The sequence below is a fragment of the Chitinophaga sp. SVR4-12A genome (genome assembly GCF_056754765.1).
The window spans coordinates 57,672-519,044 of record NZ_JBPGWP010000001.1; the positions used below are offsets into that span (position 1 = coordinate 57,672).

Here is a 461,373-nt window from a genome sequence, read left to right on the forward strand (position 1 = left end):
TAATGACCGCTTGCTGGATAATATTTTTGTAGGTGGGAAATGGGAATTCATCCGGGGCGGATCAGTATTTCTGGGATACCATTGGGGTAAGGTAAGTACCCTGGAAATGGACCCTGGATTTGAGTTCGAAAAAACGGAAGTATCTCAGGCTGCCTTTGACCTGAAAACGAACAATACCTGGATGGGCGCATTCTGTTTTGGGCTTAACCTGGATGTACGGATCATTACGAACTTGTTTCAGACCAACACCACCGCACCGTAACCGTAAATCCGTTATATTTGTTCATACAACACGCCTGACTATACCAGCAAATCTGTAACCATTTATTTAACCTCAAACTGATCCTTTTATGAAATTGAGCCCCCATGTCATGTTCTTACCCCTTTTGTCGGGTATGCTTTTGTCTGCCTGTAATGCTAACAAAACAAATCATCATCTCGAGGAGGAGGTAAAGGCTTTGAGAGCATCACATGCTGCCTGCAAGGCGCGTGAAGATAAACTTAGGATCCTGGAGAATCTGTTCAATTCAAAAGATTCACTGGCGGAAGCGGAAGATGGAAGGGAAGTAGAAGCTAAGAATGCGAAATTGTGCACTGACACCTTTCCAATAGAGATGGAGAAACATGGATTTAAACCACATGCGGGTGGTCCCGTAGGCCGTCCTCCAAAAGCGCGGCAAGTAACGATATCAGAAGATTTTCATGGGAGACTGCTGTTAAATTGGATGGAGAATGTTGTTAAAACATATGATTCTAAAGGGCTCGGTGAAAATGTTCGGATCAAAGTTGTTTTCGGCCTCTATACGCGACAATTTCTGGATGGTGAACGTGTCGGTACTGTTTTAGGCAGAAAAAAAATTGACCGCGTCGGCGTATTCCTGGTGCCCTATGACAGAAGAGCGGATACGCCATTTGTTAAGAGTGCCGGGAAGGTATATGATCTTGGAGGATTGGATCCGTGATAGGAATGCGCTCAGGGATTTTGAGCGGTAATATTCCAACCATTTTTTCTACGTCCCTTATCTTTGCCCAGGAATTACGCTCGAATGCCGCAAGAACAAACACCGCTCCGCAAAATCATCCACATCGACATGGACGCCTTTTACGCGTCCATCGAGCAGCGCGACCATCCTGATCTGCGCGGCAAGCCCATCGTGGTAGGTGGTTCTCCGGAAGGCCGGGGCGGGGTGGTAGCCACGGCCAGTTACGAAGCCCGGAAATTCGGTGTCCGCTCCGCTATGCCGTCTAAAAAAGCGCAGCAGCTTTGTCCGCAGGCTATTTTCGTACGTCCGCGCTTTGATGTCTACAAAGAGGTATCCAGGCATATCCGCGAGGTCTTCCATCGCTACACGGATCTGATTGAGCCCTTATCCCTGGATGAAGCCTACCTGGATGTTACGACCGATAAACAAAACATCGGCTCTGCCATTGAGATCGCTAAACTGATCAAGCAGGCAATTAAGGAAGAGCTGAATCTTACTGCTTCTGCCGGTGTCTCCATTAATAAGTTTGTAGCCAAGATCGCCTCTGATATGCAGAAGCCGGACGGGCTTACTTTCATCGGCCCTTCTGCTATCGAGGCATTTATGGAACAGCTGCCGGTGGAAAAATTTCATGGGGTAGGCAAGGTAACCGCAGATAAGATGAAACGAATGGGCCTGTTCACCGGCGCTGATCTGAAGAAGCTCTCGGAATCAGACCTGGTACAGCATTTTGGTAAGACCGGCCGTTTCTATTATAAGATCGTACGGGGGGTGGATAATAGGGAAGTAGAGCCGCACCGGGAAACGAAATCACTCAGCGCAGAAGACACTTTTCCCTATGATCTTACCAGCCTGGAGGAGATGAATGTGGAGATAGACAAAATCTCCCTGGTAGTGCATGAACGTTTGAAGAAATACGGGCTTAAGGGCCGTACTATCACCATAAAAATAAAATACAGCGATTTCAGGCAGATTACCCGCAACCAATCTTTGCCGCAGCCGGTGAATGACGTGGAAACCATCAGCAGCATTGCCAAACAGCTGCTGGCTGCTACGGAGCCGGAAGATAAGAGGATCCGCCTGCTGGGAGTAGGACTTTCCAATTTCGGAGAGATACAACCGGATAGCGGAAAGGATAGGGGCGCCTGGCAACTGGAGCTGTTTTAAGCAAACGACCATACCTGATGACTGTCAGCGAAGCAAAAAAAATCATACAAGAATGGGTGCAGCAGGAAGCCATTCATCTTCCCGGCTTCTGTGGCGCTTTTTACCATGGTTCCATCAACTGGCTGGAAGAGGATGATCTACTGCCAGCGACTTCCGATGTAGACCTGATCGTTGTTTTGAAAGATCCGCAGGGATATTCATCCGGGAAGTTCATGTATAAAGCGCTTTTGCTGGAAGTGTCTTATTTAAGCGTCGACGAATTCCAAACGGCGGAGCAGGTCCTAAGCAAATTCTACCTGGCAGGCAGTTTCAGGAAGCATGGGATCATTGCAGAAAAGGGTACACATCTGTCAACACTGCAACAACAGGTGGGCGCACAGTATGCCAATATTGAATGGCTACGTAAACGTTGTGATCATGCCCGGGGACTGGCGTTGAACTCCCTGGAGCCGCCGGCGGCAGGCACTCCCTTGCACGACCAGGTGACGAGCTGGCTCTTCGCAAGAGGGCTCATGGTACATATACTGCTGGTGGCCGGCCTGAAAAATCCTACTGTTCGTAAAAGATACCTGGAAGCGAAATTATTGCTGGAGGCATATCATCTGCCGGAATTTTATGAACATCTGCTGGAATCCACCCATTTTGCTGCGCTGAGCAGGAAAGCGGTGGAAGGGCATTTGAATGCCTTAACAGCAGCTTTTGATTGCGCGGCCAGCCTGATCCGCACGCCTTACCGTTTTGCAGCGGATATCAGCAGTACCGGCCGTGCTGTAGCGATTGGAGGGAGTTATGAACTGATCAAAGCGGGTTATCACCGGGAAGCAATGTTCTGGATCGTGGCCACTTATTGTCGCTGTCAGCACGTGCTATCAAAAGATGCACCGGCAAAGGTGCGAAAACAGCATGATGCAGGATTTATGGAATTGCTCGAAGCGTTAAAGATCACTTCCCTCCATGAAAGGAATCAAAGCAACGGGGTAGCGCGTGGATTTATCGGGGAAGTGGAACAAACAGCAGCCATCATTATAGCACACAACCAGGAAATTCAGTCATAGATCTCATTGATCTCTTTCGCATATTTCTCCATAATGGCAGCCCTGCGCAGGCTCAACTTAGGCGTTAGCTCTCCGCCTTCAATACTCCAGCTGTGCGGCAGTAATTCAAATTTCTTCACCTGCTCTACCTGGTTGAATTCCCGGTTATAGTTATCCACGATCGTCTTATACAAGTGCCGTACCTCCGGGTCCTGTACCAGGGCTTCCTGTGAAGTGGTGTTAATACCTTGTTTCTTTGCCCATTCTTTGAGCGCAGGAAATACCGGTACGATGAGGGCGCTGGTGAATTTGCGATTGGCGCCCAGCACCATCACCTGTTCTATGTAGGGGCTTTCTTTAAACCGGTGCTCTATGGGGAGCGGGGCTACGTACTTTCCTCCGCTGGTTTTGAACATCTCCTTTTTACGGTCGGTGATCTTGAGGAAACGGCCTTCCACGAAAGCGCCGATGTCCCCGGTATGGTACCACCCGTCGATGATGACATCCGCGGTAAGATCGGGACGGCGGTAGTATCCCATCATCACATTTTCGCCCTGGCAAAGGATCTCTCCATCATCTGCGATCTTCACGGCAACGTTGGGGATCAGCGGTCCAACGGTGCCGAACATACGATCTTTCTCTTCGAAACGGTTTACGCTGATCACGGGCGATGTTTCGGTGAGCCCATAGCCTTCCATGATCACGATCCGCGCAGCGGTAAAGATCCGGATCAGGCGTACCTGGCAGGCGGCTCCGCCGGTAACGATGCACTTGACATTGCCGCCTAAGGCTGCACGCCATTTGCTGAACACCAGGGCATCGGCGAGCGACAACTGCAGGCGGTAAGTTAAAGGCAGCTTTTGATTGATCTCAAAACGGGCGGCGAGATCGTGTGCCCAAAAGAAGAGCGTTTTTTTGATGCCGCGGAGCTCAGCGCCTTTATCCATGATCCGGTCGTATACTTTCTCGAGGAGTCGCGGAACGGTGGTGAACAGGTGCGGACGCACTTCCCTGAGGTTGTCGCCGATGCTTTCCAGGCTCTCTGTATAATAAATGGGAATGCATTTGAACAGGTAGAGATAGGTGACCATCCGTTCAAAAATATGATTGAGCGGCAGGAAGCTGAGGGCTCTTAAAGGATTTCCGGGAGGGAAGCAGGGCAGGGAGTTCTGCACATTGCTGAAGATGTTGCGGTGTGAGAGCATCACGCCTTTCGGTGTGCCGGTGGTACCTGAAGTATAAATAATAGTGGCCAGCTGATCTGCCTGTATGGTCTCCGCAATGGCGGCGGCGCGGGCAATGCTCTCTTCATCTGCCAGGGCCAGGATGCTGCTCCAGTGAGGAGCGCCGGCTACCAACTCAAAGGTATAGATCTCCTCCAAGTAGAACAGCTGATCACGCAGGGCGGATACCTTTTCAAACAGGATATCGTCTTGCGTAAATACCAGTTTTACTTTCGCGTCCTGCAGGATGAAACTGAGCTCATGCACATGGATGGTAGGATAGATGGGCACCAGTACAGCGCCAATGCGTTGAACGGCGAGATCGAGCATCACCCATTCGGGCTGGTTCCTGCAGAGAATGGCGATCTTATCACGGCCTTCGGGCGACCAGTCATTAGCACTGATACCGGCTTTGAGGAGTCCCGCGCTTAGTTTATCGACAATATCCTTTACTTCCTGCGTGGTGTAGGTTCTCCAGCTGCCTTGTTCTTTGGCGGCGAGTATATCCGGTAGCGGGTTGTTTTCGAGCTGATAGGGTATACAGTCGAAGAGTCTTTTGGGATCAAGCATAGCCGTGGAATATGGGTTAACAGCAAGTTATTCAATTTTTCTGATAGTTGGCCGGACTGCTGCCAGTCCAGCGTTTGAATGCCCGGGTGAAAGCGCTCAGCTCATTATATCCCAGGATGTAAGAGATCTCTTTTACGGGGTACTTGCCTGATGCGAGGTAATGCAGGGCCAGTGATTTACGAACGGATTCTGCCAGTTGCTGGTAGCTGAGGCCTTCCTCCTGCAGGCGTCGTTGCAGGGTACGCGGACTGACATTAAAATTGGCGGCCAGTTGTTCCAGTGAAGGAATGCCGAGATAGGCATTGGCCAGCAGGTAGCTGTTGAGCCTTGTACGCAGGTTAGGAATGGCGTTCAGGTTTTGGTCCATGGCGCCTGTTTTTTGTAGCAGCAGGCTTTGCAGCTCGTAATTGGCGGTAAGGATGGGCGCATCCCAGTACACTTTGTCGAATTCGATGAGATATTCTGCAGATGGCTGGATGGCATCGCAACGCAGTACCCGCTGGTATTCTGCGGCATGGGATGCATCAAAAGGCATTTTGATGTGCAGCGGCTGGATCTTTTGCAGCACGAGTCCGTCCAGTTCGTGCAGTGTATAAGCCATGAAGAGGTCCATCATCTGTCGGAAGGCGAAAGTGTGCTCCTGGCGATCGTCTTTATAGGGAATGAATTGTACGGTGAAACGGTGTTGCGCTGTGTTGAGCTGCATGCCGAAGAGATCAGTGATCAGGTGAATCATAGAAGCGGCGTAGTTCAGCGCTTCTCCCACCGTGCTGCTGTGCTGGATGATCAGTCCGACGGCGCCGAGGGCGGCGGCCTGCATAGACTCCCCGAGGTGAAGGCCGAAGAAAGGGTCCTGGCTCAGGTGGCAGGCATTGCCCCAGAGATCGTTCAACTGTTTAGGCGTAATGCTGAAAGGAGCATTGCTTTGCAGGCTGCTAAGCGAGAGCCCCGCCAGAGAGCAGAGATGGGCAGGCGATACTTCCCGTTGCGCCGCGTATGAGAGTAATTGCAATACCAGTCCTTTCTGCAGGTCCATATGCCGATAATTTTCCGCCAAGATAAGGGGAATTCCCAAGCGGTGAGGAGCCCTGGCGCGAAATGATCAATGATTGGCGCGAAAGGAATAATATATGGGGAGGCTGTATTATATTGTAGACGCAAATAGTAATAAAAGTGAGTGACCCAATTGTTTTCATCAACGATGCCTTTCTGCCCGCATCAAAGGCTACCCTGCAGGTAAGCGACCTGGCCATTCAGCGCGGATATGGCATTTTCGATTTCTTTAAGGTCCTTGATTATCAGCCGGTGTTCATTGATGAGCACCTGGACCGCTTCTATCGTTCTGCAGAGCAGATGCGCCTGGATCCGGGCAGAGACCGGGAGCAGCTGAGGGATGTGATCCGGGAGCTGGCGGAGCAGAACAATATCGCCGATGCGGGTATCAAGATCACGCTGACGGGAGGTTATTCGCCGGATGGCTACAGCATTACGCAGCCTAATCTCATCATCACCCAGCAGCCCCTGAAAATGCCCGATAAAGCGGAGTTCCGGAAAGGATTGCGTTTGATCAGCTATGCGCATCAGCGGCAGATGCCGCAGGTAAAATCGCTGGATTATCTGATGGCCATCTGGCTGCAGCCACTGATCAAAGAAAAAGGGGCGGATGATGTGCTGTACCAGCTGAACGGCCTGGTGTCTGAATGTCCGCGGTCTAATTTCTTTATTGTAACGGCGGATGATACAGTGGTAACATCTACACAGCCACTGAAAGGTATTATACGGATGAAGACCCTGGAAATAGCCCGGAAACAGTTTAAGGTGGAAGAACGGGAACTGAAGCTGGAAGAAGTGTACCAGGCGAAGGAAGCATTTATTACCAGCACCACGAAACATATCCTGCCTGTTGTGCAGCTGGATGGAAGAACGATCGGTGATGGAGAGCCGGGAAATATCACAACGATCCTGAACATGGAACTGGACGATTACATCTATACGGATGAACAATAAACCCTATTTGGAACAATCGTTCTAAAATACTATCTTTGCATTATCATGGCACGAAACAAAGCGTTTGATCCGGAGGAAAGGTTGGGAAAAGCCCGTGACCTGTTTTGGGAGAAGGGCTACCATGCTACATCTATGCAGGACCTGGTAGAGGCGATGCAGCTGAACAGGGCCAGCATATATGATACCTATGGCGATAAGCATGCGCTGTACCTGCAATGCCTGGCCAATTATGCAACGGATAAGCGGGAGGATTATAAACGATCAGCAGCAGGAGTGGAGTCGCCTATACAAGCGGTGGAATGTATTATCCGCAGGGCATTGGAGCGAACGATTGCAGAAGGGAAGGCCTGTATGGTGGTGAAGTCTTCCTTTGAGCTGGCCGAGGGAGATAAAGACGTGCGGGAGCTGTTGAAGAAGGATGGCGCCCGGTTGACGAAAGTGCTGGAAGAGCTGCTCAGGAAGGCACAGGCTGCAGGGGAGATCACAAAAGAGAGAGACCCGGTGATGCTGGCGAATTATATAGTGGCGACGTTTAGCGGGTTGTGGCAAACGAATATCATCTCCGGTAATAAGAAGATGGTGCAGCAAATGACGGATTTTTTGATCGAGGTGGTGAGACAGTGATCACCTTTTTTTAGGAGTAATATTGGAATGAGCGTTCTGGAACAGCTACTAGCCGCTAGCTCTTAGCATTTAGCAACCCGGTATTGTAGTGTTATTAACATACTAAAGCTAATAGCTAGCAGCTAAAAGCTAGCAGCTCTCAACATTAATATATACAAACATTCAAATTAATCTATGAAACGTCTGACAAACAAAGTAGCCCTGGTAACGGGCGGCAGCCGCGGAATTGGCGCTGCCATTGTAAAACGTCTTGCCGCAGAAGGCGCGAATGTGGCATTCACTTATGTAAGCTCTGCTGAAAAAGCGCAGGCCATATTAAAAGACGTAGAGGCCACGGGTGTAAAAGGCCTGGCCATTGCTGCAGACAATGAAAGCGCTGATGCGGTGATTGCTGCTGTAGATAAAACTGCCGCCACATTTGGCCGTATAGACATACTCGTTAACAGCGCCGGCATCTGGGATGCCAAACCTTTTGAAGAGCATGTACTGGCAGATTTTGACAGGCTGGTGGCCGTAAACGTAAGAGCGGTATATGTGGCCAGCCAGGCGGTGCTGCGTTACATGCCCGAAGGCGGCAGGATAGTGACCATCGGCAGCAACCTCGCTGAAAGAGTATATGCTCCCGGTATGACGCTTTATTCCATGACCAAGTCTGCCCTGGTTGGCTTTACCAAAGGCCTGGCGCGCGACCTTGGCCAGAAAAAGATCACCGTTAACCTGGTACAGCCCGGCGCTACCAATACCGATATGAACCCGGCGGATGGCGCACATTCCGACTTCCAGCGTAACTACATGGCTATCCCTGAATATGGCGACCCTGCAGGTATTGCCGCCATGGTAGCCCTGCTGGCCAGCGAAGAAGGCCGTTCTGTTACCGGCACGGAAATAACTATTGACGGAGGCACAAACGCTTAAGCCATCATGATCAAATATATCGCCGCCTTTGGCGTTTTCGGCATTATCACCACGGAGTTCGGGGTGATTGGCATCCTGCCGGAACTGGCCCGCTACTATCATATCAGCATCGACAAAGCAGGCATCCTGCTGAGTGCTTTTGCATTGATCATCGCCCTGTGCGGGCCATGGGTAACATTACTCTCCGCCGGCTTTGACCGTAAGAAAGTAATGCTGCTGACGCTGGCCGTTTTCGTAGTGTCGAATACGTTATCTGCCCTGGCTGGCGTGTTTGAAGTGCAGCTACTGGCGCGGATACTGCCCGCCTTTCTGCACCCGGTATATTTTGCCACCTCCATCGGCGTAGCGATGAGCACTGCTAAAAAAGGCGGTGAGCATAAAGCGGCAGCGGTGATCTTTGGCGGGGTAAGCCTGGCCACGGTGGTAGGCGTGCCCTTTGCGACGTATATGGCCAGCGTGTTCAACTGGCAGGCGTCGTTTATCGTAGCAGGCATTGTGAATGTATTGGCTCTGCTCAGCATCTGGTGTTTTGTACCAGCTATGCCGGTGACAGCAAAAGCGAGCTACGGGCAACAGCTACGTATACTCATGCGGCCTTCTTTTTTGATCACCGCGATATCTGTTACCATGCTGCTGGCGGCGATGTTTGCCATGTATGGCTACTTTGCCGGCTATATGGAAAAAGTATACGGCCTTAACGGCGCCCAGGTAAGCACCATGCTGATGCTGTTCGGCTTTGCCGGTGTGGCGGGTAACTGGGTGGCAGGCCGCCTGCTGAGCAAAAGCGTGGTAATGACCCTGCAGGGATGCCTGTTAGCCTTAGCGCTTATTTATGCGCTGCTGCATATCGTAACGGGCTTTTCATCGCTGGCAGTGATGCTGATCGCCGTATGGGGCTTTGTGCATACGGCCTGTTTTGTGGTGGGCCAGAGCTGGATCATGTCGGCCGCACAAGGCGCAGAAGATTTTGCCAACAGCCTGGGTGTTTCCTTTGGTAACCTGGGCTTAACATTGGGCGCGGTGATCAGCGGATGGGTAATCGCTCACCTGGGCATTCAGCATACGCCCTGGGCCAGTATGGGCCTGGTGATCATTGCATGGATCCTGGTGCTGATACGTACCAGGACAAAAATGGTTTACCGTTTGTCGTAAAATCATCAATTGATACGGGCCGTTCATCAAAAAAAGACAGCCATAGCGGAATATTGTGTTATATTTCTAAGGTTTGATCACGTTATAAACCGGAATTATCTAACCACAATTAGCAACCCGCTTATGGCTGTCTTTAATTTAACCATTAACAATGAGGACTTCAAAGTAGATGTGGATCCTCAGATGCCGCTGTTATGGGTGATCCGCGACTTTGCCGGCTTAACCGGCACCAAGTACGGATGCGGTATTGCGCAATGCGGCGCATGTACCGTACACCTGGATGGCACGCCGGTTCGTTCCTGCTCTATACCGGTGTCATCGGTGAACGGACAAAAAGTAGTGACCATCGAAGGGCTCTCTGAAAAAGGAGACCATCCGCTGCAGCTGGCCTGGGAAGAAATGGACGTACCGCAATGCGGTTACTGCCAGGCAGGCCAGATCATGACGGCGGCCGCGTTATTGAAAGACAAACCGCAACCCAGCGACCAGGATATTGACAACCTGATGTCTGGCAACATCTGCCGTTGCGGCACCTATAACCGTATCAAAAAAGCCATTCACCTGGCTGCGAAAGGAGGTCAATCATGAGCACATCCACCATGAACAGACGCAACTTTCTCAAGATCGGTATCACCGCAGGCGGCGGTCTCGTATTGGGCCTGGAATGGCTAAGTTCGTGTAACCCTGCAGGTAATGGCGCGGCAGAAGGCGCAATGCAAACCCTGAACGCATTCATCAAAATAGGCACCGACGGTTTGGTGACCATCATGGCGCCTAACCCCGAAATAGGACAGGGCGTGAAAACTTCCCTGCCCATGATCGTAGCGGAAGAGCTGGACGTAGACTGGAAAAGTGTGATCGTTGAACAGGCGCCCCTGGATACCGACAAATTCAAACGTCAGGTAGCCGGAGGCAGCGGCTCTGTACGCGAAAGCTGGGAACCTTTCCGCACCGCCGGCGCTACCGGTCGCCAGATGTTGGTGAACGCCGCCGCTGCGCAATGGAAAGTGAATCCCGCTACCTGTACCACCGAAGGGGGGATGGTGCTGCATAAAGAAAGCGGTAAAAAGATCGGCTATGGTGAACTGGTAGAAAAAGCAGCGACCATGCCGGTGCCCACCGACGTGAAATTTAAAGCGCCCAATGCCTATAAGATCATCGGTACCCGTACTACCAATGTTGACCTGAAGGCCATCGTGACGGGAAAACAAAAATTCGGCATCGATACCAAACGTGAAGGCATGTTGTATGCTACGGTGGTTCGTCCGCCGGCGTTCGGACAAACCCTGAAAAGCTTTGACGATAGTGAAGCGCGTAAAATGCCGGGTGTAAGCAATGTAGTGTCTTTCGATAACAAGATCGCGGTACTGGGCAGGAGCACCTGGGAAGTAATGCATGCCGCCCGGGCCATCAAAGCAGAATGGCAGGATAACGGCAGCCTGGAAAGCACCGCAGATTATAAAGCTAATTTCAATAAAGCCCTGGAGGGACTCCCCGAGGAACCAAAAAGAAAAGACGGCAATATCAAAAAAGCCTTTGCATCAGCCGCCAGAACATTCGAAGCTACTTTCGAATGTCCCTTCATTCCGCATAATACCATGGAGCCGATGAACTTCTTTGCGGATGTAAAGGCAGACGGGGTAGAACTGCATGGTCCTATCCAGTTGCCGGATAAAGCCCGTAACACCATCGCTGAAAAGTTCAAGATCCCCAAAGAGCAGATCAAAGTAAGCATGACCCGCATGGGCGGCGGCTTTGGAAGAAGGCTGATGACAGATTTCGTGGAAGAAGCCGTTGCCATTTCGCAATTGGCGAAAGCACCGGTGAATGTGTTCTGGAGAAGGGAAGACGACATGAGCGGCGGTTATTATCGTCCCATGGCTTTGTACAAATACAAGGCAGCGGTAGACGCCAATAATAAACTGATCGCCTGGCATCATCATTCTGTAGGAATTTCCGGCAGCACTGCCAGGGAGAATAATTTCCCGGCCGGTGCGGTAGAGAACCTGCAGGTAGATGTGCATGATTATAAATCCCCGGTTACTACTGGTCCGTGGAGAGCGCCGATACACAATTACATCGCTTTTGCAGAAGAATCTTTTATAGACGATATCGCACACCAGCTAGGTAAAGATCCGGTAGCTTTCCGCCTGGAATTGCTGGAGCAGGCCAAGGCGAAGCCAGTGGGTAAATGTGATTATGATCCTGACCGTTATGCTGCGGTGATCAAAAAAGCAGCAGACATGGCAGGGTGGGGGAAACCTAAACCGGAAGGGGTTTACCAGGGCATTGGCGCGCATTTCTCCTTCAAGACCTATGTAGCGCAGGTGGCGGAGATCACTAACGTAAACGGACAATTGAAGATCAGCAAGATCTATTGCGCCGTGGATTGCGGTACCGTGATCAATATGAGCGGCGCGGAAAACCAGGTAGAAGGCGCGATGATAGACGGCCTGGGACATGCGATGTATGGAGAGCTTACGCTCACCAAAGGTAAACCTGATCAATCTAATTATGACCGCTACCGCCTGATACGTATGCAGGAGGCTCCGCCGGTAGAGATCCAGTTTATTCGTAATAATGAAGCACCTACAGGTTTGGGAGAACCGGGCCTGCCGCCGGTAGCAGCGGCGGTGGCAAATGCCATTTTTGCCGCTACGGGGAGGAGATTGAGATCCCAGCCGTTTATGAATACGGGAGGCGTGTTTACGATGGAGAAGAAGGTGGAGGGGTGAGGGAGTTGACAGTCGTAAGTCGTAAGTCGTAAGTTGACAGTGGTCAGTTGTCAGTGGTCAGTTGTCAGTGGTCAGTTGACAGTTGTCAGTTGACAGTTGTCAGTGGTCAGGCTCAAGGCAAAAGTATCGCGTAAATCCGACAACTGACGACTTACGACTTACGACTTACGACTGACGACTTACGACTGTCAACTGACAACTGCCAACTGACAACTAATTATTCTTACATTTGTCGTTGTGTACGCTGATAGATAACGATAGCATTTTATGAAAGAGATACGAGACATTGTAGCCGCATTTGACAAGGCCCAACAGCAAGGACAACAAACCGCTTTAGCTACCGTGGTGCTGGTGGAAGGATCTTCCTACCGCCGCCCCGGTGCACGTATGCTTATCACGGAAGATGGCACCCTCACCGGCGCTATCAGTGGCGGCTGCCTGGAAGGCGATGCTTTACGTAAAGCGCAGCAGGTGATGTTCCGCAGGCAATCCATGCTGGTTACCTACGATACTACAGACGACGATGACGCCAAGCTGGGTGTAGGCCTGGGCTGTAATGGCATCATCCATATACTGATAGAGCCGATCATTACAGACAACCCGAACCACCCGGTACAGCTGCTGAAAGACTGCCTGGTACAAAGGCAGAATGCCGTGCTGGTAACCCTCTTCTCCCTGGGAGATAGAAAAGGGGTACAGCCGGGTACCTCACTTTTGTTAACAGCAAACGGCGCCCGGAAACACGAAGGTTTCGAGGGGGCGTCCTGGTATGAAACCATGCTGGCAGATGCGGAGGAAGCGCTGCAAACCACCGCACCTTCCACCCGCCAGTATGAGCAGTATACCGCCTTTGTAGAAGTATTAAAACCACCGCCCTCCTTGCTGATCTTCGGAGCCGGTAACGACGCCATCCCCCTTACCGCCATGGCAGCCGTGCTGGGATGGGATAGCACCGTGGTGGACGGCCGTAGCAACTATGCCACTTTACAGCGCTTTCCCCTGGCTAGCCGGATCATTGTTTCCAAAGCGGACCAGGCGCTGAAAAATGTGACGATAGATGCCCGTACCGCCGCCATCCTCATGACACATAACTACGTGTACGACCTGGCAATGCTGCAGCAATTGCTGCCTTTACAGCTGCCTTATATCGGTTCATTAGGGCCGAAGAAAAAGCTGGACCGGATGCTGGAAGAGCTGCGCAGCAATGGCGTGGAAGTGACGCAGGAGCAGCTGGAAAAAGTATATGGGCCAACCGGCCTTGATATAGGCGCGGAAGGGGCGGAAGAGATCGCACTCTCTATTTTTTCAGAGATACAGGCCGTGTTTGCCGGTGCAGCCGGTACGCCCTTACGGGATAAACAGGCGCCTATTCATGCAAAAGGTTTGAAGTCTGAGGTCTGAGGTTCATTAGAAGTTGGAGATTTATAGCCGATTTTCTAACTACACGCCTGAGACCCTTAACCTTTAACGAACTTCAGACCTCAAACATCAAACATCAAACTATTTTAATGACAGGCTTGATCATTCTTGCTGCCGGCGCTTCTACCCGCATGGGTTGTCCCAAGCAGCAGCTGGACTATAAAGGCAAAACTTTGCTGCAGCATGCGATCGATATGGCGCTGGCTTCCAATTGCTCCCCCGTGATCGTGGTACTGGGCGCACACTCCATGGTGATCTCACCGGAGATCCCCAGCGACCGGGTATCCATCGTGCAGAACCCTCACTGGGAGGAAGGCATGGCTTCTTCCATCCGCGCCGGCATCAGCGCCCTGCAGCAAAAAGCCCCCCAGGCGACGGAAGTCATTTTTATGGTCTGCGATCAGCCTTATGTAAATACTGAACATCTTAACAACCTGGTACGCCAGAAGCTCGATACCGGTAAAGGGATCATCGCCAGCTATTATGATAATACGATGGGCGTGCCGGTCCTTTTTGATCAGTCTTTCTTTCCCGCATTGTTATCCCTGCACGGAGAGGAGGGCGCTAAAAAAGTGGTTTACCGCTATGAGCAGGAAGTGGCGGCAGTGCCTTTTCCCCTGGGTAGTGTAGATATAGACACCCTCGCTGACTATCATTCCCTCTGACAATTTATCCAGCTTTCTGTACAATATTCCATTGTTAGCACTATGGCATAGTGCTAACTTAGTTTGAGGTTTGAAGTTTGAGGTTTGAGGTTCGTTGCAAGTTGAAGGTTCAGAACAGGTATACCAGGGAGGCACACTTGTTCTGAACTTCTAAACCTCTAACGAACCTCAAACCTCAAACTTCAAACCTCAAACCTCAAACTTCAAACCTCAAACCTTAGTTTTCAGACTTGTTATCGCTTTTTCCACGTTACGATACCCTTTATTCCGCGAACACCCAAAATCTACATGTATGTTTACATCCACGAACCGCATCGGGATCCGCTTCCCGTATGCTGCAGTTTTTCTTTGTCTTTTATGGTTCCCTTTACGGCTGAGCGCCTCCGGTGCAGACCCGGCCCCCCTGACGATCACGGGCAAGGTCACCGCTGCCGAAACCAACAGTCCACTGCCGGGCGTAACCGTGGCCCTGAAAGGCACCAACAACGGTACGGTTACCGACAGGGATGGGAACTACAAACTGACGGTGAATAATGGCGAAGGCACCCTGGTGTTCTCCTTCATCGGGTATACCAAGAGGGAAGAAGCCATTAATGGCCGCACCAACATCAACATTGTCCTTTCGCAAGACCTTGCCGCCATTGAAGAAGTGGTCGTAGTAGGTTATGGCACCCGGAAAAAGAGCGATGTGACCGGCTCGCTTTCTTCCGTCAGCGCGCAGCAGCTGAAACAGGTGCCGGTGCAGAGCATCTCCCAGGCCCTGCAGGGAAGGGCCGCCGGGGTGGATGTGGCCGCCAGCAGTTTCCGACCGGGGGATAACCCGCAGATCCGTATCCGTGGTAACCGCTCCCTGAAAGCTACGAACTATCCGCTGGTAGTGCTGGATGGGATTCCGCTGCCGGATAGCTCCAGCATCAACGATTTCAATCCTTCCGATATCGCTTCCATCGAAATATTGAAAGACGCCTCGGCCACCGCCATCTATGGTTCCCGTGGCGCCAATGGCGTGATCCTGGTGACGCTGAAAAAAGGCAAGGCTGGCTTAGCCAGCGTTACTTACGACGGCTATGTAGGTTTTTCAAAACCCCTCACCACCATGGATATGATGAACGGGGGAGAATTTGCCGAGCTGCGCCGCGAAGCCTATCGTAACAATAGTAAACCCGATGATTATACTACGCCTTTTCCAAATCCTGTGCAGGATTATGATCTCTTCAAATCAGATCCTTATATGTGGGAGTCGGTAGCGCAGGGTTATGAATGGGTGAATAAAGGGGCCCTGATACCGCGATACCGTGCCGCTACGGCAGAAGAAAAGCAGCGCTATGCCGCCTATGGCATGGGCAGTTTTGATTCGCTGCCGGTATATGATCCTAATAAAGTACGTACTACCGACTGGGCTGACCTGGCCTTGCGTACCGGTCTTAAACAGGACCACCAGGTGAGCGTATCCGGCGGTTCAGAGAAGATCAGGGTGATTGCCTCCCTGGGTTATTATAACGAAAGCGGCATCCAGAAAACACAGTCGTTTGAGCGTTATAATGTTCGCCTGGGCATTGACTATAATATCAGCCGGATCATCCGGGTAGGCGGCTCTACCATGGCCAGCCTGTCTAACCAGGAATATGGCGCGCCGCTGTATTTCAATGCCATCGGTCAATTGCCCATCGCCGTGCCTTATGACGATGCAGGCGCACGCATATATCAGCCGGGGGGTGATCCGCTCATCTTTAATCCCTTGTTCAATATCGAAAACGTGATCGATGAACGCCGCGTTACGCATGTGATGGGCAGCTATTACGGAGAAGTTCAGCTGGTGGAAGGATTGCGTTTTCGTGTCAATTTCGGGCCGGATTTCCGGCACTACCGCCGCGGGCAGTTCTATGGTTCCCTGAGCACGAACCGCAACAGGGGCACCTCCCAGGCCATCTACGATCAGAACCAGCGTTTCTCCTATGTGTTGGAAAACCTGCTGTATTATGACAAGACCATTAACCGTTCGCACAGCATCGGCCTCACCTTGCTGCAAAGCTTGCAGAACGAACGCTATGAAGCCTCCGGCATGACGGTATCCAACCTGCCTTACGACAAGCAGCTGTTCTATAACCTGGGCTCTACCAATAACAGCGGTCCGGATGCCTTTAGCAGCGACTACTCCCGCCGCAGGCTGATGTCTTACATGGGCCGCGTGAACTATACGCTGATGAACCGCTACCTGCTGACCGTTTCCGGGCGTTTTGACGGCTCTTCTGTACTGGCGCCAGGCAAGAAGTGGGAGTTCTTTCCCTCCTTCGCACTGGCCTGGAAAATGCAGGAAGAGCCTTTCCTGAAAGGCCTGGCCGGATTAGATGAACTGAAGCTGCGGGTAGGCTACGGTAAAACCGGCAACTCCGCCATTAACCCATATACTGTACAGGGCAGGCTGGTAAAGACCCGCTACGTGTGGGGCGACAATCCCGCCTGGGGATACCTGCCCAATCTTATTCCAAATCCTGACCTGAAATGGGAGGCTACCCATCAGCTGAATGCAGGGATCGATTTCTCGCTGATCAAAGGCCGTATATCCGGTACCGTGGATGTGTACCAGGCCAACACCCGCGACCTGATCATGGACCGCCAGGTGCCTACTGTTTCAGGCTTCGGCTTCATACAGGAGAACATCGGCTCTACCCGCAACAAAGGGGTGGAGATCAGCCTGTCTACCGTGAATATTGAAACCGCAGGCGGCTTCCGCTGGAATACCGATCTGGTATTTGCCAAGAACAAGGAAGAGATCACCGAGCTGTATGGCGCACAGAATGATGACGTGGCCAATCGCTGGTTTATTGGTCACCCGGTAACGGTGTATTACGACTGGAAGCCCATTGGCGTTTGGCAGAGCAATGAGGCGGATGCTGCCGCCGCATATAACCGCAAGCCCGGGCAGGGAAAGATCCAGGACATCAACAATGATAAGGTGATCGATGCGCGCGACCGGGTGATCATCGGCAATAATGTGCCCGACTGGTCTGGCAGCATCGTGAATACCTTTGCCTATAAAGGTGTGGAGCTTTCCTTTTTCTTCTATGCCCGTATCGGGCAGATGGTGGCCAGCGGTTATTACCGCCCTTCGCTGGCAGGCCGTTACACAGAAATGAAACTGGATTACTGGACGCCGATCAATCCTTCCAACCAGTATCCCCGGCCGCGGCAGGACCAGGAGCGGATCGACTACCCGGAATCTTATCTCTACCAGAAAGCATCTTTCGTGAAGCTGAGAAACGTGTCGCTGTCGTATAACCTGCCAAAGCAGTTCACTTCGAAACTGCATGTACAGAAGCTGCGGGTATATGCTACTGCCTACAATCCCTGGCTGATCACCGACTTCAAAGGCCTGGACCCGGAGTTCACCGCCAACTATCAAACGAATATCAATGATCAGTTGATCGACAATAACCTGAGCGACAAAAGCTTTGTATTTGGCATTAACGTAGGCTTCTGATCACAAACCCATAAACACCAAGATCATGCAAAAGACATGCTATATATTCCTCGCCATCCTTTGCTTATGCTCCTGCAGCAAGTACCTGGATGAAGAAATGGTGACACAGGTCTCCTATGATTACTATGATACGGAAGCCGGGATAGAAGACCTGGTAGACGGCGCCTACAGCGAAATGCGCTACCTGTTCAACGGAGAGCAGAGCTTTACGTTGTTCAACTATGGCGTGGATGAATACACACAGGCGGCAGATGGTCAGAATAAATATTTTGATGACTATACAACGCAGCTCAATCCATCTTCCGCAGCGTATATCCATGACCTTTGGACAGCCTATTACCGTGCTATCAACGCCTGTAATATGGGAATCCAGCGCATTCCCGGTATAGAAGGGCCACAATTCTATTTCAACGAGGCCAATAAGAACCAGCGGATCGCAGAACTGCGTTTCCTGCGGGCCTTCTATTATTTTGTGCTGGTACAGCAGTTTGGCGCTGTGCCGCTCACACTTACCGGGGATATCACGGTACGCCTTGAATTTGAGCGTGCGCCGGTGGCAGAAGTCTATAAAAGCATTATCAGTGATCTGCGTTTTGCGGAGTCTACACTGCCCGCCACCCAATCGCAATACGGCCGTATTACGAAGGGCGCGGCCCGTCATTACCTGGCCAAGGTGTATTTAACCCGCGGCAGCGCCGTGACCGAACAACGCGGGCAGCAGGTAACGGATATGGACAGCGCAGCTTACTGGGCCAACCTGGTGATCACGGATGGCCCTTACCAGCTGCTGAATGATTTCTCTGATCTCTGGAATATCAATAACCAGGAGAATAAAGAAGTGATACTGGCGGCGCAGTTCAACAACAACGCTTTTATGCTGAACGGTTCCGGCAACCGTACCCACCTGTACTACCAGATGGTGTACGACGGTAAACCGGGTATGCAGCGTGATATTCCCTATGGCAGGCCCTGGCGCCGTTTGATGCCGACAGATTATACCCTGGATATTTTTGACAGGAAGAATGATTCCCGTTTCTATAAGAGCTTCCGTACGGTGTACCTGTCCAATAATGCCAGCACCATTCCCAAGTGGACCACAGACAATGCACCTTCTGCTGCACTGGTTGGCCAGCCGAAGTTCAAGCTGGGAGATACGGCTGTTTTCCTCACCCTGCACAAGCATGTAACGGATGCGGAGATCTCGAAGAAATCTTATCTCTGGATACCGCGCAATAAATTCAACAAGCAGGATTTTCTCACCTTAACGAAACACCTGGACCCTACGCGGCTGGATATTTCTACAGAGACTGGTGGCCGCGACGGTGTATATGCCAGGCTGGGAGAAACTTACCTGATCGCTGCAGAAGCGTATGGGCGTAAGGGTAATTATGCAAAAGCGCTGGAGTACATCAATGCCTTGCGCAAGCGAGCCGCCTATAAACCGGGCGAAGTCAAACCGGTGCACTACTGGTTAACGGAAGGAGGTACAAAGGGAGATGTGAGCAGTACAGAAAGCCTGATCCTGGTAACGGAAGCGGCCTTTGATGCCAATAATCAGCATGAGCTGTATCCGCCATCTGCCAATTCAAAAGAAAAGCGTTTCATCCATTTCATGCTCAACGAAAGGACCCGTGAGCTGTTGGGCGAGTTTCACCGCTGGATGGATCTGGCGCGTACAGAAAGCCTTGTCGAGCGTACTAAATTGTATAATCCATCTGCAGGCGCTATCCAGCCTTATCATAAACTGCGGCCTATTCCGCAGCAGCATATAGATAGGCTGTTCAGGAACGGCGTGCCTTTGACAGAAGCGGAGCGGGCGGCAGAGCAGAACCCGGGGTATTAAAATAGTTGACAGTTATCAGTTGACAGTTGACAGTGATTGAAGGAAAGACTATTTACTGACAACTGTCAACTGATAACTGTCAACTTAATTTGAACAAGTTCCGCGTTCAGGGTATAATTATTGTTTAGACAGTTTCTTCGTACTTACCTGGCCGTTATGGATCACTTTCAGCAGGTAGGTGCCAACAGGAAGATTCGCTACTTCCAGCGTCCTGTTATGGCTGCCTGCCTGTAAGCGCTCGCTGATCTGGCGGCTCACCAGTTTACCAGACATATCATAGATACCCAATGTGGTAAAGCTGGCTTCTTTCAGCTTAAAGTTTACGCTCAGGTTGCCCTGGAAGGGGTTGGGATAGGCGTTGATCTGCAGCGGCTGTGCAGCTGTTTTAGCGCTCAGTACGGATGTGCTGTTAGCGGCAATGGGCACGGCGGTTCTAATCCTTACTTCTGTATAGCTGTTCCAAAGGTTCACGGAATTGCCGTGGCCAATGATGCGCACATACTTACCTGTTCTGGGAGTGAAGTTAAAGGTTTGCAGCGCCGTGCTGGTACCATTGCTTTGCAGGTTGGTAGCGGCGTTGGTCCAGGCGCTGCCGTCGGCGCTTACCTGTACGTCAAAACGGGCGGTCCGGGTATTACCCTGGTAGAAGGCGATGTCTACACCGGTAACGCTGACGGAGCTATTGAGGCAGAACTGGATCCATTGGCCGTCGCCATTGGCAGACCAGCGGGTGTTCAGGTCGTTGTCCAGCACATTGGCGGGTACATTGCCGTCATCTGAGCTGGCGCTTACGGGGTTGCAGGCAGGTGTGCCACCCGGGAAATCATCGGCCGGGGTGAGCATCCTTTCACGGATCCAGGCGCCTGCAGGTTTCAGGCGGGCAGTGGTCCACGGACCGTTAGAGCAGGTACCGGTGGTCCACACGGCGCCGGTGCGGAAATCGTCAGAATAATTCCAGTTGGTCCAGCCGATCTTCTTTGTACGCAGCAGGTCGATGTATTTCTGGGAGAAGGTGAAATCGTTTGGACCATTGCCGGTATACTCCTGTGTGCCAAATTCAGTAACGAACACGGGCAGGCGGTCGGAAGCCCAGTTCAGCTGGTCGTAGTATTCCTGCTGATGGGATTTGGCGTAAAAGTGGAAAGTGTACATGATGTTAGGGAAGTTGACCGGGTTGTTCAGGATGTCCTGCGCAGTACGGCCATCAGATACGCCGAAGGAAGACCAGCCATGGGTGCCGATGAAGATGGGCGCATTGCCGTCAATGGCGCGGATCACGGGTATGATCTGGTCTGCATAGGATTTGATCTGGTTCCAGCTCACGCCGTTAGGCTCGTTGCAGATATCGTAGATCACGTTCACTTTGTCTTTGTGCGCGTTGGCCACCGCTGTGAAGAAGGTGCGTGCGCGGCTCAGGTTATAGTTCGGATCTCCGGGATCCAGCTGGTGCCAGTCGATCAGCGCGTACATGCCGCGTTCTGTGGCTTCTTCTACCAGGCGGTTCACCTGTGCGGTAAAACCGGCAGGATCGGTTTCATAACCGTCTTCCTGTACGTACAGCGAGATACGAAGGATGTCTGCACCCCAGTCGTAGGCCAGGGCATCCAGGGAAGCTTCTGTTAAGCAGCTTCCCCAGCCATACCATTGGATGCCGTGGGTGCTCATGCCACGCAGCTGGATAGGGTTGCCGTATTGGTTACAGAGTTTCAGGCCAATCACCTGGAGCTGTCCGTTCCTGGCTACGGGCGTTTGCGCAAATGCTGCGCTGGTAAAGAGGGAAAGACTCAGCAGATAGATGAGTTTGTGGATTTTTCGCATATAAATTGGGTTTTGATGAGTATTGATGACGTTTAGTGTTTAATCAATTTTTCGGTGATCGTTTTTCCATTGTGTGATAGTTTCAGTAAATACATGCCCGGCTGCAGCTTGCCTACCGGGAAGCTCCTGTTGTAAGCGCCGGCGGATGAGCGTGCGCTCAGCAGCATGCTGACGGGCCTTCCTGTCAGATCATACAGCCACAGGGTAGTATAACCGGATTCCTTCAGCGTATAGGATACCTGCAGCTGATCTCCGAAAGGATTGGGAGATGCTTTCAGTGTGAGTGGCTGCGCGGTTTTTACGATGGCGGCGGTACCGGTGATGATCTTCACTTCTGTATAGCTGTTCCAGGTATTGATGGAGTTACCGTGACCTACAATGCGTACATACTTGCCTGTTCTGGCGGTAAATGAAAAGCGTTCCATGTTCAGTGAAGTGCCGCTGCTTTGCAGGTTGGTGGCTACGTTGGTCCAGCTGTTGGCATCGTTGCTGACCTGGATGTCAAAGCGGCTGGTGCGGGTATTGCCCTGGTAGAAGGCAATGTCGACCGCGCTGATGGTGGCGGCGCTGCCCAGGCAGAACTGGATCCATTGGCCGTCGCCATTAGCAGACCAGCGGGTGTTCAGGTTGTTGTCCAATACGTTTGCAGGTATGTTGCCATCGTGTGTACTGGCGATCACGGGATCGCAGGGCGTACTGATGGTGTCGGCGATGATAGCCAGCTCCGGACGGTTAGCAGCGGCCTCGCTGGAGTTCCAGAAGACGCGCTGATCTGTTTGTGCCAGGTTTTTAATGGCGAGGGAGATGCGTTTTCTGCCGGCTGCCAGTTCGCTCTTCACGTAGTTGGTCACATCCCAGCTGTAGTACACATTGCCGCCGCTGGCTACTGTTACCTGTGCCAATGCGCTGGCGCCTGCGGCCGGTTTATTGTTCCAGGTAAGCGTGTTCTCTGTCCAACTGGTATTGGCCACCGGGAATACGGCTACCGGCGTGCCGGGGATCTCGGTGGTCTCTATGCCGCCCCAGGCGCGTAATACCACGGAGGATAAGCCGCTGTAGGGTGTCAGATCAAATGTGAGGTACGCTTCGCGGTTATTATTCAGCTGCCCGCTGAGCGCCAGTTTGGTGATCAGGAAAGCAGAATCGGTAGTGCCGTGTGTGATAGCGGCATTGGTACCATCTCTCACATAGGCGTCCTGTATGGGGGCAATGGCCACTGCAGCAGGCGCTACGCGATAGTGTGCAGTAAAGACGGTATCACGGTCAGTAATGGTGATGTTCTGTGTTGCTGCTCCGCCGTGCGCCCAATGATCAAATACATAGGTCACGCCATTCAGTGTTTGCGGTGAAACGGCGCTGATAGGCCGTACCATGCCCGAAACAGAAGGAGTGGAGTAGGGGGTGGTGAAGGGAATATCGTTTAAGCGTACCTGTAAGCCTGCGGGCACTGTTTGCAGGCTGAGGTTGGATACCACCGGGAACAGCTCTACGTAGCTGGTATCAGATGCTCCGCGGGAATCTGTTACGGCCAGGTAGAGACGGTACCAGATATCTGTTTCCGTATGGCCTTCTGCGCCAACAGCGAAAGTGCCGCTGGTAACACCGTCTGTGATAGCGGGGCCGGGATGCACGTGATTGGCATGGTGCAGATCTACCCACCATTCGTATGCGTTAGCGGGTAAGGCGCCATCTTCCGCATCGGCGCCGGTGCCGGAGAAGCTGATCGTGCTCCCGGCGCGGAAGGAAGCGCCATTGGCCGGACTGGTGATCGTAGCTACGGGCAATGCATTGGGCGCCGTTACGGTAAGGGTAGCATTGCTGCTGGTAACGGAGCCTGCGCTGTTGCTGACTACCACGCTGTATTGTCCGGCATGAGAAGCTTGTACATTAGGAATGCTGTAGCTGGCTGCAGTAGCGCCCTGGATATTAGTGCCGCCTTTTCTCCACTGATAAGCGGGTGTAGGGTTGCCGGTAGCGGTCACGCTGAAGGTAGCGGTCTGACCCTGCGGTACGCTGATGTTTTGCGGCTGTGTGGTGATGGCAGGCGCCTGTGTGCCGGTGTAAATGATGCGGTACAGGGAGTTGTTGTTCCTGTTCAGGAAATACAGGTTACCATCGATCCCTTGTTTGATGTACACGGAGCCGCTTCCCAGCCCGGTAGCGAATGCGGTACGGGTAGGTGAGCTGGGGTTGATGTAATTGATCCATCCCCCGCAATAATCCAGGAAAAAGTATTTACCGTTATACACTGCGGGATAGTTGCTGATAGCGCCATTGAAGAAGGTGCCGCCGTTGATGGCGCATCCTTGCCCGTCGGGCGGACTGCCTGCGCGGTTAATGCTGTAAGTATACAGCGGGTTGGTATAGCCGCTGCAGCCGCTGGTACAGTTGCCTTCAGCGTTAGGCCATCCGAAGTTGCGGCCGCCGCTGGTGGCGTCGTTGATCTCTTCCCAGGTGTTTTCGCCCACTTCATTGATGAAGAAGCGGCCGCTGACCGGGTCTACGGCATTAGTGAAGGGGTTGCGTAAACCATAGGCCCATACGCGGCTGCGTTGTGCGCCTCCGGTAAAAGGATTGCCTGCGGGCACGCTGCCGTCCGTATTAATGCGTAAGATCTTGCCCAGGTAATGATCCAGGTTCTGTGAATTGGCGCCTACCTTGTTGTCGCCGGTGGATACAAACAGTTTACCGTCTGATCCGAAGGAGAGGCCACCGCCGTTGTGGTAGATATCGCCCAGTGTGGGCAGATCCAGGATGGCCAGCTCACTGGTGGCCAGGTCGCCGCTCATGGTGAAACGGCTTACCCGGTTGTGCGGGCCGCTGCTATGTGTGTAGTACACATAGATGTAATTGTTGGTGGGAAAGCCGGGGTCAACGGCAATGCCGATCAATCCTCTTTCGCCGCTGGAGCTGACAGGCAGTGAAATGGCAGGTGTGGAGAGCAGGCTGCCGTTCTTTACTACGCGCAGCTGGCCGTTCTGCTGGCCAACCAGTATGCGGCCATCTGGAAGGAAAGCCATACAGGCAGGGCCGTTGAAGCCGGAGGTGACCAGCACCCGCTGAAAATTGGCGGGCAGTGTTTGGGCCCGTGCCTGTGTGAAGGGTAACAGCAAGTACAGGCATAGCAATAGTAATGCCTGCCCTGCATGGAAGGTAAAGGTTTTCATGAGGGAAGATTTATAAGTGAACAGATTGTTGGGTCAGCGGTATGTAATACCGTGCTTACGTATAAACATGAGCGTTATATACGCGCGCAGTGACGTGGGCTGCAAGGTTTTTCATTATAAATGCTGTGTTTTACGGTACGATTTAAAATCCAAGTATGGCGTTAATACTACACAAAAGCGGTGTTGTACGGGATATACTGTAGGTAAAGGCTCTCAATTGATGGTTTCGGTTTTAGCTGCTGTATCAGTCATTCATTCGGGCGCTACAGGTGTTTACCAGGGCAGTACAATACGAAAATATGCAATCGTTTGCAAATTGCCAAGACTTAGGGTGTAATTTTCTTGATTGTGCTTAAAAGGTTGCTTCGTCGCCCGTCCCCCTTAGCTCCGCTGCTCCTCGCAATGACGGTCATTCATGCATGCTTCCAACCTGCTACTCGCAATGACGGCGATGAAGACCAACGAAGGGAGGCTGGCTTATTTTTTTAATAAGGTTTATTGTCCTTCCTGGCCCTTAACATTTCCGAGAAGCCTTGTTTCTTGCCCAGTGCTACTACTGCTTCGGCTATACGTTTGTCTTTTGTAGGCTGTGTTTTGGCGCTGTTGATCCAGGTCATAAAGTAGTTACGGTGACTCTTTGCAAGCGCATTGAAAAAATTCAACGCCTCAGGATCATCTACCAGGCATTCCATTAATTCAGGGCAGGTGACAGGAGCGGGGTTATCATCCGCCATCAGCTGCACCTGCAGTAGTGCGCCGCGGCGTTTGCCGATGGCTTTGCGCAGCTCCGCATTCAGCGTCATGATGAAATTGCCGCCGCCCATTGGCAGCAGGGAGATGCCTTTTACGGGATGGCGGTCCAGTTTGCCCTTTACACGGAAAGACTGTTTGGTGCCTGGTTTAAGCTGTTGCGCAATATCTACCGGGATCTCGATGTAGGTCCAGCCTGTTTTCTCGCCTTGTTCGGCAAACTGTAATATGGTGGTGGTAAACTTTACCATGCGATAAAGTTAATAGGTATTTTGTTTTGTTTCCAACCAGGAAGTCAGTACGGTATAAAATACCGCCAGTATAATGGCGCCTTTGAACATGCCGGTAAAGCCCCAGGCCGCCAGTCCACCTATTACGCCAAAAAACAACACCAGGAAGGGCAATTTACCGCCGCTCCTGGCAATGAGAACGGGCTTTAATATAGCATCTGCTATCAGCACTGCGCCGCCGTAAATGCCCAGGAATATGGCCGTGCCGGTGTATCCCTGTACGGCAGCCCAGATCACCAGCGGCACCCAGACGATCAAAGGGCCTACCTGGATCAGCACAAAAAAGAATACCAGCGCAGCCAGCAATACTTTAAAATGCAGGCCGGCAATAGCAAAACCTATCCAGGAGATCGCCGTAGCGATGAATGCCGTGCCCATTACCCCGATGGACACACCCTGTATGGCATGTCCGGTTGCGATCATCAGGCTTAAGCCCTCTCTTCTTCCCAGGAGGTGTTGCAGGATAGATCGCAGCGGTTGCAGTACTTTATCGCCTCCTACCAGCATAATAGCAGAAATGATAATGCCGAGGATCACCTGCAGGGCGGCGCTCAGTATGCCTGCGCCACCGGCAAGGACATGATGCATCACGATCCGCATCTGGTGCTGGTAGTCGGCTAACGTCTCGCGGGGATTTTCCTGCAGTTGTTTCCAGAAGTCAGCGATAGGTTGGCCTATATAAGGTATGGCAGCAATATTATCAGGTAGGTTGGGCAGTCCATGCGTGCGCACATCGTCTACTATCTGCAGCAGGTTCCTTACATGCCTGCCCAGGGCGCCTACTACGTAAATGAAGGGCAGCGCAACTATCAGGATGGTTACAATGGAATAGACAACGGCGGCCAGTTTCCGCCTTTGTCGAAGCAAACGCACCAACAGTTCATAAGGCCGCTGCATAGATACATAAAATATCAGGGCAAAGGTGAACACGCCAAAGAATACTTTCAGCACATCATACAGGGCGGCCAGGAGGGCAAGCAACAATAATAACACAAGGATGGTTTCTATGATGCTGCGGGACGAACGTAGTTGGGATCTTTGCATACAGTAATGATTTAGATCATTCTCCTTGCTAAATATAGCGAAATAGGGGCGATGGCCCAAAATGTCGCCCAATTGTCCTTTCCAAAGCGGCCTGCCCTGCCTATCTTTGTTGTACAACAAGCAAATTATGGCGCAACACAGGCAAATAGCATTCTTCGTTCCACCGGGCGTTCATATGCTCGATCTGTCGGGCCCCATTCAGACCTTCTTCGAAGCGGCCCGCCTGAGCGGATATTACAGCCTGCGCTATTGTGCCTTTAAACCGGAGATAGACGATTCTTCCGGCCTGCATTTTGCCCGGCTGGACCATTACCAGGACATGCAGCTACAGGCCGGTGATTATATCTTCATCCCCGGCTATAATAAGCAGCTGCTGGCGGACACCAGCTTTCAGCCGGAATGGGATGCGTTCTATGCCTGGCTGCGCAAGCAGCATGACAATGGCGTCAACATCTGCTCGGTGTGTATCGGCTCTTTTGTGCTGGGCCGCGCTGGTTTGCTGGAGGGCCGCCAGTGCACTACGCACTGGAGTATGCTGAAGCTGTTCAAAAAAGAATTCAGGCATGCGCAGGTGCTCGATGATCAGCTGTTTGTAAAAGATGGTATTATTTATACCAGTGCAGGTATCAGCGCAGGAATAGACCTGGCCTTGTTCATACTGGAAGAGAACCACGATGCCCTGTTTGTGCATAAGGTGGCGCGTGAGCTGGTAGTATATTTCCGGAGAAGCGGGCAGCATACGCAGGAAAGCGTTTATCTCAATTACCGGAATCATTTGCACCAGGGTATTCACCGTCTGCAGGACTGGCTGATAGAAAACCTTTCTGCTAAAAGTACTATTGAGCAGATGGCCGAGGTGGTGAATATGAGCAGCCGCAACCTGACGCGTACCTTTCGCCAGCAGACAGGTATCAGCATTCACGAATACGTTACCTTACTACGGGTGGAACGGGCCCGCACCCTGCAGCATACGCCCGGTATCACTATGGACGCTATTGCCGCCCAATGTGGCTTTGAGAACGTGCGGCAGCTGCAACGCATCCGCAAAGCACATGCATTCTGAACATTAAATCATAAATCACATGGAAAATGTATTACAGGGCCGTCCGGCGCTGATCCTTGTCGACATTCAAAAAGGCTTCGACAATATAGACTATTACGGGGGAGAGCGCAACAATCCCCAGGCAGAGCAAAATGCCCAACGCCTGCTGGAGCATTGGCGCAAACAGGGCCTGCCGCTCTTTCACATCCAGTACAGCGCCCTCAATGCCCAATCGCCCTTACGGCCTGATGGTCCCGGTTTTTCTTTCAGGGATGAAGTAGCGCCACTGCCTGGTGAGCCGGTGCTGGTGCGGCATGTGAACAGCTCCTTCATCGGTACGAACCTGCAGGAGCAACTGGATGAAAAAGGGATTGATACGGTGGTGGTGATCGGCTTCAGCACAGAGCATTGCGTGTCTACCACTACGCGCATGGCCGGTAACCTGGGTTATCATACGTATATCATATCTGATGCAACGGCTGCTTTCGCCAAGCACGGTGTGAATGGTCAGCGTTTCGATGCGGAAACCGTGCACCAGTTGTCGCTGGCCACTTTACAGGATGAATTTGCAACGGTGCTGACCACTGATGAGGCGCTTCGTTTAATTAATAATGAACAATGAATAATGAATAATGTTGCCGTACAAGTATCCGGCGAGCATACCTGTTCTAAGATTATTCATTCCTAATTCTTAATTATTAATTAGAACCGTGATTCACGAGGTACCTTACCTGCCTGATCCACCTCACTTGCTGGCTGAAATGATCCATATCGCATACTAATGCCTGGCGGCTTAATGTAGCCAGTTCCTCCACACTGTTCACATCGCGGGTAGTTTCCTTCAATTGCTCCATGGCGATCCAGCCCATGGCATGTAAGGCATGAATGGTAATGCTGTAGTAATCCTTGGCGTGCTGCACAAAAGGCAGTTGCATGAGCCGTTGGTTAAACAGCGCCACTTCGTTCATGAAATGCTGTTGTAGATGGTCAAAATTGCGGTATAGGTTGGGAATGGTATAGATGCCGCTGTGCACGTCCTTATACACGTCAAAAGCGTCGTTGGTGAGCTGCAGCAGCCCGGCCATCGGGTAGGTCATTTCCAGCACGGCATCGTTAGGGTAGTGGTCAAGTATGGAATAGAATAAGAGGATGGAATAGTAGCTTTTTTTATAAGTGATCTCATACAGTTCTTCCTGGCTGACGTCAGGCGACATTTGTTTTAGCGACTCCTTCTGCCACAGGAACACCTGGTACAGGTGTTCCGTTACCTTTTTACTGTCGGGCGATAGTTCCAGCAGCTGCAGGTATATTTTCTTCAGTACATACTCTTCGAAACCGGCGGGTGTATGTTGATGCGGTTCCAGTGTAAATGCCGCGATCTGTTCATGGCTCAGGATCTTATCATCAAAGAGGTCGTCATATAGCGGGCCGAAGATGCTGAGTAGTAGTATACGGTGCTGTTCGGCATCGTTCAGTTGCTTTCCGCTTAATTTATACAGGCTATTACAGATCACGTGGAGGGAGAGCTCCCAGTATTTGGTGAACCTTTTTATGGTGCCGGCACTGAATTGTCCGCCGCCGCCGGCGGCCAGGGAATCCAGTAAGGGTGGCAAATGCTGCTTAATATATAATCTTTGTTTTTTCAGTTGCCAGCGCAGGATGCCCAGGCAACGGATGGTCTTGAGGAGACCCACTTTGTTTTTTCTCGGCATTGTTTGTAGGTGCAATCACAGGGAAAGATAGAAAAAAAGTTTGAAGTTTGAGGTTAGCGGTTTGAAGTTCAGAAAAAGTATGCCTGGCTGGCATAATTGTTCCGGACTTCTAACATTTAACGAACTTCAAACTTCAAACCTCAAACTATTTTAACGCTTCTATCGCCGATGCTGTCTTATATAAAGGCTTACCCAGCAAACGGCTGCTATCTTCCGTGATCAGGAAATCTTCTTCTATGCGGATGCCGCCGAAATCTTTATAGGCCTGTACCTCGTCGTAGTTGATAAATTCGCTGTGTTTTTTAGTGGCGGTCCATGCGTCGATCAGTTCAGGGATGAAGTATAGTCCGGGTTCTACGGTCAATACAAACCCTGGTTCCAGTGCACGGCCGAGGCGCAGGGATTTCAGTCCGAATTCTGTGCTCTTTTTCAGGTCTTCCGTATAGCCTACATATTGTTCTCCCAGGTCTTCCATATCGTGCACGTCCAGTCCCATCATGTGGCCCAGGCCACATTGGAAGAACAGCGTATGTGCGCCCTGTGCAACGGCTTCTTTTACGTCTCCGCGCATCAGGCCGAGGTCGCGCAGGCCTTCGGCCAGCTTTTCACAGGCCAGCAGGTGCACGTCTCTGAACAGGATGCCGGGGCGAAGCGCGTCGATAGCTGCCTGTTGTGCGGCTGCTACGATATCATATACCGCGCGCTGGCGGGCTGTAAAGGCGCCGTTAACGGGAAAGGTGCGGGTAAGATCGCCGGCGTAGTGCATGGGCGTTTCCGCGCCGCAATCGCATAGTACCATTTGTCCGTCCTGTAATACGGTTTGCTGGTAGTGATTATGCAGGATCTGTCCGTTTACCGTGAGGATAATAGGAAAGGCAAGATTGCCACCTGCGCTGAGGGCAAGACCGTGTATGCGGCCGGCGACCTGTGTTTCTGTCATTCCTTCATGTGCGTTGCGGATGGCTTCCAGCTGCATGTCTACAGTAATGCCGATGGCTTTCTCTATCTCCACGATCTCCTCAGGCGATTTGATGGCGCGTTGCGCGATCACGGCCTTGATCAGCGGAAGAGATGCCTGCGCTTTGAGGGAAGCATAAGGTATGCTCAGCCACTCAACGAGCTTTTGTGCATTATCTGCGCGGTAAGGTGGCAGGAAATGTATGGTTTGCCCGGAGCCCTGGGCTGCTTTTAGCACGGTGGCCAGGGCAGCATAGGGACGTACATCGCTGACGCCTGCTTTAGTACCCTGGTCAAGGATCGTTGTTTTAGGGCCGGTCCAGATAATCTGGTCCATGGTCAGCTCATCGCCGAACAGGATCTCCCGGTCATTGTCGATATCTATTACAGCAGCCAGGGAAGGCTGATCAATACCAATGAAATAAAGAAATGAACTGTCCTGCCTGAAATGGTACAGGTTATCGGTATAGTTCATGCTGCTCTCTTCATTGCCCAGCAATAAAATAAGGCCCTGCTTTACAGTGGCCTTTAGTTGGCGCCTTCTGGCTGAGTAAATTTCCTGCTTAAACATAATCGTATAATCGTGTGAAACTAATAAAAATCCGGGAGATCATACGTGGCATCTTCGGGGTAGTTGTTATACATTTGTTAATGATAATTGGGCGACAATGAGTTATATTTGTCCCTTATGGAACTTGCACAACCTAACCCGGAAGCGCTGAAGCAGCTGGTGACTATGAAGATGCCCTTTGGTAAATATAAAGATACGCTGCTCTGTGATCTGCCGGTGTCGTACCTGGAATGGTTTCAGCGCAAAGGCTTTCCGGAGGGTAAACTGGGTATGCTGCTGGAAACGATGTATGTGATCCGGATAAACGGTTTGATGCAGCTGCTGGAGCCCCTGAAAAAAAGATAACCAGTAATAATCATACCTGCATGAACAGGAAACATTTTATCTTCCATGTTATTTTATTTCTCTCCGCTTGTAAAGCCGGTAATATGCAAACAATTGGCACTATCGAAAAGACAGACCAGGGCCTGGAGGCGATCATGAATGCTGACGCCCGGGTAGAGATCATTGCAGATGGGTTCGACTGGTCAGAAGGGCCGCTTTGGATACCTGAGCGGCAGATGCTGCTTTTTTCAGACATTCCGAAGAACACGGTGTATAAATGGACCCAGGATAAGGGACTGGAAACCTATCTTAAACCTTCCGGCTACACGGGCGCTACACCGCGCGGTGGGGAGCTGGGCTCCAATGCTTTGCTGCTTAATAAGGAAGGCAAGCTGGTGCTCTGCCAGCATGGCGACCGCCGCCTGGCCGTGATGGATACCGCATTGGATCATCCTGCGTCTGTATTCAGATCTATTGCTGATAATTACCAGGGTAAGAAGTTCAACAGTCCGAATGACGTTGTCATGCGCAGCAACGGTGATTACTTCTTTACTGATCCTCCTTATGGCATGGAGCAACGGGAGAACGATCCTGCCAGGGAACTGTCTTTTCATGGCGTGTTCAAGGTAAGCAGCAATGGAGCAGTGACCTTGCTGACAGATACCATTACCCGGCCCAATGGCATTGTGTTCACACCGGATGAAAAGACATTGATCGTGGCTAATTCAGATCCGCAGAAAGCAGTGTGGTATATGTTCGATATCGGGCCGAATGATGTGCTCACAAATCCACGCATACTGCGTGATGTAACGGAGGAAGCCAAAACGCAGACAGGCCTGCCGGATGGTATGAAGATAGACCGGCAGGGAAATATCTTTGCTACCGGTCCCGGCGGTGTATGGATCTTTAATAAGTTCGGACAGCTGCTGGGTAAGATAAAAGGGCCGGTAGCGATGTCTAATTGTGCACTGGCGGAGGATGATAAGGTGCTGTATATTACGGCGGACAGGTATGTGCTGAGGGTGAAGATGAGATAAGAAGAGGGGAGGAAGTTCCCCGCAGGGCAGGGAACTTCAGGAATTGGCTGCTTGGGTTAACAGATCAACGTCCCATTATTACCAGGCTGAAGTCATAGTCATAATAGGCATAGTCTGCTTCGTAGCATTTTACTTTTACCTTTAATGTCCTGTCATAGGCGAGGCGGAACAATATTTTTTCCCATCTGTATTCACTGTTAGCCTGTTTAAATATATTGCCACTGCTGGGATATTCTATTTTGATATCGCTGTCCTGAACCCCTGCTTCTGTTGGGACCAGTAATACAACATAATCCACTCCGCTGGAAAAGTAACCGTCAAGTTCCTTTTCCTCGCCTTCACGCATGGTGAAATCATAGTCGTCATATACGCTATACCCTAGATCTTCATAATAGCTTACCAGGTTTTCCTTGGTGGTAATGCTTTGGGCAAAGCTAAGAACAGGCAACAGGACGCCTATCAGTACTAATAACTTTTTCATAAGGGGTAAATTTTAAATGGTTGATAATTTGTTTCTGGAAAAAGGTTATTTTTATGTAACCTGATGTAAAGATAGAGACACCCCAAAAGCTGGAACATGAGCAAAAGACCCTTTTAAAAGGAGTGATTTAACCGCTGGACAATGAGCCTGGCGCTAGTAGGAATGCATACCCGGGACAATGCCATTAGAGAGGATTCCTTAGATTTTATGCTTTAGTAAGAAACACCGGCAAAAAAGGTGTTTTAACGGTTGAAATTGCCATTTTAGAGAATGAACTGCACTAGGTTTTTCCCATAAGAGATGCGGAAGATTTTTCGTAACCCCTAAAAATTAATTTTATGGAAGAAAAAGAAAACTCTCTTGAACCTCAAGGTCAGCCCTTGGGAATACTTTTTGATCGCATGTTGAGTGAAAAGGAGGCAATAGCTAATGTAGAGGCCTTTAGGGATGGCCAACCGCCCGTAACTGCCTTAATTGCTTGGTATAATCCTGCAAAAATTAGGGACTATTTAGACAAAAAGATGCCAGCGGTAATAAAAAACCTTTCTAAGAGTGGCGACGGTAAGCCTCCAGATGGATTTGATTGGATGCTCGGGTTTTATTTCATGAAAATGAAGGATCCGGAACATGGAGAAGCCTTAAGGCGTAGTTTTTGTGTACTTCCAATACTGGTAGAAAAGAAAACGCAGACAGATCCCACTATTCCATTAGTAGCGATAGATTACTTTAAAGATGAAAAAAATCTCTATCGGCATCCGGATCCCCAAAAACCAAATGAGTTTGAGGCTGCTGCAAAAGGCAACGCTTATGACGCTGGGCACCTCTATCCATAATTATCTTACCCGATGATCGCCACGCTTTTCAATATCTCTTATCTTGCCGAGCTATCCGCGTTTATAGCGGCCCTGCTCTTGCTTAATAAGAGAACAAAGGCCTGGCGATCGTTTACACCCTTTCTATTTATTATTCTTCTTACTGAAACGGTGGGCTGGTACTGGGGCCCTGTCTTAATGCAACCCAACGACTGGATTTATAACATGTTCTATGTCATAAACACTCCCTTCTTTCTATACATCTTCTCTAAAGCCGAACCACTTCGGAGTAAAGTAATGCTTCTCAATTGGGCTATCGCTGCCTTTATATTACTTGCAGCACTGAATATATGTTTTTTTGAGGGATTCCGGGTTTTCAACAGCTATACAAAAGTGCTTGGAGATATTCTCTTGGCAGGACTGTCCTGTTATTTCTTTTATTCGGAATTATTGGAAGAAGAATACCGGGACCTTTTCTATTATGAATATTTTTGGCTCGCCAATGGCGTACTTTTTTATTCGCTAGGGGCGATCGTTCTTTACCTTTTCCTATCTTCTGTAAGGGAATTTAATGACCAGACCCATATCAGGATATATAGTTACATAGTTGGAGTCTTAAACGTCTTGCTGTACAGTAGTCTAATAATTGCTTTTATATGCAGGAACAGAACTACCAGATAGTTACCGCTGTGGTAATTACCATCATCGTCTTTCTGCTTGCCGGCTTCTTCATTTTCATCCTGGTGGCCTACATCAACCACCGTAAGAAAAAATTCATTGAAGAAAAACTGCGTATGCAAAACGACTTTCAGCAAACCATTCTTCTTACCCAGCTCGAAATCCAGGAACAAACGTTTCGTAACATCAGCCAAGAGATCCACGATAATATCGGTCAGTCCCTAAGTTTCGTAAAGCTCAACATCAACACCATCGATATAGCGGAACCTGCACAAGCCAATGAAAAACTATTAGCATCCAGGAACATTCTCACAAAAGTGATACAGGAGCTGCGCGACCTGTCCAAATCGCTCAATACCGATTTTATCAATGATGTCGGTTTGGCAGCCGCCCTGGATCAACAATTATTATTATTAAAGAAAACCGGCGCTTTTGTAACAAACCTCTCCGTTAGCGGAACGGTTGTCAAATTCCCGCCGCAAAAGGAACTGGTGCTATTCCGCATTGTGCAAGAGCTACTTAATAATATTGTAAAACACGCGGAGGCTTCCCGTGTTCACATTACTATGCAATTTGAACCGGACAAGCTGCTCATGACCGTGCAGGATAACGGAAAAGGCTTTGACCTGCCCCGCATCTATCAGTCCGAAGTAAAAGAAAAAGGCCTGGGAATACGGAATATGCATAATAGGATGGAGCTGATCGGAGGCCGTATCGTCTTGAACAGTGAGCGGGATAAAGGAACAGTAGCCAACATTGAATTACCTCTGTAATATGACATATATGCAACCGTGTAAAATTGCATTAGTGGATGACCATGTACTGATCAGGAACGGCCTGGCCAGCCTTATCAATTCATTTGACGGCTACACTGTTATCTTCCAGGCCGATAATGGGGAGGAGCTGATCAAACAGCTCAATCGCGCCTCCCTGCCGGACATCATTCTGCTCGATATTAACATGCCTTACAAAGACGGTTTTGAAACGGCCCTTTGGCTCAAAGCGCATCACCCGGACATAAGGATACTGGCCTTAAGCATGTACGACAACGAAACGGCCATTATCCGGATGATCAAGAACGGCGCAGGAGGATATGTGCTGAAGGATGCAGAACCGTCCGAACTGAAGGCGGCCCTGCATTCCCTGCAGGAAAAAGGCTTCTATTATTCAGAGCTGGTCACCGGCCACCTGATGCATACTATCAGCAAAATGGGCGATGATGCCGGCACTAGTAAGGCGTTGCAGCTGAGTGAACGGGAGATCGAGTTCCTGAAATATGCCTGCACGGAACTAAGCTATAAAGAAATTGCCGAGAAAATGTTCCTCAGCCCGCGTACCATAGACGGCTACCGGGATGCCTTGTTCGAAAAGCTGGACATCAAGTCAAGAGTCGGGCTGGTGATCTACGCCATCAGGAACAGGATCGTTAATATAGACGGTAACATCTGAACAGAGCCTGAAATGTCCACTTCAGCCCCAACTTCGTCCATCCCACTCCTTCTTGCTTTACGCCGGCCTGGCTCCATCCTACCTTTACATCATCAATCCGAAAACACTAAAAAATGCAAACCATGAACATGAAGAAAATTATCCTCGCAGCAGCATTCGCCATAGCAGCATCATTCAGCGTACAGGCACAACAGAAAGGCGTTCACCGCACCGACCTTCAGCAGCATGACCTTAGCGTTGCCGGCCGTGAAGCATTACAGGTACGCGTTGATATCGACCCCGGCGTGACAGCCGTTAAGCATACACATCCCGGTGAAGAGATCATCTATGTGCTCGAAGGTACCCTGGAGTACCAGCTGGAAGGCAAGCCTCCTGTAACGCTCAAGGCAGGCGATGTGCTGTTTGTTCCGGCAGGAATACCTCACACCGCCAGGAATGTTGGCAATGGCGTAGGTAGCGAGCTCGCTACCTATATTGTTGAAAAGGGGAAGCCGCTGGTAACGGTTGTCAAATAAGCGCCTTCACTGGCTGCTCAGGTCTTTGCGCAAGGTCACGATTTCCCCCGAGGTACGTTCTACGGCATCGCGTATAACCTTGATCGCATCGTTATATTCATTTTCTGAGTACATAGCAATAAATCGCTCCTTGAAAGGCTTCCTGAAATCGGGAGCCTTTTCCTTTAAGCCTTCTTTATGCCGGTAAGCCACCTGGAACTGCGGCTGACCGGAGAAATTGCTCCGGCTTACGGATACCATTTCGCCATCCTGTTCCCATACTTTCTTTGCCTTCTTCAGCAGTTCGGCGTAGGCTTCATCCCAGCCCGGCTTGAAGTATACATGGGTGATGGATACTTTATCAGCAAATTCGCCTGGTTTGGCAGAGCTTAAGTCGGGTTGCTGCACCATATAGTAACTACCCAGGTAGTTGTCTACCAGCGGCAGCACCGTTTGTGTAAAATCAGCTTCATGCTCTTCGCCCATATTCAGCCCATCCCATTCTGCCCAGGTCTTTGGCCCCATTACCATTGAATAGCTGCCCGAGTTGGGGCCTGTTTCTGTGAAGTAGATCAGGGCCTTATACTGCCCGGTATGATATTTCTGTACATGCGCAGTCAGCGCTTTTTCAAAATCCATTACCTTGTCTGCTTTGGGAAGAAAGCGATCTATTTCGATAACGCTCTCCTGGCCATGGCCCAGTAAAGGAAACAAGAACAGTGCAATAAACAACTTTTTCATATCAACAGGTTTAATGTGTAGGTAATAAAACATCACGCCTGTGTTGGATAACACATAACGGTAAAAGCCTTTACTGCATTACTGTTTTGAGATGACCTGTTTAAACGGGGAGGATAGCATTCAATTAATGCCGTTTTGGGGTAACCAAATATACGAAAAAAATGTGGCTCGTTAATTCCTGATTTATCTACCCACCCCGCCTTTTCTAAAATATATGTATGTTATTCATTTTCAGTTTGTATGATGATGTTTTTTCTACCCACCTATCTACCCACTATCTACCCACTTCTTTGTAAATAATCTTCCAGCAGCCAGCCCTGTCGCTGCCTTCTCTTTCCAGTATACCAAGCTCCTTCAACCGGGCAATATGATTGTCAACACCCGTTTTACTTAACTTGATACTCTCACTTAGCTCTCTTTTAGAAATGTTGTTATTCCGCTGTATCTCTCTAAGAATGCTACATTGCATGCTATTAATAAAGGAGACCCAGTAGGTTTCCATAAATTGCTCAAAATTTACCGGCCGGAAAAACTTCGCTGTGAATATACCTTCAAGGCTAAACACTGGTGCAGGTAAACCGGCCTTCTGCATCTCGTCTCTTATGCGGGTGATCCCCGATCCAACTTTTTCCACAAAATCCATTCGTTGAAGAAGTCCGAAAATCAAAGGGTTCCTTGAAAAACTTTTCTTACCGAAATCTTCTCTCGCAATACTATTTACCAGTCCGCCTGGGTTCGAAATCTCTACCCGGTCATCAAAGATCTCAACATGTGTGACGGCTCCCTTTTCATAGTAATCTCTATGGCAAAGTGCGTTGATTAATCCTTCTCTGAAAGCCTCTTCCGGAATTTCAAGCACCTCACGGCGTGGGCCGCTTCCTTCGATAATATAGTTAAGGTTCAGTTTTTGTTGCAGATAGGCTAATGCGTTGGTATATTGCTGAATAAGATTGCCGGTGAGGACCTTATCATCAAGGATATAGGTCTTATTTGTTCCCTTGAACACAAGACAACGCGTAATGGCCTGTTCGTAAAATTTTTGAGGGTCTTTTGCAAAAAGTAAAGCCGCTCCGTTTTTAAGTTGTCCTTTTCCGGCGGACAATTGTAAGTTGTCCAGGAGAACCTGTTGTGGTAGCGTATGTTGTATACCAGAGGCATCCAAAAAGTACCTGAACGCCTCGTTATCGAAATCTTCAGGATACCTGAATTTCTTACAAGGCGCTTCATCAAAAAAGATCCTGTCAGAATGCTGAAAGAAATCCCGCATTCGCTGCACAGAAGTGATTTTTTCAGAATTGGGACCGTTGCGGATAATAATACTTCCGGACACCGTATAAGGCTTTTCTTTACCGGATTTGCACTCGATGCATAGTACTGTTTTGGCTTCAATGGTCATCTCGCTTATGCTGACCTCAATGCGTGGCTCAATACAGTTAAATACCTGCTGCAGTCTTGACCTTTCGGTATTACTCATTGAAATGCCGGCAATCTTCCCCTTATCGTCCACGCCAATCAATAAGGTGCCTCCCGCTGCGTTTGTAAAGGCACAGATTTCTTCAGCCAGATCACTAGCCCTGGACGGGATAGATTTTTTAAATTCCAGGTTATATCCTTCCCCCTGCGCTATTAGCGATTTCAATTCCTTTGACGTCATAATGCTAACTAACAATGTGATGGAAAAATGATGAATCGGGCAATATTCATCATTTCAAAGGCTATTTCAGGTTAATCCACTGTTAATCCACCCTTTTATACAATTTTTTCCCTCATCCTCATTCTTTTTTCTATTTTAACAGATCACAAACTACCATGCAATGAAACGTCATCTTTTATTTCCATTTCTACTCCTGTTATTATTCCACTTTGCCGCCAGTGCACAGCAAACCACTTTACAGGTAGCCCTGGCTGGTATGAACCACGACCACGTACATACGATCCTGTCCCGCTGGAAGAAAGGCGACGTTAAGATCCTCGGTATCGCAGAACCGGATCAGCAGCTGATCCAGCGCCTGCAAAAGCGCTACCAGCTGCCGGACAATATCTTCTACAAAGATGTGCCCACGATGCTCAGCCACATAAAGCCCGACGCTGTACTGGCCTTTAATGCTATTGCTGATCACCTGGCCGTGGTAGAAGCCTGCGCGCCTAAAGGCATTCCTGTAATGGTAGAAAAGCCGCTGGCCACCACCGTGAAAGACGCCAACCGCATTGCAGCACTGGCAGCCCGGTACCACATCCCTGTGCTGACCAACTATGAAACCACCTGGTACAACAGTAACCAGCAGGTATTCGACCTGGTAGGGCAGCAGGAGATAGGTGCCATCCGCAAAATGATCGTTCACGACGGTCATGAAGGCCCGAAAGAAATAGGCTGCAGCCCCGACTTTCTGAAATGGCTGACAGACCCGGTGAAGAACGGCGCCGGCGCACTGATGGACTTCGGCTGCTACGGCGCTAACCTCATGACCTGGCTCATGAATAGTAAAGCGCCTGTTGCGGTGATGGCCGTTACCCACCAGATTAAACCTGAGGTATATCCCAAAGTAGACGACGACGCCACCATACTGCTGGAATATCCTGATGCCACCGGTATCATCGAAGCTTCCTGGAACTGGCCCTACAGCATCAAAGACCTGGAAGTATTCGGCAAAACAGGTTACCTGCATGCCCTGAACCCAGACAACCTGCAGGGCAGGAAGAAAGACAGCAGCTACCCGGTAACGATCAAACCGGCGCAGTACCGCGACAACCTTACTTACCTCGAAGCGGTGCTGAAAGGTGGTTATAAGCCCGGCAATGACCTTTCCTCACTGGAGAACAATCTCATTGTGGTAAGGATCCTGGAAGCCGCCCGCAGGTCTGCCAAAGAAGGAAAACGCATCCTCTTGTGATTCTGCGTTTTTTTTATTTATTTAACCTTATGATGAATACCCTCCACAAATGCCTCGCCCTTTGTGGCTGCGGCCTGTTACTGTCAGCATCGACCTACGCGCAATCCTGGGAAAAGATACATGCCAAAGCCATACTGGTAGACACGCACAATGACGTGCTGTCTTCCGCTACCATGAAAGGCATGGACATCTCGCAGCACCTGGATGGTAAAACGCATTCAGACCTGCCCCGCTTCCGGCAGGGAGGCGTGGATGTGCAGATCTTTTCCATCTTCTGCGATGAGCGTTTCGGTAAGGATACCGCCTTTGCATTCGCTAACATCGAGATAGATTCCCTCTACGCCATCGCTGCCCGCAACCCGGATAAGATGGCCGTGGTACGTACGCCTGCTGAGCTGAAAAAGGCCCTGCGGCAAAAGAAGATGGCCGCCATGATCGGCGTGGAAGGAGGGCACATGATAGAAGATAAACTGTCATACCTGGATAGCCTGTACCACCGCGGTGCGCGTTATCTCACCCTGACCTGGAATAATTCCACTTCCTGGGCCAGCTCCGCGAAAGATGAGAGCCAGGACAGTGTACGAGCCCCGCAGAAAGGGCTGAATGCTTTTGGCAGGCAGGTGGTACAGCGCATGAACCAGCTGGGCATGATGGTAGACCTTTCGCATGTGGGAGAGCAGACCTTCTGGGATGCTATCCATACCAGCACCAAGCCGGTGATCGTATCCCATAGCTGCGTGTATGCCCTCTGCCCCGTGTTCCGTAACCTGAAAGATGAGCAGATTAAAGCTGTTGGAAAGAACGGTGGCGTGATACACGTCAATTTCTATTCGGGTTTCCTGGACAGCACGTATCGCAAACAGCAACAACGGTTTACTGAAAACCATCGTGAGGAAGTGGATGCGCTCAAAAAAGCCGGTAAAAGATTCTACGAGATCCAGGATACACTTTATAGCAAGTACCCGGAAGAAGTACAGCAAATGAGGGCGCCAATGAGCCTGCTCATCGATCATATCGACTATATCGTGCGTCTTATCGGTATTAACCACGTTGGACTGGGATCTGATTTTGACGGCATCGAATCACCACCCCGCGAGCTCAATGGCGTAGCAGATTATCCACTGCTTACCAAAGCGCTGCTCGAACGAGGGTATTCAAAGAAAGATGTGCGTAAGATATTGGGCGGGAATTTCATCCGCGTATTTAAGGCTAACAGCAAAAAATAAACACCTATGTTCAGATGGTTCACCGGCATCGTCCTGCTGCTTGTCAGCGTTAGCGGCTATGCACAGCAGCAATGTGATATCATGATTCGCAACGGCCGTATTATTGACGGCACAGGTAATTCCTGGTTCTATGGCGATGTGGCAGTGAAAGACGGCCGTATCCTGGCCGTAGGTAAACAACTGGAAGGATACACGGCAAGCCGGTCCATTGATGCAAAAGGACTGATCGTAGCGCCAGGCTTTATCGATGTACATGGGCACGTGGAAAGCGGCATCTTTGACCGCCCTACTGCCGATAATTATATCTATGACGGGGTGACCACCATTGTTACCGGTAACTGCGGCGGTTCTTACGATGATCTGGGCATTTTCTTCCGCCGGGTAGACAGCCTGCAGTCAGGCATTAATATCGCTTCCCTCTATGGCCATAACACCGCACGGCGGATAGTCATGGGGACTGCTAACCGGAAAGCCAGTCCGCAAGAGCAGCAGCAAATGGAGGGCCTGGTGGAAAAGGCGATGAAAGACGGCGCCGTTGGCCTCTCCACCGGTTTGATCTACATTCCCGGCACTTTTGCCAATACGGAAGAAGTAGTAGGCCTCGCTAAGAAAGCTGCGCTATACAACGGCGTATATGCCTCGCATATCCGTAACGAGGAAAGCAAAGCCGTAGAGGCGGTAAATGAAGCTATCCAGATCGGGAAAGAAGCCCATATACCGGTGGAGATCTCGCATTTTAAGATCAGCGGAAAGGCCAACTGGGGTAAATCTGACGTGATACTCGGATTGGTGAAAGCAGCCCGTAAAGAAGGCTGGGATGTGACTATAGATCAGTACCCTTACACTGCGAGCAGCACCAACTTAGGCGTTCGCCTGCCGGATTGGGCCCTCGCCGGCGGACAGGATTCCATCAACGCCCGCCTGCATGATCCGGCCACCCGCGCACAGATAAAGAAGGAAATGCTGGAACAGCTGCATAGCTATAAATACAAGGATTACAGCTATTGCGTGGTGGCCAATTACGCTGCAGACAGCAGCTTTAATGGCAAAAGCATTACGGAGATCAATCGTAAACTGGGCCGCAGAGGCAAAGCAAAATTCGAAGCAGAGACCATCATGGACATGATCGAAAAAGGCGGCGCCCAGATGGTATATCATGGGATGAACGAAGACGATGTGCGCTATATCATGAGGTATCCCTTCTGTATGGTAGGAGCAGATGCAGGGGTGCCAACACCCGGGAAAGGCATGCCCCATCCCCGCGCCTATGGCACCAATGCCCGTATCCTGGGTAAATATGTACGTGATGAACAGCTGATCCCCCTTGAAGAAGCGATCCGTCGTATGACTTCCCTGGCTGCCCAGAAATTCCAGCTGAAAGACCGTGGCCTTATCCGCGAAGGCATGGCCGCAGACATCGTGATCTTTGATGAAAAGACCGTGAATGACAACGCCACGTTTAATGTGCCGCACCAGTACTCAAAGGGTTTTGAATATGTGTTGGTGAACGGGCAACTGGAACTGGAGAACGGAAAGCATACAGGGGTCAGGAGTGGCAAACCCCTGTATGGACCAGCAAAAAAATAGCGCTTAATATAAATAGTTCAATGCCACCTTATCATTCGCATTGAAAGTTCTATCCCCGCCATTAGAACATGCCAGCATCCAGGATGCCTGGTCTGGCCCTGTAGGCGTGCCCGGTATATGCACGGCGCCTATACTGCCAGCACCTTCATTGCCTGCACCGGCAGCGCCGCAGCTGAAGGAACGGTCCATATAGTCGGTATGACGGAAGCCGATGCAATGCCCGATTTCATGCTGGATCACGGAAGCCACATAGAGCACATCAGGATTGCTGCCATAGGCATCAGGATGGGTGTTCATAGAAACCTTCCGGTAAGGGTCTCCGCTTTTGGTGGGAAAGCCGGAAGAGCCAAGGGTGATAAAACCACCACTGGGCGCCTGGTAGAAGCCTTCTATGGTAATGTCTGCTTTGCGGCCCGAACTGAGGCGCTGGAACTTAATGGAAAGGTTCAGGGCATTGTAACGTGCAATGGCTTCATCTGTTCCCTTTACAAAAGCATCGGGCAGGTTGCTCACCAATACGGTGATGGTGCGCGGAAGGCTTTTAACAAGATTGTTGGTGCGGTACTGTTCCGTTTCCGCAATACGCAGGTTAGGCGTGGTGGAACTGCTCATCAGATCCTGTTCTTCCAGCAGGATATCGCCTTCTACCAGGTAGCCGCCTTCTACTTTACGTACGCCGGCCGTACTGAAACCTCTTGCACTGATCTGGCTCAGCACAGTTTGGGAAACGCCGTTCTGGTCTGTTTGCTGACTAGTGGATGTTTGCTCTTTCTGACAGGAAACGAACAATGCGCCGGCGCTCAGGCAGGCTGCCAGCAGGTAAGTGACTTGTTTGCTCATGTGTTGTCGATTTTGGTATTTATGGTTATTAATTATCACAACGTTAACAAAGGATATATCCCTTCCATCACCGGATACCAGCGGAAATGCAGGTTAAATGAAAATGTGAATGATTGAATGCTCTCTTGTATTGCTCGTTTTGGCTTTTGGCTTAGATTTGGTTTGCTATTAGTGCTTCGGTTGACTCTCTTTCCAATATTACAACATTTAGCTTATTTAAAAAAATCAATCTCCGGCGCCCGTATTTAACTTTCCTATAACTAAGCAGCCCTTAAATTGCAGCTTTTCTGTACTGAACCAATAGCACCAACATGAGAATTTTAGCATTACTGGCCTTACTTTCCTGTTCCTTTATTTTCTGCTCCGCCCAGGAAAAAGAACATCCCGACAGCCTGCTGGCTAAACGGCAATTCTTCGCCCTGCAGAATTTCCTGATCAGGAACGCCGCAGGTCTGAAAGAACAGGATCGTTTATACTATCAATGCTTTACCTGCAATTTCTTTAACCGCCCCGATGAAAGCAACCGGCATATTGACCGGCTGCTGGAAAAGTACCGGGCTTTCCTTGCCCGCAAACAGTTCGTCACCCTGATGAAACTGAAGATCGATAACCTGGTAAAAAGTTATCGTTATAAAGAGGCTTATGCCGTTTCAACCAGCTTGTTGTCCGGTTACAAAGGGGCGCTTTCCCCGGAAGAACAGGAAGACATCTGGAACGAGGCCATCCTATGGGAAAGCCTGCAGGCTGCTGCCCCCCAGCAATTAAGCGTTACTGAAAATACGAGGATCGCGTATAAACGGGATATGGCAGGACTGATCAACATTCCTGTCAGCATTACGGATACTACGGAGCATTTTGTGTTCGATACAGGCGCGAATATCTCCGTGATCACGGAAAGCAATGCAAAACGTAACGGCCTGGTACCTGGCGAAAAATACTTTGAGGTGATAGCTGCTACCGGCATCAGGGTTAAAGCCCGTACTGCCGTGGTGAAAAAGATGAAAATAGGGGATCATATCCTGGTAAAGCACGCCGTCTTCATGATCTTTCCTGATAGCGCGCTTACTTTCGGGCCTTATAAGATCCAGGGTATCATTGGTTTCCCGGTGATAGAGCAGATGGGCGAGATCAGGATCAGCGCCACACATCTGGAAGTGCCCCATGAACCGGTGCAGGCTGCTTTTGCGAACTTTGGACTGGATAAACTGATGCCGGTGGTGAACACACAGTATCGGGCGGACAGTCTGCCCTTTACCTTCGATACCGGCGCTGCAGCCACTGATCTTAACCTGCCTTTCTACACGAAATACCAGCAGGAAATAAACGCTACCAATAGCCTGCATGAAAAGCAATTTGGCAGCGCAGGCGGCAACGTTAAGATCAGCAGCTACAAATTACCGGAAGTAGTGTTGCAGATAGCCGGCAAGACATTCCACTTGAAGGATGCGCCGGTTAAAACAGCCACTGTGACGGAGAATGATGAATACTATTATGGCAATATCGGACAGGACCTGATGCGCCAGTTCCGCGAAATGGTGATCAATTTCAGGTATATGTATGTTGATTTTAAAGATTAGCAGCCGGGTTAATATCCAGGTTCTCCAGGTATTTATAACCTGAGCCCGTATTCAGCAGCAGGATATTTTCATCCGGGTGCACCTGGCCTTCCTGCAGCAGTTGTGGCAGGGCGGCGATCAGCGCGGCGCCTTCGGGCGCTGCCAGGATCCCTTCTTTACGCGCCAGCATGATCATATTGGCTTTAATGTCTTCTTCGCTGATGGCGATGCAGTGCCCGTTGGACTGATGTAATACATCCATCATCAGGGGTTCTGCAAAGGGCCGCGGCACTGCGAGGCCGTTAGCGATGGAAGGCTGGCCGTTATACTTTTTGGAATTGGGTTGCCATCCGTTCCAGGTGCTTACTACCGGCTGACAATTAGCTGCCTGTACCGCGATCATCCGGGGTAGTTTACCGGAGATCCATCCCAGCGCCTGCATTTCCTGGAATGCTTTCCAGAGGCCTATCAGTCCGGTACCACCGCCGGTAGGATAGAGGATCACATCCGGCAGGTTCCATTCCAGCTGTTCAGCTATTTCGTAGCCCATGGTCTTTTTCCCTTCCAGGCGATAGGGCTCTTTAAAAGTGGATATATCGAAACAATCACGTTCCTGTTTGATGCGTGCGGCTTCGGCTGCACAGTCGTTGATCAGGCCATCTACCAGCACCAGTTCGGCGCCATACATCCAGCACTCTTCCTTGAAGATCTTCGGGGTATGCCGGGGCATCACCACGATGGCCTTCATGCCGGCAGCCGCGCAATAGGCGCTCATCGCCCCGCCTGCATTGCCGGCGGTGGGCACTATACATCGTTCAACGCCAAACTCTTTTGCTTTGGAAATAGCGGCGCTGAGGCCCCTGGCTTTAAATGATCCGGTAGGGTTCTGGGATTCATCTTTCCAGTATAAACGGTCAAATCCCAGCAGTCCCGGAATCCTGCGAAGGGTTTGCAGCGGCGTCATACCTTCGCCCAGTGTTACGATGTTCTCTACGTCAAAAACAGGGAGCATTTCCAGGTAACGCCACATATTTTCTGAATGAGCAGGCAGCACTTCGCGGGAGAGCGGTACGATATCTGCCGTATCGTATTGTGCTACCAGGGGAGCGTTGCAGCACACAGAGGTTTGATACAACTGGAACGGGTCATAGTGTTGGCCGCAGTTGCTGCATTGCAGGGCGTGCAGCATAGAAAGTGTTTGAATTGTTCTCATAAACAAAGTTTGCAGTGGGCACATTGCCTGATGCAAACTTACTCCGCCGGAGCATTCGCAGGTTATACTAAATAAGCATATACTATTACCTGGGGTTATACTGCTTACGGGCCAGTTTAATGAAGATATTGTTAATCTGGTCATTGTTGGTTCCCTGCCTTTGCATGAAAAAGAAAGAACGGTGGATCTTTAATCCCGGAATATCAATGCGTACCAGTTCGCCGCTCTGGATCAGGCGTTCCACGGATCGCTGGGGAAGGAAACCCAGGCAGGTATCGCTCATCAGGAAGTTCTTTAAGGCTTCTGTTCCGCCCAGGATGATGCGGTTATTGATGTCCTGTATAGAGATGCCAAATGGCGCCAATGCCTCCGCCACTGCGGCCAGGGTGCCGCTGCCTCTTTCCCGCAGCGCCACCGGTATGGTTCTCAGCTCTTCTACCATTACCCGTTTCTTTTTAGCCAGGGGGCTGCTGTGATGACATACGGGGATCACCTCGTCTTTCATAAAGAATTTATACTGCACGGTGGTATGCTTATTCCTGCTTTCAGTAATGCCCAGGTCAATTTCCTGCTCCAGTAGTGCGCGAAGGATATTCTCCGAATTGCTGTTCAGGAGGCGCAACTGGATATGCGGGTATTGCTGGTGGAAACTGGATAAGATCCCCGGTATCACATACAAAGATATGGTGGTGCTGGCCCCTACTACCAGCGAGCCTTTTGCCTGCTGTTTACCTGAGAGGCTGCTGAGGTTAACCTGCATATTACGCTGCAGCTCTTTGGCCTGCTTTACATGATCGAACAGGATCTTTCCTGCTGCCGTTAGCTGGATGGTGCTGCCTTTCCGCTCAAAAAAGCTGAGATTGAACTGGTTCTCCAGCAGGCGAATGTGTTTGCTGATAGATGGCTGGGTCATATACAATACCTCTGCGGCTTTTGAGAAGCTGAGCAGGCGCGCGGTTTCGTAGAAGGCTTCATAGCTGATGGCAAGCATGGACTGTCGTTTGCGTGAAATTACAATAAAAAAGTCGTCAGTCGTCAGTTGTCAGTTGTCAGTGATTAGCGCGGAAAGATGGCATATATTAAATGATTACAACTGATGACTGACAACTGACAACTGACAACTGACAACTTTTACTTCCACTTCGCCAACAGCTCCTCGCTTTCCGCTTTTCCCCATCTGGGTTGTACATTATCCGCCGGGCGTTGTGCTGCGAGATTTTTCATGGCTTCTGCCAGCAGTGTTTTTGCCTGTGCTTTATCGCCGCCCCACATTTTGGGGGTGTAGTACTTTACCCAGGCCTGCAGGTAGAGCGCACGCGGGTTGCCAGGGTCCAGCTGGAGGGCTTTGTCCAGGTACTGCTGGGAGCTGGGGCCATATTGGCGGCCATAGGTCATCGGGTTGATGAACACTTTGGTGCGGTATACCATGCTTAGTACCGTGTACAATTCTGCCTGGTCTTTTTTATTGCTGCTGCTTTTCAGCAGTTCCTGCGCTTGTTTGGCGTAGGTTTCTCCATCGTTGCTGAATGGTTCGATGCGATCGCCATCGTCTTGCAGCAGGAAGCCGATCCTGGCATTACAGAGGGCTGCGTAATAGTAGGGCAGCCAGTTGTTTTTCTGCGCATTGGCAGCCTGAATGAATTTGGCGGCCAGGCTTTGATAGTCTTTCACTGTTTTGGCAGATTCAAGCCCGGATACTGCGCTGCTAAGTTGAGCGTCTTGTGCACGGGCAGAGAATAACAAGCAAGCGAAAGCAGTAATAAGGAGCATTAACTTTTTCATGATGCTGATTTTTAAGTTTAAAATTTGTTATTTGGAATTTTTACAAGTTGTTATCGATAAAGTCCTCAGTACGGTCTATACCGAAGCTCATAAAGATGCCGATGTAATAAGAGCGGGTGGCCGGCGGCACTATGGGCACTTTGTTAAAGCCATTGTAGCTGTACTGGTAACCAAATACCTGCCGCGAGCCCAGTATATTATTCACACCAAAGCCGATACCGCTGTAATCTTTTCTTTTCCATTTTGGGAAGATGGAGAACATATAGGCGCCGCTCAGGTTAAGATTATGATAGGCCTTTGTAGTGCCCTGGTCATAGATCTGCGCATGATTGCCATCGATGGCCCTGATATCGTAATAAGGCCTGCCGGTGGCAAAATTGTAAGCGAGATTAATGTTCAGGTTAAGATCCTGGAAATAGCGTTTTACAACTACGGCCGCGGTATGCGGGGTGGCAAAGCCAGGCTGCAGGGCGTAGGGGTAGTTCAGGTAATCCCTTTGCGTATGCAGGTACGTGTAGGTGATCCAGTAGTCCAGTCCGCGTATGCTGCGCTTATCCCGCCAGAACAGCTCTATGCCCTTAGCATCGCCCTTGCCATTGTTGTTTAGTTGCGGTGATGTCTTTACCAGCTGGTAATATTGCTTGTAATAGGCTTCCAGTCTGAAAAGGCGGTTGCCTGCCTTGCGCGTGTAGTTCACGATATAATGATCTGCGCGGGAAGAGCGCAGGTCTCTTTGCTGGAAGAGGTAACTATTTTCTGGTTTTTGGTAGAAGATACCGTAAGCAACATTCACCTGTCCGCCGTCATTAAAGCGATAGGCCAGGCTGGCCCTGGGGGCTACTGTGCTTTGTTGCAGCAGCGAAGAATGTTCTAGGCGTACACCTGCTCTGGCCATCATATTTGGTGTCAGGTAGATATCGCTTTCTGCAAATGCGGCGCTGAACTGATCTGTTAGCGGGTAGATGCTGTCATTGCTGTGGAAGCGGTCATCTGTATAGAAATGCTCTACGCCTATGTGCAGCGCCTGGTTACGGGAGAACAGCCGGGTCAGTACTACGCGGCCCTGCGCGAAGTCTGACCCGGTGTTATAGCGCATGTTCTTCCTGTAAAACGGCGGTGACGGAGGAGAGACGGTTTCATGCGCACTGTTCTCCAGTGCGGTATATATCTTCTCCTGGTTATAGCTATATGCTGCAGCGGCGGCTATCTTCCAGCGCGGCCCCAGCATTGCCCGGTAACTGATATTGGTATAGATATTCCTGCTGTGCAGCTGAAAGGAATTTTGCAGGGGAAGGCTGTCCACATCCGGGTTGCGCAGTCCTACGTTGCTGAGCGTACCAGCAGCATAGAACTTCAGCATACCAGTTTTGCTGGTCTTGATGCGGAAATTGGCTTGTGCACGGCCATATTCAGGCCCTATGAAATAATCCGGCTTTTGCGGCACGATGTTGTTGTAAGGGGAGAGGTTGGTGTAATCAACATTGACGCCGTAGCTGCTTTTCTTTTTTTACCCAGCTGCTGGATGCCTATACCGATATTTTGCGGGAAGAGATTACCACTGGCGGATGATACATCCGGCAGGTCAGACGCTTTCCAGTATGAGGGCGCTGCTCATGGCTTGTCCGTATTGGGCGGAGTAGCCGCCTGTGCTGAAGAGGATCCCTTTGAACAGGAAGGGGTTCAGGCGGGCAGGTTGTATGATGCCGGGAACGCTGGGGTAGTTGGGATTCCTGAGCAGGGTACCGTCTACGAATTGTTTGGTTTCTTCGCCGCTCCCTCCGCGTACGTAGAGGCCTTCCCGTTCCCCTATCATCTGCGCGCCGGGCAGTGAGCGAAAGGAGTTGGAAAGATCAGCGCCGGTGCCTGCTACAGTAACGGCGTCGATAGGCGTGAGGGAAGCGCCTTTGGCTTTATCGCTGGCTTCAAAGCTGCCTGCAGAGATCACTACTTCTCCGAGGGTTGTATGTGCTGAAGCCAGTATAACGTTAACGATTATACCAGTGTCAGAGATAGTGATCGCCCGTTCTGTTGTTTTATAACCGATAGCTGAAATGGAAAGCGTTTGTCTTCCTTTCAGAGAGGTGGGGAAGGCAAAGCGCCCGGTACTGTCTGTAGCGCTGCCCGCGCTGCTGCCTTTGAGGCTAACACTGGCTCCGGGGATTGCTAGCTGTTGTTTGTTGGTAACAAGTCCTGAGAGTTGTACCTGGCTATATACTGGTCCAAACAGGCAACATCCGCAAAGCAAGAGCAGGAGTGTGTGAAGTGTGTGAGCCGCCATAGTTTCTGTTTTTATTGAACACAAAACTATCGGGCATTTCAGCGTGGATTTTGGAGAGTATATTTAAGGAGGAAGTGTAGAGACGAAAGGGGGAAATTGAGAGATGAACCCTTGGCGTCAGGTTTTCACCCGCCATCATTGCGAATAAGGGCGAGGAGCAACGAAGCAGGGCCTTCAGCCGCCGTCATTGCGAGGCCCGGATGGCCCTGTGAAGAGCCGGGCCCCCAAACGCCAGCCCTCGCGGCTCCCCGCAATGACAGCGAGGAAGGTGCTTATGTTCCTGCTTCTTTACCTGTTAATCACCTTATCCAGATTGGCCTTATAAAACTCACTCAAGGGTAATTCCAGCTCACCTATACACACTAAATCTCTTTTAATTGCCGTGATCTTATTCGTTGCAATAATGAATGATTTATGCGTGCGTACAAACCTTGGCGAAGCCAGCTTTTCTTCAATCGCCTTCATGCTCATCCTGGTGATCACTGGTTTCTTAGATGAAGCGATGTGGATCTTCACATAATCCTTCAAGCCTTCCACGTAAAGAATATCATCGATCACGACTTTCACAAGCGTATATTCCACGTTCACAAAGAAATGATCCGGGGCGGGCCCTGTATTGGGGACATTTGTTGCCTGTTGCTGCCATTGGAATCTTTCCTGGGCTTTATTACAGGCTTTGAGGAACCGTTCAAAAGAGACCGGTTTCAGCAGGTAATCTACTACGTTCAGGTTGTAACCTTCCAGGGCATATTGTTCATAAGCGGTGATGAGGATGGTCATCGGCGGCTTTGGCAGTGTTTGCAGGAGCTGCAGTCCGTTCAGGCCGGGCATCTGTATATCGAGGAAGAGCAGGTCAATTGGAGTGGTCTGCAGCACCGCGGTGGCTTCCAGCGCATTACGGCAGGCTTTTACCAGGTGGAGGAAGGGTACTTGCCGGATATTGTCTTCCAGCAGGTCCAGCACCAGTTTTTCATCGTCTATGGCCAGGCATTGCATCATCGTAGCTGTAAAGTTAATACGGTAGAGAATATATCCGCTTCCGTCTGTACGGAAAGGATGTGTTGATCCGGGTACAGCAGTTTTAAGCGTGTACCTACATTGGCCAGGCCGATGCCTGAATTGGCGTCTTTGCTGTCAGACCCGTTCACGCTGAATTTATTCCTGACGGTAAAGGTAAGGCGGTTCTCCGCCACTACCAGGCGGATGGAGATCCAGGGATCTGTAATCCATCCGATACCGTGTTTAAAGGCGTTTTCCACAAAAGGGATGAGCAGCATGGGCTCTATGGTAAGCTGCTCTTCATCGGGGGCAATATCGATCTGCGTCTCAATACGGGTATCATCGCCAAAACGCAGTTTCTGCAATTCTATATAGCTCTTGAGATAGGCGATCTCTTTTTCCAGCGGCACCTTCTTTACTTCAGAATCATACAGCATATATCGCATCAGGTCAGACAGCATGATGAGGGAGGGTTCCATCAGGTCTGATTTCTTACGCGCCAGTGATACCAGGTTGGTAAGCACGTTGAACAGGAAGTGCGGACTGATCTGCGAACGCAGGAACTTCAGTTCCATGGCCAGCTGTTCTGCCTGTCGTTCCTTCTGCTCTTTTTCATACCGGATCTTATCTACCACCAGCCGGTAAATCGTACTGGCTATCAGGAAAACGATCACGGGGAAAAAGATCATCATCTGGGCGGTACCCCTGATGTTCACCTGTGGATAAAATGCCGCCAGTATGCCGATCTTGATATAGTTAACAGCCCCCACTACAAAGACGATACTGAGCAGGTACAGCCACCAGTACTTTTTATTGAGCCAGCGGGGGAAGAGTACGTAGGCGTTCAGGTAGAACGCGCCGATGTGCAGGATGCTGCTGATCAGCCAGAAGCTGCCCGGTAATGCGCCGGGCGGAAGTGGCTGATTACCGGTCAGTAAATGCGGTAAGGCCATCAGTGCTCCCCAGATCAGTATGTGCAAGGCTACAATCCCGTAGGTTGTATTTGTGGTCGTTCGCGTCATCTTCATGCAGCTATAAGTTACCAAATTTATTCATAGGAGGTGCCTCCATGGGAAAGTAGTAGATAAGGCAGGTGTTTTTGTAGACAAGCGGGGTGTTTTTGAATACTATTTTTCTGCTACCGGCAGTTACTGACCAGGAGCCGGCCATTCACACTGGCCCCAAACTTGTGGCCCTTTTTTCAAATAAACTTTGCTACATGTCTGATACCAAAACAATTGACATTCATGTAAAAGGCCGGCACTATACCCTTCACATGGAACAGGAAGCGTATAATGGCCGGCCCGCTTATTACATAACGGATCAGAACCTGTCCGGTATCTGTGGCTGTGAAATGCCCGACAATCTCATTCTGTTTGAAACAGAAGCGGGTATGGAGTGTTCACCGCGTGTTATCACCCTGGAAGGCCGGGAAGTGACCAATCAGATCTGGAATGCGATCAAAAGGCCTGATAAAGCTGAACCGCAACCTAATGGGCCAGGTTTGGGATGAAAGCCGTCAGTGGTCAGTTGACAGTTGCCGGTAAAAGCATTGTGAATGTTCAGCACTGAGAACTGACAACTGGAAACTGTCAACTTAGAATTTGCCGCTTACGACCTTCTGCACTGCCACAACATCCTGATCCCCCAACCCGTTGGCTACTCCCTGCTGCAAAAGCTCCTGCGTTTTTTGCCCTACTGCCATCGGGACGCCGGCCGTTTGTGCCTGCTGTAATACCAGGTTGGCATCTTTTAATGCCATGGCCAGGCTGAAGCCAGGTGGCACATAGGCTTCTTTCAGCAGGGCGCTGCTATAAATATGATAATAAGGTGCGTTGAATAAGGTTTGCGTCAGCATCTGTAACCATTGTTCCGCCTGGATACCGCTTTGCCTGGCCAGGTGAATACCTTCTGCCATGGCAGCCACCCCGGAAAGGATCAGGTAGTTGCTGCACAGTTTGGCCACGTTGGCAGCACCCGGTTCCGGGCCAAATTCCCACACATTAACAGCTCCCGCATCCTGTAGCAATGGTTTTACCGAAGCTATCACGGCCTCGTCTCCGGATACCAGCAGGTTGAGTTTCCTGGCCCTGGCCACTTCCGGTCTGCCCATTACCGGCGAGGTGATATAATGGTTCTGAAATTGCCGGTGGGTTGCTGCCAGGGCTGTACTGGTAGCCGGCAGGATGGTGCTCATGGAAATGTGAATACCGCCCGGCCGCAGGTTGGCGGCAATGCCGTCAGGTCCTTCGGTAATGTGTCGCAATGCGGCATCATCTGCTACCAGTGAGAACACCACATCGCAAAGGGCGGCCAGTTCTTTCACCGATGTACAGATCACCGCTCCCTTGTCTGCCAGCGGCTGTGCTTTCGCTGCCGTTCTGTTATATACATATAAGGGTTGATGTTGCATTAATAAATTTTCCGCTATGGGCGCTCCTAAATTTCCTAATCCTATGAATCCTGTTTTCATCGTAAAAATATTTTAGGGCGGGAAGTTACGGCATATGAGAAAATATATACTCATTTCGTTGCCATCAGTTGTATGAAGCGGATAGGTACAGCAAGAAGTACAGGTCATAGATATACAGGGACACGCATCCACTCAGACGTGCCTGTCAGGCCCATATAACAGTGCGGCTATCCCACACTATAAACACTATAAATGATTCAGTTTATCCAGTATCTCCTGCCAGATCAGGCGTGCTATCTGCTCGCTTTCCACTGTCTTCAGCCTTTCATCAAACTTTACATGTCCATTGGCCCTGAACTCGAGATTGTCAGGGATGATATCATCCAGTTCCTCTTCATCCGCTCCCGGTTCTACCCGGTACGTGATCTCTTCTTCCTGGTGATCGATGGATATGAAAAGCTGGTAGGGCTTGTCATTCAGTACGATGGTGATGATATGCTTTTCCATAACACTAACGTCACAATAGCCGTGCCATTGATATGACCAAATTTTGTACTTCATTAAGGCTGTCCGGAACCGTACACCCCTGTACCGAAAATGGACAATATCTATACATTTTGAATATGGTTATCAACAGCTTATGATCTGGCACTTATTTAGGTATCTCATAAGCCCAATCACTCGTTCCATGTTCAAAAGCTACTGCATCATTGCCTTCAGAAATGTTCAGCGCAATCTTAATTATGTATTGCTGAATGTTTTCGGTCTGACTATCAGCATCGCCTCCTGTCTCGTTATCTTCCTGATTGTAAGAAACGAGCTCGGCTACGATAACTTTCACCGTAAAGCAGCGCGGACTTACCGGGTTACACTTAATGCGCTCGACTTTAATCCCAGTGTATCCATGGGCGTTGTACCTGCCCTGCGTACCGATTTTCCTGAACTGGAAAATATATCGCAGGTATGGTATCAGCAGCTCGGGCAACTCAAAATAGGTCAGCAGCGCTATAACGAGCATGGCTATATGTATGCGGATGAGGAGTTCACCAGCATCTTTGACTATCAATGGTTGCAGGGCAACCCGCGCACGGCGCTGTCAGAACCCAACGCCATCGTGCTTACGCAAAGCATGGCAAGGAAATACTTCGGCAATAAAGACGCCATGGGGGAGCTCATTAACCTGGATAACCAGTATGATCTGCGGGTAACAGGCGTGGTGAAAGACCCGCCCGGTAATACCAGCCTGCCCTTTCGTTTCCTGGTCTCTTTTGCTACGGTGAAAAAGGATTTAGGCGCCGGCGCCCGTGAATTTTATGCTATCATGGGAGGCAACGCCTATATCGTATTGCCTGAAAACTACCCGCTGGCCCGTTTGCAGGGAAGAATGAAAGCTTTCATCGCCAAGAACTGGGGCGCCGATCTTGCCAGGGAAGCCAGGCTGCCCATACAGCCACTCCGCGATATTCATTTTGATCAACGCTACCTCAATACGGCCGACATGCCTACCACTTCCCGCGGTACTTACTACGGGCTGGCAGTTGTAGCCTTATTTATTATCATCACTGCCTGTATCAATTTCATTAATCTGGCCACTGCGCAGGCGGCAAAGCGCGCCAGGGAAGTAGGCGTACGTAAAGCATTGGGCGCGGGCCGCTCACAACTGATCCGCCAGTTCATGGGCGAGACTTCCCTGTTGGTGCTCCTTTCTGTGTTGCTGGCGATGCTGGCGGCTTATTTTCTGCTACCGCAGGCAGCTGGCTGGCTGAGTATAAAAATAGATCGCTACCAATTGTTTCAGCCAGGGGTGCTGGGGCTGCTCGCAGCGGTAACGGTGCTGGTGATCCTGCTGGCAGGGCTTTACCCCGCCTTCGTACAGTCGGCTTTTCAGCCTGTTTTATCGCTGAAAGGTTCCACCGGTGCAGTGTACCGCGGCTTTACCCTGCGCAAAGGCCTGGTGCTGCTGCAGTTTGTTATTTCACAGGTGTTGATCATTGGTACGATGATCGTTGCACGGCAGATGGACTTTTTCCGGAACCAGGACCTGGGCTTTAACAAAGAAGCCGTGATCGCCTTTGATCTGGCCGACAGGGCCAAACGCGAAGTGGTGCGTGAGCAATTACTGAGTAACCCCGGTGTGGCGGATGTGTGCTTTTCAACAGGAGCGCCGGTGTATAACCGCATTTTCTGTCCTTTATCAGCTCCGGAGCTGGGTATTACCAAAGACGATGTAACCGAGATCAAAATAGTGGATGAGCATTATATAGACATGTTTGGCATAAGAATGCTGGCGGGGAGAAGATCGCTAAAAAAAGCGCGGGGGATACCACCCATAACGTAGTGGTGAATGAAGCCCTGCTACACAAGCTGGGTATAGCAGGGCCACAGGCAGCGCTGGGCAAGCATATCCTCGCAAATGGCACCTATTGTACGGTGATTGGCGTGGCGCAGGATTTTCAGAGCGAGTCCAAACATAAAAAGATCCGGCCCTGTATACTCTGGTATGATGACAAAATGTTCTTTTCTGCCAGTGTGAAAATAAAGCCGCAGCACATGCGCGAAACCGTCAGCCGTATAGAAAAAAACTGGTACAGCCTCTTCCCCGATAACCTGTTCTACTATGAATTCCTCGATGATCATATCGCAGGTTTTTACCGCCAGGAGGAAAAGGTGTACACGGCCTTTAAGCTCTTTTCTTCGCTCGCTATTCTTATCGGCTGCCTCGGTTTGTATGGATTGGTAACCTTTGCTGCCGTACAGCGAACCAAAGAAGTAGGCATCCGCAAAGTGTTGGGGGCTTCCATGCCTGATATTGTCGCCTTGTTTGCAAAGGAATTCTTCCTGCTGATCGCTATCGCGTTCATAGTGGCAACGCCGTTGGCCTGGTATGTGATGCACAGCTGGCTCACAAATTTTGCCTACCAGGTAAGTATGGGCCCGGGCATTTTCCTGCTGGCGCTGATCATCTCTTTTGCGATAGCTACCCTTACTATTGCCTATCAATCTGTAAAGGCGGCGCTTGCCAATCCTCTACGAAGTTTGAGAACGGAGTAGGTTCCATTAACCCTGGGCGCTCACTTCTACTAATAAGCCGCCGGGGGCGTAGCAATAAAAAGTAGTGGAAGCAAAACCGCCGCGGTTCATTTCTTCCACTTCACTGGCGGTGATCCCGGCGCTGGTGAGGGAGGCATGTTTTTCCCGCACTTCAGCAGGCGTATCGAGGTAAAAGCCGATATGGAAGTTTTTGGGATAACGCACCATAGACTCGGGACTTTCGCTCTCTTTGTCGTACATAAAGTTGAGAATAAAGCCCCCTTTCCCTTCCAGGACGGCGAATTTGTCGCCGCCGGGGGCGGGCAATACTTCAAAATCGAAATGCTGAACAAAAAAGTCTCTTGTAGCCGGTACATTAGGCACCGGCAGGTTAGCATGATTTAACTGCATAAAATAAGTGTTATTAAATTAAGGTTTGAGTGCTTTTAGCACGAGCTGAAAAGCCTGTTTCAGTTTCTGCTCGTTCAGTGAGAAGGGTTTTCCCGCCATACTGCTTTGCTGCAGGTGAAATTTCACCAGTATATAGAACGGTCCGTAGGCTACCGACCAGAAGATCTCCGTAGGTAAATCCATGATCTCTTTCCGTTGCACCGCATTCTTTACAAATTGCTGCAAGGCTGCCCGGAAAGACGTTTCCTTGATGTCTGCATGTTTGATCAGGGGAGAGTTCCTGAATTGCTCTGAAAAATGAAAATGCAGGGGATATTTCTGTATGTAGCGGTAACGGTTCTTCCATTGCAGCCATAAGCCCTCTGCAAAGCTCATCTCAGGGTCAAAGTTCTTCAGCACCTCTTTTGAAAAGATCTCATCCACGGACAGGTACAACTGGTTCAGCATATCCTCCCTGCTTTTGAAATAGATGTAGATAGTAGAGGCAGAAAGGTTCGCCGCTTTGGCCAGTTTCTGCATGCTTAGCCCGTCAAAGCCTTCCTGTACGATCATTTCAATGGCCTTCTCCCTGATCAGCGCCTCTTTGTTTTCGTCTTTTGGTCTCATAACGGGGACAAAGATAAACGAATGTTCGTTCTTTTAAAAATATTTTTAGGGAAGGATGATATTAACTTTCCTTAAAATGCTGTTTCTTTACGGGAGGCAGTGAACATAAAACCAATGCTTAAGTTTCAGGTTTGAAGTCTGAGGTTTGAAGTTCGTTAGATGTTTGAGGTTCAGAACAACCATGCCTGCTTAAGGTACTTTTCAGAAACCGCTAACCTTCAACGAACCTCAGACCTCAAACTTTAGACTTCAAACGTTAAATTTTTCCTGATGAGTTATAAAAGATACCTTAGTTTATTGCTCATACTATGCATGAGCATCGGCGCCTTTGCGCAACAGTCTTATCTATTCAAGAACGTAAATGAACCGGTGGAAGCGCGGGTAAAGAACCTGCTGCAGACATTGACATTAGAAGAGAAGATCGCCATGCTGGGCTACAGAAGCCCCGCGGTAGACCGCCTGCAGATCCCATCTTATAACTGGTGGAACGAGGCGCTGCACGGTATTGCCCGGGCAGGCGAAGCTACTATCTACCCGCAGGCCATTGGCATGTCGGCCACTTTCAACACGGCGCTGGTCCACGAAGTAGCCAATTCCATCGCCACAGAAGCCAGGGCCAAGTACAACCTGTCTGTCGCCATGAACCGCCGCCTGTGGTACATGGGGCTCAACTTCTGGACGCCGAATATCAATCTTTTCCGTGATCCCCGCTGGGGCCGTGGACAGGAAACTTACGGCGAAGATCCCTTCCTGACCGCCACTATGGGCACTGCCTTTATCAAAGGCCTGCAGGGCGATGATCCTGCTCACCTGAAAACAGCTGCCTGCGCCAAGCACTTTGCGGTGCACAGCGGGCCTGAAGCAGACCGCCATACTTTCAACGCTGTAGTGGATGAAAAAGACCTCCGCGAAACCTACCTCTATGCATTTAAGCACCTGGCAGATGCAGGTGTGGAATCCATGATGTGCGCTTATAACCGCCTGAACGGAGAGCCCTGCTGCACGGGCAAAACCCTTCTGCAAACCATCCTGCGCGATGAGTGGAAATTTAAAGGCCAGATGGTGACAGACTGCGGCGCACTGGATGATATCTACCAGCGCCACAAAGCCATTCCCACTAAAACAGAAACAGCGGCAGCAGCCGTGAAAGCAGGCGTTAACCTGGAATGCGGCAGCATTCTCCAGGATGATGTGAAGAAAGCCATAGATCAGGGATTGCTGACGGTGAAAGATGTTGACAGCGTATTAAGCTATAGTCTCCGCACCCAGATGAAACTGGGCCTTTTTGACGAAGGCGGACTGGCCCCTTATAACCGTTACGGGGCAGACAGCGTGCATAACGCTTATCATATAGAGCTGGCGCGCAAAGCCGCCCAGCAAAGCATGGTACTGCTGAAGAACGACGGTGTACTGCCTTTGCCGAAAGACAAATACAGTTCCATGATCGTACTGGGCTCCAATGCTGCCGCGGCAGATCCCCTGGTGGCGAATTACCATGGCATCAACGGTAAGCTGGTGACCTTTGCAGAGGGCATCGCTGAAGCAGCCGGACCTGCCACCGCCGTGCAGTATGATATGGGTTGCGATTATAAAGACACCGTACATTTTGGCGGTATATGGGCTGCGGAGAACAGCGACCTGACCATCGCTGTAATAGGCCTGAGCCCTGTGCTGGAAGGAGAGGAGGGCGATGCTTTCCTGTCTGCATCCGGCGGTGATAAATCCACCCTTAGCCTGCCTGCTTCCCAGCTGGCATTCATGAAGAAACTGCGTGCTGCGCATAAGAAGCCCATCATCGCTGTTGTTACTGCCGGTAGCGCAGTAGATATCGCGGCCATAGCACCTTATGCAGACGCCATCATCCTGGCCTGGTACCCGGGTGAACAAGGCGGCCGCGCCCTGGCAGACATTATATTTGGCAATGTATCGCCCTCGGGCCGTCTGCCGGTTACCTTCTACCGCTCGCTCAGCGATCTGCCCGACTATAAAGACTACAGCGTGAAAGGCCGTACCTACCGTTATTTCAAAGGCGCAGTGGCATATCCTTTTGGGTTCGGTTTAAGTTATACTTCTTTTGGGTATGCCTGGAACCAGGCGCCGCAAAAGACCTATGCGCTGAAAGATACCATCCGTGTAAGCGTAAACGTGAAGAATACCGGCGCCTTTGATGGCGACGAAGTGGTGCAGGCCTATATCCAGTATCCTGATATGGAAAGGATGCCGCTGAAAGAGCTGAAAGCTTTTGCCAGGGTAAGCGTAAATAAAGGTGGAGAAGAAACGGTGACGCTTAGCATCCCGGTAAGCGATCTGCAGAAATGGGACCTGGGCGCGCGTAACTGGAAACTGTACAAAGGCCAGTATACGTTGAATATTGGCCGCAGCTCAGATGATTTCGTGTTGAAGCAGGGTTTTACGGTGAAGTAAGCTGTTAGCAATCAGCAGTTAGCTGTTAGCCCGCACGATGCAAAATGGCTAACAGCTAACTGCCAAAAGCTAATAGCTAGTACACAATTATCTCGTCCGTAAACAGAAATCCCCGCTGTGTATTGGGCGCATACACTCTTACATATCTTGCCTTTTCCTGCTTCAGATCAAATTTGAATTCTTTGAAGGTGAGCCTTGCCTGGCTTACCGGCACATCATTCTCTACTTTCTGCACCGGCCGGAAAGTTTGCCCGTCGTCAGACACCGATACTTCCACTGATCCCGGCATATAAACGCCCGGGCCTGTGAGCTGCATAAATGAAATAGAAAGGCTTTGCAACGTGGTAACCTGCTCCATATCCAGGGTAACATCCAGGTCGTTGGTAAAGCCCTGCCATTGGCCATCACCATAGGTAAGGCTGCCCCTGTAGCCATTTACCAGCGTGCTGTCCTGCTGGGCTACATAGCTTTTGCTGTAAGGCTTATTATACTGTACTTTCTTACCGATGGCTTTATGAAAATCTACCGCGAGGCTTGCTATCTTTCCTGGCAGAATGGTATCCCGGAAGATGGCCGCATTTACTACAGCGGAGTGGTTCAAGAGGATGCTGTCTTTGAACAGGGAAGAGCCGGCATTGGGCGCTGTGCCGTCCAGCGTATACCGGATCTGCGGTTGATATTGTTCGCTGCTGAAAGTAATGGTAGCTGTGCCCTGTGCATAGTTAAACACCGGCTTGATGGTAAGGTCATAAGAAGGCCGGTAGTAGTTAACGTGTAAGCGCTGTAATAACAGGTAATGCGCCTGCAGCCTTTGCTGGAAATCGGCCCAGCGCTTGTCTTTCGCGGCTGTCCACGTTACTTCTGAAAGACCTAAGAGCCGCGGGTAGACCATATATTCCAGGTGACTGAAAGTAGGGATATATTCTGTCCAGATGGCTGCCTGTGCGCCCAGGATATGTTTGGCTGCATTGCTGTCCAGCTCCTGTGGTACAGGATCATAGCTGTATACTTTTTCCAGGGGCAGATAACCGCCGATGGCTTCAGGCTGCGTAACGGGGTCGCCCTGGTAGGCATCAAAGTAGCAGAAGCGGCCCGGCGTCATCACTACATCATGGCCCTCTTTGGCGGCGGTGATACCGCCTGCTTCTCCCCGCCAGGACATAACGGTGGCGTCCGGGGCCAGTCCGCCTTCCAGGATCTCGTCCCAGCCCAGCAGCCTGCGATGGTGATGCTGCAGGAATTTTTCCATTCTGCGGACAGCATAGCTTTGCAGGGCATGTTCGTCTGCCAGGTGCTCGTCTTTTATTCGCCGCTGGCATTTGGGACATTGCTTCCAGGCTTTCTTATCTGCTTCGTCGCCACCTATATGAATATACGTAGAAGGAAAGATGCTCATTACTTCTGTCAGCACGCCTTCCAGGAAAGTGAAGGTGCTGTCGTTGCCCAGGCAATACTCTGAGTTTTTATAAGGTAAGCCTGTGCATCCCAGCTGCGGGTACACGGCCAGCACTTCTTCAGAGTGGCCGGGCATCTCAATTTCCGGTATTACGGTAATGCCGCGCACTTTGGCATAGGCCACAACGGCCCGTGCTTCGTCTTGTGTATAATAACCGCCGTAGGCGTTGGGATCACCTTCTGTGCTGTATCTGCGGCCATGGTCCCGCCAGTCTTTCCAGTTTTGTTGCGTTCTCCAGGCGGCTTGCCTGGTAAGCTCCGGGTACTTTTTTATTTCCAGCCGCCAGCCGGCGCCGTCGGTAAGGTGCCAGTGGAAAGTATTCATTTTATAAAGGGCCATCAGGTCCAGGAAACGTTTGATCTCGGCGGTGTCGCGGAAATGACGGGACACATCCAGGTGAATGCCCCGGTAGGAGAAGCGTGGCTGATCATTGATCAGTGCACAGGGCAGCGTGCCTTTTTCCGGTTGCAGCAGCAGTAGTTGTAAGAGGGAATACATGCCGTTCAGGGCGCCGGTGTCGCTGTTAGCAGTAATGGTTACTTTATTCGGTGTAATCTCCAGGCGGTAAGCAACAGGAGAGGGGAAGGCGTTGCGCGCGGCTTTTACAAAGCTGATAGCGTTTGCCGGTGTTGCGTTGCCTTTTAGCGTCTGTAGTGGCTGCGATAAGCCGGCTTGCTGGATGAACAGCTTAGCGGCCGGCTGGAAAGCAGGGCTGGCGAATATTCCGGTGCCGGGCTTTAATTGAAAAAAGCCTTCTTTTGCAGTTACCTGCAATGGCTTGGGAATGATATTGATGCTGTTCTTTTCTGAAGACTGCGCGAAGGATACGGTGGCGCACCCTGCCAGCAGCAGCCATGCCATTAGACAACGTTTGATCATGTACTCCTGTATTTTTTGCAAGTTGCAAGATAGAGTGCGGTGAGATAAATATCCAGGGAAAAATTCGTTTGAAAAAGAAAATCTCCTTTTATTTGTGTGGTAGTGCCTGAGAGTAGTGATTGTTGACCAGATGATGAGGTCATTGTCAACGAATATTGAAAGATGAAAACCCCTTGGCATAGACCGGATTTGTTTAAAAGTTGTCTTCGAAAATGGATGACATAGTGCTTCGTTATTTTTAATATTATGAAAGTTAAGAAATGGACGATCTGGTTATTCCTTCCGCTTTTATGCGCTATAATCTATTTTTACTATCTGAACACGTATCTCGAATTTGAGCCCATTCTCTTTCAACCGGGAAAGGATGTTTATGAAAAGGTTGAAGTTAATGCCGAATTCTATAAGCAGCTTGAAACTGTCTTATCTTACAATAATGAACCGTATAAGATAGATCGTTCAGGTAGGGTATTGATAAAGCGAAAACTCAAATGGGATAAAGATCTCGTTTTTAACTACACATCGAAAGCGCTTGATGCCGATTGGCTTCAGTCACATCAATCAACTGCAGGCACTCCCACTGTGCTCACTGATCCTATACAGCCAATGCCATTTGATATTGAGCAGGAAGATTATTTCGCTGCACTTCCTATCAATTTTAACGGCGGAAAATCAACCGGTTATGCTGTTGTTGACCTATACATTCATGAAAATGCGGCGATCGATAGTTTTAAAATTGTGAAACTTGCCATATACCGCAATGGTGGCGCCATAGTTAGCTATCCCCCGAATCAACCATCTGATAGTGTGGAGAGACAATTTTTCCCCATTTTATCCGGTTACTTGCGGGATCATGTTAAAATAAACATGAACCCTGCCGTCAAGCCGGATAACATAACCAAGATGTCAATGCGGATAAGATTTAAATAACGGAATCCGTATTTTGTTATTAAATTTATTACATGAAACCTACACTCCTGACCTCATTCCTGATAACCGTTTTCGCGGTGATAAGCCTTTCCGGGCCTGCGCGCGCCAAGGCCCCGAGTGATGCTTCCATGGAGATGTTAAGACAGTTTTATACGGAATATATCGCTGAGTTCCTGAAGGAATCACCCAGCGAAAAGAAACTCCATTCAATCAGGAAGCAATATTGCACAGCAGGGCTTTTAAGCAAGATAAAAGGCGCAGAGCTGGACTATGATCCATTTCTGAACGCCCGGGATGCCGATGAAGACTGGTTGAAAACACTTTCTGTCAGCAAAGATCCGCTGAGAAAAAAAGATGGATATATTATTTCTCTGCTAGATAAGGATACTCAAACAAAGACGACTATCAGGCTGCTGGTGGTGAAAGAAAAAGAACGTTATAAGATAGACGCCATTACCTACTAAGCCGGCTGGTAACAGGCTGTAGCAAACAATAAACCCCGGCCCCTTACCGTTATCCCCTCAGAGTCATTACTATATCCATATCTCATTAAATCAAATCTATATGCGTCTACCCCGGGAGACAGTGACCATATTCGCTTCCGCATTGTTACTATACAGCTGCGCACGCGTCCATCGCGTTTTTGAACGGAAAGAGCACGTCTACCAGGCTCCCCGCATGGGCGCTGAGTACCGCTTTGATGAAGGCCTCCGCCGCGAAAAACATCCCCAGAACCTTTTCAGCAAAAAAGAATTAAAAGACATGGAAAAGACGGGCACCATGACCAGGCAGGAACGCAATGCTCCCAGTACCCGGATAAGCCCCATGCAGGCAGACAGCATCCTCACCGGCAAAACGAGGGACACTACCCGTACAGACTCTACCCACACACTACCCGCAGATAGTATACAACCCCAACGCCCCGACACTTCGGCCCCGCAACCTGCCGATACCACTCATCCATAACGACTAACTTTCCCCTTGCATAATAAAACTATTCGCCGTATAATTGTCTACACTGTCGGTAGACTATGATCGTCTGCGCCAACCAAAATTTAATCACCTGCATATCATCAGAACAACAACATGAGAATACCTATCACGCTTGCCATGGCTGCCGCCCTTGCGATGGAGCTTCCGCAACCTGCAGCTGCCCAGGATAAGGCCAACGGCGCCAAAGGAATCAATACACAACTCGAAGCCAGCTTTGACCAACAGCTCAGCAGCACACACATCGGCGAAAACATAAAGGAATTTTCTTCGAAACCTCACAACATAGGCGCCACAGAAGGTAAAGCCGTAGCCGAGAAGATCCTGAACCAATTTAAAAGCTATGGATGGGATGCCCGCATAGTCACTTACCAGGTACTTTTCCCTACACCTAAAACAAGAGTGCTGGAGCTCACCGCTCCCACAAAATATACCGCCTTGCTGAAAGAACCGGCCCTGAAGGAAGATGCTACCTCCGGACAGGCAGGCCAGCTGCCTACCTATAATGCCTGGAGCGGCGACGGCAACGTAACTGCACCCCTGGTATATGTGAACTTTGGCCTTCCTGCTGATTATGAACAGCTGGAGCGTTTAGGGATAGACGTTAAAGGCAAGATCGTTATCGCCCGTTACGGCCGCTCCTGGAGAGGCATCAAACCTAAAGTAGCTGCAGAACATGGCGCCATCGGCTGTATCATCTATTCTGATCCTAAAGAGGATGGTTACTACGAAGGCGATGTATACCCCAAAGGCGCCTTTAAAAATGAATTCGGCGTGCAACGTGGCTCCGTTATGGACATGGTGATCTATCCCGGTGATCCGCTCACACCTGGCGTAGGCGCTACAGAGAATGCCAAAAGGCTGGAACGTGCTGCTGCACCTACCATCCTGAAGATCCCTGTATTGCCCATCAGCTATCACGATGCGCAGCCTTTGCTGGCTGCCCTCGAAGGCCCTGTAGTGCCGGAAGACTGGCGGGGCGCGCTGCCCATCACCTATCATACCGGTCCGGGCAAAGCTACCGTGCATTTACAAGTGGAATGCAATTGGAACATCGTACCCGCCTACGATGTGATCGCCACCATCAAAGGCTCCCAGTATCCCGATCAATGGGTGATCCGCGGCAACCACCACGATGCCTGGGTGAACGGCGCAGGAGATCCCGTTAGTGGATTGGCCTCGCTGCTGGAAGAGGCGAAAGCTATCGGCGCACTCGTGAAGAACGGCTACCAACCTAAACGTACGCTCGTATACTGCGCCTGGGACGGCGAAGAGCCCGGTCTTCTGGGCTCTACTGAATGGGTGGAAGATCATGCTGCTGAGCTGCAGCAGAAAGCAGTAGCCTACATCAATACAGACGGCAATGGCCGTGGCTTTCTCGGCGCCGGTGGTTCGCATGCACTGACAAAGCTAATGGATGTGATCGCAAAAGATGTGACCGACCCGCAAACACAGGTGAGCATATACGAAAGAATGAAAGCCGCACAGGTGGTGAACGCCGCCCCTGCAAAAAGAAAAGAGCAGCTGGAGAAAAAATCCCTCACGCTGGGCGCCCTGGGCTCCGGATCAGACTACTCACCTTTCTTCCAGCACCTGGGCATTCCCTCCCTGAACCTGGGCTTTGGCGGAGAAGATGACGGCGGTGAATATCACTCTATCTATGATTCTTATGATGATTATTCCCGCTTTAAAGATCCCGGCTTTCACTATGGGGTGGCCCTGTCTAAAGTAGCCGGTCGCGCTGCTCTTCGCCTGGCAGACGCCGATGTGCTGCCTTTCGACTTTAGCGACCTGCATAAAACTATCAGCGGTTATGTAAAAGACCTCACGGATCAAACAGACCAGCTCCGCGAAAGCACCCTGCTGGAAAACCGCCTGATCAAAGAACGCACTTACCAGCTGGCCAGCGATCCCACCAAACCGTTTACCGCACCGGCAGCAAAAGCGGAGGTACCTTACCTGGATTTCTCTGCCCTGCAAAACGCCCTTGTAGCGCTGGACAGATCCAGCGCAAAACTGGCGGACTCCCTGGCTAAAACCACCATTAGCGCCGCCGCCCGGCAAAGCCTTAATGAAGCGCTGTATAAAGCGGAACAAAGCCTGCTCACGGAAGCCGGACTGCCCCGCCGTTCCTGGTTTAAACACACTATCTATGCTCCCGGCTTTTACACCGGCTACGGCGTAAAAACCCTTCCCGGCATACGCGAAGCGATCGAACAACGTAACTGGAAAGAAGCCCAGGAACAGATCCAGGTTGCAGCTGCAGCAGTGAACAGGTTGAGTAGTAAATTGAATGAAATTGTAAATCTGGTAAAATAATAGTTGTCAGTGGTCAGTTGTAAGTCGTCAGTGATTAAAGCGAGTATATTTTCGTATCAATCACTGACGACTTACGACTTACGACTTACGACTGACAACTGACAACTTACGACTGACAACTGACAACTTATTCATACCTCAACGCTTCTATCGGGTCCAGCCTGCTGGCCTTCACCGCCGGGTAATAGCCAAAGAATACCCCCGTAACAGTACATACCAGGAAGGAGAGGACAATAGAACTTTCGGATACCAGGGTAGGCCATGAAAGAAAGATGGTGATCAGTTTAGACGCCGTTAGCCCCAGCAGGATACCAATGATCCCGCCGGTGATACTGATGAGGATCGCTTCTATCAGGAACTGCAGCAGGATATCAATACCCCTGGCGCCGATAGACATACGCAGGCCTATTTCCTTAGTGCGCTCCGTTACCGATACATACATGATGTTCATGATGCCAATGCCGCCCACTACCAGTGAGATGCCTGCAATGGCGGCCAGCAGTACCGTCAGCAGCTGGCTGGTAGAGCTGAAGGTATTGATCAGTTCTGCCTGTGTACGTACAGTAAAATCATCATCGTCCCCGGTTTTCAGTTTGTGAGCGCTGCGCAGGATGTCTGTCAGCTCTGCAGTGGCCTGTGTAGTGCTGCTCTCATCTATCGCCGACGCATATATGTTCTGGATGTATGGAATGGCGAGGATTCTTTTTTGTACGGTAGTATAGGGGGCAATGATAATATCGTCCTGGTCTTGTCCGAATGCATTTTCGCCTTTCTCGCTCAGTACCCCGATCACTTTGAAGGGGATCTTGTTGAAGCGGATGGTTTTCCCTACGGGGCTTTCACCGGCACTGAACAGGTTCTCCACGACTGTTTGTCCCACAAGACATACTTTGCTGGCCGCCTTCACATCGTTCTCAGTAAAGGCGATGCCGTCTTTCAGTGGCCAGTCCCGTATATCCAGGTAATCAGGGCTGACACCCTGTATGGTAGTGGGCCAGTTCAATGCCCCGCTGATGGCCTGCCCTCTGCCCGATACCTGCGGTGAAACGGCGCTGATGTACTGCGCCTGCTGTGCTATGGCATTCACATCTTCCAGTTTCAGCGTTTGCAGGCTGGTGGCATCCAGCCTCGCACCTCCGCCTACTGTTACATTACTGTTAGGCCGTACGGTGATCATGTTGGAGCCCATGCTGGATAGCTGGTCCTGGATGCTTTGCTTGGAGCCCTGGCCGATAGCTACCATGGCGATCACTGCGCCTACCCCGATGATAATGCCCAGCATGGTGAGGAATGCCCGCAGCTTGTTACGTTGCAAGGCCCGGAGGGCGATTCTTATAAGATTCAGAAAGCTCATAACAAATAGTTCAAGTTTGAGGTTTGAGGTTTGAGGTTTGAGGTTCGTTGAAAGTTACAGGTTCATTACAATAGTCCGGCTACTAATCAAGACATCTAACATCTAACGAACTTCAAACCTCAAACTTCAAACCTCAAACTTCAAACTTCAAACCTTAAACATTTAATAATCATCCGTTACCGGCAATTCCGCCAATGCCTGTCTGGCTGATCTGATGTTTTCATTCTTTTGGTCTTTAATTACCTTGCCATCCCGCAGCATGACGGTCCGGCTGCTGAAAGCAGCGATATCCGGTTCGTGCGTCACAAATACGATGGTTTTACCCGCCTGGTGCAATTCCTGCAACAACGCCATGATCTCGTACGAAGTGCGGGTATCCAGGTTACCGGTGGCCTCATCTGCCAGGATCATTACTGGCTCGTTCACCAGTGCGCGGGCAATGGCTACACGTTGCTGCTGTCCGCCGGAGAGCTGGTTGGGCATGTGGTCCAGCCGTTCTGCCAGCTTCACGGCTTCCAGGGCTCTGATGGCCTTCTCCTTTCTGTCATGCGCCGTCAGCGCGGAGTTGTAGAACAGGGGCAGTTCTACGTTCTCCAGCGCACTGGTGCGCGCCAGCAGGTTATACGACTGGAACACAAAGCCTATCTTCCGGTTACGCAGCCTTGCCAGCTCATCCCGCGAGAGCCCGCCCACATTCACGCCATCCAGCAGATAATTACCTGCGGTAGGCTTATCCAGGCAACCCAATATATTCAGCAAGGTTGTTTTGCCGCTGCCGCTGCTGCCCATGATGGTCACAAATTCTCCTGCCGTTACCTCAAAGGATACGCCTTTCAATGCCCGCACCGTTTCTGTTCCCATCCGGAATTCTCTTTTCAGTTCCTGTATCTCTAATATTTTGTTATTCATCGGTTCATCATTTTTTTTTTGCACTATCATCCTCCTCTTCTTCCGCCTCCGCCTCTCGGTCTGGATGGCATAAACGGACTTTTCGCAGCCTGGCCGCTCTTCTCGCTCCGGCTTAAGCGCCGGGCATCATTGATCACATTATCCGATGTATCCAGTCCGTGAAGCACCTGCACATTCGTCTCATCATTCAGCCCGGTCAATATCCGCCGCTGCAGCAGCGTGTCACCCCGCTGGATCCATACAGAGGCGCGGTGTGCTGCCTCATCCGGGGCGGTTAGTTTTTTGCTGGTATCCGGTTTTGTTTGCAGGGTATCCGGCCGTTTGCTGCGGTAAAAAGCGGGAGAGGCGCCGGCATGGCTGGTATCCCTTCCCCTGTGGCCCAGGATCACATAATCTTTCAGCAGGGCGGAATCAGGCTTGAACTTCAGGGCCTTGGCACTGACCAGGAGGGCGTTCTTCGCTTCTTTCGTATAGATGGTTACGTTAGCGGTCATCCCGGGTTTGAGCCGCATATCGTTATTGGGAGCGTCTATGATGGTTACGTAGGTCACCACATTGGCGGAGGTGGTGGGCTGCAGGCGGATCTCCTGTACGGTACCGTTAAATACATCGTCGGGAAATGCATCCACGGTAAAGGTTACACGTTGTCCTTTTTGTACGTTGCCGATGTCGGCTTCATCCACACTGGCCTGTACCTGCATCTTGGTCAGGTCTTTTGCGATAATGAACAGGGTAGGGGTGTTGAAGCTGGCGGCCACAGTTTGGCCGATGTTCACATTCCTGCTCATGACTACGCCGTCAATAGGAGAGTAGATATTGCTGTAGGCCAGGTTCTGATTGGCCGATTGCAGCTGTGCTTTGATAGCGGCCACATTGGCTTTGGCGCTGTTGAGGGTGTATTGCGCCGTTTCAAAATCTGCCCGGGCAATGGCGCCTACCTGGAACAGTTGCGATTGCCGGTTGAAATTGCTTTGCTGGTATACCAGCTGGTCTTCTGCTGAGCGCAGGTTGGCCTGGTACTGGTTTACCTGGGCCTGTAACAGTGATTTGTCCAGTTCAGCCACCAGCTGTCCTTTCTTTACCTGGGTATTGAAATCTGCATAGATATATCTGATGGTGCCCGATACCTGCGTGCCAACAGACACCGTATCCACCGGCTGTATGGTGCCTGTGGCGGTGATCGCGTTGGCAATGAAACCATAGGTGGGTTTCTCTGTGCTGATCACCACCGGCGCTTCGCGGTTCCTGAATTTCCAAAACCAAAGTGCTGCCAGCAAAAGGATGACGATACCTGCTATTAGCCATTTATATTTTTTCATAGTTTCATTCGTTTGTTACTGGTTCTCCTGTATAGAATTCATATATCTTCCTGTTGAGGATAGTGCTGTATTTGGCCTGTATAAAGGATTGCAGCGCCTGTATGTACAGGTTCTTCTGCACCTGCAGGTCTACGATGTTCACCGCCCCCAGCTTCAGCTGTGCTACTGCAATGCGGTATGCTTCTTCGCTGGCGCTCAGCTGTTGCGCTGCTGCCTTGTACTGCTCCTGTGTGTTCTGCAGGTTGAGATAAGCCTGCTCTACTGTTTGCGACAGCACCATTTTGGTATCCTGCAGGGAGAGTTTGGCCTGGTCTATCTGGATCTTCGCTTTGGCTTCGTTGGTTTTGTTCACCCGGTTGCTGAAGATGGGAACGGCCAGGGTTAATCCGGCCCTTTGGTAGAAGTTGTTATCCAGCTGCTGCCAGTAGCTGTACGACTGGTTATCAGAGAAGCCGGAGGCCAGGCTGGTGCCCAGGCTCAGGGTAGGTTTAAAGCCCGCTTTGGCTTTGGCCAGCCCGATTTCCGCGACTTGTACAGACAGTTCCCCGGTCTTTACCTCGGGTCTGCTTTGCAGGGCCAGTTCCTGTGCGGTGGCCAGGCTGGGCACCGGCCTTTCTACGGCCATGGTATCCGGCTGCACGATCCCGAATGAATAAGTGGTAGGCAGCTGTAGCAGCTGTTTAAGTATGAGCAGGTTTTGGCGGTAGGCATTTTCTGCCGTCACCAGTGAGTATTGGTCTGCAGCCTGTTGTGCTTCCAGCTGCGCCAGGTCTTTACGTGCGATGCTGCCCGCATCGAAGCGCTGCTGTCCCTGTTGCCGTTGCGCCTGCGAGGTTTGCAGCAGGTCTTTGGCATATACGATGTTTTCCCCGGCCAGCAGGATGTTTAGGTAAGCCTGGGTAATTTGCAGGGTGATATCATTTTCCGATTGCAGCAGATTCAGGTTGGCTGCCTGTAAGAGCAGGTCTTTCTCTTTAATGTCGTTCCTGATATAGCCGCCCTGGTAAAGGGTCCAGCTGGAGCTGAGAGCGTAATTGCTGGCAACGGAAGATTGCGTCTGGAAGCCGCCTATCACCGGATCCGCGTTCCTGGCATGCGTGTAATACTGCGAAGCCGTACCTGCAACGCTGGGCAGTCGCGCAGCTTTGGATTGCAGCAGGTCTTCACGGCTGGATTCCTGGCTTAAACGCAGGTTGCTCAACTGAATGTTATGCTGCCTGGCGTAATCGATGCATTGCTCCAGGGTCCATTTCTCCGGCAAGTTGTTGGTGGTGGTATCCTGTGCGGTTAAACGGCCGGTAATGACCGTGATGGATATGATCGTGAATAGAAAGACGCGCTTCATAGTAAATCCTGTTCGTGAGTAAAGAGCATTCACGTTTCGCGCCGCACTGTGTTTTATTAAGACTATTTAACAGTCCTTAACACTCCTTAACAGGCGCCGGGCGCCCGCTTTGTGAACGCGAAATACTGACTGAAAGATGGCGGTCGGGGTTTAATACGTTAACACTGATTAACAGAGAAGGTTCAGGGGATAGCGGTATGAGATATTGCTCTTAGCTTGCACGTCTGCTGAGGTGAAACCGGGCAAAAACAGCTATCGATCCCCCCGGGTGTTCCCGTTTTAGTTATTCCACCCCCATGTCAGCCTCACAGTTGTCCCATTCCTTTTATAGAGATGGGACAACCATGAGACAGATATGGGACAACAATGGAACATATGGTAACAGGAAAGCAACATGATACCAACCCAGATCTAACATACCGGCGCAAAAGGGCTACATCAGTTGCAACTGGCGCGAAATTTGGTTACTAACTATGTATAAGGCTAATTTTTTATAACGGTAAGCAAGAAATTCCGAATCATTTATTTACATTTACACAAAATTTATAATAACCTTTCCTGTAAAACTAAATGCTACATGATGAAGAAGACCTTTTCTATCATTGCCGGTATGTTGCTGATCCTGTGTCTGACCAGCAATTTATCTCATGCACAGCTTAATCCCCTTAAACGGTTCAGTATTGGTCCCTTTATTGAAGCAGGCATCCCTACCGGTGACCTGAGCGATACGCATAATACAGGCTTTGGCGCAGGTTTAGGCGCTGATATCAAGCTGATAGGCGGCCTGGCCGTTACCGGCTCTGTAAGCTATATGCGTTTCGGGGGCAAAGAGATAGATGTGGCAGGTGTAGGCACGGCGAAAGTTGACGCCCTGCAGGCTATCCCTGTACGTGTGGGTTTGAAATATAAGTTCCCCATTCCCCTGTTATATGTGAAAGTAGAAAGCGGTGCAGCCAATTACCTGGGCGACGCTGCAGATGGTTCTGCGATCATCTTCTCTCCCGGTGTTGGTATCCGTGTATTGGGCTTTGATCTGCAGGCTAAATACGAAGGCTGGTACAAAAGCGAACAGAACGTTGGCTTCTGGGGTTTGAAGGCAGGATGGAATTTCTAAGCTAGCTGTTAGCTTTTAGCTGTTGGCTATTAGCTGTTAGCTATTAGCAATAGAAATAGAAATAGAAAAGTCCATAGTTTACCGCGGAGATCATGTGATCCCACTCGTAAACCATGGACTTTTTATTGATATGCTACCAGCTAAAAGCTAATAGCTAACAGCTAATAGCTAATAGCCAACAGCTAACAGCTAAATGCTTCTCTTCGACTTCACCCCACATCCCACTGCTTTAGTAAACGGCGGCTCCGGCTGTTTTCCTGCCATCAATGCATTTACCGCATTCTGCACATAATTGATCCTGCTGGCGTTGTCATTATCAGGATCATTATCTATAGCGCCGATATAAGCTACTACAGCGCCTTTATTATTCTTCTGCAATACAAACACATGCGGGGTGCGTAAAGCGCCGAAACGGCGGGTAACCACTTGTCCCGGGTCTTCCAGGTAAGGGAAGGTAAGGCTGCTTTTCTTATAATGTTGCTGCATATCTTCAAAAGCTTCTCCCTGCTGTGCCTCCGGGTCGTTGGGGTTGATCATGATCACAGGATAACCTTTGGCGGCAAACTGCTGCTGCAGCGCTACCATCCTGTTCTCATACCCGCGGGATACCGGGCAGGTATTACAGCCGAATATAACAATATACCCTTTGGCATTGGGAAAGCTGGCCAGTGAAACTTTTTTGTTGTCAACATTCTTCAGATTAAAATCGGTTACCACATCGCCTACCTGGTAACCTGTTACCTGTGCCCGGGCAATAAGCCCCAGCATGAGCAATGAAAGGAGGAGTAAGCTTCGCATAACGGTACTATTTTAATGATCTGTAAATTGTTACCAATTGATCATAGGTGAAGGCTTTTTCCTGTAAACGGCGTAATTGTTTTCCTTTGTTCACAAAGAGCGTGGCCGGCAAGCTGCCCGACCAGTCGGGGCTGATACGATCTATATATTCCTGCTGATCCTTTTCGTTTAACAGCAGCACTTCATTTTTCAGCTGTTCTTTGCGGACAAAGGGGATCACATTTGCGCGCAGCTTGGACCGGGCATCCAGGCTTACCAGTAATATCTTCACAGCTTCGTCCTTATAGGCCTGGCCAAATTTCTCGAAATGCGGCAGCTCGTCAACACAGGGACCGCACCAGGTGGCCCAGAAATTAACGATGTAGGTGGTATCGCTGCCCGCTGCAAAACGATGTTCCAGCTGATCTACTGTGGCCAATGTTACTTCCTGCGCCACGGCATGCAGGAGCAAGGTGTTCAATAAAGCGGTATATAAGGCCGGTTTTAAAAACATATACCATGCGTATATAAAAGTTACAAAGAAGCAGGCAAACCGGCTATTTTAATTTATGAATGGCTGCATGCCTAACGTTGCGTAGGCGTTATGCATGAAGCGTTAAGCCCTGCGCATACTCTTTGTAATACTGCAGCGGCGTTTTGCCCGTCAGCTCCTTAAACTTGCGGTTAAAGTTCGCTACATTGTTAAACCCGCTGGAATAACATACCTGCGCCATGCTCATCCCGTTTTCCAGTATCAGCTTGCAGGCATGGCCTATACGTAGTTCTGCCAGGAATTCAAAATAGGTTTTGGAGGTCCTGGTTTTGAAATAACGGCAAAAGGAATGCGGACTGATATGCACGGCTTTCGCTACTTCCTCTATGCTAATGGGATTGGTGAAATGGTTAAAGGTATAATGGTAAATTTCATTGATCTTGTCGGTACGTTGCAGGTTATATTCCTGCACAAATCCCAGGCTGCTCAGCGGGCTTTTTTCCGGGCTGGCGGCGATGGCCGTCAGCAGCTTGATCAGGATGGTGATGCGTTGCGGGCCGCTGGCCTGCAGCATTTCTTCCATCTGCAGGGAAAGCTGCTCACGGGCGGCCCCGCTGATACGGATGCCCCTGCGCGCCTGTTTCAGCAGCAGCCGTACCGGTTCCATCTCAGGAAGCTGCAGGAAAGCATCGCCCCAGAAATTTTCATGGAAATGAATGGCCACGGCTTCAATATGCAGATCGCTGTCTGCCTTGAAATAGTCCGCATCGTTGCGCCACATATGTGGCAGGTTGGGGCCGAGCAGCACCAGGTCGCCATCCGCGAAGCGCTCCATATGATCGCCTACCAGGCGGGTGCCCCGGCCTTTGCGGATCAGTGTTAGTTCAGCTTCAGGATGATAATGCCAGTGATTGTAGAGATAAGGAAGAATGTCCTCCCGCACGCTGAATGATTGTCCCCCGTGTACGGATACCTTTCTGAGTATCGGTTTCATCTCGTAGAATTTATCAAATAATAGCCGTTCTGGTTTCCGTTAAACGCTCTTATTGCCAATATAGTACAATTTTTGGCTTGTTATTGATAACGCTTTGGCAAAAAAAACATTCATATTGCAGTTGTTAAGATTCCACGTTCTCATATATCTCCTCTTATGAAGCAACGCATTATTGCTGTACTGTGGCGGTGGATGGCTGTACTGTTCTCCTTGCAGGTGCACGGTCAGCCTTCCACCCAATTAATTCCGGCGCAGAAGCCCCTGGGCCCCCAATGGTACAATAGCCTCTACCATGATACGGTGCAAACCACTTACCGCGGCGCAGCTCTGACCACTATCGGGATGCCGGTAGGCGGCATCGCTGCCGGACAACTCTACATCCGCGGCGATGGTTCCCTGGCTGGCTGGTGGATCGCCAATAACGCTTATAATACCGGTCCCGGCCATGAGAACATGAATACTTTCAACACGCCCCTGGGACAATGGAAAGTGGTATACCAAACATTTACCCCGCCGTCGTTCATCAGCCAGGGCTTTCAGATAAAGGTCAGCAGCGGCGGTAAAACCTACACCCGGCTGCTGAACAAAGAAGGCTGTAACAATATTTCCTTTAGCGGAGAATACCCGGTAGCTACTGTTCATTACGATGATACCCGCGAAAAGTTGCCTGTTGCTGTACGTTTGCAGGCTTTTTCTCCCTTTATTCCACTCAACGCCCGTGAATCTGCCACACCCGGTACCTATCTTGTTTTCACCCTTCGGAATACCGGCAAACAAAAAGCGGTGATCGCGTTGAATGGCTGGCTGCAAAACCCCGTATGCCTGGAGCTGAAAGACCAGGTAGCTGCCTTTAGCCGCAACCGTGTTCATTATGCCAAAGGCCTCCGTTCACTGGTCATGGATGCGGTAGCCAGGGCAGACAGCAGCGGTTTAAGCAGGCATCCTTACTTCGGCAATATGGCTTTGAGCGCGCTGAGTGATCAGGCCAGCGTTATTACCGATCAAAGTGCCCATACAACGGAAGAAAGCCGTGCACCTCTGGGTAAACCATTGACCGGCGAAGTGAGCGTACCGCTGGAACTGCTGCCCGGCCAGGAAAAAGAAGTGGTCTTCCTGCTTAGCTGGTATTTTCCTAACCGGCCGCTGGATTATGGCGATGGCGGTAACTGGAACAAGCCTATTGCGCCCAATGAGCCGGCCATCGGTAATAACTATGCCAACTGGTTCAGCGATGCCCTGGATGTTGCCGGCTGGCTGAAAGAGAATCGTGCCCGTTTGTCGGCAGCTACCCATCGTTTCGTGGAAGCCTATTATCGTTCCTCCCTTCCTTACTGGCTGAAGCACCGCCTTATGATGCCTGTTTCCACCCTGGCCACTGAAACCTGCCAGTGGTGGGCCAATGGTAAGTTCTACGCCTGGGAAGGTGTAGGCTCCTGTACGGGCACCTGTACCCATGTGTGGAATTATGAACAGGCCATGGCTTACCTCTTCCCGGAGCTGGACCGTAACCTGCGGGAACAGACGGATTTTGCCAATTCTTTCCGTGCAGACGGCGCCATTATGACCCGCAATGGAACGGATGACGTTAAAATAGACGGCCATGCCGGTGGGATCCTGAAATCGTATCGCGAGCACCTGCTCAGCGGGAATGATCTTTTCCTCTCGCGCAACTGGAAAAATATCCGCAAAGCCATCAGCTACCTTTTCAGTGAAGACAGGAAAGATGGGGCGGTAGATGGTTTGCTCACTGCGCAGCAGGCTAACACCTATGATATTTCTTTTTATGGCGCCAATACTTATGTAGGTGGATTATACCTGGCGGCACTGAAAGCAGGCAGGGAAATGGCCCTGCTGATGCATGACCGTGTAATGGCCGATAGCTGTGAGCTGCTCTTTCGCTCCGGCGCTGCGCTGAGCGTAAAGCGGCTGTGGAACGGCCGTTATTTTGTCCAGGAAGTAGATCTGCAGCAACATCCCAAATTCCAGTATGCCGATGGCTGCCTGAGTGATCAGCTGTTCGGGCAAACCTGGGCGCATCAGCTGGAGCTGGGGTATCTATATCCGGCAGATAAAGTGAAGCAGGCGCTGCGATCTATCTGGGAATATAATTTTACGACAGACGCCGGCGCCTATAACAAGGTTTATCCGCCAGAACGTTATTACGCCCGCGGCGCAGAACCTGGATTGCTGATTTGTACCTGGCCCCTGAGCAAACATATGGGCGAGAACGGTGTACGCTACCGCGATGAGATCTGGACGGGTATTGAATACCAGGTAGCGGCCAATATGATCGCGGAAGGCATGCTGGATGAGGGGCTTTCCCTGGTGAAAGCGGTGCACCAGCGGTACACGCCTGAAAAGCACAATCCCTGGAATGAAGTAGAATGTGGTGATCATTACGCCCGTGCACTGGCCTCCTGGGGCGTGTTGCTGGCGCTGGAAGATTATCATTATGATGGTCCGCAGGGGAAATTGGCATTTGCGCCGAAGCTGCAGCCGGAACAGTTTAAGGGATTTTTCACCGCGGCAGATGGCTGGGGGAATTTGCTGCAGCAAAGGAGCCCCAGGCGGCAGGTGAATGAAATTGTGTTAGGCTATGGCAGGCTGCAGCTGCGGGAGTTAAGGCTGACGCTGCCAGACAACGTACAGCCGTCAAAGGTAGTAGTGATGTTGAATGGGGAGAAGCTACCGGTGAATTGGAAGAAGGAAGGATCTGTGGTGACACTCAGCGGTTTGAATGCTCATTTATATGCGGATGATAAGCTGAAAGCAGAGATAGCGTACTAGGGTCTTCCTCCCCGACGGGGATGGGTGACGGAGAGTTGATGCTTTTTAACAATTAATTACTATCTTAAGACAACGTATGAAAAACACCTTATTTACACTTACCCTATTTTCCATGCTCTCCGCCTGTAACACCGGCAATAAGCCTCCCGCGACCGCCGGAAAAGACACCGCCTCCTTTGACCAGGACCTCAATTTCCTGCACCACCACCTTGGCAATATGATCCTGCTGAAAAGCCCGGAAGACAGTAGTATGGTGATTGTGGCCGGTGATTACCAGGCCCGCGTAATGACCAGCTCCGCCCGCGGTCTGAACGGTAAAAGCTATGGATGGATCAACTATGCCCTGATAGATTCCGGTACTTACAACCCGCATATCAATGCTTTTGGGGGAGAAGAACGTTTCTGGCTGGGCCCCGAAGGCGGACAATACGCCTTGTTCTTTCCACCCGGTAAACCCTTTGAATTCCAATACTGGCAAACGCCGGGACTGATAGATACCGCTTATTTCGAAGAAGCATCCCGTAATGACCAGGAAGTGGTCTACACCAAACAAGGTACTTTACAGAACTACGCCGGTACTACGTTCAATGTAGGCATCCGCCGCAGGATCAGCTTATTGAGAAGAGCCGAGATCGTATCGCAGCTGGGCGTAGAACTGCCTGCAGGTCTTGCCAGTGTAGCGTACCAAACAGAGAACACGGTGACCAATACCGGCAGCAATGCCTGGCAAAAGGAGGGCGGCCTTTTATCCATCTGGCTGCTGGGCATGTTCACGCCCTCCGACAAAACAGTGATCGTGGTACCCTTCAAGCCATTGCCTGCAGCGCGCGACTATATTACGGATGATTATTTTGGCAAGATTCCGCCGGAGTACCTGCAGGTACGCGACAGCCTGCTGCTCATGAAGGCCGATGGCCGCCGCCGCGGGAAGATAGGCCTGGCGCCTGAAATAGCTTTGCCCATCTCAGGCAGCATAGATACTGAAAGCGGGGCGATCACGCTCATCCTTTTTTCGATCGATCCTTCGGGCGCTTATGTAAATTCGAAGTGGGAACAACAGCAGGAACCCTATAAAGGAGACGTAGCGAACTGCTATAACGATGGTCCACTGGAAGATGGTAAGCAGATGGGGCCCTTCTATGAGCTGGAGTCTTCTTCTGCTGCCCGGGCCTTATCGCCCGGCGATTCCATGGTATACCGCCAGACCACCGTGCATCTGGAAGGCGACCGTGCCGCCCTGGATACCCTGGCCCAACGTTTATGGCATATATCAATCGCAGACATTGCAGGCGCTTTCAATAAAAAATAACAGCACTATGGAACATATTCGTTTGTACAAAACCACTACCGGCATTTTTGCGTACTACCAGGACCGTTACTACCAGATGGAACAGGATTGGGATACATTGGTGAACAGTCCCGAACTGTTTAACAGCCTCCGTGCAAAAATTGCATCGCTTGCGCCTGCAGACAATGCAGCTGAAGCTATCCGTACAGGCCTGCTGCCGCCCATCGGCACGCAGGAGATCTGGGCGGCCGGCGTTACCTATTTCCGCAGCAAGGTAGCCCGGATGGAAGAATCGGAAGTAGCGGGCGGCGCTACTTTTTACGATATGGTGTATGAGGCGGACCGGCCGGAATTATTCTTTAAAGCCATCGCCCAACGCACCTCCGGCCACGGACAGGCCGTATATATCCGTAAAGATTCTACCTGGAATGTGCCGGAACCTGAACTGACCCTGTTCATGAACAGCATGGGCGCCATCCAGGGCTATACCGTGGGCAACGATATGAGCTCCCGCAGTATAGAAGGAGAGAACCCGCTGTACCTGCCCCAGGCCAAGGTATACGAAAAAAGCGCCGCTATCGGCCCCTGTCTGCTGGTGCCCGAAGCGCCCCTGCCGCCCACTACCTCCATTACTATGCAGATCCTCCGTGATGGCGAGGCGAAGTACAATGATGCGGTGCCCATCAGCCAGATGAAACGCGATCATGCAGAGCTGGCAGGCTATCTTTTCCGTGAATGCGATTTCCCCCATGGCTGTTACCTGATGACCGGCACCTGCCTGGTGCCCGACAGCAGTTTTACTTTGCAGGAAAATGATGTGGTGGAAATCACCATTGAGCCCATTGGTAAACTAATCAACACCATAGCGATTAAAAAATAAAAGCCTTGCACAATTAAAAGAAGTTATTACATTTATACCAGGAAACGGCTTAACCCTGTTTGGTTAAGCCGTTTTTATTTGAGGGCCTTAATCTTAACGTATCGGTAATAGAGCATTTCACATAGTTAAAATACTATTATATTATTTTTGAGTCTTCAGTTAATTTTATAAAGCAGCATTAAGGAATGGGGAACAATGTAAATTTTACACGTTATTACTAATTATAGAAGTCGGATACCAATCAGATCGAAGAATGCAGCAGATCAACCAGTAGATGAATTTGTGAAATGTGCGCCAAGCTGCAATTTTTTTTGGCCGGATCGCTAAATCGTTTTATTACCATTTATTCATCAGCTATGCAAAACAGCTACTCATGGAAGCTTTGCTTCTTACTTGCCATGCTTTGTCTGTCAACAGGCACCCTGCTGGCCCAACGCGCCATCACTGGTAAGGTTACCAGTACCGCAGACAGCACAGGTCTGCCCGGCGTGACCATCACCTACCAGGGAGCGCCAGGCGGCGGCGTTACAGATGCTGCAGGCCGTTTCTCCTTACAGGTGCCTGCCGGTGTCAGGGCCTTAAGCTTTTCTTATGTAGGCTACCGCCAGCAGACCTTCACCATCGGAGACCAATCGAACATCAACATCACGCTTGAAGTGGCCAGCAAAGGCCTGAATGAAGTACTGGTGGTGGGTTATGGTACCCAGACCCGCCGCGATGTTACCGGTACGATCTCCTCCATCAAGGGCGCCGATATCAAAAACCTGCCCGTGAGCGATGCCGCCCAGGCCCTCCAGGGACGCGCCAGCGGTGTAGATATCGTACGTTCCGACGCTTCTCCCGGTACTACGCCCAGCATCCGTATTCGCGGTACGGGCACCATCAATAACGCAGAACCGCTGATCGTAATAGATGGTGTGCCCGCGCAAGGCATCAACGATGTGAACCCGAACGATATCGCCTCTATGGAAGTGCTGAAGGACGCGTCTTCTTCCGCCATCTATGGTACCCGCGCTGCCAACGGTGTGATCATCATTACCACCAAAAAAGGCAACTACGGTGAGAAATTACGCGCTTCTGCAAACGTATACCACGGCTTTACCAATGCCATCCGCACTATTCCCCTGCTCACAGCGCCCGAACTGGTGACCCTGAAGCAGGAACGTTATACCAACGACGGCGTGGCCGTTGATCCCATCTGGCAGGACCCGTACTATGCCACGCAGCGTACCGACTGGCAGGATGCCGTGTTCCGCTCCGGTAAGATCACCAATGCAGACGTGAACGTACGTGGTGGTAACCAAAGCTCTACCTATATGTTCAGCGCCGGTTACTATGATGAAAAAGGTATCGTGGAGAACAGCTATTTCAAAAGATACACCATACGCATCAACTCTGAGCATAAAATAGGCAAACGCCTGAAAGTAGGAGAGAACCTCCAGCTCACTTACAAAGAGAACTGGGGCTTTGATACCTATTCTTCGCAAACAGGCCTGCTTTTCAGCACCCTGCGTTTTAACCCCGCCATTCCCGTGCGCAACGACGATGGCAGCTATGGCTCTTCCAAAGCCAGCAACGAACTGGGGGATATCAACAACCCGGTATACACGCTGGAAACAAGCGACGGCTGGAATAAGAACTATCGCCTGCTGGGTAATGTATATGCTGAACTGGAGATCCTGGACGGTCTTACCCTGCGCGGTAACTACGGTTATGACGGTACCATCTACAACCAGTATAGCTTTGTGCCCAAGGTGCTGGATCAGACCCGTACCCGTGATCACGCAGAGCTCTGGAACCGCAGCGAAAGCAATAATTCTGAGCTGGGTGAGGTGTTCCTTACCTATAATAAACTGCTGGCACGCGATCACCGTGTAACCGTAACAGGTGGTTATTCCGTACAAACGCAGAAAGGTTATTTCTTCAGGGCAGAAGGCTGGGGCCTGAACGACGAAGCGCCTGAGCAACGTGTGCTGGACAACGTGAATGAATACCATGCTATCAACGGCAACTTCAACCCGCAGAGCGCACTGGCCTCCGGCTTCGTAAGGGGCTTTTATGGATATAAAGACAGGTACCTGCTCACCGCTACTTTCCGTGCGGATGGTTCCTCCCGCTTCCCGAAAGATAAGCGCTGGGGTTATTTCCCGGCCTTCTCACTGGGTTGGCGTTTGTCTGATGAGAGCTGGTTTAAAGATAAGGTTTCTCCCAAAGCTGTCAGCAGCGTGAAGCTCACCGGTGGCTGGGGCCAGCTGGGTAACCAGAACGTGGCCGACTTCCAGTACCTGGCGCCGATCAGCCGCGACAGGCGTTATTCTTTCGGCGGTAACCCGCTTACCGGTATCTGGGCTTCCCGCCTGGCTAACCCGGATATCACCTGGGAAAAGGCTGAAATGACCAACATCAGCCTGGAAGCAGGTTTCCTGGATAATAAACTGAACGCCGTTATTACCTGGTTCAATAAGAACACCCGCGACATGCTGGTGCCCGCGCCCGCGCTGGATGTGCATGGTACCTCCGGTATACCTGACCGTAACATCGGTGAGATGAACAACAAAGGCTGGGAAATTGAGCTGAACTACCAGGGTGGTAATAAGGATTTCAGCTATAACATAAGCGCCAACGCTTCCTTTATTAAGAACAGGGTGACCAGGCTGTATGAAGAAGGTAGCTACATCGGCTCTACCCTTTACGGCCGGCAGGGCGCGGAGATCTCCCGTACCTATGAAGGCCAGCCTATCGCTGCGTTCTATGGCTGGAAAACAGGCGGGATCTATCAGAACCAGGCACAGATCGACAATGATCCCAATATTGCCAACGACACCCGTAAATCGCAGATCAAGCCCGGAGATGTCATCTTTTTAGATGTTGCAGGTCCCGACGGCAAACGCGATGGTAAAATAGACGAGAATGACCGTACATACCTTGGCAGTCCCAACCCGGATGTAACCTACGGTATACAGGCAGGCGCCAGCTACAAAGGTTTTGACCTGAGCCTTTCTTTTGCAGGCGTAGCCGGCGTTAAGCTGTACAATGCAGACAGGATGCAGGGTACTGACCCGGCATATCCTTATAACATGTATGCGGAAATGATGGGCCGCTGGCACGGAGAAGGTACCAGCAATTCCATTCCCCGCATGACACTGAACAGCGCCAACCAGAACAACCGCGTATCTGACCGTTTTGTAGAAAGCGGCGCCTATTTCTCACTGAGGAATGTTTCACTGGGCTATACCATCCCCGCTGCTTTGTGGGGCCGTACAGGCATTTCTGATATGCGTGTATACGTAGCTGCACAGAACCTGTTCATCCTGACCGACTATACCGGCCTTACACCAATATTGGGTTATAATAACGGTACAAATGACGGTAACCGTCAGCGTGGTGTAGACGTAGCTGCCTACCCGCAGGCCAGGACCATCACTTTTGGTGCAACGCTTAATTTTTAATCTGCTAAACCATGATGAAGACTATGAAACGCAAGAGATATATACCTGCAATACTGGGCGGCGCACTGCTACTGTTTTCGGCCGGCTGTCACGTGCTGGATGTAGAGCCGAAGGGTAGCTATACCACCGGTAACTACTGGCGTAACCAGAGCGATGCACTGGACGGTATTACGGGCATCTACGAGGTGCTGCTGCAGGAAGATTATACCGGGTTCAACGAGTTTGTGTTTGATAACTGTTCTGACGACCAGGTAAGAGGTGGCGACCACGATTACGACCAGGTAATAGAGGAGTTCACCTACGATGCATCCACCTACTCCGTTAGGGTGGGCTGGAGATGGAAATATGAAGAGATCAGCCGCGCCAACAACGCGTTGATCTATATTCCCAAGATCACGGATATTGACCCTGCTGTCAAGAACCGCTGCCTGGGTGAAGCGCATTTCCTGAGAGCTTACGCCTACTGGCGCCTGATGCTGATCTATGGTGAAGTGCCCATTATCCGGGAAGAGAATGTACTGGCAGGCGATTACAATCAGCCCAAAGCCGGTCTCGATACCGTGCGTCAGTATATTGAGCAGGACCTGCTGGCCGCTGCCGACCTGCTGCCGGAAACCTATGCTTCAGGCGACAAAGGCCGTGTAAGCAAAGGAACTGCATGGGGCCTGCTCTGCAAGCTGTATATGTACTGGGAAAAACTGGACAAGGCCATTGAGTACGGTACCAAAGTAACTACCAATGCCAATTACGCGCTGGCCACTAACTATGTAGACAATTTCAACGCGGCCACCGGCAACAACTCTGAAATGCTTTTTGCAGTGCAGTCGGAGAACGGCTGGGGCTATACGGACTTCGTTACCTACCACGTACCCCGCGCCTGGGGCGGCTGGAGCTTTTTCTTCCCGGTGAAGAACCTGGTGGATGAGTATGAAACAGGCGATGCGCGTAAAGATGTGTCTATCATGAAACAGGGCGACCAGGTAGACATCGGCACCGAAGTGGTGACTTATGATCCGAGCCTGTCCAGCACCGGTTTCCACTACCGTAAGTTCTGCCGCTGGCTGAGCACCGGTGGTCTTGACTACTCTATGAAAACGCCGCTGCTGCGCTCTGCAGATGTGTACCTGCTGGTAGCAGAAGCCAAGATCCGCACAAGCGGTCCGGGCGCTGGCGATGCAGAGATCAATGCCGTACGTAAACGCGCAGGTTTGCCTAATTTAACAGGCGCTAACTTTGCCGCGCTGATGCACGAGCGCCGCGTGGAGCTGGCCGGCGAGAATGAGCGCCACCAGGACCTGATGCGCTGGGACAAAGTGAAGCTGGTAGATATTGTATCTTATTACAGCAAACCAAAATTATCTTATAACGGTACACAGGTAGCTGTAGGCGGAGCGCCGCGCACCTTTATACGTCCGAAGCATTATTATTTCCCTATACCGCAAACGGAGATAGATAAAAGCAAAGGAGTACTGGTTCAGAATCCAAATTACTAAAGAGCGGTGTTGATAAAAGGTGCCCTGTCCTTCCAAATGTTTGGGAGGCAGGGCTTTTTTATGCCGCTATACTTTAAGTGTCATTTGTACAACAATATGAATAGTCGTATATTGAATGCTGAACGCTTAAGGCCTAAAGCTGAACGCACGCATTCAGCGTTTTGCGTTCAGCATTAATACTAATTCCACAACTGATATGCGTATACAACTCTTCCTGCTGGCCGCTCTTGTTTCAACCGGCTTTATTGCATCCGCCCAGGCGCCGCAACGCCTCTCCGTACAGGTAAATAAACCGGGCGCACAGGTGTCGCCCGCTATGTGGGGCATCTTTTTCGAGGATATCAATTTTGCTGCAGACGGAGGCCTGTATGCGGAGCTGGTGAAGAACCGCTCCTTTGAGTTCAACGATCCGCTCATGGGTTGGGAGGAGATAAAAAAGGATAGTGGAAAAGGCGCCATACTGATCGTGAACCGTAAAGCGGAAAATGAAAATAATCCCCGTTACGCCCGCATCACGGTAGATGCCGCTATTGGCGCCTATGGTCTCAGCAATGAAGGCTTCAGGGGCATTGGTATAGAAAAGGGAAAGGCCTATAACTTTTCCATGTGGGCCAATGCGCCGCAGGGAACCGGTTTGCAGGGGCAGCTCCTGCTGCTGGACGAAAAAGGCCAGCAGATAGGCACAGCTTCCCTCAGCGGTTTTGGCGAGGGCTGGCGGCAGTATAAAGCATCGATCACAGCTGGCGCTACTGCGCCCAAGGCCCGCCTGCAGCTGCTGTTCTCGGGTAAGGGTACGATAGAAGTGGATATGGTATCCCTTTTCCCGGCCGCTACCTGGAAACAACGGCCTAATGGTCTGAGGGCAGACCTGGTACAGATGCTGGCCGACCTGAAACCCGGTTTTGTGCGCTTTCCCGGCGGCTGTATCGTAGAGGGCCGCGACCTGGCCAACCGTTACCAGTGGAAAAAGACCGTAGGCAAGCCGGAAGAGCGCAAGCTGATCATCAACCGGTGGAACACCGAATTTGCGCACAGGTCTGCCCCGGATTACTTCCAGAGCTTTGGCCTGGGCTTCTTTGAATATTTCCAGCTGGCAGAAGATATAGGCGCTGCACCGCTGCCCATCCTGAATTGCGGAATGGCCTGCCAGTTCAACACCCGCGAAGTGGTGGCCATGAATGAACTGGATCCTTACCTCCAGGATGCGCTGGACCTGATAGAGTTTGCCAATGGCGACGCCGGCACCAAATGGGGCGGACTGAGAGCAGCTATGGGACACCCGGCGCCCTTTAACCTGACGATGATAGGAGTAGGCAATGAACAATGGGACGAACAATACATAGAACGCTACCGGGTATTTGAAGCCACCCTGAAAGCAAAGCACCCGGAGATCAAACTGGTGTCCAGCGCAGGTCCCTTCTCCAAAGGGCCGCTGTTCGATTATCTCTGGAAAGAGCTGAAAACCAGCCAGGCCGATTTTATAGACGAGCATTACTACATGCCTCCCGAATGGTTCCTGAGCAATGCCTCCCGTTACGACCATTACGACAGGAGCCAGGGGCCTAAAATATTTGCCGGCGAATATGCTGCCCATACCAAGGAAGGTAAGGAGGCAGAAAGCCGTAATACCTGGGGCAGCGCACTGGCAGAGGCAGCTTTTATGACCGGCCTTGAACGCAATGCCGATATTGTAAGAATGGCTTCCTATGCGCCGCTTTTTGCCCATGTGGAAGCCTGGCAATGGCGTCCTGACCTCATCTGGTTTGATAACCTGCGCACCGTAGGTACGCCCAACTACTACGTACAGAAATTATTTGCCAACAATAAAGGCACACAGGTAGTGCCTGTGTTGTACAAGGGCGATATACCGGCCGGTAAAGACAGCCTGTACGCCAGCGCCGTAATAGACGAGCCTTCTAAAAAGCTGTTGCTGAAGATCGTTAACACTTCGGCCGCCCCTGTACAGCTCGAAATAGCCCTGGAAGGAGCAAGCGCAGCAAAAGGCCCCTTCGTCCAGCAGATCCTTTCCGCTGGTGACAAGGGAGATTTTAACACCCTGGAATCACCTCAAAAGATAGTGCCCGTTGAAAAGCAGCTGACTGCCGCGGGTAAAAAGCTAAATATTACTGCAGGCCCGGCATCATTGAATGTAGTGGCTATTCCGTATAGGTAAAGTCGTTAGTCGTAAGTTATTAGTTGTCAGTTGACAGTTGTCAGTTAATCAGTGAGTATACCGTTCGCATCGGTCACTGATAACTGGCAACTGTCAACTGACAACTTTTTTGTATTTTGGTGTTATGGAACCATTCAACCTGGACTTTGACCTGCATGGGCGGAACTACATCGTACCCGTTGCCCTGCATCATGAACAGGGGGGAACTTTCTACCGTGCCGCTGTTGATGATGACCACGCCATTGATTACTACCGGCAGCAAAACGGAGCGCTGAAACCGGAGGTTGCCAATGTGGTGGATCCCTCACTGATCAATGCCATCGCTACAAGAATACTTGAACATCTGCACCGTCCAAAATAACTGCAGATGCCTATCATATATCGCGTCACTTTTACGTTAACTATCCGGCTATAGGAAACCAGGTTTTAACATTTTATTTTTGTCCGAATTAGTAAACTATCAATCATTTACATCTGATTAACAATTAACCGGTGTAAATTGCAGAACTTGCGCAGGGGCTTGTATCCATATGAAGTAGAGAGTTTCATATGCATCAACTGGTAACCCGCCCTTTTCGCCCTTTTAACCAATACATATGTGGTGAAACAATGATGGAGAATAACGAATTGAAAAACTATCTCTTCTTGCTGGAGCTTGTTCGGGAAGAGGACATCGATACACTGGAATACTTATACCGCGGTGTACAGGAGCGTTATGAACAAGAGACAGAAAATACACCGGGAGACTTTGAAAAATATCTGCGGTATTACCCGGTAAGACTAAAGAACGCACAGCAGCTGGCCGCTTTGTGGCTGGCGCGTTACCCGCAATCCTATGCTGCACATCTCATCCTGGCCGCATGTATGCTGTTTGATGCCCATGCAAAGAGGGGATCCCTGCCGGTTTCAGCAGCATCCGTATATAGCCTTAAAAGCCTGAAAGAGGGAATGGACGGTGCAGCTGCATTGCTGGATGCCTCCATGGCGCTTTCAGCCAGGCCTTTTCATGCATGGCTCTACCTGGGATTCATGTACGCCGTAGACACCCGCTATGGCGATTCAACAGCGCTTTTCCTGGAAGACCTGGGTGTGGCCCATCGTATGCCGCTCTGGTACAAGAAAGCAGTGCAGTACGAGCCGGAGTCTGTGACGCTGCGTATAGGCATGATGGATGCCCTCCGGCAGGCGCAACCCACTACCTGGACCGACAGTATGCAGGCCTATGCCTACCTGCTGTACAGCGGTCTTCCTGCCGATGCCCGCAATGAGATACGGGCCGCTTACCGCGGGCACTATGCCAGGTACTGCCTTTATCACAGGCAGTCGCCGGCGGATGCCCTGCAGCATTTTGAGAGCATGTACCGTCTTTGCCCGCGCCTGGGCGCGCCCGCGCTCGGAGCTTATTACATGCATATCAATGAGCCGGAAAAAGCAAGGGACTACTTCCGCGAAGCCCTGAACTGGCAGCCGGAGAATGCCGCCCTGCTCTACGATTATGCCGGCGCCCTGGCCGCCGCAGATCCCCTGGACCCTAAGATACTGGTTTGCTACCGCAGGGCCGCCAGGTATGGCTATCCTGAAGCCTGGCTGCGCCTGGGCGATATCTACCGTAAAGGGCTGTACGGACAGGATAAACATCCCGGCAAAGCACTCAACTATTATCATATCGCCCTGCGCGAAGGAAACCTGGAAGCAGGAGAACAGCTGATCCACCTCTATTGGCAGGGGGATCCTGCATTTCCTTCCCTGAAGAACCGTGATAAAGCCATGCGCATCATGAAAGAAATAGCGCAGGAAGGCAGCGGATGGGCATGCGCCCGCCTGGCCGAGCTGGAGCTGGAGGCGCGTACACGCGACCATGACTATAGCATGGCCACGCATTATATTAACCTGGGTATACACTATGGCAGTATGCATTGCTACTACCTGGTGGGGAAACGGATCTACGAAGGCCGCCTGCTATGGAGAAGCGTCCATATCGTGCCCGGGCATTTTTTTAAACCTAACCGCGACGACAGGAAGATGGCGCTGGACTATCTCCTGAAAAGCGCTTCCCTGGGCTATGTGAAAGCCATGGCCTGCCTGGCCCGTTATTTTGATAAAGGCTACGAGGAAGACAGGGATCCCGAAGCGGCTGCCGACTGGTACTGCAGAACTGCCGACCTGGATCTCCAGGATGAGGAAGGCTGCTGCTACGCCGCTTTTAAGGCCGTTTTCTACGGCGAATATAAAAGCCGCAACCTGAAAGCCGCCGCCCGATACCTGCACCAGGGCGCGGCCATTAATGGTTCCGAATGCCAGTACCGGCTTGCCTATGAATTGCTGAAAGGCACTTTTGCCTATGATAAGACCGGACAATTACTCCCTCACCTGGGCGGCGCTACGCAGTATAATATTCGTATAGCCCTGGACCTATACGAAAAGGCGGCTACAGCCGGTCACGTGGAAGCTATGTACTACCTGGCGGAATTCTATGAAAAGAATGCCGTGAGCAAAGCCGATCACCTCAAAGCATTCCTCTATTTCCTGCTGGCCGCCGAGGCTGGCAAAACCGTTGCGCAAAAAGAAGTAGGCTGCTATTATCTCAATGGCCTGGCCGTAGAAAAAAATGAAACCTATGCACGGTTCTGGCTCAGTATGGCCGCTGACAGCGGAGAGCCGGCGGCCAGGGCCCTCCTTGAAAAAGTAGCTGGTAGTGCTGAAAAATAATCAGGTAAGATGATGTAAATACTAAGGTCAGTATTGACTGTTATGATACTATTTTGATCCGGGAACCACCCCTCCGGATACGTTTAAGCTCCAATAGACTGCAATATAATTACAGCAACTTCGCCGTAATAGCCATCTGTAGCGCCATTAGCCCCCTTTATTGGTCAATTTTAGCTATATTTTCCCAAACAAAATTTCTTCCTATGGCACTCATTCAACGCTCAGTGAGCACTCCGGAACTCTATTGCCCTTTCCCAACCAACTTGAACCCTCAGGTAACCCTGGCAGACGAACATACTGCAGAATGGGTGAAGAAATTTGACCTTGTCCGGTCAGATGAGGTATTTCAGCATTACCGGGAACAGAAATTCACGTGGATGGTTGCACGAATGTTCCCCTCAGCCGACTTTGAGGCGCTGTGTATAGCAGCAGACCTCAACACGCTTTTATTTGTGCTGGACGACCAGTACGATGAAGCCGATGCCGACACCGAAGACGTGCGGAAAAAAGAGAACTTTGAAATGTTCCTGGAACAGGTACGCAGCATCCTGCAGGATCATGAAAGGAAAACCCTGTCGCAACATGGCCCGGCCCTGGCGGCTATCAGCGATTTCTGGGAACGGATCTGCAGCCGCAGTACGCCCGCCTGGCAGCTCAGGTTTGCAGAGAGTATGAAAAGGGCCTTTGTGGCCAACCTCTGGAGAATAGAGCTGGTAAAGCAAAACCGCCTGCCCGCGGTAGCAGAGTACATGCAGTTCAGGCAGCAGTTTGGCGGCGCCAACTTTTTTGCCGACCTGGTGGAGGTGATGGAAAATATCAGCCTGCCCGATGAAGTGATCTGGCACAACACTATCCAGACCATGATCACCCTTTGCTCAGACACGATCTGTTACGCGAACGACCTGTTCTCCTACAAAAAGGAGCTGTTGCAGGGCGACGAAATGAACCTCGTGATGTTATTGAAACGACACGAAGGCCTGAGCCTGGAAGACGCTGTTTTCAAGGCTACAGCTATTCACGATGACAAGGTGAAACAATTTGTTCAGCTGGCCGGGCAACTACCTTCCTTCTCAAAGGAAACCGATGCTGAACTGCGGCGTTTTGTGAACGCCCTGGCGGTGATGATGCGCGGTAACATCGACTGGAGCCGCATGGACACGGCCCGTTATCAGAAAGCCTGAGCCGGCGGCTGGATAGCCTTGTTACCGGTATTGATAGCAATGGGGGAAGAAAGGTATTTGCGCATGATTTCGCTCAGCGTCTTGAAATCGACAGGTTTGAGCAGGTATTCATTAGCGCCGGCCATGAGCAGTTCTTCATCTTCTCCCATATAGCTATCCCCGGAGATCACGATGATGGGCAGGTGTTGCAGGCGGGGATGCTGCCGGATGTATTCAATGGTAGCTTTGCCGCTCATTTCAGGCATGTGAGAATCAAGGATCACCAGGTCCAGCGCTTCTTTCTGCGCGATCACTACGCCTGCGGCGCCGTTATCTGCCAGGAAGGTGGTACAGCCGGTGCGTTCCAGGAATTTGGCCAGGTACACCTGGCTCATCTGGTTATCTTCACAGATCAGTACCCGTTTGCCGCTAAAGTCGGCTGCTGCCGGTTTCTGTTGGGCAGCGGCTGCTTCTTCCTGCCCGGTGGTCAGCGGTATATGTATGGTGAAGGTAGAACCTTCCTTTTGTGAGCTTTGTACGGAGATCTGTCCGCCCAGCAGCTCAGTAAAATGCCGGGTAATGAAAAGTCCGAGACCGGTTCCTTCGATCAGGTTGCTCTTTTCGGTTTCAAAAGGATCAAAAAGGGTTTTAAGCTTTTCGTCTTTGATACCCTTGCCCTGGTCTTTCACGGCGATATACAGGAGATCATCCTTTGCATAGGCCCGCAGGGTAACCCGGCTTTTGGGAACGGTGAATTTGATGGCGTTTACCAGCAGGTTGCCTACCACTTTGGTAAGCTTGGCTTTATCGCTCAGGATGATTTGCGGCAGTTTGTCATGGAATTCCGTTACAATGCTCACCTGTTTACGGTTAGCCGTGTACTGGTGTACTTTGGAGAGATTGGTCAGGAACTGTTTAATATTGAAAGATTCGTTGTCTATATCGTTGATCTTGCCGGCTTCTATTCTTGACATATCCAGCACGTTGGTCACCTCCTGCATAGCGGTATGGCTGGCGGTGTAAAGGTCTTCTGCCAGCGGCCGCAGCGATGGGTTTTCCTCCACATCATCGTTGAGCAGCAGAGTCTGGCTGATTTCGTGTATAGCGTTCAGGGGACCTTTCAGCTCATGATTGGTGACGCGGATGAAAAAGTTCTTGGAGATATTGGCGGCTTCCAGCGCTGCTGCCTGGCGTTTGAGGTCATTCAGCAGGTCTTCGTTCTTTTTCTTGTAGAGCCATATCACCAGGATGTCGAGTATAATAAGCCCCGGGCGGGCGCCAAAGCGCAGCAGATCCTGTTCGGTGTTGTTGCGCAGCAGGGCGGAAATAAAAGGGTGTGCGTCATTAAGCTGGCATACCAGGACGGTAAGCAGGGTAATAACGATCCCTGCAATACGGTGTTTATCTTTATTAAAGAACAGGAGGGAGGCGCCAAACAAAAAGATGGACGCCAGCCACACTTCTATGATCGCTGCCAGTATACCGCTGTAATAGATGAGAGAGGCGTTGATGGTAAGAATAACGCCGTAGGCGGCGGCAACATGTTGTTTCCTTTTGTTTAGCCGGATCATGCACAGGAAGGAAAGGGCCTCCAGTGCAGCGGCGATCAGTACCTGCAGCTCGCCGGTGAGGAAATAAAATATTACTCCGAATATGCAAACCAGGTTAAGGGCAACAAGGCTGAACGAGTTAACGGCGATGATGGATTTTTCTGAAGCCTGGTCTTCGTTTTCCGCTCCGGTCCGTAAGATCTTGTTAATTGAAGTCATCATAAGGGGTAGTGTTAGTAATTACTGTGTAACCAGTCAAGGGTGTTCATAAATATGGTTATTATATATATGGTTATTGAGTGCTGATTTATTTGATTGCTAAGCAGTTAGCATACTTCCCGCTCCCAGAAACAGTGCACTTTAGCCCCGTCAAAATAAGCATTTTTTAACAATCTGCAAAATGATCATGGTCAGGGTTCTCCCGCGCCGGTGGCAGGTATGATGCTTGCGGAAGGATGTGAAAGGCGATTTATTATTGTTTAACCTGTAAAACAGATCAGTATGTCACATCAGCAGTATCAGCAGTGTATTGAAGCCTGCCAGGCATGTGCTACGGAATGTTACCATTGTGCGATGGCGTGCCTGCAGGAAGAGCAGGTAGAGACGCTCCGGACCTGCATCCAGCTTGATCTCGAATGTGCGGCCATCTGCAGCGCTTCCGCGCAGGTAATGAGCATGGGCGGACGCTCCAGTGAGCAGCTTTGCCGTATTTGCGCGGATATTTGCCATGCATGTGCGGAAGAGTGCGAAAAGCACGCTGCTATGGGTATGGAGCACTGTAGAAAATGTGCCGAAATGTGTAGGAAATGTGCGGCTGCCTGTGAAGAAATGGCCGCTGTAGGTCACTAAAGGCATCAGACCGGAGGTACATGCAAGAACCTTCTACGAGAGGCGGGAATTCTCCCGCCTTCTCTTTACTGATTCTCGTCAGTAACACGAAAGTTATGCTGTTGCAACAAGGTGCTGAATGAAAAGCGATATATCTTTGTGTACCATAAGAAAGGAATACACCTAAACCCTCAGAGAGTCATGAATCATTAGTAGCAACCAGATTTAGCAGACATATCCTAACTAGACAAAAGCAGATTTAATTTCGAGTACAACTTTTGTTCGGGCTACACCTACACTGGTTTTTCTCTTCGATCAGTACATCGTGAGAGGCCCTATTTCCAGCAATAGCAGCAGGTTTGCGGCTATGCATGCCATATATCTATGAGACCGGATCACATTATAAAGCAGTTACTGACTGCCATCTTAGTGTTTTGTTCATGTACGGTATTCGGCCAGATGCCAACCAGCCCCTGCGGCCCAAGCGGAGGCAAGCGGGCCGACGTATTGGGCGTGGACGCGAAATACAGCTCTCCTGGGAGCAGCGCGCCGGTATTCAATATTCCTGCTGGCACAAAATCCATATCAATATACATATCATCCGAGACAGGGATCACTTCCGGGGGAAACGATTATGCGCAGGGGGATGAGGATTTCATTACTATCAATGCCATCATCGATATTGCCTCCGGAACCTCGTCCGGTTACGTAAACTACGCCAAGAATACCAATACCGACGGTTCAGGCACGAACGTATATGGATGGCAGCATGTAGCCCTGGGCGCCTTTATTCCCACTGCCAGCAAGGTGGGTGATGCTACGCCCGACCTGAACAATGTAAATTTTTCCATCTCCGGCTCATCACTGACCATTACGCAAAGTCAGACCGGTATACATTCCTCGTATTATGTACAATACCTGTCGCCTTACAGTAACTCATTGAACCTCCTGGATCCGCAGGTGAAAGCCTTGTTGCATGGAACAGGCGCTTCCAACACGGATCTTGTAGTGCCCATTCCCAGCGGCGCCGATGTGATCTTCCTTTCAGGAAAAGGCACCAACTCCAGTTATGCGGATCTGAATACTTCTGATGGTACAGAGGAAGGTTATTCCAACCTGCGGTTCACTATTGATCTCAACAGTGGTTTAATGAACGGCTTTGTAACGCTTGCCAACGGTGGCTCCGCTAACAGGCGCTCTACCTATGCGGTCCGTAATCTCAGTGCTGCTTATAACGGCCAGCTGTTAAGCTCGGGTGCAGTCAACGGCGACTACAGCGGTAAGTCTGCCAACCAGGGAGCTGTTGGCATTTACAATCCCCGTATATACGTGTCCGGATCTAACCTCGTCATTAAGCGAGACGCCAGTTACGCGCGGGACTTTGACGATGCTTATGTAATGGAATTTTACAAGCGTACCGGCCAGGGGATGAGCGCGGAATTCGTTAGTTCGGATATCAAAACAATTCCCAAAGGGCAGAGCTCCTTTACAGGTGTTACGCGCACCTTTATCATACCGCCGGGCACTAACGCCCTTTATTTCAATGAAACCGGCAATGCGGTGAACGTAACCCGTGAAAGCAATGAAAACTCCCTCGAAGCATATGCCTATATCGATCTGACCACAGAAACTGCCACCGGGTATTTTTACCAGCAGGTGGGTTTGTCTGAAGAGACGCGGAGGGATGACAACTATGCATTTAAAGGGGTGCCGCTGAATAACAGCAGTACCCGCTCCCACGCCAATACGGTAGGTTTTAAAGGACCGTATAATTATGACATTTCCTTTTCCCTTTCAGCAGATAAAAGCCAGCTGACGGTCACCAATAAAACAGGTCTGGCCAATCCTGATTACCAGATCCTGTTGTCTGCAGATTACTATGGCGCTAAGCCGGATATTGCTTTCAATCCCTCCGGCATTAGTTTCAGCAAGGTGTCGTCCCAGGTGGTAAAGGCAACCCTCGCGGTCTGCAATCCCGGGTCAGGCAACAGTAATGGCGGGATGCCTGTTGCTTTCTATCACGGTGATCCTACAGTGGACCCGGCTGCTAAGCTGCTCTATGTAAGCACTTTCCCGGAAGACATTCAGGCAGGGGAGTGTAAGAATTTCAGTTTTGATGTGGACCTGACGGGCTTCAGTAATTTGAATATTGACCTGAGCATCGTTATTAATGATGATGGTAGTTTTGTACCGGGTGGTGTTGGTCATACCGTTGGTACGCCGTTCACTTTAACGGCGTTGGCGACCCAGCATAGCACTTACCAGGAATGTTATTACGGGAACAACCTTATCACTAAATCGATCGCTGTAAACAATGCCCCTGTTGGCACGGGAGATACTAAAACCACGCCGGAGAATACGCCTGTGAGTGGTGCTGTAACGGGTACAGATGCGGACGGGGATGTACTTACATTCACTAAGGCCAGTGATCCGGCGCATGGCGCCGTGGTGGTGAACGCCAACGGGACTTATACGTACACGCCACACGCGAATTATAATGGTTCGGATAATTTTACGGTAACGATCGCCGATGGTAAAGGCGAGCAGGTTACCGTGACAGCGAATATCCAGGTAACGCCGGTAAATGATCCGCCAACAGGTATGGGGGATGCCAGGACAACTCCGGAGGAGACACCGGTGAGTGGGTTTGTAACGGGTGCGGATGGGGATGGAGATGCGCTTTCATTTGCCAAGGCGTCTGATCCGGCTCATGGAAGTGTTGTAGTAAATAGTAATGGGAGTTATACTTATACTCCTAATGCGAAATATAATGGCGGGGATAATTTTACGATTAGTATTTCGGATGGTAACGGAGGTTTAACTACAGTAACAGTAGATATTATCGTAACACCTGTAAATGAGGCGCCTGTTGGTGCGGGTGATTCTAAAACCACTCCTGAGAATATCCCGGTAAGTGGGACTGTAACGGGTATGGACGGAGATGGTGATCAGTTGACTTTTGTCAAGGCTACTGATCCTGCCCATGGTAGTGTTATCGTAAATGCTAATGGTAATTATACTTATACTCCGAATGATAAGTATAACGGCTCGGATAACTTTACCATCTTTATCTCGGATGGCAACGGCGGTTCAACCACAGTAGCCGTAGATATTATCGTAACACCTGTAAATGAGGTGCCTTTAGGTACTGGTGACTCTAAAATAACTCCTGAAAATACTCCTGTAAGTGGCACTGTAACGGGTACAGATGGGGATGGAGATCAGCTGACTTTTGCCAAAGCAACTGATCCTGCCCATGGTAGCGTTATTGTGAGTAGCGATGGGAATTATTCCTATACGCCCAGCAATAAGTATAACGGGTCGGATAACTTTACCATCTCTATCTCCGATGGTAATGGAGGTTCAACTACTGTAACAGTAGATATTATCGTGACACCTGTAAATGAGGTGCCTGTTGGTACAGGAGATTCCAAGACAACTCCCGAGAACACCCCAGTAAGCGGCACTGTAACAGGCACAGATGGAGATGGTGATCAACTGACTTTTGCAAAGGCAACTGATCCCGCCCATGGTAGCGTTATTGTGAGTAGCGATGGAAGTTATACCTATACGCCCAGCAATAAGTATAACGGCTCGGATGATTTTACAATTAGTATTTCAGATGGTAACGGAGGTACTACTACAGTAACAGTAGATATTATCGTAACTCCTGTAAATGAGGCGCCTGTTGGTACTGGTGACTCTAAAACCACTCCTGAGAATACCCCGGTAAGTGGGACCGTAACGGGCACAGATGGGGATGGTGACCAGCTGACGTTTGCCAAGGCCACTGATCCTGCCCATGGTAGCGTTATTGTGAGTAGCGATGGAAGTTATACCTATACGCCCAGCAATAAGTATAACGGCTCGGATAATTTTACAATTAATATTTCGGATGGCAACGGCGGTTCTACTACAGTAACAATAGATATTATCGTAACACCTGTAAATGAGGCGCCTGTTGGTACAGGTGACTCTAAAACCACTCCTGAAAATACCCCTATAAGTGGCACTGTAACCGGTACAGATGGGGATGGTGACCAGCTGACGTTTGCCAAGGCTACTGATCCGGTTCATGGTAGTATTGTGGTAGATGGTAATGGTAATTACACTTATACTCCGAATGATAAGTATAACGGCTCGGATAAATTTACAATTAATATTTCGGATGGCAACGGCGGTTCTACTACAGTAACAGTAGATATTATCGTAACACCTGTAAATGAGGCGCCTGTTGGTACAGGTGACTCTAAAACCACTCCTGAAAATACCCCTATAAGTGGCACTGTAACCGGTACAGATGGGGATGGTGACCAGCTGACGTTTGCCAAGGCTACTGATCCGGTTCATGGTAGCATTGTGGTAGATGGTAATGGTAATTACACTTATACTCCGAATGATAAATATAACGGCTCGGATAATTTTACAATTAGTATCTCCGATGGTAACGGCGGTTCTACTACGGTAACAGTAGATATTATCGTAACACCGGTAAATGAGGCGCCTGTTGGTACAGGAGATTCCAAAACGACTCCCGAGAATACTCCTGTAAGTGGCACTGTAACGGGTACAGATGGGGATGGTGATCAGTTGACGTTTGCCAAAGCCACTGACCCGGTTCATGGTACTGTTGTCGTAGATGGTAATGGTAATTACACTTATACCCCGAATGATAAATATAACGGCTCGGATAATTTCACAGTTAGTCTTTCGGATGGCAACGGCGGTTCAACCACTGTAGCCGTAGATATTATTGTGACGCCTGTAAATGAGGCGCCTGTTGGTACAGGAGATTCCAAAACGACTCCCGAGAATACTCCTGTAAGTGGAACTGTAACAGGTATAGATGGCGACAGCGATCAGTTGACGTTTGCTAAGGCTACTGAGCCTGCCCACGGTAGTGTTATTGTGAGTAGCGATGGGAATTATTCCTATACGCCCAGCAATAAGTATAACGGCTCGGATAACTTTACCATCTCTATCTCCGATGGTAATGGAGGTTCTACCACAGTAACAGTAGATATTACCGTAACACCCGTAAATGAGGCGCCTGTTGGTGCCGGGGACTCCAAAACGACTCCCGAAAATACTCCTGTAAATGGAACTGTAACTGGTACAGATGGAGATGGTGATCAGCTGACTTTTGCGAAAGCCACTGATCCTGCCCATGGTAGCCTTATTGTGAGTAGCGATGGAAATTATACCTATACGCCTAATAATAAGTATAACGGCTCGGATAACTTTACCGTCTCTATCTCAGATGGTAACGGAGGTTCTACTACAGTAACAGTAGATATTATCGTAACACCTGTAAATGAGGCGCCTGTTGGTGCGGGTGATTCTAAAACCACTCCTGAGAATATCCCAGTAAGCGGCTCTGTAACAGGCACAGACGGGGATGGTGACCAGCTGACGTTTGCCAAAGCGACTGATCCTGAACACGGTAGTGTTATTGTGAATAGCGATGGAAGTTATACCTATACGCCCAGCAATAAGTATAACGGCTCGGATAATTTTACAATTAGTGTTTCGGATGGCAACGGCGGTTCTACTACAGTAACAGTAGATATTATCGTAACACCTGTAAATGAGGCCCCTGTTGGTGCCGGTGACTCCAAAACGACTCCCGAAAATACTCCTGTAAATGGAACTGTAACTGGTACAGATGGAGATGGTGATCAGCTGACTTTTGCGAAAGCTACTGATCCTGCCCATGGTAGCGTTATTGTGAGTAGCGATGGAAGTTATACCTATACGCCCAGCAATAAGTATAACGGCTCGGATAATTTTTCAATTAATATTTCAGATGGTAACGGAGGTTCTACTACAGTAACAGTAGATATTATCGTAACACCTGTAAATGAGGCGCCTGTTGGTACAGGAGATTCCAAGACAACTCCTGAGAATACCCCGGTAAGTGGAACAGTAACGGGCACAGATGGGGATGGCGACCAGCTGACGTTTGCCAAAGCGACCGATCCTGCCCATGGTAATGTTATTGTGAGTAGCGATGGAAGCTATACCTACACGCCCAGCAATAAGTATAACGGCTTGGAGAACTTTACCATCTCTATCTCCGATGGTAACGGCGGTTCTACTACAGTAACAGTAGATATTATCGTAACACCTGTAAATGAGGCACCTGTTGGTACTGGTGACTCTAAAAGCACTCCTGAGAATACCCCGGTAAGTGGGACCGTAACGGGCACAGATGGGGATGGTGATCAGCTGACTTTTGCAAAAGCCACTGATCCGGTTCATGGTAGTGTTGTGGTAGATGGTAATGGTAATTACACTTATACCCCGAATGATAAATATAACGGTTCGGATAATTTCACAGTTAGTCTTTCGGATGGCAACGGCGGTTCAACCACTGTAGCCGTAGATATTATTGTGACGCCTGTAAATGAGGCGCCTGTTGGTACAGGAGATTCCAAAACGACTCCCGAGAATACTCCAGTAAGTGGAACTGTAACAGGTATAGATGGCGACGGCGATCAGTTGACGTTTGCTAAGGCTACTGAGCCTGCCCACGGTAGTGTTATTGTGAGTAGCGATGGAAGTTATACCTATACGCCCAGCAATAAATATAACGGTTCGGATAATTTCACAGTTAGTCTTTCGGATGGCAACGGAGGTTCAACCACAGTAACCGTAGATATTATTGTGACACCTGTAAATGAGGCGCCTGTTGGTACAGGAGATTCCAAAACGACTCCCGAGAATACTCCAGTAAGTGGAACCGTAACGGGCACAGATGGCGATGGTGACCAGCTGACGTTTGCCAAAGCGACTGATCCTGCCCACGGTAGTGTTGTTGTGAATAGAGATGGAAATTATACCTATACGCCCAGCAATAAGTATAACGGCTCGGATAATTTTACCATCTCTATCTCAGATGGTAACAGCGGTTCTACTACAGTAACAGTAGATATTATCGTAACACCTGTAAATGAGGTGCCTGTTGGTACCGGTGACTCTAAAACCACTCCTGAGAATACCCCGATAAGTGGAACAGTAACCGGTACAGATGGGGATGGCGACCAGCTGACGTTTGCTAAGGCTACTGATCCTGCCCATGGTAGTGTTACTGTGAGTAGCGATGGAAGTTATACCTATACGCCCAGCAATAAGTATAATGGTGCGGATAACTTTACGATTAGTCTTTCCGATGGTAGCGGCGGTTCAACTACAGTAACAGTAGATATTATCGTAACACCTGTAAATGAGGTGCCTGTTGGTACTGGTGATTCCAAAACCACTCCTGAAAATACTCCCGTAAGTGGAACGGTAACTGGCACAGATGGAGATGGCCATCAGTTGACTTTTGCCAAGGCTACTGATCCGGTTCATGGTAGTGTTGTGGTAGATGGTAATGGTAATTACACTTATACTCCGAATAATGAATATAACGGCTCGGATAATTTTATAGTTAGTATTTCGGATGGTAACGGAGGTACTATTACTGTAACAGTGGATATTATCGTAACACCTGTAAATGAGGTGCCTTTAGGTATTGGTGACTCTAAAACAACTCCTGAGAATACCCCGGTAAGTGGGACTGTAACTGGTACAGATGGCGACGGCGATCAGCTGACGTTTGCCAAATCCACTGATCCGGCTCATGGTAGTGTTACTGTGAGTAGCGATGGAAATTACACCTATACGCCCAGCAACAAATATAACGGATCGGATAATTTTGCAATTAATATTTCTGATGGTAACGGAGGTTTTACTACTGTAACCGTTGATATTATCGTAACTCCTGTCAATGAACCGCCTACCGCTAATGACGATTTCAAAACAATGCCTGAGAATACTTCCGTAAGTGGTACAATAGCAGGTGTTGATGCGGATGGTGATGCACTAACTTTTACGAAGATTACGAACCCAGCCCACGGCACCGCTCTTGTTGCTGCTGATGGTACATATACTTACACACCAGAGGCCAATTACAATGGCCCTGATTATTTTACTGTTGATATTAGCGATGGTAACGGTGGTAGTGTGCTGGTAAAAGTAGTTTTGACGGTAACGCCTGTAAATGCCGCACCTACTGGTATCGGTGATTCTAAAAGCACCCCTGAAAACACTCCGGTAAATGGAAATGTAACGGGCACAGATGGAGATGGCGATAAGCTTACATTCACCAAAGCCACTGATCCTGCTCATGGTACTGTTATCGTGAATTCTGATGGCAACTATACCTACACGCCCAATAATAAATATAATGGCTTAGACAACTTTACGATCACCATCTCCGACAACAATGGCGGTACTGATACTGTCACTGTAAATATCATAGTAACACCTGTCAACGCCCCGCCCACCGGTACCGGCGATACCAGAACCACCAACGAAAACACCCCTGTCAGCGGCACTGTCAGTGGCATTGACCCCGATGGCGACCCGCTCAGCTTCAGCCAGGCCAGCAACCCTGCACATGGTACTATCACCCTGAACAGCGACGGCTCCTATATCTACACGCCTAACGACAATTACAGCGGTCCGGATAACTTTACCATCACCCTCAGCGATGGCAAAGGCGGAATCACCACTGTCACCGTAACGATCACGGTGATTCCCCTTAACCTTAGCGCCGGTATTGCCCTGGTGAAAACCGGTATCCTGCGTTCAGATGATGTAAGCATTACCTACGCGTTCACTATCACCAATACCGGCCAGGCTACTTTATACAACGTAAACCTGAGCGACTCGATGCTGGGGCTCAGCAAAACGCTGCCTGCCGAGCTCAAACCGGGAGCATCCGCTAATATAACCGCGATATATAAACTCACACAAGCAGACCGCGACAAAGGCATTGTTCTTAACACCGCCACCGCCAAGGGCCAGACCATCAAGCATATCGAAGTATCGGATGTTTCCGGTACTGCCATGGATAACGATTATCCTACAAAAAATCTCGTGCCCAGGTCACCGGAAGCATTTGACGACGAGGCAGCTACCAAGGCAAACACCCCGGTAACCGTCGCTGTGCTTATTAATGATGATCCGGCGCATTCTTCCTTCAATACTGCCAGCGTCACTATTATGCGGCAGCCATTGCATGGAAAGGTGGACATTAACAACGATGGTACCGTCAACTATATACCTGATAACAGCTTCGGCGGAGACGACAACTTTGCCTACCAGGTGCAGGACAAAGACGGCTATCCCACCAACATCGCCACCGTAGTGCTGCACGTACAGCCCGGCGATCTTAAAATACCCACCTTGTTCACACCTAATGGCGACGGCAAGAACGATGTATTCGAAATACGCGGACTGCAGCAATACGCCGAGAATGAATTAGTGATCATCAACCGCTGGGGCAACGAAGTATATCGCCAGAAGAATTATCAGAATAACTGGAAAGGAGACGGGCTCAACGAAGGGACTTACTATTACTTATTACGTATCAGGAAAACCAATGGCTCCAACTGGGAGACCTTGAAAGGTTACACTACCCTGATCCGCGCATTTAAACAATAATCTATAATATCAGACATGAAAAGAGGGATCGTTTTAATGGGGATACTGCTGCTATCGGGTAAACTGCTGTTTGCCCAACAGGATGCACAGTACAGTCAGTACATGTTCAATGGTATTTACATCAACCCTGCCTATGCAGGATACAAAGAAGTATTGAACCTGCACGCCTATTACCGCGCACAGTGGACCGGCATAGAAGGTGCGCCCCGCAGCTTCTCCGTAGCGGTAGACGACATCGCTGCCGATGGCAATGTGGGATGGGGTATCCAGCTGGCCAGCGATAAACTGGGCGCGCAGAGCACCCAATCTGTTTACGCCAGCTATGCCTACCGGATACGTATGAACGAGGAAGGTACTGCCCGCCTGTCTTTCGGCCTCAGTGGAGGATTAGTGCAGCTGGGCATTAACGGCGCGCTGCTGGAAACCCTGGACCCTGAGCTGGATATGCCGGGCGGTAACCAAAGCACCATCGTACCGGATGCCCGGGCAGGTGTTTACTATGCAGACGAACATTATTATGTTGGTTTCTCAGTGGACAACCTTATCGCCCCCCATATCAATAAATCACGCTACATCTACATTCCGCGGCCCAGACCACATTACTATCTTACCGCAGGTATGCTGTTGCCGGTGGCTGAAAATATCCAGCTGAAACCTTCCTTCCTGCTGAAGGATGACCGTGGTGGTCCTACCAGCCTGGATTTGACGGCCTTCCTGCTTTTTACGGAAAAGATCTGGATTGGAGGATCGTATCGTACCGGCGTACGGCTGTACCAGAAAGAAAACCTGCAAAAATCACTGAAGAACCGCAATGCGGCCGTTGCTGCCATGCAGATCTTCCCCGTGGAGAATGTGCGTATCGGATACGCCTATGACTTTTCTGCAGGCCAGTTTGAAACCTATGGTCATGGATCACATGAGCTGTCTGTAGGTATTTCATTTCCGTCTTCCAAACGGAACTACCAGGTATCCTGTCCGAAATTTTTCTAAGCACTTATCGTACGATGGTCACTACACCTCTTCTTACTTTCACAACGCCCCTGTAATCCCGGTAGCTCGCCATCCATACGTAAGTTCCCGCGGCTTGCTGCTTTCCTTTGAAAGCGCCGTCCCACCCTGTATCAGGATCCCTGCTGCTAAATATCAGGTTGCCCCAGGCATTGAACACCTCCAGCTGGTATTGGCTGATATTGCCGTATAGCGCAGGACGAAATATATCATTACGCCCGTCGCCGTTGGGAGAGAAGCCGCTGGGCATGGTCAGTTCGCAGTTCTCATCCAGGAGGATAATATCAAAATGTTGTGTGGCGATACATCCGTTCACATCTTTTACCATCGCGTCGTATGCACCGTTATCAAGGCTCGGCATGTTCATGGATGCAATGCTGTTTCCATTGAGCTCATATTTGTAAGGAGGGATCCCGCCGTTTGCCGTTAAGGCAGCGCTTCCTTTGTGAATGCCGTCGCACTGCATATCCGTTTTAGTGACCAGGTTTAAATACAAGGGCGGCGATACGATGATCTTTATAGGGTCCAGCTTGTCAATACAACCGTTTTGGTCTGTCACCATGATTGCATAATTGCCTGCCTGGAGTTTTGAAAAGTTGCCATCAGTGCTGCTGATGCTGTCTGCCGCAGTATACAGGTAGGGAAAGGTACCACCGCTGGCTTTTACCTGTATCTGTCCGCCTGAATAGGCACAACCGTTGGCAGCATGCTCCAGGGCCAGCTGCAGGAGCGCCGGCTCTGTTACCGTCACATCCGCCTGTTTGCTGCAGCCTTTAGTGTCCTGCACCATGAGCGTAAAATTGCCGGCGCGCAGGCTGTCAAACAGCGACTCAGACTGCCAGTGCACCTTGTCCATACTATAACGGTATGGCGCTGTGCCGCCCAGCGCTGCAATTGTGATGCTGCCGTCTGCGCCGTCCTTACAGCTCACCTGTTTGGTGCCTGCTGTGAATGCTATTGGCAGCGGCGATTTTATCTGCACATTAACACTGTCCATACATCCTTTGGCATCCCTTACCAGTAAAAGGTGCCAGCCTGCAGAGAGACCTGAGAAGAGTGGCCTGTCCTGCCATTGATGGCTGTCATCCACGCTGTATTGATAAGGCGCTGTACCGCCTGAAGTGGAAGCACGGAAACTGCCGTCTGCGCGGCCATAGCAGCTGGCACTGTCGCTTTGTACCGTAGTGGCCAGCGGAGAGGGTTCCTGGATATCTGCAGACAGGCTGGTGCTGCATCCGTTAGCATCTCTTACCAGCAGTATGTACTTCCCGCCGGGAAGGCCTTCAAAGCTTGCGCTGCTTTGCCAGTTATCTCCGTTATTGATGCTGTATTTGTAAGGGGCCAGGCCTCCACCGGCTGTCAGGGTAATAATACCATTGGAAGCGCCATGGCAGCTGACATCAGTGCTCTTTGCGCTGGCCGTAAGCAATGGGGGCTCGTCTAAGCTTGCCGTGATCTTTCCGCGATTCCCGGCTTTATCTTCCACCAGGATAGTATACATACCTGCCGCCAGGCGGAAAATATTCTGTGCCTGCCAGCTGGCGCCATTATCAATGCTGTACCTGTATGGAGGCGTGCCTCCCTCTACTTTTACATCGATGGAGCCATTGGCGGCTCCGTGGCAGGAAGCGCCCCAGCTGTCTGCAAACAACTGCAAAGGCTTGGCAATCGCCAGTGTAGTGGTAAGGATACGGCCGCAACCGTTACGGTCTCTCACTGTAATGAATTGCGTCCCCGCACGGATATGCCGGAAAGTAGCGCTGTCCTGCCAGGTTTTTCCGGCGTCAAGACTGAATGTATAAGCGGGAACGCCGCCGTTGACAGCTATGGTCAGGCTGCAATCAGTAACGCTGTCAAAGGTGGCAGACGAACTTGCAACAGACATGGCAGTGGGTTCATCGAGCTTCACAGGTTTGCGGATTATGCATCCATTGCTATCCTTTACTACCATGTGATATACGCCTGCTGAAATACCCTGGAAATCCGGTTTTTGCTGCCAGGTGAGTCCCTGGTTGTTACTGTATCTGTAGGGGCTGACACCGCCCTGCGCCTGGACAACAATGCGGCCGTTACAGGCGCCGTAGCAGGAAACATTGTTTTGCCGGGTGCTGATGTCAAGGGCCAGCGGCGCGGTGATCGCAACCTTGATGCCGGCTATACAACCGCTTCGGTCTCTTACCTGGACGAGGTGATCTCCCTGCGCCAGCTGTGTGAAAATAGGCGACTGCTGCCAGGTTTTGCCATTATCTTCGCTGTACTGGTAAGGAGGTGTTCCCCCGGATGCTTCGGCGGTGATACGTCCGTCTTTTCCGAGGTTGCAGGTAACATTATCGTGTTTAGCGCTGATGGTCAGCAGGGGAGGTGCTGTGATGCTGGTATTTACCTGTATCAGGCATTCGCGCTGGTCTCTTATATACACGGTATGGTTCCCGCTTGGTAATTCGTTGAACCGTGCATCATACTGCCAGTTGGGGCCATTGTCCAGGAAGTACTGGTAGGGCGGTGTTCCGCCGGAAGCCTGTATGCTGATGCTGCCATTCTTCAAGTCATGGCAGCTGACAGGAAATGGCTTCACTGCTGCCTTCACGGCTGATGGTGCGCTTAATGTGATGGTTGCATTGGCCTTGACGCCCGTATTATCTTTTACGATGATGGTGTAAACCCCAGGGCCCAGCCGTTCAAAATACCGCTCGCTTTGCCAGGTTTTGCCATCGTCTTTGCTGAATTGGTAAGGAGCCGTACCACCGCCTGCCTGGGCAGCAATGCTGCCGTCTGTTCCACCAAAGCAGGAGACCGGTGTTTGTGAAAGCGTAAGGGTAAGTGCGGAATCTTCAACAGCTGCGGCATCAGAAGACAGGGACATTATATAAGATGCTTTAACGGGCATGGCAAGCAATAAAAGCATCAATACGGATAATATCCCTGAAAATATTCTGCTGAATACCACAGGAGTTGACATAGGATAGTTACACATGAGGGCTTTTCAAAGGCTTTTCAAAAATAGATAAAGTAGATACGATGCAAATCACCCATTCGTATCAAATCGGGTACACCGTGCCCTGCATTTTATAGGCAGACAGTTTTCCTTCGATCATCTGCTCCAGCTCTCCGGTAGTACATTGTAATCCGCTGGTGCTGATACAGATAGGTGATCCGTAATTCTTAAAGTTCATTCGCATTCCTTTCTTCGCTATAATATTTTTCTGTTGCAGAATGTATGCTTCCGCGTTCCTGACGATCAGCAGGATCAGTTTGTGATTTACAACTGTTGTGGTGGTGATCAGCTGAACATCGCTCCAGGGAATATATCCCACCGCTACCGGACTGGAGTGATCGGTGATGCCGTTATCATCTATCATAACAGCAGGTTGGTTTTGCAGTAATTTCTTCAGTGAGATGGCCATTCCCAGCAATCCCAGCAGCACGGCGCCCAAAGCAGATCCGTTCTTGATGATGGGATGGTTGAGCAATCCCGTTCCTTCCCTGGTGGGCGTGAGCAACATCCAGCATCCCAATACTGCAAATACAGCGGAAATAGTAAGGAGTTTGGAAAGTTTTTTCTTGCTGAAAGCAATAGCTATACAACCGGTACCGGCATTATTCACAGGGCTCATAGGATAGGTTTATGCACACTAAAATACGCGAACGTCTTTTCCTATGCAAATTATTTTAGCTCCTTATTTTACATATTACTAATATTGCAGGGTATTAAACCCCGGCTATACCATGAACCTGCACATATTCAGGAAATTATACGAGGAAGGCCTGATCTCCGGCAGCGCTTTTGAAAAAGTAAAAGCAGTGGAGCAGAACCGGCATTTTTCCGTGCATTGGGAGTTGAAAGCATTACTGTACCTGGGAGTATTGATGCTCAGCGGCGGCCTTGGCATCCTGATCTACAAAAATATCGACACCATTGGTCATCAGTCCGTTCTGGCATTCATGGCGGTCCTCAGCGGCGGATGTTTCTACTACTGTTACAGGAAGAAAGCGCCTTTTTCTTTCAATCAGGTAGCATCACCCGACGCATTTTTTGACTACCTGCTGCTGCTGGCCTGTCTCACCTTCGTTAGCTTCATCGCTTATATCCAATACCAGTATGCCATCTTCGGCGATCATCTTAAACTGGCCACCTTCGTGCCCATGGTCGTACTCTTTTTCTGCGCCTACTACTTTGATCATCTCGGTGTATTAAGCCTCGCCATCACCAACCTGGCCGCCTGGATGGGCATCGTTGTTACACCTACGCAGATCTTAAAACAAAATGATTTCAACAGCGGCACCATTATCTATACAGCTCTTTTTTTAGGCGCTTTCCTGGTTGCTGCTGGAGAGATCAGCCGGTGGAAGAACATAAAACAGCATTTCAGGTTTACCTACGTTAATTTCGGCGCTCACATACTGTTCATTGCCACGCTCGCCGCTATGTTCCATTTCGAAGATGGGTATCTCTTGTGGTTCCTGCTGCTGTTGGGCGTTGCAGGGTATTTTTACCGGCGCTCTATTTTTGAACGGTCCTTTTATTTCCTGTTGATCCTTACCATTTATACTTATATCGGTATCGTTTATGTAGCAACCAGGCTCTTATACCTGGCATTCACACCCTCCGATCTGATACCGCTTTACATGACTTTGCTGTTCTATATTGGCTCCGCCATTGGCATGATCCGTTTTCTGATCCACCACAACAAAAAGTTTAAAACACATGATCGCATATAACAGGGAATGGCTGGATAACGCAGCTGTACAAGAAGAAGCTGAAAACGCTTACAGGGAAGCATGCATTTCCGCAGCAGAAAAAGCGCACATTGATGCTGCTTATCCTTCCGGTTTTTACACGCCCAATCCCTTTATCCGCATAGGCTTGTTCCTGCTCACTACCATGATCGTACTGTTCTCGGTGGTCTTGTGTTACTTCCTTTTTTTGTCATCAATGAAAGATGCCTGGCGCATCCTCATCTTTTTTTTGGGCTTAGCCGCATACGGTGCGCTGGAATTATTTATCCGGGAAAAGCACCATTACAGGTCCGGTGTAGACGATGGTTTGCTGTGGATGAGCGTCATCCTGCTGTTGTCCGGCTTTAATATTGATTTCGACATGCCCTACTGGCTGCGTTGTGCGATGGTCTTCCTGCTCGCCGCCTATGCCACTCTTCGCTTCGCCGACATGATCATGTCTGTCTGCGCTATCCTCGCCCTGCTCGGCACACTGTTTTACTTATACCTGGAAACCGGCAGCACGGCGCGCGCCACCGCTCCCTTCGTCATCATGATCGCCTCCCTGCTCATCTACCAACTGGCACGGCGCTGGTCCAACATGGAAAAATGGCGTCACTATGCCAACTGTTTCACCACCGCCCAAATCAGCTCCCTCATTACCCTCTACCTTGCCGGTAACTATTTCATAGTCCGTGAAGTCTCCAACGAAATGTTTGACCTGCACCTGCGTCCGGGCCAATCCATTCCCGCCGGCTGGCTCTTCTGGACTACCACCATGCTCATTCCCATCATCTACATACTCCTGGGCATCCGCAAGAAACACCTGCTGCTGCTCCGGATCGGCGTTGTGCTCAGCGCCGCCTCTATTTACACCATCCGTTATTACTACAGCGTCCTATCCATCGAAGCTGCCATGACGCTCTCCGGTCTCTTGCTCATCGCCCTTGCCTACGCGCTGATCCGCTTTCTCCATACTCCTAAGTATGGCTTTACCTATCACCCCGTCAACCGCGCGCAGCTCTTTGAACGCCTCCAGGCTGAATCCCTCATCATCACCGAAACCTTTGCCACTCCGCAAACACCCCGCAGCTCCGACTTCAAATTCGGCGGCGGCACCGGTGGCGGCGGCGGAGCCGATGGGGGATGGTAAAGTTAGCCGTTGGCAATTAGCAGCTGGCAGTTAGCAGTTGCAGTCATTAGTCGTTAGCCGATAGTTATTAGTTCCTGCCGTTTGAACCAAGGTCCGCCACCCGATCTATATTAGTCAGTACAGCCCCTTAATATCCGTCCTGCTCTCACCGTTTTTAGCAGGTTTCAAACGGGCCTTGACTGGCGCGATCGGCTCGTTACCGCGCCACCGCCTCCCTGATCCCTCCATGGCCCCCAAACGGCCGATCCTTATTCTACCAGCCAGTTGCCGCGCGCTTTGAAATCCTGCTAAAAACAAAAAGCAAAAACAACCAATCTACGCCAACCCACCACGTAACAATAAGATAACATTAAACCCATTCCTTTGCACTCATTATGAACACCACGCGCTTATTACTACTAATTATCCTCATGCTCCCGCTGCCTGCTTTCGCCCAGCAGGAACTCCCGCTAAAACTCCGCGAATTTGAACAATCCAACGATTTCCAGGTCTCCCCCGATACTGCATTTATAAAACTCAAAGATGCTTACAACAAAGCTATTGAGAAGAAAGACCCCATCGCCGCCGCCCTCACCCTGCAGCAAATGGGCCGCGTATGCTACCACCTCGGCCACTACCCGCAATCGCTCGACTTCCACCTCCAGGCCAACGAAATATTCCGCAGCAGCGAAAGAAAAGAGCTCCTTGCCAACAACCTGAACGACATGGGCATACTGTATTATTATAACCGCCAGCGCGACCTCGCCCGCCGCCAATACCAGGAAGCCCTCTCTATTTACAGCGAATTGAAAGACCAGGCGGGCATGGCCATTACCTACGGTAAGATCGGCCACATCTGTGAAAAGATGCAGCAATACGACAGCGCGTTCTATTTCCAGCGCCAGGCGCTGGCGCAATACGCACAGATTGATAATAAACAAGGCATGGCCAAGATCTATGAAAATATGGGCAGCATTTATGAAGACCTGGCCCGTTACGACTCCGCCGCTTATTACTTCCGCCAGGCCTTGCAGCTGGATGAACAAACCGCCGACAACATCTCCCGCATAGAAGTATTGAACAACCTGGGAGACGTGCTCCGCAAAACCGGCCATTACCGTGAAGCCCTGCAGCAAACCCGCCAGGCCCTGGCACTGGCCCTGCAGCATAATGAGCAGTACCAGCTCAGCAGCGCCTATAAAGACATGGCCAAGATCTACAACCTGCTGCGCAACAATGACAGTGCCTATTATTACCTGGAAGTCAGCCGGCAGCACCTCTTAGGCATCTATTCCCGGGAAAGCAGCAAACAGGTGGCCCTGCTGCAAACCATGTACGATATAGAAAAGAAGAACCACGAAATAGAACGCCTTACCAACGCGCGGAAAATGACCGGCATCATCACGGTAGCGACTATCATCGTCATCGCCCTGCTGATTGTGCTGGGCACCCTGATCATCAGCCGCCAGCGCCTCAGGATCAGGAACACCCGGATGCTGGCGCAGCAGGATCGCCATGTCTATGAAACACAGAAGGAAAGGATGGAGGCCGAGCTCGAAAACCGTAAGATGGAGCTCACCACCCACACCCTGCATATTATTCAAAAGAACCAGCTGCTGGAAGAATTGCGTAACCGCCTGGAAGAGATCCTGAAAGATGACCGCCGCGATCAGAAAAAGCAGTTAAAACAATTACAGGCGCAGATCAATCACAGTTTTAACCACGATCAGTATTGGGAAGAATTCCGCGCCATGTTTGAGCAGGTGCACCAGGCCTTCTTTAATAACCTGGCAAAATATTCCGATACGCTCACGCCGAATGACCTCCGCCTGGTAGCCCTCCTGAAAATGAATCTGCCCTCTAACGATATTGCTACTTTGCTCAGCGTTTCGCAGGACAGCCTACGTGTAATGCGCTACCGCCTCCGTAAAAAGCTGAATATGGAACAGGGAGAAAGCCTTACCGCTTTCATCCAATCCTTGTAGTTAACGTTCGCGTAATGTTACGGTAACAATTCCTTAATGGACTTTTTGTTACGGAACTTGTTATTGAAATTCAGTGTTTTATAAGTGTTTTGTTCACGTTGTTGCCTCCTTGTATACGCCCTTTGTAACGCTGTTGCCTTTTTGTTACCCCCTAAAGCTTGCCGGGACATCAATGCCTTTGCACCTTTGCCCCGTCAAAAAAAGTATCTCACCACTATGCGGAAAATATCGATCGTCCTTTTGTGTTTAATATGCTCGCTCCCGGTACTGGCAAGTACCATTAAAGGCCGGGTAACAGACCAATCCGGGAAGGAGCCGGTGATCGGCGCCACGGTAGTGCTGCTGGGTCAGGACCTGCACGATATTACCGGTTTGGATGGTTCCTTTGTTATAAAGGACGTTCCCGCAGGTACCTACCGCCTGAGCATCAGTTATGCCGGCTATGCCACCGTTATAAAAGAGATCACGGTGGATGACCATACACCTTTGACGATTGATATCGCCCTCGAGGCAACAAATAAACGTACGCTACGCGAAGTAGTAATAGCCGGACATACCAATAAAGCAGGAGAGGGGACGGCCCGCCTCATGGAGCGTAATGCCAGCCAGGTAATGAACGTGGTATCCGGACAAGCCATCCAGCTTTCTCCGGATCTTACCGTTGCCAACGTGATCCAGCGCGTGTCTGGCGTTTCAGTAGAACGTAACAGCAATGGAGACGGCCAGTACGCTATCCTCCGCGGTATGGATAAACGTTATAACTATACGCTGGTGAACGGCGTAAAGATTCCCAGCCCGGATGATAAATACCGCTACGTGCCGCTGGACATTTTCCCTTCAGAACTGCTGGACCGCCTGGAAGTGTATAAAGCGCTGACCCCCTCTATGGAAGGAGACGCTGTGGGCGGCGCCGTGAACATGGTGATGAAAGATGCGCCGGATCATCTTTCACTCAGCGCCAACCTGGCCGCCGGTTACAATGAACTGTTCATGGATCGTGATTTCATGAGCTTCAACAAAAGCGCCGTAGCCACTCAATCGCCTTATGAGCTGCATGGCAATACTTACAACGCTTCCGCAGCAGACTTTAATACCGCTACATCAGATTATAAATTACGCCGGCCCATTCCCAACGTGGTAGGCGGTTTTTCACTGGGCAACAGCTATCTGCATCATAAACTGGGCGTGGTGCTCGCAGGCAGCCTGCAGCAGACTTTCCGCGGCAGCAACAGCCTGTTCTTTGATACGGAGAAGGTAGACACTTTTAGCGGGGTCACTGTCACCAGCATGAGCAAAAGAAAGTATTCAGAAGAGCAGATCCGTTATGGCCTGCATGGTAAAGTGGACTATCAGCTGAACAGCGCTAACCGCCTGCAATGGTACAACGCTTTCATACACCTCGCAAATGCACAGCTGCGCGACGCCGTAAGCACACAGCTGACCATCGGCGGTTACGATCCTGAAAATGGCAACGCTACACTCGGTTACAGCACCCGTGCCCGCATCACGCGTCAGCAGATCTATAACAGTACGCTGCAGGGCGATCATCGCCTGCTGAACAAGCTGCTGCTGCAATGGTCTGCCGTATATTCAACAGCGAGCAACCGGCAGCCGGATAACACAACCATCCCGCTGAATGGCGTGCAGGATCACTTTGTACAACGGCGTACCACGGTAGGCAATGCTACCCGCAGCTGGGAATATAACACAGACCGCGACCTGGCAGGATACCTGCACCTTATCCTGGATCAGCCCCTGGCTGGTATTCCGGTTGAGTGGAAACTGGGCGGACTGTACCGCGATAAGCAACGTACCAATTTCTTTAACAGCTACCAGTTTGCGCCTGCCAATTTGCGTGGGGAATATGGCGTTGATTTCGACGACTATACGGAGATCGGGTGGACCGTGCAGAATCCCCGTGGCAGTGTAGGTTCTGCGCTTAATTATACAGCTTCGGAAAAAACAGGCGCCGGTTACCTGCAATTCAAAGCTATGGCGCCCCGCCTGGAACTGACCGGTGGCGCCAGGGTAGAGAACACCGACCAGGGTTACGAGATGAAAGTGCCTATCGGCGAAGACCGTCCCAGCGGTCACCAGGTGTATACAGATGTACTGCCTTCATTGCACATAAAATATATGCCTGGTAATAATACCAATGTTCGTGCTTCCTATTTCCGTTCGCTGAACCGCCCGGGCTTCTCTGAGCTGGTGCCTGCGCCCGTAGTAAGGGAGGAATACCGTGAGCGCGGTGATCCGGACCTGAAGCGCGCCATTGCCGATAACGTGGACCTCCGCTACGAATGGTTCCCCCGTGCTACAGAACAATTGCTGGCAGGTGTCTTTTACAAGCATATCAAAGACCCGATCGAATTTACCCTGCAGCGCGATGCAAAACGTCCACAGGATATTTACTATATGCCCGGCAATTTTGGTAATGCCACCAACTACGGCCTGGAGCTGGATTTCATTAAATATATCAAAGAGTTTGGTCTAAAGGCCAATTATACCTATACCCATTCAGGCATTACAACGAAAAAGGCTAAACGTATCCGTGATGCCAACGGTGATTATGCGATCACCATGGTGGATCAAACGCGCCCGCTCTATGGGCAGTCTGCTCATGTTGCCAATCTTACGCTGTTGTACCGGAATGCCCGTCATGGCTGGGATGCCCAGCTGGCGGGCACCTACACCGGCAACCGTATTAATACGGTGGCTGAGTTTGTGGACGATGATCTCTGGCAGAAAGGATTTGTACAAATGGATTTCTCGATGGAGAAAACATGGGGCCGCGTATCCCTCTTTGCGAAAGCCAATAACCTGCTCAATACGCCAATGGAGGTATACATCCGTAAACCGCGCAACAATACGGATTTCATACCTGATCAGACGCAGAGTGGAAAGGTATTGGTACGCCGCGACTACTACCAGCGCGCCTACCTGTTAGGCGCCCGCTATAAATTTTAAAACTATCGGACAATGCATTACTCTTTAAAATTACAAACGATGAACAAGCTTTTTATCGGTACGGTATTCGCTGCCACAGTACTTTCTGCCTGCAGCAAAAACGACAATACCAATCCCAACCCTGCACCGGGAGGAGATACCACCGCCGTTTCAGGCCAGGTGTCAGGTACCTGGACAAAAGGAAATACGTACAATGTTACCGGTTCCGTGGAGATCCCCGAAGGTAAAACACTCAGGATCGAAGAAGGCGTAACTGTATTATTCTCTGACACCATCGCTAAACCCGAAGTGATCGTAAAAGGTAACCTGTACAGCATGGGTACAGCGGCCAACCCGGTGAAGTTCACCGTGCCTGAGGCTATGAAAACAACCGCGAATCTTTTTGGCGGTCTGTGGGGCGGTATCATTGCCGGTCCTAACAGCACTGAACTGGTGCTGGTATATACCACGTTGGAATATGGCGGCGCTGTGACCACAGAAGAATCAGCCTCTGTAAAAGCAGGCCTGTACAAAGCCACCGCCGGAGAGCACGTGCCTGCAGTATACTACGGCAATATAAATGGTAAAGTAGTGATCATGAACAGCAGCGTGCATAATTTCTATGAAGATGGTTTCTACATGGAAGGCGGCCAGCTGGTGATCGCTAACAACACGATCTATACTACCGGTATCGCCAATGGTGATGTGGTGAACATTAAATCAGGCTGTGTGGCAGACGTGGCATTCAATACTATCTACAGCCCCAACACCAATGGTATGAAGCTCTCTAACTCCGGCGACCGTACGCCGCAGGCTTTCGTAGTGGGTTATAACAACACCATCGTGAACGCAGGCTGGAGAAGGCCTACCACCAAAGGGGGCTCTATCTGGGTGGAAAAAGGTGTGCGTGTAACCCTGTATAACAACCTGCTCGCAAATGACCGTTATGGTATCAAAAGGGATAAAGGTAATCCCGAAGACAGCGCCAACGGCCGCTCACAGTTTGGCAACACACTATACTACGGCTATTATCAAACCGGTGTAAACCAATTCCAGCCTACCAACGAGATCATTGCCGGTGCAAATGATATCAGGGGCGCCAAAGCAGGTGACAATGATCCGAAGTTTGTGAACTACCCGGTAAGCACAGACAGTACGAACGCCACTTTCAACACCGGCTGGGATTTCCATGTACAAAGCGGTTCTCCGGCTTTAGGCAAAGGCAAAACTTCTTTTACCCGCAACTTCTCCGCCGGCCTGGTGGTCAACGGTGTTACCTATACGTCGCCTGCTCCGGCTGACTACATAGGGGCCTACGGTACCAAATAATGCTTCCTAAATTATCTTCAGTGAAATATATTCTTCTCGCAGGCTGTTGTTCCTGGCTCATCGCATGCCAGGGACAGCAGATGCATAACATAGCAATAGCAGGCGCAGGCACTGCAGCCCCCGGGGCATTAAAACCCGTCGTGGTCACCGGGCAGGTGCAGTACGATTCAGATGACCCGGCTATCTGGATCAACAAGGCCGATACGGCGCAAAGCCTGATCGTAGGCACTGATAAGGATTCCGATGGTGCACTGTACCTTTTTGACCTGCAGGGAAAGATTGTAAAGAAGGTAGGCGGATTAAAGCGCCCAAATAATGTCGATATCGCCTATGGTCTGCCGCTCAATGGCCAGGCACAGGATATCGCCGTTACCACTGAACGTGAAACCAACAGCCTGCGTATTTTCCGCCTGCCGGATATGCAGCCGCTGGATGGGGGCGGCATCCCGGTGTTTCAAGGAGAGCAGGAACGTTTACCCATGGGCGTTGCCCTGTATACCCGTCCCGCTGACAAAGCCATCTTCGCCATTGTAAGCCGTAAAACCGGCCCTGCAAATGGTTATCTCTTTCAATATCGTTTGCAGGATAATGGAAAAGGCGGGATAAATGCAACGCTGGTGCGTAAGTTCGGTCAGTACAGCGGTAAGAAGGAAATTGAAAGTATAGCGGTAGACAATGAGCTGGGCTTTGTTTATTATTCTGATGAACAGGCAGGCGTTCGTAAATATTATGCAGATCCGGAAAGGGAAGATGCGCAGCTGGCGCTTTTTGGCCAGCGGGACTTTATGCTGGACAACGAAGGCATCAGCATCTATAAAACCGGCGACAGCACCGGGTATATCCTGGTATCTGACCAGGAGGCCAACGCTTTCAACGTATACCGCCGCGAAGGCGATGCCGGTGCAAGTAACCAGCATACGTTGCTAAAGAAGATCCCGGTATCAGCTATCAATAGCGACGGCTCCGAAGTAACCAATATCCCTTTAGGCGCTAAATTTCCGAAAGGTTTGTTCGTTGCCATGAGCACTGATCACACTTTTCATTATTACGACTGGCGGGAGCTGGAAGAGCAGATTAAGTGAAAGTCGTCAGTCGTTAGTCGTTAGTGGTTAGTTGACAGTTGTCAGTAGTCAGTTGACAGTTGTCAGGGGTTAGTGGTTGTCAGTCGGGAGATAAGCTTCCATCACTGACAACTGTCAACTGACCACTGACAACTTTTTATAGTATTTTACCCGTCTTCTCATAGGCTTCTCCTTGCAATATCGTTGCTTCGAAGCTTTTTGTTAAAATAGTATCAACCTTGCAGCTGGTTCGCTATAATAAAGTTGATCAGGTCGTCTTGTGGTAGTTCTGCGCGCTGGCAGGCATCCTGGATATCTTCCCGGGATACATTCGCGGCAAAAGACTTTTCCTTCAGCCTTTTCTTAACACCTTTCAGGTCCATCCCGTCATAACCGCCCGGGCGCATGAGGGAGTAGGCGTGTATCAGCCCCGAAAGCTCGTCAAAGGCATAGAGCATCTTATCCATCTTACTCACCGGGTCCACGCCAAAATAGCGGGGACCGTGTGAGGCAATGGCCCTGATCACTTCCGGGCAAACATTACGTTGTTCCAGTTCCTTTACGATCTTGTGGCAATGCTGTTCAGGCCAGAGGTCCCAGTCGGCATCATGCAGTAATCCGGCCAGTTCCCATCGCCACTGCGCTGCGGCGTTCAGCCCTTCTTTTTCAGCCGCCCAGCGGCCCATGAGCCGTGCCACCTGCCGCATGTGCAGCTGCAGCTTTTCATTCTTCACCCATTCCTGTAACAGGGCTTCCGCCTCCTCCCGGCTGATTGCATTGCCTGCATTGGCCGCACTGCCGAATGCAGTCCTTCCTAAGGGTATTATTTCCATGATGTATGTTTTAGGATACTAATGTTGCTTCAACCATTTTTCGAGCAGCGGGGGCCAGGCTTCCGCTGCAGCATTACCGGTCCGCAGGCCGTATCCATGCCCGCCGAGGGCATAAAAATGTAATTCTACCGGCACTTTGGCGTCCCTTAAGGCGCCGGCCATTACCAATGCGCTGTTGCCATAGGGATCATCCGCTGTTCCAAACAGGAACATGGGCGGTGTTTCGGCATTTACCTTCAGTTCTGGTGTGAGGCTGCGGTTCGGGCCCTGATCCAGGTAAGCGGGATAGATCAGTGCGGCAAAAGCAGGTTTGCAGGACAGCTTATCGGCATCGTCTACCGGGGGATAGGTGTTTTGATCGTACAAGGTGCTGACCCTGGCGCTGAGGCTGCCGCCTGCAGAAAAGCCCATTACGCCCGTCCGTTCTGCCCGCAGCTGCCACTGTGCTGCCTGCCGGCGTACCAGCCGGATAGCCCTTTGCACATCCTGCAGCGCGCCCGCTTCTTTTTTAGGAACACGGTATTGCAGTACAAAAGCCGTGTATCCCAGGCTGCAAAGCCATTGCGCCACCTCTTCCCCTTCCAGGTTAATGGCGAGTATATTATATCCGCCCCCGGGGCATACCACAATACCGGTATGCAGGTTAGTAACGCCTGCTTTGGGCGTGTATACGCTGAGGATAGGATCCGTTACATCGCTCAGGCGGCTTACACCCCGGCTGGTATCAGGGGTTTGTATTGCCGCATGTTTGGGCGCCGTTTCCCCCGGCACTGTGCCGGGCCACAAATGAATGGTAGAGGATGCTGTGGGTGCTTGTGCGAATGCTGACAGGTTCATTATGATGCAAAATAACCATAAAGGGTGTTTCATAAAGTGGAATTTTTTCCATGCCTAAAATACAAATAAAGGTCTATTCTGCTCCCGGTACTCTTTTTGTTCTGTTATACTTTGTAAACTTTATTACAGTACCAAACAAACAACGGTTATGAAATTATCAATGGCAAGTTTCGTAAACACAGCAGGCAGGCTGTGCCTGGTAGCCCTTCTGGCCTGGACCTTCCAGGCTTGTGGTGGTAACACGGGCGCAAAACATGATGACGCCGTAGACAGCGCAAAGGATGTTAATGACACCACCGCAGCAGTGGATGAAGAGTCAGCAGACTTTGCCGTAAAAGCAGCTAACGGCGGCATGATGGAAGTTCAGCTGGGAGACGCGGCGCAGCAACTGGCAGCCGGATCCCGTGTAAAGGAGTTCGGTAGCATGATGGTACGCGATCACTCCAAGGCCAATGATGAACTGAAGACCCTGGCGGCTACCAAGAATATTACGCTCCCCGACAGTGTAGGAGAGGACCATAGAAAGCATATAGATGATCTGAGGAAAAAGAAAGGCGTTGACTTTGATAAGGCCTACATGGATATGATGGTAGACGATCACAAGGACGACATAGACATGTTCGAGAAAGCCGCCAATAATCTGAAAGATGCTGATCTGAAGGCCTTTGCCGCCCGCACGCTGCCCACATTAAGGGCACACCTGGATTCCGCCCAGCAAATAAAGGAAACAATGAAAAAGCAGATGAATAATAGTAACCGGCCGGAAGATCGAGGGAAGTAAATTAGTCATTAGTCGTTAGTCATTAGTCGTTAGTTGTCAGTTGTCAGTCGTCAGTGACTGCGTTATACAGTTTAATCACTAACGACTAACGACTGACGACTGACGACTGTCAACTGACAACTGTCAACTTTTATTGTTTCACCAACTCTATCTCACAACTCACTCTCACATCATCGCTTACCACTAATCCGCCTGCTTCGGTGAGCGCGCTCCAGTTAAGCCCGAACTCCTTACGATTAATCTTGCCGCTTACGGTAAAGCCTGCACGGGTATTACCCCAGGGATCTTTTACTACGCCGCCGAACTCCACGCCGAATGTCACAGATTTAGTGGTGTTGCGGATAGTAAGATCGCCGATTACGTTGTAGGAACCGTCGTTATCTACAGACTCGTATTTCCTGGGCACGAACTGGATCTTGGGAAAACTGTGATCATCAAAAAAATCAGGCGAGCGCAGGTGACGGTCCCGTTCATCATTACCGGTATAAACGGAAGCGGTATCTGCCGTAAAAGCGCCTTTGGCAGTGGTAAAATCTTCTCCTTCGGTTTCCACCTGCAGGTCAAACTTGCTGAAGTGGCCGGATACATTGGTGATCATAAGATGTTTCACCTTAAAGCCGATGGTGCTGTGCGCAGGGTCGATAATCCATTTGTTGGTTGCCATACTTTTTATTTTTGATGAAATTACGAATATTCAAATTCCAAATCCCAGATTCCAAACGATCTCAGCGAATCTATCCGCGTTTTGGAATTTGGAATTTGGGATTTGGAATTTCATCTGTAATTTCATTTCCAGATGTATGCCATTGTAGATATTGAAACTACCGGCGGGCATGCCAGTGCCAACGCCATTACCGAAGTCGCCATATTTGTATATGACGGTGAATCGGTAGTGGAGGAGTACCACACACTGGTGAACCCCCGCAGGCCTATTCCATATTATATCCAGTCACTCACCGGCATTACCGACGATATGGTGGCCGAAGCACCCGGTTTTGAATCAGTAGCTGCCGAAATATACAGGTTGCTGCACGACAAGATCTTCGTAGCGCATAATGTCAATTTCGATTATTCTTTCCTGCAGTTCCACCTGGCGGCGTTTGGATATGAGCTGAGATGTAAAAAGCTGTGCACCGTAAGGCTGGGGCGTAAGATCGTGCCCGGACTACCATCCTATAGCCTGGGTAACCTCTGCCGGTCCCTGGAAATACCTGTGTTGCAACGTCACCGGGCCATCGGTGATGCTGCCGCTACTGTACGGTTGTTTGCACTGCTGCTGCAGCGGGATACCAGGGATGCTATCGCCACCGCCCTGAAGGTGGGTTCAAAGGAACAGTTCCTGCCGCCTAACCTGCCGCCGGAACAGGTAATCCAGCTGCCAGGTTCTCCCGGCGTATATTATTTCCATGACCAGAAAGGTAAAGTGGTGTACGTAGGCAAGGCCCGCAACCTGCGTAAGCGGGTGAACAGCCATTTTACAGGCAATAACGCCGGGCCTAAAAGGCAGGAGTTCCTGCGGAATATCTACAGCATTTCTTTTGAGGTCACGGCCACTGAGCTGATGGCGAATATATTGGAGTCTGTGGAGATCAAGCGGCTATGGCCGGTATATAATTATGCGCAGAAACATGTGGAGTTCAGCTACGGTTTTTATTGTTTTGAAGACCAGGAAGGGTATATGCGCCTGGCAATAGAGAAGAAAAGGAAGTATACCACGCCGGTGCATGTATTTAAACTGCTGGTAGAAGGGCACCAGCTGCTACGTAACCTGATCAGGCGCTTTGACCTGTGCCCGCGCCTGTGTTTTTTACAGAGAGGTAACGGCGCATGTTCCCCGTTGCAGGATCATACCTGCCATGGCGCATGCGAAAAGAAAGAAGCTCCTGACCTGTATAATCAACGGGTGCAGGAGGCGATAGCCTGGCTACAGGAACAACAACCCTCTTTTGTGATCCTCGATCATGGGAGGGATGCCGAAGAGCAAAGCTGTATCCTCATGGAAAAAGGGCGGTTCTACGGCATGGGATATGTACCCCGGGATATTGCCGTTACAGGCAGCCATCAACTGAAAGAGTGGCTCACGCCTTATCCCGAAAATGAATACATTCTAAACCTGCTCCGGCAATATGCTGCCGGTAAAACCACCCGTTTAATGCCTTTGGATAGCTGACAAGTCTGATCAATGGTAAAAGGTTAAAGGCAATGCGGTTTGACCGTATCTACATTCTTTCCATGCCCCGCTTTCACAAATAGGTTGCCTCGCTATAATAAATATGATTGTCCCTTACTTAGTGAAAAACCGCAATGCCTTCCTTACCTGTTTGTTTTGTTAACCGCTGAACGGTAACTGACTGATTACTGTTGCTGTAAAAGGAACTTTACAGGCAATTCGTAATACACGTTTACTACGCGGCCATCGTATTCAACCGGGGAGAATTTCAGCTGAGAGGCTGCTTCGAGAGCGGCTTCTTCCAGTCCGTAACCCAGTTTGGTCAGGGCCTGCAGTTCGCTGATCTTGCCTTTGTTGTCTACGATAAAGGATACGTACACGGTACCGTTGATGCCGTTCTCTTTCGCTTTGAAGGGATACTTCAGGTTAGCGTACAGGGAAGCGGTAGCATCCGCCAGCTGCTCTCTCTGCGCAGAAGTGTAGGTCACTACGCTGAAAACAGTGTCAGGCTTGCCATTCCGTGAACGGATGTAGTAAGCGTCGGCAACGATGTTGTCCTGGATGGTGTAGCCGTGTTGTACCTGCCTTGAATCGAAGTAGGTATAAGACCACCGTCCGGGTTTCAACAGGTTTTCGCCGCCTTCACCGTTCAGTTGCAGGAACGTGTTGGTGCCGTTTTCTCCCTTGTTGATAATAAAACGGATCGCACCGTTCTTGTAGTAAACGGTATCATTTGACGCCTTCAATTGTAGGGAGCAGCAAAGCGTCATAATAAATAAAACGGCTGCTCCTGAAAATTGCTTCTTCATAGGTCGTTTGTTTTATTGATAAAGGATTTGTTATTCATAACCAATCAATTAAAGTGCGTCCTCTCTGATACCGTTCTGTTGCTACTCCGGGAAAGCGCTTTTATCAATCCCCGGTATGATCCTCAACGCGTTCTTATAATATATCTTCTTTAATATTCCGTCCGGCAGCTCCATTCCATACATCCTCCAAAAAGCGTGGTACTTCTTGTGGTACGGAAAATATTCGTCTCCTGTTTCCAGCACCCGGAAATACGTGGCATATTCCGAGGGCACCCATGAATCTTTCCCGAACAGGATCCGGTCCTGGTACTTTTCAAAGAATTGCCGGGCCATTTTTGGTTGTCTGCCGAGTTCCGCTATAACGGCCCCGAATTCTACATACATGTTCGGTATCTCCTCCATCAACGAGCTCAATTTGGCCAGGTCATTTGCGTACCAGCCAAAATGTGCATTAATATAGGTGGTGCGCGGATGCTTTTTAAACATCCTGTGCTGTTCCTCAATGATCTGTTCCCAGGGCGCCGGGTTGTCTGCACCACGCTGCCTGCCCGGATGTGTAGCCAGTTCCAGCCAGCGCTCATTGTGCTCATCCATCGCGTCCCAGAAAGGAGCGGGGTCTGCTGCGTGGATCAGTACCGGTATCTTCAGTTCGCCGCACTTTTCCCAGATGGCATCCAGCCGGGGATCGTCTATGGCTACCCTTTTGCCCGTATTGTCTTTTACGCTCAGTCCCAGATTCTTAAAGATCTTCAATCCGCCGGCGCCGTTGCTCACATCCTGCTGTAGCTGCTGTACGGCTTTTTCCGTCCAGCCATTGCTTCCGATGCCGTTGAAGTCAATATTCGCAAACACGATGAACCGCTTGGGCGCATGTGCTTTGATGTTATCGGTCATCTTCCTCAGCGAGCTGCCATTGCCGCCGCTCAGGTTCACCATCACCTGCATGTGCAGGGCATCCATGTCTTTGGTCAGCGCCGACAGGTTTTGCGAGCCCATGTCCCACTGATGGTTGTGAACATCGATAAATGGATATTTCGCTCTGCTCAGCGGATGCTCCGGCACCTTTAAGGTGGAAACCGGCTCATATTTCTCGAAGTCCATGTGGGCGTTGTTGCCCGCCTGTCCTTGAGCGCAGCCTGCAGCGATCATACCCGCCCATACCAGTAATGTATGCCTTCGCATCATTCGGTTGAATACAAATTCACGTCTCAAATTACGAATTTTTAAGAAATAAGAATAATTTATATACTTTTTTTTCACTTTTTATTTATTTGTTCAATATGATTATTACCATTTATGGAGGTAAGTTGTTTGTAATCATATATTTTTGTATGTAATGTATCATGCGTAAATTTTTTTTTACTTCAAGTGAAAAAATAATCCCCATTCCATAATAATATAGTTGCGTGCAGTATTTTTGCGGATCAAATTCAGGTATTAGTCATTAGTCATCAGCCCTTAGTGAATAATACGAGGAATCTCGCATGAGTCAGCTACTGACTAATGACTGACGACTAACGACTTACAACTTTTTTAGTTAATTTATAATTTTTCTAACTGATGTTGACATCCGATTTCAAATTTCCGGGACAGACCGCCTTTTACAAGGGGAAAGTACGCGACGTGTATACCATTGATGATAAGTTGATGGTGATGCTGGTAAGCGACCGTATCTCTGCATTTGATGTGGTATTGCCGAGGCCCATTCCCTACAAAGGGCAGGTACTGAACCAGGTAGCCGCCATTATGCTGGAAGCTACGAAGGACATTGTGCCTAACTGGGTAAAGACAGTACCCCTGCCGAATGTGACCATCGGCTTAAAATGCGAAACCTTTCCAGTGGAAATGGTCGTGCGCGGTAACCTGACCGGCCATGCCTGGAGGACCTACAAAAGCGGTAAACGAGAACTGTGCGGCGTACCCCTGCCGGAAGGCATGAAGGAGAACGACTTTTTCCCTTCTCCCATCATTACGCCCACTACCAAAGCACATGAAGGACACGATGAGGATATCAGCCGTGAAGAGATCATCAAACAGGGCCTGGTAAGCGAAGCTGATTACACCAAGCTGGAAAAATACACGCTGGCGCTGTTTGAGCGTGGTAAGGAGCTGGCTGCAAAACGCGGACTGATCCTGGTGGATACCAAATACGAGTTTGGCAAGATCGGCGATACCATCTACGTGATCGACGAAGTGCATACGCCCGACTCTTCCCGCTATTTCTACGCAGAAGGTTACGAAGAGAACCAGCAGGCCGGTAAACAACAACGCCAGCTGAGCAAGGAGTTCGTACGGGAATGGCTGATGGAGAATGGCTTCCAGGGTAAAGACGGCCAGCAAGTACCCGAGATGACCGACGAGTTCGTGAACAGCGTAAGCGATCGCTATATCGAACTGTTCGAGAACATCACCGGGCAGAAATTTGTGAAGCAGGATGTAGCGCCGGAAGACCTGGAGAAGAAAATAGTTGAGACATTAAAAAGCCTTGCATAAAGAGCTATTAGCGGTTAGCGCTTAGCTGCTGGCCCTGGCATTAAGCTAAGGGCTAAAAGCTAAAAGCTAACCGCTATTTTCATACCTTTGCCCCGTAATTAAACCTGTAATCCATTGAGGCATCTCGCTGCACTTAACATATACTTCGTAAAATACAAATGGCTTTTTTCACTAGGATTGTTATTCACTTCCATTTCCATTGTATTCAGCGTTTTCCAACCCGTGATGGTAAGGCAGATCTTTGATCTCCTGGCCCAGAACCTCGACAGCTACCGCATCATCGGAGATACCAGCATCAAAGGCATCTTCCGCGCAGATTTCTCCCGGGTGCTGGCCTTTTACGGCATTACCATCCTGCTTTCCGCCCTGCTCAGCGGCTTTTTCATGTTCCTGCAACGGCAAACGCTCATTGTTATGAGCCGCCACATTGAATACGACCTCAAGAACGATATTTACCAGCACTACCAGGTACTGGACCTTAACTTCTTTAAAATGCACCGTACCGGCGACCTGATGAGCCGGATCACGGAAGACGTATCACGCGTAAGGATGTACGTAGGCCCGGCCATTATGTATGCCGCCCGTACCATTATCATGATGATCATCATCATTTACCTGATGGTGAAAGTGAACCTCACGCTTACATTATATACATTATCGCCGCTGCCGCTGCTGGCCCTCACCATTTATTATGTGAACCACATCATCCACCGCAAAAGCGAGCGGATCCAGGCGCAGCTTTCTAACCTGACCTCCATCGCCCAGGAATCCTATTCCGGTATCCGGGTGATCAAATCATATGTACAGGAACAGTCTACCACCACGCATTTTGAACATGCCAGCGAAGAATACAAGCGCAGCTCGGTGAGCCTGGCAAAAACAGACGCCCTGTACCAGCCCGCAATGTCGCTTATGATCGGGCTCAGTGTGATCCTCACCATCTTCGTCGGCGGCTGGCAGGTGATCCGCGGAAACATCACCGTGGGCAACCTGGCCGAATTCGTGATCTATGTGAACATGCTCATCTTCCCCTTCTTTTCCATCGGGTGGGTGGCTTCCATGATCCAGCGTGCAGCCGCCTCACAGCAACGCCTGAATGAATTCCTCCAGATCAAACCGGAGATTAAAGACAGTCTGGATGCCCGGGCAATCACCCTGCAGGGCGACATCCGTTTTGAGCATGTATCTTTTACGTACCCGCATACAGGTATCCAGGCCATTAAAGATTTTGATCTGAGCATCAAGCCCGGACAAAAAGTAGCCGTGATCGGCCGTACCGGTTCCGGAAAATCCACCCTGGCGCAGCTACTGTTGCGCATGTACGATCCGCAGGAGGGAAGAATCCTGCTGGATGGGCATAATATCCGGGAGCTGAAGCTGGAAAGCCTCCGCAGCCAGATCAGCTATGTGCCACAGGATGTGTTCCTGTTCTCCGATAATATTACCAATAATATACGTTTCGGAGCGCCCACCGCCACCGTCGAAACGGTACAAAAGGCTGCACGTCAGGCTTCTGTAGAAAAAGACATCCTCGGTTTCCGGGAAGGATTCGACACGGTGATAGGAGAGCGGGGCGTAACCCTGAGCGGTGGCCAGAAACAGCGTATCTCCATTGCCAGGGCCCTGATCATGGACCCGAACATCCTCGTGTTCGACGATTGCCTGTCTGCCGTAGACGCCCGTACTGAAAAAGAGATCATCGGTAACCTCTATGCCTATCTGAAGGATAAGACCGCTATTATTATTACCCACCGCATATTTGCATTGTTCGAATTTGATAAGATCATAGTTTTGGATGATGGTAAGATCGTGGAGACTGGTACGCATGAAGAATTAATGTCATTAAACGGTTATTACGCAGAGCTCTATGCGCGTCAGCAATCAGGCGAAGAAGAATCTGTAAGTGAATAGTATTCACTTTTTTATATATACCGGCAACCCCTTATCGCCCAGAGTTTTCCATCTGTTGACAAAATCATTTAAAATTATTTTGATATTTGTAAAACAATAGTATATTTGTTGCTTATTGAATAACAGGATTGATTCGTTAACACTTAAATCTATCAACTGTGGCGTACGAAAACAACAATCAACAGGAAAGAAACAACGACAGCATCTTTTCTAAACGATTGAAAGCGGGTAAAAGAAGAACGTACTTCTTTGATGTAAAGACCACTCGGGGAAACGATTACTTTCTGACGATCACAGAAAGTAAGAAGCGTTTCAATGACAACGGGTACGACAGGCATAAGGTGTTCCTGTACAAGGAAGACTTTAACAAATTCCTGAACGCATTAACAGAAACCATCAACTACGTAAAGACCGAGTTGATGCCCGATTTCGACTTTGATGCTTACAACCACGATTATGTGAGAGAAGACGGGGAGGATGACAACGAAGTAGTAGTAGTAGAAAGCGCTGCCGCTGAAAGCACACCGGTAGTAGAAGCTGCTGTTACAACGCCCGCTGCAGCCGCCGCATCTCACAGCGATGATGTAGACAAATGGTAAGATTTTTACGTTTTTTTCACAGATAGGACCTCCGGATTTTTCCGGAGGTTTTTTGTTTTAGCTGCTAGCTATTAGCCCTTAGCCACTAGCTAGCAGCTAAGAGCTAACGGCTAATAGCCTTCCATGCGTTAATAAGGCCATTGGTGCTGCTATCATGTCCCGTCACCTTATCCCCGTTCTGCAGCTCCGGCAGTATCTTATTCGCGAGCTGTTTACCTAGCTCCACACCCCACTGGTCAAATGTGTAAATGTTCCAGATCACTCCCTGTACAAAGATCTTGTGTTCGTATAGGGCTGTGAGTGAGCCCAGTGAACGCGGCGTGATCTCTTTTACCAGGAAGGAATTAGTAGGACGGTTGCCGGTAAATACTTTATACGGCGTTAATTTAGCCACTTCATCAGCAGTAAGCCCCGACTTCTCCAGCTCTGCGCGTACCTCTTCCGCTGTTTTACCGTTCATCAGCGCCTCCGTTTGTGCAAAGAAGTTAGAGAGCAGTTTTACATGGTGATCACCAATCGCGTTGTGGCTGATAGCAGGCGCAATAAAATCACAGGGGATCAGTTTGGTGCCCTGGTGGATCAACTGGTAAAAAGCATGCTGTCCGTTAGTGCCAGGCTCACCCCATACAATTGGGCCAGTCTGGTAAGTCACCGGCTGTCCGTTACGATCTACATACTTGCCATTGCTTTCCATATTTCCCTGCTGGAAATAAGCAGCAAAGCGGTGCATATATTGATCGTAAGGCAGGATGGCCTCGGTATGAGCGTCAAAGAAATTGCCGTACCACAGGCCTACCAGCGCCATGATAACCGGTATATTTTTTTCCAGTGGTGTTTCCCGGAAGTGTTTGTCAACTGCATGCGCACCTGCCAGCAGCTGTTTAAAATTATCAAAGCCAATGGTAAGCGCAATGCTCAGACCGATGGCGGACCAGAGCGAATAACGGCCGCCTACCCAATCCCAGAACTCAAACATGTTCTTAGGGTTGATGCCAAAAGCAGTAACAGCTTTCTCGTTGGTAGAAAGCGCTGCAAAGTGCAGGGCGATATGCGCCTCATCTTTTGCATGCTCCAGGAACCACTGTCTGGCAGTCAGCGCATTGGTCATGGTTTCCTGGGTGGTAAAGGTTTTGGAAGCGATGAGGAACAGCGTTTCATCCGGCGTTACTTTTTTCAGTGTTTCAGCAATGTGCGTACCATCCACATTGGAAACAAAATAAGGCTGCATGCCTTTTACCCAGTAGGGGCGGAGGGCTTCGGTTACCATCACAGGGCCAAGGTCAGAACCGCCGATACCGATATTCACGATATAACGTATAGGCTTGCCGGTATATCCTTTCAGCTCGCCGCTATGGATCTGTTTGCAGTATTGTTCCATCTTGTTCAACACGGCATTCACATCTTCCATGACGTTCTTGCCGTCCAGCAGCACGGGTTCATTGCTTACATTGCGCAGGGCGGTATGCAGCACGGCCCTGTTCTCGGTAGCATTGATCTTCTCAGCGCTGAACATGGCCTCTCTGCCTGCTTCCACCTGGCATTCACGGGCCAGCTCCAGCAACAACCCGAGGGTCTCCTTCGTTACCAGGTTCTTCGAATAATCGAACAGTATATCTTCAAAACGCAGGGAGAATTGCTCGAAACGTTGCGCGTCTTCAGCAAAGAGCTTGCGCATATGAACCTGCTTCATGCCTGCGGCGTGCTGCTGCAGTTGCTGCCAGGCTTTTGTGGTGGTAGGATTCGTCGATGGGAACATATAGCTAGTGTATTTATGCTGACCAAAAATAAACGTTACAATCCAGATTTGCCAGTTAAGATTAAGCTAATATGGAAAGCATACATATAAAACCGTAAATTATACATCTTAGCGCCGCTCCCGGTAAAGCTTCCAGGAGATAGCCACGGCGATGAGCCCGATAGCAATAATGGAGGCCTGGATCACGACATGCTCGGAGACGATATCCACATGTTTCCGTTTGAGTATAATGCCATAAAGGGCCCAGGCATTCACCAGCCCGTAGGTGATACTGTGATGCTGCAGGATCATATACGCCGAGATCCCGGCGCAAAGAGCGATCATCAATACCGACCATACTACCTGTGAAATGCCCTGGCCATGCCAGCCCCAGTAAACCATCAGGGCGGTGATATTGGCAACAGTGGCAATGCTGATCCAGCCCAGGTACAGGCTGAAAGGGAAGTGCACAAACAATTTCTCGCGCAGCGGCGCTGCTGTATCGCCGATAGAAAAGTTGTGCCGGATGGCGATCAGGCTGGCCAGCAACAGCAGCATCAGCAACACGGATACGGGCAGGATCTCATAGTGCCAGGCAAAGAGCCAGCAGGCATTGGCAATGCAGCTTATCATCCACCAGTACCGCATGCGGGTCATCAACCGGCTCAGTTCCTGTGGACGTTTTCCCCAGAATGCCAGCCACAATTGGTAAATGGTGAAGGCCAGGAGGCCCAGGTAGATCAATGTCCAGATAGTGCTGAAAGTAAAGCCCGCAGGCACCAGCAGGTTAGGATATTTCTCGGCTACCGTTCCGGTCTGCTGCCCGTTGATGGGCAACCATACCGCCATGATGTTTACTGCAATTACTACCACAAACCCGATGACGTGGAAGACGGATTGATTCTTGTAATGGAGCGTCTCATCGGTAATCATAGCAATAGTTAGGTTTGGACAGTACTGTTAAAAATCTGCAAATATTGTGCTAGAGAAGTCGTAAGTGATTAGTCGTTAGTCACTAGTGAATGCCGTGGTGATAAGGCAGGCTCTAATCACTGACGACTAACGACTAACAACTAACGACTTTTTTCCTTACATTTGCGCCCTATGACAGCAGAGCAACTTAAAGCTATGAGGGACCGTCTCCACGTCCTGGGAGGTTTTCTTTAACGTCCCTGACCGCATAGCCAAAATAGAAAATGATAAACAGCTTACCCTTGCGCCCGGCTTCTGGGACGATAATGCCCGGGCAACTTCCATTCTGAAAGAGATCAAGGTCAACAAATTCTGGGTAGACCTCTATGAGCAGGTACAAACAGCCATTGAGGACAGCGCAGTGCTGAACGATTTCCAGAAAGAAGGTGAGGCCACTGAAGATGAAGTGCGGGATGCGTACGAAAATGCGCTGAACGCCCTGGATGAGCTGGAATTTAAATCCACCCTGAACCAGCCGGAAGACGAAATGCCGGCGGTATTGACCATCAACTCCGGCGCCGGTGGAACCGAAAGCCAGGATTGGGCGGAAATGCTGCTACGCATGTATCGCATGTACGGCGAAAAGCAGGGCTGGAAAGTATTGGAAATTGATGTGCAGTACGGCGATGGTGCAGGTATCAAATCTGCCACGCTGGAGTTTGACGGCGAATTTGCCTACGGCCTCCTGAAGGCTGAAAGCGGTGTGCACCGCCTGGTGCGGATCTCGCCTTTCGACGCCAACGCGCGGCGCCATACCTCCTTCGCCTCCGTATTTGTTTACCCGCTGGTGGACGACACCATCGAAATTGCCGTAAACCCGGCCGACCTGGAATGGGAATTCTACCGTTCAGGCGGTAAGGGCGGACAGAACGTAAACAAGGTGGAAACTGCCGTACGTTTGAAGCATATCCCTTCCGGCATCATCATCGAATGCCAGCAGGCCCGCACACAGGGTGAGAACCGCGAAAAGGCCCTCACCATGCTGAAGTCCCGCCTGTACGAAGAAGAGATACGCAAACGCGAAGAACTGAAAAATGCAGCCAACGCCAACAAACGCAAGATCGAATGGGGCTCGCAGATCCGCTCTTATGTATTCCATCCCTACAAGATGATCAAAGACCACCGCACAGATTTTGAGGTGGGCAATGTGCAGCCTGTAATGGATGGAGAACTGGGTGGGTTTATTAAGGCCTATTTGATGATGGCGAAGGAAGAAGCTTAAGACTAGTTTGAGGTTTGATGTTTGAGATTTGAAGTTCGTTAAAAGTTAGAAGTTAATGCCTGGCTGCCGTTATCTGGCATACCTGTCCTGTACCTCTAACATCCCACAAACTTCAAACCTCAAACATCAAACCTCAAACCTTTATTTTTACAACAAAATCGTAAACCAAAACTTATTTGAGGATGCACAACGCTTATTTTCAATTTGCAGCACCCCAGAACGAGCCGGTATACAGCTACGCGCCAGGCTCTCCCGAGAGGGCAGCGTTAAAAAAGCAGCTGGCTGCCTTCAAAGCCGTATCTGCAGATATTCCCATGTACATTGGCGGTAAAGAGGTGCGTTCCGGTAAAACGGTAGACATCCACCCCCCGCACGAAATAAAGCACAAGCTGGGCCATTTCCATATGGGAGACGCCAGCCATGTAAAAACGGCCATCGACGCTGCACTAGCTGCACAGGCACAATGGGCCGCCACCCCCTGGGAACAACGCGCCGCCATTTTCCTGCGCGCAGCAGAGCTCATCGCCACCAAGTACCGCTATCACATGAACGCGGCTACCATGCTCGGACAGAGCAAGAACGCCTACCAGGCAGAGATAGACAGCGCCTGTGAGCTGATCGACTTCCTGCGCTTCAACGTGCATTACCTGAGCGACATCTATAAACAGCAGCCTTACAGCCCCGCAGGCATTCATAACAGAACAGAATACCGTCCCCTGGAAGGTTTTGTACTGGCAGTAACGCCTTTTAACTTTACCGCCATCGGTGGTAACCTGCCCACAGCGCCTGCTATGTGCGGTAACGTGGTGGTATGGAAACCTGCCAACACCCAGGTATTTGCCGCCAGCATGTTCATGCAGATCCTGATAGAAGCAGGCCTGCCTGCCGGCGTTATCAATCTCGTATATGCAGAAGGTCCGGTATTGGGCGATGTATGTTTTGCACACCGCGATTTTGCCGGTATCCATTTCACCGGTTCTACAGGTGTGTTCCAGCAGATGTGGAAGACCATCGGTACTAATATCAGTAAATACAGGTCTTACCCCCGTATCGTGGGAGAAACCGGCGGTAAGGACTTCGTTGTGGCGCATGCTTCTGCCCAGGTAGATGTGGTAGTTACAGCACTGGCCCGGGGCGCTTTCGAATACCAGGGACAAAAATGTTCCGCTGCTTCCCGCGCTTACCTGCCTTCCAACATCGCAGATGAGGTGCTGTCTAAACTGACAGCTACACTGGGTACCATGAAAATGGGCACCGTGGAAGATTTTGGCAACTTTATCAACGCCGTGATCGACGAGCGTTCTTTTGATAAGATCGCTGCTTATATAGACCAGGCTAAAAAAGACCACAGCTCTAAGATCATCGCCGGCGGCGGTTACAGCAAAGCGGATGGCTACTTCATCGAGCCTACCGTGATCGTTACCACTGATGCGAAATACAGAACCATGTGCGAAGAGATCTTCGGCCCCGTGCTCACCATCTTTGTGTACGACGCAGAGAAATTTGAAGAAACACTGGAGCTGGTAGACAGCACTTCCGATTATGCGCTCACCGGCTCTATCCTGTCGCAGGACCGCTACGCCATTGAGCTGGCTACACGGAAACTGGTGAATAGTGCAGGTAACTTCTACATCAATGATAAACCGACCGGTGCGGTAGTGGGACAGCAGCCTTTTGGCGGCGCCAGGGCCTCCGGCACCAACGATAAGGCCGGCTCTATGCTGAACCTGTACCGCTGGTTAAATGCAAGGACCATCAAGGAAACTATGGTACCGCCGGTAGATTATAAGTACCCCTTTTTGAGCGCTGACGCTGGTGCTTGAAAACGGTCTTGGTAACAAAATAGCCCAGGGAAGCGCCGATCCAAACGTCGCTTGACCAGTGGCGGTTATGATATAGCCTTGACAGGCCCGTAAGTCCGGCAAGGCTATATGCAACCCACGGCACCCAGGGATAGTCTTCCCCGTAAATTTCTGAAAGGGCAGTGGCCACCGTCGTAACAGTTAACATATGCCCGGATGGAAAGGAAGTATGCTTGCGATCCCCGGTAAAAGGCGGATCATAGTTGGCTACGTTATCGGTGAAGGAAGGCCTTTCCCTCCGTATGATCACTTTGGCGGTGGTGTAGAGCAGCGTAGAGATCAGCAGCGATTTGGTGGTCATCAGTGAAGCATGTTCCAGGTTCCGGTTCTTCGTAACAACTCCCACCGCGTACATCCCCAGTATCAGGTAAGGAGAGTAAGCATTGCCAAAAGGCTCTATCTCGTGTGCAACACTGTTCAGGAATTTGGTCTGGTTTAACTGGAAGGCCCTTTTGATCTCATAGTCTGCCAGCATTAAGCCGCCGGCAACCCCGAACACCACCCCTAATCGTGTAAAATCTTTTTTATGCCAGTGTGCCGGCCGGCTCACCGTATAACCCAGATCTTCAAAAATACTTTTCAGGTAAGTGCCATTAATGCGGTACCTGATAATGCTGTCTTTAGAAGCATGTGTAGTGTCTGTAGAACTCAGTTGCAGGCTGTCATTGTTCACGCGGCTGCTGTCTGTTTGAGCGGCGCTGAACATAGGGATCAGCAGTGTCAGGCAGCAGTAGCTGAGATATCGGGATGTTCGCAAATTGAATATTAATTTTCTGTCAACAAATTTTGCGCAAATATAAAAGAAAACTCCATAGTCAATGGTCTGTAGTCCATAGCAACTTGCGTAATTTTGGCGGACCATTGACCATGGGCTAAAACATTAAATTGTATGAAACCTCGTTTAGTTGTGCTTTCAGGCGCAGGTATCAGTGCTGAAAGCGGGTTAAAAACCTTCAGGGACAGTAACGGCCTCTGGGAAGAGCATGATATCTATGAAGTAGCCTCCCCGCAGGGCTGGCAAGAATCCCGGCCTGGTGCTGGACTTTTATAACATGCGCCGCAAGGACGCCAGAACGGCGCAGCCCAACGCTGCCCATATCGGCCTGGCTCAACTGCAGGAGCATTTTGATGTGCGCATCATTACCCAGAATATAGACGACCTCCATGAACGCGCCGGCTCCGAAAAGGTGATCCACCTGCACGGCGAGATATTTAAAATGCGCAGCGTATTGGACGAGACGCTGATCTACCCGGCAGAGGGGGATATTAAACTGGGAGACCTGGCGGCAGACGGCGGACAATTACGCCCGCATATCGTCTGGTTCGGCGAAGCAGTGCCCATGATAGAGGTGGCACTGGCCGAAGTACTGGAAGCGGATATTTTTGTGGTGATAGGTACTTCACTCAATGTGTACCCCGCCGCCGGTTTATTGAATTATGTGGGCGAAGCAGTGCCCAAATATGTGATCGATAAAAACATCCCTGTCATAGGCGATATCCCTGGATTGCACCTGATAGAAAAACCGGCTACAGAAGGAGTGGTGGAGCTGACTAAGCTGCTGGCTGCCCGTATTTAACAGGAACAAGGGGTTTTTCTGCAGTGCTGCCCGGGTACTACCCGTAGAAAAGCCCCTTTTCGCCCTATGAAACCCCGGTGAAAGCCCGGTGAAACACCACCCCCCTATACTAGTCGTAATAATACGATGAGATGTCCTCTCTACATTTCCAAACACCCTTATTCAAAGCTTTCCTCAAATCTTATATCGTGCTCTTCCAGCTCTTTGAGCACGGGGTTATACACTTCCGGCATTACCGGGATATGCAGCCCGGTCAGCGTGATCTTTTCCTGCAGCAGCAGCTTGGCGGTAATGCCCAGGGGCAGGCCCACGGTTTTGGCCATAGCCGTACGCAGGTTATCCTCTCCCTGTACGATCATGTAGCTGTGCATACGGGTGGCGATGTTCCGCCTTTCAAACTCAATTTCATGCATCATCACGATCATGTCCTTGTCGTTAGGCGACATGCCCAGGCGGGACTCCATGGCCTGCTGCAGCACAGTGGCGTTGGTTTGCTCCCCCTGGTTGATCACTTCCCCGTTTAACAGGCCCAGGTATTTCAGCTGCCGGATCACTTTAGACTTACTGCTCACGCCGAGGAACAGGGCCACATTCTCTTCATTGCTCAGCTGCTTGTCTGTTTTCACGTGCTGGGTGGCCCATTTGAAATAGCTCAGGTTGTCGGTCTGGATCTTGCGGCTGTCGTCGGTAAGTCCGAGACGTATAATGGCGCTCCATCCTTCGCAGAAATCCGGGTACCGCAGGGTAGCCCGCATAAAGGTGGGGATGTTATCCAGGTTATAAGCCGACATATAGGCCAGCGAATCCCGGTTGGGATAGTATGCCAGCTTGCCGAGTCCGGGTATGAGGATGGTTTTGGACTGGTCAAACAGCTGCTCGTGGTTCAGCTCTTTTACCTTGCCCTTATCCTTGTAGGTGGCGCCTGATTGGCCCGCCAGTACGATATTACGGGCGTTCCAGGTGATTTTGTACTGCCAGGGGTTATCATTGCTCTCCGGGGAGATCAGCCCCCCGCAGTAGGATTTAAAGGAGTAGATCAGCCCGCCCTTCTTTTCAATGGAGTGGATCACTTTCATGGCAGACATATGGTCAATGCCCGGATCCAGTCCCAGCTCATACATAAACAGCAGCCCGGCTTTCTGGATGTCTTTCTGCAGCTTTTTCACTTCGGGGTCTGTATAAGAGGCGGTAAGGAGGTGTTTACGGTATTGGAGGCAGTCTTTGGCCACCAGTATATGCAGGGAGGGAGGGAGCAGGGAGATGACCAGGTCCGTTTCTTCTACCAGCGCCTGACGGGCCTGGCTGGTCACGGATATCAATAGCTACGGGCGTCACATAATAGGATTTTCCCGTTTTCGATTTTATCAACATTAAGTCGCTGTCCACCACAGTTACATGCCATTTCTGTCGCGGTGCATTAGTCAACAGGTAATCTATCAGGCAGGTAGCTGATTTTCCGGCGCCAAACAACAGGATGTTTTTCATATTTGCTTTACAACTTTAGATTTAACTGGTTAATAGTTAGGGGAAATAACAGCGGTAATCTTAGATATGTTCGGAAAATCTAGGAAATCCGATTTCAAATGTCCCAAAATTATTTGACTCTTTCCCGTTAATCTTTGATTATCATCCCGTTAGGAACAAATACTTTGCCAATATTTTTTTTATTCTATATGGGAATAATTAAATATAATATTAGCTTAATGGTTTGAAGTTGTGCAAAGGTAAATAAAATCAGGTTTGAAGTTTGAGGTCTGACGTTTGTTAGATGTAGAGGTCTTGATCAGTGGTCCGGCTATAATTTATGAACCTTTAACCTTCAACCAACCTCAAACCTCAGACCTCAAACTTCAAACCGCTAACTCTTTTCGTTTTTATTCACATTCCTTCCCCTGTGGCTCCAAATAACGGCTGAAAAAGCGTATATTTGCGCTTCTGTGTTTTTAACAGAAAAAACTGTAAACCAATAACTAATGGCAGAAAATACGGAAAATCAGCAGGACGGCAGGATTATCCAGATCAACATCGAGGAGCAGATGAAAACGGCTTACATAGACTACTCCATGTCTGTGATAGTAGGCCGTGCCTTACCCGATGTAAGGGACGGTTTAAAGCCGGTGCACCGCCGTGTTTTATTCGGAATGAATGAGCTGGGCAACAACAGTAACAAGCCCTACAAGAAATCAGCCCGTGTGGTAGGTGAAGTAATGGGTAAGTTCCATCCCCACGGTGATAAGGCCATCTATGACACCATTGCGCGCCTCGTACAGCAATGGACCATGCGTTACCCCCTGGTAGACGGTCAGGGTAACTTCGGTTCCGTAGATGGTGACGATCCGGCGGCCATGCGTTATACGGAGGTGCGTATGCAGCGTATAGCGGAAGCCATGCTGGAAGACATCGAAAAAGAAACAGTAGATTTCACCCTTAACTTCGACGATACCCTGGAAGAGCCCACGGTATTGCCGACGCGGATCCCTAACCTCCTGGTGAACGGCGCCTCCGGTATCGCAGTAGGTATGGCCACCAATATCATGCCTCACAACCTCAGCGAGGTGGTAGACGGCCTGGTGGCATATATCGACGACCGTGAGATCACTATAGAAGACCTGATCAAACACGTGAAAGCCCCCGATTTTCCGACCGGAGGTATCATTTACGGCTACGAAGGCGTAAAGCAGGGCTTTGAAACAGGCCGCGGCAGAGTAGTGGTGCGCGGTAAGATCAACGTGGAAACCACCAAAGCCGGCCGTGAAAGGCTGGTGATCTATGAGCTGCCCTACCAGATCAACAAAGCAGTATTACACCAGAAAATAGCCCAGCTGGCAGACGATAAGATCATTGAAGGCATCTCCGAGGTTCGCGATGAAAGCGACCGTGAAGGGATGCGCCTGGTGATCGACCTCAAACGGGAAGCCATCGCCAACGTGGTGGTGAACCAGCTGTACAAATACTCCGAACTGCAAACCTCTTACGGTATCAACAACGTGGCCCTCGTAAAAGGCAGGCCCCGTATCCTGAACCTGAAAGAGCTGCTGTCTGAATTTGTAGAGTTCCGCCATGAAGTGGTATTGCGCAGAACCCGCTACGACCTCCGTAAAGCAGAAGAAAAAGCACATATACTGGAAGGCTATCTCATCGCCCTCGATCACCTGGATGAAGTGATCGCGCTGATCCGTGCATCCCGCACGCCGGATGAAGCAAAAGAGGGTTTGATGTCCCAATTCGGCCTGACAGAGATACAGTCCAAAGCTATCCTCGAGCTCCGCCTGCAACGCCTCACCGGCATGGAGCGCGATAAGATCAAGGAAGAATACGACGAGATCATGAAGCTGATCGCTTACCTGAAAGAAGTACTGGCCGACGAAGGCCTGCGCTTTAAGATCATCAAGGACGAGCTCCTGGAAGTGAAGAAGAAGTTCGGCGACGAGCGCAGGACAGAGATCCAGTACCTGGCCAGCGAAATGCGCATCGAAGATATCATCGCAGAAGAAGACGTGGTGATCACCATTTCCCACCTGGGTTATATCAAACGTACCTCCGCTTACGACTACCGCCAGCAGAAACGCGGCGGCCGTGGCGCCATCGGTGGTAAAACCCGCGAAGAGGACTATATTGAGCACCTGTTCGTCGCTTCCACCCACCATACCATGCTGTTCTTTACCGAAAAAGGACGCTGTTTCTGGCTGAAGGTGTATGAGATCCCCGAAGGCGACAAACAAAGCAAGGGCCGCGCGATCCAGAACCTGATCACCCTGCCCACCGACGATAAGATCCGCGCCATCATCGATATCAAAGACCTGGGCGATAAAGATTTCATCAATAGCCATTACATCGTACTCTGCACCAAGAATGGTATCATTAAGAAAACCTTGCTGGAAGAGTTCTCCCGCCCACGCCAGAATGGTGTGAATGCCATTACTATCAACGAAGGCGACCAATTGCTGGAGGCCAAGCTCACAAACGGCAACAGCGAAATGATGATGGCCATCCAGAGCGGCAGGGCCATCCGTTTCCCCGAAAATACCGTGCGCGACACCGGCCGCGGCGCCATTGGCGTAAGGGGTATCGAGGTGGATAATGAGAACGATGAAGTGGTTGGTATGATTTGTGTTAATAAGGATGATGAGTCGCGTACCGTACTCGTCGTGTCTGAAAAGGGCTTTGGAAAGCGAACCAGCATCGAAGAGTACCGTATTACCAACCGTGGGGGAAAAGGAGTAAAAACCATCAACATTACGGAGAAAACAGGTAACTTGATCGCTATACTGGACGTAACCGAGAAAGATGACCTGATGATCACCTGTAAATCCGGTATCACCATCCGCATGGCAGTAGCAGATATCCGCGAAGCCGGCCGGGCTACCCAGGGCGTACGCCTGATCCGCCTGGACGACAACGACGAAATAGCCGCTGTGGCCAGACTGGACGAACAGGAAGAAGAGGAAATTGCCAACGGAATTGAAGCTGAATCTGAGGGAGCCGCCGGCGAAGGGACCGATACCGCCGGGAGCACTGAAGCACCCGCAGAAACTACCAACGAGTAGATAAATTAAAAAACCATACTTATATTGTTATCAGCAACTAAAAATTGAGCTCATGAAAAAACTATTGGTATCTTTTCTTTTTTGCAGTGCCGGATTTGCTGCTGTAGCGCAACGAGGTAAGGTGAACAGTGCCGAAGAAGCACTGAAAAGCCAGGATCTTGCTAAAGCAAAGGCAGATATAGACGAAGCCCTGCAGAATGAGAAAACGAAGGACGATGCCAAAACCTGGTTTGTAAAAGGCAAAGTGCTGGAAGCAATGGCCACTAAGGACAAAAGCGCAGCGCTGGCACAGGAAGCCTTCCAGGCCTACAAAACAGCACTGGACAAAAACGCCAAAATGCCCGAGGCCCTGCTGACCATGAACCAGAGCATGTATAACCTGTATGCCACCATTGGTAACGCCGGATATGCCAACCTGAATGATCAGAAATGGGATTCTGCATACACCAATTTCAAATCGGCATTTGATGTAGCAGAATACTACAACAGCAAAGACCTGGGTGGTAAGCTGCCTACCGATACTTCCATGACCTTCTATCTGGGTTACGCCGCTCAGCAGGCTGGCCAGAAAGAAGCTGCACTGCAGTACCTGCAGAAAGCGGCTGACCTGCAGTTCAAAGGCGAGCCCGCCCTCTACGTGATCCTGGCACAGGCCTACGAAGAAAAGGGAGATAACGCCAATTGGCTGAAAACCATTGAAGAAGGCAAAAAGGTATTCCCGAAAGACAAGCGCTTCAATGACATGGAGATGATCTATTACTCCAAAACGGGTAAAACATCAGAGCTGCTGACCATGCTGGAAAAGAAAGTACAGGAAAATCCGAACGATTTCCAGACACAGCTGGACTACGCTATTCGTGTGGACAATATGGCCAATCCCCGCGACGAACAAGGTAACGATCAGCCTAAACCAGCCAACTATGATGACCTGATGAACAAGGCGGAAGCTGCTTACAAAAAAGCGGTTGAGCTGAACGCCGCTGATCCTACTGCTAATTTCCAGCTCGGCGCCTTATACTTTAACCGCGCCGTAGGTTTCAACAAACAGCTGAACGAACTGCCCAGCAAAGAGCAGAGCTCTCCTAAAGCAAAAGAACTGCAAACCAAAGTAGAAGGCCTGATGAACACAGCCCTGCCTTACTTTGAGAAAGCAGATGCCAGCTTTACCGCTAAGGGCGCCAGCCTGGAAGCAGGAGACAAGCAGACCTACGAAAGCTGCCTCTACGCCCTGCAGAAAATATACGCTATCAAGAACCAGACAGCTAAAGTAGAAGAAGTGAAAAAGAAGCTGGAAGGCTTGAAATAATACTAGAACACTCCAGGGGTTCAAACCCGTGGAGTGCTAACAACTAAAAATCCCTCCCGGATATCCGGGAGGGATTTTGTTTGAATCCGATCCTATCTTGTGCTATTAACCTTTTTTAGCTTCTTCTTTCACTTTCTTTACGTGGTGGTGAGCAGCCTTCTTGGTAGTGTCAGTAGTAGCTTTTGCTTCTTTAGCGGCTTTAGCGGGCTTCGCAGGCTGTTGCGCAAAAGTGATAGCGCTTACACTCATAAATACAGCGGCTACAATTAGGCTTTTCTTGATGTTCATGATGTTTGTCTTTTTGATTAAGTAAATAATAAGATAAACTGCTTTTAGCTTTGCGTAATAAAATTACACCCTGGATCTACGGCCTGGCCTCCGGTTTCGATGAAAAGGGATGAACTGTCGTTGAAAGCCGTTAGTTGAAGGTTTGAGGTTTGAAGTCTGAGGTTTAAGGTTTGAAGTTTGAGGTTCGTTAAAAGTTAGAGGTCTCGATTTAGTGGCCTGACTATTGGCAGTGAACTTGTAACCTTTAACAAACCTCAAACCTCAAACTTCAAACCTCAAACTATTAAGTCTATCGCTTCTTTCAACGCCTGCATCGATATCTGCTTCAGCGTCTCAAACTGCCGTGCCGTACGCACCGGGTCGTAATGATCTGCCTGCAGCTGTTCCATAGGGTCCAGGTAAGTATACAAGGGATCTTCCAGGCCAATAAAGGAAATAGTGGTCTTTATATTATGGGCAGTGCTGCGTATAGCAGCTATATCTTCGGTATGAATAGCGTCTTTCAGCCGGCTTAAATCTTCCGGCAGCTGGGCAACAAATTGCTGCAGCATGGTACGTTCAAAATCTTTATCCCCCTTGGAAAGCTCATGCAGGTATTGCAGGCGGATCAGCTGCTGGGGAGCGGCTTCTTCCCGTGCAGACGTATGTGCCGCCAGCCACTCCGGCAGGCCGGTTTTGCCCGTGAACACCTGTATAATGCGGTACAGTTCTTCTTCCCGTATGGGCTTAGCCACATATTCATTCATGCCGTAGCTCAGGCATTTCTCCCGCTCTCCGGCCATGGCGTGCGCCGTCATGGCCACAATAGGAATATTTGAATGCAGGTCCTGCCGTATCTTCTGCGCGGCCGTATAGCCATCCATTTCAGGCATCTGTATATCCATCAGCACCAGGTCAAAATGCTGCTTCTCCAGGGCCGATAATACCTCGCGGCCATTGTTCACCACCTGGAACCGCAGGTGCCAGTTCTTCAGCAAATGACGCAGCAGGTCCTGGTTCATGCGGTTATCTTCTGCTACCAGCAGGTGGGCATCTTCGTGCGGTGCATAGCCATTGTAGCCATTATAGTTGTCTATGCTGGTCTCCGGTATCATTTCACCGGGCACATAAGGCAGTATTACCTTGAACGTACTGCCTTTACCCGCCTGGCTTTCTACCGTAATAGTGCCGTGCTGCATTTCTACCAGCTGTTTTACAATGGCCAGTCCGAGGCCCGTGCCGCCGTATTTGCGGGTGGTATTGGCCTCTGCCTGGTTAAAGCGGTCAAAGATATACGGCAGCTTATCAGGGGCAATGCCGATGCCGGTGTCCTTTACGGTGAACTGCAATTGCACGGCATTCTCCGTTGCGGGCAGCTGGTTAACGCGAATGCTTACAGTGCCGGTATTGGTGAATTTGATGGCGTTGTTGGTAAGGTTAACCAGCACCTGGGTAAGGCGCAGCACATCGCCGTAGAGAATATCCGGAATATTGTCTTCTATCAGTACAGACAGGCTCAGGTGTTTTTCCGCGGCTTTGGGCAGGAACATGGTCTGCAGGGAATGCAGCGTGCCGCGGAGGCTGAAGGATACAGGTTCCAGGCGCATCATGCCTGACTCGATCTTGGAAATATCCAGTATATCGTTGATGATATCCAGCAGGTTTTCCCCTGCGCTCTGGATGGCCCCTACATATTCTTTTGATTTTTCAGTAAGCGGCTGCCCCTGCAGCAGGCGGGTGAATCCCAGCACGGCATTCATCGGGGTGCGTATCTCATGGCTCATATTGGCCAGGAACTGCTCTTTAATGGCAGAGAGCTTACGTTCTTTCTGCTGTGATTCATCCAGGGCCTCGATCAGCTGTTCCTGCTGGTGGATACGGCTGATGATGTACAGGAATCCCAGCAGGCTGGCCAGGCAGGCGCAGCATACCAGGATGGTGCCCCAGTTCTGGGCTTTTTGTCCGCTGGTGTCTATTACGTGCACCGCATGGTTCACCGCTGTTTGCCGGGTGCTGTCCAGCGCATGGAGGATGATATTGATCGCTTCTGTCAGCCGTTTTCCTTTCTGGTTATTGATCATCCTTTCTGCCGCATGCTTACCCTGTCCGTAAAAGGTGTCCAGCACCTGCACGTTGAAATTGTTCTTTTCATCCACCAGGTAGCTGAGCTGGGTCAGCAGCTTCTCTGTACTGTCGTCCAGCATCATCTTGTTGATGGTGTTCATATCCGAGCGGATGATGGCAATTTCCGCCTCTATGCCCGTGATATGCAGCGTATCCTGTGAGATGACCGTACCCCTTACCTTACTGTCTGTGCGGGCCATGTTGGTCTGCAGCTTCTGCAGCTCGTTCTTGACATTCAGCTCCTGCAGCAGCTGCTCATTGCCCGAGATAAGAATGCGAATATGTTTGGAGGAGTTGAACTGCAGTACGATGAACAGGATCATACCCGTCAGGAAAAGGCCCAGTAAGTAGTATTTGATCCGTTTTGACTGCATGACAAATAAATAACGCCCTTGCTGAAAAGCGATTCTAATTTACAACTTTAGCAGGATGATCAGTATGCCCGGCTGTACCCTGCCACCGCACCAGGAAAAATAAAATCCGGTCCGACACTAACATCGGACCAGATGGTTTCCGTTTAACGTATTAATACATTAAACTTATGGTGCTTACCTCAACGAGCGTTATGCTTTAGGAGCTGCTGTTGATTTGCCTTTTGATTTTGCAGCGTGATGTTTACCGTGGGCCTTATGCGTGCTTTTCTTCTGCGTTGCGCTGGCTTCTTTCTTAGTTTCCTGTTTTACTGATTTGGCGGGTGTGCTGTTGGCAAATGCGCTGGCGCCTACGAATAACATTGCTGCGGCCATCAGTATTCCTAACTTTTTCATTGTTTTAATTTTTTGATTAGTGATCAAATGATTAACAACCCAAAGGTAGGGTGGGCAGGAAGGCGGTTCCGGCATAAATGGCCCAAAAGGCGGTAGCTGTCGTTGGAAAAGGTAAAAGTATAGGTGAAGGGTCAGAGCAGGTTCAACCGGTTGTTCAGCTGCCCCCTGTAGGCGTCTGCAACGGGGATGGCATTGTGCTGCATGGCAATGGTGCCGTCTTCTATGGCTTCTATTTTGTCCAGTGCAACAATATACGAGCGGTGCACGCGCATGAAGCGGCTGGCGGGCAGTTTTTCTTCTACTGCTTTCAGTGTGGTATGTATGGCATGGAACTTTTGTGCCGTGTGCAGTTTTACATAATCGCCCATGGCTTCCAGGAAGAGGATCTCATCCATCCTGATACGTTTCAGTACGCCGTTATCGCGGATAAAAACAAATTCGTTATCGCCTACCTGCAGTTCACGTCCGTTGCTGTCCTGTATTTCCTTTACTTTCTCCACGGCCTGTATAAAACGGGCAGGGCTTACCGGTTTAATGAGGTAGTCGGCTACATTCAGCTCAAAAGCTTCTACTGCATAATCTTTTTTAACCGTGGTGAAGATGATCAGCGGTCGTTTTTTGCCCAGGTTCCTGGTCAGTTCAATACCGCTCATGCCGGGCATTTCAATGTCCAGCAACAGGAGGTCTATTTTTTCTTTCTGCAGGATGTTGTAGGCTTCAATGGCGCTGCTGCATTCGGCTACTACCTGCAGGCCGTTCACATGACTGGTCAGTTGTTTCATGGCCGTCCGGGCCAGCTTGTTGTCGTCTACTATCAGGCAGTTCATGGGCGCTAAGGTAAGAAAAAAGTCCATAGCCGATGGTCCATGGTCCATCGACTATGGACTAGCAACTTAATCCTTCAGCTTCAAAAATGCTTTCACTTCTTTATAGTTATTCCAGTTCACCGTCTGTTTCGTTCGGGCCGCTACACCACCGGGTATCAGGATGTACCGGTATTGCTGGTATTTCATCCCGTCCGTATTATCGGTATAGGTACCTGCATTAATGTTGGAGGTCAGGAATATGGAGCCCAAGGAAAAGTCTACATTGATATTGATGCCGTTATAAACTGAGAAATAGGGCAGGGGTACAATATTAGGGTCATCAGCGTTGTTCAGGTTGATATATACCTTTACATCGCCGGTGTTCAGGATCTCATTGGTAAGCTTGGGTGCATCGATACCGCCAAAAGAGATAAAGGTAGTATCGGTGTTATTGTTGGGGTTTACACTGAAGGTGTCGAGGTAGGCCACATCCAGCCAGTCTGAGTAGATCACGTTGGCAACGCCGGTATCTCCTTTAGGGCCTGCTGGTCCTGCCGGACCTCCCGGACCTGCAGGGCCGGCTGGTCCCGGATCGCCTGCCGGGCCCTGGGCGCCGTCTTTACCGCAGGAGGCGATGAGCAGGGCAGCTGCCACTACTAAGAGGTACAAGTAACCTGCGCCATTTCGGAAGAGCATAGAGCTGTTGAGAAGTCGTTTCATATAGTTTTCAATTTGAATGATGATAGAATGTATTTATAACTAATAATTAATAGTGAATACTGATTAATCCTAAGGCTTGTGATCCGTGTGGGATACTTGTTTCGCGCATTATTAATTCTTAATTGTTCATTATTAATTAACCTGTTTATCGTTCCCAGGTGATCCACGACCGGGCATCTTTAGCGCTCACCATATCATATCGGCTGTTGCCTGTCTGCACCAGGTAAAAACCCCTGGCCTCCGCCATCACGGCATTGGTGTTGTTAAATGCAGTAGTGGCCGGGGCCGGAACATCGCCCAGTGTGCCATAGATCCGGAAAATAATCCGCCCGTCTGCAGTGAACTGCGGTGGCATCCAGGCAGAACCGAAGTCCAGCGAAAGCCCGCCCTGTCCCTGCGATACATAGCCCTGCAGGTCGTAGGTCACCCCGGCTTGTGAGCCGAAAGCCGGCCAGAACAGCAGGAAGGCAAAGCCCGGGATATTGCTTACATGGAAAGCATCGTCCACGCCGTTTACATGGAAGCCCTGCAGTGATACCCAATAGCTGTCCTGCTGGTACATGGTTTGCCACCAGCGCCCGGGCCCGTCCAGGTCCGGCTTTACCGGTTTGGCAGCCCCGCTTACGGTGGAAGGCAGCGCATCGTTCACGCTTACACGCATCACGCCGTTGACGGCATCCCAGCCTTTACTGCTGATCGTGTTAATACTGGCGTTGCCGTTATTAAGCGGCGTTACCAGCACAAGACCTTTGCTGTTATAGTAATAGGCGCTGGTATAGCTGTGTATGGCGCCGCCGCTGTCTGTCCATAAAAAAGTAATCGTGCGGCTGGTTTGGTTAAAATGGATCTCATAGGTAGTGCCGTTCACGGGCAGGCGCTTAAAATATTCCAGGATGCGGCTCATGTACTGGAAAGCCAGTGCATTACGCCATTCCCCGTTTTGCCAGGCGCCTGCATCGGCTTGTGTGGCTTTGTGCAGCGTTAGTTTGGTGTTATTAAAGCGGCCGGTCAGTAGAATGCTGTCGGTAGCAACCGTATCAATGGAGTATTCAAAATCCCCCTTTAATCCTTCCCCGTATTCACCGCCATTCACGGCAGCATCGGGGTCAGACAGTATGTGCAGGTAAGAATAGGTATCGAAAATAAGTGCAGGCTGCTGCAAAGCTTTCAGCCGGTAGCTGCTTTCGCGCGCAGTGCCTGCCGTAGTGGTATCAATATCTGCGTACATGCTTACCCGGTTGCCTTCATTGAACCTGAAATGAAACTGGAAGGTGCTGCCGGTGCCCGTCACTATTTTCGCATTCCAGCCGTATGCAGATCCTTTTAGTGCGGCGTCGGCCTTGCTCAGCGCTTCATTGATCCTTTCGTCGGGCGTTTTGTCAAAGACGGGATCATCATCCTTGCTGCATCCTGAAAAAATAAGCAGGGCGAATAGAAAATATATAAGTGCGTTCCTCATTTCAAAATTCTTTAGTTTGATGTTTGAGGTTTGAAGTTTGAGGTCGGTTAGATGTTGCAGGTTTCAGAAAGTGCAGGCAAGCTTACAGGTTCTTAACGTTAAACTTCAAACTTCAAACCTGATCATTTGATCAGTTGTACAATCGATGCCCTCGTACGGGCCTGCAGGTTATAGAAATCAATATTCCAGGTATCCTTGAAATAATTGACAACAATGGTCTCTTTCTGCCGCAACCTGCTTTGTGCCACTGCCGCGGTAGTACCATTGGGACTGGTGCCCGTGATGCTGTTCACGATCGCGTCAAAACCGCCTTTGCCTTCTGTCAGCATCATGGAGATCATCTCTACAAAGTCCTCGTCAGGGGCCGACATAGCGTATGCTGTTACAAAACCGTCTGCACGTGCTTCTCCATCTGTTACGTTGTTCCAGTTAGAAGTATACATCCCAACAGAGATCCGCTTGAAATCTGGCGTATAGAGCACCGTCTGATGCAGGATATGCCCAAACTCATGTTCGATGGTGTGGAACATCTCCTTTACATTCAGCGAATCCTGGGGCACATAATCACTCATGCTCTTGATCCGGAAATCATTCAGCACGTATAACAGGATCCTGCGCCCGCCTTCTGCGGTGCCCAGCGTAATAGTGCCATCGGGGTTGTAGCTGGCGCTGCCCACCAGCACAAAAAATTTAGGGCTGTAGCGTTTCATGAAAAGGTCTCCGGCCACGGCCACATAGTTATCGATCCATACCTTTTTGATAGCGCTCAAAACGGGAATGATCTTTTCTTCTTTGGGAGGAACAAGCGTGCGGTTAAATTCCAGCTCTCCCTGGTCCCATTTGTATTTGGCGGTAATATTAAACGGTGTGGTAAGGCTGTCGCGGATCCAGACATCGATCGGGCCCGGTTCCCAGGTGTCGCCGCCAAGGCCGGGAATATTATCTACATTTCCCGGCTCGTCTTTGCTGCAGGCGCCCAGCAGGATCAGCAAGCAAAAGAGTATCGATATTTTCAGTGTGTTCATAGTGCGTTGTTATCTTGGGTTCAGTTTTAATCCTGCCTGCTGCGCGCTTTCCGGTAGCTGGAATACTCTTCTCGGATCATCGGCAGCCAGGTCCAGCACATTGCCTTCGGCGGTAATATGTAACACCGGCACCTTATAGCGGATCAGGTCCAGCCAGCGCATTCCTTCCTGCACATATTCCGCTCTTTTGAAGGAGAACAGCGTGGTGAGGATGGCCGTACGCAGATCACTGGTGCCGTAAAAGCTCATGAGCCGGTTGGCGGTAATGGTATGCTGACTGGCATCGTAATTCATGATACGGGTGCTGGCATAAGTGTTCAGATCTGCAATGGCAGCGGCGGAGTTGCCGAGGAAAGCATTGGCCTCTATACGGTTAAAGAGCACTTCTTCTGTGGTCAGCAGCGGCACTACCACATATCCTACGCCTATATCTGAATTGATAGAATTGCGTACGGCATATTCATTCACTTTCGGGATCAGGTAATTATCCGTGCCCACGGTGAAGGTCTGGAACTCAAAAGCCCATCTGCCGCCGGTAACATTATTGCTGAAGATTTGGTTGCGTATGCTGGCCGTTAAGCCGTAGCGCAGCCGGAAATAGTTACGGCCCCACCAGGATGCCGTTTCCACCAGCAGCAGGTTGGCGGGTTCCGTGGTTTTGGCATAGCGTGCAAACAGCTCCAGGTAGGTAATGCTCAGGTACGTGGTATTCCAGGGCCGCAGTACGGATACTACATTGCCGGAGGCGAATACCTGGTTAGCATGCTCCACTACCTTCGCATAGTCCTGTTTAAAGAGATAATAGCGGGCCGCAAAGGCATGTGCGGCAGCCCTGGTAAAGTGATAGCGGGGGATGGTGTAGCGCTTGTCGTCTAGCAGCGGCAGTCCCTCTGTAAGATCTTTTTCTATCATGTCGTATACATAGGCTACCGTCTTTCTTTCATACTGTTTTTCCACCACATTTTCTGGCACAGTCACATAGGGAATGCCGGGATCTGTACCAGCACTGGCAGGGTTGTATACTTTGGAAAAAACATTCACCAGCATAAAATGCGCGTAGGCCCGCGCTACCAGGGCTTCACCACGCTGTGAGCTGTAGGCGGACTTTGGCGTGGCCTTGTTGCATACTTCCAGCGCCTGGTTGGCGGCTGCAATGGCGGCATAGCAGGCCTGCCAATAGTATTCGGGAGAATCCTGGTATTGATCCTTCACATCCTCGAAATAAAAAGGGTCCCGGTTGGTACGTTCCAGTGTGCCCGCGCCTTTATCGCCTACATTATCAGAAATAGACTCAAAGAACGACATATAATTAGCCTGCGGATAGGCTGTGCCCAGGAGTTGCGACACCTGTTCCGGTGTGTTCAGCTCCGCCCGGTTATCAGGTGGCTGGTCAAGGAATTTCTTACAAGCGCTGATCCCCAGCAGGGCGCTAAGTGATAAGTATATCAATCCTTGCTTTATCATCAGATACCTACTTTTAGTGAGAGTGTAAATTGTTTCTGTACCGGCTGTGCTACGCCGCCTGAGTTGTAGAACTCAGGATCCTGTCCTTTCAGTTTCTTGTCGGAGTAGATCAGCCAGGGATTGATGGCAGCGCCGGTCACATTGATATTACTGAGCCGTAGCCGTTGCGTAAGGGCCTGGGGCAATTGCCAGGTCAGTGAAATAGTCTTCAGCCGGATAAAATCGCCCTTGGCCACCCGTTCTGTCGAATAGTTGTAGTTGTTATACGGGCTCGCGCCATTCAACCTGGTCTGTTCAAAAGCGCCCAGTATGGAAGGCACCCTGGTAGTGCGCTCGTCGCCGGGCAGTACCCAGCGATCCAGGAACTCTTTGGGAGTGGCGTCCAGGTCTGAATATTCTGTCTTAAAGGCAGGGTAAAGACGGATTTTGTTGCCTGCCTGGTAGGTCAGGAAGATATTTAGCGAAAAGGCTTTGTAGTTGAAGGTGTTGGACCAGCCACCGGTGAATATGGGATCTACCGGGCCTTCATACACCAGGTAATCGGTGCTCAGGTCCTGCAGGTATACATCTTTACTGGTCTTGCCTGTCTGATCGGTAAACTGCGGCGTGCCTTCCCGCGGGTCCAGTCCCTGGAACCGCAGCGAGAACAGGCTGCGTACGGGATAGCCCTGTTTATTTCCGCCTTCCGCTACTACCAGCGAAAAGATGTCCGGCATGTTGCGCGCATTGGTGATCTTGTTCTTGTTGTACCCGAAGGTGAAATTGGTGCTCCATCCCCAGTTCTTGCGGCGGATGATCCGTCCGCCGATCAGCACATCTGTTCCCCAGGAATCCATATCAGCATAGTTGGCGGCCTTTAACATTTCTCCACCGATGCCGGATGTTTTGATAAGGCTGATCAGGTCAAAGCTGCGGCGGCTGTACACATCCACGCTCATGTTCATACGGTTGTCAAACAGGCTGGCGTCAAAGCCCGCATTGGCGGTGTAAAGCTTTTCCCAGGTGAGATCTATATTTTCCAGGTTCACCAGCTGGATCACGGATTCTACTTCCGTGAGATACGGCCGGCTGGTGTTGATGTTCTTCAGCACGATGGTAGAATTGGTAGCCGGGCCCATACTGGCGGTGAGACCATAGCTGGCGCGTACGGTCAGCAGGTTAAGCCAGTGCACATTTTGCAGGAAGCTCTCCCGGTCTGCATTCCACGATGCGCCCACGCTCCAGGTAGGCAGCCACCTGGCCCTTGTAGAACGGCCCAGGCGATTGGAGCCGTCATAACGGCCGGTAGCCGTCAGGTTGTATTTAGACTTATAGGAATAGGTACCGGATCCGTAGAAGGCCACAAAACGGTCGTAATCCTTGCTCATACCATAGTAAGGGAAATTGGTCTCAATGGTCTCTTTAAGGATGCGGTAATCATACAATGGTACGCCGCCGTTTGCATACTGGTAACCATAGCCGGTGTTGGAAAAGTTCTGACGGTCGGCAGATTTTACCTGCATGCCGCCCAGCAGGTTCAGGGCATGTACTTCATTAAAGGTCTGGCTGAACACGAGGGAATTGCGCACATCATAGCTGAGCAGCTGGTCTTCCGTGCGGTTATAGAAACCGCCGTAGGGCAGCACTACCACCGGCTCTGCTTCAGGATCATCCGGGTCCCGGTACAGGAAGCGGTTGTTCTGCCGCACGGTGGAGTTGCCGGCTGCGCGATAGGCTTCGGCCATGTTGGAGCTCTCTTTGATCTGGTGCTCCCGGGTGGAGCGTACATAACGTAAGGCCCCTACGAATTCATAACGCAGCGCTTTGGTGAGCTGGAAAGAAAGATCGCCCTGCAGGCGGAGGTCCACCACGTTGATATCGATATAATTATTATCCAGCTCATGCAGGATATTGAAAGGCGCAAAATTGCGCAGGAAGAATTCCAGCTGTCCCTTCTCATCATAGGCGGTCAGCGTACGGCTGCTGTTAATAGCGTAGTTAAACGGGTTGATATCAAAATCACGGTCGTATTGCCCGGTCACCGGGTTAGGATTGCGGGATAATGTGCCCGGCGCTTTCTGCTGCCGTACGGAGGCCAGTGTAGAGAAGCCGGCGCTGAGCCGGTCTGAGAACTTATAGTTGTTACGGAAATTCAGCGTATAGCGATGTACGCGGTCGGCCACTGTCCAGCCGTTATCCCCGTAATAGCTGGTAGAAAAATAAGATTGCGACCTGTCTGTACCAAATGAGATAGCGAGTGAATGCTCCTGTACAAAGTTATTTTTGAACAGCAGCCCAAACCAGTCCGTATTGGCCAGGGCATAGCGGCGCAGGAAAGCGGCTTTTGCTTCGGGCGTATTGGGCAAAGGGAAATTACCATTGGCGTCGGCACTCATCTGCTCGTACATCTTTCCGTAAACGCCGTTGTTGGCACGGTCAAGGATATCGGGATTCAGGCCGCCTTTACGCTCCACTTCTGCCAGTACAGACATCTGCTCGCCCGAGTTCATGATATTGTATTCGCGGTAATTGGGCTTTAGCTGGGTGCTGTAATTACCGGTGTAGGTCACCTGCGGTTTACCCGCCTTTCCTTTTTTGGTGGTGATCACTACTACGCCGTTCATGGCCCGGGCGCCGTACAGGGCAGCGGCAGCAGCGTCTTTAAGGATGTCGAAGCTCTCAATATCGTTGGCGTTCAGGCCAGCTACTGCGGAGCCGAGCAGGGTAGTAGGGTCGCCGCTGGACAACTGTTCGTTGGAGATGTTGATGATGTCTTCCAGTACCACACCGTCTACCACCCAGAGGGGCTTATTATCCCCGTTAATTGAGGTGGCGCCGCGCACGCGTACCTTCGGCGCTGCACCAAAGGTGCCAGACACGTTCTGCACCGATACACCGGCGGCCCGCCCTTCCAGCATGCGGCTCACATCGGCCACGCCGTTTAGCTTGATATCATCCGCCTTAAGGGCAACGGCTGCCCCGGCAAACTTCCTTTTCTCTACATTCTGGTAACCCGTAATGATCACTTCTGAGAGCACGCCTTCCAGGGCGCCTAACGCCACGCTTATACGTTGCCCGCGAAATACCTGTACCTGTGAAGCTTTGCCGATAAAAGAGAAGCGGAGACTGTCGCCCCTGCGGGCCTCCAGTGAGAAATCCCCGTTGGCGTTGGTTAAGGTGCCCCGGCGTGTAACCAGGTTCTCTACCGTCACGCCGGGAAGCGTGCTGCCGTCGGCGGCGTCTGTTACTTTACCATTAGCCCTGGTAAGGGGTACTGTGTCCTGGAAAAAGTTCGGGGCCATAGAGCGGGCTGGGGCATAAGAAAGCACTAGTGACGGTATGCTCAACGCCAGGATCATAAGCCGGAACCTTTTCATCAATCCGTAGATGTGACAATAGCAGTCCGATAAAATCATAAACGATCTCGATTTTGGTTCGTATAGTGGTCGACGATAAGCGCCGACAATAAGTCGCTTACATCACATTTGGGGGGAGTGGCTATGCTCTTAAACGGCTAATGAAATACATCCGGAAATGCTGATTATGCTTGCTTCCTGTGCTCAACGTTGTAGGCAATTTATCCCGGTATAGATGCATATTTGAGGCCCCTTCACAGATTAGTTGATTTGCTGGTGTGCTGATAACTCCAACTGCACGTTCGCTTTATTCATTCTCTACTGAAGTTAACAATTATTTGGCAGGTTTCACTATGAATTTTTGTGTGATCGGTCGGGGCTAATGATATGATAAATAATAAATTATTATATATTTGATATTTATTATCTATCTGGAGCTTATGATGCGTTACGTTTACAGGCTAATGATCTGTTTTTTGTGCGGCCCCCTCATTTCGGGCGCCCAAACACCTCAGGTTACCCTGAGCGAAGCCTTCCCCGAACCGGCTGCCGATGGCTGGGATAAGCTGGTATTGTTGCCCAATGGCAACACCTGCTACCTTCATCTTGATAAGAATGATGGGATCAGCGTAGCCCTGTACAATGAGAAAAAGCAGCTGGTAGTATCAGATAAGATCAGTGGTAAACAATGGGATACCCGGGATATGAACGACACGGAAATTGACGGGGTATATGAGATCAATGGGCAGGTGGTCATCTTCCTGCAACAGCTTATTAAATATAAGCCCACGCTCTTTCGTATAGTCATCGACGGCTCTACCGGTCACTGGGTACAGGAAGATAAGCTGGGCGAGCTGCCCACGGTGCTGCACCGCGATGCGGCTGCCCTGGAAAACCTGGCCTCACACGACTGTTACGTGGCTAAAGACGCCGGCAGTGGTTATTACGCCGTGGCCTTCTTTGCCGGTGGCGAACTATCGCGCAAGGAGAATGCTGCCGAAAGGGTACAGGTCATGCACTTTTCACCGAGGCACGAACTGCTGAACCAGGCATATTATAGCCTACCGGATAACGCCTATACTTATTTCAATTTCCTGGATATGACGGTGAACGGCGCTAACAGCGTATACTTGTGCACGGTAGCTTTTAATACCAAACGCGCCGGAGACGCGCCGCAGTCGCTAGTGCTGGTGTCCGCCCTCCCGGCTGGTCAACAGGCGTTTACCCACCAACTGCTAAACTATACCGCCAATTTTGGCGGGGCTTATGCCGATCTGCAATGGTCAAAGGCCGCCAATCGCCTGCAGCTCTTCCTGGCCGCTGCGCCGGAGCCAAGGTCTAAGCCGGATGAGCGCCGCCTCTTCATGAACTACCTGGATCCAGTTACCTGCAGCCTGCAGCTGCAACATCCACTGGCCCCGGAGCTAAGCGCCAACAATGCACAACCACAGCTGATGACAATGGCGGCCGATGGCAGCGCGCTCCTGCAGTTTGAACAGATGCAGCAGTTTACCCAGGGCAAGAACATCTATAATATGATGCATACCAACCTGAACGATATCCGCGTCTGCAACATCAGCACGCAGGGCGATGCAGATACCGGGTATGTGATCCCTAAAATGCAGATAGCCAACGGCGCTTTCGGGCCCTTGTACCTGCAACGCAAGAACAGGGGCACCTGGGTGTTCCGTAACCGCGTGCCGGCGCTGAATACCACACCTTACCTGTCGTTCGATCTGCTGCATACCACCCATGGCGACTATACGTTGTTTAATGATTATATCCAGCATCTTGACAGGGGTGGTACCTTTGAGAATAGAAAGCCCCTGCGCTACCTGGCAGAAGCGAATACCGTATGCTATCACTATGAAAAGGGGAAAGGGGAGCGGCTTTTCCTCTTCGGCACGCCGCAAACCGACAAAGCCTATTATTGTATGCTGGGTGCGTCTGACCGCAGCGCCGACAACCGTTATGCTACCATCCTGATCACGCGTACCGGCGCAGATAAAAAAGCACAGATCGCCTGGATCAGTTTTTAATTGCTGGAGAAAGTTTCTTCGATGGTATGCTGCAGGGCGCTCCTGACCTCCTTGCCGGCTGCATTTACGCTGCTATGAGGATCTTTTAAGGTGAGCACCAGCCGGGGCGCCGCTGTTCGCCTGGGATCCGGGGCCGGTTTTCCTTTAGGGCGTTTGTTCTTTTTGGTTAAAAAAGAATAGTAGGTCAGTATCACTGACACGATCACCAGCTTGCAGATCAGGTAAATTGCGATGGCGTTAACGATCGGGTCTTGGAGGAGGAACATTTTTCCGGATGCTTAGTGGTTAAAATAGGGCGACACAGTGTCATCATTTCATCATCCAACCTAAGTTACATAAATAATATTAATTTCAGTTTGAAATTGTTCAAACCTTTTTATGCACCAGGAACAACATCTGGAAAGCTCTGATTTTATTCGGGATATCGTCATCGGTATGGCCGATGGCCTCACGGTGCCCTTTGCCCTGGCCGCCGGCATCAGCGGCGCTGTAAGCAGCAATAATATTGTTATCACAGCAGGCATCGCTGAGATCATTGCCGGTTCGATCGCCATGGGCTTAGGCGGTTACCTCGCAGGTAAAACCGAGTGGGACCACTATTATGCGGAATTGAAACGCGAGTATTATGAAGTAGATCATATGCCGGAGGAAGAGAAGAAAGAGATCCGCAAAATTTTTGCCGCCTACGGCATCAGCGAAAGAACACAACACCAGATTGCCGATGAGCTGGCCGCCGATAAAGATAAATGGGTGGCATTCATGATGCAGTACGAACTGGGCTTGCAGGCGCCCGACCCCGCAAGGGCCCGTAAAAGCGCCCTGACAATAGGCGTGTCCTACATTGTGGGGGGACTGATCCCCTTGTCGCCCTATTTTTTCACCGGGCGCCCAACAGACGGGTTTAAGATCTCCGCGGTTGTTACGCTGATCTGCCTTTTTGTGTTTGGCTATCTGAAAAGCAAAGCCACCGGGCAGCCCTTACTCGCGGGAGCCGCCAAAGTAACGCTGATCGGCGCCCTGGCAGCAGCGGCAGCCTACCTGATAGCCAGGCTGCTGGCATAACAGGCAATGTTTTTGCTGCATGTTTTTGGTAACAAAAACTTTTGTCATGACTACCAGGAAAACAACGCAGCAGAAACGCAGCATCAAACAGGTGAAACGTAAGAATGCCGCCGCCCCTGTAGATAAAAAGTCGCCAAAGAAAGAGTTCAACGACGACAAAAATAGTGCGCTCGAGGGCTATGATGAAAACGAATATGATGAGAAAGATAAGGCAGATGCAAGGCGCAGGAAAGCCTAGCTTAAAATGCCCTTAAAAAGGCCGGTATCGTTCCCTACTTAGTCCTTTACACAATATCTTAGCGGCATTTAAACCGGCACATTGAAACGGCTGACATTACTTTTACTGTTCCTTACCTGTCACTTTCTGCTGCCTTTGCAGCAGGGGACGACTGGCAACAGCCTGCTATACACCCGCGCCGGGCACTTCCCTTCCCTTACATTATCCACCGCATCGTTTAACGCGCACCTGAGCACTGACGGCTTTCAACAGGTGAAACCCTGGCGGGAGCTGTTCAAACGCCGGCCCATAGGATTGAACGATGGTAATGTGGAAGGGGTGTCTGTTTACTCCTGCCATATACGCCCCTCTTTTATATATATCCATACCTGTTATCGCAGGTATACGCAAACATTCCGCAATGTCGCTATTAACCTCCGCGACTGGCGAGGCCCCCCGGAACAGTTTGAAGTTTAAGGTTTGACGTTTGAAGTTCAGGACAGCGCTACTTGCCCTGAACACCGAACCTTTAACCAATCTCAAACCTCAAACTTCAAACCTCAAACCTTTGAACACTTAAACTTTCAAACATTAAGAATTTCTCATGGCTTTTTGTTGTAAAAAAGCAGTGGGCATTGCTATGTGCATTTCTTTGCTCCTGGCAATACAGCCGCCACTGTTTGCGCAGCACAGGCAGGGCTATACGCTGTCTGAGCTGGCCGATTCCGCAGGGCGCCATTTGCCCGCCATCCTGCAGAAGCAGGCCCTGGTGAACAGCGCACAGGCGAATGTTACCGATGCGCGGCACGCTGCTCTACCTACATTGAAATTATCTGACCAGGTGACGATGGCCTCTGCCAACGGCGCGCCCGGTACCTACCTCCCGCTGGGCGCTATTTCAACGGCAGGCGCTATCCGTTCCGATAATATCTACCAGCCGGCCACCGGCAATATCGCCATGCTCTATGGCGAATATGAGCTCATTAATTTCGGTCTCAGAAAAGCAAGGGTACAGGATGCTTTGACAGGCCAGCAGCTTGCCGCCTCCGATCTGGCCAAAGACCAGTATCTGCTGAAGCTGCGGGTAGGCAAGCTCTATTTTTCCATCCTGAAAGGACTGTACCAGCTGGGCGTGGATGAGCAGAACATCCATCGCTATGCATCCATTAACAACGTGATACTGGCCCTTGCCCGCAGCGGGATCAAGCCCGGAGTAGACTCCTCTCTCGCGCAGGCTGAACTGGCAAAATCCCGTATCAGCTATAATCAGCTCACAGGAGAGATCAGGCAGCTGCAGCAACAACTGTCTTTTCTCACCGGCATTACCGACAGCATCATGATAGATACAACGGTGAAAAGGTACGCCCTTGAGCCCGTGTCTGCAGACAGTACAGCCGCCAACCCGCTGATCGATTACTATCGCAAACAGAAAGAAGTATACCAGTCCGCCAATAACCTCATCAGGAAAAGCTACCTGCCCAAAATACTGCTGGCAGGCGGCTTTTGGGGCCGCGGTACCAGCGTTGATTATACAAATGATGATAATTATAAGGCCCTCTCGTACGGACTCGGCTACCAGCGCTTCAATTACGCCCTGGGCGTATCGGTTGTATATAACCTGTTTGATGGGGTGCACCGCAGGGACAAACTAGCCGTCAATCAATATAAGATCCAGGCCAGCGACTACGGGCTGGAACAACAGCAGCAGGCCTTACACACTGCCTTACAGCAGGCGGAAACAGCCATCAGCACTGCGCTGCAAAACCTGCAGGAATTACCAGCGCAGCTGAACGCCGCAGCCAATGCTTACGACCAGAAACTGGCCCAGTACAAGGCCGGTATCATCAACCTGGTAGACCTCACCAATGCTTCGTTTGTACTCTACCGTACGCAAACGGATTATGTGGAAGCGCTGAACGACTGGCTGCAGGCCAACCTCGACAAGGCCGCCGCTACCGGCAACCTGGATCCCTTTATTCAATCTGTCAAAAACTAAACAATGGTACGAGCAGCTTTAAAGCGGCCCATCACCGTATTGGTGTTGTTCCTGGGCCTTCTCTTATTCTCAGTGGCGGCCGTTCGTAATATTCCCATCGATATTTTTCCGAAGCTCAACCTGCCAACAATCTATGTCATTGAACAATACGGCGGCATGTCGCCCAAACAGATGGAAGGTTTTTTTGCCACCCGCATGCAGGACCAGTTCCTGTATGTGAACGGCATTAAGAATATCGAAAGCAGGAATATACAAGGACTGTCCCTCATCAAACTGACTTTCTATGAAAATACCGACATGGCCGAAGCCTCCGCCCAGGTGGCCCTGCAGGTGAACCGTAGCATGTCGTTCTTTCCGCCGGGCGCTTTGCCTCCGCAGGTGGTGCGTTTCGACGCCTCTTCACTACCTGTAGGCGAGCTGGTATTCAGTAGTAAAACACACTCGCTGAAAGAGATGTTTGACCTGGTGCTCACGCGCATCCGGCCCCTGTTTGCCACCGTTCCCGGTCTGTCGGCTTCACCGCCCTTCGGCTCTAATGCCCGTACGGTGGTGATCAATGTAGACCCGCAGAAACTGCGCATGTACAATCTCTCGCCGGATGAAGTAGTAAACGCGATTGTACACAACAATACCATTACACCTTCCGGCAACCTGCGCGTGGGCAACACCATGTACGTAACGGCCATTAACTCCCTGGAAGATAAGGTAGCCAGCTTCGGCGATATTCCTGTTTCCACTACCGGCGCCACTTCAGTATTTGTACGCGACGTAGCACACGTGGCCGATGCAGCAGACATCACCGTAGACTATGCGCTGGTGAACGGCAAACGCTCCGTATACATCCCCGTGGTGAAAACAGCAGACGCCTCCACCTGGGAAGTGGTGCAGCAGCTGAAAAAGAAGCTGCCCGAAATGAAAGGTCTGCTGCCCGATGATGTAGACATCAGCTATGAGTTTGATCAATCTGTATTCGTAATGAACGCCGCCAAAAGCCTGATGACGGAAGGTATTATGGGCGCTGTGCTCACCGGACTGATGGTCCTGCTTTTCCTGCGCGACTGGCGCAGCAGCCTGGTAGTGGTCGTCACCATTCCCGTGGCGGTGCTCAGCGCCGTATTCTTTCTCTTCCTGGCCGGGCAAACCGTGAACATCATGACGCTCAGCGGCCTGGCCCTGGCCATCGGTATCCTGGTAGACCAGGCCACCGTTACCATAGAGAACATTCACCAGCACCTGGAAATGGGAAAAAACAAACGGCAGGCGATCCTGGATGCCTGTTCTGAAATATCCTTCCCGCTCTTGCTGATATTGCTCTGTATCCTGGCCGTGTTTGCGCCTTCGTTTATTATGAGTGGCGTGCCCAAGGCCATGTTCCTGCCGCTCTCTTTGTCTATCGCCTTTGCGATGATCGTGTCTTTTATCGCTGCGCAAACGCTGGTGCCCGTGATCTCCAACTGGTTATTAAAAGCAGAGATGTACAACCATGCCCATGCAGGTCTGGCGCTGAACAAGGGTGAGATTAACGAAGTGAATGCACATACTAAGGAAGAACAGCATCACCCGGAAAAACGTGATTTCTTTCAGCGCCTCAAGGGAACGCTGGTGAACCTGCTGGAGAAATGGATGCCGAAGCGAAAGCTGATCGTCATCAGCTACCTGCTGCTGGCTTTCGCGGCTGCGGCCATCTGCTTTATGATCATTGGTAAAGATCTCCTGCCTAGATCCAACACCGGGCAGCTGCAACTACGTATACGCGAGCCCGATGGTACCCGCCTGGAAGTGACCGAAAGGGCAGTAAAGGATATTTTGCATGTAGTAGATGCCACCGTGAACGATCATGTTGCCATCAGCTCTGCCTATGTGGGCCTGGTGCCCAGTAATTTCGGCACCAGTAATTTATATATCTTTTCCAGCGGCACGCATGAAGCCGTAATTCAGCTGAACCTTGATGAAGACTATAAAGTGAAGATGGATGAGCTGAAAGAATCGCTGCGCGCCAACATCCGGCGGGTGCATCCGGAAGCCAGGCTGTCATTCGAGCCGATCGAGCTTACCGAAAAGATCATGGCGCAAGGTGCTTCCACTCCTATAGAAGTAAGAGTAGCCGGTAAGAATTATCACGATATCAGTGTTTACGCCCGGCAGCTCACGGAGCAACTGCAGCAGCTCAAATGCCTGCGCGATGTGCAGATCACGCAGCCGCTTCATTTCCCGAATATCAATATCAGCATAGATCGTTTAAAGCTCGCGCAGATGGGCCTCAGCATCGACAATGTTTCTAAAAGCATTACCGATGCTACCTCTTCCAGCCGTTATACCGCCAAGAACCTCTGGCTGGATGAACGTTCTGCCTATACCTATCAGACACAGGTACAGGTGCCGGAATATATGATGAACTCCGTGGAGCAGATGAGCGCCATTCCCCTGGTACGCGGCGCCATGCGGCCGGTGCTTTCAGATGTAGCTGCGATCACGGTAGATACCCTTCCCGGGGAGTTTGACCGTGCTGGGCCGCGCCGTTTTCTCACCATCAGCGCCAACATCCATGAAAAGGATCTGGGCGCTGCTACCGCTGCCGTGCAAAAGGTGATAGACAACATGGGCGCGCAACCCGCCGGACTGATAGTAACGGTAGAAGGCATGTCCTCACTGTTAACGGAAACACTTTCCTCTCTGCAGAACGGGTTGCTGGCCGCAGTGATAGTGATCCTGCTTTTACTGGCGGCCAATTACCAGTCCTTTGGCCTCTCGCTCACCGTGCTGGCCACTGTACCTGCTGTATTGTTAGGCTCCCTGTTAATGCTGCTGGCCACCGGCGCTACACTGAACCTCCAATCTTATATGGGCATTATCATGTCTACCGGCGTATCAGTAGCTAACGCCATCCTCATCGTGACCAATGCCGAAGCCTTGCGGCATACCTATCGCAATCCGTTCAAAGCGGCGATCGTAAGCGCGGGGATCCGCCTCCGGCCCATCCTGATGACCAGCCTCGCCATGATCGCGGGTATGATCCCCATGGCTAGTGGCCTGGGCGAGTCCGGCGATCAGTCTGCACCCCTAGGCCGTGCAGTAATAGGCGGCCTGGCGGCATCCACACTGGCCGCACTGCTGATCGTGCCGCTGGTATATGGTTGGGTACAGCAAAAGCGCTCTTACCAGCCGGTTTCCCTGTTGCCTGAAGATGATCCTGACACTAAATAACCTGAACAAATATGAAGCATTATATCATAACAATTATACTGGCAGGCGGCTTATATGCCTGCTCCTCCGGTACTTCTGCTGAAAAGAAAGCGCCTGTAAAAGCAGTCATGCATTTTAATACCGCCCCGGTAAGTGCCACAGGTGTTTCCACCGCTATCCGCTTGCCGGGGCAGCTGGCAGGCTACCAGGAAGTGAGCATCTTTCCAAAAGTGAACGGCTACGTACAACAGGTGCTGGTAGACATCGGCGCTGCCGTACATAAAGGACAGCTCCTGATGACGCTCGAAGATCCTGAGCTGGAGCAGGCTGCCGTACAGGCGCGCGAAAAAGCAGCCCATGCACAGGCTGGCTATATGATCACGAAAGATAGTTATTACCGCCTCCTGGAAGCTTCCCGTACAGCCGGCGCCGTATCCCCGATGGACCTGGCCGCGGCAAAGTCGAGAATGGCGGCAGACAGCGCCCTCTGTAACGCAGAAAAGGCGAATTGGGAAATGCAAAAGACCATGCTGTCTTACCTGAAAGTAACAGCGCCCTTTGACGGCGTGATCACCGAAAGGAATGTGCATCCCGGCGCGCTGGTGAGCGCAGCCGGCAGGGAACAAAAACCCATGCTGGAGCTGAAACAGCTAGACCGCCTGCGCCTGCAGGTAGATGTACCGGAAAATATCGCCGGCGCACTGGATAGTAAAACAAAGATGGATTTTTATGTAAGCGCTTTCCCCGGTAAACGGATGTCTGCACAGATCGCGAGAAAATCGCAGAACGTGAACATGTCCTACCGCATGGAAAGAGTGGAAATGGACGTATGGAATCATGACGGCTCACTGGCCCCCGGTATGTACGCCGATGTGATCCTGGATGTGAGCGGCAGCCGCAATGCCTTTTCCGTGCCTCGTTCTGCCGTGGTAACTTCTACGGAAAGGAAATACGTCATTGCCGTACGGGATGGTAAAGCAGTGAGGGAAGATGTGATCACCGGCAATGCAAGCGATGACAAGATAGAAGTGTTTGGCGATCTGAAAGAAGGCGAGCCGGTGATCGTAAATGCCAATGATGAAATAAAGGACGGCGAAGAGATCAATTAAGATAACTATCGTATGGCCGGTGAAGATGTTGTTAAAGCATTTTCACCGGTTTCTTTTTAACTTACACCTTAATATACCAGATATCAATCCGGTCAGTCCATTCCCGGGAAATCCTTCAAATTCCTTGTAAACACTTTTCCAAACTCCTTACTGTCCGCTGCCGCCCAGGTAGCCATCGCATACAGCACAGGGCGTAAACGGATACCGGTTGTGCTCAGCTGATATGTTACATGCGGTGGCACCACTGGTTTGGCTTTGCGGATGATCAGCTTATCTGCTTCCAGCTGTTTCAGGTGCTGGATGAGCACTTTCTCCGTAATGGCAGGGATGCCTTTCCGCAGGTCACTGTAACGTTTACTGCCGGACAGCAGCTGGAACAGGATAATGGGCTTCCAGTATCCCCCTATCTTTTCCATCACATACGTAATGGGGCATGCCTGGAAAGCCGCCTGTTTATTGGCCTGGATGGTGGAACTTTCTTTTACCTTGGTCATAATGACCGCAATTTACAGCTTCCAGCCGTACCCCGAAACCAGCTAACCAGATCCGGTAACCTGTTAACGACGCCCGGCAGCCTGCTAACGACGCGTCTTTGTTCGCTGACGATGTAAAACGATCATCTTGCATCGAAGTTCTTCGATCTCATAACTTATACCTGCCGGCTCTCAGTACCCGTGGGGATATTTTCCTCACTTACTTGCCACTAACAGCTTGCAACCGGCCGTTTTCAGCTCAGGATCATAATATGGCATCAGTAAAGCAGTGCTATGCTCCCGTGCAGGAAAGAGGTAGCGTTTCATCACCGGGTACAGCGCATACGCCGCCTGCGTACTGAGGATCCCCAGCCCGGCGCCTCCGGCAATATCGCTGAACCAGTGCCGGTTGTTATACATCCGCAGCGTACCGGTAGCGGCAGCCGCAATATAGCCCGTCACGCTCAGCAGGGGATGGCTGTGCTGGTATTCCATGCGCATGAATTCTGCGGCGGCAAAAGCGGTGGCGGTATGTCCGCTGGGAAATGATTCGTAATTGCTGCCGTCAGGCCGCTGCTCGTGCGTGGTCCTTTTCAGCACCTTTACGGTAGAAGCCATGATCAGTGTAGACATGCCATAGATAATGGTGCGGTCGCGGAAGTTGTGCTCCCCATGCGCACCCGCCAGGTTCAGCAGGTATACTGCAGCAGCTGGCGACCATTGCAGGTAATTGTCAATACAGGTGGAAAAATTGGGATGATCTTCCCGCAGCTCTAATTTAGTGCTGTAATTAAAGTCCTTTAATGTGTGATTCTCCAGCGCTACGAAACCGTAAGTTAACATAGCGCCGGGAACCAGGAGTCCGCAGAGTGTGGGTTGATGAATGTCGGCCCTTTCTGCGGGCTGTTGCATGTAATGTGCAGTTGTAGGTGGCAAAGTATCCAGTCTTTCGGGTAAACGCTGCGCCTGGGCAAGGATACAGCAGCATACTCCGGCTGTTACCAACAGTAGTCGGAAATAAGTCATACAGTTGTAGGTAGTAAATATTAATAGTCTTTCTGGAGACAATCTGAAGTCCCCATCAGATCACTAACAAATAACGACTTTTTATCGTATTTTTCTGATCCATAACACGAAAATCAACAAGATCATATATGCACCTGACAGCAAGAGAAACGGAAAAGCTACTGCTTCACGTGGCCGGTGAACTGGCGGAAAAAAGAAAAGCCCGCGGCTTAAAGCTCAACTACCCGGAAGCCATTGCCCTTATCAGCAGCCGTTTACAGGAAGCTGCACGCGACGGCCGTAGTGTGGCGGAGCTGATGCATTTTGGCGCTACCATTCTCACCCGCGGCGACGTCATGGAAGGCATTCCCGAAATGATACACGAAATTCAGATAGAGGCCACCTTTCCCGACGGCACCAAACTGGTGACTGTTCATCATCCTATCCGTTAAAATTGTACAGTATGATACCCGGAGAATATTTCCTGAAGAACGAGCCGGTGGAAGCCAACAAAGGCCGCCGTACCATTTCCATCAAAGTGGTGAATACCGGCGACCGCCCGGTACAGATCGGCTCTCATTGCCATTTCTTTGAAGTGAACCGGCAAATGGCCTTTGATCGTGCAGCCGCTTTCGGCATGCGCCTCAATGTGCCCTCCGGCAATGCCGTACGCTTTGAGCCAGGCGAAGTGAAAGTGGTGGAGCTGGTAGAGCTAGGCGGCGCCAAACGCGTGATCGGCATCAATAACCTGGCCCAGGGCATCACCACAGACGCCGCGGTAAAGCAGGCCGCCCTCGAAAAAGCGCAACAGCAACAATTTAAAAATCAGTTACCGTGAGCCTCAGTATAGACAGACATAAATACGTAAGCATGTACGGCCCCACCACGGGCGATCGTGTACGGCTGGCAGATACAGACCTGGTTATCGAAATAGAGAAAGACTATAACGTGCATGGCGACGAATGCAAATTCGGCGGCGGCAAAAGCGTGCGCGACGGCATGGCGCAATCGGCCACTGCACTGCGCAGTGAAGGCGTGCTGGACTTCCTCATCACCAATGTGATCATCATCGATCACTGGGGCATCGTTAAAGCGGATATCGGTATTAAGGACGGCAGGATCGTAGCCATCGGCCAGGCCGGCAATCCTGATACTATGGACGGCGTTCATCCCGAGATGATTATCGGCGCCGCCACAGAAGTGCACAACGGCAGTAACCTCATTGCCACCGCAGGCGGCATTGATACGCATATTCATTTTATCTGTCCGCAACTGGTAGACCATGCGCTCTTCAGCGGCATCACCACTATGATCGGCGGCGGCACCGGCCCGGCAGACGGCACCAGCGCTACTACCGTAACACCGGGCAAATGGAACATCGAACGCATGCTGCAGGCGGCAGAAGGTTATCCCATGAACCTGGGCTTCTTCGGCAAAGGTAACTGCGCTACTACTGCTCCGCTGGAAGAGCAGATCGAAGCAGGGGCCCTGGGCCTGAAGATCCACGAAGACTGGGGCGCTACGCCCGCCGTAATAGACGCATCCCTGCAGGTTGCCGATAAACTGGATGTGCAGATCGCCATCCATACGGATACGCTTAACGAAGCCGGTTTCCTGGAAGATACGATGAACGCTATCAACGGCCGCGTGATCCATACCTTCCACACAGAAGGCGCCGGTGGCGGCCACGCACCGGATATCATCCGCGCTGCTTCGTTCCCGAATGTGCTGCCTGCATCTACCAATCCTACCCGTCCATATACCGTAAATACCATAGACGAGCACCTGGATATGCTGATGGTATGCCATCACCTGGACAAGCGTGTACCCGAAGACGTAGCCTTCGCCGATTCCCGTATCCGCCCCGAAACCATCGCAGCAGAAGACATCCTGCACGATATGGGCGTGTTCAGTATTATGAGCTCTGACTCACAGGCCATGGGCCGTGTAGGAGAAGTGATCACCCGCACCTGGCAAACGGCTGATAAAATGAAGAAGCAACGCGGTGCGCTCCCGGAAGACAAGGCAACAGCCAACGACAACTTCCGCGTAAAACGTTACGTGGCCAAGTATACCATCAACCCGGCCATTGCCCATGGCATTTCGCAGCACGTAGGCTCGATAGAGCCAGGCGAGATAGCCGACCTGGTATTGTGGAAACCGGCCCTCTTTGGCGCCAAACCGGAGATGATCATCAAAGGTGGTATGATCGTGGCCAGCAAAATGGGCGATCCCAATGCGTCCATTCCTACGCCGCAGCCGGTGATCTACCGGCATATGTTCGGCGCGCATGGCAAAGCGCTTACACATACCAGCGTCACTTTTGTTTCGCAGATCTCGCTGCAGAAGGGTATTGCCCAGGAATACGGCCTGCAGAAAAAGCTGCTGCCGGTGGTTGGTTGCCGCAACATCTCGAAGAAAGACCTGATCCATAACGACCAGACGCCGGATATCACCGTCAACCCCGAAACCTACGAGGTAAAGGTAGACGGCCAGCCGGTTACCTGCGAACCACTGAAAGAGCTGGCGCTGGCCCAACGGTATTTCCTTTTTTAGTTTGAAGTTTGAGGTTTGAAGTTTGAGGTTCAGAACAGTTTTGCTCATTAAGTTTACTAGTTCTTAACTTTTAACTTCTAACTAACTTCAGACCTCAAACTTCAAACCTCAAACTCGTTCTGATGATCATCGAAGACATTCTTGGCAATATCGATACCGGCAATCGCCAAACCGACCTGCTGCAGATGGAATGGTACGAAACCACCCGCCGCATACAACGCCGGCATACCATCGGCGGGCGTGAAATAGCGCTACGCCTCCTTAAGCAAGGCCAACGCCTGCAACAGGATGATGTGGTGTACATGGACGATACCACTGCCATAGTAGTAGATATCCTGCCTTGCGAAGCCATCGTAATAAGGCCTGCCACCATGCTGGAAATGGGCACTGTCTGCTACGAGATCGGGAACAAACATTTACCCATCTTTATCCAGGATAACGAAGTACTGATCCCCTGGGAAGAGCCGCTGTATAAATGGCTGGAAGCGGGCGCTTATCAGCCGGAAAAAGCCATGCGCAAGCTGACCAATATGCTCCGCTCCAATGTGGCGCCGCATCACCATGGCGGCAGCGGTAGTACGCTCTTCCAGAAGATCATGAATCTGACTAACAGCCGTTAGCTATCAGCAGCTAGCGCTTAGCAGCTAATAGCAATAGCTAACAGCCAAAAGCCGACTTACATGCATCTATTATCGCTACTGCATCTTTCCGATCCTACTTTGCCCATAGGCGGCTACACCCATTCCAATGGGCTGGAAACCTATGTGCAGCAAGGACTGGTGCACAATGCCGCCACGGCGGAAGCTTATATACAAAGCATGCTGGCCAATAATCTTCGTTACAACGATGCCGCCTTTGCCAGCCTGGCTTACGACGCTGCGGCGAAGAATGACCTGGCTACGCTGCTGCAGCTGGATGAAGCATGCACGGCGCTCAAGATACCGCGCGAGATCCGCCAGGCCAGCCAGAAGCTGGGCATCCGCCTGCTTAAGATCTTCAACCGTTATTTACCGGCTGAATTGGTGCAGCAATATGAGCAGGCGATGCAGGCCGGCAATGCCAGCGGGCACTACTGCCTGGTATACGGCGTATACGCCTGCCTGTTAGCAACGCCGAAGCTGGATGCACTGGAAGCTTTTTATTATAATGCAGCCGTTGGGATGGTAACCAACAGTGTGAAGCTGGTGCCGCTCGGACAGCTGGACGGGCAGGATATCCTGTTTCGCCTGCAGCCTTTGTTAAGAGATTTGGCTTCGCTTACCATGGAGCCGGATCCTGCATGGCTGGGCTGTTGCAACCCGGGTTTTGATATCCGTTGTATGCAGCATGAAAGATTGTATTCCCGTTTGTATATGTCCTAAGAAATTTATGATGAGAAAATATGTTAAGATAGGTATTGCAGGGCCTGTGGGCTCCGGTAAAACAGCCCTCATAGAACGGCTGTCGCGCAATATGGCCCACCAGTATGACCTGGGAGTGATCACCAATGATATTTATACCAAAGAGGACGCGGAGTTCCTTACGAAGAACAGCCTGTTGCCGGCCGAACGGATCATCGGTGTAGAAACCGGCGGTTGTCCGCATACCGCCATCCGCGAAGACGCCAGCATGAATCTGGAGGCTGTGGATGAAATGGCGGCCCGTTTCCCCGCTATACAGCTCATCTTTATAGAAAGCGGCGGCGATAATCTTTCCGCTACCTTCAGCCCTGACCTGGCAGACGTTACCATCTTCGTGATCGATGTGGCTGAAGGCGATAAGATCCCCCGCAAGGGAGGCCCGGGCATCACCCGTTCAGACCTGCTGGTGATCAACAAAATAGACCTGGCCCCTTATGTAGGCGCCAGCCTGGAAGTGATGGAACGTGATGCAAGGCTGATGCGCAAAGGCCAACCCTTTGTATTTACAGATCTGATGAAAGGAGTCGGCCTCGACGCCGTGATCAGCTGGATCAAAAAATACGCCCTGCTGGAAGACATTGCAGAACCTAAGCTGCACCGATGATCAGCGAACTGAAAATAGGAACAGGGGTACGCAGCGGTATTACTTACCTGAAGGAGAGCTATTATACCAAACCTTTTAAGCTCGCGGATATCGGCGCTTACCGGGCAGATAAAGCGCTCTGCCTGATGCTGATGACCGCCTCGCCCGGCATGCTGAACGGCGACGACTACCGTATATCTGTCAACGTTAGCGCGGGCGCACGTTTGCAATTGCAAACGCAGGCCTACCAGCGCCTCTATAGTATGCAAACAGGCGCCCGTCAGCAGATCGATGTAGCGGTGGGAGAGGAGGCGCTTTTCAGTTATGTGCCACATCCCATAGTGCCACATACAGATGCGGTGTTTGAAGGGTATAACCGTATCAACCTGTCGGACGGCAGTCGCCTGATATGGGGAGAGATCCTTACCTGCGGCAGAAAACTGAATGGAGAAGTGTTCAAATTCCGCCTGTTCCATAACCTTACAGAACTGCGGTATAAAGGAAAACTGATACTGAAAGATAACTTGATGATACAACCGGCACGCTTAAACGTATACGATCCTGGACAAATGGAAGGCTACACGCACCAGGCTACGCTCATCTATGCCGATACCCGGCCTGATGCACCCCCGGTAGCAGACCGCCTGCTGGAGCTGCTGGTCCGGGAAGAGGATATCGCTTTTGGTGTTACGCAAAGTGCCGGGCCGGCTATTGTGCTGCGTATACTGGGGCATGGCGCAGAACAGTTGTTCAATTGCATGCGCAGCATGGAAACAATATTATGGGAATTAGAAGGTGTGAAAGTACAGGTCAGCTAATAGCAAACCTTATTGAAGCAAAAGGGTCTTCCGCCTCCGTCATTGCGAGGCCCGCAGGGGCCTTGTGAGGAGCCGGGCCGAAGCAATCTTTTAACATAATCTCGCTTTTAAATAAAAGAAAACATGACCACAGAGATCGGCGCCTTACTACTCACTGCCATCACCATCGCCTGTATACACACCGCTACAGGCCCGGATCACTACATGCCTTTTATTGCCTTGTCTCAATCCCGTAACTGGTCTGTAACCAAAACCATTCTCTGGACAGTGATCTGCGGCATCGGCCACGTAGGCAGCTCTGTATTACTCGGATTACTGGGCGTTTTCCTGGGATGGGAATTATCGAAGATCAGCTGGCTGGAAGGCATACGTGGCGGCATTGCCGGCTGGGCGCTGCTCTTCTTCGGACTGGCTTACCTGGTTTGGGGCATCCGCCGCGCTTATCTCAACCGGCCGCATAAACATTTTGACCGTTATGATGATGGGTCTGTTTATGTATACGAGCATAAACATGGCGAAGGCCCGGTATACCCGCAGCAGCGCACGAAAGTAACGCCCTGGATCATGTTCATCATTTTTGTGCTCGGTCCCTGCGAACCCTTGATCCCTTTACTAACCTATCCCGCCGCACAAAAATCCACTTTCGGAATTGTGATGCTGATAGTCACCTTTACCGTATTCACCCTGATCACCATGGTGACGATGGTATTGCTGGGATACTACGGTTACTCCTTCCTCAGAACGGACAAGCTGGAAAGGTATATCCATGCTATAGGCGGAGCAACAGTGACGATATGTGGGATAGGAATGGTGTTTATGGGATGGTAAGCCCTTTAATATGTCGGCGCAGGCTACACAGCATTCAACCAGCCTCCCTTAACCCGGAATCTTGCAATTATTCCCAATTATCCTTACTTTCGTCATCCAAAACCAGGAAATGGTGTCTTCCTGCACAAGAACCGCTCCGCCAGCCGGCGGAACTGATGGCGCCTGCAAATATTAAATGGCTTCAGAAGCCATCACTCATTTATTTGTAGGACTATGATCAAAAAGCTCACATCTTCTTTCGAACAATTCTCAATCGCTTACCTCCTTATCCGTTGGACTATTCTCGCTATTCCAGTATCCATCGTTACCGGGTCGCTGGTAGCGCTCTTCCTTTGGCTGCTGGATAAGGCCACGCATACACGCTGGGAGCATGAATGGCTGTTATACCTGCTACCAATAGCAGGTATAGGCATTTATTTCTTATACAAGCAACTGGGCAAGAACGCTGAAGCCGGCAATAATCTCATCATGGAGGAAATCCATCAGCCGGGAGGCGGTATACCCGCCCGTATGGCGCCGCTGGTGTTGTTCACCACCGTTGTCACTCACCTGTTTGGCGGTTCCGCCGGCCGGGAGGGCACTGCAGTACAGATAGGTGGCAGCATGGCCAATATGCTGGGCCGCTGGATGAAGCTAAAGGAAAAGGATCTTCGCGTGCTCTTAATGACCGGTATCGCCGCTGGTTTCGGCGCGGTATTCGGTACTCCGCTGGCGGGGGCCGTCTTTGCGCTGGAAGTGCTGGCCATTGGCGTGATCCGCTATGATGCCCTGCTGCCTTGCCTGATCGCCGCCGTATTTGCCGATATTATTTGCAGTGCCTGGGGCATTCAACATACACACTACGCTATTCATTACATAGACGGTGATGCACTGCCGTTTCTGCCATTCCTTCATATCGACCTCTGGCTGCTGGCCCGCGTGATCCTGGCCGGGGTGGCCTTCGGACTGGCCAGCTACGCTTTTGCCAAGACGATGCACCTCATTAAGCAAACAGCGCAGCGTGCTATAAGGCCCGCCTGGATGGTGCCTGCTATCGGTGGGATGATCATCATTGTCTTTACCTGGGCCTTACACACCACAGATTACCTGGGGCTGGGCGTTACCAGCAAAGACCCTTCCGGCGTCAGTATTGTGAACGCTTTTCATGATGGCGGCGCTGATACCTGGAGCTGGTTCTGGAAGCTGCTATTTACCGCCATCACCCTGGGCATGGGCTTCAAAGGGGGAGAGGTGACACCGCTGTTTTTTATCGGCGCCACCCTGGGCAATACCCTGGCATTACTCCTTGGCGCGCCGGTAGATCTCTTTGCCGGATTGGGATTTATCGCGGTGTTTGCCGGGGCTACCAATACCCCTATCGCCTGCACGCTGATGGGCGCCGAGCTTTTCGGAACAGAACATATCCTCTATTTTGCTGTAGCCTGCTTCACCGCTTATTACTTCAGCGGTCACAGTGGCATTTACAAAGCACAGCGGCTCATGGTAAAGAAAACAATGGATTAATAGTCGTGTTCTATCTGGCTTATTTCAGCCATACTACTTTTTGTTCCGCTGTATGTGCCTGTCCAATAATATCCGTATACAGTTCCGGTCTCCTGGCTTTGCGGTAACGATAACCGCCAGACTGTTCCAGTTTTTCAGGCGTACAGGTGGCAATAGCGATCTCATTGCCAAGCTGCCGGCACTCTGCCAGTATATCTCCAAAAGGGTCCAGGATCATCGCACAACCGTTCTTCAGCTGATCATCATCCATACCGATAGGATTGGAGAACACCACGTAAATGCCGTTATCGTATGCGCGTGCAGGTAGCCATTTCATCAGCCATGCGCGCCCTTTTAAACCGTCAAATTCAATACGCAGGGAGGTAGGATCATTTTCCCGGTTCTCCCACAGCTGAGGATCTACAAAGCCGGCGCCAGGCCTGGTAGAAGGCGTGCACATGGTTACATGCGGCATGAAGATGATGTCTGCGCCTAACAATGCAGTAGCCCTTACATTTTCTATGATGTTATTGTCATAACAAATGAGAATACCGCATTTCCAGCCATGCAGGTCAAATACTACATACTCATTACCTGGGGTAAGATGAGGATTGATGAAGGGATGCAGCTTCCGGAATTTGGCCACCAGGCCATTAGCATCTACACATACATATGCTTTATAGAGGTTGTCTTCCACATCTTTTTCAAACAGACCGGCGAGGATGGTAATATTCGCTTCGGCAGCAATAGCGCTGAGTGCCCGAATGCTGGGCCCTTCGGGGATGAGTTCCGCCACTTCGAGCAGCTGTACCTTGGAAAGGCGGCGGGCAAAGGTGTAACCGCTGATAGAACATTCATGGAAGGCGATCACCTGTGCACCCGCTGCAGACGCATCCAGCGCCATGCGGCGGATGATATCCAGGTTATAGGCTTTGTCGGCACTGCGGTGCTCAAATTGAGCAGTAGCTATTTTCAAGGCTTGCATAAAAATTGGATTGAGATAAAGCAAAGGTAGGCCTTGCTGTCCCGGCAACCTTGTAAAAATCCGACCTTATAAAGGAAGCTGCATAAAATTAATGGCCAGCAGCCGGGCCGATTGATATGCTTTAGGGGTGATGCCTGCCAGCATGCGGAATTCGCGGTTGAAATGCGGCTGGTCGTAATAGCCCGCGTCAAAGGCCAGCTGGGTAAGGGTAGGAGCGCGGCGCTGCTGTAATGCTTTTAATAGCTGGCGGAAGCGGATGGTACGCAGAAACTGCTTGGGGCTTAGTCCTACCTGCTCATTGAATTTGCGCTCCAGCTGTCTTTCAGTGATATGCAGCCCATTGCAGAGTGCTGTTACCTGCATCCATCCCTTGCTTTGATAGATGACTGGAAGCGCCTGCAGGATCATGCTATCCACCGTATCCTGTCGTTGCTGCAGCCTTTGGATCAGGAAGTCATTCACCAGCTGTAGCCGCCTATGATGATCCGGCGCCTCGATAATAGCATCTTCCAGTGCCTGTGCAGCGGGCCCGAAGATCAGCGGCATGCTGATCAGCTGGTCTGTTAGCTGCTCCGCGGGAATGCCGGTGAGCAAATGCAGTGCATAGGGTTGCAGCACTGCCACCAGCATGCCGGTGTGGGCGCCGGACAGCAGGTCATGAAACCGGCTGATTTGCCCGTATACAAAACTGGCAGGCAGCAGCGCCTGATCGTGCTGTGCGAACCGCTCCCTGTAGCAAAATACCATCCCGGCATGCCCGTCGGGCGACAGCCGGTGGTGGCGCAGTATGCCCTGGTCCTGTTCCAGCACCAGGAAATGTTTCACTACATCACGCAGTATTTGCGGAGGCGCTATTTGCATAGTATAAAAGTAATTATCTTTATTTTTATTTCGCTCAAACATTAAATCTTAAACTAATTATATGAAAGCCATTGCCATATCAGCACTTCGCAGCGTGCCCGAAGTAGTGGATCTGCCTATACCGCAACTGCGTCCCGGCACGCTGCTGATTCGTGTATCCGCTGCCGGTATGAATCCTTTCGACTGGAAGATGGTAGACGGAATTCTTGATGGGCATATGCGGCACCAGTTTCCCATGATCCTTGGCGTAGATGGCGCCGGCATCGTAGAAGCCGTTGGCGAAGGCGTTACCCGTTTCAAAGCGGGTGACAAGATCTTCGGGCAGTTTATCCACAGCCCGATAGGAGAAGGCTCCTATGCGCAGTATGCCATTGTACCGGAGAAGGCGGCCATCAGTCATGCACCTTCCTCTATACCGCTGGAAACCGCTGCTGCCGTGCCTACTTCCGGTATGACGGCCCAACAGCTGTTGGAACATGCAGGGCTGCAAAAAGGGCAAACCCTGCTGATCATTGGCGCCACCGGCGGCGTAGGCTCCTTTGCGGTGCAACTGGCCGCTGCAGAAGGCTTGAACGTGATCGCTACTGCGGGCAGCGCTGCCGCTGCAGAGCGTATTCGTGGCCTGGGAGCTACGGCTGTGGTAGATTACAAAAAGGCATCTGTAACAGAACAGGTAAAAGCCGCTCATCCTGATGGCATTGATGCTTTAATAGACCTGATGAGCAATAAGGAAGGCTTTAATGCGCACCTTGCACTGGTAAAAGAAGGCGGCACTGCATTCACCACCGCATTCGTAGCAGATGATGCTGCACTAAAAGCACGCCATCTCAAAGGAGGTAATTTTGAAACAAAAGGTACGCCTGCCTCTTTGGATAAATTGACGGCGTTGATAGATGCAGGTAAATTAAAAGTGCCTGTAGAAACGATTATTTCTTTGGAAGAAGTACCTGCGGCATTGGAGCAAAGCAGGCAGGGGAGAGGCAAAGGAAAGACGGTGATTAAAATTAGTGGATAGTCGTAAGTCGTAAGTCGTTAGTCGTTAGTCAAATGCAGCGATAAAGCATCGCTTCGGTCACTAACGACTAACGACTTACGACTAACGACTTTCATTTACTCGCCTCATCCAACAAGCCCACCGCCTCTTGATCCAGCTCCAGCTTCGCGGCCTTCATCAGCTCCTCCAGCTGCTCCACACTCGTTGCACTCGCTATGGGCGCTGCTATATTCGGTCTTTGCGCCAGCCATGCAATCGCAATACTGGCTACCTGTGTATGATACCTTGCGGCCACTTCATCCAGTGCTGCCAATATTTTCATCCCGCGCTCATTCAGATAAGTCAGCGCTTTTTGTCCTCTCGGGCTTTTGCCCGCGTCTTCCTTTGAGCGGTATTTACCCGTCAAAAAGCCACTCGCCAACGAATAATAGGGAATAACACTCAGCTCTTCGTCGGCACAAATAGCCGCATATGCCTGCTCATATTTTTGACGGTTGTAAAGATTATATTCCGGCTGCAATGTTTCGTAGCGCGGATAACCATACTGTTCACTGTTATGAAGGGATAATGTCAATCGCTCAGGGCTCATGTTGGAAGCGCCGATCACCCTTACTTTCCCTGCCTTTATCAATTCCGCATAAGTAGACAATGTTTCTTCCACCGGTGTGCCCTCATCATCAAAGTGGGTCTGGTAAAGATCAATATAGTCTGTTTGCAGTCTGCGCAGAGAGGCTTCTACAGCTTGTGTAATATACGCTTTCGACACGCCCTTCTGTTGTGGGGCCATTTCGCCTCCCACTTTGGTGGCAATCACTACCTGTTCTCTCTTGCCACCTTGTTTCAGCCATTTACCGATCAGGGTTTCCGATTCTCCTCCCTGGTTGCCCGACACCCATTTTGAATACACATCCGCCGTGTCTATCAGGTTGAAGCCGCCTGCTACAAAGGCGTCCAGCAATTTAAAACAGGTGGCTTCATCTACTGTCCAGCCGAACACATTACCACCAAAAGCTAAAGGCGCTACACTCAGCGCCGATCTTCCCAATTTGCGTCGCTCCATTTTATATATTTTATAAAACTAATAACTGCAACAAAAAAAATACCAGCTTATGTTATTATTGTTTAAATGTGTTTCCAGTGACAAATGCAGTGCTGGCTTCAAATTTGCTGAGCTAACTACAATGCCTATATTAAAAAGAATTGCTATTTTGCGTGCGCTATAAGCTGCTTTAGTAGTTTTTGTCAACGCCGTCCATCATCTGCATGAGACCTGAAACATCCCCGTAGCAGCCGGTTTGAAATGTTTTGAAGCATGAAAATTTAATCGCTAGGAGTGTTGCTGACAGGAGTGCCTGCAGAACTGGAAGGTTTTTAACACAAGAGAACAGATTTTGATAAACGACATATGAAAGCGCTATGAGTAAGACTATTATCGTATCGAACAGGCTCCCTGTGAAGATCGCAGAAAAGGACGGAGAGTTTGTGCTGGCGCCCAGTGAAGGAGGTTTAGCTACCGGCCTGGGCTCCATCTACAGGAACGGCAATAATGTATGGATAGGCTGGCCCGGGCTTGTAGTGCCGGAACAAAAAGACCAGGACAATATCCGCCAGCAATTGGCCGATATGAACCTGATGCCGGTGTACCTGGAACAAGAAGAGATCAATAACTTCTATGAAGGATTCTCTAATGAAACATTATGGCCGGTATTCCATTACATGGCTGTGTACGCCCGCTATGAACAGGTCTATTGGGATGCCTACTATCGCGTGAATGAAAAGTTCCGCGACATCATCCTTTCTGTGGCGAAGCCCGACGATGTGATCTGGATCCATGATTACCAGCTATTATTATTGCCCGGTATGCTCCGCCAGGCGCTGCCAGATGTATCCATTGGATTTTTCCTGCATATACCTTTCCCTTCTTTCGAGCTGTTCCGCCTCTTACCCTGGCGGGCAGAGCTGCTGGAAGGAATGCTGGGAGCCGATCTGCTGGGCTTTCATACGTTTGATGACAGCCGGCATTTCATCAATGCCGTTACCAGGATACTGCCCATCAACGCCTCCGCCAACCAGCTGATGGTGAACGACCGTGCCGTTATTGCGGAAACTTTCCCCATGGGCATCGATTATGACAAATATGCTTCCATGACCAGCCATATGGAAGTACAGCAGCAATTGCAGCAGTTGGAGGAAAATTTCCGCGGGATCAAAATGATCCTTACAATTGACCGCCTGGATTACAGTAAAGGTATCCTGCAACGTCTGCAGGCTTTTGAGCTCTTCCTGCAATTGTACCCCGAGTATACAGAGAAAGTGGTCTTGTACATGATCGTAGTGCCTTCACGCGATAACGTGCCGCAGTATATTGCCCTGCGTGATGAGATCGATAAGCTGGTAGGCGGCATCAATGCCCGCTTCCGCACGATCAACTGGCACCCGGTACATTATTTTTACCGCTCTTTTCCGATAGAAACGCTGTCCGCACTATACAATTTTGCAGACGTTTGTCTCGTATCGCCCATGCGCGACGGCATGAACCTGGTAAGTAAAGAATATGTAGCCAGCCGCACGCAGAACAATGGCGTGCTGATCCTGAGTGAAATGGCCGGTGCCTCTAAAGAATTAATAGATGCACTGATCGTAAATCCTAATAATATCGGCGCCATCACCCGTGCAATAGAGGAGGCGCTCGTCATGCCCCTGCCAGAACAATACCGGCGTATGAAGCAAATGCGGCAGGTGGTCGCCAAATTTAATGTCAGCCACTGGGTGAAACTATTTATGGACCGCCTGCAGGAAGTGAAACAGATCCAGCAATCCATGTTGGCCCGCCGCCTAAGCCTGGACATGCAATTGCACATACAGCAGGCCTACAAAAAAGCCAGCCGCCGCGCCATTTTTCTTGATTATGACGGCACCCTGGTGGGCTTTAACGTGAATATCGACCTGGCCTCGCCAGACCAGGAGCTGTATCAGCTGCTGCGCTCATTAACCGCAGATCCCGCTAACGAAGTCATCATGATCAGCGGGCGCAAGCATGAAACACTCTCCGAATGGCTGGGTCACCTGCGGCTGGACCTTATCGCTGAGCATGGCGCCTGGCAGAAGAGAAAGCAAAGCAAATGGCATAAACTGCCTGGCCTGAACGATCAATGGAAACAGGAGATCTATACCATCCTGGACACCTATACAGATCGTACGCCGGGGTCTTTTATTGAAGAGAAAAGCTATTCCCTGGTATGGCATTACCGCAAGGTAGAGGCTGGCCTTGGAGAACTGCGTGCCAATGAGCTCATGGGTACCCTGCGCTACTATACCTTAGATAAGGGTCTGATGGTATTACCCGGCGATAAAGTAATAGAGGTAAAAAATGTAGAAATCAATAAAGGCAGGGCCGCCCTTAATTGGCTGCATGACACTGAATATGATTTTGTCATGGCCATCGGCGATGATCATACAGATGAAGATATTTTCAAAGCCCTGCCAGAAAATGCGATCACCATTAAAGTGGGTAGCCAGGTATCAGCTGCAAGGTATTACCTGAGGAATTTCCAGGAGGTGAGGCAGTTTTTGATGGCGTTGGTGTAAGATGTTTGAGGTTTGAGGTTTGAGGTTTGAAGTTTGAAGTTTGAGGTTGGTTAAAAGTTAAAGGTTCATTTCAGGAGGCATTACCTAGGGCCGCATACTGATTTGAACCTGGAACTTCCAACGAACCTCAAACTTCAAACTTCAAACCTCAAACCTATAAAAATATCGGCTTATCCAACTTCATCGCTATCCTATACGCCGCATTCATCAACCCCACATGGCTATAAGCCTGCGGAAAATTCCCCCACTGGCTGCCATTCTCCTCATCTACGTCTTCACTGAACAACAGCAAATGATTAGAGTACTGCAGCAGGTTCTCAAACTCCCTGATCGCATCATCCAGCCTGCCCACACAAGCCAGCGCTTCCACGTACCAAAAAGCACATACCAGGAAAGTGGTCTTCGGCTTTCCGAAATCATCCGCATGCAGGTACCTGTAAAATAATCCCTGCGGCGTTTTCAATTCTTTCTCCAGCGCTTCCAGGTGATCACGGGCCCGGTCAGATTCAGGATCGAGGTAATACATCATGATCAGCTGCAGGGTGCTGGCATCCAGGTGCCGGCTGCCCGATGCGTTGGTATATACCCGCCGCTGCGGATCGTAACAGCTTTCAATATGTTTGGCGGCCTTTTCCTTTAAGGCCGACGCTTTTTCCACCAGGGGCTGATGGCCAATAGTGCGCGCCATCTTCTCAGCGGCTGAACAGCCGGCCCACTGGAACAGGTTGGAATAGCAATGTATATTGGCAAAGTTGCGGAACTCCCATATGCCGGCATCCTTTTCGTCGATCGTGCGCTCTATTTTGTTGAGCAGGTACTCTATCCACCAGGCAGAGTCCTTCCGTTCGGAAAATATAAAGCGGTGGTCGGTATACAGGGGCAGCATGGAGATCAGCACCTGTCCGTAAATATCGTTCTGTATATGTTCGTAAGCCTGGTTACCGATGCGTACCGGCTGGTTGCCCATGTAACCGCTCAGGTGTGGCAGGATCTCTTCTACCAGGTTCTTCTGGCCGGTAATACCATAAAGCGGCTGATAACGGTAATCGCCGGAGAAGGAAATATCCGTTACATAATTAAAGTAACGTTCCATCTCTTCGAAATGGCCGATGTGGTTCAGCGCCGTGATCACATAATAAGTATCCCGCAGCCAGCAATAACGGTAATCCCAATTACGGCCGCTGTTGGGAAATTCGGGCAGGCTGGTAGTACTGGCCGCTATGATGGCGCCGGTATCTTCGTACTGGTGGATCTTAAGGGTGAGGGCCGAGCGTATTACATAAGGCTGGTAAAAGTTGGCGATATTGGAATGTTTAATCCAGGTGCGCCAGTAGTTGATGGTCTCACGAAGGAAGTTCTCTGCTGTGCTCACAAGAGAAGCTTCCAGCGGGCTGCCATAAGTCAGCAGCAGGTAGCGTGTATCGTTCAGCACGAAATACTGTTCGTCCAGCAGGTAATTCACCGGTATGTTGGTAGTTAGCCGCAGGCGCCCGTCAGCACCCAGGAACTCTACGTGATTGCTGCCGAATTGCGCATGCAGTTTGTGCGCGCCGTAGTCGCCTACAGGCTGGCATTTCACCTGTATGCGGGGCGATCCTTCCAGCGGTTCTATTTTCCTGACCAGCATCAGTGGCTTGAAATAGCGTTCGTACTGGAAAAAGCGCGGCGCAAAATCCGTCACCTTATACTTTCCGTTGGCGGAAGTGATCTCCGTGCAAAGCACATTTGTGTTCTCCATGTAGTATTGCCGGGACGTGAATTCGCCCTCCGGCAGAATGGAGAAGCAGCCGCCTTTATCTTTATCCAGCAAGCCGCCAAATATAAAGGTGCTGTCCATCCGCGGCCAGCAAAGCCATTCAATATTGGTGTTGCGGTGTACATGCGCCAGGAAGGCACAATTGCCGATTAATCCGGTCTGATAGGTATGTCTTTCCATAGCTAAGTCCTAGGTAACAAAAGCTAAGCCAAACCTCCGGCAGTTATGTCTTTTTTGCGTATTTTTAATACATGCAAATGGTCAACGAACAGCAATTCCTGCCGCGCTTTGCCCGCATGGGCAGGAAACCAGGCGCTGGAGTCATGTATGCCCTGGCAGGAGACCTGGGCGGCACCAAAACCCGGCTGGCCCTTTTTGAGGCAAATGAAGGGCAGATGCAACTGGTGCACGAAAAAACTTACCGCTCACGAGACTATACATCCTTTACAGATGTCCTGCAGGAGTTCATCCAACTGCAGCCAGCCAGAAAGCCGCAACGTATATGTATCGGCGTAGCTGGCCCCGTGATAAAAGGAAAGGTGGATCTTACCAACCTGTCAAGAGAACTGACGGTGGCAGAGGTACAACATGCCACCGGTATAGAAGATACCTCCCTGATCAATGACCTGGAGGCCACCGCTTACGGACTGGCCACCCTGCAGGAAACCAGCCTGCTTACCCTGCATTCCGGCGAGCCGGAAACCGGCGGCAATATGGCGATTATCGCCCCGGGCACCGGGCTGGGGGAGGCGGGGCTCTTCTGGGACGGCGATCTTTATTCACCCTTTGCAACAGAAGGTGGGCACTGCGACTTTGCCCCGCGTAGTGAGCTGGATATGGAACTGCTGGAATTCCTGCAGGAAAAATACCAGATCGTTAGCTGGGAACGCCTGGTGTCTGGTCCCGGCATCTTCGATACTTTCCAGTTCCTGCGCGATGTGCGGCATATGCACGTGCCCGACTGGCTCGAACATGCCCTGCAGGAAAAAGACCCCGCTGCCGTAATCAGCGGCAATGCCATCGAACAAAAAGTGTCCATCTGCATCAAGACCATGGAAATGTTTGTGCGTTACCTCGCCAGGGAAAGCGCTAACCTGGTGTTTAAAATGAAAGCCACCGGCGGACTTTTCATCGGGGGCGGCATTCCTCCCCGCATCATTCCCCTGCTGCAGAATAATAATTTTTACCACCATTACCTGCAGGGCGACCGCCTGATAGAGCTACTGGCAGCTGTTCCCCTGCATGTTATCAACAACGACAAGGCCGCCTTACAGGGCGCCGCCTATTATGCCATACACCGCGAAGCGTAAATAAAAAAGAAAAAGGGAAAAAGTTAAAACCATTGTATGCCTCATAGTGTTACATTTAGTATGTCCTTCATTTTAATTTTTAACTTTTGATTTTTAACTTTCAAAGATCCAGGTGGTTGCGTATATGCGTAATAGCAGGATGCGCTTTGTTGGGATTAGTGATTGTATTATGGCTGGCATTAGCCCTCTATATTCATCTTAACCGGGAAACCTTTCTGCGAGAGATCACAAATCGCCTGAACGAGCGCCTGCACGGCACGCTTACCATACAGAAAATGAACCCCTCGCTGCTGCGCAGCTTTCCCCATGTATCCATGGAGCTGGAAACCGTACAGCTGAAAGATAGCCTCTGGGAGCAGCATCAGCACCCGCTGCTGGACGTAAAACGTATATTCGTTAAAGTGAATACTTTTACATTACTGCGGCGGCACATGGATATCAGGGAGATAACAATGGAAGATGGCGCTATTTATCTCTTCACTAACGCATCCGGGTACACGAATACAAGTGTCTTCGCCCGGCCGGCTCAAAAGACGGCGGGCAGCTCCGGAAAGGATGCAGACATCGCTCGCATTGAGCTGCGCAATATGGAGCTGGTAATAGATAACCAGCAGAAGCAGAAGCTTTTCCGCTTCACCGTACGCAGCCTGAAAGGCAGCGTGGATGCATCTGACAGCGAACTGCAGTTCAACGTGCGCACCAGTTTACTCGTAAGCAGTTTTTCCTTCAACACCCTTCGTGGCAGTTATCTCAAAAACCAGGAATTGGAAACTGCATTAGCATTTAATTTCAACAGAACGCAAAGAAAATTATCAATACCAGCACAACGTATCAGCATCGGTGGCCAGCCGGTGACCATCAGCGCTACCTTCGACTTCGGACAGCAAGCGGCTGCTTTCACTATTGATATCAAAGCGGTGAACATGCCTTATCATCACGCTACATCCCTGCTGCTGCCGCATCTGCAGCACAAGCTGGATAGCATCGACCTGCAAAAGCCGCTGGATGTGCAGGCCATGATAAAGGGGCATATGCGCCCCCATGATACACCCGATGTAAGAGTGAAATGGCATACTACTAACAATACACTGGTTACCAAACTGGGGCAGTGGGACAGTTGCAGCTTTAGTGGAAATTTCACCAATGAGCTGATCCCGGGCTACGGTCATCATGACGTCAATTCTGCCGTGCGCATTTACCAGTTGAATGCTACCTGGGGCGGGCTGCCGCTGAAGGCAGACACCATCCAGGTGCTGAACCTGACACGCCCGGAGTTCATGGGTCGCTTTCATTCTTCTTTTCCCCTGCAGCAGCTGAACGAACTGACCGGCGAAACCTATGAATTTCACAGCGGAACAGCCACCGCCGACTTATTCTACAAAGGCAGCATCCTCGCAGGCGATAGCCTCACACCTTACCTTGACGGCGCCGTCGCCATCAGAAACGGTGGTTTCACGTATTTACCGCGCAGCCTGCAATTCCACGATTGCAATGCCACTATACTGTTCAGCGGACAAGACCTTTTCTTCCATAACGTGATGGCGAAAAGCGTAAAGAGCACCCTGCAGATGGAAGGCAGCATGCGCAACCTTCTGGGCCTGTTTTTTAAGGCGCCGGAAAAGATCCAGCTGGACTGGGATATCCGCAGTCCCATGATAGATCTCGACGAGTTCCGCTTTTTCCTGGCGCCCCGCAAGCCAGGTACGCAGAAAGCAAATAAAGCCGCCAATACTGCAGCCTCACAAAAGGCCCGGCGACTGGCCCGACAGCTAGACATCGTGATGGAGTCCTGCAACGTGAATATGCGCATCACGCTCGACAAGCTGAACTATCGCCGTTTTGACGCCCAACGGGTAGTGGCGGCCGTGAGCCTTACCCAATCGGATATCCTGCTGCAACAGATCTCCCTGGCCCACGCGGGCGGTAGCCTCCGGCTCAATGGCGGCATTCACCCGCAGGGTAATAACAACCGTTTCAAGTTGACAGGGACGATCGATAACGTGCATATTGATCAGCTGTTCTATGCATTTGAGAATTTCGGCATGCAGTCGCTCACTTCCCGTAACCTGAAGGGTATCCTCTCTGCCCGCGCCAACATTACCGGCAACCTGCATGATAACGGCAAACTGGCCCCCGGCTCCATGTTCGGAGAGCTGAGCTTTGACCTGAAACAGGGCGCCCTGGTGCATTTTGGCCCCCTGGAAGACATCGGCACCTTCTTCTTCCGTAAAAGGAACCTGTCCAATATTACCTTTGATAACCTCAAAAACACCCTGCAGCTGAAAGGCGACAAGATCCTGATCCCGCCCATGCAGATCTCTTCCAGCGCTGTTATAATGGACGTTAGCGGGGTATATGGTATGCCAAAGGGCACAGACATCTATATCGACCTGCCTCTGCGTAATCCCGAGAAAATAGCTAAAACAGGGAAAAAAGGCTTCGTATTACACCTGCGCGCCACAGACGATAACAGCGATGGAAAGGTGAAAATAAAGCTCGGTAAGCAGTAACCTGCGCCTGTGCACACACGTTTAACGGTGGAATCTTGCATTTTTTATTAATTTTGCGCCGTTTTAACCGTTAACAGTGAATATTATGCGTAATGTGTTAGTGATAGCGATAGCGATGATGCTGCTGGTGCTGTATGCCTGCAAAAAGGAAGATAATACCACGCCCCACCGTAATTATTATGGAAAATGGTACTACGAATCAGCCGTTTTTAAGGAATATACAGTAACCGCCGGCGACACTTCCTACACCCGGCTGGATACACTGCGCTACAATGGGGCGGAGTATATCGATTTTACCCAGAACGGCACAGCCCTGCGTTTCTATTCAGATGCACACCGCGTAGATACTTTCCGATTCGAAGAAATAACGCCCGTGTTCTTCCGCCTCGATTCACTGCTCTGCGAGGCCACTTCCATTACCGACACTGCGCTGCACTATAATACCCTTGATTTTAATTACGATGAAACACCTAAGGTGAAGATCTCCCAAACTTTCTATACCCTTAAAAAGTAGCAGCCATCCCGCGACCAGGACGGCTGTTACGGTAACTGTTCCGTCTATTTGCTTTTATGTGCCGGCTCGATAACCGGCACCACTCATCCACGTTATAGAAAAAGAAAGTACATTGCTATTGGTCAATAGACATCATAGCTGTTATAGATTTAACAGTATTAACTGGAATATTCGATATGTAGCGTGACTATTTTTTGGGTGTTATTGTTTCTCTCGCCGTGTATATTAATTTAACAACAGGGGTAAAAAAAAAGTTTAAATAATATAGAGATATGAAGATATGCGAAAAACCGGCTGCAGAATGTCCGGTGTTTGGTGGTGTACAAACGTGCAAAACCCCGTTTCCGGGGTCAGCATTCAATTTCGCCTTCAGGCGTTTGTACCAGTAAAATATGCCCTGATCAGGCTTCTCCCCGTAAGGTCATCTCGATCTGCTCTTTTACATCCACGCTAAAACCTTCCAGTTCTATTTGGGGATGCTCATCAAGCTTGATTCTTATCCGCCCATTCTCTTTTGAGAGGGCATCATGCATCGGCTCTAACAATGCATATATCAGGGTTTTGCCGTTTTGGGCAAGGTGGTTAAGGAGTGCGTCCTCCAACTGAAGGAACTCCCGGTTTTTGTAGGAATAACAGATTTGTATCATAACTCAAAGAAACTCAAAAGGATAGTTCAGGAACAGGATATTAATTTCTTAAAAGTATAAAAATAATTCATATAAAAAAAATTCGGCTAAACAGTACACGGTCCGTGGTCAATGGTCCATGGCTTCTTAGCTGTTACCGTTCGTCAAATTTCTTAGAAATGCCTGATATTCTATGGACTATGGACCATCGACCCTGGACTAAATATCCTATATTGCCGTCCTTATTTATCTACTCGAAAATGCAACCATTACGTTTTAGCTTATTACTTTGTATCTGCCTGTGGGCCTTTGCGGCGCAGGCGCAACCGGGAAAATCTACCAAATGGAGCAGCGATGGGCAGTCCATTTACACCGTAGAGAACGGCAACATAGTAGCCACAGCGCTGAAAGACGGGCAACAGCAGGTGAAGATTACCGCCGCCCAGCTGACGCCTGCAGGCGCTAACCAGGCCCTCGGGGTAAAAGACTTTTCCTTTTCTGCAGATGAACAGCATCTGCTGATCTACACCAATTCAAAAAAGGTTTGGCGCTACGAAACCCGGGGTGATTACTGGGTGCTCAACGTGGCCACCCGTCAGCTGAAACAGCTGGGCAAAAGCCTGCCGCCGTCTTCCCTGATGTTCGCCAAGCTCTCGCCCGACGGTAAAAAAGCGGCTTATGTAAGTGATCATAACCTCTACCTGGAAGACCTGGCCTCCGGTAACATCAAAGCCCTCACCAAAGACGGTACCCGCCGCTTTATCAACGGCACTTTCGACTGGGTGTATGAAGAGGAGTTCAGCTGCCGCGATGGCTTCCGCTGGAGTCCCGACGGCCGCTCCATCGCCTACTGGCAGATAGACGCCACCAAGATCAGGGACTTCCTGATGATCAACAATACCGATTCCATCTATTCTTACACCATCCCCGTAGAATATCCCGTGGCGGGGCAATCGCCCTCTTCATGCCGCGTAGGCGTGGTGGATATTGAAAAAGGCAATACCACCTGGCTGACCGTACCCGGCGATCCGCAACAGCACTACATTCCCCGTATGGAATGGGTACCGGGCAAAAACCTGGTGATCCTGCAGCAGCTGAACCGCAAGCAGAACCACAGCAAGATCATGCTCTGTGACCCTGCCAAGGGTTCGGTAAAGACCGTCTTCGAAGAATCCGACGATGCGTTTATAGACGTAAAAGCCCGCTGGGACGATGATGATATTACCGGCTGGGACTGGATCCGCAACGGCGCCGCGTTTATCTGGGTCACCGAGAAAGATGGCTGGCGTCACCTTTACGATATTGACCTGAACAGTGGTAAAGCAGTACTGATCACCCCGGGCAATTACGACGTGATCAACCTCTGCAAAATAGATGAAGCCCACCGGGTGGCTTACGTGCTGGCATCTCCTGAAAAACCCACCCAGCAGTACCTCTACAAGGTTTCGCTGGACGGCAAAGGCAAACCCGAGCGACTTACTCCGGCAGACCAGCCAGGCACGCACAGTTACGAAGTATCTCCCGATGGCCAATACGCCATTCACGAGTTCTCCAATTACTACATTTATCCCACCAGCGAGATCGTTCACCTGCCGGATCATAAGAATCCTGCCGGTGGCAACCTTTCTGCGGAGATTAAGGCAAAATCAGCCGGCGCCAAACGCCTGGAATTCTTTAACATCACTACCGCAGATGGTGTTAATATGGACGGCTGGATGAGAAAGCCTGCCAATTTCGATTCTACCAAGAAATACCCTGTGGTGTTCTACGTATATGGAGAGCCCGGCGGCGCCACCGCAAAAGATGAGTTTGGGGCAGGTCACGCCTGGCTTTATAACGGCGATATAGCAGCTGATGGCTACATTTATATCTCTATGGACAACCGTGGTTCCCCGCTGCCTAAAGGCCGGGAATGGCGTAAATGTGTTTACCGCCGCATAGGCGAAATAAATACCCGCGATCAGGCACAGGGTGCAATGACACTGTTCAAACAGCGCCCTTATATGGATACCTCCCGCGTAGCCGTTTGGGGCTGGAGTGGCGGCGGTTCCATGACGCTGAACCTGCTGTTCCAGTATCCCGAGATCTACAAAACAGGTATCGCCATTGCCGCAGTGGGCAACCAGCTTACTTATGACAATATCTACCAGGAACGCTATATGGGTCTGCCGGAAGAAGGGAATGACGCTTTTGTGAAAGGCTCGCCCATCACCTATGCCAAGAACCTTCGCGGCAACCTGCTGTATGTGCATGGCACAGGCGATGATAACGTGCACTATCAAAATGCTGAAATGCTGCTGAATGAGCTGATCAAGTATAACAAGCTGTTCCAGTTCATGGCTTATCCTAACCGTACGCACAGTATCAGCGAAGGACAGGGAACACATGAACACCTGGTTAATTTATATACACATTATTTGCGGCAGTATTGCCCGCCGGGCGCGAGGTAAGATGAGTTGTCAGTTATCAGTTATCAGTTGTCAGTGATTGGCACGGTTGTAGCCGGTCGGATTACTGACAACTGTCAACTGATAACTAATAACTTATCATCATGAAAGACCCGCTCATAAAAGCCCTCAAAGAGCTCCTTAACGGCGGCCACGCCCACGCCACCTTTGAAGATGCCGTAAAAGATCTTCCTGCAGAGCTGCAAGGCGAAACACCCGCCAACATGCCCTACAGCATCTGGCAGCTGGTAGAGCACATCCGTATCACACAATGGGACATCCTGGAATTTTCCAAAAGTGAAAAACATGAATCGCCTGAGTGGCCCTCCGGCTATTGGCCCAAAGAAAAAGCCCCGGCGAATGCCGCGGCGTGGAAACACAGCCTCGAGCAGATCCACCGGGACCGTAAAGCCTTTATCTCATTACTGGAGCAAGCAGATGCCGACCTGTATACACCCTTTCCCTGGGGCAACGGCCAGAACCTCCTGCGCGAAGCCATGCTCATCGCCGATCACACCAGCTATCATACCGGCGAAATCATTGTATTAAGGCGCATGCTGAACGCGTGGAAGTAATTAGTTGTCAGTTATCAGTTGTCAGTTGCCAGTGATTGCGTTATTATACCCGCATCAACTCCTGACAACTAACAACTGATAACTGATAACTGACAACTGATAACTGACAACTGTCAACTGACGACTATCGACTGACGACTGACAACTGACAACTAAACCCTCTTCCATAAACAATCCGCAAACCATTGGCGCTGATCCCTGAACTCAGTAACCGGCTCAAAGCCTGTCTGCACTGCCAGCTGCGCAATATCGTCATGGCTGTATTTCTGGGAGATCTCCATGTAGATGGGCTCATGCAGGTCAAAACGCACTTCTACATCATCGCCGATATGTACCACCTGATCCTGCAGGCTGACCAGGTAACTTTTACAGGCGCCGCTGCCCGGATCATACACGGGGTAGTGCTCAAATAAAGCAGGATCAAAATCTGCATGCAGCTCGCGGTTAATGCGGCGCAGCAGGTTGAGGTTAAATTCGCGGGTAAAGCCTGCACTGTCGTTATAGGCGCTGAGGATCACCTGCGGGTGTTTCTTCAGATCAAAGCCCACCAGCAGCAGATCGCCGGGATGCATGCTGTGATACAGGTTGCGGCAGAACTTCCGGGCGGCAGCCGGCGTGAAATTGCCGATGTTGGCGCCCATGAACAGCAGTACTTTCGGGCGGCGGCTTTGCGCCGTTACCTGCAGCAACATGTCGAAGTATTCGCCGTTCATCCCCTGTAATTGCAGATCAGGCAGTTTTGCCGGCAGCTCCTTTTCCAGCTGCGAGATCACGTTGGCCGATATATCTATTGGGTAGTAAGTAAAGCTGGCGCCTGTTTTCAGCAGCTGTCGCAGCAGGTGGATGGACTTGGTGGCATCACCGGGGCCCAGTTCCACCAGGTCAAAATGTGCCATCTGGCTGCTCAGGGACGCGGCAATGGCGGCTGCCTGTTCCTGCATGATCTCCATCTCGCAATCCGTCAGGTAATATTCTTTGCATCGCATGATCTCCTGGAAGAGCCGGTCGCCCTCCGCATCATAGAAATATTTGGAGTCCAGATGCTTAGGCGTCGAGCTTAAACCGCGTACAACGTCCTGGTAAAAGGCGCTTGCCTGGGTCCCGGGTGCGGCGCAGGTCCGCAACGTTTGAATTACAGTGGTGGTATACATAATTTCCGTGATTATTGAGTTAAAAGAGTCGTTAGTCGTAAGTCATTAGTCGTCAGTGACTGTCATTTTTAATAATCGCTTTCATCACTTACGACTAATGACTTACGACTAACGACTTTTAGCTAATCTGATCCCCATAAACTGCCAGCGCAGATGCGGATGAAAGAAGTTCCGGTAAGTGATCCGGCTGTGCCCCGGCGGCGTTACTTCCGAACCGCCGCGCAGCACCATCTGGCTTACCATGAATTTGCCATTGTATTCACCGATGGCGCCGGGTGCTTTAATAAAGCCAGGGTAGGGCAGGTAAGCGCTTTCCGTCCATTCCCAGCGTTCGCCCCATTGCAGTTGTGGGGCGGCTGCTTCCCATTCAAATTCCGTTGGCAGGCGCATGCCTTTCCAGGCGGCATAAGCGGCGGCTTCGTAAAAGCTGATATGACATACCGGCTCATCCAGCAACAAGGGCTGCAGGCCGTGCCAGGTGTAGTGCATCCATTGTCCGTCAATATAATGCCAGTACAAGGGAGCCACCACCTGCTGCGTTTTAACCCAGTCCCAGCCCTCGGCATGCCAGTGACGGAAATCGCGGTAACCGCCATCTTCCATAAAGGCCAGGTATTCACGGTTGCTCACCAGCTGTGTGCTGATGGAATAGGACTGCAGGAAAACACGGTGGCGTTGCAGCTCATTATCAAAACAGAAGCCGTCACCCTGGTAACCGATTTCGTATATGCCTTCCGGTATAGACAGCATTTCCGCCTGCACTTGCCGGGGGGCAAGGCCGCCGGCGGGTTTATCTTTACAGTAGGGCGGGAATAAAGGATTGTGCCCCAGGATATATTTGATGTCTGTATACAACAGCTCCTGGTGCTGTTCTTCATGGTTCAGGCCCAGGATCACCAGCTCCTGTATGGCCGGTGTAAGCTGCCGGCCAAGAAAATCCTGCATGGCCCTGTCTACATGCGCACGGTAACGCATGATGTCTTCTACCGCCGGGCGGCTGAGATTACCGCGATTGGTACGTATCACCCTGGCGCCCACAGATTCGTAGTAGCTGTTGAACACAAAATTGTAATCCGGATCAAATTCCGTATATCCTGGTACGTTAGGCTTAAGCAGGAAGGTTTCGAAGAACCAGGTAGTATGCCCCAGGTGCCATTTAGGCGGGCTTACATCCGCTACGGGCTGCACCACATAGTCTTCTGTTTTCAGGGGAGCGCATATCGCTTCGGATCTTTTTCGAACAGTCTCGTAATTGTTCCATAATTGCATATAACATCCTTTTTGTGCTGAACGTCAGCGTGGTTAACGTTCAGTGTTTATATATTCCTTCAGATCAGAAATGCTTCGAATGTTCAATGTTGCGGCCTGTTGCCTGCGCATCATAAGGGCATAGGTGTTATTGAAGCCAATGGGCGCTAACCACTTTATGCCGTATTGTTGCCGGAATGCGCGGCTCACATGATCATATACTTTTTGTTTGTCCTGGATCAGCGAATCTATCGTTGGCTGTTTGGCCTGCAGGATCACCAGCAGGCCGGTACCTGTGTACTCCGGGTAAAGGTCTATCTGGTCATTGACGAGGGCATCAAAACAGATCTTGGTACCGCCCAGCCCCGTTTTGGTAAGTCCGTGCAGGTCCGTATACCCGTCTACCAGCATCTTGTACATATTGGCCAGGATATACCCATCTCCGAAAATTTTGGAGCCGATACGGACCGTACCTTTTGTGCCTCCGCGGGCCGGCTTCCATAGCTGTTGCGCCACCAGGAAGTCTTTCGCCACTCTGGCCGGGTCTTGTTTCAGATGATCTACCCGGTAGTTGAGCTCCGTCATAATGCTATCATTAATGGTGCCAGACAATTTATTCAGCGCGGGCTCCAGCTCGGGATATTTGTCCAGAGTAGACTGCCGTACGATAGGTGCGGCATAGTAAGGCGGAAAGATATGTTTGTCATCATCCAGCACCACCAGGTCAAATGCTTTCACCCGGCCGTCTGTACTACTCCCGCTGATCACATCCAGCTTTTTTTCGTAGGCCGCTTTGTACATGATCATATCATTGATCACCACTGTACGTATATGCAGGCCGTAAACGGAACGCAGCCCCAGGTCACCATCCCGCCGTCCCATAAATTCCGGGGTGAAACCTGCCAGCAGTTTGGAACCATAAGCGGGCGGCAGCAGGTAAAAAGAAGAAAGCAACAGCAGCACAACAGGCAGCACATATACGGCCTTGCGTGCTTTGCGCAATTGTACCCGCTGCAATAATGACAGCAAGCCGTCAAACAAAATGGCCAGCAATGCGGCAGGTATGGCTCCTGCCAGGATCATATTGGTATTATTCAGTGCAATGCCGCCGAAAATAAATTCTCCCAGGCCGCCGGCAGCAATATATGCTGCCAGTGTAGCCACGCCTACATTGATGACTGTAGCCGTGCGGATGCCTGCCAGGATCACCGGCATGGCCAGCGGCAATTGGATCTTATATAAGAGCTGTTTACGGCTCATGCCCATACCCGTAGCTGCATCTGTGACGGAGGGATTCACTTCGTTGATACCGGTGTAGGTATTTCGGATGATAGGTAGCAGCGCATACAGGAATAAGGCCACAATGGCAGGCTTGGCGCCAATGCCCAGTAAAGGGATCATAAAGCCCAGTAGAGCGATGCTCGGGATGGTTTGCAGAATGCCTGCGATGCCCAGTACCAGCCCTGCCAGTTTTTTCCTGCGGGTAATGAGTATGCCCAGGGGCAGGCCGATGAGCACTGCTATCAGCAGGGAAATAAAGGTAAGGCCAATATGTTGCAGCGTTTGTTCCAGCAGTTTGCCGGATTGCTGCTGCAGGAAATCGCTAAAGCTTTGTTGTGGTTCCATGTGCCTGGGCAGTTTGCTTGTATAGAGAGATAGCGGTCATCAGCGATTTGCTGTCCATTGTATAAACTTCTGTTCTAAAGTCTACAGACAGCACGCCTTCTATCCCCATTGTCTGCTGCAGTGCATCCCAGGCAGAGATCCTGCCCGGTAGTACATGCGGCTGGTAATGATCTGTTTCAGCCGTAGGCGGCAGGTAAGGTTTAAGGTCTGCCAGTGTGAGCGACTTCAGTTCCAGCAGCAGGTGCTGGTCTTTAAAGAAGGCTTTCACAAAATCATTGGCAGGCCTGAAGAGCAGCTCCGCCGGTGTGCCGAGCTGTTGCAATATGCCCTGGTCCATCAGCCCGATGCGGTCGCCCAGTTCAAAGGCTTCCGTTACATCATGTGTAACCAGTATCACCGTCTTATTGTTCAGTTCATCCAGTGCTTTGAACTCGTTTCGCACGCTGGCGCGTGTAACCGGGTCCAGCGCGCCGAAGGGCTCGTCCATCAGCAGGATAGGAGGATCTGCTGCCAGCGCTCTTGCCAGTCCCACTCTCTGCTGCTGTCCACCACTTAACTGGCTGGGAAAGGAATGGCGGTATTCTTCCGGGGGCAGGTGGAGCTTCTCCATGAGTATGTTCACACGTTGAGCGATGCGCTCATCGTCCCATTCCAGCAGCTTGGGCACTACCGCAATGTTTTCAGCTACGGTATAATGGGGGAAAAGGCCATTGTCCTGCAGCACATAGCCGATGCCGCGGCGCAGGAGCTCAGGAGACTGATCCCTGGTCAATTTGCCATTTACGTAGATGTTGCCTTTATCTGGTTCGATCAGCCGGTTGATCATGCGCAGGGTAGTGGTTTTACCGCTGCCGCTGGTACCGAGCAGTACCAGGATCTCGCCCGGGCGCACCTCAAAAGATATGTCGGCTACTGCGGCTTTGTTTGGAGAGAAATACTTGTAGACGTGCTCCAGCTTTATCATGATCAGGTCCTGTGTGAGGTTTGAAGTTCGATGTTTGAGGTTTGAAGTTGGTTGGAAGTTTGAAGTTCGGGACAGGTAAGCAGTGCTGAACATCCAACCGCTAACGAACTTCAAACATCAAACATCAAACCTCAAACCTCAAACCTCAAACCTCAAACCAAGTAATTTATGCAATGATCAATAGACTTGGGGAAAAAGTTACCCACATTGTCCGTTATCCACAATCGCTTATTTATCAAGCGACAAGAAAACATTATTTAGTGATTCAGCATACAAGGGATGGGCAAATACCATCTCCTTCATTTGCTGTGCGGTAATGCCGCCCGCCATCGCCATTTGCAATAAGGACATCAGCTCGCCGCCTTCCGGGCCAAGCACTGCGGCGCCCAGTATTTTGCCGCTGCCTTCTTCTACCAGCACTTTCATAAAGCCCTGCGTATTGCCGGTTTCGATTGCCCGGGCTACACTCTCCATGGGCAGGCTGGCCACTTTATACTGCAATCCCTGTTGGGCGGCTTCTTTTTCAGATAATCCTATTCGTCCCAGCTGCGGGTCTGTGAACATGCAGTAAGGCACCTGTCGGTCAGCAGTGCTCATATTGGCTTTTTCCAGCAGGTTCTTATATACGATCAAATGATCGTGATAGGAGATATGGGTAAACGCCGGACCGCCTTTTACATCTCCCAGGGCGTAGATGCCGGGCTCACTGGTTTCGAGTTGGTCGTTCACCAGGATATAGCCGTGCGCATCTGTTTTTACGCCGGTTTGCTCCAGGCGGAGGGCAGCCGTTTGTGGCGTCCGGCCGGTAGCGATCAGCAGGTGGGAGCCTTCTACGGTATATGCCTGTCCTTCAGTATTGATGGTGAGCACAATATTGCGGCTCGTTTGTTCCACTTGCTGCGCCTGTGCGTTTGTAAAGATGTGAATACCTTCTGCCTCCAGCATCTTGCGGATGGCGCTGGTGACGTCTTCATCCTCGCGTGACAAGAGATGCGGTGATCGCTCTATAATGGTAACCTCGCAGCCGAAACGGCGGTACATTTGTCCGAATTCCAGGGCGATATAGCTGCCGCCCAGTACCAGCAGGTGAGAAGGCAGGGTGGTAAGGTCCAGCAGGGTGGTGCTGGTGAACCAGGGGATGCTATCGAGCCCGGAGATATCCGGGATCAGCGGCCAGGTACCGGTATCAATGAAAATATGTTCTGCGCTGAGCATTTCCGTTCCGCCGTCGTTCAGTGCTACCTGCAGCGTTTTGCGGCCGGTAAAGGAGGCTTCTCCATAGAAGAGCTCCTGGTTCTCGCCCTGCAGCCGCTTTTCACTGCCGGAACGGAACCTGGACACAATTTTGTTCTTTCGCTCTACAACAGCTTCCAGGTTGGTGGCATGGCCATCTATCCGGATTCCCCAACGATCGCTGTTGGCTGCCTCATAGGCCACCTTGGCACTGGCAATCATTGCTTTGGTAGGCGTACAGCCATCATTGATGCAGGTGCCCCCCGGCCAGCGTTTTTCTACCATGGCGGTCTTCCATCCGGCCGTAGCTAATTTACGGGCGAGTGGGGTGCCGCCCTGTCCTGAGCCAATAATAATTGCGTCGAAATGTAGCATGGTGGAAAACGGACCAAATATTATACCACCGACGGAGGGATGTTTGAGGTTTGAAGTTTGAAGTTTGAGGTCTTTACAAGTTGAAAGTCCAACACTTGCCTCCTGATACGGCATATTTATCCCGAACCTCGAACTTCCAACCAACCTCAAACTTCAAACTTCAAACCTCAAACTCATTTTATACCTTTGCGTCCTATGTCTAAAAGTACACTTACGGGTATAGCCGCTGCCGTTATAATCATTGTCAGCGCTTTCCTGCCCTGGCTTACGGTGGAGAGCAGGCAGCTGGTATTTACCGGTTTGCAATCAAAAGGTTCCAATTTTGGTGAGCCGGGAAGGCTGAATATTGTCCTGGCAGTAATAGCCGGTTTATTATTCGTTGCGCAGAAACATTGGGCGCAAAGGTTAAATCTGTTCGTATCAGGCTTCCTCATGGCCTGGACCTTCCGTAACATGGTGCTGTTTGCGCGTTGCGAGATGGGAGAGTGCCCGCATAAGGAGATCGGGCTTTACCTGTCATTGATAGGGGCGATAGCAGCGTTTATAAGTGTAGTTGCTACTCCGCGGAAAGCTAAAAGCTAGCGGCTAACTGCCGATGGCTATCCTCACGAGGTATACTGCCAGCCAGATCCCTGCTGTCAGCAATAAATACCTGAATGTTACGATCCACAGCCGTTGTCCGGTTATTTTCGCTTTGATGATCCCGAAAACCGTAGCGCTCAGGAATACCAGCAGGCTGCTAAGGCGGGAGGATGCACTGAAGTTCTCATTAGCGAAATAAGGCCAGCAGGGAATAAGGGCGCCTAACAGGAAGCATACGCCGGCTACCAGGGCACTGCGTAAGGCGCGCATGGGGTGCCAGCTTACCATTTGTACTTTTTCCTGTTCAAGGGTGGCGGCCCAGCGGGTGGCATCCTGCGCTATTTCCTGCTCTATGTGTTCGATGGTTTCCCCGGTAATATCCAGTTTATGCAGTTTTTTTCTTCTTTGGGAGAGAGGGAGGATTCGTCATGCGGATCGCCGCGGTTGGCCTGCCAGGAAGTGATCATAACCAATACCGCCCCTGCCAGCGATACCCAGATGATCAGGTCATAGAACTGCTGTACGCTGACGTTCAGCGCCTGGATCACCAGGGTGGCAAAGAACAGCAGGAATAACCCATCAGGAAACCCGATCAGGAAATCGGTTCTCCAGCCGGTGCTTCTTATGGCCTTTTCGTTTCTTGGCATCCCGCTTTAATTAATAATTAAGAATGAATAATTAACAGTTTGTAATTCATGTTACAGTATGACTGTCTACTAACGCAGTAAGACTACCAATATTATTAATTCTTAATTATTCATTATTAATTATCCGAGGGCAGCCAGGCTCTTTCCGATAATGGAAACGCATTCCCTGATCTGGGCGGCGTTGATCAGCAGTGGCGGCGCAAAGCGGATCTTATCGCCGTGCGTAGGTTTTGCCAGCAGGCCATTTTCTTTCAGGGAGAGGCAAAGTTCCCAGGCGGCTTCGGGGTTGGAATGCGTAATAACAATGGCATTCAGCAAGCCTTTCCCACGTACGGTCTTAATATAAGGGGATTGCAGGCCTTCAAGGCCATCCCGCAACAATTGGCCCATCGCCTGGGCGTTTTCGGCCATCTTTTCTTCTTTCAGTACATTGAGCGCGGTAATAGCTACTTTACAGGCCAGGGGATTACCGCCGTAGGTGGACCCATGCTCGCCGGGTTTGATGGTGAGCATGATCTCATCGTCGGCCAGTACGGCCGATACCGGGAGCGTACCGCCGGAAAGGGCTTTTCCAAGTATCAATATATCAGGGCGTACGTTTTCCAGGTCGCAGCACAGCATAGCGCCGGTACGGGCAAGGCCCGTCTGGATCTCGTCTGCCATGAACAGCACATTGGCGTCTGTACAATATTGACGGGCTTTGGCCAGGTAACCATCGGCAGGTACCATTACGCCCGCTTCGCCCTGTATGGGCTCTACCAGGAAGCCGGCTACGTTCGGGTCTTGCAGGGCCTTTTCGAGGGCCGGCAGGTCGTTATAGGGAATTACTTCATAACCAGGCATATAGGGACCAAACTCCTTACGCGCAGCCGGATCTGTGCTGAAAGAGATCACGTTCAGGGTACGGCCGTGGAAGTTATTGGCGCAGGTAATGATCTTTGCCTTGCCTTCCGGTATGCCCTTTACGGTATATCCCCAGCGACGGCACAGCTTCAGCGCGGTTTCCACCGCTTCCACGCCCGTGTTCATCGGCAGCACCTTGTCGTAACCAAAGAATTGGGTGACAAAGGCCGCGTACTCGCCCAGCAGGTCGCTATGGAAAGCCCTGGAGGTAAGGGTGAGGCGCTGGGCCTGTTCTATCAGCGTAGCAATGATCCGGGGATGGCAATGTCCCTGGTTCACCGCCGAATAACCGGAAAGGAAATCGTAGTAGCGTTTATCGTCCACATCCCATACAAACACGCCTTCGCCCCGGCTCAGCACTACGGGCAGCGGATGGTAGTTATGGGCGCCGTATTGTTCTTCCAGCGCGAGGTAATGTTGTGTTTTTTCAGAGAGCGTAAAAGCGGGTACCATAAAGGCAAAGGTACTTTAAAAGTTTGAGGTCTGAGGTTTATGGGTTTGAGGTTTGAGGTTTGAGGTTTGAGGTTCGTTGAAGGTTACAGGTTGTGAGGCAAGTTGCTGGTCCGTAACTTCAAACATCTAACGAACCTCAAACCTCAAACCTCAAACTTCAAACCTCAAACCTCAAACTTTATACATTTTTAAGCCTGTCCACCAACTGTATATATTCCTCCTTCGCCTTTTCCTTCGTCTTTCCTTTCTGCGCCAGCCAGGCTTCATACTTTGCTTTTCCTACAATATCAAAGAGGTTGGTGGGGGGGCTCGGTATTAACCTCTCCTTCAGAGGCCTGTTTATAAAGAGAATACAGCTGCAGCAGGGTCTCATTGTCCGGTTTTTCCGCTAAAGTCTTGCTGGCCGCGACTGCCGCTTCAAATTGTTGCTCAAGGTCCATAATGGTGATTTAGAACGAAAATATAGTCAAAATTTGAATACCTTTGTGGTTTCAGATTTATGAAGCATATCAGGAATTTTTGCATTATTGCGCATATAGATCACGGCAAAAGCACACTGGCTGACCGGCTGCTGGAAAGTACCAAGACCATCTCTGAAAGGGATATGCAGGCCCAGGTGCTGGACGATATGGACCTCGAAAAGAGAAAAAGGGATCACCATTAAGAGCCACGCCATCCAGATGAACTATACCTACCAGGGAGAACAGTACACCTTCAACCTGATAGATACCCCCGGGCACGTTGACTTTTCCTACGAAGTATCCCGCGCACTGGCGGCCTGCGAAGGCGCCCTGCTGCTGGTAGACGCCACCCAGGGCATACAGGCCCAGACCATCTCCAACCTCTACCTCGCAGTAGATAACGACCTGGAGATCATCCCCGTAATTAACAAGATCGATATGGACGGCGCTATGATCCCCGAAGTAAAGGATCAGATCGTGGAGCTGATTGGCTGCAAGGAGGACGAGATCCTGCTGGCATCCGGTAAAACCGGTATCGGTATTGATGAGATACTGGAGGCCATCGTAAAACGCATCCCGCCTCCCAAAGGAGAGCCGGAAGCGCCCCTGCAGGCCCTGATATTTGATAGCGTATTCAACTCCTTCCGTGGTATCATCGCCTACTTCCGTGTATACAGCGGTAGTATCAAGAAAGGCGATAAGGTGAAATTCGTGAACACCGGCCAGGATTACTTTGCTGACGAAGTAGGTATTCTTCGCCTGGGACTGGAGCCCAGGAACGAGGTGAAGACCGGCGACGTAGGCTATATCATTACCGGTATCAAGAACGCCAAGGAAGTGAAAGTGGGCGATACCATCACCCTCAGCGCCAACCCCGGCGCCGGCATCAAAGGCTTCGAAGAAGTGAAGCCCATGGTATTTGCCGGTATCTTCCCGGTAAATACAGATGATTTCGAAGAGCTGCGCGACTGTATGGACAAGCTCCAGCTGAACGACGCCTCGCTCACATACGAGCTGGAAACCTCCCAGGCCCTCGGCTTCGGTTTCCGTTGCGGCTTCCTCGGCATGCTGCACATGGAGATCATCCAGGAAAGGCTGGAACGTGAGTTCAACCAAACCGTGATCACCACCGTACCCAACGTAGGCTTCATTGCATACACTACCAAAAAGGAAGTGCTGACCGTGAACAACCCCTCCGAAATGCCGGACCCCAGCAGGCTGGAACGCATTGAGGAGCCGTTTATCCGCGCGCAGATCATTACCAAGCCGGAGTACATCGGTAATATCATGACCCTCTGCCTGGGCAAACGCGGTATCCTCCTTAACCAGAGCTACCTGACCACCACCCGTGTAGAGCTCATTTTTGAGCTGCCCTTAACGGAAATAGTATTCGACTTCTACGATAAACTGAAGAGCCAGACCCGTGGCTACGCTTCGTTCGATTATTCGCCCATCGGCCTTCGCGAGAGCGATATCGTGAAAATGGATATCCTCCTGAACGGCGACAAAGTGGATGCCCTCAGCGCATTGATCCACCGCGGCCGTGCACAGGACTTTGGCCGCAAACTTTGCGAAAAGCTGAAAGAGCTGCTGCCCCGCCAGCAGTTTATGATCGCTATACAGGCGGCCATCGGCGCCAAGATCGTTGCCCGCGAAACCATCAGCGCCATGCGTAAAGACGTTACCGCCAAATGTTATGGCGGCGACATCTCCCGTAAGCGTAAACTGCTTGAGAAGCAGAAAGAAGGTAAGAAGCGTATGCGCCAGATTGGCAACGTAGAAGTACCGCAGGAAGCCTTCCTGGCAGTACTGAAATTAGACGATTAAGAACGGAAGCTTATAATAACAGAAGTCGTTAGTCGTAAGTCGTTAGTCATTAGTGTGCGAACATTCTCTTTCATCACTAATGACTAACGACTAAAGACTGACGACTTTTATTTTTAACGCGCATGAACACCGTTATTTCCTGGAGCGGCGGCAAGGACAGTTGCTATGCCATGATGCAGGCAAAAGCCGCCGGTCACCATCCCCTGGCCTTATTAAGTATGATGAATGAGAACGGCAAAATATCCCGTTCCCACGGCCTGCCACATGAGCTGATCCTGCGGCAGTCGGAAGCGCTCGGCTTGCCCATCGGCACTATTCCCACTACCTGGGAGGCGTATGAAGTTCGCTTCATTGCTGCCCTGCAGCAGATGGTAGCCATCTACGGCGTGGAAGCCGCTGTGTTCGGAGATATTGACCTGCAGCCACACCGTGAATGGGAAGAAAAGGTATGCGCCGCCGCTGGTATTGAGGCCCTGCTGCCGCTCTGGCAACAGCCCCGCCGCCAACTGGTAAAAGCCATGCTGGAAAGCGGTATCCGTACCATGATCGTTTCCTGCAATACTCACCTGGGACCTGATTTCTTGGGCAGGATCATGGATGCGCAATTACTGGCAGATCTGGAAGCTAAAGGTGTGGATGTAGCAGGAGAGAACGGGGAGTATCATACGCTGGTACTGGATTGTCCGCTGTTTAAGGCGCCGCTGGAGGTGGGGAGATATACCAAGGTGCAGCATGAAAACTATCATTTTTTGCAGTTTGAGGTTTAAAGTCTGAGGTTTGAGGTTCGTTGGAGGTTAAATGTCCAAAGCAGTATTTTACCTTTTAACGCTGACTTGAATTGAACCTGCAACTTTCAACAAACCTCAAACCTCAGACTTCAAACCTCAAACCATAAAAAAACGAGTCCCGTTCCAACCGGAACGGGACTCGTTTTTTATATAAGAAGTGAATGACTAAGCTAATTGCTGTTGATGCCCGAAAGCATAACGTTTGATCAGCGCATATGCGCCAAACAGCAGGGCGCTGTAAAACACGCTACCCATAATGGTGTTCAGGAGAAAATTACCAAACATATCATTCCGGAAGAACGGAATAGCAGCTGCATAACAAGTGATCAAACCGCCCAGTGTGCGCGGGTACATACCGCTCAGCATCCATACCCCTGCATTGGAGATCAGGAAGAACAGGATGCCGGTACCGATGGAGGCCAGCAGGATGGTCAGCGCATTTACTTTCTTTATTTGGGTGCCGATCAGCGTGATCAGCAGGAAGGCGCCGTATACAAAGAACATCTGGGCTCCGTAGAAACCATCGATGTTAGTGAACATCTCAAAGAAGAGGTCTGTCAGGAACAGGGTAGCCAGGGGTAAGATATAAGCCAGGCGCTTATCTTTGATCACCACGCCGCCAAACAGGGCGCTGGCGCCGATGGCGGTGAAGTTCCACAGCTGCAGCTCATTGGATACCAGGCGGCCCAGGCCAGCCAGTAAGATTAAGGCTGCGATCAATAATATTTCGGGTAAGGATGACTTTTTCATATGTCTAAATTACGCAATTTTCAATAGTTATCAAACAGGAACGCTTGCCTTGTACAGCAGGCCTTCTCCTTCCATTTTATAGGTTTCGCCGGCGGCAACAAAAACAGACTGACCTTGCTGCAGGTCTAAAGTGTCGCTGCCGCTGATCACTGCGCTGCCATGCAGTACCAGCATGATCTCAGCTGCTTTGGCAGTATTTTCGTATACAGTTCCGGGTTTTAGCTTGATCTGGCTCACCACGAAATCGGGCGCAGGGGAGGAGTAGATCCTTTCTGCGGCATTCGCGGCGGGCTCGCCTTTCAGGATCTGTGGGTGAACGGCTTCAAAACGGGTATGCTTGAGCAGCTCCGGCACATCGATATGTTTGGGTGTGAGGCCACCGCGCAGCACGTTATCAGAATTGGCCATCAGCTCTACGTTCTGTCCTTCCAGGTAAGCATGCGGAACGCCGGCGTCCTGGAAAACAGCATCGCCGGGCTGGGTTTGCACAATATTGAAGAAGTAGATGGAGAAGATGCCCCTGTCCAGGCGCTCCAGTCCCTGCGGGTCATTGTCTATGGCACGGCCTGCCCAGAACGCCGGATCGGATTTCTGCAGCTTATTCTGCTTGTATGCCGGAAGGATCCTTTCAGCCAGCGGGCGCAGGAAGGTGTTCACCTGGTCCTGCGGCATTTCCATCACGGTTTTATATAATCCGTAGTAGCCTTCTTCTTCGTATACACTTTTCAGTGAGTTGAACTCCGGCACGGCGTCCAGCACATTTGCAAGCTTATCTTCGGGCAAAAACCCGTGTAAAAGCCAGAACTCGCTGAGGGCCACCATGATCTCGGGCTTATGGTTGGCGTCTTTGTAATTGCGGTGCGGCGCATTGAGGGGAATGCCGGCAGCATTTTCCCTGGCAAAGCCTTTCTCCGCCTCTGCTTTGGTAGGGTGCACCTGGATGGAGAGCATTTCTCTCACGTCCAGCACCTTGAAGAGGTAGGGCAGTTCCTTAAAGCGTTCCCATACGGGGGCGCCGATCACTTCAGCGGGTTGACGGCTGATGAGCTGGTCCAGCGTAAGGGTATCGCCATTAAGATGAATGGCTGAAGGAGCGCTGGGATGTGCGCCCATCCAGTATTCTGCCGAAGGTTCCTTTCCTGCGGGAATACCCAGTAATTGTGGTATGTAATTATAACCGCCCCAGGCGTAGTGCTGTATCTTGCCAACCAGCCGGAATAACTTTTTATCAACTGCAGCCATTTGTGTAGATTTACTGATTATCAGGTTAAAACCGGTCCCAAAATTAGTTGAAAAAATGGCTTCCCATAATGAGCTGGGCAAAAAAGGAGAGCAGATCGCCCGGATGTATGTACAGGAGCAGGCTTACGAAATTATTCACAGCAATTGGAAATGGGGCAAAAAGGAGATCGACATTATCGCCCGCAAGGGAAACGAGCTCATTTTCATTGAAGTAAAGACCCGTATCAACAGTTTATTTGGCTGGCCGGAAGAGGCGGTGCACCATAAAAAAAGAAAGTTCCTGCAGGGGGCCGCAGAAGTTTACCTGGAACGAAGCGGGGATACACCGGCGGCTATACGTTTTGATATTATCGCTATTACCTTTACCCGGGGAGAGCAGTACGAGCTGGAGCATTTTGAGGATGCGTTTTAATGTATGTAACATCGCTATGGACCCCCGCAGGAATGTTATAATGACGTAAAGTATTGGTATAAGATACGTAATGATATAGTAACTCTTTAAAGAGTTGCTATATCGTTACTATATCGTTACTATATCGTTACTTTATCCGGGAAGTTTCCATCAGAAAAACAGCCAGTTTCACAGGGAAGTTAATTAAAAAACCGTTAGCTACCAGCATTCAGCTAACAGCTAACGGCCAAAAGCTAATCGCCCTATTAATTCCACACGCCTGTATAATTCAGTGGCGTGATCGCTTTCAATTCTTTTTTCAATGCTGCACTGATCTTCAATCCATCAATAAACTGCTGCATGGTCTTTTGCGTGATCTGTTCGCCGCCACGGGTCAGCTCTTTCAGGGCCTCATACGGCTGCGGGTAGTTTTCGCGGCGCAATACGGTCTGAATAGCTTCTGCTACTACGGCCCAGTTGTTTTCCAGGTCTTCCTTCAGCTTGGCTTCATTCAGGATCAGTTTGTCCAGTCCTTTTTGTATGGAACGCAGGGCCAGCAGGCTGTGACCAAAGGGCACGCCGATGTTGCGCAGCACGGTAGAATCGGTCAGGTCGCGCTGCAGGCGGGAGATGGGCAGCTTGGCGCTCAGGTGCTCAAACAGGGCATTGCCCACGCCCAGGTTGCCTTCCGCATTCTCAAAGTCGATCGGGTTCACTTTGTGCGGCATGGCGCTGGAGCCTACTTCGTTCTTCTTCACTTTCTGCTTGAAGTAGTCCATGGAGATGTAAGTCCATATATCGCGGCAGAGGTCTGTCAGTATGTTATTGATCCGTTTCAGCGCGTCGAACTGGGCGGACAGGTTATCGTAATGCTCTATCTGGGTGGTATAGCGCATGCGCTGCAGGCCCAGGGAGCTGTTCACGAATTTATCGGCAAACTTTTCCCAGTTCACTTTCGGGAAGGCTACGTGGTGGGCGTTGAAATTGCCGGTAGCACCGCCGAATTTGGCTGCGAAGGGCACATTGCTCAGCAGCTTCACCTGGCCTTCCAGCCTTTCTACGAACACCAGGATCTCTTTGCCGAGAATGGTGGGGGAGGCAGGTTGTCCGTGAGTGCGGGCCAGCATGGGGATCTTCATCCAGCCTTTGGCCAGTTTCTTCAGTTCGAGCACCATGTTGGCGATGGCGGGCATATACACCTGCTCTACGGCTTCTTTCCAGAGGAGCGGGGTAGCGGTATTGTTTATGTCCTGGGAGGTAAGGCCGAAATGCACCCATTCCAGCTTGTCTTCCAGGTCCAGGCGTTTCAGCTCATTTTTCACGAAATATTCCACGGCTTTTACGTCGTGGTTGGTGATCTTTTCGGTTTCCTTGATCAGCTGTGCATTCTCAACGCTGAAATCCTGGTAGATCTTGCGCAGGGCGGGCACTTTAGCTTTAGGCAGGGTGAACACCTTTTGATCTGCCAGCGCTATGAAGTATTCGATCTCCACCAGTACACGGTAACGTATCAACGCGTATTCAGAAAAATAGGCAGACAATTCTTCGAGTTGTCTGCGATAGCGTCCGTCTAAGGGAGAAATGGCAGTTAAAGGCTGTAATGTCATAATGCTTTGAAGTCTGGGAATTCGTTTAAATTTGGCCCCAAAAATACAGAAATTGGAACGGAAAGTAAAAGTAGCGGCAGTAAGTTATTTGAATACCAAGCCTTTGTTATATGGTTTCAGGGGACATGCAGTAATGAAAATGACGGAACTCACCATGGATTACCCGGCAGTCATCGCCCGGCAGCTGATAGAAGGCAGTGTGGATGTAGCGCTGGTACCGGTAGCGGTGATCCCTAAAATGCAGGAATCACATATCATCTCAGACTTTTGCATAGGAGCGGAGGGGCCTGTAGCCTCCGTTTGCCTGTTCAGCGACGTGCCTTTAAAGGACATCAAACGCATCTACCTGGATTACCAAAGCCGCACTTCTGTGGCCCTGCTGAAACTACTGGTGCGCGACTACTGGCGGCTGGATGTTGAGCTGGTAGAAACCAGCGGCGATTACCAGCAGCTGATCCAGGGCACGGATGCCGGACTGGTGATCGGCGACAGGGCGCTGGAGCAACGCAAAGTCTCTCCTTACATCTATGACCTGGCAGAAGCCTGGATGCGCTTTACCAGCCTTCCTTTTGTATTTGCCGCATGGGTGAGCAACAAACCGCTTCCAATCGAATTCATACAGGAGTTCAATAATGCCAATAGCATTGGCATACACAATATACCTGCCGTAGTAGCAGAAAACCCTTACCCGGTGTTTGATCTCACGGCATATTATACCAAACATATCAGCTATCCCCTGACGCCGGCGAAAAGGCAGGGGATGCAGAAGTTTCTTTCTTATTTGGTTTGAAGTTTGAAGTTTGAGGTTGGTTAAAGGTTCCAGGTTATGAGGCAAGTTGCTGGTTAGTAACGTCTAACTTCTAACGAACTTCAAACTTCAAACTTCAAACCTCAAACTTTTTTCTTAACTTCCTGCAAATACTGCATTTATGAATATCGGTATCCTTGGTAGTGGGGCGGTAGGGCTCACTTTGGGCGCCGGATTTGTAGGAATGGGCCACCATGTCATTATTGGAACGCGTAACCCCGCCAAGGAAGCGCTGCAGCAATGGGCAAAACGCCAGGGCCCCCTGGCGAGCATCAGCACATTCAGGGAAGCCGCCGCATCCGGGCATCTTATTGTTATCTGCGTTAGCTGGACCGGCGCCAAAAGTGCGATAGAGCAAGCCGGTATCTGGAATTTCAAAGGCAAAACGGTAGTAGATGTGACCAATCCGCTGGATGGTAAAGGTCCCGATGAGGACGGGCGCCTGTCTTTCGTGAATGGCCTCCATTCTGCCGGAGAACAGATCCAGGCATGGCTGCCGCCGGACGCTTATGTGGTGAAAGCCCTGAGCTGCGTAGGACATGAGATCATGTTCCAGCATGAGGTGGAAGGAGAAAAGCCCACCATGTTCATTTGCGGTAATAATCCACAGGCAAAGAAAGAAGTAAGTGCCATCCTGAACCAGATGGGCTGGGAAGATGTGGCAGATATGGGAAAGATCATCATGAGCCGGAATATAGAGCCGTTATGCATATTATGGAGCGCCATCGGCTTCCGCACCGGCAGCTGGGACCATGCCTTCAAGATCGTAAGGCCAAAGAAGAAAAAGGCATAAAGCAAAGGCGCAAAGCATATAGCCTTGCGCCTTCGCAGCAGGATAATTATCAAACCTTAGATTAAAAATGTCAGGAGATTGGTGGCCGTATCGCCGGTATTTCCCAGGCTATTGGCAGCACTGAGCACAAGGCCGGCAGCAATCGCGCCCGCTGATGCAGCAAGTGACGTTAACAATCCACCGCCTTCAATGGTGGCCAGTTCATTTTCAGTAAGCGGGGTTAGCTGAACATGCTGTAATGTTTCCAAAAAAAGCTTTGTGATCATAAGATTCTTACAATCACAAAGCTCTTATAGTATCATCGTTTGACCTAATCCGGGCGGCTCTAAATTATCCGCAGAAGAGGTAAAAAATAGCTACTGGCTCTTAGCCGCTGGCTTTTAGCAATTGCCCTGAATGTTAAATCACTTTGATCGCTAAAAGCTAATAGCCAGCAACTGACAGCTATTTCTTCAATGCCTCCTTCATCTCTTTCACTGTCTTCATCTCTCTCACTTTCACATAGAAACTCGGGTCCACCTTAAACAGGGTGGGATCCATGTAGCTCAGGTTAGCGGTGGCCCAGCGGTGGCCGGGGTGAATGAACTGGAAATTATTCTCGCCCACCGTAACCTTCACGGGCATATCAAAATCAGGTACGGAAGAAGACCAGCGGAAATACAGCACCTGTCCTACAATGCGGTATTGCAGTTCGGGCAGGGTGGTATCGCGCAGGTACTGATCAAATGTTTTCTGGAAATTGATGCCGCTCTTCTGGCTGATGTAGCGCTCTACCTGCGCGCCGGTAACCGTCTGATGCATAAAGTCGGTATTGAGGCCACGCAGGATCTGCCTGAACTTCTCATCATCATTCACGATCAGGCGGATCATGTGCAGCATGGTGCCGCCTTTGTAGTACATATCGCCGGAGCCTTCAGTGTTCACGTTATATGGACCGATGATCGGCATATCGTTTTTGATGTTCTTGCGGCAACCGATATTGTATTCGCTGCCGGCGGCCTGGCCAAACTCGCACTCTGTAAAGAGCGTCTCGGAGTAGTTGGTAAAGCTCTCATGCACCCACATATCGGCAATGTCTTTGGTGGTGATATTGTTACCAAACCATTCGTGGCCGCTTTCGTGCACAATGATGAAATCCCATTTCAGGCCCTGGCCGGTGCCGGAAAGGTCCTTGCCTTTGTAGCCCATCTGGTACCCGTTGCCATAGGCCACCGCACTCTGGTGCTCCATGCCCAGGTGAGGCGCATCTACCAGCTTATAGCTGTCCTTATAGAAAGGATATTTGCCAAACCAGAACTCAAAGCAGTGCAGCATGGGCTTTACCACCGCGAAATGTTTTTTTGCTTTTTCCACGTTATAATCCAGCACCCAAAAGCTGAGATCCAGCTTACCGGCAACGCCTGCGTAAGTATCCCTGATCTCTTTATAGTTCCCGATATTGAGGGCTACGTCGTAGTTGTTGATAGGACTGCTCACGTACCATGTATAGGTAACGGTGCCGTCTTTGTTGTCTGTACGCAGTTTAAGGCGGCCGTTGGAAACATCTGTCAGATCTTCCGGCACGGTAACGTTAATGGTCATATATTGCGGCTCGTCGCTCTGGTGGTCTTTATTGGGCCACCACACGCTGGCGCCTAATCCCTGGCAGGCAGTTGCGATCCAGGGGCGGCCCTGTTCATCGCGGGTCCAAACCACGCCGCCGTCCCAGGGCGCGTTTTTCGCTCTTTTGGGCTTACCGTGATAGTACACGGTGATCTGGCGGGTAGTGCCTTTTTTATCGGCTTTCGGCAGCTGTATAAACCAGGCGTTGCAGCCGATGGTATCCCGGGTGTAGGTCAGTTTAGACTGGGTAGTGATCTTTAAGCTGTCGATGTCTACGATCACACTGTCGATCATCATTGGGTCCTGCAGGTCTATTTGCATAATGCTGTCGGGTGTCAGCACCTGGTACGTAATGGTATTATAGCCGCTGAAAGTGCTGTCTTTCAGCGACACATTTACGTTGAGGTCATATGCCACCACGTCCCACCAGGCGCGCTGAGGGGTGATACTGCCCCGAAGGGTATCTGCCCGGGAAAACCTGGATGGCTGGGGGCCTTTTAAAGGCGACTGCTTCTGCTGGGCCTGCGCCCCCAATGCCGCCATCAACATCATCATGAATAACATAGGTACGCCACGCATAATTCCGAATAGTATTTTGGGCGGCAAGATATTAATTTGCAGCGTAAAATGTAAAACGGTCATTGTAAAATGATAGATAATAATTATAAGAGGATGGACGTTAGGCAGATCCATGTATCCCTCCCTATTGGTTTCAGTAGCTTCCTTTTATTGCTGTCATTTTTGTTCCTTGGCGCCTGCCATTCCAGGCAGCACCCGGCCAGGCAGGTGTTCCGGGTAAATAGGGACGATGGTATTACTTCCCTCGATCCCGCTTTTGCCAAGAACCAGGCCATCATGTGGGCCGTTCACCAGTTATACGGTACCCTGGTGGAGCCGGACAGCCAGATGGTGATCCGTCCCTGGCTGGCCAGCCGCTGGGAAGAATCGGCAGATCATCTCACTTATACCTTCTACCTGCGGCCGGATGTCTATTTTCATGACAATGAGGCTTTCCCGGGCGGAAAGGGCAGGAAGCTGAGGGCGCAGGATGTGGTATACAGCTTCCGCCGGCTCATGGACCCGGCCACTGCCTCGCCGGGAGCATGGGTATTTAACGGCAAGGTAGATCCGGATAAAGGCTTCCAGGCGTTGAATGATTCCGTTTTCCAGCTTCGCCTGCTGGAGCCCTTCCATCCCATACTGGGCATCCTCAGCATGCAGTACTGCTCTATTGTACCGCAGGAGGCAGTGGAAAAGTACGGGAAGGATTTCCGCCGGCACCCCGTGGGTACGGGGCCTTTCCTGTTCCACGACTGGGACGAGGGCCAGGCCCTGATCCTGCACCGCAACCCGCGTTATTTTGAGAAAGATGAACAAGGGCGGCAACTACCTTACCTGGACGCCGTGAAATTTACCTTCCTGGATAGTAAAGCCACTGAATTCCTGTTATTCAGGCAGGGACAGCTGGATTTTATGAATGATATAGACGCTTCTTTCAAAGATGAAGTGCTCACCAAGACCGGCCAGCTGAAAAAGGAATGGAACGGCAAGATGGTGCTGGCTAAAAGCCCTTTCCTGAATGTGGAATACCTCGGCTTTTTGATGGACAGCAGCAAAACAACTGTGGAACAATCGCCCACCCGCCTGAAAAATATACGGCTGGCCATCAACTACGGGTTTGACCGTACGAAGCTGATGACCTACCTGCGTAACAGCATCGGTACGCCTGCCAACAGCGGCTTTGTGCCCAGGGGCCTGCCTTCTTTTGACGCGGCTAAAGTAAAAGGCTATACGTATGACCCCGCTTTGGCGCGGCAGCTGCTAAAGGATGCGGGTTTCCCCGAAGGCAAGGGCCTGCCCGTTATCAGGGTGCTGACCATCCCGCTATATGCAGACCTGGCCAATTATATTGCCAACCAGCTGCAGGAGATTGGCCTGCGCATCCAGGTGGAGGTGGTGCAGAAAAGCCTGCTGCTGGAACAAACCGCGAAATCAGCGGCTGTTTTTTTCCGGGGTACCTGGATCGCCGACTACCCGGATGCCGAAAGCTACCTGGCCTTCTTTTATGGTAAGAATCCGGCTCCGCCCAATTATACCCGCTACAGCAACCCGGCATATGACCAGCTTTATGAAAAGGCCCTGCGGGAAACCAACGATTCCCTCCGCTATGAACTGTACCGGGAAATGGACCGCATGATTGTGGCAGACGCTCCCGTGGTGCCCGTGTTCTATGACGAGGCCATCCATTTTCTGCAACCTAATGTAAGCGGCATGCGTAACAACGGCCTCAACTTGCTGGAATTACGATGGGTACAGGTCTCAGGTAAATCTTAGTATAACGTCTTCATCCTTATAGAGATAATCTATGCGCCAATCGACTCTTTTAACAAATTATTTTGATTTTTTACCCTACCTTTACCCCTTATTATTCCATTTTTTCAAGCAGGTTAGGAGCCGGTTTTTGACTATTACTGAGAACTAACCAATAATAATTTTTTAATGATAGCGATCTTGATCTTTTTTGGTGTGCATTGGTTCTTCTCATTGTTCTTTCACACTTTCTTCCTCCACAGGTATGCTTCTCACCAGATGTATACTGCCAGCAAGGGCTGGGAACGCGTTTTCTATTTCAGCACCTGGTTTTTCCAGGGCTCTTCCTACCTGGTTCCAAGGGCGTATGGTGTAATGCACCGTATGCATCACGAATATAGCGATACCGAGCATGATCCGCATTCTCCTCACTTCTTTAAAGACGTTTGGACGATGATGGTGCAGACCCGTAAATTGTATAACAGTTTCCTTACCCGCAAAAACGTGCCGGATGCCAAGTTCACTGCAGAACCTTTACCGGAGTGGCATTCATTGGATCGTTTCGGCGACCACATACTGACCCGCGTAGTGTTTGCGCTGGGATACATTGCCTTTTATGTAGCTTTCGCACCCAGCTGGATCTGGTTCCTGCTGCTGCCGATCCACTTCCTGATGGGACCTGTACAGGGAGCAATCGTAAACTGGTGCGGTCACAAATACGGTTACAGCAACTTCAATAACCACGACCACTCCCGCAACACTTCTCCCTGGGGCATCCTGCTGCTGGGTGAGCTGTTCCAGAATAACCACCACATGTACAAGGACAGTCCGAACTTCGCCAAGAAATGGTTTGAATTCGATCCTACCTACCCGGTGATGAAGCTGATGAACTTTGTGGGTATCATCCGGCTGAAGAGCGCGAAAGTGAAGAAAGCGCAATACAAGGCGGCAGCCTGAGTTTGATCAATTCATCTTCTATAATACAGAAAAGCGTCCTGGTATGACCGGGACGCTTTTTTTATAATATAATATTATCCTACAGATAACTCAGCCACCATTGTTCCCGGCGCCTTGCCTTATATGCCGCATAACGTTTACACAAGGGGTATAGGACCAGTACCAACAGGATCCAGATAACGTAGATCCAGGGTAAAGTGAGCCCGTAGCTGTCGATGATCTTAGGCGTATCCAGCACAAAATTGTGGGTCAGCATGGCGCCCAGGGGATGTCCCATGCCTACCGCCACGGCGATGGCGATCAGGTGGATGAGCTGGAAATGGATCACGAAATAGAACAAGGGCACCCGGCCCAGCACCACCAGCGGGTTCTCTGACGAGATAGAAATGGTCTGCAGCCCGGATAATAGCAGCAATACCGGCCCAAGGGTAACCAGCAGGAACAGCAAGGAAGGCGGGTACTTCAGCACATTAAAAAAAGACATCAGGGTTTGTACGGCAGTAGCGCCCGGTTGCCATCTCAGGGGATCACCATAGATATTTATATAGCGGAGCACAATGAACAGGAAGATAGCAGACAAGCCCATTACCCGCAGCAGGCGGGTACGCCTGGCAGGATCAAATTCCGGGCGGAATAGCATGCCCAGTCCGTAACCCGCCATCACCAAACCCACCCAGGGAATCAGGGGGTAAGCGAAGAGGAAAGTGATATTCCCTAACTGGGTAGCGCCCGGGGCGTGTAAAAGACTCCAGATGATCTGGGCGGTAGAACCTGGCGCGAACTGGACCCCATCCAGGGTGTTGTGAAAAAAGATCAGTATCAGTCCGACAACAGGTATGATCCTTTCCGGCAGATATACCAGCAAGGAAAGCAGGATCATCCCGGATCCCATTACTGCCAATACACTAAAGCCGATTAATGTGGGAGTAAAGGAAAATGCGAGGCTCATGATCGTAAAGTCCACAAAAATAAGCCATAAGCCACGGGTAAGCAGGAAGCGCGATAGTTCCTGTTTGCCTTTACGCAGCCCTACCAGGTAAGCTGAAGTGCCGGACAACATTACAAAAGTAGGTGCGCAGAAATGGGTGATCCAGCGGGTCAGGTAAAGGACTGGTGTGGTTTTGGAAGCATCCAGGGGATTGTAAAGAAACGCGTCGTGGTGAAGCAGGTCCCGTACGTGATCAAGGGCCATGATCACCATCACGAGGCCGCGGAGAAGGTCAATGCTCCGGATGCGGTAGGAAGGCGCTGGAATCGAGGCGGTTATGGTCATCGGGTGAGTGTTTGAAGTTTGAAGTTTGAGGTTTGAAGTTTGTTGTATGTTAGAAGTTTGAAAGTTGTAAACCAGCCTACCTGTTCTGAACCTCACAACTTTCCACAAACCTTAAACCTCAAATTTCAAACCTTAAACGTTATGCATTCGTTCTGAACGGCTTATAGATCGCTGTTCCCGCTATGGCTAACATTGCTTTATCTCCATTACTATCGCCATAGGCGTAGATATTTTCATACTGTTCCAGCTGGTACTGTGCCCGTATGCGGCATACTTTTTCTTCTCCGTTACAATTAAGTCCCAATATGTTACCTGTCAGCAGCTGATCTTTTACTTCCAGCTGGGTAGCGATACAGGTGATGCCCATCGCAGCGCACCAGGGGGCTACCCAATCCTGGGCGGAGGCGGTCACTACGGCCACAAGGTGGCCTTTGGACTGGTGGTCCTTGATAGCCGCAATGGCCTGTGGCCGCAGTAAGGCAGGCAGGCGGTGACGGCAGAAGGCCTCGCACAAGGTACGAAATTGTGCGGCCGGTGTACCGCGGAAGAACCAACGCAGTACATACTGCTTGGTGCTATGGCTAGACAGCAGCTTTAAGCGAAACATCACCAGCAGCGGCGAGAGCAGCAGCATGCCTGCGTACATGGCAATAGCGCCTTTCTGGTATCGGATGATCTCGAAAAGAGTATCGCGCCGTGTAATGGTGCCGTCAAAGTCGAAAAAAGCTATTTTCATCGCTAGTAACTATAAATTAAGAACTTACACGGAGTACCTCACAATTTTAATTTTTTGAAGATAAACTCCGGAATGGACTTGATAATGAGCATAATATAACGCCAGAACCATTTTACATATAATACGTTCTTACGGGCCTTCAGGCCTTTAGCCACGGAGGCCGCTACATCGCCTGGCTGGGCGGTCAGCAGCGGCGGCAGTTGCAGCCCTTCGGTCATGCGGGTATATACAAAGCCGGGCTGTACGCTCATCACGTGTACGCCGTACCGGAACATCCGGTTACGGAGGCCGCTCAGGTAAGCGGTGAAACCTGCCTTGGCGCTGCCGTAAAGATAATTACTCTGACGCCCGCGTTCGCCTGCTACGGAGCTGATGCCGATGATAGCGCCTTGCCGGCGGGCGGCGTAATCATTGGCCACTATATTGAGGATAGATACTGCCCCTGTATAGTTGGTATGAATGATCCGGCCGGCTTCCTGCCAGTTGGACTGCGCCAGTTCCTGGTCGCCCAGGTAGCCGAATACACAGATAGTGATATCCGGTTTGGGCTGGAGGCTATCGTAAAAAGCAGCGTGGCTGGCAAAGTCGAGCGCATCGAAGGCATGTATCGTAGCCCTGATACCGTAACGAATCTCCAGGTCCTGTTGTTGCGCCTGTAAAGAGGAAATATTGCGGGCGGCCAGCTGGATATCATACTTTTCCGCGGCAAACTGCCGCGCTATGGCTACGGCCATATCTGACCCTGCACCCAGAATTAAAACAGTAGGCATGTATAGTTGTGCTAAATGTATTATGAACTTTAATGTAAGCTATTAGCTGTTAGCGCCTGGCTTTTAGCTTTAAGTACACGGCTAAGGCTAGCAGCTAACGGCTAGTAGCTAAGAGCCGGTTAATACCAGCCTGTCGGATTGCAAAGACCGGAACTGGCTGTTGCTGTTATAATGTTTAACAATGTCTGCAAAGCGTTGTACATGAGGATAACTTTGCCAGAACACTTCCTGCTTCATACGGGCATCCTTGGAGAGGTAAATGCGGCCGCCGTATTGCAGCACCAGTGCATCCAGCTCGTCCAGGAAGGCGAGGAGCCCTTTCCGCACCGGGAAGTCCAGGGCCAGGGTATAACCTTCCATAGGGAAAGAGATCAGGCTGTCTTGCCGGCCAAACACTTTCAGCACTGCCAGGAAAGAGCCCCACCCCTTATCACTGATACGCTGTAAAATAGCGATCAGGCCTTCCTGCTGGTCCAGCGGCAGCACAAACTGGTATTGCACGAAACCTGCTTTTCCATAGCCCCGGTTCCAGTGCAGGAACGCATCCAAAGGGTAAAAGAAAGGCTCGTAGGAAACGACGTTATTGATCTCCCGTTTAGTATTTTTTGCGTAATAGAGCCAGTTGAAGGCCTTCACCGTCAAGGTGTTGAGCACAAAGGAGGGAAGGTTAAAGGGGACGGTCAGCTTTTTCTTGGCCGGCAGCTGCAGGGGAGCAGCCTGCTGCTGGGCAGACAGTTCTTCCGGCGTGGCGTGCTCGCCCAGTATCAGGATACTCCGGCCAAAGGAATCGCCTTTCTGCAGACAGTCTATCCAGGCCACGGAGTAGGTGTAATGCTTGTTCTCTTCAAAGAGGCGGATCACTTCTTCCAGGTTGCGGGCCTTGATCTGCCGTTGCCGGATATACGAAGTGCTGATCTTTTTGAGGCGGAACTTTACCCGGGTAATGATGCCGGTAAGGCCCATGCCGCCGCAGGTGGCCCAGAAGAGATCTGCTTCCTGGTCTGGTCCGCAGGTAATAGCGCCCAGGGAAGTGATCACGTCCATATCCACAATATGGCTGGAAAAGGCGCCGTCCACATGGTGGTTCTTACCATGCACGTCGGATGCTACGGCTCCGCCCACGGTAATAAATTTGGTGCCGGGGGTAACAGGCAGGAACCAGCCTTTGGGAACGATGATCTCCAGGATCTGGTCCAGCGTAACGCCGGCCTGGCATTCAAAAACGCCGGCTGCGGTATCGAAGCTGAGTACTTTATCGTATTTAAGGGTGGAAATGCTGTAGGCGCCGAGGGAAGCGTCGCCATAACAGCGCCCGTTGCCTCTCGCGATCAGCGAAGGTTGTGTATCCAGTACTTCCTGTAGCTGGTCTTCCCTGGAAAAGGAGCGCTCTTCGCAGGAAACGACCGGATAATTGCCCCAATTTGCTAAGCGTTTTTGCATTAGTCAAAAAAACTTTTGTTTGCCGGTAAATAAATGATCACATAAAAGCTTAGGATCCACAGGGCTATGGTTACCTGGATAAAACGGTCTTTGTACAGGATTTTGGTAGGGGAGCCGGTATTATTCTCCACGTAGGTTATTTGCAAATATCGTAATAATCCGGCAATTACAAAAAGAGTGGTATAATAAAGGCGGTAAGTCTGGAAACGCAGCTGGGTAGTGGGGTCCAGGGTGTACATGAGGTAACACACGATGATCACTGCCGACAAAAGGGCCAGCATCACGTTCATGAAGTCCATATTATACCCGCTGGAGGCCTTGCGCATTTCTGTGCCGGAGACCTGTTTGATGATCACATCGTCGCGGCGTTTGGCTACCGCCATAAAAAGGGCCAGCAGGAACACCATGACGATCAGCCAGGAAGAAACGGCGGTATTGGAAACGATCCCCCCGGCTTTAATGCGCAGCACGAAGCCACTGGAGAGAATGATAATGTCCAGGATGGAAATATTCTTTAAGCCAAGGGAGTATAACAGGTTCAGGACAAAGTAAATACCTACCACGAACAGGAATTTTGGTTTCACATACCAGGCCAGGCCAATGCCGATGACCAGGCAGATGGCAAACAGGACCAGTCCGGTCCCGGGTGATACAGCGCCGGAAGCCATAGGCCGTTTACATTTTACCGGATGCCGGCGGTCTGCTTCTATGTCCTTGTAGTCATTAATAATATAGATACTGCTGGCGGTAAGGCTGAACGCGAAGAACGACAGTACCAGTTCCGTTACCATGGACAAGTGAAATAGCTCTCCTGCGAAAAAGAGGGGTACGAACAGAAATAAGTTTTTAACCCAATGATGGGGCCTGAGTAGTTTAAGATATTGCACGGGGATTGCCTGCTGATTGATTTGGCGGCAAGATACAAAAAAAGCTATTAGCTGTTAGCCTCTGGCTGTTAGCTAATTGCTAAGCGCTAACTGCTAATCGCTTTTTTATTACTTTTGCCCCTCAAATCAAGTCCCCATATGTTATCATCAGGGTCTTCCCTTTACCAAAAGCGTAGCATCTTCACCGTAATTGAGGCAGTGATCATTATTGGCCTGGCCCTGGTACCGCTTTTTGCCACTTTCCCTTACCGGGTGAACATCTTCCTTTCCTGGGAGGGCGCTTACCGCATGTCTACCGGGCAGGTGCCCTATAAGGACTTTGGTCTGCCGCTGGGATATGGCTACTGGATCATCCCTTCGATATTTTTCAGGCTGTTTGGCCCCCAGCTTATTTCACTGGTAAAGGCGCAGGTGTTCATTAATATTATAGCCGGCTTTTCGTTCAGGCATATACTGAAGCGCCTGGAGCTGGACCCGGCTATCAGGACATTGTCTGTGCTGGTGTTCGTACTATCGTACTCGTTCTTTAATTTCTGGCCCTGGTATAATCATACGGTGATCGTGTATGAGCTGGCCGGACTGGCATTCCTGTTCCAGTATCTTACAGGGCCACAAACAAGGATGCGCCTTTTGTGGTTGCTGCCGGCAGCCCTTTTCGTCTTCCTGTCTATCTTCACCAAGCAGGATGGCGGCGGCCTGGCCCTGCTCTTGTGCCTGGCCCTGTTATTATATAATAGCATACACGAAAAGCGCTGGCTGGGCATTCCCGCTTTCCTGGGTTTCCTGGCAGTAGTGGCGGCCATCTTTATCCTGCCGCTGAGCGGCTATGGTTTTGCTTACTGGTTCAATCACGGGCAGCCCCCGCATAATTCCCGTTTGGCCGTCAGCGATTTTGCAGAAGAGATCCTGGGTGGCTCTCAATGGATCAAGTTCTATGTAGTATTGATGGTGTTGAGCCTGGTGCCTGCCCTCCGGAAATTCAACGCTTTCTGGATGAACAAGCGGGCCATGCTCTTTACGCTGCTTACACTGGGCATCTTAACGGAAGCAGCCCTTTTCCAGGTAACCAGCTATACGCCGCCAGATAACAATATCTTCTTTCACAGTTTCGCTTTTGCCTTTTTGTGCGCACAGTTCAGTTCCATACAGCAGATAGACCTGGGTCGTCCCAGGGCATTTATCGGGGCTGGGCTGCTGGTGCTCCTGTGGTGGTCCGGCGTATTCTGGAAATATATCGACCGCGTTGTTGCCCGGGTATTCCCCTCTTCCGAAATGGCGGCTACAAGACCGGGAGCGGAGAACGTAGTATCGCGGCGCAACTTTATGCTGAGCACCGATACCGGGGTGAATGTGCCCACTTCCGAGTGGGTGTTCACCCGCCTGCCGGAATTTAAGAAGATCTACATGCCGTCTTCCACCGTGGAGGGCATTGAGCGCCTGCTGCAGCTGCCTGTTGTAAAAGAAAAGAAGGATAGCATCAAAGTGCTGAACATGACAGAGTTAACGCCCCTGGCGCATGCAATGCCTTTCCGCCTGGAAACCGGCCAGGATTATCCCCTGTGGTACCACCTGGGGGTAGGCATGTTCAACCGGCAGCTGGACGCTTTTACCCAAAAGGTAAGAGGGCATCATTACGACCTTATATTGTATGAATATGCGCCCGGATTGAACAATTTCTTCCCTTTTGCCCTGCGTAAGGAGCTACAGGAGCATTACCGCCTGGCGGATACGTTCCTGGCGCCACGCCGTCCCACGAACGCAACAATCGAAGTATATGTAAAGCCGTAAAAAAAAATTTTAAAAGCACCCAACCTTTTGGAGAAAGTGAGCTGTCTGCATAAGACAGACGAACTTTTTAAACAATCAAATTTAAGTAAGCTGCCACCTGAGGTATCTGAACATACAGCGCTTTACGATAATGGACGCGACAACCTGGACCGGATCCTGGAGGGCTGCCGCAGGAATGACCGTTTGAGCCAGGAAAAGCTGTATAATATGTTCTTTGACAGGCAGCTGTCAATGATCAGGAGATATACCAACGATAGGGATAAGGCGGTCGATATCCTGAACAATGGTTTTTTGAGAGCATTTAAGAAAATAGGGGACTATAGCCATACGGGGAGTTTCGAGGGATGGTTGCGCAAGATCATGATCCATGCCATTGCCGACTATTTCAGGCGCACACAGGCGCAAATGAAGGAGCAAACTGTAGGGGAGATCCCTGAATATTCACACTATACCGATGATAATAATCAGCTGGAATACAAGGAACTGTTGCTGGTGCTGCGACAATTGCCGCCCACTACAAGGGTGGTAATCAACCTTTTTATTATTGAAGGTTATGCGCATAAGGAGATCGCTTCGCTGTTGAATATCAGCACGGGCACTTCGAAATGGCATGTTGCAGAAGGCAAACGGATATTGAAGGAACAACTATTGGCACAGCGGTCTTTGGATAATAATAAGCCCGTATGAACGAATGGATGACAAGCACTCACATATTGAAGATTGGCTGAGAAAGGCTGCCCGGCAAGACACACCGGAAGATACCGGTGCGGAGCTGAAGCGCCAGTCCTGGTCAAAAATGGCAGCCCTGCTGGATGAGGAGGATGCCGCCGGCCCACCGCCGCGCGTTGTCCGCTTCCGGTTTAACTGGGCTGCCATTATTATCCCCTTCATTGCCACCGCGGCGGTGTTTGCAGCTACCCTGTGGGTGGCGCCGCATTTCTCAAAGAAGACAACAACAATAGGAACGCCATCCAACACTAAAGATCATCCGCAGCAAAGAAACAAACAAACACAAACGCAGGAAATACTGAATAATAATAACCTACCTGGTGACAGTACATTCATTAATATAAATGGCAGCAAACCGCAGCCAATGCCTTCACCTGCAGACAGCATTACCGGCTTCGCAGGTAACATTGCAGGAGCACCGGATGGGGGAGGTGTGCCGTCACAAATTGAGCCTGCTTTACCATCGCCGGAAAACAGGCGTGGCAACGCTGCTGACAATAATGCAGCAGCGGCGGCAGCTAATAAGACAAACGGTGATAAGACAAACAATACCAATGCCGCCGGCGGTAATACTTTCCATTCAACGAAAGGAAATGCAAACAATCCGGTAATTGGTCCTACAACTGTCAATGGGAGTGGCAATAATAAAACAACTGCTAATAATACCGCCGATAAGGCGCCGGCGAAGGCCCTGGTTGGCAATGCCAGCAAACCTGTCAGCGCAGGGGGAAAGAAGAAAGATAATATATCAGATCAGAAAAACTTACCTCACAATAAAGTAAATAAAACAACAATACCGGGTATCGCGAATGATAATGAGCGGGTTGCAGCCGGCCATACAGCTGCTGCAGCTACCATATTATATCCGGTTCGTACCAGGAACGTATTTGCGTTACAGTTACCCTCGTTGTCAGATAACAGCCGTGATGCACGGGTACCTGCATCTGCATCCGGTGGCGGCGGATTAAGCCTGGGTACATCTGAAAGCCGCTGGGGCTTGCAGCTGGGTTTACTATCTCCCCTGAGCAGTGCGTTGGGCATTCGCTTAGGCGTATTATATATATACCCGCTGGGCAACAACTGGTTCCTGCAACCGCAGCTCAGCGCCAGCTATCTCACCGGGTATGATAAAGCTTTCACGCATGTGGCCATCAGTAAACAACACAGTGATACTTCCGGCGGCGGTGCACAGGACAACTACGATGTAGACACCACCCGCACCCCCTATATATTTAAACGCGCCTTTGCCGCCTCTGCCGGTATTAATGTAGGTTATCACCGGAATAAGCTGGCCGTAAGCACGGGCCTGGTATACAGTATGGCCGCGGCTTCGGGTAAGAAAGACAGCGCACGTGTAAGCTCCGGCGTTATACGTGACACAACGCTTAACCCCCTGCAGTTCACTGATCCTGCATTTAGTCCCGGCAGGCTGCCGGGTAAGAACCAGCTTAGCTGGAATCTTGATCTTTCCTGGTATGTAACGCCACGCCTGCAGGCTGGCTTCAATTACCGCGTAGTGTTGTGGCGCTCTGCCGGCGGAAAAGGCTTCCAGGCGCCGTTGCAAAGGATCCAGGACAACAGCCTGCTGGAGCTGTATATCCGTATACCCATCGGTAAATAAAATAGCATCTCATTACCCAACCTTTCCTTTTGCTGTGCCTGTCTTAATTGGTATATAAACCATATTTTGTATGCACAAACTTCATGTTTTTGTAATGTTGGTCGGCGCGTTCATTGTTGGGAACACGGCATGCCAGAAAGAGGATTCCATTAAAGCGGAAGAAAAATTGAAAGCCCTGAAAGCTGCTGCATTTAGCGACAGCACCGGGCATGATACACTCAAACCGCCCTGTGATACTTTTCCTCATGACTCTTTCCCGCATGATACTTTTCCGCACGACACTTTTCCCTGGCCACCACATGATACGCTGCCACATGATACGTTTCCCTGGCCTCCGCAAGACACGCTTCCGCATGATACATTTCCATGGCCGGATAGCCTGCGTCGCAGGCATTCATGATCTTAGGCTTCAGGCCTTTGGTAGCTTTCAATTAATATTTTGATTGTTTAGAATGTAGGACAACGGCCTTTGCATTCCTGTTAAGGCCCCGTTATTCACTTTTATCCTTTCTCCATTAAGCATAGGCTTTAGTCAACAGTTGATCTATGAGTTTAAAATTGTCAGTGATCGTTCCTGCATATAATGAGGCAGCATCTATTTACAAGATCTTATTACGCATACACGAAATCAAGCTGCTGCATGACATACAGCGGGAAATAGTTGTAGTAGATGATCATTCTACCGATGATACAGGCGGGCAAATACAGCTGTTCCGGGAGCATTACCCGGCAGCACAACTCACCTATATACGCCACCATCTTAATCAAGGAAAAGGGGCGGCACTGCGCACCGGCATCCATGCCGCCAATGGTGATTTTATTGTGATACAGGATGCAGACCTCGAATACGACCCGGAAGAATTCAACCTGCTGCTGGCGCCTGCGCTTGCTGGAAAAGCAGATGTGGTGTACGGCAGCCGCTTCAGGGGCCATCAGCCTCATCGCATCCTGTTCTTCTGGCACACCATCGGGAACAAGTTCCTGACCTTTATTTCCAATATGTGCACTAACCTGAACCTCACAGATATGGAAACCTGCTATAAACTGTTTCGCAGCAACGTGATCAAAGGCGTGCAGCTGAAAGAGAACCGCTTTGGCTTTGAACCGGAGGTGACGGCCAAGATCAGCCGCATACCCGGCATCCGCATTTATGAGGTGGGGATCTCTTATTACGGCCGTACCTACCGGGAGGGGAAGAAGATCAATTATAAAGACGGCTTCCGGGCTATTTACTGCATCCTGAAATATAACCTGTTAAATTAAACAAGTCGTAAGTCGTTAGTCGTTAGTCGTTAGTCACTTGTTGTTGCAGAACATAGTAGGCGCCAGTCACAATGACTTACGACTAACGACTTACGACTTACGACTAACGACTGTTATGCTTTTTCTATTACTGAAATTTCTCTACATCCTGTTATTATCAATTCCTTATGGCATCAGCGCATTTGCGTGCTGGTACAGGTATGGCTGTCGGCAGCCTGGTGGCGTATATTCCTTTCCTCTGGTAAGCCTGAGTGGCCTGATGATCAGCGGCGTGATCGCCTCCTGGTTATCGCTGGTGATGCCGCTGGCGGCGCTGGCCAATGTGCTGATACTGGCAGGCGCTCTTTTACTCTGGGGACTGCAGCGCCGGACTATTTACACAGTGGCAACTCGCTGGCGGCAGCAAATGCAGCAGCAGCCGCGGATCATAAAAGCAGTTTTCCTGTTGCTGCTGGTGTTTACACTGTACCTTTCATCACGGCAGTCGCTGGCGTACGATGAGGGCCTATATTATGTCCAGTTCATTAAATGGATGCAGCGGTACCCTGTGGTGCCTGGATTGGCTAACCTGCATGAGCGCTTTGGCTTTAACTCCCACTGGCATGTGATCAGCGCCTTGTTCAACTGGTCCTTTATTACAGGGCAGGCGGCTAACCAGCTGAATGGCTTGTTGTACCTGCTGCTGGCCATCTACCTGCTATCTTCCTTAGGCGCCGCGCCCCGTGATATCAGCTGGTGGATGAAAGCAGGGTTGCTGCCCGGTATGCAGCTGCCCATGGTGCTGGTGTACAACATGACGGCGCCTGCGGCAGACATGGCGGTGTTTTATCTATGTGCGCTATTGTTGGTATTGTGGATGGAAGCCATCGCCGGCACTAAGGGCGAACCGGCCGAGGGAGACCGCTTCTTTATCTTCCTGTGTGCCGCATTTTTGGTAACGGTAAAGGTATCAGCCCTGACGGTACTGCTGTTCCCCGCATGGCTATGGGTGCGCGCGGTGCGCAGCGGCGCCTGGCGCCAGGCAGTAATAGTGGTATTACTGTTTGTGACGATACTGTTGCCCTGGTTTGCCAGGAATCTGATCCTCAGCGGTTACCTGGTATATCCTTTTGAGAAGATAGACCTCTTCTCATTTGACTGGAAATGCCCTGCGGAGGGCGTCACAAAAGTGCGGGAGATCATTAAGATCTGGGCCTATTACCTGGTCAGGGATCCGGCTGCATTGACTGCGGGCAGCTTCCAGGAGCGGGTAAGTATCTGGTTCCTGCATAACCTGCGGATATATGACCAGTGTATGCTGCTGGCGATGGTGCTGTTGCCGTTTGCCTTATGGTGGAGGAGGCGGTTATTGCCCCGTGCTTTGTTTTACTGGGTGCTCTTTCTTTATGCGGGCGTTGGTTTCTGGTTCTTTTCAGCGCCAGATCCGCGCTTTGCTTATGGTTTCCTGGTGCCGGCCTGCATATTGCTGGGATACTTGCTGTTGATGAACATCCGTTCTTTGCGATATATACAGCTGATGATCGTGGTGGTGCTGGTGGCGATGCAGGCAGTTACGCTGCTGCTGTACCGTCATCTGCAGCGGCAATTTTTGCAGACAGGAGCGATAGAACCGGTGGCTGGAACAGGGTGGGTAATGCCAGCGCCGTATTTTGAAAAGAAAATGGTTCGTCACACGACGCCGTTCATTTACTATACACCGGAGCATTCAGACCGTTGCTGGGACGGGCCTTTGCCTTGCGTGTGGCAGTTACCGGAAGGAGTGGAGATGAGAGGGAAGACCTTAAAGGAAGGGTTTAGGGTAAGGGAGTAAAGTTTAGTCGCCCGACATCACACTTGTATAGATCTCATCAAAAGACCTTCCTTTATCTTCCGGCCAGCGCTCTGAGAACTTGATCTCTACGTTTTTCAGGAACTGAATACATAGCATAACGCCGTCGCGTCCTGTATCATGGAACAGCATATTTACCAGTTGGGTGAGGCGTTTAAAACTGGCCTGTAATACTTTTTCCCCTTTGGCGGTGATCTTTACGCGTTTGGAGCGGCGGTCTGCAGGGTCGGCCAGTTCTGTGATAAAGCCGTTTTTTCGCAGGCGGTTCAGCACGTCTGTACCGGTAGACATTTCGTAGATAGTGGCATAGATCACCTCTGATTTACGGGGCTCTTTCAGCTGCATAATAGTGTTCAGCAGCGCAAACTCCTCAAACTGGCCGATACCGGTTCCCTCCAGGGCGATGCGTCCATACAACTGGTGCAGGCGTACAATACGGCCCATGATCTTGGACAGCAATGCTTCCGGCTTTTTGGGCTGCAGTCCGCCGGTCAGCTCTTTGGGCAGGACCGGATCTTCTTCCTGCTGCTGGGAAAGATAAAAACGGCAAAAATCTGCGATACTGCTGTCGGGGTTTTTCTCTTCATAAGCGCCCCAGGCATTTACCAACTCTACTGTCTTATTCATATTACTACGGATATAGAGCAAAATAATAAAAAATATTCCAGATTCCTTGTTTATTACAACGATCTTGTAGTATATTTGTCTCAGTTACTTCGGATACGTATTAAATACACACTGTTTTACCTGCATACACTTCTTACACTTGGCTATTGCATTTGCTGCCGTACTGACCAATAAAAGCATCAGCATCATGGACAATCCGTTTATTTACTTCCTCCGGGAGGCAAGGCTGTTCATTCACACGCCGGGCATAATACACCTTGGTATTGTGCAATTACTGGTTCGTTTGCTGCTGAAAAAAGGGCGTTTGTAAGAACTAAAATGCAACATATGGGTACCATTAATCTATTGCCGCTCTCCCTTGTACTGCACGTTACCGGGGTGGCCTTGCTGACTGCCGGTATACTGGGCAGCTACGTCACTTTGAAACAGCTCTGGAAATACTATCCGGAAGATGAACGCCAGGCGACTGCCGTGTTCAAAACATCACAGGCCTATAACGTTTTTTTTGCTATTGGCGGCGCACTGCTCCTGGTCAGTGGCTTCCTGTTATTAAGGGTTTACCAGTTTACCATTACCAAACAATTCTGGTTTGAAGTTAAAATGGGCCTGGTGATCTTTCTTATCCTGAATGCCAGGATCTTCGGAGCGCGGGTGGTGAAAAAGCTGCAAGGCCTCCTGTCTGCTCAAAACGGGGTGGCAGATGTATTGCAGCTTGGCATCCTCAGGCGCAGGCTGGGTGTCTTCTATGCTTTGCAGCTACTGGCGCTGCTGATCATCTTTGTGCTGGCAATCTATAAATTCCAATAGGGGGTTTCAAATTCCAGATTCCAAATTCCAAATCCCAAATTCCAAAATGAAGCATAAACCTTTCGAATAAAGACTAATAATTTTACTTGAAGCACTTTCAAGTTTGGAATTTGGGATTTGGGATTTGGAATTTCCCCCTTTATTGAGCTTTCCACTCGTTGTTAGTACGGTTCATATCCGGGAAAGCCTGTGCGGGATCTATCACCACCTGGCTCAGTGTAGTAACAGAGGGATAACGGAAGGTCCAGGTACCGCCGCGCTGCCAGATCTCTGCGGGCAGGTGCACGGTATCTGTTTTACCGCTGCTTTCTTTTACAGCCACTATTGCGGGCATTACCATCTGGTCCAGGTTCTCTATGGTGATGAGGGCGCCTTTTGCCGGATCGTTGTCCTGGTACTTCACTTCTTTCACCGACTGGTCCAGTTTCCAGGTGTTCAGGAACCAGCCGCGCCAGAACCAGCTCAGGTCTTCACCGCCTACATTTTCCATGCTGCGGAAGAAGTCCCAGGGCGTGGGGTGTTTAAACGCCCAGCGGTGTATATACGCCCTGAATGCCTCATCAAATCTTTCTGGGCCCAGTATATAGTCGCGCAAAAGCATGAGGGCCAGGCCGGGTTTAAGGTAGCCCAGGTTAGCCAGTTGCCGGGCCTGTATTACATCGGGTGTGTTCATGATGCCTTCTGTTCCGGGGCCAAAGAGATTGGTAGCAATTTTGCCGCCGCTTAAAGGCCTGTAATACTCACCTTTATTAAATGCTTTGGTATTGAGCTGGTTAACGAAAGTGTTGAATCCCTCATCCATCCATGCATATTTCCGTTCATTGGAACCTACGATCATAGGGAACCAGTTATGACCAAACTCGTGATCCGTTACGCCCCATAATCCGCTGCCGCTGCTCCTGGCAGAGCAGAACACGATGCCGGGATATTCCATGCCGCTTACAATACCCGCTACATTGGTAGCCACGGGATAGGTGTATGGAAACCATTTTTCTGAATAAAGCTCTATAGCGTTCTTCACATACTCAGTAGAGCGTCCCCAGGCTTTGTCTCCTGCACTTTCTGCCGGGTATACAGATTGTGCAAGTGCTTTTTTGCCGCCAGGCAGGTTGATACGGGCAGCGTCCCAGATGAATGCACGAGAGGCAGCCCAGGCCACATCCCGGGTGTTCTTGCAGCTGAAGCGCCAGGTAAGCTGGCCGTTGCGTGCATCCGTACGCGTAATGATCTCGGTGCTATCGCGGATGGTAACGGTACGATCGCTTGCACGGGCCCGTTCCAGCCGGCTGATCTGATCTGCCGTTAACACCTGTGCAGGATTCAGCAGTTCGCCGGAGCCGGTGATGATCATCCCCGCAGGGGCAGTAACGTTATAGCTGATATTGCCATAATCCAGGTAAAACTCCGCTGCGCCCAGGTAGGGAAGGGTGTTCCAGCCCAGCACATCATCATAGACCGACATGCGGGGGTACCATTGCGCTATTTCATAGATCCAGCCATAACGGGTAGGCAGTCGGCCCAAACGGTCGGTACCGTACTGGGGCACTTCAAATGCATAGTTCAGTTTTAGCTGAATAGTGCCGCCATTGGCTTTTAATGCCTGTGGCAGTTCGAGCTTCAGACGGGTGTCGTTTACCCGGTATTGTGCTTCACGCGTTTTCCCGGCCTGCGTAATGCTTACGCCGCTGATCTCGAATCCCTGGGTCTCGCTGCGGTTGTTAAAGCGTCCGCCGGTCACTACGGAAGTAGCCACCGCGCGGGAGTCTGCCCGGTAGATGTTCTGGTCCAGCTGCAGCCATAAGAATGGCAGCGTGTCCGGGCTGTTATTGGTATAAGTGATCAGGACTGATCCGCTGATGCGGTGCCGGCTGGTATCCAGTGTTACATTGATGGTATAATCTGCCCGGTTCTGCCAGTATTTAGGTCCGGGACCGCCGCCGGCGCTGCGGTACTCATTGCCGTTCTGTGTATAGAAGACCGGGTTGAAGGCAGCATGCTGGTCATAGCCGGCCGGCGTTTGTGCCCTTACAGTTTGCAGGCAGGCGATCAGTGTGCAGCAAATGAATAGTATGAAACGGTTGATTCTCATAAAACTTGAAGGTCTTAACGGTGATGATTATATGAAATATCTCACTGATTAGCAGGCGATACCGGCGAGCAGCGCGTAATTAACTGGAGTTAAGATAGTGATTTAACCAGAAATAAAATAACCCTTCATGCTTCCTGGTGGGCAGGCCCTTCCGCGGGCCGGTTAATGAAGCGGGAATGGAAAACAAAGGTCACGAGCAATCCCAGCAGGCAACCGGCCAGTACTGCTATTACTCTTTCCAGCGCCGTATCCCAGATATGCTTACCGGCTTCATGCAGCGTAACGATAATGGTAGCCGCCAGTGCGGAACGGGTAGAGAGATCCAGCTTCAGCAGGGTGCATACAACAACAGTAATAGCAATTCCTCCGCTTACCATTACTACCGGCGATGGATGTACGAGGAGCATCAGTGAGCCGGCTCCGGCGCCTACCAGGTTTGCCTTGATACGGCTCATAGCCAGCGACACGGCATCAGCACCATCCGGGGAGAGCACCAGCATTACAGAGATCAGGCACCAGATATAATCACGATAGTTAAGTAAATGGGCGATCAGGAAAACCAGCAGGGCGCCGGCTACACATTTAGCTATATACACCAGGGTTCTTTTAACAGGAAAGCTTGTCATGGCTGTAAATTACAAATAATCGTTCAGCGGTTTGGCGGAGCCGGTACCGGCCCGTATATTTATAACACAAAAATTATCCCTGCATGCGTGCCCCACTGCTATTCCTCCTTTGTTGCCTGTGTTGTGCTTCGCAGATCTCATGCGCCCAGGAGCCTGCCACCGAAAAGATCGGCCAGCTGCTCGACAAATATGCCGCTTACGACCAGCTCAACGGCGCCGTACTGGTAGCCCACGAAGGAAAGGTGATCTTTAAAAAAGGCTACGGTTATGCGAATTTTGAATGGGATATACCTAATACGCCGGATACAAAATTCCGCCTGGCATCGGTGACCAAACAGTTCACCGCCATGCTGATCCTGCAGCTGTCTGAAAAAGGAAAGCTGAAACTGGATGGAAAGGTGTCTGACTACCTGCCAGATTATCCCAAAGCCAATGGCAGCCGTATCACTATCTATCATTTGCTGACGCATACTTCCGGTGTACCTAACTATACCGGCTTACCCGACTTCTTTCAGCGGCATGCCCGCAACCCGTATTCGCCCAAAGATTTCATACCTGTTTTTTCGGAGCTGCCGCTGGAGTTTGAGCCGGGCAGCACTTTTAAATACTCCAACTCCGGTTATTTCATACTGGGAGCTATCATAGAGCAGGTAACCGGCATGGCTTATGCTAAAGCCCTGGAGGAGTACATCTTTAAGCCCCTGCATATGGACCAGAGCGGCTACGACTTGTCGGCGCCGATCATCAAAAAACGGGCAGCCGGTTACCGCAAAACAATAGACGGTTATGCAAATGCTCCATACCTGGATATGAGCCTGCCTTTTGCCGCCGGCGCTTTATACTCTACGGTGGAAGACCTGTACCTGTGGGACCAGGCCCTGTATAAAGACCAGCTGCTCAGCGCTGCCAGCAGGGAGATCTACTTCCGGCCTTACCGCAATGGCTATGCCTGCGGATGGGTACGCAGGCCCTTTACCCTGGGCAATACAAAAGATACAGTCAGTGCTATCTGGCATAACGGCAGCATTAACGGGTTCAGCACCATAATCGTACGCATCCCCGAAAGGAAAGACCTGATCGTGCTGCTGAATAACGCCGGTAATGTGGATGTGGAAGAGCTCAGCAGGAACATACTGGGTATCCTCTATAACAAAACATATGATATGCCGGTAAAACGCCGTGCCCCGCTGCTGGCGGATGAGCCGGCGTCCCGCACTGCCACGCCTGATCCTGATACGGCTGCTTATCATAGCTATGCGGGTAAGTACCAGTTAGGGCCCGAGATGTTTATCACCATCACCGTAGAGGACGGGCGTATCTATGAACAGGTTACCGGCCAGACCCGCTTTGAAATATTCCCCGAATCGCCCGGTAAGTTCTTTATGAAAGTAGTGGATGCGCAGATGAGCTTTGTTAAAGGAGAGCAGGGTAGTATAGACCGGCTTATCCTGCATCAGTATGGAAGAGATATCCCGGCGAAACGCATTGATTGACATAAGTTCGCAGTATAATCGGGAAGACAGCAGCGCGGGTGTTTTAGTCCGCTGTATACTCCACCTCCAGTGTACCGTACCTTATCAGCAAAAAAGCCTGGTCTGCTGCTGCTGTAACAGCACGGATCTTCAGCGGTAATACCTGTGCGTTGTATGCATCTGCTGTAAAGGGGTTGTTGCGGCTGTAATCCTGGTCGATGAATTGCCAGACAGGATGGGTGCGGTGCATGTTCACCTTGTTATCATAAGGACCGAATACAGTGGTATAGTTCAGGTCGGGAGATTCACTGAAAGCTGTATAGCGTTTTTCGAGATTGCCTGCTTCATTGTAGGTATATTGTATGGTCATTTCGTTGCCTCCGCTAAAGTGGCGGATCACTTTAACGATCCTGTTCTCCTGGTCATATTCATAGCGGTCTGTCTGCTGAACAGGCAGCCTGTCATAAGGTTTCGCCGCAGCTGGATCGGGGAGAGGGCCATCATCACCTACGCGGCCGAAATAGTACACGGTATCTCCGGCGATCCTGTTGCTGTTATCGTAGTAGTAATGATGCCAGCTTTCAAAGAGGCCGTCCTGGCAGGGGCCTGCATAATCGCTGAGGCGCTGTTGTGCGTCATAACGGAACAGGTAATCGGCACTGTTACCGGCATCTGTCATGCGGGTGATGCTAACAGGGTTACCCTGGCTATTGTACCTGAAAATAAGGGAGTCGCCGCTGCCCGATTCTCCGGGATAAGGCTTGATGGCAGCGATCTGCAGGCCATCATGCCTGTCGTTGCCAGTATCCGTTTTAGCGCCGCTTAACAATAGTAAAACAGCAGGAAAAAGCAGGACAATCTTATGCATAAACAATCACTTTATAAGATGGTGTTGGGGTGATAGCGGGGTACATAAAGATAGGAAAAAAATCGACCCTGAGCATCTTATTTGAATTTCATAAGTTTTTCTTTGAATCTTGCAATAATCAGGTGAAACGCTTCAACTAATTTTATCACATGACTGTTTATTAAAAGGAAGTCTTGGTCAACTCTTTAAGGAAAATCAAATATTATGATAAAGCTCACTATCAACCAAAAGGAGCATACAGTCGATGCCCCTCCCGACATGCCTCTTTTATGGGTACTCCGTGATATCGTAGGCTTAACAGGAACGAAGTTCGGCTGCGGCATGGCGCAGTGCGGGGCCTGTACCGTTCACCTGAATGGAGAGGCGGTACGTTCCTGCGTTACCCAATTGGGAAGAGCAGCTGGCCAGCAGGTGGTGACGATAGAGGGGCTTTCGCCCGATACCAGTCACCCGCTGCAGAAGGCCTGGTTGCAGGAGGATGTGCCGCAATGCGGCTATTGCCAGTCCGGCCAGATCATGTCTGCCGCCGTGCTCCTGCGTGAGAATCCCAACCCGACTGACGAGGATATCGACCGTGCCATGAGCGGAAATATTTGCCGTTGCGGTACTTATCCGCGTATTCGTAAAGCCATTCACCTGGCTGCTCAACTTCAAAAAGAAGGAGGTAAATCATGAACAGTGAACTTACTACCAGCCGCCGCAGCTTCCTTAAAACAGGCGCTTTGCTGGGCGGTGGCTTAATGATATCTTTTTCAGTGCCTGGAGCTAAACGCCTGGCCGCTATGGGCGCTGCAGCAGGTGAAGATGCTGTAGCCTGGTTTGTGCCCAATGCTTACCTGAGCATCGGTGCAGACGATACCATCCGCATCATCCTGGCGCACGCAGAGATGGGACAGGGGGTATGGACCACCCTTTCTATGCTGATAGCCGAAGAACTGGATGCCGACTGGAACAAATTTAAGATCGAGCATGCGCCTCCGGGAGCGCCTTACCTGCATACGGCTTATGGTATGCAGATCACCGGTGGCTCCAGCACTACCTGGTCTGAATTTGACCGTTACCGGCAGGCGGGCGCACTGGCGCGTACCATGCTGGTAGAAGCAGCCGCGAAAAAAATGGGCGTAAGCCCGTCTGATTGCCGTACAGAAAACGGGGTGGTGATCGCGGGCGATAAACGTGTCAGCTATGGTGAGGTAGCCGCACTGGCCGCTACATTGCCACCGCGTACAGAGCCGGTTCCGCTGCGCCCTCCCGGTGAATGGAAGTATATCGGCAAAGGTGTAAGACGCCTGGACGCTCCTGAGAAAGTGAACGGCGGCGCAAAGTTTGGAATGGATGTACATTTTCCGGGTATGCTGACGGCAGTGGTAGCGCATCCGCCCGTATATGGCAGTAAAGTGAAATCATTTGACGACAGCCAGACCCGCAAGGTGCCCGGCGTGCGCAATGTGGTAAAGATACCTACCGGTGTTGCCGTGATAGCAGATAATTTCTGGGCCGCTAAAAAAGGCCGCGCCGCACTGAAAGTGGAATGGGACCAGGAAGGTAATGAAGGAGTAGATAGTCCGACCCAGCTGGAAGCATATAAGAAGCTGGCCGACACAAAGGGCTTGCCCGCTGCACAGAAAGGTAATGTCGGCAATGCCCTTTCCAGCGCCTCAAAGGTGCTGGAAGCAGAATATACATTTCCTTACCTGGCGCACACGCCCATGGAACCGGAAAACGCTACCGTGAAGCTGACGAAAGACCGCTGCGAGATCTGGACCGGTACCCAGATGCCGATGGCCGAACAGGCCGCAGCCGCCAAGATCCTGGGCTTTAAGCCTGACCAGGTAAGCGTGCATACGGTGTTCCTGGGAGGCGCTTTTGGCAGAAGGGCAACGCCTACCTGCGACTTCGTTTCAGAAGCTGTACATATTGCCAAGGCCAGCGGACAGTTCATCAAAATGGTATGGACCCGCGAAGATGATATACATGGCGCTTATTTTCGTCCGGCCTTTGTACATAAAGTACGTGTAGGCTTAGACGGTAATGGCGTGCCGGTAGCCTGGGAACATAATATGGCCGGACAATCTATCATGGCCGGCTCACCTTTTGAAGCCATGATGAAAGATGGTATTGACCCTGCCTCTGTAGAAGGTGTAGCAGACTCCCCCTACCTCAGCGATATACCTGATCATTACGTAGGCCTTCACTCACCCAAGTACCAGCTGCCGGTACTGTGGTACCGCTCTGTGGGGCATACCCATACCGCCACGGTGATGGAATGTATGATAGACGAGCTGGCGCATGCAGCCGGCAAAGATCCGGTAGAATACCGCCGCGCATTGCTGAAGAACCATCCGCGGCACCTGGCGGCCCTCAACCTGGCTGCAGAAAAGGCCGGCTGGGGCACTCCGCTCCCCGAAGGCAGGTTCCGGGGTATCGCCGTGCATGAATCATTCCTCAGCTATGTTGCCCAGGTAGCCGAAGTATCTGTGGATGATCGTGGGCAGATCAAAGTGCATAAAGTGGTTTGTGCCATTGATTGCGGGCTGGCTGTAAATCCTGATGGCGTGCGTGCGCAGATGGAAAGCGGTATCAACTTCGGTGTATCCTCCTGCCTTTATGGAGAGATCACCCTGGCAAAAGGGAAAGTGCAGCAAAGCAATTTCCATGATTATCGCATCGCCAGGATGAACGATACCCCGCTGGATATTGAGGTGCATATTGTGAACAGCACCGAAAAAATGGGTGGGGCGGGAGAGCCTGGCGTACCGCCGGTGGCCCCCGCTATTGCCAATGCCGTTTTTGCGGCTACCGGCAAACGTCTCAGGAATTTACCGTTCTGCAATACTAACCTCAAAGCGTAGTTATTATGGCCAGCATCAAAATATACGGATCAGGAAAGATCGTCTACGGGCTGTTCATCGTAAGCGTTGTTTCAGCAGTGGCCCTATCTTTCAGTACAACCGGCAGCGGTCCGCTGAATGATGGACCGCCAAAGAAAGACAGCGTGGCGTCCAAGAAGGCCTTCCTCGCGGCTTACAGTGTGCTGATGCACCCACGTTGTATGAACTGTCACCCTTCGGGGGATGCGCCCTTACAGGGAGAAGACAGTCACATACATACCATGAACGTACAGCGCGGGCCTGATGGTAAAGGGCTTTATGCTATGAAATGTTCCAACTGTCACCAGCCGGAAAATTCGCCCGGCCTGCACATGCCTCCCGGCAATCCTAACTGGCACCTGCCCCCGGCAGACATGAAGATGGTGTTTGAAGGCAAGTCTCCCAGGGAGCTGGCCGCCCAGCTGCTGGAGCCTTCTCTGAACGGGCATAAAACAAAAGAACAGCTCATTGAGCACGTTACTTTTGACAAGCTGGTGCTGGCAGGCTGGAACCCCGGCGAAGGCCGTGCGCTGCCTCCGCTTTCACACGAAGAGTTTGCCAAACAGTTCAGGACCTGGATAGAAACCGGCGCTTATCTACCTGATAACTAATTAAAATTTGTATTTTCATTCTGTGGAGAATAGTTGACAGTTGTCAGTTGACAGTGATTGAAGCGAAGAGATCCACGCTATTCACTGCCAACTGATAACTGATTACTGACAACTGTCAACTATTCTCCTCGGAACGCTTTATGGAAAAAAAGATCAGGGAAATATTAAAGCAAGGCGACTTTAAAGTCAACGGGAGCCTTTGGATTGAAAACAAGGGTACCCGTTTTTTTGGGCCCGGCCCGGTAGAGTTGCTGGAACGCATCGCCGAGACAGGTTCTATCAAACAGGCGGCCCAGCAAATGGGCATGTCTTACAAAAAAGCCTGGGACCTGGTCAATAATATGAACACGATGGCTGCCCAGCCATTTGTGCTTACCAGCACGGGAGGAGAAAAGGGTGGAGGCTCCATCATCTCCGAAGAAGCAAAGCAAATGATCCAATTCCATCGCCAGCTACGCGAAAGATTCCGCCAGTTCCTGGAACAGGAAACCGCCCGGTTAAAGTAATCCTGTTTTTTTCACTCATAGAATTTCTCTGATTATTTACGCGCTTCGTTGTATCTTTCTAAACATAACGCTTGCCTGGCCTTATCGTTATATTCTCAAATAAACAACGTCTGTTAAAGCACTTCCATGAGATTGAAATTTACCATCGTCATTTGCCTGCTCGCTGCCACCGCACAAGGCAGGCAGTTTCAATCAATCGATACTACCAGGACGGATTCCAGCGTAAGGATCCTGTCTGAAGTAACCATATCTGCTTCCCGTATCAAAGAAAGCCTGCTGCGGTCACCGGTGAGCGTACAAAAAGTAAATGCGGTTTATTTCAGGGCTTCGGCTTCCCCTTCTTTTTTTGATGCTTTGGAAAACGTACAAGGTGTGCAGATGATCACCCCCAGCATGGGCTTTAAAGTATTGAACGCACGCGGCTTTGCCAATACCACCAACGTGCGCTTTGCACAATTGGTGGATGGGATGGATGTGCAGTCGCCGCATATAGGCGGGCCTATTGCCAATGCGCTGGGTCCTTCGGACCTGGACGTGGATAACGTGGAAATCGTGCCGGGTGTGGCCTCCGCACTTTACGGCATGAATACAGTGAATGGTTTGGCTAATATTACTACTAAAGATCCCTGGTCTGCGCCGGGCCTGTCACTACAGCAGAAAACCGCCCTTACCCATGTGAACGATCCTAACAGCGCGGCAAAGCTCTTTTCTGAAACCAGTGTACGCTGGGCGCCGGTTGTTTCCAGCCGCCTGGCTTTCAAGCTGAACGCCACCTTTACAAAAGGCTACGACTGGATAGCAGACAATCATACGGAGCTGAATGGAAAGGCCAATGCCAGTACCGGGCTTACCGGCGATAACAATCCTGCTAAAGATCCGGTGAACGGTTATGGCAATGAATCCTCCAACCGCCGTATCATTAGCCTGCAGGGAAAGAACTATGTGGTGGCCCGTACCGGTTATTATGAAAAGGAGGTGGCAGACTATGGCTTGCAGAACATGAAGGCCGACGCCGGGATCTACTATAAACTTTCGTCCCAGGCATTGCTCAGTTACTTTTTTCATATAGCCGTGCTGGATAACGTATACCAGCGGTCCAACCGTTTCCGCCTGCAGGATTACCTGGTGCAGCAGCATGGGGTGCAATACCAGTCTAAAGCATTGCAGCTGAAAGTGTACCTCAATAATGAGAGCTCCGGCAATTCCTATAACCTGCGCTCCATGGCAGAGAATATAGACCGCAATTATAAAACGGATAATACCTGGTATGCAAACTATACCAGCGCTTTCAATAATGCCTACAATGCCGGTGCAGCGGTGGCCCAGGCGCATCAGCAAGCCCGTACGGCAGCAGACCAGGGGCGCTACGTGCCCGGCACGCCTGCATTCAATAATGTGTTGTCTAAACTGCAGCAAATCAATAACTGGGATACCGGGGCGGCGCTGAAGGTAAAGGCGAGTTTCATCCAGGCAGAAGGACAATTCAATTTATCAGAACAATGGCCGGTGCTGAAGGAAAAAGCAGGACTGGAGGTATTGGTGGGGGCAGATCATCGCAGCTACATTATCGTGCCGGATGGGAATTATTTTATCAACCCCTCTGCCGGTAAAGAATATACGAATATCTACTATGGCAAAACAGGCGGTTTTATCTCCGTTACAAAATCCCTGCTAAATGATCGGCTGAAGGCAGGAGCCATATTGAGAGCCGATAAGAACGACTATTTCCGGCTGGCCTGGAGCCCTCGCTTTACGGCAGTATTTTCCCCCGTTCGCACGCAACACCTGCGGGCGTCTTTCCAGAGTGGATACCGTTATCCCAGCATCTTTGAAGCTTATTCCAACGTGAACAGCGGAGGCGTGAAAAGGGTAGGAGGCTTGCCTTCCATGTCGCAGGGCATTTTTGAGCATGCCTGGCTGCAATCCTCCATCACCGCTTTTCAGGCAGCCGTGTTAAGCGATGTGAATACCAACGGCTTAACGCAGGAGGATGCTATTGGACGTAACAAATCATTACTGAAAAAAAATCCCTACACCTATATCAAACCCGAGCATGTGAATTCTATAGAAGCCGGGTACAAGGGTGTGTTTATAGGAGGAAGGCTATTTGTGGATGCGGACCTTTATTTTAACAACTATCGCAACTTTATTGCACAGGCCAACATGAATGTGCCCGATACGCAGGTACCTGATTCAATCCCCTATGCCTTGAACAGCCGCTCGCGCCAGGGCCAGTACCGCATGTGGACCAACTCCCAGACAAAGGTATACAACTACGGCGCCAGCCTGGGCCTGACGTATAGCACCAACGGTTACCGGGTAAACGCTAATTCAACCTATGCAAAGCTGCGTAAGTCAACCAACCAGGATGGCCTGGAAGACGGGTTCAACACCCCTGAGTGGATGCTGAATGTATCTCTTTCGAAAGAGGAGATCCTTAAAAACCTGGCTGCCGGTGTGACCTGGAGATGGCAGAGCAGTTATTACTGGCAGTCTTTTCTCATTAACGGCCAGGTGCCGGCATACAATACACTTGATGCACAGGTGAATTATAACATCCCGGGGGTGCATTGCAAGGTAAAACTGGGCGCCTCTAACCTACTGAATAAATACTATTATTCCATCCTGGGCGGTCCTGCTATCGGGGGAATGTACTACGTAACCCTGCAGTACGGATTGCTATAGACTTCAGGCTCAATAGCAATCATAGCTTACCTCCAGGTGCCTGTAATTGATACCAATAAAATTCCGATCGTATTTTGAGGGATCGCTTTCGATGACCACAGGTAGTCCGCATGTATTATAGGTAAGTGCCTGGAAAGGATTATTCACGCTGAAATCAAGATCAATGAACTGCCAGACAGGATGCGTGCGGTGCATGTTTACTTTGTCGTCGTACGTAAGCAGGGTGATGCCGCCGTTGTCTATTTTTTCAAGATTGCCCTTTTGGTTGTAGTAGTAGCGGATCACGTAGGTGTTGCCGCTGGGTGGATGCAGCCCGTCCTGGCGAATGATCCTGTTCTGCGAATCATAGGTGTAGGTAGTAATGCGCTCCAGGAAAGCCTGGGACGGCGGATCCGTTAAAGCGCCAAAAGTGTAGGTGGTATCCTGCACGATCCTGTTTTTGCTGTCATAGCCGTAGCGGTGCCTGAACTCGAAATGCACGCCGTCAGAATACATGCCTATAAAATCAGTTAACCGGCGATGCGCATCATAACGCAACAGGTAGTTGGGATGGCCGGTGCTTGGGATGGTCCGCGTAACGCTAACCGGGTCTCCTTTAGTGTTATAGACAAAAACAGCGCTGTCGAGTAAGGAAGATCCAAGATCTCCTTTTAGCTGCTGTATACGGCATCGGGGCCGTTCGTCCGGGTGATGATCGTCTTTTTTACAGGCAAACAACATCAGTGAGGTAATCATCACTAACTGTAGAGGAAATGAGGGAATTAAAGCGGGTTTCATGCTAATCATGATTTAGGGTAAATAAAGGGGCGATTGCTTACGTATGGGAATAGCGGGGTGTACCAGGTAAAGTAGGAGCTATAAAATTAGGGGAAATTGGGACATGGTTCATTATCCGTATCAATATCTATTTATTTCATTAAAAAAGAAGTATTTACCCGAACTGCAATATTTTCTTGAAAAATTAATTTTTCGGTGTAGATTTGTTATGTGACTACTAAAACGCAACCATCTTACAACCTTGTTCATGATGTAGAGGCAGCAGCTGCGCTGCTCAGCCCCATGCGTATGAAGATACTGGCGCATTTGAAAGAGCCTGATTCCGCTTCAGGACTTGCCCGTAAGCTGAACATGAACCGGCAGCAGCTCAACTATCATCTTAAAGAGCTGGAAAAGAATAAATTGCTGGAATTGGTAGAGGAAAAGAAGAAAGGCAATTGTATAGAGCGGATTGTACGCGCTACTGCAAAGGCTTACCTGATCTGTATGGATACTTTTCCGGAAGCAAGCGCCGGCCAGGTAAGGGACCAATTCTCTTCCACCTACCTGGTGGCAGCCGCCGCTCAAACTATCCGGGAAGTAGCCACTTTGCAGCAGGCGGCGGCCAAAGCCAATAAGAAATTATCCACCTTCTCGCTGCAGGCCGAGGCCAGCTTTGCAGATCCAGCCACCCTGAACGCGTTTGCAGAAGAACTTTCTGAAACTATAGCCCGGCTTCTGACCAAATACCACGCCGGAAATGATCCAAATGCCAGAAAATACCGCTTCAACGTGTTCGCTCATCCTACCAGCTCTGCTAAAAGCTAACATTATGGCCGATAAGAAAAACAAACGGAGAATAGAACTGAGCATTGTATTGGATGCAGATGTTAACGCTGTATGGAAAGCGTTGACGACTGCAGAAGAACTGAAGCGCTGGTTCCCGCTGGATGCCATTGTAAAACCAGGAGAGGTACAGCTGTCCTGGGGCGATGATCATACCTGGAAGTTCCATATCCGGGAAGCCATAGAAAATAAGTACTTAAAAATGGTATACGAGCATGGCGCTGATTTCAAGGAGCTGGATCCAGACAAGCGCCATCCGGCACAAATGATCAATAGCGATCCCGTTCAGCTGGTACTGGAATATTTCCTTGAAACGGAAAAAGGCCGCACCCTTTTGCGACTGGTGCATTCCGGCTTTGGTCCGGATACCAACTGGGACGATGAATATAACGCCGTAAACCGCGGCTGGCATTCCGAAATGCAAAGTCTTAAGCATTACGTCAATCACCACCTGGGTGAGGACAGGGCAGTGGCCTGGTCGCGTATTGTGCTGCCTGACCACGCGAATGTTGAAAAGGCCTGGCATAGGTTGATGCATGAAGCGGTCCGGTTTAAAGGCGCCGGCAACGCCTATACGCTTCATTCACCGCAGGGTGTACCGTATGAAGGAACGATCTTGTTCCTCAATCCCCCTTACGATTTTACCGGTACTGTACAGCATCTCAATAACGCCTTGTTCCGCGTCACTATTGAAGTATTCGGACGGTTTCGTGAGGTCAGCGTCTGGCTGGCTGCCTATAGTCTGCCTGCAGCAAGGCAGCAAGCCTTACAACAGGAATGGGATGCACAGCTGGAAGGATTGTTCAATCCCTAAAACATATATTATGCAAAAGAAAGACTGGAGTCAATTTATGTTAAGGATCCCTGTTAATGCGTCCATCCAGGAGATCTATGATCGCTGGACCAGCCCCGGAGGATTAGAAAGCTTCTTCCTGCGCCAGGCGCTGTTCACTACAGCAGAGGGAACTGAAAAGTCGGGCGGGCAAAAGATCGCGCCCGGCGATACTTACCAATGGCGATGGTTTGGTTTCCCTGACAACGTTACGGAAACCGGCACCGTGCTGGCTGCCAATGGCAGAGACTTCCTGCAGTTTACCTTTGGAAAAGCAGGTACTGTAAGTGTTAGCGCCAAGACAATGGAAGGCGCAACTATCATTGAACTAACGCAGGAAAACATTCCTACGGACGAAGACGCAAAATTTAACTACCACATTGGCTGCCAGGGCGGCTGGCTCTTTTACCTGGTGAATCTTAAATCACTCATGGAAGGCGGAATAGATCTGCGGAACCGCGACGAAAAACTCACCGGGGTTATCAACTCATAAGCTTGTTATTGATTCGCTTGCCGCTTACATACGGGTTATCCTTCAGGATGAACCGGTACGGCAGCAATGCATCTGCTCCGGCATAGTCTACACCTATACGGGGGGTGGCAATTATTGCGCCTGCAGGAGGTATAAAACCATCTGCAGCGATGTAAATATCATTACCTGTAAGGTCCCGGCCGGTATAACCGGTGTTGATACCCAGGGCCTTCGATACATTTCCAGGGCCTTTACCAAGGGTATAATCCCAACGCTCCTTACCGCAGCGGTCCAGCATGTGCTCAATTCCGCTCAGCGGCTCTATAGCCCTTACCAGCACGGCATGCGGTACATCTTTTTTGTTGGTCACCACATTGAACAGGTGATGGATGCCGTAGATCAGGTACACATAGGCCGTACCGCCTTTACCGAACATCACTTCTGTGCGGGCGGTGCGCCTTCCGCCGTAGGCATGAGAGGCGCGGTCCACCACACCGGCATAGGCTTCTGTTTCAACGATGCGGCCGGCGGTAGAAATACCATTGAATTGTGTGACCAATACCTTGCCCAGCAATTCCCGGGCAATCGCCAGCACATCAGTACGGTTATAAAAGGAATACTTCAGCTTTTCCATTGCAGCAGCCAATTTAGCAATTCTTATTTATACGGAATTTCCCGTCTTGTATCCACATTTACTGCCTTGATCTATTCTGCCGCATGCCGCCTGCATGAGCGCTGTAGCTTTGTTACAGCATCTGATTTTAAACTTTAAAACTATCTATTATGATCTTCGCGTTCATTTTCTTTCGGATACTGTTCATTGCTTGTATGGTATTTGTTATCGGCTATGTATTCGGGCCATTTGCAAGGAACCGTACTTTAACGGTGATCGCCAGGGTAGCAGCTATACTGGCCGTAGTGCTCTTTCTGTCGGCCAATGCATTTTTCTTCCGCTTTGGCGGCTGGAGGGCAGGGCATCACCCGGGCTGGCACCAGGAATGTGTAAAAGAAGCGCCGCAGCGGTAGCGGCGCTTCAGCCTACGGGGAAACGGCGTATCGCTGATTTTTCTTATTTTCAAGCCTATGCGTATTATCCTCATCATTGTTCTTGTACTGACCTTATCACAAACGATTCATGCCCAGCCCAACAAAAGAGCCCGTGATTGGGGCCTGCGTATAGGCGTAATGTCTCCCGGCCAATGGAACGCCATTACAGATGTTCCGGGCGTGAAAGTGGGGCATACCACCCTGATCAAAGGCGACAATATTCGTACGGGCGTGACCGCAATATTGCCTTATGATGGTAATATCTTCCAGCAGAAAGTACCTGCCGCCATCTTTGCGGGTAACGGCTTTGGCAAGCTGGCCGGCAGCACGCAGGTAACAGAGCTGGGCAACCTGGAAACGCCAGTGGTGCTCACCAATACATTGAATGTGCCGGTGGCTATGAATGCCTTGATCGAATATACCCTGCAGCAGCAAGGCAACGAAAAGGTACAGTCTGTAAACGCAGTGGTGGGAGAAACCAATGATGGCTGGCTGAATGATATCCGTAAACAGCCTGTTAGCAAAGACGATGTTTTGCAGGCTTTACAGCATGCCCAGTCAGGTCCTGTTACCGAAGGTTGTGTGGGCGCGGGCACAGGTACCATTTGTTTCGGTTTCAAGGGCGGTATTGGTACCTCATCCCGCAAACTGCCGCAACAGCTGGGAGGGTATACGGTAGGTGTACTGGTTCAGACCAATTTTGGCGGCGTGCTGCAGATAGACGGTGCGCCTGTAGGCGAGGAGCTGGGAAAGTTTGATTTCAGCGATCAGCTGAAGAACAATGTAGACGGTTCCTGTATGATCGTGGTAGCCACCAATGCGCCGCTGGACAGCCGGAACCTGCAACGCCTGGCTAAAAGGGCCTTTATGGGACTGGCAAAAACGGGCGGTATTGCTTCCAACGGCAGTGGGGATTATGTGATCGCCTTTTCCACTGCGGATTCCGTACGCGTCCCGTATGCGCCCTCCGGACCGGTACAATCCGTTCCGGTACTGCACAATGAATATGTTACGCCCCTGTTCATGGCTGCTATTGAAGCCACAGAAGAAGCTATTATCAATTCCCTCTTTGCCGCCACTACCATGAAAGGGAAAGATGGGCATGTAATAGCGTCCATTCCTATGGATAGGGTAAAAAGCATCCTGCAGCAGTACAACCGGATTAAAGAGTAGTCTATGAGATCTAAAGAATTTTACTTAAATTAGGTTAGTTCCGCTACTTTATTGGATCCGCTAAAATTGAGCAGCCATGCCAACACCCCAAAAGCTCAACCGCAGACAATTTATATCCACCGCCGCCATGGCGGCAGGAGGTTTGGTCATTGCATTTAACGTGCCAGCAGGCCTCCGGAAACGGCTTGCTGTCAATGCTGATACTGTGCTCGCGCCTAATGCCTATCTGCGTATAGGAGCAGACGACACGGTCTCTGTTATACTGTCGCATTGCGAACTTGGACAAGGCATCTTAACCTCCCTCTCCATGCTTATTGCCGAAGAGCTGGATGCTAACTGGGAAAGCATCCGGGCAGAACATGCGCCTGCAGCATTGGCTTATTATCATACCATCTACGCTACCCAGCGCACCGGTGGCTCTACCAGCCTCGTGTCTGAATACGACCGTTACCGCAAGGCCGGCGCTACTGCCCGTTACCTGCTGGTGCAGGCGGCAGCTAATCGCTTTCATGTGGATGCAAAAGACTGCCGTACAGAAAATGGCTACGTGATCATCGGGGATAAAAGGATCCGCTACGGAGAGCTGGTGGAAGATGCTGCTAAACTCACGGCGCCTGCAGAGGTCCCCTTAAAGGAACCCGGCAACTGGAAATTCATAGGCAAAAAAGTAAAACGGCTGGACACCCCTGTAAAGATCAATGGCAAAGCCATTTTCGGGATGGATGTACAGTTTCCCTCCCTGCTCACAGCCCTCGTTGCCAGGCCGCCGATTGCCGGCGCCACGGCAAAGGAATATGATACGGCAGCTGCAATGGCTGTTGCAGGCGTTCGCCAGGTAGTAGTTGTACCAAGCGGTATCGCTGTGCTGGGAGATGATTTCTGGGCAGCAAAAAAAGGCCGCGATGCATTGAAAGTCAAGTGGGAGGCCGGCGAAGGCGCTCGTATCAATAGCGATACCTTGCTTGCCGAGCTGAAACAAAGGGCGGATAAAGGCGGACTGCCGGCTACTAATGCCGGCAATCCCGACGAAGCGCTGCAGCGTGCTACGCATGTAGTGGAAGCTGAATACTTTGCGCCCTTCCTTGCCCACGCGCCCATGGAGCCGCTCAACTGTACAGTGAAATTGAGCGCAGACAAATGCGAGATATGGACCGGTACACAAACCCAAACCGATGACCAGAAAGCCGCCAGTGAGATCACCGGCTTGCCGGTGGATAAAGTGTTGATCAATACCGTATTCCTGGGAGGCTCTTTCGGAAGAAGGAACATTGCCCGCTCTGATTTTGTACGCGAAGGCGTGGAAGTGGCCAAAGCCTCCGGCAAACTGGTAAAGACGGTCTGGACCCGCGAAGATGATATCCAGGGCGGCATGTACCGACCTGCATTCCTTCATCGTTTTAAGATCGGACTGGATGCTGACGGAATCCCCATTGCCTGGAAACAGGTAAGTGTTGGCCAGTCGGTAATGTCCGGCGGCCCCTTCGAAAAAAGTAGCCGTTGTTAACGGCGTAGATGCTTTCTCTATTGAAGGCACACATACAGCGCCTTATGTTAAAAGTATTGCTGATCAGCGTATAGAACTGAACACCCCTGTATGGCCCATTACCATTGATAACTGGCGGGCAGTCGGATTCAGCCATACCATCTTTGCCATGGAAAGCCTTGCAGACGAACTGGCGCATGCCGCTGGAAGAGATCCTGTTACCTACCGTCGTATGTTATTGAAAAACGCGCCCCGTTTATTAAACGTGCTGAACCTGGCGGCAGAAAAAAGCGGGTGGGAAACATCCTTGCCGGCAGGCCACGGGAGAGGGATCGCGGTTTCCGAAGCCATGGGCAGTTTTTCTGCTGTAGTGGCAGAAGTGTCGGTATCAAAAGAAGCTTCGCTTAAAGTAGACCGGGTTATTTGCGCAATAGACTGTGGCCTGGCTGTTAATCCCGATGGTGTGGCGGCACAAATGGAGAGCAATATAGCTTTTGGCTTGTCTGCTGCGCTGTACAGCGAGATCACTTTTAAAGATGGTAAAGTGCAGCAGCGTAATTTCTACGACTACAAAACTTTACGGATCAACGAAATGCCGAAGATCGAGACCTTTATCGTCGCCAGCAACGAGAAGCCCGGCGGCGTGGGAGAGGCTACGGTTGGGCACATGATGCCGGCGCTCACCAATGCGATATTTGCTGCAACGGGTAAGCGTATCCGGCAATTGCCAATAATGAACCAGGATATCAGTTGATAAACTGCAATAATTCCCCCTTATGATAAAGCTGAATGTAAACGGAAAAATGCACCAGCTGGATGTGCCGGCTGACATGCCGTTGCTTTGGGTTATCCGCGACCGGCTCGGACTTACAGGCACGAAATTCGGCTGCGGCGCTGCCCAGTGCGGAGCCTGTACCGTACACCTGGATGGAGAAGCAATCCGTTCCTGTGTGGTCCCGGCGTCCCGTGCGGCGGATAAGCAGGTTGTTACGATCGAAGGACTGGATCCTGCTTTGGCCGGGCCGCTGCAGCAGGCCTGGACTGAATTTGACGTGCCGCAGTGCGGCTATTGCCAGTCCGGGCAGATCATGAGCGCCGCCGTGCTGCTTAAGCATAATACCAAGCCCACAGATAAGGATATTGATAATGCGATGAGTGGCAATATTTGCCGCTGTGGCACTTATCAGCGTATAAGAAGCGCGATCCATCTGGCGGCCGAATTGAAAAGGTCAGGGTCCATAAAATTGACCTTGCCGGCTTGAATAAGCCCTTGATCAAGCTTGAAATGGTGATCGTAAAGAACCGGTACCAGGAAATCACATCAGCTGGCAGTCAGCTATTTATAGGGGAGAAACCTCTTTTATTCTATTTAACATAACGTAAATTATCAGGAGAATAGAGTAGTTGGTCGAGGGGGAGCAGGTATTCCTTTGGGTTTGTTAGTTTTAAATTGGCACAGGGAATTATTACGGCAAATTTACGTAACTTAATAGATACACATCGCTTCATAAATCCTGCTTTTCCATGAAGCAATTTTTTCTTTTTTGGTTGCTTGTTTTATTGATCCCGGCCTTACTCTCTGCCCAAAAAGTAGTCGTCATAAAGATCGACGGCAGCATTAACCCGGTATCCGCCGATCACATTCACAACGGCATAAAAAAAGCGTCCGGCGAAAAAGCTGAATGCCTGGTGATCCTGTTGAACACGCCCGGCGGCTTGTTGAAATCCACCCGGGTCATCGTCAGCGATATATTGGAATCCCCGGTGCCTGTAGTTGTATATGTGGCCCCGGGCGGCGCTCACGCCGGTTCTGCAGGCGTTTTTATCACCATGGCCGCCCATATTGCCGCCATGGCGCCCGGCACCAATATCGGGGCCGCACATCCGGTGGATCTCCAGGGAAAAACGGACTCTGTCATGAGCGAAAAAGCCACCAATGACGCAGCCGCATTTATCCGCTCTATTGCTGAGAAACGCCAGCGTAATTTCCAATGGGCCGAGGATGCGGTTCGTCGCAGCCTGGCGATCACAGAAAAAGAAGCCGTGGAAAAACATGTAGTGGATCTCATTGCAGCCAATACTACAGATCTGCTGCGTAATATCAATGGTAAAAATATTCCCGTTCAGGGCGGCATCGCCGTCCTCCACACGGCCAAAGCGCAGGTAGAAACCGTGGAAATGACGGCCCTGGAAAAGATACTGGACCTGCTGGTTGATCCGAATGTGGCTTATCTCCTGTTGCTGCTCGGCATGTACGGGATCCTGTTTGAACTCTATAACCCGGGAGCCATCCTGCCGGGCATTGTAGGCGTGATCAGCCTGATCCTCGCCTTTTATTCGATGCATACCTTGCCTATAAATTATGCGGGCCTGGCCCTGATCGTCTTTGCGATCATCCTGTTCTTACTGGAGATCAAAATTGTCAGCCACGGTATACTGGCTATTGGCGGAGTGGCCTCGCTCCTGTTAGGCTCACTGATGCTGATCCGGTCAGATGCGGCGCTGGAATCCGTCAGGATCTCCCGTAGTGTGATCATCGCTGCAGTAGCAGTATCATCGCTCTTTTTCCTGTTTGTGCTGGGCCTGGGGGTACGTGCGCTGCGCGCCAGGCCGGTAACCGGCGTGGAAGCCATGGCCGGCGAGATCGGAGAATCCCTGGAGGCACTGGAACCCGGCGGCACCGTGCGCGTACATGGAGAGATCTGGCGGGCAATATCCACCGGCGCCGCCATCGCCCGTGGTGAAAAGATACGCGTGGTGGGCATCCGCGACCTTACCCTGCTGGTGGAACCTTTATAGTTTGAACTTCAAACCTTTAAATATGGAAACAGTTTCTGTTTGGATGGTCGTTATCATCGTTTTTGCCGTTATTATCCTGGCGAATGCCATTCGCATTTTACGTGAATACGAGCGTGCGGTGGTATTCCGGCTGGGCCGTTTGGTGGGCGGCGGCGTAAAAGGGCCCGGTTTAATTCTGCTGATCCCCATTATCGATAAAATGGTGCGGGTAAGCCTACGCACGGTGGTGATGGATGTGCCGCCCCAGGATATCATTACTCAGGATAATGTGTCCATCAAAGTGAATGCTGTGGTATATTTCCGCGTAATACAACCCAACAAGGCCGTAGTGGAAGTGGAAAATTTCCTGATGGCTACCTCCCAGCTGTCGCAAACCACGCTGCGCAGCGTACTTGGACAATCAGAGCTGGATGATCTCCTGTCCCAACGGGAAAAGATCAACCAGAAGCTACAGCAGATCATAGACGCACACACGGAGCCCTGGGGCGTCAAAGTGTCCAATGTAGAGGTGAAACAGATCGACCTGCCCCAGGAAATGCAGCGCGCCATGGCCAAACAGGCCGAAGCTGAACGCGAGCGCCGCTCCAAAGTGATCGCTGCCGAAGGAGAATTTCAGGCCTCGCAGCGCCTGGCCGATGCCGCCAAGATATTGAGCGAACAGCCCAGCGCCCTTACGCTGCGTTACCTGCAAACCCTGCGCGAAATAGCCACAGAGAACAATTCCACTACCATTTTCCCGGTGCCGGTCGACCTGCTGAGGCCCTTCCTGGCCCAACAGCTGAAAGGAACGGAATAAGGTTTAGAACCGCCACCTGATTCCTGCATTGGCGCCTAATCCGCCGATGTTGATATAGGATTTCAGGTCATTGGCCGGCTTGTTATCATCCTTGTAATGGGTTTGAGCGCCTTCACGCCTGATCGCTGTATTTGAGCTCGCGTCCAGGGTCGTTACGTAATCGGTATACCGCTCTGCAGTGGACAGATCATTCAACCCTCGCTGCTGAGTGCTGATCACCGCCCCATTGCTGGTGTTTACCACCCGCGTGGTTTCTTCATAGCGGGTCACTTCCTTCTTTTTGCTTTTAGCCGGCACGTTGCGGTATTCTGTTTCCAGGAATACGTCAAACCGCCGGCCTACGGGCATGGTCAGGCCCAGTGCGCCCTGGAACCCCAGCGTAATGTTTGGATGTACTTCTTCTTCCCGGTGGATCTCGGTTTGGGCTATCACCGTAGCAGAAACCGGCGTATTGGTACTGGCGTCTGTCTTAATGTGCAAACGGCCGTAAAAAGGCACCACCATACCGAAACGTACATACGGGTTCAGTTTTTGAAATCCAGGGCTCATCACTACGCCGGGCGCAAAATCAAAAGCCCTGGCATAGCCGTTGGAAGCGATATTGCCAACTACCTGGTCGCTGCCCTGTATGGTGGTTAGCTGCCGCGTCATCAAATTTTCTTTGCTGTGATAATAATTCACCGTTCCTTCCAGTGCAATGAAGCGGTTAATGTTCCAGCCAAAGCTAAGGCCGCCCCGTGCGCCTTCGCCGTAAGAACCGGTCAGTACCTTGTCAGATACTGTCGTGGTCTGGCCATTGGCAGGATTGTACGTGCTCCGCACATCATGTGGCGGATATGGTCCAACATCCGGGAACTGCCCGGGAAAAACGCTGAAGAAATAGCCACCTCCTGCTTTTAGATAAAACCTGGATGAAGGCGCTTGTGTGTCTGGCTGAGCTGTTGGGCTTTGGGCTAATGAGGATTGCAAACCGGCCAGTAATAACATGACCGCCATAAGCATGGTAATGCGATTCATATAAGCGTTGTTTTGGTTAACGGATACGGTCGTACTGGAAGTTAACGATAAACTGTTGCAAAATCAAAAATTTAATAATATTTTGTCTACCAGAGTAGTAGACTAATTTTCCACTAATATGAAAACTGGTACCAAGCATCTTCGCAGCCCTTTAATGGCTCTGCTGATCACGGTCTCCTGTATATGGCAGGCCACCGGACAATCATCTAACAGTAACAAACCAACGAACATTATTTTTATCATAGCGGACGATCTCGGTTATGGCAACCTTTCTTCCTACAATCCTGGCAGCCGTATACGCACGCCGTTCATCGATAAGCTGGCCAGCCAGGGAACAAGGTTCACCCGCTTCTATGCAGGCAGCCCGGTATGTGCTCCCTCCCGCTGCGCACTGATGACCGGCTACCATATGGGGCATGCTTATATAAGAGGTAATGCCGACCAGCACCTGCGGCCTGAAGACACTACCCTGGCCCAGCGCCTCCAGGCTCAGGGATACGTTACCGGAATGTTTGGTAAATGGGGACTTGGAGAAGAGAATGACAGCGGGGCGCCACAATTCAAGGGCTTCGATTATTTCTTTGGGTATTTAAACCAGCGGCATGCGCATCATTATTTTACCGATCATCTCTTTGAACTGAAAGATAAACAGCTCCGGCAGGTACAAACAGATTCACAGTACAGCCATGACCTGATCATGGATCATGCACTAGCCTTTGTACGGGAGCACAAAGACGAACCTTTCTTTTTATACCTTCCTGTCACTATCCCTCATGCGGAGCTGCTGCTGCCGCAAAAATACATGCAGCCCTTCCTGAACGCCGATGGCAGCAGTAAACTGGGACCTGAAACGCCTTTTGTTCAGAAAGATAAAACAAGCTACCATAGCCAGGCGCAACCGCACGCAGCCTTCGCCGCCATGGTTACCAAGCTCGATGCAGATGTTGGCCGGCTGATGCAATTACTGAAAACGCTTGGGCTCGATGATAATACCTATGTTTTCTTTACCAGCGATAACGGACCCCATAAAGAGGGTGGCGCCGATCCGGAATTCTTCGACAGCAACGGACCTCTCCGTGGCATTAAGCGCGACCTGTACGAAGGAGGAATTCGTGTGCCCATGATCGTAAGAGCGCCGGGTAAAGTACCTGCCGGGCGTACCAGCAATCAGGTATGGGCTTTCTGGGATGTGTTGCCTACTATGTGTGATCTCGCGGGGGCCCCTGCTCCCGCCAACGTCGATGGTTTCTCCTTTGTACCTGCTATCCAGGGCAAAAAACAGCAGCAACAACATGAGCACCTGTTCTGGCAATTTAATGAAGGCCAGCTTAAACAGGCCGTACTGCAAGGCGACTGGAAACTGGTACGCTTTAAAAAGAAAGGAACACCTGAGATACTGGAGTTATATAACATCAGTAAAGACATTGGCGAGCAAAACAATCTCGCGTCCCAATATCCGGAAAGGGTAAAAGCATTAAGACCTTTATTGCAGCAATCCGTATCCCCCGCTGCCAACGCCGCTTTTGACTGGTCTGATCTGCAATAAAAAGAACAAGCTGCAAGAGATAAACGCTGATAACTCATCCGCTTTCATCCCTTGCAGCTTGTAGCTGTTCCCTTGCAGCTGCTTAGAACGCCTCCGCCAGCGACAAATAAAGCCCGGACTGACGTTTTTCTCCCGGCCGCTGTTCACCCCAGCCGTAATCCACACGGATGGTCAGCTTCGCATTTTCATCGTAGAACCAACGGGCGCCCAAACCGTAGTTGGGCTTGAACCCGGTACCCCCGATATCGTTGTTGCGGAATACCGAGCCGGCGCCGCCAAAGGCTGCTAATGCAAACTTAGGCTGCATATGTACAAACCAGATATTGATCGGGATCTTTGGATCAAGGAAATAGCGATATTCTGCCTGGAAGGCCAGGTAATTCTGATCGCGGTAACGGCCGGTATAATACCCCCTCATTAAGAGGTCGTTACCCATTTCCGGCAACAGGTAAAAAGGCAGGGTATTGCCCTGCAGTGAACTGAAATTGGCATTTATGCCGATAGTGCTTTTACGGGATAAGGGGAAGAAATGTTTGCTTTGCGCTTCTATCTTCCAAAGTGCCTGGCTGCTTAAAAATTCAGGAGCATAAGATACATTGAGACGTACCCAGCTGCCACGTGTGGTATAGTTCTGGTTATCCCGGTTATCAAATATACCGGTGGCCCCGATAAAAGTAACATGCCCGCCGTCCTTATTAATCAGCTGCATATGCGGGTAAACGCCTTTGCTGTCGCCGGCGCTGTAATCATCATGCTGGTACAGAAAGGTTAGCCCGGCATAGAAATTACCGGTAATGCGCTTCTCCCCTTCCAGCTGCACTTTGTAGCGTTGGTTGTTGAGTAGCGACTGGTTTACTTTGCGGGTGGTATCGCCTATTCCGTAGAAATACAGCGGAAAATCATGGTAACGCAGGTTGCTCTTAAAGTGCCAGGCATTGCCCCGGGTCCAGAAATCCGTTTTCAGGTCTATCTTCCACTGTCTCTCAGTAGTGATGGCCGGTATCAGGTTGATGGTAGAGTTCCTGGTCTGCGGATCAGGGTGCTGCTTGTCCAGATAAAAGGAATATAAGATGGCTGCCCCTACTTCAAGCCCTTTCTCCTGGGAGTAGGCCATTGCGGGCAGCACAAAAAAGCTCGGCTTATGTATGGTAGTATCGCTGCGTACGGCGGTGGTATCCGTTTGCGCGTGCTGCGCCTTCAGCATGCCGGCGCAGAGCAGCAGTAAGATGGTGGCGTATGTCCTGTTTTGCATTCAATGTGTTTACTTCCTGTCAGCATGGCCCAGGCTTTTACCTGGGTTTACTTTATCACGTACCATTTGCTTGAGTTCCTTGATTTCCGGGAAATGTCCGAATTCCTTACGGTCCAGGAGCTTCTCATCTTCAATATAAATGATAAAGCTGCCAGCCACTTCGCTGGGGCGGAGGGTAACACCGCCCAGGTCATCGGCGAAGGTTGTTAGCAATTCCTGTGCCATCCAGGCAGAGCGAAGCAACCACCCGCATTTTGGACAATACTCTATAGTAATGATCGGCTTCATGATTCAAATGTAGCTAATAATGAATAATTTACTTTTTGCTTTTTCCGAAGGCTTCCAATGCCTGCCGGGATAAAAGTATACTGGTAAACGTTAGTACCGCTCCTGCAAGGAATGGGGCGCCGGGAAAATGTACCGGAGCGCCGGGTTTCGTGAACCAGGCAAAGAGGTTGGTCATCACCGGCGGACCTATAATGGAGGTAACGCTGATCAGGCTTGTAAGTGCACCCTGGAGCTCTCCCTGTTCTGTAGGCGGCACCTGGCTGGAAATAACCCCCTGCAGCGCAGGTCCGCAGATTCCGCCCATGCAGTAGGGCACCAGGAAAATAAACATCAGCCATCCCTGATCCGCAAAGGCAAACAGTACCAACCCGAAAGTGTATAACAGCAGACCGGTGTAGATCGACCATTTCTGCCCCAGCTTCGGAATGGTAACCCTGATCAGCAGTCCCTGTACCAGGGCGACCAGCAATCCTACAAATCCCAGTGAATACCCCACCCAGGTTTCATTCCAGTTAAATTTCAGCATGGTGAAATAGCTCCAGGTGGATTGTACGGAATGTGCGGCGATGTAGATCAGCACCAGCGATGCAATCAAGCCGGTCACCACCGGGTACCGCCGCAGGTGCATCAATGATCCCAGCGGATTAGCCCTTTTCCAGTCAAAAGCGCGGCGGTTCTCCTGCACCAACGACTCCGGCAGTATGAAGTAGCCGTACAATACATTGATAAAGGTAAGGGCAGCTGCTGCCAGGAAAGGCGCTCGTGGCCCCCAGTGGCTGAACAAGCCCCCTATTACAGGCCCGATGATAAAACCCAGCCCGAATGCAGCACCCACCAGTCCGAAGTTTTGCGCTCTTTTCTCAGGCTCGCTCACGTCGGCGATATAGGCAGTGGCGGTGGTCATACTGGCGCCGGTAGCTCCTGCGATCACGCGGCCTACAAACAGCCATGCTATTGTAGGCGCAAAAGCCAGGAACAGGTAATCTATTCCGAAGCCCAGCAGCGCTAAAAGTAATACCGGCCTCCTGCCATAACGGTCGCTCAGCCCTCCTACTATCGGGGAACAGAAAAATTGTGTAACAGCAAAGGCAAACAATAACCAGCCTCCGTATTGGGAAGCCTCACTCAATCCTCCTCCCGTAAGATGCTCAATAAGTTTCGGCATTACCGGGATGATAATACCAAAGCCAATAACATCAATCAGTATGGTAACGAAAATAAAACTCAGCGCGGCACTCCGCTTAACAGTCATGATACGGATAAATTTGGGCGCAAGTTATTTAATTAATAATGAATAAAAGTCCGGCGAGCTACAATTGCTATGATTATTAATCATTAATTGTCAATAATTAATTAACTTAAATGAAACGTTTTGTATGTTCCGCAGCCCCTTTCCCATCATTTATGTAAAAGATGTTACTGCCTGTGCAGAGTTCTACTGCCAGGTGCTGGGTTTTGAACATATCCGTCAGTGGCCGGCAAAACCAGAACCCCCTTCTTATGTGTACCTGAAGCTGGGAGAATCGGGACTGGGGCTCACACGTTATGATATGGCCGAAGAGCACGTGGAAAAGAACATCCTCCTCAATGCCAATAAGCAATTCGAACTGTGCCTGTACACCGATAATGTAGACCTCACCTGCGAGAGGCTGGAGTTGCAGGGCGCGCACATGCTGGTGCCACCGGCTACTAAACCCTGGGGCCAGCGTGTAGCCTATTTTGAAGATCCCGAGGGCAACGTTATCCATATTACCGGCAAAGTACCCGAAATACAGGCCTCTGCTTCCGCAAATGATTAATTGTCAGTCCCTTTTTGATTACTGGCTATTTAACATTAGTTTTGCGCCCCGGAACGTGTAATTATCCCCGTTAAAATACACAGTGAACACTGGATAATCTATGCCACCGTATTAACATGAGCGACAGTCGTTTCCTATACCTACCGGTTACCTGGATCTTATTATCTATGGTAAATCCCGTGTCAATGGCGCAAACTTCACCGGCAGACAGCCTGCTGCATAGCCTCGATGCGCATCCCCGGCATGATTCCGTTCGGGTAAAGCTCCTCAACCAGTTAAGCAGGCTCCATTTTACAAAGGATGCTGAGAAGGCGGCACAATATGCACAGGAAGCACTGCGCCTGGCAGACAGCCTGGATTATACGGAAGGCATGATATGGGCTATCCGTAACCAGGCACTCGTAGAAAATACCCAGGGCAACCTGGATAAACAGATGGACCTCACCATGAGGGCGTTGAAAATGGCCGAAAAGTCTGGTCTTGTACATACAACAGGGATCCTGTACAATGACATCGGCAACATACTGGTAGAACAGAACAACCCTGCTCAGGCGCTGGTATACCTTAAACAATCCCTGCGCATTAAACGCCAGTTTAACGAGCAGGCGGAAATAGCCAAAACATTGAACAACATCGGCTCTTCCTGCATGCGGCTCAAACAGTTCGATTCTGCCCTGCACTACCTGCGTGAATCGGAAAAGCTGAAGCTGGCGCTACACGATGAACGGGGACTGGGTTTTACATACGAGAATATAGGATTGATCTACGAAGAGGAAGGCCAGTACGAGACTGCCCTTACCTACCTGGAACAATCCCTGCAATACTATACCGCTTCAGATAATAAGCCGGGCATCGGCAAAGCGTGGCTGAACCTTGGCCGGGTAAATACCCTGCTCAAACATTATCCTGCGGCAGCCGCACAGCTGAAGGAAGCTGCCCGCATCAATGCAACGCTGAAGAATGCGAAGAATGAGATGATCTATTACCAGTATCTCGCCCAGCTCGACTCTTCCAGGCAGGATTATATTGCTGCCCTGCAGCATTATAATGAATACACTTTGCTGAAAGAGAAATTTTTCGCGGTAGAGAAACAGCGGATCATCACCAACACTAAAGAGAAATATGAATCGGAGAAAAGGCAGGCAGAAAACCTGCTGTTGAAAGAGGAGCAACGCGCTCACCTCGCCACTATCAGGGAACAGCGTATCCTGGTAGCTGTATGTTCCTTCCTGCTGGCTGTTCTTATCCCCGTTGCCGTGTTGCTGTATCGCCTTTACAGGCGCCAGGAAGAGCTGTCCCGCCAGCTCAACAGCCGGAACGCTGAAGTGTCCCAGCAGAACAGGATCATTCTGGAACAGAATGTAGCACTGGGCAGCCTTAACCACGTGAAAGACAAGATCTTTTCCGTGATCTCCCACGATCTTCGTTCGCCGCTCGCTATACTGGAGGGAATGCTGTTCCTGCTGCGCGATAATAAACTGGAACGCGATCAGTTCCAGGAGTTTACAGACGAGCTTTGGCGCGATATGAAAAATACGGCCTACATGATGGATAACCTGCTCAACTGGGCCAGCAGCCAGATGAAAGGTATGCGCGTAAAAGCCGATGATTTCGAGATCACCAGTATATTCAACAGGGAATTTGAGTTATTGCAAACATTGTCGCGCCAGAAAGAAGTACGCCTTAGCCACCAGCTCCTGAAACCGGTATTGGTGTATGCTGATCCCGACATGATCAAAGTGGTGCTGCGCAACCTGATCTGCAATGCCATTAAGTTTACGCCGGCCGGCAAAAGCATTCATATTTCAGGACAGATAAAAGGGGCTTTCCTGGAGATCTGTGTGCAGGATACCGGTATCGGCATTCCTGAAAAGGATCAGCATAAGATCTTCTCCCATATATATTATTCTACTTCCGGCACCCAGAATGAAAGAGGCTGCGGCCTCGGGCTCCCTCTTTCGAAAGATTTCGTAGAGCTCAACCAGGGATGTATCTGGTTTGACAGCCAGCCTGGTATCGGCACCAGCTTCTTTTTCACCGTCCCTTTATCAGAAGAGGATACTAACCTGCAGGGCTATACTATTGTTGTTCAGGAACAGATGAATTAATTATTGATTTCCGCGAAGGTATCTCCCTGGTTGATGTCCCCGGTTGTAAACCCTTTCTTGAACCAGTACATCCGCTGTGCAGACGTTCCATGCGTGAACGCATCCGGTACTACACGTCCCTGTGTAGCCTGCTGCAGCTTATCGTCGCCTACTGCACTGGCCGCATTCAGGGCCTCTTCTATATCCCCGCTTTCAAGAATAGTATCCATTTTGTCTGCATGATGCGCCCACAAGCCGGCCAGGAAATCTGCCTGCAATTCCAGCTTCACCGACATTTTATTATATTCCGTTTCACTCATCCGCTGGCGCATAGCCTGCACCTTGCTGCTGATACCCAGCAGGTTCTGTACATGATGCCCTACTTCATGCGCAATCACATAGGCCTGCGCAAAATCGCCCACTACATTGAAACGCTGCCGCATCTCGTTAAAGAAAGTAAGGTCAAGATATACCTTGTCGTCTGCCGGGCAGTAAAAAGGCCCCATGGCAGATTGCGCAAAACCACAGCCGCTTTCAGTACCATCACTAAACAGTACCATTTTAGGCGGTGTGTATGTTTTGTTAAGTGCCCTGAATTGTTCCGCCCATACATCTTCTGTTGACGCCAGCACGGTAGAGGCCATGCGTGCCGATTCATCACTGCCGGCCGTAACCGTTTCGGATGTTTCAGTGCTGGCGCCGCCGGGTTGTACCTGTTGCAATACCGTCTGCGGGTCCTTATTGAACAATAAAGCCAGCACGATAATGATAATGCCCCCAATGCCGCCGCCTATGCCAATGTTACGCATACCGCCGCTGCCCCTGCGGTCTTCTACATTACCACTTAAACGTTTATTTTGCCAACGCATGTTATAGATTTTTTACAAGTTACAATTTTAGACGATGATAAATATAAAACCGGGATTTATAGCCCTGTGTTGTTGCTCATCGCTTTACCTCTGACAACTGATAACTAACTTTCGTACCTTTAGTTTATGCCTAACCCAGCAATCGCATACACCAGGATTAAAAAGGTGCATAACGCCCGCATCACGGACGAGGAAGATGCGCTGGCAGCCGAGGAACCGTTAGAAATCAGGCTGTTATACGGTCCTGCGCATAACAGGAAACTGCAAAGTATTACCGTTACCATGCGTACACCGGGACAGGATACCGAACTGGCTACCGGCTTTTTGTTCACTGAAGGTATTATCACATCCGCGGCCGACATTTCAGACGTCCACTTCCTGCAGGATGATCAGCATTCGATACAGGTAAGCCTGCATGAACGGGTGCAGCCCGTGCTGCAATCTACACAACGCAATTTTTATTCCAACTCAGGGTGCGGGGTTTGCGGTAAAACGGATCTCGCTTCGATCTACACCACCATTGACAATGCTGCCTATGATACAGGGCCTGCACTCACCTTCCCGGCTACACGTTTAATGGCCCTGCCTGATGTACTCCGTGATCAGCAAGCACTTTTTGATGACACGGGAGGGCTGCACGCTGCCGCTATCTTTAATGAAGCCGGAGAACTGTTACTGCTGCGGGAAGATATTGGTCGGCATAACGCGGTAGATAAACTGGTAGGCGCCGCCCTTTCTGCCGGTATTCCCCTGCATAACTCACTCCTGTTGTTAAGCGGGCGCGCCGGTTTTGAGCTCATTCAGAAAGCCGCCATGGCCAACATTCCTATTGTGGCTGCCGTTGGTGCGCCCTCCAGCCTCGCCGTCAAAATGGCTCAACAATGGAATATCACCCTGGTAGGATTTTTAAGACAACAACGTTGTAATATCTACACTAACGAACACAGAATAATAATATAAGCTTGCTGCTTTTAAATATATTATAATGGATCACCAACCCGCCGCTGAAAATCCCGCCCGCTTCACGGGATTAAAACTGGGTAAAGTCAAGACCACCGCTGCCGGTGTGCCTGCAGTACTCGTCAGCGCTCAACATATTCTACAGGAAGCAGGCGCCTTACGGGGCCTGAAAGCGCTGCTGAAGCTCAACCAGAAGGACGGCTTCGACTGTCCAAGCTGTGCCTGGCCGGATCCTGATGATGACCGCTCTTCTATTGCGGAATATTGTGAGAACGGCGCCAAAGCGGTTGCCGAAGAAGCCACCCAGAAAAAGCTGACGCCGGCTTTCTTTGCAGAACATTCCGTGGCAACCCTGGCCGGATTAAGCGATTATGAGATCGGCCGCAAGGGACGCATTGCCCAGCCCATGTACCTGCCGGAAGGCGCTACTCATTATCAGCCCATTAGCTGGGATGACGCCTTTGCCAAAGTAGGCCAACACCTCAATGCATTGGCTTCATCCGATGAAGCGATATTTTACACCTCCGGACGTACCAGCAATGAAGCTGCATTCCTCTACCAGCTGTTTGTACGGGAGTACGGCACTAATAATCTGCCGGACTGCTCCAACATGTGCCACGAATCCAGCGGCGTAGCCCTCGGTGAATCGCTGGGTATTGGCAAAGGCTCTGTAACACTGGATGATATTCACCAGGCAGAAGTGATCATTATCCTCGGACAAAATCCCGGCACCAACCATCCCCGCATGCTCAGCGCATTGCAACGCGCTAAAAAGAACGGCGCAAAGATCATCGCTGTTAACCCCTTGCCGGAAGCAGGGCTCATGAATTTCCTGAACCCGCAAACAGTGAATGGTTTCCTGAACATCAAAGCCCATATATCAGACCTTTTTCTCCAGGTAAGGCTTAATGGCGACATGGCATTGCTCAAAGCCCTGGCCCTCCTGCTCCTGGAAGCAGAAGCCGCCCAACCCGGTACAGTGTTGGACCATGATTTCATTGCGACGCAAACACTTGATTATGACAGCTATATCGGGCATCTGAAGCAATATACATTGCAGCAGCTGGCAGACGATTGCGGCGTACCGCTGGAGCAGATCAGGGAAGCCGCACAGCTTATCCAACATAAAAAGAAAATAATTGCCTGTTGGGCCATGGGACTTACCCAGCATAAGAACGCAGTAGATACCATCAAAGAATTGGTGAACCTCCTACTGCTGAAAGGCAGTATCGGTAAACCCGGCGCAGGTACTTGTCCTGTACGCGGTCACAGCAACGTACAGGGCGATCGTACCATGGGCATTTACGAACAGCCCTCCCCTGCCCTGCTGAACCGCCTGCAGACCGTATTTGGTTTTGCGCCGCCGCGGGAACATGGCTACGATACCGTGGCGTCCATTCGCGCAATGCTGGACGGGAAGGCCAAAGTGTTTGTAGCAATGGGCGGTAACTTTCTCTCTGCCACGCCTGATACAAGCCTCACTGCGCAGGCTCTGCGCAATTGCGATCTTACCGTACATGTGTCCACAAAGCTGAACCGCAGTCACCTGGTTCATGGCAAAGAAGCCCTGATACTGCCTTGCCTGGGACGCAGCGACCGTGACATGCTGAATGGCCAGCAACAGTTTGTAAGTTGTGAAAATTCTATGGGTGTGATACAAATGTCGAAGGGTACCCTTCAACCGGTGTCAGACCAGCTGTTAAGCGAACCGGTTATCGTTTGCCGGCTGGCAAAAGCTACGCTGGGCGACCGCTCCAGGGTTAACTGGTTATTATATGAACAGCACTACGATTATATCCGTGAAGATATTGAAAGGGTCATACCCGGCTTCAGGTCCTACAATCAGAGAGTTCGTCATCCCGGCGGATTTTATCTGCCCAACACCGCCCGCGAAGGGCGCTTCAATACAGCCAGCGGTAAAGCGCATTTTAACGTGGCAGCGCTGAACACGCCCGTACTGGCAAACGATGAATACATGATGATGACCATCCGCAGCCATGACCAGTTCAATACCACCATCTATGGCCTGGACGATCGTTACCGCGGTATATATCACGAACGCCGTGTCATCTTCATGAATGCCGCCGACATTGCCCGCGCAGGCCTTAAAGCCGGTGACGTAGTAGACCTGTACAACGATCACGATGGCATCCGCCGTACCGCACACCGTTTCATCGTAGTAGCATACAGCATTCCGGAAAGATGCACTGCTACCTATTTCCCTGAAACCAATGTGCTGGTGCCGCTAAGCAGCGTGGCAGATAAAAGCAATACACCCGTATCTAAACTGGTGATCATCAGGATTGCGCGCAGCAATTAGCATTTATTTGAACAACAGGAACTGTGGTGATCTCAACGCCGATATATCAAACCTGAAATCTGTTATTGTCGTTATCTCAAAGAAGATCGGTTTTACCGGCGGAGGGGCGCCCGGCATATATAAGGCCGCTATCCGGATGGTATTCAGCGACAGGTTCTCGTTACGTACCCTTATCCCCGCTCCCATCGCTGTTCGTAAGGGGTTTTTGAATACATTATTGTTGTTCTCTGTGATCTGCGACAGCTGCAGGTATGTGGAGAAGTTAAATTTGAAGCCAAGTACTTTCAGGGGGCTGTAATACACAGTTTCAGAACGCATGTTGATACGCTGGTATCCCATTACTTTTGTTCCCCTGTATCCCCAGATCCCATTATCGATATTGATCTCCAGTGGCTTATAAAAATAAGGGTCGGGATTGTTCAGGTAGTCTACAAAAAAGAACTCCCGGAACCTGCCCCAGGAGGGGTTGAGCAAGCGGCTGTAATATTCCAGCCGTGCATGTAATACAGCGTCTTCCGATGCACTCTTGCTCCAGAAAGTGCCTATGCCAAAACTGGCATTGAAAAGCCCTTGCTGCTTCGTGGTAAAGAACTTTTGTCCTTCCAACCCGGTATACAGGCGTCTCCGCTCTTTCCAGCTCTCCCAGCCGGAGGTCGCAGCCACGTTATATCCCAGCGGTATATCCTCTGTTCTGCCAAAGCCAAAGAAATAATGCGATTTGAAGAAGTCCTGCCGGAAAGCTCTTAACTGGGCCAGGTAATACCGCCGGTTATTATATACCGGGTCGGCCTTGAACACAGGCTGATACGGGTTACGCTGGAAAAAGAGGTTGTAGTGGCGGAGCAGTATGGCCACGTTGGGCTTAGCGCCTACGTCTATGAAACTGGAGCTGGGCCGGATAAAGTTATATCCCACCCAGGCGTCTATCACTTTATAACGGTAATTGCGGTAAAGGCTGTCGGGCCGCGCAGCATGGTTAATAGACCAGTTGCTGGCCAGGAACAGGCCACCCACCAGGGTAGCGTTGTTACGGTACAGCGGCCTTTCCAGCTGTATATAATAAGATCCTTCCAGCACGCCTGTATCCAACGCCTGGGGCTGATTCCCGTTCAGCGTAGTATAGCCCACGCTGGCATCAACAAAGGAGCCTGCCACGTTGTATTTGGTATACCGGATGGAGGTACCCCAGGGTGGCGTCCAGCTGTTCTGCCAGGAGAAGCGGACATCCAGGCTTTGTCCTGCGCCAAAAAGATTATTGTTGGAAATGCCGCCCCTGAAATTGGTAGAAGTGAATGACGACAGGTCTGCGCCGTACTCAAATACGTCCTTTGTTACTACCAGCAGATCCACAGAATCCGGTGAGGCGCCGGTATTGATAATATAAAGCCGCGCATCCTGCAGGAAGGCCCTGTTACGCAGGTAACGTTCGTTATCGGCCATGGTGTAGGGGTTGATGGTGTCTCCTTCGCGGAAGAAAAGCGCCTGCCGGATCACCCACTCATTCGTGTTGTAGTGGAGGCGGTTGGCCAGTTCCAGCAGCTTCATGGAGGACGAGAAGGTGGTATCGTTGATGTTGCGGGGACCAAACACTTTTACCTGCCGGTAATAGATATTCCGGACGGTCCGCCCCGCATAAGGCGTAAAGTAACGTTCACTCTTGATAATGGAACTATCCTCTGGTGGCTCCGGCACGTCCTGCCGGGTAATGCGTTTGATGAAGGACTGGCGGGCTTCCTTATTTCTGATAGAGTCCCGCAAACGGTTAAAGAATCCATTGCGCGCGGGTTTGGGAATCGTGTCGGCATTAACCTGCGGGCAATATCCTTCACGTACAATTCCCCCCTGCACTAAATTAGGCTGCAGTGTAAAGACGATGAAACAGCAGCAGATGAGCCGGCATATTTTAATAAGTCTTCCCAATCGTTTCAATCACTTAGACGCGTGTAACAGTACCTGTAATGTATTAAAAAAATGAGAAACGAAAAAAAAGGAATCCTTACAATAAATTCCAAAAGGCAGATTCCAAATTCCAAATGATCGTCGGGAAGGTCTCCCTGGTCTTTGGAACCTGGAATCTGGGATTTGGAATCACACATTTTATCTTCTCAATAAACCGGATAATAAAGAGATAAGGAATAACACAATGAAAATGAAGAATAATATTTTTGCGATGGAAGCGGCACCTGCCGCAACTCCCCCAAATCCGAATATAGCCGCAATGATGGCTACAACAAAGAAAATAACTGCCCAGCGTAACATAAGTAAACAGTTTTGGTGACGTAGGTATGGATACAAACATCATTCCAGAGCAGTGCCGGTCAGCCACTCACAATCGTCGTCTCCCATCCGTCATAGCGCGCATTCATCTGCCTGGCAAGGTCCCAGAGGTACATTACCAGCCGGTCTATACTGTGCTCGTCCGCCGGATCCGCGCGGGAAATATGCAAGATAAAGGGGTATTCCGGTTCGGTGCTGCGCCCGTTCTCTTCCAGCAGAAAGCCGTCTTTCTTCACCTGCTCCCAATACAATTCCCGATCTTCTTCCCGGCCAAAGTAGATCCAGTGGTCAATCTGTCTTTCCTTTTCCCCAATATCCCCGTGTTTTTTCAGCGTACGCAACACTTTGCGGTTTTGGATGCGCTGAAATTCCTGTACATCGGGGAACAGGTAATCAAAATACAGTTCCCAGGTCCTGTCTTCCTTTACTCCGAAATCGTAGCGGTAATTGGGGAAATTGATCATCACATCGGCAATGGCTTTATCGTACAGCAGGGTATTGCCGGTATAAAAGTAAAAGTCCCGCACGCCATTCGAAATAGTGCGGCCCACGAAATAGGCGTTTAGCTTCGCTTCCAGTTGTTCTACCAGCGAATCCTCTATCTCTCCCAGCATGGCAAATTCATCCCCTTGCGGGAAGCCGTCTGCCCGCGGATGGTTCAGGTACACGGTTATAAATATGGCATTGGGTTTATCTTTCAAAGGGGCAAAACGGCGAAGGTCCAGATCTAATCCTATAATAGCGGGATTGTCCTCAATAGAGCATGTATATATGTCCCAGTCAGGTTGGTAATCGCGGTGCATATGGCTTAAATTGGAAGTGGAAGGTAAAGGTACGAAGTTTGAGAATTGAAGAAAGAGGTATTTCCCGTTGCCATTCATCATAAAACACTTTCAACGCGTTGAATTCCTATTACTTTTATGGCAACAGATAAAGCAAGTATTGAAGAAAAAAATTTATATGCGGACGATCGCCATTCTTTGGCTGATAATAGTGGCAGGAACAGGGGCGGCAATAGCACAAGAACACAACAATGCCCCCTCAGGACTTATTTATGGAAAATTAGTAGATGCGGAGGGCGGTAAACCGGTAGAGTATGCTTCTGTAGCGCTTTTACGTTCCGATTCTACTGTAGTGACGGGTATGCTATCCAAAGGAAACGGCGATTTCAGCCTGGAGCACCTCAGCCCTGGACGTTATATACTTAGAATAAATTTTATTGGCTATACCACCGTTTATAAAGATGTAGCCCTCACACCCAAACAGAACCAGGTAGATATAGGAAACGTTAAACTCAGCGCCAATGTTAAGTCACTCGCTGGCGTAGAAGTGATTGGCGAAAAGCCCACTTATACCATGGCCATTGATAAAAAAGTTTTCAACGTAGATAAGAACCTCGCCTCTGCTGGCGGTACTGCTGCCGACGTGCTGAAACAGGTGCCTTCCGTGAATGTAGACATAGATGGCAACGTCACCGTGCGCAGGGGCAGTCCTACTATTTTTGTAGATGGCCGTCCCTCTACCCTCACACTTGACCAGATACCCGCAGATGCTATTGCCAGTATAGAGGTAGTGACCAATCCTTCGGCCAAATATGATGCAGAAGGCGTTAGCGGCATTCTCAATATCGTGCTGAAGAAGAACCGTAAAGCAGGTATCAATGGCAACGTCAATGCAGGCGCGTCATCATTAGGCGGCGTTAACGCCGGTATAGATCTGAACCTGCGCCAGGAAAAGTTCAATTTCTTCGTTACCTATAATGTACGTACCCGTAAAGCATGGATGAATTCTCATCTTTTCCGGAAAAATATCGCGGCAGATACTACTACCTTCCTGGACCAATACCAGGATGGCGACCAGTTCCGCCGGTTCCAGTTTGGGCGTGTCGGCTTCGACTATTTCCTGGATAACCGCAATACGATCACCATCTCACAAGGTATCGTAGCGGGTAAGTTCGAGAACAATAACAATCAAACCTTGTATGATCTGGATGCCATGCAGCAGCGTGTGCGCTACGGCACCGGTATTGACAACAACAATCACGGTTTCCGCAATTATACCACCCAGCTGGGCTACAAGCATACATTTACCGAGGCAGGCAAAGAACTTACAGCCGACTTTACTTATAACCGTGCTAACGGTGACGACGGTACGGACTATTCCATCCAATATTACAACCTGGATCACGAGCCCATCGCATCGCCCCGCCAGCCGGAGCTGCGTCATGGCCGTGGCGGAGGTAATACAACCTATTTCACCGGGCAAATAGATTACACCGATCCTATTACCGCCACTTCAAAACTGGAAGCTGGCCTGCGGACCACTGCACGTACTTTTAATAATGAGATTAACACCCTGGGACTGGATTACAGCACCGGTCAGTTTGTGCTGGACAGCGCCCTTTCTAATAAGTATCATTACCAGGAACATGTAAATGCCGCTTATGTTAACTACAGCGGTACTATCAAAAACTTTGGCTACCAGGGCGGTCTCCGGGCAGAGCAATCTTTTTATAGCGGCGATATGCAGAGCGCAAAGGCCAGTTCCTATGAGATCAATTACCCCGTAAGCTTTTTTCCCAGTGTGTTCCTTTCACAGAAGCTGAACGGCGAACACGAGCTGCAGCTGAACTATAGCCGTCGTATACGCCGTCCCTGGTTCCGTGATCTGTTGCCGAACCTGGATTATAACGCGCAAAGCGCCAGCCGTGGTAACCCGGGGTTAAGGCCGGAATTCACCAACTCTTTTGAGTTGTCTTATCTTAAAACATTTGCCCAGAAGCATAACGTTATGGTATCGCTCTACTATCGCAATACCAATAACGCCATCACCGACTTCTATACAGATACCACCCTGAACCTCAACGGACAGGATCAGAAAGTAGTGCTCTCCTACCCGGTGAACGCCGCCACCCGAAAAGCATTAGGCGCTGAGTTCACCGTACGCAACCAGATCACCTCCTGGTGGGATGTTACCACCAACCTGAACCTGGCACAAACAAAAGTAGATGCCGAAAACCTGGGCGGCGATCTTAACAACAGCGGTTTTACCTGGTTCGGTAAGATCAACAGTAATACTAAGCTGCCCTGGAACCTGCTGCTGCAGGTAACCGGCAACTATGAGTCAAAAGAGATTCTTCCGCAGGGCGAAGCCGCCGCAGAGTACCAGGTGGATATGGCGCTCAAAAAAGATTTCCTGAAGAACAAGGCTTTATCGGTAACGATCGCCTTAAACGATATTTTTAACCAGGACAGGGACCTGAATTTTACCCGCACCGCCTTCGCCGAACAGGAAAGGTTCCGTAAACGCGCTAGTCGCGAGCTCCGTCTCAATATAGCCTGGCGCTTTGGCAAAATGGACATGAACCTCTTCAAGCGTAAGAACAACAATCGAAATGATCAGGACCAGGATCAGCATCGTGACGAGGGAAGCTGACAAAAAAGCTAGCAAAAAGTACTTCTAATATGTAAATGGCTCCTGAGTAAATGCAAATTGCTGATAAAGAGATGCCATTTGCTCTTCATACCCTGAACGTCCGGGTTAATAAATGCGATTGAGGAGTGGAGAAGTAGAACGGCCTACCTGGGAACAGCAATTTGCGACCAGGTTCCCTTGACTTGGCAGTCCAGGACTTAATCGTTGAACCCTGGAACTGAAACACTGAACTATAATGCTGGAATTTAGGCCTCGTTTTTTTGGAATTTGGGATTTGCACCATTAGCTTTGGCGCCAAAACCATAGATGAGCATGGCAGAAAGCTTCAACAGCAATACTATTACCCTCCGGTTCCTGGCCCAACCCTCTGACGTCAACTTTGGCGGCAAAGTTCACGGGGGTGCCGTAATGAAATGGATAGACCAGGCCGGCTATACCTGTGCTGCTCACTGGAGCGGTCAATACTGCGTGACCGTTTACGTTGGCGGCATCCGCTTCTACCAGCCTATCGGCATCGGCAACCTCGTTGAGATCACTGCCAGTGTGATCTACACCGGCAAAACCAGTATGCATATCGCCATTAACGTATTTGCCTCTAATCCAAGGGAATCGGAGCGTATCAAAACCACGCACTGTATTATGGTGTTCGCTGCGGTAGACGATTCCGGCAAAACTGTGCCCGTTCCTAAATGGACTCCCCAGACGGAAGAAGAACACCACATGTGTAATTACGCCCAACGTTTAATGGATCTGAGGAAGAATATTGAAGAGGAAATGAAGCCTTATTTATAAGTTGCAAGCTACTAGCTGCAAGCAATAACCTTCCGGGAAGAAGCTCTCTTGTGAAAGGCTGATACTTGCAGCTTGCAGCTTCTATCAGTGCGTAAACTGCATTTCACTCAAATTCTTATATAAGCCGCCATCTACCCCTATCAGCTCCTTGTGCGTGCCTTCTTCCACAATGCTTCCCTTATCCAGCACAATGATCTTATCCGCTTTTCGCACAGTAGACAGCCTGTGAGCGATCACAATAGAGGTACGTCCCTGCATCAGCTTCTCCAGGGCATCCTGCACCAGTCTTTCTGATTCTGAGTCCAGCGCAGAAGTAGCCTCATCCAGTATCAGGATCCGGGGATCCTTCAATACGGCGCGGGCGATGGCGATACGCTGGCGCTGTCCGCCTGAAAGCTGTATACCCCGCTCACCCACGATAGTATCCAGGCCCTGTGGGAAGCGCTGGATGAATTCCCATGCATTGGCCTTTTTGGCAGCCTCGAGGATCTCTTCGTCGCTGGCGCCCGGCTTGCCATAGCCGATATTATCCCGGATATTACCGCCAAAAAGAAATACGTCCTGCGGTACCACTGCCATCTGCGCCCGCAAGGCAGTAAGCGGCAAACCGGTGGCCTGCTTGCCATCGAAGGAGATATGGCCTTCTATTGGATCGTATAAACGCAGCAGTAATGATACAATGGTGCTCTTACCGGCCCCGCTTGGGCCAACCAGGGCTACCTGCTGGTCTGCCGCTACGGTAAACGAAACGTCCTTCAATACGTGCATATCTGCCCGTGAAGGATAATGAAAAGAAACCTGGTTAAAGGATATTTCCCCGCTCAGGTGATGTTCCGGCAATATAACAGCGCTGTCGGTAATAGGCTCTGCCGGTTCATCCAGGATCTCCAGCAGGTTTTCTGTGGCGCCCATGCTTTTCTGGATGCTGGTATATACTTCGGCCAACCCCGTAATGGAGCCACCTATAAAGCCTGAATATATAATAAAGGAGAACAGGTCGCCGGTAGACTTCATCTCGCCGGTGGAGATCAGCAGTGCGCCACGCCAGATCACCGCTACCATAGCGCCGAAAATACCCATAATGAGGAAAGAGGAGAATGCCCCGCGGTACTTGCCGCTCTTGATGCCGGTGCCCGCAGCTTCCAATGTCTTCTGCCGGTAACGCCTCATTTCGAAGAATTCATTGGCAAAGGCTTTTACGGCCAGGATGCCCTGCAGGGTTTCTTCCACAATAGTATTAGCCTCGGCCACCTGGTTTTGCACCTGTTTTGAAAAGCGGCGGAGAAAACGGCCAAATACATAAGCCACCATCATTACCAGCGGAAAGATGGCCAGCATGAATATAGTGAGCTTGAAAGACGTATGTAACAGCAGCGCCATACCGCCTACGATCACAATGATCTGCCGTATGAACTCTGCGATGGTAGTAGTAAAGGTTTCCTGCAGCAGGGAGATATCAGACGATATGCGGCTGCCCAGCTCTCCCACCCGCCTGCTGAGGAAGAATTTCATGGGCAGCTTAATAAGATGGTTATAAATCGTTTGCCGCAGCGTGGCTAAAGTTTTTTCCGTGACGTTAACGAAGAGTACTATACGAAAATAAGAGAAGATAGCTTGTCCTAGCAGTACGCCACCCAGCATCAAACCGAGTTTGTTGATGTCTTGCGCCAGGTGCCCTTTGGCGCTGGAATCCACCAGGTCGCCCAGCAGTTTGGGAAATGCCAGGCCAGCCAGGCTTGAAATAAAAAGGAATAGCATGCCAAGGCTAAACTGGGGCCAGTAAGGCCTTACATATTTATATAGGCGGAAAGTTTTCCTCAGGGAAGCCAGGCTTAGGCCTTTACGAAGATTCTTAAGATCAAAAAAGTTTTGCATCAGTCCGGGTACTTAATGTTCTGGTTTTATTCAGCAGATAGGGGTATGATCTGCGGTTTGCTCTGATAGGACGAATCAGCAGGGCAATATATTTTAAATCCCGGACATAAAAAAAGGAAGGTTATAAGGCCCTTGCAGCCCGCACAACCTTCCATCTCACAATTGACAAATTAAGAACTTAGCCGAAAGCCGTAAGTGGCCAGTCTAATGTCTTTTGCGGTTCTTGGATGAATCTTCTACCCCTGTACCATAACGGGAGGAGTCCTCACCGGCATTAATAGCGCCAGGGGGCTGTTCAGCCGCAGGCGCAGTGTCTCTCATGGAGGCCGTATCGGACATTATTACACTACTATCCGTCTGCATAACGCCGGTAGAATCAGTAGCAGTATTATTGCCGCTGCCGCAGGATGTTACTAACAGACCGGAGAGACCGGCTATCAGCAGCATATATAAGCATTTCCCTTTCATAAGAATTAGTTTTATGGTCAAACATTCACTTTACCATTTTTAATGCGTAGAGTCCGGCGGTATCCTGTTGGAAGTATCCTGCATGTGCATAGAGGAAGTATCCCGCATTGCGCCGGACGTATCCTGGATAACATTACTTGCAGAGTCTGTACTGGTAGTGGTTCCGGAGCCTGCGTCCTTTGAACTGCCACATGCAAATATGAACAAGCTGAGTATCATTGCCAGGCAAACGGTGATGCACAGTTTGTAAATAGAGGGCTTCTCGATCTTTATATTGGTCATGACTAATGGGTTTATCTGTTTTACAATTAAAAATATGGTTCGGCAGAAAGTACGGAAAGAATTATGCCAAGCCCTAACTTTGCGGAATGAGCCGTTCTTATGCTGATCTTCCTCTACACTATGGGCATGTACCGCCCTGGCTGGCACGCAGAATGAGTCTGTTGGGCGGAGCGATTGTGGAAGTGATTGCCACAGATTATGGAAAAGGGGAAGTTTTGCGACGCCTCAGCGATCCCTGCTGGTTCCAGGCGCTCGGATGCGTGCTGGGAATGGACTGGCATTCTTCCGGCATTACGACCAGCGTAATGGGCGCACTGAAAAAAGCTGTAAACCCGCTCTCGAAAGAACTGGGCATCTATATCTGCGGTGGTAAAGGCCGCTACTCCCGCGAAACGCCCACTGAACTGCGCAGCATCGCAGAGATCACCGGCCTGCCCGGCGAAGCCCTGGTGCGTAGCAGCAAGCTCTCGGCCAAAGTAGATAATACTGCGGTACAGGATGGCTATCAGCTCTATCTGCACTCCTTCATCGTTTCCAGCGAAGGTGAATGGGCGGTGATCCAGCAGGGCATGAACGATGCCAATGGTATGGCCCGCCGCTACCACTGGCATTCGGCCGCTATGCCCTCCTATACGGAAACGCCGCATACCTTCATTTATGGTCACAACCAGGGTGAGATCCTCAACCTTACCGATAAAGCGGCGGCTCCTACCAAGGAAGGCCTGCTTCAGCTGGTGAAGGAAGACCCGGCCCGTATGCTGCCAGAGATCCGCAAACTCGTGATGCCTTCCCACCACGAAGTCCGCGCGGCGGATGTTGACCTGAAACGGCTGGGTAGCGCATTGGCTGCTGCCCATGAGCGCAGCCTGCACGATTTTGATTCGCTCCTGCTCCTGGAAGGCGTTGGGCCACGTACCCTTCAGTCCCTTACCCTGGTCAGTGAAGTGATCTACGGCACCCCCTCCCGTTTTACCGATCCTGCCCGCTTTTCTTTTGCCCATGGCGGTAAGGACGGTCACCCCTTCCCCGTACCCACTAAAGTGTATGATGAAACCATCCGTGTGCTGAAAGACGCTGTAGATAAGGCAAAGGTGGGACAATCAGACAAGCAGGACGCTATCCGCAAGTTGTCTGTTATATCCCAGCAGCTGGAAAAGGATTTTGTGCCTAATGAGAACTTTGACCAGGTGATCGCCCGCGAACGGGCTGATTCCTGGAAATACGGCGGCCGTACAGTGATGGGTAAAGCCCTCCCGCCAAAGAAAGATAAACCGGGCGATCAGCTCTCCCTTTTCTGATGCTCAGCCCCGGGAATTAAGTACGCGGATTGGGGCGGGAACTACACAACTGTTTTTATAGAAATGCCGTAAAAAAAGATCCCGACAATTTTACTTGTCAGGACCTTTGAGTCTCTTTTGCTTATTTCCTACGCTGGCATTGTCCAGTTCAGGTTCTTGGGTTTGTTCTCAGACTATCTTTCGATAACCACCCCTTTAAGTAAAAGAAACGTTCACTAATATATCCGCGAAGTTCGTGCCAGAACAATGCTGTTTGGTCCCTTTTTTGGAACACTTTTCATAAAACATTGACATATGGCACGTTATTCAAAAAAATCGCAGGACACCGTAGAAGAAGCCATGCATAAAGAAAAGAAAGGCAAATTACGCAGCGGCCGTAGCGGTAAGAAAGTAACCAGCCGTAAGCAGGCTATTGCTATTGGCTTGTCTGAAGCAAGGGAAAAGGGCGCTAAAGTACCGCCCCCGCCTAAAAAGTCGGCAAGCGCTAAGAAAGCATCCGGGAAGAAAGCAACTCCTAAGAAGAAGGCGGCGGCTAAGAAAGCAGCTCCTAAAAAGAAGGCTGCTGCCAGGAAAGCAAGCCCTAAGAAAAAAGCCGGTACTACACGTAAGAAGGCGGCGGCTAAAAAGGGCACCAGGAAAGCGGCCGGCCGCAAGCGTACTACCCGTAAGAAAGCAGCAGCACACGCATGAGCATTCCCCTGATAGGGATTTTTCCATTCAACAAATACAGCACTTTATAAAATTTTAATAGGGGAAGTTATTAATAATCAAGATATTTAATATCTTGTATGCCCAAAGGGTACATTATTCTATACATTTAATATTTTTATTTTATAAAGGACTTCCCATGAAACCGTCGACTATTAGCTTCCCTAGTGTTTTTGAAACTGCATTCGGCAATACGGAAAACTCTTCCAAAGATTTGCTCAACGGTATAAAAGTTAAAAAGGATGAGAACTGGTATATAGTCGGTAACCTGGCCAAACGCGGTGGCATTAACCCCGGCCGTATCACTAATGCGGCCCCGTTGGAGGATGATTATGATATCCTTTTCAAATCAGCTATGATCAATGTGGCAGATAAAGTACAGCAGCCAATGGCCATCACCATGGGTTTCCCTTTCTCTACCTATAACATCTATAAACAGGCCGCCGAACAGTTCCTGGCAAAGCGGCATTTCCTGGTAGAATATGATACCCAAACCTTCAATACCAAAGGCTCCATCAAAAAGGCGATGCTGGACATTGAGAAGTTTGAGATCATACCGGAGATCGTGGGCGGTATCATTGGTCTGAAGAAAACCATCGGAGAGCCCAACCTGGATAATTTCATCGCGGTGAGCTTTGGCTTCGGCACCATTGAGGGCGGTATGGCTACCGGCGATGGACTGATCAACCGTACCTGCTTCAGCTCTCACGGTATCAAATACGCGATCAACAACCTGGCAAGGGAACTGAATAAAAAATACTATCTCGATATGAAAAATGAGCACCAGCTGGACGATGCGTTCATGAAAGGCTCAATTTTCACCAACCGTAAAAGAATAGACCTTAAAGACATACGTAAGGATGTGCTCACCCAGTATTACAAAGAGGTGGTATCTCCCCTGCTGCGCAACTATTTTACCGACCTCGACTTCGAGCAGTGCAGAAAGATCTACCTCATGGGTGGCGGTGCACACTACCGTGAATTAACGGATGCTTTTGTAGAGGAATTCCGGGATTTTATACCTGTGGAAGTAGCCCCTTCTCCTGAAAACCTTATCAGCATCGGGTACCTGTACAATTCATTGCGTATTTCCGATGATAAGCCTCAGCGAAGTGTCGGTGTCGACCTTGGTAATGCTTCGTCTATCATTTCTATCTTTGATGAAGAAAAAGTAAATTTACCTGGCGCCACTGCTAATCAATAATGAATACTATAACGGATCTTTTTCGCAACGCCCTGGGCAAGGGCAGATTTCTATTACCCCGGCAGGTAGTGGTGCAAGGAAGCATTGAGGCCACTATCCCGGGTCGTATCGATGGTAATGTAAAAGGAGATGTGAAAACGGAAGGTCTGCTGGTCATTGGTCCGCAGGCTAACGTGAAAGGTAATGTGTATGCAACAGACCTCGTAACCTATGGAAAGATCTACGGCGATATCTATATCAGCAATAAAGCCGTGATCAGTAACGTAGCCTATATCAAAGGCGATGTAAACGCCCTCATACTGGAGGTAAAGGAAGGCGCCGTCATAGAAGGCGCTATCCGTAAGAGCCTTGCTGCGCGCCGTGGCCCTGAGCCGGAGAAGACAGAGGAACCCGAAACGCCCCTGCCGGTGAAAGACGCACCGCCGGATGAAGAAGTGGCCAGCTGGTTCTAGCTAGCCCTTATCTCTTCCATTCAGTTATTCAGATCGTAAACTCTTTACAGGATTCATCAAACCCGCTTTGATGGACTGTCCGCTCACTGTTATTAAGGTGATCAGCAGCGCGCCTGCTGCCGTCAGCATAAACACCCACCAGGGGATACCGGAACGGTATTCATAATTTTGCAGCCAGCTTTGCATGAGGAGATATGCCAGCGGTGCAGCAATAACGAACGAGATGGTTACCAGCAGCACAAACTCTTTTGACAGCAGCTGCCATACCTGCAACACCGATGCGCCCAGCACCTTGCGTACACCGATCTCTTTGGTGCGCTGCTCCGCCATGAATGCCGCCATGCCAAATAATCCCAGGCAGCTGATAAAGATCGCCAGTATGGCAAAACAGCCGGACAGTTTAGCAATACGCGCCTCGTCCTCAAACTTCCGCGCATACTCAGCATCCGCAAACTGATAATTGAAAGGCTGAGCAGGGCTATATTTTTTAAACACCGCTTCAATGCTGCTTAAAGCTTTTTGCGTACCGATGGCGCTGTTCAGTTTCATGATGAGATAGTTGTCGTGGGTTTTGGCCATGCAATACAGGGAGGGTCTTACAGCATCATATGGAGATTGCATGATCATATTTTTTATCACACCGATCACTTTCAGCGGCTGACCATCCCATTTAATGATCGCTCCTATAGGGTCTTTGAACCCAATGAGCTTTGCCGCACTTTCGTTGATCACGAATGCAGCGGAATCGCTTGCAAATTCAGGTGAAAAATCCCGCCCTGCAACAAACTCCCAGCCCACCGTTTTGCCATACTCGTATGATACGCCGGTATTGGGAAGGTCTACAGACATACCCGGCGGCTTTCCTTCCCAGTCAAGATCTCCATTCGTGGACCATACCTCTGTTACGGGGCCGGTGGTGCCTGCCATGTTGACAATAGCGCCCGTTTGAATTAACTCACGCTTGATCGCCTCAAAATGGCGGGGGATATCGTTATTCATTAATTGCATCATCACCAATCCATTGCTGTTATATCCCAGGGGACGGTCTTTTGCAAACTGTATCTGCCGGAACACTACCAGGGTGCCTATGATCAGGATCACAGAAACAGTAAACTGTACCACCACCAGCGCCTTGCGCGGTATTGCGGCAAAACGGCCTGCCCTGAAAGTGCCCTTCAACACTGTTACCGGGCGGAAAGACGACAGGTAAAGCGCCGGGTAACTGCCGGCAATCAAGCCTGTTATAATACAGAAAGCAATGCCCGCCAGCCAGAATAAAGGATAGTTCCAGGGCATAGCTATCTTTTTATCGGCTATTTCATTAAAAGCCGGCAACAGCACCTGCACCAGTATGATGCAGCATATAAACGCAGCTGCAGTGGTCAGCAGTGATTCACAGAAGAACTGGCTGACCAGTTGCCCGCGTTGTGATCCAATGGCTTTACGTATGCCCACTTCCTTTGACCGTTGTTGCGAACGCGCTGTGCTGAGGTTCATAAAGTTGATGCAGGCCAGCAGCAGCACAAACAGGCCGATCACGCCAAACAAGCGGACAAAGGTGATCAACCCGCCGGCATTCACGCCATTGCGGTACTCATCAAACAAATGCCATTTACGCATAGGGTGCAGGAACAGCTGCGGATCGGTTTTATATCCAACTACGTCCACATTGGCAATTGCCGCTTTCTTAACATTTCTGATCTTTTCCGAGGCTTCCTCCATCGTCACATGCTCAGCCAGCTGCACATAGGTTCTGAAAGAATTGCTGCCCCATGGGTTCTCCATATCCCTGATCCAGGACGTATTGCTGACAAGTAATTGCCATGGTGCGATATAGAAAATATTAAAAAAGGAAGAATTATTCGGAAAGTCTTCATATACGCCCGTTACTTTAACGTCCATCTGGTTATCTATTTTCATCAGCTTACCGGTGGGATCGGCATTGCCAAAGAAAGCTTTCGCCAGCGACTGCGATAATAAGATGGAATGAGGATCTCGCAGCCCTCCCCTTGTACCATAGAGCATCTTCAGGTTAAACATTTCCGGAGCCTCCGGTTCAATAAAAAAGCCGCTCTTTACCATCCTGTTGTCGCCATGGGAAAGTACCCGGTCCCATGTGCCGGACGACATCAATACATATTTGAACCAGCTGCCATAACCGCTGCGGATGGCCTCTGCTGTAGGGCGTGGCATACTGGACCATGTGCTGATCTCTCCATTAAGACGCTGGTTTTGATAGATCTGCGCGATGCGGTCGTAATTTTTAAAATACCTGTCATAAGTAAGCTCGTCCCATATCCATAGCCCGATCAGCATGGCCACCGCCATGCCCACAGAAAGGCCGGTAATATTGATAAAGGAATGCACCCTGTTCTTCAACAGGTTACGGAAAGCTGTCTTCAGGTAGTTTTTAAACATACACTTACTTTTAACCGCTTGAAGCGCGCTAAGAGAGTGCCGGATTTTACGGGGATGATAATCAGTAGTTTAGAAAGCTTTCCTGTCCGGTAGTGAACACGCTTTGTCACGAAACCGGACAGGGGTTGTTAACGTTGAGGCCTGCTGATCGCATCTATCCTGTGCATTACTTCCAGGCATGCCCTGCTGTTGTGATAAGGGCATTTCCAGAAGCCGGCTTTATCCTGTTTGGGCATTACTTCCAGCGACGCCGTTATACCCCAGAACCACTCACCATGCTGTTTATCTAACAGGTATTTTTTCACGAACTCCCATGCATGCACGGAATATTCCAGGTACTTATCCTCCCCGCTTTGCTGATAAGCTTCTAAAAAGCCTACCATTGCCTCTGCCTGCACCCACCAATCCTTTTCCGCGTTCATATGCCGGGTGGCCGGCTCGTATTCGTACTGCATGCCGCCGGTATTGTCCAGTCCTTCTGCCGCAGCCGCAGCCAGCGCCATGCTCACTGCCCTCACCTGTTGCGTAAGCTCGCTGTCGTGCAGCTCTGCTGCGGCCTCCGGTAACAGCCATGCTGCCTCTATATCATGCCCATAGGAGATTATCGTAGATGGATGCCCCCAGTGCTCGTCAAAGAACAGGATCTGGTGATGATTCACCGGGCTTACAATGTGATCGATGAATGCTTTGATGAGGTAATACAATTGCGTGCGCAATCCGGCATCCGGCCATACCCGGTATAAATTGGTATAGGCTTCCAGTACATGCAGGTGCGTATTCATCGTCTTGGCTGCGTTATCGTCCTTATCACTCAGGCGGGTATCTGAAATACGCTCCCAACCTGCAGAAAAGGCATCTATATATCCTTTGTAGGCTGGATCAAAGCTGTGCTGCTCCACCAGCCGGTAGATCTCAATGGCCCAGTTCAGCGCTGCTGTTTGTTGGGTATGCTTGTAATACTCGCTCAGTGCATAGATGGCGAAGGCCTGCCCATAGATCTGTTTACGGGTATCCAGCGGCTTGCCGGCCGCATCTACCGACCAGTACACACCTCCATGCTGTTGGTCCCTGAAATGTGCCTGCAGGTAATGATAGGCTCTTTCAGCCAATGATAGCCAGGCAGCGTTTTTATCAAAACCGTAAGCAGCGGCATAGGTCCAGAGGATGCGGCAGTTCAGCACACCGCCCTTCGGGCTACCGGGCTGCACTTCATTATTGTTGTTCAGCGCCCCGTAAAAGCCGCCCTGTTCCTTGTCTACTGTATGTGTTTGCCAATACCGGAGAATATTGTACAGCTCCTGTTTTACTTCCTCACGGTAACGGGTAAGTGGAATTGACATATGACAGATATTGTTTTTAGTGATGCACTTCATTTAGGTGTTTCCACCAGGTTTGTCTTAACAGCAGGCAAACCGCCAGCAGGATGATAACAGTAATGGTGAAGGGTAGCTGCATTGACAGTACCGCATAAACAGGTAACAAGGTAAGACAGATCTGCGCGGTAATGCCGAGTAATACATTGAGCGCATCCATCCTGAAACGCTTGTTTGCTTTAAATGCCGGATCCTCTGCCGCTACCAAAGCATGCACGGGTTGCCAGTATCCCCAGGGCCTTACGGTCCGGTAAAAATGTTTCAATGTGGCCATGTCTGTGGCGGGAGCCGCATAGGTGCCGGCCACACAACCGGCTACCGAGATCAGGAAGATCAGCGGAAAATAATACAGCCCCAGTGTGTCCGGAAAAATGTAGGGGAAGATGAGCGCCGGTATAATGCCGGCCAGCATTCCCCAGAAGAACCCGCTGCCGTTGAAGCGCCACCAGTGCCATTTCAGTACGTTGGCCGCCACATAACCGCCGTAGAGGGCAGATACGATCCATTGCAGCACACTGTTCACATCCTTTGCAAAAAGGCCCAGCACAATGCTTACCAGCGTCACCAGTATGCCAGACAGGTAGTTCATGGCGGCGATGTTGCGGTTGGAGGCCTGTGGCTGTATATACTTCAGGTAAATATCATTCACCATATAAGCCTGCGCTGCATTCAGCGTACCCGCAAAGGTGCCTATGAAAGCAGCCAGCAATCCGGCCAGCAGCAAGCCTGTAAGTCCCACCGGCACAAAGTTGGAGATGGCTGAAGGTAATATCTTTTCAAAATCAATGCCTCCGGCGGTTTCCAGGTGCAGCTGGTTATAATGCAACAAGGCTAGCACGGCAAAGCCGATGATCATGGAATAGCGCACCGGTATCAGCACCACCGATACGATCCCGCTCATCATGGAAGCTTCTTTGGGCGAACGGGTAGACAAGATCTTCTGCATATCATAATTGGGCGCCGGGCCCGCAAGACTGGCCAGTATGCCTTTGAACACCATCATCATGAAGAACACGCCGAACAGCGAGAACCCATCGCTGCTGATCTTATCATTCACCTCCGGGATGATACGGCCCCAATCCAGCTGCAGCTTCCATCCGAAGAAGGGATGATGCCAGCCCTCCGGCACCGGTAATTGCTTACCCAACAGGTTCTGATGGGCGATCACTGCTATTGTAACAGCCGCCACGCTCATGATCACGTATTTCAGCACATCTGCCCACACTACGCTGGTCATCCCTCCCATTACAGCATAGAACACGGCGAACAGCGTGAACAGGATGCCATAAAAATGCGGCACATACTGCGCGCTTACCATAAAGGGTACAAAAGGCTGCAGGGTTTCCCAGGGCACAAAGATCTCCACGAATTTGCCCAGCCCTATAAATCCATAAGCCAGGAAACCCAGGCAGCTGATCAGCGCAAACACCACCACAATAGTATGCGAAAAGGCGGTGCCCCTGCCGGAGCCAAAGCGGGTACTGATCCACTCGGCGCCGGTAGTCACGTTGGAGCGGCGGAGCCAGGCAGACAGGTACACCATCATGAACACCTGGTTAAAGGAAGGCCAGAGCCAGGGTATCCAGATGCTTTTCAGGCCGTAAACAAAGGCGAGCGTCACCATCCACATGGTGCCTGAAATGTCGAACATGTCTGAAGCGTTGGAAAGGCCCAGCAGGTACCAGGGCAGCGATTTGCCGCCCAGCATATACGCGTCTTTACTGGCTTTTGCCCTTTTCTTGAGTAGGATGCCGATGGCAATGGTAGCCAGGAGGTAAACCAGAATAATGATCAGGTCAATGGTCGCTAATTGCATTTACTTGTTATCTACAAAACCTTCAAACAATATTTTATTTCAGGTCCTGAAGGAAGAGCGTTCTTTCATCCGCCCTGAATTTCTTAAAATCGGCTTCGCTGCCCTGCCCCGGGTAAGGAGCATAGTAATGGTCAGGCCTTCCATTGCGCCATACCAGTACGTACGATAGCTGGAAAGGCCTTAAGGCAGGCAGCAAGGTCTGCGTCCACCAGTTGGCAGCCGGTATCCTTTCCTGCCCTGTTTCTGTCAGCGCCGGTATCTTGTGGTTGATAGCCGCCACCGCTTCCAGTATACGTAAGCGTTGCGCTAATTGCTGCTGGTATTGTACCGTACTGCCGGAATGGTACAGGTCAAAACCTATCACGTCCACAAAAGCATCGCCGGGATAGCGCTCCATATACTGCGCGTCATCGTCAAAATCAGCGGCAGAGTAGGCGTACAAAAGGTTGTGCACCTGTTTTACCGTGGTAAGATAATTGACGGTGAACTGCCACAGCGTTCTGAATTCGGAAGTGCTGCATTGCCGCTGCCCCCACCAGAACCAGCTGCCTGTATGCTCATGAAACGGCCGGAAGATAACAGGTATGCTAGTGCCGTCAACAGTTTTCAGCGAATGCATAAAATCTGCCAGCCGGTCCAGCCAGGCAGTATACACGGCATAACTGCTGCCTCCCGGCAAAATAGCTGTTACCGCCAGCGATGTGTCCCAGGCAGACCCGCCACTTACGGGGTTATTGCTATGCCAGCTGATACTGTTCACCCCTCCTCTTTCGTACACCGTTCGTATATACGTTCGCAGGCTGTCAAATGGCACACCGTCCAGGTTCACCGGCCCGCCTGTCTCCAGGCGACCCAGGTCCCAGCCAAATACCGCCGGCCAGTCGCCACAAACCTCCTTCACGTCAGACCGCTCATGTTCGTACTTCCAGCCAACACCATAGGCCATGTCGTCCTGGTGGCCAAACATCACACCCCGTTGCATCAAAGAACGTAATCGCTCATAGAGCTGCAGGGTCTCGGCCGTAGCCTGCATATCAGCCGGACCCTTGTATTGGGCAGACAATGCACCGGAAAGCAAAAGAAAAAGAAACGTAAACAAACGCATCATGCACTTCGGGTTTGACCATCAAATTAAGTTAATATCCCGGCTTATTCAGCGGTATTTTGTCAGCTGTAAACACTAATACTTTCTTATCTTGTTGTTGCCATTAAGACCGCATCTGTTGTAGATGCCAGAGCGATGGAGCCGGCTATCTCAGATGATATTATTTTATCCCCTATCTTTGATTTATCCAACATTCCGTTATGAAAGTTCCCATTCAGAAGAACATTTTGCGTGAGATTACACCGCTGACCCAGAGTGACTGCTTTATGATCTTTGCCCGTACAAAACAGGATTTTGATTTCCCTTTACACTATCATGAAGAATTTGAATTGAACCTGATCCTGAATGCAAAAGGCGCGCAACGTATCGTAGGAGATCATATCGATGCAATAGAAGCGGAAGAACTGGTGCTGGTGGGGCCCAACCTCAATCACGGCTGGTTCAATCATGAATGTAAGAGTAAGGAGATCACGGAGATAACCATCCAGTTCCATAAGGACCTGTTTGACGACAAGCTGCTGCGGAAAAACCAGCTGAGTTTTATGCGCAACATGTTCGATAAGGCAGGCAATGGCATTCTCTTCTCTGCAGACACCATCCGCCAGTTAACGCCCCGGCTGCTTACGCTCAACCAGCAAAGCGGTTTCGATTCCGTGCTGGAACTGATGTCTATCCTGCACGATCTCTCCATCTCGCGCAATATACGCATACTCTCAGACACCACTTTCCATAAGGGTCTGTTCACCCACAACAGCCGGCGCATAGAAAAGGCATTCGAGTACATGAATAATAATTACGACAAGCAGATCGGCCTCACTGATGTAGCGAAACTGGTAAATATGACAGAGGTGTCGTTTAGCCGCTTTATTAAGAAAAGCACCGGCAATACCTTTATCGATAGTCTCAACGAGATAAGACTGGGGCACGCCTGCCGCATGCTGGTAAATACCACGCATGCCGTGTCGGAGATCTCCTACAAATGCGGGTTTAACAATATTTCCAACTTTAACCGGCTCTTTAAGAAAAAGAAGAACTGCACACCCAAAGAATTCAGAGAAAGCCTTTCCGGCACACGCACTTTTATTTAAGAACGGCCATATACAAAGCTGTAGCGCCTGGAATCTTTTTCGCTCCAGTCCACATTCCCACGGATATGCCTGCGCAGGGATTCCACGTACCTTGCCACTTCCCGGTCGGTTGTCTCATCAAAGCCGGGTAATTGTGTTGAAAGCGTAACAAATCTTCGCATATCTGTATTATGAATGGCTGCCACGCATAACAAGGCCTCGTCTAAGGTCAGCCGCCGTTCCTCCTGCAGAAGGCTCACCAGGTTATAGTCGTCGCCTTCGGCCTGCTCTTTACTGAAAGAAAATAAGTCGCTGGACCAGCATAACAGTTTGTGCGACAATTGTTCAAGCTCTGTCAGCACGGGGTGTTGCAGTACTTCTTCGGACAAATTGATGCCTTCTATAATTGGAATAATGCCTGTACTGATATGTGCGCCAACCAGGTAAGGACGTTGTTCCATATACTGCGCCACGGTAGGTAGCTCAGTGGGTTTGCTTCCCGATGCCTGTAAGGCAGCCTGCAGCAATGCTTCCAGGCGCAGGGTAAACTCCGCCCTCCGGCCGGGAGCACTGATTTGCCTCATACGCGGCCACAGGTCAGCCCATGCCGCCAGTACCGGCCCCTCGTCGGTGCCGGGTGGGATCACGTCTCCCTGTATCACGGCAGTGAAATGCTCAATAAAGTTTGGCAGGTACATTTGCGCCTGCGGATCTTCGAGCAGATCATTCAGTGCAAATAACAGCACAATGAAATCGTTGGCAATCTTCAGCTGCTCCAGCTCCGCTTTGGGATAGAAGCGGGCGGTCAGCCAGGCAAAATTATCCTCCTGGTATTGCCGGTAAGCAGCACCGCTATGCAGGTTCAATGAGGCCACCCATGCGTCGGTGTGCCTGGCGGCCTCCTTTACCTGTGGGTGAATTGCTGGCGAAAATGGGCAATAAAGTAAGGGGATAGTAACAGTTTGCATTTTTATTTGTCCATTTTAGTAATTACTAAATAACGGCAAATACCATGCAACCGGATTTCAGTCGGGAAAATTTTAAAACCTTTTAACACTTCATTTGTATAATTATTGCTGCTATTTTATTATTAGCAATAAAAATCAGTTAGTTATGCGTATAGGCAATACCGGTATATTTTTTATGATCCTGCTGACAAGCTCCTGCCAATCTGGCCCCGGCCCGCAGGAAAGCGGAAAAGTAATAGACTCCCTGATACCGGATACGGTAGCCGCCATCGGCACACCCCGGGCGCAGTCTTCAGAAGATACCTTGCAGGCCCGGATCACCGCGCAGGATACCCTCTTTGAAGATGGCAGCAAACCTTCAGACTGGAAGACCGCCGGCTTTGACGATCCGGAAGCTTTCAAACGCTTCCTCGTACTGTTTAAAGAATGGGTAAGAAGCGACAAGGCAGACAGCATCGCCGCCTATATCGAATTCCCGATCAAGGGATATAAAACACCTGAACAGTTTAAGAAGAACTACCCGAAGATCTTTGATCAACACCTGAAGGAGGTGGTGGAGCAACAACGGCTCGACAGGATCTTCCGTAATTACCAGGGCGCCATGATCGGCAACGGCGCCATCTGGTTCAGCGTCATAGATAATAAGGGATACCGCATCATCGCCATCAATAAATAAGCACGCTTTTACATAAAATAAAAGTGTCCTGCTCCGCTCGGAACAGGACACTTTCCATTACACCAGGTTAGTAAGCAGTGTTATTCTTTCATTATCTGGAATATCTTCGTAACACCGTTATGCCTTACCTGCACAAAATACAGGCCATTATGCAAACCGCTAAGCGATATGTTGCTGCGGTTACCGCCTGAGAGCCTCAATTCCCGTACCAGTCGCATATCCGGTGTATAAATGCTGGCGGTAATAATCCCGGAGGAAGGAGCGCCGTAATCTACATACAGCTGATCCCTCGCAGGGTTCGGGTATACGCGCAGCGATACCTCCGGCTTAGCAGTGGGCGCCACCAGTTTTGCCAATGCAGGCAACACCGGCGATACGCTGGCTGCATAAGGATCGATAAAGAAAGTACCGCATTCCAGGCGTGGGAATACCTTATTGAATGGTATAAAATCATCCTTGTAAACATTGAATATCAGGCGTGGGAAGTTAACGCTTACCGTAGCGACACTCAGCTGGTAAGGGATAACCGGCGGATTATGCAGCTTGATACAATTACCGCTTCCATCATTGAGGTCGCGTATGTGCACATGTGTGAACGTGCGCTGCTGCGGCGTAATGGTAAAATCTGAATTGGCCAGTATCGCAAAACGTTCCTTGCCGGCGCTCCTGATCTCCAACCCTCTCCTGGCCACGTAGGCGCTGCTCAGGCTGGGGAAAGTGCTGAATTCTGCCAGGCTTACTACATTGGCGCTGTATTTCAGGAACAGAAAAAATACCTCCGTCTTTACATTCGTATAGTAACTACCTGTGTATCCGGTGAGATACAAATAATAGTTGTTGCCGCCAAGGTTGGTGAACACCAGGTCATTAGCCGCTTCCGGCCCGCCGTCCCCGATATGGTTCACGGTAATGGGGCTGCCGCTTTCCTTGATATCTACCAGCAATATCTGCTTGTTGGTGGCGCCGGTAGACAGCATGATATCGATATAACCGGTAATGAAGAATTCATCACCGTTAAAGATATTGGTATGCTTTACAATACGGGCGCCAGACAATGCCTGGGTGCCGGCAGACAGTTTTTCTATCAGCACCGGGATGCCCGCCGTGGTAAAAGTACCATATAACAGCCGCCGCGGCCCGGAGAAAGAAGTAGAAGGGCATTCCTCAATATACCCGGTCAGCGCAATGTTCCTGTTGGTAGCTTCGGTAAGGGAAAAAGCTGCTGCGTTGCAGGTGTTCAGAAAATACTGGTAGGTCCACAATAAACCGCCACCATTATTCAGCCGCGTCATCAGCACCCGGGTCTGCCCGGTGGGGGAATCGCTGAACCGGCCTGCCAGTACAAGATCGCCATTACTGGCTTCGATGATGTCATTGTATTCGATCAGTGCCTGGGCATTGGCAGTTGTAAGTGAGGCAAAATGGATCCGGTTGATCCATAGGGGGTTCAGGTTATCATCCAGCCTGATGACCAGCGGAGTAGAATAAACCGGGATGCCGTTGATCAGCTTAGCCGATTTGATGACGTAGCCCAGCAGGTAATAACCTTTTACCAGTTTAGCCTTGATGATCTTTTTGGGTAGCAGGTATTCGGTAGCTGCTCCCGGCTGAAGGTTGATCTGCTCTGACAGGAAATTGCCGCCCGGATCAAATTGGTCCAGGCTAAGCCCCCGGGTGCTGGGGTCCTTCGTATAGTTCTTGCTCCACAGCAGGAAGGCCCGCTTTAAGGGGCTGGAAGGCGGTGGCGTGTCTACCACAAAACTGGCTGCCTGGTAATCATAGTCTACCGATAGCTGGTTGAAGTAAAGTTGCTGGGCGTTTTGTGCTAGTACAGCCTGGGCGGCCAGGAGCATGGCCGGGAGAAACAGGTACAGTTTTTCTTTCATAACAAACGGGGTTTTAATAGTGATCTGTTTGCAATATGTGCTTTCGACCTGGTAGTAACAGTACACGATAATAACATGATCGCCTGTATATTTCATCGCAGTGATATATCGCATAGCCAGGGAATGGTCTCCACAAGCGGTCTAATGGTCGCAGAAATTTCCGGTTTCGCCTCGCTTACTGGTTTTTAGGTAGATAAACCATTAATTTTAGGTCATTATGCCTCCGAAGAAACTGAGCTATGTATTGTGGCATCTGCTGATGCTGATCTTCGCGCTGGGGGTGCCCCTGGTGATACTGCCTGCCAAAAGCGAAGCGCATCCTGATTATTTCAACCCCGCCAGGATCGTTTTTACCCTGCTCCATATCGGGGCATTCTACCTGAACGTATATTATCTCTTTCCACGATTTTTATTAAGGGCGCAGGCCTGGGCCTATCTCTGGAGAGTGCTGGCCATCTCCGCCGGCATCATGTTGTTGCAGGTGGCTTTGGAGGTGCAGTATGCCAGCCACCCTGCTCAGGCATTGCCTAATATTATTATTCTCAAGTTCTTTGTCAGCGTGATGATCATCGGCACCGGCACTGGTTACGCCTATATTGAAAAGATGATCCGCGATCAGCGCCTGCAGCAGGAACAGCTTAAAACGGAGCTGTCCTTCCTCCGCTCCCAGGTAAGTCCGCATTTTATGTTCAATACCCTGAACAGCATGGTGGCGCTGGCACGCAAACGCTCAGACAAACTGGAGCCCGCCCTCATAGAGCTTTCCAATCTGATGCATTACATGCTGTACGAGTCAGACCAGGAGAAGGTAAGCCTCAGCAAGGAGATCACTTACCTTCAAAGCTATATCGACCTGCAGACCCTGCGTTTCGGGCACCAGGTACAGATCATTTTCAGCATGCAACGCCCCCCGGAAGAACGCTTTATCGAGCCCATGCTGCTGATACCGTTGATCGAGAACGCCTTCAAGCACGGCATAGGATTGATAGAAGACCCCGAGATCAATATAGAGCTGAAAGTGGATGGCGACCGCTTATCACTGGAAGTACGCAACAAATACAACCTGTATACCCAGGAGGTAAAAGATAAGGTGGCCGGCATAGGTCTCAATAACCTGGTACGCAGGCTGAAATTGTTATATCCTGAGCGGCATGAGATCATTGCTGAAAAAAATGGGCACTGGTTTAATGCTTCCTTAAAAATACAACTACAATGATCAGATGTCTTGCAGTGGATGATGAGCTGCTTTCACTTGATTTGCTGGAAGATAATATCAGGCAGGTGCCGTTCCTGCAGCTGGTAGGCCGTTGCAGCAATGCCTTTGAAGCCATGGCCATCATGAAAAAAGAACCGGTGGACCTCCTGTTCCTCGACATACAAATGCCGGGGCTTACAGGCACACAATTTCTGCAAAGCCTCTCCAACCGGCCGATGGTGATCTTCATCACTGCTTATAAAAAGTATGCGCTCGAAGGCTTTGAGCTGGATGTGCTGGATTACCTGATCAAACCGGTTCCTTTTGAGCGCTTCATGAGAGCGGTGAATAAAGCAGCAGAATATCAGGCCTTTAAACAACAGCCTGCTCCTGTGGCAGCAGCGCCGGAAGCTGCAGCAGATTATTTCTTTATAAACGTGGAATACAACCTGATAAAAGTAGTGGTAAGCGACATCAGTCACATTGAAGGATGGCGCGATTATATAAAGATCTACTGCTGCAATGAAGAGAAACCATTGGTTGCCCGGCTGGCCATCAAGGTGCTGCTGGATCGCCTTCCACCCAACCGGTTCATCAGGGTGCATAAATCATATGTGGTTGCAGTAGATAAGATTTCTGCCATCCGTAAGAACCGTATCTATATAGGCCGGCATATCATCCCTGTCAGTGATTCACACCGGGACGAACTTTTCACGATCATAGGTCCACAGAACCTTAAATGAGTTCATCTACAGATTGTGGCTATCTATCGCAACATAACGGGTATACGTATACTTGATTTCCATTACCCTTCAGGATGTTGCAATTTTGGGCCACAACAGGACTTAGACCAGTTGTAGGTTTATTAAGATGTAGAATCACTGAAAATCAGGGTCAACATTCGGCTGTTGACCCTCTGCTTTAAATACTGGTTATTAGCATGTAGCATTTACCTTTTTATTTTTTTGATCATGTCCGATAACAATACCAAGCTCCTTATCGTTTTAGGAGCGCCAAACTCACCTGAGGGACTTTTAAGCTCCATTGCCATCAGCCGCCTGGATACTTGTTTTGCTGTTTACCAGCAGGAAGCGTCTTACATTCTCCTTACCGGTGGTTATGGTCCTCATTTTAATACCACAGATAAACCTCACGCCTGGTACGCCCGGCAATACCTCAAAGGCAAAGGGATTCCCTCCCATAAAATGCTCGACAGCGTTGAAAGCCGGAATACCCTTGAAGATGCCACCCTTTCCAAACCACTGATTACCATCCTGCAACCCGCTCTTGTTACCATCATCACTTCTGACTTCCATCTGCAGCGCGCAGGTCTTATTTTCTGCGATGTCTACCAGCACACCGTGCCTTTACGTTTCATCGCCGCGCCCAGCTATACGCTGCGCCTGGAAGAGTTACAGGCTTTGATGAAACATGAAGCAAAAGCAATACAACATCTCAGATAGGCTTCTTTCCAGACCTCTTGTACCCGGTACAGTTCTAGCATGATGCTTGTACTGCTGCTGGCATGACAAGCACACAAACACCGCTGTATCAGCCTGATATTAGTGAGGTGGTCAGCCAGCTGAGATCAGATCCCGAAAAGGGCCTTAGCTCCGAAGATGCCGCCAAAAGGCTGGAAGAACATGGCAGGAACGAAATAGCGTCCACCCGCCGCATCTCTCCCTGGCTCATCTTCCTGCACCAGTTTAAAAGTGCGGTAGTATACCTGTTGCTGGTAGCCGCAGCGCTGTCTGCTTTCTTTAAGGAATGGCCTGACGCGATCGCCATCCTGTTGGTCATCATCATTAATGCTGCAATCGGCTTTATCATGGAATACCAGGCCGAGAATTCCATGCAGGCCTTGCGGCAGATGACCAAATTGAACGCACGCGTGATCCGCAACGGAAAGGTGAGCGAAATACCCGTGGAAGAGATCGTGCCCGGCGATCTCCTGTTCCTGGAAGCCGGCGATGTAGTACCAGCAGATGCGCGCATCGTCAAAGCCACCCAGCTGCAGGTAAATGAGTCTGCCCTCACCGGTGAATCAGTTCCTGTAGAAAAGAATCCACAGGCCATCAAATCCGAAACGCCCCTGGCGGAGCGCAGCAATATGCTGTACAAGGGCACTTTTATCAGCAACGGTAATGCCCGCGCGCTCTGTACGGCTACCGGTATGGAAACGGAGCTGGGGAATATCGCCTCCATGGTACAAGGCGCATCCACCACCGCTACGCCCCTGGAGAAAAAACTGGAAGGCTTCAGCCGCCGCCTCATGGGCATTACCGTTGTCATTGTGCTCGTGATCTTCCTGGCCGGAGTGCTCAACAAAGTGAACATCTTACAAATGCTGTCCACTTCCATTGCCCTGGCAGTGGCAGCTATTCCTGAAGGCCTGCCCATCGTTGCTACCCTCGCGCTCGCCCGCGGTATGATGCGCATGGCCAGGCAGCAGGTGATCGTCAAACGCCTGTCGGCAGTGGAAACCCTGGGTGCGACAACGGTGATCTGTACTGATAAAACGGGTACCCTCACAGAGAATAGCCTGGAGGTAGCCGCCCTGGTAATGCCGCCGGACCATACGCTCGAAAAGGACAGCAAGAGTGAAAAATTGGCCGACAGCATTCCTGATGATGTAAGATCCGGTAAGAATTATCAACACCTGCTGGAAGTAGCCGTCCTATGCAACAATGCCTCCCTGGAGAAAAAGGACGGCAATTGGAAAGAAACCGGCGACCCGCTGGAAGTAAGCCTGCTTAAATTTGCATCGGGAACAGACCTCGACCCGCAGGAATACCGCGAAAAATATCCCAGGGAAAAAGAAGCGCCGTTCAATTCGGAAACAAAGGTGATGGGCACCCTGCATAAAAAAGACAAAGGCTACTTTGTGGCCGCCAAAGGCGCGGCAGAGGCCCTGCTGGAATATTGTACCCACATCCTGGATAATGGGGAGATAAAAGCCCTGGAGGACAAAGATAAGCAGCACTGGTTGCAGCGTACGGAAGAGCTGGCCGGTAAAGGGCTCAAGGCGCTGTCTTTCGGCATGAAAGAACAGGACCAGGTAACAGACGAATTCATGCAGGAATTTATCTTCCTGGGCCTTATAGGCTTCCTGGATCCGCCCCGCAGCGATGTGAAACAGGTCATAGCAGAATGCAAGGGCGCCAGTATCAAGGTAACCATGCTCACCGGAGACCACCCTGCCACTGCACAGAACATCGCCGCACAGCTGGGTATCAGTGATAACGGCGACACCCAGGTTATTAACGGCCGGGAAATGAAGCAATATGAAGCGCTCTCAGAAGAAGAAAAGGAACGCTGGATCAACGCAGCTGTTTTCGCCCGCGTAGATCCCCGCCAGAAGCTGGACCTTGTTAGCGTGCTGCAGGAAAAGGGCCACATCGTGGCCATGACGGGCGACGGTGTAAATGATGCACCCGCACTTAAGAAGTCTGATATAGGCATCGCTATGGGCATACGGGGCACACAGGTATCGCAGGAAGTAGCCGATATGGTATTGAAAGATGACGCCTTCACCTCCATCGTAAACGCTGTAGAACAGGGACGTGTCATCTTTGAGAACATTCGCAATTTTATCACCTTCCTGCTGTCCTGTAATCTCAGTGAACTGCTGGTGATCGGCCTCGCCGCAGCATTTAACCTGCCCTTCCAGCTGGTCGCATTGCAGATCCTGTTCATTAACCTCATCACAGATGTGTTGCCGGCCCTCGCATTGGGTGTAACCGAAGGCGATGTTGATGTAATGAAAAGACCGCCCAATGATCCCGCCCAGCCCATTGTCAACCGCAGGCGATGGGTAGCTATCTGGACTTACAGCGCCGTTATAGCGGCGTCCGCTTTGGGCGCAGCCCTCACGGGTATGGATGCTGAAAGCCCGGAAGATGCCAACAATATCCTGTTTTTCACACTGATCTTTTCCCAGCTGCTGCATGTGCTGAGTATGTCGCCTGCCAGTGAGCCGTTATTCAATAACGAGATCTTCCGGAATAAATTTGTTTGGATCGCGTTGGGTGTCAGCGCCGGTATCTCTGTGCTGGTATTCTTTATACCGGTATTGTCAGATGTGCTGCATATACGTAATATGAAGGGGGAAGACTGGTATTTCGTAGCGGCTTTCAGTTTTGCCAGCATGGTGCTTATCCAGGTGCTGAAACGCCTGAAATTGATCATCTGATCCTGGCGGATTGAAATAAAAAAGGTCCCGGGATCACCGGAACCTTTTAATTAGGTATTTAAAAGAAGCTTAATCTATGCGTCTAACATTAACAGCATTCATACCTTTTCTGCCTTCCTGCAGCTCAAATTCAACTCTGTCGTCAGCCTGGATCTCGTGAACGAGCCCGTTTACATGTACAAAAGTCTCTTTGTTGGATTCATCATGTTTAATGAAGCCAAAGCCTTTTGTCTCGTTAAAGAACTTCACGGTTCCTTGAAATTTTGTGTTCATTTGTAAAAAATTAAATAAAGTAAGACCTGCAAGATAGGCTTAACATGCCAATAAACCAAATCTTAATCTTCTTTAGCGCCTTTCTCCCCTGTAAACCAGTGTTCCTTGTCCCTGAACAGCACGTTAAATGTGGTCAGCGATCCATAGATCCTGGTGATATATTGCTGCAGGTTGATCTTTTCTTCATCATTCAGCACCTTGTGTGCATTGATCTGTTGTTCCAGCACACGCAGGCGGTCGCGCACCATCACGATCTTGTGAAAGAATACATCCAATGGTACTTCCTTCGGTTTCAGCGCAGGATCAGAAGGCTTTAGAATCAGCGTGCCCTTCATCCAACGCTCGCCCATAGGCACCACTTCCGTGATATTGCCCCACAGGCGCAGGATCTTCAGTAAAGAAGTTTCTACCTGCGATACGGTTTCCACCTCCACACTTTTGTGTTCAGCATGCAATACCTCGAACAAGGGATCATCCTTATCGATTTCTGCAATACCGCTGTTCATGAAGGTAACAAGGTACTGGGCATATTTAACGCCGATAATAACGCCGGGGCCATAGCGGGAATGTTGTACACGGGACCCCACGCCTGCAATTAATTCGTCTTCCATACGGTTTTCATTTTATGAGGCAATATAATAATTTACTATTTTAACGGTATGCGCACATTTGCCGATCACGTGATCCAATTTAATAAGCATCTGCACTTCGAAGGCACGCTGCCTCCGGGTATCCGCATCATGAACCCCTTCAGGGAACAGCCTCATATTATGGACGTCATACAGCAGTTCTACAAAAAGTTCTACGATGATACCGCGGGCCGTCAGCTCATCATGGGCATCAATCCCGGCCGCTTAGGCTCCGGCGCTACAGGCGTTCCTTTCAGCGATACCAAGCGCCTGGCCGAGGAATGCGGCATTGAGATCAAAGGCTTCAAAACACACGAGCCCTCTTCTGTTTTCGTGTACGATGTGATCCATGCCTATGGAGGAGTAAAAGCTTTCTACAGCGATTTTTATATCAGCTCTGTTTGTCCGCTGGGATTCACGGCCGACAGTGCCAATGGTAAGGTGGTGAACTATAATTATTATGACAGCAAGGCGCTTACCGAGGCAGTATACGGGCTGATCGTAAGCAGCATCCGTAAACAGCTGGAGTTCGGCATCAGCAGAAAGGTGTGCTATTGCATGGGTACAGGCAAGAATGTGGCGTTCCTGCAGGGGCTTAATGAACGGGAGCATTTCTTCAGGCAGATCATCCCTTTGGAGCATCCCAGGTTTGTAATGCAGTATAAGCTAAAGACCAAGCAGGCGTATGTAGATAAGTACCTGGAGGCGTTTGCCGCCAATAGATCATGATCATTCTTCAGAAGCCGCTTCGGGGATGTTCTCGGGCTTATGCCCCAGCATCCGCCGCAGCTCATTTGCCATTTCATAAATGCTGTCGTTTTCAGAGAGCTCGATCGCACCGGAATTAATGAGGAAATCCTGCATCTTCTTGCGGCCGTTCACGCATACAACCGTAATGGTTCCATCATCCAATGCATAGATAAACCGGCACTTTCTTATTCCGTGCACTAACGGGGAAATCTGGTAATGGGTGATCAAGAATTCCATAGCAAATTGTTTGGGTCAGGAAATTAACAGGAATAAGGGAGATAAATCGTTAACCCGATGTAAATGCCAAAAATTCCTGGCCGCTATGGCGAGCGCACCAGCAGACTTTAAAATAGTGTCAATAAGCGCGGAAAGCAAAGGTGCAATTGCATGGCTTTCATGCCCCTGGGCGTTTTACTTGCATTAGTCTGGGCAAAGCTCTATTTTAGTCGCGCTCAAAACAGCCTGGCAGACAGCATATGAGTTTATTAAAAGTATCAGCGATCAGCAAACAGCAAGACGGGGCCTTTATACTAAAGGATATTAGCTTTGAACAACAGCGTTTTCAGCACATCGCTATTGCAGGAGAAACGGGCTCTGGTAAAAGTACCCTGCTGAAAGTGGTTAGCGGACTGGCCCAGCCAGACAGCGGACAAGTGCTTTTCGAAGGACAAAAGGTAAAAGGCCCCTTGCAGGTGCTCATCCCTGGCCATCCCGGCGTAGCTTATCTTTCGCAGTATTTCGAGCTGCGCCATAATTATTGGGTAGAAGAGATCCTCTCCTATGCCAATATGCTCACTGATGAGGAAGCACAGAACATCTATAAGATCTGCCAGATCGATCACCTGTTCCGGCGCCGGACAGACCAGCTTTCAGGCGGCGAGAAACAGCGGATCGCACTGGCCCGCCTGCTTACCACCGCTCCCCGGCTCTTATTACTGGATGAGCCCTTCTCCAACCTCGACATGATCCACAAGCAAACGCTGAAGGCAGTGATCAACGATATCAGCGAAAAACTGGAGATCACCTGCATGCTCATCTCCCACGATCCGCAAGACATCCTCTCCTGGGCAGACACTGTCTTTCTCATGAGGAACGGCGAGATCATCCAGCAAGGCCCACCAGAGGAAGTATACAACCGGCCGGTAAACGAATATGCCGCCGGCCTGCTGGGCAAATATAATCTCATCCCCTCTGCCGGTGATGGTAAATCCCTCTTTATCCGTCCTGAACATTTTATCATCAACGGCAATGCTCCCGGCGCCTTCAGCGGCCAGGTGCAGTCTGTCACTTTCTGGGGCAGCTATTATGATATTGAAGTGCAGCCCGCCAAAAAAGACAGGATCACGGTAAGACAGCTGTCCACCAACCTGAAGAAAGGTGATACCGTAAATGTTTCCGTGCTGCCCGAGCACATTTGGTACCTATAGCAAGATCCGGGTTTCCCTGCTGACAGGCCTCTTGTAATTTTGTGGTACTAAAGAAGACATATGAAGAGTATCATGGAACGCCTGCAGGAAAAAGACTGGAGCCAGGTAACGGAACACATGCACCGGCAGGGCTACGCCGTCATCAATAACGTACTTACTAAAAAAGAATGCGAAGAGCTGGTCCATTCCTATCATGACCATCAGCTGTACCGCAAAACCATCTCCATGGAGCGCTATCGTTTCGGCGCCGGGGAGTACAAATATTTCAGGTATCCCCTGCCTTCACTGATCAATGATATCCGCCAGACCGTCTACCCGCACATAGCGCCCACTGCCAACAAATGGATGGAAGTGCTGAGCATCGATCAACGTTTTCCTGCCACGCACGAAGCGCTCAAAGAACTTTGCCACGATCATAACCAGGTGCATCCCACCGTGCTGATCCTGCAATATGGTGAAGGCGGCTTCAACACCCTTCACCAGGATCTTTACGGTGATATCTATTTTCCCATGCAGCTGGTCTTATTCCTCAGCGAGCCCGGTGACGACTATACGGGCGGCGAATTTGTACTGACAGAGCAGATCCCCCGGGCGCAATCCAAAGCGATCGTGCTGCAGCCACGCCGTGGCGATATGCTGCTGTTCACCACAAATTTCCGTCCTGCAAAAGGCGCCAAGGGCTATTACCGCGTAAACATGAAACACGGGGTAAGCCCTGTCCATACCGGGCATCGCCATACCCTCGGCATTATTTTTCACGATGCATTAAGCTGATGATACGTCATACTGAACTGGATACTGATCCTCTCCTCCGCCAACGTAAGCTCCATTCGTTTATTCGCCTCAAACGTATCACGCTCGGCGGCCATAGCAAACTGAAGATCTATGGCCTCCTTTCCTGCAGCTCCGGTAAGCAGATGAAACCAGAGAACCGTGTTTTCTTCGAAACCGAAACAGATGCCATACAAGCCGGCTATCGTCCTTGTGGCCACTGTATGCCGGATGCTTACCATCAATGGAAAGCACACTTGTGGCCCCCTGTAACCAGGCTATGACCGGAATCGGACATGCCCCATCCAAAATCGGACATATATCGTTATTTTAGTAACTGTTTAACACTGGCCGGTAGCCTGGTAATATCAGGCACATTAGTAGTGTACCAGCAATACTTTTGGATCATTATGCTTAAGAACTACTTTAAAATAGCCTGGAGAAATCTCCTGCGGAACAAAGTTACCGGCATCATCAACATCCTCGGCCTGGCCCTCGGTATCAGCGCCTGCCTGGTGATCTACCTGGTGGTTCATTTTGAGTTGAGCTATGAGAAAGACTTTCCCGGCCATGAGCGCATCTATCGCATAGTATGGGAGGAAGGATCCATTCCCGACCCCGCCCCCGCCGCCCTGCAGAACGAAGTGGCCGGCATGGAGACAATAGCCGTCTTTCATAACTACGAAGCTAAAGTAGCCATCCCCGGTAGTAAAGGCATTGAGAAACGCTTCGACTATCCCCAGTGGGGCAAAGAACGCTCAGACATCGTCATCGCCACACCACAATACTTCTCCGTTTTTAACTACCAGTGGCTGATAGGTAATCCCGCTTCCTCGCTCAACACGCCCTTTTCCGTGGTGCTGACCGAAAGCAAAGCGTATAAATATTTTGGTAAGCAGCCCCTGGAAAAGCTCATTGGCCGCACCGTTATTTATAATGATTCCCTGACCCTAACGGTAACGGGCATTGTAAAAGATCCCGCCAGGAATACTATCCTCGGTTTCGGGGATTTTATTTCCTTTAGCACCGCCAGCCACGGCCAGAGCTTTCTCCGGAATGAATTCCATTTTGACCACTGGAATGAGGCCAGCATAGGGTCTCAGGCTTTTGTTAAGCTGTCGCCCAATATAAGCGCCGCTCAGATTAATACCAGCCTGGCTGCTTTTGCCAGCCGCCATCTGTCGAAAGAGGCGCAAAGCAAAGGCGCCTTCAAACTCCAACCCTTTACAGACATTCATTTTAATACCAGTTACCCGGATGTATACTCCAGTAAAGTACATCTGCCCGCCCTGTACGCCCTGATGCTGATTGCCGGTTTTATCCTGCTCATTGCCGTGGTTAATTTCATCAACCTGTCTACCGCTCAATCTGTTGAAAGGGCACGGGAGATGGGCATCCGCAAGGTGCTGGGCAGCAACCGCGGTCGCCTGGTGCTGCAGTTCCTTTGCGAAACCTTTATGCTTACCCTGCTGGCTGTAATAATATCGCTGATCTGCCTGCATCCTTTGCTCACGGCTTTCAGGTCTTTTTTGCCGGGAGATCTGCGGGCTGGCATCTTCCAGCCGGCTACCGCTGTGTTCCTGCTGCTGATCACGATCCTTACCGCCTTGTTGTCCGGGCTTTATCCCGCGAAGGTATTATCAGCTTATCTTCCCGCCCTCAGCCTGAAAGGGAAGTCGGGCCAGCATAGCCGCCAAAGCGGATACCTGCGCAAAGGATTGGTGGTATTCCAGTTCACTGTTTCTTTGGTATTCATCATTGCCGCATTGGTCATCGGCAACCAGGTGCGCTATATGCTGCATAAAGATATGGGCTTTGCCCGCGAAGCCATCGTTACCGTCGATAAAAAGGACCGCGCTCCCCGTAACCGGCACGAGGCGCTGGCAGCCAGGATCCGCGAGCTTCCCGGCGTAGAAAGGGTCAGCCTGAGCGATGGTACGCCTGCTGCAGTAGATCACTTCCATTTACCGCTCTCCTATAAGGACAGGCACGTAGCTTGTCAGCCGGTATGGACAGACACCGCCTATGTGCCGCTTTACCAGCTACAACTCAAAGCCGGCCGTAACCTGCAGGCTTCGGATACCGCGCGTGAATTACTGATCAATGAAACGGCAGCAAAAGCGCTGGGATTCGCATCTCCCGAAGCAGCCATTGGCCAGTCACTGCAAACCTTTAAGGTGGATGCTACCGGCCCGCATACGGCGTCTTACCCGGTAGTGGGCGTACTGGCAGACTTCCACCTCGAATCATTACATCGTCCTATCACCCCTGCCTTCTTCAGCACCAGTAAAGACTTTTCCTGGTGCATCAACATCCGCCTGCGCCCCGGCAATCAAACGGCCACGCTGGCTAAGATCGGGCAGCTCTGGACCTCCGTATACCCGGACGAAGTATTTCACTATGAGTTCTTCGACGCTACGGTTGCCTCCTTCTACGAGAGCGAGCAACGCACATCCGGCCTGGCCAATATCGCCATGATCATCGCCATCTTTATTTCCTGCATGGGCCTTTTCGGTCTCGCAGCATTCACAGCCCGCCAGCGCATCAAAGAGATCGGCATCCGGAAGGTGCTCGGCGCCAGCGTGGGCAGTATTGTGATCATGCTGAATAAAGATTTTATTATACTGGTGCTGATCGCCCTTCTCACTGCCACACCTATTGCCTGGTACCTGCTGCATAGATGGCTGGAAAACTTTGCCTATGCCATTCACATTAGTTGGGCTACTTTCCTCTTAGCCGGTACTATAGCCATCGTAATCGCACTGGCCACCGTTAGTCACCTGGCTATCCGCGCAGCACTTACTAACCCGGTTAAAAGCCTGCGCACAGAATAACCATAGTATCTGTTGCTAATAGCTAACTGCAACGGCAAAAAAGGGGCGCCCAGAAGAGCACCCCCTTTTCGCTATCTACACAGGGTTATGGTTTTTCCACAACCATACAGATGACAGACATGGGTGGCAAGGCTACCCGGATGCCTGATGTTGTACTGGCCGTGTAAGCCTTTAAAGTGGTATAATCAGCCGGTCCGCCCGCTGCGCCCGAAGGCCCGCTGCCATTCACCAGCACCTTCCGCGAAAAGCTGGCGCTGCCATCTCCTCCCGTTAATACATACCAGTAGAACCGCTTACCGGGATTGAAATTCTTAAACGCCAGCTGTACATTACGGGCGGTCGTACCTTTGTTCACCAGTGTTACGCCTACCTGTCCCGACGTGAACGTTGAGGCATATGCGTTAATATTCACATTGCTGTCAGACACGCTTGCATTTACATAACGGTCGCCCAGGAACTTACTGAAGAAATACAGATAATAGAACGCAGGCCTGGGCGCCCATCTCGCCTCTCCCGAAGCAGCTTCACCCTGGCTGAATAGGCCGTGGTCATTGCCATTCTCCCAGGAATTGGCCAGGTCCCAGCGGCTGGCCATCCCAAACTTGTTCTTCATCAGCTCTCCCAATACCATCACCGCATGCATGCCCGCTACATGAGATACCATCTGCTGTGATCCCACCGCAAAGATGTTCCACTCCGTGAGCGCAATGGGCTTCATCGTAACGCCCGCTGCAGCTGTGGATGCTGTCACATAATCAGCAATGCTCTTGGTTACCGTACCTGCAGACGCAAGGATCTCCGGCGGATTGGAATTGGTATTGTAAGGCGTGTAATAACTGTGCACGATAAAATAATCCGCCACGCTGCCTGCCTGTTTTAACACACCATTGTTCCATTCCTTATCAGTAGGCGTGGCCCAGGAAGCCGGTTCATGCTCCAGCAGCTGCGCACCAATGTAGATGGTCTTACCGATCTCGCTGGCGGCCTTACGCATGGAGTCTGCAAACACCCGTACATGACGTCCGTACAGGTCGCCGGTAACGATCATCGGCTGGCCATCCTTGTTCTGCGAAACATCAATGCGGTAGCCTGATTGCCAGGTGCCGTTGCTCTCATTGCCGATCTCCCAGTAACGGGTACGTCCTTTATCATAGCGCACCCATTCGGCGGCAAGATGTGCAGCAGCTGCTACCGGGTTAGCGCCCGTACCATACCTGGCATAGCCGTAGTTCACCGTGATGATACCTTCATTACCGGTTTGCTGCAGCATGCTGTAATAGTTATCCAGCGACAGTGTCCAGCCGGCCGTATTACCGCCCCACCAGTAACCGGGATCCATATTGTTCCCGTTAGCGTCCTGGAGCTGTGCGGGTGCGTCCGCGGGCGGATGGCCGGGTGCAGCATTCCAGAAATACACGCTGCTCAGGTTACCGCCGGGAAAGCGGATAATGCCCGGGTGCAGGTTGGTGATATGGCCCAGCAAAGCGGATTCCGTTACCATCTGGCTCATATACAGGTTACTGTTATTGCCAAACAGCGCCGGGGATATTTTGGTCACTACCGTCGACGCATCTACGGTTACCGTGTAAGCGGATGAAGCAGGCGCCGCTGCCTCAGTGGCGGCAGGCGCCGTAAATGTCTTCTCCTTCCATCCTTCAAGGAAAAAGCCAATGCTGGCAGCCGTCTGCGGGTCTGCAGGTTTTGTTACCACAGTGCCCGTTGTATCTTTTCCGCTATCGTCTTCCGAATACTGTTCCGGCTTCTTTTTGCTGCAAGCTGTTGCGAGCGCTAACGCCATGCATAACAACCCAACGCCTGTTATTTTTTTCATTGACCACTGTTTTGTGTGCTATCTTATTTTAACGATCCTGAAATTATCGTACGCTGTGTTATGCACGTCTACCGGCTTGTCCTCTGTGATATAGCGATAGGTAAAGGCTACCACGCCATTGGGTTTTAACAGGTCGCCCATGGTCACGGCGGCGGCGCCGGTACCTTCCTTCCCGCTATCTGCTTTTTTGAAAGCAGACAGGTTGATAGTTACCGTCCGCCATTTATCTTCTGTATCAAACACACCTCCTGTAACACTGGCCCATGGCATGTAACGGTAAGCGTAATTATCGCCCAAGCGCAGCAGGTTGATGCCTGCTGTCCAGGGTTCCTTGGTATTCATCTCGAATTTCAATGCGTAGTCAGACGCCTGTTTGGTCATAATACTGGCATCGAAAATGGTGCTCACATCCGTAAAGTTGCCGGAACGGTTACCATCCCACCATGCTGGATTATTGGCGCCTACGCCACCGAAGATATTCTGCAGGTACGCACCCCTGGTCCCCGGAAACAGGCCGGCGTCATTGGTTCTGTTGGCGCCCCACCAGGCCCAGTTAAATACAGATTGTTCGCCGGCTTCCCCGTTTGTGAGGTTACTGATCACATCCCCGCTCTGGTGATCGTTTAATGGCCCATCAGATTTAGCCGTACCATATTTGGCGTATATCGTAAGCCTGCCCGTATCAGTGCCGAGGTCTGGCATAATCAATCCTACCCTGGTGCCGGCTACATCGGAATTGAAACTGGTCACTTCCCTGCCACCCGGAAAAACAATCTTGTCTATCAACCACAGGCTGCTGCCCCAGATGATCAGCGAATCTCCCGGCAATGCGTTCTCATTGGAGATAACGCTGATCGAGGGCGGAGGAATGGTCAATACAAATTGGTAAGACGTTTCACCATGCGTGGTCACGATACGGATGTTGTTAGGCACATTCGGATCTGTTCCTTCCGTTGGTGCATTACCTGGTATAGTGACGATCAGGTGTGTATTGGTATTATAAGTCGGGTTGAAGTAAGCAGCCTGGCCGTTAAAGTAAATATTAACGATCCCGCCCAGGTTAGTACCTGTGATCAGTATCAGGGTACCTGGCAGTGTTTCCTTAAAAGTGCTGTCTTGTTTCGCAGGATCCAGCAGGCTTACACTGCTCACAACCGGCGGTGCAGATACTTCATCCTTCTTACAGAAGGCGAAGAGCAGGCAGCACATAAGGGCGATCAGAATATGTTTAGTCATAACGTTTTCATTTTTAAATTAGAACTGGTAAGGTACCGGCGGTTTACGGAGATTAGGCGCTGCCGTTAGTTCCGCAGCCGGGTAAGGCAGGTAGAAATTGCTTTCTGTTACGGGATAGAATGCCGGCGTGTCGGATGTTACCGTCCACGAAGTAGCATTGGTAGCCGCATTTGGTACGATACGGTAGGTGCCTTTGTCTACCATGTTTAATACCTGCAGCGCCTTGGTAGGATTGTAATAATGCAGGCGCACAATATCATACCAGGCCTGTCCTTCCATTGCCAGTTCCAGCCTTCTTTCATAGAAAAGATCGTCTGCGCTGATGCTGGTCTTAGCATCCAGCCCCGCCCTGGTGCGCACTGCGTTGAAGTATTTCAGCGCTTCTGCATTGGTAGTGGTGGCCGCATTGCCCATCAGCGCTTCTGCGTACAGCAGGTATACGTCTGCCAGGCGCAGCATATAGGTATTGATCTCTGTATGCTGCTGTGTTACTTTTCCGTCATTGTCTTCCGGTCGGCCTACAACATATTTCTTTACCCAGGCGCGGGTATTATACCGTTCAGTACCTACAAAATTCCAGGGCACCTGCAGTTCCTGTATGATCTTCTTACCGGGATTATTCGGATCATCTACTGCCTGGTGGATATAGGAATAGTGATCACCAGGGAACATGAATGTGCCCTTACGGCGTTTATCATTGGGCGAATACCGTTTCAGCATTTCGTAAGAAGCGCCCAGGTCGCCGCCCCAGCCATCGCCAAAGCCGGTTATCTCAGAACCATAGGCCAGGAAAGCCTGCACGCTGTTTTGTGTGCCCCAGTCGCCATCATACTTCCACTGCAATGCAAACAGGCTCTCTGAATTATTATTGTTCTTCATCAGGAACAGGTCCTCATAATTGCTCATCAGCGTAGCCCCGCTGTTGCTGATCACGTCCTTGGCAAACCATGCCGCACTGTCCAGGTCTGTTTGTTTGCGGGTGCCGCTGCCACCTACACCGGCGCGGGTGAGGTACATCTTGGCCAGCATACCTTCGGCAGACCACTTGGTGAGACGGCCTTTCTGCAAAGGCGTAGCAGGCAGGTTGTTCGCAGCAAACCGCAGATCGCGGATAATAAACTCCCATACAGACTCCACGGTGTTCCTCGTAATAGAAGTATCCGTCAACAGCACGTTGTTGTCAACGATGATCGGCACCGGGCCCCAGTTCTGCACCAGGTAAGCATAGGCCGTTCCTCTCATAAAGCGTCCTTCTGCAATCGCTGCCTGCTTGATATTATCCGGTACAGAAGCTGCCGTGTATTTGGTGATGTTGCTGATGGCCATGTTCGACTGCGCCACTACGTTAAAGAACGCCGTCCAGGAGCTATATACTTCCGGTGTTACATCCGTTGTTTGCATGCGGATGTTCTCCACCTGGTAAGAGCCCGACATCAAAATACCTGCCCTGCCATCGCCAATACCATGCGATGCTTTATCATTATAAGCAAACCATACAATGTTGTACAGTGGCGCTGTTCCAGCCAGTACCTGGTCTGTAGACTGGTAAAAGTTGGCGTCCACGATCGCATCTTCCGGTGGCCTGTTGAGGAAATCTTTGCTGCAGCTGCTCAGCATCCCGCAGAATGCCAGCGCCGCCAGATATATCTTAGAATGAAGCTTCTTCATAATGTGTACTTTTTGTGTTTAGAAATCAACTGCTGCGCCGGCGGTATACAGCCTGGTTAAAGGATAACGGCCTGCATCCACGCCAATGAACTGGCTGTTCAGCTGTACCTCTTTACCCAGGTAGGCGCCTACTTCAGGATCATACCCTTTATACTTGGTGAAAGTGTGCAGGTTCTGAACACCTATGCTGAGACGGATGGCTTTCACCACATTCTGACGGCTGATCAGCGAACGAGGGATATTATAACCCAGCTGAACGTTCTTGATCCGGATATAAGAACCGTCTTCCACAAACAGGTTGGTGAAGCGGTTGCCGTTGCCATTAACATCCGTACCTACTATCCTGGGTACGGTAGTGCCCGGGTTCTGCAGGCTGGCATTGCCGCTCGCATCTCTACTTACGCGTGCATAGTTGAAGGTTTCCTGCAGCAGGTTCCTTCCCAGGTTGATGTTATTGGGATTGGTGTTCTCGAAACGCAGGTAGTTGTAGATGTCATTACCCTGCGCGCCGGTTACCAGTATGCTCAGGTCAAAGCCTTTGTAAGAGAAACTATTGGTAAAACCAAAAGTGAGCTTAGGCCAGGGATTACCGATAAAGGTCTGGTCCCTTGAGTCGATAACACCATCGCCGTTCAGGTCCTTGTACTTGATATCACCTACCCATACGCCGCCGTTTTCCTGTACCGGGAGGCGGGTGCCGTCTGACTGTGTAGGGATAGCGCTTTTGTTGATCTCATCTTCAGATTGGAAGACGCCTTCAGCGATATACCCATAGAACTGCCACGGCGCCTCACCTACAACGGAACGCTCGGCAAAGTTGTTCATGTACCAGGCCGTCTTCGACAGAAATGCTGCATCAGAATAGAACTTCGTGATCTTTGTTTTGAAAGAGGAAATATTGAAATTGGACTTCCAGGTAAACCCTGCCTTGTTATTGATATTCACCGTATTCAGCGTAATGCCGAAACCCTTGTTCTGTAAAGCGCCTATGTTCACGATCGGCGGATTGATAGCCCCTTCGCCCTGTGTGCCCATGTATGCAGGCAGCGGGTTAGGCATCAGCAGGTTATCGGTTTTCTTTACGTAGAAATCGCCTTCCAGCTGGATCCTGTCACTCAGTATGCCCAGGTTAAAACCGATGTTCCTGGTTTCAGTAGATTCCCATTTGATCCCTGCGTTGCCATACTGCCCGGTGCGAAAACCTGCGCCCCAGGGCGTGGTAACGGCATTTAACGCGGCATATTGTGCGCCGCTACTGCCGGTGTTACCGGTGGTGCCGTATTCTGCACGGATCTTCAGGTCACTGATAAAGCCAATGTCTTTCATGAACGGCTCCTGTGAAATTCTCCACGCTGCTGACACGGAAGGGAAGTAGCCCCATTTGTTCTCCGGTCCGAAATTGCTTGATCCATCGGCCCTTCCGGCCAGCTGCAGGATGTACTTGTTGTCATAGGTATAGTTGATACGACCCAGGTAAGATTCCAGCGCTCCGGAGCCTTTAAAGCTGCCGGTGGTCTGTCCCTCTGCGTCCCCCAAATTCAGTGATTGAATATCGTTGCTGGCAAATCCTGTTCTCTGAGCAGAGAAGCCCTGGTAGTTCCAGGCCTGTGCTTCGTGGCTCACCATTACGCCTATACTGTGTTTGCCTATTTCTGTATTATATTGTAACAGTTCGTTCAGGTTCCAGTAAAAATTCCTGGAATTGCTGATGGCCAGGCTGGCTTTTTCATTGGTGATATATCCCAGCGTGTAAGTAGGTATAAATTTGCTGCCGTCGCCATACTCAAAATTGCCGTTAAAGCTGGTACGGAAGGTCAGTCCTTTTATGATAGACACTTCAGCGTTTACGCCACCCAGGCCGCCGGTACGTTTAAAGTTGTTGGTCACCAGGTTGGCGATAGCCACTGGGTTCAAAGGCGCATACTTGGCATTGCCGCCGTATTCATTGGTAGTAGCGCCGCCCCAGCTGCCGTCCGGGTTCTTTACCGGGATGTTCGGCGCCAGGTTGATGGCATTCCTGATCACATCTTCACTGGTAGACGCCAGTTTTTCTTTTGTCTGGTAGAAGTTGAGGGATGTGCTCAGCTTCAGCCATTTGAAGGCCTGGTTGTCCAGGTTGAGGCGGAAGGAGTAGCGGTTGAAATTGGAGCCAACAGCCACACCGTCCTGCTTGAAATACTCGCCGGACATATAATAAGTGGTGTTGGGCGATCCGCCGCTGACCGTTACCTGGTGTTTCTGCAAGGGTGATTGTTTAAACAGCGAATGTTGCCAGTTGGTGCCGTCGCCTAATACGGCCGGGTTCTGAAATTCCGGTGTAGGCGTGCGGTTCAGCAGCGCTGCGATCTCGTTGTTCATTTCCGCGAACTGGCGCAGGTTCATGGTGGGCAGCTCGTCGGGCCTGTCCTGCAGCGAGTACAGGTAGTTATAACCCAGTTTGATCTGGCCTGCCTTACCTCTTCTCGTGGTCACGAGAATTACGCCGTTGGTGGCGCGGGAACCATATACCGCGGTGGCGGAAGGCCCCTGCAGGATCTCGTAAGACTCAATGTCCGCCGGGTTGATGCCCGCCAAGGGGTTGCTGGAGCTGGTGGCGCCATAGGAAACCGTAGAGGGCTGCATCTGTACGCCGTCTATTACATAGAGCGGTTCATTGGTGCCGCTTAAGGTGTTCACCCCGCGGATGTTCACCGAGATGCCGCCGCCTGGCTGGCCGGAGTTTTGTGTCACATACACACCGGCAGCCCTTCCTTGCAAGGCCTGGTCGATAGTGGTGTTCACGGTGCGGTTAATATCCGCAGAACTGATAGAAACCTGGGCGCTGCTCTGGTCTGTTTTCTTCATCTTACCATAGCCTACCACTACCACATCATTTAACTGGCGGAGGTCTTCATCGAGGACGATGTTGATCGTTCCGGAAGCGCCAGCCTTGACTTCTCTGGGTGAGAATCCCAGGGAAGTGACCCTGATGATCTGGCCTGGTTCGGCGGAGATGGTGAAATTGCCGTTTTCATCGGAAGCGACGGCCTGCTTTGTCCCTTTAATAATAATAGCCGCACCCGGTATAGGTCTTCCGGAACCCTGTACGGTAACCGTCCCGGAAATTTTTCGCCCTCCGCCCCCTGCGGAAGGGTTTTGTGCCTGTGCAGGCATAGCGAATGCCCAAACAGCGATCAGCACCCACATTAGCAGGTATGATCTCCCTGTGTAATTGGCTTTTTGCATAGCGTGGAGATTGAGTTTTAATAAAAAATGAGCGATCTGATAGATTTCGGTTTACTTGTTCACTGTGTTATTTCATAAGTGGACGGGTTCCCCCCTAACGACCAGATAAAAGTATCCTTAGTCGTTGATAATCACGGTACCGCTATGTTTATTCCTTTGGGTTAAAATGTTGCAGTGGGGGTATGGGATGTTACTTTTAAGGTAGGTTTTGGTTACAAGATGGTTTGAGGTTTGAAGTTGGAGGTTTGAGGTTCGTTGGGAAGTTGGGAGGTTCAGCGTGATGGTTGGCCTTGATTATGAGACTTTTTAGAGAAATACCTTATCTTTAAAAAACTGTTAACCTCTTTGAGATGGCTACCATTTACAGATTTGAAGAATTAAAGATTTGGCAGGACGCCAGAAGATTGGCAAAAATAGTTTTTGAAGTCACCAAAGATTCCCCGTTTTATGATGATTTTCGATTTCGTGACCAGATTAGGGCTGCCTCTGGCTCTGTAATGGACAATATCGCTGAAGGCTTTGAACGCTCAAGTAAATTGGAATTTGTAAATTTCCTAAGTATAGCCAAAGGCTCATCCGGTGAAACCCGCTCCCAACTACACCGGGCCTTAGATCAAAATTATATAAGCACCACTACCGGCCTCGAATTAATCAAGGAATACGAAACACTTGCCAGCAAGATTAGTACCTTCATAAGCTACCTTAATCAAACTCCAACCAAAGGCCAGAAATTCAAGCATAGGATTTGATTTTACCCCTGAACCTCCCAACTTCCCAACGAACCTCAAACCTCAAACTTCAAACTTCAAACCTTCCGCATCGCACTCGCATACGCCGACGGCAGCATCTTATACGCTATCTTAAAATACTTCGCAAAATATTTCGGATTATTAAACCCTACCTCATACGCTACTTCCGTCACATTCATCTCCGTTTGCGCCAGCAGCTGCGCTGCCCTTCGCAATCTCACGGTTCTGATAAACTCCACCGGTGTTTGCCCCGTTATAGAAAAGATCCTCCGGTATACAGACACCCTGTTCATACACAGCTCCCTGCTCAATTCCTCCACAGAGAAATCCGCGTTAGACAACTGCTTCTCCACTATCTCCAGGGCCCTTTGCAAAAACTTCTCATCGGCTGAGACAGACTGTCCGCTGCCTGCTGTCGCCTGCCCCACTACCAGCTTCACCGGCGCTTGTCTGTTCAATATATTCCTCACTCTCGACAACATGATCTCAAAATTGAAGGGCTTCACCATATAATCCACCGCCCCTGCTTCCAATCCCTGCAGCTGCTCCTGCTCCCCTGCCATGGCGGTTAATAATATAACAGGGATATGTTTGGTACGGTTATCATGCTTAATCTTCCGGCAAAGCTCCATCCCGTCCATCTGCGGCATATTAATATCACTCACCACCAGGTCAGGATGCGCCGACAACGCCTTCTGCCATCCCGTCTTACCATCCGGCGCCTCTATGATCTCATAGAACGCTTTCAGGTTCTCTTTCAGGTAAAAGCGGAAATCGTCATTATCTTCTACCAATAAAATGGTCTGCTCCTTTCTTTCTGCCTTGTCCGGCAGCGCAGACGTAAGCGGCAAAGCTGCTTCCCGAGGGGTATCAAATGTTGCATGCTCCGCTTCCGGCGGGGCTTCCGACAGTTCAAACGGCAATGTTACCGTAAAACAGCTACCCTTATCCTCCTCGCTTTCCACTGTCATCGTCCCGTTGGCGAGCTTCACAAATTCCTTGGTAATGGCCAGTCCTATACCGCTGCCCTGGTTTACCAGGCTGGTATGCACATCGCTCTGGAAGAAACGCTCAAAGATCTTCTCCTGCCGTTCTTTCGGGATGCCGATGCCCGTATCCTCCACTTTTATTTCCATCCAGGCCTTGTCGCCCGATGTTGTTACCTGTACGTTCACCGTAATAGCCCCATCCTGGGGGGTAAATTTGAACGCATTGGACAGGAGGTTGAACAGGATGCGTTCCAGTTTATCGTGGTCAAAATAGGTGTATAAATGCTCGCAATCCGATTGATAAGAGAGGGATACCTGTTTGCGCTCTGCCAGGTCGTTGAAAGACTGGACCGCCTCTTTTACAAAAACAGCTACATCGCCCCGGGTGAGATCCGGCTTCAGCTCTTTCATTTCCATCTTCCGGAAGTCCATCAGCTGGTTCACGAGGTTCAGCAACCTTTTGGCATTGGTGCGCACCAGCTTCAGCTTCTGTTTATGATCTGCTTCCTTGATATTTCTCAGCAGCTCTTCCAGCGGCGCCAGTATCAGGGACACCGGCGTTCTGAATTCATGGCTTACATTGGTGAGCAGCTTGATCTTCATCATATCCAGCTCATGCAGACGCTGTGCCTCCATCCTTTCCTGCTGCAGGGCAAAGCGCATGTGTGCGCGCCGGATCACCATCTTCCGGGAGAAGAACAGCAGCAGGAAGATCAGCACTGTATAAATGATATAAGCCAGGGGCGTTTTCCAGAAAGGTGGCAGGATCCTGATCTGCAGGGAAATACCTTTTTCATTCCACACGCCGTCCTCATTGGCTGATTTCAAACGCAGGGTATAATCACCCGGCGGCACATTGGTATAGGTCACGCGTCTCGACTTCCCATCCGTTGTCTGCCAGTCTTTATTAAAACCGTCCAGCATGTACGCATAGCGGTTTTTGTCTGCATTGACGAAGCTCAGTGCCGCAAAGTCGATAGAAAAATCATTTTCATAATGCCGCAGCGTGATCTCCTGGATCTCAGGCAATGCGGCAGGCAGGATCACATGATTATGCAGCTTTTCATTTACGCCGATGGTTTTATTGAACAATTGCAAACTGGTAAAGACAACCGGCGGCGCCTCCTTATGCTGCTGTATATCTTCCAGCCGGAAGATGTTGAAACCATCTGCTCCTCCGAATACCAGTTCGCCCGTGCGCAGCTTCGCAGCAGCATTGATGTTGAAGGCCCTGCCCTGCAGCCCGTCCTCTTCGTCAAAGTTTCTGCAGTGGATGCTGATCCCTTCCTTTGTTTGCTGAACGGTGATCTTACTGAGGCCGTTCGTAGTGCTTACCCACAGGTGATGCGCATCATCTTCCAGGATACACATAATGTTGTTGTCAGGCAATCCATCGATCATGCGGAACGTACGGAAGCGTTGTGTCTGCGGATCAAACACGCTGAGGCCATCCCTGGTGCCTGCCCACATATTACCGTTCACGTCCTGCAAGAGGGAACTTACATTGTCGTTGCCCAGCTGGTGAGTGGCGGCCAGGTAATGTACAAATATGCCTTTGGCTTTATCCAGCACATCGATGCCATAAGCGGTGCCCACCCACAGGTTGCCGTCCCTGTCTTCCGCCATGGCGGAAACGAAATTGCTGTGAACAGAATTCGGCAGGTTCACCTGGTTATGATAGAAGATATTGTTGCTGGGATCAAAGCGGTCCAGCCCCCCGCCAAGGGTGCCTACCCAGAAATTGTTCCGCTGGTCGCGGTATATTTTCCAGACGGTCTTACTGGCAAGGCTGTTGGGATTCTTGTCATCATGACGGTAATGCGTGATCTTCCCGTTGCTGAAGAAATCCATCCCTCCAAAATAATAGCCTATCCAGAGGTTTTCGTGATGGTCCATATACAGGGTCAGCACCACATTGCTGCTGATGCTGTTATCATCCGCAGGATTATGCTGGTAACGGGTAAATTGGCCGCTGCCGCGGTCAAAATAGATCAGCCCTCCCCCGTTGGTGCCGATCCACAGGTTGCCCTTTTTATCCTCTATAAAGCAGTTGACATCATTATAAGGCAGGCTGTTGTTATCCGCATGTTTATGTCGGTACAGGCCAAATTTCTTGGTATTCTCTGCAAAGTAGCTCACGCCTCTTTTATAGGTACCGCACCAGATAATGCCCAGCGTATCCTTGAACATGGCGTAGATCGCGTTTTCTGCCACGCTGCTGGCATCTTCCTCCCGGTTCATGAGGAAGCGCGAGCTGAAATCTGCTTTATTGATCACATTGATGCCGCCATGATCGGTGCCTATCCACATCAGTCCCTGGTTATCCTGTACAATGCTGTTCACGATATCATTATTCAGGACTTTATTTTTGCTGGATAATTTTTTTGCGGCGCCTGTAGGCGGACTGTAATACACCAGGCCAAAATCGGTGCCCGGCATATAGATCCAGAGATCCTCCTGCGCGTCTGCAAACAGGCGTAGCGTCAAAGGTTCTTTATCTATAAACTCGGTAGCCACATCTGTGGCCGAAACGATCCTTCCGCTGCGGGTATCCAGGATCTCCAGGTAGCCATCCAGGTACAATACGCCCAACCGGTCGTTCCCTATCGGGGAGATGTCTGCCAGCCGTACGCCTTTATGTGATAACACTATTTTCCGTGCCGGACGGCCCCCCTCCACCTTGTACAAGCCGGAGTCCGGGTAGATTACCCACCAGCTTTGACCTGTCTGCCGGATACAGATCACGCCAAAAGTGGGCAGCTTACTTTGCCGCAGCCATACCGCTGCATCAGTAAACTGCTCCTTCACCGGGTCGTAAAGATTATCCCCGTTACGCGTTTTAATGTATATGCGGTGATCCGGCGCCGGGTAGATGCCGTCAATGTAATCATCGTTCAGCGACAAAGAATCCCCCTGGCTGTGCCGGAAGATCTTGAATCCATAGCCGTCATAGCGGTTCAGCCCACTCATGGTGCCAAACCACATGAAGCCCCTTGCATCCTTGTAAATAGCGTTGATCTGGTTGTTGGAAAGCCCGTTATTAATGTTCAGCGAAAAAAACTCATAAGACGGCTGTTGTGCATAGGTAACGTGCAGCAATAGAAATAACAGTGGAATCTGTAGGTAGTATCTCTTCAACATGTATTGTTCACTAAATCTACTTAAATATACCATTTTAGACAAATGCGGCAATACCCGTTCTGGATCAAAATTATTTGCAACGGTGTTGCGATAATACTTACCTTTGAAGAAGTCTTCAGTTGTCAGTTGTCAGTGATTAAAGCGACGATTTACTGACAACTGTCAACTGATGACTGATAACCGATACTTAACCAACGACTAGCTTATGACAGACAGCAACAACTTTGACGTGATCATCATCGGCGGCAGCTATGCCGGCCTCTCCGCAGCCATGAGCCTTGGCCGCGCCTTAAGAAACGTACTGATAATAGACAGTGGAAAGCCCTGCAACCGCCAAACGCCGCACTCGCATAATTTCCTTACCCGCGACGGACAAACACCCGCGGAGCTCTCCGCCCTGGCCAGAGCGCAGGTGGCGGAGTACAAAACCGTTACCTTCCGTGAAGGCCTGGCCCTTAAGGGCGCCCGGACAGACACTGGCTTTGGGATCCATACCCAGGGAGGCGGCCGCTTCACAGCAAAGAAACTGGTATTCGCCTCCGGGATCCGCGACATCATGCCGGATATTAAAGGTTTCTCCGAATGCTGGGGCATCACGGCCATCCATTGCCCCTATTGCCATGGTTACGAGGTGAAACAGGAACGCACCGGCATCCTGGCCAATGGCGACGGCGCATTTGAATATGCGAAACTGATCAGCAACTGGACCAAAGACCTGACCGTCTTCACCAACGGCCCTTCCACGCTTAGTGAAGAACAGCTGACAAAGATCCGCAGCCATCACATCAACATTGTTGAAACAGCGATCAGCAGCTTTGAACACGACAAAGGTTACCTGCAGCGCATTATCTTCAAAGACGGGTCTGATTTTCCCCTGAAAGCCGTCTACTCAAGACCGCAGTATGAACAGCATTCCGATATCCCTGCAGCGCTGGGCTGTGAGCTCACAGAACAGGGGCTGCTGAAAATAGACGCTATGCAACGCACTACTGTCCCTGGCGTGTATGCCTGCGGCGATAACGCCAGTGGCATGCGTTCGGTGGCCAATGCTGTTGCAATGGGCTCCTTTGCCGGGGCCGCGCAGAACCGGGAGTTAATAGACGAAGCTTTCTGATGGGGTCCCCATTCTGTCCACAGAACAGGATCGGTTGTTAAAACGTTATAAATAAGGCGGGCCCTGCTCGCCTTTGGTCTGAATATTGAAGGCACAAAAAGACGTTTTAAATCTTTGAGCTATGCATACATTTCAGGTTCCATATTACCAGGGCACCATCAAGGTGACAGAAGATCCGGAAAACCACTTTTCCGTAGAGTTTCCCCCGCGCAAAGTCCAGATCCAGCTGATACAGGATAATGAAGGCGCCAATCACTGGTTTGAGGCCGGACTGGATAAGGAAACCGAAGAATCCTATACAGTAGGTCTGGCCATTGAAAGGTACCTGAATAATAAAAAATAAACCGTAACACTGTCCATACACAGCATGGAAGGCCAAAATGATGATTCAGATCAACAGTTTTGATCCGGGGTTCCCGTAATTTTATTGAAAAGTATTGTTATGGCACTCCAAACGGGTGTTCTCAAATTCACCGGCAGACTGGATAATGTCATTGGCTACCGCAGAAATGGGAAGTATTTCCTTCGTAGCATGCCGGACAAAGTACGACAGACAGCCGCCACGCGCCGCGCTGCCCGTCGCTTCGGCATGGCCAGCCGGAAAGGAAAGCTCATTCGTGCAGCAGTCCGCCCATACCTTAACATGCGGTACGATGGCAGCCTGGTAAACCGCCTTAACAAGCTTTTTATCCAGGCCGGGCCTGACAATCTCCCAAACTTCCAGGGCTTCCACTTCAACCGCCATACGGGCATTGAAAAGCTCTTTGTTGAACAACCTGTATTTACGGTAAACGGTACCCTACATATCCCCGCCCAGGAACTGCTGCCACAAGGCAACAATACCCATGTAGAGCTTCGTCTCATCGCTGCTCGCATCAGCTTCGCTGAAAACCGGGTGATCAGCACCGAGGTATCCTCCGCCATCATCGAACTGAACGAAGATGAGCACTTTAAGGGCATGGCCATGAACGTGCCTGTGGAGGGTGATGGCGCGCTCATGGTGATACTCCAATACCGCGCCTGTAGAGCATGTAATGGCATCCTGTACCCTTCCGGCGACCGCCGTTACATGGCTGCTGATGTGATCAGCATTACCATTCCTGCAGCAGAATTGACATCAACAGCGTTCATTACAAATGCAACACGTAAACGTTTTGTCTTCCGCAGCGCAGGCCCAGTATCTTCGTCTTCCTCATTGCCGGGAAAAGAACAAATGGGTCTGCCTCCTCCATCATAGCGAAGAACCGCGGAGAGCAGTCCCGGGTCTCCTATCCCGTCGTTGCAAACAAACCGCGGAGAGTAGTCCCGGGTCTCCTATCCCGTCATTGCGAGGGCCTGGTAGCCCTGCGTAGAGCCGGCCCGAAGCAATCTTTTCAAGTCATCAATTGCATTCAGAAATTCTCCCTTCCTTTGCCCTGAGCGTCCAGCTCCGGGAAAACCTATATCCGAAATTGCCCATTTCCACCCTATTTCCGCCCCAAGACGATACCTTCCCCTTTCGCCCGGCGCTTAATCCCCAACTTCCCACCTCCAACGAACCTCAAACCTCAAACTTCAAACCTCAAACGTCCCCATTTCATCCCCTGCTGAACTCCCGATCAACTCCACCTCACGTCCACAAAGCCTTGATTTACAGTAGTGTCTTACTGGCCGCTTACCAGCCGTTTGCTCCGGGCACTATCCGGGAGAGTGCTTAGTCATAGCCGCATAAGTGCTTACTCAGTCTAACACCAGCACGTAATGTGTGATTAATATATCCCTCCTCCCTCTGCCAATCCCTTTTTTTAGCATTTTTGCAAGGCACTAACACTGCCAGCCTACATGCAATTCGTCAACCGTCCCTTTTACCGCTGCTACCTGTCGGTATTGCTGTTGTTAACCTGCCACCTTGCTGCCGCGCAGGATTTCAGCGTTGCCCGGATCCCCGATCCTATGCAGCACGGTAATCACGTTTCCAACCCCGATCAGCTTATTTCACCCGCCGCCGAACAGTCCCTTAACCTACTGCTCGACAGCCTTGACCGCTCCGGCCGTGCCCAGGTAGCCGTTGTATTACTTAAAACCATCGGCAACCAGGTTCCCAAAGACCTTGCCCATGAAATATTCAGTACCTGGAAACCTGGCGACCGGGAAAAGAATAATGGCCTTGTCGTCCTCCTCGTAAACGATCAGCGTCGTATCGAATTCGAAACAGGCCTCGGCCTGGAAGGCGATCTTCCCGATGTGGTCTGCTTCCGCATCCAGCAACACATCATGCTACCATACTTCAAACAACAGGATTATGATAACGGTATGATACAGGGCCTGCAGGCAGTGATCTCCGTACTACGCGGACAAGACGTACAAACCATCCCGTCCCGGGAAGATAACACCGCAAGCACCTTCATGGAATCCGTATCAGCAACGCGTGAAACACCCGCCGAAGGCAGCGCCATTCTTTATTTTGCCACGCTTGCGAGCGGCAATGTTTTCTTCTTCTTCGGACTACGCAAAAAGCGCTCAGCTGCCAACAGTCAACGGTCAACTGTCAACGCGCTCTACCGTCCCGGATGGATGGATTGGGCATGGCTGTTCGCTATGCCTTTCGTAAGTATCTTCGCATTGCTGAACTTCACCGATCTCTCCTTCGGTTTCGGCATCGTAGCGCTGATCATCTATATTCACTGGGCACTTTACTGGTGCGTGTATGCCAGCATCGTTAGCAAAAACGCTGCCCACGCAACCGCTAACCTTGACCGCTATAACAGTTACCTTACCTGGAAAGAAGCAGCGCCGCACATCTTGTTAAGCATTCTCTTCCCCTTCCCTATGCTGGCTTTTTTTCGCCAGGTACGTACACGGCTACACCGGCTTCGCTACGACCCTTACTATTGCCAGTCCTGCAACAATATCATGCAGCGTATCGACGAAAAAACAGATCACGCATTCCTTCAAAGATACCAGGTGGTAGAAGAAACGATCGGTTCCATAGATTATGACGTATGGCAGTGCTCCGCATGCAGCACTACACGAATCTATGGTTATGATAACGATTCCTCCACAGCAACCAACTGCCCGGAGTGCACACATAAAACCCTGCAGTCTACGCATAAAGAGATCATGCAGTCGGCTACTTCTTCCAGCTCTGGTTGGGGATACCAATACTATGCATGCGGCTACTGCGCATTTAAAAAGAAAGAAACCTATTCTATACCGGCTACCGGTAGCAGCTCAGGCGGTTCCTCGGATTCTTCGGAATCTTCATCTTCTTCCGACAGCTGGGACGGCGGTTCTTCAGGTGGTGGCGGCGCAGGCAGCAGTTGGTAAACCTGCCTGCACACAGTGCTGCTTATTTCACCAAGGTAACCGTCCCTCTCATCGCCCGTGCTTGTCCGCTGCGGTCTGTAAAATGAGCCACCCATACAAAAGTCCCCGTCTCTGCCAGTACACCTTTAAACTGGCCATCCCATCCCTTTGCAGGATCATCGCTCTGGAAGATCAGCGCGCCCCAGCGGTTATAAACTGTTAAGCGGTAGTTACTGATGCGTTTATAATACTTCGGACGGAACAGGTCATTCAGCCCATCTCCATTCGGCGAAAAGGCAGAGGGGAAGAACATCTCGCACTCGTCTCCTATATCAATCTCAGCAGACAGCGGCGCCGTAACACAATTGTTCCCGTCTTTTACAGTCAGGGTATATACGCCCACTCCCAGCCCGGTGAACACGCTGTCACGCTGCCAGCTGTCCTCCCCTGCACTGAACAAATAAGGTGGTACGCCGCCGCTGGCTGTCAGCGTAATATTGCCTTTGGGATGCGCGTCGCAATCCAGGTCGGTTTTGGATACCAATGCTCCGCTCAGCGCCGGCGGTTCCGTGATAGCAGCTTCCATGCGCCGGCTGCATTGCGCTCCATCTGTGACGTTCACGGTATAAGTCCCTGCAGGTAATCCGCTGAACCGCCCGGTGTTATTACTGATCTCACCGTTGGCTGAAGAGATCGTGTACAGGTACCCGTTAGTACCGCCTGCAGCCACAAATTGCAGTTGCCCGTCGCTGATACCGTTACAGCTCACATTTGCATGGCCGGAGGCGTCTTCCCGGAGTGTAAGTAAAGGCGGATCGTTCAATACGGCAGATGCAGGTGCTGATACACATCCATAGTTGTCTCTTACTATGATGTGGTAAGCGCCGGCTGGCAGGCTGGCCGCTATCGTGTCCTGCCAGCTAAGGCCTCCGTCGCTGCTATACTGGTAAGGCGCTGTACCATTCGCAGGAGACGGAATAATAATGCCATTGCTGCTACCTGTACATGAAGGCGGGGTAGCCGTTAACGTTAATACGGGTTGCGGACGGATAGTGACCTGTATGGACGCCACCGTCGCGCAATGGGTACCCGTATTGGCAAGCCTGATATAATAAGTTCCCGAGCGGTTAATGGCCTGTGGGTTCGCTACAGGAATAGTGGTAGCGGCATCCATCCAGAAGCTCAGCACATATGCTGCGCCCTGGTCACGGCTGGAGATAAATACCGGATTGGTAAGGTCTATCGTCGTAGGTGCGCAAACGGTAGTATCGTTCACCCGCAGTGTTAATGCAGGTTGCGGATGGATAGTGATCTGCACCGAAGCCACTGTGTCGCATCCTGTATTGGTGTTGACAAGGTGAATATAATACCGGCCTGTCTGATCAACCGCCTGTGGATTCGCAACAGGAATGGTCAGCGCGGCATCCGTCCAGTAACTCAATACATATTCCGGGCCCTCGCTGCGGTTGATGATGATGGCATTGCTGCTGAGATCAATGGGTGTTGCGCCGCAAACGGTCGTGTCATTCACCCTTAATGTCAACACTGGTTTCGGGTTGATCGTAACCTGTACTGCCGCTACCGTATCACATCCTGTAATAGTATTGGACAGCCGGATATAGTAGGTGCCTGTCAGACTAACTGCCCGGGGATTAGTTAATGGAATGGTAGCAGCGGCATCCATCCAGAAGCTCAGTGCATATTGAGGGCCCTGATCGTAATAGCTGATGATGCCCGGACCCGTAATATCTACTGCAGCGGGCGCACAAACGGCCGTATCATTTGTTTGCAGCGTCAGCACGGGCCGTGGATGCACAGTAACCTGTACGGATGCCACGGTATCGCATCCTGTATTGGTATTGACAAGGTGGATATAATACCGGCCTGTCTGATCAACCGCCTGTGGATTCGCAACAGGAATGGTCAGCGCGGCATCCATCCAAAAGCTCAATACATATTCCGGGCCCTGGCTGCGGTTGATGATGATGGCAGTGCTACTGAGATCAATGGAGGTTGCGCCACAAACGGTCGTATCATTTGCCCTTAATGTTAACACAGGTTTCGGGTTGATCGTAACCTTTACTGCTGCTACCGTATCACATCCTGTAATGGTATTGGCCAGCCGGATGTAGTAGGTACCTGTCTGACTTACTGCCCGGGGATTTGTTAAAGGAATGGTAGCAGCGGCATCCATCCAGAAGCTGAGTGCATATTGCGGGCCCTGATCGTAGTAACTGATGATGCCCGGACCGGTAATATCAACGGTAGCGGGCGCACAAACGGCCGTATCATTTGTTTGCAGCGTCAGCACGGGCCGTGGATGCACAGTAACCTGTACGGATGTCACGGTATCGCATCCTGTATTGGTATTGACCAGCCGGAGATAGTACCTGCCTGTTTGATCAACTGCCTGCGGGTTCGCTAAAGGAATAGTCAGCCCTGCATCCGTCCAGTAACTCAGTACGTACTCCGGCCCCTGGCTTCGATTGGCAATGACAGCAGTGCTGGTGATATCCACCTTTGTGGGCGCGCAAACGCTGGTGTCATTGGTGCCTAGTGTGATCATGGGCTGTGGGTTAACGGTTACCTGTACCGCCGCTACGCGTTCGCATTTTGTGTTGTTATTGAAGATCCTGATATAATAAGTGCCTGATTGATTAATAGCCCGTGGGTTAGGCACTGGGATGGTGGTAACGGCATCTGTCCAGTAGCTCAGCACATATTGCGGCCCCTGGCCGCGGTTGGTAATGATAGCCGGACTGGTAATATCAACAGTAGTGGGTGCGCAAACCGTTGTATCCGGCTTTACCTCCAGCACCGGTAACTGTGTGCTGGTAGGAAAGAGCGGTGTAAGATCCGTATTCATGACCGTGCCCGGTTGTCCGTCTACCGCTCCCCATTCTGTTCCGTTAGAGAGCCCCCGGATGCCGCCCGCCACATCTATTACCGGGGCGAAGGTACTGGTGATGATCACACCGCCGCCTGCTCCGCCGCCGCAACCGTGACGCGCCAGGAAGGTCTCATTGCCGCCATTGCCTCCCCTAGCTGAAAAGGACACCCCGGACGGCAGTGCACCTGTGTATGCCAACATAATACTGCCGCCTGCTCCGCCGCCGCCCGCGCCGTCATCTGTTGACGGTCCTGCGCTGATGCCGTTTGTAGTGAAAGCGCCCGTACCGGTGATGCTATTCGCTGTGATCATAATAATACCGCCCCCTGCTCCTCCCCCGGTGGCCGCTCCATTATTCTGATGACCGCCGCCGCCGCCGCCACCCATGATGATGCGGCCGGGCAATGCTGTTTTCACGCCTTTTCCGCCGCGTCCGCCCACATCCTGCGGACCTGTGTATTGGAAGCCGCCTTTACCACCGTCGCCGAAATTAGCGGCTCCCCCGCCGCCTGAATTATGCGCATTACCGCCACCTCCTGCATTGGCAGGAGCGCCCCTTGAAAAGCTGCCATTCTCATAGCCGCCCGCAGTAGCGGCGTAGGTACCTTCCGGCGTGCCTGCAATACCTTCCCCTTTTTCGCCGAAGCTGCCGTAGGTCACCCGTACATAATCCTGGAGATTGTAGGCGCCACCGGCAGAATTGATCTTCCCGGGCCGGAAGCCCAACCCGGTAGCAGAGATATCATGCCCGTTCATATCCAGTGTCTGCCATACATGAAAGGCTACGATCCCCCCGGCTGCGCCGTCCCAGGCCGCTGCCTTCACAGTGTCGCTTAAAATAACGTTTGTATAGGTAGGCACGCGGACCACCTGGTAGGATGATTTACGATTCGGGATGCCGCTAACAGCCCTGTAGCTAAACTGCAACGGCGCTACAAGGGTAAGTATGCCACCGATGAAGCTGCCTACCTCCGCAAATTCAAATTGCCCTGAATAACCAAGGTCTATATACCCGTTGCCATCTACTCCGTTACCGCCGTAGGCAGGAGAATTAACGGCATTGATGGTAGCGTCCTGCATCTGGATGATCAGTATGCGGTCGCCTTGCAGCAGCGGACTGGCATTGCCGATGGAGGGGCCAAGAGCAATAACGAGATCGCCGGTATTTACATTATTGAGTGCGGGGTAATAGGTGTTCACTACTCCTGCGATAGTAGCCGATGCGCCGCAGGGGCCATGAACCGGTTGAGGTAGTTGCGCTTTAACTACGTGGCATAGTAATATTCCAGCCAGCCAAACGAGACACTTAAGTTTTACAGACATTATCTGGTACCCTTTCTCTTGTTAATAACATGATGAAACTGCTATTACCTAGGCACAGGGAAAGACATAAGTGGATCTCAGTAGGCTATGGTCGTTGAGGAGGAACGCTTACGCAGGTGGCGGCCGGCGCTGCGGTATAAAATGGGGAGCACGTCTAAGTTGGCGCATCAGTAAATGTAGTTTAAGCTAAACCCGCGTTGATTGACTATCTGACCGAACAGGACAATAAATAACGTTGGAATTTATGGTTATGATAAATATAGACAAAATAGTTGAATATGTGTTGAGAGAAAAAGTTGTCATGATAAAAAGTCGTTCATATAATAAATAACAATGGATTAACTATTTCGTATCCCTTGGCTAAGTAACTTGCCGCGGCAATCATGAGAAAACCTTTATCATACTAAAGTTTGTGATGCCATCTTAATAATGTTGATTGAGCTGTTCCATCAATTTATTGGGAGCAACAGAAATTGAACACAATCTGTAAAGCACCCTATACCTGCAGGTAGAACGAACCTCAAACATCTGGCAAACAGGCGTACAAATTTACACCTTCCAGACACCGGGAGGAAGTAAAGTTTAAAAATTTCAAAAACCAAAACAATCATCAACATGGTGAAGGAAATCCTATTTAGTATCGCGACAAAAAAGAGTCCCCCCAGCTATCGGGGAGACCCATTTAATACTTTTTTCCACATTATACTCAGCTAAAATAATCATCAGTTATCGTAAACGACTCTTATGAACGACATTTGGAAGGCAATCGTGGATTTCCTTGGGAGATTCATTGACCCGGCCTTAAAAGAGCTTATTCGAGTATCCATTGCTAACTTCTGCCAGTGGTTGCTAACTCCTTTATATCAACGGTTATTTAACATAGGCAAACCCCGCTCAGAAACCCAAGGCAAGGAAGCTGAAAGCAGAAAACCGTGGAAAGCATATCTCTGCTGTGTTATCATAGCAGTTGTGTGCATTGTTGTATACTATTATTTGGTACAAAGAAGCACGTCAAATACCAATAATCTCCCTGCAATGTCCGCCACGGCAAGCATTGCGGCAGCTCCCAAGGACGTCATCCTGGTTACCTGCGACGGCACCATAATAACGATCGACTCAAGCCGAATTAAAAATAACGAGCTGTCTGCCGACCAATTTGAGGAACTGTTGTCCGGTCCACAATGTAAAAACAAGGAATGTAATACATTAATAGTACCAGCAGGGCGCTGGTTAAAAGTACCCCTACCCGACGGAACCGTTGCACATATGAACCCGGCCTCGTCCTTATGCATCCGTGCTGGTTTTGCTGTGAACCATAGAGATCTGAATTTAGTTGGAGAGGCTTTCTTTGTCGCGGCCAGGAATCCATTTCTACCGTTAAGGGTCCGCACGAAGGACGCGGTAACGACGGCGCTGGGGACGTCATTTAAGATCCGCGCATACGAGAACCTGAGTTACTTACAAGTGTCAGTGACCTCCGGTAGTGTACGGGTAGCACAACAGAAAAACAATATAGTGCTCCATAAAAATACCGGTGTCACGATAAGACGGGAAAGTGGCGCTCTTACCCGGGAGAAACTCGATCCTTCAATGCATCTTGCCTGGTTGAATGGCGAGTATTATATGGAAGGGCAGCCCTTGGACGAAGTGTTTAAAGAATTAGCCAGACGTTATGATACAGACTTCGTCATTCCGGATTCGTCAATCAGGAAAGAAACCGTTCGTGGTACCTTAGAAAGACAACAACCGATTAACAGTCATTTAGAATGGCTTGGAAATGCGCACCACTTTTCTTTCGAGAAGAAGAACGGTAAATGGTATATATACAGATCCTTGATCAACTTCCAGAAGAAAACATTGTAAACGATGTACCCCAAACCATTGTTTTTACTGTTCTTTTTGATCGGCATTAGCATATCGTGTCTGCGTGCCCAGCTGAAGCCTGGTGATCGTCCGGTGACCACCCACGTAAAGGATGTCAGGATGGTCGATTTGTTCCGGATCATCTGGGAGGAGACTCAAATGCGGGCATTCTACAGCGAGCAGGTATTGAACCCTTATGAAAAGGTATCCGCTGATTTTGATCACACATCTTTAGATACCGTACTGTCTCTGGTATTAGGCAAAAGAGGACTGAAATGGAAATACTACAAAGGAACCTTCGTGATCATCGGCGGGGAGCACTTCCAATCTGAACAGGAGAAAAAGCCTGCGCCTGAATCTGTATCATCGTTCATCAATGGCCTGGTTACGGATAAAAATGGCACTCCTATCATTGGCGCTACAGTGTTGGTAAAAGATGCTGATAAACGTGCGCAAACCGACCTTAAAGGGGCATTCACAGTGGTAGCAGAAGAGAAGGAAACACGGCTTATCGTGCGTTTTCTAGGCTATGCTGACCAGGAAATAGTTGTTAGGAAGGGCGAAACGCCCACGATACAACTAACAGAAAAGCCCCGGGAATTGGATGAAGCAGTAGTAATAGCCTACGGTACTAGTAGCCAGCGAAAGCTAACGGGTACCGTCAGCAAAGTGAAGGCAGCGGAAATTGTACAGCAGGCTGTTGCCGACCCGCTGCTGGCTTTGCAAGGCAGAGCGCCAGGCTTGAATATCACCCAGCTCTCTGGTCTTCCCGGAGGCGAGGTAAAAGTAGAATTGCGTGGACAGGCCAGTATCACTGCGGGTAACAGGCCGCTCTATATTGTAGATGGTATTCCGTTCCCGTCACTGGCCCTTAGCTATAATGCAATGAAACCGATTCCTCCTATTGGTCCGCTCGGTGCATCCAACCCGCTGACCTTGTTCAATATTGCTGACATACAAAGTGTGGAGGTACTAAAAGATGCTGACGCCACTGCTATTTACGGCTCGCGCGGCGCTAATGGGGTTATACTGATCTCTACTAAAAAAGCAGCAACCGGTAAAATGAAACTGGAAGCTGGTATATATGCTGGCATAGGACGGGTAGCACATCACCAGCGTTTCCTCAATACGGAACAGTACCTTCAAATGAGACGTGAAGCCTTGCGCAATGATCGTACTGATCCCGAAAATAATAGAGATCATGACCTGCTCAATTGGGATACCACCCGCTATACCGACTGGGAAAGGGCAATATTAGGCGGCACGGCTCACATCAGTGATGCGCAACTTGCTGTAGAAGGAGGCGATAGTACATCAGCATTTCGTATCAACGGAGGATACCATAGTGAAACCACGGTCTATCCCGGAAGCTTCGGCTATAGAAAAATGTCTGCCCGTGCTTATTATTGCCTGTCTAGCAACAACCAAAAGGCCCGGGCGACATTTGCTACTGTTTATGTAAATGAAAAAAACGTACTGCCACCCATTGACCTTTCCGTACATACATCAGTGGCTCCCAATGCACCTGCCCCTTACAACAAGGATGGCACCCTGAACTGGGATGGCAACACTTTTGACAATCCAATGGGTGATCTGGGAAGACCTTACAAGGCGAGTTCCAACAACCTGATGATCACTTCGTCATTCAATTATAGACCGATCCCTGATCTCTTGCTTAAAACTGATGCGGCCTACAATCAGGTTCAAATGAATGAAGTCCAGATTAATCCCTGGTATACTTTCAACCCCAGCGCGGGCTACGGTTCAAGCGTAGGAGGTTTTAGTCGTTTCTCTGACGGGAAAATGACGGATTGGATCATTGAACCAGTGGCTGAATATCAGTTAACTAACGGAAGTGGATCGCTTCAAACGCTTGTAGGAGCCACTTTTCAGCAGGATATCAGAGATCAGAAAGCACTTTATGCCGGCGGATTTACCAGCAATGATCAGCTGGAGCGCATAGAGGCAGCGTACAATATCGAACGCCTGGCTAGTTTCAGTTATGTGTACCGGTACAGTGCTATCTTTGGGCGTATCAATTATAACTGGGAGGAAAAGTATATAGCGAATCTGAACGTTAGAAGGGATGGGTCCAGCAGGTTTGCGCCCGGCAATAGGTTTGCCACTTTCGGATCTGTTGGCGGAGCGTGGATCTTTTCAAAAGAGTCTTGGATACAGAAAGCATTTCCGGGCTTAAGCTTTGGTAAGCTGAGGTCTAGTTATGGCATTACAGGGAACGACCAAATCTCAGACTACGGCTACTATACCACCTATTCTTATGCCTCCTTATCCTACGGGCAACAGGTGAACTGGTTTCCTTCACGCTTGGGAGCTCCAGACTATGGATGGGAACTTAGCAAAAAGTTAGAGTTTGGACTGGATCTTGGGTTTATGCAAGACAGGATTCTATTCAGGGGCTGCCACTATCGTCACCGGTCCACTCATCAGCTTATAAATCTCGCCCTACCAGGCACAACCGGGTTCAATAGTGTCTATGCGAATTTTGACGCAGAGGTCAGTAATACCGGTATGGAACTGGAACTAAATACCGTCAACATACAGCGGAGGGCTTTTAACTGGAACACCTCCATCAATCTAAGTATTCCCCAGAACAAACTGGTTTTCTTCCGGAACCTGGAAAGCACTTCCTATAACGCAAATTTAATGGTAGGAAGTCCCGTCAACACTATTAAAGGATTGCAATATATAGGAGTTGACTCTTTAACAGGAACTTACAGCTTTGTAGATGTAGATACTACAGGAAAGCCTCCGGGCGCTGCATTTAATTACCCGAAGAGGATCGGTACCCTGTTCTACGGCGGGCTGCAGAACCATTGGGAATTTAAGAACTGGCAGTTGGACATACTATTCTATTTTGTTAAACAGAACAGGTATAACTATCTATATATCGATGCCGTTCCAGGTACGGCACAGGTGAACCAACCGTTGGACGTATGGGACCGATGGACGACTACCGGCGACAAGAAGCCTTTTCAGCGATTTACGCAGGGGGCTGGCCTGGCATATAATTCTTATAATAATATCCAAAAAAGCGATGCTGTGATTACAGATGCTTCTTTTCTCCGCCTCCGAAGCCTGTGCCTCGCATACCAGCTGCCACAACAATGGTTAAACCGTCTGCACGTGCAAAAAGTGCGCTGCTATCTACAGGGGCAAAATCTACTCACGATTACCGCCTATGGAGGAAGAGATCCGGAAGTAGCCGCCAGCCGTCATGTATATCCTCCGCTGAGATGGTGGATACTGGGTATACAGCTTAATCTTTAGAATCTTAAATTATGCGATATATTACACGCAGGCTGATTGCCTGTTGGATAATGTTCTCCGCTTGTGAAAAATTCGTTGATCTTCCTGTCAGTGGCACAGAAACCTCAAAGGAGAAGATTTTTTCAAGCGATATTATGGCCAACTCCGCTGTACTCGCTATCTATGGAGAAATGATGGGCGACAATGGCTTTGCCAGCGGTGGTACGATGAGTGTCGGCTTTGTCGGCGCTTTATCAGCAGACGAATTGGAAACACATACTACCGTCAATGAGATCAGGGAGTTTTATAATAATTCCATCACCTCAGATAATGCCTTTGTGGAAAAAGGCTTGTGGAATAAAGCATACACCTGCATTTATGCGGCAAACTCCGTAATCGAAGGGCTACGACAATTCAGGGGTGTTTCTGACAGCGTAAAAGTACAGCTGCTCAGCGAAGCGTTCTTTATAAGGGCTTTCTGTCACTTTTACCTCGTGAACCTGTTCGGCGATATACCCTATATAACAGTAACGGATTTCCGCTTTAATCAATCAGTAAAACGTAATCCCTCGCAGCAGGTTTACAACAAGATTATCCTCGACCTGGATACAGCCCGCAGTTTAAGTAAAAACGACGTTTACATCAGCGAAAGAATACGCCCCAACAGGTGGGCAGCAACGGCACTGCTGACACGGGTCTACCTTTATAATCGCCAATGGGCTCAGGCAGCAGCCATGGCAGATTCGATTATTAAACGCAGTGATATTTATACATTGACAGATTCTCCTGATGATGTCTTTCTCGCTAATAGCGAGGAAGCAATATGGCAACTAAGACCTAATACTCCCGATATCAATACCTGGGAAGGTAATAATCTGATTCTTACAGATGTACCGGGAACCGGGGAATATAATTCGACGTCGCTCAGCCCATACCTCCTACAGGCCTTTGAACCGGGCGATCGGCGCAGGGTACACTGGGTGGATAGCATTGCGACCGGTGGAGTTGACACATGGTACTTCCCTTTCAAGTACAAGGTCAAAACAGGTAATAGTCTTAACGAGTATTCCATGGTGCTCCGTCTTGCAGAACAATACCTGATTCGCGCGGAAGCGCGTGCACACCAGGGAGACCTTGACGGCGCCAGGGATGACATCAATATGATCCGCGCAAGAGCAGGACTTTCTCCTGTCCTGGCAACATCCCTTAATGATATTTTAACAGCCATTGCACGCGAAAGACAAATAGAACTCTTTTCAGAATGGGGGCACCGCTGGTTTGACCTAAAACGTACCGGTCGGGCAAATAACGTATTGGCGCCCGTAAAGCCCCGCTATTGGCAGCCAACAGACACACTTTATCCCATCCCCCTGAAGGAAATAACCCTAAACCCCGGTCTTGGGCAAAACGGAGGATATTAATAATTGAAAGGAATTCTGTATATTTAGTTATAATATTCCTTTAATACCAAGTGTCGGGACTTTATTTTGTGATTAATTATCGCTATCCTAGCCTGGACAAAGTATATTCTGAATAACAGGGCATTTGGGGGCTCTGTGCACTACACGCCTACTCCACGCGATAAACAATTCCATCATTTCCGTTAACAAAACAGGCGGCCTGTCTCCTGTAAAAACGGGCGTATTTTATCTTCTAAACCTAAATATGTTCTTTATGAAAAAGAAACTGGTGCTGGTCACCCTCAGCCTCGCCTTCTCCATTACTGCAGCCCTTCAGGCTAACAATCGTTTTGTTACCGCCCGGTGGACGGATTCCGCTACTCCGACCATTTGCCAGGCTCCCACTAACCGGCCGGATGAATGTACGCTGACTTCGCCCGGCTCTATCTGCACCACGGTGGTTGGTACCCACACTTATAAATTCTATCAGTTCAACTCCTGTGTTACACCATGGTACAAACCATTCTGATGCACGAAGAGGCTTGCAGGGCCCTCTCTGCAAGCCTCCTCCACTTTCTTTAAAAATATCTCCTGGTACCTGTCCAATTCCCCCGCGCTCAGTCATTATCCTGGTGTCTAACCAAACATCACAAACAATGACAACTACACACAACGCATCAGGAAAAACCAAAACCATCCTTTATTGGATCTCTACCGGCTTACTCGTCGCCGGCATGCTGTCCGGCGGTATTGCGCAGCTGCTCCACGCGGCATCCACCGTAGATGGCTTCCACCACCTGGGATACCCGGTTTACCTGATGAACATCCTGGGCACCTGGAAGATCCTTGGTGTGCTTACTTTACTCCTCCCGGGATTCCGTCTCCTGAAAGAATGGGCCTATGCAGGTTTCTTTTTCCTGATGACCGGCGCCGTGATCTCACACCTCGTCAGCGGCGATGGCATCGGCGGCGTGATCGCCCAGGTAACCTTTGTGGCCTTAATTGTACTTTCATGGATGCTCAGGCCTGCCAGCCGTAAAATAAGCGAAGCACAGATTTGAAATGTCTTATTATATGAAGAAGCCTGTCAGCTGTTTATCTGGCAGGCTTCCTGCGCCCATTGATGAAATATAGCGCTTCCATCCGCCAATTGACGAAATAAAGTTTACCCTTCCCTTCCTTCGTTCAACTACGCTCCTCATAACCAAATTGTTACCCAATGGCCCGGCGCTTGCAATTCCAGGGAAAACAAATTTTATGATCTATATTAAACAAAGACTTTACGCAGGATTATTGATGGCTGCAATCGCCATCCTGTCCTTTACGCAGCATGTTCAATCACAAACAGCTCCTGGCAGCATAAAGAACATTGTACTGGTGCACGGCGCTTTTGCTGATGGGTCCAGCTGGTCAGGCATTATTCCGTTGCTCCAGGCAAAAGGATTCAATGTAATTGCTGTACAAAATCCACTGACCTCGCTGGAAGATGATGTGGCCGCTACCAGGCGTGCCATTGCCTTAATGGATGGCCCCGTATTACTGGTGGGCCACTCCTATGGAGGAATAGTAGTAACAGAAGCAGGCAACGATCCCAAGGTAGCACGCCTGGTATATGTTTGTGCTTTGATCCCTGACGATAATCAATCAGCAGCAGATGTATTTCAGCCCTACCCTTCTCCGGGCAGTGCTGAATTCAGGCCGGATTCCGCTGGATTCCTGTCGATGACGAATAAAGGGATCAATGAACATTTCGCACAGGACCTGGCGCCTAAGGAAAGGAACATTATTTTCGCCACACAGGTGCCCTGGGCAATAAAGGGAACTGCCGGTAAAATATCAACTGCCGCCTGGAAACAAAAACCATCCTGGATGATCATCGGTACAGAAGACCACATGGTCCTGCCCCCGCTGCAACAGGCGGAAGCAAAAATGATCAATGCCAAAACTACCGAGCTAAAATCCAGCCATGTGCCGATGCTGTCAATGCCCGATAAGGTAGCAGCGGTTATTATGGATGCTGCCAGGTAGTACCACATATAAGAGAGAACTTTAACTTATTAAATACGATAATAGCTTGTTCAGGCTGGGGTAAAAAAAATATTTGACTGCATTGTCCAGATTTCGCTTCCCGGTTGTTATACCTATGAAGTTAATCGCAAACATCTGTCAATCCCCCTAGCATGAACAAGATAAATAACACTGCTGGTACCGCCCCGGAAGAGCGGATCGAATCACTGGAAAAGGAGCGCAGGATCTTACTCGCGCTTGGAGATGATATCACCAAGATCCGGGAAAAGGATGACCTGTTAAGATTTTTTTCATCCAGGATCAGGGAACTTTATCCTTTCTCTCACACCATTGTTACCCTGATTGAGCCGGAAGGGCAGACCTATACTCCCTTCCTGCTTGATCATACTTCATCTGCTATCAAAGACCATCCTGCGTATCCAGCTATGGTGGCCGGACATTTCTCCCTGGATGAGCCCTTTATCCAGGAAGTATTATCGAATAATGCACCCAGCGCATTTATACTGGAAGAGATCATGGATGCGCCGGATAGTCCTCCCTACCTGCGGGTAAATTATGAAGGAGGCATCAGGGAAATCCTGATGACGCCCCTGAAAAACAGGGAGCAGACCTTCGGCTTTCTGCACATGTATGCCAGGGATACCGCCAGCTTTAGCGCCGAATTCAAACACATCATCGCTAACCTTGCCCTGCAGATCTCCAATGCCGTCATGAACATTATTAAGAATGAAGAGATAACGCACGAGAAATGGCTCAATGAAGTATTGCTGTCCCTCAGCAATGAAATGGTAAAAGTGAGAGACCGCCAGGATCTGCTGAAGATCATTAGTTCCTCCCTCCGCGAGGTCATCGGCTTCTCTCATGGTATGATGACCGTCATGGATGAATCAGCAGACCACTACAAAGCCTGGCTGATTAATGCAGAAGCACAGCTCATGGAACTGGCAGACTCCGGTAATGCACTCTCCATCCCCGCTTCCACCGAAGATGGTATCTATGACATCGCCTCCCTGTACTACAAGCCACTCATATTTGATATGCAGCAGTTTGATATTGAAAGAACACCTTTGTGGTTCAAGCTGCATTATGAGGCCGGCGCCCGGGAAATGATCGTAAAGATCCTTGGCTGCAATGGTTCCTCTAAATACAGCCTGGTACTGTTTGCCGATAAACCGGGCACCTTTAAACAGGAAACAGTAAATATCATTCAACGCATCTGCAGCCAGCTGTATACCGCAGCCAGCAATATTGCTGCCAATGAGGAGATACGGGAACGGGAAAACGAAAAGTCATTCTTGCTCGATTTCAGCAGCGATATCGCCGCGGTAAGAAGTAAAGATGATCTCTCCTACGCGGTGAATAAATGCCTTAAGAAACTGAATATGCCCCTTGGGTATGTGATACTGCAATTGAATGATGACCAGCGCATATTAAACACCTATATCCACGACGGCAGCACTACTGCAAATGATCATAGGTATTCCGCAGATGCTCCGCTGCAGAAAAGAGTGCTCAACAGCGAGATCCCTTTGCTGTTCAGTGTGAATGCGGAGCTCAGTAAGGGGGTAGATTGCCCTCACCTGCAGTCGTGGAAAAAGATAGGGATCAAAACCATGGTAGGCACGCCTTTACGCACCGGCGACAGAACCCTCGGTATCTGCTGGCTGGGCGCAGATGAGATCAATATCCCCCTGCTACAGGGCATGTGCGACCAGATCTCTGTCGCCATGCATAACATCATGGCCAACGAAGAAATATTGCGCAGGGAAAGAGAACAATCCTTTCTGCTGGAATTCAGTCATGATATATCAATGGTCCATACAAAAGAGGATCTGAAACAAGCCATCTCCTGCGTGCTGAAGAAAATATGGAACACCAAGCTGGTAATGATCCGCATCATAGAAGAGGATGGCGCCACACTCAGTGCTTATATCTATGATGAGACGAGGTTCGATGACAGTAGCCTGTTCCTTTCCCTGGCGGCGAAGAATTATGACATCTACGAAAAACGGAGTGCAATGGTATTGAACAGTGAAGACCCGGTTGTTTTCAACGTTGCAGAAGAGGTAGAGAAGAACGATAACTCCTTTGCGCAGCTATGGAAGGAATCCGGGCTAAGCCATGCCTTCGGCACGCGGCTCCGGGTAGGCAATATCAACCTGGGAACACTCTGGCTGCTCTCCAATGAGATCAATCTCACCATACTCAAAGGCATCTGCGCGCAGATCTCCATCGCAATTTCAAATATACGCGCCAATGAAAAGATCCTGGCTTATAAACAAAAGCTGGAAATGGAAAATGATTACCTGAGAGAACAGATCAAAACGATCTACAACTTTTCAGAGATCGTAGGCAACGGCGCACAGATGCAGAAAGTATATCACCTGATGTCGCAGGTGGCCGACACTAACTCTACTGTATTGTTGCTTGGAGAAACAGGCACCGGTAAAGAACTGATCGCAAGAGCGATCCACAACGCCTCCTCCCGTAAGAACAAGCTGATGGTGAAAGTGAACTGCGCTGCCTTGCCCGCCAACCTCATAGAGAGTGAGCTGTTCGGTCATGAAAGAGGCGCATTCACCGGCGCGATAGACAAACGCATCGGCAAATTTGAGCTGGCCAACCATAGTACCCTGTTCCTGGATGAAATAGGCGAAATGCCGCCCGAACTGCAGGTAAAGCTATTACGCGTACTGCAGGAACGTGAGCTGGAAAGGGTTGGCGGTAAAACCACCATTAAGGTGGATGTACGCATCATTGCTGCTACCAACCGTAACCTGGAAGCAGAGGTGCAGGCAGGCCGCTTCAGGTCAGATCTTTATTACCGGCTGAATGTATTTCCTATCAACCTGCCACCCTTAAGAGAACGCCGCGAAGACATTGAGCAGCTGGCATACTCCTTCCTCGCTAAATTCAGCAAGAACATCGGCAAACGGGTAACCAGCATATCTCCCAAAGTATTGCAGGAATTAAGCGCCTATAACTGGCCAGGCAACGTAAGAGAACTGGAGCACCTGGTAGAAAGAAGTATCCTGCTGTGTGAGGGACAAACACTCACAGAGATCCATCTGCCCGGGCGCCAGCATGCAACAGGCAATGAAAGCAACGGAGCATCACCGGAGCTTACAAATGGCACCGGCACACTGGAACAGATGGAAAAGGCCCATATCATTGGTGTATTGAAAAGATGCAGCGGTAAGATATCCGGCGCCGGCGGTGCAGCCGAAATACTGGAGGTCCCCGGGACCACGCTGCACTCCAAAATGAAAAAGCTGGGCATTTCAAAGGCCGACTACTTCACGCGCTAACGATATTTCGCCAAGACCAGAACAATTCTCTTAATACCGTGAAAACAAAACCGGCCTTGTTTACATAAGTGATTGAATGCAATACTATTAAGCAACTGGCATCCGCCTTGCAAATCAATATGCAAACATCAAACACCAATTTCCTAACTCGCCTTCCACAGGCATCTTAAAAACCCAGATTATGAAAATAGTAGTCATTGGCGGCACCGGCCTGATAGGCTCGAAAACAGTGAGCAGGTTGCTCGCGCTTGGTCATGAAGTGATCGCAGCATCACCGGCCTCCGGCGTTAATACCATCACCGGGGAGGGCCTGGCAGAAGTAATGGCAGGCACAGATGTCGTAGTAGACCTGGCCAATTCTCCCTCATTTGAAGATAAGGCAGTGATGGAGTTCTTTGAAACATCCGGCCGCAACCTGATGGCAGCAGAACGCGCCGCCGGTGTTAAACACCATATCGCATTGTCAGTGGTAGGAACCGGCAGGCTGCAAGATAGTGGCTATTTCCGTGCTAAAGCAGCACAGGAATACCTGATCAGGACATCCGGCATCCCCTTTACCATTGTGCATTCTACACAGTTCTTCGAATTCCTGGGCGGTATTGTTAAAGCAGCCGGGCAGTCATCCACCATCCGCATGACATCAGCTTTCATTCAACCGATCGCCTCAGACGATGTTGCAGATGCAATGACCAAGGTGACAATAGGTGCGCCCCAGAACCGCATCGTTGAGATCGGAGGCCCGGATAAATTCAGCATGGCAGACCTGGTAGAAAGTTATTTAGAGAAAACAAACGATACCCGCACCGTCATTACCGATGACCAGGCTGACTATTTTGGTGCGATACTGGAAAAAGACACGCTGATCCCCGGCCCCGATGCTCATCTCGGCAAGATCAACTTCGAAACCTGGTTCGCTGCACAAGTCATCAACCCTCACTATTCACATTAAAAACAAACAATCATTATGCAGGAATTTTTATTAGTGATCCACAGGGACCTGACCAGCGCTAACCCCGCTCCCAGCCCTGAGCAAATGAAGGAAGCCCTCAAACCCTACCAGGAATGGATAGCCGGTATTGCCGCGCAAGACAGGCTGGTGGCTCCTCCCAAACGCTGGGATGTAGACGGCCGCGTGATCAGGCATGAAAAGTCAAAGGATCATGTATACAACGGTCCCTATGCTGAAGGAAAGGAATCTATCGGCGGATTATTCCTGATCAAGGCCAGGGACTATGACGAAGCAGTAGAGATCGCAAAAGGTTGCCCGATCATTAAGTATGGCGCTATTGTAGAAGTACGGATGGCTATCACCGCAGCGTGATAAAAAGTTTGAGGTCTGAGGTTTGAGGTTTGAAGTTTGAAGTTTGAGGTTGGTTGAAGGTTACAGGTTACGAGGCTGATGACCAGCTTGGAACATCCAACCTCTAACGAACTTCAAACCTCAAACCTCAAACTTCAAACCTCAAACCTTCCTTGTTAAAGAATACTCTTAATATAGAACACAACTGGCATCGACGCAAATGCCACCGGCATGATCACCGCAAAGAACCACACGCCAATAAATTTTATAGCCGGTACATATCGCTTATGCGAAAGCCCCACGGTTTGGAAGGCGCTTTGAAACCCATGATACATATGATAGGCAACTGCCACCATTGCCACCAGGTATAAGAGCACATACCAGAGCAGGCTGAAGCTGTGCGTTACGATGCCGTACAGGTCCTTTACCCGTACTATCTCCACGTTGTTCTCAGTACTTACGGCGTACACAAAATCTGGCGCAACCGGTTTGTAATCAGCAACCGTCAATACCCCCGTGAGCAAGTCTTTCCGGTACTCCCGGAAGCCAATGTCTGTAAACAGGTAGCGCGCCCAGAAATTGCTCATATGTATTACCAGGAAAAGGAAAATGATGCTGCCCAGCAGGCCCATATTCAGTGATGCCCACCTCACATCCGCCTTGGGAGCAATGGCATATTTTACAGGGCGGGACCGCCGGTTCTGCACCGTTAATATCAGCGCATAGAGCGCATGTATCAGGATGGAGATATACAAGCCATAAGCGATCACCGTAACAGGCGGGAAATGCGTCATGAAATGCGCGTAGATATTGAAAGTGTATCCCTCATCCCCCGCAAACAAAGTAAGATTACCGCCCAGGTGGACGATCAGGAACAGGCATAGGAACAGGCCCGTCATCGACATGATCAGCTTTTTGCCGATGGACGAGCGGAAGAATTGTTTAAAGTTCACCATATAGAATAGTTTGAAGTAATAACATAATAAGCCAGCTTCCGGAGAAGCTGGCCTTTGCATTGATGCCGCAGATAACTAGCGGTTTTCCTTGTTCTCCGACCGGAAGATCATTCTTAATGCCTGGTCTTTTGTGGTATATGCCACCGCCCAGTTATACAATGTTTTTATCTTATTGTTATAATTGACCAGGGAGACCACATGTATAAAAAGCCAACCCATTAAACCTAAGAGACCGCCTAAATGCACTTTGTGCTTAAAAAGGTCGGCTACTGCATACTGCCTCCCAATGATCGCCATATCTCCCCGGTCAAAATATTTGAACGGCTTCGGTTGCTGTCCCTTTGCGATGCGCAGCAGGTTCCTGGCCAGGTGCTTGCCATGCTGCAGCGCAGGTTGCGCCAGTTGCGGGTGCCCATTGGGATAAACCTTGTCCGTAAATTGTATACTGATATCGCCGATAGCGTAAATGTTGTCATAACCCTGTACACGGTTGAAAGCGTCCGTGATCATCCGCCTGCCCTTACCAATACTTTCAGGCGCGATGCCATCAAAAGTGTTCGCGATCACGCCGGCTGCCCATATTAGGGTCTTTGCTTCAATGTCAGTGCCGTCCGACAGCAATACCCTGTCATTTTCAAAGCCTTTCACATGCATATTCAGCACGATCTTTACCCCGAGCTTGTGCAGCTCTTTATAGGCCGCCTCATGGGTTTTATGGCTCATGGGCGCCAGCAGATAAGGGGCGCCGTCAATTACATAGATATTGCCGGTGGCGTTCTTAAGCTCCGGGTAATCATGCACCAGTATATACTTCCTCATTTCCGCCAGCATGCCGGCCACTTCTACGCCGGTAGGCCCGCCGCCCGCGATCACGATGGTCAGTAAGCGCCTGCGTTCTGCAGGGTCTGTTTCGCGGGCGGCCTTTTCCATGGTCTTGATCAGCTCATTGCGCATATAAAGCGCATCGTCGATCCCTTTCAGGGAGAAGGTATTCTGCCGCAGCTTGTCATTCCCGAAGAAATTGGTGCAGGACCCGGCCGCGAAAACCAGGATATCATAGTCCAGCGTTCCACCATCGCTCAGGTATAAGCGCTGCGTGGCAGTGTCCACTTTTAATAATTTCGCCATGCGGAAGGCGATGTCCTTCCTGCGGAACAGCTTCCGGAAGGGATAGCTGATGCTGGAAGGTTCCAGGAAGCCGGTAGCTACCTGGTATAAGAGCGGGGTAAAATAATTGTAGTTGTTCTTATCAACTAGCGTTACAGAATAGTGCCTGTTGTGGAACAGGTGCTTAACAAAATTAAGCCCGGCGAAACCGCCTCCGATCACAACAATATGTTTCTTGTTTTCCATCTTAAAAGCGTTTCTTATTCTAATAACAACCGGATTCCTGTTTTTGGACAAATTCCCCCGAACTTTTTTTTCATTATACCAGGATATCATTCTGGGGAATTAAAGGAGGCGGCAATACCCCCTCTCCGATCATCTGCCGCATTTCGATCTCTATGGCCCGGGAGAGCTGCGAAATGGGCACGTCATTAGGGCTCCCTTCGAAGGGATTTTCGGTACTTTCCCCTACCTGCTCCAGGGAAGTGTACAGCCAGGAGATCAGCACGCTGAACGGGATCACCAGCCAAACCATGTACCCTTTCATCATACCGGTCATGGTATCGTTCAGCTTGTCGAACTCATGCAGCAAACCAAAAGGCAGCAGGAGGCAAAACATCCGTACCAGGATGGTATTCATGATAGAATACTGCCTGGGATAAGGCGAATCTTTGAAAGATTCGCATTGGCCCTGCTGGGCATAAAGATTATTAACCGCTTTTTGCATTTCCATAAATTGAGGCAGCAGGATGGCCTGGCTATCATAGAGCTTTTTGAGATGGAGGCCTTGTAAGGACAGGATCTGCGCAGCCTTGTTTTGCGCGCCGATAACATAACCCAGCTCCTCCTCCGGCAGGTATTTCACCAATTCTGCATCCAGGCTGGTTTCCCGTTCAGGAATGGAGTAATACTGCTGGTATTCCGTATTCGCCCGGTTATCTGCCACTTCCCAGACACGGTCTTCCCGCAATTGGAAACGCAGGGCCGTTAGCCAGGCAAAATGACGGCTGTACAATATTCTCGTAGTATCAGGATCATGCAGGAAGTCCCGGCAGAGGATCGCCCAGGCCCTGCTGCCATTGACGATATTCGTCCAGATACCCCCCGCGGTCCAGGTACGGTTGTAAGTCAGGGAATTCTTGAAACCAACGATAAAGGCAGTAGCAGTGCCGAGCATGGCTACCACTGTCCATGGGATGGCCAGCCATTGTAATCCGGCCACATGGTACAGCACCACGGGCGCCACACCTATTATAAGCAGTACATATAGATTTCTTCTGGTCCAGTAAAGGAAGTTGCTTAATTTATAAGATTTGCCTACGTGCATATAATGGATCGTTTAACGCTAAGATTAACAAAGTGGAAGCCTATTTGGTTTCACCCTCCGCCTGCTCATCCAGCGTCATAAAATCGTCGAGGAACTCAGCTCCTTCATTGGCGTTTTGTTCATGTATGGGCTCCAGGGCAGTTTGTACATCTGTGGGAGCCGGTTGGATTTTCTTGTCTCCAAAGAGACCATGGAGGATTTGGGAAAGTGCGAACATGTGTCTGGCTTTTTCGAGATTATTTTGCAACCCTTGTGCCATGGCATTAACCTGTTGATTTGTAGCGAATTGGATAGACAGGGGATGATGTTGGTTTTACGATATATCGTAAATGACCGGAGCTTCCACTAAATATAGTGGGAGGATAGTGTAGGATGCGGAGTATATCATAAACGGTTATATTAGGCGCTTGACTAAATTCCACGCATTACATGATTAGATTATTTTCAGTAATACTGGCGCTTTGCTATTTGCTGCCAACCCAAACCAACTATGCTCAAAGCAAACCATGGAATGCAAACTGGATCGCCCCGCCCAATGACCCAGGCAATGCATATGGGGTGTATTATTTCCGGAAGACGATAGACCTTGCCGCCAAGCCTGCGAGCTTTGTTATCCATGTTTCTGCGGATAACCGCTATAAACTGTATGTTAATGGCACGCTGGTATCTTTAGGCCCTGCACGGGGAGATACCTATTATTGGAATTATGAAACGGTAGACCTGGCGCCCTATCTGGCTGCAGGTAAAAATATCGTAGCAGCCCTGGTCTATAACGAGGCGGAGAACCGTCCGGAGGCGCAGATCTCTGTACGGACCGCGTTCATCATACAGGGAAATACGCCCAATGAAGAGATCCTGAATACCGGTAACACCTGGAAATGCATCCGCGATCAGGGACGAAGTCCCATCACCGGCTTTTTTGCCGCCAGCACAGGAGAGTTCGTGGATATGAACCGATCCATTAAAGGGTGGACGGCCCTTGATTTCGAGGATAGCAGCTGGCCATCAGCCGCTAATTTGTTCCAGGGTAATTTAAAGGGGCATTCCGATGGACTTGCCTGGATGCTGGTGCCTTCGCCATTGCCACAGATGGAGCTGACGGATCAGCGGATCCCTGTTGTACGCAAAGCCACCGGTATCACGCTCCCTTCCTCCTTCCCGGCAACGAAAACCGCCATCACGATCCCTGCTGACACTACGGTTTCTTTTCTGCTGGATCAAAGCTATCTGACCAACGCCTATATCAACTTAAGTTTCAGCAAAGGCAAAGATGCCGGTATTTCTATGCGCTATGCTGAATCGCTGTTTGATGATATAAAAAAGTACGGCGACCGTAAAGGCAACCGCAACGATGTGGAGCATAAAGATTTTAACGGCCGAAAGGACAGCCTGGTCTCCGATGGCAGCGCAGGCCAGTTATATACAACGCTTTACTGGAGAACCTTCCGGTATATCCTCGTCACGGTTCACACCCAAAGCGAACCGCTGGTGATCGATGATATTTCCGGCGTATTTACCGGTTATCCCTTTAAATTCAACGCAGCTTTCAATACCGGCAATACTGAAATAAAACAGATCCTGGATATTGGATGGCGGACCGCCCGCCTCTGCGCCATGGAAACCTATTTTGATTGTCCTTACTACGAACAGCTGCAGTACATCGGCGATACACGCATACAGGCGCTGATCAGCTATTACAATAGCGGTGACGAGCGGCTGGCAAGAAATGCGCTGAACCTCATGGACCACTCACGTATCACCGAAGGCGTTACACAAAGCAGGTGGCCAACCCGTAGCACGCAGATCATCTCTACCTTCTCTTTATGGTACATTGGTATGCTGCACGATTACTGGATGTACAGGGCCGACAGTAATCTTATCAAAGACAAATTGCCTGGCGAACGCGCTGTCATGGATTTCTTCCGCAGGTACCAGGGGGCAGACGGTTCGCTGATCAACCTTCCTTATTGGAATTTTATTGACTGGGTAGGCGGTAAAGGATGGAATTTTGCCATGCCGCCCAAAGGTACTGATGGCGCATCGGCTATCCTCGATCTGCAATTACTGATGGCATATCAATGGGCGGCCGAGCTGGAGTTCAGCATGGGAATGCCAGGATATGCAGCATTATACCAGGGAAAGGCAACACAGTTAAAGCAAACCATCCGGGCCAAATACTGGAATGCTGCCAGGAAATTATATGCAGATACAAATGAAAAGGACGTCTACTCACAGCATGCCAATGCCCTGGCAATACTGGCCGGAGTGGTCAATAAACAGGATCTGCCGGAGCTTTGCAAACAGCTTTTAAACGATCCATCTCTCACCCAGTGCACTATCTATTTCAAGTATTACCTTCACCTGGCATTGGTAAAAGGCGGTCGTGGAAATGATTACCTGAAATGGCTGGATGTATGGCGCGACAATATCAAAATGGGCTTAAGCACCTGGGCCGAAATATCTGATCTGCCGCACAGCCGCTCCGATTGCCACGCCTGGGGCGCCAGTCCGAATATTGAGTTCTTCAGGATCGTCCTCGGCATCGATAGTGATGCGCCCGGTTTCCGTAAAATAAAAATAGAACCGCACCTGGGCGCGCTGACGGATATAAGCGGCGAGATACCGCATCCGGATGGGAAGGTTGCGGTTGCCTATGCTTTTGACAGGAATAAGTGGAAGATAAGAATTATGCTGCCACGGCAAACTAGCGGCACATTGATATGGAAGGAGAAAAAGTATCTGCTGAAGGCGGGAGAAAATTTACTGGAGATCTGAGCTCAAATTGCGCATCTTCGTCTGCGGCTGTGGTGCCTCATCGGGCCGGGGTCAATAATATTCGCTATCTTTCAACTCCCAGCCAGTTCCGAATATCAGGCAGATGGGTAAATCTCGATAGAATGCAGCATTTTGAAGGTGTAATTTTAACATTAGCTATCCTGATTGCTTTATCGGCTTTGGCAGATAAAGTTAAATTTCCATTTCCTATTATCCTGGTCATTACAGGCGTAATTGTAGGCCTGATCCCCGGTTTTCCTCTCCTGATGTTAGATCCGGATGTTGTCTTTTTGCTGTTTTTACCACCTTTGCTTTTTGATGCAGCTTCTCATACCTCGTGGCACGACTTCAGGGCTGAGATCTTGCCTATATCCATCTTAGGCATTATACTGGTTTTCTTTACTACCATAGCCGTTGCGGTGGCAGCCCACTATTTTATCCCGGAATTTAGCTGGCCCTTGTCCTTTGCTTTAGGCGCGATCGTGTCGCCTCCGGATGCAGTGGCAGCTACCAGTATAACGAAAGGGCTGAGACTCAACAAACGGGTGGTTACTATCCTGGAGGGAGAAAGCCTTGTTAACGACGCCAGTGCCCTGATAGCCTACCGGTTTGCGATTGTTGCCATCGCTACCGGGTCCTTTGTATTATGGCGGGCCGGATTACAATTTTTGTTACTGGTCTTCGGTGGCATTTTAGCCGGTGTAATAACGGGATACATCTTTATAATAACGCATAAAAAAATTACGCGTAATTCCATTGTCAGTACCAGTCTTACTTTATTGACTCCATTTATATCCTATATATTGGCTGAAGAGCTTCACGTCTCAGGTGTGCTGGCCGTTGTCAGTGCAAGCCTCTTCATTTCCTGGCGCTCCCCGCAAATATTCTCCTACCAGACAAGGATACGATCAAGGTCTGTCTGGGACACATTAGTATATTTATTAAATGGGTTCATCTTTTTACTCATTGGGCAACAACTGCCAGGTATTCTAAAAGATCTTCAAAAATATCCTATTGCCCTCTTGTTGTTTTATGGGTTGATAATTAGCATAGTTGTTATTATAATCAGGATAATGTGGGTTTTTGCAACCGCATTCTCTCAGAATATAATCAGGCGCAAAAAGGATCAGTTGGATTCAAAGGACATAGAGGATGAAAGGGTAAATACCTGGCGAAACGTTTTGATCGTTGCCTGGACCGGAACCCGCGGAATTGTATCATTGGCAACTGCGCTTGCTTTGCCACTAACTTTGGTTGGTGGTGCTCTTTTCCCCCAGCGCTCATTGATCTTATTCCTCACTTTTGTGGTTATTTTCGTGACGCTCGTAATTCAAGGCATGTCAATTCCTTTGCTCATACGTATTTTAGGTGTAAGGCCAGTGAACCAGCCATTTAAGGAAGAACAGGAACTGCAATTATTTCTGGCGCAAAGCATCGTCTATTTTATTGAGAATGAATTTCCGGCCAACCTGGACGAAAAGGTAAAAGAACAGTTAAAAATACGATATGAGCGTACCATCAGTCAACTGATAAGGGAGATCGGACAGGGTGACGAGCCTGGGATCAATAAGGAGGGACAATCCTTACCCATTCACCTGCCTCCCATTTTGCTTGCACAGACCGAAATCAGCAAGTTTCAACGCGAATTGCTCTTCAGGCTGCATAAAGAAGGTACCTTCGCCAATCAAACCATTAGGAAACTGGAACAGGAGCTGGACCAGGAAGATGTCAGGTTAAACAGATTGCTTAAGAAGGAGGAAGAATAGCAGTCTCATCCGGCTTGAATTTGGGAAGTTATGACTACTATTGGAAATATAATGCTAACTTGAGTAGTGAGCGGTCTCCGAGCCTTCCTTTAAGATCCTTCATCCGGTTACACTTTAAAAGTATTCATGTCATGATCACTACGGAACCCCATCATATCATTGCAATAGGCGCTTCGGCCGGAGGAATGGATGAGATTAATACGTTTTTTGATAATACAACATTGGATGGCGTTTCTTACGTACTTGTGCAGCATCTGTCTCCTGATTTTAAAAGCAGGATGGTAGAATTGCTTAGCCGGCATAGCAAGCTGCTTGTTGAAGAAGCTGTGAACGGAATGGACATTGAGTCTGATCACGTATACCTGATCCCCAACGATAAGTTTATGACCATTCGCAATGGCCGCTTGTTTTTAACGGGTAAGGAGACTGCTAAAGCGCCGCATTTGACGATCAATATATTGTTTAATTCTCTTGCCGCCTTTTATGGAAGGAAGGCAATAGGTATAGTGCTTTCAGGATTGGGTAACGATGGTACAGAAGGAGTGATAGCAATAAAAAAAGGCGGCGGCCTGGTCATTGCACGTAATCCCGAAACAACAGAATTCGACAGCATGCCCTCCAGTGCTATTGCTACCGGCATGGTAGATTTTGTTTTAGAGCCGGCACTGATGCCTGCAGTAATTGATGATTATATAAGGAATCAAACGAAATCGGTCATTGGATCCGAGGACGATGAAAGGACAATTGTTACGATCATCGGCTTTATCAGGGAGAAGCTGCCAATTGATTTTTCAGACTACAAACTAACAACCCTGCTTAGAAGAACCAGGCGCAGAGCTGCTTCTGCCAATTTTACCAATCTGGAGCAATATTATGAATTTCTGAGAGTGACACCGGAAGAAGTGGTGGCGCTGGCAAAAGACTTCCTGATCAGCGTTACATCTTTCTTCAGAGACCCCGAGGCTTTTGAATTCATAGAAAAAAATGTGTTGCCTGATTTACTCGAAAAGCTTAGTCCCGGTGAAGAACTGAAAATGTGGATTGCCGGTTGCGCCACCGGCGAGGAGGTATACTCCATTGCAATACTGATTGCGGAGCAGTTGACCGGTAGCTATCAGAATGTTCCGGTAAAGCTTTTTGCCACAGATCTTGACAGCGCCGCCCTATTGCACGCCAGCAAAGGTATTTACCATTGGAGCAGTGTGAAGGACGTTTCTCCCGGAAGGCTTCAAAAATACTTCCTGAAAGAAAACGATAACTACAGGGTATCCCCGGCCATACGCCAGATGGTGATTTTTGCACAGCATGATCTGGTGAAAAATCCTCCTTACTGCAATATGCATTTCATTTGCTGTCGGAACCTGCTGATCTATATGACCCCCTTTTTGCAAAAAAAGGTATTTTCTATGCTGCTCTTTGGGCTTAAGATGGACGGTTATTTATTTTTGGGATCCAGCGAAACGCCCACATCGATCATCAATAACCTGCTAACAGTTAATAAAAAGTGGAGGATATACAAGAATATAAATGCGAAGCGAACCATCAGCTTTGATGTATTTTCATTACCAGAGTCTTTAAATGTCAAGACAGAATTACTTTTACCGGAGACCATCGGCAGAAGTTCCAGCCTTAATGTAACTGAAGCGATCAGCGATGCAATGGCAGACGAACTGAATTGCCTGGCTGTTTGCATCGATGAAAATAACCGCGTTATCAAATCGTATGGGGATACATCCAAATACCTGTTACAGCAGAATTTTAATTCTAACCTTGTCGAATTGCTGCCGGAGCAGTTGTCACTCGCATTTAACAGTGTAAGCAGCCAGGCTGCAAAAACAAATGAAAGAGCCGACGTAAAAGGTATCCCTGTCAATATCGGCGGTTCAGTGATCTCAGTAAGCCTCTCTGTTTACCCCCTGGAGCTCCGGCCTGGCGCGCCGGAACTGTTTCTGGTAATTTTTAAGGAAGACAGAGAAATGGCTTTACAGAAAGATTACCCTTTGTTTGATGAAAAAACATACCATGACAAGTATGTTTCGAACCTCGAATATGAATTGAAAGAGCTGAAGGGGAAGCTCTACACCGCCTACGAAAGGATTGATGCGTACAATGAGAACATGCAGTCTTTCAACGAAGAGCTGATCTCGTCCAACGAAGAAATGCAAAGCACCAATGAGGAAATGCAGTCTGTAAATGAAGAGCTGCATACTATTAATGCCGATTATCAGCTGAAAAACAAACAGCTGTCGGAGATGAACGATGATTTAAACAATTATTTCAGAAGTAATATTAACGGACAGCTAATTGTAAATGATCGTCTGTTCCTGGTAAAATTTTCTCCGGGAGCCGTAAAGTTGATCAACCTGCGAGACGCTGATATAGGACGGCCGCTGAGCCATATCTCTACCAATATCAAAATGGAGAGTATTATAGAAGATATTAAAGAAGTGCTTGAGAAAGGCAGTGTGGTTACAAAAGAAATTGAGGCAAATAATGGCCAATGGTACCAGATAATGACCATGCCATATGTGCAACAAGCCGACAATAAACGTACGGGCGCTATTGTCACCTTTAGTGATATTACGGCGCTAAAGAAGGCAAAGCTGGAGCTTGATGAGAAGAATGAAGGCCTGCTGCGGATAAATGCAGATCTTGACCATTTCGTATATATTGTTTCTCATGATCTGCTCGAACCTTTGAGTAATATTGAGACAAGTATTTCTATCATGAATGAGCTGGATGACACCAATCCTGAGCTAAGCCAACTCCTGGGTATTATTAATTCATCGATTAAAAAATTCCGGTCGCTAATAGGGAGCATTGGCACTATTGCTAAACTGGAGAACAATATGACGAAAATGGAGCTTGTAAGCATAGACGAGATCATTAACAATATCGAATGGAGCCTGGAAAGTAAAATAAGATCATCCCGGGCTGTAATTACCCGTCATCTGGAAGTTAAAAAGATCTTTTTCTCTCAAAGGAACCTGAGAAGCATATTGTATAACATGATTGCTAATGCCATTAAGTTCAGCAACAATGTTGATCCTTTAATTCATATTTCCACCCGGAAAGAAGGGAACAAAATAGTTTTGAGTGTGGAAGATAATGGTATAGGGATACCTAAGGAGGCTTTTGATAAGATATTCGCTATCTATGGCAGACTAAACCAGGATATTGAAGGCAGTGGCGTGGGTTTATACCTGGCAAGAAAGATGGTCCACGCCGCCGGTGGCGATATGACCGTTGAAAGCCAGCCTGGTAAGGGCAGTAAATTTACAATCTATCTTAACGCAAGAGATTAGGAAAGGAACAGACTGTCAATGGCGGACAGCAGGAACGCGTTTAGGAGCGCTGACAGGCTTTTCATCACCTAATAGCACGCCCCATTTTTTAAAGCGCTCGGAGCGGTCGAAAATAATTTTTAAGATCGCCATCATGGGTAGCGCGAGGAACATACCGGATATGCCTGTCATGGCCCCGGCAATGAAAATGCCGATTATGGAGATGAGCGGATTAAGCTGCACCTGGGAACCCACGATACGTGGCATTAAAATATTATTATCCAGGAATTGTACCACGGCTATAGCACCCAATACAAACAGTATGTCAACAATACTTTCGGACGAAGCCAGTGTGATCAATACGCCGAGAATGTTGCCTATCAATGCGCCCAGGTATGGGATCAGGTTTAAGAACGCAAAGATAATTCCTATCAGCAATGCGTGTTTAATACCGAAAATCGCCAGTATTCCCCATAACAGGATAGTGATATAACAGAGTTGGATCAGCAGGCCTAAAAGGTATTTCTTACCCATCTTTTCAATTTGCTGCATAACAACTTCTATATTGTTATGTTCTTCCGGCTCAAAACACATTAATATAAATTTCATAAAAATGCGCCTGTACATTATCAACAGGAAAGTGTAGATCGGCAACAATCCGAAGAATATCAATACACCTGTTGCAGACCCGGCTGCACCGCCTAAAATATTGGCGGCGTAGTTTAAAAATTTATTGCTTTGCTGGTTGATAAAATTCAATTGCTCTGTGGGTGAGAACCCGAAAACCCGGCTGATCCATAATCTCAGCGCATTGAGATGGATGTTTAAATTCTGTTCTATTTTCCGGTAATCGTGCGCGAGAAATATCATCTGGCTGTAGAATAGCCATACTATTAGCGCAGCTACGATGATCACTAATAATATCGGTAGAAAAATAGCGATCGTTTCGGGAAATTTTCGTCTTTTGAAAAAGCGGTATACAGGCAGCAGCATAATACTAATGAAAAAAGACATCAGGAGGGGCATTATGATAATTTTCCCAATCACAATTATACAGCCGATCAGAAAAAGCCCGAGAAGTTCGATCGAACGCTTTAGCGTAACAGGTATTTCTTTCATATAAACTGATTCAGTATTGATTATGGAAGCACTTATCACCTTTCAGGGTTCGAAGTAATAACCGCATTACAAATGTACAGAATCCGCCCGGGGATTGATCATTCCGTTAAGTGCGGCAGTTGCGGGTGCGCGTTTTTCACAGGATTTCCATGTAACCAATGATTTGTGGTGGGTCCAAATAAAAAAGGCCTCAGTATTACTGAGACCTTTTCTTTTGTGACTCCGTCAGGATTCAAACCTGAAACCTTTTGATCCGTAGTCAAATGCTCTATTCAGTTGAGCTACGGAGCCATTCCTCTTTTCATTTTCCCGGTGTGATACCGTTCGTTTGAATTGGGATTGCAAAAGTATGCGTTTTTTTGAAACTAACAAATACTTTCAGCAAATTTTCTGCAATTTTCTGATTTACATTTACTTTTACATCTGTAATTAAATAGGCGGATTCAGCATCAGCAAGGATTCTAATTATCACAGCATGAAAATTCAGGTTTGGAGTATAGGAAAAGATAACGACCCCTACATCAGGGATGGTATCGCCATTTTTCAGAAACGATTACAACATTACGTGGATTTCGAGCTCCGTCTCATCCCTACTGTTAAACAGGCGGCCAGTCTTTCCATTCCCGAGCTCAAAAAACAGGAAGCGCGTATAATTGCCGACATGCTGCAGCCGCAGGATTATCTCGTGGCCTTGGATGAGCATGGTAAGATGATGAGTACCCTGCAGCTGGCTGATTTCCTGCAGCAACGTACCAATGCAGGCACCCGGCAGCTGGTGCTGCTGATAGGCGGCGCTTTCGGATTAGACCCGGTGATCCTGCAAAGGGCTCAGCTTAAACTGTCGCTTTCTTCGCTTACGTTTCCGCACCAGCTGGTAAGACTGATCCTTACCGAGCAATTATACCGGGCCTATTCTGTGCTGCATAATGAGAAATATCACCACCAATAGTTACATTTACATTTTTAACAGCCTAGTGTTTTTATGTTATCACTGAGTTTGATCATTATCATCATTACCTGCGTTATTTCCATTATGTCCTTTAACCGGCCCGGAGAAATAGACAAGCTGAGTATGTGGCCCTATATGGTGAAAGAGCATAAGCAGTACTACCGCTTTATTACAGCCGGATTGGTGCACGCCGATTATATGCACCTTGGTTTCAATATGCTGACCATGTGGTTTTTCGGCAAGTACATTGAAATGATCTTCCAGGACCTTTTCGGCAGTAAGATCTACTTCCTGGTGTTTTATGTGCTGGCGCTGATCGTATCTGATATTCCTTCCTTCTTCAGGCATCGCAATAACTATAGCTACCGTTCTATCGGCGCTTCCGGCGCGGTATCGGCGGTGGTGTTCGCCTTTATCCTCTTCCAGCCCTGGGCCAAGATCGTGGTATTCGTGATCCCCATGCCGGCAATTATATACGGCGTGCTGTTCCTGGGTTATTCGGTGTATATGTCCCGCCGCGGCGGCGATGGCATCAATCACGATGCGCACTTCTGGGGCGCTGTTTTTGGGATCGTTTTCCCATTGGTGATCCGGCCGGAACTGGCAGGATATTTTATTCAGCAGATCAGTACACTGGGCAGATAAGCGCTTTATTCCGGTTGAATATATTCAAAACGGGTTTGGCTCACAAACTCAGGAATGTAATTGCTCCAGTAGGTAGCAGACAGCAACCCGTTTGCATTAAAGGTAAGGCTACGGTAATGATCGGGGTTACCATCGTTCAGCAGCTGCCAGTTTCCCCGGGAAATGCGGGGACCGTCCGCATAAGCGTTGTAGGCGCTGGGAATGTTCAGCCCTATCATATGGCTGAGGTTCAGCGACAGGAAAGCATTAGCGCCTGTATATGCTCCATAGATCGTTCCGCATTGGCTGGCGCCTTTCCCCGCGCAATAGGTGGTATAATTGCCCTGGTGATAGATATATAGCGAAGTATCCCCTTTTGAGGACGGTGCGGACACCAGCACTGCAGTATCGCCAATGTATGTGTATTGGCTGCTGTAACTTATACCCGGGGCACCGCTGCTGTCGTAATAGTAGATCTCGTACAAGTCCGGCAAGGTATCATTACCGCTATAATGAAACCGTTTAAGTGCAGCAGCGCGGTTATTGCGATCAAATGTTCTTATCTCCGCTACACGGCGGTTTCCGTCATAATAAAACGTATCTTTTGTAAACAGTATGAGCTGGGTCGTATCGTCGTGGCCCGAAGAAAAATAGCTTAGCTGCAATGCCGGCTTATAGAATTCGTTGTACCGGAATTCAGCGACCTGCTTATCATAATACGGCTGTCCCAGGATTGGATCGCCATAGGCGGTAATTTCTGTGACCTTTGACAATAGCCAGGCCGGCTTGCTCACCGGTCCTGGAATATCCGGGCCGGGTTCTTTAACACATCCGCTAATGAGTAACAGTAACAAGCCTGCAAACAGCAGGCGCTTTTGAAGGTGTAACAACGCTTTCATAACAAGATGGAATTTGAATACAGGTGAATACCAAATTTATGGTATCTGCTGTTACACCGCCAATACTGGTTTTAGTATTTTTATTCCTTATCCCGGATCATTTCCAGGCACAACACTTCCTTTGTGCTGTCCGTGATCTTAAAACGGTCATCTATCCGCATACCCACGATCCATACGATCCGCCTGGCTGATTCCAGTACCCACACCTGTTCTTTTTGAGGCAGGGATAATTTCTGATCGATGAAGAAACGGCTCAGTTTTTTCTTCTTGTCCATTCCCAGCGGATAGAAATAATCTCCCTGTTTCCAGCGTCGCAACAGCAGCGGATAGCGGATATGCTTACTATCCAGGCAGGCCATATGTGCGGCTGATGGAATAGCGCCCAGTGCCTCCCTTTCCTGCAGGCGCAGCTTTAAATGTCCGCCGGCGGTGTGTACATGCGTCTGATCCTTTTCAATGACAATATGATCGGCTTCCTGTTGCGCCTGTGGAGTGATCAGCAGCCATTGCCGGTTGCGGATAATACGATGCGTAGGCGTTGCGATATAGCGTCCGGATTCACTTTGCAGCAGCTCCAGCACCTGGCTTACCTGCGCTGGCGTAACACCGAATACCTTGAAGAGCTCATAAGCAATGGTGTGCAGCGGCCGGGTTTTCTGCAGCTTGAGCACTGGCACCATAAAGGTAGCGCCTTTCTGTTCCAGCAGCCTTTTCCGGTGGCGGGCCACTGCTTCCTGGTAGAGCAGCTCCGCTTCCCTGATCCGGTCTATGGTGCCGGCCATATGCTGTACCGCGCCGGGATAAGCTTCCTGTATGGGCGGCAGCACGCGGTGCCTGAAAAAATTACGTGTGTATTTATCCGTTATATTGGAACTATCCTCTACAAAGGCCAGGGCATGTTCCTCCACATAGGCCAGGATCTCTTCTTTTTGCGCAAACAGCAGCGGACGGATAATGGCGCCCTGCTTTGGTAAGATACCATGCAGGCCTGCCAGGCCGCTGCCTTTACAAAAGTTCATCAGCACGGTTTCTACATTATCCTGCATATGATGGGCCGTGGCGATGAACGTGTAGCCGTGTATGTTCCTTGTTTCTTCCAGCCATTCATACCGCAGCTCCCGCGCAGCTACCTGTACGGATACACGATGCCTGGCAACATACGCCGCTGTATCGAAGCGGATGTTGTGTACGGGTACATGATACGCGGCGCCCAGCTGGTTAACAAACTGTTCGTCACGTGCTGATTCCTCTCCCCGTAGCTGGAAATTGCAATGCGCAATGGCAAAAACGTAACCTGCTGTATGGAACAGGTGGGCCATCACCGCGGAATCCGCCCCTCCGCTTACTGCCAGCAGGATCTTTTCTCCGGGCCTGAATAGCTGTTCCCGCGCAATATATTCCCTGAAGCCTGTCAATAGGTCTTGATACATAAAAAGTGCTTAATACATCAGATCTTCATACGCCGCCTGCAGTTCATTATAGGCATGCATATCTTTAGCGGCTTTTGCAACAGCCATTCCCTTTTCATAAATGCCGGCGGCCTGGTCCTGCTCCCCTGCCCTTTCCAGCAGCCTGCCCAGATGGTAATAGGAGCCTACATATCCGGGCTCTTTTTCCAGTACCTCCTCGAACAGCCGGCGGGCCGCAGCATCATCATTCAGCTTAATATATTCCAGTGCCAGCGCATGCTTCAGAAAGCTGTCTTCCGGGCTGCTTTCCAGGAATGCTTTCAGTTTTGAGATCCTGTCCATTGGTGGTTTTATTAGTTAATAATCCGTTATATTTGCTGATACCGCTTTTTCCAAACCAAACAGTTTTAAGGTTATGAAGATATTAGTATGTATCAGTAAAACTCCGGACACCACTGCAAAAATAGCTTTCACAGACAACAACACGAAATTCAGTGAAGCCGGCGTACAATTCATCATCAACCCCTACGATGAATGGTATGCGCTGGTACGCGCGCTGGAGCTGAAAGAAAGCCTGGGTGCCACCCTGCACCTGGTAACCGTAGGCGGGGCAGATACAGAGCCTGTTATACGCAAGGCCCTGGCGCTCGGAGGAGACGAAGCTTTCCGTATAAATGCGGATAGCCAGGACAGTTACTTTATCGCATCGCAGATCGCAGGCCATGCAAAACAGCAAAACTATGATCTCATTTTTACCGGTAAAGAGACCATCGATTATAATGGTTCTTCCATAGGCGGTATGGTAGCAGAACTGCTGGACCTCCCCTATGTATCCATCGCAGCAAAGTTCGATCTCAATGGCACTACCGCCACCATCAACAGGGAAATAGAAGGCGGTGAAGAAGTGGTAGAAGTAAGCCTGCCGGTAGTGGTATCCTGTCAGAAAGGAATGGCGGAACAACGTATCCCGAACATGCGCGGTATCATGGCCGCCAGAACCAAGCCCCTGACCGTGGTAGAGCCTGTTGCCATCACGCCGCTTACTTCCATTGTGGGCTTCGAGCTGCCTCCGGCCAAAGCTGGCGTGAAGCTGGTGAGCCCCGATAATGTGGAAGAACTGGTAAAATTATTGCATGAGCAAGCCAAGGTGCTCTGATCCCACACTTGTCCTTTATAAATCACGTTTCAGGTAATCTAAAAAAATCGCAAATGTCTGTTCTCATATTCGCTGATCAATCTCAGGGTAAAATAAAAAAAGCTGCTGCTGAAGCCATTTACTATGGCGCAAAAGTAGCGCAAGCATTAGGGACAACAGCTACGGCTATAGTGCTGGGTGAGATGGATAACGCAGAGGTGGCTGCGCTGGGCAATTACGGCGCCCAGAAAGTACTGCATGCTGCAGATGCAAAGTTGAACGAAGTTGACAGCGGCGTTGCCACCAAGGTGATCGTAGCTGCAGCTGCACAGGAAAATGCCCAGGTGATCATCTTCTCTCACAATTTCGATGGCAGGGCTATTGCCCCCAGGGTGGCAGCAAGGCTGCAGGCGGGGTTGGTAACCGGCGCCATCAGCCTGCCGGATACCGCTAATGGTTTTGTGGTAAAGAAAACCGTGTTCTCCGGTAAAGCCTTTGCCAATGTTAATATTACCTCGGCACAAAAAGTGATCTCGGTAATGCCAAATACTTTTGCGCCTGAAAAAACAGGCGCAACGGCTACGGTCGCTCCTTTCCAGGCGCCGGTAACAGATGCCGACTTCAAGGTAAAAGTTACGAAAGTGGAAACCGTAAGCGGGGAAATACCGCTCACGGAAGCGGAGACCATCGTGAGCGGTGGCCGCGGACTAAAAGGCCCTGAGCACTGGGGATTAGTGGAAGACCTGGCCAAGGCCCTGGGCGCCGCTACCGCCTGTTCAAGGCCCGTGGCAGACTCCGGCTGGCGCCCGCATCATGAGCATGTGGGGCAAACAGGCCTCACCGTACGCCCCAATCTGTACATCGCCATCGGCATCTCAGGCGCTATACAGCACCTGGCGGGCGTGAACGGCAGCAAGGTGATCGTGGTCATCAACAAAGACCCCGAAGCGCCTTTCTTTAAAGCAGCGGATTACGGTATTGTTGGCGATGCATTTGAGGTAGTACCTAAGCTGACAGCAGCAGTGCAACAACTGAAAAAATAAGATTCCGGCGAGGCAATTGACAGAACAGTCATTCTGACTGTCAATTGCCTCCTGTAAACTGACAACTTGTTTTTTAGATAGGGAATATTTTTCTAACTTCACGGTCTTACAAAATTATCAGCGACAACGCGAGACAGATAACAGATATGAGAAAAATAGAACTGGAAATAGTTGCTTTATCGCACAGCATTACGCAAACACATTCGTACGCCGTGGTATTGGGAGAAGTAAACGGCCTGCGCCGCCTCCCTATCGTAATAGGAGGTTTCGAAGCCCAGGCTATTGCTGTGGCGCTGGAAAAGATGCAACCCAGCCGTCCTCTTACGCATGACCTGATGAAGAACTTCATGAATGCCTTTAATATCGAACTTTCTGAAGTGGTGATCAGTAATCTGCAGGAAGGCATCTTCTATTCAAAGCTCATCTGTAACAATAACGATGAAACCATCGAGATCGACTCCCGTACCTCAGACGCCCTGGCGCTGGCCGTACGTTTCGGTTGCCCCATCTACACCTACGAAAACATCCTTAACAGCGCCGGTATCTTACTGGACGACCCCACCGGCAAAAAGAGCAATAAACCTACTACCCCCACTATATCAGAGCACGAAAAAGGCGTAGAAGACGACCTCAAAGCCATGAGCCTGGAGGAATTGAACACCCTGCTGCAGGAAGTACTGGAACAGGAAGACTATATACGCGCTATCGCCATCCGCGATGAGATCAATAGCCGGAAAAGCAAGTAAGCCTGGATTATTTTTCCATGATCATTTTTCCCAACTGTAAAATAAACCTGGGACTACACATCCTCCGCCGGAGGCCTGATGGGTTCCATGACCTGGAAACGGTATTCTACCCGCTTCCGCTGACAGACGCTTTGGAAGTATTGTCTGATGATAAGCTGCAATTTGCGGGCAGCGGCATACCGGTACCCGGTGACGAACAGGATAACTTGTGCCTGAAAGCCTGGCATTTGTTAAAGGCCGATTTCCCGGAGCTGCCGCCCGTGAAGATCCACCTGCATAAGCATATTCCTATCGGCGCCGGACTAGGTGGCGGCTCTGCTGATGCTGCCTTCATGCTGCAATTGCTGAATGATAAATTCCGCCTGGGAATCAGTAATGAACAATTGATAGATTATGCAGCCAGGCTGGGTAGCGACTGCGCCTTCTTTATCCGTAACAAAGCCTGTTATGCTACCGGCCGCGGAGAAGTGCTTGAACCGCTGGAGCTGGACCTGGGCAGGTATTCATGGCTGCTGGTATATCCCGGTATTCATGTTAATACCGGTTGGGCCTTTGGCCAGATCACACCCCATGAGCCTGAACAACAGCTGCGGCAAAGCATCCTGCAACCGGTGGAAGAATGGAAAAACCTCATCTCGAACGATTTTGAAGCGCCCGTGTTCAGCGCCCATCCTGTATTGGGAGAGATAAAAGAGCAATTATATAAAGCGGGGGCACTTTATGCTACTATGAGCGGTAGCGGTTCGGCCATGGTGGGCATCTTTCCTAAAAACAAAATAACCGGCGCCTTGTGGGACGCCGGCTACCGGGTATTTAAAATTAGCTGATTCGCTTATTTTACCTTTGCCACGAGATTCTTGAAAGTCTCAGGCTCATTCATAGCCAGATCTGCCAGTACTTTACGATTCAGATCGATGTTGTTTACAGACAGCTTGTGAATGAATTCAGAATAGGTCAGGCCTTCAGCGCGAACTGCTGCGTTGATACGGGCAATCCACAGCTGGCGGTAATTCCTTTTCTTCAGTTTACGGCCTACATAGCTATAGGTCAGGCCTTTTTCCAATACGTTCTTGGCTACGGTATATACATTCTTTCTTTTACCGTAGAAGCCCTTGGCTTGTTTTAATATCTTCTTCCTCCGGGCCCTGGAAGCTACTGCATTTACTGAACGAGGCATATAATGCTTTTTTGATCAGATTAATAAATAAAATTATAATTAACGGAGACAGAGCATCCTCTTAACCAGGTTCAGGTTAGCATCACTAACCAGTGTACTGCCTCTCAGGCTGCGCTTTCTTTTGGTAGCTTTCTTGGTCAGCAAGTGACTTTTGAAAGCTTTATACCTTTTGATCTGTCCGCTCCCGGTCACCTTAAAGGTCTTTTTCGCGCGGGAATGAGTCTTTACTTTGGGCATCTTACGTCAAATTTGGTCTGCAAAGGTAGGGAAATATTTCAATCCACCTACATTGAACCTAAATAATTTATTCACCATCTGGTTTCCACGTTGTCGTGTGGATAACTTTTTAACACGAATTTATACTTTTTTAGACTCCGGTAAATAATTGACAATCAAATCTGCCTTCTGCCTTTTTGCTTCCTGACATCTTCGCTGGATGCCTTTTTGGCATATACACATTTTTTATTTTGTATATTATTCATAATTTTAATTCCAAAATAGTATAATATTTTATCCATATCATATATTATTAAACCGTTGAACACCGAGCCTATGAAACTAGTTTACTTATCTCAAAATGCCAGCCCACGGAGGGTTGCAGCGCTTTTTCGAATTGCAGAAAACATTCAACCAAACCCGTTCCTCCGCGCCTGAAAAACGCCGGAATGATGTTTTTTTAATTAATTGACTCAGCAAGATGAAAAAGATACTAGCCCTCCTATATCTGTTTATTTTAAGTTGCTTTGCAGTACCGGCGTTCGCGCAGCGAATGAATGCACCTGCCAGTGTATGTACCTCCATGGGAGCAGCAAATACTCGTTTTGGTACATTCAGCATCGCCAGTTACAGCGGCACGAAGACCCAGTGGACTATATTTAAGGGCACAGCTTCCACCCCTGCGGTCCTCGGAGTAGATTACAAAGTTTTGTATGGCTATGTGGGTACCATTTCAAATGGCAACCCAGGCGGTTCAACTAATAACCGCTCCATTACAATCGAGTTCCTTACACCTGCCAGTTATATTGTAAGGGCACAGACATATAATAATAGTAATGTCCTTCAAAACACCCTTAACAAAACCGTAAGCGTTGTAGACTGTCCTATAACAGTATGTAAGGGAACCAACACCTCCGGTAAGGACTTCAAGGAAACATTTGGACAGGTGGCACCGGGCGCCCAGATACCACTGGACCCGGCAAGAGGTAGTATTCAATATATCTATCAAAGCACCTACGGTCTGAATGATAACTATTATGCCATTAGTAGCCAAATGCAACTTCGTACCGAATGGGACCAGTCGCTGGATCATACCCGTGATGGTACTGGCGGTCTGGAAGGTGCTATGCTGGTGGCCAACTCGGCAATAGAGAAGAAGGAATTCTACAGCCGAGAAGTAAGAGGCTTATGTCCCGGCGCCGTATATAACTTCAGTGCCTGGTTCCGGAATGCCAACGGTAAGGGCGTGTTGGAAAACAACTGTCAGAACGATTACATATATGCCGGGGTGACATTTGAAGTAAGGGATTTAACTACGAACGCCCTACTGGCGTCATTTAATACCAATGATGTATCCATGCCGCTGCATGACGTGAGTACAGATGCTAACAAGGGATGGCAGAAATACGGCGGTACCTTTAAAACCAATCCCAACGCTACCAGCCTCACCGATGTGAAGGTGATTATCAAGAATAACAACCCCGGTGGTTGTGGTAATGATATTGCCATTGATGATATTGAGTTTGCATATTGCTCGCCCAATATCTTCGCCTACTTTGATGGGCAAAAAGACCAGGAGGGCGGCCAATATACCATGTGTGCCGGCGCAGCTACCAACCTGACCGCAGAATTCCAGCCGAAAGACTACTTCACAAACCCGGTTTACAGATGGGAGTACAGTGATAACGGTACCAACTGGATCAAGATCAATGGTGAGGGTGACGGTCTGACCGGTTCTACTACCGATACCCTGCATTTTGCAGCGGATTCCAAATACCTTATCGGAGATCCTGTAGTAATTACGTATAAATGGTTCAGGTTAACGATCAATGAGGGCAGCGCAAGCCCAATGGGTTGTGAACAACCTTCAAAACCTGTAAGAATAGAGCTGCTGCCTAATCCAAAGATCTCCGTGGCAGGCGCCCAGATCTGTATCGGCGCCACCGCAACGCTGGAGGCGTGTTGCGGATACGATGAATATAAATGGCGATGGCCAACGCCGACGCCTACAGACAGTACTTTTGGCGACCAGATCGATGTCTCCCCTACTGTAACAACAGAATATGAAGTGATCGGCCGTAAGGACTACGGTTCCGGTCGTACCTGTTACCGTACGGCCACAGCCCCTGTGATTGTGGATACCATGCCCATCTTACAGCTGAACCTCACCGGTCCGAATCCTATTTGCTTTGGCCAGTCTGTAACGCTGCAAATAGATCCTTCCAACTTAGCATATGACATTCAATGGCGGCCAACCGGCGATATAGGCAACACTACCACACATACGCCAACAATTGTTGGTCCTAATAAATATAATGTAGATGTTACCAACGGCGCCTGTGTTGCGAAAGATAGTATCACTATTAATGTTATCGCAAAACCAAGCGTTACCGTTGGTACCATTCCGTCATCCTGCAGCAGCACCGGCAGGTTCACCATCCCTTACAGCAACCCGCTGAACAACCCGGCGCGGTATGATGTAGTGGCTGCCGGAGCCAACCCGATGCCAGGATTCACCAATGTGCTGAATCAGCCGCTGCCCGCTTCGCCGATTACAGTAGCTTATCCTACTACCACCGCTCCGGGCACTTACACTTTCAATCTGGTGCTGAGAAACCCAACACTGGGTTGTGACAGCATACGTCCGATTTCCGTAACGGTGGTTGCGCCATTACCAGTGCCTACGGGGATCATTGCATCCTCTACAGACCTCTGCGTAAACAGCTATGTTACGGTGACTGTACAAGGCCCCGCCTTGCCCGCTGGCGCCCGTTGGGCCTGGTATTCCGGCTCCTGCGGTGGCACCTTCCTCGGTTCGGGTCCCAGTATTTCCGTTGGTCCGCTGAGTCTGACCACTACTATATTTGTAAGAGCTGAAAATGCTGCCAGCCCTTGTCCGTCATCTACCTGCGTATCCAAGACCATCAACGTATACCCGATGCCTGGTAACGTAGACGCAGGTCCGGATATCAATCAATGTGATGACTCTACCTTCGTAATGGTTGCCAACCAGCCCAGCACAGCTACCGCCAAGGCGGAATGGACCGTGATGAGCGCTACCGGAGTTCCCATTTCCCGTATCATAGTTGCCGACAAATTCAACGAAAGCACTCAGGTAATAGTGCCATTAGGCGCCAGCGCAGTTCTGAACTGGGGTACGCCTAACGGTGTCTGCCCGGGTAAGGACGACCAGATAACACTTACCAACTATATTAATCCTTCCAACCTGGCTGTTGCGGGGCCTGACCAGAAACTGTGTAATGTAACCAGCTTTACGCTGAATGCAAATGCACTGACCAACGCTCCTACCGCCACCGGCACCTGGACCAGGATAGCAGGTAACGCAGCTATCGTGATCAGTAATATAAATGATCCCAAAGCGACCGTTACCAATGTAACCGTTGGTGATTCTATCGTATTACGCTGGACCGTTACTAATGGCCCCGTGTGTCCTACGGCATATGACGACGTTACCCTGGTGAGCTACAGGCTGCCTTCAGCTGCTGTAGCAGGCCCGGATCAGAAATTGTGTAATGTTACATCTTTCACACTGGCCGCTACCGCTCCTGCAGTAGGCACCGGCAGGTGGACAACCGTTTATGGCGGTAAGACAGTAACTAACGCAACCAGCCCAACCTCTACTATCACAGTAGCACCTGGCGACTCCATCATACTGCGTTGGACCGTTAGTAATGGTACATGTACAGCCAACACAGATCTGGTGACACTGGTGAGCTATGCACAGCCTACAATCGCTAATGCAGGCCCTGACCAGAAACTGTGTAATGTAACATCCTTTACACTGGCGGCTAACACGCCAACTGTAGGCACCGGCAGGTGGACCACCATCTACGGCGGTAAAACAGTGGCCAACGCTACTAGCCCTACCACTACTATAGCAGTAGTTCCCGGTGACTCTATCATCCTGCGCTGGACGGTTACCAACGGTAATTGTGCACCTAGCGCTAATGATGTAACGCTGGTAAGCTATCAGCAACCAACTATCGCTAATGCTGGTCCTGACCAGAAACTGTGTAATGTAACTTCCTTCACACTGGCGGCTAATACGCCGACTGTAGGCACCGGCAGATGGACAACCATCTACGGCGGTAAAACAGTGGCTAACCCGACCAGCCCGACTTCTACTATAGCAGTAGTTCCCGGCGACTCTATCATACTGCGCTGGACCGTTACCAACGGCACTTGTGCTGCCAGCACAAATGACGTAACCCTGGTGAGCTATGCACTGCCCACCACTGCTAATGCAGGCCCTGATCAGAAGCTGTGTAACGTAACATCCTTCACACTGGCTGCAAATGCGCCCACTGTAGGCACCGGCAGATGGACTACCATCTACGGAGGTAAAACAGTGGCTAACCCGGCCAGCCCAACTTCTACTATAGCAGTAGTTCCTGGTGACTCTATCATCCTGCGCTGGACCGTTACCAATGGAAACTGTGCTGCCAGCACCAACGATGTAACGCTGGTGAGCTATCAGCAACCGACTATTGCTAATGCCGGTCCTGACCAGAAATTGTGTAATGTAACTTCCTTCACACTGGCGGCTAATACGCCGACTGTAGGCACCGGCAGATGGACCACCATCTACGGTGGCAAAACAGTGGCTAACCCGGCCAGCCCCACTTCTACTATAGCAGTAGTTCCGGGTGACTCTATCATCCTGCGCTGGACCGTTACCAACGGCACTTGTGCTGCCAGCACAAATGACGTAACCCTGGTGAGCTATGCATTGCCTACCACTGCTAATGCAGGCCCTGACCAGAAACTGTGTAACGTAACATCCTTCACACTGGCGGCAAATGTGCCGACTGTTGGCACCGGCAGATGGACCACCATCTACGGCGGTAAAACAGTGGCTAACCCGACCAGCCCAACCTCTACTATAGCAGTAGTTCCCGGTGACTCTATCATCCTGCGCTGGACCGTTACCAACGGTAATTGTGCTGCCAGCACTAATGATGTGACACTGGTGAGCTATGCACAGCCTACCATTGCTAATGCAGGCCCTGACCAGAAACTGTGTAATGTAACATCCTTTACGCTGGCAGCTAACACGCCAACTGTAGGCACCGGCAGGTGGACCACCATCTACGGCGGTAAAACAGTGGCTAACCCGACCAGCCCGACTTCTACTATAGCAGTAGTTCCCGGTGACTCTATCATCCTGCGCTGGACCGTTACCAACGGTAACTGTGCGCCTAGCGCCAATGATGTAACACTGGTAAGCTATCAGCAACCAACTATCGCTAATGCTGGTCCTGATCAGAAACTGTGTAATGTCACATCCTTCACATTGGCGGCTAATACGCCGACTGTAGGCACCGGCAGGTGGACCACCATCTACGGTGGCAAAACAGTGGCTAACCCGACCAGCCCGACTTCTACTATAGCGATAGTTCCCGGCGACTCTATCATCCTGCGCTGGACCGTTACCAACGGCAACTGTGCTGCCAGCACAAATGACGTAACCCTGGTGAGCTATGCACTGCCTACCACTGCTAATGCAGGCCCTGACCAGAAATTGTGTAACGTAACATCTTTCACACTGGCGGCTAACACACCAACTGTAGGTACCGGCAGATGGACTACCATCTACGGTGGCAAAACAGTGGCTAACGCTACTAGTCCTACCACTACTATTGCAGTAGTTCCTGGTGATTCCATCATTCTGCGCTGGACCATTACCAATGGTAATTGTGCTGCCAGCACCAATGATGTAACGCTGGTGAGCTATCAGCAACCAACTACAGCCGTTGCTGGTCCTGACCAGAAACTGTGTAACGTAACATCCTTCACACTGGCTGCCAATACACCCACTGTAGGCACCGGCGTATGGACAACTGTGTACGGCGGTAAAACAGTGGCTAATCCAACCAGCCCAACTTCTACTATAGCGGTTGTACCTGGCGACTCCATCGTATTGCGCTGGACTGTTACCAACGGCAACTGTACACCAAGCACAGACTTAGTTACCCTGGTAAGCTATCAACAGCCTACCACTGCTAATGCAGGCGCTGACCAGAAACTGTGTAACGTAACATCCTTCACACTGGCGGCAAATGTGCCGACTGTTGGCACCGGCAGATGGACCACCATCTACGGTGGCAAAACAGTGGCTAACCCGACCAGCCCGACCTCTACTATAGCAGTAGTTCCCGGTGACTCTATCATCCTGCGCTGGACCGTTACCAACGGTACTTGTGCTGCCAGCACTAATGATGTGACACTGGTGAGCTATGCACAGCCAACTATTGCTAATGCAGGCCCTGACCAGAAACTGTGTAATGTAACATCCTTCACACTGGCTGCGAATACGCCGGCTGTAGGCACCGGCAGATGGACTACCATCTACGGTGGTAAAACAGTGGCTAACCCCGCCAGCCCGACTTCTACTATAGCAGTAGTTCCCGGAGACTCTATCATCCTGCGCTGGACCGTTACCAACGGTAACTGTGCGCCTAGCGCCAATGATGTAACGCTGGTGAGCTATGAACTGCCGACTACTGCGGCGGCTGGTCCTGACCAGAAAATGTGTAATGTAACATCCTTCACACTGGCGGCTAATACGCCAACTGTAGGCACCGGCAGATGGACCACCATCTACGGTGGCAAAACAGTGGCTAACCCTGCCAGCCCGACTTCTACTATAGCCGTAGTGCCCGGTGACTCCATCGTACTGCGTTGGACCGTTACCAACGGCACTTGTGCTGCCAGCACCGACGATGTAATCCTGGTGAGCTATGCACAGCCCACAACTGCTGCTGCTGGCCCTGACCAGAAGCTGTGTGGCATCACTTCTTTCACATTGGCGGCAAATGCGCCGACTGTAGGCACCGGCAGATGGACGACTATCTACGGTGGTAAAACAGTGGCCAACCCGACCAGCCCGACTTCTGCTATCACGCTTGCTGTAGGTGACTCCATTATATTGCGCTGGACTGTTACCAACGGTAACTGTACACCAAGCACAGATGACGTAACCCTGGTGAGCTACGAAACCGCATCTACAGCCGTTGCTGGCCCTGACCAGAAACTGTGTAACGTAACATCCTTCACACTGGCGGCTAATACGCCGGCAATCGGTACCGGTAGCTGGTCTACTGTTTACGGAACAGCTACAGTAGCTAATCCTGCCAGTCCGACCACGACGATCACTGTTGCTCCTGGCGATTCGGTTGTATTACGTTGGACCATTACCAACGGCATTACCTGTCCGCCAAGCACAGATCTTGTGACCCTGGTAAGCTACCAGCAACCAACAACTGCTGCAGCTGGCCCAGACCAGAAACTATGTAACGTAACATCCTTTACACTGGCGGCTAACGCGCCAACTGTAGGCACCGGCAGATGGACTACCATCTACGGCGGCAAAACAGTGGCCAACCCTGCCAGCCCGACTTCTACTATCACCGTTGCACCTGGCGATTCTATCGTACTGCGCTGGACCGTTACCAATGGCACCTGTCCGCCAAGCACCGATGATATCACCCTGGTAAGCTATCAGCAACCGACAACTGCTGCTGCAGGTCCTGACCAGAAACTGTGTAACATAACTTCCTTTACACTGGCGGCTAACGCGCCGACTGCAGGCACCGGCAGGTGGACTACCATCTTCGGTGGCAAAACAGTGGCTAACGCAACCAGCCCGACCTCTACTATCACCGTTGCTCCGGGCGACTCCATCGTATTGCGCTGGACCGTTACCAATGGTAACTGTACACCTAGCTTCGATGACGTAACCCTGGTAAGCTATCAGCAACCGACAACCGCCGCTGCTGGTCCTGACCAGAAACTGTGTAACGTAACTTCCTTTACACTGGCTGCAAATACGCCAACTGCAGGCACCGGCAGATGGACCACTATCTACGGCGGCAAGGCAGTAGCAAATGCAAGCAGCCCGACCACTACTATCGCTGTTGCGCCTGGCGACTCCATTATACTACGCTGGACTGTGTCCAACGGTACCTGTGCCGCCAGCACAGATGATATCACCCTGGTAAGCTACCGGCAGCCGACAACAGCCGCTGCTGGTCCTGACCAGAAAATGTGTAACGTAACATCCTTTACGCTGGCGGCTAATGCGCCCACTGCAGGCACCGGCAGATGGACCACCATCTACGGCGGCAAAACAGTGGCCAACCCAGCCAGCCCCACTTCTACTATCACAGTAGCTCCGGGTGATTCTATCGTACTGCGCTGGACGGTTACCAATGGTAATTGCGCACCCAGCACTGATGACGTAACCCTGGTAAGCTACAAACAGCCTACTACTGCAGCTGCTGGCCCTGACCAGAAACTGTGTAACGTAACGTCCTTCACGCTGGCCGCTAACGCGCCGACAGCCGGCACCGGCAGATGGACTACCATCTACGGCACCCGCACGGTAACCAACCCGGCCAGTCCGACTTCTACTATTACCGTAGCGCCTGGCGACTCCATCGTACTGCGCTGGACTGTTACCAATGGTAACTGTACCCCCAGCACCGATGATGTGACCCTGGTAAGCTATGCACAGCCTACCACTGCTAATGCTGGTCCTGACCAGAAGGCTTGTAACGTAACATCCTTCACATTGGCGGCTAACACACCAACAGTGGGTACGGGCAGATGGACCATAGCATATGGTACAGCTACCATTGCAGCGCCCACCAACCCAAGGTCTACTGTAACAGTGGCCGCCGGTGACTCTGTAATACTGCGCTGGACTATCACTAACGGTAACTGCGCTGCCAGCAGCGATCCGGTAACACTGGTAAGCTACCGCATGGCAGCAGCTGCTACCGCGGGACCTGACCAGAAACTGTGTAACGTAAATACATTCACACTGGCAGCGAACGCTCCGAGTGTTCCGACTGCTACCGGCAGATGGACAATTGTATATGGAACACCCACACTCAGCAGCATGACTGATCCGAGGGCTACCGTAACTGTTGCCATAGGCGACTCCGTAGTACTGCGCTGGACCATCACAAACGGTGCATGTCCGACTTCAACGGATGATGTTACACTGGTAAGCTACCAGCAGGCAGCGATTGCTACCGCCGGACCTGACCAGAAACTGTGTAACGTTTCTACCTTCACCATGAGCGCCAATGCACCAGGAGTAGCTACTGCTACCGGTACGTGGACCAGGGTATACGGTAACGCTACCATCAGCAACATACATGATCCGAGAGCGACTATTACCGTAGCTGCAGGCGATTCAGTTGTACTGCGCTGGACAATTGTGAACGGAACCTGTCCAATGACAAGTGACGATGTGGTACTGGTCAACCATATGCCTCCAACTGTTGCCGCTGCAGGCCCCGACCAGCAGCAGTGCGGTAACGGCAACTTCACGCTGGCTGCTAACGCACCAGCTGTAGGCACCGGCAGGTGGACCATTGTAAGCGGCACCGCCACCATCGCAAATGTGAACAGCCCGACCACTACTGTAACAGTACCGGCCGGTGGCACAGTAACACTGCGCTGGACCATTACCAACGGGGTGTGTCCTGCTACTACTGATAATGTAACTCTTTCTAATCTGAATGCTGTATTGGGCAACACCATCAGCGCAGACCAGACCATATGCTTGAATGAAGCAGCGGCTCCATTAGGCGGCGGCACGCTCACCGGCGGTAACGGTACCTATACCTACCAATGGCAAAGCAGCACCGTAAGCGCTACCACCGGGTTTGCCAATATCCCTGGCGCTACCAACGCTACCTATTCTCCGGGCACGCTGACACAAGACAGCATCTGGTTCAGAAGGATCGTTAACTCCGGTCCTTGTATGAACAACATCAGCAACGCCGTGAAGATCATGGTGATCACCAAACCGCCGGTAGTAGTATTTGTACCTGGCCCGCTCACTGTAAACTGTAAGCTGGGTATGGACTACACCACCCTGTTCGGTACACCGCAGTTCAGCCATACGCCTTACATAGGCCAGCAGCTCACCGTTACCTTCACGGATGCTTCTACCATCAACGGTTGTGTACGCACCTTTACACGTACGTGGACCGCTACCGACAGATGCGGCATGACCACTACCGCTTCACAGACCATTACCGTAGTGGATAACGACGCACCTGAGTTCAGATCTGCCGCACCGGCCAACATAACAGTAAACTGCGACGCCATCCCGGCTCCGGTGAACCTGACCGCTTATGACAGCTGCTTCGGTGTGATCACAGTAACACCAACAGAAACAAGACAGAATATTACAGGCGCCTGTGCGAACAATTATCGCCTGATCCGCACCTGGACTGCTACAGACGGCTGTAACAACAGCGTTTCGCTTACCCAGGTAATTACAGTACAGGATACTACCCGTCCGGTGTTCACCGTAGCGCCGCCCAGGGATACCACTGTTAACTGTAACTCGGTTCCGGCTGCGGCCACACTGACTGCTACCGATAACTGTACCCCTGGCGTGATCACTGTAACTGCAACGGATGTACGTCAGAATATACCTGGCGCACAATGCGCAGACTACTACCAGATCATCCGTACCTGGATAGCCCGTGACGAATGCGGCAATACCGCTACCGTGAAACAAACCATCACGGTACAGGACACTACCCGTCCGGTATTCTCTATACCACAGCCGGCTGATGTGACCGTGGATTGTGATAAAGTACCTGCATGGCCGGTGGTAACAGCTACCGATAACTGTAGCGCGAACGTACAGGTAGTGACCAGCGAGCAGCGGACTTCCCTCCTGCCAGCCTGCGCCAACAACTACCGCCTGATCCGTACATGGACTGCCAAGGATAATTGTGGTAACACAGCTACCATGCGCCAGATCATTACCGTACAGGATACTACGCGTCCGGTGTTCACCATTGCACCGCCCAGGGATACCACTGTAAGCTGCGACGCTGTTCCGCCTCCTGCAAACAACGTGGTTGCAACTGATAACTGCGCCGGCAATGTGAAACTGAGCCGCTCGCAGATACGCGAAACCATACCAGGCGCCTGCGCCAGCAACTATCGCCTGATCCGTACATGGACAGCTACAGATGAATGTGGTAACACCACAACTGTACGCCAGGTGGTAACCGTAACCGATACTACCCGTCCGGTGATTGCTCCGGCTCCTGTTGACCTGGTGGTGAATTGCGGTGATTCTATCCCGGTTGCACCTGTCTTAACGGCAACAGATAATTGCGATCCTGCCTTCCCGAAAACGGTGACTGTAGTGGAAGATCCTTATGTAAAAGATCTCTGCGCCGGTTATACCATCATCAGAAGGTGGCGTATAGCAGATGCCTGCGGCAACCAGGCAATAGAAAGGGTACAACGTATCACCGTGAATCCTTGTCCGAAACCGGCATTAGACCCGGCACTGCCGATGAACTGCTCTGACAATCCGAGCTTCACCCTGAAACTGAGCAACCAGGTTAACAATCCTACCTATATACTGGTAGGCGTAACACCTGCCAACGCAGTACAGGTGCCTTTAGCACAGAAGAACGCAACATTTAACCTGAATAACGCCACACAGGCAAGCTTTATAGTACAGGACGGCGTAACCGGCTGTATCTCTGATACGGTTGTTTACAACCTGCAGTACAGCAACAAGCCGATGGTGAACCTGGGCAACGATACCACTATATGCGGTGGCAACAGCCTGATACTGGATGCAGGTGCAGCTAACTTCGGTTACACCATCCGCTGGTCTACCGGCGAAACCACCCAGCGTATCCAGGTATCCACCGGAGGTACTTACTGGGTAAGTGTAACAAACGGTGTGTGCGTAACAACAGATACCATTCATGTAGAGCTGATACCGATGCCGCTGGTGAACCTGCCTGATGCATCTATATGCCGCGGCCAGAGCGTAAAACTGGATGCCTTTGTAGATGATGCTTCTTATCTCTGGAGCACAGGCGCTACCACTTCTTCCATCCTTGTAAGTACCCAGGAACAATTCTGGGTAAGGGTAACGAAACGCGGCTGTATCACCATCGATACCGTGAACGTAACAGTGAATCCGCCGCCGGATATCAGCCTGAACCGCGATACGACTATCTGTCCTGATCAGTCTATCATGCTGACCGTGAACGTAAGCAATGGCGGAAGCATCCGCTGGGCCACCGGAGCCACCACCTCTTCTATCGTGGTGAACCAGCCAGGCCTGTACTGGGTAACTGTAACGAGAGATAACTGTATGGTGAGAGATACTGTAAATGTACGCCTGCAACCAGGTATCAACGTAGAGCTGGGCCCGAACAGGGAGATTTGCCCTGGCAACAGCATCACGGTAGACGGTACCACCCAGGATGCGATGTCTTACCTGTGGGATGACGGGGATTCCAACCCTGTAAAAGCCTTCAACGCAAGCGGTAAGTACAGGCTCGCGGTAATGGACAGGTTCTGTCAGCGCGTGTACATGGACAGCCTGAATGTAAGGGTAATGGGCACACCGTTCATTAACCTGGGTAACGACACAATGATGTGTATCGGTGAAACACTGAGATTACGTGCAGATGGCGCCAATATCACCAGGGTACTCTGGTCTGACGGTTCTACCGGTCCGTTCCTGGATGTAACAAAAGCAGGCACCTACTCTGTGACCGTGTTCAACGATTGCGGAAGCTATACAGACCAGATCACTGTGGATTATACCCAGTGCGATCCGAAACCGACCTTCCCGAATGCGTTCTCGCCCAACAACGACGGCCGCAACGACTTCTTCAGACCGGTAGTGCGCGGACCGATGTACGAATACGAGCTGCGCATCTTCAACCGCTGGGGTGAGCTGATCTACCTGGGCCGCGATAGCAAGAAAGGATGGGACGGCAGATACCAGGGACAACTGGTGGGTGTAGGCACCTATGTATGGTGGCTCACTTACAAGAAAATGCCGAATGGTAACCCGAACATCATCAAGGGTGAAGTGACCGTGATCAGATAATGTAAACATATCTTCAGAAAGAGGGATTCCAACTCAGTGAATCCCTCTTTTTTGAACATACACATAGTTATTTTTAATTATTTAATATTATAGTAACATGATGCATTGCTACTTAAGAACTTAGGGTTTGTTATGTCGGGGACACTATGCCACAACATTACTATCATAGAGGAACCAGCTACTCTCTGACCGAAATAATATTTTGTTTTTCGTAATACTTCAGACAAGTGATTAGATTATCAGCCTTCCTATGCCTGATCATGGCTTTTGTGAGTACTGGAACTGTTCTGGGGCAGGCGTTTGTCAACGCTCCTAAAACGGTTTGTACGACGATAAAAGACAACGAGCACTATGCGACCATGACCGCCAATGTGACCGGAGAAACGGTCACCGATACCAGGTACACCATTACCCCTGGTGTTGCAGGTACAGACTATAAAGTGGTATATGGGGCCATTAACAGCGCACAGCCTGGCCGTCCATCCCTTGTCATTGAGTTTATCAAAGATGGCAATTACACCGTTAAGGCCGACATGAATACCCCTTCAGGACCTTATACTGCCAATGCCTTCATCAGGGCTTCTGCCTGCCCGATGCCGGATTGTAAAGGCGTCAACACTTCCTCAACGATGGCTGGTTTTACAGAGGATTTTGGCGTTACTACAGTTCCGGTTTCATTATCCCCAACAAGAGGCACTACACAGTTCACCGCCAATACGGCCGGCACACTTAACCCGAATGAATATGTTATTCATAGTACCACAGCTGGCTTAAGCGCCGACTGGATCACCACGGGCGACCATACCAGGAACACTGATGGCGCTATGATGATCGTGAATGCAGATGCCGCTCCCAACATTTTTTACAGCAGGGAAGTAACAGGGCTCTGTAAAGGCGCGATCTACAAGTTCGGCGCATGGATGAAAAATATTGATACCCAAACTTATTTTGAGAATAGCTGTGGTGGCAGCTACAGCAACCCAGGCATTACTTTTGAGATACTGGATGCTGTAAGCGGCGCCCTGCTGTCCACCTTTAATTCAAATGATCTTTCTGTTCCCTACCAGGCAACACTTAGTAATAACGGCTGGCAACAAATGGAGTTCAGCTTTAAAACCATGCCCGGCATCACCAACGTGATCGTGCAGATCAAAAACAATGCACCGGGCGGCTGCGGAAATAACATTGCGATAGACGATATTACCTTTGCATATTGTACACCGTATATTTATTCATTCTTTGATGGTCAGACGGACCAGGAAGGCGGACAGTATACCATGTGTGCGGGTTCTCCCACCAACCTTACTTCTAACTTTACGCCTTCGGGCTATTTTACCAAACCGCAGTATTTCTGGCAATATAGCAAAGACAGTGCTGTTTGGGTTACCATTTCAGGAGACGGTGACGGCGTGGCGGGCACCGCTACTTCTGTACTGAATTTTGCAGAAGGTGCGCTCTTGCTGGAGGGTGATCCGGTGGTGCCAACTACCCTCTTCTTCCGTTTGAAGATCTATGAGGAGGGGAATACGGAGGGCTGTGCCGCGCCATCCAAACCTTTAAGAGTAACCTTGCTGCCCAATCCCAAGGTGGTGGTGCCCGATAACGAGATCTGTATCGGCGATACCGCTTTACTATCGGCCACCGGCGGCTTTGATGAATACGTATGGGACCTTCCGCTGGATACCATTGCAGAAGAGGTGCAGGTTGCACCAACAGAAACCTCGGTCTATACGGTAACCGGTTTTAAGGAATATGGTAGTGGTCGTGTGTGTTCGCGTACCGGGGCAGCAGTGGTGATCGTTGATGCGAAGCCCGTACTGGACAGCATTGTCGGTCCTGCGAATATCTGTCTTGGCGAAGAAGTAACGCTCTCCATACCCGACACACTTGCTTTATATGACGTGCAATGGACCCCTACCGGCGACATTTCCACCGAGATAAAACATACACCGGCAACACCGGGAACAAGTACTTATGCGGCTACTGTGACCAATGGTATGTGCGTGGTAACTGCCACAAAAGACATTCTGGTGAACGATATTCCTGTTGCAAACGCAGGTGCGGACACCATCCGGCAGTGTAATAACGGCAACTTTACCATGGCCGCTGTAATGGCTGCCGGGGAAGCGGGTAAATGGACCATTGCAGGCCCTGCAAACGGCGCCGTTATCGGGAAAGACGACGATCCTATGACTCCTATAAATGGCCTTGGCGGTGGGCAATCTGTTACATTGGTATGGTCGGTTCAAAAAACTGCGAATACCACCTGCACAAGCACGGATACAGTAGTGCTTATGAATGTAGCAGTGCCCATTTCCAGCCTGGCCGGTCCTGATCAGAGCCAGTGCGGTACGCTGGACCTGTTCACCATGGCAGCCAATGTTGTTCCGGCAGGAGCAATCGGCACCTGGAAAGTAGAACAGGGAACAGCCACTATCACGGATGCCACACAGCCTAACACCACAGTGACGGTAACAGGCATCCAGGATGTGATGCTTTCCTGGACCATCTCCAACGCTACCTGTTCCGGCAACCCTGACACTGTAATACTGAGCAAGAAGAATGCACCGGGCATCGTATTGAACGCTATTCCGCCTTCCTGTAACGGCGAGGCGGTGTTGAGACTGCCTTACGCCTCTGTAAGCGATAATCCGACGCTGTTCAATGTAAGAGCCGCTGCCACCAACGTAATGCCTGGCTTTACAACTACTGCAGACAGCGCCCTGGCAGCTTCTCCGCTGAGGGTCTCCTACCCTGCCGCTACGCCTGCAGGCAGCTATGATTTCATATTAAACATCAAGAACGGTGGCCCTGGCTGCGCGACAGATGTACCTTTCTCTGTGGCTGTAGAAAATGGCTCAGTAGCGGCTACCGGTGTTACTGCCGATAAAACAGAACTGTGTGCCGGCGGCAATGTTACGCTCAGCCTCCAGGGCGGCAGCCTTGGCGGCGGTGCTAGCTGGGTATGGTATGCAGACAGCTGCGGCGGTACCAGCATCGGTTCTGGTCCCACCATTACAACTACCGTTACCAAGACCACTACCTACTATGTGCGGGCTGAAAGCAGCGGCGCATGCAGCGCCACTTCATGTGCTTCCGTGTTGGTGACCATCGTAGATAAACCACCGGTAGTAACTTTCACGCCTCCTGCGCTTACTGTAGAATGTAAGCAGGGCAAAGATTACACGACGCTGTTCGGAACACCGCAGTTCAGCCATCTGCCTTATACCAACATGCCGCTGACCGTAACCTTTGCAGACCTTTCTACTGTGAATGGTTGCGACCAGACACTGACCCGTACCTGGACCGCCACTGACCAGTGCGGGTTCAGCACAACGGCTTCACAAACGATCACTATTACAGATAAATCAGCGCCTGTATTCACTACGCCTAAACCGGCGGATATCACCGTGAACTGCGACGCTATACCGGCTGCGATCACATTGGATGCAGTAGACTCGTGCTACGGCGCCATGACGATCACCCCGGTAGAGACCCGCCAGGCTATTCCCGGCGCCTGCGCCAGCAACTATCAGCTGCTGCGCACATGGACTGCTACGGATCCCTGCGGTAATACCGCTAGCCTTGTACAGACCATTACGGTAAAAGAACTGACGCCACCGGTGTTTACCACCCCGGCTCCTGCTGATATGGCGGTGGACTGTGGCAATGTGCCGCCGGCTGCTACCCTTACTGCTACGGCATTCTGCAGCGGCACCATTATCACCGCCACATCCAGTGATCAGCGCCAGGATATTGGCGGCGGTAACTGCACTTACCGCATCATTCGCACCTGGACGGCAACAGATGATTGCGGCAACAGCAGCAATGTTACACAAAACATCACCGTACAGGATACCACCAGGCCGGTATTCACCGTTCCGCCGCCTGCCGATGTACAAGTGAACTGCGATGCCATTCCTGCACCGCCCACAAATGTATCAGCTACTGATAATTGCGGTTCAGTGAAGATCAGCCGTACACAGATACAGGAACCGGTAGATATACCGGGCGTTTGCGGCGCTTTCCGCCTTATCCGCGTATGGACCGCTACAGATGAATGTGGCAATGCCAATGAAGCGCGCCAGGTGATCACTGTATATTGTGATGGACTGCCGAGGGTTGCATTGGGTAACGATACCATCCTGTGTAACGGCGAAACACTCCGCCTGCGCGCTGATGGCAACGATATCAGCAGCACTACCCGCTGGTCTGATGGTTCTACCGGCCCCGCCCTGAGCGTATCTACTGCAGGTACCTATGGTGTAACGGTAACGAATAAGTGTGGCGCCAGCTCAGACGAGGTGAAGGTTACCTATATCCCCTGCGATCCGAAACCTACTTTTGCCAATGCCTTCTCTCCCAACGGAGATGGTAACCACGACCGCTTCAGGCCGGTGGTATACCGCGGCCTGATGTTGGGATACCAGCTGCGCATCTACACCCGCTGGGGTCAGCTGATCTACGCAGATGAAGATCCGAAGAAAGGCTGGGATGGTTCCTTACATGGCGGCCCGCAGGCCAATGTAGGCACTTACATCTGGTGGGTTAGCTATAAGAAAGAAGCCGATGGCCAGCCGATCATCGTCAGCGGCATCGTGAACGTATTGAGATAAACTCCATTAAGGTTACCAGTATAAATGGAAGACCGTTTGCCAGCCGGCAGACGGTCTTTTTTCGTTTATAAGGCCTTGTTTCCTATTGCATCTTCGGTTAAAACCCGGTGAACACCCGATATACCTATCTTCCCGTTTCAAAATATTGAGATGATACAGATGTAGATCTCATCTCTCTTCAAAAGAAATATGAGATCTGCATCTATACTACATGAATATTACGGGATATCCTTATCTCAATACCGGGTTTGAATAGGCCTTTAGCAGGATTTCTACCCGGAAAAACACGGGTTTTAAGCGGCAAAACGGGATGCTGTAAAATGAAACAGGGGATGTAATGTATTTACATCCCCTGCTTTTTTATAATTCAGGTCTGTTTAGTACAGCAACCTGGTCTTGATCGTATGCTTCACTTCCTTCAATGCGGCAAAAGCTTCCTGTGATAACTGGGTATCCACATCCAGCACCACGTAGCCGATTTGCTCATTTGTTTTCAGGTATTGTCCCAGGATGTTGATCTTCTTCTCAGACAAAGCCGTATTGATCTCTGAAAGTACCCCCGGCACGTTCTTGTGAATGTGCAAAAGACGGTGCGTATGTTCGATAGCGGGAACACTCAGCGCGGGAACGGTGTGTGAACCGAAGCTGGCGCCTTTCTCCAGGTAGTTTAGCATTTTGCTGCTCACATCCAAACCGATGTTGTGCTGGGCCTCTTCGGTGCTGCCACCGATATGGGGCGTCAGTATCACGTTGGGGAGGTTCTGCAGCGGTGTTTTGAAGGCGGCGCCGTTCTTTTCCGGCTCTACCGGGAACACATCGATGGCTGCGCCGGATAATTGTCCCTTTTCCAGGGCTTCTTTCAGCGCATCCAGGTCCACCACTTCACCACGGGCATAATTCAGGAAGATAGCACCTTTCTTTACGTCCTTCAGTGTTTGCTGGTTGATCATGTTATGGGTAGCGCGTGTAGAGGGCACGTGCAGGGAAATGATATCTGCCTGGGAAAACAGCTCCGCCAGTGTTTTCTGCTGTACTGCATTGCCCAGGGGCAGCTTGGTCTCCACATCGTAATACATCACGTTCATCCCCATGCCCTCAGCCAATACACTTACCTGGCTGCCGATGTTGCCGTAGCCAACAATGCCTAAGGTTTTGCCTCTCAGCTCATAGCTTCCTTTGGCTTCTTTCATCCAGGTGCCGTCATGGGCGGCTTTATTTTTATCCGGAATACGGCGTATCAGCATGATGGACAGGCCAATGACCAGTTCCGCTACCGACCTGGTGTTGGAATAGGGCGCGTTGAATACAGCCACCCCGTGCTCCTTGGCCGATTTCAGGTCAACCTGGTTGGTGCCTATACAAAAACACCCGATGGCCTGCAGCTTCCTGGCAGCTGCCAGTACCTTGGCGGTAATCTGTGTTTTGGACCGTATACCCAACAGATGTACATCCTTGATCTCGTTGATCAGCTCTTCTTCACTCAGGGCGCCCGATAGTTTGCGGGTATTGGCATACCCGGCGTCTACAAACTCCGCCACGGCTGCGTCACTGATATTCTCCAGCAAGAGGATATTGATCTTTTCTTTTGGATAACTTGTCAACTTCTGCTCCATATATTAGAATATTAATATGCGTATATAGCGCGCTCACAATTGGCTCAATAATTGTGGGTAACAGGAAAAACAAGGCACAAACCTAACAGAAGTAGACCAATAATCAAACAGGTACTTCGGCAAATTTGATTTTGTCAAAAAATATGTAGATCATTGCCGCGTTTTTGAAATATATTTAGCAGAATAGCAAAAAATATCAGTTGTCAGATTTTCAATGAAGCGTTTAAGAGCATTTTTCTGCATTTTGACTATATCCGGCATTGCGGTATACACGATCTCCGGTTGCCAGAGCAATAGTGCGCGTGGTAAATCTTCCTTCCGCACCAAGACAGAGGACACCTTATACACTATCGCAGAGAGTGAAAAGGAGAAGGCGGAGATCTTAAATTCCCCCCGGACGCACCAGCAGCAACAGGAGTTGTCTGCATTTTTTTCCAACAGGCTTTTACGGACCGGTTTCAACGGCGCCATGCTGGTGGCTAAAAAAGGCGTAGTGATCTTTGAGCAGTATCATGGCGTGGAAGACTTCCGCAACAAGATGCTGATCGGCGAAAGCTCCTCCTTCCAGCTGGCATCCGTGTCTAAGACCTTTACGGCCATGGGGATCCTTTACCTGATGGAAAGGGGTCAGCTAAAGCTGGAAGACACGCTACAGATGTATTTCCCGGACTTTCCGTATATGGGCATTACCATCCGTATGCTCCTGAATCACCGGAGCGGGCTGCCTAACTACCTGTATTTCTGCGACAGCCTGTGGAAAGGCGATAAAGGGACTTTCCTGAACAACGACGAGCTGATAAGACTGATGGTGCAGCACAAGCCGCCCATGCAGCATCAGCCCAATACACATTTCCAGTATTGTAACACGAACTATATGCTGCTGGGCTCTATCATAGAGAAGATCAGCAATAAAAAATACGCCGATTTCATGCGGCAAACCTTCTTTGAACCGCTGGGCATGACAAATACCTTTGTATTTGACCCTACCGGCACTCCCCGCCCCCATCAAACCACCAGCCACAAGTATAATGGCCAGGCAGAGCCAGACACCTATTTTGACGGTGTGATAGGCGATAAAGGCATCTACAGTACTGCGCAGGACATGCTGAAATGGGACCAGGCGCTTTATTCAGGCAACCTGTTCAAGGAATCGACCCTGGAAGAGGCCTATAAGCCCTACAGCAACGAAAAACCCGGAATCCGCAATTACGGGCTGGGCTGGCGCCTGATGGTGTATCCCGAAGGCGGTAAAATCGTCTACCACAACGGCTGGTGGCATGGTAATAATACCGTGTTCTATCGTTTTGTACAGGACTCTACTACGCTTATTATTCTTGGTAACAAGTACGACCGTGGCATTTACCAAGCTATCAAACCTATCAGGGGCATACTGGGGCATGCTGACGGAGAAGACGAATACGAGGAATAAACTCACCCGTGTTTCCGGTTAGGAAGCACGTTTTCCCGGGTCCAGGTGATCTTACCGCTAAAAGCTTCACTTCTTACGGGGCATTCCATCAGCTGGCAATAATGGCAGCAAATGGGCAGGCAGGGATCTGTATGAATGAAGAACTCTACTTCTCCTCCCGGTATCTCGCGGTTCACCAGTGTTTCCATTGCTTTCAGCTCTTCATGCGCCTGGCTCAGCTCCAGGTAGTAAGGCAGCGTAAGGTGGCAATCTATGTGGTAGTTATTGCCATATTGCTGCACCCGCATATTATGCACGTCTATCCAGGCCGCTCTCCTGTTGGCGTTCAATATACCGATCACCTTGTCTATCATCTGCATGTCCGTTTCGTCCATCAGGCCGGAGATAGAGCGGCGCAGCAGCTGGTATCCTTTCCGCAGGATCAGCACTCCCATGATCACGGATACGGCGGGGTCTACCCAGGTCCAGCCGGTAAAGCTGATAACTGCCAATGCCACTACCAAACCCACACTGCTGTACACATCCGTCATAATATGCTGCCCGTTACCGGAGAGGGTTATAGATGACAGTTTGCGCCCGGCACGCACCAGGTACTGACCCAGCAGCAGGTTAATAAACGCCGTGATGCTGATCAGCCAGATACCCTGTGTGAGGCCATGCAGGCCCGGAGCGCCCATGAAATACTGCACCGCCTTAACGAGGATCAGGCAGCCGGCAATGAAGATCATGGCGCCTTCAAAACCGATGGAAAAGAATTCTACTTTACCATGCCCGTAGGGGTGGTTCTCATCCCTGGGCTTTCCGGCCAGGTAAATACTGTAAGAAGCAAATGCACCGGCCACCACGTTGATAATGGATTCCAGGGCATCAGACAAAATGGCTACGGAATGCGTGAGAAAATAGGCCGTAAATTTTGCGGCAGTCAGGAGGAAGCTGACGAGCAAGGAAAGCAGGATGATCCGAAATTCTTTTCTAAGCAATGGTTTTGGTGTTGGTCCTGCAAAAAAAGGAAAAAAGATGGGAACAGGGAAAAGCTATTATTTGAAGAATTTTCCTATGACATACAAAATAAAGCTGAGGAGCACGCTGATGAGCAGCATAGTGGTAATGGGCGCATAGAACCTGAAATTATCGCGCTGGATGCGGATATCCCCGGGCAGGCGGCCCAGCCATTTCAGCTTGTCGCCTGAGTAGAGCAGCACCAGGCCCGAAACAACAGACAGGATGCCGATGATGATGAGTAGTTTTCCTGCATCTTTCATAGCGCTTCAAAAATATGCCTTTTTGGCGGCTTTTCATTGTGGCCTGTTTTCTGCGTTATAACACCCAATAAAAACAGGAGGTTATATGGATGCATATTCTGAAATCATCCATAATGCGGTGGAAACCGCAGGCAAGTCCGTTGTAAAGATAGAACGGCTGGATGCCAACAGGAAAGTAACCGGTACCGGTTCGGGTTTCTTTTTTTCATCAGATGGTTATCTCTTCACCAATTCCCATGTTGTAAATAAAGGCAGCTCTTTTAACGTAGTGTTGCATGACGGCAGCATTTACCCTGCTACGCTGGCCGGCGAAGATCCGGATGCGGATATTGCGATCCTGAAAGCATCTGCTTTTGATTTCCAGGTAGCGCAGCTGGGCGATGTACATGAGCTGAAAATAGGTCAGCTGGTGATCGCCATTGGTAATCCGCTGGGCTTTCAGCATACGGTGACCGCCGGTGTGGTGAGTGCGCTGGGCCGCTCTTTACGGAATGAGCATGGGTTGACGATAGACGACCTGATACAGACGGATACGGCCCTGAATCCCGGTAATTCAGGCGGGCCGCTGATTAATTACAAGGGAGAAGTGGTAGGCGTGAACACTGCCATGATACAGGGCGCACAAGGCTTATGCTTTGCCATCAGCATCAATACCGCCAAGATGATCGCCGCAGAGCTGATGCAATATGGCAAGGTGGTAAAGGGTTACCTGGGCGTAATGCTGCAGCAGGTAAGCCTGGTGCCCAAATTAAGGACTGCCCTGCAGCTTAGGAATAAGAGCGCCCTGTTCATCACAGGAGTAGAGGGCAACAGTCCGGCGGCGAAGGCAGGCTTAAAAGACGGCGACATTATCGTTTCCTTCAACGACAGCCTGATAGAAACGGCGGATGCGCTGTTCCGGCAGTTGAACCGGGAAAAGATAGGCCAGTTCCAGTATCTGAAAGTGATCCGCAGCAACCAGGTGCTGGAGCTGCGGGTAACGCCGGTGGAGAAGAAAGCGGCGTAAAAGCCAGGTTTCAAATTCCAAATCCCAAATTCCAAATTCCAAAGAGCGGAGATTGTCGCAAGTATATTTTCGTTTTGGAATTTGGGATTTGGGATTTGGAATTTAATTTTAGGCATGCATTTGCGTGAGCAGATATTACAGGAAAATTCCCGTACACATACTTTACAGATCGCGGCCTGGATAGGTAATGATCCGGCGCGCCTGGCGCAGCTGGTGGAGCTGTTCCTGCATGACGAGTACCGCGTGGTACAGCGTGCTGCGTGGATCTTAAGCTATGTTGCGCAAAAGCATCCGGAGCTGATGCAGCCGCACTTAGCGGCGATGGTGCAAAGAATGGAGGACAGCGGCATACCGGTAGCGGTGAAGCGGAATGTAACGAGGGTATTGCAGTTTTTGCCCATCCCTCCTGCCCTGCATGGCCCGGTCATGCATCACTGTTTTGAGTTCCTGAGCAACCCGGAAGAAACGATCGCTGTGCGCGCGTTCTCTATGACTGTACTCGCCAACCTGGCAAAAGAATACCCTGATATCCGGAATGAGATAAGGCTGGTGCTGGAAGATGAATTACAGCACCAGCCTTCGCCTGGTTTTGCCTCAAGGGCTAAAAAAATATTGAAAATGCTGGCTTAGCCAACCACTTCTTTCGTTGTTCCGGTTTCTTTGATCAGCTCAACATCCGGTTTGGATTCGTCTGTCAGCTGTACTTTACCCCTGTTGCTCCTGATGATCCTGGAGAAGAGAGAGATCTCCTTATCGAACAGGAAGCGGAAGAACAGTTTGGTCCAGGAAGTATGGAAGTACAGTGTATTGTAAAAAGAAGATGCTTCTTTCCTGATCTGCGGCAGTTTATTCCAGGGAATGGAAGGGAAATCGTGGTGCTCATTGTGGTAACCCACGTTGAAGGCTACCGTGTTCAGCACGCCGTAGTAGCTGTAAGTTTCCTGTTCACCGTGAGTGAGGTAGTGCTCCTGGATCCAGCGGGCGCCCAGGGGATGCAGGCCTACGGAGAAAAAGAAGCTGGCTACGAGGAAGCCAATGGCTTTTGGTCCCCACAGCAGGGTGATACCTGTTACAAAAGCGATCTGCACCAGCCAGTTAAGGGCTATCCAGCCGTCAAAGGGTTTAATCTCTTTTAACCTTGATATACGGAACACCTGGAAGAGCGGGTAGAACAGCAGCCAGATCACTTTACCAATAAAATAGTTATTGATCAGCTTTGCCTCCCAACGGTTGGGAAGGTCGGCATCCAGTTCATGCACACCCTGGAAAGAGTGGTGTTTGATATGATAACGCTCGAAAGAAACCGAGCTGGGCATCACCTGGGGCATATTAGCCAGGATGCCTGCCAGGCGGTTTGCTGCCGGCTTTTTGAAAAGCAATTTGTGGGCGCATTCGTGGATCATCACGAACAGGGCGTGATCAGCAAATGCTCCGAGGAGGTATGCAGCCCCCAGTACGATCCACCATGACTGATCCCTTACCAGCCAGGCCATTACGATTTGAAAAGATACGAGACCCAGGATGGCCCAAAACGTCTTTGGGTTTTTACCAATCAGGTTCCGGATACCAGGATGTTGTTTTAAGATCTCCTTTGTTCTTATACGATGCGGCTCCGGCTGAGCCGAGTGCACAAAATCAGTTACAATTGTTCGCATAACCGGCAAGATATGAATAATAAAATAAAAAATACAATTTAGGATTAGTTAATATTTGTTAAAAATCGGACGAAGAACAATATTAAGAAAAGTATAGTTGTAACAGTTATTGTCAGTACGTGTAACGTCGCCGATATTGTTATTATTGTCAGCGCCGGTTAGTATCACCCTTAAAATAAAAAAACCGCCGGGAAGGATCTTCCCGGGCGGTGCAATTATCAGGATAGTTATCAGCCTTTATCTTTAGTTTCTTCCAACGTACACGGACCAATGATCTTCGAAGGGGACGTATACAAAGTCTTTACCGGTTTTTGCTTCTTTCCATTTATCGCATACATCGTGATAGAAGTAGAACTTGGAGTAGTTACCATACTTTGCGTTCACTTTGTAGATGTAGAGGCCATAGTTACCAACAGCCGGGCCGGCGCCTTTTTCCAGGTTAATGGAGCTGATGGCCAGCTCTCTCATCGCTTCAGCTACCAGCGGATTACACACGCTGTTGTTCTTGATAGCCGGCGCTGTTTTGCAGTCTACTACAATGTAGCTGCTATACTCGTCAGGGTTCAGCTGAGGTATTACCAGCGAATCAATGAGGCGGTTCAGCTGCTTTAATTTTTCTTCCTTCTGGTAAAAAGTGTTCCTGAGATACTCTTCCTCTGTTACACCTTTACAGGAAAACAGTAAGGATGCCATAATGCAAACGAACAAAAGCGAATGTACATGCTTTAGATAAACTCGCATACTGAATGGTTTAATAAGTTAGTAATCCCGGATGCAGGGTTATTTTGATGGGACACTTGTCGCTGTGCTCTTAGATTTTGGTTCTTCGTCCGCCCTGTTTAGTCTCATAACATGCTGGTGGTATCCTACCGACCTATTCGTGTGACCTATCAAATATACGAAATAATTAATAATATATATTATTAATTTATTTAAAAGAAAAATATATATAAAAGAAGAAAGCCGCCCCCGATATTATCGGAGGCGGCTCTAGTATTTTAAATATGCTATAAGCGGGAGATTATGCGTTGCCTTCGGGCCTGGAAGCCGGCTGGGCCTGGGCGGGCTGCTGCTCCCTGGGTTCCCTGGGCTCTTTGTTACCCCCTTCCTTGCTACCGCCTTCTTTCTTCTTGGCTGCTTTAGGAGCGAAGATGGCGATCATGCGTTTCCCTTCCATGGTGGGCATCCCTTCCAGGGCGCCTACTTCTGCGAGGCGTTCGGCGAATTTCAGCAGTATCAGCTCTCCGCGCTCCTTGAACATGATGGCGCGGCCTTTGAACTGTACGTATGTTTTCACCTTATTACCATCTCTCAGGAATTTTTCGGCATGTTTAGCCTTGAAGTCGAAGTCATGATCGTCTGTATTAGGCGTAAAGCGGATCTCTTTCACCTCGCTTTTATGCGCCTTGGCTTTCATTTCCTTCTCTTTCTTCTTCTTCTCGTAAAGGAATTTATTATAGTCGATGATGCGACATACGGGCGGGGTGGCATTTGGGGATATTTCTACCAGATCCAGTCCCTGCTGTTCAGCCATGTGCAGGGCTTCTTCTGTTCTGTAAACGCCTACTTCAACATTTTCTCCTACTAGCCTTACTTCCGGTACACGTATCATTCTGTTGGTACGATGCTCTTGCTGTTGTTCCCTACGAAAGTTCGGGTTTCTCCCGCGGTTAAAATTTGGTCTGGGTGTTTGTTGCATTAAAAAAGTAAAAAATTAATTAATAATTGTCCAGGTATTACAAATTTAACGTTATTAATTATCAATAAATATACCTGGGAAGAAATTATTCAAATGTTTCTATTCAAAAGGTTTCCGGTTTACCACTTCATCATTCACTAAACCGATGAACTGATCCAGGCTCATGGTGCCGAGATCGCCTTTTGCCTGCCGTCTTACGGCTACTACTTCCTCGGTGGCTTCTTTCTCGCCCAGTACCAGCATATAGGGTACTTTCGCCAGTTCCGCCTCCCGGATCTTCTTGCCTATCTTCTCATTACGGTCATCGATCTCCGCGCGAATTTCCGCAATTTTTAACAATTCAGCTACTTTTTCTGCATATATTAAGCTTTTGTTGCTGATCGGGAGCACTTTTACCTGGGTGGGCGTGAGCCACAGCGGGAATTTACCTGCACAGTGCTCTATCAGCACGGCAATAAACCTTTCCAGTGAGCCAAAGGGTGCGCGGTGGATCATTACGGGGCGGTGCTTCTGGTTATCGGCGCCGATGTATTCCAGCTCAAAGCGCTCGGGCAGGTTGTAATCCACCTGGATGGTGCCCAGCTGCCATTTACGGCCCAGCGCATCTTTCACCATGAAATCGAGCTTGGGGCCATAGAAAGCCGCCTCTCCGTATTCTACCACGGTATTGAGTCCTTTTTCCTGGGCAGACTCGATGATGGCCTGCTCTGCCAGGTTCCAGTTCTCGTCGGAACCGATGTATTTGCTCCTGTCTTCCTTGTCGCGCAGGGAGATCTGGGCGGTATATTCTGTAAAGCTCAGGCTTCTGAACACGTAGAGCACGAGGTCTATCACCTTAATGAACTCTTCTTTTACCTGGTCAGGACGGCAGAACAGGTGTGCATCGTCCTGGGTAAAGCCACGTACGCGGGTGAGCCCGTGCAGTTCACCGTGCTGCTCGTAGCGGTATACGGTACCGAATTCGGCAAAGCGTACCGGCAGGTCTTTGTAAGACTTGGGCGATGAACGGTAGATTTCGCAGTGGTGGGGGCAGTTCATGGGTTTAAGCATGAACTCCTCTCCTTCTTCCGGCGTATGGATGGGTTGAAAACTGTCTTTCCCGTATTTCTCGTAGTGCCCGGAGGTGATATACAGGTTCTTATTACCGATATGCGGTGTTACCACGGGCAGGTAGCCGCTTTCTATCTGTGCCTTCTGCAGGAACTGCTGCAGGCGTTCGCGCAGCATGGCGCCCTTGGGCAACCATAAAGGCAGGCCTAAGCCCACTTTTTCAGAGAAGGTGAACAGCTCCAGCTCTTTACCCAGTTTACGGTGGTCGCGCTTCTTCGCTTCTTCCACCAGGGTCAGGTATTCATCCAGTTCTTTCTGGCTGGGGAACGTGATCCCATAGATGCGGGTCAGCATCTTGTTCTTCTCATTACCGCGCCAGTAAGCGCCTGCTATGTTGGTCAGCTTTACGGCTTTGATAAAACCGGTGCTGGGAATATGCGGGCCACGGCAAAGGTCTGTAAAGCCGCCCTGGGTATAGAAGGTGATGGTGCCATCCTGCAGGTCGTTGATGAGCTCCAGCTTGTATTGATCGCCTTTCCCGGTGAAATACTGCAGGGCCTCTGCCTTGCTCACGTCTTTCCGCTGATAGGTACTATTCTGTTTGGCCAGTTCAGCCATTTTAGCTTCCAGCTTTTTCAGGTCTTCTTCAGAGATCGTCTGGCCGCCCAGGTCTACATCGTAGTAGAATCCATTCTCAATAGCGGGGCCAATGCCAAACTTTACGCCGGGGTACAGCGCTTCCAGGGCCTCTGCCATCAGGTGGGCGGAAGAGTGCCACATAGTTGCTTTACCATCTGTATCGGTCCAGGTGAGCAATTGCAACGTAGCATCCGTTGTAATGGGACGGGTGGCGTCTATTACCTGCCCGTTCACTTTTGCTGCCAAAACTTTACGCGCCAATCCTTCACTGATGGATTTGGCAATGTCTAATGCGGTGATCCCTGGTTCGTACTGACGGACTGCGCCATCCGGAAATGTAATGTTGATCATATCGGTTAAGATAGCTATTAGCTACTAGCTGTTAGCTTTTAGCTGTTGACTTAAAATAAATGCTTGCGAAGATAAACAAATTTCCTTGCATCATCATCGCAGCGCTAAAAGCTAATAGCCAATCGCTAGTGGCTAGAACTTAAAGTTCCAGGTGATGGCCGGAAGGATCGGGAACAGTGATACCTGGCGGGCCCTGAGGGTGAGGCTGTTATTCAGCACCTGCCCGTAGGTATCGAAATACATGAAGTATGGATTCATACGGCTGTAAACGTTATACACTGAAAATGCCCAGCTGCTTTTGAACCGGCGTTCGGGGCGGCGGTTGGGCGTATATACCGCGGAGAGGTCAAGCCGGTGATAAGGCGGCATGCGGTAACTGTTGATATTGCCGAATTCCTGTACAAGGGCGCCTTCGATCATATAGAACTTTGTGGGCAAGGTGGTGGTATTACCGGAACCAAAAACAAAGATGCCTGAGAGGTGCCATTTTTTAGTGAGCTCGTAATTGCCTACTAAAACCAGGTCGTGGCGACGGTCGTATTTGGCCGGAAATTTCTTTCCCTGGTTGAGGGCAGGAAACTGGCGCCAGGTCCAGGACAAGGTGTATCCCAGCCAGCCCGTGAAACGTCCTTTGGTTTTATTGATGAAGAACTCTGCGCCGTACGCCCAGCCTTTACCGAATACGAAATCCTCTTCAGGATCTGTCAGGGAGGGGCTGTAGCCCTGGCGGTATTCGATCTGGTTCTGCATGTCTTTATAGTAGGCCTCCACGGAAGTTTCCCAGCTGTCTTCGTTGAAGTTGCGGTAGTAGCCCAGGGAATATTGCCAGGCTATCTGCGGCTTTACTTTATAGGTGCTGGGCACCCAGAGATCTGTAGGCAGCGAGGTGCCTGCGTTGGTAACCAGGTGTATGAACTGGTAGTTACGGGTAACAGATGCTTTCAGGGAATTTTGCTGGTTCCAGGCATAGCGCAGGATGGCCCTGGGCTCCAGTCCGCCGTAAGACCTTACCGGCTCCCAGTTTTTGTACACGGTACTATCTACCTTGGCGCCACCGGCGTCTTCCCGGTAGCGGGTATAAGGCCCTACCTGCTGGAAACCGCTGTAGCGGATGCCTATGTTCAGTTTCAGCTGGGGCGTCAGCTCCCAGTCGTCCATCAGGTAAAGCGCCGCTTCGTGGGCGTATTTCCGGTAGGCGTTATCGGGCGTAAAATTGGTGCTGTCCTGCCGCCCGGAAATAGAATAAGGCGTAAAGCGGTGGTAGATATAATTACCGCCAAAGCGGATGCGGTGGTTAAAGCTGGCGAAATAGTCGAAGTCCAGCTTGCCGTTCACATCGCTGATCCCGGACTTGAATGTTACCTGGAAATTATTCTGTGAGCCGGCAAAGCGGAAGCGGTAGTCATTGTAGATAAGAGACGTATTGGCGAACAGCTTTTTGCTGAAGATGTGATTCCATCTTAAAGTAGCGGTGGCATTGCCCCAGGGAATATCTGCATCAAAGGTGCGGGTACCGCTGCGGAAGGTGAACACATCGCGGCCAAAATAGCCGCTCAGGAATAACCGGTCGCGGTCAGAAAACATATAATTGGCCTTTACGTTCAGGTCGTAGAAATAATATCCTGAGCCGCCATAGGTTTTATTCTCTTTTACGAAAGGTTTGGCGATCAGGTCGATATAGGTACGGCGGGCGGAGACGATAAAGGAGGACTGGTTCTTTTTGAGGGGGCCCTGCAGGGACAGCCGGGAAGCGATGAGCCCGAGGCCGCCTTCGCCCTGGATCTCCTGGTTATTGCCTTCCTTCATACTGATGTCTACTACGGAGGACAGGCGGCCGCCATAATTGGCAGGCATACCGCCTTTGATCAGGGTGGTATTACGGATGGCGTCTGCATTGAACACGGAGAAGAAGCCGAACAGGTGGCCGGTATTATACACCGGCGCTTCATCGAGGAGAATGAGGTTCTGGTCTGGTCCGCCGCCGCGCACATACAGTCCGGCATTACCTTCGCCGGAGGCCTGCACGCCGGGCATCAGCTGCAGGGCTTTCAGCACGTCCACCTCCCCGAGAAAGGTAGGCAGGCGTTTAACGGTTTCTACGGACATTTCAGAACGGCCCATTTCTGTGGAGGACACATTTTTGTTGCGGCGTTTATCGGTGATCACCACTTCCTGTGCCTGGTAGGTCCTGGGTGTCAGCTGGAGGTTCATGCGGATGCTGCTGTCCAGCCGGATGGTGTGCTCCTGTTCATTAAAGCCCAGGAAAGAGCATACGATGGTATATTCCCCCTTGGGGAGGCTCAGCGCGTAAAACCCATAAGTATTGGACGGTACCCCCTGGGCACTGCCCTTTACGTAAACGGTAGCCCCGGTAAGGGACTCGCCATTGGTGCTGTCGCGCACATATCCGCTGATGGTAAATTTTTGCTGGGCCGTTGCCAGCAATGAACAACACATGCAAAGCATGGATAAGACGGAACATCTTAACATAAGATATGGATTGTTCACGCTCATGGTAATAAGCCCCACAGTTCTTAATGGATGCGGTTTTTCGCTCCAGGTTTTTCGTTAGTTGTTCCCTGCAAAGGTGTCTGTTCTCCCGGCAGGCTTTCATAGGATACTACATTCCCGTGTTCACATACATCTCCGCGACAAAAATAAATAAAATATATGATACATATGTTACGAAGCAGCAAATACCATTCCTATATTCGCACATCTGCACATTAGTATTACCTTTGTGTGCTTTTGGAATAGCTACTGGCTATTAGCTACTAGCTATTAGCAGCTAGCAGCTAGAAGCTAAAAGCTAAAAGCTTTATTTAATTATACAAATATGCTGATCGCGTTACAGGACATTACTTTTGAATTTGGATCCAGGGTTATTGTGGAAGATGCTTCCTGGCATATTGTGCCGGGAGACCGTGTAGGACTGATCGGATTGAACGGAACCGGCAAATCAACGTTGCTGAGGATCATTAACGGGGAATATTCCATCTCCAAAGGCAGTGTGAACAAGATCCGGAACCTCAGCATCGGCTTCTTTAACCAGGACCTGCTGAGCTTTGAATCAGACGAGTCAATCCTGAATGTAGGCATGACCGCCTTCAGCGAAGCGCTGGAACTGGAAAAAGAGATAGAGCGCATTACCAAAGAGCTGGAACATAACCAGACGGAAGCCCTGCTGCATGAGTTCAGCGACAAGCTGCACGCGTTTGAAGCGCTGGATGGCTACAACATGCGGCATAAGACCGCCCAGGTACTGGAAGGCCTGGGATTCAGCACGGCAGACCTGGAGCGTCCCTACAGCCAGTTCTCGGGCGGATGGCGGATGCGTGTGCTGCTGGCTAAACTGATCTTACAGCATCCGGATGTGCTGATGCTGGACGAACCTACCAACCACCTGGACCTCCCTTCTATTGAATGGCTGGAAAAATACCTGCAGAATTATAACGGAGCGGTGATCATCGTTTCGCACGACCGCTATTTCCTGGACAGGATGGTGAACAAGATCGTAGAGCTGTACCAGCAGCAGCTGCACCACTATGCTGGCAACTATGAGGATTACGAACAGGAGAAGGAGCTGCGCCGGGACCTTCAGCAACGGGCATACGAAAACCAGCAGGAATACATCCGCCAGCAGGAACGCTTTATTGAGCGTTTCAAGGCCAAAGCCAGCAAAGCCGCCCAGGCGCAAAGCGCTATGAAAAGGCTGGAAAAGCTGGATCGCGTGGAGCAGGTAGACGGCGGCCCTTCCAAGATCAGGATCAATTTCAACGTGGATAAGACCCCCGGCAAAATATTATGTACGCTTAAGGGTGTAAGCAAACGTTTTGGCGACATCGCCGTATTGAAGAACACCGGCGCGGAAATAGACCGTGGCGACAAGATCGCCCTGATAGGCGCCAACGGTAAGGGTAAATCCACCCTGCTGCGCATTATTGCAGGTACCGAGCCGATGGAAGGCGAACGGATCCCCGGCCATAACGTGGTGCAATCTTTTTATGCCCAGCACCAGCTGGAAGCCCTGCACATGGATTACGAGATCCTGGAAGAACTGAAGTCTGCAGGCAGCGGCCGTAACGAGCTGGAGCTGCGCTCGCTCCTGGGCTGCTTCCTCTTCACCGGGGATGACGTATTCAAAAAGATCCGCATCCTGTCGGGTGGCGAAAAAGCCAGGGTGGCGCTAGCCAAGACCATTATCAGCCAGGCCAATTTCCTGCTGCTGGATGAGCCCACGAACCACCTGGACATGAACTCTGTACAGATGCTGATAGATGCACTGAGTAAATATGAGGGCAGCTATGTGCTGGTATCGCACGACCGTTATTTTGTAAGCCAGACCGCTAACAAGATATGGGAGATCGTTGACGGCGAGATCAAGGAATTCAAAGGCACCTATACTGAGTGGGAAGAATGGAAGAAACGCCAGGCTGCCGCCAATCAGCCTCCCAAACCGGGAAAGAACGATCGCAAGAACAAAGGCAATGAGCCTGCTCCTGCAGCGGAAGCAGCAGCAAAACCTGAACCGGTGGCAGCACCTGTAAAACAGGCTCCTATCGATAAAGACGCCAGGCGTGAGCTGCAGAAACTGCAAAAGCAGTTCCAGCAGCTGGAAGCGGAACTGGCCAAATTGAATGAAAAAAAGCAGCAGCTGGAAACCAGCCTGGGTAACCCGGATGTATACGGGGATAAAGGAAAGTTCCAGCAGGTAGAGGGAGATTATAAGCAGACGCTGAGAGAGCTGGAAAGGGCGAACAAACAGTATGAGGAGGTGTTTGAAAAAATAGTGGAGCAGGAAGGGTAGTTTGAGGTTTGAAGTTTGAAGTTTGAGGTTTGAGGTTTGAAGTTTGAAGTTTGAGGTTGGTTGGAAGTGAGAAGTTCAGAATAAGTATGCCGTAACCTGATACGTTTTCTGAACATCAAACCTTTAACGAACTTCAAACTTCAAACCTCAAACCTCAAACTTCAAACCTCAAACCTCAAGCTCCAAAGCATAAATAATTAACATGCAGAAAATTCTTGTAGTAGAAGACGAGGTAAAAGTTGCCAACGCCGTCAAGAAAGGACTGGAGGAAAACGGCTTTGAAGTAGAGGTAGCTTATGATGGCCGTATGGGTAAAAGCCTGGCCTCCAGCAACAGCTATGACCTGGTGATACTGGACCTGAACCTGCCGCACAACAACGGCTACGAGATCTGCGAGGTGATACGGCACAAGAACATCCGGATTCCCATTATCATGCTGACGGCGCTGGGTGGTATGGACGATAAGATGCAGGCCTTTGAACTGGGGGCCGATGATTACCTGGTGAAACCCTTTGACTTCCGCGAACTGCTGGCGCGGATCCGGGTGTTCCTGAAACGGGCCGGTGCAGATGTACAGCAGAACAGCCTTTATAAGATCGTGATCGCCGACCTGGAAATAGACCGGGAAAAGAAAGAGGTGACCCGCGGCGGCAAGAAGATTTCCCTAACCGCCAAGGAATACCAGCTGCTGGAATTCCTGGCCCTGCATAAAGGCAAGGTCATTTCCAAGCTGACCATCGCGGAAAAAGTATGGGATATTGATTTTGATACCGGCACCAATGTAATAGAGGTGTATATGAATTTCCTGCGCAAGAAGATCGATAAGGATTTTGATAATAAACTGTTACATACCAAAACAGGGATGGGATATTACCTGGCGGAGGAGTAGTCTGAGGTTTGAGGTTTGAAGTTTGAGGTTTGAGGTTCGTTGGAGGTTGGAGGTTTCTAACGAATAGCCAGACTTCTAACCAGCAACCTTTAACATTTAACGAACTTCAAACCTCAAACTTCAAACCTCAAACATATTAATGTGAAGATCAAGTATAAAATAGGGATTTATTATACTGTATCGGCCGCTATACTGCTGATCGCCTTTGCCTCCCTTGCCTATTACTTTTCTGCCCAGTCCAGGAAAGCAGAATACCTGGAGCGCCTGGAATACCGGGCCCGCTCCATCGCCAATGTGATCATCGAAGGCGACAAGGTAAGAATAGACCTGCTGCGCAAACTGGATAAAACCACCTTCCAGGACCTATACAAGGAAACCATCCTGGTATACAATCCCAATTACGATCTGCTTTACTCCAATCTTAAGGATACGGCTATACGCACTCATCGCAGCCTGCTGGACTATATTAAACGGAACGGCATTTATAATTTTGAAAAGGATAGCGATGAGGTGGTGGGCGTTCATTATACTGAAGGCAACATCTCGGTGATCGTAATAGTATCGTCGCTGGACAAGTATGGTTTCCAGAACCTGCAGAACCTGCGGCGCATTCTCCTCATAGAGCTGATAGTGGCCGTTGTATTGCTGGTGATCATCGCCTATTTCTTTTCGCGCAACATGGTGGCCCCTATCACCAAGCTGGTGAACCAGGTAAATATTATTAACGCCAACAACCTGCAGGATACGCAGGTAGACATCCGCGGCCGCGATGAGATAGCGACGCTGGGCAGCAATTTTAACACGATGCTGCAGCGTCTCAGCGACTCTTTTGACCTGCAGAAAAGCTTTGTCAGCAATGCCTCTCACGAGCTGCGCACGCCTTTGGCCTCTATTATCAGCCAGCTGCAGGTAACCCTCTCCAAAGAACGAAATAAAGACGAATATGCAGCGGTGCTCAGCTCCGTACTGGAAGACGCCGTGAACCTCTCCGACCTTACCAATGGCCTCTTACAGCTGGCGCAGTCAGACCTGAACGAACAGCGGTTTTCCTTCTATGAGGTGCGACTGGACGAAATGCTGCTGGAAATGGGCAATCTTATTAAATTAAAGCAGAACGGGAAGGTGGATATACAGTTTGAGAAGCTTCCCGAAACGGATACCGAGGTAACATGCCAGGGCAATGAGACCCTGCTGAAGATCCTCTTTCTTAATTTAGTGGACAATGCCTGTAAGTTTTCATCGGACAATACCGCGCGGGTTTGTATTGATTTCCCCGCAGGGTATATAGAGATAAAGATAAAGGACAATGGCATTGGCATTGCACCCGAGGAGCTGGATAAGGTCTTTGAGCCCTTTTACCGGGGGCAGAATGCGCATCAGACCCGGGGGCATGGATTGGGCTTGTCCATTTGCAAAAAGATAGTACAGTTACATAAAGGATTTATAACTGTCAGTTCTACATTGAATAAAGGAACAGTGTTTACGGTGTTGTTACCGTATATATAAAAGTCGTTAGTCGTTAGTCGTTAGTCGTTAGTCGTTAGTCATAAGTCGTAAGTGGCTGGTGCGAAGATTATGGTCGCTGCATTTACTGACGACTTATGACTAACGACTAACGACTTTTTAAGCCCATTTTAATCCCCCTTAAAGGCCCCTTTAATTCCTCTTTCAGAGCTTTGTACCAGAAATTGAGACTGAAACGTCACTTATATGCAAAAAAAGCTCTGGATCATAACTACAGCCTTGTTAATATTTTCGCTCAGTAGCATGGCGCAGGTTATACAGCCTATTACTTTACAGGAAGCGGAGGATACTTTCCTTCACCGGAATTACCAGTTGCTGGCGCAACGTTTCCGGATCGACGCGGATCAGGCGCTTGTTCAGCAAGCCAGGTTATGGAGCAATCCTTCTTTCAGCGCAACCCTGGGCTTCGGCACCACAGATAAAATACAACCTTTTTACGGAGGAAACGGCGGCGAAACCGCTTACAGCGTGGATCAGCTGATTACGCTGGCTGGTAAACGCAATAAAGCAGTGCAGCTGGCAAAGCTGAACGCCACCACCACACAATCTGAGTTCTTTGAACTGATGCGCACCCTGCGACTGCAGCTCAGGAGTAATTATTACCAGCTGTATTTCCTGCAGGAAACTGAGAAAGTGTTGCAGCAACAGCTGTCCAACCTTCAGAAGATCGTAGACGCTTATGAGGAGGCGGACAAGAAAGGCAGCGTAGCCCATGCGGATGTGATCCGCCTGCGCGCCCTGATAGTAGGCCTCACCAATGATTATACCGACCTGAAACAACAGGAACTGGCCTCACAACTAAACCTACAACAATTGCTCGGCAACGACCATCAGTACGCGCCGAGGGTGGATACGGAGGGACTGTCGCGCTATAATCTTAACCTGAAAGGTTATACGCTGCCAGCCCTCATAGACACCGCCCTGCTGAACCGGCCCGACCTGCGCATTGCCCAGCAGCAGCTGCAACAGGCACAGGTGAACTACAGCCTTCAGAAAGCGCTGGCTGTACCGGATCTGCACGTAGGCGCCACCTATGATAAAGCTGGCAGCTATGCGCCCAACTTTGTAGGACTGACGCTGGGGATAGACCTCCCCTTCTGGAACCGTAACCAGGGCAATATCCGCTCTGCCGGCAGCCAGGTAAAGGTACAGGAGCAAACCCTGGCCGAGGGCAACAATATCGTAGCAACGGATGTGCAGCAGGCAGTACAGAAGATCAGCCTGATGGACCGGCAATACCAGCTGCTGGATTTCAAAAGCTTTAACCAGGAGTATAATAAGCTGATAGATGAGGTAGCGCTCAACTTCCGTAAAGGCAATATCTCCCTGTTACAGTTTATTGATTATTTCAACAGCTACAGCGATAACGTAAAGAACACCAACAAACTGATGCTGAACCGCATCACGGCATATGAAGAGCTGAATTTTGCTACAGGAACGGAATTGTTTCAATAGCTGTCAGGGTTTGAAGTTTGAGGTTTGAAGTCTGAGGTTCGTTGGAGGTTGAAGGTCTATAACGGATTGTCAGACCTCTAGCCAGTAACCTTTAACATTAAACAAACTTCAAACGTCAAACATCAAACATCAAACGAATTATTATAAATGAAGATCAATATCAATATGACCCGTTTTTTAAGCCTGGCTTTACTGGTAGCCAGCGCTGCCTGGTGGACCGGCTGTAGACATACACAGGCCGAAGATACCGACAAAGAAACTTTCGTGCTGAGCGACACGATGTTGCAAAGCATCCATATAGATACCGCTGCCGTAAAGCCCGTGCAAAGCGACCTTCGACTTTCAGGTAAAGTATCGCCGGATGTGGGTAAGGTACTGAAAGTATTTCCCCTGGTGAGCGGATATGTAAAGGATATCAAAGTACAGCTAGGCGATTATGTACAGAAAGGCCAGATCCTGGCGGTGATCCAGAGCGGTGAGATCGCGGATTACGAGAAGCAGATGTCGCAGGCGCAGACAGACCTCGCCGTAGCGGAGAAAGGGCTGAAGGTGGCGCAGGACCTGTACAGCAGTCAGCTGAGTACCGAGAAAGATGTAGTGAACGCACAGGGTGAAGTGGATAAAGCGCGTGCAGACGTGAACCGCCTGAACGACCTTTTCAAGATCTACCGCCGGGGCAGCGGCTCCACCTACCTGGTAACAGCGCCTATCTCCGGTTATATCATCGAGAAGAACATCAACAATAACATGGAGATCCGCAGTGATAACAACCAGAACATCTTCACGGTCTCTGAACTGAATGATGTATGGGTACTGGCCAATGTATTTGAAACAGATATCGCCCGTGTGAAGGAAGGCTATGATGCAGACATCGTGACCATCAGCTACCCGGATACGGTGTTCCATGGCAAGGTTGATAAGATCTACAATTTCCTGGACCCTGCCACCAAGACCATGCAGATCCGGATCAAGCTGGATAACAAAGACCTGCAGCTGAAGCCGGAAATGTTCGCCACCGTTACACTGCATTACAACGAAGGCGATGAGCGGATCGCAGTGCCGTCTTCTGCGCTGATCTTCGATCGCAGCAAGAGCTATGTGCTGGTGTTCAAGGATAAATACAATATACAGGTGCGGGAGGTAGAGCCTTATAAAACCTCTGGCAGCCTGGCCTACCTGAACAAAGGGCTGAACCCGGGCGAAAAGGTGATCAGCAGGAATCAGCTCTTAATTTATAACGCCTTAAATGACTAGTAGTTTGAAGTTTAAAGTTTGAAGTTTGAGGTTGTCAGTCATCTTCAATTTTCAGGTAAAGTTACCTGTTCTGAACCTCAAACGTCAAACCTCAAACATCAAACTGTAAAGACTGGATATGAACAAGTTCATTAAGAATATAGTCGGTTTTTCGCTTAAGAATAAACTGTTCGTTTTTATTGCAACATTAACGCTGATCATTTCGGGAATTGTGGCCTTTGTGCATACGCCGATAGAAGCTTTCCCGGATGTTACGAATACGCAGATCATCATCGTTACCAAATGGAATGGCCGCAGCGCGCAGGAAGTGGAACGCTTTGTAACACTGCCGGTGGAAGTAGCGATGAACGCAGTGCAGAAGAAGACCAGCGTACGCTCGGTTACCATGTTCGGCCTCTCGGTAGTGAAGATCATTTTTGAGGATGATGTAGAAGACTTCTTTGCGAGGCAGCAGGTGAATAACATGCTGCAGAGCGTGAACCTTCCCGAGGGGGCCGATCCCGAGATCCAGCCGCCGTATGGCCCTACCGGTGAAATATTCCGCTATTACCTGAAAAGCGACCGCCGCAACTCGCGCGATTTGCTGACCTACCAGAACTGGGTGATAGACCGTCAGCTGCGCAGCGTACCGGGAGTAGCAGATATCGTGGCCTTCGGCGGACAGGATAAAATATATGAAATAGAGGCAGACCCGGTAAGACTGGCTAAATATGATATCACGCCGCTGGAGCTGTACCAGGCTGTTACAAAGAGTAATGTGAACGTAGGCGGGGATGTGATCGAAAAGAACGGACAGGCATATGTGGTAAGAGGCATCGGCCTATTGAACAGCATAGCGGATATAGAGAATATTATCCTGGATAACATCAACGGCACTCCCCTGCTGGTAAAAAATGTGGCCACTGTCAGGGAATCATCGCTGCCGCGGGTGGGCCAGGTAGGGCTTGACAAGCAGGACGACCTGGTGGAAGGGATCGTGGTGATGCGCAAAGGCGAGAACCCGACCGAAGTATTAGCCCGGTTGAAAGACAAAATCAGGGAATTGAACGAAACCATCCTGCCAAGTGATGTGAAGATGGTTACCTTTTACGACCGTGATAACCTGATGGAGTTCTGTACCCATACAGTGTTGCACAACCTGGTAGAAGGCATCCTGTTCGTAACGGTGATCGTTTTCATTTTCATGGCGGACTGGCGTACGACCTTAACGGTGTCCATCATCATCCCGTTGTCGCTCCTGTTCGCGTTCCTCTGCCTGCGTTTGAAAGGGATGACCGCCAACCTGATCTCTATGGGCGCTATCGACTTCGGTATCATCATAGACGGCGCGGTGGTGATGGTGGAAGGCATCTTTGTGATGCTGGACCATAAGGCGCATAAGTACGGCATGGAGCGGTTCAACAAGCTGGCCAAAATGGGATGGATCAAACAGACCGGTGGCGAGCTGGCAAAGGCCATCTTTTTCTCGAAGCTGATTATCATTATATCCTTGATACCCATCTTCTCCTTCCAGAAAGTGGAAGGCAAGATGTTCTCACCGCTGGCGTGGACGCTGGGCTTTGCCCTTCTGGGTGCACTGCTGTTCACGCTCACGCTGGTGCCTGTGCTCACTTCCCTCCTGCTGAAAAAGAATGTGAGGGAGAAGCACAACCCCGTGGTGAAGTTCTTTGACTTTATAGTGATGCGCGGTTTCAACTGGACCTACGGGCATAAGCGCCTCAGTATGGTGTTGGCTTTCGCCTTCATGTTCCTGACCTTCTTTTCTTCCCGCTGGCTGGGAACCGAGTTCCTGCCGCAGCTGAATGAAGGTTCGCTGTGGGTGACCACAGAACTGCCCATGAGCATGTCGCTTACAGAGAGCGTGAAGATGGCGCATGCCATCCGCCAGGACCTGGGCGGTTTCCCGGAAGTGAAGCGGGTGCTTTCACAGGTAGGCCGTTCCAACGACGGTACTGATCCTAACGGGTTCTACTTTGTACAGTACCAGGTAGACCTGGCCGCCAAGAAAGACTGGACACGCAAGATCACGCAGGATGAGCTGATTGGCCAGATGGAGCAAAGGCTCAAAAAATACCCGGGCATCATCCTGAACTTCTCCCAGCCTATCAGTGATAACGTATCTGAGGCAGTGGCCGGCTTCAAGGCCGCCAATGGGGTGAAGATCTACGGGGATGACCTGGAAAAGCTGGAAAGCCTTTCGCAACAAGTGATTGCCCAGCTGCAGCATGTGCAGGGCATACGCGACCTGGGTGTGATACGGAATATCGGCCAGCCGGAGATGAGTATTAACCTGCAGGACAACAAGATGGCGCTTTACGGTGTGAACACTGCCGATGCACAGGCCGTGATAGAAATGGCGATAGGCGGTAAAACAGCTACGCAGCTCTATGAAGGCGAGAAGAAATTTGACATCCGTATCCGCTACGACGCTAACTACCGTAAAACAGAGGAAGACCTGCGCAACCTGATGGTGCCTACGCAAAGCGGCAATAAGGTACCGCTGAAGGAGATCGGTACCATCACCACGATTACTGGTCCGGCATTTATTTACCGGGATGGTAACAAGCGCTTCATCGGTATCAAGTTCTCTGTGCGGGATCGTGACCTGGGCAGCACCATTGCAGAAGCGCAGCGTAAAGTGAGCGCCGCCGTGAAACTGCCTAAAGGTTACAGCGTAGGCTGGACCGGTGAATTTGAGAACCAGGTGCGCGCTACCGGCCGTCTTGCACAGGTAATACCGGTGAGCATTGTAGCCATCTTCGTGATCCTGTTCATTATGCTGGGCAGTGTAAAGGATGCAGGGCTGATACTATTGAACGTGCCGTTTGCCCTGATAGGCGGGATCCTGGCGATCCACGTTACGGGCATCAATTTCGGGATCTCGGCTGGTGTAGGCTTTATTGCCCTCTTTGGGATCTGTATCCAGAACGGGGTGATACTGATATCGGTGTTCCATAAGAACCTGCAGGACCGGCTGCCATTGAACCAGGCCATCCGCCTGGGTGTGGAATCGAGGGTAAGGCCGGTGGTGATGACTGCCCTGATGGCTGCGATCGGTTTGATACCGGCGGCGGTATCTCACGGGGTAGGTTCTGAAACACAAAAGCCGCTGGCGATAGTGGTGATCGGAGGTTTGATAACAGCGACGATACTAACGCTGCTGATCTTCCCGATCATATTTTATGGCGCTTATAAAAACAAAAAAGATGCATTATAAATACAGCTCCTGGCTATTAGCATTTAGCTTTTAGCGGCTGGGAGCTCCATAGCTAATAGCCAAAAGCTGGTAGCTAACAGCTAAAGAAACTACTGGTTTTAGTTCGCATATAGGTTGATAGAATGGAACATGCAAATGCAGCTCTAGAAGAAACTCGATCTTCCTGAACTGGTTTCATGCTCAATTACTCCGCCCTGCCGTAGAAGAAACAACGCGGGGCGGATTCTTTTTTAGCTTTTAGCTGTTGGCTATTAGCAGTTAGCATGCGGAACATTTCCCGGCTAATAGCTAACTGCTAAAAGCTTTACCTTTGTAAAAGGCCCAGTCGTCAGGTAAAAGCTACATCAGGTGTAAGTATTCCGCGTTACGTGTTAGCAATCATTAACTTGCCGCATGAACATTTATAGGGTATTAACCAGGTATAAACTGCATCACGTGCTATTCTGGATGGCCTTTTTTGCTGTGTGGCTGCTCTTGCGGATCGACGCCTACCCGGCGGTGGCTGCTACTATATGGGCGGGCGTATTGAAGGTAGTGACGCTGGCCGGGGCGGTGTACTTTACCAATTACGTGCTGATACCCAAATTGCTGTACCGGCAGCGCTATGTAAGCTTCTTTTCAGCTTTTACTGGATTCATCATTTTTACCGGCTGGCTGGTGATACAGGTGCTCAACCTGGTGCTCAGGCCTTATGCCGCCAGGATCAGCCAGTGGCCCAACAGTAACCTGAACGGCCAGCTGTATGATGTGTATATACCGCTCTTCTTTATGGTAAGCGCTATTGTGGGCGTGCAGTTCTATATAGACCAGCTGAAAACGCAGCACCGGCTGCAGAGCGCCCTGCGGGCCAGCGCTGAGCAGGAGCTGCAATACCTGAAGGCACAGATCAACCCGCATGCGCTGTTTAATTCCCTCAATGCTGTTTATTTTCTGATCGATAAAGAGAATAAGGCCGCGCGGGAAATGCTGATGCAGTTTGCTAACCTGCTGCGTTACCAGCTGTACGACAGCAATACAGATACCATTCCCATAGAAAAAGAAGCACAGTATGTAGCGAATTATGTAGCTATACAACAGATGCGGCATAATGAGAACTGTGAGGTATCGTTTTACTGCGACCCGGATATGCGGCAGTTCCAGATCGCCCCTCTCCTGCTGATACCCTTTGTGGAGAATGCGTTCAAGCATGTGTCCGCGCATGTTGACGCGCCTAACAAGGTGCGCATCAGCCTGCGGAGACAGGGCGCTTTTTTACAGCTGGAGACCTATAATACCCGCGAGGAAATGGATAATGGTAAGGGGCTGCATAAAGGTATCGGGCTGGCCAATGTAAAGCGGCGCCTGGAACTGCTGTATCCTGAACGGCACAGCCTGCAGATCGATGAGACGGCACAGGCATTTCATGTAACTTTAGACATCCGTATCGCATGAACTTACGCTGCATGATAGTAGACGACGAACCAATGGCCCGGAAGGGCTTGCAGGAATACTGTGCAGACGTGGATTTCCTGGAGCTGGTAGCGGTTTGTGACAGTCCGGTGAAAGCTATCGACCTGCTGCAAACCGCACAGATCCACCTGCTCTTCCTGGACATACAAATGCCCCGTATCAACGGGCTGGACCTGGTACGTTCCCTGCCTCAGCCCCCGCTGGTGATCTTTACCACCGCTTTCCCCGAATATGCCTTGCAGGGCTTTGAGCTGGATGTGATCGATTACCTGCTGAAACCCGTCGCCTTTGAACGTTTTCTGAAAGCGGCGCTTAAAGCACGCTCCTATTTTGAGCTGCTGCAGCGGCCTGCCACGCCCGCGAATAATGCCGGGTATTTCTTCATTAAATGCGATAACGGGCTGGAACGTATATGCTTTGACGATATCCTGTATGCGGAGGCCCTGCAGAACTACGTGGTGCTGCATACCTTGCAGCGCAAGTATATTACCTATCTCACCTTCAAGGCTGTGGAAGATTACCTGCCGGAACAGCAGTTCCTGCGGGTGCATAAATCCTATATAGTAGCCTTATCAAAAATAGATCGTATAGCCGGGAACGATATCATTATCGGCCCGCATTACATTCCTATCAGCCGGCATTTAAAGGAGGAGGTGATGGAACGGATCCTGAGAGACCGGTACCTGAAGCGCTGATCAATCTTCATTATCCCGGATACGGGGCCTTAACCTTTGTTTAGATTTGTTGAAGATCATCTGTCCCTTATCGATCCCTTTGCGGAGCTGTTCCTGTTCGGCGGCGGGCAGCTGCTGGATGGTATAGCATTCCTCGCTGCAGCAACCGTCGTATTGGGCGGCGCAGGCTTCGCACTGGATGAACAGCAGGTGGCAGCCATCATTCTTGCAGTTGGTATGGGTATCACAGGGTTTGCCGCATTGGTGGCAGTGACTGATGATATCGTCGGTGATTCGTTCGCCGAGGCGCTCGTCGAACACGAAGTTTTTGCCTTTGAATTTGTTGGGAAGGCCTTGCTGGCGGGCTTTGTTGGTGTATTCGATGATACCGCCTTCGAGGTGATATACGTTCTGAAAACCGTTGTGCAGCAGGTATGCAGAGGCTTTTTCGCAGCGGATGCCGCCGGTGCAGTACATCACAATGTTCTTGTCCTTTTGATCTTTCAGCATATCTACCGCCATGGGCAGCTGTTCGCGGAAGGTATCGGAAGGCACTTCTATAGCGCGTTCAAAATGACCGACTTCGTACTCGTAGTGATTGCGCATGTCCACGATGATGGTATCCGGGTCGGCACTGAGCGCATTAAAGGAGGCGGCATCGAGGTACTGGCCCTTGCGGGACATATCAAAATTGGGATCGGTGATGCCATCGGCCACGATCTTTTCTTTCACCTTGATCCGCAGCACCCAGAAGGATTTGCCGTGATCGTCCACTGCGATATTGAGACGGATGCCGTCCAGGAAAGGGATGGCATAGAGGGTGTTACGGAATGCGTCGAAATGGTGCTCAGGAACGCTTACCTGGGCATTGACGCCTTCACGAGCAACATAAATACGGCCGAAAACCTGGAGCGCTTCGAGGGAGATGTACAATTGATCACGGAAGGCCTGGGGATCGTCGATCCTTGCGTACTGGTAAAAGGAGATGGTAACTCTTTTGAATGTTTCTGCTGCGAGACGGCGTTTTAGCTCGTCTGCGGATACTCTGTTGTGTAATGCCATAATGTTTGGAAATTTTAAGGACAGACGTCGGCTGAACAAAATTTCAACGAAAGGGCAAAGGTACGGAAAAGGTTTGAGGTTTGAAGTCTGAGGTTTGAGGTTCGTTGGAGGTTCCAGGTCCATAAGTGGTAGGCTGGCTTCTTACCACAAACCTTTAACTTTTAGCGCCCTTTAAACCTCCGACTTAGTTGACCAGACATTCAGCAGGTTCACGAGCAGGATGGCTGCGGAGCTGATAATCAGGATGTAACCGATAAAGCCGAGCGTAGCCAAGAGCTGTATATCGTTTCCGCGGCGCAGCTCCCCGATGTAGGCGGTAGCGCTTAAGAGCAAACCAACAATAAATACGCTGATGGAAATCCTTCTGAGCCATTTGGTACCTGCGCCCAGCTGTTTGATGGAATTAAACAAATCCAGTTTCATAAGGGGTGTTTTCGGGTTAATCTAAAATTCACACGTTGCGGCTGACGGCAGCCAAACAATGACGCACAAAGGTAGCATCTTCATGTTAAGAAAGCAAACCTCAAATAGGTTATCTTTGTGGAAGAGTGCGTCAACAATTGACAACACCGGATGGGACAAAAAAATAAGCAGGAACGGCTAAACGCCTGAAAATGACCCCTTTGAAAAACCCCGTTTGCTTTGGCATTCTTTTTGACTTAAGGCTTTTTAACAAGCAAAATAAAGTAACCCAAAAATGTGATCTATGAGTACAATTATCCTTTCTACTTTCTACTTCATCCTCGCCTTCATGGTGTACCGAGTGCTGGCATACTTTTATGATGACAGCAAAGCACCCAAGAAACAAAAGAGACTGAAGGCATAATCGCCAATCCTATTAAAGATCAAAGAGTTTGAGGGGTAGCCCGCAAATGTGATACTCCTCAAACTTCTAACTATCTTCTGAACAGGGCGCCTCCCAATAATCCCCCGAAACCCGCCCGAACGCCTATACGTGTTGCATCCTGGCTCTGATAGCCCGCTATTACATCTACCCTTATCAATTTCAGGATATTCTCCAAACCCGCAAACACTTCTACGTAGTTATTATCGCCATTGACATAGAATGCGTTAGCGCCGGCTACCAGGTTCCATTTGAGACGATTCAGCAAAGGGATCTTGTTGGTAAGCAAACCGTTGAAATGATGTTCCACATTTGCGGTAGTATAGAATTGCTCAATGGTGCTGTAGCGATAATAGGGCGCCAGCTGGAAGCTGTTCAGGTATTTAATGTTATAAAAGGTTTGGTTACCGTTAAAATGCTGGTAATCAGGAATACCTACCTGTTTACTGTTTAAGAAGCCGCCGGCCCCGAGGCGGTAACGGAACTCGCCGAACAGTTTGAAATTCATGTTGTCGGATACCTGGGCCCACCATTTGTCGAAATCTACATCGCTACCGGCTAGCTTGTGAATGCCTTTGCTATAGTCGATCTCAAAACGGGGATATTTGGAACCGATGGCGATCTTTCTATCCGGGAATTCGATGAAGCGCTGACCGGGCTGGAAACTGAAACTGAGATCTGCCACCAATGCCTGGTGACGGACAAAAGGTACATCGGCCAGCTCGTAAGGATGGTTAGGCAGGAATTGACGGCCGGCATCCTTAAATACCACGAAATCAGTGGTGTTCTCTACGGGAAGACGATCTTCATATGTGATGCCTGCCTTTATCACTGCATTGTTCTCGAAGCGGCGGCGGAAACCCAGGCTGCCGAACCAGTTCTCATACAGCTTCATGTAATTCCGTTTCAGCAGCAGCGTATATACTTCATTTGTAAGGGCATCTATCGGGTTATCCTTATTAAACTGTGAAATGCGCTTACCACCGGCCAGAGTCCAGGTGTTATTACCAATGCGCTGACGCAGGCGGGACTCCTGTTCCCAGTTGATTTCCGTATACGCATTCAGGTGAGTATTACTAAAACCGTAGCGAAGACTGGGCGCTATACGCAGTTCCTGGTTATGCGGAAGATGGAGTTCCAGACTGGGTTCCACACTTAGTACCAAACCTTCCACAGTGTTGTATTCCAGCTGCGTGAACAAAGGTTTTACCGCTAATTGGTTCGTTACCAGTGTGGTATCACGGCGGAAATAATAATTATGCTTAACGCCGCTCCAAAGCACACTGAGTGGCGTGATGGGCTGCTGTTTTTTACGCAGGGAATCGATGTGACGGTCTGACACGAGGCTGTCTCTCCTGGCTTTGGCGGTACTGTCTTTCTCCCTGAAATCCTTCACTTCCTCCTTCTCCAGGGGCACGGGCCGGATACTATCCCAATAATGTATGTTCTTGTTATTGAACGCTGTATCATACTTCATCAGGGTTTTATCAAAATAGCCCGGCGGGAAGTTAGGATGCAGGTTATAGTTGGAGTATACGTTCACGAAATTGCCCAGGAGATCGAAGCCGAACTGTTTCATGGTAACGGTGATCACCTGGTCTTTGGTGCGCCATACTGCGCTGTCTACCGGCACGTGGATCTGCCTGATCTGTAGGGTGTCCATGATCTCCAGCTGGTAATCACGTGTAAGCAGCAGGTTGGCGCTGTGGATCCGCCAATCGTTATCTGTGATGAAGATATACCCTGAGAAAAGCGGTTCAAATTTGCGGCGGGGCGTTACCTGGATCCTGTTCACGGTGCGGCCATCTTCTATAAAGGTGCCTTCGAGATGATATTTATAGTATTGCAGGGCATTATCAGCGATGGGTGATACATAGCCACGGGGACTGAATTGCGTGATCACTGCCTGCACGTTGTTGTCGTAGAAATTGATATAGGCCGGGAAGCTGAAGCCGAAGCCTCCGCCGCTCTGGCGGGAGGAGATCACCTGCAGCTTGATGTTATCGGGCAGGCGGGCGGATATTTTGGTAACAGATTCTGAGAGAAAGACGATGCCTCTGCCGAGGGAGTCTACGCCGATATCCTGTTTATCTACTTTTTTTCCGAAGAAGCGGTCTGGCATGTGACGGAACTTGAACATGCCCTTGATATAGGCGTTGCAGCTAAACTCGGGTACCTGTGCCTTGTATACCGGCCGCTTTTTGATCGCCTGGCGGATGATCGCATAGGCAGGGTCTTCTCCCCCACCTTTGACGGTCACTTCGCGGATCTGGAGGCTGAGGGGACGCAGCTGGAAGTTCAGCTCGAGGTTGCCGGATACTTTGACCGGCTTCTCCTCTTTACGGTAGCCCATATACTGGCATACGATGGTGTAGTCGCCATCGGGCAGCTCCAGGTGGTATTCGCCGTCTGCGTTGGTGGTGGTGCCTTCTGTAGTACCTTTTACCAGCACTGTGGCATAAGGCAGTGGCTCGTTCTTTTCATTGGTAACATGACCGCGGATTATGCTGGCCGAGGCGCTGGTAAATGCACAGATGCATACCAGCAGTAAAAAGGATCTCCACATTATCAGGCAAGGTTTTCTCTGCGTTCTGTGGTATCACGGCGCAGGGCCTTACGCAGCTGGCTGCCGGAGAGGCCGCCCATACCGGCTACGAGGGCGCCGATAATGGAGCTTACAATGCCCAGCAGGATGGGGTTGCGCATTTTCAGGAAGATCTCGCTCACCCGGTTGGCCAGGATATGATCATTCCGCACATCCTGGAAGAAGGCCACCAGCATCCACAGGAGGAATATGGCGATAAAGCCGTTGAGGAAAGCCTTTCCGGGGGAAGAAGGTATGGCCAGCGCCACGAGGAATGCGGCGAGGGCAACAGACCACCAGCCCAGGAAAAGTCCTGCGAGATAAGCTAATGCAGCGATCAGTAATATGGATGCCAGGGATTTCATCTGCTAATATTTATGTCCGGTTTATACCCGGAAATTACGGAAACTAATATAAACTATAAAACGTAAGGAAATTGTTTCCGGATCTTTTTATAGAGGCTGCGTTCCAGCAACTGGCCGGAAGCGTCTGCGATACGGTGTGAGAGGACTATTTCGGTGAGCTCCCAGATCTGGCTGCCGGAAGCTCCGTCGAATATTTTCAGGATCAGTTTTCTTTCCGGGTTCCTGTCCGCGGTAAGGCGTTGCTTTCCTTTGGCCATTACGTCGGCTTCCAGTTTGGCGCGGCTGGACACTTTGGGATGTTGCAGCATGCCGGTGACGAGGGCGTCTACTTTCAGGTATTTACAGAGGGCGGTTTTATCTTTCCAGTAGGCATCGCGGGGATCGATGCGGGCCAGGCGCAAGAGGGAATCTGTCACCCGGTAGTCTTGCAGCCTGACTGCCAGGCTGGCGCTGTCGCCGGAGAGGGAGTTGTACATTAGCTGCTGGAGCAGTACGGCTTTCTCTCTTTCGTATATCCTTAGTTGTTGGAAGGAGGTATCTTCGCCGGGAGCGGTAGGCATGGTGATCACCCTGAAGGGAATGATGGCGATGGTTTTGTGCTGGTACTGCTGTGCGTAAAGGGTTTGCAGGCAGAATAGCAGTATGAGGGAAAAGGATATGGTTTTCATTGGTAGGTGGTTGTTCTGTATACTTTATTAGATGTATAGGGGCACTTCTTGCGGAACTCATTATACAGCCAGGTGTTGAGGCGGTAGTAGTTCCCGATTACATCTTCGGGATTGATCTCGCTACTAAAGTTCCAAAGGAAATCCCCGGACTTACCGTCGTACAGTGACATAGCCAGAGAGCTCATTTTCGCCCGCTTGGGCGTGTCGGATCCCGGTATGTAAAAATTATTCAGCCACCCTATTATGATGGCATCTACCTTTAGGTATGCAGCCAGCGAGCGTTTGTCAAGATAATTCACTTTCGGCAGGCTGACGCCCGCCCTTTCCAGTAATGAATCTGTGACGCGACAATCCTGTACGCTAACATGCCATCTTTTTTCATCGTTAGTGATCGAGTTGTAGAATGCCAGCTGCACCTGCATGCTAAAAATCGTTTGATCCTTCATCAACTGTGCATCAAACGTTTTTTTGAATCTATCCTCCCGGGCTTCCATGCTGAAAGGCAGGATGGCGATCAAACCATGGCTGTGGTACCATAAAGTATCCAATGATTCCGGGTTGATCTGTATAGTTTTCTCTTCCTGTGCAAAGACAGATCGCAGGAAAAACAACAGGAAAAAGGAAACTAATATTGTTTTCACAGGTGAATTGTCTTAGCGGGTATAAGGAAATTTTTTGATAAACGCTTTATATAAGCGGCCTTCGAGTTTTTTACTGTTATTAAAGACCGGGTTTGCTACCAGCTCCTTTTCAAAGTTCCAGAGCGGGTCTCCTGTTTTTCCATCGTACAGGAAAACTGTCAGCTTTGTGGGCCTGTTCATTAAATTGACCAATGCCCAGGCACTTCCCGCAGCTGTTACAGCTGCGATATCGGCGGCGGAGGAAGCACCGGCTACCTGGTGACTGTTAAATTCTCCCGCCAGTACAGCATCTACCTTCAGCAGCGAAGCCAGTACCTGCTTATCAGCATATATTATTTTCCTGAAATCAAGGTTAGCTGCTTTCAGCAGTGAATCGGTGAGTTTCCAATCCTGCACATCTACCAGCAATCTATCCTGGTCGGCTGTAATGGCATTATAGAAAGCTTCCTGCACCTCGAGGCTCAGGGCCGCTTCACTTGCCATCAGGCGTTGAACGACGGAATCATTTCCTTTAGGAAGTGTTTTGAAGGATGTTGTTTTGAAAGGCAGTATGGCAATGATCTTGTGATCATAAGCAGCTTCCTGGGCCTTCGAACTAATGGCGCCCAGCAACAGTATGGCAGTTAACAAAAAACGATGTTTTGCATTCATGTGTAACAGGTATAGGCAATCATTAAATACGCGTAAATGCTTTGGCTCAGGCTTTGGATGCTTCCAGGGCCTGTTCGATATCCTGCAGGATATCCTGTACGTTTTCCAGGCCTACGGAGATTCGTATAAAGCCAGGCGTTATGCCCACTTTCAGGCGTTCATCCTCCGTGAGCTTGGCATGGGTGGTGCTGGCAGGATGAGAGGCGATACTGCGGCTGTCGCCCAGGTTAGCTGTCAGCGTGAGCATCTTCAGTGCATCCAGGAAGCGTTTGCCTTGTTCCAGTCCGCCTTTCAGCTCAAAGCAGAAAATACCGCCGCCGCCGCTCATCTGCTTTTTAGCGATGGCGTATTGCGGGTGGGTTTCCAACAGCGGGTACCTTACCCAGTTCAGCTGGTGATGAGCTTCCAGGGCTTTGGCCAGGGTGAAGGCGCTGGCGGAATGGCGTTCCATGCGTACATGCAGGGTTTCCAGGCTTTTGCTGAGCACCCAGGCATTGAAGGGAGACATGGAAGGGCCAGTGCTGCGGCAGAAGGCATAGATCTCCTTGATCAGCTCCGGCTTGCCTACTACGATGCCGCCCAGTACGCGTCCCTGGCCGTCCATCCACTTGGTGGCGGAGTGGGTAACCAGGTGAGCGCCCAGGAGGATGGGCTTCTGCAGCACCGGTGTGGCAAAGCAGTTATCAACGTTGAGGATGATGTTATGTTTGTCGGCTATTTTAGCCAGCCATTCGATGTCGATGATATCGAGACCGGGGTTAGCAGGCGTTTCGATGAAGATCATCCGCGTATTGGGCTTAATGAGGGCTTCTACGCTGTTGGGATCATTGACGTCGAAATAGTCGTAGGATATTCCCCATTTGGGCAGGAACTTGGTGATGACCGTATGGGTAGATCCGAAGATGGAGCGGGCAGACAGGAGGTGGTCTCCGGCCTTCATCAGGGCCATAAAGCTGGCGAAAATGGCGCTCATTCCGGAAGCGGTGGCATAGCCTGCTTCGGCTTGTTCCAGCGCACATACGCGGCGAACAAACTCGTCTACATTCGGGTTGCTGAAACGGCTGTAGATATTGAAGTCTGTTTCGTCGGCGAAGGTGGCCCTCATTTCTTCCACGGTATCAAAGCAGAAGCTGGAGGTCAGGAATAAAGGCGAGGAATGTTCCATTTGCCAGGTCCTTTCAATCTGGATCCTGACAGCTTCGGTTTCCGGCTTGTATTGTTGCTCGTCCATCAGACAAAGAAGTTTGAGGTTTGAGGTTTGAGGTTTGAAGTTCGTTGGAGGTTGCAGGTTCATAAATGTTAGCCTGGCACTGACCAATAACTTCTAACATCTAACGAACTTCAAACCTCAAACCTCAAACTTCAAACATTTATAAATTATTGGTTTACTCTTGTTTCCCATGTAAGCTCAGTGCCTGACTTACGCAGGGTTTCGGCTACAGAGCAGTACTTGTTCATGGATAATTCCACGGCGCGGGCGGCCTTGTCGGGATCAATGTTGCCTGTCAGGTGGAATACTACGTGGGCTTTTTCCCAGAGGCTGGGCTCTTTGCCTTTTTCGCGGTCTCCTTCGATCTCGATGCGGAAATCGGTGATCTCCTGCCTTTGTTTTTTAAGGATCATCACTACATCAATGGCAGAACACCCACCCAGGCCCATCATGAGCATCTGCATGGGGCGAACGCCATTATTGCTACCGCCATTCTCTACAGAGGAATCCATGCGCACACTGTGCCCGGTTTCATCTGTAGCTTCCATATTGAACCCGTCGTCGATCCTTTTTAATGAAATTTTCATGCTTTCCTAAAAATTTAGGTCAAAAATAGGTTAAAGAATGCTGAAAGCAAAACATGGACGATGAGGGAGTTAAAGGGTGAGTTGCAGCATTCTTTGTTCTGCATTTGACGTTCAGTGTTTTTTGCGTAGTTTCGCGCAAATTTTTGGGGGTTGCCTGTAAAGGAATTACATATAAAAGAACTATTTACATTAGAATCGGGCGCTGAGCTGCCTGAATTACGCATTGCCTATCATACCTATGGTACGCTGAACGCGGATGCGAGCAATGTGGTGTGGGTATGTCATGCGCTGACTGCCAATTCTGATGTAGCAGACTGGTGGACCGGTCTGATAGGCGAAGGCCGGGTAATAGACCCGGCGCGTCATTTTATTGTATGCGCCAATATCCTGGGCTCCTGTTATGGCAGCTCCGGCCCGCTGAGCATCAATCCGCAGACGGGGCAACCTTACTATCACAGTTTTCCGCAGGTGACCGTCCGGGATATGGTTAAAGCGCATATCCTGCTGCGCAGGCACCTGGGCATTGAAAAGATCCACCTGCTGATAGGCGGCTCCATGGGCGGCTACCAGGTACTGGAATGGGCACTGGCGGAGCCGGCGGCTATCGACCGCCTTTTCCTGCTGTGCACCGGGGCCTCTGAGAGCGCCTGGGGCATTGCTATCCATACTGCCCAGCGCCTGGCCATTGAGGCAGACTGCAGCTGGCGCGATGACAGCGCAAAAGCCGGGCAAAGAGGACTGAAAGCCGCCAGGGCTATCGGGATGCTGACCTATCGCAACTACCAGACCTTTGTACGTACACAATCTGACCCGGATAAGAACAAGACGGATAATTTCCGGGCGGCTTCCTATATTAACTACCAGGGCGATAAGCTGGTGAACCGCTTTAATGCCCAGAGCTACTGGCTGCTGACCAAAGCGATGGACAGCCATAACATTGCCCGGGGCAAGGAAGACGATATGGCCGCCCTGCTGGAGCAACTACCCCACCCTACCCTACTCATGGGGATCACGAGTGATATATTATGTCCGCCGGAAGAGCAGCTCTTCCTGGAGCGGCACCTGCCCAATGCCACCTACTATGAAATAGACTCTTCTTACGGGCATGACGGTTTCCTGATAGAATTTGAACAGATCGGCGCACTGCTGAAAAAATGGATGGGCGAATAGGCCACGCGCTTTTCAGTAAGCTTGCATGCGCTTTTACCTAAGCTTGTATGCGCTTTTACCGTAGGTAGGACTAAAGTAACACTAAGCCTGCCCGGCGGGTTTACCAGGGAAAAACGAGGAACTTACTAAGACTCCGCGAGGAAAACACGAGGACATTTCCGCCAAAACCGCCATTCCCGCCACGTAATTTGGGCCAGATCCCCCAGCCCGATACCTTCGCTTTGATAAGCATTTTTCACTTTATTAAACAGTATTTTATGAGTAAGCAACAAGGGCCGGTGTATATCACCGGCACGGTCAACGGTATTTGTTATTACCGTTTGAACGGCCAGTATTATGCAAGGCGGAAAAGTACCTTAAGCGGGAAGCGTGTAAAGCGGGATGCAGCATTTGCACGTACGCGGCAACATGCCGAGCTGCTGGGAAGGGCGTCGCAGATAGCGGCAGGGGTTTACCGGCTGCTGCCAAGGCAGCAAAAGCGGCTTATCCTGTACAGGGCGATGACCGGGAAAGCGGTGGCGCTGTTGAAACGCGGGATATGCGAGGCAGAGGTACGGGAACAGCTGCAGCATACGAAAATGAGGGTAAAAAGGCAGACTGTAAAGCGCCCGGTGGTACGTATGGCTGCGAAAAAAGGTGGTATGGATGTGGTGAGGACGGTTTGGGGAAGAAAGTTGTCAGTTGACAGTGGGCAGTTGATAGTTAATGCGCAGGAGATGCTTGTATGGACGGTGATGACGAGGGAGAGCGTTTACCAGGTGAAATTGCCGGGGGCAAGATGTGCGTCATCATAAATCACCTATATTTACGCTGTAAAGAAAATCCCGTATTGTTACCATGAAATATGCATTTATCGCAGCATTGTTGTTTAGCCCGACCTGCCTCTTTGCCCAGGCCCAGGCGAAAGAAGACACCGTTAAAAATGAGAAGGTGAAGGTTATCCGGCTGGATGCCAAACGTTACAAGGCCAAAGGCGAGCCGTTGCTCCGCCTGTCAGGTATTAAGGTGATTCCCCTCTGCGCCGATACCAGCCAGCTGGGATTTGTGCAGGTAGGCATGGCCAACAAAAAAGTACGTGCTATTCCCGACAAAGCTTACACGCCCTATCTCCAGGATTTTGCAAATGCCCTGTTGGGCGGCGTTTATGTGCCATCCGGCAGGGAGATGCTATGGGTGATCAAAGACCTGCGCATTAATGAAACATCGGAAGCAATGAGCGAACAGGCGTTTGTGCGGCTGAAAGCAGATGCCTATGTGCCTGCTGACAACAGCGACAAACCCGCTTATCGCCTGCTGACCACCTTTGATACTGTGCTGATAAAGCGTGGTATGGATGTTACCGGGAAGCATGACAAGAATATTGCCCAGGCGATGCAGCAGTTCTACCTTGCCTGCGAGGATGCGGCGGGAAGCTATACAGCCGGGGCATCCATGACGGAGGCTGCTATTATTGACAGTACCTTAAGTGCGTTCAGGACGCCTATTTACAAGGATACTGCTTACAAGGACGGCGTGTATTATTATTACGAAGAGTTCCTGGCAAATACACCGCGTATCACAGATTTTGAGATAGAGACGAAGAAGCGGAAGAAAATGGTGGTATATGCCAAGGGGCCGGACAGCACGCGTAAAGAGGTGACGCGCATGTGGGGCCTGTCTTATAAAGGCGAGTTATATAAATTTGACGAAGGAGAACTGGTGCCGATAGAACGGAAAGGTAATGCGTTTGTGTTGTCGAAATATATGGATGATATCAACCGGAGGAATAAATCAATTTTCTGGGGCGCGATGGGATTCGGGTTAGTAGGTGCGGCTGTTGCGTATAACTCTACTGCCGTGCATAGGGCGAACGCAATACCCTGGCTGCTGGCGTACTACCGGCCGGAGGCCACGGCGATAGATGTGGAGACGGGGGAGTTGATATTTTGATCTTTAAGACGGCTTAATTAATTTTTTTTATGACCATGACTAGCAAACGCAAAGGCCGGGCTTTGATCGGGATAATTGTTCTTATTTTCCTGCTTATTTATTTTCCGTCGTGCTATGCTCCCCGTATTCCGTTGAGCCCCGAGGAAGAAGGACTTTGTACTGCGCTGGCCCGGGAATATCAATGCAAAGTTTACCTCCGGCACGACTATTATGCCGTTAGCGATAGCGGGAAGGATGGGAGCTTTTCTGTAGGACTGAAAAGCGGAAATGGGGACCTGTGTTCGAAAGACAGCTTGTATTTTATAAGGACTTCCTCGAAGATTGCGCATAATGTTGCCAGCATTATGAGCCATAAAGAGAACTATCGTTCTATTACTGTCTCATTTTCCGTTGAAAAGACAATAGCGAAGGATTCACATGAAACGCTTTGTTGGAGAGAGCTTACTATTGACATTGATAGTACCAGCCTTCCAGTAATAACGGATTGGTGGACATGGGAAGAGAAAAAGTGGGCGCCGAGTGATCATATTATAGAGCGATGAGAGGCTGGTACTGTAGCGATAGAGCGGTCTCGGTTTTCTTCTCCTAAAGTGTATTTTGAGGTGGGCTTGGAAGAGATGAAAGGGGGTGATAAGTAAGGTGACTATCTTGACAAAATTGCATTCGCAGTACACATGGTATCTGCATTCACACGGATATCTCTACAATAAAAGCTAACATGAGAACAAGGTATAGTTGATGCATATCAATTATGAATTTATGCTTGCCCATGCCCTTACTTAAACGTGATTGTTCCTGCAGTCACAAGGCTGTCGAATCTCGATATGCCGTACTGCCTGAAATCATTCTGCTGCCAGTAAGGATCTGATGATGGTATGTCTTTTTCTTTATCGCCAGGAATCAAAAAATGAACGTAGAAATAGTGTTGCTTACTGGTTGTATTGGTTTTGTCAACGCGGCTGAGATACCTGGTGTGACTTGTAATTTCTTTGCCGTGCTGGTATACCTTCACCCACAGATCCTTCCCGGACCGAACATAATGAGCCGGGACATAAGCGATACCGCTTTCGTTCACTAAATACCGCCCTTTGGACGAAAGGTTGAATTTAAAACCTGCCGTATCCTTTACCGGGATAACATAGCACCATCCACTGTAACCTTCCGGAACCTCTACCTTGGCGGTATTGAAGATCAAAGAACAGCCTGTATAAGGTAATAAGGCTAACAACAGATAAAGTATGGTTTTTCGTAGCATTGCTGCAATTTCTTTTCCTATCCTCATAACAAGATGAGTTGAAAATGTTTCTATCTAAAATAGTTCCTTTTTTTAACATTTATACCGATTTTTTTCGTTAACTTCCTGACAAACAATGATTCCCCAATCGTATGGATGCTGCTCCAAATTACACCTTGCAACACACATGTTAGAAATGATAATTGTTAATTCACAATAGTTCGTTATTTTTAATTATAATAAAAAACGCTAATCCCCGGCTCAACCAAAACAAAATTCTACATTTTATGAAGAACTATCTTACAACCTGTTTGTGTTCGGTCCTATTTTTACTTAACCTATGTGTAGTAGCACAAGCACAAGAACAGACCACCATCACCGGCGCTGTTACTAATAGTCTCAACGGGGAAAAAATGCCCGGTGTAACCGTTAGCGTTAAAGGCACTTTATCCGGTACCATTACCGACAACAGCGGTAATTTCAAGCTGAACACTTCCAGGAGCCTCCCCCTTACGCTCGTATTCTCCTACGTGGGATTCAAAAGCGAAGAGCGGATCGTGACCAGCGCCAATGAGGCCGTGAGCGTACAGTTAACCTCTACCGAGGTGCTGGGTCAGGAAATAGTAGTGGCTGCCAGCCGCGTGGCGCAAAACATCCTGCAATCACCGGTATCCATCGAGAAACTGGACTCCAGGGCCATCAAGGCGTCTCCCGCTCCTACCTTCTACGATGCACTGGCCAATATGAAAGGCGTGGAACTGAGCACCCAGAGCCTTACCTTCAAATCGGTGAACACAAGGGGATTTGCCAGCAATGGTAATATACGTATGGTGCAACTGATAGATGGTATGGATAACCAGGCACCGGGATTGAACTTTTCCGTGGGCAACATCGTGGGCATCACTGAGCTGGATATGGACAATGTGGAACTGCTGCCCGGCGCCTCTTCCGCCCTCTATGGGCCCAACGCGCTGAACGGCATTGTGCTGATGAACAGCAAGAACCCTTTCCAGTACCAGGGCCTCAGCGCTAACGTAAAATCAGGCTTGCTGTCTGAGCCCGGCCGCAGCAAAAGCTCTACCGGGTATTACGATGTCACCCTGCGTTATGCGCATGCCTTTAATAACAAATGGGCCTTTAAGGTGAACCTGGGCTACCTGTCGGCAGACGACTGGCAGGCCTACGACGACCGCGACCAGAGCATCCTGAACGGCTATAACCTGACCAGTGGCAGCCGTGGCGTCAATCCCGCCTACAACGGCGTGAACATTTATGGCGATGAGACCAATGTGAATATGAAATCTGCACTGCGGGCCACCGCATTAAGCCCTACCAACCAACTGGGCGGTACTATTGCAGCCTTATCCGCCGCCACCGGAGGCGCTATTACCCCACAAATGATCTACAACTCTATTATGCCTGATAGCGCCCGGTCTTTTGTATCGCGCACCGGTTATGATGAACGTTCGCTGGTAGACTATAAGACCAAGAACCTGAAAGTGAACGCTGCCGTTCACTATAAGATTCGCGAGAACCTGGAGGCCTTTATACAAGGCAGCTATGGTTACGGTACTACGGTGTATACCGGGGCAGACCGTTACTCCATTAAGAATTTCAAAATGGGCCAATATAAAGCCGAACTGAAGGGCAGCAATTTCTATGTTCGCCTGTACACCACTCAGGAAAGGGCCGGTGACAGCTATGCAGGCGGCGTGCTTGCCCAAGGCATTAATGAAGCATGGAAACCCAGCACTACCTGGTTCCAGCAATATTTCGGCACGTATGCGGCCGGTTCTCTCGGAGCGTTTGCCACGGCCTTCCAGACAGCGCTTCAATCAGGACAATCACCTGCTCAAGCATTTGCTGCCGCCACTAACGCATCACAGAGCAATGCTACTAATTTTCATAACGCCGCAAGAGCCAAAGCTGACAGCGGACGCCTGATGCCCGGCACTGCCGCCTTCAACGCTGCCGCACAAAAAGTAAAAGATAAAGCTATCCCCGGCGATGCCACCGGTGTAGGCGCCAAGTTCCTGGATAAAACCAACCTGTACCAGGCGGAGTTTATGTATAACCTGAGCGATCATATCTCCTTTGCTGAAATACTGGTAGGCGGCAACTACCGTATTTATGCGCTGAACTCTGATAAATCACTCTTTGCAGTGGATGATGACGGTAAAGAGTTCCGTATACACGAATGGGGCGGTTACCTGCAGGCATCCAAAAAAGTAATTGACGATCACCTGGCGCTAACGGGCTCCATCCGTTATGACAAGAACGAGAACTTTGCAGGCCAGTTCACTCCCCGCGTTACAGCGGTATACACTTTCCTGAAAACACATAATATCAGGGCTTCTTACCAGACGGGATTCCGTATTCCCACCTGCCAGGACCAGTACATCGACCTGCAGACGCCCCAGGCTCGCCTGATAGGCGGACTGCCCTTCCTGCTGGAACGTCATGGGCTGAAGAGCGGTCCGGTATATACCCTGGAATCTGTTCAGGCAGGTCAGCCGCAGCAATACCAGTTCAAAGAATTCAAGCCAGAGAAGATCATTGCCTGGGAAGCCGGCTATAAAGGCCTGTTTGCCAACAAGGTACTGGTAGACGCCTATGTGTACTATAATACTTTCAAGGATTATAACGGTATCCAGCTGCTGGTACAACCTACGGGGCCCAGCACACAGAACATTTACTCCATCCCCGTGAACCTGGACGAGGACATCAAATCCTGGGGATGGGCTCTGGGCATAGATTATGCCCTGCCACTCAATTTTGTAATAGGTGGAAACGTTTCATATAACAGGCTGCTGGATGAAGAAAAATTTGGCGCCGCTGTAATGTATAACACGCCCAAAGTACGTTATAACCTGTATGGCGGTAACCGCAATATTGCCGGTTCCAATATCGGCTTTAACGTTACCTACCGCTGGCAGGACAGCTTTGTATGGCAATCTTCTTTCGTAGGACCGGTGGTAAGAACACTGGCGCTGAGCGAGATCCCGTCTTACGGCACGCTGGATGCACAGGTGACCAAACTGTTCCCGAAAGTAAAGACCACCCTGAAGATCGGTGGGGCTAACGTACTTAGAAAAACATATACTCAATCATGGGGTAACCCGGTAGTAGGTTCACAATGGTACGCCTCGCTGGGGTATAACCTCTAATGCTTACTCACCCACTTAAATTGGCGAAGCCCCCCGGCGTACTGCCGGGGGGCTTCTATTTTGTTGTAACCCCCAACCGAAGTTGGGATATCTTTATGCCCGGGGGCTTACACGTTAAACCTAAAGTGCATTACATCACCGTCGTTCACGACATACTCTTTGCCCTCTATCCTTAAACGGCCGTTGTCGCGCGCGCCGGATTCAGAACCGAATTTCACGTAGTCGTCGTAAGAGATCACTTCCGCCTTAATGAAGCCTTTCTCAAAGTCGGTATGGATCACGCCGGCTGCCAGCGGGGCTTTCCAGCCGCGGTGAATGGTCCAGGCGCGTACTTCCTGCTCTCCTGCCGTAAAGTAGGTGATCAGGTTCAGCAGCTTATAAGCAGAGCGGATGAGGCGGTTCAAACCTGGCTCGGTCAGTTTATATTCTTCGAGGAACAGCTGCTTATCGTCCGGATCTTCCATTTCAGAGATCTGGGCTTCAATAGAGTTGTTCATGATGATCACTTCGGCGTTCTCGGCCTTTACAGCTTCCTGCAGGGCCTGGGAGAATTTGTTGCCGGTGTGCAGGGAAGCTTCATCCACATTTGCTACATAGAGCACTGGTTTTTCCGTTAACAGGAAAAGGTCGGCAATAGCGGTGCGGTCTTCCTTGCTCAGGCCCAGCTCACGGATGTTACGGCCCTGCTCCAGGCATTCCTGGCACTGTTTCAGGATCTCGAATTCCTTTTTAGCCTTGGGATCACCCCCGGTTTTAGCCATCTTCTCTGTACGGGCTACTTTCTTCTCTACCGTTTCCAGGTCTTTCAGCTGCAGCTCTGTATCGATGATGCCTTTATCGCTTACGGGATTGATGGGACCTTCCTCCCTTAATATATTATCGTCTTCAAAGCAGCGGATCACGTGCACGATGGCGTCTACTTCGCGGATATTGGCCAGGAACTTGTTGCCCAGGCCTTCCCCTTTGCTGGCGCCTTTCACCAATCCGGCAATGTCCACAAACTCGATCGTGGTAGGCACTACCCTTTGCGGTTTCACCAGCGATTCCAGTTTTGCGAGGCGCTCATCCGGCACATCTACCAGGCCAACGTTCGGCTCAATGGTACAGAACCGGTAGTTACTGGCCTGCGCTTTGGCGCTGTTACTCACCGCGTTAAATAAAGTTGATTTTCCTACATTGGGCAATCCTACTATTCCTGCTTGCAACGCCATCTTTTAAAAAATTTGCCCGCAAAGATAGGGAAAATTTGAATAAATAAGTCGATGGTCCATAGTCGGTGGTCCATAGCATCATCCATAAGACAAATTGTCTTTCACAACAGCAGTGTACAGCAGGTATACCGCGGGAATAGGAATATGCCCTAAACCATAGACTATGGACCATCGACTATTTTTAATAGATTTGACGGATATTAAAATAACCGCATATGCCGTGGACCATCGACTATGGACCATGGACTATTTACTAACCACAACTTATGGCTTTAAACTACGTTTGGATCGCGTTTTTCCTGGTAGCGTTCGTAGTAGCGCTTTACCGCCTGATATTCTTACATGACACGGCGGTATTCGCTAATGTGATGACCGGCATGTTTGACAGCGCCAAAACAGGGGCGGAAATATCCCTGGGACTGGCCGGTATCATGACCTTCTGGATGGGTATTATGCGGGTAGGGGAAAAAGCAGGGATGATCAGCATATTTGCAAGGGCGGTAAACCCCTTCTTTTCGAGATTGTTTCCGCAGGTGCCCAAACAACACCCGGCCATGGGCTCTATTGTAATGAACTTTTCTGCCAATATGCTGGGACTGGATAACGCCGCTACTCCCGTGGGGCTGGAAGCCATGAAACAGCTGCAGGACGTGAACCCGACCCCCGAAACAGCTACCAATGCGCAGATCATGTTCCTGGTACTGAATACGGCGGGCATGACCATTATTCCCACTTCGGTGATCGCTATGCGCCTGGCCAACGGGGCCGCTAACCCGGCAGATATTTTTGTTCCCACCGTGATAGGCACTTTTATTTCTTTCATGAGCGGGGTAATAGCCGTAGCGCTGTACCAGCGCATCAACCTGTTTAACCTGCCTTCCCTGGTATTCTTCGGCGGTTTCGGACTGGTGATGTTCGGGCTCTTTAGCTGGCTGCATAATATGCCGCCTGCAGAAGTGGCTACTTATACCGGGCTGCTGGGCGGACTTGTTATTTTTTCTGTGATCGTCTCCTTCCTGGTGCTTGGTTTTGCAAAGCGCATCAATGTATATGAAACCTTTATAGAGGGCGCCAAAGACGGTTTCAAGACCGTGGTCATGATCATTCCCTACCTGGTGGCGATCCTGGTAGCCATCAGCGCTTTCAGAAGCACCGGCTGCATGGACTACGTGATCCAGGGTATCGGCGGCTTCTTTGCCATGCTGGGTGTAAACACGGACTTTGTACCGGCCCTGCCCGTTGGCCTCATGAAAACACTGAGTGGCGGCGCTGCCAGGGGACTGATGGTAGAGGCTATGCAGCATTACGGCGCCGATTCTTTTGTAGGCCGTTTGGCGTGTATTATGCAGGGATCCACTGAAACTACGTTCTATATACTGGCTGTTTATTTCGGTTCCGTTAATATCAAGAACACCCGCTACGCGCTGACCTGCGGGCTGATTGCAGACTTTATCGGGGTGGTTGCAGCCATTATACTGGGATATGTGTTCTTCCATTGAAATGTGGTTTGAGGTTTGAGGTTTGATGTTTGAGGTTTGAGGTTTGAGGTTTGAGGTTCGTTGGAGGTTTGAAGTTTAGAAGAAAGAGCCAGGAAAGCATGCATATCCTGAACATCAAACATCAAACGTCAAACCTCAAACTTTTTTTATATCTTGGCGCCGCACCCACCATGCACGCGTTCTTAACCTTATAAATTCTGTTGACTAGTTCTATGAAAAAGTCACTTCACGAAGACTGGATTGCAGTCATTATCGCATTTCTGACCATTGCATTGGTGTGTTCCGGCTTAAAGCCCGCTCTCCCTAAATTTTCTGCCTGGGCCGATGGCGCGGGATTCTGGGCACAGATCAGCAGCCCTTCCCTGTTAATGCAGACCGGCGTATTATTTTTCTGGGCATTGACGAGCCTTGTGCTGGCCCGTTTGATGGCAGGTAACGCACAACCTGTCAAACTGGCTATCAGCCTGCTGGGCATTGTTGTGATCACGCTGGTGGCGCAACTGATCACCAGCAATAAATTCGTCAAAGACCTGGGTATAGAGGTAGTGCTGTTCAGCCTTTTATTAGGACTGTTGATCAGTAATGTACTGGGCGTGCCTGAATGGCTGAAACCCGCTATACAAACAGAACTGTATATTAAGATAGGCCTGGTACTGCTGGGCGCGAACGTATTGTTCCAGGAGATCATCAATGCGGGAGGCCTGGGCATTATACAATCAGTAGTGGTTGTATTTGCGGTTTGGTATTTTACCTTCTGGCTCACTAAACGCCTGGGACTGGATGATGAGTTCCGGATGATGATCTCCAGCGCCGTGTCTATCTGCGGCGTATCGGCAGCTATCGCCACATCCGGCGCCATAGAGGGCGATAACAAGAAATTGTCGCACGTGATCTCCCTGGTACTGATCATTGCCATTCCCATGATGCTGTTCATGCCTTACATCGCTATCTGGGCAGGTATGACGCCTGCCGTAGCGGGCGCCTGGCTGGGCGGCACCATCGATACTTCCGGCGCTGTAGTAGCCGCAGGCACTTTGCTGGGAGATGAGGCCCTGAAATATGCTACCCTGGTGAAATTCTCACAGAACGTATTGTTAGGGCTGGCAGCCTTCTTAATTTCCGTTTACTGGACCCTTAGTAAGAAAGATGTAAGTGCAGATAAGAAACCGGGATTGAAGACCATCTGGGAACGCTTCCCCAAATTTGTGCTGGGCTTTGTGCTGGCCTCTCTCCTGTTCTCTTTTGTGCTGCCGGCTGGTGTGGTAAGCAGCGCCAAAGGCAGCCTGAAAGAACTGCAAACGTATTGGTTTGCCCTGGCGTTTACGTGTATAGGATTGGAAACGAAGTTCACGGATATATTTAAGATGGAAAACGGGCGGCCTGCCATAGCGTTTATTATCGCGCAGCTGTTCAATATTTTCTTTACGCTGGTGATGGCGTATTTAGTATTCGGAAGACAATAAGAAAGTTTGAAGTTTAAGGTTTGAGGTTTGAAGTTGGTTAAAAGTTTGAGGTTCGGAACATGTGAACTTTATAAGCACACGCGTTCTGAACCTCAAACATCAAGCTTCAAACCTCAAACCTTTTTTATTGGTCCCACCACAACTTATCTGACAAGGCGCCTACAGCAGGTACATTACCGGAGTTCTTGGTCACTTCCGATGTGGGATAGGCCACCCGGCGAATGAAGGTAGGCAGTACTGCATTCTGCGGCATTTTGAAATCGGTATACTGGTAGTCCATACGACGAATGTCGGTCCAGGCTTCGGGGTTCAGGAACATTGCTACATATTTCTCTTTCATGATCAGGGCCAGGGTGAGATTGGCGGCTCCTACACTTACTACGGGATTGTTCACATAGGCGTCGCGGTTAGCGGCGCTCACGCCCAGCTTATCCATATGCGCACGGATGCCATCCAGGTAGGCGGCATAGGCCGTTGCCCGGTCGCCCGCACGGAAGGCAGCTTCAGACTGGATGAACTTACATTCTGCATAGGTCATAATCAGCAGCGGAGCGCCTCCTTTGGAGTAGAAGCCGGTGCTGGAAGAAAGATAGCTTTCTTCGGCATCTGTACCGGAGCCGATCCTGCCTGCGCCGTTGATCGTACCGCGATAGTCGCCAAACTTGGTGAGCGTGGCGATCAGGGGTAAGCGCGGATCAAAGACGCCGAAGGTGCTGTCGTTGGTGGCAGCTACAAAATGGGTACTGAGCCAGGCATCCAGCGAGTTGTTGTCGTTGTTGACAGCCGCCTGGTTCCAGGGGCTGAGTGACTGAAACTGGGTGAGCTGCATATCATCCCCATTTCCGGTGTAGGCCTGGCCAAGGGCGGCCAATACATCGGCAGGATCATAGTTTGCTTTTTTAGTAATGCGGTTCAGCAGGCGGGCTTTCAGCGCGTAGGCGCTTTTTATCCATGCATTTACCCTACCATGATGCAGCAGATCTTTGGCATTAGTAGAATCGAGCAATATTTTGCCATCCGTGCGCTCCAGGAAAGCAATGCCCTGGTTGATCAGTGAGAGGCAGGTATCATATACACCCTGATCTGTATCGTAATGCGGTTGTATGTGATTACCGCTCAGCGCTTCGCTGTATGGTACGGCGCCCCAGATAGCGTTAACTATACTCAGGTTTAGCGCCATCATTACGCGGGCAACACCAGCATGCTGATATGCGCCAACAGAATCTGCTGCGTGCGCCAGGTCATACAGGTCGGTCATAGTGTTGTAGACGCCTGTCCAGGTGGTGGTGTAGTCTACTTCATCATAAGTGTCTGATCCGCTGCCGGCACTGGGAGACGCCAGGTATTGTGAAAAGTAGGATGTGAAATCTCCCGTACGATATACCGTATACCCGGTATTATAGGTAGTGCTGGCCAGTAGCCCATTGATAGGCGGGTTGACTGCTATATTGGGATTCTCGTTCACGTCCAGGTACTTCTTACAGGCCGCAAAGGCGGTCAGCAGTCCGAAGGAGGTGATATATAAGATGAGTTTTTTCATGGTCCGGTGCATTAAAAAGTAAGATTAATAGTGGCTAAGAAACTGCGCACAGAGGGATAAGTGAACCCTGAAAATGCATCTGCATTGCTGGCGGCATTTGAAGAGCTGGATTCAGGATCAAAGCCGGTGTAATCTGTATGCAGCCACAGGTTGTTACCGGTGAGGGTAATATTGGCGCCGGTAATGAATTTGGTTCTTGCCAGCAATTTGGCTGGGAGCTGGTAAGAAAGACTTACATTACGTAAACGTACCCACGAAGCATTTTCAATGAAAGCTTCTGTGACACCCCTGTAAACGCGGCGGTAAAATCCATCCGTATAGTCCCTGCCGTCCGGGCCAATGCCCTGTCCGAGGTATACCGGCATATCATTCGGTTTCCCATCGGCGTAAACACCCTCAAACACCTTGGTTTGATCCCGGTTCTCTGTCATTTTTGAAGTACCAAATGCCGCCATAAAATTGGCGAACTGGTTATATTTCTTCACGCCTTGTCTTACATCGAACATGAATGACAGTCCGCCCCCTTTATAGGAGAATGAATTAGTGATGGCGCCGATCCAGGAGGGTTGTGTATTACCCAGGTATTTCTGTTGCGTGGTGTTGATGACGGGGAAACCTCGTAGACCACCGGTACTGTTGATCAGGATCGGCCGGCTCTTGTCTATCATCCTGGGATCTTCCGTGTCTGTGCCATAGTAGCGGGCGTAGCTGCGACCGAAGATGGCGCCCACTGGTAAGCCTACGATGTATTTCTGTGTGGCGCTGGAGCTGGAATAACCGAATTGGGAACCTACGATCACTTCGTCTACTCCTTCACGTAAGGACAATACTTTATTACGGTTGGTAGAAAAGTTAGCACGTACATCCCAGCTAAAATTCCTGCTCTTAAGCGGTGTTGCATTCACGGATATTTCTACACCTCTGTTCTGTATCGAGCCTGCATTTGTATAGAAATATTCATACCCCGAGGTGGAAGGCAGGGGTACACTCATCAACAGATCAGTGCTTTTGGAAGTATACCAGGTAAAGTCAAGGCCAAGGCGGTTTTGCAGGAATTTCAATTCAGCGCCTGTTTCAAAAGTATTGGTGAACTCCGGTTTCAGATCGGGATCCATTTTGATGTCGGCCCGGGTCCAGCCGATGATGCTGTTGTTGATCGGTCCATCAGTGAGGGTTTCGTAACCGGCCACCAGTTTATACGGAGCCGGATCTTTGCCTATTCTTGCCCAGGAGGCCCTCACTTTTCCATAGGTGAGTATGTTATCCGGGATCTTCAGGTGATCGGTGAATACATATCCCATACTAACGGAGGGATAGAAGAAAGAGTTTCGATCTTTACGCAGCGTAGACGTGAAGTCTTCGCGACCGGTCAGCGTGAGGAAAAGGAAATTATCCCAGCTCAGTGTCCAGTCTGCAAATACGCCGATGATGCGATAACGTTCCTCATATTGGAGGCTGACCACTTTCTTGGCGTTCTGCAGGATCAGCAGATCCGGGATGTCCAGGGTATCGCCTTCTGTAGCCACCCGTTTCAGTTTGTACTGGTACATGTCATGACCCAGTTTGAAGTCAGATGTCAGTTTGGAAGTGATATTGTTCCTGGCATTCGCGATGAAGGTTCCGTTCAGCAAGCGTTTGTCGATCTGGTATTCATCCACAAATCCGAAGCCATTATCGCTTAACGGCGCCAGTTCTCCTACAAGGCCTTTGGGGCCTGGCGCTGTATGGGTACGTGCATCTGAGTAAAAGTCTGTACCAAAGCGATAACTCAGGTCCAGCCATTTGAAAGGCGACCAGGTGGCATTAACATTTGCTATTACCCTGTTTACATCATCTACAAAACGGTTGGAGTATGCAACGTACATGGGATTGTCATTATCCGGGCCATAGTTTTTCTGTGTTCCGTCCGGCTTTATAAAGTCTTTCACATCCCAGCGGGGCGACCAGTAGATCAGCTGCTCTCCGTAACGGTCTGCGTTCACGCGGTTACCACCGGAGTTGATATAATTAACGGAGGCGCCCATTTTGAACTTGGGGCTGAAACGCAGCTCACCGTTCACCCGGGCGGAGTAGTTATTATAATCGCTGAAAGGAATGACGCCATCCTGGTTCAGGGAAGAAACGGAGGCGGAGAATATAGCCTTTTCTGAGCCACCGCTCAGGTTCACGGTGTTCCTGAACTGTTTTCCAGTACGGTAAGCCCGTTTAAAGTTATTGAACAGCTGTGCAGGATGGGAAGGATCCTGCCTGCGGGCCTCTTCCACCGTAGGGCCCCAGGAGGGCCAGAAACTGGTGGGATCATATTCTCCCAGGTATCCCTGAGAGAAACGGGTTTGAATATCGGGTGTTTTATTTACGTTCTCGAAGCCATAAGTAGAGCTCACGTTCACCACTAAACGACCTGCGCGGCCAGATTTGGTGGTAATGACCACGGCCCCGTTGGCGGCACGTAATCCATACAAGGCGGTAGCGGCGCCACCCCGCAGGATGGAAATGCTTTCCACATCGTCGGGGTTGATATCGGCCGCGCGGTTGCTCATACCGCGGGAATCATCTATTCCCGGACGGGGATCGGTGTAAGTGTCATTGTCAATAGGCACACCATCGACAATGAAGAGTGGCTGGCTGGATTTGGTGGGATCCAGTGAGTTGATGCCACGGATGATGATCCTGGAGCCCTGGCCCGGCGCGCCGCCGGTGCTGGAGATCTGTACGCCGGCCACCTGGCCTTGCAGCGCATTGACCACGTTGGTTTGCTTACTGACAGCCAATTGCGACCCGCTTACATCCTGTACGGCGTAGCCCAGTGCGCGTTTTTCCTTTTTAATACCGAGGGCGGTCACCACTACCTGTTCCAGGTTGCGGGTATCCGGTTGCAGGCCTACCTGCAGGCTGGTACGGCCGTTCAGCGGTACTTCCTGTCTGAGATAGCCTACAAAGCTGAATACCAGCGTAACATTTGTGTTTGGAACGGTGAGGCTGAAGCTGCCATCAGGTCCGGTAGTAGTGCCGGAGGTGCCCCCTTTTACCTGGATGGTAACTCCCGGCAAGACGTTACCACCATCAGTGGCGGTTACTGTACCACGTACCACAGCACTCTGAGCCTTTAGCAGGATAGGTAGCATACAGTAACACACCATGAAAATCCCAAAGAACTTTTTCATGAGCGTGCGATTTAGAATATCGGTTGAATTTAATTACGACGTGTGTTAAATATACATAGTAAAATGTAAATGTCATCAATTTATCGTATAAAAAAAGGCACAGATCCCGTGGGATCCGCGCCTTTTACCGATAGTCCTCTAAAAACCTTATTTGCAGTACAACCTTATCGTGTAACTCTTGTAGGTTTTGCCTACTCCGTAGTCTGCGCTTTGCGTTACAGATGCCGTAGCGCCGGCATTCAGTGTGGTAACCAGCAAGGGCTGTTCTTCCGTGTATACCGTATTGTCTGTAGTGGTCACTTTTATTTCAGCGTATATTTCCTTCACTCCTTTTGCAATGTCGTAGTTGCTGGAGGAGGTATTCTTGGCATCAAAGGTAATTTGCACTGAATGCTGGGTATTCAGGTCATTTACACGTGTTTGCGTAAGCGTTATCTTGTCTGACAGGCAGTCTCCCCCGGAAGGGCCCGGGTTATCATCATCTCCGCCACAGCTGGACAGTGCAAGGGTTAAGGAAAAGGCCGCGAACAAAAGGCTGAATTTTTTTCTTTTCATATGGTTGCTTTAAAATTTTGTATCCGGTGGGTCAACCGTGTTTTGTATTGTCGGGTACAAAGCTCTACCATAGCTGGTTGTTATTCAATACCCGGGCAGCAGTATTTTCATCTACTCATAAACAGGTATTTTTTATTTAAAAGGATTGTATGATCTTTAGGGCTTTGCCCATATTGTGCTTTAGTATGACCCGAACCCACTGCTTATTCATCCTTTGTCTTTACCTGGCGCTGCCCTGTAAAGCCCAGATGGCGCCTAACGAAAAATCGTATGCCGACAGCCTGGTGAATGTATTGCAGCACAGCAGTTCCGATAGCGTAAACGCCCGCCTGAACTACCTTCTGGCTGATTACTGGAAAACAAAGGATACCCTGAAAGCATGGCAGTACCTGGAACAAGGCAGGCGCGATGCCGCTAAATACCCTATGATACTGGCGCTTGGCGATTTCTACGAAGGATGGTTTTATTTTGACAGCAATCATGAAAAGGCTGCAGGGCTGTTCTCGAAAACTGAGAAGGCAATGACCCGCTTTAAAGATCCGGAAGCCTATGAGTTCAGGGCGGCATCGTTATACAATTATGCGCTGATGAGAAAGGCGGACGAAGGCGATGCTTTTGTGACGGACATGCTGCTGAACAAGGTGATCCCGCTATCAGAAAAAGGCAATAACAAACAAAAGACCGCGCATTTCTATTCGCAGCTGGCTACTTTGCTTATGTATAACGCGCAGTTCGACAAGGCGGCCATCTATAACGACAAGGCGATCCGGCTGCTGGAAGAGCACTTCCCGCAATCACCCACCCTGGTGCTGGCTTACCTTTCCGCGACCAGCAACTACATTTACAGCGGAAAGAAACAGCAAGCCTGGGAAGCGCTCAGTAAAGCCAGGGCGATGCTGGAAGGGCACCCGGAATCCGTTAACTATCCCCTGTATTATTATAATGAAGGCACCTGGTACATGATGGCGGAGCAGTTTAACAAAGCATTCATCAGCCTTGACAAAGGCATTAGCATGGCCCGTGAGCTGAAGCAGGAGATGATCCTGCAGATGCTGATCTTCCGTAAATACAACATCTTCCTGGAAGAGAAAAAATACGCAAAAGGCAAACAGTTCCTGAGTGCTGTTGCGAAGGACCCAGTCTTCATGTCTGACGTCAATAACCGGAAAGCCACCTATCAACACCTGTCACAGCTTAACGCCAACCTGGGCGACATGAGCGAAGCCTATAAATGGCTGCTGGCCTATAACAAGATCAACGACAGCCTTAATAGCGCGCAGCTTAAGCTGAAGATCAATACCCTGGAAGTAAAATACAGGACGGCGGAGAAAGAAAAGACCATCACGCACCTGGCATCTGCCAATAAGATCGCTATCCTGTCGGCAAAGAACAACCGGCTGGCCGCCTGGCTTTCTGGCGTAGCTGCCGTTATACTGCTGGTGATAGCTGCCTTCAGCGTGTACTATTACCGGATCAACAAAAAGCTGTCGGCCCAGCAGGCCATCGTTCACAGGCAGCAGCTGAAGGAAATCGAACAGCAGCAACAGCTGAGCAATATCAGGGCGATGATGGAAGGCGAAGAACGGGAACGGGAGCGGGTTGCACGCGATCTGCACGATGGTCTGGGCGGATTACTGACGAGCGTGAAGATTGATCTTTCCAGGATAAAAGATAATACCGGCAGCGAAAACCGGCTGCAGGAGCAGCTCACAGCTACCAGCCGCCAGCTGGATGGTTCTATTAACGAACTAAGGCGCATTGCCAGGAACATGATGCCGGAAACCTTGCTCCGCTTCGGATTGGCAGCAGCGCTGAGAGATTTCTGTGAAGGATTGGAAAGCGGTGGAACAGCGATCGTACTGCAATGCTACGGGATGGAAAAGAATGACCTGCGGCCGAATGTACAGCTGACCATATACCGTATCGTACAGGAGCTGGTGAACAACGCCCTGAAACATGCCAAAGCCAGCCGCATACTGGTGGATTGCATACAGGATGAAGGACAGGTGAGCATTACCGTAGAAGATAACGGCAGCGGCTTTGATCCGAAGCAGGTAAAGAGCCACGGCAGCGGTTTAAGCAACGTTCGCAGCCGGGTAGATTACCTGAATGGTAAACTGGAGATCCAGTTTGCCGCCAACACGGGCACCAGCATAAACATCCAGTTCAATGAGCACGCAACAACAGATATCGCTGTTAATAGTTGACGATCACCCGGTAGTGACAGCCGGCATCAGATCCCTGCTGCAGGAGATCACTTACGTGAGTGTTATTGGCAGCTGTTCAGACGCGCAATCAGCAAGGGAGTTCCTGCGGGGACAGCATGCCGATATTGTGCTGCTGGATATTAACCTGCCGGATACCAGCGGGCTTGATCTCTGCCTGGAATTGCGCAAGCAATACCCGCAGCTGCGTATCCTGGCACTGAGCAATTATAATGAGCGGAGCATGATCAACGGTATGCTGGCCAACGGCGCATCGGGTTACCTGCTGAAGACCGCTACCACGGAAGAACTGCAGATCGCCATTGACAGCGCCGTGAATGACCGCCTGTATTTCAGCAGCGAAGCGGCAAAGAAGATGCTGGAGGCGCCTGCCAGGAGCACAGTTCCGCAATTAACGCGGCGTGAAACCGAAATACTGCGCCTGATCACGCAGGGCTGTACCAGCGCCGTTATTGCTGATCAGTTATGTATCAGTCAGCTGACGGTAGAAACACACCGCCGCAATATCATCAAGAAGTTTGATGTTCCCAGCATGGCGGCGGTGATCAAGATAGCGATCGAGCATCAGCTCGTTTAGGCATGATCGTATTTACCCACTTTCTCTTCCATCGTTACATCCTCATCTTTCCTGATCTGCATTTTGATATAGACCAGCAGCTGATTGGCGCCGGCCTTAAAGCAAGCTTCCTGTGCACGGCGGGCAATGTCCATCAGCTGATCATAAGGTCCTTCCATCACGGTTTCAAAGGGGCATACCCGGTAAGGCACCCCGGATGCCTGGATAATGGCGATGGCTTCGTCTACCACGGCATATACTCTTTCACTGGCTACCTGCGGAATGATCTGCAGGGCCAGGTTGATCTTGTGTTGCATATAATACGTTTACTTTTTTTCCGGCTTCCAAATTACGTTATACAAATCTTTTCTCATATCCTTCTTTGTTTGCACGCTGCCAAAAGCGTGGAGCTCTTTGAGCAGTACAAGGTCAACATCGGCAATAACGATCATTTCGGTATTAGGGGTAGCATCTGCTTTGATGCCGGTAACCGGGAAGGGAAAGTCTGAAGGCGTTAGTACGGCACTCTGTGCATATTGCAGGTCCATATTGTTTACTTTGGGCAGGTTGCCTACACAGCCGGCGATGGCTACATAGCATTCCATTTCCACGGCACGTGCCTGGGCGCAGAAACGTACACGGTTATACGCATGCTGGGTATCGGTGAGGAAAGGTACGAAGAGGATCTGCATGCCCTGTTCAGAAAGGATGCGGCTGGGCTCGGGGAATTCCACATCGTAGCAGATCTGGATGCCGATCTTGCCGCAGTCTGTATCGAATGTTTTCAGCTCCTGGCCGCCTTTGATGCCCCAGGCAAATACTTCGCTGGGTGTGGGGTGCATTTTGATATAATGATCAAAAGTGCCGTCCCGCCTGCAGAGGTAGCAGATATTATACAGCTGCTCATCTATTACAATGGGCATGCTGCCGCCGATGATGTTGACGTTGTAAGACACGGCATGCCTGACAAATTCATCCCTGATCTGTTCGGTATACCTGGCCACCCCACGGATAGCGCCAGCGGGATCCAGCTGGTTGAACTCGGCCATCAGCGGCGCATTGAAGAATTCAGGGAATACCACGAAATCAGAACCATAATCACTGACGGCGTCTATGAAATATTCCACCTGTTCCAGGAAGCCCTGGAGATTGCGGTAGTCGCGCATCTGCCATTGCACCAGGCCTATACGCACAATGGATTTATTATAACGAACGGTATCTGCATCCTTCTCGTAGTAGATATTATACCATTGCAGCAGCGTGGCAAAGCCTTTGGAGGCTTCATCATGCGGCAGGTAGTTACGAAGGATCTTTTTTACAAGGAAATCGTTGGAGAACTGGAACGTGAGCGTAGGATCATAGATCTCTTTGTCCTGCACCTTTTCTATGTATTCCCTTGGCGACAACTGCTCAGCATATTTCTCATAATTAGGGATACGGCCACCGGCCACGATACCGCGCAGGTTCAGGCGTTCGCAAAGGGTTTTGCGGGCGTCGTACAGGCGGCGCGCCAGGCGCTTACCGCGATAGTCCGGATGCACGAACACTTCGATGCCGTAAAGAATATCGCCTTTGGGGTCGTGTGTGTTAAAGGTGTAATAGCCGGTGATCTGTTCGTAGGTATGATCGTCGCCAAATTTGCCATAGTTAACGATGATAGACAGGGCGCAGCCTACTACTTTACTGTTTACGGTGACCGCTATCTGTCCTTCCGGAAACAGGCTGATCAGGCGGCGGATAGTATCTTCGCGCCAATAGCTGCCGGCCATATCGGAGTAGGCAGACATCATGGATTCTTTCAGATCAAAATAGTCTTCTGCTGTAAGCAATCTTATTTCTATTGTTTCCGTCATGGCCTTGTTTTTGGGTGTCTATATAAATATACCACTTTTACTATCTTCGCAGTTCATTTCAAATTCCTTATGCCCCTTATTCAGAACAGGGATATTGTTATTGTAGGCTTACAGCAATGGTATACCCCCATAGGCAGCAACTGTAAAAATATTGCCTTACAGTTTGCCCGGCACAACCGGGTTTTGTATGTGAATTCGCCGCTGGACAGGAGGACCATTCTGCAACAGCGGAACGACAAGGAAGTGGCGTACCACCTGCAGGTGGTGAAAGGCCAGGCCCCGGGCGTAGTGCCCATAGCGGATAATTTCTGGAACCTGTACCCCAACCGGGTATTGGAATCGGCCAACTGGATCCCTTATACCCCTGTGTTCTCTGTATTTAACCGGATCAATAACCGGCGCTTTGCCAAAAGTATCCAGGAGGCTATTACGCAGCTGGGCTTCAAAGATGTGCTGCTATTTAACGATAACGATATTTTCCGGGGCTTTTACCTGAAAGAATTGCTGCAGCCGGACCGCTATATTTACTATAGCCGGGATTACCTGGTAGCCATGGATTACTGGAAACGTCATGGCCAGGCGCTGGAACCCCGGCATATTGCCAAGGCGGATGTGGCTGTGGCCAATTCCTTATATCTTACGGATATGCTGCTGCAGTACAATCCTGATAGTCACTATGTAGGCCAGGGTTGTGATCTGAGCCTCTTTACCCCGGACAAGCAGTATGAAAGGCCAGCAGACCTCCCTCCTGCTACGGCTCCTGTTATAGGCTATGTAGGCGCTTTAACGGCCATGCGCCTGGATACGGAGATACTGATGGAGATCAGCCGCCAACGGCCTGGCTGGCAGATCGTGTTGGTGGGACCGGAAGATGAGGTGTTCCAGGCGTCTGCGCTGCATCAGCAGGCCAATGTTCATTTCCTGGGACGCAAGGCCCTGGATGAATTGCCAGGATACCTGCAATACTTTGATGTGTGCATTAACCCACAGCTGCTAAATGAGATCACCGCGGGCAATTATCCCCTGAAGATAGATGAATACCTGGCGATGGGCAAGCCTACTGTGGCAACAGATACGAAGACCATGCAGCTGTTTAAGGATCATGTGTACCTGGCGGCCACGCCGGCCGATTATGTGCCGCTGATCGAAAAAGCGCTGCAGGATAAAAGCCCTGAAGCAAAGGCGGCGCGTATTGCCTTTGCGCGCTCACATACCTGGGAGAATTCCGTAGCGGATATATACAAGGCTATCCTGGAATCAAAGCGTAAATAATCACCGCTGATATAAAAGCAGAGGGCTTATGTTTTACACATAAGCCCTCTTTATATAAACGGGTTCTCGCTCTTAGTTGCCTGTCTTCAGGAATTTACCTGTCCAGTGGAACTGGTTTTTCTCATCTTTAATTTCCAGCATGTAATAACCCGCCGGAAGCTGGCTGATATCCAGGTCTTTCTGCAAGGTGCGGTCGGTCAGCGGATGTGTGAACACCGCCTGCGACCTGCCGGTCATGTCGTATACAGAGAAGTATAGTTTCTCACCCGTACCCAGGTAGCGTACAGAGGCGCGGATAAAGTTGATGGCCGGGTTGGGCCACATGGCCACGGTATCAATGGGCCGCAGTATTTTATCCGCGATTACGTCTATCGTAAAGGTGGTGCTGTTGGCAGCGTGTTTATTATCGTCTACTGTCAGCTGGAAGGTGTATTTACCTTGTTTTAATCCTATGATGCGGGTCTCTGCTGCGTTGGGCGCTTCGATAGCCGCAGTGGCAGGGCCGCTGAGCTGTTTCCATGCATAGTCGTTAATAGAACCGTCCGGATCGTAGGAGTTTTTGCCTGTAGCAAACGCATAATTCTGCGGGTACTGGATCACCTGGTCACCCTGCGTAACGGCGATCGGCGGTCTGTTGCTCACCGGCGGAGCGGCTGCAACGGTGATGGTAACACGGTCTGTAGCAGTGGCGCCATCGTTATCCGTCACTTTCAACTCAAATACGTAAGCTCCCTGTTTCAACCCGCTGACAAGCGTTTCTGTCCAGTCGGCATGCGCTATTGCAGCTGTTGACGGGCCGCTTACCTGTTTCCAGGTATAGGCGGTGACGCTGCCATCGGGGTCATAAGAGCTCCGGCCGTTGATGTACAACTGGTTCACGGGCAGCTCTATACGCTGATCAGCGCTGGTAATGGCTACCGGTGCTTTGTTGACACGCACTTCCGGATGAACAGTGATGGTCACACGATCGGATGCGGTGGCGCCCTGGTTGTCAGCTACGGTTAACTGGTATTCATAGCTGCCGGCTACCAGGCCGGTGATATTGGTGGTCTTGTTTTTCGCGTTGGAAATAGCGCCTCCGGCCGGGCCGCTGATCTTGGTCCAGGTATAGCTGCTGATGCTGCCATCCGGGTCTGATGAGCCGCTGCCATCTACCAGTACGCTGTTCACCGGCAAGGTGATGTCTTTGTTGGCGCCTGCGTTGGCCAAGGGTTGCCTGTTGGCTGCTTTGCTAACGTTAACGGTTACCCGGTCTGCAGCAGTAGCGCCATCGTTATCAGTTACTGTCAGCTCGAAGGAGTATGATCCCTGTATAAAGCCGCTTACGTTTGTGATGCTGGCGGCGCGACTGGCGATCGTTATGGTAGAAGGCCCGCTCAGCTGTTTCCAGGCGTATGCCTTAATACTGCCATCAGGATCGGATGAACCGCTACCGTTCAGCTGTGTGCTGTTCTGTGGCAGCGTTATGTTCTTATCACCGCCTGCGTTGGCGAGCGGCAACTTGTTGGCCGCTTTGTTAACGAACACCGTTACACGATCTGTAGCAGTAGCGTTCTTATTATCTGTTACTTTCAGCTCAAAGGAGTAGCTACCCTGTATAAACCCGCTTACACCGGTAGTGCTGGCGCCTGGACTGGCGATCTTAATGGTGGAAGGCCCGCTCAGCTGTTTCCAGGAATAAGCGGTAATACTACCATCAGGATCTGTTGAAGCGCTGCCGTTCAGCTGTGTACTGCTCAGCGGCAGGGTGATGGTAATATCGCTGCCTGCTTTGGCCAGCGGTGGAGCATTCACCGCTTCGGGCGCCACTGTAACGTTGACCCGGTCAGTAGCGGTAGCGCCGCCATTATCGGTCACTGTCAGCTCGAAGGAATAGGCGCCGGCCTGCAGACCAGTTACTTTGGTAGTACCGGCTGAAGGTGTGCTGATGGCGCCACCTGCCGGGCCACTCACTTTCTTCCAGCTGTAGGCGGCGATGGAGCCATCCGGATCGGATGAGCTGCGGCCGTCCAGCTGTACGCTGTTCACCGGCAGGGTAATGCTGATATCGTTACCGGCATGAGCAGCAGGCACTTTATTGGCCGCCTTGTTCACGATAACGGTTACCCGGTCTGTAGCAGTAGCGTTCTTATTATCTGTTACTTTCAGTTCAAATGAGTAGGAACCCTGTATGAAACCACTTACGGCGGTGATGTTGGCGCCAGGGCTGGTGATCTTTATGGTGGAAGGCCCGCTCAGCTGTTTCCAGGAATAAGCAGTAACACTACCATCCGGATCTGTTGAGCCGCTGCCGTTCAGCTGTGTGGAGCTGGTGGGCAAGGTGATGGTCACATCATTACCCGCATTGGCTACCGGTGGTTTATTGGTGGTGGACTGAATCACAGTAATCACTACACGGTCGCTGGCGGTAGCGTTGTCATCATCCGTTACAGTCAGCTCGTATACATAGGCGCCTGCGGTAAGGCCGGTGGCATTGGTCTTGGCAGCAGCGGGGGCGCTCAGGGCGCCGCCGGTGGGACCGGATACTTTATGCCAGCTGTATTTAGCAATACGGCCATCCGCATCAGAAGAAGTGATGCCATTCAGTTCAACGGTGTTGAGCGGCAGGGTAATGGTCTTATCCACACCTGCCCTGGCTACCGGCGGATCATTCTTGGCCGGGTAAACAGTTACGCTTACACGGTCGGCAGAAGAACTGCCTCTATCATCTTTCACCGTGAGCTCAAACACATAAGTACCTGGTTTGAGGCCGGTTACATTGGATTTGCTGCTATTAGGCGTTACGATGGTTTCTCCGGCAGCCCCGCTGATCTTTTTCCAGCTATAGCTGCTGATGGTACCATCTGCATCTTTGGAGTTCAGGCCATTGAGCTGTACGCTGCTGGCGGGCTGGGTAATGGTGATATCAGTACCGGCATTAGCTACCGGTGGTTTGTTGGCGGCTGCGCTTACGGTAACGGTCACTTCGTCTGCATTGGTAGCGCCTTTATCGTCTGTTACGGTCAGCTCAAACACATACACGCCTGCCACCAGGGCTGCCAGCGTTGTTTTCGCGGCATTGGGCGTTACGATGGAGCCGAGCACCGGCCCGGTCTTTTTCTTCCAGGAATACGTTTTTATAGTGCCATCCGGGTCTTTGGAATTGCTGCCATCCAGCTGTGCCACGAGGCTGATAGGCAGGGTGAATACCTGGTCTTTACCTGCGTCGGCCACAGGAGCTGTATTAGCCGCAGGCGCACCACTGAACTCATAAGCGCCTACGTCGTACTTACCGCTCAGCGGGCGGCTATGGTCATCCATATCGGTGTGCAGGCTCAGGTCGTTCATATCGCGGCCATGGTTCACGGCGCCTGACTGGGCGGTAAGCCTTACATCATTGGCGCCGGCATTTTCAAAACGGGCTTCGTCTATCGTCTTATAGGATAGGTTGTTCAGCGCTTCGAACTTGATGGCTTTGGCTCCCCTGATGTAGAAACCGCTTTGCGGGTAATCATAGGCAGTGCCTTTGGCGATCACCAGGTTATTATAGACCTTATGCCCTACGGTGGTAAGGTCCGCATAGATCTTTATGCCGTTCACATCGGTGTTATATATCGTGTTGTTGTAGATATAGCCGGTTGCAGGCTGGAACTGCAGTTTATCCGTTACATTGATCCCTTCATATTCTACATTGGAAACGACGTTGTTATATACGTAGTTAATGCCGCTGCCGAAGATCTGGATGCCGCAGTTAAAGCCTTTATCCACTCGGTTATTGTAGATGCGCAGGGTACTGCCGCCACCGCCGAGGATACCGTATCCATGCGCCACATTCTTTGAAGTGGCATAATTTACTACCCGGTTATGGTGCACGAGGTTATTACCCAGGTCTGCCATGGAGATCTGGATACCGTCACTACCCATATTTTCCAGGTCGTTATTGTATACCTGCAGATTTTCAATGTGGTGGGACTTCATGTTTATACAGCTGCCTTCGCTGAAGAGGTAATGGGTATTACCGATGTAGAACCCTTCCCAGGCAGAGTTACGGCATTTCGTATCATGGATCTTAACATTGCGCATTACGAAGGAGCCTTCGAGCCATTCAGGATGAGCGCATTGCTGGATGGTTTTGGCCTGTATAAAAGTACCGCAGTCGTGGATGTACACATGATGCAGATCATAGTCGGTACAACCGTCGCCCAGGAAGAAGCCGTACATGATGGCGCCCTTTGCATTGGTGCCGTTCACATCGAAGCCATATGTAATACCGGGAGTGCCGTTGCCCTCGATCTTGAAGTATTTGGATCTGCTGAGCACAAAAGCCCCGTTGGAGGCGGTGCTTCTCACCCCTACCCTTACCTGTCCGCCGCAGTTCTTAATGATAATAGGTTTGTCTGCGGTGCCTACCAGCTTATTGAAATAGATATAGTCATAATCTCCCGCGGCAATGCAAAGCGTATCTCCGGGCTGCACATTGAGTGTCGTCATGACATCCGGGTAATAGATCTGGCGGAAGCTGTTGGCTGGTACATGAATGGTTCTGTTAGCCCGGCTGGATGGCGGAGCGGTAGCCGCACCATCGGTATACTGCAGCATCCACTCATAGACGTTCATGCCGTTCTCCCTGTAATCAGGATCGTAAGCTTTTGTCCATGCGTCGTGGCTGCGTGATTGAAAGATAGTAAGCTTTGCAGCTGGATTGGGCGAAGGCACGTGGCTGTTGATATCCTTTACCCAGCCTTTAGAGTAAGCCACCGGTACGGTGGGATCGTTATCATTATGCAGGGCCCATACCGGCGTATTATCTTCGGCGATCACATTGGCCAGCCGGGGTTGGGGGTCCCAGGCGCCGCATACCACAACGGAAGCGGCTATCTTTTTGGCCTGACCCTGGTTTTCTGAGAGCGCACCCCAGGTAACGCCGCCGCCCATGCTCAGACCGGTTATATAAATGCGGCTATCGTCTATACGCAGTTGCGTTTTAAGATAGGCAATAAGGGTGTGCACATCTCCGGATGCCGGCCATACCTTAAACTGCGGTGTAACTACGATAAATGAATGTTGTTGTCCTTTTACGGTAAAGGAAGCGGGGAAAGTACCTCTTTCTATGAGCCTGGGAGGCCCGTTCTTCAGCACTTTTTCCTGCAGCTTTTTGCCGTTGGCGCCCGCGAGCTCGCCCACGCCATGCAGCACTATTAAAAGAGGATATTTTTTGGAAGGGTTGGCACTATAACTTTGGGGTACTGCCTCATAATAACCGGTCATATTGTTGAAAGATGCCGGCAAGGATCTAGGGACATTCTTCATCTGCCCGATAGCGTTCAGGTAGAGGGATAGTGTAGACAGCAATAAAAGCAAACGGATACGATTGCGTAAAGGTCTGCAACGATGGTTTACGTCATAGAGGTTCTTCATGAAACAATATGGTTTCAGGTTATCGAATGAGATTTAGTTAAAATTTCATCGCATGAGGCCCTGGTCATGCGTGATGAAGATTAAGTGAATAACATCGACAGGTAATATGGATTGTCCCGGGGCGTCGCTACTAAGTACTCTTCTGATGATTCCTTTCCAATATTATTGTGCAAAGAAAGGGTTTTTTATGAATCAAATAATAAAATTTTCCCATATGTATTACTGATAATAATAAATTGTTATTTTTTTACATTCATAAGCCTATTGAAATTCTATGGCTAAGCTCGCATAATAGTTGTAATAGATTTTTTTTCCAGATAAAAACTATATCTTGCGCTTATAACAGAGCTTTGCATTGCCGATTCCTTCCTGACAATGCTTTTTTTACCTATATCCTAATAAAAGACCTCCGTTACTATATTTTTTTTCATTAACGATTGTACATGGCTTTTGGATTTCTGGCTGCCATCCGTAACAGGCACTTTCATTCTTTGCTGGGCAATATTGTGATGGCGTTCTTCAACGTGTTGTCTTTTTCACTGCTTGTTCGGATGCTTCCCCTTACAGCGTTTGGCGAATGGGTACTTTTCATCGGCACCTATAACATCCTTGACCAGATCAGAACAGCGCTGCTGCAATCAGGGCTGATCAAATTCTACACCGGGGTGGAAGTAAGCACTGCCCGTAAGGTGGCGGGAGCAGCGTGGTATATATCACTGTTGCTTACACTGAGCTACTTGGTGCTTTCTTTTGTAGTTTACTTTGCCGCCTATCCCTGGTTCAATGATACCTGGCATTTCTTTATCCGCTGGCTGGGCATACTCACACTGTGCTCGCTGCCTATGAACTTTGCCACCTGGGTATTACAGGCGGAGCACCGTTTTGAGAAGATCGTATTAGTAAGATTGGTGCAGAACGGTTCTTTCCTGGTATTTCTCGGCAGCCTTTTTCTTTTAAAGCAGGTCACTATACAAAATGTGCTGTATGCCTACAGCAGCTCGATGCTGCTGGCCAGCCTGTATTGCCTGCTACGCAGGTGGACCAAAGTACGCACGCTTTTTTTCCGTACGAAAGAACAGGCGCTGGAGCTCTTTCGCTTTGGTAAGCATATTGTGGGCAGCATGGTATCTTCATCGCTGCTGAACTACTCTGACACGCTGGTGGTAAGGACCATGCTGAGTCCCGCAGCTGTAGCGCTTTACAGCATACCGCAAAAGTTCATGGAGGTAATTGAGATCATCCTGCGCAGTTTTGTGGCTACGGCCCAGCCTACTTTGTCTGGCGCCGCTAACCGGCACGACTATGGCGCAGTAGCCCGTGCATTCTCAAAATATACGGGCACGGTTACACTGTTAATCCTTCCTTTCATTATCGGCTTGTTCCTGTTCACACAACCGCTGATCATCATACTGGCAGACCGCGCCTATCTTGGCGCTACGGATATTGTGCGCATCATATTGCTGTCTGCCATTCTCTGGCCTATTGACCGTTTCATCGGCGTTACGCTGGACATGATCAACCTGCCGAATATTAATTTCTACAAGAATTTCCTGAAGCTGATATTGAATGTAGCCTGTGATATCGTGTTTGTATGGATCTATACAGATATCCGTTCCGTTGCGTTAGCCTCGCTGCTGAATGTAATATTTGCAGTGGGCTTCGGTTACTACTTCCTGAAACGGCGCCTGGATATAAGCCTGCGCGATGTGTGGGACCTGGGCTGGCAGGAAAGTAAAAGGCTGCTGGCAAAGGTAAAGAGAGAGAAAAAGGAACCGGTGGAAGTATAATAACGGTTTCCATATACGAAAGCCGGATGTGACGAGTGATCACATCCGGCTTCTTTATTTGTTCTTGTCTGGTAACAACCTTACAGCTGCACCGTGCTGAAACTTTCATCTAACAGGTCCATTACTGCGGCGCCTTTTTCCATATCAAACTTGCGGGCAAAGAGCTTACCGGAGGCCATCAGGGCCCCGATGTCTTCCACGCCGAATGTTTTCGGATGTTCCAGTCCGGCAGCCCAGTCTATGTAGTGCAGGTTATCCATGCTCACCTTTTCACGGTAATCACTGTTCATGAGAATCGTCTGGATCAGGAACTCATCTGAGCCCCAGGTGAATTTAAAGAAGCGGCGCAAAGCGGGATGCGTTCGTTCAAACTGCAGGCAGTATGCCACACAGTCTGGTGTAAGCGTCCACCAGGCGGAGCCGCAGTACAGCTTGAAGCCAAGAGGCGGCTGTCGTTTGGGCATGAGGGCAGTTAACAGGTTGCCGAACTTATACTTGCCGGGGAAATTATATTCTACAAAATGATAGTTGTTCATTTTGCTCATCATGGGCGCCAGCGCCGTATCGGAGATCACGTTGAGGAACTGTTGGCCGCTGTCGCTCCTGGCGATGAGATAATCGTAGATAAAGGCAGCGGGCTTGAGGATATAATCCTGCCCGCTCAGTAAGGTGATATAAGCATAGGGTTCCTTACTGTCCATCACCGCCTGCATACCGTTGAGGGTAGCCTGTAGGATGCTCCATCCGGCCCAGGTCACTTTTACCCTTTGCTGTACGGTGTATACCTGCGGCAGCGAGAGCGCGTCTTGCCAGTGAGACAGGTCACACTTGGCGTCTACATGCACATAACAATCGATACCCGGATGCGACAAAGCCTGCAGCAATCGTTTCAGCTGTGCAGGATGCCGGTGAGCCAGTATAATAAAGGCGATCTTCATATAGCTACAAGTTTCAAGCTCCAAGCTACAAGCTGTAAGCCACCGCTTTCAAGGCTTGCGGCTTGTAGCTTGCAGCCTGCGGCTTTTCTACGCTTTTCTCCATACGGTGTTGAAACCGCCGGTACAACCTACGGGCAGCAATTCAGCCACCTTACAGTCAAGCGCCTGCAGGAATTTGATACGTTTGGTGAACAGGGAAAAAGGGAATACGTCTTCCACGAAATTGGTCTTGGCGATCTGCACTATTTTAAAGTCGTGCGCGGCGGCCAGTTCCTGCAGGTCTTTACAGGTAAAGAACTGTACGTGGTCCAGGTTATCTGCCTGCGACTGTACGGTAGTACCTTTAAAGCCAAGTGAGCTTTTCACACTATTGATGAAAGACCAGAGCTTTGGGTTATTGCGCGCCTTTAACATGGGTTTGGTCACACATACTTCACGGGGGCCTTTGCCGTTGGGCACTGTTACGATCAGCACGCCTTCCGGCTTCAGGGATGCATAAATTGTTTGCAGCAGTAAGCCCGGCTGGTGCAGGTGCTCAAGCACTTCACTGCATATTACGGCATCATATTGCTGTCCCTGTGCAGTTAAGGCTTCTGCGCTTACCGCTTCAAAGTGAACGTTGGGCAGCTTGTTCTTCGAACGCGCTACATCAATTGTTTTCTGGCTGATATCTATCCCCAGCACTTCATAGCCAAACTGTCCGAGGTGGCGGCTGATAACGCCGTTACCACAGCCTACGTCCAGCACCCGTGCCCGTGCGGGAATGCTCTGCTGCAGGCAGGCAGCGATGAAGTTGAGGCGTTTAATGTCTGCAATCCGTTCGTATTCGTAGGTGATCATAAAAAATAAAACAGCTTTTAGCTTTTAGCAGTTGGCCCTTAGCTAAAAGCTAGTGGCTGGCTGCTAATAATTTATTATAAATAGCTTCAATGTTGCGCGTCATACCGGTTACGTTATAAGTAGACCGGATGGTATCCATCGCCTTTTGCTGCAGGCGCTTTCTCAGGGAGAAGTCCCGTGCAAGGCGTAGAATAGCGTTGGCCAGTGCAGCGCTGTCCGACGGTGGCACCAGCAGCCCGTTATGTTCATGATCAACTGCTTCACGGGTGCCATCCACATCGCTGGCCACTACCGCTTTGCCCATGGCCATGGCTTCCAGTACGCCGATGGGAAATCCTTCCCAGAGAGAAGGCAGGCAATAGATGTCCATTGCGCTGAGCACGGCCGGTACATCCTGCCGGAAATCCTGGAACACCACGCGGTCACTGATGCGCAGCGATGCAGCGGTATCCCGGGCGCTTTGCTGCAGCTCACCTCCTCCTACCATGAGCAAGGTAATATCCGGTAGCTGGGCAGCCACACTGGCAAAGGCTTTGATCATGCCAACCGGATCTTTCTGCAGGGTCATGCGGGCAATATAACCTACCACCAGGTGGTTAGCCGGAATTCCGCAGGCAGCCTTTATATCAGGGTAGGCTGCGGACGGATTAAATTTCTGCGGGTTCACGCCGTTCCGGACCACTTCTGCTTTAAAGCCGCCGAATGCCCGCAGGCCTGTCTGCCGGTTGGATTCAGACACGCAGATATTTACCTGCGCTTTGCGGGTGATGTATCTCTCTGCCGCAATGCGGGCGTGCTTCATCACCGGGTGCAGTCCTTCATGGAAAGACCAGCCGTGAATGGTGTATACCAGCGGCAGCTGCAGGGAGCGCGCCGCCCATAATACGTTGGTATTGGCGCGGGTGCCATGCACGTGCACGATGTCTATCTGCTGCTGCAGCATGAAGCGTTTTACCTGCTTCCAAACGGTAATATCAAATGCTTTTTCGCTTTCGATCACGTGGGCCGGCACCTGCATTTGTTGCAGTGCAGTGATCATTGGCCCGTCTGTAAAGGCCAGCACCAGCGGATCGAATTTTGTGCGGTCCAATGTAGCCACCAGGTCGAGTACATGGCTCTCCCCACCGCCGATCTTTCCCTGGCGGATGGTTTGCAGCACACGTATTTTTCTTTCCTGTGTCATAATTTCTCTATCCATCTGTTATACCATAGCTGGAATATGAGAATATTCCACAGTTTCTGATGACTAATATTACCGCTTGTCAGGAACCTGTCCAGCAGTTGCTGTACATGTGGAGCATTGAAAAGCCCCGTTTTGTTCAGCCTGTCGGGGGCCAGGTAATACTGCATCTGTTCGCGCAGCTCATCCCGGAACCATTCCTGCAGGGGTGCGATGAAAGGCCGTTTGGGGCGGTCCATAAGGGAGGGTGGGATGTATTTGTGCACGATCGTCTTCAGTATATATTTATTTACATTGTCCTTTACTTTGAGTGAAGCAGGCACCTGCGCCAGGAATTCCACCAGGCGGTGGTCGAGCATCGGTTCCCTGCCTTCAATGCTTACGCTCATGGTAGCCCGGTCTACCTTTACCAGGTTGTTGTCTACCAGGAAGGTCTTATAATCCATGGCCAGCAGCTTATTCAGCGGGTCGTTCACTTCATTGAGCTCACCATTCAGGTCAAAAGAGGTCCGGTATTTTTCCGGTCTTACCTGCAGGTAGTGCTGCGTTTCAGTTTCGGTCAGGTACTGGCTGATGTATTTCAACGCGTATTGCGGCTGGCCGGCGCCCCATATGAGCTTCATCTTCTCGTAGCGGGAAGCGAAATTGTATTTCCTGTTGAAATACGGGATCATTTCAGGGTTCAGTACCGACATGGTATGACTGAGCATCCGTTGTAACCGTTTTGAGAAACGGGTATAGCGTAAGGCCTGGTTGAATTTATTGTAGCCGGCAAAGATCTCGTCGCCGCCGTCGGCAGAAAGCGCCACCTTTACCTGGCGGGCGGCCAGTTTGCTTACCAGGGTGGTAGGCACGGTAGAGTTATCGGCAAAAGGCTCGTCGTAGATCTCGGGCAGGTGCTCCAGCACATCCAGCGCATCTTTAGGGCCTACGATCCATTCTGTATGATCAGTGCCCAGGTGACGGGCTATCTTCTTAGCTTCTGCGGATTCGTCCCATTGTTTTTCCTTGTACCCGATGGTGAAGGTTTTGATACGGCTGCCCGAACCGGCCTGCAGGATGGCGGCCACGCTGGCGCTGTCATAACCGCCGCTGAGGAACACGCCCACCGGCACGTCTGCCACCATGCGGTAGTTATAAGCGCTCTTCATGAGCATTTCGGTATGCTGGATCACTTCATGCTGGGAGAGGTTGGTCAGTGGCTGGTTGTAAGCATCCAGCACGTTCCAGTAAGAACATTCCTGCATCTCTTTCCTGTTGAGGCTTACCGTCAGCAGATGGCCCGGCTTCAGCTTGCGGGTCTGGCGATATACGGTATAAGGTGCGGGAATGTAACTGTATTGCAGGAACAGCGATACACTGTTCACATCAATTTCCTTTTCAAACTGCGGGTGCTCGCATAAACCTTTGAGCTCGGAGGCAAAGAGCAGCACGTTACCATCCCAGAAATAGTAAAGGGGTTTTACGCCTGCCCTGTCGCGGCACAGTATCACTTTATCCTGCCTTTCATCGTAGATCACGAAGGCGAACATGCCGATGCATCTGTCCAGCACCTGTTCTTTCCAGGCATCATATCCTTTCAGCAATACTTCTGTATCGGAACCGGAATGAAAGGTGTAACCTATTTTTTCCAGGTCCTTCTTTATCTCTTTGAAGTTATATATTTCGCCATTAAAGATGATGGTGTAATGTCCGAAACGCATAGGCTGATGGCCGCCGCTGGACAGATCCAGGATAGACAGCCGCCTTTGGCCCAGCCCGATGTTCGCAGCCGGATGCCCGAACACTTCGTAGCCGGCGTCGTTCGGGCCGCGGTGCAGCATCACATCAGTCATGCGCTGCAGGATATCTGTTCCTGATTTTTTGGTAAAATCAATAAACCCAGCAATTCCACACATGTCGTTTAATTAAAGTGTTTGTAAATTTTTTACGTTCCAGTAAATACCTCTCCAGAATGCTTTCAGGTGGGTATCTTCCCTTTTAAGCAGAAACTGCAGGGTATTTTTCGGCACCGTAAAACAAATGAAATACAGTATGAACACCAGGCGGGCGGGCAGGCGCACGTTGCGGCGCATGAACAGGATCCGGTTCCTGGTGATATAGTATGTTTTAAGCGGGCTGTTTTTGCCCGTGGTCATAGATTCCTTATGGTAGATCAGTGATTTGTACTGGTAGTAGATCTTGTATCCTTTGCGGCGAAACTGCTCGCACCAGTCGAACTCTTCGTAATACAGGAAATACAATTCAGGCATGAGGCCTACCTTATCCAGCGCTTCCCGGCTGATCATCATGGCGCCGCCATGTGCATAGGGCGTTGAGCTGACGGCGTCGTATTGTCCCTGGTCTTTCTCGCGGCAGCCGATCATGCTGTTGCGGCCGGTGAACATGTCCACGGAATGATAGCCGGCATACTCAATAGTGCCCTTGTGAAAGTAGTAATGGAATTTGGGACTGGCCACGCCTGCATCGGGATAGCTGGCAAATACTTCCAGTAATCCTTCTATGAGCCCTTCCGTGAATTCAGTATCGTTGTTCACGAGGAAGAGGTAGTTACCGGCGGCGGCCTGGATGCCGAGGTTGTTCCCTCCCGCAAAACCGCGGTTCTCTTCACTGCGGATCACTTTCACGGTAGGAAAGCGGTTAATGATCTCCCTGGTAGGATCTTCTGTTGAAGCATTATCCACGACTATCACTTCGAAGCGCGGATAGCTGATTTGCTGCAGGGATGCCAGCAGTTCACAGGTTACAGCCGTATTATTATAATTGACGGTGATGATAGAAACCAGTGGGTGATATGTCTGTTTATTTGCCTGCAACATCTAACAAGGGATTGTCTATCTCTGTTTTGGTATGTTTGGTATGTATAAAACGGTTGTTGGCGCCTTTGAGGCGGAACAGCAGCATTACCATGATGAATGCCGCACGCGGGAGCCCCAGCAATGCGGTAAGCAGGTAACGGCTGAAGAACCGGCCCGGGATGGGCAGCAGCAGGCTGACGCAGTTGCATACCCAAAGGGCTATCCACCAGGCCAGCGGCAACAACAGATACTGGTGCAATGCGATATACAGCAGCGTAACCAGCGTAACGGCTACCACCAGCAAGAGCCGGGGCAGCAGCAGGTTCTGGCATACTGCCAGGTTAAAGTAATCGATGTTGCCCCTGAACAGTTCATGCCATCCTTTTTTCCAGTAATGACGCAGGTACACCAGCTGACTGGATAACCAGCGCCTGCGCTGGTGCTCAAAAGTTTCGGCCTGCTCTACCTTTTCATCAAACACCTGTGCATCTTCCAGGTAGTAAATGGCGTGACCTTTTGAGATGACCATTAGCTGCAGCACTTTATCAAAACCTCCGGTAGCATCTATCTCCTGCATGATATTTTTTATCAGCGGGTAATGGAAGGCCATGCCGCTGCCGATCACGGAAGAAGACAAGCCCAGGGCGTTGGCGCCTTTGCGGTAGATGTGGTTGGCAATGATCTCATTGGCCGCATCCAGCACAGCAAAGGGTGTGTTCAGGTTCTTGGCTACCCGCCGGGCCTGTATGGCATACTCTCCTGCCTGGAAAGCCTGGTTTACGAGCAGCAGAAAATCTGCCGCCAGCATATTATCCGCATCACAGATCAGGGCCAGGTCGTAATGGTCGCCCAGCTGGGCAAAAGCGGCATTCAGCGATTTTGCCTTGGTGCTTTTGTCGAATGAAACGGGGACGACTGTAACGCCGGATGCGCGCAGTTGTTGCAGCGTTTCAGGCTGCAGCGAGTCTGCGATCACAATCACTTCATATTGTCCGGAAGGGTAGTTCAGCCTGGTATAGCTCTGCGCAGTGGACAGGATGATAGAGTCCTCTTTATAGGCCGGTATCAGGATGGCCATTTTAGCATAAGGGCCCTCTGCCGCAGCCGGCAGATGTTGCGTATTTTTTTTACGCTGCATCCGTCCTGCGATGGACAGTATCAGGTTGTAAAGTATGCATCCGGCTAAGTAGGAAAATAAAATAACTTCAATAACAGCTGTCATTATACGTTATCTTTTTGTACGAGCGCAAAGGGTGTGTTCACCATCAACCACATGTCGTAGGCGAAGTTGTGCCGGTGCGCGTAATTAATATCAAGACTGATCCGCTCTTCAACAGACATATCTTTTTTACCACGTTTGCTGATCTGCCACAGGCCGGTGATACCGGCGGGCGCCAGGAAACGTTCTGCCCAATCGTCGGTGGTAAGCGTAGCGGCTTCATAGAGCGGCAGCGGACGGTTGCCTACCAGCGACATATCTCCTTTCAGTACGTTGAACAACTGGGGCAGCTCGTCAAGGCTGGTATTGCGTAAAAAGCTACCCAGGCGGGTTACGCGGGGATCGTTGGACACTTTGAAGAACATCGGGCCGTTACCGTTGCCATTGTATTGGTTCTGGGCTTTGAGCACATGCAGCTGTTTGTCTGCATCCGCCACCATGGTCCTGAACTTATAAAACCGGAACATGCGGTAATTCTTACCGGCCCTGGAAGAAGTATACAAAACCGGGCCTTTCCCTTCCAGCTTTATCAGCAGGGAGATGAGCAGCAACACCGGCAGCAGCAGCAGCAGCAGGGTACCGGCTACCAATACGTCAAAGATCCTTTTGGCAGCACGGTTCATGGGAGTACTATGATAAGTAACGCCGGGAGCTTCAGGCGTTTTGGGCACAAAGAGATGCATACGCTTGAACTTGCTCACGAAGTTCACTTTATCTTCCAACCGGTTGATGAGGCAGTCGCGGGTAATGATCTCGTCGATGAACACATATTTCTTTACGAAGGTGCGCAGGGTATCTGACAACTGATCCGTATACAGGAAAAACGGGATTGAGCGCAGCACCTGGTGCTCTTCAAAATAGGTTTGCCAGCTGGCCAGATCTGTTTCATAACTGCTGTTGAAACGATAGATGATCACAGCAGGGATCTTCCGGTACACGTTCAGCAACTGATCAATTGCCTCCTGTGCATCGGCCACATGATCTGCCGTGAGGTACTTGAAATCCCCCGGTTCCTGGGGCATTTCTACAACGTTGTGGCCTATGAACAACGCTATCTTCTCATCCGAGATATGACGGATGATCGTAGTGTTAGGCTTACCTGATGTTGCACTCCTGACAATCGTGGCAGTAGTCGAAAAACTAGGTGTAATCGTTGTCTCCATATCTTTTAGTTGCAATTAGCTTTGGTAAAGGGATTACGACAAGGTTTCGGTCAGCTGACCGTTCAGCATACAGGCGATCTTCTCGAGCAATTTTACCGGATCAAACGGTTTATGCATTACCGCCTGTACGTTATTGTAACGTGCCATCAATGTTTCTGGCGCTGCATTGGCTATTTCACCGGAGAGCACGAGTACAGGAATGTCTTTATATAAATAACTGGCAGATAAATGTTCCAGCAGTTCCCAGCCATCAATGTTGGGCATGCGCAGGTCTGTAACGATCAGGTCTGCAGTATTACCGCCCGACAGCCAGGCCATGGCGTCAAGGCCGTCTCCCACCGCTACTACAGCATAATGCCTGCTCAGTATTGCTTCCAACAATATTCTTATTGGCTTGCTGTCATCTATTATTAAAACTTTCTTTTTCATTACTACCTTCTTTTTCAATAAAACTTGAACTTTTAAACACAACACCTAAGCAAAAACGCACAGCTATGCCATAGGTATAAGAAGGCTTTAGATGGATAAGGTCAAAGAGAACTGAAAATGTACGGTAGCTTTTCAGGGGATATGATGATCGATAGAGGGATTAACTAACTGTAATTTAAGGTATCCTCAATAAATTATCAAAGGTTCCTCAATAAAATAACACTAGTTGACCAGGTTTTTCTCAGCATAGTTTCAATCAGAGAGAAAATTGCTACAATGCTTCGAATGGATGTAAAATTATAATACTTTGTTAATTAACCAGACAGTATTTCGTAAACGGTATATTTTCCCGGGTGAATGCAAGGAAAACGAAGGTAAACGAGTACTCAAACAAAGATACGGGTAAAAAAGGTCTAAATAGTAAAATTTTAATCGAGATAAATTACTTTTGCCGTCGACATACTACTACCCCATGAAGAGATTTTCGGGTCCGGCCATTCTATTATTATTACTTGGAATAGTAGCCTACATCATACTGGTATTAATCACGATCTATCATAAACAGCCTCCTTTATATGATGAGCCGTTGTTCATTCCCAATGTGTACTTATTTGAGCAATACGGTCTCACTAAAGAGTTCCTGTTAAAGATAAATGAGCAGGCGCCGGGACCGCTGTATCAGTTCATACATTATCCTCTCAGAGGGATCACCCATTTGCAGACGCCAGGCATCAGGCTGGTGAACACTGCACTACTGGGAGTGATGATCTTACTGCTGACAGCTATTATTACCCAGATTAACAAGGTAGAAAAAAAGCACGCCTTTCTGCTGGCCCTGAACATGATGGCCATCCCTATGGTGTGGAATGTATCAGGCATGGCCTTAACAGAAATTCCGCCCATGTTCTTTGCCACCCTTTCCATACTTTTTTTGCTGCATGCGCTGCGAAAGCAGGACAGCGCCTTTGTGATCAGCCTTTTACTGGCGCTGCTGGCAGGTGTAGCCACCGGCCTGTCTATCCTGGGAAGGTCTCCTTTCCTGATCATGGTACCGGCTGCGGGCGCGCTGCTGGTAAGACATTTTCACGACGGCCGCCGCTGGGTGATACTCATTATATACATGAGCACGGCATTGGCCATTTGCCTGCCGGTGTTCATCATCTGGAAAGGATTGATGCCGCCGCAGCAGGCGTTCACTGCAGCCGGCGGACTAAGTATACCGCATGCGATGCTGGCCTTTGCATATGGCGCACTGATCACTTTCATACTGGCGCCGGAGTGGTTCTTTTTTAACAGGCGTATACTTATATATATGCTGGTTGTGTATGCGGTGTTGTTGGTAGCCAACCTCACCGTGATCCGGCTTAAATATGCGCCACTGTATTTTTCCCTGGCCAAAGTATTACCCAGGGAGGTGATGCGCCCCTACCCTTTTATTATAGTGCCGGTGCTCTGGGTGATCGCCTGCTACTTTTCTATCTGCTCGCTGATAAGAGCCTGGGAACGGAGACAGGAACCTTTCTTCCTTTTCTTATTCCTGTGCGCAATGCTGATGCTGGCCACTAACCTGAAGGTGATGCATCTTTTCAGTTCGCGTTACGTGGCGCAGGCTGCGCCCTTCTTTGTATTGTTGCTGTTATCGTACGACAAGATCAGTTATAACAAATGCCTGAGGGCGATCGCCGGTATGATCATAGGCCTGCTCTCCCTGGAAACTTACTTCCATTTCCATTAATGTTGTAACAAGCTTATGTTGCCGCTTACCTTACTTCACGTGCTGAAAAGTGGCTTTTACTAGTAAATTTTCTTACTTCACCCAAAAAAATTAGGTAGTTTATGATCTGCGAATTAATTTAGCGCTCGAAACCGGGTACGCCATAGGGTGTTTATTTCCTTAACAGCTAGAACATATCTGCTCTCCCAAAATGGCGCTGGTGTTGCAAATCTAATCTTTCTACTGCCTTATCCTAAGACAAAAACCACGTAATGTAGGTCGGTTGCAGACCGTGAGCCTACCGTCTTTTTTACCATTCCTTTGAATTTCTGGTGCGTGACTGGATGCGGTCATGAGTATTGAAATAGGTATCGTATGATTTGCCGAAGAGGTCCGGTTGTATCCGGATTTTTTAAGGCAGCATAAGTGATAAAAAATAATAATTGATATGGATGTCATATATTTTATAAAAGCCCTGCTAAAGAGAAAGTGGTGGATCATGATCAGCACCGTTGTAGCTTTAGCACTTTCTTTTCTTTTCACGATGGACCGCGCCAAGTTGTACAGGTCTAACGCACAGATGTCTACCGGCTTTACGGTGAACGACGATGTGAAGCTGCGTGATGAGAATGTTAACCTGTATGAGGCAGACGTTAAGTTTAACAACGTGGTAGAGACCTTCAACTCCCCCAGTGTGATCGGTTTGCTTTGCTATGACCTCATGCTGCATGACCTTACCTCTCCCAAGCCTTTCACGGTGCTGACAGACAAACAACGTCACACACCTGAATACACCAGCTTTAACAGGGCGCAGGCAGTGACCATCCTGCAGCATAAGCTGGATTCGCTGCAAACCCTTACCTCCTATCAACCGGAGGAGCGCAAACTGCTGGAATACATGGCCCTTTATAAATACGATTATGAGTCGGTAAAGGAACGCCTGTCGGTTGGCCGCCTGCAGCGTACGGATTATATAGATATCTCTTTCGGATCTGAAAACCCTGAGCTGTCTGCCTACGCGGTGAACCAGATCATTAAAGTATTCCTCCGCTACTACCGCAGCCTGCGTTCCGAACGCTCTGTAGAGAACATCGGCACTTTTGAAGAGCTGGTGGCACAAAAGAAAACAGAGCTTGACCAGAAAGTGGAAGCCCTGCGCAACTATAAGGCATCAGAAGGATTGCTGAACGTGGAAGCTGCCAGTGGTAATGAACTGGGGTTGATCAGCCAGTTTGAAAGGGCCCTGTTGGATGAAAGAAATAACCTCAATATCATCAACTCTTCCCTGCAAACGGTGAACAGCCAGCTGGGACAAATGGGACAGGGCCAGGTGGTATATGATAATAACAATAACAATGATATTGTGTCCGTGCGCAGGCAGATCAACCAAATGAACGATGAGTACATGCGTACAGGGAGCACCGACGCTGCACTGGCAGATAAAATAAAAGCCGCGCGCCAGCAGCTGCAAAAGCTGATGTCTGTAGCGCCGACAGCTACCACTGCCAGTAAAACGCTGACCCGTGAAGAACTGCTGCAACGCAAAGCGCAGCTGGAAGGCGACCAGCGGGCTGCCATGCTGAATGTCTCCAACCTGCAGGCAAAGATCGGCTCTCTCAGGGGCTCTGTAGGCACCTATGCCAATAAAGAGGCCAATGTAAAAAGCATGCAGCAGGAAGTAGACCTGGCGCAGGAAGAATACAACAAACTGAAAGAAAAACTGAACACCGCGCTGGATAGCCGTACCGCAGCTTCTGATAACTTCAGGCAAACTTTGCAGGGCCAGCCGGCTTTCCGGCCTGAATCTACCAAGCGTATGAAGATCATGGGCCTGGCAGGTATGTCTGTATTCCTGCTTAGCACCCTTGGTGTGCTGTTCCTCGAATTCTTTGACCGGTCTATCAAATCACCTTCTCTCTTTGAGAAGAATGTAGACCTGAAACTGATCAGCACCATTAACCATGCGGATCTGCAGCGCTATAGCATTCCGCAGGTGCTGCAATCCAAAGCAGGTGAAGACGATCTTACTGTAAAGCGGCAGAACACCTTCCGGGAACTGCTGCGCAAACTGCGCTTTGAAGTGGAGAGCAGTAATAAATCTATCTTCCTCTTCACCAGCACAGAGCCCCAACAGGGCAAAACCACCCTTGTACAGGCGCTGGCTTACAGCTTAAGCCTGAGCAACAAACGGGTGCTCATCATCGATACCAATTTCTGTAATAACGATCTTACCATGCAGCTGGAGGCCAAACCTACACTGGAAACATTTTCCCTGCGCCCCGAAGAGGTAAGCCTTGAAAAAGTAAGGGAGATCGTAACAACCTACTCTGTTGAAGGCATAGAAGTGATAGGCTGCAAAGGCGGCGACTATACCCCATCTGAGATATTGCCCAGGCACCATTTGCTGAACTATCTGCCGCAACTCAAAACCTATTATGATTATGTGCTGCTGGAAGGAGCGCCCCTGAATGATTATACCGACAGTAAAGAGCTGGTGACTTATGTAGATAGTGTGATCGCGGTATTTTCTTCCAGGCTCTCCATGAAGCAGAACGATAAAGAATCCATACAATTCCTGCAAAGCCTGAATGGCAAAATGCTGGGAGCTGTACTGAACAATGTAAGCGAAGACTACCTGGAATTGTAGTAGTCGAAAAAAAGAATAGCATGCGCGCCCCTGAGCAATTGAAATTTATTTTTTCATTCCGGCCTGAGCTGTCCGGGCGTTACGCCTGGGTTGATTATGCAAAAGGCATAGCGATCATTTTTGTGGTATACCGGCACGTACTATATGGTTTATTATATAGCGGCGTAGCGGCAAATCCTTTGCTGATGGACGCCAACGAAATGCTGTACGGGTTTCGCATGCCCCTGTTCTTTTTTCTTTCAGGCCTTTTCTTTGCTTCCAGCCTGAAGAAGCGGGGATCTGCGGACTACCTGGTCACCAAAGTGAACACGCTGCTCTACCCATATGTGCTATGGTGTTTTATCCAGCTTTCACTGCAGATCATATTTTCGGACTATACCAATTTCAAACGGGGAGTGGGCAACTATATAGATATACTGATACACCCGCGGGGCATGTTACAGCAGTGGTACCTCTTTGCCCTGTTCAATGTTTCCGTATTGTATCTCTTCACCCATTCGGTGCTTAAGTTAAAAGCGCCGATGCAGATCATCCTCGGGCTGATACTGCCGGCCCTGATTCCTTTCGTGTACGATATCAGCACCTTGTCTGATGTGATGATGTTCTACATCTTTTTCTGCCTGGGCCACCTCAGTGCGCCTTATTTCTTCAACGAGAAAGTGCAGCAACAGCTGGGCAGGGGCTATAATGCGCTGCTGCTACTGCCCGCATTTGTGCTGGCGCAGTACTACTGTATGAAGCACCCGGAAACGAATATCTATCTCTTTTCTGCATTGGCCATGCTGGGGGTGATCCTGGTGATCATGATCTCCTTCCAGCTGGCAAAATATAAGAAGCTCGGTTTTTTACTTACACTGGGCCATCATTCATTGTATATCTACCTCCTGCACCTGGGCATCGTTTTCCTGCTGCGTACCGCACTGTTGCGTACCGGCCTGGTGATCAGCATGCCGACAATGACATTCATACTGGTAACGGCTGGTATACTGCTGTCGCTGGTGCTGTACAGGATCTGCCTGCTGCTGCGGCTGGACTTCCTGTTTGTAGGGCCGTTTAAAACGCCTTCCGCAGCATTGACCACAATACCAAAAAAATAAAAGGCAATGAGAAAGGACCGTAAAATGATTAACGAGGGCGTGCACCGAACGCTGATCCTGGCTTTCGCAGCCACCGTCATTTTAATGTTGCTGGCAAAAACCTTTTTCTTTTAAATGAACCGCTATAAGCCGCTCATGCAACTGACCCGCAGAAATATGAAACAGGCGTCGCTGGTACTGATCTGGATACTGATTGTACCAGTGATCACTTATCTGGCATCTCTGGATGCAAAGATAGGCATAGGGCTCAGTGTGCTGATCGTAGGCGGCTCTGTGGGCCTGGTGTGTGTGATCAACTACCGTCTGGGCTTCTATATCTATATCACCGTCACTTTTATACTGCCCATGATAGAGCGCATGGCCGGCACGGAGCTGAGTAAGGGCGTGGCGATGGACGGCCTGCTGCTATGTACCCTGCTGGGTTGCATCTTTAAGCGGGGAGATCAGACGATTCGCAAAGTAAAGCTTAGCAACCCGATACTGGTCTGTATGTACCTTTACCTGCTGGTATTGATAGCACAGCTCTTCAACCCTGCCGGCAGTTCCCTGCTGGGATGGTATGTATTCCTGCGGGTAGCCCTGCGCAGCTACTTCTTCCTGTACATAGGGCTGAACGTATTTAACAGCATGAAGGACGTGTACAACTTCTTCAAGTTCTGGCTGGCGCTGGGCACCGCCGCCGCTCTTTATTGCTGTATACAGCAGTGGTTTGGCCTGCTGTGGTACGAGAAAGCCTTTATGGCCAAGTACCCGGAAAAGTACAAGACCACCGTGATCATCTTCGGCCTCCGGCTATATTCTTTCATGTCTGACGCGGCGGTGCTGGGAATCATCCTGGCGTGCAATATCACTTTCATGCTGGTATTGCTGACGGCCAACCTGAGCGTCATTAACCTGAAGCGGAAAGTTCTGCTGGCGATCTCCGTAGTGCTGCATACTTTGGCCCTGGGCTATTCCGGCACACGCACCGGTTATGTGATGCTACCGCTGGGCCTGATGATCTTCTTTATTGCCAACATGCATAAGCGCAATACCATACTGATAGCGATGGGCTTTGTGTTCTTCGGACTGGTCATTCTCTATGGCCCGATCCATGGAAGCCCTACTATTAACAGGGTGAGGACCGCCTTCATTGGTGAACAGGATGAATCTGTGAACGTACGCGACAGGAACCGCAACCGCATCCGGCCGTTTATGCATTCGCATCCCATGGGAGGCGGCATTAATACCACCGGCGGCAATGGGGAAACGTATTATCCCGGGCATGCGCTGGCAGGTTTTCAGTGCGACAACGGCTATCTGCGCGCAGTGCTGGAAACAGGATGGTTAAGCATGTTCCTGGTGGCGGGGATCTTCTATTTCCTGGTGCAAACCGCGGTGGGTAACTATTTCCGGGCCACCAATGAGCTGGACCGGCTGCTGATGATAGGGCTTGCCTCTTCCAGCTTTGCGGCCGCGGTTTCTGAATATGCACAGGATACTTTCACTTTAGTGGAATCGTCCATTATGTTGTTTGCCTTCATAGCCATTGCTATCAAAGTAAAATACCTTAACGAATAACTATTAACCGATGATATTCACCTGCTGATTTTCTTAGAGAGGGAAAATGTAGTGTGTGATCTCATCAGGGGATGAAAAAACAACAATTATTAAACAGTAACTGATGTAATGAATGTTATATCAGCAGATTAACAAAAGACAAACTATTAACTGATGAAAAAGGCCTACATTTTACTGCTGTTTGTTTGCATAGGTCTGGCGGCGAATGCACAACAGCAACCCGATACCGAAGTATTACTGAAGCTGCCTGCAGATGCGCCTGCAGTGACGCGCTTTAAGCAAAAGCTGGTGGAACTGGCATTGCAAAGCCCGGATGTAAAACAATACGATGATCGTAAGGATATTGCCAAATATAACACCCGCGTAGCCTCGGCGCAATGGGCCAATCACTTTGTTGCTGCAGGCAACCTCAATGAGTTCACCATTAAGGGCCGTAGCAGTGATGTAAATGCTACCCAGAACTTTTACCCCCGTTACAATTTCGGGGTAACTATCCCGTTCGGGCACTTCGTTAGTATTCCCAACGAGATCAAACGGGCTAAAGCTGAAGGAAAACTGGCGCAGCGGCAGAAGGAATCCCAGGCCCTGATCGTCAAGGCTAAAGTATTACAGGCCTACGAGGATTATGCAGCCGCCAAAAAGCTCCTGGAACTGCACCTGCCTGTGATGGAAGATGCATTGCTGAACTATAACCAGGTAGAAGAAAAATTCCGTGCGGGCGATAACACCGTACCTATTGATGTTTATAAAGAGGCCTACCGTCAGTACAACGCAGAAATGGTACAGAAGGTAGAGCTGGAAAGAAACTTCCGGCAAACAAAACTGATACTGGAAGGTATTGTGGGCATGACGCTGGAAGAAGTAATGAGACTTCCCTAACCTATTGAATGAAACGTCCCTAACCTATAAAATAAACGTTATGTTTTTAAAGAACGTTGTACTGCTGTGCGGCCTGGTGCTGCATACCGGTGGAGATGGACAATACGCTCCCATGAAGCCGATAGATCTCAAGATCAGTCCCTGGCAAACCAGGCAAGCGCTGATACTGACACCTGAAAGCATGAGCAAGGGCAAAAAATATCCGCTGCTGATCTGTTTTCACGGAAGAAGCATTGCAGGGCACGATCTGAGCAAGATCTTCCGGCAGGGAGTAGCGAGACAGATCCATGAAGGAAAGAAGATAGAAGCGGTGAACCCGAAGGATAATAAACTGTATGAGTTCATAGTAGTGGCGCCATTAGCCGAAAGCTGGTCTTTTGCACCGCAGGATGTAGAACCAATGCTGGACGATATAATGAAAAAGTACCCGGTAGATCCCAGCCGCGTTTACCTTACGGGTTACAGTGCGGGAGGCTGGTCGGTAGAATCTGCCAAGACGCATAGCAACAAGCTGTCAAAGCGCATTGCAGCCTGCGTCACCATGTCGCCTCCGATCCTGGACAGCCCCTACCTGAAAAGGTATAAGCTGGCCACCGACGCGAACATACATACCTGGTACTTTGCCGGGGCGCAGGACGGCTACTTCCTGCAGAACGCCCGGTCTTATGCAGACAGCACCAACCGGTACAAACCCGGGTTAACCAGGTTTACCGTATATAACGGAGGACATTGCTGCTGGGAGGAATATTATAATCCCGAACACAGGGAGAACGGTATGAATATTTACGAGTGGATGTTGCAGTTTAAGAATACCGATTGATAATTCCCTATACTATGAACAGGACAAAAGCTTTGAGAGGATGGCTGTGGTTAGCCGAAAGCGAAGCATCCACAGCAGCCGGGCTGAAAGGGCACTGGCTTTACAGAACACCGGATCTGGGGCTGTTATATCATTATAAGTCCCTGATCGCAGAACTGGCAGAAACTATTATACCACGTACGGACACACCAGGTGCAAAAGATGCGGGCGTACCTGAGCTTATCATTACCATGATAAAAGAAAGTACGCCTGCAGGCGCCCAGCACAGGTTCCTGCAGGGACTGGAAGAACTGGCTGCCTATGCGCGCTCACAATACGGCCAGTCTTTCTTTGACTGCAGCGTGGAACAACGCCACAACATACTGGCTCATTTTGAGAAGAAAGACCGGCCGTTTAGCGGGATCACCGGTAAATTATTCAGCCGCTTGTTTGGCGATGCTTTTTTTGTAACACTTAAAAAATGTACCGTAACGGGCTACTGCGCCTGCCTGCAACGTGCAGCAAAACAGCGATAAAATATGCGTTTCACTTATATACTGTTCTACGCCAGCTTTTTTATACTGTTCTATAATTATATAGGATACGGTATACTATTGTGGGCACTGGTAAAGGTTAAGCGCGGGCTGCTAAAGGCAAAGCCCGCCGCTGCGCCCTACGAGCCGGAAGTGACGCTGATAGTGGCCGCCTATAATGAAGAAACAGTGATCGAAGAAAAGATAGTGAACACGCTGGCGCTGGACTACCCGAAAGAAAAGCTGCGGCTGCTGTTTATTACAGACGGGTCTACAGACAATACCCCTGCCATCATCTCCCGTTACCCCGGCATACAATTACTGCACAGCAATGCCCGCAACGGTAAAACAGCGGCCCTGAACAGGGCCATGGAACATGTACAAACCCCTTACGTGATCTTCTGCGACGCCAATACCCTGCTGAATACAGGTGCGGTGCGCAATATTGTAAAGCACTATGCGGACGAACGCACCGGCGGCGTAGCCGGCGAAAAGAAAGTGATCAGCGACGAGGCTGCAGGCGCTGCCGCTACAGAAGGCGTTTACTGGAAGTATGAGTCTTTCCTGAAAAAGCTCGATGCCGAGCTGTATTCTGTGGTAGGTGCGGCCGGGGAGCTGTTCTCCGTTCGTACGGCGCTTTTTCAGCCGGTGGAAGAAGACGTGATCCTGGACGATTTCGTGATCTCCCTGCGTATCAATATCAAAGGCTACCGGATTGCCTATGCACCGGATGCATACGCCATGGAAACGCCTTCCGACTCTATCAAAGAAGAGCATAAGCGCAAGATACGCATTAGCGCAGGCGGCTTTCAATCTATTGTTATGTTGCGTGCATTACTAAACATTTTCAGGTTCCCGGTGGTTTCTTTCCAGTACATCTCGCACCGGGTGCTGCGATGGACGCTGAGCCCTTTAAGCCTGTTGCTCCTGTTAGTGAGCAATATTGTACTGGTTATATATGCGGGCGGATGGTTTTACCCTGCCTGCCTGGCCATACAGGTACTGGGTTACCTGGCGGCGCTGACGGGATACAAGCTGGCAGAGCAAAATATCAAGATCAGCCTGTTCTATATCCCTTTCTATTTTTTATTTATGAACATAGCGGTGTACCAGGGCTTTTACCGCTACCTGACCAGGAGTCAGTCAGCTGCCTGGGAAAAAGCAAAACGTTCTAACAAAGTTCCAAATGCCAACATCCAAATTGCAGAAAATGGAGAAACAATTGTCCGTAGCAGCTGAAACGCCCACCCCCGAGCCCACGCCGATGCCGGCTGCAAGCGCTGCTTCCCCCAAGAAGAAGTTCATCGGCTACATCCACAACTTCCGTGGAGTGGCCATTATCTACGTGGTAGGCGCTCATATACTGCTGAACTGGAAAGAAGGGTCTGTAACGCATAAGATCCTGGATGTTATCATGCAGAACTCCACCATCCTCTTCCTATTCATTGCGGGCTACCTGTTTCAGCATTTATCTGCAAAGTTTGAGTACAAGGATTACCTGGTCAAGAAGTTCCAGAACGTGATCTGCCCCTACCTCCTGCTATCGCTGCCGGTGCTTGCATACCGCCTGATCACACAGGATATTAACGGCTTTACCCTGGAGGACCACCCAGACTTCGGCTCCTGGCCCCGCTGGGAACAGGCAGCTTATTACCTGCTGCACGGCGCTCATCTGCAACAGCTGTGGTTCATCCCAATGATCGCTTTATATTACCTGATAGCCCCCATACTGTTATATATGGACCGCAAACCGGTATTATACTGGTCATTGGTCCCACTGGTGATATTATCCTACGTGGTACAGCGCAGCGTGTTAAGCGACACCCTGGTCATGGCCGTTCACTTCCTCTCTGTTTATGTATTTGGTATGTTCATGAGCCGGTATAAAGACCAGTTCCTGGTATTTGCTCAAAAATACTGGATCCTGATTACCGTATTGCCCATCGCTTTCCTCGTATTGAACTACTTCGTGAGCAAACCTTTCTACGACCCGGTAGACTATACGCACAAGATGCTGTTCTGCCCCTTCTACCTGTACTGGCTGTGGAGGCTGGAGAAGTACGTACCGAAAGTAGTGGATGTACTGGCGGTGTATAGCTTCGGCATATACTTTGTACACTACTTTTTCGTGCTGTTGTTGAGAGGCCTCTACCAGTTGATATTCCACAAACCAATGCCAGGGAACCTGCTCATCTGGACTGTCTGCCTGGTGATAGTGATGGCCTTGTCGATCTGGACTTTACAGTTAGCCAGGCGTATACTCGGGAATAAAAGCAAATTCCTGGTAGGGTGCTAATTACGTTTAAAGGCTAATTCCCGCAATTTACCGCCCATTTTGAGCGCTTTACCAACTTTTCCGGAAAGTATAGATATTAAATATTTATATTGCAGCATACTTATTATTTTAGGGACAATTATATTCCACTTCTGACCATCTCCCAGAAAAAACCGCCAAACTTTTTTTCTCTTCTTTTGGCCACATCCGATGAAAGAGCCTGGTAAACAACGATTACCGGATACTCAATCATTACATATGTTAAAATTTTACTTGCGACTCCTGTTGCTGGCATTGTTCAGCACACAAACATCATGGGCACAGGTATTGAACCCCAATGACCCTGTGGTTACCTACAACCCCAGCAACCCTCCGGCTCAGCCCACCTGGGGCCAGATCGGTAAGTGGGTAAGGACAGTACGCGTAAGCTGGAACAGTGACGGCTACAAGTGCTACATCTACAAAGGGATGCAATTCAGGTTGCACTATCCCAAGAATTTCAATGCAGCGGATACCAGTAAAAAGTATCCCATTATCGTATTCTGGCATGGCATAGGCGAGAAGGGAAGCATGTATGATAATGAGTATCAGCTTTTCCATGGCGGTCAGGTGCATGATCAAAGAATTGCCTCCGGAGCCTATGATGGCTTCCTATTGTATCCCCAGAACCAGTTCGGTTATTTCGGTCCTACCCAGTATGACTATGTTAATGAACTGATCAACAACTTCTTTGTTCCGCAGTTAAATGTGGATCCTTTTCGTGTAATGGTGAACGGGCTTTCCGGTGGTGGTGCATCCACCTGGGATTTCCTGTTCCGTTTCCCTAAACTGGTTGCCGGCGCTACGCCTATCAGCGCAGCGGCAGACACTTACGACGACAACATACAAACCTGGAAATGGACCTCTGTATGGCATTTCCAGGGCGGTGTGGATAAGAACCCTCCTCCCCAGATCGCACAGGGCATAGCAGCCACTGCAAGTGCTGTGGGTGCCAACTACAAGCTCAAGATCTATCCCACCATGGGGCACGGTATCTGGAATACCGTATGGAATGAAACGGACTATTTTCCGTTCATGATGCGGCAGTATAAGTCCAACCCCTGGGCTTTATACGGCCAGACCGAGTTTTGCCCCGGTACACCCATCAATGCTGTGCTGGGCCTTACAGCAGGCTTTGATCAGTACCAGTGGCGTAAAGATGGCACGGTCATCACCGGCGCTACCAGCAATACTTATACCGCTACCTCGCTGGGTACATATGATGCCCGTGTCAGGAGCGGAACCCGTTGGTCTGACTGGTCACGTATACCGATCGTGATCAAAACCAAGGCGGCTACCGTTACCCCGGATATCACCATGGCAGGATTGCAAAGCAACGTACTGCCTACACCGGAAGGTAAGGACAGTGTTGTGTTATCTTTACCTGACGGATACGCCACTTATGCCTGGTTAAAACAAGGCACCAGCGATACCATTGGAAGGGACAACACTTTTGCTGCACGCCAGCCGGGTAACTACGTTGCCCGCGTTACCGAGCAGTTTGGTTGTTCAAGCAATCTGTCCAATCCGTTCACGGTTATTAACGCTGCAGGAACGCCGGCGCCGGATGCTGCCAATGGCCTCATCGCCACCGCGTTGTCCAAGACCTCGATCAAACTGGATTGGGGTAACAAGCCCACACCACAGTATAACGAAACATTTTTTGAAATATACCGCGCCACATCAGCAGGCGGCCCGTATACCCTTGCAGGCAAGGTGGGTACAGACGTGCTTACCTTTACCAACACCGGTTTAACCGCCAATACCGAATACTTCTATATCGTACGGGCAGTGAACAATAACGGTGCTGCACCGGTAAGTAACGAAGCAAGTACTACCACGCTGGCGGATAACAAACCGCCTACTGCACCAGGTAACCTGACCGTTGTCAATACCACCCGTAATGCGGTATACCTCAGCTGGACGGTATCTACAGACGATGTAGGCATTGACAGGTATGATATTTATATCAACGGTAAGAAGAGCTATTCAATACCGCAGGTAGGCACGGGCACCCAAACCTTTACTGCTTACGGTCTTAACTTCGGCACTACCTATACCTTCGTTGTAAAAGCGAGGGATGCCGGCGGCAATGAATCTCCGGCCAGTAACCAGGTTTCTGCCATCGCGCAGGCCACCGGTCTTACCTATAAATACTATGAGGGCACATGGACCAGCCTGCCGAACTTTAACAGCCTGACACCGGTAGAGAAAGGCTTTACCGCCAATGTGGATGAATCAGTAAGGAACAGAACGGATAACTACGCCATCATGTGGGAAGGTTATATTACCGTACCCGCCACCGGCAGTTACACATTTGAAACTTATTCAGATGCAGGCAGCAAACTGTATATCAATACACCGTATAGCCCAACTGCTACCCCGCTGGTGAATAACGACGGCATTCACAACGGCCAGTACAGAAGCGGCACCATCACGCTGACCAAAGGCAGCTATCCCATTACGCTGACCTACTTTGAAGGTACAGGGTCAGACGATATCAGGCTATACTGGACCAGCATATCTGCCGGAATCTTTACGCGTACACAGATACCTAATTCCGCATTCCGCGACAACCTTAGCCTGGGCACAGCGCCCAGCGCCCCCACCGGCGTTTCAGTATCTGTTGTTTCCCACAACAAGCTGAAAGTAAACTGGACAGACAACGTAAGCAATGAGACTGGTTTCGAAGTGTACAGAAGCACCACTTCCACCGGTACCTACACAATAGTGGGCACCACGGCAGCTAACACTAATAACTTTACGGATACTGCGTTAACGCCAAACACCACTTATTGGTACAGGCTGAAATCAATCAACAAAGCCGGCGCTTCCGGGTTTACCACCGCTGTCTCCGGTAAAACAGCAGTATTGCCGGCTATACCACAGGCGCCAACCAATCTCACGGGCACCGCAGTTTCAGGTACCAGGATCAACCTGGCATGGAGTGACAACTCTACCACAGAAACAGGTTTCGAAGTTTACCGTTCTATCAATAACGCGAACAACTATGTGCTGATCGCCACTACCCCACCGAACGCCGGTTCACAGGCCACATATGCAGACAGCTCCCTGTTCGCCAATGTGACCTATTACTACAGAGTGCGTTCCAAGAATGATGGCGGCAACAGCGCATACAGCAACGTGATCAACCTGGCCACACTGAATGCCCTGCCGGAGATCGTTGGCACGGAAGACAGGACTATGCGCTACGGCACACAAACCAGCTTCCAGATCGGTGCTACTGATCCGGATGATGAAGATGTGACACTCACCGCGCCTAACCTGCCGGCATTCGGCACCGCTACACCTGATGGTTTCGGTGGCCTTAACCTGAGCTTCTCTCCGAGCGTAGGCGACCAGGGCGTATATAATATACAGATCACAGCTACTGACGAACATAACGGCGTCACCAATGCAACATTCCAGCTCACCGTGAATGACAACTTTGTGCCGCAGTTAAGCCCGATATCAAATGTTAGCCTGGCTGAAAAAGGTTCTTCCATCCTGAACCTTAGCTCTTCCGACGCGAACAGCGGCGATCCGACCAACTGGACAGCCACAGGACTGCCCTCTTTCGCGGTAATGTCGCCGGAAGGCAATACGGCACAGATCCAGATCAACCCGGGCTATGCCGATGCCGGTGTTTACAATGTAACAGTGAAAGTAGATGATGGTAAAGGCGCATTCGACACCAAGTCATTCACGATCACGGTAACGGATGTGAACCCCAACTACTCCGTGTATATAGACTTTGGAGACGGCAGCTGGACATCGCCTGCCCCATGGAATAATACCGCCAAACGGCCGGCGCTGAATGATGTATTCCCTGCCCTGAAGGATAACCTGGGCCGCGCTACCAGCATGGCCATGAACATCCTGACCCCATGGCAGAACATCAACGGCGGCGCCAATATCAATAACCAGGGCGCCAATACCGGCAACAACTCCGGCGTATACCCGGATGCCGTGATGGTAACCAGCTGGTGGACCACCACAGACCCGCAGACCATGCGGTTTACAGGATTGGATCCGAATTTCAAATACAGCTTTACATTCTTTGGCAGCCGCGCAGGCATCAGCGATGCCCGTGTAGCCAGCTACACCATCAATAGCACTACTGTAACGCTCAACGCACAGAATAACTCCACGCAAACCGTTTCCATCCCGGATGTAAGACCGGATGCAAACGGAGGTATCTCTGTGAACATGGTAGCCGCAGCAGGATCAAGCTTTGCATACATCAACGCCATGGTGATTACCGCGAGCTTTGATGATCAGTCAGCGCCCGCCAAACCGCTCAACTTCACCGGACAGGTGGTTAGCAATGGTGTACAGTTGAACTGGAGCGACCAGGCTTATAACGAAACCGGCTACGAAGTATCCCGTTCTGCTAATCAGACAGGGCCTTTCACCATCCTGAACCCGGGCCCCACTAACGCGAACGCCACCGGTTATTTAGACGCCACTGCCGGTAGCGCCACCACCTGGTATTACAGGGTAAGAGCCCTCAATGGCTACGGCAATTCTGCGTACACGGATACCATAGCTGTTGTGATCCCGAACAAGGCGCCTGTGATCGCTGCGATCAGCAACGTGACCATGAAATCAGGCACCAGCCAGCAGATCAACATCACAGCCACCGACGCGGCTTCAGATGTGATCACCTTATATGCTACCGGCCTGCCTGCCTTTGCAGTGCTGCAGGATAACGGCGGCGGTAACGGCAAGATCACGCTCACACCAGGCAGTGGCGATATAGGCAAGTATACATTGACAGCAAGAGCAAAAGATAATACAGGCGATACCAGCAGTGTAAGCTTTACCGTTACAGTAACGGATGCGAAGATCACTTCCATTTATGTGAACGCCAACCAGGTAGAACCTGCCGGCTCACCATGGAATAATTTCAACGCCTTACCGAACGTAAACGCCGGCATCACCAACCTGGTGGATGAAACAGGCGCTGCCAGCGGTATTAACATCACCGTGCTTGATCAGTTCACCGGCGCCAACAACGTAGGTGCGGTAACCGGTAACAACTCCGGTGTATACCCCGATGCGGTGATGAAGACGTTCTTCTTTGACCAGAGCAGTACCGACCGTCGTATACAGCTGAGCGGACTGTCTGCCACCCGTAAATACAACCTGGTGTTCTTCGGCAGCCGTACCAGCGTGTCCGACAACAGGAATACTATTTACAGCGCAGGCGGGCAATCTGTAACGCTGAACGCTGCCAGCAATACCAGCAATACTGTTCAGATCAACGGCCTTGCACCGGATGCAAGCGGTAATATCGTCTTCACCGTAAGACAAGCCGCCGGCTCTGTTGCCGCTTACCTGAACGCACTGGTGATACAATCCTTTGTTGATGACGGCACACCGCTGGCGCCTTCCAACCTCACGGCTACGGCTAACTCCAGGACCAGCATACAGCTGAACTGGGCGGATAAGGCCAGCAATGAAACAGGTTACCAGGTATGGCGTTCTACTTCCGCCAATGGCACCTATAGCCTTGTCACTACCGTAGGCGCCAACGTAACAACGTATGCGGATAACGGCCTTACACAGAATACGGTTTACTACTATAAAGTAAGAGCAGCAGCAGGCGCACTGTTCTCCGCTTACAGCAACGTTGCCAGCGGCGGAACCATGGCCTTCGGCATCTCTATCAACTTCACCACTACCACCAGCATTGCCGACGCACCATGGAACAACACCGCTGCATTGCCTTACGCAGGATTGACCATGTACGACCTGCTGGATGATAACAACGTGAATACTTTCGTGGCCATGCAGATCGTCGACAACTTTACGGGTACCAACCCGGCGGGTAAAATAACCGGTGACAACTCCGGCGTATATCCCGACAAGGTACTGGCTGAGTCTTACTATACGGAAACAGATACGGCCAAGATAAGGGTCACCAGGCTGGATCAGACCAAACGCTACTCCTTCACCTTCCTGGGCAACAGGGGCAGCGGCGGTACCAGGATCACGGCATACAATATCGGCGACAAGGTAGTAACGCTGGATGCAAACGACAATACCCAGAACACCGTTACCATCAACGATGTGGTGCCTGACCAGAACGGCGACATATTTATAAGGGTTTACACTGCCCTGAACTACGGTTACCTGAACGCCATGGTGATCAAGGCATACCCGCTGGGCGACAGCAGTGGCCTGGTAAGCCTGCAGAACGGCGGCGCTACCATGGATGCCGGACGTACCACCAATAAGCTGGTAACGCTTGCAGGTGCACTCAACAACGCGCAGCTGAAACAGGCTGACGAAGCAGCTACCAATGGCGTAACGGTTGACAAGGCATTCCCGAATCCGTTCAACACATTCATCAACCTGTACTACAGTCAGCAACAGGCCGACACAAGGGTAACAGTAAGATTGCTGGATGTTACAGGACGGCTGATCCTGGTCAAAGACCTTGGCATCCGCGGTAAAGGACAATATATGGAAAGACTGGATCTGGGCAACGCACAGCTGAACCACGGGGTTTACTTCCTGCAGGTACTTTCTGAAGGCAAAGCTGTCAAGACCATTAAACTAATGAAGAATTAAGATTTAGTAACATACCGTTCACGGTTTTCTTTAACTCCGGTTCCGGCTTGTCCGGGACCGGAGTTGTTTTATACAGCTGCTGGCTATCAGCTATTAGCGTTTAGCCAATGCGTTTGCCCAATAAAAAAAGCGAAGCACTTTACATGCTTCGCTTTCATTAGTATTTATCTGGCTAACTGCTAAGAGCTAATAGCTAAGTGCTTACTTCATCCCCGCCAGCTCCATAATAATCTTATGCTCCTCCGCTGTTACCGCGCTTACAGACAACCTTCCTAACCTTACCAGCTGCAGGTTAGCCAGGCGCTTATCTGCTTTTACCTGTGCCAGGGTAACTGGTTTCTTAAGCGGTTTAAGCGGCTTCAGGTCTACCACTACCCAGTTAGGATCTGTAGTGGTGGGATCCTGGTAATGTTCTTTTGCTACTTCTGCAATGCCCACTATTTCCAGGCCTTCATTGCTATGGTAAAAAAATACCTGGTCGCCTTTTTTCATTGCCTTCAGGTTGTTGCGGGCGGCGTAATTGCGCACGCCATCCCAAAAAGTTTTCCCGTCCTTTACAAACTGGTCCCAGGAGTATTTGAAAGGTTCTGATTTTACAAGCCAGTAATTCATATCAGTAAGTTTAAAATTTAAAGACCGCTGGCCAGCACGTCTGCGATATGCATGGTTTTTATTGAATGCCCATGCTTACGGATATATCCATCCAGGTGCATGAGGCAGGAGAGGTCGGTGGAGATCAGGTAATCCGCCCCGCTGTCGATAGCGTTCAGCACTTTCTGTTCGCCCATGCCGATGGAGATCGGTTCGAACTTTACAGAGAAGGTGCCGCCAAAACCGCAGCATACCTCGCAATCATTCATTTCCCGTAGCTCCAGGCCTCTTACTTTTGAGAGCAGCAGCCGGGGCCCCTGCTTGATACCGCACTCTCTCAGCGCGCCGCAGGCGTCATGATAGGTGCCTACACCGTTAAGGGTGGCGCCGGTATCTGTTACATGCAGTACATCCGTCAGGAATTCTGTGAACTCGTACATGTTCTTGCGCAGCTGTTTCACTTCATTGTGTGCAGCTGAGTTATCGAACAGCTTACCATAGTAGTTACGCACAAAACCGGTGCATGAGCCGCTGGGCGCGACAATATAATCGTAGGTACGGAAATCCTTTACAAATTTGGTGGCTACAGAGCGGCATTCGTCCCAATACCCGGCGTTAAAAGCGGGTTGCCCGCAGCAGGTCTGATTGGGGTTATAGCTCACGTTGCATCCCAGCTTTTCCAGCACCTTCACCATATTAAATCCGGTTTCGGGGAACAGCTGGTCTACAAAACATGGTATGAAAAGCTGTACATTCATTTGATCAGTTTTTTAAAAGCTGCAAGCCATCAGCTGCAAGCTGCAAGCAATTGCCCTTAAATATAAGTTTCAACAGATAGTAACAATACACAGCCTATAGCTTGTAGCTTGAAGCTTATCGCTTGTAGCTATTATTTTCCCAGCTCCCGCTGAAAAGCGATCATCTTGAGTGCGGTGATCGCAGCTTCCTCGCCTTTATGGCCATGAGGGCCGCCCAGGCGATCTGTGGCCTGCTGCATATTATCTACGGTCAATATACCAAATATAACAGGTACGGGCAGTTCGAGGTTCAGTTGTGTAATGCCTGTAGTAACTGCATCACATACATAATCGAAATGCGGCGTTTCGCCACGCACTACGCATCCGAATGCAATAATCGCGCCCGGTTGATTGCCGGTGCCTTTGGTGGCTTCCCAGTACTGCTTACAGGCAAAAGGCAATTCAAAAGCGCCGGGTACCTGGTGTTTAGTGACGCGGGAGATTTTATACCGTTCCAGTGTACGTTCGCAACCGGCTACCAGCTCATTGGTAACAGCGTCGTTCCATTCGGTATATATCATAACAACACTGGCATCCTCTAAATGGAGAATGCCAGCATCATTCAATAACGTTTGGTTATGTATTGACATAAGTATTTATTCCCTTACTTCTCCCAACCTGGCCAGGTACTTGTCCATTTCGCGACCTTCGTTGGTTTGAGGATATTTTTCTTTGATTTCTTTGTAGATAGCGATGGCATCCTGTGCTTTGCCAGCTTTTTCCAGGGCCAGGCCTGCACGGAACAGGTACATGGGGGCAGTCAGCTCGTTATCGCTGTAGTGACCAGCCTTTTTATAGTACTCGATACCCTCATCTGTTTTGTTCAGCTCCATATAAGCGTCGCCGGTCAGACCATAAGCGTAGGCCTGTACCAGTTTATCGTTAGCGCTGAAATCTTTCAGCAGGTCTATACCTTTCTGGAACTCGCCCAGCCTGATATAGCTCACGCCGGCACTGTATTTGGCCAGGTTGCCGGCTTTGGTGCCGCCGTATTTATTGATCACCTGTATAAATCCGTAATTGTTACCGTCGCCATTCAGCGCCAGTTTAAAAGAGTCTGCTGCAAAGTACTGCTGCGCATGGAATACCATTTCCTGCGCCTTCCTTTCATTGGGGGCCTTGATGAAACGGTTATAGGCGAAGAAGCCGCCTACTATCACCACCACTGCCAGCAGGGCAATGTTGATCACTTTTTTATTCTTGTTATAGAGGTCCTCTGCCTTGTGCAAAGAGCCTTGCAGATCGAAGTCCTGCTGCGTTGTTTCTGGTGTAGCGGCTTTATTTTTGGTTTCTGCCATTTTTTAGTTTGTTATCAGTTTTTACTCATAGGTAATTTGTAAAGCTATTAGCTGTTAGCTATTAGCATTTAGCAGCTAACGGCTAACAGCTTGTAGCTAATAGCTTCAATATTAGTCCACGATGAATGGATAA

At 50.2% G+C, this 461,373-nt stretch carries 358 protein-coding genes, 1 tRNA gene, 1 pseudogene and 2 riboswitches (2 of these 362 running past the window's edge); of the genes and pseudogenes, 199 read left to right on the plus strand and 161 right to left on the minus strand.

The window, feature by feature from the left end; translation table 11 throughout:
• From ACR9Y8_RS00280 to ACR9Y8_RS00295, 4 genes are all read left to right on the plus strand, one after another.
• A protein-coding gene (locus ACR9Y8_RS00280; RefSeq protein WP_481211214.1) for a hypothetical protein crosses the window boundary here: on the plus strand, positions 1-262 show its end. 1,217 nt of this gene lie to the left of the window's left edge; the window shows 262 of its 1,479 coding nt (coding positions 1,218-1,479); its start codon lies off the left edge, out of view; the stop codon is at positions 260-262.
• An 88-nt stretch (positions 263-350) separates the two neighbouring features.
• Complete coding sequence (locus ACR9Y8_RS00285; RefSeq protein WP_481211215.1) at positions 351-962, plus strand: hypothetical protein; 612 nt, start codon at positions 351-353, stop codon at positions 960-962.
• An 84-nt stretch (positions 963-1,046) separates the two neighbouring features.
• Positions 1,047-2,150 (plus strand): DNA polymerase IV, encoded by a 1,104-nt coding sequence (dinB, locus tag ACR9Y8_RS00290; RefSeq protein WP_481211216.1) that lies wholly within the window; start codon positions 1,047-1,049, stop codon positions 2,148-2,150.
• A 17-nt stretch (positions 2,151-2,167) separates the two neighbouring features.
• Positions 2,168-3,205 (plus strand): hypothetical protein, encoded by a 1,038-nt coding sequence (locus tag ACR9Y8_RS00295; RefSeq protein WP_481211217.1) that lies wholly within the window; start codon positions 2,168-2,170, stop codon positions 3,203-3,205.
• On the opposite strand, the gene ACR9Y8_RS00300 is transcribed toward ACR9Y8_RS00295, so the two are convergent.
• A complete protein-coding gene (locus tag ACR9Y8_RS00300) occupies positions 3,196-4,977 on the minus strand; it encodes an AMP-dependent synthetase/ligase (protein WP_481211218.1) in 1,782 nt (593 codons plus the stop codon). The two genes, ACR9Y8_RS00295 and ACR9Y8_RS00300, sit on opposite strands and share 10 nt — an antisense overlap.
• A gap of 31 nt (positions 4,978-5,008) precedes the next feature.
• On the minus strand, positions 5,009-6,013 hold the full coding sequence (locus ACR9Y8_RS00305; protein ID WP_481211219.1) for a helix-turn-helix domain-containing protein: 1,005 nt from the start codon (positions 6,011-6,013) through the stop codon (positions 5,009-5,011).
• 137 nt (positions 6,014-6,150) lie between these two features.
• Between ACR9Y8_RS00305 and ACR9Y8_RS00310 the strand changes: the two genes are divergently transcribed.
• The 10 genes from ACR9Y8_RS00310 (at position 6,151) to ACR9Y8_RS00355 (ending at position 19,818) form a co-directional block, all read left to right on the plus strand.
• Positions 6,151-6,984 (plus strand): aminotransferase class IV, encoded by an 834-nt coding sequence (locus ACR9Y8_RS00310; protein ID WP_481211220.1) that lies wholly within the window; start codon positions 6,151-6,153, stop codon positions 6,982-6,984.
• A 45-nt stretch (positions 6,985-7,029) separates the two neighbouring features.
• Complete coding sequence (locus tag ACR9Y8_RS00315) at positions 7,030-7,608, plus strand: TetR/AcrR family transcriptional regulator (protein ID WP_481211221.1); 579 nt, start codon at positions 7,030-7,032, stop codon at positions 7,606-7,608.
• 174 nt (positions 7,609-7,782) lie between these two features.
• Positions 7,783-8,523 carry an SDR family NAD(P)-dependent oxidoreductase gene (locus ACR9Y8_RS00320; protein ID WP_481211222.1) on the plus strand — a complete coding sequence of 247 codons (741 nt, stop codon included), beginning with the start codon at positions 7,783-7,785 and terminating at the stop codon, positions 8,521-8,523.
• Between the two features lie 6 nt (positions 8,524-8,529).
• Positions 8,530-9,675 carry an MFS transporter gene (locus ACR9Y8_RS00325; RefSeq protein ID WP_481211223.1) on the plus strand — a complete coding sequence of 382 codons (1,146 nt, stop codon included), beginning with the start codon at positions 8,530-8,532 and terminating at the stop codon, positions 9,673-9,675.
• Between the two features lie 123 nt (positions 9,676-9,798).
• Positions 9,799-10,263 (plus strand): (2Fe-2S)-binding protein, encoded by a 465-nt coding sequence (locus ACR9Y8_RS00330; protein WP_481211224.1) that lies wholly within the window; start codon positions 9,799-9,801, stop codon positions 10,261-10,263.
• A gap of 11 nt (positions 10,264-10,274) precedes the next feature.
• Complete coding sequence (locus tag ACR9Y8_RS00335) at positions 10,275-12,410, plus strand: xanthine dehydrogenase family protein molybdopterin-binding subunit (RefSeq protein ID WP_481211225.1); 2,136 nt, start codon at positions 10,275-10,277, stop codon at positions 12,408-12,410.
• 267 nt (positions 12,411-12,677) lie between these two features.
• Positions 12,678-13,811 carry an XdhC family protein gene (locus ACR9Y8_RS00340; protein ID WP_481211226.1) on the plus strand — a complete coding sequence of 378 codons (1,134 nt, stop codon included), beginning with the start codon at positions 12,678-12,680 and terminating at the stop codon, positions 13,809-13,811.
• 107 nt (positions 13,812-13,918) lie between these two features.
• Positions 13,919-14,494, plus strand: coding sequence for a nucleotidyltransferase family protein (locus ACR9Y8_RS00345; RefSeq protein ID WP_481211227.1), 576 nt, complete (start codon positions 13,919-13,921; stop codon positions 14,492-14,494).
• A gap of 292 nt (positions 14,495-14,786) precedes the next feature.
• Positions 14,787-17,975 (plus strand): SusC/RagA family TonB-linked outer membrane protein, encoded by a 3,189-nt coding sequence (locus ACR9Y8_RS00350; RefSeq protein WP_481211228.1) that lies wholly within the window; start codon positions 14,787-14,789, stop codon positions 17,973-17,975.
• A gap of 25 nt (positions 17,976-18,000) precedes the next feature.
• Complete coding sequence (locus ACR9Y8_RS00355) at positions 18,001-19,818, plus strand: RagB/SusD family nutrient uptake outer membrane protein (protein ID WP_481211229.1); 1,818 nt, start codon at positions 18,001-18,003, stop codon at positions 19,816-19,818.
• A gap of 117 nt (positions 19,819-19,935) precedes the next feature.
• Here ACR9Y8_RS00355 and ACR9Y8_RS00360 read toward each other — a convergent pair whose 3' ends face one another.
• From ACR9Y8_RS00360 to ACR9Y8_RS00375, 4 genes are all read right to left on the minus strand, one after another.
• Positions 19,936-21,636 (minus strand): cellulase family glycosylhydrolase, encoded by a 1,701-nt coding sequence (locus tag ACR9Y8_RS00360; RefSeq protein ID WP_481211230.1) that lies wholly within the window; start codon positions 21,634-21,636, stop codon positions 19,936-19,938.
• Between the two features lie 32 nt (positions 21,637-21,668).
• A complete protein-coding gene (locus ACR9Y8_RS00365; RefSeq protein ID WP_481211231.1) occupies positions 21,669-24,803 on the minus strand; it encodes a PQQ-dependent sugar dehydrogenase in 3,135 nt (1,044 codons plus the stop codon).
• 485 nt (positions 24,804-25,288) lie between these two features.
• Entirely contained in the window at positions 25,289-25,804 is a 516-nt protein-coding gene (locus ACR9Y8_RS00370) for a YdeI/OmpD-associated family protein (RefSeq protein ID WP_481211232.1), read from the minus strand.
• 9 nt (positions 25,805-25,813) lie between these two features.
• A complete protein-coding gene (locus ACR9Y8_RS00375) occupies positions 25,814-26,887 on the minus strand; it encodes an AI-2E family transporter (RefSeq protein ID WP_481211233.1) in 1,074 nt (357 codons plus the stop codon).
• Between the two features lie 127 nt (positions 26,888-27,014).
• Between ACR9Y8_RS00375 and ACR9Y8_RS00380 the strand changes: the two genes are divergently transcribed.
• Positions 27,015-27,950, plus strand: coding sequence for a GlxA family transcriptional regulator (locus tag ACR9Y8_RS00380; protein WP_481211234.1), 936 nt, complete (start codon positions 27,015-27,017; stop codon positions 27,948-27,950).
• 19 nt (positions 27,951-27,969) lie between these two features.
• Positions 27,970-28,551, plus strand: coding sequence for a cysteine hydrolase family protein (locus ACR9Y8_RS00385; RefSeq protein WP_481211235.1), 582 nt, complete (start codon positions 27,970-27,972; stop codon positions 28,549-28,551).
• Positions 28,552-28,627: 76 nt separating this feature from the next.
• Here the strand turns inward: ACR9Y8_RS00385 and ACR9Y8_RS00390 are convergent, their stop codons facing one another.
• Together ACR9Y8_RS00390 and ACR9Y8_RS00395 are read right to left on the minus strand one after the other, a co-directional pair.
• Entirely contained in the window at positions 28,628-29,641 is a 1,014-nt protein-coding gene (locus ACR9Y8_RS00390) for a class 1 isoprenoid biosynthesis enzyme (RefSeq protein ID WP_481211236.1), read from the minus strand.
• 145 nt (positions 29,642-29,786) lie between these two features.
• On the minus strand, positions 29,787-31,169 hold the full coding sequence (locus tag ACR9Y8_RS00395) for an aminopeptidase P family protein (RefSeq protein WP_481211237.1): 1,383 nt from the start codon (positions 31,167-31,169) through the stop codon (positions 29,787-29,789).
• Between the two features lie 117 nt (positions 31,170-31,286).
• Between ACR9Y8_RS00395 and ACR9Y8_RS00400 the strand changes: the two genes are divergently transcribed.
• Both ACR9Y8_RS00400 and ACR9Y8_RS00405 read left to right on the plus strand, forming a co-directional pair.
• Positions 31,287-31,514: a DUF3820 family protein gene (locus ACR9Y8_RS00400; protein WP_481211238.1), complete on the plus strand. Its 228-nt coding sequence runs from the start codon at positions 31,287-31,289 to the stop codon at positions 31,512-31,514.
• Between the two features lie 20 nt (positions 31,515-31,534).
• On the plus strand, positions 31,535-32,530 hold the full coding sequence (locus ACR9Y8_RS00405; RefSeq protein WP_481211239.1) for an SMP-30/gluconolactonase/LRE family protein: 996 nt from the start codon (positions 31,535-31,537) through the stop codon (positions 32,528-32,530).
• Between the two features lie 64 nt (positions 32,531-32,594).
• Here the strand turns inward: ACR9Y8_RS00405 and ACR9Y8_RS00410 are convergent, their stop codons facing one another.
• Positions 32,595-33,011: a hypothetical protein gene (locus ACR9Y8_RS00410; protein ID WP_481211240.1), complete on the minus strand. Its 417-nt coding sequence runs from the start codon at positions 33,009-33,011 to the stop codon at positions 32,595-32,597.
• Positions 33,012-33,349: 338 nt separating this feature from the next.
• Here ACR9Y8_RS00410 and ACR9Y8_RS00415 point away from each other — a divergent pair, with 338 nt between their 5' ends.
• The 4 genes from ACR9Y8_RS00415 to ACR9Y8_RS00430 all read left to right on the plus strand — a co-directional run bounded on the left by ACR9Y8_RS00415 (position 33,350) and on the right by ACR9Y8_RS00430 (position 36,465).
• On the plus strand, positions 33,350-33,844 hold the full coding sequence (locus ACR9Y8_RS00415; RefSeq protein WP_481211241.1) for a hypothetical protein: 495 nt from the start codon (positions 33,350-33,352) through the stop codon (positions 33,842-33,844).
• A gap of 635 nt (positions 33,845-34,479) precedes the next feature.
• On the plus strand, positions 34,480-35,274 hold the full coding sequence (locus ACR9Y8_RS00420) for a sensor histidine kinase (protein WP_481211242.1): 795 nt from the start codon (positions 34,480-34,482) through the stop codon (positions 35,272-35,274).
• Between the two features lie 10 nt (positions 35,275-35,284).
• The gene (locus ACR9Y8_RS00425; RefSeq protein ID WP_481211243.1) at positions 35,285-35,950 is read left to right on the plus strand and encodes a response regulator; all 666 of its coding nucleotides are present in this window, start codon (positions 35,285-35,287) and stop codon (positions 35,948-35,950) included.
• A 122-nt stretch (positions 35,951-36,072) separates the two neighbouring features.
• A complete protein-coding gene (locus ACR9Y8_RS00430; protein WP_481211244.1) occupies positions 36,073-36,465 on the plus strand; it encodes a cupin domain-containing protein in 393 nt (130 codons plus the stop codon).
• A gap of 6 nt (positions 36,466-36,471) precedes the next feature.
• Here ACR9Y8_RS00430 and ACR9Y8_RS00435 read toward each other — a convergent pair whose 3' ends face one another.
• Both ACR9Y8_RS00435 and ACR9Y8_RS00440 read right to left on the minus strand, forming a co-directional pair.
• Positions 36,472-37,185 (minus strand): hypothetical protein, encoded by a 714-nt coding sequence (locus tag ACR9Y8_RS00435; protein WP_481211245.1) that lies wholly within the window; start codon positions 37,183-37,185, stop codon positions 36,472-36,474.
• Positions 37,186-37,459: 274 nt separating this feature from the next.
• Entirely contained in the window at positions 37,460-38,839 is a 1,380-nt protein-coding gene (locus ACR9Y8_RS00440; protein ID WP_481211246.1) for an RNA-binding domain-containing protein, read from the minus strand.
• Positions 38,840-38,999: 160 nt separating this feature from the next.
• Here ACR9Y8_RS00440 and ACR9Y8_RS00445 point away from each other — a divergent pair, with 160 nt between their 5' ends.
• From ACR9Y8_RS00445 to ACR9Y8_RS00455, 3 genes are read left to right on the plus strand one after another with little or no spacing between them, the layout of a single operon-like run.
• A complete protein-coding gene (locus ACR9Y8_RS00445; protein ID WP_481211247.1) occupies positions 39,000-40,076 on the plus strand; it encodes a Gfo/Idh/MocA family protein in 1,077 nt (358 codons plus the stop codon).
• A gap of 29 nt (positions 40,077-40,105) precedes the next feature.
• On the plus strand, positions 40,106-41,302 hold the full coding sequence (locus ACR9Y8_RS00450; protein ID WP_481211248.1) for a dipeptidase: 1,197 nt from the start codon (positions 40,106-40,108) through the stop codon (positions 41,300-41,302).
• A 6-nt stretch (positions 41,303-41,308) separates the two neighbouring features.
• Positions 41,309-42,889 carry an N-acyl-D-amino-acid deacylase family protein gene (locus ACR9Y8_RS00455; RefSeq protein ID WP_481211249.1) on the plus strand — a complete coding sequence of 527 codons (1,581 nt, stop codon included), beginning with the start codon at positions 41,309-41,311 and terminating at the stop codon, positions 42,887-42,889.
• Between the two features lie 3 nt (positions 42,890-42,892).
• On the opposite strand, the gene ACR9Y8_RS00460 is transcribed toward ACR9Y8_RS00455, so the two are convergent.
• A complete protein-coding gene (locus tag ACR9Y8_RS00460) occupies positions 42,893-43,729 on the minus strand; it encodes a M57 family metalloprotease (protein ID WP_481211250.1) in 837 nt (278 codons plus the stop codon).
• Between the two features lie 311 nt (positions 43,730-44,040).
• On the opposite strand from ACR9Y8_RS00460, the gene ACR9Y8_RS00465 reads away from it, so the two are divergent.
• Positions 44,041-45,306 carry a retropepsin-like aspartic protease family protein gene (locus ACR9Y8_RS00465; RefSeq protein WP_481211251.1) on the plus strand — a complete coding sequence of 422 codons (1,266 nt, stop codon included), beginning with the start codon at positions 44,041-44,043 and terminating at the stop codon, positions 45,304-45,306.
• On the opposite strand, the gene ACR9Y8_RS00470 is transcribed toward ACR9Y8_RS00465, so the two are convergent.
• From ACR9Y8_RS00470 to ACR9Y8_RS00500, 7 genes are all read right to left on the minus strand, one after another.
• Positions 45,296-46,498 (minus strand): threonine synthase, encoded by a 1,203-nt coding sequence (locus tag ACR9Y8_RS00470; RefSeq protein WP_481211252.1) that lies wholly within the window; start codon positions 46,496-46,498, stop codon positions 45,296-45,298. The genes ACR9Y8_RS00465 and ACR9Y8_RS00470 overlap by 11 nt on opposite strands.
• Before the next feature lie 85 nt (positions 46,499-46,583).
• A complete protein-coding gene (locus ACR9Y8_RS00475) occupies positions 46,584-47,489 on the minus strand; it encodes a LysR substrate-binding domain-containing protein (RefSeq protein WP_481211253.1) in 906 nt (301 codons plus the stop codon).
• Between the two features lie 140 nt (positions 47,490-47,629).
• On the minus strand, positions 47,630-48,280 hold the full coding sequence (locus tag ACR9Y8_RS00480; protein WP_481211254.1) for a tetratricopeptide repeat protein: 651 nt from the start codon (positions 48,278-48,280) through the stop codon (positions 47,630-47,632).
• A 40-nt stretch (positions 48,281-48,320) separates the two neighbouring features.
• Complete coding sequence (locus tag ACR9Y8_RS00485) at positions 48,321-49,724, minus strand: TonB-dependent receptor plug domain-containing protein (protein WP_481211255.1); 1,404 nt, start codon at positions 49,722-49,724, stop codon at positions 48,321-48,323.
• A 138-nt stretch (positions 49,725-49,862) separates the two neighbouring features.
• Positions 49,863-50,558: a carboxypeptidase-like regulatory domain-containing protein gene (locus ACR9Y8_RS00490; protein WP_481211256.1), complete on the minus strand. Its 696-nt coding sequence runs from the start codon at positions 50,556-50,558 to the stop codon at positions 49,863-49,865.
• Positions 50,559-50,846: 288 nt separating this feature from the next.
• Positions 50,847-51,557 carry a LytR/AlgR family response regulator transcription factor gene (locus tag ACR9Y8_RS00495; protein WP_481211257.1) on the minus strand — a complete coding sequence of 237 codons (711 nt, stop codon included), beginning with the start codon at positions 51,555-51,557 and terminating at the stop codon, positions 50,847-50,849.
• Entirely contained in the window at positions 51,554-52,585 is a 1,032-nt protein-coding gene (locus tag ACR9Y8_RS00500) for a sensor histidine kinase (RefSeq protein ID WP_481211258.1), read from the minus strand. The genes ACR9Y8_RS00495 and ACR9Y8_RS00500 overlap by 4 nt, the downstream gene beginning before the upstream one ends.
• Before the next feature lie 191 nt (positions 52,586-52,776).
• Here ACR9Y8_RS00500 and ACR9Y8_RS00505 point away from each other — a divergent pair, with 191 nt between their 5' ends.
• Positions 52,777-53,070 carry a hypothetical protein gene (locus tag ACR9Y8_RS00505; RefSeq protein ID WP_481211259.1) on the plus strand — a complete coding sequence of 98 codons (294 nt, stop codon included), beginning with the start codon at positions 52,777-52,779 and terminating at the stop codon, positions 53,068-53,070.
• 84 nt (positions 53,071-53,154) lie between these two features.
• Here the strand turns inward: ACR9Y8_RS00505 and ACR9Y8_RS00510 are convergent, their stop codons facing one another.
• Complete coding sequence (locus ACR9Y8_RS00510; protein ID WP_481211260.1) at positions 53,155-54,030, minus strand: NAD(P)-dependent oxidoreductase; 876 nt, start codon at positions 54,028-54,030, stop codon at positions 53,155-53,157.
• A gap of 186 nt (positions 54,031-54,216) precedes the next feature.
• A complete protein-coding gene (locus ACR9Y8_RS00515; RefSeq protein ID WP_481211261.1) occupies positions 54,217-54,477 on the minus strand; it encodes a hypothetical protein in 261 nt (86 codons plus the stop codon).
• A 181-nt stretch (positions 54,478-54,658) separates the two neighbouring features.
• Between ACR9Y8_RS00515 and ACR9Y8_RS00520 the strand changes: the two genes are divergently transcribed.
• Positions 54,659-56,308: an ABC transporter permease gene (locus tag ACR9Y8_RS00520; protein ID WP_481211262.1), complete on the plus strand. Its 1,650-nt coding sequence runs from the start codon at positions 54,659-54,661 to the stop codon at positions 56,306-56,308.
• A 2-nt stretch (positions 56,309-56,310) separates the two neighbouring features.
• Complete coding sequence (locus ACR9Y8_RS00525; protein ID WP_481211263.1) at positions 56,311-57,021, plus strand: ABC transporter permease; 711 nt, start codon at positions 56,311-56,313, stop codon at positions 57,019-57,021.
• A gap of 6 nt (positions 57,022-57,027) precedes the next feature.
• Here the strand turns inward: ACR9Y8_RS00525 and ACR9Y8_RS00530 are convergent, their stop codons facing one another.
• Complete coding sequence (locus ACR9Y8_RS00530) at positions 57,028-57,411, minus strand: VOC family protein (RefSeq protein ID WP_481211264.1); 384 nt, start codon at positions 57,409-57,411, stop codon at positions 57,028-57,030.
• A gap of 18 nt (positions 57,412-57,429) precedes the next feature.
• A complete protein-coding gene (locus ACR9Y8_RS00535; RefSeq protein ID WP_481211265.1) occupies positions 57,430-58,017 on the minus strand; it encodes a TetR/AcrR family transcriptional regulator in 588 nt (195 codons plus the stop codon).
• Between the two features lie 270 nt (positions 58,018-58,287).
• Here ACR9Y8_RS00535 and ACR9Y8_RS00540 point away from each other — a divergent pair, with 270 nt between their 5' ends.
• A complete protein-coding gene (locus tag ACR9Y8_RS00540; RefSeq protein WP_481211266.1) occupies positions 58,288-60,441 on the plus strand; it encodes a glycoside hydrolase family 3 N-terminal domain-containing protein in 2,154 nt (717 codons plus the stop codon).
• 76 nt (positions 60,442-60,517) lie between these two features.
• Here the strand turns inward: ACR9Y8_RS00540 and ACR9Y8_RS00545 are convergent, their stop codons facing one another.
• Positions 60,518-62,776 (minus strand): family 20 glycosylhydrolase, encoded by a 2,259-nt coding sequence (locus tag ACR9Y8_RS00545; protein ID WP_481211267.1) that lies wholly within the window; start codon positions 62,774-62,776, stop codon positions 60,518-60,520.
• A 246-nt stretch (positions 62,777-63,022) separates the two neighbouring features.
• Here ACR9Y8_RS00545 and ACR9Y8_RS00550 point away from each other — a divergent pair, with 246 nt between their 5' ends.
• The 4 genes from ACR9Y8_RS00550 to ACR9Y8_RS00565 all read left to right on the plus strand — a co-directional run bounded on the left by ACR9Y8_RS00550 (position 63,023) and on the right by ACR9Y8_RS00565 (position 67,012).
• On the plus strand, positions 63,023-63,703 hold the full coding sequence (locus ACR9Y8_RS00550) for a hypothetical protein (RefSeq protein ID WP_481211268.1): 681 nt from the start codon (positions 63,023-63,025) through the stop codon (positions 63,701-63,703).
• A gap of 32 nt (positions 63,704-63,735) precedes the next feature.
• Entirely contained in the window at positions 63,736-64,167 is a 432-nt protein-coding gene (locus tag ACR9Y8_RS00555) for a DUF3828 domain-containing protein (RefSeq protein WP_481211269.1), read from the plus strand.
• Positions 64,168-64,267: 100 nt separating this feature from the next.
• Positions 64,268-64,669 (plus strand): hypothetical protein, encoded by a 402-nt coding sequence (locus ACR9Y8_RS00560; RefSeq protein WP_481211270.1) that lies wholly within the window; start codon positions 64,268-64,270, stop codon positions 64,667-64,669.
• Positions 64,670-64,789: 120 nt separating this feature from the next.
• Positions 64,790-67,012, plus strand: a complete 2,223-nt coding sequence (locus ACR9Y8_RS00565) for a transferrin receptor-like dimerization domain-containing protein (RefSeq protein ID WP_481211271.1) — start codon at positions 64,790-64,792, stop codon at positions 67,010-67,012.
• Positions 67,013-67,139: 127 nt separating this feature from the next.
• Here ACR9Y8_RS00565 and ACR9Y8_RS00570 read toward each other — a convergent pair whose 3' ends face one another.
• From ACR9Y8_RS00570 to ACR9Y8_RS00585, 4 genes are all read right to left on the minus strand, one after another.
• Positions 67,140-68,366: an ABC transporter permease gene (locus tag ACR9Y8_RS00570; protein ID WP_481211272.1), complete on the minus strand. Its 1,227-nt coding sequence runs from the start codon at positions 68,364-68,366 to the stop codon at positions 67,140-67,142.
• Positions 68,367-68,528: 162 nt separating this feature from the next.
• Positions 68,529-69,275, minus strand: coding sequence for an ABC transporter ATP-binding protein (locus tag ACR9Y8_RS00575; protein WP_481211273.1), 747 nt, complete (start codon positions 69,273-69,275; stop codon positions 68,529-68,531).
• Between the two features lie 26 nt (positions 69,276-69,301).
• The gene (locus ACR9Y8_RS00580; RefSeq protein ID WP_481211274.1) at positions 69,302-70,594 is read right to left on the minus strand and encodes an efflux RND transporter periplasmic adaptor subunit; all 1,293 of its coding nucleotides are present in this window, start codon (positions 70,592-70,594) and stop codon (positions 69,302-69,304) included.
• Positions 70,595-70,598: 4 nt separating this feature from the next.
• Entirely contained in the window at positions 70,599-71,939 is a 1,341-nt protein-coding gene (locus tag ACR9Y8_RS00585; protein ID WP_481211275.1) for a TolC family protein, read from the minus strand.
• Positions 71,940-72,516: 577 nt separating this feature from the next.
• On the opposite strand from ACR9Y8_RS00585, the gene ACR9Y8_RS00590 reads away from it, so the two are divergent.
• Positions 72,517-73,053: an outer membrane protein gene (locus tag ACR9Y8_RS00590; protein WP_481211276.1), complete on the plus strand. Its 537-nt coding sequence runs from the start codon at positions 72,517-72,519 to the stop codon at positions 73,051-73,053.
• 189 nt (positions 73,054-73,242) lie between these two features.
• Here ACR9Y8_RS00590 and ACR9Y8_RS00595 read toward each other — a convergent pair whose 3' ends face one another.
• The 3 genes from ACR9Y8_RS00595 to ACR9Y8_RS00605 all read right to left on the minus strand — a co-directional run bounded on the left by ACR9Y8_RS00595 (position 73,243) and on the right by ACR9Y8_RS00605 (position 75,317).
• Positions 73,243-73,851 (minus strand): thioredoxin family protein, encoded by a 609-nt coding sequence (locus ACR9Y8_RS00595; RefSeq protein ID WP_481211277.1) that lies wholly within the window; start codon positions 73,849-73,851, stop codon positions 73,243-73,245.
• Positions 73,852-73,858: 7 nt separating this feature from the next.
• Positions 73,859-74,344 carry a TlpA disulfide reductase family protein gene (locus ACR9Y8_RS00600; RefSeq protein ID WP_481211278.1) on the minus strand — a complete coding sequence of 162 codons (486 nt, stop codon included), beginning with the start codon at positions 74,342-74,344 and terminating at the stop codon, positions 73,859-73,861.
• An 88-nt stretch (positions 74,345-74,432) separates the two neighbouring features.
• Positions 74,433-75,317 (minus strand): AraC family transcriptional regulator, encoded by an 885-nt coding sequence (locus tag ACR9Y8_RS00605; RefSeq protein WP_481211279.1) that lies wholly within the window; start codon positions 75,315-75,317, stop codon positions 74,433-74,435.
• Positions 75,318-75,473: 156 nt separating this feature from the next.
• Between ACR9Y8_RS00605 and ACR9Y8_RS00610 the strand changes: the two genes are divergently transcribed.
• The 9 genes from ACR9Y8_RS00610 (at position 75,474) to ACR9Y8_RS00650 (ending at position 91,277) form a co-directional block, all read left to right on the plus strand.
• A complete protein-coding gene (locus ACR9Y8_RS00610; protein ID WP_481211280.1) occupies positions 75,474-78,104 on the plus strand; it encodes a GH116 family glycosyl hydrolase in 2,631 nt (876 codons plus the stop codon).
• Positions 78,105-78,180: 76 nt separating this feature from the next.
• On the plus strand, positions 78,181-79,413 hold the full coding sequence (locus ACR9Y8_RS00615) for a DUF6786 family protein (RefSeq protein WP_481211281.1): 1,233 nt from the start codon (positions 78,181-78,183) through the stop codon (positions 79,411-79,413).
• Positions 79,414-79,420: 7 nt separating this feature from the next.
• The gene (locus tag ACR9Y8_RS00620) at positions 79,421-80,272 is read left to right on the plus strand and encodes a fumarylacetoacetate hydrolase family protein (protein ID WP_481211282.1); all 852 of its coding nucleotides are present in this window, start codon (positions 79,421-79,423) and stop codon (positions 80,270-80,272) included.
• A gap of 398 nt (positions 80,273-80,670) precedes the next feature.
• Positions 80,671-83,721, plus strand: coding sequence for a SusC/RagA family TonB-linked outer membrane protein (locus ACR9Y8_RS00625; RefSeq protein WP_481216204.1), 3,051 nt, complete (start codon positions 80,671-80,673; stop codon positions 83,719-83,721).
• A gap of 23 nt (positions 83,722-83,744) precedes the next feature.
• The gene (locus ACR9Y8_RS00630; RefSeq protein ID WP_481211283.1) at positions 83,745-85,214 is read left to right on the plus strand and encodes a RagB/SusD family nutrient uptake outer membrane protein; all 1,470 of its coding nucleotides are present in this window, start codon (positions 83,745-83,747) and stop codon (positions 85,212-85,214) included.
• Between the two features lie 196 nt (positions 85,215-85,410).
• Complete coding sequence (locus ACR9Y8_RS00635) at positions 85,411-87,387, plus strand: alpha-L-arabinofuranosidase C-terminal domain-containing protein (RefSeq protein WP_481211284.1); 1,977 nt, start codon at positions 85,411-85,413, stop codon at positions 87,385-87,387.
• A gap of 124 nt (positions 87,388-87,511) precedes the next feature.
• The gene (locus ACR9Y8_RS00640; RefSeq protein ID WP_481211285.1) at positions 87,512-87,748 is read left to right on the plus strand and encodes a hypothetical protein; all 237 of its coding nucleotides are present in this window, start codon (positions 87,512-87,514) and stop codon (positions 87,746-87,748) included.
• Between the two features lie 188 nt (positions 87,749-87,936).
• Positions 87,937-90,096 carry a hypothetical protein gene (locus tag ACR9Y8_RS00645; RefSeq protein ID WP_481211286.1) on the plus strand — a complete coding sequence of 720 codons (2,160 nt, stop codon included), beginning with the start codon at positions 87,937-87,939 and terminating at the stop codon, positions 90,094-90,096.
• A 203-nt stretch (positions 90,097-90,299) separates the two neighbouring features.
• On the plus strand, positions 90,300-91,277 hold the full coding sequence (locus ACR9Y8_RS00650) for a terpene synthase family protein (RefSeq protein WP_481211287.1): 978 nt from the start codon (positions 90,300-90,302) through the stop codon (positions 91,275-91,277).
• Here ACR9Y8_RS00650 and ACR9Y8_RS00655 read toward each other — a convergent pair.
• Positions 91,265-93,028, minus strand: coding sequence for an ATP-binding response regulator (locus ACR9Y8_RS00655; protein WP_481211288.1), 1,764 nt, complete (start codon positions 93,026-93,028; stop codon positions 91,265-91,267). The genes ACR9Y8_RS00650 and ACR9Y8_RS00655 overlap by 13 nt on opposite strands.
• Positions 93,029-93,307: 279 nt before the next feature.
• On the opposite strand from ACR9Y8_RS00655, the gene ACR9Y8_RS00660 reads away from it, so the two are divergent.
• The 3 genes from ACR9Y8_RS00660 to ACR9Y8_RS00670 all read left to right on the plus strand — a co-directional run bounded on the left by ACR9Y8_RS00660 (position 93,308) and on the right by ACR9Y8_RS00670 (position 104,116).
• On the plus strand, positions 93,308-93,655 hold the full coding sequence (locus tag ACR9Y8_RS00660; RefSeq protein ID WP_481211289.1) for a four-helix bundle copper-binding protein: 348 nt from the start codon (positions 93,308-93,310) through the stop codon (positions 93,653-93,655).
• A 438-nt stretch (positions 93,656-94,093) separates the two neighbouring features.
• Entirely contained in the window at positions 94,094-103,126 is a 9,033-nt protein-coding gene (locus ACR9Y8_RS00665; protein ID WP_481211290.1) for an Ig-like domain-containing protein, read from the plus strand.
• A gap of 15 nt (positions 103,127-103,141) precedes the next feature.
• The gene (locus ACR9Y8_RS00670; protein WP_481211291.1) at positions 103,142-104,116 is read left to right on the plus strand and encodes a PorP/SprF family type IX secretion system membrane protein; all 975 of its coding nucleotides are present in this window, start codon (positions 103,142-103,144) and stop codon (positions 104,114-104,116) included.
• Between the two features lie 4 nt (positions 104,117-104,120).
• On the opposite strand, the gene ACR9Y8_RS00675 is transcribed toward ACR9Y8_RS00670, so the two are convergent.
• Both ACR9Y8_RS00675 and ACR9Y8_RS00680 read right to left on the minus strand, forming a co-directional pair.
• A complete protein-coding gene (locus tag ACR9Y8_RS00675; protein WP_481211292.1) occupies positions 104,121-106,997 on the minus strand; it encodes a T9SS type B sorting domain-containing protein in 2,877 nt (958 codons plus the stop codon).
• A gap of 175 nt (positions 106,998-107,172) precedes the next feature.
• Positions 107,173-107,748 carry an STM3941 family protein gene (locus tag ACR9Y8_RS00680; RefSeq protein WP_481211293.1) on the minus strand — a complete coding sequence of 192 codons (576 nt, stop codon included), beginning with the start codon at positions 107,746-107,748 and terminating at the stop codon, positions 107,173-107,175.
• Positions 107,749-107,860: 112 nt separating this feature from the next.
• Between ACR9Y8_RS00680 and ACR9Y8_RS00685 the strand changes: the two genes are divergently transcribed.
• The 6 genes from ACR9Y8_RS00685 (at position 107,861) to ACR9Y8_RS00710 (ending at position 117,324) form a co-directional block, all read left to right on the plus strand.
• Positions 107,861-108,853 carry a DUF2157 domain-containing protein gene (locus ACR9Y8_RS00685; protein ID WP_481211294.1) on the plus strand — a complete coding sequence of 331 codons (993 nt, stop codon included), beginning with the start codon at positions 107,861-107,863 and terminating at the stop codon, positions 108,851-108,853.
• Positions 108,840-110,003 (plus strand): hypothetical protein, encoded by a 1,164-nt coding sequence (locus ACR9Y8_RS00690; protein WP_481211295.1) that lies wholly within the window; start codon positions 108,840-108,842, stop codon positions 110,001-110,003. Before ACR9Y8_RS00685 ends, ACR9Y8_RS00690 begins: the two co-directional genes overlap by 14 nt.
• A 374-nt stretch (positions 110,004-110,377) precedes the next feature.
• Entirely contained in the window at positions 110,378-111,967 is a 1,590-nt protein-coding gene (locus tag ACR9Y8_RS00695; RefSeq protein WP_481211296.1) for a helix-turn-helix transcriptional regulator, read from the plus strand.
• A gap of 216 nt (positions 111,968-112,183) precedes the next feature.
• A complete protein-coding gene (locus tag ACR9Y8_RS00700; protein ID WP_481211297.1) occupies positions 112,184-114,934 on the plus strand; it encodes a TonB-dependent receptor in 2,751 nt (916 codons plus the stop codon).
• Between the two features lie 39 nt (positions 114,935-114,973).
• A complete protein-coding gene (locus tag ACR9Y8_RS00705) occupies positions 114,974-116,242 on the plus strand; it encodes a hypothetical protein (protein WP_481211298.1) in 1,269 nt (422 codons plus the stop codon).
• A gap of 20 nt (positions 116,243-116,262) precedes the next feature.
• Complete coding sequence (locus tag ACR9Y8_RS00710) at positions 116,263-117,324, plus strand: phytase (protein ID WP_481211299.1); 1,062 nt, start codon at positions 116,263-116,265, stop codon at positions 117,322-117,324.
• Between the two features lie 212 nt (positions 117,325-117,536).
• Here the strand turns inward: ACR9Y8_RS00710 and ACR9Y8_RS00715 are convergent, their stop codons facing one another.
• On the minus strand, positions 117,537-118,136 hold the full coding sequence (locus ACR9Y8_RS00715; protein WP_481211300.1) for a hydrolase: 600 nt from the start codon (positions 118,134-118,136) through the stop codon (positions 117,537-117,539).
• Between the two features lie 285 nt (positions 118,137-118,421).
• A pseudogene (locus tag ACR9Y8_RS00720) lies at positions 118,422-119,006 on the minus strand (alpha/beta hydrolase); the annotation flags it as partial.
• A 115-nt stretch (positions 119,007-119,121) separates the two neighbouring features.
• On the opposite strand from ACR9Y8_RS00720, the gene ACR9Y8_RS00725 reads away from it, so the two are divergent.
• Entirely contained in the window at positions 119,122-119,754 is a 633-nt protein-coding gene (locus ACR9Y8_RS00725; protein ID WP_481211301.1) for a DUF4142 domain-containing protein, read from the plus strand.
• Positions 119,755-119,884: 130 nt separating this feature from the next.
• Here the strand turns inward: ACR9Y8_RS00725 and ACR9Y8_RS00730 are convergent, their stop codons facing one another.
• Positions 119,885-120,418 carry a YceI family protein gene (locus tag ACR9Y8_RS00730; protein ID WP_481211302.1) on the minus strand — a complete coding sequence of 178 codons (534 nt, stop codon included), beginning with the start codon at positions 120,416-120,418 and terminating at the stop codon, positions 119,885-119,887.
• Between the two features lie 132 nt (positions 120,419-120,550).
• Between ACR9Y8_RS00730 and ACR9Y8_RS00735 the strand changes: the two genes are divergently transcribed.
• Positions 120,551-121,924, plus strand: coding sequence for an exonuclease domain-containing protein (locus ACR9Y8_RS00735; RefSeq protein ID WP_481211303.1), 1,374 nt, complete (start codon positions 120,551-120,553; stop codon positions 121,922-121,924).
• Between the two features lie 185 nt (positions 121,925-122,109).
• On the opposite strand, the gene ACR9Y8_RS00740 is transcribed toward ACR9Y8_RS00735, so the two are convergent.
• Complete coding sequence (locus ACR9Y8_RS00740; RefSeq protein WP_481211304.1) at positions 122,110-122,733, minus strand: energy transducer TonB; 624 nt, start codon at positions 122,731-122,733, stop codon at positions 122,110-122,112.
• 81 nt (positions 122,734-122,814) lie between these two features.
• The gene (locus ACR9Y8_RS00745) at positions 122,815-123,945 is read right to left on the minus strand and encodes an amidohydrolase family protein (RefSeq protein WP_481211305.1); all 1,131 of its coding nucleotides are present in this window, start codon (positions 123,943-123,945) and stop codon (positions 122,815-122,817) included.
• A 348-nt stretch (positions 123,946-124,293) separates the two neighbouring features.
• Between ACR9Y8_RS00745 and ACR9Y8_RS00750 the strand changes: the two genes are divergently transcribed.
• The 3 genes from ACR9Y8_RS00750 (at position 124,294) to ACR9Y8_RS00760 (ending at position 127,736) form a co-directional block, all read left to right on the plus strand.
• The gene (locus ACR9Y8_RS00750; RefSeq protein ID WP_481211306.1) at positions 124,294-125,226 is read left to right on the plus strand and encodes a phosphoribosylaminoimidazolesuccinocarboxamide synthase; all 933 of its coding nucleotides are present in this window, start codon (positions 124,294-124,296) and stop codon (positions 125,224-125,226) included.
• Positions 125,227-125,340: 114 nt separating this feature from the next.
• A complete protein-coding gene (locus tag ACR9Y8_RS00755; protein ID WP_481211307.1) occupies positions 125,341-127,137 on the plus strand; it encodes an ABC transporter ATP-binding protein in 1,797 nt (598 codons plus the stop codon).
• Between the two features lie 158 nt (positions 127,138-127,295).
• Complete coding sequence (locus tag ACR9Y8_RS00760; RefSeq protein ID WP_481211308.1) at positions 127,296-127,736, plus strand: DUF3276 family protein; 441 nt, start codon at positions 127,296-127,298, stop codon at positions 127,734-127,736.
• A gap of 103 nt (positions 127,737-127,839) precedes the next feature.
• Here the strand turns inward: ACR9Y8_RS00760 and pgi are convergent, their stop codons facing one another.
• Positions 127,840-129,492 carry a glucose-6-phosphate isomerase gene (pgi, locus tag ACR9Y8_RS00765; RefSeq protein WP_481211309.1) on the minus strand — a complete coding sequence of 551 codons (1,653 nt, stop codon included), beginning with the start codon at positions 129,490-129,492 and terminating at the stop codon, positions 127,840-127,842.
• 108 nt (positions 129,493-129,600) lie between these two features.
• Positions 129,601-130,404, minus strand: coding sequence for a hypothetical protein (locus ACR9Y8_RS00770; protein WP_481211310.1), 804 nt, complete (start codon positions 130,402-130,404; stop codon positions 129,601-129,603).
• Between the two features lie 171 nt (positions 130,405-130,575).
• On the opposite strand from ACR9Y8_RS00770, the gene prfB reads away from it, so the two are divergent.
• Both prfB and pruA read left to right on the plus strand, forming a co-directional pair.
• Positions 130,576-131,665, plus strand: a protein-coding gene (prfB, locus tag ACR9Y8_RS00775; RefSeq protein ID WP_481211311.1) for a peptide chain release factor 2 whose coding sequence is annotated in 2 segments (ribosomal slippage) — positions 130,576-130,635 and positions 130,637-131,665 — 1,089 coding nt in all. Because the reading frame shifts where the segments join, the coding sequence is not laid out codon by codon here.
• 182 nt (positions 131,666-131,847) lie between these two features.
• Positions 131,848-133,488, plus strand: coding sequence for an L-glutamate gamma-semialdehyde dehydrogenase (pruA, locus tag ACR9Y8_RS00780; RefSeq protein ID WP_481211312.1), 1,641 nt, complete (start codon positions 131,848-131,850; stop codon positions 133,486-133,488).
• Here the strand turns inward: pruA and ACR9Y8_RS00785 are convergent.
• Entirely contained in the window at positions 133,430-134,284 is an 855-nt protein-coding gene (locus ACR9Y8_RS00785) for a phosphatase PAP2 family protein (RefSeq protein WP_481211313.1), read from the minus strand. The genes pruA and ACR9Y8_RS00785 overlap by 59 nt on opposite strands.
• A gap of 132 nt (positions 134,285-134,416) precedes the next feature.
• On the opposite strand from ACR9Y8_RS00785, the gene ACR9Y8_RS00790 reads away from it, so the two are divergent.
• Together ACR9Y8_RS00790 and ACR9Y8_RS00795 are read left to right on the plus strand one after the other, a co-directional pair.
• The gene (locus ACR9Y8_RS00790) at positions 134,417-134,578 is read left to right on the plus strand and encodes a Sir2 family NAD-dependent protein deacetylase (RefSeq protein ID WP_481211314.1); all 162 of its coding nucleotides are present in this window, start codon (positions 134,417-134,419) and stop codon (positions 134,576-134,578) included.
• Position 134,579: 1 nt separating this feature from the next.
• Entirely contained in the window at positions 134,580-135,104 is a 525-nt protein-coding gene (locus tag ACR9Y8_RS00795) for a Sir2 family NAD-dependent protein deacetylase (RefSeq protein WP_481211315.1), read from the plus strand.
• Between the two features lie 158 nt (positions 135,105-135,262).
• Here ACR9Y8_RS00795 and ACR9Y8_RS00800 read toward each other — a convergent pair whose 3' ends face one another.
• Positions 135,263-136,414: a saccharopine dehydrogenase C-terminal domain-containing protein gene (locus ACR9Y8_RS00800; protein WP_481216205.1), complete on the minus strand. Its 1,152-nt coding sequence runs from the start codon at positions 136,412-136,414 to the stop codon at positions 135,263-135,265.
• A 663-nt stretch (positions 136,415-137,077) separates the two neighbouring features.
• Here ACR9Y8_RS00800 and gyrA point away from each other — a divergent pair.
• Both gyrA and ACR9Y8_RS00810 read left to right on the plus strand, forming a co-directional pair.
• Positions 137,078-139,651, plus strand: coding sequence for a DNA gyrase subunit A (gene gyrA, locus ACR9Y8_RS00805; protein WP_481211316.1), 2,574 nt, complete (start codon positions 137,078-137,080; stop codon positions 139,649-139,651).
• Between the two features lie 52 nt (positions 139,652-139,703).
• Positions 139,704-140,957: a tetratricopeptide repeat protein gene (locus ACR9Y8_RS00810; RefSeq protein ID WP_481211317.1), complete on the plus strand. Its 1,254-nt coding sequence runs from the start codon at positions 139,704-139,706 to the stop codon at positions 140,955-140,957.
• Between the two features lie 105 nt (positions 140,958-141,062).
• Here the strand turns inward: ACR9Y8_RS00810 and ACR9Y8_RS00815 are convergent, their stop codons facing one another.
• The 9 genes from ACR9Y8_RS00815 to ACR9Y8_RS00855 form a co-directional block, all read right to left on the minus strand.
• Positions 141,063-141,245, minus strand: coding sequence for a hypothetical protein (locus ACR9Y8_RS00815; protein WP_481211318.1), 183 nt, complete (start codon positions 141,243-141,245; stop codon positions 141,063-141,065).
• 275 nt (positions 141,246-141,520) lie between these two features.
• A complete protein-coding gene (locus ACR9Y8_RS00820; protein WP_481211319.1) occupies positions 141,521-143,722 on the minus strand; it encodes a hybrid sensor histidine kinase/response regulator in 2,202 nt (733 codons plus the stop codon).
• Between the two features lie 189 nt (positions 143,723-143,911).
• A complete protein-coding gene (locus ACR9Y8_RS00825) occupies positions 143,912-144,115 on the minus strand; it encodes a hypothetical protein (RefSeq protein WP_481211320.1) in 204 nt (67 codons plus the stop codon).
• 131 nt (positions 144,116-144,246) lie between these two features.
• Positions 144,247-144,942 (minus strand): LytR/AlgR family response regulator transcription factor, encoded by a 696-nt coding sequence (locus ACR9Y8_RS00830; protein ID WP_481211321.1) that lies wholly within the window; start codon positions 144,940-144,942, stop codon positions 144,247-144,249.
• Positions 144,943-145,008: 66 nt separating this feature from the next.
• Positions 145,009-145,641: a hypothetical protein gene (locus ACR9Y8_RS00835; RefSeq protein ID WP_481211322.1), complete on the minus strand. Its 633-nt coding sequence runs from the start codon at positions 145,639-145,641 to the stop codon at positions 145,009-145,011.
• A gap of 145 nt (positions 145,642-145,786) precedes the next feature.
• Complete coding sequence (locus tag ACR9Y8_RS00840) at positions 145,787-147,100, minus strand: DUF4302 domain-containing protein (RefSeq protein WP_481211323.1); 1,314 nt, start codon at positions 147,098-147,100, stop codon at positions 145,787-145,789.
• 122 nt (positions 147,101-147,222) lie between these two features.
• A complete protein-coding gene (locus ACR9Y8_RS00845) occupies positions 147,223-148,125 on the minus strand; it encodes a zinc-binding metallopeptidase (protein ID WP_481211324.1) in 903 nt (300 codons plus the stop codon).
• 9 nt (positions 148,126-148,134) lie between these two features.
• Positions 148,135-149,589, minus strand: coding sequence for a RagB/SusD family nutrient uptake outer membrane protein (locus ACR9Y8_RS00850; protein ID WP_481211325.1), 1,455 nt, complete (start codon positions 149,587-149,589; stop codon positions 148,135-148,137).
• On the minus strand, positions 149,589-152,927 hold the full coding sequence (locus tag ACR9Y8_RS00855; protein WP_481211326.1) for a SusC/RagA family TonB-linked outer membrane protein: 3,339 nt from the start codon (positions 152,925-152,927) through the stop codon (positions 149,589-149,591). The genes ACR9Y8_RS00850 and ACR9Y8_RS00855 overlap by 1 nt, the downstream gene beginning before the upstream one ends.
• A 437-nt stretch (positions 152,928-153,364) precedes the next feature.
• On the opposite strand from ACR9Y8_RS00855, the gene ACR9Y8_RS00860 reads away from it, so the two are divergent.
• On the plus strand, positions 153,365-154,963 hold the full coding sequence (locus ACR9Y8_RS00860) for a hypothetical protein (RefSeq protein ID WP_481211327.1): 1,599 nt from the start codon (positions 153,365-153,367) through the stop codon (positions 154,961-154,963).
• Here the strand turns inward: ACR9Y8_RS00860 and ACR9Y8_RS00865 are convergent.
• Positions 154,960-155,229: a hypothetical protein gene (locus tag ACR9Y8_RS00865; RefSeq protein ID WP_481211328.1), complete on the minus strand. Its 270-nt coding sequence runs from the start codon at positions 155,227-155,229 to the stop codon at positions 154,960-154,962. The genes ACR9Y8_RS00860 and ACR9Y8_RS00865 overlap by 4 nt on opposite strands.
• Positions 155,230-155,341: 112 nt before the next feature.
• Here ACR9Y8_RS00865 and ACR9Y8_RS00870 point away from each other — a divergent pair, with 112 nt between their 5' ends.
• The 6 genes from ACR9Y8_RS00870 to ACR9Y8_RS00895 all read left to right on the plus strand — a co-directional run bounded on the left by ACR9Y8_RS00870 (position 155,342) and on the right by ACR9Y8_RS00895 (position 162,530).
• Entirely contained in the window at positions 155,342-156,025 is a 684-nt protein-coding gene (locus ACR9Y8_RS00870; protein ID WP_481211329.1) for a VIT1/CCC1 transporter family protein, read from the plus strand.
• Positions 156,026-156,071: 46 nt separating this feature from the next.
• A complete protein-coding gene (locus ACR9Y8_RS00875; RefSeq protein WP_481211330.1) occupies positions 156,072-156,263 on the plus strand; it encodes a hypothetical protein in 192 nt (63 codons plus the stop codon).
• Positions 156,264-156,344: 81 nt separating this feature from the next.
• Positions 156,345-156,719, plus strand: a complete 375-nt coding sequence (locus ACR9Y8_RS00880) for a hypothetical protein (RefSeq protein WP_481211331.1) — start codon at positions 156,345-156,347, stop codon at positions 156,717-156,719.
• 163 nt (positions 156,720-156,882) lie between these two features.
• On the plus strand, positions 156,883-158,238 hold the full coding sequence (locus tag ACR9Y8_RS00885; protein WP_481211332.1) for a TolC family protein: 1,356 nt from the start codon (positions 156,883-156,885) through the stop codon (positions 158,236-158,238).
• A gap of 3 nt (positions 158,239-158,241) precedes the next feature.
• Positions 158,242-161,442, plus strand: coding sequence for an efflux RND transporter permease subunit (locus tag ACR9Y8_RS00890; RefSeq protein ID WP_481211333.1), 3,201 nt, complete (start codon positions 158,242-158,244; stop codon positions 161,440-161,442).
• A gap of 11 nt (positions 161,443-161,453) precedes the next feature.
• Complete coding sequence (locus ACR9Y8_RS00895; protein WP_481211334.1) at positions 161,454-162,530, plus strand: efflux RND transporter periplasmic adaptor subunit; 1,077 nt, start codon at positions 161,454-161,456, stop codon at positions 162,528-162,530.
• A 92-nt stretch (positions 162,531-162,622) separates the two neighbouring features.
• On the opposite strand, the gene ACR9Y8_RS00900 is transcribed toward ACR9Y8_RS00895, so the two are convergent.
• Together ACR9Y8_RS00900 and ACR9Y8_RS00905 are read right to left on the minus strand one after the other, a co-directional pair.
• Positions 162,623-163,024, minus strand: coding sequence for a winged helix-turn-helix transcriptional regulator (locus ACR9Y8_RS00900; protein WP_481211335.1), 402 nt, complete (start codon positions 163,022-163,024; stop codon positions 162,623-162,625).
• A gap of 195 nt (positions 163,025-163,219) precedes the next feature.
• Positions 163,220-164,029, minus strand: a complete 810-nt coding sequence (locus ACR9Y8_RS00905; RefSeq protein ID WP_481211336.1) for a phosphatase PAP2 family protein — start codon at positions 164,027-164,029, stop codon at positions 163,220-163,222.
• Between the two features lie 128 nt (positions 164,030-164,157).
• Here ACR9Y8_RS00905 and ureA point away from each other — a divergent pair, with 128 nt between their 5' ends.
• From ureA to ACR9Y8_RS00950, 9 genes are all read left to right on the plus strand, one after another.
• Entirely contained in the window at positions 164,158-164,460 is a 303-nt protein-coding gene (ureA, locus tag ACR9Y8_RS00910; RefSeq protein ID WP_481211337.1) for an urease subunit gamma, read from the plus strand.
• Between the two features lie 11 nt (positions 164,461-164,471).
• Positions 164,472-164,846, plus strand: coding sequence for an urease subunit beta (gene ureB / locus ACR9Y8_RS00915; RefSeq protein WP_481211338.1), 375 nt, complete (start codon positions 164,472-164,474; stop codon positions 164,844-164,846).
• Positions 164,843-166,564 carry an urease subunit alpha gene (gene ureC / locus ACR9Y8_RS00920; protein ID WP_481211339.1) on the plus strand — a complete coding sequence of 574 codons (1,722 nt, stop codon included), beginning with the start codon at positions 164,843-164,845 and terminating at the stop codon, positions 166,562-166,564. Before ureB ends, ureC begins: the two co-directional genes overlap by 4 nt.
• 122 nt (positions 166,565-166,686) lie before the next feature.
• Positions 166,687-167,184, plus strand: coding sequence for an urease accessory protein UreE (ureE, locus tag ACR9Y8_RS00925; protein WP_481211340.1), 498 nt, complete (start codon positions 166,687-166,689; stop codon positions 167,182-167,184).
• Positions 167,185-167,244: 60 nt separating this feature from the next.
• A complete protein-coding gene (locus tag ACR9Y8_RS00930; RefSeq protein WP_481211341.1) occupies positions 167,245-167,925 on the plus strand; it encodes an urease accessory protein UreF in 681 nt (226 codons plus the stop codon).
• Positions 167,926-167,932: 7 nt separating this feature from the next.
• Positions 167,933-168,568 (plus strand): urease accessory protein UreG, encoded by a 636-nt coding sequence (ureG, locus tag ACR9Y8_RS00935; protein ID WP_481211342.1) that lies wholly within the window; start codon positions 167,933-167,935, stop codon positions 168,566-168,568.
• Positions 168,565-169,365 (plus strand): urease accessory protein UreD, encoded by an 801-nt coding sequence (locus ACR9Y8_RS00940; RefSeq protein WP_481211343.1) that lies wholly within the window; start codon positions 168,565-168,567, stop codon positions 169,363-169,365. Before ureG ends, ACR9Y8_RS00940 begins: the two co-directional genes overlap by 4 nt.
• Before the next feature lie 123 nt (positions 169,366-169,488).
• On the plus strand, positions 169,489-170,193 hold the full coding sequence (locus ACR9Y8_RS00945) for an urease accessory protein UreH domain-containing protein (protein WP_481211344.1): 705 nt from the start codon (positions 169,489-169,491) through the stop codon (positions 170,191-170,193).
• 96 nt (positions 170,194-170,289) lie between these two features.
• Positions 170,290-170,365, plus strand: a riboswitch (Fluoride riboswitch).
• Between the two features lie 41 nt (positions 170,366-170,406).
• Positions 170,407-171,696, plus strand: coding sequence for a voltage-gated chloride channel family protein (locus tag ACR9Y8_RS00950; RefSeq protein ID WP_481211345.1), 1,290 nt, complete (start codon positions 170,407-170,409; stop codon positions 171,694-171,696).
• Positions 171,697-171,715: 19 nt separating this feature from the next.
• Here the strand turns inward: ACR9Y8_RS00950 and ACR9Y8_RS00955 are convergent, their stop codons facing one another.
• Together ACR9Y8_RS00955 and ACR9Y8_RS00960 are read right to left on the minus strand one after the other, a co-directional pair.
• Positions 171,716-172,660 carry a nitrilase family protein gene (locus ACR9Y8_RS00955; RefSeq protein WP_481211346.1) on the minus strand — a complete coding sequence of 315 codons (945 nt, stop codon included), beginning with the start codon at positions 172,658-172,660 and terminating at the stop codon, positions 171,716-171,718.
• Positions 172,661-172,726: 66 nt separating this feature from the next.
• A complete protein-coding gene (locus ACR9Y8_RS00960) occupies positions 172,727-173,521 on the minus strand; it encodes an AraC family transcriptional regulator (RefSeq protein WP_481211347.1) in 795 nt (264 codons plus the stop codon).
• 61 nt (positions 173,522-173,582) lie between these two features.
• Between ACR9Y8_RS00960 and ACR9Y8_RS00965 the strand changes: the two genes are divergently transcribed.
• Positions 173,583-174,536: an NADP-dependent oxidoreductase gene (locus ACR9Y8_RS00965; RefSeq protein WP_481211348.1), complete on the plus strand. Its 954-nt coding sequence runs from the start codon at positions 173,583-173,585 to the stop codon at positions 174,534-174,536.
• Between the two features lie 91 nt (positions 174,537-174,627).
• Here the strand turns inward: ACR9Y8_RS00965 and ACR9Y8_RS00970 are convergent, their stop codons facing one another.
• Entirely contained in the window at positions 174,628-175,575 is a 948-nt protein-coding gene (locus ACR9Y8_RS00970) for an aldo/keto reductase (RefSeq protein WP_481211349.1), read from the minus strand.
• 356 nt (positions 175,576-175,931) lie between these two features.
• Here ACR9Y8_RS00970 and ACR9Y8_RS00975 point away from each other — a divergent pair, with 356 nt between their 5' ends.
• On the plus strand, positions 175,932-178,103 hold the full coding sequence (locus tag ACR9Y8_RS00975) for a bifunctional alpha,alpha-trehalose-phosphate synthase (UDP-forming)/trehalose-phosphatase (RefSeq protein ID WP_481211350.1): 2,172 nt from the start codon (positions 175,932-175,934) through the stop codon (positions 178,101-178,103).
• Between the two features lie 154 nt (positions 178,104-178,257).
• Here ACR9Y8_RS00975 and ACR9Y8_RS00980 read toward each other — a convergent pair whose 3' ends face one another.
• On the minus strand, positions 178,258-180,039 hold the full coding sequence (locus ACR9Y8_RS00980; RefSeq protein ID WP_481211351.1) for a glycoside hydrolase family 15 protein: 1,782 nt from the start codon (positions 180,037-180,039) through the stop codon (positions 178,258-178,260).
• Between the two features lie 71 nt (positions 180,040-180,110).
• Between ACR9Y8_RS00980 and glk the strand changes: the two genes are divergently transcribed.
• From glk to ACR9Y8_RS00995, 3 genes are all read left to right on the plus strand, one after another.
• The gene (gene glk, locus ACR9Y8_RS00985; protein ID WP_481211352.1) at positions 180,111-181,169 is read left to right on the plus strand and encodes a glucokinase; all 1,059 of its coding nucleotides are present in this window, start codon (positions 180,111-180,113) and stop codon (positions 181,167-181,169) included.
• 116 nt (positions 181,170-181,285) lie between these two features.
• Positions 181,286-183,679, plus strand: coding sequence for an AsmA family protein (locus ACR9Y8_RS00990; protein WP_481211353.1), 2,394 nt, complete (start codon positions 181,286-181,288; stop codon positions 183,677-183,679).
• An 85-nt stretch (positions 183,680-183,764) separates the two neighbouring features.
• On the plus strand, positions 183,765-184,193 hold the full coding sequence (locus ACR9Y8_RS00995) for a hypothetical protein (protein WP_481211354.1): 429 nt from the start codon (positions 183,765-183,767) through the stop codon (positions 184,191-184,193).
• 401 nt (positions 184,194-184,594) lie between these two features.
• Here the strand turns inward: ACR9Y8_RS00995 and ACR9Y8_RS01000 are convergent, their stop codons facing one another.
• Positions 184,595-184,795, minus strand: coding sequence for a hypothetical protein (locus ACR9Y8_RS01000; protein ID WP_481211355.1), 201 nt, complete (start codon positions 184,793-184,795; stop codon positions 184,595-184,597).
• Positions 184,796-185,079: 284 nt separating this feature from the next.
• Here ACR9Y8_RS01000 and ACR9Y8_RS01005 point away from each other — a divergent pair, with 284 nt between their 5' ends.
• Entirely contained in the window at positions 185,080-187,269 is a 2,190-nt protein-coding gene (locus tag ACR9Y8_RS01005; RefSeq protein ID WP_481211356.1) for a S9 family peptidase, read from the plus strand.
• A gap of 101 nt (positions 187,270-187,370) precedes the next feature.
• Positions 187,371-187,841, plus strand: coding sequence for a DinB family protein (locus tag ACR9Y8_RS01010; RefSeq protein WP_481211357.1), 471 nt, complete (start codon positions 187,371-187,373; stop codon positions 187,839-187,841).
• 152 nt (positions 187,842-187,993) lie between these two features.
• Here ACR9Y8_RS01010 and ACR9Y8_RS01015 read toward each other — a convergent pair whose 3' ends face one another.
• From ACR9Y8_RS01015 to ACR9Y8_RS01035, 5 genes are all read right to left on the minus strand, one after another.
• Positions 187,994-188,992 carry an L-histidine N(alpha)-methyltransferase gene (locus ACR9Y8_RS01015; protein ID WP_481211358.1) on the minus strand — a complete coding sequence of 333 codons (999 nt, stop codon included), beginning with the start codon at positions 188,990-188,992 and terminating at the stop codon, positions 187,994-187,996.
• A 108-nt stretch (positions 188,993-189,100) separates the two neighbouring features.
• Complete coding sequence (egtB, locus tag ACR9Y8_RS01020; protein WP_481211359.1) at positions 189,101-190,261, minus strand: ergothioneine biosynthesis protein EgtB; 1,161 nt, start codon at positions 190,259-190,261, stop codon at positions 189,101-189,103.
• A 33-nt stretch (positions 190,262-190,294) separates the two neighbouring features.
• The gene (locus ACR9Y8_RS01025) at positions 190,295-191,866 is read right to left on the minus strand and encodes an ABC transporter permease/substrate-binding protein (RefSeq protein ID WP_481211360.1); all 1,572 of its coding nucleotides are present in this window, start codon (positions 191,864-191,866) and stop codon (positions 190,295-190,297) included.
• Positions 191,844-192,830, minus strand: coding sequence for an ABC transporter ATP-binding protein (locus tag ACR9Y8_RS01030; protein ID WP_481211361.1), 987 nt, complete (start codon positions 192,828-192,830; stop codon positions 191,844-191,846). Before ACR9Y8_RS01030 ends, ACR9Y8_RS01025 begins: the two co-directional genes overlap by 23 nt.
• A 228-nt stretch (positions 192,831-193,058) precedes the next feature.
• Positions 193,059-194,438, minus strand: coding sequence for a mercuric reductase (locus tag ACR9Y8_RS01035; protein WP_481211362.1), 1,380 nt, complete (start codon positions 194,436-194,438; stop codon positions 193,059-193,061).
• A gap of 195 nt (positions 194,439-194,633) precedes the next feature.
• On the opposite strand from ACR9Y8_RS01035, the gene ACR9Y8_RS01040 reads away from it, so the two are divergent.
• On the plus strand, positions 194,634-195,020 hold the full coding sequence (locus ACR9Y8_RS01040) for a hypothetical protein (protein WP_481211363.1): 387 nt from the start codon (positions 194,634-194,636) through the stop codon (positions 195,018-195,020).
• A 3-nt stretch (positions 195,021-195,023) separates the two neighbouring features.
• Here the strand turns inward: ACR9Y8_RS01040 and ACR9Y8_RS01045 are convergent, their stop codons facing one another.
• The 5 genes from ACR9Y8_RS01045 to ACR9Y8_RS01065 form a co-directional block, all read right to left on the minus strand.
• Positions 195,024-195,443 (minus strand): VIT1/CCC1 transporter family protein, encoded by a 420-nt coding sequence (locus tag ACR9Y8_RS01045; protein WP_481216206.1) that lies wholly within the window; start codon positions 195,441-195,443, stop codon positions 195,024-195,026.
• Positions 195,371-195,667, minus strand: a complete 297-nt coding sequence (locus ACR9Y8_RS01050) for a hypothetical protein (RefSeq protein ID WP_481211364.1) — start codon at positions 195,665-195,667, stop codon at positions 195,371-195,373. The genes ACR9Y8_RS01045 and ACR9Y8_RS01050 overlap by 73 nt, the downstream gene beginning before the upstream one ends.
• Positions 195,668-195,787: 120 nt before the next feature.
• Entirely contained in the window at positions 195,788-197,023 is a 1,236-nt protein-coding gene (gene rocD / locus ACR9Y8_RS01055; protein ID WP_481211365.1) for an ornithine--oxo-acid transaminase, read from the minus strand.
• 178 nt (positions 197,024-197,201) lie between these two features.
• The gene (locus tag ACR9Y8_RS01060; protein WP_481216207.1) at positions 197,202-197,375 is read right to left on the minus strand and encodes an acyl-CoA-binding protein; all 174 of its coding nucleotides are present in this window, start codon (positions 197,373-197,375) and stop codon (positions 197,202-197,204) included.
• Positions 197,311-197,463 carry an acyl-CoA-binding protein gene (locus tag ACR9Y8_RS01065; RefSeq protein WP_481211366.1) on the minus strand — a complete coding sequence of 51 codons (153 nt, stop codon included), beginning with the start codon at positions 197,461-197,463 and terminating at the stop codon, positions 197,311-197,313. Before ACR9Y8_RS01065 ends, ACR9Y8_RS01060 begins: the two co-directional genes overlap by 65 nt.
• Before the next feature lie 59 nt (positions 197,464-197,522).
• Here ACR9Y8_RS01065 and ACR9Y8_RS01070 point away from each other — a divergent pair, with 59 nt between their 5' ends.
• From ACR9Y8_RS01070 to ACR9Y8_RS01080, 3 genes are all read left to right on the plus strand, one after another.
• Positions 197,523-197,687 carry a GTP-binding protein gene (locus ACR9Y8_RS01070; RefSeq protein WP_481211367.1) on the plus strand — a complete coding sequence of 55 codons (165 nt, stop codon included), beginning with the start codon at positions 197,523-197,525 and terminating at the stop codon, positions 197,685-197,687.
• Positions 197,688-197,703: 16 nt separating this feature from the next.
• Positions 197,704-199,311, plus strand: a complete 1,608-nt coding sequence (gene lepA / locus ACR9Y8_RS01075; protein WP_481211368.1) for a translation elongation factor 4 — start codon at positions 197,704-197,706, stop codon at positions 199,309-199,311.
• 122 nt (positions 199,312-199,433) lie between these two features.
• Positions 199,434-200,078: a Dph6-related ATP pyrophosphatase gene (locus tag ACR9Y8_RS01080; protein WP_481211369.1), complete on the plus strand. Its 645-nt coding sequence runs from the start codon at positions 199,434-199,436 to the stop codon at positions 200,076-200,078.
• A 186-nt stretch (positions 200,079-200,264) separates the two neighbouring features.
• Here ACR9Y8_RS01080 and ACR9Y8_RS01085 read toward each other — a convergent pair whose 3' ends face one another.
• Together ACR9Y8_RS01085 and manA are read right to left on the minus strand one after the other, a co-directional pair.
• Positions 200,265-200,849 (minus strand): DUF6580 family putative transport protein, encoded by a 585-nt coding sequence (locus tag ACR9Y8_RS01085; RefSeq protein ID WP_481211370.1) that lies wholly within the window; start codon positions 200,847-200,849, stop codon positions 200,265-200,267.
• Positions 200,850-200,879: 30 nt separating this feature from the next.
• A complete protein-coding gene (manA, locus tag ACR9Y8_RS01090) occupies positions 200,880-202,091 on the minus strand; it encodes a mannose-6-phosphate isomerase, class I (protein WP_481211371.1) in 1,212 nt (403 codons plus the stop codon).
• A gap of 55 nt (positions 202,092-202,146) precedes the next feature.
• On the opposite strand from manA, the gene ACR9Y8_RS01095 reads away from it, so the two are divergent.
• The gene (locus ACR9Y8_RS01095) at positions 202,147-202,503 is read left to right on the plus strand and encodes a YraN family protein (protein WP_481211372.1); all 357 of its coding nucleotides are present in this window, start codon (positions 202,147-202,149) and stop codon (positions 202,501-202,503) included.
• A gap of 245 nt (positions 202,504-202,748) precedes the next feature.
• On the opposite strand, the gene purB is transcribed toward ACR9Y8_RS01095, so the two are convergent.
• Positions 202,749-204,089: an adenylosuccinate lyase gene (gene purB, locus ACR9Y8_RS01100; RefSeq protein WP_481211373.1), complete on the minus strand. Its 1,341-nt coding sequence runs from the start codon at positions 204,087-204,089 to the stop codon at positions 202,749-202,751.
• A 52-nt stretch (positions 204,090-204,141) separates the two neighbouring features.
• Here purB and ACR9Y8_RS01105 point away from each other — a divergent pair, with 52 nt between their 5' ends.
• Both ACR9Y8_RS01105 and ACR9Y8_RS01110 read left to right on the plus strand, forming a co-directional pair.
• Positions 204,142-204,879, plus strand: a complete 738-nt coding sequence (locus ACR9Y8_RS01105; RefSeq protein ID WP_481211374.1) for a menaquinone biosynthetic enzyme MqnA/MqnD family protein — start codon at positions 204,142-204,144, stop codon at positions 204,877-204,879.
• Positions 204,880-205,018: 139 nt separating this feature from the next.
• A complete protein-coding gene (locus tag ACR9Y8_RS01110) occupies positions 205,019-205,690 on the plus strand; it encodes an NADPH-dependent F420 reductase (RefSeq protein WP_481211375.1) in 672 nt (223 codons plus the stop codon).
• A gap of 56 nt (positions 205,691-205,746) precedes the next feature.
• On the opposite strand, the gene ACR9Y8_RS01115 is transcribed toward ACR9Y8_RS01110, so the two are convergent.
• Entirely contained in the window at positions 205,747-205,938 is a 192-nt protein-coding gene (locus tag ACR9Y8_RS01115) for a bacteriocin (protein ID WP_481211376.1), read from the minus strand.
• Between the two features lie 196 nt (positions 205,939-206,134).
• Entirely contained in the window at positions 206,135-207,871 is a 1,737-nt protein-coding gene (locus tag ACR9Y8_RS01120) for a M1 family metallopeptidase (RefSeq protein WP_481211377.1), read from the minus strand.
• 69 nt (positions 207,872-207,940) lie between these two features.
• Here ACR9Y8_RS01120 and ACR9Y8_RS01125 point away from each other — a divergent pair, with 69 nt between their 5' ends.
• Complete coding sequence (locus ACR9Y8_RS01125) at positions 207,941-209,626, plus strand: ABC transporter substrate-binding protein (RefSeq protein ID WP_481211378.1); 1,686 nt, start codon at positions 207,941-207,943, stop codon at positions 209,624-209,626.
• 165 nt (positions 209,627-209,791) lie between these two features.
• Positions 209,792-210,559, plus strand: coding sequence for a fatty acid desaturase (locus tag ACR9Y8_RS01130; protein ID WP_481211379.1), 768 nt, complete (start codon positions 209,792-209,794; stop codon positions 210,557-210,559).
• Between the two features lie 79 nt (positions 210,560-210,638).
• Here the strand turns inward: ACR9Y8_RS01130 and ACR9Y8_RS01135 are convergent, their stop codons facing one another.
• The 5 genes from ACR9Y8_RS01135 to ACR9Y8_RS01155 all read right to left on the minus strand — a co-directional run bounded on the left by ACR9Y8_RS01135 (position 210,639) and on the right by ACR9Y8_RS01155 (position 215,665).
• Positions 210,639-211,832 carry an acetyltransferase domain-containing protein gene (locus ACR9Y8_RS01135; RefSeq protein WP_481211380.1) on the minus strand — a complete coding sequence of 398 codons (1,194 nt, stop codon included), beginning with the start codon at positions 211,830-211,832 and terminating at the stop codon, positions 210,639-210,641.
• A 139-nt stretch (positions 211,833-211,971) separates the two neighbouring features.
• Entirely contained in the window at positions 211,972-212,568 is a 597-nt protein-coding gene (locus tag ACR9Y8_RS01140; protein WP_481211381.1) for an HAD family hydrolase, read from the minus strand.
• A gap of 38 nt (positions 212,569-212,606) precedes the next feature.
• Positions 212,607-213,338 (minus strand): SDR family oxidoreductase, encoded by a 732-nt coding sequence (locus tag ACR9Y8_RS01145; protein ID WP_481211382.1) that lies wholly within the window; start codon positions 213,336-213,338, stop codon positions 212,607-212,609.
• Positions 213,339-213,446: 108 nt separating this feature from the next.
• Entirely contained in the window at positions 213,447-214,778 is a 1,332-nt protein-coding gene (locus ACR9Y8_RS01150; protein ID WP_481211383.1) for an FAD-binding oxidoreductase, read from the minus strand.
• Positions 214,778-215,665, minus strand: a complete 888-nt coding sequence (locus ACR9Y8_RS01155; protein ID WP_481211384.1) for a decaprenyl-phosphate phosphoribosyltransferase — start codon at positions 215,663-215,665, stop codon at positions 214,778-214,780. Before ACR9Y8_RS01155 ends, ACR9Y8_RS01150 begins: the two co-directional genes overlap by 1 nt.
• 138 nt (positions 215,666-215,803) lie before the next feature.
• On the opposite strand from ACR9Y8_RS01155, the gene ACR9Y8_RS01160 reads away from it, so the two are divergent.
• From ACR9Y8_RS01160 to ACR9Y8_RS01185, 6 genes are all read left to right on the plus strand, one after another.
• Positions 215,804-217,453: a hypothetical protein gene (locus ACR9Y8_RS01160; RefSeq protein ID WP_481211385.1), complete on the plus strand. Its 1,650-nt coding sequence runs from the start codon at positions 215,804-215,806 to the stop codon at positions 217,451-217,453.
• 36 nt (positions 217,454-217,489) lie between these two features.
• Positions 217,490-218,140 (plus strand): RNA polymerase sigma factor, encoded by a 651-nt coding sequence (locus ACR9Y8_RS01165; protein ID WP_481216208.1) that lies wholly within the window; start codon positions 217,490-217,492, stop codon positions 218,138-218,140.
• Between the two features lie 4 nt (positions 218,141-218,144).
• Positions 218,145-219,803, plus strand: coding sequence for an autotransporter outer membrane beta-barrel domain-containing protein (locus ACR9Y8_RS01170; RefSeq protein WP_481211386.1), 1,659 nt, complete (start codon positions 218,145-218,147; stop codon positions 219,801-219,803).
• A 70-nt stretch (positions 219,804-219,873) separates the two neighbouring features.
• A complete protein-coding gene (locus tag ACR9Y8_RS01175) occupies positions 219,874-220,203 on the plus strand; it encodes a hypothetical protein (protein WP_481211387.1) in 330 nt (109 codons plus the stop codon).
• Positions 220,204-220,349: 146 nt separating this feature from the next.
• Entirely contained in the window at positions 220,350-221,066 is a 717-nt protein-coding gene (locus ACR9Y8_RS01180; protein WP_481211388.1) for a glycosyltransferase family 2 protein, read from the plus strand.
• A 115-nt stretch (positions 221,067-221,181) separates the two neighbouring features.
• The gene (locus ACR9Y8_RS01185; RefSeq protein ID WP_481211389.1) at positions 221,182-222,876 is read left to right on the plus strand and encodes a DUF8201 family protein; all 1,695 of its coding nucleotides are present in this window, start codon (positions 221,182-221,184) and stop codon (positions 222,874-222,876) included.
• Between the two features lie 3 nt (positions 222,877-222,879).
• On the opposite strand, the gene ACR9Y8_RS01190 is transcribed toward ACR9Y8_RS01185, so the two are convergent.
• Positions 222,880-223,521 (minus strand): MarR family winged helix-turn-helix transcriptional regulator, encoded by a 642-nt coding sequence (locus ACR9Y8_RS01190; protein ID WP_481211390.1) that lies wholly within the window; start codon positions 223,519-223,521, stop codon positions 222,880-222,882.
• Between the two features lie 139 nt (positions 223,522-223,660).
• Here ACR9Y8_RS01190 and ACR9Y8_RS01195 point away from each other — a divergent pair, with 139 nt between their 5' ends.
• Complete coding sequence (locus ACR9Y8_RS01195) at positions 223,661-223,831, plus strand: hypothetical protein (RefSeq protein WP_481211391.1); 171 nt, start codon at positions 223,661-223,663, stop codon at positions 223,829-223,831.
• A 17-nt stretch (positions 223,832-223,848) separates the two neighbouring features.
• Positions 223,849-224,328 carry a hypothetical protein gene (locus ACR9Y8_RS01200; RefSeq protein WP_481211392.1) on the plus strand — a complete coding sequence of 160 codons (480 nt, stop codon included), beginning with the start codon at positions 223,849-223,851 and terminating at the stop codon, positions 224,326-224,328.
• A 139-nt stretch (positions 224,329-224,467) separates the two neighbouring features.
• Here the strand turns inward: ACR9Y8_RS01200 and ACR9Y8_RS01205 are convergent, their stop codons facing one another.
• Together ACR9Y8_RS01205 and ACR9Y8_RS01210 are read right to left on the minus strand one after the other, a co-directional pair.
• Positions 224,468-226,417 carry a M1 family metallopeptidase gene (locus tag ACR9Y8_RS01205; protein WP_481211393.1) on the minus strand — a complete coding sequence of 650 codons (1,950 nt, stop codon included), beginning with the start codon at positions 226,415-226,417 and terminating at the stop codon, positions 224,468-224,470.
• 125 nt (positions 226,418-226,542) lie between these two features.
• Entirely contained in the window at positions 226,543-227,043 is a 501-nt protein-coding gene (locus tag ACR9Y8_RS01210; RefSeq protein WP_481211394.1) for an FUSC family protein, read from the minus strand.
• 83 nt (positions 227,044-227,126) lie between these two features.
• Here ACR9Y8_RS01210 and ACR9Y8_RS01215 point away from each other — a divergent pair, with 83 nt between their 5' ends.
• Positions 227,127-228,536 (plus strand): serine hydrolase, encoded by a 1,410-nt coding sequence (locus ACR9Y8_RS01215; protein ID WP_481211395.1) that lies wholly within the window; start codon positions 227,127-227,129, stop codon positions 228,534-228,536.
• A 43-nt stretch (positions 228,537-228,579) separates the two neighbouring features.
• Here the strand turns inward: ACR9Y8_RS01215 and ACR9Y8_RS01220 are convergent, their stop codons facing one another.
• On the minus strand, positions 228,580-229,383 hold the full coding sequence (locus ACR9Y8_RS01220; RefSeq protein ID WP_481211396.1) for a hypothetical protein: 804 nt from the start codon (positions 229,381-229,383) through the stop codon (positions 228,580-228,582).
• 204 nt (positions 229,384-229,587) lie between these two features.
• On the opposite strand from ACR9Y8_RS01220, the gene ACR9Y8_RS01225 reads away from it, so the two are divergent.
• From ACR9Y8_RS01225 to ACR9Y8_RS01245, 5 genes are all read left to right on the plus strand, one after another.
• On the plus strand, positions 229,588-230,058 hold the full coding sequence (locus tag ACR9Y8_RS01225; RefSeq protein WP_481211397.1) for a (2Fe-2S)-binding protein: 471 nt from the start codon (positions 229,588-229,590) through the stop codon (positions 230,056-230,058).
• On the plus strand, positions 230,055-232,235 hold the full coding sequence (locus ACR9Y8_RS01230; RefSeq protein ID WP_481211398.1) for a xanthine dehydrogenase family protein molybdopterin-binding subunit: 2,181 nt from the start codon (positions 230,055-230,057) through the stop codon (positions 232,233-232,235). The genes ACR9Y8_RS01225 and ACR9Y8_RS01230 overlap by 4 nt, the downstream gene beginning before the upstream one ends.
• A gap of 5 nt (positions 232,236-232,240) precedes the next feature.
• The gene (locus tag ACR9Y8_RS01235) at positions 232,241-232,864 is read left to right on the plus strand and encodes a hypothetical protein (protein WP_481211399.1); all 624 of its coding nucleotides are present in this window, start codon (positions 232,241-232,243) and stop codon (positions 232,862-232,864) included.
• A 140-nt stretch (positions 232,865-233,004) separates the two neighbouring features.
• On the plus strand, positions 233,005-233,370 hold the full coding sequence (locus ACR9Y8_RS01240; RefSeq protein ID WP_481211400.1) for a winged helix-turn-helix domain-containing protein: 366 nt from the start codon (positions 233,005-233,007) through the stop codon (positions 233,368-233,370).
• Positions 233,371-233,496: 126 nt separating this feature from the next.
• Positions 233,497-236,055 carry a TonB-dependent receptor gene (locus tag ACR9Y8_RS01245; protein ID WP_481211401.1) on the plus strand — a complete coding sequence of 853 codons (2,559 nt, stop codon included), beginning with the start codon at positions 233,497-233,499 and terminating at the stop codon, positions 236,053-236,055.
• A 9-nt stretch (positions 236,056-236,064) separates the two neighbouring features.
• Here the strand turns inward: ACR9Y8_RS01245 and ACR9Y8_RS01250 are convergent, their stop codons facing one another.
• Positions 236,065-236,832 (minus strand): hypothetical protein, encoded by a 768-nt coding sequence (locus ACR9Y8_RS01250; protein ID WP_481211402.1) that lies wholly within the window; start codon positions 236,830-236,832, stop codon positions 236,065-236,067.
• A 210-nt stretch (positions 236,833-237,042) separates the two neighbouring features.
• Here ACR9Y8_RS01250 and ACR9Y8_RS01255 point away from each other — a divergent pair, with 210 nt between their 5' ends.
• From ACR9Y8_RS01255 to ACR9Y8_RS01265, 3 genes are read left to right on the plus strand one after another with little or no spacing between them, the layout of a single operon-like run.
• Positions 237,043-237,639 carry a helix-turn-helix domain-containing protein gene (locus ACR9Y8_RS01255; protein ID WP_481211403.1) on the plus strand — a complete coding sequence of 199 codons (597 nt, stop codon included), beginning with the start codon at positions 237,043-237,045 and terminating at the stop codon, positions 237,637-237,639.
• A 4-nt stretch (positions 237,640-237,643) separates the two neighbouring features.
• A complete protein-coding gene (locus ACR9Y8_RS01260) occupies positions 237,644-238,471 on the plus strand; it encodes an SRPBCC family protein (protein ID WP_481211404.1) in 828 nt (275 codons plus the stop codon).
• A 10-nt stretch (positions 238,472-238,481) separates the two neighbouring features.
• Positions 238,482-238,982 carry an SRPBCC family protein gene (locus ACR9Y8_RS01265; protein ID WP_481211405.1) on the plus strand — a complete coding sequence of 167 codons (501 nt, stop codon included), beginning with the start codon at positions 238,482-238,484 and terminating at the stop codon, positions 238,980-238,982.
• Here ACR9Y8_RS01265 and ACR9Y8_RS01270 read toward each other — a convergent pair.
• Positions 238,972-239,595 carry a DNA-3-methyladenine glycosylase gene (locus tag ACR9Y8_RS01270; RefSeq protein ID WP_481211406.1) on the minus strand — a complete coding sequence of 208 codons (624 nt, stop codon included), beginning with the start codon at positions 239,593-239,595 and terminating at the stop codon, positions 238,972-238,974. The genes ACR9Y8_RS01265 and ACR9Y8_RS01270 overlap by 11 nt on opposite strands.
• Positions 239,596-239,744: 149 nt before the next feature.
• Between ACR9Y8_RS01270 and ACR9Y8_RS01275 the strand changes: the two genes are divergently transcribed.
• From ACR9Y8_RS01275 to ACR9Y8_RS01305, 7 genes are all read left to right on the plus strand, one after another.
• Positions 239,745-239,987 (plus strand): hypothetical protein, encoded by a 243-nt coding sequence (locus ACR9Y8_RS01275; protein WP_481211407.1) that lies wholly within the window; start codon positions 239,745-239,747, stop codon positions 239,985-239,987.
• Between the two features lie 57 nt (positions 239,988-240,044).
• A complete protein-coding gene (locus ACR9Y8_RS01280) occupies positions 240,045-241,181 on the plus strand; it encodes a DmpA family aminopeptidase (protein ID WP_481211408.1) in 1,137 nt (378 codons plus the stop codon).
• Between the two features lie 76 nt (positions 241,182-241,257).
• The gene (locus ACR9Y8_RS01285) at positions 241,258-242,685 is read left to right on the plus strand and encodes a xanthine dehydrogenase family protein molybdopterin-binding subunit (protein ID WP_481211409.1); all 1,428 of its coding nucleotides are present in this window, start codon (positions 241,258-241,260) and stop codon (positions 242,683-242,685) included.
• A gap of 148 nt (positions 242,686-242,833) precedes the next feature.
• A complete protein-coding gene (locus tag ACR9Y8_RS01290; RefSeq protein WP_481211410.1) occupies positions 242,834-243,418 on the plus strand; it encodes a molybdopterin cofactor-binding domain-containing protein in 585 nt (194 codons plus the stop codon).
• A gap of 22 nt (positions 243,419-243,440) precedes the next feature.
• Positions 243,441-243,926 carry a (2Fe-2S)-binding protein gene (locus ACR9Y8_RS01295; RefSeq protein WP_481211411.1) on the plus strand — a complete coding sequence of 162 codons (486 nt, stop codon included), beginning with the start codon at positions 243,441-243,443 and terminating at the stop codon, positions 243,924-243,926.
• Positions 243,927-244,188: 262 nt separating this feature from the next.
• Complete coding sequence (locus ACR9Y8_RS01300; RefSeq protein ID WP_481211412.1) at positions 244,189-245,463, plus strand: NfeD family protein; 1,275 nt, start codon at positions 244,189-244,191, stop codon at positions 245,461-245,463.
• Positions 245,464-245,485: 22 nt separating this feature from the next.
• On the plus strand, positions 245,486-246,259 hold the full coding sequence (locus ACR9Y8_RS01305) for a slipin family protein (protein ID WP_481211413.1): 774 nt from the start codon (positions 245,486-245,488) through the stop codon (positions 246,257-246,259).
• Positions 246,260-246,262: 3 nt separating this feature from the next.
• Here the strand turns inward: ACR9Y8_RS01305 and ACR9Y8_RS01310 are convergent, their stop codons facing one another.
• Positions 246,263-247,276, minus strand: coding sequence for a hypothetical protein (locus ACR9Y8_RS01310; protein WP_481211414.1), 1,014 nt, complete (start codon positions 247,274-247,276; stop codon positions 246,263-246,265).
• 118 nt (positions 247,277-247,394) lie between these two features.
• On the opposite strand from ACR9Y8_RS01310, the gene ACR9Y8_RS01315 reads away from it, so the two are divergent.
• A complete protein-coding gene (locus ACR9Y8_RS01315; protein WP_481211415.1) occupies positions 247,395-248,822 on the plus strand; it encodes an arylsulfatase in 1,428 nt (475 codons plus the stop codon).
• Positions 248,823-248,904: 82 nt separating this feature from the next.
• Here ACR9Y8_RS01315 and ACR9Y8_RS01320 read toward each other — a convergent pair whose 3' ends face one another.
• The 3 genes from ACR9Y8_RS01320 to ACR9Y8_RS01330 are packed head-to-tail and all read right to left on the minus strand — an operon-like array spanning position 248,905 to position 251,614.
• Positions 248,905-250,074, minus strand: a complete 1,170-nt coding sequence (locus ACR9Y8_RS01320; protein ID WP_481211416.1) for a BamA/TamA family outer membrane protein — start codon at positions 250,072-250,074, stop codon at positions 248,905-248,907.
• Positions 250,075-250,083: 9 nt separating this feature from the next.
• Entirely contained in the window at positions 250,084-250,362 is a 279-nt protein-coding gene (locus ACR9Y8_RS01325) for an Rdx family protein (RefSeq protein WP_481211417.1), read from the minus strand.
• A gap of 28 nt (positions 250,363-250,390) precedes the next feature.
• Positions 250,391-251,614, minus strand: a complete 1,224-nt coding sequence (locus ACR9Y8_RS01330) for a TCR/Tet family MFS transporter (RefSeq protein ID WP_481211418.1) — start codon at positions 251,612-251,614, stop codon at positions 250,391-250,393.
• Positions 251,615-251,738: 124 nt separating this feature from the next.
• Here ACR9Y8_RS01330 and ACR9Y8_RS01335 point away from each other — a divergent pair, with 124 nt between their 5' ends.
• Complete coding sequence (locus tag ACR9Y8_RS01335) at positions 251,739-252,161, plus strand: VOC family protein (RefSeq protein ID WP_481211419.1); 423 nt, start codon at positions 251,739-251,741, stop codon at positions 252,159-252,161.
• Between the two features lie 185 nt (positions 252,162-252,346).
• Positions 252,347-254,269, plus strand: coding sequence for a tetratricopeptide repeat-containing sensor histidine kinase (locus tag ACR9Y8_RS01340; protein WP_481211420.1), 1,923 nt, complete (start codon positions 252,347-252,349; stop codon positions 254,267-254,269).
• On the opposite strand, the gene ypfJ is transcribed toward ACR9Y8_RS01340, so the two are convergent.
• Positions 254,266-255,117: a KPN_02809 family neutral zinc metallopeptidase gene (ypfJ, locus tag ACR9Y8_RS01345; RefSeq protein ID WP_481211421.1), complete on the minus strand. Its 852-nt coding sequence runs from the start codon at positions 255,115-255,117 to the stop codon at positions 254,266-254,268. The two genes, ACR9Y8_RS01340 and ypfJ, sit on opposite strands and share 4 nt — an antisense overlap.
• Before the next feature lie 126 nt (positions 255,118-255,243).
• Here ypfJ and fdhD point away from each other — a divergent pair, with 126 nt between their 5' ends.
• On the plus strand, positions 255,244-256,077 hold the full coding sequence (gene fdhD / locus ACR9Y8_RS01350) for a formate dehydrogenase accessory sulfurtransferase FdhD (protein WP_481211422.1): 834 nt from the start codon (positions 255,244-255,246) through the stop codon (positions 256,075-256,077).
• 25 nt (positions 256,078-256,102) lie between these two features.
• Positions 256,103-258,397, plus strand: coding sequence for an FdhF/YdeP family oxidoreductase (locus ACR9Y8_RS01355; RefSeq protein ID WP_481211423.1), 2,295 nt, complete (start codon positions 256,103-256,105; stop codon positions 258,395-258,397).
• Between the two features lie 3 nt (positions 258,398-258,400).
• Here the strand turns inward: ACR9Y8_RS01355 and ACR9Y8_RS01360 are convergent, their stop codons facing one another.
• The 3 genes from ACR9Y8_RS01360 to ACR9Y8_RS01370 form a co-directional block, all read right to left on the minus strand.
• Positions 258,401-260,317, minus strand: a complete 1,917-nt coding sequence (locus ACR9Y8_RS01360; protein ID WP_481211424.1) for a hypothetical protein — start codon at positions 260,315-260,317, stop codon at positions 258,401-258,403.
• 177 nt (positions 260,318-260,494) lie between these two features.
• Positions 260,495-260,656 (minus strand): DUF1328 domain-containing protein, encoded by a 162-nt coding sequence (locus tag ACR9Y8_RS01365; protein WP_481211425.1) that lies wholly within the window; start codon positions 260,654-260,656, stop codon positions 260,495-260,497.
• A gap of 59 nt (positions 260,657-260,715) precedes the next feature.
• Positions 260,716-261,477, minus strand: coding sequence for a DUF695 domain-containing protein (locus ACR9Y8_RS01370; protein WP_481211426.1), 762 nt, complete (start codon positions 261,475-261,477; stop codon positions 260,716-260,718).
• Positions 261,478-261,634: 157 nt separating this feature from the next.
• Between ACR9Y8_RS01370 and ACR9Y8_RS01375 the strand changes: the two genes are divergently transcribed.
• Positions 261,635-264,109 carry a TonB-dependent receptor gene (locus tag ACR9Y8_RS01375; protein WP_481211427.1) on the plus strand — a complete coding sequence of 825 codons (2,475 nt, stop codon included), beginning with the start codon at positions 261,635-261,637 and terminating at the stop codon, positions 264,107-264,109.
• Between the two features lie 312 nt (positions 264,110-264,421).
• Entirely contained in the window at positions 264,422-264,901 is a 480-nt protein-coding gene (locus ACR9Y8_RS01380) for an acyl-CoA thioesterase (protein ID WP_481211428.1), read from the plus strand.
• Positions 264,902-264,985: 84 nt separating this feature from the next.
• Here the strand turns inward: ACR9Y8_RS01380 and ACR9Y8_RS01385 are convergent, their stop codons facing one another.
• The 3 genes from ACR9Y8_RS01385 to ACR9Y8_RS01395 all read right to left on the minus strand — a co-directional run bounded on the left by ACR9Y8_RS01385 (position 264,986) and on the right by ACR9Y8_RS01395 (position 267,526).
• The gene (locus tag ACR9Y8_RS01385; RefSeq protein WP_481211429.1) at positions 264,986-266,776 is read right to left on the minus strand and encodes an ABC transporter ATP-binding protein; all 1,791 of its coding nucleotides are present in this window, start codon (positions 266,774-266,776) and stop codon (positions 264,986-264,988) included.
• Positions 266,777-266,980: 204 nt separating this feature from the next.
• Positions 266,981-267,244, minus strand: coding sequence for a hypothetical protein (locus ACR9Y8_RS01390; RefSeq protein WP_481211430.1), 264 nt, complete (start codon positions 267,242-267,244; stop codon positions 266,981-266,983).
• A 39-nt stretch (positions 267,245-267,283) separates the two neighbouring features.
• Entirely contained in the window at positions 267,284-267,526 is a 243-nt protein-coding gene (locus tag ACR9Y8_RS01395) for a hypothetical protein (RefSeq protein WP_481211431.1), read from the minus strand.
• An 86-nt stretch (positions 267,527-267,612) separates the two neighbouring features.
• On the opposite strand from ACR9Y8_RS01395, the gene ACR9Y8_RS01400 reads away from it, so the two are divergent.
• The 4 genes from ACR9Y8_RS01400 to ACR9Y8_RS01415 all read left to right on the plus strand — a co-directional run bounded on the left by ACR9Y8_RS01400 (position 267,613) and on the right by ACR9Y8_RS01415 (position 271,188).
• Entirely contained in the window at positions 267,613-268,824 is a 1,212-nt protein-coding gene (locus ACR9Y8_RS01400; protein WP_481211432.1) for a DUF763 domain-containing protein, read from the plus strand.
• A gap of 108 nt (positions 268,825-268,932) precedes the next feature.
• A riboswitch (TPP riboswitch) is annotated at positions 268,933-269,029 on the minus strand.
• 89 nt (positions 269,030-269,118) lie between these two features.
• Positions 269,119-269,514 carry a DUF6496 domain-containing protein gene (locus tag ACR9Y8_RS01405; protein ID WP_481211433.1) on the plus strand — a complete coding sequence of 132 codons (396 nt, stop codon included), beginning with the start codon at positions 269,119-269,121 and terminating at the stop codon, positions 269,512-269,514.
• 157 nt (positions 269,515-269,671) lie between these two features.
• The gene (locus ACR9Y8_RS01410) at positions 269,672-270,736 is read left to right on the plus strand and encodes a ParM/StbA family protein (protein WP_481211434.1); all 1,065 of its coding nucleotides are present in this window, start codon (positions 269,672-269,674) and stop codon (positions 270,734-270,736) included.
• Positions 270,736-271,188: a bactofilin family protein gene (locus tag ACR9Y8_RS01415; protein ID WP_481211435.1), complete on the plus strand. Its 453-nt coding sequence runs from the start codon at positions 270,736-270,738 to the stop codon at positions 271,186-271,188. The genes ACR9Y8_RS01410 and ACR9Y8_RS01415 overlap by 1 nt, the downstream gene beginning before the upstream one ends.
• 24 nt (positions 271,189-271,212) lie before the next feature.
• Here ACR9Y8_RS01415 and ACR9Y8_RS01420 read toward each other — a convergent pair whose 3' ends face one another.
• The 4 genes from ACR9Y8_RS01420 to ACR9Y8_RS01435 form a co-directional block, all read right to left on the minus strand.
• Positions 271,213-273,606: an ABC transporter permease gene (locus tag ACR9Y8_RS01420; protein ID WP_481211436.1), complete on the minus strand. Its 2,394-nt coding sequence runs from the start codon at positions 273,604-273,606 to the stop codon at positions 271,213-271,215.
• Between the two features lie 128 nt (positions 273,607-273,734).
• Positions 273,735-274,946 carry an AGE family epimerase/isomerase gene (locus ACR9Y8_RS01425; protein WP_481211437.1) on the minus strand — a complete coding sequence of 404 codons (1,212 nt, stop codon included), beginning with the start codon at positions 274,944-274,946 and terminating at the stop codon, positions 273,735-273,737.
• Between the two features lie 16 nt (positions 274,947-274,962).
• Entirely contained in the window at positions 274,963-276,795 is a 1,833-nt protein-coding gene (locus ACR9Y8_RS01430) for a sodium:solute symporter family protein (RefSeq protein ID WP_481211438.1), read from the minus strand.
• Positions 276,796-276,829: 34 nt separating this feature from the next.
• Complete coding sequence (locus ACR9Y8_RS01435) at positions 276,830-277,903, minus strand: glycoside hydrolase family 26 protein (RefSeq protein ID WP_481211439.1); 1,074 nt, start codon at positions 277,901-277,903, stop codon at positions 276,830-276,832.
• A 197-nt stretch (positions 277,904-278,100) separates the two neighbouring features.
• Between ACR9Y8_RS01435 and ACR9Y8_RS01440 the strand changes: the two genes are divergently transcribed.
• Entirely contained in the window at positions 278,101-278,988 is an 888-nt protein-coding gene (locus ACR9Y8_RS01440) for a helix-turn-helix domain-containing protein (protein ID WP_481211440.1), read from the plus strand.
• On the opposite strand, the gene ACR9Y8_RS01445 is transcribed toward ACR9Y8_RS01440, so the two are convergent.
• Positions 278,985-279,935 (minus strand): terpene synthase family protein, encoded by a 951-nt coding sequence (locus ACR9Y8_RS01445; RefSeq protein WP_481211441.1) that lies wholly within the window; start codon positions 279,933-279,935, stop codon positions 278,985-278,987. The two genes, ACR9Y8_RS01440 and ACR9Y8_RS01445, sit on opposite strands and share 4 nt — an antisense overlap.
• Positions 279,936-280,080: 145 nt before the next feature.
• Here ACR9Y8_RS01445 and ACR9Y8_RS01450 point away from each other — a divergent pair, with 145 nt between their 5' ends.
• Positions 280,081-280,611 carry a hypothetical protein gene (locus ACR9Y8_RS01450; protein WP_481211442.1) on the plus strand — a complete coding sequence of 177 codons (531 nt, stop codon included), beginning with the start codon at positions 280,081-280,083 and terminating at the stop codon, positions 280,609-280,611.
• An 80-nt stretch (positions 280,612-280,691) separates the two neighbouring features.
• On the opposite strand, the gene ACR9Y8_RS01455 is transcribed toward ACR9Y8_RS01450, so the two are convergent.
• Complete coding sequence (locus ACR9Y8_RS01455; RefSeq protein ID WP_481211443.1) at positions 280,692-282,497, minus strand: T9SS type A sorting domain-containing protein; 1,806 nt, start codon at positions 282,495-282,497, stop codon at positions 280,692-280,694.
• 217 nt (positions 282,498-282,714) lie between these two features.
• Here ACR9Y8_RS01455 and ACR9Y8_RS01460 point away from each other — a divergent pair, with 217 nt between their 5' ends.
• The 4 genes from ACR9Y8_RS01460 to ACR9Y8_RS01475 all read left to right on the plus strand — a co-directional run bounded on the left by ACR9Y8_RS01460 (position 282,715) and on the right by ACR9Y8_RS01475 (position 287,884).
• Complete coding sequence (locus ACR9Y8_RS01460; protein WP_481211444.1) at positions 282,715-283,713, plus strand: sensor histidine kinase; 999 nt, start codon at positions 282,715-282,717, stop codon at positions 283,711-283,713.
• Positions 283,710-284,435 (plus strand): LytR/AlgR family response regulator transcription factor, encoded by a 726-nt coding sequence (locus ACR9Y8_RS01465; protein WP_481211445.1) that lies wholly within the window; start codon positions 283,710-283,712, stop codon positions 284,433-284,435. The genes ACR9Y8_RS01460 and ACR9Y8_RS01465 overlap by 4 nt, the downstream gene beginning before the upstream one ends.
• A 228-nt stretch (positions 284,436-284,663) precedes the next feature.
• The gene (locus ACR9Y8_RS01470; protein WP_481211446.1) at positions 284,664-285,155 is read left to right on the plus strand and encodes a YdcF family protein; all 492 of its coding nucleotides are present in this window, start codon (positions 284,664-284,666) and stop codon (positions 285,153-285,155) included.
• Positions 285,156-285,217: 62 nt separating this feature from the next.
• Positions 285,218-287,884 (plus strand): cation-translocating P-type ATPase, encoded by a 2,667-nt coding sequence (locus ACR9Y8_RS01475; protein WP_481211447.1) that lies wholly within the window; start codon positions 285,218-285,220, stop codon positions 287,882-287,884.
• A 69-nt stretch (positions 287,885-287,953) separates the two neighbouring features.
• On the opposite strand, the gene ACR9Y8_RS01480 is transcribed toward ACR9Y8_RS01475, so the two are convergent.
• Entirely contained in the window at positions 287,954-288,157 is a 204-nt protein-coding gene (locus tag ACR9Y8_RS01480) for a cold-shock protein (RefSeq protein WP_157308595.1), read from the minus strand.
• Positions 288,158-288,219: 62 nt separating this feature from the next.
• Positions 288,220-288,768, minus strand: a complete 549-nt coding sequence (locus tag ACR9Y8_RS01485) for a hypothetical protein (RefSeq protein ID WP_481211448.1) — start codon at positions 288,766-288,768, stop codon at positions 288,220-288,222.
• Positions 288,769-288,816: 48 nt separating this feature from the next.
• Between ACR9Y8_RS01485 and ACR9Y8_RS01490 the strand changes: the two genes are divergently transcribed.
• The gene (locus ACR9Y8_RS01490; protein WP_481211449.1) at positions 288,817-289,515 is read left to right on the plus strand and encodes a uracil-DNA glycosylase family protein; all 699 of its coding nucleotides are present in this window, start codon (positions 288,817-288,819) and stop codon (positions 289,513-289,515) included.
• Here the strand turns inward: ACR9Y8_RS01490 and ACR9Y8_RS01495 are convergent, their stop codons facing one another.
• Positions 289,516-289,773, minus strand: coding sequence for a hypothetical protein (locus tag ACR9Y8_RS01495; protein ID WP_481211450.1), 258 nt, complete (start codon positions 289,771-289,773; stop codon positions 289,516-289,518). It abuts the gene before it with no gap.
• Between the two features lie 239 nt (positions 289,774-290,012).
• Between ACR9Y8_RS01495 and ACR9Y8_RS01500 the strand changes: the two genes are divergently transcribed.
• The 4 genes from ACR9Y8_RS01500 to ACR9Y8_RS01515 all read left to right on the plus strand — a co-directional run bounded on the left by ACR9Y8_RS01500 (position 290,013) and on the right by ACR9Y8_RS01515 (position 294,568).
• Entirely contained in the window at positions 290,013-290,963 is a 951-nt protein-coding gene (locus ACR9Y8_RS01500; protein ID WP_481211451.1) for an ABC transporter ATP-binding protein, read from the plus strand.
• 60 nt (positions 290,964-291,023) lie between these two features.
• Positions 291,024-291,737, plus strand: coding sequence for a 2OG-Fe(II) oxygenase (locus ACR9Y8_RS01505; RefSeq protein ID WP_481211452.1), 714 nt, complete (start codon positions 291,024-291,026; stop codon positions 291,735-291,737).
• Positions 291,737-292,018, plus strand: a complete 282-nt coding sequence (locus ACR9Y8_RS01510; protein WP_481211453.1) for an Ada metal-binding domain-containing protein — start codon at positions 291,737-291,739, stop codon at positions 292,016-292,018. Before ACR9Y8_RS01505 ends, ACR9Y8_RS01510 begins: the two co-directional genes overlap by 1 nt.
• Positions 292,019-292,144: 126 nt before the next feature.
• Positions 292,145-294,568 (plus strand): ABC transporter permease, encoded by a 2,424-nt coding sequence (locus ACR9Y8_RS01515; protein ID WP_481211454.1) that lies wholly within the window; start codon positions 292,145-292,147, stop codon positions 294,566-294,568.
• Positions 294,569-294,653: 85 nt separating this feature from the next.
• Here the strand turns inward: ACR9Y8_RS01515 and ACR9Y8_RS01520 are convergent, their stop codons facing one another.
• From ACR9Y8_RS01520 to ACR9Y8_RS01535, 4 genes are read right to left on the minus strand one after another with little or no spacing between them, the layout of a single operon-like run.
• Positions 294,654-296,399: an alpha-L-arabinofuranosidase gene (locus ACR9Y8_RS01520; RefSeq protein WP_481211455.1), complete on the minus strand. Its 1,746-nt coding sequence runs from the start codon at positions 296,397-296,399 to the stop codon at positions 294,654-294,656.
• An 18-nt stretch (positions 296,400-296,417) separates the two neighbouring features.
• Positions 296,418-297,635 (minus strand): glycan-binding surface protein, encoded by a 1,218-nt coding sequence (locus ACR9Y8_RS01525; RefSeq protein ID WP_481211456.1) that lies wholly within the window; start codon positions 297,633-297,635, stop codon positions 296,418-296,420.
• An 18-nt stretch (positions 297,636-297,653) separates the two neighbouring features.
• Positions 297,654-299,303 (minus strand): RagB/SusD family nutrient uptake outer membrane protein, encoded by a 1,650-nt coding sequence (locus tag ACR9Y8_RS01530; RefSeq protein WP_481211457.1) that lies wholly within the window; start codon positions 299,301-299,303, stop codon positions 297,654-297,656.
• Positions 299,304-299,321: 18 nt separating this feature from the next.
• Positions 299,322-302,528 carry a SusC/RagA family TonB-linked outer membrane protein gene (locus ACR9Y8_RS01535; protein WP_481211458.1) on the minus strand — a complete coding sequence of 1,069 codons (3,207 nt, stop codon included), beginning with the start codon at positions 302,526-302,528 and terminating at the stop codon, positions 299,322-299,324.
• A 350-nt stretch (positions 302,529-302,878) separates the two neighbouring features.
• Here ACR9Y8_RS01535 and ACR9Y8_RS01540 point away from each other — a divergent pair, with 350 nt between their 5' ends.
• A complete protein-coding gene (locus tag ACR9Y8_RS01540) occupies positions 302,879-303,277 on the plus strand; it encodes a four helix bundle protein (RefSeq protein ID WP_481211459.1) in 399 nt (132 codons plus the stop codon).
• Positions 303,278-303,333: 56 nt separating this feature from the next.
• On the opposite strand, the gene ACR9Y8_RS01545 is transcribed toward ACR9Y8_RS01540, so the two are convergent.
• Positions 303,334-307,407: a hybrid sensor histidine kinase/response regulator transcription factor gene (locus tag ACR9Y8_RS01545; protein ID WP_481211460.1), complete on the minus strand. Its 4,074-nt coding sequence runs from the start codon at positions 307,405-307,407 to the stop codon at positions 303,334-303,336.
• A gap of 205 nt (positions 307,408-307,612) precedes the next feature.
• Between ACR9Y8_RS01545 and ACR9Y8_RS01550 the strand changes: the two genes are divergently transcribed.
• The 4 genes from ACR9Y8_RS01550 to ACR9Y8_RS01565 all read left to right on the plus strand — a co-directional run bounded on the left by ACR9Y8_RS01550 (position 307,613) and on the right by ACR9Y8_RS01565 (position 311,827).
• Positions 307,613-308,521 (plus strand): NAD(P)/FAD-dependent oxidoreductase, encoded by a 909-nt coding sequence (locus ACR9Y8_RS01550; RefSeq protein WP_481211461.1) that lies wholly within the window; start codon positions 307,613-307,615, stop codon positions 308,519-308,521.
• A gap of 121 nt (positions 308,522-308,642) precedes the next feature.
• Positions 308,643-308,864: a hypothetical protein gene (locus tag ACR9Y8_RS01555; RefSeq protein WP_481211462.1), complete on the plus strand. Its 222-nt coding sequence runs from the start codon at positions 308,643-308,645 to the stop codon at positions 308,862-308,864.
• A gap of 99 nt (positions 308,865-308,963) precedes the next feature.
• Complete coding sequence (locus ACR9Y8_RS01560; protein ID WP_481211463.1) at positions 308,964-309,758, plus strand: hypothetical protein; 795 nt, start codon at positions 308,964-308,966, stop codon at positions 309,756-309,758.
• A gap of 584 nt (positions 309,759-310,342) precedes the next feature.
• Positions 310,343-311,827: a TPM domain-containing protein gene (locus tag ACR9Y8_RS01565; RefSeq protein ID WP_481211464.1), complete on the plus strand. Its 1,485-nt coding sequence runs from the start codon at positions 310,343-310,345 to the stop codon at positions 311,825-311,827.
• A gap of 22 nt (positions 311,828-311,849) precedes the next feature.
• Here the strand turns inward: ACR9Y8_RS01565 and ACR9Y8_RS01570 are convergent, their stop codons facing one another.
• On the minus strand, positions 311,850-316,019 hold the full coding sequence (locus ACR9Y8_RS01570; RefSeq protein ID WP_481211465.1) for a T9SS type B sorting domain-containing protein: 4,170 nt from the start codon (positions 316,017-316,019) through the stop codon (positions 311,850-311,852).
• A 744-nt stretch (positions 316,020-316,763) separates the two neighbouring features.
• Between ACR9Y8_RS01570 and ACR9Y8_RS01575 the strand changes: the two genes are divergently transcribed.
• The 9 genes from ACR9Y8_RS01575 (at position 316,764) to ACR9Y8_RS01615 (ending at position 329,206) form a co-directional block, all read left to right on the plus strand.
• The gene (locus ACR9Y8_RS01575; protein WP_481211466.1) at positions 316,764-317,882 is read left to right on the plus strand and encodes a FecR family protein; all 1,119 of its coding nucleotides are present in this window, start codon (positions 316,764-316,766) and stop codon (positions 317,880-317,882) included.
• 3 nt (positions 317,883-317,885) lie between these two features.
• A complete protein-coding gene (locus ACR9Y8_RS01580) occupies positions 317,886-321,170 on the plus strand; it encodes a SusC/RagA family TonB-linked outer membrane protein (protein ID WP_481211467.1) in 3,285 nt (1,094 codons plus the stop codon).
• An 11-nt stretch (positions 321,171-321,181) separates the two neighbouring features.
• Positions 321,182-322,570, plus strand: a complete 1,389-nt coding sequence (locus tag ACR9Y8_RS01585) for a RagB/SusD family nutrient uptake outer membrane protein (protein ID WP_481211468.1) — start codon at positions 321,182-321,184, stop codon at positions 322,568-322,570.
• Between the two features lie 253 nt (positions 322,571-322,823).
• Positions 322,824-323,078: a hypothetical protein gene (locus ACR9Y8_RS01590; protein ID WP_481211469.1), complete on the plus strand. Its 255-nt coding sequence runs from the start codon at positions 322,824-322,826 to the stop codon at positions 323,076-323,078.
• A gap of 127 nt (positions 323,079-323,205) precedes the next feature.
• Positions 323,206-323,610, plus strand: coding sequence for a DoxX family protein (locus ACR9Y8_RS01595; protein WP_481211470.1), 405 nt, complete (start codon positions 323,206-323,208; stop codon positions 323,608-323,610).
• Positions 323,611-323,806: 196 nt separating this feature from the next.
• Positions 323,807-324,577, plus strand: a complete 771-nt coding sequence (locus ACR9Y8_RS01600) for an alpha/beta fold hydrolase (protein WP_481211471.1) — start codon at positions 323,807-323,809, stop codon at positions 324,575-324,577.
• Between the two features lie 152 nt (positions 324,578-324,729).
• Positions 324,730-327,885, plus strand: a complete 3,156-nt coding sequence (locus ACR9Y8_RS01605; RefSeq protein WP_481211472.1) for a sigma-54-dependent Fis family transcriptional regulator — start codon at positions 324,730-324,732, stop codon at positions 327,883-327,885.
• 181 nt (positions 327,886-328,066) lie between these two features.
• A complete protein-coding gene (locus tag ACR9Y8_RS01610) occupies positions 328,067-328,834 on the plus strand; it encodes an SDR family oxidoreductase (protein ID WP_481211473.1) in 768 nt (255 codons plus the stop codon).
• 15 nt (positions 328,835-328,849) lie between these two features.
• Positions 328,850-329,206, plus strand: coding sequence for a YciI family protein (locus ACR9Y8_RS01615; protein WP_481211474.1), 357 nt, complete (start codon positions 328,850-328,852; stop codon positions 329,204-329,206).
• A 155-nt stretch (positions 329,207-329,361) separates the two neighbouring features.
• On the opposite strand, the gene ACR9Y8_RS01620 is transcribed toward ACR9Y8_RS01615, so the two are convergent.
• The 4 genes from ACR9Y8_RS01620 to ACR9Y8_RS01635 form a co-directional block, all read right to left on the minus strand.
• Positions 329,362-330,141, minus strand: coding sequence for a succinate dehydrogenase cytochrome b subunit (locus ACR9Y8_RS01620; RefSeq protein ID WP_481211475.1), 780 nt, complete (start codon positions 330,139-330,141; stop codon positions 329,362-329,364).
• A gap of 75 nt (positions 330,142-330,216) precedes the next feature.
• Positions 330,217-331,494 carry an NAD(P)/FAD-dependent oxidoreductase gene (locus ACR9Y8_RS01625; RefSeq protein ID WP_481211476.1) on the minus strand — a complete coding sequence of 426 codons (1,278 nt, stop codon included), beginning with the start codon at positions 331,492-331,494 and terminating at the stop codon, positions 330,217-330,219.
• A gap of 73 nt (positions 331,495-331,567) precedes the next feature.
• Positions 331,568-332,575, minus strand: coding sequence for a bestrophin family protein (locus tag ACR9Y8_RS01630; RefSeq protein ID WP_481211477.1), 1,008 nt, complete (start codon positions 332,573-332,575; stop codon positions 331,568-331,570).
• 40 nt (positions 332,576-332,615) lie between these two features.
• A complete protein-coding gene (locus tag ACR9Y8_RS01635; protein WP_481211478.1) occupies positions 332,616-332,792 on the minus strand; it encodes a hypothetical protein in 177 nt (58 codons plus the stop codon).
• A gap of 212 nt (positions 332,793-333,004) precedes the next feature.
• Here ACR9Y8_RS01635 and ACR9Y8_RS01640 point away from each other — a divergent pair, with 212 nt between their 5' ends.
• From ACR9Y8_RS01640 to ACR9Y8_RS01650, 3 genes are all read left to right on the plus strand, one after another.
• The gene (locus ACR9Y8_RS01640) at positions 333,005-335,350 is read left to right on the plus strand and encodes an alpha-L-rhamnosidase-related protein (protein WP_481211479.1); all 2,346 of its coding nucleotides are present in this window, start codon (positions 333,005-333,007) and stop codon (positions 335,348-335,350) included.
• Positions 335,296-337,116 carry a Na+/H+ antiporter gene (locus ACR9Y8_RS01645; RefSeq protein WP_481211480.1) on the plus strand — a complete coding sequence of 607 codons (1,821 nt, stop codon included), beginning with the start codon at positions 335,296-335,298 and terminating at the stop codon, positions 337,114-337,116. Before ACR9Y8_RS01640 ends, ACR9Y8_RS01645 begins: the two co-directional genes overlap by 55 nt.
• A gap of 131 nt (positions 337,117-337,247) precedes the next feature.
• Positions 337,248-340,421 (plus strand): chemotaxis protein CheB, encoded by a 3,174-nt coding sequence (locus ACR9Y8_RS01650; RefSeq protein ID WP_481211481.1) that lies wholly within the window; start codon positions 337,248-337,250, stop codon positions 340,419-340,421.
• Between the two features lie 15 nt (positions 340,422-340,436).
• Here the strand turns inward: ACR9Y8_RS01650 and ACR9Y8_RS01655 are convergent, their stop codons facing one another.
• Together ACR9Y8_RS01655 and ACR9Y8_RS01660 are read right to left on the minus strand one after the other, a co-directional pair.
• The gene (locus tag ACR9Y8_RS01655; RefSeq protein WP_481211482.1) at positions 340,437-341,519 is read right to left on the minus strand and encodes an AI-2E family transporter; all 1,083 of its coding nucleotides are present in this window, start codon (positions 341,517-341,519) and stop codon (positions 340,437-340,439) included.
• Positions 341,520-341,736: 217 nt separating this feature from the next.
• Positions 341,737-341,810 (minus strand) — tRNA-Arg (locus tag ACR9Y8_RS01660).
• A gap of 184 nt (positions 341,811-341,994) precedes the next feature.
• Here ACR9Y8_RS01660 and ACR9Y8_RS01665 point away from each other — a divergent pair.
• Positions 341,995-342,468 carry a 23S rRNA (pseudouridine(1915)-N(3))-methyltransferase RlmH gene (locus ACR9Y8_RS01665; RefSeq protein ID WP_481211483.1) on the plus strand — a complete coding sequence of 158 codons (474 nt, stop codon included), beginning with the start codon at positions 341,995-341,997 and terminating at the stop codon, positions 342,466-342,468.
• A gap of 33 nt (positions 342,469-342,501) precedes the next feature.
• Positions 342,502-343,113, plus strand: coding sequence for a rhomboid family intramembrane serine protease (locus ACR9Y8_RS01670; protein WP_481211484.1), 612 nt, complete (start codon positions 342,502-342,504; stop codon positions 343,111-343,113).
• A gap of 5 nt (positions 343,114-343,118) precedes the next feature.
• On the opposite strand, the gene ACR9Y8_RS01675 is transcribed toward ACR9Y8_RS01670, so the two are convergent.
• From ACR9Y8_RS01675 to ACR9Y8_RS01685, 3 genes are all read right to left on the minus strand, one after another.
• The gene (locus tag ACR9Y8_RS01675; protein WP_481211485.1) at positions 343,119-343,991 is read right to left on the minus strand and encodes a hypothetical protein; all 873 of its coding nucleotides are present in this window, start codon (positions 343,989-343,991) and stop codon (positions 343,119-343,121) included.
• Positions 343,992-344,071: 80 nt separating this feature from the next.
• Positions 344,072-345,421 carry a tRNA lysidine(34) synthetase TilS gene (gene tilS, locus ACR9Y8_RS01680; RefSeq protein ID WP_481211486.1) on the minus strand — a complete coding sequence of 450 codons (1,350 nt, stop codon included), beginning with the start codon at positions 345,419-345,421 and terminating at the stop codon, positions 344,072-344,074.
• A gap of 9 nt (positions 345,422-345,430) precedes the next feature.
• Entirely contained in the window at positions 345,431-345,742 is a 312-nt protein-coding gene (locus ACR9Y8_RS01685) for a tetratricopeptide repeat protein (protein ID WP_481211487.1), read from the minus strand.
• Positions 345,743-345,815: 73 nt separating this feature from the next.
• Here ACR9Y8_RS01685 and ACR9Y8_RS01690 point away from each other — a divergent pair, with 73 nt between their 5' ends.
• The 4 genes from ACR9Y8_RS01690 (at position 345,816) to ispE (ending at position 349,151) form a co-directional block, all read left to right on the plus strand.
• A complete protein-coding gene (locus tag ACR9Y8_RS01690) occupies positions 345,816-346,556 on the plus strand; it encodes an electron transfer flavoprotein subunit beta/FixA family protein (RefSeq protein WP_481211488.1) in 741 nt (246 codons plus the stop codon).
• Between the two features lie 53 nt (positions 346,557-346,609).
• A complete protein-coding gene (locus ACR9Y8_RS01695; protein ID WP_481211489.1) occupies positions 346,610-347,578 on the plus strand; it encodes an electron transfer flavoprotein subunit alpha/FixB family protein in 969 nt (322 codons plus the stop codon).
• Between the two features lie 146 nt (positions 347,579-347,724).
• Positions 347,725-348,324 (plus strand): bifunctional nuclease family protein, encoded by a 600-nt coding sequence (locus tag ACR9Y8_RS01700; protein ID WP_298734976.1) that lies wholly within the window; start codon positions 347,725-347,727, stop codon positions 348,322-348,324.
• A 17-nt stretch (positions 348,325-348,341) separates the two neighbouring features.
• The gene (ispE, locus tag ACR9Y8_RS01705; RefSeq protein WP_481211490.1) at positions 348,342-349,151 is read left to right on the plus strand and encodes a 4-(cytidine 5'-diphospho)-2-C-methyl-D-erythritol kinase; all 810 of its coding nucleotides are present in this window, start codon (positions 348,342-348,344) and stop codon (positions 349,149-349,151) included.
• Between the two features lie 5 nt (positions 349,152-349,156).
• Here ispE and rplT read toward each other — a convergent pair whose 3' ends face one another.
• Together rplT and rpmI are read right to left on the minus strand one after the other, a co-directional pair.
• Positions 349,157-349,501 (minus strand): 50S ribosomal protein L20, encoded by a 345-nt coding sequence (gene rplT / locus ACR9Y8_RS01710; protein ID WP_481211491.1) that lies wholly within the window; start codon positions 349,499-349,501, stop codon positions 349,157-349,159.
• Between the two features lie 39 nt (positions 349,502-349,540).
• Positions 349,541-349,738, minus strand: coding sequence for a 50S ribosomal protein L35 (rpmI, locus tag ACR9Y8_RS01715; protein ID WP_298734969.1), 198 nt, complete (start codon positions 349,736-349,738; stop codon positions 349,541-349,543).
• A 460-nt stretch (positions 349,739-350,198) separates the two neighbouring features.
• Here rpmI and ACR9Y8_RS01720 point away from each other — a divergent pair, with 460 nt between their 5' ends.
• Both ACR9Y8_RS01720 and ACR9Y8_RS01725 read left to right on the plus strand, forming a co-directional pair.
• The gene (locus tag ACR9Y8_RS01720) at positions 350,199-362,642 is read left to right on the plus strand and encodes a T9SS type B sorting domain-containing protein (RefSeq protein ID WP_481211492.1); all 12,444 of its coding nucleotides are present in this window, start codon (positions 350,199-350,201) and stop codon (positions 362,640-362,642) included.
• Positions 362,643-362,869: 227 nt separating this feature from the next.
• Positions 362,870-367,258 carry an Ig-like domain-containing protein gene (locus ACR9Y8_RS01725; RefSeq protein ID WP_481211493.1) on the plus strand — a complete coding sequence of 1,463 codons (4,389 nt, stop codon included), beginning with the start codon at positions 362,870-362,872 and terminating at the stop codon, positions 367,256-367,258.
• A gap of 377 nt (positions 367,259-367,635) precedes the next feature.
• On the opposite strand, the gene serA is transcribed toward ACR9Y8_RS01725, so the two are convergent.
• Positions 367,636-368,871 (minus strand): phosphoglycerate dehydrogenase, encoded by a 1,236-nt coding sequence (gene serA, locus ACR9Y8_RS01730; RefSeq protein ID WP_481211494.1) that lies wholly within the window; start codon positions 368,869-368,871, stop codon positions 367,636-367,638.
• A 214-nt stretch (positions 368,872-369,085) separates the two neighbouring features.
• On the opposite strand from serA, the gene ACR9Y8_RS01735 reads away from it, so the two are divergent.
• On the plus strand, positions 369,086-370,300 hold the full coding sequence (locus ACR9Y8_RS01735) for a serine hydrolase domain-containing protein (protein WP_481211495.1): 1,215 nt from the start codon (positions 369,086-369,088) through the stop codon (positions 370,298-370,300).
• 2 nt (positions 370,301-370,302) lie between these two features.
• Here the strand turns inward: ACR9Y8_RS01735 and ACR9Y8_RS01740 are convergent, their stop codons facing one another.
• Both ACR9Y8_RS01740 and ACR9Y8_RS01745 read right to left on the minus strand, forming a co-directional pair.
• Positions 370,303-371,280, minus strand: a complete 978-nt coding sequence (locus tag ACR9Y8_RS01740; RefSeq protein ID WP_481211496.1) for a cation diffusion facilitator family transporter — start codon at positions 371,278-371,280, stop codon at positions 370,303-370,305.
• 57 nt (positions 371,281-371,337) lie between these two features.
• On the minus strand, positions 371,338-371,562 hold the full coding sequence (locus tag ACR9Y8_RS01745) for a DUF2905 domain-containing protein (RefSeq protein ID WP_481211497.1): 225 nt from the start codon (positions 371,560-371,562) through the stop codon (positions 371,338-371,340).
• Positions 371,563-371,647: 85 nt separating this feature from the next.
• On the opposite strand from ACR9Y8_RS01745, the gene ACR9Y8_RS01750 reads away from it, so the two are divergent.
• Together ACR9Y8_RS01750 and ACR9Y8_RS01755 are read left to right on the plus strand one after the other, a co-directional pair.
• Positions 371,648-372,568 (plus strand): S1C family serine protease, encoded by a 921-nt coding sequence (locus ACR9Y8_RS01750; RefSeq protein ID WP_481211498.1) that lies wholly within the window; start codon positions 371,648-371,650, stop codon positions 372,566-372,568.
• A gap of 114 nt (positions 372,569-372,682) precedes the next feature.
• On the plus strand, positions 372,683-373,198 hold the full coding sequence (locus ACR9Y8_RS01755; protein ID WP_481211499.1) for a hypothetical protein: 516 nt from the start codon (positions 372,683-372,685) through the stop codon (positions 373,196-373,198).
• Here the strand turns inward: ACR9Y8_RS01755 and ACR9Y8_RS01760 are convergent.
• From ACR9Y8_RS01760 to ACR9Y8_RS01780, 5 genes are all read right to left on the minus strand, one after another.
• A complete protein-coding gene (locus tag ACR9Y8_RS01760; protein WP_481211500.1) occupies positions 373,195-374,223 on the minus strand; it encodes a fatty acid desaturase in 1,029 nt (342 codons plus the stop codon). The genes ACR9Y8_RS01755 and ACR9Y8_RS01760 overlap by 4 nt on opposite strands.
• Before the next feature lie 243 nt (positions 374,224-374,466).
• Positions 374,467-374,964 carry a hypothetical protein gene (locus tag ACR9Y8_RS01765; RefSeq protein ID WP_481211501.1) on the minus strand — a complete coding sequence of 166 codons (498 nt, stop codon included), beginning with the start codon at positions 374,962-374,964 and terminating at the stop codon, positions 374,467-374,469.
• 280 nt (positions 374,965-375,244) lie between these two features.
• A complete protein-coding gene (gene infC, locus ACR9Y8_RS01770; protein ID WP_481211502.1) occupies positions 375,245-375,922 on the minus strand; it encodes a translation initiation factor IF-3 in 678 nt (225 codons plus the stop codon).
• 99 nt (positions 375,923-376,021) lie between these two features.
• The gene (gene thrS, locus ACR9Y8_RS01775) at positions 376,022-377,962 is read right to left on the minus strand and encodes a threonine--tRNA ligase (RefSeq protein ID WP_481211503.1); all 1,941 of its coding nucleotides are present in this window, start codon (positions 377,960-377,962) and stop codon (positions 376,022-376,024) included.
• Between the two features lie 132 nt (positions 377,963-378,094).
• Complete coding sequence (locus ACR9Y8_RS01780) at positions 378,095-380,452, minus strand: TonB-dependent receptor (protein ID WP_481211504.1); 2,358 nt, start codon at positions 380,450-380,452, stop codon at positions 378,095-378,097.
• A 346-nt stretch (positions 380,453-380,798) separates the two neighbouring features.
• Here ACR9Y8_RS01780 and ACR9Y8_RS01785 point away from each other — a divergent pair, with 346 nt between their 5' ends.
• From ACR9Y8_RS01785 to ACR9Y8_RS01820, 8 genes are all read left to right on the plus strand, one after another.
• Positions 380,799-382,769, plus strand: a complete 1,971-nt coding sequence (locus ACR9Y8_RS01785) for an ABC-F family ATP-binding cassette domain-containing protein (protein WP_481211505.1) — start codon at positions 380,799-380,801, stop codon at positions 382,767-382,769.
• Between the two features lie 202 nt (positions 382,770-382,971).
• Positions 382,972-383,658 (plus strand): response regulator transcription factor, encoded by a 687-nt coding sequence (locus ACR9Y8_RS01790; protein ID WP_481211506.1) that lies wholly within the window; start codon positions 382,972-382,974, stop codon positions 383,656-383,658.
• A gap of 141 nt (positions 383,659-383,799) precedes the next feature.
• Positions 383,800-385,164 (plus strand): sensor histidine kinase, encoded by a 1,365-nt coding sequence (locus ACR9Y8_RS01795; protein ID WP_481211507.1) that lies wholly within the window; start codon positions 383,800-383,802, stop codon positions 385,162-385,164.
• Positions 385,165-385,368: 204 nt separating this feature from the next.
• Positions 385,369-386,637, plus strand: a complete 1,269-nt coding sequence (locus ACR9Y8_RS01800) for a TolC family protein (protein ID WP_481211508.1) — start codon at positions 385,369-385,371, stop codon at positions 386,635-386,637.
• Positions 386,638-386,784: 147 nt separating this feature from the next.
• The gene (locus ACR9Y8_RS01805; RefSeq protein ID WP_481211509.1) at positions 386,785-387,891 is read left to right on the plus strand and encodes an efflux RND transporter periplasmic adaptor subunit; all 1,107 of its coding nucleotides are present in this window, start codon (positions 386,785-386,787) and stop codon (positions 387,889-387,891) included.
• Positions 387,892-388,009: 118 nt separating this feature from the next.
• Entirely contained in the window at positions 388,010-391,108 is a 3,099-nt protein-coding gene (locus tag ACR9Y8_RS01810) for an efflux RND transporter permease subunit (RefSeq protein WP_481211510.1), read from the plus strand.
• Positions 391,109-391,501: 393 nt separating this feature from the next.
• Positions 391,502-392,539 carry a sensor histidine kinase gene (locus ACR9Y8_RS01815; RefSeq protein ID WP_481211511.1) on the plus strand — a complete coding sequence of 346 codons (1,038 nt, stop codon included), beginning with the start codon at positions 391,502-391,504 and terminating at the stop codon, positions 392,537-392,539.
• Positions 392,536-393,252, plus strand: a complete 717-nt coding sequence (locus tag ACR9Y8_RS01820; protein ID WP_481211512.1) for a LytR/AlgR family response regulator transcription factor — start codon at positions 392,536-392,538, stop codon at positions 393,250-393,252. Before ACR9Y8_RS01815 ends, ACR9Y8_RS01820 begins: the two co-directional genes overlap by 4 nt.
• On the opposite strand, the gene trhO is transcribed toward ACR9Y8_RS01820, so the two are convergent.
• From trhO to ACR9Y8_RS01865, 9 genes are all read right to left on the minus strand, one after another.
• Positions 393,253-394,293 carry an oxygen-dependent tRNA uridine(34) hydroxylase TrhO gene (trhO, locus tag ACR9Y8_RS01825; RefSeq protein WP_481211513.1) on the minus strand — a complete coding sequence of 347 codons (1,041 nt, stop codon included), beginning with the start codon at positions 394,291-394,293 and terminating at the stop codon, positions 393,253-393,255.
• Positions 394,294-394,464: 171 nt separating this feature from the next.
• Positions 394,465-394,716, minus strand: a complete 252-nt coding sequence (locus ACR9Y8_RS01830; protein ID WP_481211514.1) for a hypothetical protein — start codon at positions 394,714-394,716, stop codon at positions 394,465-394,467.
• A gap of 473 nt (positions 394,717-395,189) precedes the next feature.
• Positions 395,190-397,703 (minus strand): DUF5686 and carboxypeptidase regulatory-like domain-containing protein, encoded by a 2,514-nt coding sequence (locus tag ACR9Y8_RS01835; protein ID WP_481211515.1) that lies wholly within the window; start codon positions 397,701-397,703, stop codon positions 395,190-395,192.
• Positions 397,704-397,705: 2 nt separating this feature from the next.
• The gene (locus ACR9Y8_RS01840) at positions 397,706-398,086 is read right to left on the minus strand and encodes a hypothetical protein (RefSeq protein WP_481211516.1); all 381 of its coding nucleotides are present in this window, start codon (positions 398,084-398,086) and stop codon (positions 397,706-397,708) included.
• Positions 398,087-398,139: 53 nt separating this feature from the next.
• Complete coding sequence (locus ACR9Y8_RS01845) at positions 398,140-398,754, minus strand: hypothetical protein (protein WP_481211517.1); 615 nt, start codon at positions 398,752-398,754, stop codon at positions 398,140-398,142.
• On the minus strand, positions 398,751-399,395 hold the full coding sequence (locus ACR9Y8_RS01850; RefSeq protein ID WP_481211518.1) for a hypothetical protein: 645 nt from the start codon (positions 399,393-399,395) through the stop codon (positions 398,751-398,753). The genes ACR9Y8_RS01845 and ACR9Y8_RS01850 overlap by 4 nt, the downstream gene beginning before the upstream one ends.
• Positions 399,396-399,407: 12 nt before the next feature.
• Complete coding sequence (locus tag ACR9Y8_RS01855; RefSeq protein WP_481211519.1) at positions 399,408-400,046, minus strand: hypothetical protein; 639 nt, start codon at positions 400,044-400,046, stop codon at positions 399,408-399,410.
• A gap of 46 nt (positions 400,047-400,092) precedes the next feature.
• Positions 400,093-401,277, minus strand: a complete 1,185-nt coding sequence (locus ACR9Y8_RS01860) for a trans-sulfuration enzyme family protein (RefSeq protein WP_481211520.1) — start codon at positions 401,275-401,277, stop codon at positions 400,093-400,095.
• A gap of 146 nt (positions 401,278-401,423) precedes the next feature.
• Positions 401,424-401,843 (minus strand): OsmC family protein, encoded by a 420-nt coding sequence (locus ACR9Y8_RS01865; RefSeq protein ID WP_481211521.1) that lies wholly within the window; start codon positions 401,841-401,843, stop codon positions 401,424-401,426.
• Between the two features lie 150 nt (positions 401,844-401,993).
• Between ACR9Y8_RS01865 and metX the strand changes: the two genes are divergently transcribed.
• From metX to ACR9Y8_RS01885, 4 genes are all read left to right on the plus strand, one after another.
• Positions 401,994-403,013: a homoserine O-acetyltransferase MetX gene (gene metX, locus ACR9Y8_RS01870; RefSeq protein ID WP_481211522.1), complete on the plus strand. Its 1,020-nt coding sequence runs from the start codon at positions 401,994-401,996 to the stop codon at positions 403,011-403,013.
• 257 nt (positions 403,014-403,270) lie between these two features.
• Entirely contained in the window at positions 403,271-403,807 is a 537-nt protein-coding gene (locus ACR9Y8_RS01875; protein ID WP_481211523.1) for a hypothetical protein, read from the plus strand.
• Positions 403,808-403,850: 43 nt separating this feature from the next.
• Positions 403,851-404,942 (plus strand): hypothetical protein, encoded by a 1,092-nt coding sequence (locus tag ACR9Y8_RS01880; RefSeq protein WP_481211524.1) that lies wholly within the window; start codon positions 403,851-403,853, stop codon positions 404,940-404,942.
• A gap of 35 nt (positions 404,943-404,977) precedes the next feature.
• Positions 404,978-405,484 (plus strand): hypothetical protein, encoded by a 507-nt coding sequence (locus ACR9Y8_RS01885; RefSeq protein ID WP_481211525.1) that lies wholly within the window; start codon positions 404,978-404,980, stop codon positions 405,482-405,484.
• A gap of 233 nt (positions 405,485-405,717) precedes the next feature.
• Here ACR9Y8_RS01885 and ACR9Y8_RS01890 read toward each other — a convergent pair whose 3' ends face one another.
• A complete protein-coding gene (locus ACR9Y8_RS01890; protein WP_481211526.1) occupies positions 405,718-406,224 on the minus strand; it encodes a hypothetical protein in 507 nt (168 codons plus the stop codon).
• 239 nt (positions 406,225-406,463) lie between these two features.
• Between ACR9Y8_RS01890 and ACR9Y8_RS01895 the strand changes: the two genes are divergently transcribed.
• Positions 406,464-409,343 carry a TonB-dependent receptor gene (locus ACR9Y8_RS01895; protein WP_481211527.1) on the plus strand — a complete coding sequence of 960 codons (2,880 nt, stop codon included), beginning with the start codon at positions 406,464-406,466 and terminating at the stop codon, positions 409,341-409,343.
• A gap of 107 nt (positions 409,344-409,450) precedes the next feature.
• Here ACR9Y8_RS01895 and ychF read toward each other — a convergent pair whose 3' ends face one another.
• Complete coding sequence (gene ychF, locus ACR9Y8_RS01900; RefSeq protein WP_481211528.1) at positions 409,451-410,554, minus strand: redox-regulated ATPase YchF; 1,104 nt, start codon at positions 410,552-410,554, stop codon at positions 409,451-409,453.
• 266 nt (positions 410,555-410,820) lie between these two features.
• On the opposite strand from ychF, the gene ACR9Y8_RS01905 reads away from it, so the two are divergent.
• Positions 410,821-412,053: a nucleoside recognition domain-containing protein gene (locus tag ACR9Y8_RS01905; protein ID WP_481211529.1), complete on the plus strand. Its 1,233-nt coding sequence runs from the start codon at positions 410,821-410,823 to the stop codon at positions 412,051-412,053.
• A 212-nt stretch (positions 412,054-412,265) separates the two neighbouring features.
• Positions 412,266-413,516 (plus strand): YeiH family protein, encoded by a 1,251-nt coding sequence (locus tag ACR9Y8_RS01910; RefSeq protein ID WP_481211530.1) that lies wholly within the window; start codon positions 412,266-412,268, stop codon positions 413,514-413,516.
• A gap of 124 nt (positions 413,517-413,640) precedes the next feature.
• Here the strand turns inward: ACR9Y8_RS01910 and ACR9Y8_RS01915 are convergent, their stop codons facing one another.
• The 3 genes from ACR9Y8_RS01915 to ACR9Y8_RS01925 all read right to left on the minus strand — a co-directional run bounded on the left by ACR9Y8_RS01915 (position 413,641) and on the right by ACR9Y8_RS01925 (position 418,775).
• Positions 413,641-415,056, minus strand: a complete 1,416-nt coding sequence (locus ACR9Y8_RS01915; RefSeq protein WP_481211531.1) for a SusD/RagB family nutrient-binding outer membrane lipoprotein — start codon at positions 415,054-415,056, stop codon at positions 413,641-413,643.
• An 11-nt stretch (positions 415,057-415,067) separates the two neighbouring features.
• Positions 415,068-418,220, minus strand: coding sequence for a SusC/RagA family TonB-linked outer membrane protein (locus ACR9Y8_RS01920; protein WP_481211532.1), 3,153 nt, complete (start codon positions 418,218-418,220; stop codon positions 415,068-415,070).
• A 147-nt stretch (positions 418,221-418,367) separates the two neighbouring features.
• The gene (locus ACR9Y8_RS01925) at positions 418,368-418,775 is read right to left on the minus strand and encodes a hypothetical protein (protein WP_481211533.1); all 408 of its coding nucleotides are present in this window, start codon (positions 418,773-418,775) and stop codon (positions 418,368-418,370) included.
• Positions 418,776-418,960: 185 nt separating this feature from the next.
• On the opposite strand from ACR9Y8_RS01925, the gene ACR9Y8_RS01930 reads away from it, so the two are divergent.
• Both ACR9Y8_RS01930 and ACR9Y8_RS01935 read left to right on the plus strand, forming a co-directional pair.
• Positions 418,961-420,982 (plus strand): tetratricopeptide repeat-containing sensor histidine kinase, encoded by a 2,022-nt coding sequence (locus ACR9Y8_RS01930; protein ID WP_481211534.1) that lies wholly within the window; start codon positions 418,961-418,963, stop codon positions 420,980-420,982.
• On the plus strand, positions 420,945-421,577 hold the full coding sequence (locus ACR9Y8_RS01935) for a response regulator (RefSeq protein ID WP_481211535.1): 633 nt from the start codon (positions 420,945-420,947) through the stop codon (positions 421,575-421,577). Before ACR9Y8_RS01930 ends, ACR9Y8_RS01935 begins: the two co-directional genes overlap by 38 nt.
• Here ACR9Y8_RS01935 and ACR9Y8_RS01940 read toward each other — a convergent pair.
• Both ACR9Y8_RS01940 and ACR9Y8_RS01945 read right to left on the minus strand, forming a co-directional pair.
• Positions 421,574-421,873, minus strand: a complete 300-nt coding sequence (locus tag ACR9Y8_RS01940) for a thiamine-binding protein (RefSeq protein ID WP_481211536.1) — start codon at positions 421,871-421,873, stop codon at positions 421,574-421,576. The genes ACR9Y8_RS01935 and ACR9Y8_RS01940 overlap by 4 nt on opposite strands.
• A 9-nt stretch (positions 421,874-421,882) precedes the next feature.
• Positions 421,883-423,409, minus strand: a complete 1,527-nt coding sequence (locus tag ACR9Y8_RS01945; RefSeq protein ID WP_481211537.1) for a GNAT family N-acetyltransferase — start codon at positions 423,407-423,409, stop codon at positions 421,883-421,885.
• Positions 423,410-423,478: 69 nt separating this feature from the next.
• Here ACR9Y8_RS01945 and ACR9Y8_RS01950 point away from each other — a divergent pair, with 69 nt between their 5' ends.
• Positions 423,479-424,681 (plus strand): glycosyltransferase, encoded by a 1,203-nt coding sequence (locus ACR9Y8_RS01950; RefSeq protein ID WP_481211538.1) that lies wholly within the window; start codon positions 423,479-423,481, stop codon positions 424,679-424,681.
• Positions 424,682-424,753: 72 nt separating this feature from the next.
• Here the strand turns inward: ACR9Y8_RS01950 and ACR9Y8_RS01955 are convergent, their stop codons facing one another.
• The gene (locus ACR9Y8_RS01955) at positions 424,754-430,078 is read right to left on the minus strand and encodes a PKD domain-containing protein (protein ID WP_481211539.1); all 5,325 of its coding nucleotides are present in this window, start codon (positions 430,076-430,078) and stop codon (positions 424,754-424,756) included.
• Between the two features lie 443 nt (positions 430,079-430,521).
• Between ACR9Y8_RS01955 and ACR9Y8_RS01960 the strand changes: the two genes are divergently transcribed.
• Positions 430,522-431,865 carry an oligosaccharide flippase family protein gene (locus ACR9Y8_RS01960; protein ID WP_481211540.1) on the plus strand — a complete coding sequence of 448 codons (1,344 nt, stop codon included), beginning with the start codon at positions 430,522-430,524 and terminating at the stop codon, positions 431,863-431,865.
• 80 nt (positions 431,866-431,945) lie between these two features.
• On the opposite strand, the gene ACR9Y8_RS01965 is transcribed toward ACR9Y8_RS01960, so the two are convergent.
• The 8 genes from ACR9Y8_RS01965 to ACR9Y8_RS02000 form a co-directional block, all read right to left on the minus strand.
• The gene (locus tag ACR9Y8_RS01965; RefSeq protein ID WP_481211541.1) at positions 431,946-432,803 is read right to left on the minus strand and encodes a beta-1,6-N-acetylglucosaminyltransferase; all 858 of its coding nucleotides are present in this window, start codon (positions 432,801-432,803) and stop codon (positions 431,946-431,948) included.
• 87 nt (positions 432,804-432,890) lie between these two features.
• Entirely contained in the window at positions 432,891-433,643 is a 753-nt protein-coding gene (locus ACR9Y8_RS01970) for a class I SAM-dependent methyltransferase (protein WP_481211542.1), read from the minus strand.
• Positions 433,644-433,692: 49 nt separating this feature from the next.
• Positions 433,693-434,841, minus strand: coding sequence for a glycosyltransferase family 4 protein (locus tag ACR9Y8_RS01975; protein WP_481211543.1), 1,149 nt, complete (start codon positions 434,839-434,841; stop codon positions 433,693-433,695).
• The gene (gene asnB / locus ACR9Y8_RS01980) at positions 434,823-436,721 is read right to left on the minus strand and encodes an asparagine synthase (glutamine-hydrolyzing) (RefSeq protein ID WP_481211544.1); all 1,899 of its coding nucleotides are present in this window, start codon (positions 436,719-436,721) and stop codon (positions 434,823-434,825) included. The genes ACR9Y8_RS01975 and asnB overlap by 19 nt, the downstream gene beginning before the upstream one ends.
• Positions 436,722-436,730: 9 nt before the next feature.
• The gene (locus tag ACR9Y8_RS01985) at positions 436,731-437,642 is read right to left on the minus strand and encodes a glycosyltransferase family 2 protein (RefSeq protein WP_481211545.1); all 912 of its coding nucleotides are present in this window, start codon (positions 437,640-437,642) and stop codon (positions 436,731-436,733) included.
• Positions 437,626-438,759: a glycosyltransferase family 2 protein gene (locus ACR9Y8_RS01990; protein ID WP_481211546.1), complete on the minus strand. Its 1,134-nt coding sequence runs from the start codon at positions 438,757-438,759 to the stop codon at positions 437,626-437,628. The genes ACR9Y8_RS01985 and ACR9Y8_RS01990 overlap by 17 nt, the downstream gene beginning before the upstream one ends.
• An 83-nt stretch (positions 438,760-438,842) precedes the next feature.
• Positions 438,843-440,003, minus strand: coding sequence for a sugar transferase (locus tag ACR9Y8_RS01995; RefSeq protein WP_481211547.1), 1,161 nt, complete (start codon positions 440,001-440,003; stop codon positions 438,843-438,845).
• A 33-nt stretch (positions 440,004-440,036) separates the two neighbouring features.
• Positions 440,037-440,432, minus strand: a complete 396-nt coding sequence (locus ACR9Y8_RS02000) for a response regulator (protein WP_481211548.1) — start codon at positions 440,430-440,432, stop codon at positions 440,037-440,039.
• Between the two features lie 472 nt (positions 440,433-440,904).
• Between ACR9Y8_RS02000 and ACR9Y8_RS02005 the strand changes: the two genes are divergently transcribed.
• The 10 genes from ACR9Y8_RS02005 (at position 440,905) to ACR9Y8_RS02050 (ending at position 458,554) form a co-directional block, all read left to right on the plus strand.
• The gene (locus tag ACR9Y8_RS02005; protein WP_481211549.1) at positions 440,905-442,167 is read left to right on the plus strand and encodes a hypothetical protein; all 1,263 of its coding nucleotides are present in this window, start codon (positions 440,905-440,907) and stop codon (positions 442,165-442,167) included.
• 427 nt (positions 442,168-442,594) lie between these two features.
• Entirely contained in the window at positions 442,595-444,793 is a 2,199-nt protein-coding gene (locus tag ACR9Y8_RS02010; RefSeq protein WP_481211550.1) for a GumC family protein, read from the plus strand.
• Positions 444,794-444,813: 20 nt separating this feature from the next.
• Positions 444,814-445,890 (plus strand): acyltransferase family protein, encoded by a 1,077-nt coding sequence (locus ACR9Y8_RS02015; RefSeq protein ID WP_481211551.1) that lies wholly within the window; start codon positions 444,814-444,816, stop codon positions 445,888-445,890.
• Positions 445,891-446,004: 114 nt separating this feature from the next.
• Positions 446,005-447,450, plus strand: coding sequence for an O-antigen ligase family protein (locus tag ACR9Y8_RS02020; protein ID WP_481211552.1), 1,446 nt, complete (start codon positions 446,005-446,007; stop codon positions 447,448-447,450).
• Positions 447,451-447,603: 153 nt separating this feature from the next.
• Positions 447,604-448,329 (plus strand): TolC family protein, encoded by a 726-nt coding sequence (locus ACR9Y8_RS02025; protein WP_481211553.1) that lies wholly within the window; start codon positions 447,604-447,606, stop codon positions 448,327-448,329.
• Positions 448,330-448,369: 40 nt separating this feature from the next.
• Positions 448,370-449,149, plus strand: coding sequence for a carboxylesterase family protein (locus tag ACR9Y8_RS02030; protein WP_481211554.1), 780 nt, complete (start codon positions 448,370-448,372; stop codon positions 449,147-449,149).
• A 14-nt stretch (positions 449,150-449,163) separates the two neighbouring features.
• Positions 449,164-449,664, plus strand: coding sequence for a gluconate 2-dehydrogenase subunit 3 family protein (locus ACR9Y8_RS02035; RefSeq protein WP_481211555.1), 501 nt, complete (start codon positions 449,164-449,166; stop codon positions 449,662-449,664).
• 3 nt (positions 449,665-449,667) lie between these two features.
• Positions 449,668-450,900, plus strand: coding sequence for a glycosyltransferase family 2 protein (locus tag ACR9Y8_RS02040; RefSeq protein ID WP_481211556.1), 1,233 nt, complete (start codon positions 449,668-449,670; stop codon positions 450,898-450,900).
• Complete coding sequence (locus ACR9Y8_RS02045; RefSeq protein ID WP_481211557.1) at positions 450,872-451,957, plus strand: acyltransferase family protein; 1,086 nt, start codon at positions 450,872-450,874, stop codon at positions 451,955-451,957. Before ACR9Y8_RS02040 ends, ACR9Y8_RS02045 begins: the two co-directional genes overlap by 29 nt.
• 237 nt (positions 451,958-452,194) lie before the next feature.
• On the plus strand, positions 452,195-458,554 hold the full coding sequence (locus tag ACR9Y8_RS02050) for a fibronectin type III domain-containing protein (protein WP_481211558.1): 6,360 nt from the start codon (positions 452,195-452,197) through the stop codon (positions 458,552-458,554).
• Between the two features lie 201 nt (positions 458,555-458,755).
• On the opposite strand, the gene ACR9Y8_RS02055 is transcribed toward ACR9Y8_RS02050, so the two are convergent.
• The 5 genes from ACR9Y8_RS02055 to pdhA all read right to left on the minus strand — a co-directional run.
• Positions 458,756-459,166 carry an EVE domain-containing protein gene (locus ACR9Y8_RS02055; RefSeq protein WP_481211559.1) on the minus strand — a complete coding sequence of 137 codons (411 nt, stop codon included), beginning with the start codon at positions 459,164-459,166 and terminating at the stop codon, positions 458,756-458,758.
• 17 nt (positions 459,167-459,183) lie between these two features.
• Positions 459,184-459,903, minus strand: a complete 720-nt coding sequence (locus ACR9Y8_RS02060; protein ID WP_481211560.1) for a (Fe-S)-binding protein — start codon at positions 459,901-459,903, stop codon at positions 459,184-459,186.
• A 131-nt stretch (positions 459,904-460,034) separates the two neighbouring features.
• Positions 460,035-460,532 (minus strand): 6,7-dimethyl-8-ribityllumazine synthase, encoded by a 498-nt coding sequence (ribH, locus tag ACR9Y8_RS02065; protein ID WP_481211561.1) that lies wholly within the window; start codon positions 460,530-460,532, stop codon positions 460,035-460,037.
• Between the two features lie 6 nt (positions 460,533-460,538).
• A complete protein-coding gene (locus ACR9Y8_RS02070) occupies positions 460,539-461,240 on the minus strand; it encodes a tetratricopeptide repeat protein (protein WP_481211562.1) in 702 nt (233 codons plus the stop codon).
• A gap of 111 nt (positions 461,241-461,351) precedes the next feature.
• Positions 461,352-461,373, minus strand: partial view of a pyruvate dehydrogenase (acetyl-transferring) E1 component subunit alpha gene (pdhA, locus tag ACR9Y8_RS02075; protein WP_481211563.1) — the 3' portion only. 989 nt of this gene lie beyond the right edge of the window; the window shows 22 of its 1,011 coding nt (coding positions 990-1,011); its start codon lies beyond the right edge, outside the window — the gene reads right to left on this strand; the stop codon is at positions 461,352-461,354.

Excerpts from the sequence above, each read along its gene's own strand:
- ACR9Y8_RS00285 (WP_481211215.1), top strand. The coding sequence starts at position 351 with ATGAAATTGAGCCCCCATGTCATGTTCTTACCCCTTTTGTCGGGTATG.
- dinB (WP_481211216.1), top strand. The coding sequence starts at position 1,047 with ATGCCGCAAGAACAAACACCGCTCCGCAAAATCATCCACATCGACATG.
- ACR9Y8_RS00295 (WP_481211217.1), top strand. The coding sequence starts at position 2,168 with ATGACTGTCAGCGAAGCAAAAAAAATCATACAAGAATGGGTGCAGCAG.
- ACR9Y8_RS00300 (WP_481211218.1), bottom strand. The coding sequence starts at position 4,977 with ATGCTTGATCCCAAAAGACTCTTCGACTGTATACCCTATCAGCTCGAA.
- ACR9Y8_RS00305 (WP_481211219.1), bottom strand. The coding sequence starts at position 6,013 with ATGGACCTGCAGAAAGGACTGGTATTGCAATTACTCTCATACGCGGCG.
- ACR9Y8_RS00315 (WP_481211221.1), top strand. The coding sequence starts at position 7,030 with ATGGCACGAAACAAAGCGTTTGATCCGGAGGAAAGGTTGGGAAAAGCC.
- ACR9Y8_RS00320 (WP_481211222.1), top strand. The coding sequence starts at position 7,783 with ATGAAACGTCTGACAAACAAAGTAGCCCTGGTAACGGGCGGCAGCCGC.
- ACR9Y8_RS00325 (WP_481211223.1), top strand. The coding sequence starts at position 8,530 with ATGATCAAATATATCGCCGCCTTTGGCGTTTTCGGCATTATCACCACG.
- ACR9Y8_RS00330 (WP_481211224.1), top strand. The coding sequence starts at position 9,799 with ATGGCTGTCTTTAATTTAACCATTAACAATGAGGACTTCAAAGTAGAT.
- ACR9Y8_RS00335 (WP_481211225.1), top strand. The coding sequence starts at position 10,275 with ATGAACAGACGCAACTTTCTCAAGATCGGTATCACCGCAGGCGGCGGT.
- ACR9Y8_RS00340 (WP_481211226.1), top strand. The coding sequence starts at position 12,678 with ATGAAAGAGATACGAGACATTGTAGCCGCATTTGACAAGGCCCAACAG.
- ACR9Y8_RS00345 (WP_481211227.1), top strand. The coding sequence starts at position 13,919 with ATGACAGGCTTGATCATTCTTGCTGCCGGCGCTTCTACCCGCATGGGT.
- ACR9Y8_RS00350 (WP_481211228.1), top strand. The coding sequence starts at position 14,787 with ATGTTTACATCCACGAACCGCATCGGGATCCGCTTCCCGTATGCTGCA.
- ACR9Y8_RS00355 (WP_481211229.1), top strand. The coding sequence starts at position 18,001 with ATGCAAAAGACATGCTATATATTCCTCGCCATCCTTTGCTTATGCTCC.
- ACR9Y8_RS00360 (WP_481211230.1), bottom strand. The coding sequence starts at position 21,636 with ATGCGAAAAATCCACAAACTCATCTATCTGCTGAGTCTTTCCCTCTTT.
- ACR9Y8_RS00365 (WP_481211231.1), bottom strand. The coding sequence starts at position 24,803 with ATGAAAACCTTTACCTTCCATGCAGGGCAGGCATTACTATTGCTATGC.
- ACR9Y8_RS00370 (WP_481211232.1), bottom strand. The coding sequence starts at position 25,804 with ATGGTAAAGTTTACCACCACCATATTACAGTTTGCCGAACAAGGCGAG.
- ACR9Y8_RS00375 (WP_481211233.1), bottom strand. The coding sequence starts at position 26,887 with ATGCAAAGATCCCAACTACGTTCGTCCCGCAGCATCATAGAAACCATC.
- ACR9Y8_RS00380 (WP_481211234.1), top strand. The coding sequence starts at position 27,015 with ATGGCGCAACACAGGCAAATAGCATTCTTCGTTCCACCGGGCGTTCAT.
- ACR9Y8_RS00385 (WP_481211235.1), top strand. The coding sequence starts at position 27,970 with ATGGAAAATGTATTACAGGGCCGTCCGGCGCTGATCCTTGTCGACATT.
- ACR9Y8_RS00390 (WP_481211236.1), bottom strand. The coding sequence starts at position 29,641 with ATGCCGAGAAAAAACAAAGTGGGTCTCCTCAAGACCATCCGTTGCCTG.
- ACR9Y8_RS00395 (WP_481211237.1), bottom strand. The coding sequence starts at position 31,169 with ATGTTTAAGCAGGAAATTTACTCAGCCAGAAGGCGCCAACTAAAGGCC.
- ACR9Y8_RS00400 (WP_481211238.1), top strand. The coding sequence starts at position 31,287 with ATGGAACTTGCACAACCTAACCCGGAAGCGCTGAAGCAGCTGGTGACT.
- ACR9Y8_RS00405 (WP_481211239.1), top strand. The coding sequence starts at position 31,535 with ATGAACAGGAAACATTTTATCTTCCATGTTATTTTATTTCTCTCCGCT.
- ACR9Y8_RS00410 (WP_481211240.1), bottom strand. The coding sequence starts at position 33,011 with ATGAAAAAGTTATTAGTACTGATAGGCGTCCTGTTGCCTGTTCTTAGC.
- ACR9Y8_RS00415 (WP_481211241.1), top strand. The coding sequence starts at position 33,350 with ATGGAAGAAAAAGAAAACTCTCTTGAACCTCAAGGTCAGCCCTTGGGA.
- ACR9Y8_RS00420 (WP_481211242.1), top strand. The coding sequence starts at position 34,480 with ATGCAGGAACAGAACTACCAGATAGTTACCGCTGTGGTAATTACCATC.
- ACR9Y8_RS00425 (WP_481211243.1), top strand. The coding sequence starts at position 35,285 with ATGCAACCGTGTAAAATTGCATTAGTGGATGACCATGTACTGATCAGG.
- ACR9Y8_RS00430 (WP_481211244.1), top strand. The coding sequence starts at position 36,073 with ATGAACATGAAGAAAATTATCCTCGCAGCAGCATTCGCCATAGCAGCA.
- ACR9Y8_RS00435 (WP_481211245.1), bottom strand. The coding sequence starts at position 37,185 with ATGAAAAAGTTGTTTATTGCACTGTTCTTGTTTCCTTTACTGGGCCAT.
- ACR9Y8_RS00440 (WP_481211246.1), bottom strand. The coding sequence starts at position 38,839 with ATGACGTCAAAGGAATTGAAATCGCTAATAGCGCAGGGGGAAGGATAT.
- ACR9Y8_RS00445 (WP_481211247.1), top strand. The coding sequence starts at position 39,000 with ATGAAACGTCATCTTTTATTTCCATTTCTACTCCTGTTATTATTCCAC.
- ACR9Y8_RS00450 (WP_481211248.1), top strand. The coding sequence starts at position 40,106 with ATGATGAATACCCTCCACAAATGCCTCGCCCTTTGTGGCTGCGGCCTG.
- ACR9Y8_RS00455 (WP_481211249.1), top strand. The coding sequence starts at position 41,309 with ATGTTCAGATGGTTCACCGGCATCGTCCTGCTGCTTGTCAGCGTTAGC.
- ACR9Y8_RS00460 (WP_481211250.1), bottom strand. The coding sequence starts at position 43,729 with ATGAGCAAACAAGTCACTTACCTGCTGGCAGCCTGCCTGAGCGCCGGC.
- ACR9Y8_RS00465 (WP_481211251.1), top strand. The coding sequence starts at position 44,041 with ATGAGAATTTTAGCATTACTGGCCTTACTTTCCTGTTCCTTTATTTTC.
- ACR9Y8_RS00470 (WP_481211252.1), bottom strand. The coding sequence starts at position 46,498 with ATGAGAACAATTCAAACACTTTCTATGCTGCACGCCCTGCAATGCAGC.
- ACR9Y8_RS00475 (WP_481211253.1), bottom strand. The coding sequence starts at position 47,489 with ATGCTTGCCATCAGCTATGAAGCCTTCTACGAAACCGCGCGCCTGCTC.
- ACR9Y8_RS00480 (WP_481211254.1), bottom strand. The coding sequence starts at position 48,280 with ATGAAAAAGTTAATGCTCCTTATTACTGCTTTCGCTTGCTTGTTATTC.
- ACR9Y8_RS00490 (WP_481211256.1), bottom strand. The coding sequence starts at position 50,558 with ATGGCGGCTCACACACTTCACACACTCCTGCTCTTGCTTTGCGGATGT.
- ACR9Y8_RS00495 (WP_481211257.1), bottom strand. The coding sequence starts at position 51,557 with ATGATGCAATGCCTGGCCATAGACGATGAAAAACTGGTGCTGGACCTG.
- ACR9Y8_RS00500 (WP_481211258.1), bottom strand. The coding sequence starts at position 52,585 with ATGAAGATGACGCGAACGACCACAAATACAACCTACGGGATTGTAGCC.
- ACR9Y8_RS00505 (WP_481211259.1), top strand. The coding sequence starts at position 52,777 with ATGTCTGATACCAAAACAATTGACATTCATGTAAAAGGCCGGCACTAT.
- ACR9Y8_RS00510 (WP_481211260.1), bottom strand. The coding sequence starts at position 54,030 with ATGAAAACAGGATTCATAGGATTAGGAAATTTAGGAGCGCCCATAGCG.
- ACR9Y8_RS00515 (WP_481211261.1), bottom strand. The coding sequence starts at position 54,477 with ATGGAAAAGCATATCATCACCATCGTACTGAATGACAAGCCCTACCAG.
- ACR9Y8_RS00520 (WP_481211262.1), top strand. The coding sequence starts at position 54,659 with ATGTTCAAAAGCTACTGCATCATTGCCTTCAGAAATGTTCAGCGCAAT.
- ACR9Y8_RS00530 (WP_481211264.1), bottom strand. The coding sequence starts at position 57,411 with ATGCAGTTAAATCATGCTAACCTGCCGGTGCCTAATGTACCGGCTACA.
- ACR9Y8_RS00535 (WP_481211265.1), bottom strand. The coding sequence starts at position 58,017 with ATGAGACCAAAAGACGAAAACAAAGAGGCGCTGATCAGGGAGAAGGCC.
- ACR9Y8_RS00540 (WP_481211266.1), top strand. The coding sequence starts at position 58,288 with ATGAGTTATAAAAGATACCTTAGTTTATTGCTCATACTATGCATGAGC.
- ACR9Y8_RS00545 (WP_481211267.1), bottom strand. The coding sequence starts at position 62,776 with ATGATCAAACGTTGTCTAATGGCATGGCTGCTGCTGGCAGGGTGCGCC.
- ACR9Y8_RS00550 (WP_481211268.1), top strand. The coding sequence starts at position 63,023 with ATGAAAGTTAAGAAATGGACGATCTGGTTATTCCTTCCGCTTTTATGC.
- ACR9Y8_RS00555 (WP_481211269.1), top strand. The coding sequence starts at position 63,736 with ATGAAACCTACACTCCTGACCTCATTCCTGATAACCGTTTTCGCGGTG.
- ACR9Y8_RS00560 (WP_481211270.1), top strand. The coding sequence starts at position 64,268 with ATGCGTCTACCCCGGGAGACAGTGACCATATTCGCTTCCGCATTGTTA.
- ACR9Y8_RS00565 (WP_481211271.1), top strand. The coding sequence starts at position 64,790 with ATGAGAATACCTATCACGCTTGCCATGGCTGCCGCCCTTGCGATGGAG.
- ACR9Y8_RS00570 (WP_481211272.1), bottom strand. The coding sequence starts at position 68,366 with ATGAGCTTTCTGAATCTTATAAGAATCGCCCTCCGGGCCTTGCAACGT.
- ACR9Y8_RS00575 (WP_481211273.1), bottom strand. The coding sequence starts at position 69,275 with ATGAATAACAAAATATTAGAGATACAGGAACTGAAAAGAGAATTCCGG.
- ACR9Y8_RS00580 (WP_481211274.1), bottom strand. The coding sequence starts at position 70,594 with ATGAAAAAATATAAATGGCTAATAGCAGGTATCGTCATCCTTTTGCTG.
- ACR9Y8_RS00585 (WP_481211275.1), bottom strand. The coding sequence starts at position 71,939 with ATGAAGCGCGTCTTTCTATTCACGATCATATCCATCACGGTCATTACC.
- ACR9Y8_RS00590 (WP_481211276.1), top strand. The coding sequence starts at position 72,517 with ATGATGAAGAAGACCTTTTCTATCATTGCCGGTATGTTGCTGATCCTG.
- ACR9Y8_RS00595 (WP_481211277.1), bottom strand. The coding sequence starts at position 73,851 with ATGCGAAGCTTACTCCTCCTTTCATTGCTCATGCTGGGGCTTATTGCC.
- ACR9Y8_RS00600 (WP_481211278.1), bottom strand. The coding sequence starts at position 74,344 with ATGTTTTTAAAACCGGCCTTATATACCGCTTTATTGAACACCTTGCTC.
- ACR9Y8_RS00605 (WP_481211279.1), bottom strand. The coding sequence starts at position 75,317 with ATGAAACCGATACTCAGAAAGGTATCCGTACACGGGGGACAATCATTC.
- ACR9Y8_RS00610 (WP_481211280.1), top strand. The coding sequence starts at position 75,474 with ATGAAGCAACGCATTATTGCTGTACTGTGGCGGTGGATGGCTGTACTG.
- ACR9Y8_RS00615 (WP_481211281.1), top strand. The coding sequence starts at position 78,181 with ATGAAAAACACCTTATTTACACTTACCCTATTTTCCATGCTCTCCGCC.
- ACR9Y8_RS00620 (WP_481211282.1), top strand. The coding sequence starts at position 79,421 with ATGGAACATATTCGTTTGTACAAAACCACTACCGGCATTTTTGCGTAC.
- ACR9Y8_RS00625 (WP_481216204.1), top strand. The coding sequence starts at position 80,671 with ATGCTTTGTCTGTCAACAGGCACCCTGCTGGCCCAACGCGCCATCACT.
- ACR9Y8_RS00630 (WP_481211283.1), top strand. The coding sequence starts at position 83,745 with ATGAAACGCAAGAGATATATACCTGCAATACTGGGCGGCGCACTGCTA.
- ACR9Y8_RS00635 (WP_481211284.1), top strand. The coding sequence starts at position 85,411 with ATGCGTATACAACTCTTCCTGCTGGCCGCTCTTGTTTCAACCGGCTTT.
- ACR9Y8_RS00640 (WP_481211285.1), top strand. The coding sequence starts at position 87,512 with ATGGAACCATTCAACCTGGACTTTGACCTGCATGGGCGGAACTACATC.
- ACR9Y8_RS00645 (WP_481211286.1), top strand. The coding sequence starts at position 87,937 with ATGCATCAACTGGTAACCCGCCCTTTTCGCCCTTTTAACCAATACATA.
- ACR9Y8_RS00650 (WP_481211287.1), top strand. The coding sequence starts at position 90,300 with ATGGCACTCATTCAACGCTCAGTGAGCACTCCGGAACTCTATTGCCCT.
- ACR9Y8_RS00655 (WP_481211288.1), bottom strand. The coding sequence starts at position 93,028 with ATGATGACTTCAATTAACAAGATCTTACGGACCGGAGCGGAAAACGAA.
- ACR9Y8_RS00660 (WP_481211289.1), top strand. The coding sequence starts at position 93,308 with ATGTCACATCAGCAGTATCAGCAGTGTATTGAAGCCTGCCAGGCATGT.
- ACR9Y8_RS00665 (WP_481211290.1), top strand. The coding sequence starts at position 94,094 with ATGCCAACCAGCCCCTGCGGCCCAAGCGGAGGCAAGCGGGCCGACGTA.
- ACR9Y8_RS00670 (WP_481211291.1), top strand. The coding sequence starts at position 103,142 with ATGAAAAGAGGGATCGTTTTAATGGGGATACTGCTGCTATCGGGTAAA.
- ACR9Y8_RS00675 (WP_481211292.1), bottom strand. The coding sequence starts at position 106,997 with ATGTCCCTGTCTTCTGATGCCGCAGCTGTTGAAGATTCCGCACTTACC.
- ACR9Y8_RS00680 (WP_481211293.1), bottom strand. The coding sequence starts at position 107,748 with ATGAGCCCTGTGAATAATGCCGGTACCGGTTGTATAGCTATTGCTTTC.
- ACR9Y8_RS00685 (WP_481211294.1), top strand. The coding sequence starts at position 107,861 with ATGAACCTGCACATATTCAGGAAATTATACGAGGAAGGCCTGATCTCC.
- ACR9Y8_RS00690 (WP_481211295.1), top strand. The coding sequence starts at position 108,840 with ATGATCGCATATAACAGGGAATGGCTGGATAACGCAGCTGTACAAGAA.
- ACR9Y8_RS00695 (WP_481211296.1), top strand. The coding sequence starts at position 110,378 with ATGAACACCACGCGCTTATTACTACTAATTATCCTCATGCTCCCGCTG.
- ACR9Y8_RS00700 (WP_481211297.1), top strand. The coding sequence starts at position 112,184 with ATGCGGAAAATATCGATCGTCCTTTTGTGTTTAATATGCTCGCTCCCG.
- ACR9Y8_RS00705 (WP_481211298.1), top strand. The coding sequence starts at position 114,974 with ATGAACAAGCTTTTTATCGGTACGGTATTCGCTGCCACAGTACTTTCT.
- ACR9Y8_RS00715 (WP_481211300.1), bottom strand. The coding sequence starts at position 118,136 with ATGGAAATAATACCCTTAGGAAGGACTGCATTCGGCAGTGCGGCCAAT.
- ACR9Y8_RS00725 (WP_481211301.1), top strand. The coding sequence starts at position 119,122 with ATGAAATTATCAATGGCAAGTTTCGTAAACACAGCAGGCAGGCTGTGC.
- ACR9Y8_RS00730 (WP_481211302.1), bottom strand. The coding sequence starts at position 120,418 with ATGGCAACCAACAAATGGATTATCGACCCTGCGCACAGCACCATCGGC.
- ACR9Y8_RS00735 (WP_481211303.1), top strand. The coding sequence starts at position 120,551 with ATGTATGCCATTGTAGATATTGAAACTACCGGCGGGCATGCCAGTGCC.
- ACR9Y8_RS00740 (WP_481211304.1), bottom strand. The coding sequence starts at position 122,733 with ATGAAGAAGCAATTTTCAGGAGCAGCCGTTTTATTTATTATGACGCTT.
- ACR9Y8_RS00750 (WP_481211306.1), top strand. The coding sequence starts at position 124,294 with ATGTTGACATCCGATTTCAAATTTCCGGGACAGACCGCCTTTTACAAG.
- pgi (WP_481211309.1), bottom strand. The coding sequence starts at position 129,492 with ATGTTCCCATCGACGAATCCTACCACCACAAAAGCCTGGCAGCAACTG.
- ACR9Y8_RS00770 (WP_481211310.1), bottom strand. The coding sequence starts at position 130,404 with ATGATTACCGATGAGACGCTCCATTACAAGAATCAATCCGTCTTCCAC.
- pruA (WP_481211312.1), top strand. The coding sequence starts at position 131,848 with ATGCACAACGCTTATTTTCAATTTGCAGCACCCCAGAACGAGCCGGTA.
- ACR9Y8_RS00790 (WP_481211314.1), top strand. The coding sequence starts at position 134,417 with ATGAAACCTCGTTTAGTTGTGCTTTCAGGCGCAGGTATCAGTGCTGAA.
- ACR9Y8_RS00795 (WP_481211315.1), top strand. The coding sequence starts at position 134,580 with ATGCGCCGCAAGGACGCCAGAACGGCGCAGCCCAACGCTGCCCATATC.
- gyrA (WP_481211316.1), top strand. The coding sequence starts at position 137,078 with ATGGCAGAAAATACGGAAAATCAGCAGGACGGCAGGATTATCCAGATC.
- ACR9Y8_RS00810 (WP_481211317.1), top strand. The coding sequence starts at position 139,704 with ATGAAAAAACTATTGGTATCTTTTCTTTTTTGCAGTGCCGGATTTGCT.
- ACR9Y8_RS00815 (WP_481211318.1), bottom strand. The coding sequence starts at position 141,245 with ATGAACATCAAGAAAAGCCTAATTGTAGCCGCTGTATTTATGAGTGTA.
- ACR9Y8_RS00820 (WP_481211319.1), bottom strand. The coding sequence starts at position 143,722 with ATGCAGTCAAAACGGATCAAATACTACTTACTGGGCCTTTTCCTGACG.
- ACR9Y8_RS00825 (WP_481211320.1), bottom strand. The coding sequence starts at position 144,115 with ATGAAAAAGTTAGGAATACTGATGGCCGCAGCAATGTTATTCGTAGGC.
- ACR9Y8_RS00830 (WP_481211321.1), bottom strand. The coding sequence starts at position 144,942 with ATGAACTGCCTGATAGTAGACGACAACAAGCTGGCCCGGACGGCCATG.
- ACR9Y8_RS00835 (WP_481211322.1), bottom strand. The coding sequence starts at position 145,641 with ATGAAACGACTTCTCAACAGCTCTATGCTCTTCCGAAATGGCGCAGGT.
- ACR9Y8_RS00840 (WP_481211323.1), bottom strand. The coding sequence starts at position 147,100 with ATGAGGAACGCACTTATATATTTTCTATTCGCCCTGCTTATTTTTTCA.
- ACR9Y8_RS00845 (WP_481211324.1), bottom strand. The coding sequence starts at position 148,125 with ATGAACACACTGAAAATATCGATACTCTTTTGCTTGCTGATCCTGCTG.
- ACR9Y8_RS00850 (WP_481211325.1), bottom strand. The coding sequence starts at position 149,589 with ATGATAAAGCAAGGATTGATATACTTATCACTTAGCGCCCTGCTGGGG.
- ACR9Y8_RS00855 (WP_481211326.1), bottom strand. The coding sequence starts at position 152,927 with ATGATCCTGGCGTTGAGCATACCGTCACTAGTGCTTTCTTATGCCCCA.
- ACR9Y8_RS00860 (WP_481211327.1), top strand. The coding sequence starts at position 153,365 with ATGATGCGTTACGTTTACAGGCTAATGATCTGTTTTTTGTGCGGCCCC.
- ACR9Y8_RS00865 (WP_481211328.1), bottom strand. The coding sequence starts at position 155,229 with ATGTTCCTCCTCCAAGACCCGATCGTTAACGCCATCGCAATTTACCTG.
- ACR9Y8_RS00870 (WP_481211329.1), top strand. The coding sequence starts at position 155,342 with ATGCACCAGGAACAACATCTGGAAAGCTCTGATTTTATTCGGGATATC.
- ACR9Y8_RS00875 (WP_481211330.1), top strand. The coding sequence starts at position 156,072 with ATGACTACCAGGAAAACAACGCAGCAGAAACGCAGCATCAAACAGGTG.
- ACR9Y8_RS00885 (WP_481211332.1), top strand. The coding sequence starts at position 156,883 with ATGTGCATTTCTTTGCTCCTGGCAATACAGCCGCCACTGTTTGCGCAG.
- ACR9Y8_RS00890 (WP_481211333.1), top strand. The coding sequence starts at position 158,242 with ATGGTACGAGCAGCTTTAAAGCGGCCCATCACCGTATTGGTGTTGTTC.
- ACR9Y8_RS00895 (WP_481211334.1), top strand. The coding sequence starts at position 161,454 with ATGAAGCATTATATCATAACAATTATACTGGCAGGCGGCTTATATGCC.
- ACR9Y8_RS00900 (WP_481211335.1), bottom strand. The coding sequence starts at position 163,024 with ATGACCAAGGTAAAAGAAAGTTCCACCATCCAGGCCAATAAACAGGCG.
- ACR9Y8_RS00905 (WP_481211336.1), bottom strand. The coding sequence starts at position 164,029 with ATGACTTATTTCCGACTACTGTTGGTAACAGCCGGAGTATGCTGCTGT.
- ureA (WP_481211337.1), top strand. The coding sequence starts at position 164,158 with ATGCACCTGACAGCAAGAGAAACGGAAAAGCTACTGCTTCACGTGGCC.
- ureB (WP_481211338.1), top strand. The coding sequence starts at position 164,472 with ATGATACCCGGAGAATATTTCCTGAAGAACGAGCCGGTGGAAGCCAAC.
- ureE (WP_481211340.1), top strand. The coding sequence starts at position 166,687 with ATGATCATCGAAGACATTCTTGGCAATATCGATACCGGCAATCGCCAA.
- ACR9Y8_RS00930 (WP_481211341.1), top strand. The coding sequence starts at position 167,245 with ATGCATCTATTATCGCTACTGCATCTTTCCGATCCTACTTTGCCCATA.
- ureG (WP_481211342.1), top strand. The coding sequence starts at position 167,933 with ATGATGAGAAAATATGTTAAGATAGGTATTGCAGGGCCTGTGGGCTCC.
- ACR9Y8_RS00940 (WP_481211343.1), top strand. The coding sequence starts at position 168,565 with ATGATCAGCGAACTGAAAATAGGAACAGGGGTACGCAGCGGTATTACT.
- ACR9Y8_RS00945 (WP_481211344.1), top strand. The coding sequence starts at position 169,489 with ATGACCACAGAGATCGGCGCCTTACTACTCACTGCCATCACCATCGCC.
- ACR9Y8_RS00950 (WP_481211345.1), top strand. The coding sequence starts at position 170,407 with ATGATCAAAAAGCTCACATCTTCTTTCGAACAATTCTCAATCGCTTAC.
- ACR9Y8_RS00955 (WP_481211346.1), bottom strand. The coding sequence starts at position 172,660 with ATGCAAGCCTTGAAAATAGCTACTGCTCAATTTGAGCACCGCAGTGCC.
- ACR9Y8_RS00960 (WP_481211347.1), bottom strand. The coding sequence starts at position 173,521 with ATGCAAATAGCGCCTCCGCAAATACTGCGTGATGTAGTGAAACATTTC.
- ACR9Y8_RS00965 (WP_481211348.1), top strand. The coding sequence starts at position 173,583 with ATGAAAGCCATTGCCATATCAGCACTTCGCAGCGTGCCCGAAGTAGTG.
- ACR9Y8_RS00970 (WP_481211349.1), bottom strand. The coding sequence starts at position 175,575 with ATGGAGCGACGCAAATTGGGAAGATCGGCGCTGAGTGTAGCGCCTTTA.
- ACR9Y8_RS00975 (WP_481211350.1), top strand. The coding sequence starts at position 175,932 with ATGAGTAAGACTATTATCGTATCGAACAGGCTCCCTGTGAAGATCGCA.
- ACR9Y8_RS00980 (WP_481211351.1), bottom strand. The coding sequence starts at position 180,039 with ATGGAAAGACATACCTATCAGACCGGATTAATCGGCAATTGTGCCTTC.
- glk (WP_481211352.1), top strand. The coding sequence starts at position 180,111 with ATGCAAATGGTCAACGAACAGCAATTCCTGCCGCGCTTTGCCCGCATG.
- ACR9Y8_RS00995 (WP_481211354.1), top strand. The coding sequence starts at position 183,765 with ATGCGTAATGTGTTAGTGATAGCGATAGCGATGATGCTGCTGGTGCTG.
- ACR9Y8_RS01005 (WP_481211356.1), top strand. The coding sequence starts at position 185,080 with ATGCAACCATTACGTTTTAGCTTATTACTTTGTATCTGCCTGTGGGCC.
- ACR9Y8_RS01010 (WP_481211357.1), top strand. The coding sequence starts at position 187,371 with ATGAAAGACCCGCTCATAAAAGCCCTCAAAGAGCTCCTTAACGGCGGC.
- ACR9Y8_RS01015 (WP_481211358.1), bottom strand. The coding sequence starts at position 188,992 with ATGTATACCACCACTGTAATTCAAACGTTGCGGACCTGCGCCGCACCC.
- egtB (WP_481211359.1), bottom strand. The coding sequence starts at position 190,261 with ATGCAATTATGGAACAATTACGAGACTGTTCGAAAAAGATCCGAAGCG.
- ACR9Y8_RS01025 (WP_481211360.1), bottom strand. The coding sequence starts at position 191,866 with ATGGAACCACAACAAAGCTTTAGCGATTTCCTGCAGCAGCAATCCGGC.
- ACR9Y8_RS01030 (WP_481211361.1), bottom strand. The coding sequence starts at position 192,830 with ATGATAAAGCTGGAGCACGTCTACAAGTATTTCTCTCCAAACAAAGCC.
- ACR9Y8_RS01035 (WP_481211362.1), bottom strand. The coding sequence starts at position 194,438 with ATGCTACATTTCGACGCAATTATTATTGGCTCAGGACAGGGCGGCACC.
- ACR9Y8_RS01040 (WP_481211363.1), top strand. The coding sequence starts at position 194,634 with ATGTCTAAAAGTACACTTACGGGTATAGCCGCTGCCGTTATAATCATT.
- ACR9Y8_RS01050 (WP_481211364.1), bottom strand. The coding sequence starts at position 195,667 with ATGCCAAGAAACGAAAAGGCCATAAGAAGCACCGGCTGGAGAACCGAT.
- rocD (WP_481211365.1), bottom strand. The coding sequence starts at position 197,023 with ATGGTACCCGCTTTTACGCTCTCTGAAAAAACACAACATTACCTCGCG.
- ACR9Y8_RS01065 (WP_481211366.1), bottom strand. The coding sequence starts at position 197,463 with ATGGACCTTGAGCAACAATTTGAAGCGGCAGTCGCGGCCAGCAAGACT.
- ACR9Y8_RS01070 (WP_481211367.1), top strand. The coding sequence starts at position 197,523 with ATGAAGCATATCAGGAATTTTTGCATTATTGCGCATATAGATCACGGC.
- lepA (WP_481211368.1), top strand. The coding sequence starts at position 197,704 with ATGAACTATACCTACCAGGGAGAACAGTACACCTTCAACCTGATAGAT.
- ACR9Y8_RS01080 (WP_481211369.1), top strand. The coding sequence starts at position 199,434 with ATGAACACCGTTATTTCCTGGAGCGGCGGCAAGGACAGTTGCTATGCC.
- ACR9Y8_RS01085 (WP_481211370.1), bottom strand. The coding sequence starts at position 200,849 with ATGAAAAAGTCATCCTTACCCGAAATATTATTGATCGCAGCCTTAATC.
- manA (WP_481211371.1), bottom strand. The coding sequence starts at position 202,091 with ATGGCTGCAGTTGATAAAAAGTTATTCCGGCTGGTTGGCAAGATACAG.
- ACR9Y8_RS01095 (WP_481211372.1), top strand. The coding sequence starts at position 202,147 with ATGGCTTCCCATAATGAGCTGGGCAAAAAAGGAGAGCAGATCGCCCGG.
- purB (WP_481211373.1), bottom strand. The coding sequence starts at position 204,089 with ATGACATTACAGCCTTTAACTGCCATTTCTCCCTTAGACGGACGCTAT.
- ACR9Y8_RS01110 (WP_481211375.1), top strand. The coding sequence starts at position 205,019 with ATGAATATCGGTATCCTTGGTAGTGGGGCGGTAGGGCTCACTTTGGGC.
- ACR9Y8_RS01120 (WP_481211377.1), bottom strand. The coding sequence starts at position 207,871 with ATGCGTGGCGTACCTATGTTATTCATGATGATGTTGATGGCGGCATTG.
- ACR9Y8_RS01125 (WP_481211378.1), top strand. The coding sequence starts at position 207,941 with ATGATAGATAATAATTATAAGAGGATGGACGTTAGGCAGATCCATGTA.
- ACR9Y8_RS01130 (WP_481211379.1), top strand. The coding sequence starts at position 209,792 with ATGATAGCGATCTTGATCTTTTTTGGTGTGCATTGGTTCTTCTCATTG.
- ACR9Y8_RS01135 (WP_481211380.1), bottom strand. The coding sequence starts at position 211,832 with ATGACCATAACCGCCTCGATTCCAGCGCCTTCCTACCGCATCCGGAGC.
- ACR9Y8_RS01140 (WP_481211381.1), bottom strand. The coding sequence starts at position 212,568 with ATGAAAATAGCTTTTTTCGACTTTGACGGCACCATTACACGGCGCGAT.
- ACR9Y8_RS01145 (WP_481211382.1), bottom strand. The coding sequence starts at position 213,338 with ATGCCTACTGTTTTAATTCTGGGTGCAGGGTCAGATATGGCCGTAGCC.
- ACR9Y8_RS01150 (WP_481211383.1), bottom strand. The coding sequence starts at position 214,778 with ATGCAAAAACGCTTAGCAAATTGGGGCAATTATCCGGTCGTTTCCTGC.
- ACR9Y8_RS01160 (WP_481211385.1), top strand. The coding sequence starts at position 215,804 with ATGTTATCATCAGGGTCTTCCCTTTACCAAAAGCGTAGCATCTTCACC.
- ACR9Y8_RS01170 (WP_481211386.1), top strand. The coding sequence starts at position 218,145 with ATGGATGACAAGCACTCACATATTGAAGATTGGCTGAGAAAGGCTGCC.
- ACR9Y8_RS01175 (WP_481211387.1), top strand. The coding sequence starts at position 219,874 with ATGCACAAACTTCATGTTTTTGTAATGTTGGTCGGCGCGTTCATTGTT.
- ACR9Y8_RS01180 (WP_481211388.1), top strand. The coding sequence starts at position 220,350 with ATGAGTTTAAAATTGTCAGTGATCGTTCCTGCATATAATGAGGCAGCA.
- ACR9Y8_RS01185 (WP_481211389.1), top strand. The coding sequence starts at position 221,182 with ATGCTTTTTCTATTACTGAAATTTCTCTACATCCTGTTATTATCAATT.
- ACR9Y8_RS01190 (WP_481211390.1), bottom strand. The coding sequence starts at position 223,521 with ATGAATAAGACAGTAGAGTTGGTAAATGCCTGGGGCGCTTATGAAGAG.
- ACR9Y8_RS01200 (WP_481211392.1), top strand. The coding sequence starts at position 223,849 with ATGGGTACCATTAATCTATTGCCGCTCTCCCTTGTACTGCACGTTACC.
- ACR9Y8_RS01205 (WP_481211393.1), bottom strand. The coding sequence starts at position 226,417 with ATGAGAATCAACCGTTTCATACTATTCATTTGCTGCACACTGATCGCC.
- ACR9Y8_RS01210 (WP_481211394.1), bottom strand. The coding sequence starts at position 227,043 with ATGACAAGCTTTCCTGTTAAAAGAACCCTGGTGTATATAGCTAAATGT.
- ACR9Y8_RS01215 (WP_481211395.1), top strand. The coding sequence starts at position 227,127 with ATGCGTGCCCCACTGCTATTCCTCCTTTGTTGCCTGTGTTGTGCTTCG.
- ACR9Y8_RS01220 (WP_481211396.1), bottom strand. The coding sequence starts at position 229,383 with ATGCATAAGATTGTCCTGCTTTTTCCTGCTGTTTTACTATTGTTAAGC.
- ACR9Y8_RS01225 (WP_481211397.1), top strand. The coding sequence starts at position 229,588 with ATGATAAAGCTCACTATCAACCAAAAGGAGCATACAGTCGATGCCCCT.
- ACR9Y8_RS01230 (WP_481211398.1), top strand. The coding sequence starts at position 230,055 with ATGAACAGTGAACTTACTACCAGCCGCCGCAGCTTCCTTAAAACAGGC.
- ACR9Y8_RS01235 (WP_481211399.1), top strand. The coding sequence starts at position 232,241 with ATGGCCAGCATCAAAATATACGGATCAGGAAAGATCGTCTACGGGCTG.
- ACR9Y8_RS01240 (WP_481211400.1), top strand. The coding sequence starts at position 233,005 with ATGGAAAAAAAGATCAGGGAAATATTAAAGCAAGGCGACTTTAAAGTC.
- ACR9Y8_RS01245 (WP_481211401.1), top strand. The coding sequence starts at position 233,497 with ATGAGATTGAAATTTACCATCGTCATTTGCCTGCTCGCTGCCACCGCA.
- ACR9Y8_RS01250 (WP_481211402.1), bottom strand. The coding sequence starts at position 236,832 with ATGAAACCCGCTTTAATTCCCTCATTTCCTCTACAGTTAGTGATGATT.
- ACR9Y8_RS01260 (WP_481211404.1), top strand. The coding sequence starts at position 237,644 with ATGGCCGATAAGAAAAACAAACGGAGAATAGAACTGAGCATTGTATTG.
- ACR9Y8_RS01265 (WP_481211405.1), top strand. The coding sequence starts at position 238,482 with ATGCAAAAGAAAGACTGGAGTCAATTTATGTTAAGGATCCCTGTTAAT.
- ACR9Y8_RS01270 (WP_481211406.1), bottom strand. The coding sequence starts at position 239,595 with ATGGAAAAGCTGAAGTATTCCTTTTATAACCGTACTGATGTGCTGGCG.
- ACR9Y8_RS01275 (WP_481211407.1), top strand. The coding sequence starts at position 239,745 with ATGATCTTCGCGTTCATTTTCTTTCGGATACTGTTCATTGCTTGTATG.
- ACR9Y8_RS01280 (WP_481211408.1), top strand. The coding sequence starts at position 240,045 with ATGCGTATTATCCTCATCATTGTTCTTGTACTGACCTTATCACAAACG.
- ACR9Y8_RS01285 (WP_481211409.1), top strand. The coding sequence starts at position 241,258 with ATGCCAACACCCCAAAAGCTCAACCGCAGACAATTTATATCCACCGCC.
- ACR9Y8_RS01290 (WP_481211410.1), top strand. The coding sequence starts at position 242,834 with ATGGAAAGCCTTGCAGACGAACTGGCGCATGCCGCTGGAAGAGATCCT.
- ACR9Y8_RS01295 (WP_481211411.1), top strand. The coding sequence starts at position 243,441 with ATGATAAAGCTGAATGTAAACGGAAAAATGCACCAGCTGGATGTGCCG.
- ACR9Y8_RS01300 (WP_481211412.1), top strand. The coding sequence starts at position 244,189 with ATGAAGCAATTTTTTCTTTTTTGGTTGCTTGTTTTATTGATCCCGGCC.
- ACR9Y8_RS01305 (WP_481211413.1), top strand. The coding sequence starts at position 245,486 with ATGGAAACAGTTTCTGTTTGGATGGTCGTTATCATCGTTTTTGCCGTT.
- ACR9Y8_RS01310 (WP_481211414.1), bottom strand. The coding sequence starts at position 247,276 with ATGAATCGCATTACCATGCTTATGGCGGTCATGTTATTACTGGCCGGT.
- ACR9Y8_RS01315 (WP_481211415.1), top strand. The coding sequence starts at position 247,395 with ATGAAAACTGGTACCAAGCATCTTCGCAGCCCTTTAATGGCTCTGCTG.
- ACR9Y8_RS01320 (WP_481211416.1), bottom strand. The coding sequence starts at position 250,074 with ATGCAAAACAGGACATACGCCACCATCTTACTGCTGCTCTGCGCCGGC.
- ACR9Y8_RS01325 (WP_481211417.1), bottom strand. The coding sequence starts at position 250,362 with ATGAAGCCGATCATTACTATAGAGTATTGTCCAAAATGCGGGTGGTTG.
- ACR9Y8_RS01330 (WP_481211418.1), bottom strand. The coding sequence starts at position 251,614 with ATGACTGTTAAGCGGAGTGCCGCGCTGAGTTTTATTTTCGTTACCATA.
- ACR9Y8_RS01335 (WP_481211419.1), top strand. The coding sequence starts at position 251,739 with ATGTTCCGCAGCCCCTTTCCCATCATTTATGTAAAAGATGTTACTGCC.
- ACR9Y8_RS01340 (WP_481211420.1), top strand. The coding sequence starts at position 252,347 with ATGGCGCAAACTTCACCGGCAGACAGCCTGCTGCATAGCCTCGATGCG.
- ypfJ (WP_481211421.1), bottom strand. The coding sequence starts at position 255,117 with ATGCGTTGGCAAAATAAACGTTTAAGTGGTAATGTAGAAGACCGCAGG.
- fdhD (WP_481211422.1), top strand. The coding sequence starts at position 255,244 with ATGCCTAACCCAGCAATCGCATACACCAGGATTAAAAAGGTGCATAAC.
- ACR9Y8_RS01355 (WP_481211423.1), top strand. The coding sequence starts at position 256,103 with ATGGATCACCAACCCGCCGCTGAAAATCCCGCCCGCTTCACGGGATTA.
- ACR9Y8_RS01365 (WP_481211425.1), bottom strand. The coding sequence starts at position 260,656 with ATGTTACGCTGGGCAGTTATTTTCTTTGTTGTAGCCATCATTGCGGCT.
- ACR9Y8_RS01370 (WP_481211426.1), bottom strand. The coding sequence starts at position 261,477 with ATGCACCGCGATTACCAACCTGACTGGGACATATATACATGCTCTATT.
- ACR9Y8_RS01375 (WP_481211427.1), top strand. The coding sequence starts at position 261,635 with ATGCGGACGATCGCCATTCTTTGGCTGATAATAGTGGCAGGAACAGGG.
- ACR9Y8_RS01380 (WP_481211428.1), top strand. The coding sequence starts at position 264,422 with ATGGCAGAAAGCTTCAACAGCAATACTATTACCCTCCGGTTCCTGGCC.
- ACR9Y8_RS01385 (WP_481211429.1), bottom strand. The coding sequence starts at position 266,776 with ATGCAAAACTTTTTTGATCTTAAGAATCTTCGTAAAGGCCTAAGCCTG.
- ACR9Y8_RS01390 (WP_481211430.1), bottom strand. The coding sequence starts at position 267,244 with ATGAAAGGGAAATGCTTATATATGCTGCTGATAGCCGGTCTCTCCGGT.
- ACR9Y8_RS01395 (WP_481211431.1), bottom strand. The coding sequence starts at position 267,526 with ATGACCAATATAAAGATCGAGAAGCCCTCTATTTACAAACTGTGCATC.
- ACR9Y8_RS01400 (WP_481211432.1), top strand. The coding sequence starts at position 267,613 with ATGAGCCGTTCTTATGCTGATCTTCCTCTACACTATGGGCATGTACCG.
- ACR9Y8_RS01405 (WP_481211433.1), top strand. The coding sequence starts at position 269,119 with ATGGCACGTTATTCAAAAAAATCGCAGGACACCGTAGAAGAAGCCATG.
- ACR9Y8_RS01410 (WP_481211434.1), top strand. The coding sequence starts at position 269,672 with ATGAAACCGTCGACTATTAGCTTCCCTAGTGTTTTTGAAACTGCATTC.
- ACR9Y8_RS01415 (WP_481211435.1), top strand. The coding sequence starts at position 270,736 with ATGAATACTATAACGGATCTTTTTCGCAACGCCCTGGGCAAGGGCAGA.
- ACR9Y8_RS01420 (WP_481211436.1), bottom strand. The coding sequence starts at position 273,606 with ATGTTTAAAAACTACCTGAAGACAGCTTTCCGTAACCTGTTGAAGAAC.
- ACR9Y8_RS01425 (WP_481211437.1), bottom strand. The coding sequence starts at position 274,946 with ATGTCAATTCCACTTACCCGTTACCGTGAGGAAGTAAAACAGGAGCTG.
- ACR9Y8_RS01430 (WP_481211438.1), bottom strand. The coding sequence starts at position 276,795 with ATGCAATTAGCGACCATTGACCTGATCATTATTCTGGTTTACCTCCTG.
- ACR9Y8_RS01435 (WP_481211439.1), bottom strand. The coding sequence starts at position 277,903 with ATGATGCGTTTGTTTACGTTTCTTTTTCTTTTGCTTTCCGGTGCATTG.
- ACR9Y8_RS01440 (WP_481211440.1), top strand. The coding sequence starts at position 278,101 with ATGAAAGTTCCCATTCAGAAGAACATTTTGCGTGAGATTACACCGCTG.
- ACR9Y8_RS01445 (WP_481211441.1), bottom strand. The coding sequence starts at position 279,935 with ATGCAAACTGTTACTATCCCCTTACTTTATTGCCCATTTTCGCCAGCA.
- ACR9Y8_RS01450 (WP_481211442.1), top strand. The coding sequence starts at position 280,081 with ATGCGTATAGGCAATACCGGTATATTTTTTATGATCCTGCTGACAAGC.
- ACR9Y8_RS01455 (WP_481211443.1), bottom strand. The coding sequence starts at position 282,497 with ATGAAAGAAAAACTGTACCTGTTTCTCCCGGCCATGCTCCTGGCCGCC.
- ACR9Y8_RS01460 (WP_481211444.1), top strand. The coding sequence starts at position 282,715 with ATGCCTCCGAAGAAACTGAGCTATGTATTGTGGCATCTGCTGATGCTG.
- ACR9Y8_RS01465 (WP_481211445.1), top strand. The coding sequence starts at position 283,710 with ATGATCAGATGTCTTGCAGTGGATGATGAGCTGCTTTCACTTGATTTG.
- ACR9Y8_RS01470 (WP_481211446.1), top strand. The coding sequence starts at position 284,664 with ATGTCCGATAACAATACCAAGCTCCTTATCGTTTTAGGAGCGCCAAAC.
- ACR9Y8_RS01475 (WP_481211447.1), top strand. The coding sequence starts at position 285,218 with ATGACAAGCACACAAACACCGCTGTATCAGCCTGATATTAGTGAGGTG.
- ACR9Y8_RS01480 (WP_157308595.1), bottom strand. The coding sequence starts at position 288,157 with ATGAACACAAAATTTCAAGGAACCGTGAAGTTCTTTAACGAGACAAAA.
- ACR9Y8_RS01485 (WP_481211448.1), bottom strand. The coding sequence starts at position 288,768 with ATGGAAGACGAATTAATTGCAGGCGTGGGGTCCCGTGTACAACATTCC.
- ACR9Y8_RS01490 (WP_481211449.1), top strand. The coding sequence starts at position 288,817 with ATGCGCACATTTGCCGATCACGTGATCCAATTTAATAAGCATCTGCAC.
- ACR9Y8_RS01495 (WP_481211450.1), bottom strand. The coding sequence starts at position 289,773 with ATGGAATTCTTGATCACCCATTACCAGATTTCCCCGTTAGTGCACGGA.
- ACR9Y8_RS01500 (WP_481211451.1), top strand. The coding sequence starts at position 290,013 with ATGAGTTTATTAAAAGTATCAGCGATCAGCAAACAGCAAGACGGGGCC.
- ACR9Y8_RS01505 (WP_481211452.1), top strand. The coding sequence starts at position 291,024 with ATGAAGAGTATCATGGAACGCCTGCAGGAAAAAGACTGGAGCCAGGTA.
- ACR9Y8_RS01510 (WP_481211453.1), top strand. The coding sequence starts at position 291,737 with ATGATACGTCATACTGAACTGGATACTGATCCTCTCCTCCGCCAACGT.
- ACR9Y8_RS01515 (WP_481211454.1), top strand. The coding sequence starts at position 292,145 with ATGCTTAAGAACTACTTTAAAATAGCCTGGAGAAATCTCCTGCGGAAC.
- ACR9Y8_RS01520 (WP_481211455.1), bottom strand. The coding sequence starts at position 296,399 with ATGAAAAAAATAACAGGCGTTGGGTTGTTATGCATGGCGTTAGCGCTC.
- ACR9Y8_RS01525 (WP_481211456.1), bottom strand. The coding sequence starts at position 297,635 with ATGACTAAACATATTCTGATCGCCCTTATGTGCTGCCTGCTCTTCGCC.
- ACR9Y8_RS01530 (WP_481211457.1), bottom strand. The coding sequence starts at position 299,303 with ATGAAGAAGCTTCATTCTAAGATATATCTGGCGGCGCTGGCATTCTGC.
- ACR9Y8_RS01535 (WP_481211458.1), bottom strand. The coding sequence starts at position 302,528 with ATGCAAAAAGCCAATTACACAGGGAGATCATACCTGCTAATGTGGGTG.
- ACR9Y8_RS01540 (WP_481211459.1), top strand. The coding sequence starts at position 302,879 with ATGGCTACCATTTACAGATTTGAAGAATTAAAGATTTGGCAGGACGCC.
- ACR9Y8_RS01545 (WP_481211460.1), bottom strand. The coding sequence starts at position 307,407 with ATGTTGAAGAGATACTACCTACAGATTCCACTGTTATTTCTATTGCTG.
- ACR9Y8_RS01550 (WP_481211461.1), top strand. The coding sequence starts at position 307,613 with ATGACAGACAGCAACAACTTTGACGTGATCATCATCGGCGGCAGCTAT.
- ACR9Y8_RS01555 (WP_481211462.1), top strand. The coding sequence starts at position 308,643 with ATGCATACATTTCAGGTTCCATATTACCAGGGCACCATCAAGGTGACA.
- ACR9Y8_RS01560 (WP_481211463.1), top strand. The coding sequence starts at position 308,964 with ATGGCACTCCAAACGGGTGTTCTCAAATTCACCGGCAGACTGGATAAT.
- ACR9Y8_RS01565 (WP_481211464.1), top strand. The coding sequence starts at position 310,343 with ATGCAATTCGTCAACCGTCCCTTTTACCGCTGCTACCTGTCGGTATTG.
- ACR9Y8_RS01570 (WP_481211465.1), bottom strand. The coding sequence starts at position 316,019 with ATGTCTGTAAAACTTAAGTGTCTCGTTTGGCTGGCTGGAATATTACTA.
- ACR9Y8_RS01575 (WP_481211466.1), top strand. The coding sequence starts at position 316,764 with ATGAACGACATTTGGAAGGCAATCGTGGATTTCCTTGGGAGATTCATT.
- ACR9Y8_RS01580 (WP_481211467.1), top strand. The coding sequence starts at position 317,886 with ATGTACCCCAAACCATTGTTTTTACTGTTCTTTTTGATCGGCATTAGC.
- ACR9Y8_RS01585 (WP_481211468.1), top strand. The coding sequence starts at position 321,182 with ATGCGATATATTACACGCAGGCTGATTGCCTGTTGGATAATGTTCTCC.
- ACR9Y8_RS01590 (WP_481211469.1), top strand. The coding sequence starts at position 322,824 with ATGAAAAAGAAACTGGTGCTGGTCACCCTCAGCCTCGCCTTCTCCATT.
- ACR9Y8_RS01595 (WP_481211470.1), top strand. The coding sequence starts at position 323,206 with ATGACAACTACACACAACGCATCAGGAAAAACCAAAACCATCCTTTAT.
- ACR9Y8_RS01600 (WP_481211471.1), top strand. The coding sequence starts at position 323,807 with ATGATCTATATTAAACAAAGACTTTACGCAGGATTATTGATGGCTGCA.
- ACR9Y8_RS01605 (WP_481211472.1), top strand. The coding sequence starts at position 324,730 with ATGAACAAGATAAATAACACTGCTGGTACCGCCCCGGAAGAGCGGATC.
- ACR9Y8_RS01610 (WP_481211473.1), top strand. The coding sequence starts at position 328,067 with ATGAAAATAGTAGTCATTGGCGGCACCGGCCTGATAGGCTCGAAAACA.
- ACR9Y8_RS01615 (WP_481211474.1), top strand. The coding sequence starts at position 328,850 with ATGCAGGAATTTTTATTAGTGATCCACAGGGACCTGACCAGCGCTAAC.
- ACR9Y8_RS01620 (WP_481211475.1), bottom strand. The coding sequence starts at position 330,141 with ATGGTGAACTTTAAACAATTCTTCCGCTCGTCCATCGGCAAAAAGCTG.
- ACR9Y8_RS01625 (WP_481211476.1), bottom strand. The coding sequence starts at position 331,494 with ATGGAAAACAAGAAACATATTGTTGTGATCGGAGGCGGTTTCGCCGGG.
- ACR9Y8_RS01630 (WP_481211477.1), bottom strand. The coding sequence starts at position 332,575 with ATGCACGTAGGCAAATCTTATAAATTAAGCAACTTCCTTTACTGGACC.
- ACR9Y8_RS01635 (WP_481211478.1), bottom strand. The coding sequence starts at position 332,792 with ATGTTCGCACTTTCCCAAATCCTCCATGGTCTCTTTGGAGACAAGAAA.
- ACR9Y8_RS01640 (WP_481211479.1), top strand. The coding sequence starts at position 333,005 with ATGATTAGATTATTTTCAGTAATACTGGCGCTTTGCTATTTGCTGCCA.
- ACR9Y8_RS01645 (WP_481211480.1), top strand. The coding sequence starts at position 335,296 with ATGGAAGGAGAAAAAGTATCTGCTGAAGGCGGGAGAAAATTTACTGGA.
- ACR9Y8_RS01650 (WP_481211481.1), top strand. The coding sequence starts at position 337,248 with ATGATCACTACGGAACCCCATCATATCATTGCAATAGGCGCTTCGGCC.
- ACR9Y8_RS01655 (WP_481211482.1), bottom strand. The coding sequence starts at position 341,519 with ATGAAAGAAATACCTGTTACGCTAAAGCGTTCGATCGAACTTCTCGGG.
- ACR9Y8_RS01665 (WP_481211483.1), top strand. The coding sequence starts at position 341,995 with ATGAAAATTCAGGTTTGGAGTATAGGAAAAGATAACGACCCCTACATC.
- ACR9Y8_RS01670 (WP_481211484.1), top strand. The coding sequence starts at position 342,502 with ATGTTATCACTGAGTTTGATCATTATCATCATTACCTGCGTTATTTCC.
- ACR9Y8_RS01675 (WP_481211485.1), bottom strand. The coding sequence starts at position 343,991 with ATGAAAGCGTTGTTACACCTTCAAAAGCGCCTGCTGTTTGCAGGCTTG.
- tilS (WP_481211486.1), bottom strand. The coding sequence starts at position 345,421 with ATGTATCAAGACCTATTGACAGGCTTCAGGGAATATATTGCGCGGGAA.
- ACR9Y8_RS01685 (WP_481211487.1), bottom strand. The coding sequence starts at position 345,742 with ATGGACAGGATCTCAAAACTGAAAGCATTCCTGGAAAGCAGCCCGGAA.
- ACR9Y8_RS01690 (WP_481211488.1), top strand. The coding sequence starts at position 345,816 with ATGAAGATATTAGTATGTATCAGTAAAACTCCGGACACCACTGCAAAA.
- ACR9Y8_RS01695 (WP_481211489.1), top strand. The coding sequence starts at position 346,610 with ATGTCTGTTCTCATATTCGCTGATCAATCTCAGGGTAAAATAAAAAAA.
- ACR9Y8_RS01700 (WP_298734976.1), top strand. The coding sequence starts at position 347,725 with ATGAGAAAAATAGAACTGGAAATAGTTGCTTTATCGCACAGCATTACG.
- ispE (WP_481211490.1), top strand. The coding sequence starts at position 348,342 with ATGATCATTTTTCCCAACTGTAAAATAAACCTGGGACTACACATCCTC.
- rplT (WP_481211491.1), bottom strand. The coding sequence starts at position 349,501 with ATGCCTCGTTCAGTAAATGCAGTAGCTTCCAGGGCCCGGAGGAAGAAG.
- rpmI (WP_298734969.1), bottom strand. The coding sequence starts at position 349,738 with ATGCCCAAAGTAAAGACTCATTCCCGCGCGAAAAAGACCTTTAAGGTG.
- ACR9Y8_RS01720 (WP_481211492.1), top strand. The coding sequence starts at position 350,199 with ATGAAAAAGATACTAGCCCTCCTATATCTGTTTATTTTAAGTTGCTTT.
- serA (WP_481211494.1), bottom strand. The coding sequence starts at position 368,871 with ATGGAGCAGAAGTTGACAAGTTATCCAAAAGAAAAGATCAATATCCTC.
- ACR9Y8_RS01735 (WP_481211495.1), top strand. The coding sequence starts at position 369,086 with ATGAAGCGTTTAAGAGCATTTTTCTGCATTTTGACTATATCCGGCATT.
- ACR9Y8_RS01745 (WP_481211497.1), bottom strand. The coding sequence starts at position 371,562 with ATGAAAGATGCAGGAAAACTACTCATCATCATCGGCATCCTGTCTGTT.
- ACR9Y8_RS01750 (WP_481211498.1), top strand. The coding sequence starts at position 371,648 with ATGGATGCATATTCTGAAATCATCCATAATGCGGTGGAAACCGCAGGC.
- ACR9Y8_RS01755 (WP_481211499.1), top strand. The coding sequence starts at position 372,683 with ATGCATTTGCGTGAGCAGATATTACAGGAAAATTCCCGTACACATACT.
- ACR9Y8_RS01760 (WP_481211500.1), bottom strand. The coding sequence starts at position 374,223 with ATGCGAACAATTGTAACTGATTTTGTGCACTCGGCTCAGCCGGAGCCG.
- ACR9Y8_RS01765 (WP_481211501.1), bottom strand. The coding sequence starts at position 374,964 with ATGCGAGTTTATCTAAAGCATGTACATTCGCTTTTGTTCGTTTGCATT.
- infC (WP_481211502.1), bottom strand. The coding sequence starts at position 375,922 with ATGCAACAAACACCCAGACCAAATTTTAACCGCGGGAGAAACCCGAAC.
- thrS (WP_481211503.1), bottom strand. The coding sequence starts at position 377,962 with ATGATCAACATTACATTTCCGGATGGCGCAGTCCGTCAGTACGAACCA.
- ACR9Y8_RS01780 (WP_481211504.1), bottom strand. The coding sequence starts at position 380,452 with ATGTTAAGATGTTCCGTCTTATCCATGCTTTGCATGTGTTGTTCATTG.
- ACR9Y8_RS01785 (WP_481211505.1), top strand. The coding sequence starts at position 380,799 with ATGCTGATCGCGTTACAGGACATTACTTTTGAATTTGGATCCAGGGTT.
- ACR9Y8_RS01790 (WP_481211506.1), top strand. The coding sequence starts at position 382,972 with ATGCAGAAAATTCTTGTAGTAGAAGACGAGGTAAAAGTTGCCAACGCC.
- ACR9Y8_RS01800 (WP_481211508.1), top strand. The coding sequence starts at position 385,369 with ATGCAAAAAAAGCTCTGGATCATAACTACAGCCTTGTTAATATTTTCG.
- ACR9Y8_RS01805 (WP_481211509.1), top strand. The coding sequence starts at position 386,785 with ATGAAGATCAATATCAATATGACCCGTTTTTTAAGCCTGGCTTTACTG.
- ACR9Y8_RS01810 (WP_481211510.1), top strand. The coding sequence starts at position 388,010 with ATGAACAAGTTCATTAAGAATATAGTCGGTTTTTCGCTTAAGAATAAA.
- ACR9Y8_RS01815 (WP_481211511.1), top strand. The coding sequence starts at position 391,502 with ATGAACATTTATAGGGTATTAACCAGGTATAAACTGCATCACGTGCTA.
- ACR9Y8_RS01820 (WP_481211512.1), top strand. The coding sequence starts at position 392,536 with ATGAACTTACGCTGCATGATAGTAGACGACGAACCAATGGCCCGGAAG.
- trhO (WP_481211513.1), bottom strand. The coding sequence starts at position 394,293 with ATGGCATTACACAACAGAGTATCCGCAGACGAGCTAAAACGCCGTCTC.
- ACR9Y8_RS01830 (WP_481211514.1), bottom strand. The coding sequence starts at position 394,716 with ATGAAACTGGATTTGTTTAATTCCATCAAACAGCTGGGCGCAGGTACC.
- ACR9Y8_RS01835 (WP_481211515.1), bottom strand. The coding sequence starts at position 397,703 with ATGTGGAGATCCTTTTTACTGCTGGTATGCATCTGTGCATTTACCAGC.
- ACR9Y8_RS01840 (WP_481211516.1), bottom strand. The coding sequence starts at position 398,086 with ATGAAATCCCTGGCATCCATATTACTGATCGCTGCATTAGCTTATCTC.
- ACR9Y8_RS01845 (WP_481211517.1), bottom strand. The coding sequence starts at position 398,754 with ATGAAAACCATATCCTTTTCCCTCATACTGCTATTCTGCCTGCAAACC.
- ACR9Y8_RS01855 (WP_481211519.1), bottom strand. The coding sequence starts at position 400,046 with ATGAATGCAAAACATCGTTTTTTGTTAACTGCCATACTGTTGCTGGGC.
- ACR9Y8_RS01860 (WP_481211520.1), bottom strand. The coding sequence starts at position 401,277 with ATGGACGAGCAACAATACAAGCCGGAAACCGAAGCTGTCAGGATCCAG.
- ACR9Y8_RS01865 (WP_481211521.1), bottom strand. The coding sequence starts at position 401,843 with ATGAAAATTTCATTAAAAAGGATCGACGACGGGTTCAATATGGAAGCT.
- ACR9Y8_RS01875 (WP_481211523.1), top strand. The coding sequence starts at position 403,271 with ATGAGTAAGCAACAAGGGCCGGTGTATATCACCGGCACGGTCAACGGT.
- ACR9Y8_RS01880 (WP_481211524.1), top strand. The coding sequence starts at position 403,851 with ATGAAATATGCATTTATCGCAGCATTGTTGTTTAGCCCGACCTGCCTC.
- ACR9Y8_RS01885 (WP_481211525.1), top strand. The coding sequence starts at position 404,978 with ATGACTAGCAAACGCAAAGGCCGGGCTTTGATCGGGATAATTGTTCTT.
- ACR9Y8_RS01890 (WP_481211526.1), bottom strand. The coding sequence starts at position 406,224 with ATGAGGATAGGAAAAGAAATTGCAGCAATGCTACGAAAAACCATACTT.
- ACR9Y8_RS01895 (WP_481211527.1), top strand. The coding sequence starts at position 406,464 with ATGAAGAACTATCTTACAACCTGTTTGTGTTCGGTCCTATTTTTACTT.
- ychF (WP_481211528.1), bottom strand. The coding sequence starts at position 410,554 with ATGGCGTTGCAAGCAGGAATAGTAGGATTGCCCAATGTAGGAAAATCA.
- ACR9Y8_RS01905 (WP_481211529.1), top strand. The coding sequence starts at position 410,821 with ATGGCTTTAAACTACGTTTGGATCGCGTTTTTCCTGGTAGCGTTCGTA.
- ACR9Y8_RS01910 (WP_481211530.1), top strand. The coding sequence starts at position 412,266 with ATGAAAAAGTCACTTCACGAAGACTGGATTGCAGTCATTATCGCATTT.
- ACR9Y8_RS01915 (WP_481211531.1), bottom strand. The coding sequence starts at position 415,056 with ATGAAAAAACTCATCTTATATATCACCTCCTTCGGACTGCTGACCGCC.
- ACR9Y8_RS01920 (WP_481211532.1), bottom strand. The coding sequence starts at position 418,220 with ATGAAAAAGTTCTTTGGGATTTTCATGGTGTGTTACTGTATGCTACCT.
- ACR9Y8_RS01925 (WP_481211533.1), bottom strand. The coding sequence starts at position 418,775 with ATGAAAAGAAAAAAATTCAGCCTTTTGTTCGCGGCCTTTTCCTTAACC.
- ACR9Y8_RS01930 (WP_481211534.1), top strand. The coding sequence starts at position 418,961 with ATGACCCGAACCCACTGCTTATTCATCCTTTGTCTTTACCTGGCGCTG.
- ACR9Y8_RS01935 (WP_481211535.1), top strand. The coding sequence starts at position 420,945 with ATGAGCACGCAACAACAGATATCGCTGTTAATAGTTGACGATCACCCG.
- ACR9Y8_RS01940 (WP_481211536.1), bottom strand. The coding sequence starts at position 421,873 with ATGCAACACAAGATCAACCTGGCCCTGCAGATCATTCCGCAGGTAGCC.
- ACR9Y8_RS01945 (WP_481211537.1), bottom strand. The coding sequence starts at position 423,409 with ATGACGGAAACAATAGAAATAAGATTGCTTACAGCAGAAGACTATTTT.
- ACR9Y8_RS01950 (WP_481211538.1), top strand. The coding sequence starts at position 423,479 with ATGCCCCTTATTCAGAACAGGGATATTGTTATTGTAGGCTTACAGCAA.
- ACR9Y8_RS01955 (WP_481211539.1), bottom strand. The coding sequence starts at position 430,078 with ATGAAGAACCTCTATGACGTAAACCATCGTTGCAGACCTTTACGCAAT.
- ACR9Y8_RS01960 (WP_481211540.1), top strand. The coding sequence starts at position 430,522 with ATGGCTTTTGGATTTCTGGCTGCCATCCGTAACAGGCACTTTCATTCT.
- ACR9Y8_RS01965 (WP_481211541.1), bottom strand. The coding sequence starts at position 432,803 with ATGAAGATCGCCTTTATTATACTGGCTCACCGGCATCCTGCACAGCTG.
- ACR9Y8_RS01970 (WP_481211542.1), bottom strand. The coding sequence starts at position 433,643 with ATGATCACCTACGAATACGAACGGATTGCAGACATTAAACGCCTCAAC.
- ACR9Y8_RS01975 (WP_481211543.1), bottom strand. The coding sequence starts at position 434,841 with ATGGATAGAGAAATTATGACACAGGAAAGAAAAATACGTGTGCTGCAA.
- asnB (WP_481211544.1), bottom strand. The coding sequence starts at position 436,721 with ATGTGTGGAATTGCTGGGTTTATTGATTTTACCAAAAAATCAGGAACA.
- ACR9Y8_RS01985 (WP_481211545.1), bottom strand. The coding sequence starts at position 437,642 with ATGTTGCAGGCAAATAAACAGACATATCACCCACTGGTTTCTATCATC.
- ACR9Y8_RS01990 (WP_481211546.1), bottom strand. The coding sequence starts at position 438,759 with ATGCAGCGTAAAAAAAATACGCAACATCTGCCGGCTGCGGCAGAGGGC.
- ACR9Y8_RS01995 (WP_481211547.1), bottom strand. The coding sequence starts at position 440,003 with ATGGAGACAACGATTACACCTAGTTTTTCGACTACTGCCACGATTGTC.
- ACR9Y8_RS02000 (WP_481211548.1), bottom strand. The coding sequence starts at position 440,432 with ATGAAAAAGAAAGTTTTAATAATAGATGACAGCAAGCCAATAAGAATA.
- ACR9Y8_RS02005 (WP_481211549.1), top strand. The coding sequence starts at position 440,905 with ATGAAGAGATTTTCGGGTCCGGCCATTCTATTATTATTACTTGGAATA.
- ACR9Y8_RS02010 (WP_481211550.1), top strand. The coding sequence starts at position 442,595 with ATGGATGTCATATATTTTATAAAAGCCCTGCTAAAGAGAAAGTGGTGG.
- ACR9Y8_RS02015 (WP_481211551.1), top strand. The coding sequence starts at position 444,814 with ATGCGCGCCCCTGAGCAATTGAAATTTATTTTTTCATTCCGGCCTGAG.
- ACR9Y8_RS02020 (WP_481211552.1), top strand. The coding sequence starts at position 446,005 with ATGAACCGCTATAAGCCGCTCATGCAACTGACCCGCAGAAATATGAAA.
- ACR9Y8_RS02025 (WP_481211553.1), top strand. The coding sequence starts at position 447,604 with ATGAAAAAGGCCTACATTTTACTGCTGTTTGTTTGCATAGGTCTGGCG.
- ACR9Y8_RS02030 (WP_481211554.1), top strand. The coding sequence starts at position 448,370 with ATGTTTTTAAAGAACGTTGTACTGCTGTGCGGCCTGGTGCTGCATACC.
- ACR9Y8_RS02035 (WP_481211555.1), top strand. The coding sequence starts at position 449,164 with ATGAACAGGACAAAAGCTTTGAGAGGATGGCTGTGGTTAGCCGAAAGC.
- ACR9Y8_RS02040 (WP_481211556.1), top strand. The coding sequence starts at position 449,668 with ATGCGTTTCACTTATATACTGTTCTACGCCAGCTTTTTTATACTGTTC.
- ACR9Y8_RS02045 (WP_481211557.1), top strand. The coding sequence starts at position 450,872 with ATGGAGAAACAATTGTCCGTAGCAGCTGAAACGCCCACCCCCGAGCCC.
- ACR9Y8_RS02050 (WP_481211558.1), top strand. The coding sequence starts at position 452,195 with ATGTTAAAATTTTACTTGCGACTCCTGTTGCTGGCATTGTTCAGCACA.
- ACR9Y8_RS02055 (WP_481211559.1), bottom strand. The coding sequence starts at position 459,166 with ATGAATTACTGGCTTGTAAAATCAGAACCTTTCAAATACTCCTGGGAC.
- ACR9Y8_RS02060 (WP_481211560.1), bottom strand. The coding sequence starts at position 459,903 with ATGAATGTACAGCTTTTCATACCATGTTTTGTAGACCAGCTGTTCCCC.
- ribH (WP_481211561.1), bottom strand. The coding sequence starts at position 460,532 with ATGTCAATACATAACCAAACGTTATTGAATGATGCTGGCATTCTCCAT.
- ACR9Y8_RS02070 (WP_481211562.1), bottom strand. The coding sequence starts at position 461,240 with ATGGCAGAAACCAAAAATAAAGCCGCTACACCAGAAACAACGCAGCAG.